At 44.9% G+C, this 461,373-nt stretch carries 429 protein-coding genes, 13 tRNA genes, 2 other RNA genes and 9 pseudogenes; 250 read left to right on the top strand and 203 right to left on the bottom strand.

The genetic code is table 11. From position 1 onward, the window contains the following. Positions 1–94: 94 nt before the first annotated feature. Together BN1209_RS08880 and BN1209_RS05555 are read right to left on the bottom strand one after the other, a co-directional pair. Positions 95–1,039 carry a GGDEF domain-containing protein gene (locus BN1209_RS08880; RefSeq protein WP_052661100.1) on the bottom strand — a complete coding sequence of 315 codons (945 nt, stop codon included), beginning with the start codon at positions 1,037–1,039 and terminating at the stop codon, positions 95–97. Positions 1,040–1,099: 60 nt separating this feature from the next. Beyond that, complete coding sequence (locus BN1209_RS05555; protein ID WP_045751313.1) at positions 1,100–2,110, bottom strand: HD-GYP domain-containing protein; 1,011 nt, start codon at positions 2,108–2,110, stop codon at positions 1,100–1,102. A gap of 307 nt (positions 2,111–2,417) precedes the next feature. Between BN1209_RS05555 and BN1209_RS09025 the strand changes: the two genes are divergently transcribed. The 10 genes from BN1209_RS09025 to BN1209_RS05510 all read left to right on the top strand — a co-directional run bounded on the left by BN1209_RS09025 (position 2,418) and on the right by BN1209_RS05510 (position 11,161). Beyond that, a complete protein-coding gene (locus BN1209_RS09025) occupies positions 2,418–2,594 on the top strand; it encodes a Flp family type IVb pilin (RefSeq protein WP_082048403.1) in 177 nt (58 codons plus the stop codon). Positions 2,595–2,686: 92 nt separating this feature from the next. Further along, positions 2,687–3,535: a Flp pilus assembly protein CpaB gene (cpaB, locus tag BN1209_RS05550; protein WP_045751312.1), complete on the top strand. Its 849-nt coding sequence runs from the start codon at positions 2,687–2,689 to the stop codon at positions 3,533–3,535. Beyond that, the gene (locus BN1209_RS05545; protein ID WP_045751311.1) at positions 3,532–4,902 is read left to right on the top strand and encodes a type II and III secretion system protein family protein; all 1,371 of its coding nucleotides are present in this window, start codon (positions 3,532–3,534) and stop codon (positions 4,900–4,902) included. The genes cpaB and BN1209_RS05545 overlap by 4 nt, the downstream gene beginning before the upstream one ends. Then, on the top strand, positions 4,886–5,191 hold the full coding sequence (locus tag BN1209_RS05540) for a hypothetical protein (protein WP_045751310.1): 306 nt from the start codon (positions 4,886–4,888) through the stop codon (positions 5,189–5,191). The genes BN1209_RS05545 and BN1209_RS05540 overlap by 17 nt, the downstream gene beginning before the upstream one ends. Before the next feature lie 2 nt (positions 5,192–5,193). Further along, positions 5,194–6,348 (top strand): CpaE/TadZ family protein, encoded by a 1,155-nt coding sequence (locus BN1209_RS05535; protein ID WP_045751309.1) that lies wholly within the window; start codon positions 5,194–5,196, stop codon positions 6,346–6,348. Next, entirely contained in the window at positions 6,324–7,748 is a 1,425-nt protein-coding gene (locus BN1209_RS05530; RefSeq protein ID WP_082048402.1) for a TadA family conjugal transfer-associated ATPase, read from the top strand. The genes BN1209_RS05535 and BN1209_RS05530 overlap by 25 nt, the downstream gene beginning before the upstream one ends. After that, on the top strand, positions 7,748–8,737 hold the full coding sequence (locus BN1209_RS05525) for a type II secretion system F family protein (protein WP_052661099.1): 990 nt from the start codon (positions 7,748–7,750) through the stop codon (positions 8,735–8,737). The genes BN1209_RS05530 and BN1209_RS05525 overlap by 1 nt, the downstream gene beginning before the upstream one ends. 2 nt (positions 8,738–8,739) lie before the next feature. After that, positions 8,740–9,672 (top strand): type II secretion system F family protein, encoded by a 933-nt coding sequence (locus BN1209_RS05520; protein ID WP_045751308.1) that lies wholly within the window; start codon positions 8,740–8,742, stop codon positions 9,670–9,672. Continuing rightward, positions 9,672–10,106, top strand: a complete 435-nt coding sequence (locus BN1209_RS05515) for a TadE family protein (RefSeq protein ID WP_045751307.1) — start codon at positions 9,672–9,674, stop codon at positions 10,104–10,106. The genes BN1209_RS05520 and BN1209_RS05515 overlap by 1 nt, the downstream gene beginning before the upstream one ends. Continuing rightward, positions 10,103–11,161 (top strand): pilus assembly protein TadG-related protein, encoded by a 1,059-nt coding sequence (locus BN1209_RS05510; RefSeq protein WP_045751306.1) that lies wholly within the window; start codon positions 10,103–10,105, stop codon positions 11,159–11,161. The genes BN1209_RS05515 and BN1209_RS05510 overlap by 4 nt, the downstream gene beginning before the upstream one ends. Before the next feature lie 25 nt (positions 11,162–11,186). Here the strand turns inward: BN1209_RS05510 and BN1209_RS05505 are convergent, their stop codons facing one another. Next, complete coding sequence (locus tag BN1209_RS05505) at positions 11,187–11,555, bottom strand: hypothetical protein (RefSeq protein ID WP_144402546.1); 369 nt, start codon at positions 11,553–11,555, stop codon at positions 11,187–11,189. A gap of 134 nt (positions 11,556–11,689) precedes the next feature. On the opposite strand from BN1209_RS05505, the gene mutS reads away from it, so the two are divergent. Together mutS and BN1209_RS05495 are read left to right on the top strand one after the other, a co-directional pair. Further along, positions 11,690–14,239, top strand: a complete 2,550-nt coding sequence (mutS, locus tag BN1209_RS05500) for a DNA mismatch repair protein MutS (RefSeq protein WP_045751304.1) — start codon at positions 11,690–11,692, stop codon at positions 14,237–14,239. Positions 14,240–14,246: 7 nt separating this feature from the next. After that, a complete protein-coding gene (locus BN1209_RS05495; RefSeq protein ID WP_045751303.1) occupies positions 14,247–15,023 on the top strand; it encodes a hypothetical protein in 777 nt (258 codons plus the stop codon). A gap of 103 nt (positions 15,024–15,126) precedes the next feature. On the opposite strand, the gene BN1209_RS05490 is transcribed toward BN1209_RS05495, so the two are convergent. Further along, positions 15,127–15,606: an FKBP-type peptidyl-prolyl cis-trans isomerase gene (locus BN1209_RS05490; RefSeq protein ID WP_045751302.1), complete on the bottom strand. Its 480-nt coding sequence runs from the start codon at positions 15,604–15,606 to the stop codon at positions 15,127–15,129. A 106-nt stretch (positions 15,607–15,712) separates the two neighbouring features. Between BN1209_RS05490 and BN1209_RS05485 the strand changes: the two genes are divergently transcribed. Both BN1209_RS05485 and BN1209_RS05480 read left to right on the top strand, forming a co-directional pair. After that, positions 15,713–16,873, top strand: coding sequence for a cupin domain-containing protein (locus BN1209_RS05485; protein ID WP_045751988.1), 1,161 nt, complete (start codon positions 15,713–15,715; stop codon positions 16,871–16,873). Positions 16,874–17,064: 191 nt separating this feature from the next. Further along, positions 17,065–17,259 (top strand): hypothetical protein, encoded by a 195-nt coding sequence (locus BN1209_RS05480; RefSeq protein ID WP_045751301.1) that lies wholly within the window; start codon positions 17,065–17,067, stop codon positions 17,257–17,259. A 138-nt stretch (positions 17,260–17,397) separates the two neighbouring features. On the opposite strand, the gene BN1209_RS05475 is transcribed toward BN1209_RS05480, so the two are convergent. The 3 genes from BN1209_RS05475 to dapA form a co-directional block, all read right to left on the bottom strand. Beyond that, positions 17,398–18,165 carry an MBL fold metallo-hydrolase gene (locus BN1209_RS05475; RefSeq protein ID WP_045751300.1) on the bottom strand — a complete coding sequence of 256 codons (768 nt, stop codon included), beginning with the start codon at positions 18,163–18,165 and terminating at the stop codon, positions 17,398–17,400. 65 nt (positions 18,166–18,230) lie between these two features. Further along, positions 18,231–19,457, bottom strand: a complete 1,227-nt coding sequence (gene bamC, locus BN1209_RS05470; RefSeq protein WP_045751299.1) for an outer membrane protein assembly factor BamC — start codon at positions 19,455–19,457, stop codon at positions 18,231–18,233. A 23-nt stretch (positions 19,458–19,480) separates the two neighbouring features. Further along, positions 19,481–20,362 carry a 4-hydroxy-tetrahydrodipicolinate synthase gene (gene dapA / locus BN1209_RS05465; protein WP_045751298.1) on the bottom strand — a complete coding sequence of 294 codons (882 nt, stop codon included), beginning with the start codon at positions 20,360–20,362 and terminating at the stop codon, positions 19,481–19,483. Between the two features lie 278 nt (positions 20,363–20,640). Between dapA and rsxA the strand changes: the two genes are divergently transcribed. The 8 genes from rsxA to BN1209_RS05425 are packed head-to-tail and all read left to right on the top strand — an operon-like array spanning position 20,641 to position 26,957. Next, the gene (gene rsxA / locus BN1209_RS05460) at positions 20,641–21,219 is read left to right on the top strand and encodes an electron transport complex subunit RsxA (RefSeq protein WP_045751297.1); all 579 of its coding nucleotides are present in this window, start codon (positions 20,641–20,643) and stop codon (positions 21,217–21,219) included. Then, a complete protein-coding gene (gene rsxB, locus BN1209_RS05455; protein WP_045751296.1) occupies positions 21,219–21,803 on the top strand; it encodes an electron transport complex subunit RsxB in 585 nt (194 codons plus the stop codon). The genes rsxA and rsxB overlap by 1 nt, the downstream gene beginning before the upstream one ends. Before the next feature lie 4 nt (positions 21,804–21,807). Beyond that, complete coding sequence (rsxC, locus tag BN1209_RS05450) at positions 21,808–23,442, top strand: electron transport complex subunit RsxC (RefSeq protein ID WP_045751295.1); 1,635 nt, start codon at positions 21,808–21,810, stop codon at positions 23,440–23,442. Then, complete coding sequence (gene rsxD / locus BN1209_RS05445) at positions 23,439–24,452, top strand: electron transport complex subunit RsxD (protein ID WP_045751294.1); 1,014 nt, start codon at positions 23,439–23,441, stop codon at positions 24,450–24,452. The genes rsxC and rsxD overlap by 4 nt, the downstream gene beginning before the upstream one ends. Next, positions 24,449–25,096, top strand: coding sequence for an electron transport complex subunit RsxG (rsxG, locus tag BN1209_RS05440; protein ID WP_045751293.1), 648 nt, complete (start codon positions 24,449–24,451; stop codon positions 25,094–25,096). Before rsxD ends, rsxG begins: the two co-directional genes overlap by 4 nt. Positions 25,097–25,121: 25 nt before the next feature. Continuing rightward, a complete protein-coding gene (locus tag BN1209_RS05435) occupies positions 25,122–25,868 on the top strand; it encodes an electron transport complex subunit E (protein WP_082048401.1) in 747 nt (248 codons plus the stop codon). A 16-nt stretch (positions 25,869–25,884) separates the two neighbouring features. Next, the gene (gene nth, locus BN1209_RS05430; RefSeq protein WP_045751292.1) at positions 25,885–26,517 is read left to right on the top strand and encodes an endonuclease III; all 633 of its coding nucleotides are present in this window, start codon (positions 25,885–25,887) and stop codon (positions 26,515–26,517) included. A gap of 5 nt (positions 26,518–26,522) precedes the next feature. Next, positions 26,523–26,957: a DUF1841 family protein gene (locus tag BN1209_RS05425; protein WP_045751291.1), complete on the top strand. Its 435-nt coding sequence runs from the start codon at positions 26,523–26,525 to the stop codon at positions 26,955–26,957. Between the two features lie 34 nt (positions 26,958–26,991). On the opposite strand, the gene nadB is transcribed toward BN1209_RS05425, so the two are convergent. Beyond that, on the bottom strand, positions 26,992–28,629 hold the full coding sequence (gene nadB / locus BN1209_RS05420; protein WP_045751986.1) for an L-aspartate oxidase: 1,638 nt from the start codon (positions 28,627–28,629) through the stop codon (positions 26,992–26,994). 87 nt (positions 28,630–28,716) lie between these two features. Here nadB and rpoE point away from each other — a divergent pair, with 87 nt between their 5' ends. From rpoE to BN1209_RS05315, 21 genes are all read left to right on the top strand, one after another. Then, a complete protein-coding gene (gene rpoE / locus BN1209_RS05415) occupies positions 28,717–29,472 on the top strand; it encodes an RNA polymerase sigma factor RpoE (protein WP_082048400.1) in 756 nt (251 codons plus the stop codon). 67 nt (positions 29,473–29,539) lie between these two features. Further along, the gene (locus tag BN1209_RS05410; protein ID WP_045751290.1) at positions 29,540–30,010 is read left to right on the top strand and encodes a sigma-E factor negative regulatory protein; all 471 of its coding nucleotides are present in this window, start codon (positions 29,540–29,542) and stop codon (positions 30,008–30,010) included. Positions 30,011–30,020: 10 nt separating this feature from the next. Further along, positions 30,021–31,010 (top strand): MucB/RseB C-terminal domain-containing protein, encoded by a 990-nt coding sequence (locus tag BN1209_RS05405; RefSeq protein WP_045751289.1) that lies wholly within the window; start codon positions 30,021–30,023, stop codon positions 31,008–31,010. A gap of 98 nt (positions 31,011–31,108) precedes the next feature. Continuing rightward, on the top strand, positions 31,109–31,588 hold the full coding sequence (locus BN1209_RS05400) for a SoxR reducing system RseC family protein (RefSeq protein WP_045751288.1): 480 nt from the start codon (positions 31,109–31,111) through the stop codon (positions 31,586–31,588). Positions 31,589–31,593: 5 nt separating this feature from the next. After that, a complete protein-coding gene (locus tag BN1209_RS05395; RefSeq protein ID WP_045751287.1) occupies positions 31,594–33,006 on the top strand; it encodes a DegQ family serine endoprotease in 1,413 nt (470 codons plus the stop codon). Positions 33,007–33,132: 126 nt separating this feature from the next. Beyond that, positions 33,133–34,926 carry a translation elongation factor 4 gene (gene lepA, locus BN1209_RS05390; RefSeq protein ID WP_045751286.1) on the top strand — a complete coding sequence of 598 codons (1,794 nt, stop codon included), beginning with the start codon at positions 33,133–33,135 and terminating at the stop codon, positions 34,924–34,926. Between the two features lie 31 nt (positions 34,927–34,957). Continuing rightward, entirely contained in the window at positions 34,958–35,704 is a 747-nt protein-coding gene (gene lepB, locus BN1209_RS05385; RefSeq protein ID WP_045751285.1) for a signal peptidase I, read from the top strand. 2 nt (positions 35,705–35,706) lie between these two features. Next, a complete protein-coding gene (locus BN1209_RS05380) occupies positions 35,707–36,096 on the top strand; it encodes a DUF4845 domain-containing protein (protein ID WP_045751284.1) in 390 nt (129 codons plus the stop codon). 18 nt (positions 36,097–36,114) lie between these two features. Continuing rightward, complete coding sequence (gene rnc, locus BN1209_RS05375; protein ID WP_045751283.1) at positions 36,115–36,792, top strand: ribonuclease III; 678 nt, start codon at positions 36,115–36,117, stop codon at positions 36,790–36,792. A gap of 69 nt (positions 36,793–36,861) precedes the next feature. After that, a complete protein-coding gene (gene era / locus BN1209_RS05370) occupies positions 36,862–37,752 on the top strand; it encodes a GTPase Era (RefSeq protein WP_045751282.1) in 891 nt (296 codons plus the stop codon). Between the two features lie 31 nt (positions 37,753–37,783). Continuing rightward, positions 37,784–38,515: a DNA repair protein RecO gene (gene recO / locus BN1209_RS05365; RefSeq protein ID WP_045751281.1), complete on the top strand. Its 732-nt coding sequence runs from the start codon at positions 37,784–37,786 to the stop codon at positions 38,513–38,515. Continuing rightward, positions 38,512–39,249 (top strand): pyridoxine 5'-phosphate synthase, encoded by a 738-nt coding sequence (gene pdxJ, locus BN1209_RS05360; RefSeq protein ID WP_231855120.1) that lies wholly within the window; start codon positions 38,512–38,514, stop codon positions 39,247–39,249. The genes recO and pdxJ overlap by 4 nt, the downstream gene beginning before the upstream one ends. 3 nt (positions 39,250–39,252) lie before the next feature. Continuing rightward, on the top strand, positions 39,253–39,636 hold the full coding sequence (acpS, locus tag BN1209_RS05355; RefSeq protein ID WP_045751279.1) for a holo-ACP synthase: 384 nt from the start codon (positions 39,253–39,255) through the stop codon (positions 39,634–39,636). Between the two features lie 7 nt (positions 39,637–39,643). After that, the gene (locus tag BN1209_RS05350) at positions 39,644–40,459 is read left to right on the top strand and encodes a tRNA threonylcarbamoyladenosine dehydratase (RefSeq protein ID WP_045751278.1); all 816 of its coding nucleotides are present in this window, start codon (positions 39,644–39,646) and stop codon (positions 40,457–40,459) included. Between the two features lie 73 nt (positions 40,460–40,532). Then, positions 40,533–42,422: a molecular chaperone HtpG gene (htpG, locus tag BN1209_RS05345; RefSeq protein WP_045751277.1), complete on the top strand. Its 1,890-nt coding sequence runs from the start codon at positions 40,533–40,535 to the stop codon at positions 42,420–42,422. Between the two features lie 64 nt (positions 42,423–42,486). Beyond that, on the top strand, positions 42,487–43,029 hold the full coding sequence (locus tag BN1209_RS05340) for a thermonuclease family protein (protein ID WP_082048399.1): 543 nt from the start codon (positions 42,487–42,489) through the stop codon (positions 43,027–43,029). A gap of 68 nt (positions 43,030–43,097) precedes the next feature. Next, a complete protein-coding gene (locus tag BN1209_RS05335) occupies positions 43,098–43,577 on the top strand; it encodes a L,D-transpeptidase (RefSeq protein WP_045751276.1) in 480 nt (159 codons plus the stop codon). Further along, complete coding sequence (nikB, locus tag BN1209_RS05330) at positions 43,574–44,485, top strand: nickel ABC transporter permease (RefSeq protein WP_045751275.1); 912 nt, start codon at positions 43,574–43,576, stop codon at positions 44,483–44,485. Before BN1209_RS05335 ends, nikB begins: the two co-directional genes overlap by 4 nt. Beyond that, positions 44,482–45,273 (top strand): ABC transporter permease, encoded by a 792-nt coding sequence (locus BN1209_RS05325; RefSeq protein WP_045751274.1) that lies wholly within the window; start codon positions 44,482–44,484, stop codon positions 45,271–45,273. Before nikB ends, BN1209_RS05325 begins: the two co-directional genes overlap by 4 nt. Positions 45,274–45,277: 4 nt before the next feature. Further along, positions 45,278–46,321: a beta-N-acetylhexosaminidase gene (gene nagZ, locus BN1209_RS05320; protein ID WP_045751273.1), complete on the top strand. Its 1,044-nt coding sequence runs from the start codon at positions 45,278–45,280 to the stop codon at positions 46,319–46,321. 103 nt (positions 46,322–46,424) lie between these two features. Continuing rightward, entirely contained in the window at positions 46,425–47,117 is a 693-nt protein-coding gene (locus tag BN1209_RS05315; RefSeq protein ID WP_045751272.1) for a Bax inhibitor-1 family protein, read from the top strand. Between the two features lie 39 nt (positions 47,118–47,156). Here the strand turns inward: BN1209_RS05315 and tadA are convergent, their stop codons facing one another. Together tadA and BN1209_RS05305 are read right to left on the bottom strand one after the other, a co-directional pair. Continuing rightward, complete coding sequence (gene tadA / locus BN1209_RS05310) at positions 47,157–47,624, bottom strand: tRNA adenosine(34) deaminase TadA (RefSeq protein WP_045751271.1); 468 nt, start codon at positions 47,622–47,624, stop codon at positions 47,157–47,159. 3 nt (positions 47,625–47,627) lie between these two features. Continuing rightward, entirely contained in the window at positions 47,628–48,455 is an 828-nt protein-coding gene (locus BN1209_RS05305) for an NAD(P)H-hydrate dehydratase (RefSeq protein WP_045751270.1), read from the bottom strand. 228 nt (positions 48,456–48,683) lie between these two features. On the opposite strand from BN1209_RS05305, the gene BN1209_RS05300 reads away from it, so the two are divergent. The 5 genes from BN1209_RS05300 to BN1209_RS05280 all read left to right on the top strand — a co-directional run bounded on the left by BN1209_RS05300 (position 48,684) and on the right by BN1209_RS05280 (position 52,058). Further along, on the top strand, positions 48,684–49,388 hold the full coding sequence (locus BN1209_RS05300) for a pirin family protein (protein ID WP_045751269.1): 705 nt from the start codon (positions 48,684–48,686) through the stop codon (positions 49,386–49,388). 60 nt (positions 49,389–49,448) lie between these two features. After that, entirely contained in the window at positions 49,449–49,826 is a 378-nt protein-coding gene (locus BN1209_RS05295) for a YceI family protein (RefSeq protein WP_052661098.1), read from the top strand. Positions 49,827–49,917: 91 nt separating this feature from the next. Further along, positions 49,918–50,985, top strand: a complete 1,068-nt coding sequence (locus BN1209_RS05290) for an alkene reductase (protein WP_045751268.1) — start codon at positions 49,918–49,920, stop codon at positions 50,983–50,985. Positions 50,986–50,999: 14 nt separating this feature from the next. Continuing rightward, entirely contained in the window at positions 51,000–51,599 is a 600-nt protein-coding gene (locus BN1209_RS05285) for a nitroreductase family protein (protein WP_045751267.1), read from the top strand. A 93-nt stretch (positions 51,600–51,692) separates the two neighbouring features. Beyond that, the gene (locus tag BN1209_RS05280) at positions 51,693–52,058 is read left to right on the top strand and encodes a thioredoxin family protein (RefSeq protein WP_045751266.1); all 366 of its coding nucleotides are present in this window, start codon (positions 51,693–51,695) and stop codon (positions 52,056–52,058) included. 65 nt (positions 52,059–52,123) lie between these two features. On the opposite strand, the gene BN1209_RS05275 is transcribed toward BN1209_RS05280, so the two are convergent. From BN1209_RS05275 to purB, 6 genes are read right to left on the bottom strand one after another with little or no spacing between them, the layout of a single operon-like run. After that, a complete protein-coding gene (locus BN1209_RS05275) occupies positions 52,124–53,092 on the bottom strand; it encodes a peptidoglycan DD-metalloendopeptidase family protein (RefSeq protein ID WP_045751265.1) in 969 nt (322 codons plus the stop codon). Next, the gene (locus tag BN1209_RS05270; protein ID WP_045751983.1) at positions 53,092–53,733 is read right to left on the bottom strand and encodes a protein-L-isoaspartate(D-aspartate) O-methyltransferase; all 642 of its coding nucleotides are present in this window, start codon (positions 53,731–53,733) and stop codon (positions 53,092–53,094) included. The genes BN1209_RS05275 and BN1209_RS05270 overlap by 1 nt, the downstream gene beginning before the upstream one ends. A 25-nt stretch (positions 53,734–53,758) precedes the next feature. Then, complete coding sequence (gene surE, locus BN1209_RS05265; RefSeq protein ID WP_045751264.1) at positions 53,759–54,499, bottom strand: 5'/3'-nucleotidase SurE; 741 nt, start codon at positions 54,497–54,499, stop codon at positions 53,759–53,761. Positions 54,500–54,527: 28 nt separating this feature from the next. Further along, positions 54,528–54,893, bottom strand: a complete 366-nt coding sequence (locus BN1209_RS05260; RefSeq protein WP_045751263.1) for a DUF2069 domain-containing protein — start codon at positions 54,891–54,893, stop codon at positions 54,528–54,530. After that, positions 54,890–55,483, bottom strand: a complete 594-nt coding sequence (gene wrbA / locus BN1209_RS05255; protein WP_045751262.1) for an NAD(P)H:quinone oxidoreductase — start codon at positions 55,481–55,483, stop codon at positions 54,890–54,892. Before wrbA ends, BN1209_RS05260 begins: the two co-directional genes overlap by 4 nt. Further along, a complete protein-coding gene (gene purB, locus BN1209_RS05250) occupies positions 55,484–56,851 on the bottom strand; it encodes an adenylosuccinate lyase (RefSeq protein ID WP_045751261.1) in 1,368 nt (455 codons plus the stop codon). 218 nt (positions 56,852–57,069) lie between these two features. Here purB and BN1209_RS05245 point away from each other — a divergent pair, with 218 nt between their 5' ends. The 4 genes and pseudogenes from BN1209_RS05245 (at position 57,070) to BN1209_RS05230 (ending at position 62,730) form a co-directional block, all read left to right on the top strand. Further along, a complete protein-coding gene (locus BN1209_RS05245) occupies positions 57,070–57,360 on the top strand; it encodes a hypothetical protein (RefSeq protein ID WP_052661097.1) in 291 nt (96 codons plus the stop codon). 144 nt (positions 57,361–57,504) lie between these two features. Next, a pseudogene (locus BN1209_RS05240) lies at positions 57,505–59,394 on the top strand (bifunctional aconitate hydratase 2/2-methylisocitrate dehydratase); the annotation flags it as partial. A gap of 1 nt (position 59,395) precedes the next feature. Further along, positions 59,396–61,600 (top strand): annotated as a pseudogene (gene acnB / locus BN1209_RS05235) (bifunctional aconitate hydratase 2/2-methylisocitrate dehydratase); the annotation flags it as partial. A 20-nt stretch (positions 61,601–61,620) separates the two neighbouring features. Next, positions 61,621–62,730 (top strand): DUF2914 domain-containing protein, encoded by a 1,110-nt coding sequence (locus BN1209_RS05230; RefSeq protein WP_231855119.1) that lies wholly within the window; start codon positions 61,621–61,623, stop codon positions 62,728–62,730. Between the two features lie 7 nt (positions 62,731–62,737). On the opposite strand, the gene BN1209_RS05225 is transcribed toward BN1209_RS05230, so the two are convergent. Next, positions 62,738–63,598 (bottom strand): 23S rRNA (adenine(2030)-N(6))-methyltransferase RlmJ, encoded by an 861-nt coding sequence (locus tag BN1209_RS05225; protein WP_045751978.1) that lies wholly within the window; start codon positions 63,596–63,598, stop codon positions 62,738–62,740. A gap of 147 nt (positions 63,599–63,745) precedes the next feature. Here BN1209_RS05225 and BN1209_RS05220 point away from each other — a divergent pair, with 147 nt between their 5' ends. The 7 genes from BN1209_RS05220 (at position 63,746) to BN1209_RS05190 (ending at position 67,731) form a co-directional block, all read left to right on the top strand. Beyond that, the gene (locus BN1209_RS05220; protein WP_045751260.1) at positions 63,746–63,928 is read left to right on the top strand and encodes a tautomerase family protein; all 183 of its coding nucleotides are present in this window, start codon (positions 63,746–63,748) and stop codon (positions 63,926–63,928) included. 50 nt (positions 63,929–63,978) lie between these two features. Continuing rightward, positions 63,979–64,833: a PA4780 family RIO1-like protein kinase gene (locus BN1209_RS05215; RefSeq protein ID WP_045751259.1), complete on the top strand. Its 855-nt coding sequence runs from the start codon at positions 63,979–63,981 to the stop codon at positions 64,831–64,833. A 12-nt stretch (positions 64,834–64,845) separates the two neighbouring features. After that, positions 64,846–66,654 (top strand): excinuclease ABC subunit UvrC, encoded by a 1,809-nt coding sequence (uvrC, locus tag BN1209_RS05210; protein WP_045751258.1) that lies wholly within the window; start codon positions 64,846–64,848, stop codon positions 66,652–66,654. After that, positions 66,654–67,226: a CDP-diacylglycerol--glycerol-3-phosphate 3-phosphatidyltransferase gene (gene pgsA, locus BN1209_RS05205; protein WP_045751257.1), complete on the top strand. Its 573-nt coding sequence runs from the start codon at positions 66,654–66,656 to the stop codon at positions 67,224–67,226. Before uvrC ends, pgsA begins: the two co-directional genes overlap by 1 nt. 62 nt (positions 67,227–67,288) lie before the next feature. Further along, a tRNA-Gly gene (locus BN1209_RS05200) sits at positions 67,289–67,364 on the top strand. A gap of 75 nt (positions 67,365–67,439) precedes the next feature. Next, positions 67,440–67,513, top strand: a tRNA-Cys gene (locus tag BN1209_RS05195). A 133-nt stretch (positions 67,514–67,646) separates the two neighbouring features. Beyond that, a tRNA-Leu gene (locus BN1209_RS05190) sits at positions 67,647–67,731 on the top strand. Between the two features lie 104 nt (positions 67,732–67,835). On the opposite strand, the gene BN1209_RS05185 is transcribed toward BN1209_RS05190, so the two are convergent. Beyond that, a complete protein-coding gene (locus BN1209_RS05185) occupies positions 67,836–68,306 on the bottom strand; it encodes an OmpH/Skp family outer membrane protein (protein ID WP_171816501.1) in 471 nt (156 codons plus the stop codon). A gap of 210 nt (positions 68,307–68,516) precedes the next feature. On the opposite strand from BN1209_RS05185, the gene BN1209_RS05180 reads away from it, so the two are divergent. Both BN1209_RS05180 and BN1209_RS05175 read left to right on the top strand, forming a co-directional pair. After that, positions 68,517–69,173 carry a hypothetical protein gene (locus BN1209_RS05180; protein ID WP_231855118.1) on the top strand — a complete coding sequence of 219 codons (657 nt, stop codon included), beginning with the start codon at positions 68,517–68,519 and terminating at the stop codon, positions 69,171–69,173. A gap of 57 nt (positions 69,174–69,230) precedes the next feature. Further along, a tRNA-Arg gene (locus BN1209_RS05175) sits at positions 69,231–69,306 on the top strand. A gap of 306 nt (positions 69,307–69,612) precedes the next feature. Here BN1209_RS05175 and BN1209_RS05165 read toward each other — a convergent pair. Further along, positions 69,613–71,523, bottom strand: a complete 1,911-nt coding sequence (locus BN1209_RS05165) for an ATP-binding cassette domain-containing protein (RefSeq protein ID WP_045751254.1) — start codon at positions 71,521–71,523, stop codon at positions 69,613–69,615. A gap of 13 nt (positions 71,524–71,536) precedes the next feature. Further along, positions 71,537–73,546, bottom strand: coding sequence for a UvrD-helicase domain-containing protein (locus tag BN1209_RS05160; protein ID WP_045751253.1), 2,010 nt, complete (start codon positions 73,544–73,546; stop codon positions 71,537–71,539). Between the two features lie 103 nt (positions 73,547–73,649). Between BN1209_RS05160 and BN1209_RS05155 the strand changes: the two genes are divergently transcribed. Beyond that, positions 73,650–74,129 (top strand): MEKHLA domain-containing protein, encoded by a 480-nt coding sequence (locus tag BN1209_RS05155; RefSeq protein WP_045751252.1) that lies wholly within the window; start codon positions 73,650–73,652, stop codon positions 74,127–74,129. Positions 74,130–74,155: 26 nt separating this feature from the next. Further along, positions 74,156–74,407, top strand: coding sequence for a hypothetical protein (locus BN1209_RS05150; protein WP_045751251.1), 252 nt, complete (start codon positions 74,156–74,158; stop codon positions 74,405–74,407). 2 nt (positions 74,408–74,409) lie between these two features. Here BN1209_RS05150 and ylqF read toward each other — a convergent pair whose 3' ends face one another. Next, positions 74,410–75,330, bottom strand: a complete 921-nt coding sequence (gene ylqF / locus BN1209_RS05145) for a ribosome biogenesis GTPase YlqF (RefSeq protein ID WP_045751976.1) — start codon at positions 75,328–75,330, stop codon at positions 74,410–74,412. A 212-nt stretch (positions 75,331–75,542) separates the two neighbouring features. Here ylqF and BN1209_RS05140 point away from each other — a divergent pair, with 212 nt between their 5' ends. Both BN1209_RS05140 and hrpA read left to right on the top strand, forming a co-directional pair. Continuing rightward, a complete protein-coding gene (locus BN1209_RS05140) occupies positions 75,543–76,361 on the top strand; it encodes a class I SAM-dependent methyltransferase (protein WP_045751250.1) in 819 nt (272 codons plus the stop codon). A gap of 18 nt (positions 76,362–76,379) precedes the next feature. Continuing rightward, positions 76,380–80,435, top strand: coding sequence for an ATP-dependent RNA helicase HrpA (hrpA, locus tag BN1209_RS05135; RefSeq protein ID WP_045751249.1), 4,056 nt, complete (start codon positions 76,380–76,382; stop codon positions 80,433–80,435). A 2-nt stretch (positions 80,436–80,437) separates the two neighbouring features. Here the strand turns inward: hrpA and BN1209_RS05130 are convergent, their stop codons facing one another. Continuing rightward, entirely contained in the window at positions 80,438–81,457 is a 1,020-nt protein-coding gene (locus BN1209_RS05130) for a CobW family GTP-binding protein (RefSeq protein ID WP_045751248.1), read from the bottom strand. A 249-nt stretch (positions 81,458–81,706) separates the two neighbouring features. Between BN1209_RS05130 and BN1209_RS05125 the strand changes: the two genes are divergently transcribed. The 4 genes from BN1209_RS05125 to BN1209_RS05110 are packed head-to-tail and all read left to right on the top strand — an operon-like array spanning position 81,707 to position 85,946. Further along, positions 81,707–83,602 carry a ribonuclease catalytic domain-containing protein gene (locus BN1209_RS05125; RefSeq protein WP_045751247.1) on the top strand — a complete coding sequence of 632 codons (1,896 nt, stop codon included), beginning with the start codon at positions 81,707–81,709 and terminating at the stop codon, positions 83,600–83,602. Continuing rightward, positions 83,603–84,406 carry a polyamine aminopropyltransferase gene (locus BN1209_RS05120; RefSeq protein ID WP_045751246.1) on the top strand — a complete coding sequence of 268 codons (804 nt, stop codon included), beginning with the start codon at positions 83,603–83,605 and terminating at the stop codon, positions 84,404–84,406. Between the two features lie 20 nt (positions 84,407–84,426). Further along, positions 84,427–85,578 carry a THUMP domain-containing class I SAM-dependent RNA methyltransferase gene (locus tag BN1209_RS05115; RefSeq protein ID WP_045751245.1) on the top strand — a complete coding sequence of 384 codons (1,152 nt, stop codon included), beginning with the start codon at positions 84,427–84,429 and terminating at the stop codon, positions 85,576–85,578. Next, complete coding sequence (locus BN1209_RS05110; RefSeq protein ID WP_045751244.1) at positions 85,578–85,946, top strand: nucleotide pyrophosphohydrolase; 369 nt, start codon at positions 85,578–85,580, stop codon at positions 85,944–85,946. The genes BN1209_RS05115 and BN1209_RS05110 overlap by 1 nt, the downstream gene beginning before the upstream one ends. A gap of 73 nt (positions 85,947–86,019) precedes the next feature. Here the strand turns inward: BN1209_RS05110 and tpx are convergent, their stop codons facing one another. Then, on the bottom strand, positions 86,020–86,523 hold the full coding sequence (gene tpx, locus BN1209_RS05105; RefSeq protein WP_045751243.1) for a thiol peroxidase: 504 nt from the start codon (positions 86,521–86,523) through the stop codon (positions 86,020–86,022). Positions 86,524–86,763: 240 nt separating this feature from the next. Between tpx and tig the strand changes: the two genes are divergently transcribed. From tig to BN1209_RS05065, 8 genes are all read left to right on the top strand, one after another. After that, entirely contained in the window at positions 86,764–88,068 is a 1,305-nt protein-coding gene (gene tig, locus BN1209_RS05100) for a trigger factor (RefSeq protein WP_045751242.1), read from the top strand. After that, positions 88,068–88,721 (top strand): ATP-dependent Clp endopeptidase proteolytic subunit ClpP, encoded by a 654-nt coding sequence (gene clpP / locus BN1209_RS05095; protein ID WP_045751241.1) that lies wholly within the window; start codon positions 88,068–88,070, stop codon positions 88,719–88,721. The genes tig and clpP overlap by 1 nt, the downstream gene beginning before the upstream one ends. Positions 88,722–88,775: 54 nt before the next feature. Continuing rightward, positions 88,776–90,044, top strand: a complete 1,269-nt coding sequence (clpX, locus tag BN1209_RS05090; RefSeq protein WP_045751240.1) for an ATP-dependent Clp protease ATP-binding subunit ClpX — start codon at positions 88,776–88,778, stop codon at positions 90,042–90,044. Positions 90,045–90,191: 147 nt separating this feature from the next. Next, positions 90,192–92,621, top strand: a complete 2,430-nt coding sequence (lon, locus tag BN1209_RS05085; RefSeq protein WP_045751239.1) for an endopeptidase La — start codon at positions 90,192–90,194, stop codon at positions 92,619–92,621. Between the two features lie 110 nt (positions 92,622–92,731). Continuing rightward, the gene (locus tag BN1209_RS05080; RefSeq protein ID WP_045751238.1) at positions 92,732–93,004 is read left to right on the top strand and encodes an HU family DNA-binding protein; all 273 of its coding nucleotides are present in this window, start codon (positions 92,732–92,734) and stop codon (positions 93,002–93,004) included. 22 nt (positions 93,005–93,026) lie between these two features. Continuing rightward, a tRNA-Val gene (locus tag BN1209_RS05075) sits at positions 93,027–93,102 on the top strand. Positions 93,103–93,155: 53 nt separating this feature from the next. Next, positions 93,156–93,232, top strand: a tRNA-Asp gene (locus BN1209_RS05070). A gap of 259 nt (positions 93,233–93,491) precedes the next feature. Then, the gene (locus tag BN1209_RS05065) at positions 93,492–95,390 is read left to right on the top strand and encodes a SurA N-terminal domain-containing protein (protein WP_045751237.1); all 1,899 of its coding nucleotides are present in this window, start codon (positions 93,492–93,494) and stop codon (positions 95,388–95,390) included. Between the two features lie 41 nt (positions 95,391–95,431). On the opposite strand, the gene BN1209_RS05060 is transcribed toward BN1209_RS05065, so the two are convergent. The 6 genes from BN1209_RS05060 to gloB all read right to left on the bottom strand — a co-directional run bounded on the left by BN1209_RS05060 (position 95,432) and on the right by gloB (position 102,206). Then, complete coding sequence (locus BN1209_RS05060) at positions 95,432–96,160, bottom strand: enoyl-ACP reductase FabI (protein ID WP_045751236.1); 729 nt, start codon at positions 96,158–96,160, stop codon at positions 95,432–95,434. Between the two features lie 28 nt (positions 96,161–96,188). Then, positions 96,189–97,013 (bottom strand): ABC transporter permease, encoded by an 825-nt coding sequence (locus BN1209_RS05055; protein ID WP_045751235.1) that lies wholly within the window; start codon positions 97,011–97,013, stop codon positions 96,189–96,191. Beyond that, on the bottom strand, positions 97,010–98,029 hold the full coding sequence (locus BN1209_RS05050; protein ID WP_045751234.1) for an ABC transporter permease: 1,020 nt from the start codon (positions 98,027–98,029) through the stop codon (positions 97,010–97,012). Before BN1209_RS05050 ends, BN1209_RS05055 begins: the two co-directional genes overlap by 4 nt. A gap of 2 nt (positions 98,030–98,031) precedes the next feature. After that, positions 98,032–99,540: a peptide-binding protein gene (locus BN1209_RS05045; RefSeq protein WP_231855162.1), complete on the bottom strand. Its 1,509-nt coding sequence runs from the start codon at positions 99,538–99,540 to the stop codon at positions 98,032–98,034. A gap of 194 nt (positions 99,541–99,734) precedes the next feature. After that, positions 99,735–101,255, bottom strand: coding sequence for a transglycosylase SLT domain-containing protein (locus BN1209_RS05040; protein WP_231855117.1), 1,521 nt, complete (start codon positions 101,253–101,255; stop codon positions 99,735–99,737). A 162-nt stretch (positions 101,256–101,417) separates the two neighbouring features. Further along, positions 101,418–102,206, bottom strand: a complete 789-nt coding sequence (gene gloB / locus BN1209_RS05035) for a hydroxyacylglutathione hydrolase (RefSeq protein WP_231855116.1) — start codon at positions 102,204–102,206, stop codon at positions 101,418–101,420. A gap of 18 nt (positions 102,207–102,224) precedes the next feature. On the opposite strand from gloB, the gene BN1209_RS05030 reads away from it, so the two are divergent. From BN1209_RS05030 to dnaQ, 3 genes are read left to right on the top strand one after another with little or no spacing between them, the layout of a single operon-like run. After that, complete coding sequence (locus BN1209_RS05030; protein ID WP_045751974.1) at positions 102,225–102,980, top strand: class I SAM-dependent methyltransferase; 756 nt, start codon at positions 102,225–102,227, stop codon at positions 102,978–102,980. Positions 102,981–103,001: 21 nt separating this feature from the next. Then, positions 103,002–103,457 carry a ribonuclease HI gene (gene rnhA, locus BN1209_RS05025; RefSeq protein WP_420885810.1) on the top strand — a complete coding sequence of 152 codons (456 nt, stop codon included), beginning with the start codon at positions 103,002–103,004 and terminating at the stop codon, positions 103,455–103,457. A gap of 25 nt (positions 103,458–103,482) precedes the next feature. Further along, on the top strand, positions 103,483–104,184 hold the full coding sequence (dnaQ, locus tag BN1209_RS05020; protein ID WP_045751231.1) for a DNA polymerase III subunit epsilon: 702 nt from the start codon (positions 103,483–103,485) through the stop codon (positions 104,182–104,184). Here dnaQ and queD read toward each other — a convergent pair. Genes queD through BN1209_RS05000 form a run of 4 tightly spaced genes read right to left on the bottom strand, consistent with a single transcriptional unit; the run spans position 104,181 to position 107,144 of the window. Further along, complete coding sequence (gene queD / locus BN1209_RS05015) at positions 104,181–104,621, bottom strand: 6-carboxytetrahydropterin synthase QueD (RefSeq protein ID WP_045751230.1); 441 nt, start codon at positions 104,619–104,621, stop codon at positions 104,181–104,183. The two genes, dnaQ and queD, sit on opposite strands and share 4 nt — an antisense overlap. 13 nt (positions 104,622–104,634) lie before the next feature. Next, a complete protein-coding gene (gene rsgA / locus BN1209_RS05010; RefSeq protein ID WP_045751229.1) occupies positions 104,635–105,522 on the bottom strand; it encodes a ribosome small subunit-dependent GTPase A in 888 nt (295 codons plus the stop codon). Positions 105,523–105,526: 4 nt separating this feature from the next. After that, positions 105,527–105,856 carry a hypothetical protein gene (locus tag BN1209_RS05005; protein ID WP_045751228.1) on the bottom strand — a complete coding sequence of 110 codons (330 nt, stop codon included), beginning with the start codon at positions 105,854–105,856 and terminating at the stop codon, positions 105,527–105,529. 31 nt (positions 105,857–105,887) lie between these two features. Next, positions 105,888–107,144, bottom strand: coding sequence for a M48 family metallopeptidase (locus tag BN1209_RS05000; protein WP_045751227.1), 1,257 nt, complete (start codon positions 107,142–107,144; stop codon positions 105,888–105,890). A gap of 89 nt (positions 107,145–107,233) precedes the next feature. Here BN1209_RS05000 and orn point away from each other — a divergent pair, with 89 nt between their 5' ends. From orn to BN1209_RS04980, 4 genes are all read left to right on the top strand, one after another. Beyond that, complete coding sequence (gene orn, locus BN1209_RS04995; protein ID WP_045751226.1) at positions 107,234–107,794, top strand: oligoribonuclease; 561 nt, start codon at positions 107,234–107,236, stop codon at positions 107,792–107,794. 396 nt (positions 107,795–108,190) lie between these two features. Further along, positions 108,191–108,571 (top strand): fluoride efflux transporter CrcB, encoded by a 381-nt coding sequence (crcB, locus tag BN1209_RS04990; RefSeq protein WP_045751225.1) that lies wholly within the window; start codon positions 108,191–108,193, stop codon positions 108,569–108,571. A gap of 17 nt (positions 108,572–108,588) precedes the next feature. Next, entirely contained in the window at positions 108,589–109,923 is a 1,335-nt protein-coding gene (locus BN1209_RS04985; protein WP_045751224.1) for an ATP-binding protein, read from the top strand. Then, positions 109,920–110,561 (top strand): response regulator, encoded by a 642-nt coding sequence (locus tag BN1209_RS04980; protein ID WP_045751223.1) that lies wholly within the window; start codon positions 109,920–109,922, stop codon positions 110,559–110,561. The genes BN1209_RS04985 and BN1209_RS04980 overlap by 4 nt, the downstream gene beginning before the upstream one ends. Here BN1209_RS04980 and BN1209_RS04975 read toward each other — a convergent pair. After that, positions 110,558–111,394 (bottom strand): DMT family transporter, encoded by an 837-nt coding sequence (locus BN1209_RS04975; protein ID WP_045751972.1) that lies wholly within the window; start codon positions 111,392–111,394, stop codon positions 110,558–110,560. The two genes, BN1209_RS04980 and BN1209_RS04975, sit on opposite strands and share 4 nt — an antisense overlap. Before the next feature lie 26 nt (positions 111,395–111,420). After that, positions 111,421–112,530, bottom strand: a complete 1,110-nt coding sequence (locus BN1209_RS04970) for an aromatic ring-hydroxylating oxygenase subunit alpha (RefSeq protein WP_045751222.1) — start codon at positions 112,528–112,530, stop codon at positions 111,421–111,423. Positions 112,531–112,941: 411 nt separating this feature from the next. On the opposite strand from BN1209_RS04970, the gene BN1209_RS04965 reads away from it, so the two are divergent. From BN1209_RS04965 to BN1209_RS04860, 22 genes are all read left to right on the top strand, one after another. Further along, the gene (locus BN1209_RS04965) at positions 112,942–113,433 is read left to right on the top strand and encodes a urate hydroxylase PuuD (RefSeq protein ID WP_045751221.1); all 492 of its coding nucleotides are present in this window, start codon (positions 112,942–112,944) and stop codon (positions 113,431–113,433) included. A 98-nt stretch (positions 113,434–113,531) separates the two neighbouring features. Next, on the top strand, positions 113,532–114,713 hold the full coding sequence (locus BN1209_RS04960; RefSeq protein ID WP_045751220.1) for an aspartate aminotransferase family protein: 1,182 nt from the start codon (positions 113,532–113,534) through the stop codon (positions 114,711–114,713). Between the two features lie 46 nt (positions 114,714–114,759). Next, positions 114,760–115,677, top strand: coding sequence for an ornithine carbamoyltransferase (gene argF / locus BN1209_RS04955; protein WP_045751219.1), 918 nt, complete (start codon positions 114,760–114,762; stop codon positions 115,675–115,677). A 148-nt stretch (positions 115,678–115,825) separates the two neighbouring features. After that, entirely contained in the window at positions 115,826–117,049 is a 1,224-nt protein-coding gene (locus BN1209_RS04950; RefSeq protein ID WP_045751218.1) for an argininosuccinate synthase, read from the top strand. 47 nt (positions 117,050–117,096) lie between these two features. Beyond that, positions 117,097–117,408 (top strand): pyrimidine/purine nucleoside phosphorylase, encoded by a 312-nt coding sequence (gene ppnP, locus BN1209_RS04945; protein WP_045751217.1) that lies wholly within the window; start codon positions 117,097–117,099, stop codon positions 117,406–117,408. 13 nt (positions 117,409–117,421) lie between these two features. Next, positions 117,422–117,916, top strand: coding sequence for a YajQ family cyclic di-GMP-binding protein (locus BN1209_RS04940; RefSeq protein WP_045751216.1), 495 nt, complete (start codon positions 117,422–117,424; stop codon positions 117,914–117,916). Positions 117,917–117,939: 23 nt separating this feature from the next. Further along, positions 117,940–119,361: a 3-isopropylmalate dehydratase large subunit gene (gene leuC, locus BN1209_RS04935; RefSeq protein ID WP_045751215.1), complete on the top strand. Its 1,422-nt coding sequence runs from the start codon at positions 117,940–117,942 to the stop codon at positions 119,359–119,361. A 12-nt stretch (positions 119,362–119,373) separates the two neighbouring features. Then, entirely contained in the window at positions 119,374–120,012 is a 639-nt protein-coding gene (gene leuD / locus BN1209_RS04930; RefSeq protein ID WP_045751214.1) for a 3-isopropylmalate dehydratase small subunit, read from the top strand. 43 nt (positions 120,013–120,055) lie between these two features. Continuing rightward, positions 120,056–121,111 carry a 3-isopropylmalate dehydrogenase gene (gene leuB, locus BN1209_RS04925; protein WP_045751213.1) on the top strand — a complete coding sequence of 352 codons (1,056 nt, stop codon included), beginning with the start codon at positions 120,056–120,058 and terminating at the stop codon, positions 121,109–121,111. 21 nt (positions 121,112–121,132) lie between these two features. After that, entirely contained in the window at positions 121,133–122,245 is a 1,113-nt protein-coding gene (gene asd / locus BN1209_RS04920) for an aspartate-semialdehyde dehydrogenase (protein WP_045751212.1), read from the top strand. A gap of 106 nt (positions 122,246–122,351) precedes the next feature. After that, complete coding sequence (locus BN1209_RS04915; RefSeq protein ID WP_171816500.1) at positions 122,352–124,358, top strand: type IV pilus assembly protein FimV; 2,007 nt, start codon at positions 122,352–122,354, stop codon at positions 124,356–124,358. Beyond that, entirely contained in the window at positions 124,358–125,047 is a 690-nt protein-coding gene (locus tag BN1209_RS04910) for a CbiQ family ECF transporter T component (RefSeq protein WP_045751210.1), read from the top strand. Before BN1209_RS04915 ends, BN1209_RS04910 begins: the two co-directional genes overlap by 1 nt. After that, positions 125,044–125,838, top strand: a complete 795-nt coding sequence (truA, locus tag BN1209_RS04905) for a tRNA pseudouridine(38-40) synthase TruA (protein ID WP_045751209.1) — start codon at positions 125,044–125,046, stop codon at positions 125,836–125,838. Before BN1209_RS04910 ends, truA begins: the two co-directional genes overlap by 4 nt. A 60-nt stretch (positions 125,839–125,898) precedes the next feature. Then, on the top strand, positions 125,899–126,522 hold the full coding sequence (locus BN1209_RS04900) for a phosphoribosylanthranilate isomerase (protein WP_045751208.1): 624 nt from the start codon (positions 125,899–125,901) through the stop codon (positions 126,520–126,522). Continuing rightward, positions 126,509–127,711, top strand: coding sequence for a tryptophan synthase subunit beta (trpB, locus tag BN1209_RS04895; RefSeq protein WP_045751207.1), 1,203 nt, complete (start codon positions 126,509–126,511; stop codon positions 127,709–127,711). The genes BN1209_RS04900 and trpB overlap by 14 nt, the downstream gene beginning before the upstream one ends. Before the next feature lie 4 nt (positions 127,712–127,715). Further along, a complete protein-coding gene (gene trpA, locus BN1209_RS04890) occupies positions 127,716–128,516 on the top strand; it encodes a tryptophan synthase subunit alpha (protein ID WP_045751206.1) in 801 nt (266 codons plus the stop codon). A 39-nt stretch (positions 128,517–128,555) separates the two neighbouring features. Next, positions 128,556–129,422 (top strand): acetyl-CoA carboxylase, carboxyltransferase subunit beta, encoded by an 867-nt coding sequence (gene accD, locus BN1209_RS04885; RefSeq protein ID WP_045751205.1) that lies wholly within the window; start codon positions 128,556–128,558, stop codon positions 129,420–129,422. Between the two features lie 38 nt (positions 129,423–129,460). After that, positions 129,461–130,708, top strand: a complete 1,248-nt coding sequence (gene folC / locus BN1209_RS04880) for a bifunctional tetrahydrofolate synthase/dihydrofolate synthase (RefSeq protein WP_320408759.1) — start codon at positions 129,461–129,463, stop codon at positions 130,706–130,708. A gap of 72 nt (positions 130,709–130,780) precedes the next feature. After that, a complete protein-coding gene (locus BN1209_RS04875; protein ID WP_052661094.1) occupies positions 130,781–131,467 on the top strand; it encodes an SPOR domain-containing protein in 687 nt (228 codons plus the stop codon). Next, entirely contained in the window at positions 131,464–131,958 is a 495-nt protein-coding gene (locus BN1209_RS04870; RefSeq protein ID WP_045751204.1) for a CvpA family protein, read from the top strand. Before BN1209_RS04875 ends, BN1209_RS04870 begins: the two co-directional genes overlap by 4 nt. Before the next feature lie 106 nt (positions 131,959–132,064). Beyond that, complete coding sequence (gene purF, locus BN1209_RS04865; RefSeq protein WP_045751203.1) at positions 132,065–133,606, top strand: amidophosphoribosyltransferase; 1,542 nt, start codon at positions 132,065–132,067, stop codon at positions 133,604–133,606. A gap of 205 nt (positions 133,607–133,811) precedes the next feature. Then, a complete protein-coding gene (locus BN1209_RS04860) occupies positions 133,812–135,026 on the top strand; it encodes an O-succinylhomoserine sulfhydrylase (protein WP_045751202.1) in 1,215 nt (404 codons plus the stop codon). Positions 135,027–135,090: 64 nt separating this feature from the next. Here BN1209_RS04860 and BN1209_RS04855 read toward each other — a convergent pair whose 3' ends face one another. Further along, the gene (locus tag BN1209_RS04855) at positions 135,091–135,828 is read right to left on the bottom strand and encodes a dienelactone hydrolase family protein (RefSeq protein ID WP_045751201.1); all 738 of its coding nucleotides are present in this window, start codon (positions 135,826–135,828) and stop codon (positions 135,091–135,093) included. A gap of 115 nt (positions 135,829–135,943) precedes the next feature. Between BN1209_RS04855 and BN1209_RS04850 the strand changes: the two genes are divergently transcribed. Genes BN1209_RS04850 through BN1209_RS04830 form a run of 5 tightly spaced genes read left to right on the top strand, consistent with a single transcriptional unit; the run spans position 135,944 to position 140,689 of the window. After that, positions 135,944–137,287 carry a DNA recombination protein RmuC gene (locus tag BN1209_RS04850; protein WP_045751200.1) on the top strand — a complete coding sequence of 448 codons (1,344 nt, stop codon included), beginning with the start codon at positions 135,944–135,946 and terminating at the stop codon, positions 137,285–137,287. Beyond that, on the top strand, positions 137,288–137,542 hold the full coding sequence (gene moaD, locus BN1209_RS04845) for a molybdopterin converting factor subunit 1 (RefSeq protein ID WP_045751199.1): 255 nt from the start codon (positions 137,288–137,290) through the stop codon (positions 137,540–137,542). It begins immediately after the preceding gene. A gap of 9 nt (positions 137,543–137,551) precedes the next feature. Continuing rightward, the gene (gene moaE, locus BN1209_RS04840; protein ID WP_045751198.1) at positions 137,552–138,004 is read left to right on the top strand and encodes a molybdopterin synthase catalytic subunit MoaE; all 453 of its coding nucleotides are present in this window, start codon (positions 137,552–137,554) and stop codon (positions 138,002–138,004) included. 27 nt (positions 138,005–138,031) lie between these two features. Then, on the top strand, positions 138,032–140,272 hold the full coding sequence (locus tag BN1209_RS04835) for a Lon protease family protein (RefSeq protein WP_045751197.1): 2,241 nt from the start codon (positions 138,032–138,034) through the stop codon (positions 140,270–140,272). A 9-nt stretch (positions 140,273–140,281) separates the two neighbouring features. After that, entirely contained in the window at positions 140,282–140,689 is a 408-nt protein-coding gene (locus BN1209_RS04830) for an RNA-binding S4 domain-containing protein (protein ID WP_045751196.1), read from the top strand. Between the two features lie 66 nt (positions 140,690–140,755). Here the strand turns inward: BN1209_RS04830 and BN1209_RS04825 are convergent, their stop codons facing one another. Further along, a complete protein-coding gene (locus tag BN1209_RS04825; protein ID WP_045751195.1) occupies positions 140,756–141,157 on the bottom strand; it encodes a phosphate-starvation-inducible protein PsiE in 402 nt (133 codons plus the stop codon). A gap of 328 nt (positions 141,158–141,485) precedes the next feature. On the opposite strand from BN1209_RS04825, the gene BN1209_RS04820 reads away from it, so the two are divergent. Next, positions 141,486–142,148, top strand: coding sequence for a hypothetical protein (locus tag BN1209_RS04820; protein WP_045751194.1), 663 nt, complete (start codon positions 141,486–141,488; stop codon positions 142,146–142,148). A gap of 50 nt (positions 142,149–142,198) precedes the next feature. On the opposite strand, the gene BN1209_RS04815 is transcribed toward BN1209_RS04820, so the two are convergent. Further along, entirely contained in the window at positions 142,199–143,422 is a 1,224-nt protein-coding gene (locus tag BN1209_RS04815) for an O-antigen ligase family protein (RefSeq protein WP_045751193.1), read from the bottom strand. Between the two features lie 80 nt (positions 143,423–143,502). On the opposite strand from BN1209_RS04815, the gene rfbB reads away from it, so the two are divergent. The 20 genes and pseudogenes from rfbB (at position 143,503) to BN1209_RS04715 (ending at position 160,527) form a co-directional block, all read left to right on the top strand. Next, entirely contained in the window at positions 143,503–144,558 is a 1,056-nt protein-coding gene (gene rfbB, locus BN1209_RS04810; RefSeq protein ID WP_045751192.1) for a dTDP-glucose 4,6-dehydratase, read from the top strand. A 7-nt stretch (positions 144,559–144,565) separates the two neighbouring features. Then, a complete protein-coding gene (gene rfbD / locus BN1209_RS04805) occupies positions 144,566–145,471 on the top strand; it encodes a dTDP-4-dehydrorhamnose reductase (RefSeq protein ID WP_045751191.1) in 906 nt (301 codons plus the stop codon). Between the two features lie 64 nt (positions 145,472–145,535). Further along, positions 145,536–145,790: a hypothetical protein gene (locus BN1209_RS04800; RefSeq protein ID WP_045751190.1), complete on the top strand. Its 255-nt coding sequence runs from the start codon at positions 145,536–145,538 to the stop codon at positions 145,788–145,790. Beyond that, positions 145,790–146,065: a type II toxin-antitoxin system RelE/ParE family toxin gene (locus tag BN1209_RS04795; protein ID WP_045751189.1), complete on the top strand. Its 276-nt coding sequence runs from the start codon at positions 145,790–145,792 to the stop codon at positions 146,063–146,065. Before BN1209_RS04800 ends, BN1209_RS04795 begins: the two co-directional genes overlap by 1 nt. 8 nt (positions 146,066–146,073) lie before the next feature. Next, positions 146,074–146,961 (top strand): annotated as a pseudogene (gene rfbA / locus BN1209_RS04790) (glucose-1-phosphate thymidylyltransferase RfbA). Further along, positions 146,961–147,503 (top strand): dTDP-4-dehydrorhamnose 3,5-epimerase, encoded by a 543-nt coding sequence (rfbC, locus tag BN1209_RS04785; protein WP_045751188.1) that lies wholly within the window; start codon positions 146,961–146,963, stop codon positions 147,501–147,503. Before rfbA ends, rfbC begins: the two are co-directional and overlap by 1 nt. A gap of 12 nt (positions 147,504–147,515) precedes the next feature. Continuing rightward, positions 147,516–148,058 carry a BPSL1445 family SYLF domain-containing lipoprotein gene (locus BN1209_RS04780; protein WP_045751187.1) on the top strand — a complete coding sequence of 181 codons (543 nt, stop codon included), beginning with the start codon at positions 147,516–147,518 and terminating at the stop codon, positions 148,056–148,058. A gap of 89 nt (positions 148,059–148,147) precedes the next feature. Then, positions 148,148–148,519, top strand: coding sequence for a MarR family EPS-associated transcriptional regulator (locus BN1209_RS04775; RefSeq protein WP_045751186.1), 372 nt, complete (start codon positions 148,148–148,150; stop codon positions 148,517–148,519). Between the two features lie 288 nt (positions 148,520–148,807). Next, positions 148,808–149,974 carry a nucleotide sugar dehydrogenase gene (locus BN1209_RS04770; RefSeq protein ID WP_045751185.1) on the top strand — a complete coding sequence of 389 codons (1,167 nt, stop codon included), beginning with the start codon at positions 148,808–148,810 and terminating at the stop codon, positions 149,972–149,974. After that, positions 149,975–151,318, top strand: a complete 1,344-nt coding sequence (locus BN1209_RS04765; RefSeq protein WP_197539005.1) for a flippase — start codon at positions 149,975–149,977, stop codon at positions 151,316–151,318. Beyond that, positions 151,299–152,129 carry a class I SAM-dependent methyltransferase gene (locus BN1209_RS04760; RefSeq protein ID WP_045751183.1) on the top strand — a complete coding sequence of 277 codons (831 nt, stop codon included), beginning with the start codon at positions 151,299–151,301 and terminating at the stop codon, positions 152,127–152,129. The genes BN1209_RS04765 and BN1209_RS04760 overlap by 20 nt, the downstream gene beginning before the upstream one ends. Beyond that, a complete protein-coding gene (locus BN1209_RS04755; RefSeq protein WP_052661093.1) occupies positions 152,116–153,024 on the top strand; it encodes a glycosyltransferase family 8 protein in 909 nt (302 codons plus the stop codon). Before BN1209_RS04760 ends, BN1209_RS04755 begins: the two co-directional genes overlap by 14 nt. Before the next feature lie 285 nt (positions 153,025–153,309). Then, the gene (locus BN1209_RS04750; protein ID WP_045751182.1) at positions 153,310–154,137 is read left to right on the top strand and encodes a glycosyltransferase family 25 protein; all 828 of its coding nucleotides are present in this window, start codon (positions 153,310–153,312) and stop codon (positions 154,135–154,137) included. Positions 154,138–154,163: 26 nt separating this feature from the next. Then, the gene (locus tag BN1209_RS04745) at positions 154,164–155,102 is read left to right on the top strand and encodes a UDP-glucuronic acid decarboxylase family protein (protein WP_045751181.1); all 939 of its coding nucleotides are present in this window, start codon (positions 154,164–154,166) and stop codon (positions 155,100–155,102) included. Then, on the top strand, positions 155,095–156,060 hold the full coding sequence (locus BN1209_RS04740) for a hemolytic protein HlpA (RefSeq protein WP_045751180.1): 966 nt from the start codon (positions 155,095–155,097) through the stop codon (positions 156,058–156,060). The genes BN1209_RS04745 and BN1209_RS04740 overlap by 8 nt, the downstream gene beginning before the upstream one ends. After that, positions 156,061–157,158: a glycosyltransferase family 4 protein gene (locus tag BN1209_RS04735; protein ID WP_045751179.1), complete on the top strand. Its 1,098-nt coding sequence runs from the start codon at positions 156,061–156,063 to the stop codon at positions 157,156–157,158. Positions 157,159–157,344: 186 nt separating this feature from the next. Then, a complete protein-coding gene (locus tag BN1209_RS04730; RefSeq protein ID WP_197539004.1) occupies positions 157,345–158,070 on the top strand; it encodes an FkbM family methyltransferase in 726 nt (241 codons plus the stop codon). Then, on the top strand, positions 158,067–158,891 hold the full coding sequence (locus BN1209_RS04725) for a glycosyltransferase family 2 protein (RefSeq protein ID WP_045751178.1): 825 nt from the start codon (positions 158,067–158,069) through the stop codon (positions 158,889–158,891). Before BN1209_RS04730 ends, BN1209_RS04725 begins: the two co-directional genes overlap by 4 nt. Further along, a complete protein-coding gene (locus BN1209_RS04720; RefSeq protein WP_045751177.1) occupies positions 158,891–159,637 on the top strand; it encodes a glycosyltransferase family 2 protein in 747 nt (248 codons plus the stop codon). Before BN1209_RS04725 ends, BN1209_RS04720 begins: the two co-directional genes overlap by 1 nt. A gap of 2 nt (positions 159,638–159,639) precedes the next feature. Then, positions 159,640–160,527, top strand: a complete 888-nt coding sequence (locus BN1209_RS04715; protein ID WP_082048396.1) for a UDP-glucose 4-epimerase family protein — start codon at positions 159,640–159,642, stop codon at positions 160,525–160,527. Here BN1209_RS04715 and BN1209_RS04710 read toward each other — a convergent pair. Then, a complete protein-coding gene (locus BN1209_RS04710) occupies positions 160,522–161,424 on the bottom strand; it encodes a tyrosine-type recombinase/integrase (protein ID WP_052661092.1) in 903 nt (300 codons plus the stop codon). The genes BN1209_RS04715 and BN1209_RS04710 overlap by 6 nt on opposite strands. A gap of 87 nt (positions 161,425–161,511) precedes the next feature. Here BN1209_RS04710 and BN1209_RS04705 point away from each other — a divergent pair, with 87 nt between their 5' ends. The 11 genes from BN1209_RS04705 to BN1209_RS09015 all read left to right on the top strand — a co-directional run bounded on the left by BN1209_RS04705 (position 161,512) and on the right by BN1209_RS09015 (position 168,020). Then, positions 161,512–161,706, top strand: coding sequence for a helix-turn-helix transcriptional regulator (locus BN1209_RS04705; protein WP_082048395.1), 195 nt, complete (start codon positions 161,512–161,514; stop codon positions 161,704–161,706). A 179-nt stretch (positions 161,707–161,885) separates the two neighbouring features. After that, positions 161,886–162,446 (top strand): sugar transferase, encoded by a 561-nt coding sequence (locus tag BN1209_RS04700; protein ID WP_045751174.1) that lies wholly within the window; start codon positions 161,886–161,888, stop codon positions 162,444–162,446. Between the two features lie 20 nt (positions 162,447–162,466). Beyond that, positions 162,467–164,311: a polysaccharide biosynthesis protein gene (locus BN1209_RS04695; RefSeq protein ID WP_045751173.1), complete on the top strand. Its 1,845-nt coding sequence runs from the start codon at positions 162,467–162,469 to the stop codon at positions 164,309–164,311. Between the two features lie 65 nt (positions 164,312–164,376). Continuing rightward, positions 164,377–164,682 (top strand): type II toxin-antitoxin system RelE/ParE family toxin, encoded by a 306-nt coding sequence (locus tag BN1209_RS04690; protein WP_045751172.1) that lies wholly within the window; start codon positions 164,377–164,379, stop codon positions 164,680–164,682. A gap of 30 nt (positions 164,683–164,712) precedes the next feature. Then, entirely contained in the window at positions 164,713–165,009 is a 297-nt protein-coding gene (locus BN1209_RS04685) for a helix-turn-helix domain-containing protein (protein WP_082048455.1), read from the top strand. Between the two features lie 107 nt (positions 165,010–165,116). After that, positions 165,117–165,578, top strand: a complete 462-nt coding sequence (locus BN1209_RS04680) for a helix-turn-helix domain-containing protein (RefSeq protein ID WP_045751170.1) — start codon at positions 165,117–165,119, stop codon at positions 165,576–165,578. Next, positions 165,571–166,275: a nucleotidyl transferase AbiEii/AbiGii toxin family protein gene (locus BN1209_RS04675; RefSeq protein ID WP_045751169.1), complete on the top strand. Its 705-nt coding sequence runs from the start codon at positions 165,571–165,573 to the stop codon at positions 166,273–166,275. Before BN1209_RS04680 ends, BN1209_RS04675 begins: the two co-directional genes overlap by 8 nt. A 32-nt stretch (positions 166,276–166,307) precedes the next feature. After that, positions 166,308–166,844 carry a hypoxanthine-guanine phosphoribosyltransferase gene (locus tag BN1209_RS04670; RefSeq protein ID WP_045751168.1) on the top strand — a complete coding sequence of 179 codons (537 nt, stop codon included), beginning with the start codon at positions 166,308–166,310 and terminating at the stop codon, positions 166,842–166,844. Positions 166,845–166,964: 120 nt separating this feature from the next. Then, positions 166,965–167,294 (top strand): ElaB/YgaM/YqjD family protein, encoded by a 330-nt coding sequence (locus BN1209_RS04665; protein ID WP_045751167.1) that lies wholly within the window; start codon positions 166,965–166,967, stop codon positions 167,292–167,294. Between the two features lie 4 nt (positions 167,295–167,298). Further along, the gene (locus BN1209_RS04660) at positions 167,299–167,715 is read left to right on the top strand and encodes a phage holin family protein (protein WP_045751166.1); all 417 of its coding nucleotides are present in this window, start codon (positions 167,299–167,301) and stop codon (positions 167,713–167,715) included. 14 nt (positions 167,716–167,729) lie between these two features. Next, a complete protein-coding gene (locus BN1209_RS09015) occupies positions 167,730–168,020 on the top strand; it encodes a YqjK family protein (RefSeq protein ID WP_082048394.1) in 291 nt (96 codons plus the stop codon). Positions 168,021–168,058: 38 nt separating this feature from the next. Here BN1209_RS09015 and BN1209_RS04655 read toward each other — a convergent pair whose 3' ends face one another. Then, complete coding sequence (locus BN1209_RS04655) at positions 168,059–169,339, bottom strand: NRAMP family divalent metal transporter (protein WP_045751165.1); 1,281 nt, start codon at positions 169,337–169,339, stop codon at positions 168,059–168,061. Between the two features lie 87 nt (positions 169,340–169,426). Here BN1209_RS04655 and BN1209_RS04650 point away from each other — a divergent pair, with 87 nt between their 5' ends. The 3 genes from BN1209_RS04650 to BN1209_RS04640 are packed head-to-tail and all read left to right on the top strand — an operon-like array spanning position 169,427 to position 172,163. Beyond that, on the top strand, positions 169,427–171,502 hold the full coding sequence (locus BN1209_RS04650; protein ID WP_045751164.1) for a TonB-dependent receptor plug domain-containing protein: 2,076 nt from the start codon (positions 169,427–169,429) through the stop codon (positions 171,500–171,502). A gap of 54 nt (positions 171,503–171,556) precedes the next feature. Next, positions 171,557–171,805 carry an AbrB/MazE/SpoVT family DNA-binding domain-containing protein gene (locus tag BN1209_RS04645; protein ID WP_045751163.1) on the top strand — a complete coding sequence of 83 codons (249 nt, stop codon included), beginning with the start codon at positions 171,557–171,559 and terminating at the stop codon, positions 171,803–171,805. Positions 171,806–171,821: 16 nt separating this feature from the next. After that, positions 171,822–172,163, top strand: a complete 342-nt coding sequence (locus tag BN1209_RS04640; protein WP_045751162.1) for a type II toxin-antitoxin system ChpB family toxin — start codon at positions 171,822–171,824, stop codon at positions 172,161–172,163. 4 nt (positions 172,164–172,167) lie between these two features. Here BN1209_RS04640 and BN1209_RS04635 read toward each other — a convergent pair whose 3' ends face one another. The 4 genes from BN1209_RS04635 to BN1209_RS04620 form a co-directional block, all read right to left on the bottom strand. Then, on the bottom strand, positions 172,168–172,656 hold the full coding sequence (locus BN1209_RS04635; protein ID WP_045751161.1) for an ASCH domain-containing protein: 489 nt from the start codon (positions 172,654–172,656) through the stop codon (positions 172,168–172,170). Next, positions 172,643–173,263: a hypothetical protein gene (locus BN1209_RS04630; protein ID WP_045751160.1), complete on the bottom strand. Its 621-nt coding sequence runs from the start codon at positions 173,261–173,263 to the stop codon at positions 172,643–172,645. The genes BN1209_RS04635 and BN1209_RS04630 overlap by 14 nt, the downstream gene beginning before the upstream one ends. A gap of 72 nt (positions 173,264–173,335) precedes the next feature. Continuing rightward, positions 173,336–173,569, bottom strand: coding sequence for a VF530 family protein (locus BN1209_RS04625; RefSeq protein ID WP_045751159.1), 234 nt, complete (start codon positions 173,567–173,569; stop codon positions 173,336–173,338). An 86-nt stretch (positions 173,570–173,655) separates the two neighbouring features. Further along, positions 173,656–173,731 (bottom strand) — tRNA-Asn (locus BN1209_RS04620). 209 nt (positions 173,732–173,940) lie between these two features. On the opposite strand from BN1209_RS04620, the gene BN1209_RS04615 reads away from it, so the two are divergent. Further along, complete coding sequence (locus tag BN1209_RS04615) at positions 173,941–175,758, top strand: ABCB family ABC transporter ATP-binding protein/permease (protein WP_045751158.1); 1,818 nt, start codon at positions 173,941–173,943, stop codon at positions 175,756–175,758. Between the two features lie 73 nt (positions 175,759–175,831). Beyond that, positions 175,832–177,937, top strand: a complete 2,106-nt coding sequence (gene ovoA, locus BN1209_RS04610) for a 5-histidylcysteine sulfoxide synthase (protein WP_045751157.1) — start codon at positions 175,832–175,834, stop codon at positions 177,935–177,937. Between the two features lie 92 nt (positions 177,938–178,029). On the opposite strand, the gene msrB is transcribed toward ovoA, so the two are convergent. The 3 genes from msrB to BN1209_RS04595 form a co-directional block, all read right to left on the bottom strand. Further along, positions 178,030–178,473: a peptide-methionine (R)-S-oxide reductase MsrB gene (gene msrB, locus BN1209_RS04605; protein ID WP_045751156.1), complete on the bottom strand. Its 444-nt coding sequence runs from the start codon at positions 178,471–178,473 to the stop codon at positions 178,030–178,032. A gap of 91 nt (positions 178,474–178,564) precedes the next feature. Beyond that, the gene (locus BN1209_RS04600) at positions 178,565–179,776 is read right to left on the bottom strand and encodes a pyridoxal phosphate-dependent aminotransferase (protein ID WP_045751155.1); all 1,212 of its coding nucleotides are present in this window, start codon (positions 179,774–179,776) and stop codon (positions 178,565–178,567) included. Between the two features lie 122 nt (positions 179,777–179,898). Then, complete coding sequence (locus tag BN1209_RS04595; protein ID WP_045751154.1) at positions 179,899–180,948, bottom strand: S1 family peptidase; 1,050 nt, start codon at positions 180,946–180,948, stop codon at positions 179,899–179,901. A gap of 183 nt (positions 180,949–181,131) precedes the next feature. Here BN1209_RS04595 and uvrB point away from each other — a divergent pair, with 183 nt between their 5' ends. Then, positions 181,132–183,168 carry an excinuclease ABC subunit UvrB gene (uvrB, locus tag BN1209_RS04590; protein ID WP_045751153.1) on the top strand — a complete coding sequence of 679 codons (2,037 nt, stop codon included), beginning with the start codon at positions 181,132–181,134 and terminating at the stop codon, positions 183,166–183,168. Positions 183,169–183,407: 239 nt separating this feature from the next. Here the strand turns inward: uvrB and recQ are convergent, their stop codons facing one another. Together recQ and BN1209_RS04580 are read right to left on the bottom strand one after the other, a co-directional pair. Then, a complete protein-coding gene (gene recQ / locus BN1209_RS04585) occupies positions 183,408–185,228 on the bottom strand; it encodes a DNA helicase RecQ (RefSeq protein WP_045751152.1) in 1,821 nt (606 codons plus the stop codon). A 78-nt stretch (positions 185,229–185,306) separates the two neighbouring features. Further along, positions 185,307–187,843, bottom strand: a pseudogene (locus BN1209_RS04580) (Rne/Rng family ribonuclease). A gap of 608 nt (positions 187,844–188,451) precedes the next feature. On the opposite strand from BN1209_RS04580, the gene BN1209_RS04575 reads away from it, so the two are divergent. The 4 genes from BN1209_RS04575 to BN1209_RS04560 all read left to right on the top strand — a co-directional run bounded on the left by BN1209_RS04575 (position 188,452) and on the right by BN1209_RS04560 (position 191,442). Further along, positions 188,452–189,453, top strand: a complete 1,002-nt coding sequence (locus BN1209_RS04575; protein ID WP_045751151.1) for an RluA family pseudouridine synthase — start codon at positions 188,452–188,454, stop codon at positions 189,451–189,453. A 9-nt stretch (positions 189,454–189,462) separates the two neighbouring features. Continuing rightward, positions 189,463–190,119, top strand: coding sequence for an HAD family hydrolase (locus BN1209_RS04570; RefSeq protein WP_045751150.1), 657 nt, complete (start codon positions 189,463–189,465; stop codon positions 190,117–190,119). Positions 190,120–190,279: 160 nt separating this feature from the next. After that, positions 190,280–190,471, top strand: a complete 192-nt coding sequence (locus BN1209_RS09280) for a Rieske (2Fe-2S) protein (protein ID WP_320408779.1) — start codon at positions 190,280–190,282, stop codon at positions 190,469–190,471. Positions 190,472–190,500: 29 nt separating this feature from the next. Continuing rightward, positions 190,501–191,442, top strand: coding sequence for a S49 family peptidase (locus BN1209_RS04560; RefSeq protein ID WP_045751149.1), 942 nt, complete (start codon positions 190,501–190,503; stop codon positions 191,440–191,442). Between the two features lie 74 nt (positions 191,443–191,516). On the opposite strand, the gene pgi is transcribed toward BN1209_RS04560, so the two are convergent. The 3 genes from pgi to BN1209_RS04545 all read right to left on the bottom strand — a co-directional run bounded on the left by pgi (position 191,517) and on the right by BN1209_RS04545 (position 197,584). Next, positions 191,517–193,175, bottom strand: coding sequence for a glucose-6-phosphate isomerase (gene pgi / locus BN1209_RS04555; RefSeq protein WP_045751148.1), 1,659 nt, complete (start codon positions 193,173–193,175; stop codon positions 191,517–191,519). 212 nt (positions 193,176–193,387) lie between these two features. Next, a complete protein-coding gene (locus BN1209_RS04550; protein WP_045751147.1) occupies positions 193,388–195,961 on the bottom strand; it encodes a glycosyltransferase in 2,574 nt (857 codons plus the stop codon). 36 nt (positions 195,962–195,997) lie between these two features. Continuing rightward, the gene (locus tag BN1209_RS04545) at positions 195,998–197,584 is read right to left on the bottom strand and encodes a glycoside hydrolase family 17 protein (protein WP_045751146.1); all 1,587 of its coding nucleotides are present in this window, start codon (positions 197,582–197,584) and stop codon (positions 195,998–196,000) included. 210 nt (positions 197,585–197,794) lie between these two features. Here BN1209_RS04545 and BN1209_RS04540 point away from each other — a divergent pair, with 210 nt between their 5' ends. Beyond that, positions 197,795–198,292, top strand: coding sequence for a hypothetical protein (locus tag BN1209_RS04540; protein WP_045751145.1), 498 nt, complete (start codon positions 197,795–197,797; stop codon positions 198,290–198,292). On the opposite strand, the gene BN1209_RS04535 is transcribed toward BN1209_RS04540, so the two are convergent. The 5 genes and pseudogenes from BN1209_RS04535 to queG all read right to left on the bottom strand — a co-directional run bounded on the left by BN1209_RS04535 (position 198,289) and on the right by queG (position 203,261). After that, the gene (locus BN1209_RS04535) at positions 198,289–199,077 is read right to left on the bottom strand and encodes a ChbG/HpnK family deacetylase (RefSeq protein ID WP_045751144.1); all 789 of its coding nucleotides are present in this window, start codon (positions 199,075–199,077) and stop codon (positions 198,289–198,291) included. The two genes, BN1209_RS04540 and BN1209_RS04535, sit on opposite strands and share 4 nt — an antisense overlap. Further along, positions 199,074–199,466, bottom strand: coding sequence for a GtrA family protein (locus tag BN1209_RS04530; protein ID WP_045751143.1), 393 nt, complete (start codon positions 199,464–199,466; stop codon positions 199,074–199,076). Before BN1209_RS04530 ends, BN1209_RS04535 begins: the two co-directional genes overlap by 4 nt. Before the next feature lie 15 nt (positions 199,467–199,481). After that, positions 199,482–200,524 (bottom strand): annotated as a pseudogene (locus BN1209_RS04525) (glycosyltransferase family 2 protein). A gap of 4 nt (positions 200,525–200,528) precedes the next feature. After that, the gene (locus BN1209_RS04520; protein WP_045751142.1) at positions 200,529–202,148 is read right to left on the bottom strand and encodes a glycosyltransferase family 39 protein; all 1,620 of its coding nucleotides are present in this window, start codon (positions 202,146–202,148) and stop codon (positions 200,529–200,531) included. A 30-nt stretch (positions 202,149–202,178) separates the two neighbouring features. Next, on the bottom strand, positions 202,179–203,261 hold the full coding sequence (gene queG, locus BN1209_RS04515; RefSeq protein WP_045751141.1) for a tRNA epoxyqueuosine(34) reductase QueG: 1,083 nt from the start codon (positions 203,259–203,261) through the stop codon (positions 202,179–202,181). Here queG and tsaE point away from each other — a divergent pair. The 5 genes from tsaE to miaA are packed head-to-tail and all read left to right on the top strand — an operon-like array spanning position 203,260 to position 209,231. Further along, positions 203,260–203,745, top strand: a complete 486-nt coding sequence (gene tsaE, locus BN1209_RS04510; RefSeq protein WP_045751140.1) for a tRNA (adenosine(37)-N6)-threonylcarbamoyltransferase complex ATPase subunit type 1 TsaE — start codon at positions 203,260–203,262, stop codon at positions 203,743–203,745. The two genes, queG and tsaE, sit on opposite strands and share 2 nt — an antisense overlap. After that, complete coding sequence (locus BN1209_RS04505) at positions 203,712–205,082, top strand: N-acetylmuramoyl-L-alanine amidase (RefSeq protein ID WP_045751139.1); 1,371 nt, start codon at positions 203,712–203,714, stop codon at positions 205,080–205,082. Before tsaE ends, BN1209_RS04505 begins: the two co-directional genes overlap by 34 nt. Before the next feature lie 15 nt (positions 205,083–205,097). Next, complete coding sequence (locus BN1209_RS04500; protein WP_045751138.1) at positions 205,098–206,456, top strand: MBL fold metallo-hydrolase; 1,359 nt, start codon at positions 205,098–205,100, stop codon at positions 206,454–206,456. Beyond that, positions 206,456–208,288, top strand: coding sequence for a DNA mismatch repair endonuclease MutL (gene mutL, locus BN1209_RS04495; RefSeq protein ID WP_045751137.1), 1,833 nt, complete (start codon positions 206,456–206,458; stop codon positions 208,286–208,288). Before BN1209_RS04500 ends, mutL begins: the two co-directional genes overlap by 1 nt. 1 nt (position 208,289) lies before the next feature. After that, a complete protein-coding gene (miaA, locus tag BN1209_RS04490; RefSeq protein ID WP_045751136.1) occupies positions 208,290–209,231 on the top strand; it encodes a tRNA (adenosine(37)-N6)-dimethylallyltransferase MiaA in 942 nt (313 codons plus the stop codon). 10 nt (positions 209,232–209,241) lie between these two features. Here miaA and dapC read toward each other — a convergent pair whose 3' ends face one another. Beyond that, complete coding sequence (gene dapC / locus BN1209_RS04485; protein WP_045751967.1) at positions 209,242–210,426, bottom strand: succinyldiaminopimelate transaminase; 1,185 nt, start codon at positions 210,424–210,426, stop codon at positions 209,242–209,244. 73 nt (positions 210,427–210,499) lie between these two features. Here dapC and BN1209_RS04480 point away from each other — a divergent pair, with 73 nt between their 5' ends. Further along, complete coding sequence (locus tag BN1209_RS04480; protein ID WP_045751135.1) at positions 210,500–211,387, top strand: DMT family transporter; 888 nt, start codon at positions 210,500–210,502, stop codon at positions 211,385–211,387. Here BN1209_RS04480 and BN1209_RS04475 read toward each other — a convergent pair. Continuing rightward, complete coding sequence (locus BN1209_RS04475; protein ID WP_045751134.1) at positions 211,384–213,492, bottom strand: O-linked N-acetylglucosamine transferase, SPINDLY family protein; 2,109 nt, start codon at positions 213,490–213,492, stop codon at positions 211,384–211,386. The genes BN1209_RS04480 and BN1209_RS04475 overlap by 4 nt on opposite strands. A gap of 14 nt (positions 213,493–213,506) precedes the next feature. Continuing rightward, positions 213,507–215,438 carry a bifunctional tRNA (5-methylaminomethyl-2-thiouridine)(34)-methyltransferase MnmC2/FAD-dependent 5-carboxymethylaminomethyl-2-thiouridine(34) oxidoreductase MnmC1 gene (mnmC, locus tag BN1209_RS04470; protein ID WP_045751133.1) on the bottom strand — a complete coding sequence of 644 codons (1,932 nt, stop codon included), beginning with the start codon at positions 215,436–215,438 and terminating at the stop codon, positions 213,507–213,509. Between the two features lie 97 nt (positions 215,439–215,535). Between mnmC and BN1209_RS04465 the strand changes: the two genes are divergently transcribed. From BN1209_RS04465 to BN1209_RS04450, 4 genes are read left to right on the top strand one after another with little or no spacing between them, the layout of a single operon-like run. Continuing rightward, on the top strand, positions 215,536–217,359 hold the full coding sequence (locus BN1209_RS04465; RefSeq protein WP_082048392.1) for a pyrroloquinoline quinone-dependent dehydrogenase: 1,824 nt from the start codon (positions 215,536–215,538) through the stop codon (positions 217,357–217,359). Positions 217,360–217,406: 47 nt separating this feature from the next. Continuing rightward, positions 217,407–218,165 carry a molybdate ABC transporter substrate-binding protein gene (gene modA, locus BN1209_RS04460; RefSeq protein WP_045751132.1) on the top strand — a complete coding sequence of 253 codons (759 nt, stop codon included), beginning with the start codon at positions 217,407–217,409 and terminating at the stop codon, positions 218,163–218,165. Between the two features lie 12 nt (positions 218,166–218,177). Continuing rightward, complete coding sequence (modB, locus tag BN1209_RS04455; RefSeq protein ID WP_045751965.1) at positions 218,178–218,888, top strand: molybdate ABC transporter permease subunit; 711 nt, start codon at positions 218,178–218,180, stop codon at positions 218,886–218,888. After that, positions 218,888–219,520: an ATP-binding cassette domain-containing protein gene (locus BN1209_RS04450; protein WP_045751131.1), complete on the top strand. Its 633-nt coding sequence runs from the start codon at positions 218,888–218,890 to the stop codon at positions 219,518–219,520. Before modB ends, BN1209_RS04450 begins: the two co-directional genes overlap by 1 nt. Positions 219,521–219,593: 73 nt before the next feature. Here the strand turns inward: BN1209_RS04450 and BN1209_RS04445 are convergent. The 3 genes from BN1209_RS04445 to queF form a co-directional block, all read right to left on the bottom strand. After that, a tRNA-Glu gene (locus BN1209_RS04445) sits at positions 219,594–219,669 on the bottom strand. A 91-nt stretch (positions 219,670–219,760) separates the two neighbouring features. After that, a tRNA-Ala gene (locus BN1209_RS04440) sits at positions 219,761–219,836 on the bottom strand. A gap of 96 nt (positions 219,837–219,932) precedes the next feature. Then, positions 219,933–220,382: a preQ(1) synthase gene (gene queF, locus BN1209_RS04435; RefSeq protein ID WP_045751130.1), complete on the bottom strand. Its 450-nt coding sequence runs from the start codon at positions 220,380–220,382 to the stop codon at positions 219,933–219,935. 76 nt (positions 220,383–220,458) lie between these two features. Here queF and smc point away from each other — a divergent pair, with 76 nt between their 5' ends. The 6 genes from smc to BN1209_RS04405 all read left to right on the top strand — a co-directional run bounded on the left by smc (position 220,459) and on the right by BN1209_RS04405 (position 229,997). After that, positions 220,459–223,977, top strand: coding sequence for a chromosome segregation protein SMC (smc, locus tag BN1209_RS04430; RefSeq protein ID WP_045751129.1), 3,519 nt, complete (start codon positions 220,459–220,461; stop codon positions 223,975–223,977). Positions 223,978–224,008: 31 nt separating this feature from the next. Continuing rightward, the gene (locus tag BN1209_RS04425; RefSeq protein WP_052661091.1) at positions 224,009–225,283 is read left to right on the top strand and encodes a cell division protein ZipA C-terminal FtsZ-binding domain-containing protein; all 1,275 of its coding nucleotides are present in this window, start codon (positions 224,009–224,011) and stop codon (positions 225,281–225,283) included. Between the two features lie 9 nt (positions 225,284–225,292). Next, positions 225,293–227,383 (top strand): NAD-dependent DNA ligase LigA, encoded by a 2,091-nt coding sequence (gene ligA, locus BN1209_RS04420; RefSeq protein WP_052661090.1) that lies wholly within the window; start codon positions 225,293–225,295, stop codon positions 227,381–227,383. 23 nt (positions 227,384–227,406) lie between these two features. Further along, complete coding sequence (locus tag BN1209_RS04415) at positions 227,407–228,321, top strand: tetratricopeptide repeat protein (protein ID WP_045751128.1); 915 nt, start codon at positions 227,407–227,409, stop codon at positions 228,319–228,321. A gap of 83 nt (positions 228,322–228,404) precedes the next feature. After that, positions 228,405–229,373 carry a protein-methionine-sulfoxide reductase catalytic subunit MsrP gene (gene msrP, locus BN1209_RS04410; RefSeq protein ID WP_045751127.1) on the top strand — a complete coding sequence of 323 codons (969 nt, stop codon included), beginning with the start codon at positions 228,405–228,407 and terminating at the stop codon, positions 229,371–229,373. A 6-nt stretch (positions 229,374–229,379) separates the two neighbouring features. Then, positions 229,380–229,997, top strand: coding sequence for a protein-methionine-sulfoxide reductase heme-binding subunit MsrQ (locus BN1209_RS04405; protein ID WP_045751126.1), 618 nt, complete (start codon positions 229,380–229,382; stop codon positions 229,995–229,997). A gap of 132 nt (positions 229,998–230,129) precedes the next feature. Here the strand turns inward: BN1209_RS04405 and BN1209_RS04400 are convergent, their stop codons facing one another. The 16 genes from BN1209_RS04400 to BN1209_RS04325 form a co-directional block, all read right to left on the bottom strand. After that, entirely contained in the window at positions 230,130–230,489 is a 360-nt protein-coding gene (locus BN1209_RS04400; RefSeq protein ID WP_045751125.1) for a hypothetical protein, read from the bottom strand. A gap of 59 nt (positions 230,490–230,548) precedes the next feature. Next, on the bottom strand, positions 230,549–231,310 hold the full coding sequence (locus BN1209_RS04395) for an MBL fold metallo-hydrolase (protein ID WP_045751124.1): 762 nt from the start codon (positions 231,308–231,310) through the stop codon (positions 230,549–230,551). Beyond that, positions 231,301–232,077, bottom strand: coding sequence for a TatD family hydrolase (locus BN1209_RS04390; protein WP_045751123.1), 777 nt, complete (start codon positions 232,075–232,077; stop codon positions 231,301–231,303). Before BN1209_RS04390 ends, BN1209_RS04395 begins: the two co-directional genes overlap by 10 nt. Next, a complete protein-coding gene (locus BN1209_RS09120) occupies positions 232,071–232,304 on the bottom strand; it encodes a PilZ domain-containing protein (RefSeq protein WP_171816498.1) in 234 nt (77 codons plus the stop codon). The genes BN1209_RS04390 and BN1209_RS09120 overlap by 7 nt, the downstream gene beginning before the upstream one ends. Before the next feature lie 149 nt (positions 232,305–232,453). Continuing rightward, entirely contained in the window at positions 232,454–233,470 is a 1,017-nt protein-coding gene (holB, locus tag BN1209_RS04380) for a DNA polymerase III subunit delta' (protein ID WP_045751121.1), read from the bottom strand. Then, entirely contained in the window at positions 233,467–234,072 is a 606-nt protein-coding gene (tmk, locus tag BN1209_RS04375; protein WP_045751120.1) for a dTMP kinase, read from the bottom strand. The genes holB and tmk overlap by 4 nt, the downstream gene beginning before the upstream one ends. After that, on the bottom strand, positions 234,062–235,066 hold the full coding sequence (gene mltG / locus BN1209_RS04370) for an endolytic transglycosylase MltG (RefSeq protein WP_045751962.1): 1,005 nt from the start codon (positions 235,064–235,066) through the stop codon (positions 234,062–234,064). Before mltG ends, tmk begins: the two co-directional genes overlap by 11 nt. Position 235,067: 1 nt before the next feature. After that, positions 235,068–235,895, bottom strand: a complete 828-nt coding sequence (gene pabC / locus BN1209_RS04365; protein WP_045751119.1) for an aminodeoxychorismate lyase — start codon at positions 235,893–235,895, stop codon at positions 235,068–235,070. An 89-nt stretch (positions 235,896–235,984) separates the two neighbouring features. Next, positions 235,985–237,235 (bottom strand): beta-ketoacyl-ACP synthase II, encoded by a 1,251-nt coding sequence (gene fabF / locus BN1209_RS04360; RefSeq protein WP_045751118.1) that lies wholly within the window; start codon positions 237,233–237,235, stop codon positions 235,985–235,987. 46 nt (positions 237,236–237,281) lie between these two features. Beyond that, positions 237,282–237,518, bottom strand: coding sequence for an acyl carrier protein (gene acpP, locus BN1209_RS04355; RefSeq protein WP_045751117.1), 237 nt, complete (start codon positions 237,516–237,518; stop codon positions 237,282–237,284). A gap of 96 nt (positions 237,519–237,614) precedes the next feature. Further along, a complete protein-coding gene (gene fabG, locus BN1209_RS04350; protein ID WP_045751116.1) occupies positions 237,615–238,355 on the bottom strand; it encodes a 3-oxoacyl-ACP reductase FabG in 741 nt (246 codons plus the stop codon). Between the two features lie 18 nt (positions 238,356–238,373). Next, entirely contained in the window at positions 238,374–239,303 is a 930-nt protein-coding gene (gene fabD, locus BN1209_RS04345) for an ACP S-malonyltransferase (RefSeq protein ID WP_045751115.1), read from the bottom strand. Positions 239,304–239,328: 25 nt separating this feature from the next. Then, a complete protein-coding gene (locus BN1209_RS04340) occupies positions 239,329–240,282 on the bottom strand; it encodes a beta-ketoacyl-ACP synthase III (RefSeq protein WP_045751114.1) in 954 nt (317 codons plus the stop codon). A gap of 67 nt (positions 240,283–240,349) precedes the next feature. Beyond that, positions 240,350–241,387 (bottom strand): phosphate acyltransferase PlsX, encoded by a 1,038-nt coding sequence (gene plsX, locus BN1209_RS04335; RefSeq protein WP_045751113.1) that lies wholly within the window; start codon positions 241,385–241,387, stop codon positions 240,350–240,352. Between the two features lie 72 nt (positions 241,388–241,459). After that, positions 241,460–241,639, bottom strand: coding sequence for a 50S ribosomal protein L32 (gene rpmF / locus BN1209_RS04330; RefSeq protein WP_045751112.1), 180 nt, complete (start codon positions 241,637–241,639; stop codon positions 241,460–241,462). A 20-nt stretch (positions 241,640–241,659) separates the two neighbouring features. Continuing rightward, positions 241,660–242,160 (bottom strand): YceD family protein, encoded by a 501-nt coding sequence (locus BN1209_RS04325; RefSeq protein WP_045751111.1) that lies wholly within the window; start codon positions 242,158–242,160, stop codon positions 241,660–241,662. 101 nt (positions 242,161–242,261) lie between these two features. Between BN1209_RS04325 and BN1209_RS04320 the strand changes: the two genes are divergently transcribed. The 4 genes from BN1209_RS04320 (at position 242,262) to BN1209_RS04305 (ending at position 246,954) form a co-directional block, all read left to right on the top strand. After that, entirely contained in the window at positions 242,262–243,680 is a 1,419-nt protein-coding gene (locus BN1209_RS04320; protein ID WP_045751110.1) for an acetyl-CoA carboxylase biotin carboxylase subunit, read from the top strand. A gap of 39 nt (positions 243,681–243,719) precedes the next feature. Continuing rightward, entirely contained in the window at positions 243,720–245,564 is a 1,845-nt protein-coding gene (gene oadA, locus BN1209_RS04315; RefSeq protein ID WP_045751109.1) for a sodium-extruding oxaloacetate decarboxylase subunit alpha, read from the top strand. A gap of 75 nt (positions 245,565–245,639) precedes the next feature. After that, positions 245,640–246,221 (top strand): Maf family nucleotide pyrophosphatase, encoded by a 582-nt coding sequence (locus BN1209_RS04310; RefSeq protein WP_045751108.1) that lies wholly within the window; start codon positions 245,640–245,642, stop codon positions 246,219–246,221. Between the two features lie 22 nt (positions 246,222–246,243). After that, complete coding sequence (locus tag BN1209_RS04305; RefSeq protein WP_045751107.1) at positions 246,244–246,954, top strand: SAM-dependent methyltransferase; 711 nt, start codon at positions 246,244–246,246, stop codon at positions 246,952–246,954. On the opposite strand, the gene BN1209_RS04300 is transcribed toward BN1209_RS04305, so the two are convergent. From BN1209_RS04300 to rpsB, 16 genes and pseudogenes are all read right to left on the bottom strand, one after another. Then, positions 246,951–247,166, bottom strand: a complete 216-nt coding sequence (locus BN1209_RS04300; protein ID WP_045751106.1) for an alkylphosphonate utilization protein — start codon at positions 247,164–247,166, stop codon at positions 246,951–246,953. The genes BN1209_RS04305 and BN1209_RS04300 overlap by 4 nt on opposite strands. Then, positions 247,167–247,751 (bottom strand): ribonuclease HII, encoded by a 585-nt coding sequence (gene rnhB, locus BN1209_RS04295; RefSeq protein WP_045751105.1) that lies wholly within the window; start codon positions 247,749–247,751, stop codon positions 247,167–247,169. It lies immediately after the preceding gene. Further along, positions 247,751–248,904: pseudogene (gene lpxB, locus BN1209_RS04290) on the bottom strand (lipid-A-disaccharide synthase). Before lpxB ends, rnhB begins: the two are co-directional and overlap by 1 nt. A 15-nt stretch (positions 248,905–248,919) precedes the next feature. Beyond that, a complete protein-coding gene (lpxA, locus tag BN1209_RS04285; protein WP_144402543.1) occupies positions 248,920–249,702 on the bottom strand; it encodes an acyl-ACP--UDP-N-acetylglucosamine O-acyltransferase in 783 nt (260 codons plus the stop codon). A gap of 11 nt (positions 249,703–249,713) precedes the next feature. Then, entirely contained in the window at positions 249,714–250,175 is a 462-nt protein-coding gene (fabZ, locus tag BN1209_RS04280) for a 3-hydroxyacyl-ACP dehydratase FabZ (protein ID WP_045751103.1), read from the bottom strand. A 19-nt stretch (positions 250,176–250,194) separates the two neighbouring features. Continuing rightward, on the bottom strand, positions 250,195–251,226 hold the full coding sequence (gene lpxD / locus BN1209_RS04275; protein WP_045751102.1) for a UDP-3-O-(3-hydroxymyristoyl)glucosamine N-acyltransferase: 1,032 nt from the start codon (positions 251,224–251,226) through the stop codon (positions 250,195–250,197). Between the two features lie 29 nt (positions 251,227–251,255). Then, the gene (locus tag BN1209_RS04270) at positions 251,256–251,759 is read right to left on the bottom strand and encodes an OmpH/Skp family outer membrane protein (protein WP_045751101.1); all 504 of its coding nucleotides are present in this window, start codon (positions 251,757–251,759) and stop codon (positions 251,256–251,258) included. A 28-nt stretch (positions 251,760–251,787) separates the two neighbouring features. Next, a pseudogene (gene bamA / locus BN1209_RS04265) lies at positions 251,788–254,111 on the bottom strand (outer membrane protein assembly factor BamA). Between the two features lie 5 nt (positions 254,112–254,116). Then, entirely contained in the window at positions 254,117–255,490 is a 1,374-nt protein-coding gene (gene rseP / locus BN1209_RS04260) for an RIP metalloprotease RseP (protein ID WP_045751961.1), read from the bottom strand. Beyond that, on the bottom strand, positions 255,487–256,674 hold the full coding sequence (ispC, locus tag BN1209_RS04255; RefSeq protein WP_045751100.1) for a 1-deoxy-D-xylulose-5-phosphate reductoisomerase: 1,188 nt from the start codon (positions 256,672–256,674) through the stop codon (positions 255,487–255,489). Before ispC ends, rseP begins: the two co-directional genes overlap by 4 nt. Continuing rightward, on the bottom strand, positions 256,667–257,500 hold the full coding sequence (locus BN1209_RS04250; RefSeq protein WP_045751099.1) for a phosphatidate cytidylyltransferase: 834 nt from the start codon (positions 257,498–257,500) through the stop codon (positions 256,667–256,669). Before BN1209_RS04250 ends, ispC begins: the two co-directional genes overlap by 8 nt. A gap of 2 nt (positions 257,501–257,502) precedes the next feature. After that, the gene (locus BN1209_RS04245; protein WP_045751098.1) at positions 257,503–258,255 is read right to left on the bottom strand and encodes an isoprenyl transferase; all 753 of its coding nucleotides are present in this window, start codon (positions 258,253–258,255) and stop codon (positions 257,503–257,505) included. Between the two features lie 43 nt (positions 258,256–258,298). Then, positions 258,299–258,856, bottom strand: a complete 558-nt coding sequence (gene frr / locus BN1209_RS04240) for a ribosome recycling factor (RefSeq protein WP_045751097.1) — start codon at positions 258,854–258,856, stop codon at positions 258,299–258,301. Positions 258,857–258,920: 64 nt separating this feature from the next. Then, positions 258,921–259,583, bottom strand: a complete 663-nt coding sequence (gene pyrH / locus BN1209_RS04235; protein ID WP_045751960.1) for a UMP kinase — start codon at positions 259,581–259,583, stop codon at positions 258,921–258,923. A gap of 174 nt (positions 259,584–259,757) precedes the next feature. Continuing rightward, positions 259,758–260,633: a translation elongation factor Ts gene (gene tsf, locus BN1209_RS04230; RefSeq protein ID WP_045751096.1), complete on the bottom strand. Its 876-nt coding sequence runs from the start codon at positions 260,631–260,633 to the stop codon at positions 259,758–259,760. Between the two features lie 111 nt (positions 260,634–260,744). Beyond that, positions 260,745–261,485: a 30S ribosomal protein S2 gene (gene rpsB / locus BN1209_RS04225; protein WP_045751095.1), complete on the bottom strand. Its 741-nt coding sequence runs from the start codon at positions 261,483–261,485 to the stop codon at positions 260,745–260,747. 302 nt (positions 261,486–261,787) lie between these two features. Between rpsB and map the strand changes: the two genes are divergently transcribed. After that, entirely contained in the window at positions 261,788–262,591 is an 804-nt protein-coding gene (gene map / locus BN1209_RS04220; RefSeq protein ID WP_045751094.1) for a type I methionyl aminopeptidase, read from the top strand. A 17-nt stretch (positions 262,592–262,608) separates the two neighbouring features. Continuing rightward, entirely contained in the window at positions 262,609–265,173 is a 2,565-nt protein-coding gene (locus BN1209_RS04215; RefSeq protein ID WP_045751093.1) for a [protein-PII] uridylyltransferase, read from the top strand. Here the strand turns inward: BN1209_RS04215 and BN1209_RS04210 are convergent. The 14 genes from BN1209_RS04210 to gltX all read right to left on the bottom strand — a co-directional run bounded on the left by BN1209_RS04210 (position 265,170) and on the right by gltX (position 278,773). Beyond that, positions 265,170–265,829 carry an HAD family hydrolase gene (locus BN1209_RS04210; protein ID WP_045751092.1) on the bottom strand — a complete coding sequence of 220 codons (660 nt, stop codon included), beginning with the start codon at positions 265,827–265,829 and terminating at the stop codon, positions 265,170–265,172. The genes BN1209_RS04215 and BN1209_RS04210 overlap by 4 nt on opposite strands. Then, a complete protein-coding gene (ubiG, locus tag BN1209_RS04205) occupies positions 265,826–266,554 on the bottom strand; it encodes a bifunctional 2-polyprenyl-6-hydroxyphenol methylase/3-demethylubiquinol 3-O-methyltransferase UbiG (protein WP_045751091.1) in 729 nt (242 codons plus the stop codon). The genes BN1209_RS04210 and ubiG overlap by 4 nt, the downstream gene beginning before the upstream one ends. Next, a complete protein-coding gene (locus BN1209_RS04200; RefSeq protein ID WP_045751959.1) occupies positions 266,521–267,873 on the bottom strand; it encodes a TRZ/ATZ family hydrolase in 1,353 nt (450 codons plus the stop codon). The genes ubiG and BN1209_RS04200 overlap by 34 nt, the downstream gene beginning before the upstream one ends. Before the next feature lie 114 nt (positions 267,874–267,987). Further along, entirely contained in the window at positions 267,988–268,662 is a 675-nt protein-coding gene (locus BN1209_RS04195; protein WP_045751090.1) for a (5-formylfuran-3-yl)methyl phosphate synthase, read from the bottom strand. Between the two features lie 19 nt (positions 268,663–268,681). Further along, positions 268,682–269,278: a DUF447 domain-containing protein gene (locus tag BN1209_RS04190; protein ID WP_082048390.1), complete on the bottom strand. Its 597-nt coding sequence runs from the start codon at positions 269,276–269,278 to the stop codon at positions 268,682–268,684. Beyond that, the gene (locus BN1209_RS04185) at positions 269,278–270,669 is read right to left on the bottom strand and encodes a DUF6513 domain-containing protein (protein WP_045751089.1); all 1,392 of its coding nucleotides are present in this window, start codon (positions 270,667–270,669) and stop codon (positions 269,278–269,280) included. Before BN1209_RS04185 ends, BN1209_RS04190 begins: the two co-directional genes overlap by 1 nt. Further along, the gene (locus BN1209_RS04180) at positions 270,645–271,193 is read right to left on the bottom strand and encodes a flavoprotein (RefSeq protein ID WP_045751088.1); all 549 of its coding nucleotides are present in this window, start codon (positions 271,191–271,193) and stop codon (positions 270,645–270,647) included. The genes BN1209_RS04185 and BN1209_RS04180 overlap by 25 nt, the downstream gene beginning before the upstream one ends. Continuing rightward, positions 271,193–272,515 (bottom strand): adenylosuccinate synthase, encoded by a 1,323-nt coding sequence (locus BN1209_RS04175; protein WP_045751087.1) that lies wholly within the window; start codon positions 272,513–272,515, stop codon positions 271,193–271,195. Before BN1209_RS04175 ends, BN1209_RS04180 begins: the two co-directional genes overlap by 1 nt. 92 nt (positions 272,516–272,607) lie before the next feature. Further along, positions 272,608–273,762 carry an ATP phosphoribosyltransferase regulatory subunit gene (locus BN1209_RS04170; protein ID WP_045751086.1) on the bottom strand — a complete coding sequence of 385 codons (1,155 nt, stop codon included), beginning with the start codon at positions 273,760–273,762 and terminating at the stop codon, positions 272,608–272,610. Positions 273,763–273,777: 15 nt separating this feature from the next. Next, positions 273,778–274,650, bottom strand: coding sequence for a protease modulator HflC (gene hflC, locus BN1209_RS04165; protein WP_045751085.1), 873 nt, complete (start codon positions 274,648–274,650; stop codon positions 273,778–273,780). 14 nt (positions 274,651–274,664) lie between these two features. Then, positions 274,665–275,831: an FtsH protease activity modulator HflK gene (gene hflK, locus BN1209_RS04160; protein ID WP_045751084.1), complete on the bottom strand. Its 1,167-nt coding sequence runs from the start codon at positions 275,829–275,831 to the stop codon at positions 274,665–274,667. A gap of 24 nt (positions 275,832–275,855) precedes the next feature. After that, positions 275,856–276,983, bottom strand: a complete 1,128-nt coding sequence (gene hflX, locus BN1209_RS04155) for a GTPase HflX (RefSeq protein ID WP_045751083.1) — start codon at positions 276,981–276,983, stop codon at positions 275,856–275,858. Between the two features lie 48 nt (positions 276,984–277,031). Continuing rightward, positions 277,032–277,268, bottom strand: coding sequence for an RNA chaperone Hfq (hfq, locus tag BN1209_RS04150; protein WP_045751082.1), 237 nt, complete (start codon positions 277,266–277,268; stop codon positions 277,032–277,034). A 110-nt stretch (positions 277,269–277,378) separates the two neighbouring features. Next, complete coding sequence (gene gltX, locus BN1209_RS04145) at positions 277,379–278,773, bottom strand: glutamate--tRNA ligase (protein WP_045751081.1); 1,395 nt, start codon at positions 278,771–278,773, stop codon at positions 277,379–277,381. A gap of 167 nt (positions 278,774–278,940) precedes the next feature. Here gltX and BN1209_RS04140 point away from each other — a divergent pair, with 167 nt between their 5' ends. Further along, the gene (locus BN1209_RS04140; RefSeq protein WP_045751080.1) at positions 278,941–279,213 is read left to right on the top strand and encodes a SemiSWEET transporter; all 273 of its coding nucleotides are present in this window, start codon (positions 278,941–278,943) and stop codon (positions 279,211–279,213) included. Here BN1209_RS04140 and BN1209_RS04135 read toward each other — a convergent pair whose 3' ends face one another. Genes BN1209_RS04135 through BN1209_RS04125 form a run of 3 tightly spaced genes read right to left on the bottom strand, consistent with a single transcriptional unit; the run spans position 279,214 to position 284,960 of the window. Then, positions 279,214–280,626: an efflux transporter outer membrane subunit gene (locus BN1209_RS04135; protein WP_045751079.1), complete on the bottom strand. Its 1,413-nt coding sequence runs from the start codon at positions 280,624–280,626 to the stop codon at positions 279,214–279,216. It lies immediately after the preceding gene. Next, a complete protein-coding gene (locus tag BN1209_RS04130; protein WP_045751078.1) occupies positions 280,623–283,760 on the bottom strand; it encodes an efflux RND transporter permease subunit in 3,138 nt (1,045 codons plus the stop codon). The genes BN1209_RS04135 and BN1209_RS04130 overlap by 4 nt, the downstream gene beginning before the upstream one ends. Before the next feature lie 6 nt (positions 283,761–283,766). Then, positions 283,767–284,960 carry an efflux RND transporter periplasmic adaptor subunit gene (locus BN1209_RS04125; RefSeq protein WP_171816497.1) on the bottom strand — a complete coding sequence of 398 codons (1,194 nt, stop codon included), beginning with the start codon at positions 284,958–284,960 and terminating at the stop codon, positions 283,767–283,769. A 172-nt stretch (positions 284,961–285,132) separates the two neighbouring features. Here BN1209_RS04125 and BN1209_RS04120 point away from each other — a divergent pair, with 172 nt between their 5' ends. The 6 genes and pseudogenes from BN1209_RS04120 to BN1209_RS04095 all read left to right on the top strand — a co-directional run bounded on the left by BN1209_RS04120 (position 285,133) and on the right by BN1209_RS04095 (position 291,323). Beyond that, positions 285,133–285,750, top strand: a complete 618-nt coding sequence (locus BN1209_RS04120; protein ID WP_045751077.1) for a TetR family transcriptional regulator — start codon at positions 285,133–285,135, stop codon at positions 285,748–285,750. Positions 285,751–285,808: 58 nt separating this feature from the next. After that, on the top strand, positions 285,809–286,738 hold the full coding sequence (trhO, locus tag BN1209_RS04115; RefSeq protein ID WP_045751956.1) for an oxygen-dependent tRNA uridine(34) hydroxylase TrhO: 930 nt from the start codon (positions 285,809–285,811) through the stop codon (positions 286,736–286,738). 28 nt (positions 286,739–286,766) lie between these two features. Continuing rightward, the gene (locus BN1209_RS09275) at positions 286,767–287,138 is read left to right on the top strand and encodes an RNA-binding S4 domain-containing protein (protein ID WP_082048389.1); all 372 of its coding nucleotides are present in this window, start codon (positions 286,767–286,769) and stop codon (positions 287,136–287,138) included. Continuing rightward, positions 287,129–287,668, top strand: coding sequence for a YaeQ family protein (locus tag BN1209_RS04105; RefSeq protein WP_045751076.1), 540 nt, complete (start codon positions 287,129–287,131; stop codon positions 287,666–287,668). The genes BN1209_RS09275 and BN1209_RS04105 overlap by 10 nt, the downstream gene beginning before the upstream one ends. Positions 287,669–288,132: 464 nt before the next feature. Beyond that, positions 288,133–290,504 (top strand): annotated as a pseudogene (gene ppsA / locus BN1209_RS04100) (phosphoenolpyruvate synthase). 12 nt (positions 290,505–290,516) lie between these two features. Further along, positions 290,517–291,323 (top strand): pyruvate, water dikinase regulatory protein, encoded by an 807-nt coding sequence (locus BN1209_RS04095; RefSeq protein WP_045751075.1) that lies wholly within the window; start codon positions 290,517–290,519, stop codon positions 291,321–291,323. A gap of 20 nt (positions 291,324–291,343) precedes the next feature. Here the strand turns inward: BN1209_RS04095 and BN1209_RS04090 are convergent, their stop codons facing one another. Together BN1209_RS04090 and BN1209_RS04085 are read right to left on the bottom strand one after the other, a co-directional pair. Next, positions 291,344–292,345, bottom strand: coding sequence for a serine/threonine protein kinase (locus BN1209_RS04090; RefSeq protein ID WP_045751074.1), 1,002 nt, complete (start codon positions 292,343–292,345; stop codon positions 291,344–291,346). 25 nt (positions 292,346–292,370) lie between these two features. Further along, positions 292,371–292,901, bottom strand: a complete 531-nt coding sequence (locus tag BN1209_RS04085; protein WP_045751073.1) for a glutathione peroxidase — start codon at positions 292,899–292,901, stop codon at positions 292,371–292,373. Positions 292,902–293,043: 142 nt separating this feature from the next. Between BN1209_RS04085 and BN1209_RS04080 the strand changes: the two genes are divergently transcribed. Then, positions 293,044–293,376, top strand: a complete 333-nt coding sequence (locus tag BN1209_RS04080; RefSeq protein ID WP_052661089.1) for a hypothetical protein — start codon at positions 293,044–293,046, stop codon at positions 293,374–293,376. On the opposite strand, the gene rimO is transcribed toward BN1209_RS04080, so the two are convergent. Then, the gene (gene rimO / locus BN1209_RS04075) at positions 293,367–294,707 is read right to left on the bottom strand and encodes a 30S ribosomal protein S12 methylthiotransferase RimO (protein WP_045751072.1); all 1,341 of its coding nucleotides are present in this window, start codon (positions 294,705–294,707) and stop codon (positions 293,367–293,369) included. The genes BN1209_RS04080 and rimO overlap by 10 nt on opposite strands. 28 nt (positions 294,708–294,735) lie before the next feature. Here rimO and BN1209_RS09005 point away from each other — a divergent pair, with 28 nt between their 5' ends. Then, on the top strand, positions 294,736–294,951 hold the full coding sequence (locus tag BN1209_RS09005) for a hypothetical protein (RefSeq protein WP_082048388.1): 216 nt from the start codon (positions 294,736–294,738) through the stop codon (positions 294,949–294,951). On the opposite strand, the gene BN1209_RS04070 is transcribed toward BN1209_RS09005, so the two are convergent. The 3 genes from BN1209_RS04070 to rluD form a co-directional block, all read right to left on the bottom strand. Further along, the gene (locus tag BN1209_RS04070; RefSeq protein ID WP_045751071.1) at positions 294,898–295,779 is read right to left on the bottom strand and encodes a ZIP family metal transporter; all 882 of its coding nucleotides are present in this window, start codon (positions 295,777–295,779) and stop codon (positions 294,898–294,900) included. The two genes, BN1209_RS09005 and BN1209_RS04070, sit on opposite strands and share 54 nt — an antisense overlap. Positions 295,780–295,851: 72 nt before the next feature. Continuing rightward, complete coding sequence (pgeF, locus tag BN1209_RS04065; RefSeq protein WP_045751070.1) at positions 295,852–296,583, bottom strand: peptidoglycan editing factor PgeF; 732 nt, start codon at positions 296,581–296,583, stop codon at positions 295,852–295,854. Then, on the bottom strand, positions 296,573–297,652 hold the full coding sequence (gene rluD / locus BN1209_RS04060; protein WP_045751069.1) for a 23S rRNA pseudouridine(1911/1915/1917) synthase RluD: 1,080 nt from the start codon (positions 297,650–297,652) through the stop codon (positions 296,573–296,575). Before rluD ends, pgeF begins: the two co-directional genes overlap by 11 nt. A 46-nt stretch (positions 297,653–297,698) precedes the next feature. Between rluD and BN1209_RS04055 the strand changes: the two genes are divergently transcribed. After that, complete coding sequence (locus BN1209_RS04055) at positions 297,699–298,505, top strand: outer membrane protein assembly factor BamD (protein WP_045751068.1); 807 nt, start codon at positions 297,699–297,701, stop codon at positions 298,503–298,505. A 76-nt stretch (positions 298,506–298,581) separates the two neighbouring features. Here BN1209_RS04055 and der read toward each other — a convergent pair whose 3' ends face one another. From der to rnr, 13 genes and pseudogenes are all read right to left on the bottom strand, one after another. Beyond that, complete coding sequence (gene der / locus BN1209_RS04050; RefSeq protein ID WP_045751067.1) at positions 298,582–300,072, bottom strand: ribosome biogenesis GTPase Der; 1,491 nt, start codon at positions 300,070–300,072, stop codon at positions 298,582–298,584. Positions 300,073–300,075: 3 nt separating this feature from the next. Next, positions 300,076–301,248, bottom strand: coding sequence for an outer membrane protein assembly factor BamB (gene bamB, locus BN1209_RS04045; RefSeq protein WP_320408778.1), 1,173 nt, complete (start codon positions 301,246–301,248; stop codon positions 300,076–300,078). Further along, positions 301,248–301,882: pseudogene (locus BN1209_RS04040) on the bottom strand (YfgM family protein). Before BN1209_RS04040 ends, bamB begins: the two are co-directional and overlap by 1 nt. A 55-nt stretch (positions 301,883–301,937) precedes the next feature. After that, positions 301,938–302,741 (bottom strand): ATP-binding cassette domain-containing protein, encoded by an 804-nt coding sequence (locus tag BN1209_RS04035; RefSeq protein ID WP_045751065.1) that lies wholly within the window; start codon positions 302,739–302,741, stop codon positions 301,938–301,940. Beyond that, positions 302,738–303,577 (bottom strand): ATP-binding cassette domain-containing protein, encoded by an 840-nt coding sequence (locus BN1209_RS04030; protein WP_045751953.1) that lies wholly within the window; start codon positions 303,575–303,577, stop codon positions 302,738–302,740. Before BN1209_RS04030 ends, BN1209_RS04035 begins: the two co-directional genes overlap by 4 nt. Before the next feature lie 14 nt (positions 303,578–303,591). Beyond that, positions 303,592–304,863 carry a histidine--tRNA ligase gene (gene hisS / locus BN1209_RS04025; RefSeq protein ID WP_045751064.1) on the bottom strand — a complete coding sequence of 424 codons (1,272 nt, stop codon included), beginning with the start codon at positions 304,861–304,863 and terminating at the stop codon, positions 303,592–303,594. 18 nt (positions 304,864–304,881) lie between these two features. Further along, positions 304,882–306,174, bottom strand: coding sequence for a flavodoxin-dependent (E)-4-hydroxy-3-methylbut-2-enyl-diphosphate synthase (gene ispG, locus BN1209_RS04020; RefSeq protein ID WP_045751063.1), 1,293 nt, complete (start codon positions 306,172–306,174; stop codon positions 304,882–304,884). Further along, positions 306,174–307,145: a helix-turn-helix domain-containing protein gene (locus BN1209_RS04015; RefSeq protein ID WP_082048387.1), complete on the bottom strand. Its 972-nt coding sequence runs from the start codon at positions 307,143–307,145 to the stop codon at positions 306,174–306,176. The genes ispG and BN1209_RS04015 overlap by 1 nt, the downstream gene beginning before the upstream one ends. Further along, the gene (gene pilW / locus BN1209_RS04010) at positions 307,142–307,891 is read right to left on the bottom strand and encodes a type IV pilus biogenesis/stability protein PilW (RefSeq protein ID WP_052661088.1); all 750 of its coding nucleotides are present in this window, start codon (positions 307,889–307,891) and stop codon (positions 307,142–307,144) included. The genes BN1209_RS04015 and pilW overlap by 4 nt, the downstream gene beginning before the upstream one ends. Further along, positions 307,891–308,991 (bottom strand): dual-specificity RNA methyltransferase RlmN, encoded by a 1,101-nt coding sequence (rlmN, locus tag BN1209_RS04005; RefSeq protein WP_045751061.1) that lies wholly within the window; start codon positions 308,989–308,991, stop codon positions 307,891–307,893. Before rlmN ends, pilW begins: the two co-directional genes overlap by 1 nt. Before the next feature lie 9 nt (positions 308,992–309,000). Beyond that, on the bottom strand, positions 309,001–309,408 hold the full coding sequence (ndk, locus tag BN1209_RS04000; RefSeq protein WP_045751060.1) for a nucleoside-diphosphate kinase: 408 nt from the start codon (positions 309,406–309,408) through the stop codon (positions 309,001–309,003). Positions 309,409–309,562: 154 nt separating this feature from the next. Beyond that, positions 309,563–310,312, bottom strand: a complete 750-nt coding sequence (rlmB, locus tag BN1209_RS03995) for a 23S rRNA (guanosine(2251)-2'-O)-methyltransferase RlmB (RefSeq protein WP_045751059.1) — start codon at positions 310,310–310,312, stop codon at positions 309,563–309,565. Between the two features lie 46 nt (positions 310,313–310,358). After that, positions 310,359–312,704, bottom strand: a complete 2,346-nt coding sequence (gene rnr, locus BN1209_RS03990; RefSeq protein WP_420885825.1) for a ribonuclease R — start codon at positions 312,702–312,704, stop codon at positions 310,359–310,361. A gap of 188 nt (positions 312,705–312,892) precedes the next feature. Between rnr and BN1209_RS03985 the strand changes: the two genes are divergently transcribed. Together BN1209_RS03985 and BN1209_RS03980 are read left to right on the top strand one after the other, a co-directional pair. Then, positions 312,893–312,977: transfer RNA gene (locus BN1209_RS03985), tRNA-Leu, on the top strand. Between the two features lie 198 nt (positions 312,978–313,175). After that, positions 313,176–313,631 carry a LexA family protein gene (locus tag BN1209_RS03980; protein WP_045751058.1) on the top strand — a complete coding sequence of 152 codons (456 nt, stop codon included), beginning with the start codon at positions 313,176–313,178 and terminating at the stop codon, positions 313,629–313,631. Between the two features lie 7 nt (positions 313,632–313,638). Here BN1209_RS03980 and BN1209_RS03975 read toward each other — a convergent pair. Further along, positions 313,639–313,728 (bottom strand) — tRNA-Ser (locus BN1209_RS03975). A gap of 88 nt (positions 313,729–313,816) precedes the next feature. On the opposite strand from BN1209_RS03975, the gene ffs reads away from it, so the two are divergent. The 4 genes from ffs to recR all read left to right on the top strand — a co-directional run bounded on the left by ffs (position 313,817) and on the right by recR (position 316,869). Next, positions 313,817–313,913, top strand: an RNA gene (gene ffs, locus BN1209_RS09000) — signal recognition particle sRNA small type. Between the two features lie 124 nt (positions 313,914–314,037). Beyond that, positions 314,038–315,897 (top strand): DNA polymerase III subunit gamma/tau, encoded by a 1,860-nt coding sequence (gene dnaX / locus BN1209_RS03970; RefSeq protein WP_045751057.1) that lies wholly within the window; start codon positions 314,038–314,040, stop codon positions 315,895–315,897. Between the two features lie 44 nt (positions 315,898–315,941). Next, positions 315,942–316,250 (top strand): YbaB/EbfC family nucleoid-associated protein, encoded by a 309-nt coding sequence (locus tag BN1209_RS03965; protein ID WP_045751056.1) that lies wholly within the window; start codon positions 315,942–315,944, stop codon positions 316,248–316,250. Between the two features lie 22 nt (positions 316,251–316,272). Then, positions 316,273–316,869: a recombination mediator RecR gene (gene recR / locus BN1209_RS03960; RefSeq protein WP_045751055.1), complete on the top strand. Its 597-nt coding sequence runs from the start codon at positions 316,273–316,275 to the stop codon at positions 316,867–316,869. Positions 316,870–316,984: 115 nt separating this feature from the next. Here recR and BN1209_RS03955 read toward each other — a convergent pair whose 3' ends face one another. The 4 genes from BN1209_RS03955 to BN1209_RS03940 all read right to left on the bottom strand — a co-directional run bounded on the left by BN1209_RS03955 (position 316,985) and on the right by BN1209_RS03940 (position 318,754). Continuing rightward, complete coding sequence (locus BN1209_RS03955) at positions 316,985–317,260, bottom strand: cupin domain-containing protein (protein ID WP_045751054.1); 276 nt, start codon at positions 317,258–317,260, stop codon at positions 316,985–316,987. A gap of 70 nt (positions 317,261–317,330) precedes the next feature. Continuing rightward, positions 317,331–317,420, bottom strand: a tRNA-Ser gene (locus BN1209_RS03950). A 52-nt stretch (positions 317,421–317,472) separates the two neighbouring features. Continuing rightward, positions 317,473–318,006 carry a peptide deformylase gene (gene def, locus BN1209_RS03945; RefSeq protein WP_045751053.1) on the bottom strand — a complete coding sequence of 178 codons (534 nt, stop codon included), beginning with the start codon at positions 318,004–318,006 and terminating at the stop codon, positions 317,473–317,475. Then, positions 317,996–318,754: an S-methyl-5'-thioinosine phosphorylase gene (locus BN1209_RS03940; RefSeq protein ID WP_045751052.1), complete on the bottom strand. Its 759-nt coding sequence runs from the start codon at positions 318,752–318,754 to the stop codon at positions 317,996–317,998. Before BN1209_RS03940 ends, def begins: the two co-directional genes overlap by 11 nt. Before the next feature lie 121 nt (positions 318,755–318,875). Here BN1209_RS03940 and hpnC point away from each other — a divergent pair, with 121 nt between their 5' ends. From hpnC to BN1209_RS03915, 5 genes are all read left to right on the top strand, one after another. Next, complete coding sequence (gene hpnC, locus BN1209_RS03935; protein WP_045751051.1) at positions 318,876–319,727, top strand: squalene synthase HpnC; 852 nt, start codon at positions 318,876–318,878, stop codon at positions 319,725–319,727. Between the two features lie 15 nt (positions 319,728–319,742). Next, complete coding sequence (gene hpnD / locus BN1209_RS03930) at positions 319,743–320,579, top strand: presqualene diphosphate synthase HpnD (RefSeq protein WP_045751050.1); 837 nt, start codon at positions 319,743–319,745, stop codon at positions 320,577–320,579. Beyond that, a complete protein-coding gene (gene hpnE, locus BN1209_RS03925) occupies positions 320,564–321,853 on the top strand; it encodes a hydroxysqualene dehydroxylase HpnE (protein ID WP_045751049.1) in 1,290 nt (429 codons plus the stop codon). Before hpnD ends, hpnE begins: the two co-directional genes overlap by 16 nt. Positions 321,854–321,894: 41 nt before the next feature. Then, positions 321,895–322,632, top strand: a complete 738-nt coding sequence (locus tag BN1209_RS03920; RefSeq protein ID WP_045751048.1) for a YciK family oxidoreductase — start codon at positions 321,895–321,897, stop codon at positions 322,630–322,632. A 65-nt stretch (positions 322,633–322,697) separates the two neighbouring features. Further along, positions 322,698–323,390 carry a hypothetical protein gene (locus tag BN1209_RS03915; RefSeq protein WP_045751950.1) on the top strand — a complete coding sequence of 231 codons (693 nt, stop codon included), beginning with the start codon at positions 322,698–322,700 and terminating at the stop codon, positions 323,388–323,390. Between the two features lie 12 nt (positions 323,391–323,402). Here BN1209_RS03915 and radA read toward each other — a convergent pair whose 3' ends face one another. From radA to BN1209_RS03855, 12 genes are all read right to left on the bottom strand, one after another. Next, a complete protein-coding gene (gene radA / locus BN1209_RS03910) occupies positions 323,403–324,761 on the bottom strand; it encodes a DNA repair protein RadA (protein WP_045751047.1) in 1,359 nt (452 codons plus the stop codon). Then, complete coding sequence (alr, locus tag BN1209_RS03905) at positions 324,762–325,829, bottom strand: alanine racemase (RefSeq protein ID WP_045751046.1); 1,068 nt, start codon at positions 325,827–325,829, stop codon at positions 324,762–324,764. A gap of 8 nt (positions 325,830–325,837) precedes the next feature. After that, positions 325,838–327,223: a replicative DNA helicase gene (gene dnaB, locus BN1209_RS03900; protein ID WP_045751045.1), complete on the bottom strand. Its 1,386-nt coding sequence runs from the start codon at positions 327,221–327,223 to the stop codon at positions 325,838–325,840. Positions 327,224–327,342: 119 nt separating this feature from the next. Continuing rightward, positions 327,343–327,792 (bottom strand): 50S ribosomal protein L9, encoded by a 450-nt coding sequence (gene rplI, locus BN1209_RS03895; protein ID WP_045751044.1) that lies wholly within the window; start codon positions 327,790–327,792, stop codon positions 327,343–327,345. A gap of 10 nt (positions 327,793–327,802) precedes the next feature. Continuing rightward, on the bottom strand, positions 327,803–328,030 hold the full coding sequence (rpsR, locus tag BN1209_RS03890) for a 30S ribosomal protein S18 (protein WP_045751043.1): 228 nt from the start codon (positions 328,028–328,030) through the stop codon (positions 327,803–327,805). 39 nt (positions 328,031–328,069) lie between these two features. Further along, the gene (gene priB / locus BN1209_RS03885) at positions 328,070–328,381 is read right to left on the bottom strand and encodes a primosomal replication protein N (protein ID WP_045751042.1); all 312 of its coding nucleotides are present in this window, start codon (positions 328,379–328,381) and stop codon (positions 328,070–328,072) included. Further along, complete coding sequence (gene rpsF, locus BN1209_RS03880) at positions 328,382–328,762, bottom strand: 30S ribosomal protein S6 (RefSeq protein ID WP_045751041.1); 381 nt, start codon at positions 328,760–328,762, stop codon at positions 328,382–328,384. A 126-nt stretch (positions 328,763–328,888) separates the two neighbouring features. Further along, a complete protein-coding gene (locus BN1209_RS03875) occupies positions 328,889–329,305 on the bottom strand; it encodes a 4a-hydroxytetrahydrobiopterin dehydratase (RefSeq protein ID WP_045751040.1) in 417 nt (138 codons plus the stop codon). 1 nt (position 329,306) lies between these two features. Then, entirely contained in the window at positions 329,307–329,933 is a 627-nt protein-coding gene (locus tag BN1209_RS03870; protein ID WP_045751039.1) for an amino acid kinase family protein, read from the bottom strand. Then, the gene (pabB, locus tag BN1209_RS03865; RefSeq protein WP_045751038.1) at positions 329,933–331,339 is read right to left on the bottom strand and encodes an aminodeoxychorismate synthase component I; all 1,407 of its coding nucleotides are present in this window, start codon (positions 331,337–331,339) and stop codon (positions 329,933–329,935) included. The genes BN1209_RS03870 and pabB overlap by 1 nt, the downstream gene beginning before the upstream one ends. Then, on the bottom strand, positions 331,333–332,382 hold the full coding sequence (locus tag BN1209_RS03860; RefSeq protein ID WP_045751037.1) for a hydantoinase/oxoprolinase family protein: 1,050 nt from the start codon (positions 332,380–332,382) through the stop codon (positions 331,333–331,335). Before BN1209_RS03860 ends, pabB begins: the two co-directional genes overlap by 7 nt. Then, positions 332,360–333,358 (bottom strand): ATP-grasp domain-containing protein, encoded by a 999-nt coding sequence (locus tag BN1209_RS03855; protein ID WP_045751036.1) that lies wholly within the window; start codon positions 333,356–333,358, stop codon positions 332,360–332,362. The genes BN1209_RS03860 and BN1209_RS03855 overlap by 23 nt, the downstream gene beginning before the upstream one ends. Here BN1209_RS03855 and BN1209_RS03850 point away from each other — a divergent pair, their 5' ends adjacent. Continuing rightward, positions 333,359–334,066, top strand: a complete 708-nt coding sequence (locus tag BN1209_RS03850; protein ID WP_045751035.1) for a HisA/HisF-related TIM barrel protein — start codon at positions 333,359–333,361, stop codon at positions 334,064–334,066. A 72-nt stretch (positions 334,067–334,138) separates the two neighbouring features. On the opposite strand, the gene hxlB is transcribed toward BN1209_RS03850, so the two are convergent. The 4 genes from hxlB to cysB all read right to left on the bottom strand — a co-directional run bounded on the left by hxlB (position 334,139) and on the right by cysB (position 337,594). Next, positions 334,139–334,672: a 6-phospho-3-hexuloisomerase gene (gene hxlB, locus BN1209_RS03845; protein WP_045751034.1), complete on the bottom strand. Its 534-nt coding sequence runs from the start codon at positions 334,670–334,672 to the stop codon at positions 334,139–334,141. Positions 334,673–334,806: 134 nt separating this feature from the next. Beyond that, positions 334,807–335,439 (bottom strand): 3-hexulose-6-phosphate synthase, encoded by a 633-nt coding sequence (gene hxlA / locus BN1209_RS03840; RefSeq protein ID WP_045751033.1) that lies wholly within the window; start codon positions 335,437–335,439, stop codon positions 334,807–334,809. A gap of 170 nt (positions 335,440–335,609) precedes the next feature. Further along, positions 335,610–336,563 (bottom strand): transaldolase, encoded by a 954-nt coding sequence (tal, locus tag BN1209_RS03835; RefSeq protein ID WP_045751032.1) that lies wholly within the window; start codon positions 336,561–336,563, stop codon positions 335,610–335,612. A gap of 113 nt (positions 336,564–336,676) precedes the next feature. Continuing rightward, complete coding sequence (cysB, locus tag BN1209_RS03830) at positions 336,677–337,594, bottom strand: HTH-type transcriptional regulator CysB (RefSeq protein ID WP_045751031.1); 918 nt, start codon at positions 337,592–337,594, stop codon at positions 336,677–336,679. Between the two features lie 125 nt (positions 337,595–337,719). Between cysB and BN1209_RS03825 the strand changes: the two genes are divergently transcribed. The 7 genes from BN1209_RS03825 to fdxA all read left to right on the top strand — a co-directional run bounded on the left by BN1209_RS03825 (position 337,720) and on the right by fdxA (position 344,462). Further along, complete coding sequence (locus BN1209_RS03825; protein WP_045751030.1) at positions 337,720–338,490, top strand: sulfite exporter TauE/SafE family protein; 771 nt, start codon at positions 337,720–337,722, stop codon at positions 338,488–338,490. Positions 338,491–338,592: 102 nt separating this feature from the next. Further along, a complete protein-coding gene (locus BN1209_RS03820) occupies positions 338,593–340,263 on the top strand; it encodes a nitrite/sulfite reductase (RefSeq protein WP_045751029.1) in 1,671 nt (556 codons plus the stop codon). After that, complete coding sequence (locus BN1209_RS03815; protein ID WP_045751028.1) at positions 340,256–340,855, top strand: DUF934 domain-containing protein; 600 nt, start codon at positions 340,256–340,258, stop codon at positions 340,853–340,855. The genes BN1209_RS03820 and BN1209_RS03815 overlap by 8 nt, the downstream gene beginning before the upstream one ends. Then, positions 340,855–341,622 (top strand): phosphoadenylyl-sulfate reductase, encoded by a 768-nt coding sequence (locus tag BN1209_RS03810; protein WP_045751027.1) that lies wholly within the window; start codon positions 340,855–340,857, stop codon positions 341,620–341,622. The genes BN1209_RS03815 and BN1209_RS03810 overlap by 1 nt, the downstream gene beginning before the upstream one ends. A gap of 40 nt (positions 341,623–341,662) precedes the next feature. After that, positions 341,663–342,598: a sulfate adenylyltransferase subunit CysD gene (cysD, locus tag BN1209_RS03805; RefSeq protein WP_045751949.1), complete on the top strand. Its 936-nt coding sequence runs from the start codon at positions 341,663–341,665 to the stop codon at positions 342,596–342,598. Between the two features lie 161 nt (positions 342,599–342,759). Next, on the top strand, positions 342,760–344,037 hold the full coding sequence (gene cysN / locus BN1209_RS03800) for a sulfate adenylyltransferase subunit CysN (RefSeq protein WP_045751026.1): 1,278 nt from the start codon (positions 342,760–342,762) through the stop codon (positions 344,035–344,037). A gap of 101 nt (positions 344,038–344,138) precedes the next feature. Continuing rightward, positions 344,139–344,462 (top strand): ferredoxin FdxA, encoded by a 324-nt coding sequence (gene fdxA, locus BN1209_RS03795; protein ID WP_045751025.1) that lies wholly within the window; start codon positions 344,139–344,141, stop codon positions 344,460–344,462. A gap of 43 nt (positions 344,463–344,505) precedes the next feature. Here the strand turns inward: fdxA and BN1209_RS03790 are convergent, their stop codons facing one another. From BN1209_RS03790 to pqqA, 7 genes are all read right to left on the bottom strand, one after another. Further along, positions 344,506–345,135: a DNA-3-methyladenine glycosylase I gene (locus tag BN1209_RS03790; RefSeq protein WP_045751024.1), complete on the bottom strand. Its 630-nt coding sequence runs from the start codon at positions 345,133–345,135 to the stop codon at positions 344,506–344,508. A 17-nt stretch (positions 345,136–345,152) separates the two neighbouring features. After that, positions 345,153–346,334, bottom strand: a complete 1,182-nt coding sequence (locus tag BN1209_RS03785) for a multidrug effflux MFS transporter (RefSeq protein WP_045751023.1) — start codon at positions 346,332–346,334, stop codon at positions 345,153–345,155. 87 nt (positions 346,335–346,421) lie between these two features. Next, positions 346,422–347,648: a pyrroloquinoline quinone biosynthesis protein PqqE gene (pqqE, locus tag BN1209_RS03780; protein WP_045751022.1), complete on the bottom strand. Its 1,227-nt coding sequence runs from the start codon at positions 347,646–347,648 to the stop codon at positions 346,422–346,424. Positions 347,649–347,673: 25 nt separating this feature from the next. Next, entirely contained in the window at positions 347,674–347,952 is a 279-nt protein-coding gene (gene pqqD / locus BN1209_RS03775) for a pyrroloquinoline quinone biosynthesis peptide chaperone PqqD (RefSeq protein WP_082048453.1), read from the bottom strand. Between the two features lie 11 nt (positions 347,953–347,963). Continuing rightward, a complete protein-coding gene (gene pqqC / locus BN1209_RS03770) occupies positions 347,964–348,716 on the bottom strand; it encodes a pyrroloquinoline-quinone synthase PqqC (protein ID WP_045751020.1) in 753 nt (250 codons plus the stop codon). A 9-nt stretch (positions 348,717–348,725) separates the two neighbouring features. Further along, positions 348,726–349,643, bottom strand: coding sequence for a pyrroloquinoline quinone biosynthesis protein PqqB (pqqB, locus tag BN1209_RS03765; RefSeq protein WP_045751019.1), 918 nt, complete (start codon positions 349,641–349,643; stop codon positions 348,726–348,728). A gap of 109 nt (positions 349,644–349,752) precedes the next feature. After that, on the bottom strand, positions 349,753–349,824 hold the full coding sequence (pqqA, locus tag BN1209_RS08995) for a pyrroloquinoline quinone precursor peptide PqqA (protein ID WP_081987173.1): 72 nt from the start codon (positions 349,822–349,824) through the stop codon (positions 349,753–349,755). A gap of 274 nt (positions 349,825–350,098) precedes the next feature. Here pqqA and BN1209_RS03760 point away from each other — a divergent pair, with 274 nt between their 5' ends. Further along, entirely contained in the window at positions 350,099–352,426 is a 2,328-nt protein-coding gene (locus BN1209_RS03760; protein ID WP_045751018.1) for a putative bifunctional diguanylate cyclase/phosphodiesterase, read from the top strand. Between the two features lie 72 nt (positions 352,427–352,498). Here the strand turns inward: BN1209_RS03760 and hisC are convergent, their stop codons facing one another. The 10 genes from hisC to BN1209_RS03710 all read right to left on the bottom strand — a co-directional run bounded on the left by hisC (position 352,499) and on the right by BN1209_RS03710 (position 364,316). Then, positions 352,499–353,593, bottom strand: a complete 1,095-nt coding sequence (hisC, locus tag BN1209_RS03755; RefSeq protein WP_144402577.1) for a histidinol-phosphate transaminase — start codon at positions 353,591–353,593, stop codon at positions 352,499–352,501. Positions 353,594–353,639: 46 nt separating this feature from the next. Beyond that, positions 353,640–354,707 (bottom strand): prephenate dehydratase, encoded by a 1,068-nt coding sequence (gene pheA, locus BN1209_RS03750; protein ID WP_045751016.1) that lies wholly within the window; start codon positions 354,705–354,707, stop codon positions 353,640–353,642. 24 nt (positions 354,708–354,731) lie between these two features. Continuing rightward, the gene (gene serC / locus BN1209_RS03745) at positions 354,732–355,814 is read right to left on the bottom strand and encodes a 3-phosphoserine/phosphohydroxythreonine transaminase (protein ID WP_045751015.1); all 1,083 of its coding nucleotides are present in this window, start codon (positions 355,812–355,814) and stop codon (positions 354,732–354,734) included. Between the two features lie 26 nt (positions 355,815–355,840). Further along, entirely contained in the window at positions 355,841–358,399 is a 2,559-nt protein-coding gene (gene gyrA / locus BN1209_RS03740; RefSeq protein WP_045751014.1) for a DNA gyrase subunit A, read from the bottom strand. Between the two features lie 122 nt (positions 358,400–358,521). After that, positions 358,522–359,349: a triphosphoribosyl-dephospho-CoA synthase gene (locus BN1209_RS03735; protein ID WP_082048451.1), complete on the bottom strand. Its 828-nt coding sequence runs from the start codon at positions 359,347–359,349 to the stop codon at positions 358,522–358,524. Next, on the bottom strand, positions 359,346–360,236 hold the full coding sequence (locus BN1209_RS03730) for an ATP-grasp domain-containing protein (RefSeq protein ID WP_144402541.1): 891 nt from the start codon (positions 360,234–360,236) through the stop codon (positions 359,346–359,348). The genes BN1209_RS03735 and BN1209_RS03730 overlap by 4 nt, the downstream gene beginning before the upstream one ends. A 20-nt stretch (positions 360,237–360,256) precedes the next feature. Next, entirely contained in the window at positions 360,257–361,252 is a 996-nt protein-coding gene (mch, locus tag BN1209_RS03725; RefSeq protein WP_045751012.1) for a methenyltetrahydromethanopterin cyclohydrolase, read from the bottom strand. A 26-nt stretch (positions 361,253–361,278) separates the two neighbouring features. Beyond that, entirely contained in the window at positions 361,279–362,379 is a 1,101-nt protein-coding gene (locus BN1209_RS03720) for an ATP-grasp domain-containing protein (RefSeq protein ID WP_045751011.1), read from the bottom strand. Between the two features lie 8 nt (positions 362,380–362,387). Further along, positions 362,388–363,287 (bottom strand): NAD(P)-dependent methylenetetrahydromethanopterin dehydrogenase, encoded by a 900-nt coding sequence (locus BN1209_RS03715; RefSeq protein WP_045751010.1) that lies wholly within the window; start codon positions 363,285–363,287, stop codon positions 362,388–362,390. Between the two features lie 24 nt (positions 363,288–363,311). Continuing rightward, positions 363,312–364,316, bottom strand: a complete 1,005-nt coding sequence (locus BN1209_RS03710) for a beta-ribofuranosylaminobenzene 5'-phosphate synthase family protein (RefSeq protein WP_045751009.1) — start codon at positions 364,314–364,316, stop codon at positions 363,312–363,314. 207 nt (positions 364,317–364,523) lie between these two features. On the opposite strand from BN1209_RS03710, the gene BN1209_RS03705 reads away from it, so the two are divergent. From BN1209_RS03705 to BN1209_RS03690, 4 genes are read left to right on the top strand one after another with little or no spacing between them, the layout of a single operon-like run. Beyond that, positions 364,524–365,810: a formylmethanofuran dehydrogenase gene (locus tag BN1209_RS03705; RefSeq protein WP_045751008.1), complete on the top strand. Its 1,287-nt coding sequence runs from the start codon at positions 364,524–364,526 to the stop codon at positions 365,808–365,810. A 22-nt stretch (positions 365,811–365,832) separates the two neighbouring features. Next, on the top strand, positions 365,833–367,509 hold the full coding sequence (locus BN1209_RS03700; protein ID WP_045751007.1) for a formylmethanofuran dehydrogenase subunit A: 1,677 nt from the start codon (positions 365,833–365,835) through the stop codon (positions 367,507–367,509). After that, a complete protein-coding gene (fhcD, locus tag BN1209_RS03695; RefSeq protein WP_045751006.1) occupies positions 367,506–368,429 on the top strand; it encodes a formylmethanofuran--tetrahydromethanopterin N-formyltransferase in 924 nt (307 codons plus the stop codon). Before BN1209_RS03700 ends, fhcD begins: the two co-directional genes overlap by 4 nt. Further along, entirely contained in the window at positions 368,426–369,232 is an 807-nt protein-coding gene (locus BN1209_RS03690) for a formylmethanofuran dehydrogenase subunit C (RefSeq protein ID WP_045751005.1), read from the top strand. Before fhcD ends, BN1209_RS03690 begins: the two co-directional genes overlap by 4 nt. A 58-nt stretch (positions 369,233–369,290) precedes the next feature. Here BN1209_RS03690 and BN1209_RS03685 read toward each other — a convergent pair whose 3' ends face one another. The 4 genes from BN1209_RS03685 to typA form a co-directional block, all read right to left on the bottom strand. Next, complete coding sequence (locus tag BN1209_RS03685; protein ID WP_045751004.1) at positions 369,291–369,857, bottom strand: IMPACT family protein; 567 nt, start codon at positions 369,855–369,857, stop codon at positions 369,291–369,293. Between the two features lie 21 nt (positions 369,858–369,878). Then, positions 369,879–370,346, bottom strand: coding sequence for a DUF302 domain-containing protein (locus BN1209_RS03680; protein ID WP_231855158.1), 468 nt, complete (start codon positions 370,344–370,346; stop codon positions 369,879–369,881). Between the two features lie 40 nt (positions 370,347–370,386). Then, entirely contained in the window at positions 370,387–371,091 is a 705-nt protein-coding gene (locus BN1209_RS03675) for a response regulator transcription factor (RefSeq protein ID WP_045751002.1), read from the bottom strand. A gap of 234 nt (positions 371,092–371,325) precedes the next feature. Further along, positions 371,326–373,134, bottom strand: a complete 1,809-nt coding sequence (typA, locus tag BN1209_RS03670) for a translational GTPase TypA (RefSeq protein WP_045751001.1) — start codon at positions 373,132–373,134, stop codon at positions 371,326–371,328. 428 nt (positions 373,135–373,562) lie between these two features. Here typA and BN1209_RS03665 point away from each other — a divergent pair, with 428 nt between their 5' ends. After that, the gene (locus BN1209_RS03665) at positions 373,563–375,263 is read left to right on the top strand and encodes a DEAD/DEAH box helicase (protein WP_045751000.1); all 1,701 of its coding nucleotides are present in this window, start codon (positions 373,563–373,565) and stop codon (positions 375,261–375,263) included. Positions 375,264–375,493: 230 nt separating this feature from the next. Then, complete coding sequence (locus BN1209_RS03660) at positions 375,494–376,888, top strand: DEAD/DEAH box helicase (RefSeq protein WP_045751947.1); 1,395 nt, start codon at positions 375,494–375,496, stop codon at positions 376,886–376,888. A gap of 607 nt (positions 376,889–377,495) precedes the next feature. Here the strand turns inward: BN1209_RS03660 and BN1209_RS03655 are convergent. The 3 genes from BN1209_RS03655 to BN1209_RS03645 all read right to left on the bottom strand — a co-directional run bounded on the left by BN1209_RS03655 (position 377,496) and on the right by BN1209_RS03645 (position 381,664). Beyond that, on the bottom strand, positions 377,496–377,921 hold the full coding sequence (locus tag BN1209_RS03655; RefSeq protein ID WP_045750999.1) for a group II truncated hemoglobin: 426 nt from the start codon (positions 377,919–377,921) through the stop codon (positions 377,496–377,498). Then, entirely contained in the window at positions 377,921–379,120 is a 1,200-nt protein-coding gene (purT, locus tag BN1209_RS03650) for a formate-dependent phosphoribosylglycinamide formyltransferase (RefSeq protein WP_045750998.1), read from the bottom strand. Before purT ends, BN1209_RS03655 begins: the two co-directional genes overlap by 1 nt. Positions 379,121–379,264: 144 nt before the next feature. Then, positions 379,265–381,664, bottom strand: a complete 2,400-nt coding sequence (locus tag BN1209_RS03645) for a TonB-dependent receptor (RefSeq protein ID WP_144402540.1) — start codon at positions 381,662–381,664, stop codon at positions 379,265–379,267. Between the two features lie 180 nt (positions 381,665–381,844). On the opposite strand from BN1209_RS03645, the gene BN1209_RS03640 reads away from it, so the two are divergent. The 5 genes from BN1209_RS03640 (at position 381,845) to BN1209_RS03620 (ending at position 385,839) form a co-directional block, all read left to right on the top strand. Then, positions 381,845–383,188, top strand: a complete 1,344-nt coding sequence (locus tag BN1209_RS03640) for a histidine kinase (protein ID WP_045750997.1) — start codon at positions 381,845–381,847, stop codon at positions 383,186–383,188. A gap of 11 nt (positions 383,189–383,199) precedes the next feature. Continuing rightward, complete coding sequence (locus tag BN1209_RS03635; protein ID WP_045750996.1) at positions 383,200–383,847, top strand: response regulator; 648 nt, start codon at positions 383,200–383,202, stop codon at positions 383,845–383,847. A 350-nt stretch (positions 383,848–384,197) separates the two neighbouring features. Continuing rightward, complete coding sequence (locus BN1209_RS03630) at positions 384,198–384,665, top strand: hypothetical protein (RefSeq protein WP_045750995.1); 468 nt, start codon at positions 384,198–384,200, stop codon at positions 384,663–384,665. Further along, on the top strand, positions 384,658–385,203 hold the full coding sequence (locus BN1209_RS08875; RefSeq protein WP_052661086.1) for a helix-turn-helix transcriptional regulator: 546 nt from the start codon (positions 384,658–384,660) through the stop codon (positions 385,201–385,203). Before BN1209_RS03630 ends, BN1209_RS08875 begins: the two co-directional genes overlap by 8 nt. 132 nt (positions 385,204–385,335) lie before the next feature. Then, positions 385,336–385,839, top strand: coding sequence for a PepSY domain-containing protein (locus BN1209_RS03620; protein ID WP_045750994.1), 504 nt, complete (start codon positions 385,336–385,338; stop codon positions 385,837–385,839). Positions 385,840–386,012: 173 nt separating this feature from the next. Here BN1209_RS03620 and tilS read toward each other — a convergent pair whose 3' ends face one another. The 4 genes from tilS to BN1209_RS03600 all read right to left on the bottom strand — a co-directional run bounded on the left by tilS (position 386,013) and on the right by BN1209_RS03600 (position 392,297). Beyond that, positions 386,013–387,344, bottom strand: coding sequence for a tRNA lysidine(34) synthetase TilS (tilS, locus tag BN1209_RS03615; protein ID WP_045750993.1), 1,332 nt, complete (start codon positions 387,342–387,344; stop codon positions 386,013–386,015). 251 nt (positions 387,345–387,595) lie between these two features. Next, positions 387,596–388,582: an acetyl-CoA carboxylase carboxyltransferase subunit alpha gene (locus tag BN1209_RS03610; protein WP_045750992.1), complete on the bottom strand. Its 987-nt coding sequence runs from the start codon at positions 388,580–388,582 to the stop codon at positions 387,596–387,598. Between the two features lie 29 nt (positions 388,583–388,611). Next, positions 388,612–392,073 (bottom strand): DNA polymerase III subunit alpha, encoded by a 3,462-nt coding sequence (dnaE, locus tag BN1209_RS03605; RefSeq protein ID WP_045751944.1) that lies wholly within the window; start codon positions 392,071–392,073, stop codon positions 388,612–388,614. Positions 392,074–392,212: 139 nt separating this feature from the next. After that, a tRNA-Leu gene (locus tag BN1209_RS03600) sits at positions 392,213–392,297 on the bottom strand. Positions 392,298–392,463: 166 nt separating this feature from the next. Between BN1209_RS03600 and BN1209_RS03595 the strand changes: the two genes are divergently transcribed. The 4 genes from BN1209_RS03595 (at position 392,464) to BN1209_RS03580 (ending at position 398,450) form a co-directional block, all read left to right on the top strand. Then, positions 392,464–392,712 carry a hypothetical protein gene (locus BN1209_RS03595; RefSeq protein ID WP_045750991.1) on the top strand — a complete coding sequence of 83 codons (249 nt, stop codon included), beginning with the start codon at positions 392,464–392,466 and terminating at the stop codon, positions 392,710–392,712. A gap of 85 nt (positions 392,713–392,797) precedes the next feature. After that, positions 392,798–394,234 carry a TolC family protein gene (locus BN1209_RS03590; RefSeq protein ID WP_144402539.1) on the top strand — a complete coding sequence of 479 codons (1,437 nt, stop codon included), beginning with the start codon at positions 392,798–392,800 and terminating at the stop codon, positions 394,232–394,234. Then, positions 394,231–395,304 carry an efflux RND transporter periplasmic adaptor subunit gene (locus BN1209_RS03585; RefSeq protein ID WP_045750989.1) on the top strand — a complete coding sequence of 358 codons (1,074 nt, stop codon included), beginning with the start codon at positions 394,231–394,233 and terminating at the stop codon, positions 395,302–395,304. Before BN1209_RS03590 ends, BN1209_RS03585 begins: the two co-directional genes overlap by 4 nt. Positions 395,305–395,309: 5 nt before the next feature. Then, entirely contained in the window at positions 395,310–398,450 is a 3,141-nt protein-coding gene (locus BN1209_RS03580; protein WP_045750988.1) for an efflux RND transporter permease subunit, read from the top strand. 15 nt (positions 398,451–398,465) lie between these two features. On the opposite strand, the gene glnE is transcribed toward BN1209_RS03580, so the two are convergent. Continuing rightward, positions 398,466–401,195, bottom strand: coding sequence for a bifunctional [glutamate--ammonia ligase]-adenylyl-L-tyrosine phosphorylase/[glutamate--ammonia-ligase] adenylyltransferase (glnE, locus tag BN1209_RS03575; RefSeq protein WP_045750987.1), 2,730 nt, complete (start codon positions 401,193–401,195; stop codon positions 398,466–398,468). A 141-nt stretch (positions 401,196–401,336) separates the two neighbouring features. Here glnE and acs point away from each other — a divergent pair, with 141 nt between their 5' ends. The 3 genes from acs (at position 401,337) to BN1209_RS03560 (ending at position 405,368) form a co-directional block, all read left to right on the top strand. Then, entirely contained in the window at positions 401,337–403,301 is a 1,965-nt protein-coding gene (gene acs, locus BN1209_RS03570) for an acetate--CoA ligase (RefSeq protein ID WP_045750986.1), read from the top strand. 84 nt (positions 403,302–403,385) lie between these two features. Then, positions 403,386–404,960, top strand: a complete 1,575-nt coding sequence (locus BN1209_RS03565; protein ID WP_045750985.1) for a peptide chain release factor 3 — start codon at positions 403,386–403,388, stop codon at positions 404,958–404,960. Between the two features lie 18 nt (positions 404,961–404,978). Then, positions 404,979–405,368, top strand: coding sequence for a YchJ family protein (locus BN1209_RS03560; RefSeq protein WP_045750984.1), 390 nt, complete (start codon positions 404,979–404,981; stop codon positions 405,366–405,368). Between the two features lie 12 nt (positions 405,369–405,380). Here BN1209_RS03560 and BN1209_RS03555 read toward each other — a convergent pair whose 3' ends face one another. Next, complete coding sequence (locus BN1209_RS03555; RefSeq protein WP_045750983.1) at positions 405,381–405,956, bottom strand: hypothetical protein; 576 nt, start codon at positions 405,954–405,956, stop codon at positions 405,381–405,383. Between the two features lie 30 nt (positions 405,957–405,986). Further along, the gene (locus tag BN1209_RS03550; protein WP_045750982.1) at positions 405,987–407,897 is read right to left on the bottom strand and encodes an ATP-binding cassette domain-containing protein; all 1,911 of its coding nucleotides are present in this window, start codon (positions 407,895–407,897) and stop codon (positions 405,987–405,989) included. 216 nt (positions 407,898–408,113) lie between these two features. Here BN1209_RS03550 and BN1209_RS03545 point away from each other — a divergent pair, with 216 nt between their 5' ends. From BN1209_RS03545 to BN1209_RS03520, 6 genes are all read left to right on the top strand, one after another. Next, complete coding sequence (locus BN1209_RS03545; RefSeq protein ID WP_045750981.1) at positions 408,114–411,986, top strand: YhdP family protein; 3,873 nt, start codon at positions 408,114–408,116, stop codon at positions 411,984–411,986. 88 nt (positions 411,987–412,074) lie between these two features. Next, positions 412,075–412,932 (top strand): carbon-nitrogen hydrolase family protein, encoded by an 858-nt coding sequence (locus BN1209_RS03540; protein ID WP_045750980.1) that lies wholly within the window; start codon positions 412,075–412,077, stop codon positions 412,930–412,932. A 143-nt stretch (positions 412,933–413,075) separates the two neighbouring features. Next, a complete protein-coding gene (gene tldD / locus BN1209_RS03535) occupies positions 413,076–414,551 on the top strand; it encodes a metalloprotease TldD (RefSeq protein WP_045750979.1) in 1,476 nt (491 codons plus the stop codon). A 120-nt stretch (positions 414,552–414,671) separates the two neighbouring features. Then, positions 414,672–415,031 carry a hypothetical protein gene (locus BN1209_RS03530; RefSeq protein WP_052661085.1) on the top strand — a complete coding sequence of 120 codons (360 nt, stop codon included), beginning with the start codon at positions 414,672–414,674 and terminating at the stop codon, positions 415,029–415,031. A gap of 178 nt (positions 415,032–415,209) precedes the next feature. Next, positions 415,210–418,617 (top strand): transcription-repair coupling factor, encoded by a 3,408-nt coding sequence (gene mfd, locus BN1209_RS03525; protein ID WP_045750978.1) that lies wholly within the window; start codon positions 415,210–415,212, stop codon positions 418,615–418,617. After that, complete coding sequence (locus BN1209_RS03520) at positions 418,618–419,226, top strand: DedA family protein (protein WP_045750977.1); 609 nt, start codon at positions 418,618–418,620, stop codon at positions 419,224–419,226. Here BN1209_RS03520 and BN1209_RS03515 read toward each other — a convergent pair. Beyond that, positions 419,216–422,665, bottom strand: coding sequence for a UvrD-helicase domain-containing protein (locus BN1209_RS03515; protein WP_045750976.1), 3,450 nt, complete (start codon positions 422,663–422,665; stop codon positions 419,216–419,218). The genes BN1209_RS03520 and BN1209_RS03515 overlap by 11 nt on opposite strands. Then, complete coding sequence (locus BN1209_RS03510) at positions 422,662–425,430, bottom strand: PD-(D/E)XK nuclease family protein (protein ID WP_045750975.1); 2,769 nt, start codon at positions 425,428–425,430, stop codon at positions 422,662–422,664. The genes BN1209_RS03515 and BN1209_RS03510 overlap by 4 nt, the downstream gene beginning before the upstream one ends. Before the next feature lie 64 nt (positions 425,431–425,494). Between BN1209_RS03510 and greB the strand changes: the two genes are divergently transcribed. From greB to efp, 3 genes are read left to right on the top strand one after another with little or no spacing between them, the layout of a single operon-like run. After that, complete coding sequence (gene greB, locus BN1209_RS03505) at positions 425,495–425,992, top strand: transcription elongation factor GreB (protein WP_045750974.1); 498 nt, start codon at positions 425,495–425,497, stop codon at positions 425,990–425,992. Next, positions 425,989–427,074 (top strand): elongation factor P maturation arginine rhamnosyltransferase EarP, encoded by a 1,086-nt coding sequence (earP, locus tag BN1209_RS03500; RefSeq protein WP_045750973.1) that lies wholly within the window; start codon positions 425,989–425,991, stop codon positions 427,072–427,074. The genes greB and earP overlap by 4 nt, the downstream gene beginning before the upstream one ends. 40 nt (positions 427,075–427,114) lie before the next feature. Continuing rightward, positions 427,115–427,672 carry an elongation factor P gene (gene efp / locus BN1209_RS03495; protein ID WP_045750972.1) on the top strand — a complete coding sequence of 186 codons (558 nt, stop codon included), beginning with the start codon at positions 427,115–427,117 and terminating at the stop codon, positions 427,670–427,672. Between the two features lie 67 nt (positions 427,673–427,739). Here the strand turns inward: efp and ahpF are convergent, their stop codons facing one another. From ahpF to BN1209_RS03480, 3 genes are all read right to left on the bottom strand, one after another. Continuing rightward, positions 427,740–429,293, bottom strand: a complete 1,554-nt coding sequence (gene ahpF / locus BN1209_RS03490; RefSeq protein ID WP_045750971.1) for an alkyl hydroperoxide reductase subunit F — start codon at positions 429,291–429,293, stop codon at positions 427,740–427,742. Positions 429,294–429,396: 103 nt separating this feature from the next. Continuing rightward, complete coding sequence (ahpC, locus tag BN1209_RS03485) at positions 429,397–429,960, bottom strand: alkyl hydroperoxide reductase subunit C (RefSeq protein WP_045750970.1); 564 nt, start codon at positions 429,958–429,960, stop codon at positions 429,397–429,399. A gap of 269 nt (positions 429,961–430,229) precedes the next feature. Beyond that, the gene (locus BN1209_RS03480; protein WP_231855151.1) at positions 430,230–430,484 is read right to left on the bottom strand and encodes a SapC family protein; all 255 of its coding nucleotides are present in this window, start codon (positions 430,482–430,484) and stop codon (positions 430,230–430,232) included. Between the two features lie 80 nt (positions 430,485–430,564). Between BN1209_RS03480 and BN1209_RS09305 the strand changes: the two genes are divergently transcribed. Next, a complete protein-coding gene (locus BN1209_RS09305; RefSeq protein WP_082048448.1) occupies positions 430,565–430,639 on the top strand; it encodes a DUF1615 family protein in 75 nt (24 codons plus the stop codon). Positions 430,640–430,692: 53 nt separating this feature from the next. Here the strand turns inward: BN1209_RS09305 and ssrA are convergent. Together ssrA and smpB are read right to left on the bottom strand one after the other, a co-directional pair. Beyond that, positions 430,693–431,058, bottom strand: a transfer-messenger RNA (tmRNA) gene (gene ssrA, locus BN1209_RS08985). 126 nt (positions 431,059–431,184) lie between these two features. After that, positions 431,185–431,640, bottom strand: coding sequence for an SsrA-binding protein SmpB (gene smpB / locus BN1209_RS03475; protein WP_045750968.1), 456 nt, complete (start codon positions 431,638–431,640; stop codon positions 431,185–431,187). Positions 431,641–431,745: 105 nt separating this feature from the next. Between smpB and BN1209_RS03470 the strand changes: the two genes are divergently transcribed. The 7 genes from BN1209_RS03470 (at position 431,746) to BN1209_RS03440 (ending at position 438,555) form a co-directional block, all read left to right on the top strand. Then, complete coding sequence (locus tag BN1209_RS03470) at positions 431,746–432,180, top strand: type II toxin-antitoxin system RatA family toxin (RefSeq protein ID WP_045750967.1); 435 nt, start codon at positions 431,746–431,748, stop codon at positions 432,178–432,180. A gap of 52 nt (positions 432,181–432,232) precedes the next feature. Continuing rightward, complete coding sequence (locus BN1209_RS03465; protein WP_045750966.1) at positions 432,233–432,538, top strand: RnfH family protein; 306 nt, start codon at positions 432,233–432,235, stop codon at positions 432,536–432,538. Positions 432,539–432,649: 111 nt separating this feature from the next. Beyond that, positions 432,650–434,110, top strand: a complete 1,461-nt coding sequence (gene guaB / locus BN1209_RS03460; protein ID WP_045750965.1) for an IMP dehydrogenase — start codon at positions 432,650–432,652, stop codon at positions 434,108–434,110. Positions 434,111–434,204: 94 nt separating this feature from the next. After that, a complete protein-coding gene (gene guaA, locus BN1209_RS03455; RefSeq protein WP_045750964.1) occupies positions 434,205–435,791 on the top strand; it encodes a glutamine-hydrolyzing GMP synthase in 1,587 nt (528 codons plus the stop codon). 10 nt (positions 435,792–435,801) lie between these two features. Next, entirely contained in the window at positions 435,802–436,302 is a 501-nt protein-coding gene (locus BN1209_RS03450; RefSeq protein WP_045750963.1) for a GreA/GreB family elongation factor, read from the top strand. 15 nt (positions 436,303–436,317) lie between these two features. Further along, a complete protein-coding gene (locus BN1209_RS03445) occupies positions 436,318–436,920 on the top strand; it encodes a nitroreductase family protein (protein WP_045750962.1) in 603 nt (200 codons plus the stop codon). Positions 436,921–436,959: 39 nt separating this feature from the next. Then, entirely contained in the window at positions 436,960–438,555 is a 1,596-nt protein-coding gene (locus BN1209_RS03440) for an ABC-F family ATPase (RefSeq protein ID WP_045750961.1), read from the top strand. 81 nt (positions 438,556–438,636) lie between these two features. Here the strand turns inward: BN1209_RS03440 and BN1209_RS03435 are convergent, their stop codons facing one another. Further along, positions 438,637–439,437, bottom strand: a complete 801-nt coding sequence (locus BN1209_RS03435) for a peptidylprolyl isomerase (protein ID WP_082048385.1) — start codon at positions 439,435–439,437, stop codon at positions 438,637–438,639. A 157-nt stretch (positions 439,438–439,594) separates the two neighbouring features. Here BN1209_RS03435 and mltF point away from each other — a divergent pair, with 157 nt between their 5' ends. Next, a complete protein-coding gene (gene mltF, locus BN1209_RS03430; protein ID WP_082048384.1) occupies positions 439,595–441,010 on the top strand; it encodes a membrane-bound lytic murein transglycosylase MltF in 1,416 nt (471 codons plus the stop codon). Positions 441,011–441,058: 48 nt separating this feature from the next. Here mltF and serS read toward each other — a convergent pair whose 3' ends face one another. Genes serS through BN1209_RS03410 form a run of 4 tightly spaced genes read right to left on the bottom strand, consistent with a single transcriptional unit; the run spans position 441,059 to position 446,646 of the window. Continuing rightward, the gene (gene serS, locus BN1209_RS03425; protein ID WP_045750959.1) at positions 441,059–442,330 is read right to left on the bottom strand and encodes a serine--tRNA ligase; all 1,272 of its coding nucleotides are present in this window, start codon (positions 442,328–442,330) and stop codon (positions 441,059–441,061) included. Positions 442,331–442,347: 17 nt separating this feature from the next. Next, positions 442,348–443,676 (bottom strand): replication-associated recombination protein A, encoded by a 1,329-nt coding sequence (locus tag BN1209_RS03420; protein WP_045750958.1) that lies wholly within the window; start codon positions 443,674–443,676, stop codon positions 442,348–442,350. Positions 443,677–443,696: 20 nt separating this feature from the next. Next, positions 443,697–444,332, bottom strand: coding sequence for an outer membrane lipoprotein periplasmic chaperone LolA (gene lolA, locus BN1209_RS03415; RefSeq protein WP_045750957.1), 636 nt, complete (start codon positions 444,330–444,332; stop codon positions 443,697–443,699). A gap of 13 nt (positions 444,333–444,345) precedes the next feature. Next, on the bottom strand, positions 444,346–446,646 hold the full coding sequence (locus BN1209_RS03410) for a DNA translocase FtsK (protein ID WP_082048383.1): 2,301 nt from the start codon (positions 446,644–446,646) through the stop codon (positions 444,346–444,348). Positions 446,647–446,894: 248 nt separating this feature from the next. On the opposite strand from BN1209_RS03410, the gene trxB reads away from it, so the two are divergent. Together trxB and BN1209_RS03400 are read left to right on the top strand one after the other, a co-directional pair. Continuing rightward, positions 446,895–447,845 (top strand): thioredoxin-disulfide reductase, encoded by a 951-nt coding sequence (trxB, locus tag BN1209_RS03405; protein WP_045750955.1) that lies wholly within the window; start codon positions 446,895–446,897, stop codon positions 447,843–447,845. A 30-nt stretch (positions 447,846–447,875) separates the two neighbouring features. Next, a complete protein-coding gene (locus BN1209_RS03400) occupies positions 447,876–448,526 on the top strand; it encodes a Smr/MutS family protein (RefSeq protein WP_082048382.1) in 651 nt (216 codons plus the stop codon). Here BN1209_RS03400 and ispF read toward each other — a convergent pair. The 7 genes from ispF to BN1209_RS03365 are packed head-to-tail and all read right to left on the bottom strand — an operon-like array spanning position 448,523 to position 455,717. Then, on the bottom strand, positions 448,523–449,002 hold the full coding sequence (ispF, locus tag BN1209_RS03395) for a 2-C-methyl-D-erythritol 2,4-cyclodiphosphate synthase (RefSeq protein WP_045750954.1): 480 nt from the start codon (positions 449,000–449,002) through the stop codon (positions 448,523–448,525). The two genes, BN1209_RS03400 and ispF, sit on opposite strands and share 4 nt — an antisense overlap. Then, complete coding sequence (gene ispD / locus BN1209_RS03390) at positions 448,999–449,691, bottom strand: 2-C-methyl-D-erythritol 4-phosphate cytidylyltransferase (protein WP_045750953.1); 693 nt, start codon at positions 449,689–449,691, stop codon at positions 448,999–449,001. Before ispD ends, ispF begins: the two co-directional genes overlap by 4 nt. Positions 449,692–449,732: 41 nt before the next feature. Further along, positions 449,733–449,957, bottom strand: a complete 225-nt coding sequence (locus BN1209_RS03385) for a formate dehydrogenase subunit delta (RefSeq protein ID WP_045750952.1) — start codon at positions 449,955–449,957, stop codon at positions 449,733–449,735. 28 nt (positions 449,958–449,985) lie between these two features. Further along, complete coding sequence (gene fdhD / locus BN1209_RS03380; RefSeq protein WP_045750951.1) at positions 449,986–450,804, bottom strand: formate dehydrogenase accessory sulfurtransferase FdhD; 819 nt, start codon at positions 450,802–450,804, stop codon at positions 449,986–449,988. A 33-nt stretch (positions 450,805–450,837) separates the two neighbouring features. After that, positions 450,838–453,681: a formate dehydrogenase subunit alpha gene (fdhF, locus tag BN1209_RS03375; RefSeq protein ID WP_045750950.1), complete on the bottom strand. Its 2,844-nt coding sequence runs from the start codon at positions 453,679–453,681 to the stop codon at positions 450,838–450,840. A gap of 18 nt (positions 453,682–453,699) precedes the next feature. Then, positions 453,700–455,250 carry a formate dehydrogenase beta subunit gene (locus BN1209_RS03370; RefSeq protein ID WP_045750949.1) on the bottom strand — a complete coding sequence of 517 codons (1,551 nt, stop codon included), beginning with the start codon at positions 455,248–455,250 and terminating at the stop codon, positions 453,700–453,702. Continuing rightward, positions 455,250–455,717, bottom strand: coding sequence for a formate dehydrogenase subunit gamma (locus tag BN1209_RS03365; protein ID WP_045750948.1), 468 nt, complete (start codon positions 455,715–455,717; stop codon positions 455,250–455,252). Before BN1209_RS03365 ends, BN1209_RS03370 begins: the two co-directional genes overlap by 1 nt. 350 nt (positions 455,718–456,067) lie before the next feature. Here BN1209_RS03365 and adh point away from each other — a divergent pair, with 350 nt between their 5' ends. From adh to BN1209_RS03335, 6 genes are all read left to right on the top strand, one after another. Then, on the top strand, positions 456,068–457,588 hold the full coding sequence (gene adh / locus BN1209_RS03360; RefSeq protein WP_045750947.1) for an aldehyde dehydrogenase: 1,521 nt from the start codon (positions 456,068–456,070) through the stop codon (positions 457,586–457,588). A 108-nt stretch (positions 457,589–457,696) separates the two neighbouring features. Then, entirely contained in the window at positions 457,697–458,065 is a 369-nt protein-coding gene (locus BN1209_RS03355) for a DUF779 domain-containing protein (RefSeq protein ID WP_045750946.1), read from the top strand. A 77-nt stretch (positions 458,066–458,142) separates the two neighbouring features. Next, entirely contained in the window at positions 458,143–458,505 is a 363-nt protein-coding gene (locus tag BN1209_RS03350; RefSeq protein WP_045750945.1) for a hypothetical protein, read from the top strand. A gap of 36 nt (positions 458,506–458,541) precedes the next feature. Further along, positions 458,542–459,183 carry a hypothetical protein gene (locus BN1209_RS03345; protein ID WP_045750944.1) on the top strand — a complete coding sequence of 214 codons (642 nt, stop codon included), beginning with the start codon at positions 458,542–458,544 and terminating at the stop codon, positions 459,181–459,183. Between the two features lie 13 nt (positions 459,184–459,196). After that, the gene (locus BN1209_RS03340) at positions 459,197–459,532 is read left to right on the top strand and encodes a heavy-metal-associated domain-containing protein (RefSeq protein ID WP_045750943.1); all 336 of its coding nucleotides are present in this window, start codon (positions 459,197–459,199) and stop codon (positions 459,530–459,532) included. Continuing rightward, positions 459,532–459,930 (top strand): hypothetical protein, encoded by a 399-nt coding sequence (locus tag BN1209_RS03335; protein WP_045750942.1) that lies wholly within the window; start codon positions 459,532–459,534, stop codon positions 459,928–459,930. The genes BN1209_RS03340 and BN1209_RS03335 overlap by 1 nt, the downstream gene beginning before the upstream one ends. Positions 459,931–460,020: 90 nt before the next feature. Here the strand turns inward: BN1209_RS03335 and BN1209_RS03330 are convergent, their stop codons facing one another. After that, a complete protein-coding gene (locus BN1209_RS03330) occupies positions 460,021–461,226 on the bottom strand; it encodes an ammonium transporter (protein WP_045750941.1) in 1,206 nt (401 codons plus the stop codon). Between the last annotated feature and the right edge of the window lie 147 nt (positions 461,227–461,373).

Genomic DNA, 461,373 nt, shown 5'->3' with positions numbered 1-461,373 from the left:
CAAAAACAAGACTGATTAACCAGGCTGCGCCGGGTTGGGCCTTCATGGCTCTGGCTTTCATGGCCTAAGCCTTCATTGATGCATCACTTGATTGCTATTTAGAAAGCGTGGCCTCGGCCGCATTTGCCTCAGCCGCCATTATCTCAGTCGCATTTGCTTTAGCCGCAACGATAGTTTGATCAACGGGCACTTTTGTTGAGAGATGGCACCGATTACGGCCATGTTTTTTGGCGTAATACATGGCCTCATCGGCGAGTTCTAAATAGCTTTCCAACACTTCGGAGGGGCTGCCTGATGGGGTTGTGGATAGCGGCTTTATTTTTTCGTCGTCCGGGGCGATTAATACGACCCCGATGCTGACGGTAATATTAATGGTTTTGCCGCAATGCTCGTAACAATGAAAATGACTGAGATCCTTTCTCAGTCTTTCTGCAACCTCTAAGGCCGCGAATTGGTTGATTTCAGGTAAGACGACTAAAAACTCCTCCCCACCAATTCGGCCGATAAAATCAATGGCTCTAATTTTCGCTTGGAAGAAGCGCACCATACCCTTTAACACCTCATCGCCAATATGATGGCCAAAGCGGTCATTGATGTGCTTGAAGTGGTCAATATCAATGCTCAGTAAGGCGATGGGTCGTTTGGTTCTCGCGCTTCTCGCAATCTCAAGCTCTGTTCTTTCAAAGGTCTCCATCCGGCTTAATGCAGAGGTGAGGTAATCTGTTTTAGTCATGCTGATGAGTTTTTTATTGAGATAAATCTCGTTAATGAGCACTTTATTGAGTCCCCAAACCCCAAGAAAAAGAAATAAAGAAATGGGGAAGGAAAGCAGCGCGTCGATTAAATTAAATTGTCCGGTATTGATGGTGGCGATGATAGGGGAGATGCGTCTACCCAGCATGAGGGTTAAGCCGATGGCCAGTAAGAACCAGCCCGTTCGAAAATCCCGCGCACGATTGACCAAAGAGATGGCGATGAATACCGCCCCCAGTTGTGCCATAAGAGAGACGCAATAAAAAGCGAGCGCGAGATGTTTCATGCTGGATTCATCCTACTTTTTTTACATGCTTAAATTAAAGGGTTCAATTAAATGCTTAAATTAAATAATGGCATTCGAAAAACTATAATTTTTCTTCTTAAATAGCGTTAGGCAAACATCCACAATGGCAGGGTCAAATAAGGTGCCACTGCCTGTTTCAATTTCTCGCAATGCTTTTTCGATGCCAGTCGATTTGCGATAGGGGCGGTCGCTAGACATGGCTTCTACTGTGTCGGCCACTGCGATAATGCGCGCCTCTTGAATAATGTCATCGCCTGATAAGCCTTTGGGGTAGCCGCTGCCGTCGAGTCTTTCGTGGTGCTGATGGACAGCCATCGCTAATGGCCATGGAAAGTGAATGTGCTTCACAATTTCAAAACCTGCTTGCGCATGACTGCGCACCATGGCGAGTTCGAAGTTGGTGAGCGGCGTGGGTTTGGTGAGGATTTCCGCAGGGATGCCAATTTTGCCAATATCATGGACCATAGACGCCATGCGTATGCCTTCTACCGTGTGCAGTGGCAGTTCCATTTCATTGGCAATCGCCACCGCCAAGTCTGCCACGCGGCTTTGGTGCTCTGCTGTGTAAGGATCTTTAAATTCAACCATGGCGATGAGCGTTCGAATCATCTCGCGCATACTCACGTTGGTTAAGGTTTGGTACTCCAGCATGAGGACTTCAATTTTTTTGCGGTCTGAAATGTCACGGATATTGCACTGAATGACCCGGTCGCCATTGACCCCGTAAGCATTGCTAATGAACTCAACATCAATGACTTCGCCGTTCTTTTTTTGCATCGGCAAATCTTCATAGCGTATATAGGTTTTATCTTTGAGCACCGCGAAGGCTTTGATTGCGGCGGTTTTATCAATAATCGCGCCTAGTTCCCAAAGCTGTTTGCCAATAATTTCATCACGGTCATAACCCAGCAAGGCGGTCAGAAATGGATTCACGTCCATCACTTTTCCGCTCTTAAAGTCCAGGATCAAAATGCCATCTTGCGCACTTTCAAACAGGCGACGATAGCGAAGCTCAGAAGCTTCAATGTGTTTTGTTGTTTGATCAGTCATGGCAATTCGATCTCTTTTTTAAGCATAATTGTTGATCAAGTAGCGCTTTAATGATAATGAAGTAGTTAAAAAAACCTCATGAATTCAATAGATAAAATGCTAGAAAATCAATGATTCATTAATAACAATTATTTGTAATTTAATTGTAAAAAGATATTTGTTTTTTTGAAGTATAAGGCGTAATCTATAGTAGAAATAATATATTTATAACAAAATATTAATTATTTTAAGTAGCTTCTGTATTTATATGTTTTTTGTATAAATAGTAATTTTTAAAATTTTTAATGAATTTAAAGGGGATACAAACATGTTCAACAATAAAAAATCTTTCCAAAAATCCCAATCTGGCGTAACGATGATTGAGTACGCATTGATTGCCGCATTGGTCGCAATCGCAGCCATCTTAGCGTTAACTGGTTTAGGCACAGATATCGCGGCGAAATTTACAGCGATTGGCTCATCTATTTCAGGTGCTGGTAATTAATTCATAGGGCCTTATCTGATAGGCCTTACTTTGGCTTCATGGCGTTCTGATTGAATGCCATGAACCATCCTTAACATTGATAGGGGTTTAATTTGAAACCTTCTCTACTCATTGGTATTTCGCTCATTCTTGGCGCGATTGCCGCATTTTTTGTGGCACACCTTTCCCGAAGTCCTGTGTTGGCCAATGGCCCCAAAGTCGTGATTGCGGCCAGCACCATTCAAGCTGGGACTGAAATTGCTGACAATCAACTTAGCGTGCTGAACTGGCCAAGCCCTTCAACACCGCAGGGTGTGTTTGCGGAGGCTAAGCCATTAAGCCATCGCTTTGCGCGACAAACCATTCAGGCGGGTGAACTGGTCCTGGAATCTAAGCTCGCGCCGATTGATTCTAAAGGCGGGCTCGCTTCCATGATTTCGGCCGGAAAGCGTGCCATTTCCGTACGGGTGAATGATGTCGTCGGTGTCGCTGGTTTTGCCTTACCTGGCAATTATGTTGATGTGTTGGTGAGTGCGAAAGATAGTGAAAACCGCCCGTTTTCTAAAATTGTGTTAAACCGTGTCAAGGTATTAGCGGTTGCGCAAGACACCACAGCAGACCCCACCAAGCCCAAAGTAGTGACGGCGGTGACCTTGGAGCTGACGCCTGCGGAATCCGAACAACTAGATTTGGCGCGTAGCATTGGTGCGCTGTCTTTAGTGTTGCGTAATGAAATCGATGCGGGTTTAAGTAGTTCAAATGGCGCGCGTTTGGTAGATTTAACGCATCAAGGATTGGTGATTGAATCCAATCCGATGCCAGCTGCAGTGGATGCCACTTTAGCGAAAAAACCAGACTCTACTCAGCCAAAAGCTAAAAATCTTAAGAAATTTTCAGCGCCCCCTAAACAAGAGACTGTGCAAGAAATTAGGGGTATTAAAGAAACTGGAGGCGCTCAATGATGAATCTCATTCATTTTAATAAAGCTTGTCGAATGATGGTGGTGGGTTGGTTCGCAGCCTTTGTACTAACAAGTGCTGCTGAGCCGGCTGAAGATGTGCTGGATGGCGCATCGGTTGCCACGTTTGTAGGTAAAACTAAAATCATCCGCTTGAGTTCCCCGGTGACACGTGTGGCCATTGGTGATCCGGATATTGCCGATTTTAAAGTGGTGTCACCCTCTGAGGTTTACGTGTTGGGTAAAGCGGTTGGTACTACGAGTTTGATGTTGTGGCAAAAGAACGGCAAAACCACCACGATTGATACCACTGTTGGGATTGATCTTGCCCCTTTAGCTAAAACGCTAGCCAAGCAATTGCCGAACGAAAAAGACATTGTCTTGAGTTCTGCTTCTGGCTCTGTGGTGCTTAGTGGTGCAATTTCTGACTCTGTGGCAGCAGATGTGGCAACGAGTTTGGCAGAAGCACATGTACGCAACTTAAATCGCTATCTCACCGGTGGGTTCAGAAACGGTGCCACTTCAACGGTGATGCCCAACGCGGAAAGAGCGATGGTGCAGGTGATTAACTTGATGAAAGTACGCGATCCACAACAAGTGATGCTTGAGGTGCGTGTGGCTGAAATCTCTAAGAAGCTGCTAGATAGACTAGGCGTTGGCATCGGGCAAAGCTCTGGCGATGTGCGCTGGAATGTGGTGTCTAATTTTGCCCCGATTAACGGTGCTCAGCAGTTAACAGGTGGCCTAGGTCTTTTTCAGAATTCAGGCACTAAGCTGAATATTGATGCAGAGCGGTCGGATACGCTGGTGAAAATTTTGGCCGAGCCAAATATTGTTGCGAGTAGTGGTCAAGAAGGTAGTTTCTTGGCGGGCGGTCGTATCTTTATTCCAGTGCCGCAATCAGCCAATAGTAATGCTGTGACTTTAGTCGAGCGTGAATATGGCGTGGGGCTTAAGTTTATTCCAACGGTGCTTGATGGTGGTCGTATCAACTTGAAAGTGTCGCCAGAAGTTTCTGAGTTATCCAACGTCACGATTACCGCGGGGGGTACGCAATATCCCACGTTTACCACGCGAAGTGTTTCAACCACAGTGCAACTTAAAAATGGCGAGCATTTGGTGATTGGTGGTTTGATGCGCAATAACATCAGTCAAAACGTCAAAGCATTTCCGGTGTTAGGTCAGTTGCCAATATTGGGGGTGCTGTTTCGCAGTACGGAATTTATTTCGGACAAAACGGAGTTGGTGATTATTGTGAGCCCAAGTTTGGTTAAAGGCACGACAACCACCCCGCAAGCCCCGACTGATCAATTTGTACCGCCAAGTCGCACAGATTTGTTTATAGGAGGCAAACTTGAAGGCAATCAATAAAATAATGACACAGGTGCGTATCGTTACCGCTTGTGCGACCGTTTGTCTAGTGTTCACCGCCTGTGCAAACAAGCCGTTGTTAGAGACGACCACGCCAGTGTTGGATAAGCATTTTGGTGAAAGTCTCAAGGCGAGTAAAGATGCGCAAAAAATCGCAATAGAGCCTTCAGAGGTGAATACCACGCATGGGTCGAAAGAGCTTGAGCTTTCTTTTGATAACTACGTTAAAGGTAAAGCGCCAGCGAGCCCTGCATTGAAACCGCCGGTCTCTTCTACAGGAGCAAATTAAATATGAAGATTGTTTTCTTTAGCCCTGAAAGATTTCAATTCGCTGAGCCTAAAGCGATATCGACTGATGTGTTGGTTAAGCTCAACGGTGCTTATGATCAGTTAACGCAATTGGTGATGGGCCATCATCCAGATGTGCTCTTGATTGGTGGGTTTGAGCCCAGTGATGAACTTTTGAAGCATGTGAAGTCTTTGGTCGATGCGTTGCCAGATAGTGTAGTGGCCATTTGCGCACCTGATGCTGACTCACACTTTTTATTAGAAGCCATGCGTGCCGGTGTGCGTGAGGTTTTTTCAGCGTGTAGCGCTGAAGAAATTACATCGGTGATTGCACGAGCAAAGCTGCATCTGAAATCTACGCCTTCTGATAACGGCGTGCGCCATGGTCAGAAGCTCGGATTTATCTCTGCAAAAGGCGGAGATGGTGGTACCTGTGTGGTGGCGAATATTGCAAGTGCTTTGGCTAAAGACCAAAAAAATCGCATTTTAGTGCTTGACCTTTCGCTGAGTTATGGCGATGTTGAAATCTATTTGACCAATAAAACGGTCACCAATAACTTAATGAACTTTACCAGCTCTGTGGAGCGGCTTGACGCCACCCTGCTTGATTTAATGGTGCATCACATTTCAGATAATTTGCATTTGATTCCATCGCCTTCGACGCTAGAAGATGTGTTGCGCGTTAAAAGTGAAGAAGTTGAAAAGCTGATTGATATTCTTGCTGTGCACTATGACTATGTGTTGATTGATATCGGCACAGGGATTGACCCCATTTCAGTGCGCATTTGGGATAAGTTGGATCGTCTAATCTTAACTTCAACCATGACGATTCCTTCTGCGCGTCGCTCTTCACAGGTGTTGCATTTGTGGAAGAACATGGGACTTTCAGCCAGTAAGCTTTATGTGTTGATCAGTCGATGTGGCGGGCCGACAGACTTGAGCTTGCAAGATTATGAACATGCGATAGGCCGAAAAGTGTGGCACGTGGTTTATCGCGAGTTTACTGGTATTCAAGAGTCTTTATTGCGCGGCATCCCTGTTATTGATTTAAAGCCCAATTCAAAATTTACTGATTCAATCTTAGAGATTGTCTCGGACCTCAACGGCAAGCCGATTAAAAGGAAGTTCTCGTTATGGGCTTACTTAGGGATCAAATAGGTCAGTGGAGTTACGGCGACCCCAAGCCTTATACCAAGGTTGGTGCTGCGATCATAGGGGATGATAAGTCCCAGCTTGAATCGCACAGCCATATGATGTCTTCAGCGGCACCCTCGAACAAAAGAATGCAGCCAAGCTTTTATGTAGCCAAAGTGAAGCTGCATCAAAGTTTGCTCTCTCGTATGGATTTGGCGGCTGCCGAAACGATGCCTAGCGAGCAGCTCAGTCATGTGCTGCATGGCCTTATTAACAAGCTGATTGATGAGCAATCTTTACCCGTTAACAATGACGAGCGTCATCAACTCATCGCGGATCTACAAAATGAGATTCTGGGGCTTGGCCCGCTGGAGCCATTGTTAGCTGATCCCTCCATTACTGAGATTCTGGTGAACCGTTACGATACCGTGTTTGTCGAGCGTAAAGGCCGCTTGGAGCAGGTGCCCATTCAGTTTAACGATGATGAGCATTTGCTCAGAATTATCGACAAAATTGTGTCACGCGTTGGGCGGCGTATTGATGAATCTAGTCCGATGGCGGATGCCCGCTTACCGGATGGCTCACGTGTGAATGCGATTATCCCGCCGATATCCTTAGATGGTCCAACCTTGTCGATTCGTCGTTTTTCGGTGGTGCCTTTACGAATTGAAGACTTAATTCAAAAACAAGCCTTAACCAAAGGCATGGCGGAGTTTTTAGCGGCGATGGTGGCCGCTAAAACCAGTATCTTGATTTCAGGCGGCACGGGCTCTGGTAAAACCACCTTGCTGAATATTTTGTCCTGCTTTATTCCTGAAGGTGAACGCATTATCACCATTGAAGACACCGCTGAATTGCAACTGCAACAGTCGCATGTGGTGCGACTAGAAACGCGTCCTCAAAATATTGAAGGGAAAGGCGAGGTACCCATGCGTGCTTTGGTACGTAACTCTCTGCGTATGCGCCCAGATCGCATCGTCTTGGGTGAGGTACGTGGGGGTGAGGTGATTGATATGTTGCAAGCCATGAACACTGGCCATGAAGGTTCGCTCACCACGATCCATGCCAATACCTCGCGCGACGCACTAAGCCGTTTAGAGAATCTGGTGAGTATGGGCGGGGTCAATATGCTCGCCAAGACGCTGCGTCAGCAAATTAGCTCAGCGATCCATATTGTGATTCAAATGGCACGCTTGACCGACGGTAGCCGCAAAATCACCAGCATTCAGGAAATCACAGGCATGGAAGGGGATGTGATTGTCATGCAAGAAATCTTTACTTACGAGCGAACAGGCACCGGTAACAATGGCCTGGTGTTGGGTAACTTTATGGCCACCGGCGTTCGTCCGCATGTGGCCGACAGAATTAAAACGTGGGGAATTCAGTTGAGTGACGATTTGTTTCAGCCAGGGGTCATTGAGTAATGATGCCGCTTTGGTTAATTGAATTTTTACCACTGCTTGCATTATGCATGCTGATGGTTGCTGTGCTTTTGGTGTTGTCGTTTTGGTCGCGTCACTATAGCAGTCATGCCAAAGCGCGCAATAAGCGATTAGGTGATATTGTGAACATGCGGAGTTCAATGTCGGATGAGGAGTTGATTAGATCGGCTTCTTCGGATGATGCGAGATGGCCTATCGGCACTAACATCAGCCTCTCTACTGAGTTAGAGGAAATGTTGAAGCTGATGCTTATTCGCGCAGACGTTGAAATGAGCGCGGTGCGTTTGGTGACCATTGCTCTTTCAATTGCAGTGTTCAGCTTTTTAATCTTGTTATTAGTCGCGCATTTAAGTGCATTGACCTTGCTTTTGGTGAGTCTCTTGTTGAGTGCACTTCCATTTTTTTACATCATGCACTTGCAAGCAAAGCGTAGCGCGAAAATTGAAAAACAATTACCTGAGGCACTCGATTTTATTTGCCGCTCTTTAAGAGCAGGGCATGCACTTTCAGTGACATTTGGTATTGTTGGGGATGAGTTACCGCAACCGATTGCCAAAGAATTTAAGACGGTGTTTGAAGAAATTAACTTTGGTTTGCCATTTAATGAAGCTATGACGAATTTTGCGGTGAGAACCAACAGTAATGACATTAACTTTTTAGTGGTCGGACTTTTAATCCAACGCGAAGCGGGCGGCAACTTAATTGAATTGCTAGAGAATTTATCTAAAACGATTCGTGATCGCATGATTTTGAGCGGAAAAATTAGAGTGTTGGCTTCTGAAGGAAAATATTCAGGTATTTTGCTGAGTGTGTTGCCTTTTGTACTGGGCGGCATTTTGACGGCAATGAACCCCAAGTACATGTCTTTGCTTTGGACTTCTGAGGCAGGGCAGCGGCTTGTGATGACAAGTATCGCCATGATTATTGTCGGTGCGTTGTGGATGTGGAAAATTTCAAGGATTAAGGTGTAAGCATGCATGTCGACTACCTCATGTTTTATGCACTGATTGTGGTGACTTTTGTTGCGGTGGTCACTTTTGTCTTGGGCATACGTGCTTTTTTTGATCAGCGTTTTGTTGGTAAGCGCCTCAATCAAGTGTTAGAACAGATGCAGCTCGATGCATTTGCAAGTAATAATAAAATGCTTGGGCGCCGCTGGAATGCGATTTTAGACTCTTTATCCAAGATGTCTTTGCCTAAAGAAGGATGGCAAGATTCCCATATTCATCTGAAATTTTTGCGCGCGGGTATTCGTGGTGCAATGGCCCCCCGAATTTACTTTGCGCTCAAATCGGTGCTCACTTTGGGTGTGCCTATTTTAATCGGATTGTTTTTTTGGCCTTACGGTCATTCATTAGGGTTTGCTAAATTTAGTTTGATTTTGCTTGCGCTAGCGAGCCTGGGCTATTACTTACCTGAAATCTATTTAGATTCACGCACTAAAAGGCGTATGAAAGATTGTCAGCAAGGCTTGCCAGATTTAATTGACTTGTTGGTCATTTGTACCGAGTCTGGATTGGGTTTGGATGCCGCGCTTAATCGCGTTTCAAAAGAAATTGTCCGCACCAACCCCTATCTTGCAGAAGAGCTTTATTTAACGAATTTAGAAATTCGTGCGGGCTCAGGTCGTAATGCGGCACTTAAAGGCTTGGCTTTGCGCGTTAACTCAGACTCAGTGCATAACTTGGTCTCGATGCTCGTACAAGCAGATCGCTTTGGTACCAGCGTTTCTGATTCGCTTCGGGTGCAGGCGGGGCTAATGCGTATTCAACGCATGCAAGTGGCAGAAGAAATCGCCTCTAAAATCCCCGTCAAAATGTTAGTGCCGATGATTTTTTGTATTTTCCCATCGCTGCTGATTGTGATTATTGGCCCAGCGATTATCCAATTGAGGACATTGTTTTGATGCGTAAATTGGCTTTAATGGCGGCGAAGAAAAAAGGCATGAATGGCGGTGCCCTAGTTGAGTTTGCTCTGGTGTTGCCTTTGCTATTGACGCTGGTGTTCGGCATTGTGGAGTTTAGCGTCGTGCTTTATGACAAAGCTGTCATGACCAATGCAAGCCGTGAGGCCGCAAGAGCAGGCGTGATTTTCAGAACGCCGGCTTTAACGGATGCTGAGATTATGGCTGTCGCGACTAATGCTTGTGCAAATCATTTGATTAGTTTTGGCAATGCCACACCGACGGTTACATTAAGCAGGACTGGCGGCTCAACCGCTGGGAATCCACTCACAGTGACGGTGAGTTATCCTTTTACGGGTTTAATGTTGGGTAATTTAATTGGGCCCTTGTTTGGGAGTAATGCCATTACCGCCACGACCACAATGGTGTATGAATGATGCCGATACTTAAATGTTTTAACAAAACAAAACAACAAGGCAATGTGCTGATATTAATCGCGTTGATGTTGCCAGTGTTGCTATCGTTTGTGGCCTTAGCCATCGATATTGGGCGGATTTATGTTGTGAAAAACGAATTGCAAAATGCAGCAGATGCGGCCGCTTTGCGCGGGGCAGCGGTGCTACCAAAACCTGATGCGGCTTTTCCTACTGCTAACTATGCGCACCCTAATTGGGTCTATGCGCAAGCGCAGGCGCAAAGTGCTGTGGGGTTAAATCAGGCGGCTAATCGCAATTTGAGTGATGCTTTGGTTGAAGTGGGTTATTGGAATGTGCATCAAACACCAGAGGGCGTGCAGGCCATCAGCATTACCCCAACGTTGTTTGATAAGCCAGCTGTGCGGGTTACCATTAGGCTGGCGACCGGTCACAACGGTGGGGCGTTAAATTTATTTTTTGCCCCTATTTTTGGTGAAAGTTTTCAAGAAGTCTCTGCGACTTCCTTGGCTTTAATCGCCGCGCCAGCGCAAGTTTCGCCAGGCGCTTTATTCCCCACCGCGATGGCAAGCTGTTTGTTCACGTATTATTGGGATGCGGCAGCAGGCAAGCCTAAGATTGATCCTGCCACGGGTAAGCCCTATGTTTTTAAGATTGGGTCGGCTTATCATTACCCGCCTTGTGCTTCTGGTGAGTGGACGACATTTGGCGTGGATGCGAACAATGTGGGTGCAATTCGTGATTTGATTCAAAATGGGAATCCGGGGCCATTAAGCATCGGACAAAATGTATGGGTGCAAACGGGGTCTAAAACTGCGCTATATGCGGATGTGATTTTCCCTAAGGATGTGTTGGTCGCTGTTGTGGCGAATGTGGACACACACAGCTTTCAGCCGATTGTTGCCTTCGCGCCATTTCATATTACAAACTCCGTAGGGGGCGCTAGTAAGTATGTTGAGGGCTATTTTATCGATGATTACAAAGGTTCGTTGACCGATATTGGCGACGGTAGCGGCGTGGATTATGGGGCTTATACGCCACCTATTTTGGCGCAGTAGATTATCGATTGATTTAAATTCAACGCTATTTTGAGATTTGATAGCGTTCACACATGCCAATAAATTCAATCTTTACGTGCGGTTTGCCATGCTTGAATATTTCATAAGTATCGACTGTGTAACCCGTTAACTTATCAATTTTTAAGGTGCGGTTAAATTTTTTGCTGCTGCATTGAATGGTTCTTGGGTCGATGTCACATTTAATCTTATCGGTATAAAACTCGGTTTCATTTCCAATAATTGCGTAAGTTTTTGAGTCGGTTTCTTCCACATGGGGGCCATCGCCAAGCGTGCGCGTGGTATCGCCATCGCAATAGTAATGAATGTCCTCAGCCATCGCGCAGGGGTTGATGCCCAATAGCAGGACGATCAGCGGCAGCGATAATTTCATCATTCGGTTTGGTTTGGGAGTCGATTCAAACATATTGCATAGCATCTTACGATAAAATGTGTGCTTTAAGCATACCTGCTCACAAGCGACCTTAATTATTTTACGCAGGTCGCGCAATTGAAACGATAACGGATCACATGATCTCTGAAAAAGACAATCTCACCCCATTTATGCGGCAGTACCTGGCAGTCAAAGCCCAGCATCCCGACATGTTGGTGTTTTATCGCATGGGTGATTTTTACGAATTGTTTTTTGAAGACGCCGAAAAAGCAGCGCGATTATTAGGCATTACCCTTACTAAGCGCGGTACGCACAATGGTGAGCCCATTAAAATGGCAGGGGTGCCATATCATGCCGCCGAGCAGTATTTAGCTAAACTCACCAAAATGGGCGAGGCGGTGGCCATTTGCGAGCAAATTGGCGATCCGGCTAAAAGTAAAGGCATTGTGGATCGGCAAGTGGTGCGTATCCTGACGCCAGGCACGCTCACAGATAGTGCCTTACTAGACGATACAAAAGACAACTGGTTATTAGCGCTTTGTTTTGGCGAAGGCTTGGTTGGCTTGGCACGTATTAACTTGGCTTCGGGGGATTTAATCTTGAGCGAGATTGCGCCAGGCTTATTAGCGCAAGAACTCGATCGCATCGCGCCAGCCGAGTTGCTGTTTGCAGATAATGTGAGTCATATTGCGGTTCAAAATGCGGCTTGTTCTAAAAAACGATTTAGCGCTTGGCAGTTTGATTTAGATTCAGCCAAAACGCTCCTCACCAAACAATTGAATACCCATGATTTAGATGGCTACGGTTGTGCCGATTTAAGCTTGGCAATTGCCGCGGCAGGCGCTTTGCTGGATTATGTGAAGCATACCCAACGCACCACCTTGCCGCACATTAATGGTTTAAGCGTTGAGCAGTCTAGTCAGTTTGTGCAATTAGATGGCGCAACGCGTCGAAACCTAGAAATTGACCAAACCATTCGTGGCGAAGCATCACCAACGCTGTATTCACTTCTTAACACCACAAAAACAGCCATGGGCGCACGTTTGCTGCGTTATTGGTTGCATCATCCATTACGTGATTTAAATACGGTTTCAGCCCGTCACGATGCAGTTTCAGCATTGATGCAAGCAGATGAAACAACGATACGCGATGCCTTGCGCAATATTGGCGATATTGAGCGGATTAGCACCCGCGTGGCACTCAGAACAGCGCGTCCAAGAGACTTATCAGCACTGCGTGACAGCTTGGCGCAGTTGCCAGCCTTGCAAGCTGCGTTGAGTAAGGTAGAGGCTGACGTGGTCAAGCAGATTGCTCAGGATTTAAGCGTGCCGCAAGGCGCATTCAATCTGCTTGTGCAGGCCATTCAGCCAGAGCCTTCAAGCGTGCTGAGAGAAGGGGGCGTGATTGCCGATGGCTATGATGCAGAGCTAGATGAGCTTCGCGGCATGCAGGCGAATTGCGGTGAGTTTTTGCTAAAGTATGAAGCAGAAGAGCGCGAGCGCAGTGGGCTTGCGAATTTGAAAGTGGAATACAACAGCGTGCATGGTTTTTATATTGAGATTAGCCGCGCACAAGCTGAAAATGCGCCCGCTGAATATCGTCGTCGCCAAACGCTTAAAAACGCTGAGCGTTTTATTACCCCAGAATTAAAAGCCTTTGAGGACAAAGTACTCTCAGCCAACGATCGTGCTTTAGCGCGCGAAAAAATGTTATATGAACTGGTGCTCGACCAATTAGCGCCAGAGATTAATGCCCTGCAAGCCAATGCGGTGGCGGTTGCGCAGCTTGATGTCTTAAGTACATTTGCAGAGCGGGCACGTTCGCTTAACTACGTGGCGCCGGAATTTGTGACGGAAGATGGCATCCATATTGTGGGCGGCCGCCACCCTGTGGTGGAACAGATTGCCCAGCCATTTATTGCTAACGATGTGGCGCTTTCACCTTATCGCCAATTGCTACTGATTACTGGCCCGAATATGGGCGGTAAATCCACCTTTATGCGCCAAACAGCGTTGATTGTGTTGCTCGCGCATTGTGGCTGTTTTGTGCCCGCGCAGTCTGCAAAAATTGGCAAGATTGATCGCATCTTTACCCGTATTGGCGCTTCTGATGACTTAGCGGGTGGTCGTTCAACCTTTATGGTGGAGATGACAGAAACCGCGAATATTTTGAATAACGCAACAGCCAATAGCTTGGTCTTGCTCGATGAAATTGGGCGCGGCACATCCACTTTTGATGGTTTAAGTTTAGCTTGGGCGTGTGCGAAACAATTGCTTGAAAAAAATCGTAGCTACACACTGTTTGCGACGCATTACTTTGAGCTGACCAGATTAGTGGAAGAGTTTAAACAAGTGGCAAACGTCCATTTGGATGCGGCGGAACACGGCAATGGGATTGTGTTTTTACATCGAGTACAAGAGGGCGCTGCGAATCAAAGTTATGGCTTGCAAGTGGCTGTACTGGCGGGTATTCCCAAAAGTGTGGTGGCGTCAGCCAAGCGTAAACTGATTCAACTTGAAAAGCAGAACGTGGCCTCAGGCCCACAGGCGGATATGTTTGTGACAGAGGAAGCGCCCGAAGCCCCGATACACCCTGTGGTGGGTGAGCTTGAGCTGGTTGATCCTGATGACTTAACCCCCAAGCAAGCTTTAGAGGCTTTATATCGCCTTAAAGCCTTACTCAGCTAATTGCATCATGGTTAAGCTGCTTACGAAGCCTCAATGTGAATCTTTGAATATTGTGTTGGTGCTAGGAAGTGCGCCAGATGCAGTGCGCGTGAAGGCCTTAGATCTATCGAATATTCGCTCGGTCGTAGCGATTAATAATGCGTGGCATTTACTAAGTGATTGGGATTATTTAATTCATCCTGAGGATTTTCCATTAGAAAAGCGACCGACTAGTCAGCAACAATCGCAAACAATCGTCACGGCTCAGCAATATGTTGATATTCAAAATCAATATGGCGGATTTGTTTATGCGGGTGGCACCATGGCATTCACCGCGGCTTATTGGGCCTTGGGAGCCTTGCGACCAGATGTGATGCTCTTTTTAGGCTGTGACATGGTGTATGAGAATGATGGTCAGGCGAGTCATTTTTATGGGCAAGGCAATGCAGACCCACTGCGTGATGATGTGACGCTTCAATCGCTGGAGGCTAAAGCGAGTCGTTTAAATTATTTTGCCGCGATGCAATCGTGCCTGTGTTTGAATTTATCGGAGCAGCCAAGCTCACGTTTGGTGTTCCCTAGGGTAAATGCGGGTGCTTTGGCAGCCCTGAGTAGGGATGATCATCAAGCCCATTTGAAAAAAATCACAGCGGCGCACCAAGTCGTACAAGCGCAGGCTTGTTTGGCTAAGGAGCGTGCCGCGAATTATTACTTCAGCAGTGGACGCTATTGGGAACATTTGAACGAGATTGATGGCGATGACCTAAAAACGATTGATGCAAAGTGGCTTGCTTGGATGATTTAGCCAGCCTGATGCGTTAAAAAAGCCCCCAAGATTTTTTCAACACCTTGGGGGCTTTTTTTTGAGATCGCGTTAACTGCTTACTCAATATAAACGCTGTAAACGCTTAGTGGTGGTGACCGCCAGCGCCATGCACGTGGCCATGCGCCACTTCTTCTTCGACCGCTGAACGCACGCCAGTCACGGTTGCTTTGAATAGCACACGTTCGCCTGCCCAAGGATGGTTGCCATCTACAACGACTTTGCCGTCATCAATGTTAGTCACGGTGTATAAAATGACATCGCCAGTTTCGTCTTCACCTTCAAATTGCATGCCGACTTTTAAGTCTTTGCTTGGAAACGCTGCGATCGGTTCCATTTGCACCAATGTCTCATCGTATTCACCAAACGCATCTGCTGGCTCAAGTGTGATTTCAACAGAATCACCAATCGCTTTGCCGTGAAGCTCTTCTTCAACGCGTGGGAAAATGTTGTCATAACCACCGTGTAAGTAGCTAACAGGCTCTGCGCTTGATTCAAGCACAGTGCCTTCGCTGTCGCGGAGTTCATAAGTCATGGATACTACGGTGTTCATGGCGATTTGCATGATGGTTGCTTTCAAATGAAAAAATAATAGAAAAGAATATTAGATAAATTTAGGTGAAATTTTACCTGATTTATTCTTAGATATCGCAATGCGCTATCATAGAAGCATGAAAAAAAATTCAAATAGTCATTCAGCGCCGCTGACTTTGCTTGGTGGCATCAGTGCCGAAACCTTTCTTAAAGAGTATTGGCACAAAAAACCTTTATTGATTCGTGGCGCGATGCCAGATTTTGAGGGATTTTTAACGCCGAATGAGTTGGCAGGCTTGGCGTGTGAAGAAGATGTGCAGTCGCGCTTGATTTCATATGTCAAAAAAGTGTGGAAATTAGAGCAAGGCCCTTTTGCTGAGAAGCGTTTTGCCAAGTTGCCTGACCGAGATTGGACCTTGCTGGTGCAAAGTGTGAATCACCATATGCAAGAGGCGAATGATTTGTTGCAGCAATTTAACTTTATTCCACAAGCGCGACTAGATGATTTAATGGTGAGTTATGCGCCTGACGGCGGCGGCGTGGGGCCGCATTTTGATTCTTACGATGTATTTTTATTGCAGGGGTGTGGGCAACGCATTTGGCATATTAGCGAGCAAGAAGATTTGACCTTGGTTGAAGGCGCGCCGCTGCGTATTTTAAAGCACTTCAATACAGAGCAGACTTTTACGCTCTCTGCTGGCGACATGCTTTACTTACCGCCACAAGTGGCGCATTGGGGGATTGCGGTTGGCGATTGCATGACTTATTCCATTGGTTTTAGAGCGCCTACTGCTCAGGAGCTTGCTGGAAAGTTTTTAGACTATCTGCATGAGCGTCGCAGATTGTCAGGGAGATATGCTGATCCAGAGTTGGCTCCTCAGGCTAATTCTGCAGTCATTGGCCAAGCGATGGTGGCGCAGGTTTCATCCATATTAGACGGTCTTAAATGGGGTGATGAGGATGTCGCAGATTTTTTGGGGCAGTATTTAACCGAGCCAAAGTCACATGTGGTGTTTGACTCTCCCAAACAGATTTCCCAGCAGGCCTTTGAAAAGCGCATGAAAAGCCAGGGCATACAATTGAGCTTCAAAAGCCAATTGTTGATTGCAAACCATGTGTACTATTTAAATGGTGAAGCAATCACCATAGAGGCCGACGCGGAGAACTTGCTGGCGCAGTTATCAAACACGCGTAAGTTAACCCCTCAAGAGATGGCGGAGGCGACAAATTTAGGAGATGCATTCATAGCCGAAATGCATGCATGGTATTTGGCAGGCTGTATTATATTTCTGCAATAATTCTTAAAATCGTCATTAAACTAAACTGCAACAAAAGATATTTTGCAGAAATATGACATTTGCGCAATTAAAACGTGATTAATTGTTAAAAAAGTAGTGTTTTTTTTAAGGGATGCTGTTAAAATTTTCTCACTCGGTGCTTTGATGTGCCGTAATGGTTTATCTTTTTATATATGTTAAGGGAATTTAAAATGACACGTTCTGCTATCCTTGCTGCTTTGTTAGCTCTTGCTTTAACTGCTTGTGGTCAAAAAGAAGAAGCTGCTCCTGCTGTTGATGCTGCTCCAGCTGCTGAAGCTGCTCCAGCTGATGCTGCTCCTGCTGCTCCTGCTGCTGACGCTGCTGCTGCTCCTGCAGAAGCTGCTCCAGCTGCTGAAGCTAAGTAATTTAGCTAGAGTCTAAATGTTAGTTTACTAACTTTAACTCATCAAAAAAGCCGACTTTTAGTCGGCTTTTTTGTTTCTGTCGTTTGTGAATATTTGGCCTAAGAATTAAAAAAATAAAATATTGACTGCATTAGTCAATTAAATTTCTCGCCAATCAAATCCCTTGTCTTGTTCGGCAATGCCAATCCAATTTTTTTCGCAGTTGAGTGCATTGCTTAAAGCACTGATCGCAAGTGCTGGTGTGTTATTTTTTTCGCTTAAATGTGCGGCAATGATGTGTTTTAGATGATGGTTGTCTAGTTTGCTCAGAATGTTTGCAGCACTTATATTATCAAGATGGCCTAGACGACCGCTGACTCGTTGTTTAAGTGACATCGGATAAATGCCATTCATCAGCATTTCAAGATCGTGATTACACTCGAGCATTAAAGCATGGCAACCACTCAGCATATTTTGAATGTGGGGGGTTGAGCACCCTGTGTCTGTGAGAACCCCAAGTTTTTTGTCGCCATTTGAAAATACATACTGCACTGGTTCGCGGGCGTCGTGTGGAACAGGGTAGGGGCTGACTTCTAACTCATGGATATTAAAACGGCTGTGACTATCAATGATGTTGAGTTGAATCGGCTCAGCAGGCAGGATTTTTTCGATCATTTTGAAGGTGCCGTGCGTTAGCCAAACGGGAATGCGATATTTGCGGGCTAGCTTGAAAACGCCACCAGCATGATCTTCGTGTTCGTGGGTAATCAGAATGCCAGTCAGTTGATCTGGCGTGATGTTGATGCGAGCAAGGCGCTGTTCGGCATCTCGCAAGCCAAAACCACAATCCAGCAACAGCCTAGTTGAACCTTGTTCAATTAATAGGCCATTGCCAGCGCTACCACTGCCGATTGAGGAAAACCTCATGGATGCTGGTTTGCGTTATTTTAATTGCTCATAAAGTAGATTGATAATACGTTGGCTGTGCTGATTTATTTATTGCCTTCTTTATCAACAATCGTGACTTTAGAGCCTGTTTCGCCATTTTCTTCAACTTTTACACGGTATTGTTTTGATGGGTCAACCGTTGTTTTCTCAGCTGGTTTCCAGAACTTAAGCTTTTCTGTCAGTGAAGAATCTTCTTTTTTAGTCTCAATGACGGGTTCAGGTTTCTTCTCTTCTTTTTTGTCATCACCCCAGAACTTCAGATTATCGAGTAAGCCTTTTTTGTCTTTAGGTGACATATCGATGTCAACGTCGGTATATCGAACAAAATAAACACCATTAGCGCGGTTCTTATCTTCGACGACAAAGCCTACCCGATCTAATGCTAGGCCAACACGTCTCCAAGCACGATCAAATCCATCATTCACGGCTAAAGTCAGTGTTCCGTCAGTGGCCTTGTTTAATGAAGCGCGAAGTTGAGTGGTGCTTGTTGCCATAATACTACGAGACTTTTGATCTTCTACGCCAAGTCTTACCATTAAGCGGCGAAGCAATTCAGCGTCCAGGTCCTCGGCATCAGCACGTTCTTTTTCTGCAATCGTTCTGGCTTGGTTTTGTGGCGCATAACCGGTGTCAAATTCACCCAGTCTGTTGCGTACTTTGACTTTGCCATCATCAGGGGTGTCCGAAACTGAACGATGACTCATGTAAATTTCGGTGGTTTCCGCATTTTCGCCACGATCAAGGCGCGTGCGGAATTTTTGACGATTAGCTAATGTATTTAATCTATCTAACCAGCCTTGGAATTTGTCTAGGTAGTTGCCTTTGTCATCTTTGGTTAAGCTGCTTGGGTCAACCCATTCAGTTTCCATGACGCCAGTATCTGAATTTTCAACACGAACTGCAAAACCAAGTTCTGCCCAAAACTCACGGATAACCGGCCATATTTTTTCTGGCGGGGCTTGAACAACTAGCCAGCGTTGTGAACCTGCACGCTCAAGACGAACGCTGTCAGGCGTCGGTAGAATTTTTTCTTTTTCAGCAGGGGTGTCTTGTCCTTGGCTAAACTCGGAATAAGTGGTTGATCCGCCCGGCACCGTGTAAGTGTCGTTGGATGAAATAGAAGTTAAATCAGGCGGGACTTCTAACGGCCTTGCTCTTCCAGCGCCTTTGTAGTCAGGGGTGTTGTTCATGAAAGGAATGGAGTCGCAACCAGTCACTGCTAACCCTAATAGGCTAGCGAGGATGAATGGTTTGATTTTATTTTTATTCATGCAAGGTCTCTTAAAGTAATGCATTATTTTGGTGAAATACGCGCATTTTTCATCGCATTGAGTAGCGATTGATGATTGGATGCTGAAAGTGGTACGAGTGGCAGACGAATGCCGGTGTTGATGAGGCCCATCTGATTAAGTACCCATTTCACAGGAATAGGGTTGGCTTCAACGAATAATTTTTGGTGAAGTGCAAATAGTTGTGCATTGATCGCACAGGCCTCTGCCGTTTTTCCGGACATCGCAGCCATGCACATTTCGTGCATGAGTTTTGGTGCAACATTGGCGGTCACAGAAATCACGCCTTTGCCACCAATCAACATCAGTGCCATGCCAGTTGCATCATCGCCACTGTAAATCGCAAAATCTTTGGGTGCACGGATAATGAGGTCTGTGGCGCGTTCAATACTTCCTGTTGCGTCTTTGATGCCAACAATGTTTTTAATCTCGGCGAGGCGCAATGTAGTTTCGTTGCTTAAATCTACCCCTGTTCGGCCAGGAACGTTATAAAGAATTTGGGGGATATTAACCGCCTCAGCCACTGCTTTGTAATGCTGGTAAAGACCTTCTTGTGTTGGCTTGTTGTAGTAAGGTGCGACTAATAAACAAGCGTCTGCACCAAGGTCTTTCGCGGCTTGGGTCAGTTCAATCGCTTCCCGGGTAGCGTTCGCGCCGGTGCCCGCAATTACAGGGATGCGGCCTGCAACATAATTAACGGTAGTTTTGATGAGTTCGCGATGTTCATCGTAATCTACCGTTGGCGATTCACCTGTTGTACCAACGATTACGATGCCATCTGTGCCTGCATCAATGTGAAAATCAATGAGGTGATGAAGTGAGGGAATATCAAGACTACCGTCCGCAAGCATGGGGGTTACGATAGCGACAAAACTGCCTTGCAGCATGATTGAACCTGACAAATTAATAAAATCACTTTATTTTAACTTAAAGTAGCTTAACTCGAATACGTTTTATTGATGATATTGCATGATATTGGTTGAATTATTCGCTTAATTGCTAGTCCTTATAAGCTAATAAGCAAATGCGATTTGAAAGTGTTAGGTTTGGCTTTAATATAACGCACTCAATACTGCGCAATACCCGCGCCCCTCTTAACGTTGGGGTGCAAACGCTGTATAATTAACGGTCTTTTCATCCACAACTTAAATGCTAAGCTGAGGTTATGGTTCAAAACTATATTTTGTTATTCATTGGCGCAGCACTTGTGAATAACATCGTGCTGGTCAAAATTTTAGGCTTATGTCCTTTCATGGGCGTCTCCAAAAAACTCGAAGCTTCTGTTGCGATGGCAATGGCGACCGCATTTGTGCTGACCATAGGTTCAGGCACGAGTTACTTTATTAGCGAATATTTGCTAGGAACAGATCTTTTTTACTTAAGGACTGTTTCATTTATTGTGGTGATTGCCGGGGTCGTGCAATTTACAGAAATGTGGATGGAGAAAAACTCACCAGTGCTTTATCAGGTGTTGGGTATTTACTTGCCGCTGATTACTACGAATTGCGCAGTGCTTGGTATTCCTTTGCTTAATGTTCAGCACAAGCATAATTTGTTTGAGTCATTAATATTCGGTTTTGGCGGGGCGGTTGGATTTTCGTTGGTGCTTATCTTGTTTGCCTCTATGCGTGAGCGTTTGGAAGCAGCGGATGTGCCAGCAGTATTCCAAGGGGCAGCGATTGCCATGGTCACGGGCGGCTTAATGAGTCTTGCCTTTATGGGTTTTGCGGGCTTGGTACGTTAATGTTAACAGCCGTTTATGTCATGTTGTTTTTGGCCTTATTGCTCGGTGTTTTGCTGGGTTATTCGGCGCTTAAATTCAAAGTTGATGGCGATCCTTTGGTGGCGCGTATTGATGCAATCTTGCCTCAAACACAGTGCGGCCAATGCGGATTCCCCGGTTGTAAGCCATACGCCACAGCGATTGCGGCGGGAGAGGCAGACATCAATCAGTGTCCGCCAGGTGGCGATGCTGGGGCGCGTGCGTTAGCCGATTTAATGGGGGTTGAGTACAAACCACTGAATGCGGAACATGGTTTGCCAAAACCAAAATCCGTCGCGCTGATCGATGAGGCGACTTGTATTGGATGTACGCTTTGCATTCAAGCCTGCCCGGTTGACGCTATTTTGGGTGCTGCCAAGCACATGCATACGATTATTGCCTCAGAGTGCACGGGCTGCGAGCTTTGCCTCGCGCCTTGTCCTGTAGATTGCATCACCATGGAGCCGATTGCTGAGTCCCCTGATAATTGGAAATGGCGTTATCCAGTGTTTGAGATTAAGCCTGCTAGTTCAGCCAGCAACCCACAAACTGGTATGAGGCATTAGGAATATGAGTTCATTACTAAATATTGTGAAGCAAAGTTTTGGTTTGGGCACAGTCGCCGTTTCGGGCGGCGTGCATCCGCCAGAGCACAAGCATGAATCAACGACGCAAGCGATTGGTCAGTTGCCGCTGCCAAGTCAGCTTACTTTGCCTTTGCGTCAACACGTTGGCAACTTGCCTAAAGTTTTGGTGAAGGTTGGTGATCGGGTACTTAAAGGTCAACTCCTCGCTGAAGCTGAAGGCAATATTTCTGCGGCTATTCATGCACCAAGTTCTGGCGTGGTGACGCGTATTGAAGATGCGCTCATTCCACATCCGTCAGGCCTGCCTGATCGTTGCATAACGATTGCTTTGGATGGCAAAGATGAGTGGATCACCCATGCGCCAATTGATTGGCGCAAGCTAGAGACAGAACAAGACAAATCAAAGTTGCTTGATGGTCTGCGCAGTTCAGGCATTGTAGGCCTTGGTGGTGCGGCTTTCCCAACACAAGTGAAACTTCGCACTAGCGCAAAATCATCCGTTGATACCCTCGTACTTAACGCGGCGGAATGTGAGCCTTACATCACTTGTGATGACATGTTGATGCGTGAGCGTGCAGATCAGATTTTAAAAGGCCTTGAAATTGCCCAACATCTTTTAGGCGCAAAGCAATGTTTAATTGGCATTGAAGACAACAAGCCAGAAGCCGCTGAAGCCATGCGTCTTGCCTGCGCTAACAGTCCTTTGTCTAAATTAGTGCCATTAAAGGTTGTGGTTGTCCCAACCCAATATCCAAGCGGTGATGCGCGTCAATTGATTCGATTGTTGACGGGCATTGAGGTGCCAGCAGATAAGCGATCAACCGATGTTGGTTTGCAATGTTTTAATGTTGCGACTGTTCTGGCGTTACATCGATACTTTGATTTTGGTGAACCATCGATCGATAGTTATATTATGGGTGGCCCAATGATGGGGTTTAATCTGCCATCAGTAGCAGTGCCCATCACAAAAGCATCAAATTGTGTGATTGCAAGCGCACCCAACCTTTTCCCGCCAGCGCCACCCGCGATGCCTTGCATTCGCTGCGCACGCTGCGCGGATGTTTGTCCTGTGAGTTTACAACCACAAGAGCTTTATTGGTTTGCGAAATCAAGCAACTTGGAAAAAGCACGGGATTACAATTTGTTTGATTGTATTGAATGCGGATGTTGTACTTATGCTTGTCCAAGCAACATTCCGCTGGTGCAGTATTATCGTTTTGCGAAGAGTGAAATTATTGCGCAAGACCGAGCGAAAGAGGCTGCGGATTTGGCCCGTGAGCGAAATGAGTTCCGTTTGATGCGGATTGAGCGTGAAAAACAAGAGCGTGCTGAAAAGCATGCACAAAAAGCCGCAGGGGCAAAAGCAGAAGCGGCCAAGGCCGAACTAGCCCCGGTAAACGATACGCCCGAAGATGAAGCAATGGCTGCCAAGAAGGCCGCCATTGCCGCTGCAATTGAACGTGCAAAAGCTCAAAAAGCAGCAGCTGCGCCTCAGAACGTAGCAGATGCAATCCCTGCAGTTCAAGCCGAAATTGCCGAGATTGATGCCAGGCGTAAGGCTGCAAAACAATCGGTAGCAGACGCGACAGCGACTAATAGCGTTCAGGAAGAAAAATGAATCGATCCCCTTATCTAAGCAGTGCGCCTAGCGTTAGTGTCATTATGGTCAAAGTCATGCTGGCACTATTGCCAGCGATTGCGGCTTATGTGTGGGTGTTCGGTGCTGGCATTTTGGTAGTGCTGGCGCTCGCATCTATTACTGCATTGCTGTGTGAAGCCTTGATGCTGAAGTTGCGCGATCGTCCAATTAAACCTTTCTTGATGGACGGAAGTGCTTTGCTAACGGCATGGCTGTTAGCACTTTCATTGCCTCCTTTGGCACCCTGGTGGCTTGTTGTGGTTGGAACGTTTTTTTCAATTGTGATTGCAAAGCAGCTTTACGGCGGTTTAGGTTACAACCCTTTTAATCCAGCCATGGTTGGTTATGCTGTATTGTTGATTTCGTTTCCTGTCTTAATGACACATTGGCCAGCGCCACTTGAGCTGGCAGAGGCTAAATTAAGCTTTGCAAATCAATTGCAATATATCTTTGGCACTTCAGAAAGTCTGAGCCTAGATGCAGTGAGCATGGCTACGCCACTTGATTACTTAAAGACGCAATTAACGCTTCATCACAATGTGCAAGAAATCACATTAGCGCCTCAGTTTGGGCTTTTTGGCGCTAAAGGTGGTGAGTTGGTGGTGGGTGCCTATTTGTTAGGTGGCTTATATTTAATTCAACAACGTCTGATTTCATGGCATTTGCCGACAGCGTTTTTAGGCGTCTTAGCGTTGATGGCGGGGGCTTTTTATTTGCTTGATCCAGCACACTTCGCCCATCCGCTTTTTCAACTATTTACTGGTGCGTCTATCTTTGGTGCTTTCTTCATTATCACCGACCCGGTCAGCGGCCCAACCACGCCTAAAGGCAAGCTAGTGTTTGCAGCGGGAATTGCGGTGCTAACTTATTTAATTCGAGTTTACGGCGGTTATCCGGATGGTGTTGCGTTCTCAGTGTTACTGATGAATATGTGCGTGCCTTTGATTGATGCTTGGACTCAGCCACGTGTCTTTGGGCATGCAAAATGAATGCGACTATCTTAAAACACGCGGCCAAAACGGCATGGGTAATGATTGCGTTTACTATTATTAGTACATTTGGATTAGCCATCATTCATCACTCAACTAAAGCCCCTATTTCACGGGCTGAGGCTGATGTTCGTATGCGATTGTTCGGTCAGATTTTGCCCACAACTTTTTACGATAATGATTTGCTGCAAGATGCCATTAAACAAACGTCTGGCGGCGATTTAGGTAATCGTGACGAAACCATGATACATCGTGCACGCCTAAAAAATCAGCCGGCCGCAGTGATTTTAGAAGCGACTGCACCAGATGGCTACAGTGGTGACATCAAGTTATTAGTGGCGATTAAAGCAACAGGTGAAATTGTTGGGGTGCGGGTCTTAGATCACAAAGAAACGCCAGGTTTGGGCGATTATATTGATATTGGGCATGGCGATTGGATTAAAAACTTTGATGCGCAATCCCTTGATAAAACCAAGGATGAAGCCTGGTTTGTGAAAAAAGATGGTGGTCAATTTGATTTTATGACTGGCGCCACTATTACGCCGCGTGCGGTTGTTAAGGCCGTGCATAAAGTATTAAAGTTTTATCAATCGCATCAACAAGCTATTTTTGAAACCCCATCGGGTCAGGCATTGGCGCTGTAATCGCTAATGACACAAAGGAAATCGGATGAGTGAAGTTAATCAGGAACTAACACCAGAAGTCGCGCAAGCGGCTGAAGTAAAAGCACAGCCTAAGGTTTTCTACAGCGAAATTGTTGAAAATGGTTTGTGGAAACAAAACCCAGGCTTGGTGCAGTTGTTGGGTTTGTGCCCAACACTCGCGATGACCATCAGTTTGGTGAACGGCTTTAGCTTAGGGGTCATGACGGCAATTGTCATGGCAGCAAGCAATGCGAGCGTTGCGCCCATCCGTCAGTGGGTGCCAAGCGAAATTCGCATTCCAGTATTTATTTTGATTGTTGCGGCATTGGTCACAATGATTGACTTGTCCATGCATGCTTATCTTCAAGGCTTACATTCAGTACTGGGTATTTTTATTCCGCTCATTGTGACGAATTGTATTGTGCTTGCCCGCGTGGAAGCATTTGCGGCTAAAAATCCTGTTTTACCATCAGCGTTGGATGGTTTTATGATGGGCTTTGGTTTAGCCCTGGTTCTGGCAACGCTTGGCGGTATCCGTGAAATTGTGGGCAAGGGAACGTTATTCTCTGGTATTGATTTGGTATTTGGACCTTCGGCAAAATCGATGATATTGACCGTTATTCCAGACTACCATGGCTTTTTACTGGCTATTTTGCCACCAGGCGCATTTATTGGACTCGCTGCATTGATTGCAACACGCAATTGGATGGCTCAGCGCAAAGCGGCACGCGATGCTGCGTTACCTGTTTCTACGCCTTTAGCGACCTTATAAATCCTCAATTGCCTCTATGAATGCCGAAAAGCGTACTGAGATTTTTCGTCGATTAGCCATTGCCATTCCCGAACCCAAAACAGAGCTTAATCACACAAGTGTTTTCGAGCTGCTTATTGCGGTGATCCTATCTGCGCAATCCACTGATAAAGGCGTCAATCTAGCCACCGCTAAATTATATGCAGTCGCCAATACACCAGCCGCTATTTTTGCGTTGGGGGTTGAGGGATTGGAGCGCTATATTAAAACTATTGGGCTGTATCATAGCAAAGCTAAAAACGTCATTGCGACTTGTCAGATATTGGTTGAGCGCTTTGATAGTGTGGTGCCGAATACGCGTGAAGCATTAGAAAGTTTGCCAGGCGTAGGGCGTAAAACGGCCAATGTGATTTTGAATACAGCCTTTGGCCAGCCAACCATTGCAGTGGATACGCATATTTTTCGAATCGGCAATCGCGTTGGACTAGCGCGAGGCAAAACCCCTTTGGCGGTTGAGTTGAAGCTGATGAAAGCGGTTCCTAAAGAATTTATGCAAGACGCGCATCATTTAATGATTCTGCATGGTCGCTACACCTGTATTGCTAGGCAGCCAAAATGCGGTGTATGTGTGATTCGTGACTTGTGCGAATACAAAGCGAAAGCAGCGTAAGAGAAATGGCTTTATTTAACCCTACGCGCGATCAAGTTAGACAATTCTTTTTTGATACTTGGGCTAAATTTCAGGCTAAACAAACGCTCACTGATTTAGAAGTAATTGCTTTGCAAGTGATTCACATGCATCCCGAATACCATGCCGTTCTGGATGCGCCTGAACGCTTCATGGAGCAAGCTTACTTTCCTGAGATGGGTGAAACCAACCCCTTTTTGCACATGAGCTTGCATATGTCTGTCTTGGAGCAAGTGGCGATTAATCAGCCAATCGGCATTGCAGCCGCTTATCAGGCATTGAAGCTGAAACATGGTAACGAATCTGATGCGCAACACGACCTAATGGATTGCCTCGCTGAAACCATATGGCAAGCACAGCGCGATACTACTGCACCTAACGCCGAGGCTTATGTGGCATGTATGCAAGCTAAGACAAATTAAGTGACTTGAAATTAAGTGGCTAGAAATTAAGTGACTAGGTTGATCGATTCGATTTTTCTGTCAGGTCGCGATCAAGCAAACTAAAGTAATTAGAAGGCTCAAGTACGGTAGGCACCGCAATATCCAGCATTTCAGGGTAGTCTCTACTGTAATGCAATCCTCGGCTCTCATGACGCTCCATGGCACTTCGTACAATCAGCTCAGCCACTTGCAACAGGTTACGCAGTTCAATCAGATTGTTGCTGACCCGGAAGTTGCTATAAAACTCGTCCACTTCATCGCGTAACATTTGAATGCGATGCATCGCACGCGTTAAGCGTTTACTTGTTCGAACAATGCCGACGTAATTCCACATTGTCCGTCTTAGTTCATTCCAGTTGTGGGTAATAATGACTTCTTCATCTGCATCCGTCACCCGGCTTTCATCCCAGTAAGGAAGTGAAACGCTTGGTCTGCCTGGCTGAGACAAGATATCGTTTGCCGCTGCTTGCCCAAACACCATGCATTCTAAAAGTGAATTACTGGCCAAGCGGTTTGCGCCATGCAAGCCTGTGCAAGCGGTTTCACCAATCGCATACAGGCTGGCAAGGTCAGTGCGTCCGGTATGGTCTGTCATTACGCCGCCACAACTATAATGGGCAGCTGGTACCACTGGAATGGGCTCTTTGGTAATATCAATGCCAAGCTCCATACAACGACGGTAAATGGTCGGAAAATGGGAAATCACGAAGTCTGCGGGCTTGTGTGAAATGTCTAAAAATACGCAGTCCAAGCCTCGCTTCTTCATTTCAAAGTCGATGGCTCTTGCGACAACATCACGCGGAGCAAGCTCACCACGCTTGTCATGATGAGGCATAAAGTTTGTTCCGTCAGGCAGCTTTAAAATGCCACCTTCTCCACGAACGGCTTCTGTGATTAAAAAAGATTTGGCTTTTGGGTGAAACAGGCAAGTCGGGTGAAATTGAATAAATTCCATATTGGCGACACGGCAGCCTGCACGCCATGACATCGCGACGCCATCGCCAGTGCTTACGTCAGGGTTGGTGGTGTAAAGATAGACTTTGCCTGCACCGCCTGTCGCTAGCACGGTTTGTTGCGCTGCAATCGTCATGACTTTGCCAGATTGGTTATCAAGTACATAGGCCCCAAGACATTCTGCATTGTCTTGCGGCGCGCCTATGCCAGCTTTACGTGAGGTGATTAAATCGACCGCGATATGGTCCTCAAGCACAATGATATTGGGATGGCTGAGCACTTGTTCAGCGAGTGTTTTTTGAACGGCATGACCTGTCGCGTCTGCCGCGTGGATGATACGTCTGTGGCTGTGGCCACCCTCACGGGTTAAGTGGTATCCGCTACCATCATCTTCTCGCGTAAATGGTACGCCTTGAGCAATCAGCCACTCCACTGTTTCGCGGGCATGGCTGGCCACTTGTCTGGTGACTTCTTGGTCACAAAGTCCAGCCCCAGCAATTAAGGTGTCCTGGATATGCGCCTCAATAGAGTCATCATCAGTGAGCACGGCTGCGATGCCGCCTTGCGCCCAACTGCTTGAGTTGTCGTTAATTTTGCGTTTGCTCACAAGGCAAACTCTTTTTTCTGAAGCGACTTTAAGTGCGACGGTTAAACCAGCAAGTCCACTACCAATAATAAGCACATCAAATTGCTGCATAAACATCCATTGCGTTGAACTTTGTCCAGTTTAGCGTTGTCTTTAAACCATGGCTACAAAATAAAAAAAGCTTAAGGGGATTAAGAAATGATTGATGTAAAGAATATCGCAGAAATTTCCCGAATGGGGTTCGTTGACACTAGCAGCGCGGGTTATACTTCAGGCATGACAGATAAAAAACAAACGGAATCCCCCGCCACGATGAGCGACACTGTTGCTGATAAAGTGAATGTTGGTCAAGTACCGGGTAATCGAGAAATTGATCAAGCCTTAGTCGAGCGTGCGCAACGCGGTGACCAACAAGCTTTTGGTATGTTGGTTGAGAAGTATCAACGCAAGCTAGGCCGTTTACTTTCCAGAATGGTGCGTGATCAGGCTGAGGTTGAAGATGTCGTTCAAGAGTCATTCATTAAGGCCTACCGCGCATTACCAAATTTCAGAGGCGATAGCGCTTTCTACACATGGCTCTACCGTATTGGCATTAACACCGCCAAAAACTATTTGGTTTCTTTAGGTCGTCGCCCGCAAGTCAGTTACGACGTTGAAATTGAGGACGCTGAAAATTTTGAAGACGCAGAAGAGCTTCGAACAGCTGAAACGCCAGAAACAGAGTTGATGACCAAAGAAATTGCAAAAACCGTCAACGAAACCATGATGGCTTTACCGGACGAACTCAGAACGGCGATTACGTTAAGAGAGTTAGAAGGTTTGAGTTATGAAGAAATTGCAACCTTAATGAGTTGTCCAATTGGCACAGTGCGCTCACGTATCTTTAGGGCCAGAGAAACCATTGCAGCTAAACTCAGACCCTTGCTCGACACGCCAGATGACAAGCGATGGTAATCGTCGTTGATTTGAATTATTTACAATATTTAAGTGTAAGACAGTATCTAAAAGTAGGAGCAATCAATTGAAAGAAAAAATCTCAGCTTTAATCGATAACGATTTAGCGATAGAAGATGCCGAGTTTCTAATGACGGCATTGAAAGCGAATAAAGACTTGGCTGCATCATGGTCAACTTATCACTTGATTGGTGATGTGTTGAGGGGCAATGATGTGCTTCGTCACGATGTGACTAAGAACATCATGCGAGAAATTTCGAAACAGCCAACGGTGTTGGCGCCGAGAGCTTCATCCAACAAACTGAACACGAATAAACCTGTTATCTGGTCGGTGGCTGCCTCAGTTGCTGCTGTGCTTTTTGTCGGCTTGGTTGTCCTCAAAAATCAATCGCATGAATCTACCACAGGTTCCATTGAGATCGCTCAAGCGGTCCCAGCTGAGTATTTGCGTGCACATCAGTCAATGTCTCCAAGCAATGCCGCTTATTTTATTCAGCCAGCCTCTTTTTCATCAACGAACCAACTACAAGCTAAATAAAAGTTAATGAATGTTTAAAGTGATTTTCAAAAAATATTTTTTAGCCAGTTTGCTACTTGGGTCGCTTGCATTCTCATCTTTTCAAGTGTGTGCGGCGCAAGATGACGCATGGTTGTTGTTACAAAAGGCCTCACAAGCTGCTAGAGAGCTGAGCTACAAAGGTATATTCGTTTATCAATCCGGCGCCACATCAAAGTCAGTACAGCTCACTCATATGAATTCTGGGCAAGGTGAATTTGCGCGGATGGTCGTGTTAGATGGCGCACCTCGTGAGGTATTAAGTCAAGGATCAGATGTCGCGATCTTCAGTCCTAAAAATGAAAAGGTAATGATCGAGAAAAAGCGCGGACAAAATATGTTCCCAGCTTTATTGCCTAGTAATATGGATGCCTTGAAAGTCGGATACCAAATACAAACCAACGGCGCCGAAAGAATTGGTGGCCGTGAAGCGACTATCGTTAACCTGATTGCTAAGGATCAGATGCGTTATGGCTATCGTTTTTGGGTCGATAAAGAGTTCGGCCTATTACTTAAAGTGGTCACATTGAATAAACAGGGTGAGCTTTTAGAGCAAATAGGCTTTAACCAGCTGACACTCATGGAAGGTCAAAGCATGGATTGGTTTAAGCCTAAGTTTGATCCATCTAAATCCTATGAGATGGACCATGATGGGCCAACGAAAACAAGCCAAACAGAAATTGACTGGCAAGTGACTCAGTTACCAGCCGGTTATCGTAAAGTTGATCAAGTGAAGCAGTTTGTTCAAGGCAAGGCTTTGCCAGTGACACAAATGATTTTTTCAGATGGCTTGGCTTCTATTTCGGTGTTTATCGAACCGATTCCTAAAGGCACAAAATCCAAGGTGGGTCACACACTCGTCGGCGCGACAAACTTCTACGCCTCAGTCAACGAAGGTCACCAAGTGATGGTTATTGGTGAAGCGCCGGAAGCGGCAGTGACACAATTTGCAAATTCGGTGAATTTTAAAAACAAAAAGTAATCATGTTTCGGTATTAATTTTGAGTAAAAATCAACCGTCATCCCAAATGACACGCTATTATTCAATGTCAAAAAATCCAACGCAGTGAAGTCCAAGCAATGATTCAAGAAAATGCAATTGTCATTAGTACAGACCAAGATATTGCTTATCTTGAGATTGTCCGAAATAAACCCTGTGGCTTATGTGGGCAGTCCCGTGGCTGTGGAATTTCTATTTGGGGCCGCTTATTCGGACATCGATCGAATATCTTCAAAGCACAAAATACTGTCAACGCGCAGGTCGATCAAATGGTTGTGGTCGGTGTAGAAGAACAGGCTTTGTTGTGGAGTTCCCTTGCCGTATACGGCATTCCACTTGCCTTACTCATTTTAGGTGCTGCTGTTGGCAGTGCCGTATTTTCCGAAGCAACGCATCCTGACAGAAATACTGCGATGGGTGCTGCGCTTGGATTATTTCTAGGCTATGTTTGGCTTAAAGGTCACAATCAGGGGAGCGCGTTAGACACTCGTTATCGCCCTGTGATTTTAGGTTTTGCAGAGCCATCATCAATCGTTAATCTTCAATGTAAAAAAAGGTAAAAAATATGATAAAAAAAATCGTCATCCTTTCTATTTTTTTGCTTTCAATTGCCAGTTCTATATTTGCAAAAGAGCTACCAGACTTTACTGAGCTTGCTGAAAAGCAGGGCCCCTCGGTCGTGAATATCAGTGTGACGCAAGTCGTTCAGGGTAACGCCAATCCATTCGGCGGGCTTCAGGACGACGAACAGTTTAATGAATTATTCCGTCGATTTGGCTTGCCTGTGCCGGGGGCTCCCAGAGGTCAGGCACCACAACAAGACTTTAAGTCTCAGTCCTTGGGTTCAGGGTTTATCATCAGTGCCGATGGCTACATTCTTACTAATGCGCATGTGATTAATGCGGCTGATGAAGTGATTGTGAAGTTGTCGGATAGGCGTGAATTTAAAGCCAAAATTATCGGGTCAGACCGCCGCACAGACGTTGCTTTACTCAAGATTGACGCGAGTGGTTTACCTAAGGTGTCCATTGGGGATCCGAACCAATTAAAGGTGGGTGAATGGGTTGCTGCGATTGGCTCACCTTTTGGCCTTGAAAACACCATGACAGCAGGGATTGTGAGTGCTAAAGGTCGTGCTTTGCCGCAAGAAAACTTCGTTCCGTTTATTCAAACTGACGTTGCCATTAATCCAGGTAATTCTGGCGGTCCGCTATTCAATCTAAAAGGTGAGGTGGTTGGCATTAACTCACAAATTTATAGTCGTAGCGGTGGTTCTATGGGCTTGTCCTTTGCTATTCCAATTGATGTTGCGATGGATGTTTCTAACCAGATCAAAGCTGGCGGTAAAATCTCTCGTGGTTGGCTTGGAGTTTCAATTCAAGAAATAACGAAAGACTTGGCCGAATCGTTTGGAATGAAAAATACCAATGGCGCTCTTGTCGCTGGTGTTGAGAAGAGTGGCCCTGCAGATAAGAGTGGTTTGCTTGCGGGTGATGTGATTCTAAAGTTTGATAATAAGATGATTAATGCATCATCTGATTTGCCACGTGCAGTGGGGGGCATAAAACCAGGTAGAACGGTGAACGTAGATGTGCTCCGTAAGGGGGCAATGAAAACTTTATCGGTCACAGTTGGTGAGGCACCAAACGACAAAGACGAAGTGAATGTTTCCAATAAAGGCAATGCGAAGCCAGAAGCCAACCGTATTGGCCTAGTACTCAATGAATTAACACCTCAACAAAAGAAAAAGCTGAACGGAAAAAATGGCTTATTGGTGGTTGATGCACAAGGTGCGTCAGCAGCGGCAGGCGTTCGTCGAGGGGATATCGTTTTAGGGATCAATAATGCTGAAGTAAGCAGTGTAGAACAATTCGCTAAGACCTTGGCGGCCATTCCAAATGGGAAAACCGTTGCAGTATTGATTTCGCGCGGAGAAGGGACTTTGTATGTGCCAATTAAACTCAGTGACGCCAAATAAACTCCATGATGCAGGCTAAGCATCTCATGGTGTTAAGGGCTTAATTGCTGTAAAATTAGAACATAGCAGAACGTTGCAAGGGCGCTTAGGCGCCCTTGTTGTTGGTATAACTTTTGCACTGAATCTATGAACAATATTCGTAACTTTTCCATTATCGCCCACATTGACCATGGTAAATCAACCTTGGCTGACCGTATTATTCAATTATGTGGCGGCTTATCCGACCGTGAAATGGAAGCCCAGGTGCTTGATTCGATGGACTTGGAGCGCGAGCGTGGCATTACCATTAAGGCGCAAACAGCAGCCTTGCGATACACCGCTTTGGACGGCCAAGTTTATCAGCTGAACTTAATTGATACCCCTGGCCACGTTGACTTTTCATACGAGGTCAGTCGCTCTTTATCGGCTTGTGAAGGTGCATTGTTGGTCGTAGATGCCAGTCAGGGTGTGGAAGCACAAAGTGTTGCCAACTGTTATACCGCTTTGGATTTGGGCGTTGAGGTTACTTCAGTGCTCAATAAGATTGATTTGCCTTCAGCAGACCCGGATCGTGTGATTCATGAAATTGAGGACGTGATTGGCATCGAAGCCCAAAATGCCGTGCGTTGCTCTGCTAAAACTGGGGAAGGCGTGCGTGATGTGCTTGAAGCCGTTATTGCAAGAATTCCACCACCATTAGGTGATCCAACAAAACCACTTAAAGCCTTAATTATTGACTCATGGTTTGATAACTATGTGGGTGTGGTGATGTTAGTGCGCGTGATTGACGGCACTTTAAAACCAAAAGATAAAATTCGCTTAATGGCGACGGGTGCAGTGCACCTATGTGAAGAGGTGGGTGTATTCACGCCTAAATCATTCCAAAAGCCATCACTTTCTGCGGGTGAGGTGGGCTTTATTATTGCAGGGATTAAAGAACTCACAAGCGCAAAAGTTGGCGATACTGTCACGCTTGCAGATAAGCCAGCGACTGAAGCATTGCCAGGTTTTAAAGAAGTGAAACCACAGGTGTTTGCTGGCCTATATCCTGTTGAGTCAAATCAGTTTGAGGCGCTTCGAAGTGCACTTGAAAAATTACGTCTGAATGACGCCTCTCTGCAGTTTGAGCCTGAAAACTCAACAGCATTAGGTTTCGGCTTCCGTTGCGGCTTCTTGGGTCTGCTGCACATGGAAATTGTGCAAGAGCGTCTAGAGCGTGAATACGATATGGACTTGATTACCACTGCGCCAACGGTGGTTTATGAATTACTACTCAAGTCTGGCGAAGTTGTGCAAATTGAAAATCCGTCGCGCCTGCCAGAGCCATCACGTGTTGAAGAAATTCGTGAGCCAATGATTACGATTAATTTGCTCATGCCCCAAGATTATGTAGGTCCTGTAATGACGCTTTGTACCGGCAAACGTGGCATCCAGAAGAATATGCAGTATATGGGTAGGCAAGTGATGCTGAGCTATGAGATGCCACTTAATGAGGTGGTTCTTGATTTCTTTGACAAGCTCAAATCCGTTTCGCGTGGATATGCTTCGATGGACTACGAATTTTTGGAGTTTCGTGCGGCTGATCTAGTGAAGCTAGATATTATGGTGAACGGGGAGCGGGTAGATGCACTTTCTCTGATTGTGCACAGGCAGAATGCGGTTTATCGTGGTCGTGAAGTCGCTGCCAAGATGCGTGAGCTTATTCCTCGTCAAATGTTTGACGTGGCCATTCAAGCTTCCATCGGTGCCAATATTATTGCGCGTGAAACCGTTAAAGCCATGCGTAAAAACGTCTTAGCAAAATGTTACGGTGGCGATATCAGCCGTAAGAAGAAATTGCTAGAGAAGCAAAAAGAGGGTAAAAAACGGATGAAGCAAGTTGGAAACGTTGAAATTCCTCAAGAAGCTTTCCTCGCCATTTTACGTGTTGAAGATAAGTAAAAGAAAATAAGAAACTTAAAGGGCAATCCGTATGATGTTCGCGTTATTTATGGTGGTGGTTTTATTGGTGACTGGTTTTATCTGGTTACTAGATATCTTTGTCTTGCGTAAAAATCGTGAGACTAATGCCCCTGACCCGATGCTCGTTGAATATTCAAAAAGCTTTTTCCCTGTCATTCTTGTCGTTTTCTTGATTCGTTCTTTCGTCGCTGAGCCATTCAAAATCCCTTCGGGTTCGATGATGCCAACCCTGCTTGCAGGTGATTTTATTTTGGTGAATAAATTCACATATGGCTTGCGTGTGCCAATCTTGAACAGTACTTTTATTGAAATGAACCATCCAAAACGTGGGGATGTTTTTGTATTTCATTATCCACCAGATCCATCTATTGATTACATCAAGCGAGTGGTTGGCTTGCCAGGCGACAAGATTCTGTATCAAGATAAGCAACTATATATCAATGGTCAAAAGCTAGAGATGGCCTACCTGGCTGATTATGATTATGAAAGTGGTGGCCTCAATCAAGTGCACGCAAAACGATTTGAAGAGCAGTTAGGTGATGTGAAACATGAGCTGCTAATTGAAGAGAGTAGTATGAGTCGAGAAGGTGCTTTTGAAGTGCCGCAAGGCCACTATTTCGCAATGGGCGATAATCGCGATAATAGTCGTGATAGTCGCTATTGGGGTTTTGTCCCAGAGCAAAATTTAGTGGGTAAAGCCTTCTTTATTTGGTGGAATTTTGATCAATTCAAACGTATCGGCACCAGCATTCATTAAGCATGAAAACCTCTGACCAACGATTTAGTATTAATACGAAAGCACGCCAGTGCGGCATGTCGCTCGTTGGTATGTTGGTTGCAGGGACGATTGTTTTTTCGTTGATTCTTCTAGCGACCAAAATAGTACCAGCCTACATTGAATATGGTGCTGTCAAAAAGCTCATGAGTAGAATTGGACATGAACCAAGTTTTTCGACGATGACCAATCAAGAGATTGCCAAAATGTTTGATGCAGGTGCCAACATTGCTTACATCACTTCTGTAAAAAGCAGTGACTTAACGATTTATGAAACAGATCAAAAAATTGTGACGGCAGAGTATCAAGTCGTTAAGCCTCTCGTCGCGAATATCAGTCTGATGATGAAATTTAAGGCGACGACTGAGCATTGATTTGATGCTTATTTCATCATGACCAATCCAACTACTTTCGGACTGCAGCGCTTAATTGGCTACAACTTCCATCATCAAGCCTTATTAACACAAGCCCTGACCCATCGCAGTTTTGGGAGTGTTAATAACGAGCGCTTAGAGTTTTTGGGTGATGGGGTACTCAATTTCATTATCGCCAGTCAGCTCTATCTTGCATTCCCTAAATTGGATGAGGGGGATCTCAGTCGCTTACGGGCGCATTTAGTGAAAGAGCCAACGCTAGGTGAGTTAGCATTGACGCTGAATATCGGTGATGCGCTACGTTTGGGTGAAGGTGAGCTAAAAAGTGGCGGTTGGCGTCGTCCTTCAGTGTTGGCAGATGCTTTGGAAGCTATCATTGGCGCGGTGTTTCTTGATGCTGGATTTGATGCGGCTGAGATGGTTGTTATTAAACTATTTACGCCTTTAATCGACAAAATAGACCCGAAATCGATAGGTAAAGATCCAAAATCTTTATTGCAAGAATATCTACAATCTAAAAAAATCGACGTGCCAAGCTATGAAGTATTGGCAATTGAAGGCGAGGCACATTGCCAGACGTTCCGTGTCGAATGCAAAGTCGCAAAATTCAACATCACCACCCAAGGTGAAGGCACAAGCCGTCGTGCTGCTGAGCAAGAAGCAGCCAAGCTTGCCTATCAACAAATAATAGCCTAAACATTTGCGTAAAAGCGAAAATATTAAATCGCGAAAATGTGAAATTGAAAGTACATTGAAAGCATAAACATGACTCAAAACACCCCATTCCGTTGCGGCACTGTTGCCATTGTAGGCCGACCAAACGTTGGTAAATCAACCTTGCTCAACCACATTATGGGAATGAAGCTCAGCATCACTTCGCGTAAGGCACAAACCACGCGCCATCGTTTGCTAGGCATTCATACCACGCCAGATACACAATTCTTATTTGTGGATACGCCAGGCTTTCAGCAAAAGCATATTAATGCCTTGAATAAAACGCTGAACAAAACAGTGACTCAAGTGCTTAATGAGGTGGATGTGGTCTTGTTTGTGATTGAGCCTATGCACCTTGGGGATGCTGATAAGATTGTATTAAACCTGTTACCTAAAAATAAGCCAGTGTTGCTTGTAGTGAATAAAGCCGACTTAATGGGTGATAAAGGCAACTTGTTGCCGCTGATTCAAGACTTCGATTTGCTATTTCCTTTCGCAGCGATCGTGCCAGTGAGCGCCAAAAAGAGTTTGTATTTGGATGAGCTTTTAAGCGCCGTGCGTGTGCATTTGCCAGAGCAAGCAGCCATTTATGGTGAAGATGAAATCACGGATAAAAATGAGCGCTTTCTGGCGGCTGAGTTACTTCGCGAAAAAGCCTTTCGCTTTTTGGGTGAGGAAGTGCCTTATGGGATTACCGTTGAGATCGAAAAGTTTGAAATGGAAGGTAATCTGCGCCGCATTCATGCCGCATTTATTGTGGATAAAGAAAGCCAAAAGCCTATGCTGATTGGTAAAGGTGGCGAGAAACTAAAGAAGATTTCAACCGAAGCACGTCAAGACATGGAAAAGCTGTTTGACGGCAAAGTTTGGCTAGAAACTTGGGTGAAAGTGAAGGGCGGCTGGGCTGATGATGAGCGTGCGCTTAAGAGTTTAGGTTATTAGGTCAGCTTTACTAGGATCAAAAGGCTTTTAAATGGCTGTTAGTAGTATCACGCGTCAGGATAATCAGCCCGTCTATGTGCTGCACACTTATCCTTTTAAAGAAACCAGCTTAGTCGTGGAGTTATTTACTCGAGATTTTGGACGGGTCTCAGCGGTGGCCAAAGGAGCGAGAAGGCCACGCTCAGCCATGCGCGGCATGTTGCAGTCATTTCAGCCTCTGCTCGGCGCATGGTCCGGCAAGCTAGAGCTTAAAACGCTACATTCGCTAGAGTGGTATGCAGGGCTGCTCATGCTTCAAGGTGAAGCTTTGATGTGTGGCTTTTATTTAAATGAGTTATTGCTGCGCTTATTGCCGCGTGAGGATGCCCACGAAGCTTTGTTTGATGAATATACGCAAACACTGAAATTACTTTCGCTTGCACCGGATGATTCAGCCAGTATTCTGCGCCGTTTTGAATTACGTTTATTGCAAGCCTTGGGGTATAGCGTGCCTTTGACACATAACATTCGTGATGAGGCAGTGATTGCCGAAGCTCAGTACTATTATGTGCCAGAAGTCGGCCCAGTTTCCCTTAGGCATGACTATCAAGAAAATGGCGTACAATTATTTGGCAAAACATTGCTAGATATGGCGCAAGATGACTATGCTGATTTACAAACTCAGCAGCAAAGTAAGCAACTAATGCGGCTTTTGGTGGCGCATTATTTGGGTGATAAACCGCTCCATACTCGACAACTTTTAATCGATTTACAGGATTTATGATGACAAGTGCCAGCATTAAATTAGGCGTGAATATCGACCACGTGGCGACCTTACGTCAGGCTCGTGGTACTCAGTATCCAAGCGTGGTGCAAGCAGCGTTGCGCGCTGAAGAAGCGGGCGCAGATAGCATCACCATTCACTTGCGGGAAGATCGACGCCACATTCAAGATGCCGACGTTTATGCGCTTCGCCCATTGCTTCAAACCAAAATGAATTTTGAAATGGCCGTGACCGATGAAATGGTGGGGATTGCCTTAAAAGTAAAACCACAAGATGTTTGCTTAGTGCCAGAGCGTCGTGAAGAGCGCACGACCGAGGGTGGGCTTGAAGTGGCAGGAAACCTGGCACGAATTAAAACAGTATGCAAAACCTTGGCGGATGCAGGCATACGGGTTTCATTATTTATTGCACCTGACATAGCGCAAATCAACGCAGCTAAAACTGCTGGCGCTCCTGTCATTGAGATTCACACCGGTAAATTTGTGGATAGCGAAGGCGATGAGCAAGTTAAAGAGTTAGCACGTATTCAAGAAGCCACAGCACATGCCTTATCTTTGGGTTTAGTCGTGAATGCGGGTCATGGTTTGAATATCCATAATGTGCATCAAATCGCTGCGATTCCAGGGATTGAAGAGCTTAATATTGGTCACGCTATTGTGGCGCATGCCGTGTTTGTGGGTTGGGAGTATGCCGTGCGTGAAATGAAAGCACTCATGGTTGAGGCGGCACGTTAAGCGATGATTTACGGTGTTGGTACGGATTTAGTTGAAGTGGCGCGAATTCAAGATTCGCTAGACCGCTTTGGCGATCACTTTGCCATGCGGGTCTTAAGTGAACGCGAGATGCAAGAATTTCAGCTGTCCAATACTAAAGCGCGTTTCCTGGCTAAACGCTTCGCTGCTAAAGAAGCTTTTGCAAAAGCCCTCGGGACAGGCATACGCAAACCCGCCACTTTTGAGAATATTGGTGTGGGTCATGATGATTTAGGTAAGCCAGTATTTGATTTAGCAGCTGAATTGCAAGCCTGTTTAGAAGCAAAAAACATCCAGTTTGCACATCTTTCTATTTCAGATGAAAAGGCATTTGCGACAGCATTTGTCGTTCTCGAAAAGTCTTCATAAAGTCAATATGCTTGAGATTGATTCACCAGATTATGAGCGTCGCTTTAGCGGCGTTCGCCGTTTATACGGACAGCAAGGCTTGGCAAAGCTACAGGCGGCTAATATTTGCGTTATCGGTATAGGCGGTGTGGGCTCTTGGGCGGTAGAGGCTTTGGCGCGAAGCGCTGTCGGACATATCACACTGATTGATTTAGATAATATTGCTGAATCTAATGTGAACCGCCAACTACACGCAATTGATGGCGCTTTTGGATTGGCCAAAGTGACTGCCATGGCTCAGCGTATCAAGGCGATTAATCCTGCTTGTGTCGTTAAAGAGATTGAAGATTTTGTGACACCAGAAAATGTCGCCGAAATGCTCAATGCTGGCTTTGATATGGTGCTTGACGCCATAGACGATGCGAAAGCTAAAGTAGCGATTGCTGCCTATTGCAAGAAAAACAATATCCCCCTTGTCACCGTTGGCGGTGCGGGTGGGAGGCTAGACCCCACTAGGATTAAACAAGGTGATTTGTCACAGGTCGTGGGGGATCGATTGCTTGCAAAAGTCCGTAATCAACTGCGCCGTGATCATGGCTTTCCAAAGGCACCAACGAGTCATAAAAAATCTCCCACTAAGTTTGGCATCATCGCGGTTTATTCGGACGAGCAAGTCTTACAACCTGATGCTGATATTGCGTCCAGTTGTGAGGCCGATACAGCCATAACAGGCTTAAATTGCGCTGGTTATGGATCATCTGTTTGTGTCACGGCGCCATTTGGCATGGTGGCGGCTGGTATTGTGTTGAATCAAGTTATTCAACACCGTCTTTTGGAAAAATAATCGCTTGAAATAATACCGGCTGTCCCCATTTCATACTTATTGTTTTTTTACCCGTCATTAAGGAGCTTTCAATATGACAACATCGTCATCTCAAAAAGAAACTTTAGGTTTTCAAGCCGAAGTCAAACAGCTGCTTCAGCTAATGATTCATTCTCTCTATAGCAATAAAGAAATCGTCTTGCGTGAGTTAATTTCTAATGCATCCGACGCATCTGACAAATTGAGATTTTCTGCGCTTTCTGATAACACGCTTTACGGCGGCGATAGCGATTTAAAAATTCGACTCGCATTTGATAAAGCGGCGCGCACATTAACAATCACGGATAACGGCATCGGCATGAGCCGTAGCGAGGTGATTGAAAACATCGGTACGATTGCCAAATCGGGTACGAAAGAATTCTTTAACGCACTGACTGGCGACCAAGCCAAAGATGCTAATTTGATTGGTCAGTTTGGTGTGGGGTTTTATTCAGCATTTATTATTGCTGACAAAGTAACGTTAACTTCGCTGCGCGCTGGTGAAACTGAAGCGGTGAAATGGGAATCAGCAGGTGAGGGCGACTTTACTTTAGAGCCTGCGGACAAGAAAACACGCGGTACTGAAATCGTCTTGCATTTGCGCGAGGGCGAAGATGAGTTCCTGAATGATTGGAAACTAAAATCCATCATCTGCAAATACTCAGACCACATCACTTTGCCGATTGTGATGAAAAAATCCGAATGGAAAGATGGTGAGCAAGTACCAACGGATGAAGATGAAACAGTGAATAAAGCTTCTGCTTTGTGGGCGCGCGCTAAAAATGATGTGACTGAAGATGAGTATCAAGAATTCTACAAACACGTTTCTCACGACTTTGAGAATCCACTGGCTTGGAGCCACAACCGGGTAGAAGGCAATCAGGAATACATTTCTTTGCTGTATGTACCAAGCAAAGCGCCGTTTGATTTGTATGACCGTGAGCGCAGTCATGGCATTAAGCTTTATGTGAAGCGTGTATTTATTTTGGAAGACGCTGAAAAATTGATGCCGCAATATTTGCGCTTTGTACGCGGCGTAATTGATTCGGCTGATTTGCCGCTTAACGTTTCGCGTGAAATCTTGCAGCACTCTAAAGACATTGATGCGATTAAAGCTGCTTCTGTGAAGAAAGTACTAGGCTTGTTAGAAGATTTAGCTGAGAACAAAGCAGAGCAATATCAAGCATTCTGGAGCGAGTTTGGTCGCGTGTTAAAAGAAGGCCCGGGCGAGGACTTTGCGAACAAAGAGAGAGTTGCTGGCTTGCTGCGTTTTGCATCAACCCATTTGGATACGGAAGCGCAAGTGGTTGGCTTTAAAGACTATATCGCTCGCATGAAAGAAGGCCAAGAAGCGATTTACTACATTACCGCTGATAGCTTTGCGGCAGCCCAACATAGCCCACATTTGGAAATTTTCCGTAAAAAAGGCATTGAGGTATTGCTGCTTTCAGATCGTGTGGATGAATGGATGCTGGGCGGCCTCACTGAATTTGATGGTAAGAAATTGCAATCCATCGCTAAAGGGGATTTGGACCTAGGGAAGCTTGAAGATGAAGCTGAAAAGGAAGCTAAAAAACAAGTGGAAGATGCCGCAAAAGAGTTAGTTGAAAAGGTAAAAGCGACACTAGGTGAACAAGTGAAAGAAGTGTGCGTCACTCACCGTTTAACGGATTCGCCAGCTTGCTTGGTGGCGGGAGAAAATGACTTATCAGGTAATTTGGAGCGCATGCTGAAAGCTGCTGGTCAAAAAACACCTGAAAGTAAACCGACGCTAGAGATTAATCCTGCGCATGCCTTAGTTGAGCGCTTAAAATCTGAAAAAGATGAAATGAAATTTAATGATTTGGCGCATGTGCTGTTTGATCAAGCCTTGTTGGCAGAGGGCGGTCAGCTCAATGACCCGGCAAGTTTTGTTAAACGTATGAATCGCCTGTTGATGCGTTAATGTTTATTTCTCTGAAAGGATTTTTGGAATGTTTTGCCATTAAATCGACAAAGGTCAAAAGATAATGACACCAAAAACTAAGGCGCTAGTCAGATGGCTCATTCCTGCCCTAACTGGTAAAAACTATATCAAGATTGTACTGCTTGGCCTTGCAATATGCCTATCTGTGATGGCGTCTGCAGGTGGCAGTATTGCAGGGCAAGTGGTAAGTGTGGCCGATGGTGACACGCTCACTGTGCTGGACGATACTCACCAACAGCATAAAATTAGACTTGCCGGCATTGACGCGCCTGAAAAAGCGCAGCCATTTGGGCAAGCAAGTAAACAAAGGCTTTCAGAGCTTTGTTATCAAAAGCAGGCCATCGTGGTGGTAGTGAATACCGATCGTTACGGCCGTATGGTGGGTGATGTAACGTGTGACGATGTGCATGCCAATGAAGAAATGCTGCGTAGTGGACATGCTTGGGTGTATCGCCATTATGACAAAGGCTTTGCGTATTTCTACGCAATAGAGGATGCCGCTAAAGAAGCCAAACTTGGTTTGTGGGTAGATGACAGCCCTACGCCGCCTTGGGAATGGCGTCACAGCCGCAAGCTTAAAGATTAAGGCTGTTAAAAAACCGCTAGCTTGTTACAATCGCTTCTAGATTATCTTTAGCGATTTCTAATTATTTCATGCGCCTTGTCGTCTCTATTTCTCAGCAAGATTTAACTGTGTTTAACGCACAGCATCAGTCAATTGCCCATTACTCAATTTCAACAGCCGCTAATGGTGTGGGCTGTGAAAAAAACAGCGGTTGCACGCCGCTGGGGCTGCATATCATTCGCGCCAAAATAGGCGAGGGTGCGCCTTCGGGTAGCGTCTTTATAGGAAGGCGTCCTACAGGCGAGATTTGCACACCTGAGTTGATGGTTGAGTTTCCCAACCGAGATTGGATATTAACCCGTATCTTATGGCTTTCAGGCATTGAGGTGGGTGTGAATCGTTTAGGTAATGTCGATACGATGCAACGTTATATTTACATACACGGCACGCCAGATAGCAATGCTATGGGCGTAATTGGTTCACATGGATGCATTCGTATGCGTAACGCCGATATTATGGCTTTGTTTAATATGGTGGATGTGGGCGTAGAGGTCGATATTCAGCCATGATGAAGCGTTTGTTGGGTGTTATTCCTGTTGTTTTTGGCGTGGTTTTCCTCACTTTTCTTTTGGTGCATGCTGTGCCTGGCGACCCAGTTGAAGTGATGCTGGGTGAGTCAGCGAGTAACGCAGACCGCATTCAGTTACAGTCAGACTTAGGGCTGGATCAGCCCATTTATGTCCAGTTTGGTGTTTACCTCAATAAGCTTGTGCATGGCGATTGGGGTGTTTCTATCCATTCCAAAAAGCCGATTATAGATTTGCTCGCTGAGCGGTTGCCAGCCACAGCTAAATTGGCTTTGTTGGCCTTGTTATTTGCTGTGCTGATTGGCTTGCCTTTGGGTATTATTGCCGCGCTGAAGGTGAATCAATGGCCGGATAAACTGGCTAATCTCTTAAGTCTCTCTATCTCAGCAATGCCGCATTTTTGGATGGGACCGATGCTGATGATGCTGTTTGCCTTATGGCTAGGTTTGTTGCCTGTCAGCGGTATGGAAAATGGTACTTCTATTATTTTACCTGCGCTGACTTTAGGTTTTGGCTTAGCGGCTATTTTGACCCGAATGACGCGCGCCAGCATGCTAGAAGTGTTGCATGAGGATTTTATTCGCACTGCTCGCGCTAAAGGCTTGGCTGAAAGCACAGTGATTTTAAGGCACGCCTTACGCGCTGCTTTGTTGCCGATAGTGACGGTGCTTGGTTTACAGTTGGGTAGCTTGCTAGCAGGTACGGTGATTACTGAAACCGTATTTTCTTGGGATGGCATTGGTCGTCTGTTGGTTGAGTCGATTGAAAAGCGTGATTACCCTGTAACGCAGGCTTGCGTGCTAGTGGTGGCTTTAGTCTATGTACTGGTGAATTTGGCCACAGATATGATTTATACCAAAATAGACCCTCGGGTGAGGTTTGCTACATGAGCCGAAAGTATTGGTCCGTTTGGGTATTAGCACTATGGCTCATAGGCACGTTTGTTGTTAGCTTGGTTGATTTTCATCCTAATCAAATCCATTTGAATTTAATGTTGGCAAAACCCTCCGTTAATCACCTATTGGGCTTTGATGATCTGGGACGTGAAATTCTGCCGCGCCTCTTGGCTGGTGCGCAGGTCTCATTGGTGGTAGTAATTGTTGTCACTGCGATAACAGCATCGCTTGGCATTGCGCTCGGTTTGGTTTCTGGATATTACGGGGGTTGGATAGACCGCTCCTTAATGCAAATTACAGATGTATTTTTAGCCTTTCCTGGCATTCTTTTAGCGATTGCTTTTGCGGCAGTTTTAGGGGCTGGGTTAAGCAACTTGATATTGGCGCTGTGCATAACTTCGTGGGTGGGTTATGCCCGCTTAACAAGGGCGCAAGTGCTCTCATTAAGACAGCGGCAGCATGTCTTGGCAGCCAAGTCTTTAGGGGCATCCACGCCGCGTATTATGCTAAAACACATGTTACCTTTGCTAGCCGCACCTTTGTTAGTTGAGGCCACTTACAGCATGGCTGGTTTGGTGATTGCTGAAGCAAGCTTGTCTTTTTTGGGCTTGGGAATACAAGCGCCGAGCGCATCTTGGGGGTCAATGTTGCGAGATGGTGTGCGCTACATGTTGATTGCGCCACATTATGTATTGGCGGTGGGGTTAAGTTTGATGTCGCTGGTGTTGGCGGTGAATGTTTTAGGTGATCGTTTGCGCGATCAATTGGACGTAAGAGGATAAAGAAATGACACTTGGCCCAGTAATGCTGGATTTAGTTGGTAAAGAACTCACTGCAGAAGATATTAAGCGACTGCAACACCCATTGGTGGGTGGCGTGATTTTGTTTTCACGCAACTTTGAATCCCCAGCACAATTAAAGGCACTGACAGCCAGTATTCATGCGGTTCGTCAGCCACCTTTGTTGATTTCGGTTGATCATGAGGGTGGACGTGTTCAGCGCTTTAAGGATGGGTTTACCAAGATTCCGCCGATGCGTGAATTTGGCAAAATTTGGGATAGTCATCCTAAAAAGGCCAAAGAGCTTGCGGAAGAAGCAGGTTGGATTTTGGCGGCGGAACTACGGGCGCACGGCGTGGATTTTAGCTTTACGCCAGTGTTGGATATGGATTACGGCGAAAGCCAAGTGATTGGTAATCGTGCGTTTCATGTCAAAGCACAAGCCATTCATGAACTCGCCTATGCTTTGATGCATGGCCTCAAGCGTGGCGGCATGCCAGCGGTAGGCAAACATTTTCCTGGGCACGGCTATGTGGTGGCAGATTCGCATGTAGCGATTCCTGTCGATGAACGCGAGTTTGATGAAATCGCCCAAAATGATATGCAGCCATTTCGCCAAATGATTGATGATGGAATACAAGCAATTATGCCTGCGCATGTCATTTATCCTAAGGTAGATGAAAAGCCGGCTGGTTTTTCGCCGCGCTGGTTGCAAAAAGTGTTGCGTGAGCGTTTGGGTTTTGATGGTGTCATTTTTAGTGATGACCTTTCTATGGAAGGGGCGGGAGTTGCTGGGGATGTCACAGCGCGAGCTTTAGCCGCCTTAAATGCCGGCTGTGACATGGTGTTGTTATGTAACCAGCCAGATAAGGCAGATGAGTTGTTGGCGAATTTGAAATGGGAAATGACAGGCGCTAGCCGCGCACGACTGGCGCGTATGCATGGTGCTCGCTCACCAAAAGATATGGATCATTTACATGAAGATGCAGAGTTTGTGGCGGCGGTGAAGCGTGTGGATTTGGTGGGCAAGTCTGAGCAGGATTTGTTTTAAATATCTATTAATAGATTGTCACAAAAATAGTCTTGAAACTTAACGCTAAAGTCGCTATCTTAAGAGTGTTGCTCTTTGGCAATATTTTGATAAGGAAATTGTAATGTTTGATGATGTTCAAGTAATTGGTCGTTCAACTACTGCCGCGGATTTACAAAACCGCGTGCTTCGTAACACTTACGCCTTGCTTGGTTTAACCATGATTCCAACCATGATAGGCGCATATTTCGGTCTGCAAATGAATTTTGGATTTATGGCCGCACATCCGTTCATTTTTGCAATTGGCTTTATGGTGGTGATGTTTGGTATGTTCCAACTGATTGCCGCCAATCAGAACAGTTCCTTAGGTGTTTGGCTCCTGTTAGCCATGACCTTAGTTTTTGGACTTTTGTTGGGCCCGATTTTACAAGCAGCTTTGCACCTGCGTAATGGCGGAGAAATCGTTGGTTTAGCCGCGGCTGGCACTGGCATTACATTTTTCAGCTTGGCAGCGATTGGCTCTAGCCCTGCGCGTGATTTCAGTGGTCTTGGCAAATTCTTGTTTGTAGGCTTGATCCTAGCGCTAGTGGCTTCGCTGGCTAATATGTTCTTTCACTTTGATCCTGCGCACTTAATGATTTCAAGCATCTCAGTGCTAATTTTCTCAGGTTACATTTTGTACGATGTGAACCAAATCGTGCGTGGTGGCCAAACTAACTATGTGATGGCAACGTTGAGTTTGTATTTGGACATCTACAACTTGTTTGTGAACCTACTAAGTATCTTGATGAGTTTGATGGGTAATGATCGTGAGTGATTGATGTAACGCTTAAAAACCTGCTTCGGCAGGTTTTTTTTACGTCTTTTTATTGAGGCGACGTTCTTTAAAAAAAGCGGAGAGGATTTGCGCTGTTTCATTGCGGAGTACCCCGCCATTGACAGCGGTATGATGATTGAGCTTCTCTTCGGACATTAAGTCCAACACGCTGCCACAAGCCCCTGTTTTAAGATCGCTAGCACCATAAATTAAGTTGGCAATACGAGCGTGTTGAATAGCCCCCGCGCACATCGCGCAGGGCTCGAGGGTGACATACAAGGTGCAGTCAACTAAGCGATAATTGCCAATATGTCGTGCAGCATCACGTAGCGCAAGTATTTCGGCGTGTGCACTTGGATCATTCAGGCTGATCGGTGCATTACTACCACGGCCAATAATGACACCATCTTTCACCACCACCGCACCTACAGGCACTTCTCCTTTTTCAGCCGCTTGCTTTGCGAGTGTCATGGCGGCTTGCATAAATATTTCGTGTTGTTCTATCATCGGCTACTGCATGCTATTTAAAATATGACGTGTTTCGAGCGCCACTTCCGAGGCGCTTAAACCGATCGGACCAATCCCTTTTGCGACGAGCGAATCAGCCGCGGCGCCATGCAAGTAAACTCCCGTTTTAGATGCATCTAAAACATGCAGGCCCTGCGCAACAAGGCTGCCGATAATGCCGCTTAGAACATCCCCAGTGCCTCCACTGGCTAAGCCAACATTTCCGCTAGCGTTGGTAAATGACTGGTATTGAAACGCGACAATGGTTTCATGACCTTTTAATATACAAACAGCGTTATATTGTTGAGCAAGTTTCAATGCGCTTTCAATGCGGTTTTGTTGAACTTCTTTGCTTGATATTTTCAATAGTCTTGCCGCTTCACCAGGGTGTGGCGTGATAATCGTTGCGTGTTTTCGTTGGCTGAGTTGTTCACTCAGTCCTTGGTTTGCAGCGATTAAATTCAGTGCGTCGGCATCAAGAAGTATGGGCGTGGAGGTGAATAGCCAATGACCGAGAAGGCTGATGGCTTGCGGTGATTCACCCATCCCAGGACCAATAACTACGCAGTCTAATTGGTCTAATAACTCAATGCCATCTGGTTCGCGCAGCATGATTTCTGGATGGATCAAATCGATGCCGGGTGCATCGTCGGCTAAAAAGCTGGCATAAACTCTTCCCGCGCCGCTGAATAATGCGGCGCGAGATGCAAGCACAACAGCACCAAGCATGGTGCTTGCACCGCCAATGATGGCGACACTTCCGTTATCGCCTTTATGGGCGTCAAGTTTGCGTTTTGGAAGCGTGATATTGTGTTGATTGATGATTTGCATTTGATCTAATTTTACAGCGGATGTTTAAATAAAAGCATTTTTTGTATTGGAATGAAATGCTGCAACAGCACTCTGAATTAAAAAAAGTAACGATTTTTTAGTGGCTAAGAAATCATTCGCTATCTAGTTTAGTTTTGTTTCTTTACTATGTTCGAAAGTGCTCGTATGGCTGGGACACAAAAGTACTTTTTAAGAAGTTGTCATGAATAAAAATTTGTATTGGAATCTATGATGGAAGTTCGTCGTTCAGCATCCCGAGGTCACGCCAATCACGGCTGGTTAGATAGCTATCATTCGTTTTCATTTAATCAATATTACGACCCAGCGCGCATGGCGTTTTCAGTATTGCGGGTGATTAATGAAGATATAGTTGCGCCGACGCGTGGTTTTGGCATGCATCCTCACCAAAACATGGAAATTATTACGTATATGTTAGGCGGTGAGTTGGCGCATCAGGATAGTTTGGGTAATGGCTCGACGATCAGGGCTGGTGATGTTCAGAGAATGACAGCAGGGTCAGGAATCGTGCATGCTGAGATGAATCAGTCTATCACGGAAGCTGCCCATCTATTGCAAATATGGTTAACGCCATCCAAAGATGGCCTCGAGCCTAGTTATGAAGACAAGCGGATTGATCCTCATCGTAAACTTAATCAATGGTGTTTGATCGCCTCGCATGACGCGCGCGAGGATTCTTTATTAATTCATCAAGACGTCAATTTATGGGCCACTTATCTTCATGCCGGTCATTCATTGGATTATCAAGCACCTAAAGGCCGGAGTGCCTATGTTCAGTTGGCGAGAGGGCGTTTGCGTGTTAATGGTGAGTGGCTAGAGCAGGGTGATGCGATCGTGTTAGAAACGTCTATTGATTTGTCGTTAAATGCAGAAACAGATGCAGAAGTGTTGTTGTTTGATCTACCAAAAGCTTAATGAATATGGCGCTTTATCACGCGTCAATTATTTAAATTAATATTCGTCGTCGGTCTATTATTGAGTTTTACGAGTGCTTATGCCGACATTGAAACTGATCAAGTCGACAATGCACATAGCTTTACTAATTTTAATATTCGATATATTGCTTCAAAATTGTCCGGTAAGTTTAGCGATGAAGCTGGCAATATGAAAATTGACCGTGCTAAATTCGCGAACTCGTCTGTGGATGCTAAAATCAGTCCATTAATTGTTAATACCAGCTTTGCTAAGCTCACCATGGACGGTATCACGAAGGAGATGAGATTGCCTTTTGAATTGTTGGGCGATGCTAGCGATCCTTGCGGTGCTTACTGCATTGGTATTGAGGCCCATCCCAGCCTGAAGGCTCCAGATTGTGGCTTTACATGGAGGGACAGCTGGCGGTCCGGTAGGTGATGAAGTTGAGGTCATTCTGCTGATTGAAGGCATTAAAACGAATTAAGTTTTTGAACCATTTTATTTTAGAAGTTTTGATAAAGGATAGACAATGAGCGATTTATTTAGCCCAGTCACACTCGGTAGTATTGAGTTGAGCAACCGGATGGTGATGGCACCACTTACCCGCAATCGTTCAAGCATGGAAGGTGTTCCACAAGACATGAGCGTGACGTATTACGAACAACGCGCTACCGCTGGTTTAATCATTACTGAAGCTACACCGATATCACCAATGGGCCATGGTTATCCTTTATTGCCTGGTATCTATACGTATGCACAAATTGTTGGCTGGAAAAAAGTCACGGATGCTGTGCATGCCAAAGGTGGCAAGATTGTGATTCAACTTTGGCATGTGGGTCGTATTTCACACCCAAGCCTATTGAATGGCGAGACCCCTGTTGCGCCCTCAGCAGTTAAGCCAGCAGGCAAAGCTTTCACCTTCAATGGTTTGGTCGATTATGTTGAGCCACGGGCTTTAGATGCTAGTGAGTTGCCAGGCATTGTGGCGGATTACGTTCAGGCGAGTAAAAATGCCATGAAAGCAGGTTTTGATGGCGTTGAAATTCACTCGGCTAATGGCTATTTGCTCGATCAATTTTTACGCGATGGCAGTAATAAACGCTCTGATATTTATGGTGGCAGTATTGAAAACCGCGCACGTTTGTTAATGGAAGTCACAAAAGCAGTGGTGGACGCGATTGGTTCCGATAAAGTGGGTTTGCGTCTTTCGCCAGTGAATCCATTTAATGATATGAAAGATAGCGATCCACAAGCCGTATTTAATTATGTGACGGCGCAATTAAACCAATTCAACTTGGCATACTTGCATGTGGTTGAAGGCGGCATTCATGGCGGCGGCGTAGCTGACCCGTTTGATTTTGATGCGATGCGTAAACTTTGCAAATCTCCCTACATGGCGAATTTGTCTTACGACAAAGCGCGTGGTAATGCGGCGATTGCTAATGGTCATGCAGATGCGGTGGCTTATGGCGTGCCCTTTATCGCTAATCCAGATTTGGTTGAACGTTTCCGTCAAGATGCACCTCTTAATGAAGCAGATTCAACAAGCTTTTATGGTGGCACTGAAAAAGGCTATACCGATTATCCAACGCTTTAGACCGAGTAAACTTGATGAAAAAAACAGCGATTACCCAAGTAGAGATTGATAAAACCATTGCTGAGCGATGGAGCGGCCGCGCTTACGATGCTAGTAAGCCTGTGACAGCAGATCAAACGATCGCCTTGCTAGAAGCCGCTCGTTGGGCGCCTTCTTGTATGGGTGATCAGCCTTGGCGTATTGTGGTCTGGAACAAAGATGACAACGCTGAAGCTTGGCAACAAGTATTTGATTGCCTCTCGGAGGGCAACCAGACTTGGGTGATTAATGCGCCTTTGCTTTGTTTGGTTTGTGCGAATACGCTGTTTGTCAAGAATGCACAACCTAATCGATGGGCTCAGTACGATACTGGTGCGGCGGCTCAAAATTTATGTTTACAGGCAGCAAGCATGGGGTTGATGGCGCATCAGATGGGTGGCTTTGATGCTGAAAAAATACGCACAATCTTTAACATCCCCGTGCAATTCACCTTAATGTCCATGATATCAGTAGGTCATCCTGCTGATATTCAATCTGTTACTGGGGAGTTGCTTGTTCGTGAAATGGCACCACGGACTCGTCGGGATTTAGGTGATTTGTTTTTTGATGGTGCGTGGGAAAAACCAATCGCTTAAGATTCCTCAACAAGCATTTGAGTTGCGTGTTTCGGTATTTCCAGGGCATCTGATAGAATATTGCAACTAAAAAGATTATCGATAGGAAACATCATGGCTGTAGTAGAACTAAATAAAGAGAATTTCAAAGAAACAATCGTTAACAATCCATTTGTGATTGTTGATTTTTGGGCGCCATGGTGTGAGCCATGTGTCGCTTTTACGCCTGTGATTGAGGCTGCAGCTGCAAAAAACCCTGATATTTTGTTTGGTATGGTGAATACAGAAGCCAATCCAGAAATTGCTGAGTACTTTGAAGTAACCAAAATTCCAGGCATTTTAATTGTTCGTGAGCAAGCCGGCATTCATGCGCAACAAGGCGAAATTGGCGCGCCAGCGCTAGACAAGCTTATCGAATGGGCACGTGATTTTGATATAGAGCAAGTGCGTCAGTATTATGCTGAACAGGATAAAAAGTAATTCGCCTAACAATAATAAAAAAGCCGCTGAAAAGCGGCTTTTTTATTAGTTTCAATAGAATAGAGCTAAAGGTTTGCCAAGAACTTGGCTGGATCAATTGATTTTCCTTGGTAACGGATTTCAAAGTGAAGTTTAACAACGTCTGTTCCAGAGCTTCCCATTTCCGCTATTTTTTGTCCTTTGATCACTGTTTGACCTTCTTTCACTAAGATCTTGCTGTTGTGCGCATACACTGACAGATAATCTTTATTGTGTTTGACGATCACTAAATTGCCATAACCGCGTAAATCTGAACCGCTGTATATTACTTTGCCGTTTGCTGCGGCATTAATATCTTGTCCCATTGCACCTTCAATGTCGATGCCTTTGGCGCTAGCCCCTTCGTTAAAACCAGCTTTTAATTTTCCTTTGGTTGGGGTCGACCAATCTAACGCATCCTCACCCGTCACTGCACTTTCAAGCGGCTTTTGTTCGGATGACTTTATATCGGTTGTTTTGGGCTCAGCAGGTTTCGTTAGGTCTTTTTCCGCTTCTTCGTTGTATGGCCCACGTAGGGCTTTGGGTGACCTGATTGTTGGGATATCTGCTGAACTAGCTTGGCTGGTTTGACCTGAGCTGGTTTGACTTGGAGTGATCTGGCTATCGTTATTAAGTGGTTTGATCACGACTTCATCATTATTTGTATCAGCAATTTTAGCGCTTGTGATATTGCTACTTTTGATTTTTAGCTGTTGACCCACACGAATATTGTAAGGTGCGTTGATGTTATTGTTTTGGGCAATATCTTTGTAATCCTCACCAAATTCAAGGCCGATGCTGTAAAGCGTATCTCCTTTTTTTACAGTGTAGGATTCAGGACGCCAATCTTTACTATTTAAATTGGTTTTTTGAATGAGTTTTTTGGGAGTTTGAATAGCTTTAGGCTTTGGTGGTTCTGGTGAGCGATCAATCACTGGCGCTCTATTAGGTGTACTAGAACAAGCGATTAATACCAAAGTGAGAAGACCGATGATGAAATTGTGGGGTCTTTGCATTAGTTGGTTCCTCCCAACAATGGCACAAACTTCACTGGTTCAAGCTTGGTTTTTTTGAATTCGGAGGTGCCGTTATTGACGATATGCTCGATTAAATACAAGATTTGCTCGTCTGTGCCCACGGGAATCACCATGCGACCACCAGCGGCAAGTTGATGCACTAACTCATCAGGAATGTGGCTAGCTGCCGCAGTCACAATGATCCCATCAAATGGACCAAAATCAGGCAATCCCATTGTGCCATCTGCGTGTTTTAGCTTGATGTTACTCATGCGTATTTCGCGAAGATGTTTACGCGCCTTCATGACGAGCGGACTAATGCGCTCGAGTGAATATACTTCACTCGCGACTTTTGATAAAACAGCCGTTTGATAACCACAACCCGTCCCAATTTCAAGCACTTTGCCCAAAGGACGGCCAGCACGCAGTGTTTCTGTCATCTTTGCAACGGTATAAGGTTGTGAGATTGTTTGACCGAAGCCAATTGGGAGTGAAACATCTTCATAAGCACGTGTAGCGAGGGCTTCATCTACAAAAATATGACGTGGTATTTCACCCATGGCTGAGAGGGTTACTTCGTCTTTGATGCCTTGTTCTCTTAGGCGCGACAACATTCTGTCGCGCGTGCGTTGGGAGGTCATGCCGATGCCAGAGGTGCTTCTCACGCTATTTTATCCAGCTTTTCAATGCGTCTAATTGGTTAAAGTGAGTCAAATCCGCTTGCAAAGGTGTCAGTGAAACCTGATTATTTGACACCGCATAAAAGTCTGTGCCTTCTCCCGCATCAGAAGCAGCGCCTGCGGGGCCAACCCAATAGAGCGTTTCACCGCGAGGAGATAAGGATTTAATCACGGGCTCTGCTTTATGGCGTTTACCAAGGCGGGTGACTACCTTGCCTTTAAGTTCTGAGTAAGGGATGTCAGGTACATTGACGTTCATTAAAACAGGGGGAGGGAACACATTTTCTTGATAGCGTTCGATAAGTTCAACAATCACTTTTCCCGCCGTTTCAAAATGCGTCGCATTGTGTTGTGACATTGATACCGCAAAGGATGGGATGCCCAACAAATAGCCTTCCATGGCGGCGGCAACCGTGCCTGAATAGATGGTGTCGTCACCCATGTTCGCACCATCATTAATGCCTGAAATCACCATATCGGGAAGTTTATCGATTAAGCCAGTCACTGCCAAATGCACGCAGTCAGTGGGTGTGCCGTTTACAAAGTAAAACCCATTACTGGCTTGTCGCACGGTCAATGGTCTGTCAAGTGTGAGGGAGTTGCTGGCGCCACTGCGATTGCGTTCTGGTGCAAACACCACAATATCGGCTACTTTTGAAACATATTCAGCAAGTGTTGCAAGACCTGGGGCGAAGTAGCCATCGTCATTAGAGAGAAGAATTAACATGAATAAATTATATCGCTTATTGTTGAGGCTAGTTTGCTGCCTGTCTTGTTAATTTTGCATAGTAAATAGTACAGACGAAAAAAATAGAAGTCAGTAAAACCTCTACAAGTGCTAATTTGGCTGAAAGACCTTGGTCAGCCCAAGCTCTCACGGTTCCTTCGGTGAAGTATATCAAGATGAACATGCTTGCCCATTGATACGTATATCGCCGTCCATTGAGAATGCCGAAAAGTGGCAACAGGAGTGGGACAGCTTTGAGAATCAACTGTGAGCCTTGAGGTTTGATCGGCGCTAAAATGCTTTCCCAAGCTAAACTCAAAATAATCAGTGCGATTAAGCTGATTGACGCGCCAAGTCTTAACTTTTGAATTGTCTGTGTTGAGCGAGAGATCATGCTGAAAGTTTCAATGCGGTTTCGGCGAGGCGCTTGCCTAGCGCAAGGCAAAGTTTCTTTTCGTCATCGCTCAGCGGCTGATCATCCATGGCACCGCCCACATGGCTGGCGCCATAAGGCGTGCCGCCTGAAGTTGTATTGCCTAAGGACGGCTCTGAATAAGGCAAACCTAATAGCATCATGCCGTGATGCATGAGAGGCAGCATCATGGTGATTAAAGTGGTTTCATTACCGCCGTGCATAGAGCCTGAGGAAGTAAACACCGCCGCTGGTTTGCCGATGAGGGCGCCTTTAAGCCATAGACTGGTTGTGCTGTCTAAAAAATACTTCATTGGCGCTGCCATGTTGCCAAAGCGGGTAGGGCTTCCAAGGGCTAACCCTTTGCAATCCTCTAAGTCTTGCAATTCAACATATGGCGCGCCGCTTGTTGGCACATCGGGTTCTGTTGCTTCAAAGTTGGCTGACACTTTTGGCACGGTGCGAATACGGGCTTTTGCGCCATCTACACCCTCAATGCCACGGGCAATGCTTTGTGCCATGTCACGCACCGCGCCGCCTTGTGAGTAATAGAGAACCAGTATTTCAGTCATTTAGATATGGTTCACTAATGCTATTGCTTTGCCGATATAGGTGGCAGGGGTTAATTCCATTAGGTATTGCTTGGCCTCAGCGGGAATCTTGAGTTCTGCAATTAAAGACTGTAATGACTCTTTAGAGATCGCTTTGCCACGGGTGTATTCTTTGAGTGTGTCATATGGATTTTCGTAGCCATAGCGACGCATCACAGTTTGAATCGGCTCAGCAAGCACTTCCCAGCTATTGTCTAAATCTTCAGCCAATTTTACAGGGTTGATTTCAAGTTTGTTTAAGCCGCGTAAGCATGAGTCGTAACCCAAAAGCGTATAACCAAAAGCGACGCCCATATTGCGAAGTACAGTTGAGTCGGTGAGGTCACGTTGCCAACGAGAGATAGGCAATTTTTCAGCAAGATGGCGAAGAATAGCATTCGCTAAGCCTAAATTGCCTTCTGAGTTTTCAAAGTCAATTGGATTTACTTTGTGCGGCATGGTTGAAGAACCGACTTCACCTGGTTTGAGTTTTTGTTTGAAATAGCCAACAGAAACGTAACCCCAAATATCACGGTTAATATCAATCAGAATCGTATTAATGCGCGCTAAGTTATCGTAAAGCTCCGCCATGTAATCGTGTGGCTCAATTTGGATGGTCATTGGGTTGTATGTTAAGCCCAAATTTTCTACAAATTGTTTCGCAAACTTTTCCCAATCAAGCTCTGGGTAAGCCGATAAATGCGCGTTGAAGTTGCCCACTGCGCCATTGATTTTTCCTAAAATTTCATTGGCGACTAATTGTTTTTGTTGACGTTGCAAACGATACACTACGTTCGCCAACTCTTTGCCCATGGTGGTTGGAGAGGCTGTTTGGCCGTGTGTACGTGAGAGCATGGGCTGGTCAGCAAGTTGATTTGCTAGCTCTGTCATACGAGTAATTAGGCTGTTCAGAAATGGCAACATCACTGTGTTACGCGCACCCTTCAGCATTAAGGCATGAGATAAGTTGTTGATATCTTCACTGGTGCAAGCAAAGTGAATAAATTCACTGGCTTTTTTGATTTCTGCATTGCCATCAAATTTTTCTTTAAGCCAATATTCAAGCGCCTTTACATCGTGATTGGTGCGCGCTTCAATGGCTTTAACTTCAGAGGCCTCCGTCTCGCCAAAATTGGCAATCGCATCATCAAGTTCTTTAATGGTCTCTTTGCTAAAAGGCTTAACTTCTTCAATCTCAGGAAGCGCTGCTAGGGCTTTAAGCCATTCCACTTCTACTAATGCGCGGTGTTTAATGAGTGCATATTCACTAAAGTAAGCGCGGAGTGGATCAACTTTTGCTTGATAGCGACCATCCAAAGGAGATAGCGCATTAAGTGGCGTGAGTTCCATAAAAACCTTTATCGATGCTGATTTGGTGCAAAATTGCGAATAACGTAATTTTACCCTACAACAGGCGTACTCAAAAATCGAGATGGTGTTTTTTGTAGATTTATTTTACGGATTATTTGATGGATTGTTTTATTAATATGCGTAAAACTAAATAGATGATTAGCTGACAAACACAATATACGTGTTCGGTTATTATAAAAAAGCGTAATCTTTACATAATGAATAATAAGTTAATCCAATATTTTGTCTGCTTTTGGTGCATTGCGCTGTTCACTTGTGCAGCCTCCGCCCAAGAAGGCGCGCAATATTCCTCTTTGCCGTATATGACCGTTGCTGAAAGCATTGCGGCGATGGACACTGACCATGACGGCATTGTCAGCGTGCATGAAATACGTGTTTTTATCGAATCTACCCACGGCAAGGGCTATCAAGGCAAAGTCTTTGATGACATGGAAAAGTCTGCCGAAAATAGAAGTTGTGGCTCGTCTTTTTCGAAATCGCTCTATTAATTTAACCTTTCGCCAGTTCTGGCATATTCATTGCATCTCATTCACTAGGTTTTGTCAGTAGTTTTTAAGCTGTCGTTGGAAGCCATGTGCGCCGCCTGTATAATTGCGGCTAATTATTCATTTATTTAAAAGCTTGGAATTTTAATGTTATCCACCTACCACACCCATATATCAGAACGCGCAGCAGTTGGCTTGCCGCCATTGCCTTTGAATGCAGAGCAAGTAGCTTTGCTTGTTGAATTACTGAAGGTCACGCCTGCCAACTCATCCGATGCGTCTGAGCTTGTTGATTTACTCGAGAACCGTATTCCTGCTGGGGTGGATCAAGCAGCGTATGTGAAGGCGGCATTCTTAGCGGATTTAGCAAAGGGCGTGGCCAAATCTGCTTTGGTATCACCCCATCATGCCGTAAAGTTACTCGGCACCATGTTGGGCGGTTATAACGTTCAAGCTTTGGTTGCTTTGCTCGATAGCAGTGATGCTGCGCTCGCTGCTGAAGCGGGTTCTATTCTTTCTCATACCATCCTGATGTTCGATGCTTATCATGATGTCGCCACCAAGATGAAGGCCGGTAATGCCCATGCGAAGAAGCTCATTGAATCTTGGGCTGCTGGCGAATGGTTTACTGCACGCCCTAAACTTGCTGATGAAATCCGTGTGGTGGTGTTTAAGGTCGCTGGTGAAACCAATACCGATGATCTCTCTCCTGCACAAGAAGCTTGGTCTCGTCCTGATATCCCGCAGCACGCCAAAGCGATGCTCGTGAACAAGATGCCAGAAGCGTTAAGTGTGATCGAAGCGCTCAAAGCCAAACACGGCTTACCACTTGCTTATGTGGGTGATGTGGTGGGGACTGGTTCATCACGCAAGTCAGCGATTAACTCATTACAGTGGTATATGGGTGATGACATCCCTAACATCCCAAACAAACGCACTGGCGGTATCGTCATTGGCAGTAAGATTGCCCCAATCTTCTTTAACACTGCAGAAGACTCTGGTGCTTTCCCGATTCAATGTGATGTCAGCAAACTCAATACCGGTGATGTGATTGTGATTCGTCCGTATCAAGGCACCATTACTAAAGATACAGGTAGTCAAGATACTGGAAACGCAGGCGACGTCCTCGCCACCTTCGACATGGCACCGCTCACCATTGCCGATGAGGTGCGAGCCGGCGGCCGTATCCCCCTCATCATTGGGCGTGGCTTAACAACGAATGCACGCACGACATTAGGCTTACCCCCATCAGATCTCTTCATTCACCCCATTGCCCCTAAAGATACTGGCAAGGGTTATACGCTTGCCCAGAAGATGGTGGGCCGTGCTTGTGGGTTACCTGAAGGCGTAGGTGTACGTCCTGGTACTTACTGTGAACCGAAAGCCACCACCGTTGGCTCTCAAGACACCACAGGCGGCATGACCCGTGACGAACTTAAAGAACTCGCTTGCTTAGGCTTTAGCGCTGACTTAGTCATGCAAAGCTTCTGTCATACCGCCGCTTATCCTAAGCCTGTGGATATTAAGCTACAACACAGCTTGCCTGAGTTTATGTCTAGCCGTGGCGGTGTATCGCTGCGTCCTGGTGATGGCGTGATCCACTCTTGGCTTAACCGTATGGTGTTACCCGATACGGTCGGCACAGGGGGCGACTCACATACCCGTTTCCCCATTGGCATTTCCTTCCCAGCAGGTTCAGGCTTAGTCGCCTTTGCGGCGGCCATGGGGGTGATGCCTCTTGATATGCCTGAATCAGTCTTAGTGCGCTTTAAAGGCGAGATGCAGCCTGGCATTACTTTACGAGACTTAGTGAACGCGATTCCCTATGTGGCCATTCAAGCTGGTGAACTCACGACCGATAAGAAAGGCAAGAAGAACGTCTTTAACGGCCGCGTACTCGAGATTGAAGGCTTACCTGACCTGAAGGTCGAACAAGCCTTTGAGTTTGCTGATGCTTCTGCTGAACGTTCAGCCAACGGCTGTACCGTGCGCTTAAACAAAGAACCCGTCATCGAGTTTTTAAAGTCCAACATCGTGCGTCGCCACCAAGATGAAGGCCGGTAATGCCCATGCGAAGAAGCTCATTGAATCTTGGGCTGCTGGCGAATGGTTTACTGCACGCCCTAAACTTGCTGATGAAATCCGTGTGGTGGTGTTTAAGGTCGCTGGTGAAACCAATACCGATGATCTCTCTCCTGCACAAGAAGCTTGGTCTCGTCCTGATATCCCGCAGCACGCCAAAGCGATGCTCGTGAACAAGATGCCAGAAGCGTTAAGTGTGATCGAAGCGCTCAAAGCCAAACACGGCTTACCACTTGCTTATGTGGGTGATGTGGTGGGGACTGGTTCATCACGCAAGTCAGCGATTAACTCATTACAGTGGTATATGGGTGATGACATCCCTAACATCCCAAACAAACGCACTGGCGGTATCGTCATTGGCAGTAAGATTGCCCCAATCTTCTTTAACACTGCAGAAGACTCTGGTGCTTTCCCGATTCAATGTGATGTCAGCAAACTCAATACCGGTGATGTGATTGTGATTCGTCCGTATCAAGGCACCATTACTAAAGATACAGGTAGTCAAGATACTGGAAACGCAGGCGACGTCCTCGCCACCTTCGACATGGCACCGCTCACCATTGCCGATGAGGTGCGAGCCGGCGGCCGTATCCCCCTCATCATTGGGCGTGGCTTAACAACGAATGCACGCACGACATTAGGCTTACCCCCATCAGATCTCTTCATTCACCCCATTGCCCCTAAAGATACTGGCAAGGGTTATACGCTTGCCCAGAAGATGGTGGGCCGTGCTTGTGGGTTACCTGAAGGCGTAGGTGTACGTCCTGGTACTTACTGTGAACCGAAAGCCACCACCGTTGGCTCTCAAGACACCACAGGCGGCATGACCCGTGACGAACTTAAAGAACTCGCTTGCTTAGGCTTTAGCGCTGACTTAGTCATGCAAAGCTTCTGTCATACCGCCGCTTATCCTAAGCCTGTGGATATTAAGCTACAACACAGCTTGCCTGAGTTTATGTCTAGCCGTGGCGGTGTATCGCTGCGTCCTGGTGATGGCGTGATCCACTCTTGGCTTAACCGTATGGTGTTACCCGATACGGTCGGCACAGGGGGCGACTCACATACCCGTTTCCCCATTGGCATTTCCTTCCCAGCAGGTTCAGGCTTAGTCGCCTTTGCGGCGGCCATGGGGGTGATGCCTCTTGATATGCCTGAATCAGTCTTAGTGCGCTTTAAAGGCGAGATGCAGCCTGGCATTACTTTACGAGACTTAGTGAACGCGATTCCCTATGTGGCCATTCAAGCTGGTGAACTCACGACCGATAAGAAAGGCAAGAAGAACGTCTTTAACGGCCGCGTACTCGAGATTGAAGGCTTACCTGACCTGAAGGTCGAACAAGCCTTTGAGTTTGCTGATGCTTCTGCTGAACGTTCAGCCAACGGCTGTACCGTGCGCTTAAACAAAGAACCCGTCATCGAGTTTTTAAAGTCCAACATCGTGCTCATGCAAAACATGATCGATCATGATTATGAAGATGCACGTACACTCAAGCGCCGTATTGAAGCCATGGAAGCTTGGCTCGCGAATCCGCAGCTACTCGAACCAGATGCGGATGCAGAATATGCACACATCTTTGAGATTGATTTAAACCAAATCAAAGAACCGCTGGTGGCGTGTCCGAACGATCCTGATGACATCAAGCCACTGTCTGCAGTGCAAAACGACAAGATTGATGAAGTCTTTATCGGTAGCTGTATGACCAATATCGGTCATTACCGCGCAGCTGCCAAAGTATTAGAAGGTCAAGGCGCTATTCCAACCAGATTATGGATTGCACCACCGACAAGAATGGACGAAGCACAGCTGCGTGATGAAGGGGTTTACTCGACCTTTGGGATCGCAGGGGCGAGAACTGAAGTGCCTGGATGTTCTTTGTGTATGGGCAACCAAGCCAGAGTCGCAGACAAAGCCACCGTCTTCTCAACCAGCACACGTAACTTCGATAACCGCATGGGTAAAGATGCGCGTGTCTATCTAGGCTCTGCAGAACTCGCTGCGGTGTGTGCCAAACTAGGGCGCTTGCCAACAACGGCAGAGTACTTGCAAGTCGTGGGCGACACCATCAGCCAACATCACGCGCAAATCTATCAGTACCTCAACTTCAATTTGATGGATGAGTACAAAGCTAAAAAAGTGATCGGCATTGCGCAAGTTAATTAGTTTTTTTAAAGCTTCCTAGTGTGTTTAAGTTTCTGGGCCAATTTTTAGCACGATTCTTTAAGCTCGATACAACATTGAGCCTAAAGAATTTATTGCCAGCGATTGCATTCTTTGGGGGTTTTTTGTGGGATGCGCTTACCATTGGTCGCCAAATCAATCCTTCTGATTTGTGGTTTCTTGCAGGGTATTTACTTGCTGCAGGTTTGATTCTCTATTGGATGGGGCATAGAAGTCATGCGCATGCTTCCATGTCTGAAATGGAACAGCTGAAGCACTCCATTCGACCTGAGTGGCAAAAAAATGCGCCGATTTTTATCCTGCAATTTTTATTTGGTAGTTTGTTTAGCTGCTTATTTATTATGTATTTCAAAAGCGCGAACCACTTCCTTGCGCTCTTTTGGTCGCTGGGCTTGGCCTTTTTGCTTGTCGCAAATGAGTGTATTGACCATCACTATCAACGCTTTACCCTGACTTGGGCGCTTTTCGGCCTGTGTGCGATTTTAGTATTTAACTTTTTACTGCCTTTTATGCTGGGTAGTATTCTTGCTGTTTGGTTTTATTTGAGTACGTTCGCTGGCGCTACGCTGACGCATTATCTACGTAAAAAAACACCGGGATGCCCAGGTCGCGCATGGCCGGTTTGGGCGATTGCCGGCGTGTTAAGTCTGGCTTACATCTTAGATTTTATTCCCCCTGTCCCTTTAGTGAAGCGTGACATGCAAATCGGGCTGAATCTGGAAAAAAGTAATGGCGAGATGGTAATTTCGGTAGAAAAGTCCGCTTGGTATAAGCCTTGGCGTCTATTATCCAATGATCTTCATGTCCCTGCAGGAGCCCGTGTTTATTGTGTTTCAGCAGTGTTTGCGCCGAGTGGTATTAACACTTCGCTATATCATCGTTGGGAGCGTTACGATGAAAAGCTGGGCTGGCAAGCAGCTTCGCGGATTGGTTTTGGCTTATCAGGGGGCAGGCAGGGCGGCTTCCGTGGCTACACCTATAAACAGAATATTCAGTCCGGCGAATGGCGCATAAAAGTTGAAACGGAAGATGGAAGAACTTTAACCGTGTATCACTTTAATCTTTATACCGAGCCATCCACGGATACACATTTGGATGCCCGAAATATATAGCGTTTATTTAGCTAATATGGCTGTCGATTTCAAAGCTTGCACTGTCATCGACAGCAAGCTTTTCGGTTAAATACGGCATGGCCTCACTTAAAGTATTCGGTAGCGTCCAGGGCGGGTTCACAATAAACAAGCCACTGCCATACATGCCGAAGCCTTCAATAGCAGGCTCCTGAACCGTTAAACTTACATTCAGCCAACTTTTCAAATCGAGCTGCTTTAGTTTTTCCACCATTTGATGCGGTTCTGGACGTTGTAATAACGGATACCACACAATATAAGTGCCGGTTGCGAAGCGTTGTAGGCTGTCTTTGATCATTTCAACCACGCGTTGATAATCTTGTTTTTCTTCATAAGGCGGGTCTATCAATACCACCGCGCGGCGCGGTGGTGGTGGCAATATGGCTTTAATGCCTCCGAAGCCATTGCTCATGTCAATTTTAACCGTGCGTTGATGGCCTTTAAAGTTTTCTCGTAAGATATCAAAGTCGCTTGGATGTAGTTCAAATAAGCGCATGCGATCATCGGCTCTTAATAACGCTTGGGCGCATAGTGGAGAGCCTGGGTACATGTTGAGTTTGGCTGTTTTAGGGCTGCTGGGCTGATTTAAACTTTTAATGTAGCCCACGTAATTTAATAACGCTTGAGGTAAATCGTTTTCATTCCAAAGCTTGGCAATGCCAGATTCATACTCTGCATTTTGCGTGGCGTAGCCTGCGTCTAATGAGTACTTCCCAGCCCCTGCATGAGTGTCGATATACCAAAAGGGTTTGTCTTTTTGTGCTGTATGGGCGATCACTTGCATGAGCACAAAGTGTTTTAGTACATCGGCGTGATTGCCTGCATGGAAAGCGTGACGGTAACTGAGCATTGGTAAAGTGAGTAGATTAAAAACATGCACATTATAGCGCCATCAGGCTTTCTGCTTGGCGAATAAAGCAAAACTGCTAAAAACGACTGCTTTTTTGTTGTCTATAAGCTAGCATGTGGGCTTAGCGACGCTTCCAAGGAGAACATCATGCCTTACATTAATATTAAACATGCTGGCGCACTCAGTCGTGAGCAAAAAGCTGAGATTGCCAAAGAGGTGACTGAGACCATGCAACGCGTGGCCAATAAGCCCGCGAGCTATACCTACATTACTTTTGATGAAGTGGCTTATGAAGACTGGGCGATTGCAGGTAAGCTTTTAGATGAATAGTTTTAGTTTGATTAATTTAGCCTTATTAACAAATACATGAGTAAGTCTTAATGAAAATACCCGAAAGGCTCAAGCCGCTTGTTGAGGATGGCTTGGTCGATGATGTCACTCGTCAGTTGATGAGCGGAAAAGAAGCCACAGTTTATGTTGTGCGTTGCGGCGATGATGTTCGCTGTGCCAAAGTTTACAAAGAAGCGAATCAACGAAGTTTTAGGCAAAGTGTGGATTACACCGAGGGACGTAAAACTAAGAATAGTCGTCAAGCGCGTGCGATGGAAAAGGGTTCTAAATACGGCCGTAAGTTGCAAGAGCAGGCTTGGCAAAGCCATGAAGTGGATGCGCTTTATCGACTTGCGGCAGCAGGGGTTCGTGTACCTAAGCCGCATAATTTCTATGAGGGTGTGCTGCTCATGGAACTGGTCGTGGATGAAGAGGGTAACGCTGCGCCCAGGCTCAATGATATTGCTTTTACGCCAGAAGATGCGCTTAAATATCACGAAGTCTTGTTGCGTGAGGTTGTACGTATGCTGTGTGCAGGGATTATCCACGGTGACTTGTCTGAGTTTAATATCTTGCTGGCAAGTGATGGCCCTGTGATTATTGATTTGCCGCAAGCGGTCGATGCTGCAGGCAATAATCATGCCGAGGAGATGCTAGAACGCGATGTGAATAATTTAAGAGATTATTTTGGTCGTTTTTCACCAGAATTGCTTACTACGCAATATGCCAAAGAGATTTGGGATTTGTTCTCGCATGGCAATTTGACTGTTGAAACGCCATTAACCGGACGATTCCGCGAAAATACAAAAGCCGTTGATTTGAAGACAGTGATGCGTGTGATTGATGATGTGCGTATAGAAGAAGAGGCTAAGCGTTTGCGCTTGGCTGAGTTAGGAATTAAGTAATTAGTTTGAGTCATGACCGAGCCATTTAATCCCAAACCCATATTAAAAAACTTACCCAATTTGCCTGGTGTTTATCGCATGAAAAACGCGAGCGACGAGGTGATTTACGTTGGCAAGGCCAAAGACTTAAAAAAGCGCGTTTCTTCGTACTTTAATAAAAACCTGCCCAGCCCCCGCACGCGCATGATGGTGGCGCAAATCGTGGATATTGAAACGACGGTGACGCACACTGAGGCTGAAGCCCTACTGCTCGAGAATAATCTCATTAAAAGCTTTATGCCGCGTTACAACGTGTTGTTTCGCGATGATAAAACCTATCCTTATATCAGTTTAACTGGCGATGAGTATCCAAGGTTGGCGTTCCATCGCGGCACACAGCGTAAGGGTAATACCTATTTTGGGCCTTTCCCGAATTCGATTGCTGTGCGTGAAAGTATTCAACTGTTACAAAAAGTGTTTATGTTACGCACTTGTGAAAATACGGTTTTTGCTAATCGCACCCGGCCTTGTTTGCAATTTCAAATTGAGCGATGCACCGCGCCTTGTGTAGGCTTCATTTCGGAAGAAGATTATCGCCGCGATGTCAGTCACGCCACCATGTTTTTGCAGGGTAAAGAGCAGCAAGTCATGGATGAGCTTGGCGAAAAAATGATGAAAGCAGCCGAAACTGAAGCATATGAGTTAGCGGCAGTTTATCGCGATCGCATGCAAAGCTTGCGCCAAGTTCAGGCCAAGCAGTTTGTGAGTGATTTTGCAGTAAATGATGCGGACGTGATTGCTTGCGTGTCACACGAAGGTCAGCACTGCGTGAATTTGGTCATGATCCGTGGTGGCCGTCACCTAGGTGACAAAAGTTTTTTTCCGAAAAATGCAGATGGTGGTGAGCTGGAGGACACGATGCGTGCATTTTTAGAGCAATATTATGTGTCTCAAAAAGTGCCGCCGCTGATGATTGTGGGTGTGCCCATCGAAACCGAGGCTTTGGAAGAGGTTTTTACTGAGCAAGCAGGTCGTAAAGTGCGCATTAATACCAATCCTGTGGGTGATAAGCGGGTATGGATGAAAATGGCGGAAACCAATGCTGAGTTAGCGCTACAGCAACGCTCAGCGCAGCATTCGAATCAGCAAGCTAGATTGTTGGCTTTGCGCGAGGCTTTGGATTTGGGTGATAGCGTTGAGCGAATTGAGTGTTTCGATATTAGTCATACCATGGGAGAGGCAACGGTTGCGTCGTGTGTAGTGTTTGATAAAGGCGCGATGCAAAATTCAGAGTATCGTCGCTATAACATCACAGGCATTACACCTGGCGATGACTACGCGGCCATGCGAGATGCTTTAACTCGCCGTTACAAAAAAGTGGCAGCCGGCGAAGGTAAACGTCCAGATTTAGTGTTTATTGACGGCGGAAAAGGCCAGCTTGGCGTTGCGGTTGAGGTTATGCAAGAAGTCGGATTAGCTGATATCCTCTTGGTTGGCATCGCCAAAGGCGAAGAGCGCAGGCCTGGTTTGGAGCAAATGTTTTTCCCAGACAGGGACTCGCCAGTTGGGTTGAAGAAAGACCATATTGGGTTACATTTATTACAGCAAATTCGTGATGAAGCCCATCGATTCGCAATTACAGGGCACAGAGCAAGGCGAGCTAAAGCCCGCATGCATTCATCATTGGAAGATATCGATGGCATAGGCGCCAAACGCCGCAAGGCCTTGTTGGTCCGTTTTGGTGGTTTGGATGGTGTGAAAAATGCCAGTGTGGATGAACTCTCGCAAGTAGAAGGCATAAGCCAAATGTTGGCAGAAAAAATATATCAGGAGCTGCATTAATGTTTTGGAATTTACCTAACAGCCTGACAATGGCGAGGATTATCCTTATCCCAGTTTTTGTGGGCATTTTTTATGCGCAACCACACTATATTTCTCAGCATGCAGCAAATGTGCTTGCGACGGCAGTGTTTGGCTCAGCTGCGATTACCGATTGGCTAGACGGTTACTATGCCCGCAAGCTTAACCAAACCTCTGCTTTTGGCGCATTTCTAGATCCTGTGGCTGATAAATTAATGGTGGCTGCAGCGTTGATAGTGCTTGTTGAATTTAATCGCGTTGGTGCGCTTGTGGCGTTTATTATTATTGGCCGTGAAATCGCCATTAGCGCATTACGTGAATGGATGGCAGGGATTGGTGAGCGGGGGAGTGTTGCTGTTGCGATGGTGGGGAAAATAAAGACGGTGATGCAAATGGTCGCAATTCTTTTTCTGCTCTATTTCGATCCAATTTTAGGCATCAGCACAAAAATTATTGGGCAAATTTCAATCTACGTGGCGGTAATTTTGACATTAGTGTCAATGGCTTACTATTTGAAGGCTGCTTGGCCTCAAATGAACATTCACAAAAGCTAAAAATTAACCGCATTTTAGGCTTGACGACAGTCTGAAAACCCTTATAATGCTGGCTTCTTTACGCGGGAATAGCTCAGTTGGTAGAGCGCAACCTTGCCAAGGTTGAGGTCGCGAGTTCGAGACTCGTTTCCCGCTCCAAACAATTAAAAAAGGGAAAGCTAAGACGCTTTCCCTTTTTTAACTTATAACTCTCGATGCGGTTTGAGAGTTTATGGCGCGATAGCAAAGCGGTTATGCCGCGGCCTGCAAAGCCGTTTAGACCAGTTCGACTCTGGTTCGCGCCTCCAAATAAAAGGCCTAGCTAAATGCTAGGCCTTGTTTTTAAAAGATGTAGATATTTTTGCTTAAAAGCGTGAGTAAGGTTAAAATACGCACCGCAAAAGATCTAACAACTACGAGGCTTTCAGCGTAGTTCCATCCGCCCGGGTGGTGAAATTGGTAGACACAAGAGACTTAAAATCTCTCGCCTTATGGGCGTGCCGGTTCATTCCGGCCCCGGGCACCATTTTGGTTCGTTGATTTTTCAACAGACCACAGTCAAAAAAGCCCCATGAAGACACTAATCTTCATGGGGCTTTTTTATCAGAATTCGCTTACGTTATCAGTCAGCTATTTCAGTAACTTTAATACCTTGTCTGTCACGTCTACCTTAGCGCCAATGTAGCCACCAGTGTTGTAAAGAATCAGGTCGTAACCTTCACTTTGACCTAATGCCGTGACAGCCGCATTAATATTGTTTTGGAAATTGTTAAGCTCTTCTTGCTTGCGTAATAAAAAATCCTCGTGCTGTCGATTTTTTTTACGATCAAAATCAATTTTTAAATATTCAATTTCTTGGCGTTTAGAAATTAAGTCTCGTTGAGACAATCCAGCTGATTCTTTTTCAAGAGCAGCTTCTTTGTCTTGAATTTGTTTCCTAAACTTTTCTAGCTCTGCATTTCTTGGTTTAAATTCAACCATGAGTCTTTTACCCACATCAATGGATTGAGGTGACTGCATGACCACCTTCATTTGGATATAACCAACTTTGCTCCCAGCATCACTGTTAATCGCAAAAAACAGCAAGCAGGATGCAAACAAAAAATGACCAAAAGCTTTCAAGCAAAACCTCTTCATTGATTTAGTAATTACACGTTATTATAAGCGCAATTACTTATCGCTTGTTAGTGCCTTAACGCACAATAGCTTATAAATTCATGATGTATAAGGTGAATGATCATTAAAAAACGCATAAAAAAACAACTGATTTTTATATTGATGGCTAGCTTTTTGGCAGGGTGCGCTTCACAAGTGGCGCCTATTAATGGCAAACGTTTACTTGATCAAAAAGACGGAAGCTCGCTTGGACATTTGATGAAGTCTGACATTGATCGATTGGCTGATGTCGAGATGCGAGAAAACACGGAGAGTTTGCGCTTATTAATGACTAAGCTTTATAAGCGCAATCCTGCTGAGCTAAAAAAGAGCACGTCTGGTACTGTTGATGAGATGGTTGCTTGGGTGTTTGAAGGTGATCAAAAGTGGAGTTTTGAGATGCTGGGCGGCCTGAAGGAAACGGATGCCATTTACCTTGCATTTAAGGCCGAATATAAGGGTGATCGCGTATTGGCGTTAGTGGTTGGTCTGCAAACCATGGTCATTAAAGCGCGCGGTGGCAAGACTGAGTTCTTTTTGACTGATAGTGTTGATCCACAAAATGTTTACAATAGTGCGCGCAATGTTGAGATTGCAGCATGGAAGCTGTCTAACACCCGTGACGAGGCTGGCAAGTTGTATTTTCAGACTAATGAAATGAACGGCAAAGAACAAAACTTAAGTTTTGAGCGTGAAATTGGGCGTATGGTAGGCCGCATTGATTTGTATGCACTCACGCTTTCTGAAAAGTCTCAGCGCGGATTAACGAGATTCACCCAAGGTGTTGCATCAGCCTTATTCTTGCCTATATAGGCGTTCTGATTTGTGAGAAAATGACGCACTTCTTTTTGAGGTGTTTGTTTGCATTGCCCCTCCGTAGCTCAGTGGATAGAGCATCCCCCTCCTAAGGGGAGGGTCACACGTTCGATTCGTGTCGGGGGGACCAAACTTTTCAACCTAAAACCTTGCTAGACATTCATTTTTAGCATCACTAGAAGAAATGCTATAGCAATAGCTTTTTTCGTTCCCCACCACTGCTAGACAATAGTTTTTTCTGTCCTTGTCATTCACCGAGTAGCAATAAGACTTTTCATGTTTAGCTTGAGCAAGGCAAATGTTTTTTGAGTCTTGATTGCTGATCGAATAACAGCTTGATGCGTGAGCGTATGCGCTGATGCTGGAAATTAAAAGCAGCGTCAATAGTGTGAATTTAGATGTCATGCTAACTCCTTAAGCCAATGTTTTTGGGCGACTAAGCTGTATTTTTGCTTTCTAACGTTTCCCATCGCGCAATCGTATTTAATAGCATTTCATCCAGCTCAGTCAGGTTCATTTGCAGCGCAGTCGCTTTTTCTAAGTCCGTTTTATAAATCTCTGGGTCGGCTAGTGCTGAATTAATTGCTGCAATTTCAGTTTCAATTTGCTCTATTTTTTCTGGCAAATTCCCAAGTTCAAGCTGTTCTTTGTAGCTTAACTTTGCTTTAGCTGGCTTGGTGCTTGTATCGGCCGGTTTTTGCTCGCTGACTTTCGCTTTCGGTGAGTTGCTAATCGCGCTTGCACGTTGTTCAGTAAAACGTAACCAGTCGTCATAGCCACCACCAAATTCTGTGAGCTGGCCGTTGCCTTCAAACGCGATCACTTGTGTGACAGTATTTTCTAAGAAGGCGCGATCATGGCTGACTAGGAACAGGGTGCCAGGGAAATCTTGTAATAAGCTTTCCAGGAGTTCTAGCGTGTCGATGTCTAAGTCGTTCGTCGGTTCATCAAGTACCAATACATTAGATGGGCGTGCAAACAAGCGCGCAAGTAGCAAGCGATTGCGTTCGCCACCAGAAAGGGATTTTACTGGGGAGCGTGAGCGTTGAGGAGGAAATAAGAAGTCTTCCAAATAGCTGATGACGTGCTTGCGTTCGTTGCCAATTTCTACAAAGTCCGAACCGGGGCTAATCGTGTCAGCGAGCGTCGCTTCTTCATCTAATTGTTCGCGCATTTGGTCAAAGTAGGCCACGTTCATATTCGTGCCGCGCTGAATGATGCCTGAATCGGCTTCTTCTTCGCCTAGGATGAGTTTTAGGAGCGTTGTTTTGCCTATGCCATTAGGGCCAAGTAGGCCAATACGATCGCCACGGATAATGCGTGTCGTGAAACCATTTATCAATGTGCGGTCGCCATAGGCTTTCGTCACATTATCAAGTTCAGCCACAAGTTTGCCAGAGCGTTCACCAGCGTCAAGTGATAGCTTGACGTTGCCTTGACGTTCTCTACGCGCCGCGCGTTCTAAGCGCAATTTTTCTAACTGGCGCACACGGCCTTCATTGCGGGTGCGCCGCGCTTTAACGCCCTGGCGTATCCAAGCTTCTTCTTGGGCGAGCACTTTGTCGAACTTAGCGGCATGGGTCGCTTCAACAGCTAACAGTTCTTCTTTTTTGATGAGGTAGTTCTCATAATTTCCGACAAAATCTGTTAACTTGCCGCGATCTAGCTCCACAATGCGTGTTGCGAGTCGATTTAGGAATCGGCGATCATGGGTGATAAATAACACGCCACCGTTAAAGTTAAGCAATAGTTCTTCTAACCATTGAATCGCTTCTAAGTCCAAATGGTTGGTGGGCTCATCTAATAACAGCACCTCAGGATCAGCCACAAGAGCGCGCCCTAGCGCAACGCGCTTACGCCAGCCGCCAGAGAGTGAAGCAACCGGGGTGTCAGGATTCAAGCTTAATTTACTTAAAACAGTTTCCACTTTAGCTTGCATGCCCCAACCATCTTTAGCATCGAGTTCATGCTGAAGCTTTTGCATTTTTTCCATCAGCGCATCAATATCCGCATCTGCCGCGCCCATGCTGTGTGTGACTTCATGGTAATCCACCAAGATTTGTTGCATAGCGCCCAAGCCTTCGGCCACGGCTTCAAATACCGTGTGCTTAGGGTCTAAAACAGGCTCCTGCGGCACATAAACAATGCGTACTGAGGTTGCACGCCATACGTTGCCATCGTCTAGCTTAATTTCTCCTGCAATGACTTTGAGTAAGCTGGACTTACCCGCACCATTGCGACCAATCAAACCAACACGTTCGCCAGGGTCAAGCTGAAAAGAGGCTTTGTCTAGTAAAGCGTGATGGCCGAATGCGAGGGAAGCGTTGTCTAGGGTGATATGTGGCATGAATGCTTTCTAGTTAATTTGTGCTTTGGCCGAGCATGGCACGAATTTGCGCCATACGTTCTTTGCCATGTTCTTTGCTTGCAGCAGGGTCTGCGCTTGGGTTGCCAAAATGGCGAATATCATCTGCTGGCAACTCTTCAATAAAGCGGCTGGGTTCACAAATTTCAGTTTCGCCAGCGCGCTTACGTTTTTTGCACCAAGAAATGTTGAGTGATTTTTGTGCACGCGTAATGCCCACGTACATCAAGCGGCGCTCTTCTTCGATTTTGTCGTTATCTACGCTTTCACGGTGCGGCAAAATGCCTTCTTCAACGCCGATTAAAAACACGTGTCCGAACTCCAAGCCTTTAGCTGCATGGAGTGTCGACAATTTTACCGCATCAGGCTCGCCATCCTCACGACCTTCCAGCATACTCATTAAAGCGACCATTTGCGTCAGATTAAGTAAATCACGTGTTTCGCCATCGCCGTTGCCTTCCCCTTTTTTGGTTAGCCAGCCTACAAAGTCCAACACATTTTTCCATTTAGCCTCTGCTGAGCGTGGCTCTTCGGAGTCATACAAAAACGCCTCATATTGAATCGCGGTGAGCATGTCATTCAGCACCTCGCCCGCAGGGTCTTTCGTCGCGCGGTCTTGGAGTTTATTAATGTATTGGCAAAAAGTGAGTAAGTCATCTAATTGTCGCCCGCCAAGTTGGCGCTGAAACTCGCCCTCAAAAGCTGCAGCAAACAATGACATTTTATGTAAGCTCGCATATTCACCAAGGCGTTCTAGCGTGGTATTTCCTATGCCTTTTTTAGGCGTGGTTGCCGCGCGGATGAAAGCAGGGTCGTCATCCTCATTGGCAATGAGGCGCAAATAGCTGACTAAATCTTTAATCTCGGCTTTATCAAAAAACGATTGCCCACCAGAGATGGTGTAAGGGATTTTATGGTTACGCAGGTGTTGCTCGAATATGCGTGCTTGATGGTTCCCGCGATACAGAATCGCGTAGTCCGCATAGATAGTGCGGTTTTCAAACTTATGTGCCATCAGCTTCATCACTACTGATTCCGCCTCGTGCTCATCATCGCGTGCGGCACTCACTTGAATTAAATCGCCTGTGCCAAGCTCACTCCAAAGTTTTTTCTCAAATAGCTTTGGATTGTTTGAGATGACTTGGTTCGCCGCTCGCAAAATGCGCACGGTGGAGCGATAGTTTTGTTCTAGCTTAATGACTTTTAGGCGTGTGAAATCTTGAGTGAGTTGGCGTAAGTTTTCTACGTCTGCGCCACGCCAGCCATAAATCGCTTGGTCATCATCACCCACCGCAGTGAAATTGCCCTCAACCCCCGTAAGCAATTTGACCAATTTATATTGGCAAGTGTTGGTGTCTTGGTACTCATCAATGAGTAAGTATTTAAGTTTGTGCTGCCATTTGTTGAGCACTTCGGGGTGTTGCTCAAAAAGCTCAACGGGGAGTTTAATCAGGTCGTCAAAATCAACCGCTTGATAGGCTTTAAGCGTTTGTTGGTAGATTTGATAAACCTTAGCGGCTGCCACGGTTAATTCTTCATCGGCGGTAACTTTTACTTGGTCTGGCGTTAAAAATGCATTTTTCCAACTGGAGATTTGCCACTGTGTTTTACGTAGAAGTTGCTTATCCGTGGTTGCTAAAATGTCTGACAAAATCTTAAAGCTGTCAGATGAATCTAAAATCGAGAATTGTTTTTTATAACCCAGCACTTCGGCCTCTTGGCGCAATATTTGCATGCCAAGTGAGTGGAACGTCGAAATGGTTAAGCCTTTTGTGTTGACCCCAACGAGCAATTGGCTAACCCGCTCTTGCATCTCACGTGCGGCTTTGTTGGTAAACGTAATCGCCGCAATTTCTCTCGGTGCAAAGCCACACTCTTGAATAAGATAAGCGATTTTTTGAGTAATGACGCGTGTTTTGCCGCTACCAGCGCCAGCCAGCACGAGCAGGGGACCATCAAGATATTTTACGGCTTCGCGCTGAGGGGCGTTGAGGGTGTTTAACATTAGAGCTTTAAGTATTGAGAAAGACGCTTGCGTTTAAATTCAGGCTCGCAATTTTAACTTTTAAGGCTAACATTAGCTATCAAATCGTGGCATAGTTTGCGCCATGCAAGCCTCTCCATTTTTAGATGATTATCTTCATGCCCCTTTCTTGGTGCGCCATAGCCATTTATTAATGAGCAGTTATCAGTATTGGAAAGGTGAGCCTTTAATTCAGGATGGCGGCGATGCCTCAAAAGCTTTAATGGATTCCGCTTTTGCTATTGCTTCGCATCAAGCGGGGGATGATCCGATGTTTAATTACGCCAACCATCAAGCTTTGGCTTTGTTTAAGATGACGCCTGAAGAGATGCTAGGGTTGCCCTCACGTTATTCTGCTGAGCCTATGCTACGCGAAGCGCGGGCAGCGTTTTTGCATCAAGTGGCAACACATGGATTTATTGAAAACTATGCGGGTATTCGGATTGCTAAAGATGGTAGTCGCTTTTTAATCGAACAAGCGACGGTGTGGAACGTGGTGGAGGTTAGTTCACCTAAACAAGTGCTCGGTCAAGCCGTGATTATCAAGGCTTGGCATGCGCTATAACTGCTTTATAAAATCAAAGGGATATCATGAGATCAACGAAAGCGAGTAGTGCGGTAGAGCGTCTCAATAAACGTGGCGATCAAACCTACTCGATGGGGACTAACGGTAAGGGCTTGTTTTGGCTCTCTCAGCCCGGTGAAAATGGGGTGTCAGCTAAGCTTTGTGAGCCAATGACCATGGATGATTTTGTGATGTTCGTGAATGGCTTTGGGCCGCAAATCGTTAAGCGGGTGAGCAAGCTTGATGTGGAATTTAGCAAACAGCTTGTAAAAAAATAAAACTATTCTTCGCTGATCTCTTTGTCAGTGTCTTCTTCGGTCGCTGCCTCCGCGGGCACTTTTTTAGTTGCATCCATCATTTCTTGGCGGCTTGCTGGGGTTTCCAAGCTAATACGGCCGATGGTGCCAGCGCGGTATTCAGTTAAGAAAGTCACCGCAGTTTTTTCCATATCCCATTCGCCCGCTTTTAGCTTGTAAGAGCGGCGCTTTGCAATGGCCTCAAGCAAATCAATACCGTCCATACCCGACACATCTACTTTATAGCGAATCGCTAGTAAGGCTGGATAGCGCTTGAGTAAATTGTCAGCGAGGAAGATGGCCACATCTTCATCAATTACTGCATTACGGCCAATCGCGTGGCTGGCGGCCAACATAAAGCCATCTGATTTATACTGAATTTTTGGCCACATCATGCCAGGGGTGTCGGTAATGCTCATGAGTGGACTTAGTTCAAAGCGTTGCTGTGATTTAGTCACGGCAGGCTCATCACCTACTTTTGCTACCCGGCGATTAAGCAGGGCGTTCATGAACGTTGATTTACCCACGTTTGGAATGCCCATGATCATCATGCGTAGCGGTTTGATTGGGGAATCTCTGTGCGGCGCAAGCGCAGCGCAAAACTTAGGAATTCTTGCGGCATCGCCTGGTTTTTTACACGAAATAGCCACCGCTTTTACATTGGGCTGTTTGTTGTAATAGTTAAGCCATGCTTGCGTGACGGCAGGGTCAGCTAGGTCAGTTTTGTTAAGAATTTTAAGCTGCGGGCGTTGACGAAATAAACGCATTTCATCAATCATTGGGTTGTGGCTGGCCATAGGCACGCGGGCATCCAATACCTCGATGACAACGTCTGTGAACTCCATTGTCTCTTCGGCTTTTTTACGTGCTTGGGTCATGTGACCCGGATACCATTGTATTGCCATAAATCCTCGCTGAATATTTTTACTGACTTTGTCGGCATCGCCTTGCCGTGCAATGCGCACTGTCTGCGGCTCACCTTCGCGTCATTAAAAATATTGAGCAAGGATTGCCACTTGCCAGGTGACCAACTTAATGTAATGGCAAGTATTCTAACATTTCAGACTATGGCCGCGTTTTATTATTCAAAGGATGCGGCATCAGTTAAAATGCACGTATGACTTTAATTCCCGAAATCAAGCCGCATCAGTCCATTGAGTTGCTCAAGGCGCTACACATTCTGACGCGTGACGGTAAGCTCAATCAAGATACCCGCCGCAAGCTCAAGCAGGTGTATCACCTTTATCACTTTATCGAGCCTTTGCTGACTGAGTTGATGGAGGAGGGCGACAATATCACCTTGGTGGATCATGGTGCAGGCAAGTCATATTTGGGATTTATTCTTTACGATTTGTTTATGAAGCAGCATCAATCTGGCCATGTTGTGGGCATTGAGACGCGCGCTGAGTTGGTCCAAAAGTCTAAAGAGTTGGCCGAGCAATTACATTTTGAACGCATGGATTTTCATCATCTAAGCGTCGAGGAGTCGATGACTTCAGCGTTATTGCCAGAGCAAGTGGAAATTGTGACGGCATTGCATGCTTGTAATACTGCAACTGATGATGCCATTCGCTTTGGTTTAGAAAAGAACGCGAAGTTTATGGTGCTAGTCCCTTGCTGTCAGGCCGAAGTGGCTGAGGTGCTGCGTAAACATAAAAATGAGTCTTTCGGCAAAACGCCTTTGTCAGAAATTTGGCGTCATCCTATCCATACCCGTGAGTTTGGAAGCCAAATCACCAATGTATTGCGATGTCTTCAGTTAGAAGCGCACGGCTATCAGGTCACGGTGACAGAGCTTGTGGGTTGGGAGCACTCTATGAAGAATGAGCTGATTATCGCGCGCTACAAAAATAGCCCACGCAAAAACGCACAAGTCCGTTTGGCGCAAATCCTTGAAACGCTTAATTTGGAAGAGTTGCATACACGCTTCGCTTAAGTGTTGCTGAAGTCCCACATGAACAATCCCCAATCTATCACTCAGTTTAACCAAGCGCTTGCAACTTGCATGTTGGCAGACCGCCACGGTTTGCGTCGCAAGATACGCGATCTTTTCGATTTGCAAAAAGCCACCGAAAAAGCCACCGAAAAAGCCACCGAAAAAGCACCTGATGCGAAAGCCAGTCAAAAAATCGATAGGCTGTTGGCTGAAATTGTGCAAAAGATTTCATCTTCACATCAAAAATATCAAGCGCGTTTGAATGCTTTGCCTAAGCCTGAATATGAGCTTGATTTACCTGTAACTGCGCGCAAAGATGAAATTAAGTCGGCGATAGAGAAAAACCAGGTCGTGATTGTTTGCGGCGAAACAGGCTCTGGTAAAACCACGCAATTACCTAAAATCTGTTTAGAGCTTGGTCGTGGTATTAGCGGTTTAATTGGTCATACACAGCCACGGCGTATTGCGGCACGATCGGTGGCAAGTCGTATTGCGCAAGAGCTCAAGTCGCCATTGGGTGAGGTAGTGGGCTATAAAGTCCGCTTTAACGATAAGCTTTCAGAGTCTAGCTATATCAAGTTGATGACCGATGGTATTTTGCTGGCAGAAACGCAGGGTGACCATTTCCTTAATGCTTACGACACCATCATTATCGATGAGGCGCATGAGCGCAGTCTGAACATTGATTTCTTGCTGGGTTACCTTAAACAGCTACTTGTAAAACGTCCCGACTTAAAAGTGATTGTCACTTCCGCCACGATTGATGCGGATAGATTCTCTAAACACTTTGATGGCGCGCCTGTGATTGAGGTTTCTGGCCGTACCTATCCCGTTGAAATTCGGTATCGTCCGCTCGGTAAAGCTGGCTATAGTGCCCAAACTGTTGAAGATGATATTGGTGAGGATGACGATAATCTTTTTGGGATTAAACGCAAAGGCAAGACAGAAGCGCGTTGGCTGGAAGAAGACGATGCTGAAGAGGCGATTGAAGAAGCGATTTTAGATGCGGCAGATGATTTGCTTCGGCAAGGTGATGGCGACATCTTGGTATTTTTGCCAGGTGAGCATGAAATTCGCGATGTTGCAGAGCATTTAAGAAAATACCAAGGCCGTTCAGCCAAGCTAAAACATATTGAGGTCTTGCCACTGTTCGCAAGGCTTTCGATTGAAGACCAACAAAAAATCTTCCGTACCACAGGCACGCGCCGTATTGTGCTTGCTACTAACGTGGCTGAAACCTCACTGACTGTGCCGGGCATTAAGTATGTGATTGACGCAGGTCTGGCTAGAGTAAATCGTTACAGTAGCCGTGCCAAAGTTGAGCAATTGCAGATTGAAAAGATTAGTCAAGCCGCCGCTAAACAACGTGCCGGCCGATGCGGTCGTGTTTCAAACGGTATTTGTATCAGACTTTATGACGAGCAGGATTTTAATAGTCGCCCAGCGTTTACTGACCCTGAAATTCTGCGTAGTTCATTGGCCTCAGTCATCTTGCGGATGGCCGCATTACGCCTAGGCGATATTAGCCAGTTTCCCTTTATTGAAGCGCCTTCATCACGCCTCATTGCAGATGGCTATTTGCTATTGCAGGAGTTAGGCGCGGTCGATGCGAATCGTGAAATCACCGAGCTAGGTAAACAGCTTGCTCGTTTGCCTTTAGACCCAAGAGTCGGCCGCATGATTTTGGCCGCTAAACAAGAAGGCGTATTGCGCGAGATTTTGATTATCGCCAGTGCGCTTAGCATTCAAGACCCGCGTGAACGGCCAATGGATAAGCGTGAGGCGGCAGATCAAGCCCATGCTAAATTCGCAGATGAGCGCTCTGATTTCTTGGGCTATCTCAAGCTTTGGAATTTTTACGATGAAGCGCTCAAAACTAAAAAGTCGAATAAAGATTTGTTGGGTAAATGCCATCAAAACTTCCTGTCTTTCTTACGCCTAAAAGAATGGCGCGAGTTGCATGGACAAATCCGTGAAATCGCCGAAGAGTTAGATTTAAAGCCTAATGTGGAAGAGGCCGACTTAGATAAAAACTATGACCAAATTCACCGTGCTTTATTGTCTGGCTTGCTAGGCAATATCGGCTTTAAAGATGGCGAGGCGGATAGTTACTCAGGCGCACGCGGCATTCGCTTTACCATTGCGCCAGGTTCCGCACTCAAAAAGACTCGCCCTAAGTGGGTGATGGCGTCAGAGTTGATGGAAACTAGCAAGCTTTATGCGCGTTGTGTAGCCAAGATAGACCCCGATTGGATAGAGCCACTCGCAAGGAATCTCACGCAAAGTCATTACTCAGATCCACGTTGGGATAGAAAGCTCGCGCAAGTTTCCGCTTGGGAGCGTGTGAGCCTCTATGGGTTAACGATTATTCCTAAGCGCCGCGTGCATTACGGCCTCATTGATCCGCAAGAGTCGCGTGAGATTTTTGTGCGCGAGGCGTTGGCGAATATGGAGTTTGATACGCGCGCACCGTTCTTTGAAGCAAATCGTCATTTAATAGCACAGATTGAAGAGCTAGAGCACAAAGCCCGTCGTCAAGATGTGCTGGTGGATGAGCATGTTTTATTTGCTTTCTATGACAAGATTATTCCGCAAGGAATATATAACGGCGCAAGTTTTGAAAAGTGGCGAAAAGAGGCGGAAGAAAAAGTGCCGCGTCTGCTCTATCTCACTAAAGATGCCTTGATGCGTCATGGTGCGGCCGGGGTCACAGAGGCTCAATTCCCCGAAAGCTTTGTAATGGATGGTGCCACGCTCCCGCTTAAATATCGCTTTGAACCAGGTCATCCGCTGGATGGTGTGACCACGACCGTGCCCCTAGCATTGCTTAATCAATTAAACCCTGCGCAGGCAGATTGGTTGGTGCCAGGCATGGTGCGAGAAAAGATTACAGGGCTTATCAAAGCCCTACCCAAAGCCTTACGCCGCGTTTGTGTGCCAGTGCCAGATTTTGTGACGGGCTTTTTAGAGCAAGCACAATATGAGCAAGCCTTAATGCCTGCATTGGCTGAGTACATTCAGAAACAGACCACACTTAAGCTATCAGTGGCGGATTTTGATTTGAGTGGTATGACAGATCACTTGCGCATGAACTTTAGCGTGGTCGATGAAAAAAGCCGCGAATTAGGTATGGGCCGCGATTGGAACGCACTGAAGGCGCAATTAGGAAGTGCTGCACAACTCACCTTTAGAAGCAGTTCCCCAAGCATTGAGAAAACAGGCCTCAAGCAATGGGACTTTGGCGATTTACCTAAAACGCTCACCTTCACAAAAGAAGGTCATCAGCTCACTGGCTACCCAGCGCTTGAAGACAATAAAGATAACGTAGCGGTAAAGCTGTTTGATACTGAAACGATGGCTCATCAAGCCCATAGAATGGGCGTGTGCAGGCTGATGCGTTTTGAGCTAAAAGAGCAAATGAAACAGCTTGAAAAAGGTCTGCCACAATTTAATCAATATGCGCTGTTGTTACGCAATCTGATTTCGCCAGATGATTTACGTGAGGATATGTTGCTTGCCATTAGTGACAGAGCATTTATTGGTGAGGATGATTTGCCGCGCACGAATGCAGAGTTTATGACGCTCAAACAGCGCGCGCGAACGCGCTTGCCAGCAGTGGTGGACTCCTCGTCAAGACTTGCCGCAGGAATTGCACAAGAGTATTTAGCACTCACCCAAAAGCTGGGTACCTTGCCGCCCAATATGGCGCGTGTGAAAAAAGAAGTCGAAGAACAATTAGCGTTGTTATTACCTAAGAAGTTTTTTAGCCAAACGCCGTGGGAGCGATTGCAACATCTTCCTCGCTATCTCAAAGCCTTAAAACTGCGTCTTGATAAATATCCAAGTGCGATAGACCGCGATGCCAAAAGTGCACAAAACGTACAAATGGTCTGGCAACGCTGGCAAGATAAAGTGAGTAATTTGCGCAAAGCCAATGCCGAGGTGAGTGAGGCGTTAGCAGATTATCGTTGGTTGATAGAAGAACTGCGCGTGTCATTGTTTGCGCAAGAGTTAAAAACGGCGTTCCCTGTATCGACTAAACGGCTGGATAAGATTTGGGAAGATTTGAAGTAGTACTAAATCCGCATCATTTCATTTCTAATGGCCGCTTCATCTAAGCCTTTGCCAATCAACACAAGCCGAGAAATCGGCTTTTCTTCTTTCCAGTCCGTGAGCATGGTTGGTGTGTAGAGCGTTTTATGCACGGCGTGGACAGCAATTGGGTCTGGCTGGTCATCGGCATGGACAATGCCTTTCATTCTCAGCAACTGTTCGCCGTGGGTGGCGCATAGCCATGCTAGCTTAGGCTCGAGCAGGTCATAACTAAGTGGCATGGGTAGCGCAATGGTGAAGCTGGTAATGCCCTCATCGTGGGCTTCTTTAAACAGCCCTGCGTTTTTCTTAGTGGGTGCGCGTAACCAGCGTTCTGGTTTGGCCTCTTGGTTGCTGCTATCAAACAAACCAATCTCGATAATATGAATTGGGTCGATTTGGCCTTGCATGACTTGGTATTGGGTTGCGCCCGGGTTGATTTCACTGAGCGCTGTTTCTAAAGCGTTTATTTGTTCTGCATTTGCTAAGTCTGGTTTGGTAATGAGGAGCACATCTGCCACAGCCGCTTGTTTTCTGGCCTCGGCGTGGGCTTTTAGTTGCTCTAATCCATAAACGCTATCTACGGTCACCACCACAGCATCTAATCGGTAAGTAGAACTAATGACGGGTTCGTTGAGCAAACTACCCATAATCGGCCCTGGGTCTGCCATGCCTGTGGTTTCAATAATCAGGCGTTTAAATTCAGGAATGGCTGAAAGTGCGCGTTTGAAGAATAAATCACGAAGTGTATCTGCCATTTCGGTGGTGAGCGTACAACATAAGCAACCTGATTCTAATAAAACTGTATTGTCGGCAATGTGTTGGCTTTCAACTTTGCGCTCTAAATTTTTAGCAAGAATGTCATCTAGGCCTGTCGCGCCCAGCTCGTTAATGATGACGGCAGTGTCTTTCATGCCAGAGTGGTTGAGCAACTTGTTTAGAAGTGTCGTTTTTCCAGAACCAAGAAAACCCGTTAATAAAGTAATGGGGATGCGATTATCCATAAAAAATCAAAGTTTCTTTGTGATGCTGCGTTACTCACCAAAAAATCTCTCCTTGTATATCAAACATATGCGGCGTCCAATTTTTAGGTTCGCGCCTTGCCTGACTTAGAAACTTGGATTTTTGGAAAATAAGCCTAGCCGTTGTTTTGCAAATAAAGTGACATCTTAGCTGTGTTATCTCAAGCGCGGAACTGAAAGCACTGTAAAATGTGCGCAATTGAATTTTGAACGTACTGTGACGCCCAAGTAATGAATGTATTTTTTGAAGAAGATGGTGGCTTTAAAGTCGCTTCAGTGATGTCTGAGACCGCAGGTGCTTTGCAGGTGGAATCGGCCAGCGGTAAGCGTTCTAAAATTAAAGCGGCGAATGTGCTACTGAGGTTTGAAAGCGCGTTAGCAAGCTTTATGGAAGCAGCAAATACTGAGGCTGAATGCTTGGAAGTGCCATTTTTGTGGGAATGTTGCGGCGAGCCTGAGTTTGGCTTTGAAGAGCTCGCTAAAGAATATTACGGTAAGGCACCAAGTGCGATTGAATCTGCTGCGGTTGCCATGCGTTTGCATAGTGCGCCAGTTTACTTTTATCGCAAAGGTAAGGGTCGATATAAAGCGGCGCCACCAGATACGCTAAAGGCCGCATTAGCTGCGCTTGAGAAAAAGCGTGTGCAGGCTGAAAAAATTCAATTATTCGTTGAGCAGTTAAAAGCGAAGCAAATGCCAGAAGAGTTGGCGCTTAAGCTAGATATGCTGCTTTATGAGCCTGATAAAAATAGCATGGAGTGGAAAGCTGTTGAACAAGCTTCTGCTGAACTTCATGTGAATCCTATTCAAGTGATTTCTTATGCTGGTGGCATTGCATCTAACCACGATTATCACTTGGGTGCATTTTTGCGCGAGTACTTTCCTAAAGGCATTCAGTTTGCGGAGGGCTTGTCATTGACTGATATGTCGCAAGATTTACCGCCTGCTGAAGTGGAAGCTTTCAGTATTGATGACAGCACGACGACTGAAATTGACGATGCCTTTTCGATTCAAACATTACCCGATGGTGCACACCGAGTTGGCATCCATATTGCCGCCCCAGCGCTAGGTATTGCGCCCCATACGCCTTTAGATGAAGTAGCCTTGCATCGCCTGTCTACCGTGTATATGCCGGGCAACAAAATTACCATGTTGCCTGAGTTTGCAATTACGCCGTTTAGCTTAAACGAAGGAGAGTGGAGGCCTGCACTTTCGATGTATTTAGATGTGGCGGCGGACTTAACAATTAGCAACCGCCATAGCAAAGTAGAGCTAGTTCATGTGACGGATAATCTGCGCCATGATACTTTGGAACCTTACTTCAACGAAGATACCTTAGCTGAAGATAACGGCCATCCTTACTGGGCGAAGCTTTTTTTGTTATTTAATTTGGCTGAATCGCTTGAAAAAGGGCGTGGCAAGCATGACCCAAACCGTCCAATTCAAATTGATTACAACTTTTATGTTGAGGATGGCAAAGTGCGCATCGTCGGCCGTCGTCGTGGTTCACCGATGGATAAGCTAGTGGCTGAATTAATGATAGAAGCCAACAGCCAATGGGGTGCTTTGCTTGCTGAACATCAAGTACCAGGGATTTATCGTGCGCAAAATGGCGGTAAGGTTTATATGACGACGCAAGCTGATTCGCATCAAGGCTTGGGTGTGGCGCAATATGCTTGGAGCACTTCCCCGTTGCGTCGTGCAGTCGACTTAGTGAATCAGCGCCAAATCATTGCCGTGGTGCAAGGGGATGAGCCAACTTATCCGCAAAATAGCGATGAGCTTGCAATGATTATGCGGCATTTTGATTTAACGTATAACGCTTACGGCGATTTCCAAACGCGTATGGAGCGATTCTGGTGCTTGCAGTATTTGGTACAAGAAAACGTACAGGAGATTTCAGCCACGGTTTGGCGTGAAAACTTAGTGCGTTTTGATCATATGCCTTACATTACCAAGGTGCATAGTTTGCCTGAATTGCCTGTAGGCACCCGTGTGACATTAGAAATTAAGCGTATTGATACATTGATGATGGAAATCGATACGCGCTTCAAGGCTGCGGAAGAAGCGCCCGTGGTGACGGATGTGCTGATTGATGACAGCAAGGGTGTGGAGGAAGTGCTTTAAATGAGAAGTTTCGGACGAAGAATCTCCAGAGCCGTGCATAAAGGCATGACTGGTGAAGAGAGCGTTGATGTCAGCGAAATGGATGGTGTGCGCTCTCTATATCTTGGTTCAGAAACCGTGCAAAGTGCGATGCGTGTCAAAGTGCCTGATGAGCTAGAGCTTGCTTACTCACGTGGCATGATGATGTTTTTGCTGTTCATGAAGCAGCCTAAAGAGGTGTTGATGATCGGTTTGGGCGGTGGTTCTATTCCAAAATACATTCACCACTTTTTACCTGAGATGCAAACCCGAGTTGTTGAGATTAATCCGCGTATTATTCAAGTGGCACGCAGCCACTTTTACTTGCCTGATGATGACGATAGATTAGAAGTAATCGAAGGCGACGGTGTTGTTTATCTCCAAGAAAACAACGGTGCAGCTGATGTGCTTTTGCTTGATATCTTTGACAGCCAAGGGGTTCCGCCCGAGATGTACAATCAAGCTTTTTTTGATACTTGTGAAGCGTCCTTGCGATTAGATGGCATGATGGCGGTTAATCTGTGGGGTTCAGATAAGAACTTCGATATCTATTTGCAACGCATTGAGCAAAGTTTCCATGGCCGTGTATTGGTTTTACGCACAGGACGCCCAGGCAATATCGTGGTGTTTGGCTTTAAACGCCCACCACGCGATTTAAGATGGTCAACCTTAAGAGTCCGTGCAAAAGCCCTCCAAGAACATCACAAAATAGAGTTTCTTGAGTTTGTTGAGAAACTCAAAGATGAAAATTTAAGCACTACTAATCGCCTCTTATTCGAAGCGTAAATTTAAAGAAAGTATTACACATGAGTCAGCACAATTTTTTCGCCACTTGCCCGCGCGGTCTTGAAGCCTTATTGGCGGATGAGCTTGCCAGTATTGGCGCAAAAGCCATTCAAGCCACAGATGGTGGGGTGGGTTTTAGCGGTGATTTGGCTGTTTGCTACAAAGCTAATCTTGAAAGCCGTATTGCGACACGTATTATGTGGCGCGTGGCGAGTGGTAAGTATGCGACTGAAGATGATTTGTTTAATGCTGCTTACAAGCTCGATTGGCCAAGCTGGTTTAAAGTCAGTAATAACTTTATGGTCAAGGTGACGGGTGTGAAATGTCCGCTCAAGAGCCTAGAGTTTGCAACACTGCGTATTAAGGACGCGGTATGTGATAAGTTCCGTCAGGCCGTTAAAAGCCGCCCATATATTGATACCAAAGAGCCAGATGTGCGCATTCATGCTTATTTAGCGGCTGATAGCTATCAATTCTATTTGGATACATCAGGCAATGCGCTTTATCAGCGTGGTTTGCGTCGCGCCAGCATTGAAGCGCCTTTGCGTGAGAACTTAGCGGCTGGCATTATTAAGCTTTCTGGCTGGAAGCCAGGGCAGCCGTTTCTAGACCCAATGTGCGGTAGTGGTACTTTCTTGCTAGAGGCGACGATGATGGCCCTCAATATTGCACCTGGCAGTCATCGTGGCTTTGGCTTTGAAAAGCTGCTGAATTTTGACGCGAAACTTTGGAATAGCTTGCGTGAAGATGCTAGGAAAAAAGCTAAACCAGTTAAATTCTCTAAGATTTACGGTAGTGATATGGATTTGCGTGCCGTGCGTGTGGCCAAGCAAAATTTAGAGCAAGCGGGATTGTTAGAGGCCGTACAGATTGCGCAGTTAGAGTTTACTCAAGTGCCAGCGCCAGCAGGAGATGGTGTGCTGGTGACGAATCCACCTTATGGGGTGCGTATCGGTGAAGACGAAGAATTAGCTGCGCTTTACCCGAAAATGGGGGAGACCTTGAAGCGCAACTTCGCTGGCTGGAGTGCTTATTTTCTCACCAATGATATGCGTCTGCCTAAAATGATGCGCCTAGCGCCGACGAAACGCACACCGCTCTTTAACGGGCCTCTAGAGTGCCGTTTGTTTGAAATTAAGCTAGTGGCAGGATCGAATCGAAAGGAAAAATAATGGCGGATAGCTTGGCTGAATTGCGTCAAAAAATTGATGCTTTCGTAAATGAACGTGATTGGGCTCAATTTCACTCACCTAAGAACCTTGCAATGGCGATGATTGTTGAGGCTGCTGAATTGGTGGAGCATTTTCAGTGGGACACCATCCAGGAAAGCTACGACTTAAGCGCTGAGAAGCGCCAGGAGGTAGCACATGAGCTTGCTGATACTTTTGTGTATTTGCTGCGATTGGCGGAGGTGACGGGCATCGATTTAATTAAAGCAGCTCACGAAAAAATAGCCTTAAATGCCATTAAGTATCCAGTAGAAAAGGCAAAAGGTAGTAATGCAAAATATACGGTTTATCAGGAAATGAGTGAAAAGTAGAGTTGGTGAGTAATTTGGATAACAAAAAGCCCGCACATCAATCTGCGGGCTTTTTTGTTGTGCTTGTTAAAGCTTAAAGAACAGCTAGTGCCGCATCATAGTTAGGCTCATTAGCGATTTCTGAAACTAATTCGCTATGTAAAACCTTGTTGTCTTCATCTAGCACAATGACCGCACGTGCAGTTAAACCAGCTAAGCTGCTATCCAAAATCGCTACGCCGTAGTTTGTCGCAAATTGCGCGTTGTTACGGAAGCTTGACAGTGCGATAACGTTTTCAATGCCTTCAGCACCACAAAAGCGGCTTTGCGCGAATGGCAAATCTGCTGAAATACAAAGCACGACTGTATTGTTAAGTGCGGCTGCCTTTTTGTTAAATTCACGGACTGAAGTTGCGCAGGTTGGCGTATCAATACTCGGGAAAATATTTAGAACTTTACGTTTTCCAGCATAGTTTTCTAAGGTCACTGTTTCACGTTTTGCATTGGCAAGCTCGAAATTACGAGCAGTCTGGCCTACTGTTGGGATGTTTCCACCGATGGTGATTGAGTTGCCTTTGAGTGTTACTGCGTTTGTCATGATCGTTCTCCTTGTTTAAGCCATGAAATATTTACCTGAGTATTTTAGTCTATTAATACATTTTATGTGTCTTTTAAGCGCTTAGTGAGACTGTAATAAAGCCGATTATCTAAAAAATCTCCTGTGATATAATCGCAACCTTTAATAATTTAGTGGGTCCCAATGACGTCCGAATTAAGACGATCGATCAATTTGGATTCCAATTTACCTACCAATTTCTTGAGTTAAGGAACACAACAAATGTCAGCAACCGTTGAAATCATCAGCAAACTAGAACGCCGCATGACGGTAACCGTGCCGATGAAACCAATTGAGGATGAAATTAACCAACGTATCGGTCAATTGATGCGCACTGCTAAATTGCCTGGTTTCCGTCCAGGTAAAGTCCCCGCCAAATTCGTTCATCAACAGTATGGCGCTCAAGCGCGTGATGAAGCGCTGACCAACGCTGTAGAACGTTCATTCTCTGAAGGGGTTGAAACGAATAAGTTACGCGTTGCTGGTTATCCCAATATCGAACATAAGCCTTTTGCTGAGGCGGATAAAGAATTTGAATATGTTGCGACATTCGAAGTGTTTCCGGAAGTTGAAATCGGTGATTTAAGTAAAGTCAAAATCGAGCGTCCAGTTTTAGATGTGGCAGCAGCAGATGTAAACAGAACATTGGATGTGCTTGTGAAGCAGCGTGCCACTTATGAACCAGTTAAACGTGCAGCTAAAAAAGGTGACAAGGTGAAACTTGGCTTGTCCGCATCAATTGACGGCAATGAAGTTGAAAGCACTGGCGGTCAAACGATTGATTTGGTGATTGGCGAAGGTGGTCGTGTCCCACAATTTGATGAGCATTTGCTTGGTGCTAAAGCGGGCGCGGAAGCAACGTTTGAGATTGTTTATCCTGCAGACCATCAACCAGAGCAGTTGGCTGGTAAAACAGTTTCATACAAGGTGAATTTCGTTGAGGTGGCTGAAGTCAAGCTGCCTGAAATTGATGCTGCTTTTGCGAAAACATTGGGCGTTGATGACGGCGATGTTGAAAAAATGAAAGCTGAAATCAAAGAAAGCTTGTCACAAGAAGTAACTAAGCGCGTTCGTCAGAATGTGAAAGAACAAGTGTTTGATGCGCTAGTTGCAAATGCTAAATTTGATTTACCTAATGCGTTGCTTGGTATGGAAATCGATCGCTTGATGCAAATGTCACGTCACAACTTGCAACAACGTGGTGTTGATTTGGCCAACGTGACACTTGAGCCTTCAATGTTTGAAGATCAAGCAAAGCGCGGCGCGACATTGCGCTTGGTGTTGATGCATTTGGTAAATGAGCATGCATTACAAGCCGATGCTGACCAAGTGCGTGCAATGGTTGACCAATTCTCAGTCAGCTTTGAGCGTCCTGAAGATGTTGTGCGTTGGTACTACGATGACGTTAAGCGTCTTGATGAGCCTGCAGCCTTGGCAACTGAAGAAAACGTTGTGAACTGGGTATTGTCTGCCGCAAAAGTAACAGACAAAAAAGTTAAATTTGACGATTTGATGGGTAACGCTTAATGCATACAACTAGTCGCCACGAGATGAAGGACATGATGAATTCCATGGATACGCAAGGTCTTGGTTATATCCCTATGGTCGTTGAACAAAGCGGCCGTGGTGAGCGCTCTTATGACATTTACTCACGCCTACTTAAAGAACGCGTGATTTTCTTGGTTGGTCCAGTGAATGACATGACGGCCAACTTAGTTGTGGCCCAGCTATTGTTTTTGGAAGCGGAAAATCCAGATAAGGATATTTCGCTTTACATCAATTCACCTGGCGGCTCTGTGACTGCAGGGATGTCTATTTATGACACCATGCAATTCATCAAGCCTGACGTGAGTACTTTGTGTATTGGTCAAGCGGCGAGTATGGGTGCTTTCTTATTAGCTGCAGGCGCTAAAGATAAGCGTTTTAGCTTACCAAACTCTCGCATTATGATTCACCAACCATCTGGCGGCTTCCAAGGTCAGTCAACGGATATTGAGATTCACGCGAAAGAGATTTTGTATTTGCGTGCGAAGCTCAATGAAATTTTGGCGCACCACACGGGTCGCACAGCGGATGAAATTGACCGCGATACAGAGCGTGACAATTTCATGAGCGCTGAGCAATCAGTTGCTTACGGCTTGATTGATAAAGTGATTGAAAATCGTCCTGAAGCTGCTTAGTTGGCTTTGCTACAAATCAGCATCAAATTCATATAGAAATATTAGGAATAGTTAATGACTACAAACGCATCAGACGAAAAACTACTTTATTGTTCGTTTTGCGGTAAAAGTCAGCATGAAGTTAAAAAACTGATTGCTGGCCCATCTGTATTCATTTGTGATGAGTGCGTTGAACTTTGTAACGACATTATTCGTGAAGAGGCGCAAACTGCTGATGGCGAAAAAGTTAGCGACAAAAAGTTGCCAACACCAAAAGAGATCTGTGCAAACCTTGATCAATATGTCATTGGTCAGGTGCAAGCTAAGAAAAGCTTGGCTGTGGCGGTTTACAACCATTACAAGCGTTTAGGTCAACCAACTGCAAAAGATGATGTGGAAATCGCTAAGAGTAACATTTTAGTGATTGGCCCTACTGGCTCAGGTAAGACCTTGCTTGCACAAACGCTAGCGCGTCTTTTGGATGTGCCATTCGTGATGGCGGATGCAACCACATTGACTGAAGCTGGTTATGTCGGTGAAGACGTTGAAAACATCATGCAAAAGTTGCTTCAAAAATGTGACTATGACATTGATAAAGCGCAGCGTGGCATTGTTTATATCGATGAAATCGACAAGATTTCACGTAAGTCAGAGAATCCATCCATTACTCGTGATGTTTCTGGAGAGGGCGTGCAACAAGCCTTGCTTAAATTAATCGAGGGAACTGTGGCTTCTGTGCCGCCTCAAGGCGGTCGTAAGCATCCAAACCAAGAGTTCGTTCAGTTAGATACGACTAATATTCTTTTCATTTGTGGTGGTGCATTTGATGGCTTGGATAAGGTAATTCGTCGACGCTCCGAAAAAGGTGGTATTGGCTTTGGTGCTGAAGTAAAGAGCAAAGAAGACTCGCGTGCGATCGGTGAAGTGTTACGCGACGTTGAGCCAGAGGACTTAATTAAATTTGGTTTAATTCCTGAGTTCGTGGGTCGCTTGCCTGCGATTGCGACTTTGGAGTCGCTCGATGAAAACGCGCTCATGACAATTTTGGTTGAGCCTAAGAATGCATTAACTAAACAGTTTGCTAAGCTCTTCAAGATGGAAGGTGTTGAGTTGGAGTTCCGTGAAGAAGCGCTTCGCTTGATCTCAAAAAAAGCACTTGAACGTAAGACGGGTGCGCGTGGTTTGCGCTCTATTATGGAGCATGCCTTGCTTGAAATCATGTTTGATTTACCTTCCATGACTAACCTGAGCAAGGTTGTGGTCGATGAGGGCACGATCAAAGGTGATAATCCACCGATCTTGATTTACTCAGAAGAGCCGCGCACGGCCGATTCAGCTAGTTAAATAAGTTCTTTGAGTATTTAATTTAACTGAAATCCAAATACTGAAAAATAATTAACGCTGGCACTTGAAGCGTCAGCGTTAATCCCCAACTAGATTGCATACACGTTTGGTATATCGCCGAACGAAGCTAACGCTAAAGGCTTTCTCATGACAGAACAAACATTGCCAACTTTTACCCCAGATGCAGGATTTTTGCCGCTATTGCCATTACGCGATGTGGTCGTTTATCCGCATTTGGTGATTCCACTTTTTGTGGGGCGTGCTAAATCAGTAAAAGCCCTTGAGATTGCCTCTGAAGGTAACAAGCAAATCTTTTTGGTGGCACAGAAGTCCGCAAATAAAGACGAACCTGATGCTTCTGACCTCTATGAAGTCGGCACGATTGCAACCGTACTTCAGATGCTTAAGTTGCCTGATGGTACGGTAAAGGTGTTGGTTGAAGGTGTTAGCCGCGCTAAATTGGTTGAGTTTCAAGATACGGAAGAGTGTTTTACTGCGAAAGCTGAAGTCATTGTTGATACACCAGAAGATGACCATGAAGTGCAAGCATTGATGCGCACTGTTTTTACGCAGTTTGACCAATACGTCAAACTCAATAAAAAAATCCCACCTGAGATTTTGACTTCACTTGCAACGATCGAAGATGCAAGTCGTTTGGCTGACACGATTACAGCGCACTTAACATTAAAACTGGAAGAAAAACAAAGCATTCTTGAGATGTTTAGCGTCTCTCAACGTCTTGAGCATTTGCTTGGCGTGATGGAGGGCGAGATTGATATCTTGCAGGTAGAGAAACGCATCCGTGGGCGAGTAAAGCGCCAAATGGAAAAGAGTCAGCGTGAGTACTATTTGAATGAGCAAGTCAAAGCGATTCAGAAAGAGCTTGGCGAGCAGGACGAAAATGCGGATATCGATGAGTTAGCTAAGAAAATTGATGCCGCAAAAATGCCAAAAGAGGCGTTGGATAAAGCTAATTCAGAAATGAAGAAGCTAAGAATGATGTCGCCGATGTCTGCGGAAGCAAGCGTGGTTCGTAACTACATTGAAACATTGGTTAATCTGCCTTGGAAGAAGAAGACCAAAATCCATAAAGACTTGGTTGAGGCGCAACGTATCCTTGATGAAGATCATTACGGTCTTGAGAAAGTGAAAGAGCGTATTGTTGAGTATCTTGCTGTTCAACAACGTGTTGATAAATCAAAAGCGCCAATCTTATGTTTGGTTGGTCCTCCTGGCGTGGGTAAGACTTCGCTTGGTCAGAGTATTGCCAAAGCAATTAACCGTAAATTTGTGCGCGTTGCTTTGGGTGGTGTGCGTGATGAATCTGAGATTCGTGGTCATCGCCGCACTTATATTGGCTCTATGCCAGGTAAGATTTTGCAAAGCATGGCAAAAGTATCCGTAAAGAATCCTTTATTCTTATTGGATGAGGTGGATAAGATGGGTCAAGATATGCGTGGTGATCCTTCATCTGCATTGCTTGAGGTGCTTGATCCAGAGCAAAACCATACTTTTGTCGATCATTACGTTGAAGTTGAATACGACTTGTCCGATGTGATGTTTGTGGCAACGTCTAACTCACTCAATATTCCAGAGGCCTTGATGGATCGTATGGAGATTATTCGTCTTGCTGGATATACAGAAGATGAAAAACTCAATATTGCGATGCGTTACTTGGTGCCTAAGCAGTTAAAAGCGCATGGTTTAAAAGCGGGTGAGATTGAAATTTCTGAAGCATCTGTGCAGGAAATCATTCGTTACTACACACGTGAGGCGGGCGTTCGGAGTTTAGATAGAGAAATCTCTAAGATTTGCCGTAAGGTTGTTAAAGATATTTTGACAACAAAACTAAGCTTACCCAAAGACGGCAAGGTTGAGCAAATTGTTGTGACGCCAGAAGCCGTTGAGAAGTATTTGGGTGTTCAACGTTTTGATTACGGCTTGGCTGCAAAAGAAAATCAAATTGGTCAGGTGACAGGGTTGGCTTGGACGCAAGTGGGCGGTGATTTGCTGACGATTGAGTCAGTAGCAATGCCAGGAAAAGGCAAGACAATTACCACGGGTAAGCTTGGTGACGTAATGCAAGAGTCGATTCAAGCGGCGATGAGTGTGGTGCGAAGCCGTGCTAAACGCTTAGGCATTCCTGAAGATTTTTATGAAAAGAATGACATTCATATTCACTTCCCTGAGGGTGCGACGCCTAAGGATGGCCCGAGTGCTGGTATCGGCATTACGACTGCACTTGTTTCAGTATTAACTAACATACCAGTGCGTGCAGATGTTGCAATGACGGGTGAAATTACCTTGCGTGGCGAAGTGTTACCAATCGGCGGCTTAAAAGAAAAGTTGTTGGCAGCTCATCGCGGTGGAATCAAAACGGTTTTGATCCCGGATCAAAATCTTAAAGATCTCATTGAGATTCCTGACAATGTAAAGAACTGCTTGGTTATTCATCCAGTTAAATGGATTGATGAGGTTTTAGAGTTTGCCTTGGAAAAAATGCCTGAACCAACGATTGAGGTGATCCCCGTTGCTGATGCTAAAGAAGCTGAGGCTGTGGTAATAACCAAGCATTAATGGAATATTTGGACTTAAAGGCTTGACACAGGCTTTTGACACTTGCTATAAAGTAAAACAGCAGGACTTTTAATGGCCTGTTTTATAAATAATAACGCAAGGGGATACAAGTGAATAAATCAGAGCTAATCGACCAAATCGCAAAAGCCGCTGGAATCTCAAAGGCTGCAGCAGGCCGTGCATTGGATGCAACAACATCAGCAGTAACTGGCGCATTGAAAAAAGGTGATTTGGTTACACTTATCGGTTTCGGTACATTTTATGTAGGTAAGCGTGCTGCTCGTAACGGCCGTAATCCACGTACTGGTGCAACAATTTCTATCAAAGCAGCTAATTCTCCTAAATTTAGGGCTGGTAAAGCGCTCAAGGATGCTGTAAACTAGCGTTCTTCGTTGGTTAACGAATGGGTGATTAGCTCAGTTGGTAGAGCGTCGCCCTTACAAGGCGAATGTCGGCGGTTCGACCCCGTCATCACCCACCATTCAACCAGCGTAGAAAAGTCGTTACATCGTTTTATATGTAGCGCATAGTTTTGGAGTGGTAGTTCAGTTGGTTAGAATACCGGCCTGTCACGCCGGGGGTCGCGGGTTCGAGTCCCGTCCACTCCGCCAAGAAAAAAGCGAATCGAAAGATTCGCTTTTTTGCTTTCTACCTTAACGAATTTAAATCTCATATTATCGTCGCATGTTAATAAAAGCTTGTGACCTTAAGCCTGTCATGGCTTGCGCTTGTATGGTATATTTACATATTATTTACAATTCAGCGTTTATTAAATTACTGGCTTGTTTCAACAGGTAAATTTAGAACTTTTTGATAGATTTACTGACTTAATAAACTGCTCTTACTTATTCAATTTAAGGTGTTATTGTTATGCTGGAAGTTATTCGCGCACATTCTAAAGGCTGGGTCGCTAAGCTGATTTTAACTTTAATTACAGTACCATTCGCTTTGTTTGGTATCGATGCTTACTTAAAAGACGCCGGTGCAGGTGCCTCGGTTGCAAAGGTCGATGGCGCCACAATTTCTGTGCAAGAATATCGTAATGCCATGCAAAGCCTTCGTGATCGTTTGCAAAAAGAAAACCCAAAGGATATTAGCGCTCTGGACTCACCGGAGGTGAAGCAATCTGTGTTGGATCGTCTTATTAACACCAGGCTCTTTAATGCTGAAGTTTCAAACAGCAACTTCAAAATTACCAATGAGCAACTAGCACAATTCATTACTAGTTTGCCCGAGTTTCAAGAGGGTGGTAAGTTCTCTCAAGAGGTTTACGACCGACTATTAAGTCAGAATCAAATGACGCCTTCTCAATTTGAGAAAAAAATGCGTGGCGAGATGTTGTTGCAGCAAGTACGTGATGGCATTCCAGGCTTAGCGTTTACCTCAAAAGCAGTTGAAAACGCGTCATTGGTCGTTGAGCATCAACAACGTGAGGTGAGCGTTGCAGAAATTAAAACGGCTGATTTTATTTCACAAGTGAATGTTGATCCTAGTGAAGTTAAAGCTTACTACGAGAAACATAAAGATAAATTCAAAGTGCCAGAACAGGTAAAACTTGAATATGTAATGCTCTCTGCAAATACATTAATTCCCAAAATGCAAACTACGGAAGATGAAGCTAAGAAATTTTATGATGAAAATGCATCAAAATTTCAAGGGGATGAGCAGCGTCGTGCTAGCCATATTTTAATTGGTTTTTCAGCATCAGCCACGCCAGAAGCTAAGGCTGAGGCAAAGAAGAAAGCCGAGCAAGTATTAGCTGAAGTCAAAAAGAATCCAGCAAAGTTTGCTGAACTCGCTAAGAAATATTCTCAGGATCCAGGTTCTGCGGAAAAAGGCGGTGATTTAGGCGCTTTTGGTCGAGGTGCTATGGTCAAGCCATTTGAAGATGCAGCCTTTTCAATGAAGCAAGGTGATGTGAGCGGTTTAGTGCAATCTGACTTTGGTTATCACATTATCAAATTAAACGAAATCCTTGGTCAAGGCCAAGGATTTGAACAGCTCAAACCGCAGATTCGTGCTGAACTTATGTACCAGAAAGCGCTTGCTAAGTTTGCGGAACAAGCAGAAGCATTTAGTGCGACGGTTTATGAGCAGTCTTCAAGTTTGCAGCCTGTGGCAGATACTTATGGCGTTCCTGTTCAAAAGAGTGAGTGGATGAGTTTCGTTGATGGTGCTAAATTCTTTAAGAGCGATAGGCTGATGACTTTAGTCTTTAGCAGTGATGTGCTCAAAGATAAACGAAATACTGAAGCGGTTGAAGTGTCTAACAATACCCTTGTATCCGCGCGCGTAGTTGACTACAAGCCATCTGCGCCTCGCAGCTTTGATGAAGTTAAAGGAGGCATTGCTGATTTATTGAAGATTGAGAAAGCAACTAAACTAGCGATTGATAAAGGAGCAGCATCACTTGCCAGTCTCAAGTCGTCTAAAGAGGTGGCTAACTTAGATTGGATTACGCCAGTGATCGTCGATCGTAAAAATGCACAAGGGCTCACTGAAGTAACGATGTCGAATGTCTTTAAGGTTGATACGAGTAAGTTGCCTGCTTATGCAGGCGTTGCAGACAATCAAAAGGGCTATTTACTGATTAAAGTCACGGCGGTTCAAAATAAATTAGATGATGAAGATGCCAAAAAAACCGCGCTGCTTGAGTTGCGAACAGCCATTGCTTCTGAAGTTTCATCTGCTTATATTGGTACGTTGAAATCAAACAAGAAAATTTATGTGAATAGTCGTCTCATGATGACAGACAGTACTCAACAGTAAAAGTTGAAAGCATTGTTTCTCAGATTTTTTTGAGTGGTAAGCTAATAAAAAAAGGCCGTCATTGATTGACGGCCTTTTTTATTTAAGATACCAACCTCCTCGATTGTGACATTGCGACGCAGTGGTGCATGCTTTTCGTTGAAGCCTTGCATCTTGTCAAAATCAGCAATGCCTGAGGCAGCCAGTGTTTTGATGGGGCCTGCTGAAACTGCATTCACACGAATACCTTTAGGACCAAGGCTTTGTGCCATATAACGCACGTTAGCTTCAAGACTTGCTTTTGCTACGCCCATGACGTTGTAGTTCGGCAATGTTCTTTCAGCGCCAAGATAACTGATCGTAAGAAGGCTACCGTTGCGACCCTCCATCATTGGCATTGCTGCTTTAGCAAGCGCTGCAAAGCTGTACGAACTAATATCATGTGCAATGCGGAAATATTCACGCGTTACTTTTTCTAAGTAATCACCATCGAGAGCGTCTTTTGGCACAAATGCAACTGAGTGCACAACCACATCTATCCCATCCCAATGTTTTGCGAGAGCTGGAAATAAAGCATCAATTTGTTCATCGCTTCCAACATCACAAGGTAAGACAATGGTTGAATCGAAATCAGCGGCTAATTTTTTAACGCGGTCTTCAAATTTATCCATTTGATAACTAAAGGCAAGCTCAGCACCTTCACGTTTCATTGCTTCTGCAATGCCGTAGGCAATTGAGCGATTACTTAGTAGACCAACGATTAATACACGTTTCCCAGTCAGGAATCCCATGAGTAGCTTTCCTTAAAAGTCAAAATTTCTAATTGTTATTCGAAGTTCTTGGGTCTAGCGCATCGCGCAGACCTTCACCAAGCAAATTATAACCCATCACGGTAATTAATATGGCAAGGCCAGGAAACATCGAAAGCCACCAGGCGAACTCAATATATTCTTTTCCATCGGTAAGAATGTTTCCCCATGAGGCTTGTGGTGCTTGAACGCCCAAACCTAAGAAACTTAATCCAGACTCGACCAATACCGCACTCGCAATTCCAAGCACAGAGCTAACGATGATGGGGGTTAGGCTGTTAGGAAGTAATTGCTTGAAAATTAAGCGACTGTCTTTCGCGCCTAAGGTTTGAGACGCAAGGACAAACTCTCGATTTCGAAGACTCATGAATTCTGCGCGCACTAGTCGTGTAACGCCCATCCATGAAGTCAGGCCAATCACAATCATGATGTTCCAAATTGAGGGAGTCAGGAATGCAATCACCGCCAAAATCAAGAAGAATGTTGGGATCGATAACATCACATCAACCAAGCGCATGATCACAGTGTCAACCCAGCCACGATAAAAGCCAGCAATTGCCCCTAGGATAATTCCAATGATGGTGGCAATGCCTACAGCTACAATACCAACTAAAAGCGATATACGTGCGCCAAATAGCATTCTTGAGTAAACATCACGCCCTAGTCCATCAGTCCCCATCCAATGTTGCGAGGAGGGGGAGAGCAGTATGTTTTTGACATCAATTGCCTCTGGGTCAAACGGGGCAATCAATGGTGCAAAAATAGCCATGAGGGAAATTAGGCCAATAATGATCAAGCCAGCAAGTGCTAGCGGGTTTTTGAGAATGGTTTTCATTGTGCAACTCCTTTTCTAACACGTGGGTCAGCCCATGCGTAAGCTAAGTCGGCTAGGAGATTGCCTAAAAGTGTGAGTGCGGAACCTATTGTTAAGATACCCATAATGACAGGAAAGTCTCTCATCAACACAGCATCATAGAAAAGTTTACCCATCCCTGGGATAGCAAAAATAGACTCCGCAATCACAGAGCCACCGATTAAACCGGGGATAGAAAGGCCGAAAATGGTAATTAATGGAAGCAGCGCATTTCGAAGCGCATGTTTATAAACAACGGTGTTTTCAGGAAGCCCTTTAGCGCGGGCGGTTGTGATGTAATCTTGATGGAGTACATCTAACATACCGTTGCGAACAAATAGTGATATTCCCGCAAGGCCTGTTAGACCTGAGATCAGAATAGGTAAGGTTAGATGTTTTAAAGTATCCCATTGCTGGGCTAACCAAGGAAGCTTTTCAGCGCCTAAGCTATGAAGGCCAGAAATGGGAAGCCAATTGTGACTCACCCCAGTCCAATACATCAACATTAATGCTAGCCAGAAGCTTGGGATCGCAAATCCGATAAAAACGAATATGGTAATCGATCGGTCAGGTAGCTTGTTTTGCGTGAGTGCTGAAATCACGCCGAGCGGCAAAGCAATCCCAATAATCAAGACTAAACTTAGTACATTGATCAGAAGAGTGATCGGCAAAGCTTCTTGTATCATGCCTTTGGTGACATTTCCGTCCTTATCTTTTTCCTCCCAAAACACAGGGCTTTGATGGCTTGCAAATGAATGTCCAAAGTCTAGCGTAGACATGCGTTTTAGCCAAAGACCATATTGCACGATGACAGGTTTATCGAGGTTGTATAGCTCGCGCAGTTTTTGACGTGACTCTTCACTGGTTTTTGGATTGAAGCTCGCTTCGGTTGAAGTCACATCCCCTGGGGCTAAGTGCATAATTAAAAAAGAAATTAAGCTGATCCCCACCAGAAGTGGCACCATCCAAAAGAGTCGATTGAGTAGATATTTGATCATGATTACTCCGCGCTCATTTCGTTGCGCCTTAATGCCTTGGGAATGTACCACTCATAAGCGTTGTGTCCAATGCCAGCAGGAGGCGCAGTGTCATCAATGCCTTTTACTCGTTTGTGAACGGCTGGGAGGCCATAACCTGCAAACAAATAAACAACAGGGCTATCTTCTAATAAAATGGCTGCAAACTCATGGTAGATTATCATGCGCTTGTCAGGGTTAAGTTCCAATCTGCCAGCCTCCAGTAAGCTATCCACTTTAGGGTTTTGATAGCCGATAAAATTAAACTGTCCTGGTGCTTGTTGAGATGAGTGCCAAATATTGAACTGATCGGGTTCTAAGCCAAGGCCCCAGCCAAGTAAAACGACGTTGAAATCACCAGTTTTAATAAAGCGACTAATAAAAGTTGCCCATTCAACCACGCGAATTTTTACATCAATACCAATTTCCTTAAGTCGTCTTTGTACCAATACGGCACTCATTTCACGTTCTTTATTTTGGTTGGTTAGAATTTCAAAACTCAATGGCTGGCCATTCCTATCCAATATTCCGTCATGGTCATGGTCCTCAAAGCCTGCTTCTTTAAGTAATGCAAGCGCCTTTTGTGGATCGTATGGATAGGGTTGTAGTTTTGGGTTGCTCCAGCGCGTTCCTGGCTTGTAAGGAGAGGCAACTGGCAGGCCAAGCCCAAGTAGTACACCGTCAATAATTTCTTGTTTATCTATCGCATAATTAATGGCTTGCCTCACGCGCACGTCATCAAAAGGCTTACGTTTTAAGTTGAAACCTAAATACGTGTAACTATTGCCTAGCTCTTTATATTGCGCAATTTTGTCAGTGAGGTCAGGGCGTGCTGGGAAAATACGTGCATATTGAATGGAGTTTAAGCTCATCGAGTCAATGTTGTCTGCCATGAGTTCTAAGAATTGCGCTGCACGGTCAGGGATAATGCGTGAAATTAAATGGTCGATTTTAGCTTGTCCCTGAGTGGCATTAGGATTGCGCTTGAGCGAAATGCTTTCACCTTTCTTCCATTGATCTAACTGGTAGTAATGACTGCCAACAGGATTACGTGAGAATGCCGTGTTATTGATGTCTTGGCCTTCAAGCAAGTGTTGTGGAAGCACATGTAAGCCTGACCATGAGTCTAAAGCTGGGGCATAGGGAGCTTCGTAGGTCACTCTAAATGTGAGCTTGTCAGGTGCTTCAGCTTTTTTAACGAGCTTGTAATCTGCACCATAAGGAGAACGTGTCTTCTGATCGGTCACTGTTTTCCATGTAAACAATACATCTTGACTTGTTAATGCTTTGCCATCAGCCCACTTTAAGTCAGGTTTAAGGTGGAATGTAATTGTTTTTTGATCAGCGGACACGTCCCAAGATTCTGCAAGCTCCCCTGTTAATTCTAAGTTCTTATCATATTTAAGTAGGCTGTTGAAAATATTGGAAGCAATTGCAGAGGCTGAAGATTCTCCCGCCATCATTGCAATTAAGCCGCTGGGTTCACCAGACATTGCATCAACTAGCGCGCCACCAGACTCCGACGGATAGGGCTGGCTAAATTGAGTCGACAATTTATCTTGTTGTTGCCCACAGCTGATCAAGAAGGGTGTGATCAATGCCAAGCATGTGATCTTAATGAAATGCATGATTGTTTTAGGCTTATTGTGCATCGACGAATTGCGCCTTTACGATAATTGGATTTAGATTAAACATCCTGTTTTTTTATCTTTTTATAAGAAGAGGATTTTGTTGCGCGTTTTTCATGACCACTTGTTTTGATTGAATGTTTGTTTCTGACCGTACTTTTTTCATTTTGTTTCTGTTGATGTGGCTGATTTATAAAATCACTATTTGGAATATTAATGGTTTGGCCTATTTTTACATTCGGACTTTTCATTTGATTGTATGCCATCAGGCTTTTAACGCTCACCTGATATTGACGTCCGATTGCTGTCAGCGTCTCTTTCGGTTTTACGGTATGGGTTTTGTTTTCATTTGTATTTTCAATGACGTCGGCAGTTGTGCTATTAAGTGCACTATTAATGTCGATGGTTGATGATTCATTACTTTTGTTACCAAGCGGTACCAGGATTGGTTGTGCGCCATTTATTTTTTTGTTGTTTGGAATATCATTAATTTCACGCAATTGACTTACATTAATCCCAAATTTTTGCGCAATTTTATCCATGCGTTCGCCACGCTTAGTGTGATAAGTTTGCCAACTGACAAGCGGCTTGTCGTAATTGGCTAAATTTAATTTGAATGTGTTGGCAGCTGAGACTGGCAATAATATTTCATGCGCGTTGCCTGTTTCGGTAATGACGGGGCGGTTATATTCTGGGTTGAGTGAAATAAACTCTTCATAAGAAATCTCCGCCAATGATGCCGCGAGTTTTGCGTCAATCTGTTCAGGTGCGATAACTTTAGTAAAATAAGGCCTGTTTGGAATCTTATCAATATTCAGTCCATACACTTCTGGCTGCCGCATGATGTTTTTAATCGCCTGTAGTTTAGGCACATAATTTTTAGTTTCATCAGGAAGCGAGAGGCTGGCGTAGTCAGTGGGCAAGCCTTTTTTGCGATTGCGGTCAATCGCTCGTTGAACAGTGCCCTCGCCAGCGTTGTAGGCGGCTAGTGCTAAGTCCCAATTACCAAACATACCGTGTAATTTTTGCAAGTAGGTGAGCGCTGCAGAGGTTGCGGCTGTCACGTCTCTACGGTTGTCTACCCACCAATCTTGCTTGAGTCCAAAATGTTTACCTGTCGCAGGCATAAATTGCCAAATTCCAGAAGCTTTTGAACGTGAGTTGGCAACTGGATTAAAGGCACTCTCGACCATGGGTAATAGTGCGATTTCACTTGGCATACCTCGTTTCTCAACTTCAACCACAATATGATACAAATAGCGCTGGCTGCGTCCGATCATTCGTTTCATATAATCGGGCCTAGATGCGTACCAGGCTTCATGCGCGCCTGTGTAGCTAGAGTTTAGCTCGGGCATTGTGTAGCCACTAATAATTCGTTGACGTAAGTCAGCCGCTCCCTTTTCAATGCCTGCTGAAGGCTGGTAACTTAGTGCATCCGGGAGATAATTAAGGACTGGATCGAGTTGAGAGTTGGGTGTGATGTTAAAGCTGGGGTCAAGTGCTTCACGATTAGGAACATTGCTTTCTAAAATGACAATATAGTCACCTTCAACATTGGTTTCTGCGTCAACATTTGTCACCAAAAGCAAGGCTAAAAATAATAGGGATTTTACTGAAGATCTAACGAGCATGAACACTTTCTGAAAGGCCTATTATTAAGCAAAAACACGCTGTGATAGTAGCTAAATAGGCCCTATGGAGTCAAGAATAAATATACCAAAATTAAGCTAAATAAGCCGAGGTCAAAACTGATTTCTAAGCTGTCTCAATTTAGTGAAAACTTCGATGGAGTCAGCTATTTTCAAACCCAAATTATCTTTAATTTCCTGTGAGGTGCACCGCAAGAATGGATTCGTTGCAAGCTCTAATGCAATTGAACTTGGGATGGTTGGCAATCCTGCAATCCTTAGCTCATGTGACATCAAGATTCTGGCATTAAGCGCAGGATTGTTGTTCTCAAGTGTTTTCGCAAATTGTAGATTGCGTTCGGTGTATTCATGCGCACAATAAATGGCTGTCTCGGTAGGAAGGTTTACAATTTTTTGCAATGAAGCAAACATTTGTTCAGGCGTACCCTCAAAAAGCCTGCCGCAACCACCGCCAAAAAGAGTGTCGCCGCAAAATATCGACTCGGCGCCATAGTAAGCCACATGGCCAATTGTGTGACCTCCCACATCTATAACCTGCAGGGATAAATTGAGAGGAGTGATATTGATAATTTGGCCTTCAAGCACTGGTGTGTGCTTGAACTCATAGGATTCTTTAGCTGGGGCGTAAACCTGCGGCGAATATTCACGAATCAAAGCATCCACGCCGCCAATATGGTCTGTATGATGATGCGTGATGAGAATGTCGGAGAGTGCTAGACTTCTTTTCTTCAGTTCTGCGATGACTGGTGTTGCGTCTCCTGGATCAACCACCACGGCATGACTGCCATTCTCTATAAGCCAAATGTAATTATCTTGAAATGCTGGAATTGGTATGATGTTAAACATAATGATGAATAGCGTAACATTTAATTTAAGCTTCATGGTCAGTGAATGCCTTCAATGACAAAGATAATCACTGAGAATGACGGAAGTACTTGGCTTGGTTCGCCAATAGGGTGCTATTTGCTAAACGAAGAACAAGCCTTATTTGATGATGTAGTCAGTGATATTTTTGGTTTTAATGCGATCCAGTTGGGTTTCTTACAAGCGGATTTGTTAAGAAACTCAAGAGTTCCATTAGTTTTAAAGGCCAGTGAGACGAAGGGGGATTTGCTATGTGAAACTCAGCAATTACCTATCTCGAGTAACACAATGGACTTGGTTTTATTGCCACATACGCTAGATTTTAGTATCAATCCTCAACAAACGTTACGCGAAGTGGAGCGTGTGTTGGTGGCCGAGGGGCATGTGGTCATTACCGGCTTTAATCCCATCAGTAGCTGGGGGCTCCGGAGATTTGTGAGTAAACGATGTGCATCATCAAGTGCCATGTGGCATGCACATTTCCTCTCTGCGTTACGGATTAAAGATTGGTTGAATTTATTAGGTTTTGAGATTGTTGGCGTCAGGATGGCTTGCTATAAACTGCCTTTGCAAAGTACGCAATGGTTGCAACGGTTTGATGCCTTGGATCGCTTGGGTGCTCGATATTGCCCGATGTTGGGTGGGGTCTATTGTATTGTCGCTAAAAAACGCATTTTGGGAATGCGTATTATTAAGCCGAATTGGGCTCGTGCGAAAATGAAAAGAGGTTTAGTCATTTCTCCAACTAAAAAAGAAGATGTCGCTAATTCAGTGACTAATGATCAATATTAATCGTAAAGCTAGGGTTTAATTTTGTCAGAGATTCAAGAATCGCTTGTGATTATATATGCCGATGGCGCATGTAAAGGAAATCCAGGTCCCGGTGGTTGGGGTGCTTGGATTCGTATGGGTGATCACTCAAAGGAGTTGTGTGGTGGTGAGCCAATTACTACCAACAATCGCATGGAACTCACGGCTGCTATCCGCGCACTACAAGCACTCAAACGAACTTGTGATGTCAGAATTTATACCGACTCGGTGTATGTGCAAAAAGGCATGACCGAATGGATTGATGGGTGGAAAAAAAGAGGTTGGAGAACTGCGGATAAAAAGCCTGTGAAGAATGATGATTTATGGCAGGAGTTAGATGCAATCGCCAGTCAGCATAAAGTTGAATGGCGGTGGGTTAAAGGCCATGCAGGCGATCCAGGTAATGAGCGTGCGGATGCATTGGCCAACCAAGGGGTTGCCCAAGTAATGCATGGTTAAATAATCAATAATTGAAAGCACACTTATGAGACAAGTTTTTTTAGATACTGAAACAACTGGCCTATATCCAGCTCAGGGCCACCGTATCATCGAAATTGCGGCCATTGAGGTCGTTAACCGTCGTGTGACCAATAACCACTTTCATGTTTACCTCAACCCAGATCGTGAGATAGACCCTGCAGCTCAAGAAGTCCACGGTATTACTCTAGAGTTCTTGCAAGACAAGCCTCGTTTCCCGGATATCGTGAATGAATTTTTAGACTTTGTAGCCGATGCTGAGTTGGTGATTCATAACGCGCCATTCGATACAGGATTTCTGAACGCTGAATTAGGTAAGATTGATCGAGAAAACTTAGAAAAAACCTCAGGTAATATTGTGGATACGCTCAAAATGGCCAAAGAGATGCGACCTGGACAGCGTAATAACTTGGATGCTTTATGTCGCCATTTTGGCATTGATAACTCCAAGCGCACCTTACACGGTGCATTGCTGGACGCGGAGCTGCTCGCCGATGTTTATATGGCGATGACGCGTGGCCAAGAGAGTCTCATGATGGAGATATTAGAGGACGCGTCTTCTGATGATGTCGATGGAGAGCTAACGCTTACTATTAATCTTAAGGTGTTGCATGCCTCTGGTGAGGAGCTTGAGGAGCATGAGGCTTACGTTAAGGCGCTAAATAAAGGGGATAACCTATGGAGACAGGCGGTTGCCGAAAGCGATTAGCTTAAAGCATCGGCCCAGCTGTTGGGTGTTTCGTAAAGTCTGACGCGTTCAAGTTTTAAGTGGTTGCCGTAAATATCTTGATATTGCGAATTAAGAATGCGAAAGGCTTCCGCAGCCATGTTTTCAGCCGTTGGAACGTTACTCATAACAACTGTCTTGTGATTGGATAATGAATTCAAAAAATTTAAAATTTCAGCATCGTCTTTGTAGACTAGGAACGCATGATCCCATACATCGACGACAGATTTCTTTGCAATCGCTTTTACATCTGAAAAGTCCATCACCATGCCGTTATCAGAGGAGTTCTCTTGCTGAATAATATCGCCAGAAAGCGTAATTTCCATGGCATATCGATGCCCATGAAGATTCTTGCATTGGCTTTTATGACACGGAATGCGGTGTCCGGCGTCGAATTCAAGTCGTGTAGTAATTTGCATAATTGAGATTATATCAGTAATCAGGCTTGCCTAATTCTTGTGTGAGGCCCTGGTAATAGGCTAATCTCACTGGCGAGATTTTTCCATCCTCAACGGCGCCGATAATCGCACAATCTGGCTCGTGTGTATGTTTGCAGTTATTGAATCGGCATTTCCCTAAGTATGGCCTAAACTCGATAAACGCATGTTCTAACTGTTCAATATTGAGGTGGTTTAAACCAAACTCTTGCAGGCCGGGCGAGTCAATGAGGTCGCTAGTGCTATCAAGGTGATATAGATGTGCCGCCGTTGTCGTGTGTTTGCCGCTGTCTAATACTTCAGAGACCTCCTGAGTACGCACAGCAGAGTCAGGAAGGAGTGCGTTTACAATCGTTGATTTACCCATCCCAGATTGCCCAACTAATACACTGACTTGCCCTTTAAGCCACTGCTTAAGCGGGCTGATATCTTGTTTGGCCGATAGTGGTTGGACTTGGTAGCCGAGATCTTGGTAAACCTGAAGTAGCTTCATTGCATCAGAATTGTCGGCTAAGTCACACTTGTTAAGCACAATCACTGGTCGGATGCCTGCGGCCTCAGCTGCAATTAAACAACGGTTTAGTAGTGCTTCGTAGAAGCTGGGGGTCGTGGCAAGTACGATGATCACTTGCGTGACATTTGATGCTAAGGTTTTTGTTTTGTAGGCGTTACTGCGAAATAGAAGACTTGAACGTGGATGAAGTTTTTCTACAACCCCCTCAAGGGTGTCTGTCATTTTGACTTCAACTTGATCCCCACAAGCCAAATCATTCCTTTTGCCACGCGTGACGCAACTTATCTGCGTACCATCTTGAAGTTCAACACCATAACGTTTGCCGTAAGAGGCGATCACCTGGCCTTGCTTGAGGAGTTGTTCAACCAAAAGACTATTTTTCGAAATGGTAGTAAGTTTGGTTTAGGTAGCTTGTTACGTTAAGTTCTTCGTCTTCGAATAACTTCAAGCCTATCATGGTATTACAATTGCGGACCTGCGCTTTTAGTCCTCCAGAGGTTTTGACCAAGCGGTTTTCCCGCGTGTAAATTCCCGAACCATTGCCACCAAAGCTCTTAACATGGCATTGAAGACAGTGTTTCTGCAACAAGGCTTTCCCAGCCACAGGATCGCTTCCAGGATAAATGGCTGAGTACTGATCAGCATAAGCGGCGCTTAAACTGATCAAAGTAAATGTTAAAAAGATAAAAAGTTGTTTGATCATGCCAGTCTAGTTTATCCAAATCCTTTATTAGCTATTTGTTTGTAAGCTTTGCAATGCGCATGCTTGCTGGCGGATGTGAGTCATAAAAAGCAGAGTGTAATGGGTCTGGCGTTAAGGTTGAAGCATTATCGCGATAAAGCTTAACCAGTGCAGCTACCAAATGTTTAGCATTTGAATGCTCTGCAGCATAAGCATCAGCCTCAAATTCATTTTTTCGTGAATAACTCGCCATGATTGGGCGGAGTACAAATAAGAAAACAGGGCTCACAAGTAGAAACAAGATTAAGGCCATATAACTACTCATCTCATTAACACCTAAGCCTAAGAAGAACCAGTCCTGTTCTTTAAGCCAACCTAAAACCGCGAGGCCAACAAAGCTAATAAAGAACATCATAGCAATTCGCTTAATCACATGTTGATGTTTAAAGTGACCCAGTTCGTGCGCAAGCACAGCTTCAATTTCATCCGCATTGAGACGTGCCAATAAAGTGTCAAAGAACACGACACGTTTGTTTTTTCCAAAGCCGGTAAAGTAGGCATTACCATGGCTACTGCGTGCAGAGCCGTCCATTACAAATAAACCCTGTGATTTGAAGCCGCACTTCAGCAGCAATGCTTCAATCCGAGCCTTTAGTGATTCGTCAGTGAGTGGTGTGAATTTGTTAAAAAACGGGGCAATAAAAGTTGGATAAATGGCAAGCACCATTAAGTTAAATACACTCCAAACAGCCCATAAGTAAAACCACCAATATTGGCCAGCACCTTCCATCAGCCACAGCGCAGCAAATAAAATTGGCGCACCTAGGATAATGCCTAATATGCTTTGTTTGATCATATCGCCTACAAACATGCCGCGCGTCATTTTATTAAATCCAAAATGCGCGTCGATGACAAAGGTTTTGTAGTAGTCGAATGGGGTATCAACAATACCGCTGATAACAAGTGCAGTTAGAATGACTAATGCACCCCTCAGCATTTCATGTGAAGGAATGAAGTCACGCCATATAAAATCTATGCCCTGCAATCCGTTGCCAAGTGTAAATGTAAGAAGCAAAGCAGCTTGAACAACCCCCTCTGCAATCATTAATTTGGTTTTAGCGGCAGTGTAGTCAGCGGCTTTTTGATGTGCTTCGAGACTAATGTCTTTAATGAAAGCATCAGGGACTTTATTGCGATGACCAAACACATATCCAATGTGCCGGTTTCCCAACCAAACACGGGTGAGTGTGGTTAACGCAACTAGGCTAATAAAGATAATACTCAGCGTGAAGGCAGGTATGGATGTCATGATTGATATGCTTTTCAGTTAAACTAATATCATTATAGAAGCTTCGTGTGAATGAAGGTTCATCAATTGCAGTTTATTAAATAAAATTAATGGAAATCATGATGGCAAATCCGAATGACAATTTAATCTGGCTTGATATGGAAATGACGGGCTTGTTGCCAGATTCTGATCGTATTATAGAGTTGGCCGTTGTGGTGACGGATGCTGATCTAAACGTTATTGCCGAGTCACCAGTCATTGTGGTTCATCAGGCTGATGAAGTATTGGATGGAATGGATGCTTGGAATAAGGGGACGCATGGTCGCTCTGGTCTCATTGAAAAAGTTAAAGCCTCTACAACTAACGAGGAACAGGCGACTGCTCAAATGTTGGAGTTTTTGAAGCTGCATGTGCCAGAAGGCAAGTCCCCAATGTGTGGGAACTCTATTTGCCAAGATCGACGTTTCATGGCGCGTTACATGCCAGCGCTTGAAAAATATTTCCATTACAGGAATCTTGATGTGAGTACTTTTAAAGAGCTGGCTCGTCGTTGGAAGCCCACCATTTATTCCGGATTTAAAAAAGCGAGCAAGCATGAAGCACTTGCAGACATTTATGAGTCTATTGATGAGCTGAAATATTACCGAGAGCATTTTATTAAGTTGGATTAATGATTGGTTTTTTCTTCAGGATTTTTGGCTGTATTGAGCTTAGCTAAAAAAATGGGTGCGACTAGCGCACCCTAAAGGAGGAGAAAGATAGCCTAGAATGTAAGCTCCTTATTGCTTAAGCACTAAGCGTGCCAACATACTCAACTCTTGATTTTTGGGGATATAGCGCCGCTGGTAAGGCGTTTTTTTTAGTTAAATTGTTTGTGTATTGATACTCTTTAGGCTTATTAAGGTTTTAATGTTGATTAATCAAGCTTGCCTAGAGGGCGCTTTGCACAATTGTGGTGCGCAAATGAAATGATTTTTAGGTCGCTAAGCTGAGTCTTCAGTTGCGGTTCATGACATTGATGAGTTTAGACTAATGAATGTGGTTAAAAGTAATGTAAGGATATCGGTATGAATATGACAGCTTTTTTAGCCGTTGGGCTAGGCGCAGCTTTTGGTGCCTGGGGGCGCTGGTTGTTAAGTGTGGCTTTCAATGCATTCTTTCCACTTTTACCATTAGGAACCTTAGTGGCTAATCTTGTCGGTGCTTATTTGATGGGTCTAGTTATGGGTATTATTTCGTTGGGTGGTTTGATGAATCCAGAATTACGCCTATTACTTATCACAGGTTTTTTAGGTGGGCTGACGACATTCTCAACCTTCTCAGCTGAATCCGTCACTATGTTTTCTCGTGGAGACTATGGCTGGGCATCCCTACATTTGTTAGGGCATGTGCTCGGGTCGTTGCTGGTCACAGCCCTTGGTTTAATGACAGTGCAACTTTTAAAATGATTGGTTGACGAAAAAAAATGAGTTTAAGGTTACGTCTAAATTTGTTGATAACTGCGCTGTCATTGGCCTTTATGCTAGCAGCTGGCTGGGTGATCGTGAATGATGCAAAAGTCTCTATTCGTGAGCGCGTAGAAGCCGCTTCTCGGGTTACTGTGCAGTTGCTCGACAACGTCATTGTCACCTCTGTCATGAATCCCAGTCTCGGTGAAACAACAGATGTGTTGAATGTATTTTTACGATCTCTGGGGTATGTGCGAAGTAATCAAATCACATTATTTGATTCACGCGGCAATGTCCTTTATGAGTCACCACAATCCACCTACCAAACAGATGTGCATCCACCTCAATGGTTTGTAAAGATTGTTGAGCCAAAACAGGAGTCAGTGCAAAGGCGTGTGCGTTTTGGCACTTTGGTCATCACCTCCAGTGCGGCTGGTTCTATTCGTCAAACATGGCGTGGCGTTGAGCAGTTAATGTGGATAGGTTTAGGATTTTTTCTTATTTTGAACATTATGGTTTATGCACTATTGAGCTATTCTTTGAGGCCGGTAGGAAGTATTCTCAGCGCCATTAATCGAATGGAGCAGGGGGATTTGAAGGTTCGTCTTGAGCCATTCAAGTTGCCTGAATTTGAAACAATAGGACATAGTCTTAATCGCATGGCGGAATCTTTAGAGGCAGAGCGTCAGCTTGAAGAAAACCGTCAATTAACAGCGCTGATACAATCACATATTGAAGATGAGCGTAGAAGTCTTGCGCGCGAATTGCATGATGAACTTGGTCAATACGTAACCGCCATTAAAACCTTTGCGGTTGGTATTGCCAATAAGACGGTTGAAAAAATGCCTGATGTTTCATCAAATGCCCAGACGATTGTGGCTGCGGCCAATCATATTTATGATGGCATGCACAACATTATTCGCCATTTACGTCCCGGTGCGCTTGATAACCTTGGGCTTTCTGAGACATTGAAAGATGCGATTAATCATCTACAAAAACAACACCCTGAGGTTGAGTTTAAGCTTAATCTATCGGGGGAGCTTGATGCGTTGGGTGAAAATCTCAACATTAATTTTTATCGCATTGTGCAAGAGTCACTCAATAATGCGGTGAAACATGCAAAAGCCAGTATCATTCATGTCAGCTTGAAACAAGACCTAAGCGGTAATGTTAATCTGATCATTCAAGATAATGGCGTAGGCATGGAGGTTGATAAGGTTGACCAAACTCAGCACTTTGGTTTACTTGGCATGCGAGAGCGAACTCAAGCGTTTCGTGGTCAATTTGATATTCAGTCATCATCCAAAGGCACAAAAATTTCTATCCATCTTCCCAAGGAGTCCATTACATGAGCGCCCCCATCAATGTCTTATTAGTGGATGACCATGCCGTTGTTCGCATGGGCTTTAAAATGCTATTAGAGTCAGATCCTGACATCAAAGTAATCGCGGAAGCCGATAGCGGTGAAAACGGGGTCAAAATGTACATGGAGCATAAGCCCGATGTCGTCGTCATGGACATTACCATGCCAGGCATTGGAGGTCTTGAAGCAACGGACCGCATTATTGCAAAAGACAGTTCAGCCCGTATTCTGGTGCTTTCAGCACATGAGGATTCCGTTCATCCCAAGCGCGTGCTCAATGCAGGTGCAATGGGTTATTTAACCAAACGAAGTGCGGCCGAAGAATTGATTAAAGCGATACGGATGGTGGCGAATCGCAAAATGTATCTTGAAGCAAGCATCGCTCAGCAAATGGCCATACAGCAATTAAACGGTGAAAAGAACCCTGTGGATGTGCTTTCAGATCGTGAGTTTGAAGTGTTTATGGCGCTTGCTAAAGGTGAAACCACCAATCAGATTGCTGAGATTTTGAGTCTCTCACCGCGGACTGTTGGCACCCATTTGTACAATATTAAGCAAAAGCTCAACGCAGGCAACTCGGCAGAGATTGCTTTGATTGCGATGCGTTCAGGTTTGATTGATCCTTAATTTTTATCCTTAGCGCTTGTATTCGCACTTATGCTCATTACGCCGCTGCTGATAATGATTGCAATCGCTAACCAGCGGTCTATCGAGAGCATTTCATTCCATAGCAATATGCCAAACAGGCTTGCGAGTACGACGGTGCTATAGGCGAGGCTGCCTACCACTAATGGATTACCTGTTCGATAAGCGCGCGTCATAGCCAGCTGGGCAATCGTGGCACATGTGCCGAGACCAGCGAGGATAGGTAAATCTTCTAGTTCGATAGGGCTGAAATGATGAATCAGCATCCAGGCGCCACCCCCGACTGTGCAAACGAGTGAAAAGTAAAATACAGTCCGCCAGTCAGGTTCGCCAGCCCGTCCTAATTGGGCTACATATACATAGACCCAGCCAGCCATTAATCCAGAAAGTAAGCCAAGTCCACCTGCAAGCAACTCTCCGTAATGAATGCTTGGCTTTAACAAAAAGGCTACGCCAACAAAGCCGGTGATTATGGCGATTAGTAAAATCTTCTTTGGTTTTTCATGAAGTGCAATTGTTAAAATTGCTGCCATGGCGAGTGGGGATGTGTAGTTAAGCGTAATCGCGGTAGCAAGCGGTAGTTCGCTTATGGCATAGAAAAACATGACCATTGAGATAAAGCCAATGACGGAACGTGACATCTGTTTTTTGATGAGATTGGTTTTCAGTGATAGGCGCTTGGTCACAACGAAGCTGGAAATAAATATCAACCCAACCAATGAGCGATAAAAAACAAGTTCTGCGCTTGAGAATTTATGAGAGGCGATTTTAACGAGCACGCCCATGATGGCAAAAAAGAATGCGGCGACCAGCATCCATAAACTACCCCATTTGAATTGCTTCACAGGTGTGGCTCTAATTGCGTGCGCAACCAGTAATGAAAATGCGCTAGGCCAGTTTCCATGGGATGTTGATAAGGCCCACGCTCGTCGATATTTTGTGCAAAAAGTGCACGGCGACCATCATGCATGCGCTGGCAAATTTCTTTATCTTCCAAAGCGGTTTCCTCATAAGCGGCTTGTTGAGTAGCAACATATTCACGCTCAAACAGGGCAATGTCTTCAGGGTAGTAAAACTCAACGACGTTAGAGCATTTATCTACACCGCGAGGAATGATGTGTGAAACCACAAGCACGTTTGGATACCATTCAATCATGAGGAATGGGTAATATACCATCCAAATGGCGCCGTGCTTGGGTAAGCCTTTTTTGCCTTGATATTGTTTAACCTGTGCCTGCCAGTTTTTGTAAATCGCGGAGCCAGCTTTTTCGTAACTTGGTTTATAGCCGACAGTTTGGACGCTGTAGTCTTGACCAAACTCCCAGTTGAGTTCGTCGCAATCAACAAACTTGCTCAGGCCAGGATGGAATGGGCCTACGTGATAGTCTTCTAAATAAACCTCAATGAAGGTCTTCCAATTGAAGTTGTAATCATCCACCGTCACGCGGTCTAACATGTAGTTGGTAAAGTCAAAATCTTGCTTGCAACCAAGTTCTGCTAAGTCTTTTGCGATATTGCGTTTGCTATTGAAAAGCAGCCCTTGCCAATTGGTGAGGGGTGTGTGGTCTAAGTGTAGGCAGGGATTTTCATTAAAATGAGGTGCGCCTAAAAGTTCACCCTTTAGGTTGTAAGTCCAGCGATGAAGCGGACAGACGATATGTTTGGCGTTGCCTTGGCCGTTCAACATCAGCGCTTGGCGATGACGGCAAACATTGCTAATTAAGCTGATGCCTTGTTGGTTATGGACGAGGGCTTTGCCGTCTTGCATCCAACCGAGTGTATAAAAATCGCCTTGATTGGGCACCATAAGCGCGTGTCCAAAATACTGTGGCGCTTTTGGAAATAAGTGTTTTGCTTCTAGCGCGTAAATGGCGGGGTCGGTGTACCACGCCACAGGTGGTTGAGACGTGGTTTTTGATTGAATTTGATTGCTAGAGGCAAGAGAAATCATCTGGCTTGTTCGTGTTTAATTAAAAGTGATTTTGACTAGATTTTAAGCGTCAACTTGCTTGTTTTAATAAGGTTAATTATTCCGAGGAATGCGATTTTGCCCTAACCCCATTTTTTTTCAAGTTTTTTCCTGAAAGCATTTATCAGTCTTGATTTAAGTCAGGCAAATTTAGAATAAGTTTCAGCGACTTAAAAGCAGCATAATCGGCCTCAAAAAGCCCTCAATTCTTGCCTAAAAAGCGCTTTTGAGATAATCTTGATACCTTACTTGCAAAACAATTTCTTATGCTCAAGGAGCAAATGAATGAAAAATCCACTAGATTCAATTTTAGGTACGATCATTTCTGGTTTGATTCTTACGTTTGTACTCTATGCGTTTATCAAACACTTTGTGCTGGCGGGGGTGTAAATCATGGAATTTTCAATGGGTATTTTCCGATGGTTACACATCATGGCAGGCATCACTTGGATTGGTCTGCTTTATTATTTTAATTTGGTGCAAGTACCTGCAATGAAAGACGCTGCTGCTGATGGCACGTCAGCTGGCATTTCAAAGCATATTGCGCCTCGTGCTTTACTTTGGTTTCGCTGGTCTGCGGTCGCGACTTGGTTGATGGGCGCAGCTTTGCTTGGACCTAGCTTTAGCGCTGCTTTTGGTTTGCAGGCTGGATACACTGGTATTGGGATCGGTGCGTGGTTAGGCACGATTATGTTATTAAATGTTTGGGTACTAATTTGGCCAAATCAACAAAAGATTTTGGGCATGGTTTCTGCGACTGATGATGAAAAAGTCAAGGCGCGTCGCGTGGCGTTTTTGGCCTCACGCACTAATATGATGCTTTCTGTGCCGATGTTGTTTTTTATGGCCAACGGTCTCTCGCACAAGGCAGTTATCGGCCTGTAATTTTATATGCAAGCTGGAATCGGCGGCTTAAGCCGCCTTTTTCATTTTTATACTGCAACCATGGTTGCTTGATTCTTTGAAATATTGAGTAAGGTGATATGTCACAACATTTAATGAACACCTATGCACGTCAGCCTGTTTGCTTTGTAAAAGGCGAGGGCGTTTGGCTATTTGATCCAGCGGGCAATCGCTATCTGGATGCGTTGGCTGGTGTTGCCGTCAATGGTCTTGGTCATGCCCATCCTAAACTAGTGAAGGCGATCAGCGAACAAGCAGCAAAGCTGATTCACGTGTCTAACGTTTACAACATCAATGAACAATCGCGTCTTGCAGACAAGCTTTGTGAAATTTCTGGCATGGACAAAGTATTTTTCTGTAACTCAGGCTGTGAAGCGAATGAAGCATCAATCAAATTAGCAAGGCTATATGGTCATAATAAAGGCATCAAAAGCCCAGAAATCATTGTCATGGAAAAGTCATTCCACGGCCGCACTTTAGCCACGCTATCAGCAACAGGCAACCGCAAAACACAAGCAGGTTTTGAACCGCTAGTCAGTGGTTTTGTACGTGTGCCGTATGATGATGTTGAAGCTGTGCGCCAAGTAGCGGCGCATAACAAGAACGTAGTGGCGATTTTGGTTGAGCCAGTGCAGGGGGAAGGCGGCATTAATATCCCGCACGACGCTTCTGGCTACTTAGAGCAGTTACGTAAGATCTGTGATGACAATGGCTGGTTGCTGATGGTTGATGAGGTGCAAACAGGCATTGGCCGCACTGGTACATGGTTTGCGTTTCAACACACCAATATCCTACCGGATGTCATGTCTTTGGCTAAGGGTTTAGGCTCAGGGGTGCCAATAGGGGCTTGTGTTGCGAGAGGTATTGCTGCGGAAACCTTTACTTATGGCAAGCATGGCTCTACTTTTGGCGGCAATCCACTCGCAGCTGCAGCAGGTATTGCAACCCTACAAATTATTGAAGAAGAGAACTTACGTGCCAATACTGAGGCAATGGGTGATGTGATCTGTAACGGCTTGCGTGCCGCATTAAAAGGTGTCGCTGGGGTTGTGGTCATTAGAAATGCAGGCTTGATGATTGGTGTTGAATTGGATCGCCCTTGTGGTGATCTAGTGAAGCGTGCTTTGGCTGAGAGATTGCTCATTAACGTCACTGCTGACAAAGTGATTCGCTTGTTACCTCCATTAGTCATCAATCAAAGCGAAGCAGAGCAATTAGTGGCAATCTTAAGCAAGATCATTAAGCAGTTTTTGAGTGAATAATATTTTTAAATTAATGGTTTAAACGTCCAATTTTTTGGTCAACATCATGACAATCAAACACTTTTTACAATTTAACGACTTAACAACAGACGAACTCAATCATATTTTTGAGCGTACTCGTTGGATTAAGGCTCAATTCAAAGCCTATCAACAATACTGGCCGCTTTCAGACCGCACTTTGGTGATGATATTTGAGAAGGCAAGCACTCGAACACGTCTATCGTTTGAAGCGGGTATGCAGCAATTAGGCGGTTCAGCGATTTATTTGAATACGCGTGATTCACAATTGGGTCGTGGCGAGCCGGTGGAAGATGCCGCACAAGTCATTTCTCGGATGAGCGACATCGTGATGATTCGTACCTTTGAGCAGGACATTATTGAGCGCTTTGCGGCGAACTCACGCGTGCCGGTAATTAACGGCTTAACCAATGAATATCACCCTTGCCAAATTTTGGCAGATATTTTCACCTTTATTGAACACCGTGGCCCAATTAAAGGTAAGACGGTTGCTTGGATTGGTGATTCAAACAATGTTTGTAATACCTGGTTGCAAGCGGCCGAAATGCTGGACTTCAATGTGCATGTTTCAACGCCACCAGGCTACGAAGTCGAACCTGAGCGTGCCAATTTGTACGGCGATAGCCATTACGAAGAGTTTGCCGATCCGATGGAAGCAGCCCGTGGCGCTGATTTAGTAACGACGGACGTTTGGACCTCCATGGGCTTTGAAGCTGAAAACGAAGAACGTATGCGTGACTTTGCCGATTGGCAGGTTGATGCAGATATGATGCGTGTGGCGAAAGAGGATGCATTGTTCATGCATTGCTTACCAGCGCATCGCGGTGAGGAAGTTTCTGCTGAGGTGATAGATGGCAAACATTCAGTGGTTTGGGATGAGGCTGAAAATAGATTGCATGTTCAAAAGGCACTCATGGAGTACCTTTTGTTAGGAAAAGTAAAATAGCTGGAAGCTATTTCGGTGTAGGTTAACCTTTAGGTTAAGTGAGCAAAGCGAACGGCCGAAACCAAAAGCATCTGCATGTTCAAAAGGCATTCATGGAGTACCTTTTGTTGGGAAAAGTTAAGTAATTATTGAGATTGGGAAAGAAGTAATGAGCGATATTAAAAAAGTAGTGTTGGCGTATTCAGGTGGTCTTGACACTTCAGTCATCTTGAAATGGCTTCAAGATGAATACAAATGTGAAGTGGTGACATTTACCGCTGACTTGGGTCAGGGTGAAGAGTTGGAGCCAGCGCGCGCCAAAGCACAAGCCGCCGGCGTTAAAGAGATTTACATTGATGACGTGCGTGAAGAGTTTGTGCGCGACTTTGTATTCCCAATGTTTCGTGCCAACACGGTTTATGAAGGCGAATACTTGCTTGGCACGTCAATCGCACGCCCATTGATTGCTAAACGCTTGATTGAAATTGCGAATGAGACAGGTGCGGATGCGATTTCTCACGGCGCGACTGGCAAGGGTAACGACCAAGTGCGTTTTGAGCTTGGTGCTTACGCATTAAAACCCAATATTCACATTATTGCCCCATGGCGTGAGTGGGATTTGCTTTCACGTGAAAAGCTTTTGGCTTATGCAGAAAAGCACGGTATTCCAGTTGAAATGAAACACAAGCAAGGGGGCAGTCCATACAGTATGGATGCGAACTTGTTGCACATCTCTTATGAAGGTCGTCATTTAGAAAATCCAGCGGCAGAGGCTGAAGAAGATATGTGGCGCTGGACGGTATCCCCAGAAAAGGCACCAGATGCTGCAGAATATATTGACATTGAATACGTGAATGGGGATCCAGTTGCGCTCAATGGACAACCAATGAAAGCGCATGAAATCTTAGCGCATCTTAACAAAGTGGGTGGCAAACACGGTATTGGCCGTTTGGATTTAGTTGAGAATCGTTATGTGGGCATGAAGTCACGCGGCTGCTATGAAACGCCAGGTGGCACAATATTACTTAAGGCTCACCGTGCAATTGAATCCATCACACTAGATCGCGAAGTCGCCCATTTGAAAGATGATTTAATGCCGCGCTACGCCAGCATGATTTATAACGGCTATTGGTGGAGTCCTGAGCGTTTAGCGCTTCAAACCCTCATCGACCATACGCAAAAGACAGTCAATGGTTGGGTGCGCTTGAAGCTTTATAAAGGTAATGTCATTGTTGCTGGCCGTGACTCCAAAACAGACTCTCTGTTTGATTCAACCATCGCAACGTTTGAGGATGACAAAGGGGCTTACGACCAAAAAGATGCTGCTGGCTTCATTAAGTTAAATGCTTTAAGACTACGAATTGCTGCGAACCTGAAACAAAAGAAGCAATAAAAATCGACTAATTAAAGCAAGACCCATTCATTTAAAAGGAAAATATCATGGCGCAATTTGATAATGTAAGCGTTAAAAGAAAAGCAAATGTCTACTTCGATGGTAAATGCGTTAGCCATACGGTTTTATTTCCCAATGGAACGCGTAGCACCATCGGTGTGATTTTCCCAAGTTCACTGACATTTAATACCCAAGCGCCAGAGTTGATGGAAATTAATTTGGGCGTATGCAAAGTACGTCTTGCTGGCGAAACTGATTGGAAAACCTACAGCGCTGGTGAAAAATTCACCGTACCAGGCAATTCATCATTTGATATTGAAGTGCTTGAAACACTCGATTACGTCTGTCATTTTGAATAATTAAGAGGTCGATATGCCATCTTTTGATATTACGTCTGAAGTTGATATGGTCGCATTGAAAAATGCGATCGATGTGGTGAGTCGAAGCATTACTAATCGCTACGACTTTAAAGGCACAAGCGCTAACGTGGAACTTAACGAGAAAGACAGCTTGATGACTTTGTTTGGCGACTCTGATTTTCAATTAGATCAAATCAAAGACATTTTATTGCCTGCGATGGAAAAAAAAGAGGCCGACAGTGCCAAACGCCTTGACCATCAGGATGTTCAGAAAATTTCAGGCAATATAGTAAAACAAGTGCTGAAGATTAAAGATGGCATTGATAGTGAGCTGGCTAAACGCATCGTGAAGCTGATTAAAGACAGTGGCGTTAAAGTGCAAGCAAGTATTCAAGGCGACACAGTGCGCGTGGTAGGTGCTAAGCGTGATGTATTGCAAGACACCATTGCCCAAGTGAAGAAATCCGTGACCGACTTCCCTTTGCAGTTTGGTAATTTTAGAGATTAAATTTTTATATTGTTAGAAGCCGAATGAGCGCGAAAACCCTTTACGACAAGTTGTTTGATTCCCATGTGGTGACCGAAGAAAACGGCACTGCGCTGATTTATATTGACCGTCATTTGGTCCATGAAGTGACCAGCCCCCAAGCTTTTGAAGGCTTGCGCCTAGCAGGCCGTAAGCCATGGCGTAAAGACTCTATTGTGGCGACTGCTGACCACAATACCCCAACGAATGGCTGGGAAAAAGGATTGGACGGTATTGCTGATCCTATTTCCCGTATTCAAATCGAAACGCTTGATAGCAATATCAAAGAGTTCGGCGCTAAAGCTTACTTTCCTTTCATGGATAAAGGCCAAGGTATTGTTCACGTCATGGGCCCGGAGCAGGGCGCAACATTGCCAGGGATGACAGTTGTATGCGGTGACTCTCACACTAGCACACATGGTGCGTTTGGTGCTTTGGCACATGGCATTGGGACATCCGAAGTTGAGCACGTCATGGCGACCCAATGTTTAGTGCAGAAAAAGTCTAAATCTATGCTTGTGCGTGTTGATGGCAAGCTAGGTAAAGGCGTGACAGCTAAAGATGTGGCACTAGCGATTATCGGTAAGATTGGTACTGCAGGCGGAACAGGTTACGCGATTGAGTTTGGCGGTAGTGTTATTCGTGCTTTGACGATGGAAGGCCGCATGACGCTTTGTAATATGGCGATTGAAGCTGGCGCACGTGCTGGAATGGTGGCGGTTGATGATGCGACGATCAATTACGTAAAAGGCCGTCCTTATGCACCGAAAGCAGACCAGTGGGATGCTGCGGTAGCTTACTGGCGCACATTGGTGAGCGATGATGGCGCTGAGTTTGATGCAACAGTGACCTTAAATGGCGACGATATTCAGCCGCAAGTGACTTGGGGTACCTCACCTGAAATGGTGGTGGGGATTGATGGCAAGGTGCCAGATCCAGCTAAAGAAGACGATGCGACCAAAAAAGGCAGCATGGAGCGTGCCTTGCAATATATGGGTTTGGAAGCGAATACACCAATGAGTGCAATTAACATCGATAAAGTATTTATTGGTTCTTGTACCAACTCCCGTATTGAGGATTTACGTGCCGCAGCGAATGTTGCTAAAGGCAAGAAAATTGCTGGAAATGTTAAGTTGGCTTTGGTTGTGCCAGGTTCTGGCTTGGTGAAAGCCCAAGCAGAAGCTGAAGGCCTAGATAAAGTATTTAAAGAGGCTGGCTTTGAATGGCGTGAGCCAGGGTGCTCAATGTGCTTGGCGATGAATGCCGACCGTCTTGAGTCAGGTGAGCGCTGTGCATCAACTTCTAACCGTAACTTTGAAGGTCGTCAAGGCTTGGGTGGTAGAACACATTTGGTAAGTCCTGAGATGGCCGCCGCCGCTGCGATTGCTGGACATTTCGTTGATGTCCGTACCTTTGCTACAAAATAAGAGATTAATACGATGCAAGCATTTACCCAATTAAACGGTTTGGTTGTTCCGCTCGATAGAGCAAATGTCGACACGGATGCGATTATTCCTAAACAGTTTTTAAAGTCGATTAAGCGTAGCGGTTTTGGCCCCAATGCTTTTGATGAATGGCGTTATTTAGACCATGGCGAGCCAGGTATGGATAACAGTCAGCGCAAAATCAACCCGGATTTCGTTCTTAATAAGCCACGTTACCAAGGTGCTTCTATTTTATTGGCGCGTGAAAACTTCGGCTGTGGTTCTAGCCGTGAACACGCACCTTGGGCGCTTGAAGATTATGGATTTCGTGTCATTATCGCCCCTAGTTTCGCTGACATTTTCTATAATAACTGCTTCAAGAATGGCATGTTGCCTATCGTGCTCTCTGCAGATGATGTCGATGCTTTGTTCAAAGAAACAGAAGCATCAGAAGGCTATAAACTCAACATCGACTTGAGCGAACAAAGCATCACTTCGCCAAACGGCAAGTCTTATAAGTTTGATGTGGATGCTTTCCGTAAGCATTGCTTATTGAATGGCTTAGATGACATTGGTTTGACCATGCAACATCAAGATGCGATTAAGGCGTTTGAAACAAAGCATCAAGCTGCACAACCTTGGCTTTTTAATTAAATTATATTTATCAATCGTATATTTGTATTTGTTAGGATTTTAGATGAAGATTGCAGTTCTGCCAGGTGATGGCATCGGTCCAGAAATCGTTGCTCAAGCTGTTAAGGTTTTAAATGCCTTAAACATTGGACTTGAAATGAAAGAAGCGCCCATCGGCGGTGCTGGTTACGAGGCTGCTGGTGATCCACTTCCTGCTGATACATTAAAATTGGCTAAAGAGTCTGATGCGGTATTGCTCGGTGCTGTGGGTGACTGGAAATATGATTCCTTGCCACGGGATATGCGTCCTGAGCGTGGTTTGTTGCGTATTCGTAAAGAACTTAATTTGTTCGCAAATCTACGTCCTGCATTGCTTTACCCAGAACTAGCGTCAGCGTCTACTTTGAAACCAGAAGTGGTGGCTGGTTTAGATATTATGATAGTGCGTGAGTTAACGGGGGATATTTACTTCGGTCAACCTCGTGGCATTTCAACCTTGCCAAATGGCGAGCGCGAAGGAGTGAATACCATGCGCTATTCTGAATCTGAAATCCGCCGTATTGGTCATGTGGCGTTCAGTATCGCAATGAAGCGCAATAAAAAAGTTTGTTCAGTCGATAAAGCGAATGTGCTTGAGACGACTGAGTTATGGCGTCAAGTCATGATTGAAATTTCTAAAGAATATCCAGAAGTTGAGTTGAGCCACATGTATGTGGATAACGCTGCGATGCAATTAATTCGGGCGCCTAAGCAATTTGACGTGATGGTGACGGGTAATATTTTTGGCGACATCTTATCTGATGAAGCTTCAATGTTGACAGGCTCTATCGGCATGTTGCCTTCTGCATCTTTAGATGCGAACAATAAAGGTATGTACGAGCCTAGCCATGGCTCTGCACCAGACATCGCTAATCAAGATATTGCAAATCCGCTGGCAACTATTCTTTCAGCCGCAATGATGCTTCGTTATAGCTTCAACGATGAAATGAACGCCACACGTATTGAAGATGCAGTGAAGAAAGCTTTGGCGCAAGGCTATCGTACCGCTGACATTTACACTGAAGGTACTAAAAAAGTGAAATGTAGCGAAATGGGTGACGCGGTAGTTGCTGCTTTATAAAAGATTTAGGAAAACAAGAAAATGTTAAAAGTTGGCTTTATTGGTTGGCGCGGTATGGTGGGCTCAGTGCTCATGCAACGTATGTTGGAAGAGAATGACTTTGCGAATATTGAACCGCAGTTTTTCACCACCTCACAAGTGGGTGGTGCTGGTCCAAATGTTGGTAAAGATACGCCACCATTAAAAGACGCTAAAAATATCGCTGAACTCAAGCATATGGATGTGATTGTTTCATGCCAGGGTGGCGATTACACCAGTGAGGTGTTTCCTAAGCTCCGTGGTGAAGGTTGGAATGGCCATTGGATTGATGCAGCTTCAACCTTACGTATGGAAGATGATACTGTCATTATTCTTGACCCAGTCAATATGCACGTCATTAAAGATGCGATGCAAAAGGGTGGTAAAAACTGGGTGGGTGGTAACTGTACCGTTTCATTGATGTTGATGGCATTGAACGGCCTCTTCATAGAAAACTTGGTGGAATGGGCAACGTCCATGACTTATCAAGCGGCTTCTGGCGCTGGCGCACAAAATATGCGTGAATTACTCAAGCAAATGGGCGCGGCAAACCAAGCTGTTTCTAGCTTACTCGCTGATCCAGCGTCGGCCATTTTAGATATTGACCGGACTGTCGCGGCAACTTTGCGTGACGATGCTTACCCTACAGCACACTTCGGGGTGCCATTGGCTGGTAGCTTGATTCCTTGGATCGATAAAGATCTAGGTAATGGTCAAAGCAAAGAAGAGTGGAAAGGTGGTGCTGAGACCAATAAAATTCTTGGTCTAGAAGCGAACCCTATCGTGATTGATGGCTTGTGTGTGCGTATTGGTGCCATGCGTTGCCATTCTCAAGCGCTCACTATTAAGCTGACAAAAGATGTGCCTTTAGATGAAATCAACGATATGTTGGCGAAAGCCAACCAATGGGCGAAAGTGATCCCTAATGAGCGTGAAGCAAGCATGAAGTTGCTGACACCTGCAGCCGTGACCGGCACGCTCACCACGCCAGTTGGCCGTTTGCGTAAAATGGGAATGGGGGGTGAATACTTGTCAGCCTTTACAGTTGGCGACCAACTGTTATGGGGCGCGGCTGAACCACTTCGCCGTATGCTAGACATTTTGGTCAAGTCATAATATGTCACCTTGCGCTCAGCTTGCGAGGCGTTTGATAAGATGTTATTTTTAATCGTTTTTTGTGCATTTGTTGAGTATAATGGGCTAAATAATAATGAGTAAACTTGTGAAAAAATCAATCATTAAGCAAGCTTGCATGGCGCTTCTGATTGCCCTCATTCCCTTGACTGTTTTCGCCACAGGATTAGGTAAATTGAATGTTTTTTCATCGCTTGGTGAGCCTCTTCATGCAGAGATTGAGTTGTTATCAGTCTCTTCTGTAGAAATGACAACATTAACGGCTGATCTTGCGTCATCCGAGCAATACCAGGCGCAAGGAATTGATAAAACTGCGATTCAGCAAAATATCAAAACTAGCATTATTAAAAAATCCGACGGTTCGCTTGTTATCCAATTGACGACTGCTCAAGCGGTAACGGATCCATTTTTAGATATGCTAATTCAATTGTCCTGGAGCGATGGCCAGTTATCGCGTGAGTACACATTGTTGCTTGACCCCTCAGAATACTCCACAACTAACATTGCAACGCCAATTGTCGATACTCCAAAGTCGCTATCTGATCCATCAAAGGTAAAAGAGACTTTAGCAAATGTAAAACAGCCTGCTTCAAAAAGTAGCACTCGTCATTCTTCAGGTCATCTTGCAAACTCCCAAAAATTAAAAGATTTGTCATTGGATGGTCAATCGGTGACGACAGTTAAAGGAGATACGTTAAGTGCTGTTGTTGGCCGGTTTCAAGTTCAAGATGTCAATCTAGACCAATTGTTGCTTGGCGTTTTTAAAGCAAATCCCTCAGCGTTCATTGATGGCAATATGAATCGTCTGAAAGTTGGTCAAATCCTGAACATTCCGAGCGCAGAAACTTTGCAGGCAATTAGCAAAACTGAAGCAAGGGCTGAGGTTCATGCTCAGGTTTCAAATTGGAACGCCTATACAACCAAACTAGCAGATACTGTGTCGCATTCCGAAACCGCTGAACAGTCAACAATTCAGCAAAACGGCGGAAAAATAATCACTAACGCCGAAGACAAAGCCGTGCTTGTTTCAGAAGGTACACGTGACGTGATTAAGCTGGAGAAAACAGAAACGGATCAATCAAAGTCGAAGGGCCCTGACTCTCAACCTGATGCAAGTTCTTCAGGACAAACCGCCACAACCATCCAAGACGATATAGCGGCCAAAGCTAATGAGATTAAAGAGACGGATGAAAAGGCTGCTGCGCTTCAGAAACAAATAGCTGATATGAAGCAACTATTGGTGCTTAAAAATAAGCATTTAGCTGATGTTCAAAACAATGCGGAGCATGCTCAAACCAATAGTATTCAATTTCCCCATGATTTATCAGAGGTTGATCCAGTCGTATTCGCTGTATCGGGAGCCCTTATTGCCTTATTTCTTTCATTACTTTGGTTAAACAGACGAAAGAGTCAGCGCGCTTTATCGCTCAAAGATTCAGTGACTGACCATGGCAAAACGTTTACACAGACGATTGCAGAAAATAACACTGATTCTGCAATGTTGTTGAATGATTTTTCCGCATCAGGTCCTTCTTTGATTGATACCCATGAGGTTGACCAGATTGCTGAGGCTGAGGTTTTGCTTGCGGATGGACGTCAAGCTCAAGCGGAAGACATTCTAAGCGATGCAATTCAGAAGTCACCTGAACAGTACGATGAGATGATCCATGATCTTTCTAGTGATGAGAAGGTTGAAACGCCTGCAAATAAACCCCTTGAAATGGATTTGACGGAAATCAGTTTGGATTTTGAAGCGCTGCCGTCGTTGGATGCTTCAGCGCTTCAAGCAGCGCCTATTCCCGATGCGTTTAATGGCGATTTTTCAAACATGTTGAAGATTGATACAAAGCCGAAATCGCTTAAGAGCGCGACTCAAGCATCGACACCAAAATCAAAATCTGTGAATAAACCCAGCAAAGAAAGTAAAACGAGTAATGAAGAGTCGGCTGATGTTGCCACTAAGCTTGAGTTAGCTGCTGCTTATATTGATATGGAGGATAAAGAGGGTGCTTTGGCTTTATTGGCTGAGGCTGTCAAAGAGGGTGGTCCTGAACAACGTGCTCGGGCGCAAGCGCTAATCGAGAGTTTGTTCTAATGGACCGTCAAATCAAATCAGCCGGGCGATTTAGTCCGGCTTTTTTATTCAAGTGTCATGGATTGCATCCCGCAGTCAAAATATTTGCGCTGATCATCATGGCAATACTTATTCCACAATTTACACCGAATATGTTGATAGTCTGTTCTGTAATCAGTTTGTTCGTATTAGTTTATTTTCGAGTCAAGCATTTTTTTGGCATGATGAAGCGCATGCGATGGCTCTTTCTTTCGGTATTTTTTATTTATGCGTTCACCACACCTGGTGAATACTTGAGAGGTTGGCCAATCGATCTCTCTCCCACTTATGAAGGGTTGCGTGAAGGCTTTATACAGCTTCTCAGAATTTCTTTGATGTTGGCTGGTGTGAGCATGTTGATGGCGACGACTACGCGGGAAAAATTAATGGTGGGTATTTACCTATTGACCCTGCCGTTTAAGGTGCTGAATCTTTCGCCTGAGCGTTTTACAGCAAGACTTTATCTGACTTTGCAGTATATGGAGCAGACAAAGGATCAAAAGCACATCCAATATTCAGGCTTGGGTTGGCAGCAGAGACTCAGTATGCTGTTAAATGATGCTGAGTTTACTTCGTCGTCAGAAGTGATTCGTTTGGAAAACACAGGCTTTTCTTTACTTGATTATATTGGTTTCGCTTCATTATTAATCTTGGCTGCTTACTTTTTATGAGAATAGCCCTGGCCATTGAATACGACGGTTATCATTTTTGTGGTTGGCAAACGCAACCTGAAGGTTGTGGTGTCCAAAATCGCCTTGAGCAAGCTTTGTCTACTATGGCGGGGCACGAGGTTGGGATTATCGCTGCCGGGCGAACAGACACTGGTGTGCATGCATTATGCCAAGTAGTGCATTTTGACACCCAAACAGAACGTCCACTTAGTGCGTGGGTGCGAGGTATTAATGCTAATTTACCGCTGACTGTGCGTGTACTTTGGGCGAAAGTCGTGCCAGATGATTTTCATGCACGCTTTTCTGCAAGGCGTCGAGATTATCAATTCATTTTATATAATGCGCCGGTAGCCTCTGCGGTGATGGCCAATAAAGCCAGTTGGTTTCACTTGCCGCTTGATGTAGAAAAAATGGCGGAGGGTGCAAAATTTTTAGAGGGGGAGCATGACTTTAGTGCTTTTCGGGCCTCTGAATGCCAAGCAAAATCGCCTATCAGAACGCTGTATCAAGCAGAAGTTAATAGGCACGGTGATTGCATCGTGTTTGATTTTTCGGGCAATGCTTTCCTCCATCATCAAGTGCGTAATATGGTGGGTGCTTTGGTTTATGTCGGTAAAGGTAGTCTTAAGCCAATTCAAATCCAGTCCTTGTTAGCGCAGTGTGACCGTACCAAGTCACCACCAACTTTTTCGCCGGATGGTTTGTATTTGACAGGTGTTGGTTATGAAGCGCATTGGGGCTTGCCGACAACTCGTCGATACATCCAGTTTTTTAGCGCAAGCGCTAACTAAGCTGTGACAGTTTTACAGCTTTCAGTTACGCTATGGTCTTTATATTAAATTCTTTTATCTGTGCGAACTCGTGTAAAAATTTGTGGGATCACCCGCGTCGAAGATGCGCTTGAAGCCGTTAAACAGGGTGCGGATGCGATTGGCTTGGTATTTTATGCCAAGAGTCCGCGCAACGTCAGTATCGCGCAAGCGTCTGAAATTGCTTCTGCAGTGCCAGCTTTCGTTTCAGTGGTGGGTCTTTTTGTGGATGCTGAGTCGGTATTTATTCAAGAAGTGCTTGCATCAGTCAAGCTGGATATACTTCAATTTCATGGGGATGAAGCCCCTTCTGCATGTCGTCAATATTCACGGCCCTATATGAAGGCAATTCGCGTTAAAAACGGCACAAATTTGGTACAATATGCACATGATTATGCCGATGCAAAAGCGCTTTTATTGGATGCTTTTTCTGAAGGGGTTCCTGGCGGCACAGGCTTAGTCTTTGATTGGTCATTAATTCCAAAAAATTTATCTTTGCCAGTTGTGCTTGCCGGTGGGCTGAATGCTGAAAATGTTGTTGTAGCGATTGAACAAGTTCGACCCTATGCGGTCGATGTAAGTGGTGGTGTTGAAGTCAACAAAGGGATAAAGGATGCAGTAAAAATTGCTGCATTCATGCGAGGAGTCAGTAATGCAACTATATGATATGCCAGATGAACGTGGTCACTTTGGCCCTTACGGCGGAATTTTTGTCTCTGAAACATTGGTGGAGGCGCTGGAAGAACTACGTTTAATGTACGAGAAGTATCGTCATGATCCAGAGTTTTTGGCTGAATTTGCGCATGATCTCAAACATTTTGTTGGTCGTCCAAGTCCTATTTATCACGCAAAACGCTGGTCTGATAAGGTCGGTGGCGCGCAAATTTACTTGAAGCGCGAAGATTTAAATCACACAGGCGCACACAAAGTAAACAATACGGTTGGTCAAGCATTGCTCGCTAAGCGTATGGGTAAGCCACGTGTGATTGCTGAAACTGGCGCAGGTCAGCACGGCGTCGCTACAGCGACGATTGCGGCTCGTTTAGGTCTTGAGTGTGTTGTGTATATGGGCTCTGAGGACATCAAACGTCAGGCACCGAATGTTTATCGAATGAAGCTTTTAGGTGCAACCGTTGTGCCTGTTGAAAGCGGCTCAAAAACACTCAAAGATGCGCTAAATGAAGCGATGCGTGACTGGGTGACGAATATTGAGAATACGTTTTACATCATTGGAACTGTGGCAGGCCCACATCCATACCCAATGATGGTCCGTGACTTTCAAGCCGTGATTGGCGTGGAAGCGAAAATTCAAATGAATGAAATCGTGGGTCGTCAGCCAGACGCAGTGCTTGCTTGCGTTGGCGGTGGGTCAAACGCAATGGGGATCTTCTATCCCTATATCAATGAAGCAGGCGTGAAGTTAATCGGGGTTGAAGCAGCTGGGCATGGTATTGAAACTGGTAAGCATGCTGCGCCTCTCACTGCAAACAGTGCGGTAGGTGTGCTTCATGGGAATCGTACCTACTTGATGCAAGATGAAGACGGTCAAATCATCGAAACACATTCGGTTTCAGCCGGTCTGGATTACCCTGGTGTTGGTCCTGAGCATGCTTGGCTGAAAGACATTAATCGTGCGGAATATGTTGCAATTACCGATGATGACGCCATGGCCGCATTTCATAGTTTGTGCCGTACCGAGGGCATTATTCCTGCTTTGGAGTCTAGTCACGCACTTGCTTATGCTGAGAAATTGGCGAAAACCATGTCACCAGACCAAATTATCTTGGTTAACCTTTCAGGGCGTGGTGACAAAGACATGAACACCGTTGCTCAACTTTCTGGAATTACCCTTTAATCTTATGTCACGTATTCAAACTACCTTTGCAACACTTAAGCAATTTGGCAAAAAAGCACTGATTCCATTCATTACTGCGGGTGATCCACATCCTGATCAAACCGTGGCGATGTTGCATGGCTTAGTCAAATCCGGCGCTGATTTAATTGAGCTAGGTGTCCCTTTTTCTGATCCGATGGCAGATGGTCCAGTCATTCAACGGGCAAGTGAGCGTGCGCTCGTGCATAAAGTTGGTTTAAGACATGTGCTTGCCATGGTGAAAGAATTTCGTCAGCAAGACGATAGAACGCCGATCATTTTAATGGGGTATGCCAATCCTATTGAAGCCATGGGCATAGAAAAATTTGCGGATGCTGCCAAAGATGCTGGGATTGATGGCATGCTGACGGTTGATTATCCACCAGAAGAGTCGACTGAATTCAATGCCATGCTGAAAGCCCGTGATATTGACCCTGTATTTCTGTTATCTCCAACAACAGACAAAGCGCGCGTAGATATTATCGTGAACCAAGCAAGTGGCTTTATTTACTATGTATCACTCAAAGGCGTGACTGGTTCTAAGAACCTCGATATTGTTGAGGTGGCAGATCGCGTTGCATCGATTCGATCGCAAACTGACTTGCCTATTGGCGTTGGCTTTGGTGTGCGTGATGCCGCAACGGCTAAAGCCGTAGCCAGTGTTGCTGATGCCGTGGTAGTGGGAAGCCGTATGGTGCAAGAGGTGGAAATATCAACTGCTGACAACGTAGTTGCAAACTTAATGGCGCTCACGGCAGAGCTTCGTGCCGCCATTGATGCCAATTAAATATGAAAAACTCGTTTTAACGAGAAAAGGGAATAAGCAATGAGTTGGTTACAAAAAATCCTACCACCAAAAATTAATCGAGTGATTGGCCCAAGTAAGAAGAATGTGCCTGAGGGTCTTTGGAGTAAATGTCCCAAATGTGACTCAGTGTTATATCGCACCGATTTAGAAGCCAACGCTGAAGTCTGTCCGAAGTGTGATTATCACAATCGTATTTCTGCTAGAGATCGTTTGAATGTTTTGTTAGATGAAGAGGGTCGTATTGAGATTGGCGCAGAAGTGCAACCGATCGATCCATTGAAGTTCAAAGACACTAAACGTTATGCAGACCGTATTAAAGCCTCACAAAGTGAAGTGGGTGAGACCGATGCCTTGCTCGTGATGCAAGGCAGCATTAAGCAAGTGCCTGTTGTTGCAGCCTCCTTTGAGTTTAAATTTATGGGCGGCTCTATGGGCTCAGTAGTAGGTGAGCGCTTTGTGCGTGGTGTTCAAGCTGCGATTGATAGCAAGTCAGCATTCATCTGCGTTTCAGCTAGTGGCGGTGCCCGGATGCAAGAAGGCTTGTTCTCTTTAATGCAAATGGCAAAAACCAGTGCTGCACTCACCAAGTTAAGCCAAGCAGGCTTGCCGTATATCTCAGTATTAACTGATCCAACCATGGGCGGCGTCTCAGCGAGCTTTGCCATGTTAGGCGATATCATTGTCGCTGAACCACAAGCGCTTATTGGGTTTGCTGGTCCTCGTGTTATTGAGCAAACAGTCCGTGAAACCTTGCCTGACGGTTTTCAACGCGCAGAGTTTTTAGTGGAGCACGGGGCTGTTGATCTCATTATCGATCGTCGTGAGATGCGTGATAAGTTATCTGTGTTGATTGCAAACCTAATGAAGTTGCCTGTCGCAGCTTAATTCACTGGTTGCGATGATTCACGGATACCTTCTCTAAATTGCCCGAACACCCTGATTTGTCGTCTGGCATACATGCTGATTTCAGTTTAAACGACTGGCTGGCCTATATTGAGGCACTTCACCCTAAAGACATTGAAATGGGGCTGGGGCGGGTCAATCAAGTCAAACAACGATTAAATCTCCAATACAACTTCCCTGTCATTACGGTTGCTGGTACCAATGGCAAAGGCTCTACCTGCGCCATGTTGGAGCATATTTACCATGCTGCTGGCTACCGTGTTGCCAGTTATTCATCTCCCCACTTATTACGCTACAGCGAGCGCATTCGTGTTGCTCGTCATGAAATTAGCAATGAAGCCTTAATTCGCGCTTTTCAAGCGATTGAATCTGCTCGTCAGGAAATTCAACTCACTTATTTTGAATATGGCACTTTGGCCGCCATGTGGCACTTTTGTAATGCCGATGTCGATGTTGCGATACTTGAAGTGGGTCTGGGTGGTCGTCTAGATGCGGTCAATGTATTTGAGCCAAGTTGCGCTATTGTGACAAGTGTTGATTTAGATCATATGGACTTTTTAGGCTACACGCGTGAGCTAATCGGCGCTGAAAAAGCCGGGATTTTTAGAGCGAATATTCCTGCAATTTGTGGAGACTTGTCGCCGCCGCAATCTTTAATTAATTATGCTGAGGGAATTGGCGCTGATCTCAAACTCATTCAACACGACTTCCAATTTGAGCGTGACCAAAGCTGCTGGCGTTTTTCAAGTCCTCAATGTACGCTCGACGCACTGCCAATGCCGGCCTTAGTCGGAGATTTTCAGTTATACAACGCCTCTTGTGTGATGACGGCAATTCAGTCGTTACAGTCAGTGCTGCCAGTCAGTAAAGAGGCGATTTGCGATGGCTTGTTAACGGTGCGATTACACGGTCGGTATCAATACCTTTCATCTAAGCCAGATGTGATTTTGGATGTGGCCCATAATCCACATGCAGCAAAGTCATTAGCAGCTAATCTAAAGAATACGGCCACACAAGGCAAAACCATTGCAGTGTTCGCAATGTTAGCCGACAAAGATATTAGGGGTGTGATTCAAGCCATTGCTGGAGAAGTTGATGAGTGGTATGTGTCAGGAATTTCGCATGTCAGAGGCGCCGATGCATTAACGATTCATCAGCTCGTCAATGCAGAGCTGCCTGATGCTGTTATTCGATTGTTCGATGGGGTCAAAAATGCTACGAGCAAGCCTGTATTGATGCTAATGAAAATGATAGAATTATCATATTAGGATCATTTTTCACAGTAGCTGAAGTGATGCGTGCTTTGCAAACAGCAACATTCAATAATAGGACGATCAACAATGGCGCAAGATAACCTGCAATCTCAAAACGAGCAGGAAATCCAGTTCAAAAAGCGCGCTAGACGGCGCTTAGTTGGTGCGGTAGCGCTTGTATTGCTGATGATTGTGTTATTGCCTATGTTGCTTGAAGACAAGATTGCGCAAACACCCAAAGAAGATGTTGTTATTACTATTCCTAGTCAAGATAAGCAACAGGAAGCTCAACCAGAACCTGAACCACTTAAACAGGTTGAACCTGTACAAGCAAGTCCAGCGCCAACCTCGAATGCGCCTGTAGTTGAGGAAAAAGCAGCAGAGAGTTCGGCGCCTATTAATCAAACGACAGTTATTCAAGCCAAGCCAGTCGAGCTTCCAGCACCAGTTGTTCCAGAAGTCCAATCATCCAAAAAAGAAGAGCCCACATCCAAGCCAATTCAAACTGTGGCTAAAACAGAAGATAAGTCCAAATCAGAATCAGCCCGTATTTCTATTCAAATCGGCGTCTTTTCAGACCCTGAAAATGTGAAGAAAATGCAAGCTCAGCTATCTGATAAAGGGCTGAAGTCACAGACTGAGTTAATTGACACGGCAAAAGGTAAAAAAATACGATTAAGGGTTGGTCCATTTAGCACGAAAAAGGATGCAGAAACTGCGTTAGCTAAAGTAAAATCAATTGGTTTAGCCGGTATCGTGGTGAATAATCAATGACCATTTTTGATTATGTTGTCTTAGCCATTGTTGGCTTATCCATATTTTTTAGTGTGATGCGTGGCTTTGTGCGTGAGGCGCTTGCACTCATTGGTTGGGTAGCCGCTTTTTTTGTTGCAAAAACATACACCCTAGAACTAGCCCCCTTGCTACCGAAAGCCATTCCCACAGAAACCCTGCAGTATCTGGCTGGTTTTATTATTTTATTTTTGGCCACTTTGTTGGTGAGTAGTTTGTTAGCCATTGCACTTTCACAGGTGTTCGAAAAAGTGGGTTTGAGCTGGCTTGATCGTGGATTAGGCGCGGTATTTGGTACTCTAAGAGGTGTCATGATTGTTGGAGTCATGGTCTTTTTGTCTGGCTTAACCGACCTGCCCAAAGACACCGCATGGCGAAGCGCAATGTTTAGTGCGCCCTTAGAAGCGATGGTGTTAAGTGCTATGCCCTGGATGCCCAAAGCAATCGCGGATCGCGTAAAGTTTGATTCTTAAATAATGTAGTAATTGTCAGCGATTCTCATTGTAGAATGTCCGCTTGAAGTGTGCTCCTAGTAGTGCGTCAACAATTGAATTTTTAGTTACAAAGGCAAAATAAATAATGTGCGGAATTATCGGTATTGTCGGTAAAAACCCAGTCAACCAGTTGCTCTACGATGGTTTGTTGGTATTACAGCATCGCGGTCAAGATGCGGCAGGGATTGTCACCTGCGATGGCAATACTTTTTACATGCACAAAAATAACGGCCTTGTACAAGATGTGTTCCAAACACGTCATATGCGTAGCCTTCAAGGTAATGCTGGTATTGCGCATGTGCGTTATCCTACTGCTGGCTCATCATCTGCAGCCGAAGCGCAGCCTTTTTATGTGAACTCTCCATTTGGTATCGTGCTTGGTCACAATGGTAACTTGACCAACTCTGCACAATTAAAACAAGAGATGTTCCGTCAAGATTTGCGTCATATCAACACAAACTCAGACTCTGAAGTGTTGTTAAACGTGTTGGCGCATGAGATTGAACAAACTGCCCATAGTGCATTACTGAACTCAGATATGATTTTTGATGCCGTTGCTGGCGTTCATAAGCGTGTTAAAGGCGCTTACGCGGTTGTCGCGATGGTCGCCAATTTCGGCTTGCTTGCTTTCCGTGATCCGCATGGTATTCGTCCTTTGGTGATTGGTAAGCTAGAAACTGAAAAAGGCGTCGAATATATCGTCGCTTCTGAAAGTGTCGCGCTTGATGTGCTTGGCTTTAAGTTGGTGCGCGATGTTGAGCCTGGTGAGGCGGTATTTATTGATATGGAGGGTAATTTCTATTCACGTCAGTGTGCTGAAAATGCTGCATTAACGCCATGTATTTTTGAGTATGTTTACCTCGCACGTCCAGATTCATTAATTGATGGTGTATCAGTCTATCAAACACGTTTGCACATGGGCGAAAGCCTGGCAGAGAAGATTAAGCGTGAATGGAAAGACCTAAAGATTGATGTGGTAATTCCGATTCCGGATACCAGTCGTCCAAGTGCGTTGCAATTGGCTAATGCACTGAATGTCACCTATCGTGAAGGTTTTATTAAGAATCGCTATATTGGCCGTACATTTATTATGCCTGGCCAAGCGCTCCGAAAGAAATCAGTGCGTCAAAAACTCAATCCAATTGGGATGGAGTTTAAGGGTAAGAACGTGTTATTGGTCGATGACTCGATTGTGCGTGGGACGACTTCGCAACAAATTGTACAAATGGCGCGCGACGCGGGTGCTAGCAAGGTTTATTTTGCTTCAGCTGCGCCACCTGTGCGTTTTCCAAACGTGTATGGCATTGATATGCCGACGCGTAATGAGTTGCTTGCGACTGGACGTACCGATGAAGAGATTTGTAAAGAGATTGGCGCAGACGCCTTAATCTACCAAGACTTGGACGCTTTAGTATCTGCTGTGCAACTAAGCAATCCAAAGATTAAAGTGTTCGATTGCTCATGCTTTGACGGACAATACGTTACGGGCGATATTAATGAAGCTTATTTGACCGCAATCGAATCAGCACGCGGTGATGGTGAGAAGGTTAAAAAGCCAGCCAATTCAATTACGCAAATGGACTTGAATCTGGTGAATGCTAAAGAACACGAAGAAGAAGCTGTTTAATTGATTCTTAATCCTCTCGCTTGACGCTCGTTTGCTTGAGGGATAGGATGAAGGTGCGCTGATTTGAGTTGCTTAAAAGCATAACTCAGCTTGCGGGCGCTAAATAAATTCAGCTAAAGCGAGTGCTAGATTTAGCAAACCCGTTTTAGCCTCATCGCAAAACGGGTTTTTTTATGTCTTAGCTGAGACAAGTGAAGGTAATGAGATGGCAACAAATATTGATTTAAATGGTTTTGATGAGAGCGCATGGCATCCAGAAACATTGGGTGTGCGTGCGGGAAATCAAATGACAGCGTTTGGTGAGAACTCAGAGGCATTGTTTCTTAATTCCAGTTTTCGCTTCAAAAGTGCTGCGCAAGCAGCCGCCCGCTTTGGTGGCACGGAACCTGGGAATATCTATTCGCGCTTTACCAATCCAACCGTGACGATGTTTCAAGACAAGCTCGCTGCCTTAGAGGGCGCTGAGCAATGCGTCGCCACATCAAGTGGTATGTCTGCTATCTTGGCCTGCGTGATGGGCTTATGTAGCGCAGGTGATCACATTGTGGCCTCTCGCAGCATCTTTGGAACCAGCGTTCAGCTCTTTAGTAATATTCTCAAGCGTTGGGGGCTGGAGGTGACTTTTGTCTCGCTCACTGACCTTAAGGAGTGGCAGGGTGCAATTACCCCTAAAACAAAATTATTCTTTGTGGAAACGCCATCGAATCCATTGACTGAGGTTTGTGATATTTCAGCGTTGGCTAAGATTGCGCATGAAGCGAATGCTTTATTGGTCGTTGATAATTGTTTTTGTACGCCAGCCATCCAGTTGCCATTAAAGCTGGGTGCAGACATCATTATTCATTCGGCGACTAAATACATCGATGGGCAGGGACGTTGTTTAGGTGGAGCTGTATTAGGTTCAAAGGTGCATATGGAGCCAGTGTATGGCTTCTTGCGGACTGCTGGCGTGACCATGAGTGCATTCAATGCCTGGGTCTTCTTAAAAGGGCTTGAAACCTTATTTATTCGTATGGAAGCCCATGCGAAAAATGCTTTGGTTTTGGCCACTTGGTTAGAAGCACAGCCACAAGTCGGGCGTGTGTTTTACCCAGGGCTTCAATCGCATCCCCAACATGCGCTTGCCATGCAGCAGCAAACCAGTGGTGGTGGCATTGTGAGTTTCGAGGTGAAACCAAAAGCGGGTCAAACAGCGCAAGAAGCCGCTTGGGCAATTATTGATGCGACTAAGCTTATTTCAATTACCGCTAACTTGGGGGATGCAAAAAGCACCATTACCCACCCAGCAACAACGACGCATAGTCGTGTCACGGCTGAGGCAAGAGCGGCTGCAGGCATTACGGATGGCTTAGTTAGGATTGCGGTGGGGTTAGAGCATGTGGAAGACTTGAAGGCAGATCTTGCGTTGTTATCCAAGTAGTTGAGCTTGTTTGTAATAAAAAAGGAGCCAGCAGGCTCCTTTTTTATTATCTATTGGTCAATCATTAGCGCAAGGTTCTGCCAAACATTTGCAACGCTAATTGATAGCCTGTTGCTGCCAACTGCGGATCGTAACGTTCCCCTTCATCACGCATAAAAGCGTGTTGGCCATTGAATTCGTGCCATGTGAATTTGAGGTCGGTCGCATTCAGGTCGCTATAGACCTGCGCACGGCCTGCCGCTGGAATGTGTGGATCTTGTTTACCCCAAATCATGAGTAACTCACCTTTGATTTTGTCTAGGTTTTCCATACTGTGTTGACCAGGCTTATTGGGAATCACTTGAGTGTGTAAGTCTGTCGCGTAAAAACAGGCTGTTGATTTTACTTCTGGCTGAAGCGCAGCACGGAAGGCTAAGTGGCCGCCGATACAAAAGCCCATCGCCCCGATGTCACCAGTGCACCAAGCTTGTTTCTTGACAAACTCAATCATGGCTTGGTTATCTGTGTCGTAGCCTTGAACATCTTTAGCGGCTTTGTCTGCATTCCCTTTGTCACGGCCAGCATCATCGTAGCCAAGTACTGTGCCAATTGGGTTAAGTTCGTGGAATACTTCAGGAACAAGTACGGCATAACCATGACCAGCCATGAATCTTGCCGCACGTTCAATTGGGCCAGTTTGTTGAAAAATTTCTGAATAAAATAAGATCGCAGGGTAAGCGCCTTCGCCAGCAGGGCGGTGTACATAGGTACGCATGACGCCGGTCGGGGTAGGTAAATCAACAATATGACTGTGAATGTTCACGAAGGTATCCTCAAAATATTTTTCAATAGTGTTTCTTAGCCGTGAGATTTTACAATATTTCGGGATTGATGGATGCATCAAGTGACAGGAGATTGCTTGGGGTATAATTATCACCATGTTAGAAATCTTAATACTCATTATTTCCTTTGTTGGATTGCTTCTGCTGGTTGCGCTATTCCGTCAGTCAGCGAACAAGCCGAATGCTGACCAATTACTCATGACACAACTTGAGGAAAAGCATCGGGCGATGTTGCTTGACTTGAATGACGGTCTTAATAAGCTGGGCGACAGACTGAATGCATCTTCTCAAGCGTCTAGTGAGCGCCTTAAAGACGCCGTTGCACAAGAGCTAGCCCAAACCCGCGCAGCGATGCAGGCCCTGCAAACAGCGCAAACGACAAGCCTTGCACAAACGCGTGAAAACGTCATTGAGAAACTCCATACCACACTAGCTGAGCAAGGTAAGGCCGAGCAGGAGCTCATTCAAGCCACTATGCGTAATGCCACGATGCAATTAACGGCCAGCATTGAGAGTTTAAGTAAAGTGGTTGATACCCGCTTAGAGGAAATCAGTGGAAAAGTGACTGAGCGTTTGGATGAAGGCTTTAAGAAAACCAATGATACCTTTGTCAGGGTGATGGAGCGCTTGGCGACCATTGATAAGGCACAAGAGAAAATTGATGGTTTAACCACTAATGTGGTGAGCTTACAAGCTTTGTTGGGTGATAAACGTTCACGCGGGGCTTTCGGCGAAGTCCAGCTTGAAGGCTTGGTGCGTAACATCATGCCTAACGGTACCTACGAGATGCAATACACCATGGCCAATGGTACGCGGGTGGATTGTGCTTTGTTCTTGCCCGAACCAACGGGATTAGTGGCTGTGGATTCTAAATTTCCCCTTGAAAACTACCACCGTATGTATGAAAACGGTGTGAGTGATGTTGAAAAAATTGCCGCACAGCGTCAATTTAAAGCGGATGTTAAAAAGCATGTGGATGACATTGCAAATAAATACATTATTGCGGATGTGACTTCAGATGGCGCGGTGATGTTTATTCCAGCCGAGGCCGTGTTTGCAGAGATACATGCGAATCATCGCGATATCGTGGATTATGCGATGGCGAAAAACGTATGGGTCGTATCACCAACGACATTAATGGCTGTTCTCAATACGGCACGCGCCGTCTTGAAAGATGTGGAAACACGTAAGCAAGTGCATATCATCAAAGAAGAGCTGGGTAAGTTAGGTAAAGAATTCGGCCGTTTCGATACGCGCATGAAGAAGCTGGCCGATCATATTCGATTGGCACATGAGGATGCGCTGGATGTGCAAACGACGAGCCAAAAAATCTCACGTCGCTTTTCGCAAATTGAGCGCGTAGAGCTAGCTGGCGATGCGGCTTCGTTGGCATTGCCGATTGATGAGATTGTGGATGCTGATGGGATGGGAGCTGATTAATTGATTACCGTACTTTACTTTGCAAGATTAAAAGAATCGCTCAACTATTCAACAGAAGAAATCGACTTGCCGGCTGATGTGAATACCATTGCTTTGCTTAAGCTCCATTTGGCAAAGCGCGGCGAGGCTTGGGCGAATTTGTTTAATGGACAGCAAACAATCCGTGCCGCCATTAATCACGCCTTGGTTGAGAATAACGCTGCGATTAAAAATGGCGATGAAGTGGCCTTCTTCCCGCCAGTAACCGGCGGTTAAGTTAATACGATGACGGTGCGCGTGCAAACGGAAGATTTCGATGTGGGTACTGAAATCGATGCCTTGCGACGGATAAGCCCTCATATTGGCGCAGTGGTCTCCTTTGTTGGGCAAGTCAGAGATTTAAATGATGGCGACAATGTTGCATCCATGACCTTAGAGCATTATCCAGGGATGACTGAAAAGTCGCTCGCTAGCATCATCGAGCAGGCCCAAGCGAGATGGGCGGTGACTGATGCATTAATTATTCACCGCGTAGGTGAATTAAAGCCGCTAGATCAAATTGTTTTGGTTTTGGTTGCCTCAGCGCATCGCAAAGACGCTTTTGCTGCATGTGAGTTCATGATGGACTTCTTGAAAACAGAAGCCCCATTTTGGAAAAAAGAACAAACGCCTCAAGGTGAACGCTGGGTGGAAGCTAAAGACTCGGATGATCAAGCGCGTAGCCGTTGGCATCCATAAATACAATTAACGATTAGAAAATACTGAATGTCACTCTCTTTAAAATCATCTCAACTTAATCTTCCATTGCAGGCGATTGATCTTGGCTTTGCGAATACATCGACGCTGAATCTTGATAGCTTTCCTCAATGGATTGGTCAAAGTGATGCTGAGCAAGCTGCGAATTTTGGATTAAGTATCTTTGAACCTGGCTTTAATATGTTGGTGCTAGGTGAATCAGGAAGTGGTCGTAAGTCACTCACCTTGCAAGCGATTCAAACGGCTTCCGCTAAGCGACCTAAACCGCATGACTTAGTCTTACTCTATCACTTTGAAACACCCGAAAAACCGCTCGCGCTTTACTTGAATGCTGGCCATGGCGTCCGCCTTCGTGTTGAGATGGATGCGTTCATTCGTCAAATGATTAAGTGTATTCCCGCACTCATTGCACAGACAGCGGCAAAGGAAGAGGCGAAACCTGAGAAAGCGGCTAGCAGTGATGCTGAATCAAAGGAAAGTGACAACATCAGTAGCGTTGAAATTAAGCTCGCGGAGCAGTTGAAGCATGCGCTAGAAGCGTTTTTCACCGAGCAGTTTGCACGCCTGATCATGATTGTGAAGGGGGACGCGAGTCCTTTCGCCATGGCAGAGTTACTGAAGTTCGATCTTTATCTTGCCGCCTTGATGCGGGATGTTTGTGAAAATATTGAAATTTTTAATCAGTCCGCAGGCAGCGATAACGAGGGATTGCTTGAGGGATTTTTAGGCCGCTTCCGTGTCAATGTGATGGTGGATAATGCTAGTTATCTAGATAATCCAAGTTTAGGTTCGCCGGTTATCTTTGATGATGATCCTACGTTTAGCTCACTTTTTGGTGGCTTGGAGAGTGCAGAAAGTAGCAGCAACACGGCAGACTTTATGCGTCTGCGTGCAGGCAATTTACTCAAGGCACATGGCGGCACGCTGATGCTTTATTTGCGTGATATCAATGCAGATCAACAATCAGGGGTTCAGATTTTTGAGAAGTTGCATCGCTTCTTGCGTAATGGGTCTATCCAGATTGAAGAAGCCAGCGGCACGCCAGGCCCGAATGCCGGGATTCATTTTGCACCGGAGGCTTTGGCTGCGGATGTGAAGCTGGTCTTTATTGCCACACGTGAAGAGTATTATGCCCTGCAAGATGAGCTGCCAGAGTTTGCCCGTTATTTCCAAATCAAAGTGGACTTTGTGGAGAGTATGCAGGCGAATCAGGCCTCTTATTTAGCGATTGCTGGGTTGATTGCAACATTCTGTCATCAGCACGCATTGAAACCATTTGATGCAAATGCCGTGGTGAAATTGATTCGATTTATGCAGCGTACGATTGACGATCAAACCCGGATTGGTACCCGTTTTTCATTGTTAGAGCGACTGGTGCTTGAGAGTGCGGTCATGGCCAACCTGGCTGCCTCTGAGTTTGTGCGTGCGGATGATGTGCAAGCGGCCTTGGATGCGCGTCGCAAACGTCACAACAGCCCAGAGCGTCAGCTGCGTGAATCAATGATTGATGGCGAAGTAATGATCAATGTGACGGGCGAGCAAATAGGACAAATCAATGGTCTGACACATATCGATTTAGGCGACATGAGTTTTGGTTCTCCGGTCCGTATCTCAGCCAGGTGTTATGCGGGGGCTGAAGGCGTGATTAATATCGACCGTGAGGTGGCAATGACGGGGCCCAATCACGATAAGGGCTTGATGATACTGCGTAGCTGGCTGTCAGCGAGCTTTAGTAGTTTGACACCATTATCACTCACCGCGTCCTTGGTGTTTGAGCAGGAGTATTACGGCGTAGAAGGCGATTCTGCTTCATGTGCCGAGCTCTATGCCTTACTTTCAGCACTGTCTGGCGTGCCGATTAAACAAGGGCTCGCGGTAACAGGTGCCATGAATCAGCATGGTGAGGTCATGGCCATTGGCGGCCTCAATGAAAAAATTGAGGGTTACTTCCGGATTTGTAAGGCCATCGGCTTAGATGGTAAACAGGGCGTCTTAATCCCTAGCCGAAATCTTGCGCACTTGCTGCTTGATGATGAGGTCATCGAGGCTGTGAACGCAGGGCAGTTCCATATCTATCCTGTAACGAACGTACTCGAGGCGATTGAATTGTTGACCGATGTGCCAGCAGGTGCGTGGTCTGGTGACCGTTATGCCCAAAACTCAGTGCTGGGCAAAGCCCAACATCACCTCGAAACCTTCCGTACCGCCTTGCAGCATAACCGTGCGATTCAGTTAAAGAATCCGCGTTAAGGTTAGGCGATGGCGACAGACAATCTTCTCGATGGTAAATGCCGTTTAGACAAATGGCTCTGGGCGGCCCGGTTTTACAAAACCCGAAGCTTGGCAACCGATGCGATTGACGGCGGTAAAATCCATGTGGACGGCGACCGTGTCAAACCAGCAAAAGAAGTCCGTGTGGGCCAGGTGATTCATATCCGCCGAAAGGAGCTTGATATGGAGGTCGTGGTCAAGGCACTTTCAGTTACGCGCAGAGGCGCGCCAGAGGCTGCGCTACTTTATGATGAGACGCCTGAAAGTCTTGCTAAGCGAGATAATGCGGCTGTCACGAAAGAAGCGGACCATGCTAAACGGGAAAGAGGGGCGGGAAGGCCAACCAAGCGGCAACTCAGGGATATTAAGAAGTTTACGGGGATTAGTCACTTTTAAGATCAGTGACTTTAAAAATAAACAAAGGCAACCAATTGGTTGCCTTTGTTTTTGGTTTAAGCCGTCCTAGTCAGAGTGGTCTGTGTAAGGAAACTTAACATGACCATAACGCACAATTAAAATCGCCAACGCAATTAGCAATATTGACCCTGACAAAGCCCACATGCGGAAGGCGTCCAACTCCTTAATCTCAAGCACCAAAAAACGCGCCAAGGCAATAATGCCGATATAGAGCGGATAGCGCACGGGGAGGTTTCCTGAGCCTAGGTAGTGACCGAGCATCGACATCACCTCTAAGTAGAGAAACATCAATAGCAAGTCACCAACGGTGAGCGCTTTCGCTTCCCAAATATGGGTGATTTCTTGAAACACGGCAAATATCGTCGCGAGCGCAATAATAATGAGAACTACCTGGCCTACGATGCTCAGGCCGCGTTGCGTGATCTTGGTGAAATGGTTGGGGGTCATGTTGGGCTCGACGTTGAAAACGGATGATGAATTATAGCCCTGAACAGACGGGTAGAGAATACATTTGCGTGGCTGATAAATGGTATTAGCGTGCGTTTGCTTTAGGGGCATTGGTCATATTTTTTATGAAATACATAACGTTATGAAAAAGTGATGGCTTTTCCTCGTGAATTGAGTGCAATTATGGTGTTGCATTAATTGGGTTAGTCGGTTGCTTTGTTTTTTATTGAGAGATCTTGTCGATTTTATCTCTAGAGCATTAGGGGGATTTTATTGGGGAATTCATGCATAATCCAGACAGTATTTAATTTGACAAAGGTAATGCTTGATGAGGCTAGAAGAAAGCGCTGTAATTAAGGACATACTTGCTGGGCACAAAGGCGTCAGTCCATTTAAGACGGCCATCAACTTGGGTAGTGGTGATGTGCATCACCTGATCAGGTCTAAGCCATGGGTTCGTGACAATGTTTTTGAGCCGTTGATTGCGTTAGGCGCAAATATCGTTAATGTCGATGCCTTTAGTTTCCCGGGTGTAGATCTCGTTCAGGATTTGAGTCTGCCAGATGGATTAGATTTCGTTGATAAGATTGCCGGCCCAAGACTATTCATTCTTGCTAACGTATTTGAGCATATTCCCACTTTTGCACGTAATGAGTTTTTGAAGAAGATTTATATAAAGATGGGTAAGGGGGATGCTTTAATCGTTACGGTGCCTAATGATTATCCTTACCATGCTGACCCAATTGATACTATGTATCGGCCGCATCCTGATGAGATAGCAGCTATCATTCCACTAGACTGGCGTGAGCGGCACTTGATAGTTTCAGGCTCTTACAAAGAGGAATTTATGAGGATGGGTTTCTTTAAGAGGGTTCGGAAGTTATTAAAACCTCTATGGATTTTACAGAAGCCTACTAAGTGGCTAGAAAATCATCGGCTGTTGTATCTATTCAAACCCTATAAAATCTCGATAGCTTTTGGCGTCAAATAGCTAACTAGAAATAGCTTTTGGATGTCTGCTGTCATCTTGCTCACTACTGGCTATAAATGTTGTTGGTGTGGTCGCGTGTAGTTTAGATATAGCCCAAGAAGTAGGCAGGCCAAAATTCCGTGTTCGTGATGGAAAGTTGTATTCACAAAACCAATCCCAAAGGTGGCCAACCATGCACTGAAAGAGCCGCCCCATAGATATGCTGCTTGGTTGCTTAGCTTTGTAAGTTTAAATGTTTTAGTAAGGTGCCTTAGCCAGGCAAGCATAAATACTAAGGTTACACCTAGCCCTACGATTCCGCGATCAACTAAGGCGGTAAGGTATAGGTTGTGTGAGTGACCAACTGAAATCCAGTAGTTATTTGGGTTGAAAGTTTCATGGCGCTTTTCAACGGAAGCTTTTAGCTGGTCCAGTGTAATGAAATGCCAGTTACTCATCCCGAGTCCAAGAATGGGGTGAAACCGCGCGGCCTCTAGAGAGACATTCCATACTCTTTCTCGTCCTGACAAAACATAATTGTTTTTTTCGTTAGAGATCTCTTTTTGAACTACTCCAGCATTAAATATCACAGCCGCCACAATAATAATCAGAGTTGTTGCGATACCAAGGCATTTAATTTTCCAAGTTTTTCCGAGAGATAAGCTAATGAGAACTGCCATTAAAGCCCCAACACCCAAAGCGCCCCTTGATTGACCAATAATCAAACTGATGAAAAAAAGAATGCTCAATGCTGCTAACAAAACTCGGTTCAGAATTTTTGATTCTGAACCATATGAAAGCAGCCAGCCTATGGCTGCACCAAAGATCATCACAAGATAGATGGCTGAGTGATTGACGTGGCCGACAGAGTGTATTTGAAGGGCGATCTTTGTGTGACTGACGAACAACTCCCACAGCCCCCAGGCGAGTGGGGGAATCGCACCCAGTACGGTGACCTTGAACAGCAGCGCTAATTCTTTTTCGGCATAATGACTTCTTGATACAAGCCATCCGGTGCTAATCATGGTGACGAGTACCTTGAAGCCTTTCCATTCCTCATGCTGAGGCATCCCAGCAAATAAGGTACTCATCAAAGCGGTGCCCAGTAAAGCTAAGAAAATAGAGTCCCATTGACTCCAAACAAGTCTGTGGGGATTGCCGAATTGCCTAATGAGCGCGACGATCACATAAAAAACTAAAAAGACATTCTTGGGGGCCTCTAAGCTCGGCAGGCTTATGATCATTAAGCTTAAGAGAATGATTTCTAAATTTTTTAGTATTTTTTGTGATTGCATGGGGACTTTAACTTTATAAATTAGATGAGCGCGTTAAGTGGCTATGTTAGAATTGTAGCGTTATTTGATTAGGATGGTACATGATTTTAGTCACAGGCGGGGCAGGCTTTATTGGGTCTAACTTTGTTTTAGAATGGCTGGCCCAATCAGATGAGTCTGTCTTGAATTTAGACCTCCTGACCTATGCCGGCAACCTAGAAAATCTTTCTAGCCATGAATATGACCCAAGACATATCTTTGTTAAAGGGGATATTGGCGACACTAAGCTAGTCCCTAAGCTTCTCCATACATACAAGCCGCGTGCTGTGATCAATTTCGCAGCCGAGAGTCATGTAGACCGCTCTATCCATGGTCCCGAAGACTTTATCCAGACAAATGTGGTGGGTACATTTCACCTCCTGGAGTCTGTGCGCGCTTATTGGGCTGAGCTTGATGAAAAAGCCAAAACTGACTTTCGTTTTTTGCATGTGTCTACGGATGAGGTGTATGGCACTCTGTGTGCTAATGATCCTGCCTTCACGGAAACAACCCCATATGCGCCCAACAGTCCTTACTCAGCCTCCAAGGCGGCGTCTGACCATCTAGTCCGCGCCTACCATCATACCTACGGCCTACCTGTGTTAACGACCAACTGCTCCAATAACTATGGCCCGTACCACTTCCCCGAGAAGTTGATCCCATTATGTTTGCTTAATGCCATGAACGGCAAGTCGCTTCCTATGTATGGAGACGGTCAGCAGATCAGAGATTGGCTTTTTGTGAAAGATCATTGCAGTGCCATTCGCCGAGTGTTAGCTGAAGGCAAGCTGGGTGACACATACAACGTCGGTGGTTGGAATGAGAAGGCTAACTTGGATGTGGTGAACACGCTCTGTGAGATCTTAGACGAATTGAAGCCACGAGAAGATGGCTTAAGCTATAAGGTGCAGATCACGTTTGTGAAAGATAGGCCTGGCCACGACAGACGTTATGCAATTGATGCAACGAAGATTGAGCATGAACTGGGTTGGAAACCTCAGGAGACCTTTGAGACAGGTATTCGTAAGACGGTCATCTGGTATTTGGAAAATCAACCATGGGTTGATCACGTGGTGAGCGGCGCTTACCGTCAGTGGCTCAATAAGCAATACGTCTGAGACTTTAATGAAGATTTTAGTCACAGGTAAGAACGGCCAGGTTGGCTTCGAGCTTATGCGAAGCTTAGCCACCCTTGGGACGGTGATAGGCGTGGATCTGAAGGAGTGTGACCTCAGTGACTCTGCCGCGATAGATAAGCTTCTCGAGAAAGTTAAGCCGGATTTGATTGTGAACCCTGCCGCCTATACCGCGGTAGATAAGGCTGAGAGTGAGCCTGTGATTGCTCATGCGATTAATGCTAAGGCGCCAGAGATCCTTGCAAAATTTGCATCGAGACGCAATATTCCGATCATCCACTACTCAACAGACTATGTGTTTGATGGCCTTAAAGAGGGCACCTATACCGAGACTGACAAAATAAATCCTAAGTCTGTGTACGGCAAGAGCAAGGCATTAGGGGAAGCGGCGGTGCGAAATAATGCTCCTAAGCATATTATCCTTCGTACCAGCTGGGTGTTTGGTAGTCATGGAGTGAATTTCTTAAAGACCATGCTAAAGCTCTCTCAAGAGAGAGATAGGCTGAGCATCGTTTCTGATCAGATCGGCTCCCCAACATCGGCCGCATTGTTGGCGGATGTGACGGCGATTATTGCGAAACAGTTATTTGAACCTGGTGCATGCCAAAAGTATGGAACTTACCACCTGGTGACCGAGGGGGAGACGAGCTGGCATGGTTATGCGCAGATGGTGGTGGCTCGCGCGAACAAGCTCGGTGTTAACACTAAAATTTCTTCAAATGCTATTCAGTCAATTAGGACGGCAGACTATCCGCTTCCAGCACCTAGGCTCGCAAACTCAAGACTTGATACTACGAAAATAAAAACTACCTTTGGGGTTTTGTTGCCAACTTGGCAGGATGAGGTAATAAAGGTATTAGAGTATATTGAGAGTCACGCGGAAAGATTGAATTAATAATTGCATTATTAATAGTACGGTTTAGAATGCTATTCATATAGTTTCAACGAGGTGTTTGGATATGATTTCAGCGAATGATTTGAAGGTTAAAGGGGTGAAAGCAATAGAAGAAGCCCTAGCAGCTCAGCCTGAAGCAGGCTTGAGTGTGCGTGGCAAGGTTAAGTATGTGGTAATGAATCAACAGCAATATCAGCATCTAAGGGAGTGTGAGCTTGAAGCTGCGCTAGCAGAATCTAGATCGGATATAGAGGCGGGTCGGTTTGTGAAATGCTCGGTTGCTGATCATATTGCGCATTTGCACAAACTCAATCAGTAATGCGTTGGACATTAATTTACACTGAGCAATACAACCGGAAGGCAGCCAACTTCCTTAACCGTCACGCTGATGTCGAGCGTCAGTATGCTAAAACCTTAGAGTTGTTGGAGTTAAATCCTTATCACCCATCTTTGCGGATGCACGCGCTTAAGGGGAGGCTTGATGGGCTTTACAGTATCTCAGTTAATCTCAAGTATCGAATTACGCTCGACATGATCGTGACCGATCATGAAATTATTTTGGTTAATGTGGGTGATCATGATCAAGTTTATTAGGAAGTTTAATGGCTAAAAATCGCAAGGGGATCATCCTCGCGGGTGGCTCCGGTACCAGGCTCTATCCCGCAACGCTTGCGGTCTCCAAGCAGCTCCTTCCTGTCTTTGATAAGCCGATGATCTACTATCCGCTCTCGACTCTTATGCTCGGGGGCATTCGCGACATCTTAGTGATCTCGACGCCGCAGGATATGCCCCGCTTTGCGCAGCTATTGGGTGACGGAAGTCAGTGGGGCCTCAATATTTCCTAAGAGGTTCAGGAGAGTCCTGATGGCTTAGCGCAGGCCTTTATTATCGGTGAGCGGTTCATTGGTAATGACCTGTCAGCCTTAGTGCTTGGCGACAATATTTTTTACGGGCACGACTTTCATCATCTGCTTGCTAATGCAAAGGCAAAGGAACATGGGGCTTCTGTGTTTGCATATCACGTGCACGACCCAGAGCGTTATGGTGTAGTGGAGTTTGATCGAAATAACAAGGCAGTAAGCATTGAAGAAAAGCCAACACAGCCTAAGTCAAACTACGCAGTAACTGGTCTATATTTTTATGACGCGAACGTTGTAGAAATTGCTAAAGGCCTTAAGCCGTCGAAGCGTGGAGAGTTGGAAATTACGGACCTGAATCGTGTTTATTTGGAACAAGGTAGGCTTGATGTTGAGATTATGGGCCGCGGTTATGCATGGCTTGATACGGGAACGCATGAGTCATTGCTGGAAGCGGGCCAATTTATTGCAACCATCGAGAATCGTCAGGGGCTTAAAGTGGCCTGCCCAGAAGAAATTGCGTATCGCCAATCCTGGATAAGTGCTGAGCAGTTGCAAACGCTTGCCCAGCCGCTTGCTAAGAACGGATATGGCCAGTATCTCCAGAGTATCTTAAAAGAAAAAATATTTTAATGAAAGCAACGCCACTCGCAATTCCAGATGTGTTTTTAATTGAGCCACAAGTGTTTGGGGACAATCGTGGGTTCTTTTTTGAGAGCTTTAATCACGCTAAGTTTGAGCAGGCGATTGGTCGTCAGGTGAAGTTTGTGCAGGACAACCACTCAAAATCCGCCAAGGGAGTACTGCGCGGCCTGCACTACCAGGATCCTCAGCCACAAGGTAAGCTTGTAAGAGTTACTCAGGGCGAGGTGTTTGATGTCGCTGTCGACATTAGGCAGGATTCTCCAACTTTCGGTAAGTGTGTAGGGGAGTTGCTGTCGGCTGTGAACAAGAAGCAGCTCTGGATCCCTGAAGGGTTGGCGCACGGATTCCTGGTGCTTTCTGATACTGCAGAGTTTTTGTATAAGACCACGGACTACTATGCGCCAGAATTTGATCATTGTATCCGCTGGGATGACCCAACGCTTGCGATTGAGTGGCCGCTTAATGAAACGCCGAAATTGTCATCAAAAGATCAACAAGGTCTGTTATTTTCCGAAATGTTTAACCGTTAAGGATCATAGTAAATGAAACTAAATAAATATTTTTACCTGTTGTTTATATGTGTTTTATCTTTTTCGAGTGCTGCGAGCGCTGCCTCTAAAGCTGAGATTGATACCGATGTTCAGTTTGCCCTCACAACGTTCTACAACCTGAGCCCTGGCAATAAGGAATTGGCCTCAAAGGCGGCTGGTGTCCTTGTATTTCCGACGGTGATGAAGGCGGGTTTCTTTGTGGGTGGTGACTATGGTGAGGGTGCACTTCAAATTGATGGTAAGACAGTCGACTACTATTCAACGGCTGCCATTTCGTTTGGCCTGCAACTCGGCGCACAGTCGCGCAGCGAGGTGATCCTGTTTATGGACAAAGATGCGCTTGAAAACTTTCGTGTGCACGATGGCTGGGCCGCCGGCATAGATGGCAGCGTTGCCGTAATTGATAGCGGTGCAGGCAAGGGCATCAATACAGAAACGGCTAAAGAGCCGATCATTGCCTTTATCTTCTCTAATAAGGGCCTGATGGGCAACCTCTCGCTCGAGGGATCTAAGTTTTCTAAGATCTACCGCTAAATTTCTGTCGATATTGGCCATTAAATAATCATTGTGACGATGAATTGCCCTCTGTAGAATAGGTGTTCAAATTTGAACGATGGCCGTCAATGACCAAGCTTAAACAACTTCAAGAAGACACACATTTCAGGGTGCTGGCGCTCTTAGAAAAGAATCCTGATATTAGTCAGCGCGATATGGCCAAGGCGCTCGGCGTGAGTCTAGGAGGTGCTAATTATGCACTACGTGCACTGGTTGATAGGGGCATGGTCAAAGCACAGAACTTCTCTAAGAGTGAACGTAAGCTTGCCTATGCTTATGTATTAACGCCTCAAGGCTTAGCTGAAAAAACGAAACTCACTGCCTACTTTCTTAAGCGCAAGATGGCGGAGTATGAAGCCCTCAAAGCTGAGATTGATTCTCTCCAGCATGCGCTTCATGACCAACGTCAGTCTGCATTGACCTTTGATAACGAGCATTAGCAACCTACACGCATACCAATCATTTTCTTATTTGCAAAGAAATTTAATATGTCAAATTCAAATCGCTTTACCTCAGAATTTGTTTCTAAATGTCATCCAGATAAACATGCTGGTAATGTTTCTGATAGCATTTTAGAAGCGACTTTAGAAAATTGCGGCTGAAACTATAGCTAATGCGTGTTTAATTTTCCCCGCTAGTGAAATTTCTGTAACAGCTAAAGTCGATTAAATCAAAGCAGCCGTGTTTTACTTTTCTTTTAAATTAATTTTTCATGGAATCATAGAATAATGAAAATCGCAATCGCTGGCACTGGATATGTAGGGCTATCAAATGCTGTGTTACTAGCACAGCATCATGAGGTTGTTGCCCTCGACATTGTCTCTGAGAAAGTCGCGCAGCTTAATAACAAACAGTCCCCGATTGAAGACAAAGAAATTGAAGATTTCTTAAAAACGAAATCACTTAACCTAAAAGCTACGCTCGATAAAAAAGCTGCTTATGAAGGTGCTGATTTTGTCATGATTGCAACACCCACAGACTATGATGAGAAGACGAACTACTTTAATACCTCATCTATAGAAGCGGTTATTCAGGATGTGTTAGCCATTAGTCCCAATGCAGTGATGGTGATTAAATCCACAGTGCCTGTGGGTTATACCGCCAATATCCGTGAGCGATTTAAAACCGACAACATAATTTTCTCACCAGAGTTCTTACGTGAAGGGCGCGCCCTTTATGACAATCTTTACCCATCTCGCATTGTGATTGGTGAACGCTCTAAGCGCGCAGAAGTATTTGCTGGTTTGCTTAAAGAAGGCGCCATTAAAAAAGAGATTGAAGTGCTGTTTACGGATAGCACCGAGGCTGAAGCTATAAAGTTATTCGCGAACACTTATCTTGCCATGCGTGTTGCTTACTTTAATGAGCTTGATACCTATGCGGCGAGTCATGGCCTAGATACTAAACAAATCATTGATGGCGTGTCATTGGATGCGCGCATTGGCGACCACTACAACAACCCATCGTTTGGCTATGGTGGATATTGCTTACCTAAAGACACTAAGCAACTCTTTGCAAACTATCAAGCCGTTCCTCAGAACTTAATTCGTGCGATCGTGGATTCTAATTCTACTCGTAAGGATTTTATTGCAAATAGCATTCTTAAGCTAAACCCCGAAGTGGTGGGCATACATCGTTTAGTGATGAAGGCTGGGTCAGACAACTTTAGATCGAGTAGCATTCAGGGCATCATGAAAAGAATTAAAGCCAAAGGTATCGAGGTGATTGTGTATGAACCAGCGCTTAAGGATTCTGAATTTTTTAATTCTAGAGTAGTAAAAGACCTGGATGTATTTAAGCAAGAGGCGGATGTGATTGTGGCTAATCGGATTACAAGCGACCTTAGTGATGTACTTGAAAAAATTTACAGCCGAGACATTTTTGGTAAAGACTGAGTGATTTCGCGCTTAAAACCCCTGATACTTAATGCCCAAACCCACCAAGGGTTTAGGAAATACTTTGCCAACATCTCATGGATGTTTGGCGAGCAAATCTTGCGCATGGTAGCAGGCTTGCTGGTAGGGGTATGGGTAGCGCGCTACTTAGGCCCAGAGCAGTTTGGCTTGTTTAATTATGCGATCGCCTTTGCTTCTTTGTTTGGCAGTATTGCCAAGTTGGGGCTTGATAGTATTGTGGTGCGAGATTTGGTGCAAGAGCCAACATTGCTTAAGGCTTATATGGGCACCGCCTTTTGGTTAAAGCTTGTTGGCGCATTTCTTATGCTTGCGATATTGGCTTTAGCCACGCTCTTTACTAGCAATGACTCCACCACCAACCTTTATGTTTTTATCATAGCAAGCGGTATTATTTTTCAGTCCTTTGAGGTGGTGGATTTTTACTTTCAATCGCAGGTGCTTTCAAAGTTTGTATCCATCTGCAAAATCACTCAATTAATGATTTCATCCTTAATAAAACTCTATTTAATTTTAACTGGCGCAGATTTATTTTGGTTTGTTCTCGTTAGCCTTGTAGATCAAGTAAGCCTTGCAATTTCTCTTTATCTTGCATATCGCTATCAAAAATTGGGTGGTTTTTTCAGGCATTTTGATTTTACTTTGGCAAAGAAAATGATTAAAGATAGTTGGCCGCTGATGTTGAGCGGACTAGCCATCATGATTTATTTTCGAACTGATCAAATCATGATTCACGAAATGCTAGGAGCACGCTCGGTAGGGATTTATTCTGCAGCCATAAGACTAACCGAGGTTTGGTACTTTGTACCAGTAATAATAGCAAACTCACTTTTACCATCTCTTATAAATGCCAAAAAAGCAGGAGAAAATGGTTATTACATCCGGTTGCAAAAATTATATGCGTTAATGATTTGGATAGCTATTGGAATAGCTTGCGTGATGACCTTTCTGAGTCACTGGATAATTTTAACGCTATACGGTGAAGCATACAAAGATGCGGTAAGCGTTCTTATGATTAGCATTTGGAATGGGGTATTTGTTTTTTTTGGATGCGCATGGTCTCAATGGATGTTGATTGAAAATCGTACCAGAATGATTTCCTTTTTTCAAATTAACACTTTATTTTTCAATGTGATTTTAAATCTAATCCTAATTCCGAGATTTGGAATTTATGGGGCCGCAATTGCGACGTTGATAGCTTCATCGATAGGTCATACCATGTTGCCTCTTTTTATAAAATCTCAACGAATAGCTTTAAAAATGTTTTTAAATTCTTTAAACCCTATTGGCATGTTTAAGGAAAATAATGTTTTTTATAAAAAGTAACTTTCCGAAATTATATTTATTGTTGCAAAAAATATGGCATAGGTCTGCATTTTACAAAGCACAAGCTGTTAAAAACGCTGAATTTAATAAGTTGAGTATTCAAAAAATGAATCTTGCTGATTCATTAATTATAAAAGACGTTTTTGACGATAAGTACATCGTACAAAATGGTGCTTTTAAAGGAATGAAATATATCAGTCGAGCAACAGGGAGCGCATTACTCCCTAAAATCTTAGGTTCGTATGAAGAGCCAATCCAGGATTGGATACAAGAAGTTTTAGTTAAAAAAAATTATTCCAGCATTTTAGATATCGGTTGTGCTGAGGGGTATTACGCATGCGGCTTTGCGATGTGCCTGCCAAACACCCAAATAATTGCCTATGACATAGATTTAGACGCCCGCAACAACTGTTCAGAATTAAAACTATTAAATGGTTTGCAGAATATTAAAATTAAAGCTGAATGTAGCCATTCTGAATTAGATAACAATTCAAAAGCGGGTACACTTGTTTTTTGTGATATGGAGGGTTTTGAAGAAAAGCTTCTTGATCCAAAAAAAGTGCCTAACTTACAATTTGTTGATTTGCTAATAGAGTCACACGATTGTTTTGTGCCAAATCTATCAGAAATACTTATTGAACGGTTTTATAAAACACATTCAATTCGTATTGTTGTCGATTACCCATTTCGTATAAAAAAATATAACACACCAAACACCGCCTCAGCAAAGCAATTTGATTACATTGTTAATGAGCATCGGCCTGATCATATGAAGTTTATGTTTATGGAGACCATTAGTGGAAAAATATAACATCGTATTCGCGTCCGACCGAGGATATTTACCTCATCTATCTGTTGCTCTTGCTTCTTTAATTGACAGCAATTCTGAAGTTACTTTAAACATTTATATCATTAATACAGATATAAAGTCAGATGAGTGGCTAAATCTTATTGGATTAGATACTCAAAGAAGGCATACATTTTTTAATGCTCAAATTAATGATAACGAATTAGTTGATCTTGTTACCAACTACCACTTCACAAAAGCAAACTACTACAGGTTATTCATTGACGATATAGTTCCTTTTGATAAAGCGCTATATATCGATTCGGACGTTTTAGTAAATGGTAGTTTGGCTGGGCTTTGGAACACAAATGTTGATGATTTTTACTTAGCAGCAGTTGAGGAGCCAGGTTTCTTTACTCGACATAACGATTTGGAAATGGACTTAAACGCAAAGTATTTCAATAGTGGAGTAATGCTTTTAAATTTGAATGCATGGCGTAAAAATGAGGTTAGAAAAAGAGTGCTTGAATTTGTTCGCAGAAAGCCAGAAGCTATTCAGTATGTTGATCAGTGTGGCTTAAATTCAATAGTTAATGGTAATTGGCTAAGTGTTAGCCCTAAGTATAATATGCAAAATGCAATATTAGATATGGAAAAGCACGCTAGAAATGCACATTATGATTTTGACGATATCGATTACGCTGTAACTTCCCCAGTTGTAATTCACTTCACCGGCTCTTCAAAGCCTTGGCATCTTTTAAATAAGCACCCTTTTAAGAAGAAGTACTGGAATTACCTTCGTCAAACAACTTATAAAAGATTTATTCCCACCGATTTCACTATCAAAAAATTTCTTATATGGTGCATACCAAATCAGTATAGAAATAATATTATAAATTTTTTTAAAAAGATAAATTAAACAAATGAAAAAACAGTTTTTTTCAGTATAGATAATTCCGTTGCTAATGTGAGGTGCTTTTTTATGTTCTTGAACATATTATTAGATGTTTCAGAGGAAAAATTTAGGTTACTAAAACCTGGTGGGCACTATAAATTTGACAGTTAGTAAAAATAATATTTTCCACCTAATGATTTTCATCTAATTTTATTTACTTTTTTGACCAGTCAATTAATTCTATGCTTACGATCAAAATAAAAGTATTACTTCCAATTTACTATTTTAGATTACTTAAGGAGTGGCTAAATGCAAGCCATCGTTTATGTGGCCTTCGTCCACAATAACAATCAAGTGCGCAATGATTATATGCGCGCGAAAATAGAATCAATGGTTGCTAGCATGCAGACTGACTATCAAGTTAAGCAAATAGAGGTTTCTTATCAATCAGAAATTTTGCCTCAGAGCTTATTTATGTCTCTGATAAGTGATGTAATCAACCAACATTTGGGTTCTAAATGGCTAAGATACAGGCACCTGAAATCGAGTAAGTTTGTAGAAGATGTTGGTTTTCTAAAATCTTTATTCGTTAAGTACCTATTTAACCCCAATGGCGAACGTTTTCGAAGGAAACGTAATCGTGCTATAGAGGTGGCCGTGAGTGATAAGCATATACGTGCTTGGTATCAGTTTCTTGATACGGGCGCAGATTATTTAATTGTTTTAGAAGATGACGTGGTATTTAAAGATGATAGCAACGTAAGAATTAAGAAACTTTTAGGTGATTTATCAAAAAACTATTCAAATAGAGCATGTTATGTTGATTTGGGGGGGGGCTTTAAGTTGGCTGATTTAATGATAAACAGCTTGGAAACAAAGTATGTTGACAATTATCGGCATTACCAAAAACCAGTCACGAACACAACATGTGCATACTTAGTAAGCCGTGACCTTATCACCAAATTTAATGAGATATTGATTAGAAAGCCTTTGTTAAGATTTATTAGTGTTGACTGGATGATCAATAGCTTATTTATTTTATGGGGTAAGGATGTTTCGAGGGTTATCTGTATGCACGCAGATCCGACCATATTTAATCATGGCACTTTTACAGGTGAATATGTTTCTTGGCATTAAATACATAAACTAAATAGGATAATTGTATGGCACGTATTTTAGTTACAGGTGGTGCAGGCTTTCTGGGGTCACACCTATGCGATCGCCTAATAAAAGATGGTAATGATACTCTTTGCCTCGATAACTTTTTCACAGGTAGCAAGAGAAACATTTCGCATCTGATGAGCCACTCACATTTTGAGTTAATGCGCCATGATGTGACTTTTCCTCTTTATGTCGAGATAGATCAAATTTTCAACCTAGCTTGCCCAGCCTCACCAGTGCATTACCAGTACGACCCAGTGCAAACAACTAAAACCAGTGTGCATGGTGCGATTAACATGCTTGGGTTAGCCAAAAGAACAGGTGCAAGAATTTTCCAAGCATCTACTTCTGAGGTTTATGGTGACCCAGAGCAACATCCTCAGCAAGAGTCGTATTGGGGAAGAGTAAACCCCATTGGACCGCGCTCATGCTATGACGAGGGTAAGCGCTGTGCAGAAACCTTGTTTTTTGATTACCACCGCCAGCATAACTTAGATATTAAAGTCGTTCGTATTTTTAATACTTATGGGCCGCGCATGCACCCTAATGATGGTAGGGTGGTATCAAACTTCATTGTTCAGGCAATTAAAGGCCAAGACATTACTATTTTTGGCGATGGTAGCCAAACACGCAGCTTTTGTTATGTGGATGATCTTATTGAAGGTTTTATACGAATGATGGCGACTGAAAAAGGGGTTACAGGCCCTATTAATTTAGGTAATCCAGGCGAGTTCACCATGCTTGAGTTAGCAGAAAAAGTCATCAAGCTAACTTCTAGCAAGTCTAAATTAGTGTTTCAAGCATTACCTACTGACGATCCAAAACAAAGGCAACCTGATATTACGCTTGCTAAGCAGCACCTTGATTGGGAGCCCAAAGTTAATCTTGAGGATGGCCTCAAAGAAACGATTGCCTATTTTAGAAAGCTTTTAAATGACTGAATTTAAGTTAACAACACCAGTCGCATTCATTATTTTCAATCGCCCGGATACGACTGAGCGTGTTTTTGCTGAAATCGCTAAAGCGAAACCAACAAAACTCCTTGTTATAGCCGATGGTGCAAGAGAAGATAGAGTTGGAGAAGCCGAAAAAGTAGCCGTTACACGCGCTATTATTAATCGCGTAGATTGGGATTGCGAAGTTCTCACGAATTTTTCTGATGTTAATTTAGGATGTAAGGTTCGCGTCTCAAGTGGAATTGATTGGGTATTTGAGCAGGTGAAGGAAGCAATTATTCTTGAGGATGATTGCTTGCCAGATCCGACATTTTTTAGATTTTGCCAAGAAATGCTTGATCGTTATAGGCATGACCTCCGTGTGGGAATGATTAGTGGCGATAATTTACAATTTGGTCGATGCCAAAATGATGAAAGCTACTACTTCACAAAATATGTGCATATTTGGGGTTGGGCAACGTGGAGGGACAGATGGCAGGACAGCTACGATGTTAATTTAAAAAAATGGCCATTGATTCGTGATCAAGGCAGAATTATGGATATTGTCACTTATCCTTACCAAAGAAATTATTGGTCAAGTATATTTGATAGGATTTACAAAAATAAGATTGATACGTGGGATTACCAGTGGGTTTTTGCTAATTGGGTTGAGAGCCGTATTAATGTTGCACCAAATATTAATCTTGTTTCAAATATCGGATTTGATAGGGTTGATGCTACCCATACAACCGCGAGTGGTGATGAGTCTAATTTGCCGACTTTCAATATGCTGTTTCCTCTAAATCATCCAAGTTCTATTTTAATCAATGGCGATAATGATGAGTTTGAATTTAAAAAGTTAAATAAACGCTCTATTTTGAAGCGTATTGTTAGTAAATCTATTGCAATAATTAGAAAAGTTAATTGGCTGCTGCAAATGAAATTGTCTGTAAGAAAGAATTGAATGAAAGTTGCTTTTGATTCCCAAATATTTATTGGTCAAGTTTACGGAGGTATTTCTCGATATATTTGTGAAGTCGCCTCTAGAATCTCGAAAAAATCACAAGTTGAGGTGAAAATTGTTGCGCCTATGCATGTGAATGCCTATTTGAATAATTTACCAAAAAATATTTTAAGTTGTTTTCACTCTCCATTTTCATTTAATTTTTTGAGGTTACAGCAACGTGCCGCCAGTATGGTCCTCGGTGATCTTATGCTGAGATTTATGAGGCCAGATATTATTCATGAAACTTACTACTTTAAATACCCACTTGGATCCATAAGTGCATCCCGTGTTCTCACCATTCACGATATGATTCATGAGAAATTTGAATCTCAATTTCCTTATGGGGATAAAACATCCAAGCATAAGGCAGCCGCCGCCGCTCGTGCGGATCACATTATCTGCGTCTCGGAATCCACTAAAGTCGATGTAATTAATATCTTAGGTATTAATCCAGAGAAAATCACTGTCATTCATTTGGGTTTTGATTTAATGATATCCCCAGATAGTTTTGTTCGACATTATGGAAGAGATTATTTGCTTTATGTTGGCAAAAGGGGTGGCTATAAAAACTTTCTAACCATGTTGGAAGCTTACGCAACATCAGAAATATTGCGCTCAAAATATGACCTTGTTTGTTTCGGTGGAGGCGCATTTAATGATGATGAATTGAAAGCCATTCATACCTTAAATTTAAATCCTAAAAATGTAATTCAAATGTCAGGAGATGATAGATATCTCGCTAATTATTATAAAAATGCAAGCGCATTTGTATTTCCTTCTTTATACGAGGGTTTTGGTATTCCACCTTTAGAGGCAATGTCATATGGTTGCCCCGTAGTTTGTAGTAATACAAGTTCAATACCGGAAGTTGTGGGCGACGCGGGTGAATATTTTGATCCCTACGACAAAAAAGATATGCAAAAAGCAATGGAAATGGTTATTAAGTCAAGTGATTTAAGAAACTCTCTTGTTACAAAGGGCTTCCTCCGATTAAAAGAATTTTCTTGGGAAAAATGCGCAAGTGCAACCCTTAATGTTTATAAAAGCCTTATATGAATAAGAACAAAAAACGAATGTTAATTTGTTTCGTAGAAAGTTCTTTTCAACTTAGCTAATCTGAATTTGAATTCGTAGACTAATATGTTTATGTTTGATGTTGTTGCAGAGTTTGTGCAAAAGCAGAATACACTTAGCTTAAGTCAACGATACTAATTAAATAAGTTTTGAAGGGAATATCTAAGTTTGAAATTACTAAAAAAAACGATTAAAAATTTCATGCACTTTATAGGCATAGAAGCATTTCGCTACGATACGTCTGCAACACAATTTGGTAGATTTTCGAATGTGCTTGAAACGTTTGGAATTGATTTAATTTTGGGTGTTGGAGCAAATGAGGGTCAGTTCGGTGAGAGTCTTAGGGCATCTGGTTATAAAGGGGATATCGTATCCTTTGAGCCATTGAAATTGGCCCATCACAACTTACTAAAAATAAGTAAGCGTGATCCTCATTGGCATGTTCATCCAATATCTGCAGTTGGGGATAGGATCGGTGAAGTTGAAGTTAATGTATCAGAGAACTCTGTGAGCAGCAGTATTTTACCCATGTTAAGTTCACACAAACAGGCAGCGCCTAAGGCGAGTTATATTGGAAAAGAAACCTGCGACTTAATTACACTTGACTCTGTTCGATCTATTTATCAAGTTGATGCTAAGTCAGTTCTGTTAAAAATTGATACTCAGGGCTATGAATGGCAAGTCTTGGATGGTGCTAATGAAACAATATCAATGGCTCGTGGTGTTTTGATTGAGATGTCGCTTATCCCCTTGTATGAAGGGCAAAAACTCTGGCAAGACATAACTCATCGACTTGAGTCCGAGGGATTCACTCTTTGGGCTTTACAACCTGCTTTTATTAACCCTGCAAATGGAAGAACCTTGCAGTTGGATGGTTTATTTTTTAGGTTATGAATAAGTTGCTACCTCGCATCACGGTCATTACACCCAGTTATAACCAGGCGGAGTTTCTTGAGAGAACCATCGTATCAATTTTAAATCAAGGTTATCCAAACCTTGAGTTCATCATTATTGATGGCGGTTCAACGGACGGCAGTGTGGATGTTATCAAGGGCTATGCCAATCAACTCACCTACTGGGTCAGTGAGCCAGATAATGGACAATCTCATGCTATTAACAAAGGATTACAAATAGCAACTGGTGATTGGGTTTGCTGGCAAAATTCTGATGATATCTTTTACCCCCTCGCTTTTATGAGGCTGTCACAATCCATACAACAAAATCCAACATTAGATTTAGTTATAGGTGACATCAATCTTATTGATAAGGATGATCACTTAATCAGGCCCCAGTGCTATGTGAAGCCAACCTACGGCGCCTTAGTTGCGGAGGGGATGGTGATGACTAATCAGGCAGCATTTTGGCGCCGAAACCTGCATGAGGAAATAGGTTTTCTGGATGAGAGTTTACACTACGGCTTTGATTACGAATGGTTTCTAAGGCTACTAAAACACACGAACAGATCGCATCATATTCCGAAGAAATTGGGCGCACTCAGATACCATGATCAGACGAAGACTAGTTTAAATCAAACATCTTTCAGCTCTGAATACGCCAAAATTCTTGAGGGCCTTTTTCAACCGGGCTACCTAAGATATCTTTACAAGCTGAGAAGGCTTTTATTGACTATGTTAAACGGGCAAGTAGGATATGTTTTTAATGGCTTTAAAGCCCGAATCAGATCTAAACTTATTAGTAAAAATGAAATTTTTTAATGAAAATTTCTGTCATCACGGTATGCTTCAATAGTGCTAAAACTATTTTAAATACAATATCCTCTGTTGAGTCGCAAAGCTATAAAAATATAGAGCATCTTATTATTGACGGTGGATCTTCAGATGGAACCATCGAGTTATTAAAAAAAGCTAGAGGCAATATTAAGTATATTTCTGAGCCTGATAAAGGTATATATGATGCTATGAACAAGGGTTTGTTATTAGCAACTGGAGAAGTAATAGTTTTTCTTAACGCAGATGATTTTTATAAGAATAAATTTGTTGTTGAAAAAGTAATGAAGGAGTTTGATAAATCTAACTTAAGCGCTGTTTATGGGGATGTAGATTTCTTCGCACCAAATGATATTAAAAAAAGTGTTAGGAGATACTCCTCGAAAATTTTTGCACCTAAAAAATTAGCTTTTGGATTTATGCCGGCTCATCCATCATTATTTATGAGAAGAGAGGTTTATGAGAAGGTCGGTGGATTTGATATTAATTTTAGGATTGCGGGCGATTTTGATTTAGTTGCTCGTGCTTTTAAAAATGAAGATTTGCATTATAAATATATTCCGGAAGTTTTTGTATCAATGCAAACAGGTGGGGTAAGTACTCAAGGATTTAAATCTACTATTTTCCTAAATAGGGAGATTATGCAATCTTGTTTAAAAAATAATATTAAAACCTCATGGGTTAAGTTAATTTCCAGATACCTTATAAAAATTATTGAATTCATCAGGGTTTAATTTTGAGAATATTAATTACTGGAGCTCGGGGATTTGTGGGTCGTGCTCTTTGTCAGAACTTACAAGCTTTTGAATTGGTGAAGCCCGGGCGTGATGAATGGCTATCATCGCTTGAGTCTGTTGATTGTGTGATTCATTTGGCAGCTAGGGTACATGTTTTTAAAGATACTGCTAAAGATCCATTAGCTGAATATAGAGTAGTTAATGTTGAGAAAACATTAGATTTGGCTCGCCAGGCATCAAGTTTGGGTGTTAAACGTTTTATTTTTGTGAGCTCGGTTAAGGTTAATGGTGAGTTGACTGAAAAAGACATTCCATTCAAGGCTGATGACAATCCTAACCCTCAAGATCCTTACGGGGTGAGTAAGTTGGAAGCAGAGAATGGTCTAATGCAGTTAGCTAAAAAAACGGGAATGGAGGTAGTCATTGTGCGACCACCTCTTGTATATGGTCCTGGTGTGAAAGCTAATTTCTTAAGTATGATTAAGATCTTAGATCAAGGCATTCCATTGCCTTTTGGGAATGTTAGTAATAAACGAAGTTTGGTATTTATAGATAATCTTGTCGATTTATTACTAAGGGTTGTTGATCATCCTAATGCTGCCGGACAAGTTTTTTTAGTCTCAGACGATCATGATGTTTCGACAACAACATTACTTAGGTCGATCTCATCTGCTTTGGGTAAAAAAGCGAAATTACTCCCAGTCCCTTTATTCGTGCTTAAAGCAATCTTTTATCTTATTGGTAAATCTGGCTTCTCTCAGAGATTGCTAGGGTCTTTATGTCTGGATATATCAAAAACAAAAAAACTCTTAAATTGGACACCTCCATTTAGTTTTGAAGACGGCGTTGAGAAGACTGCCAGGAGTTTTCTCAATGAAAAGTCATGAGTAGCTCACATTTTCAATGTACCGCATGACTGTATCAACCTTAGACCATCTGCCTCTTTGCATAATCATAGGCAGACTCGCTCCAGAAACTAATAAATCTTGTGCAGCACCCACTCTCATCGAGTGACCACTGATGTGCTTAACTAAAGAGCCATCAACGCATGATCTAGCCACAATTGATTTATATATCCTATTTACTTGAGCTGAGCTTAGGTCGTCACTAATAATCTGTCCCCGTTTAATCCCCCTAAAAAGCTTCCCAGTTGCTATGTTGGAAGTATCAATCCAAACTAAGAGTGATTGTTGCGTCATATCACTTAAGTGTAACCATCGACCTATTCCATCTTGATCTGTTTTACTGCGTCTAAGTTTGATTTTAAATGTCTTGTTTTCTTTGTCGATTATAGCGTCATCTATCTGAAGCGATACCAGTTCACTACGCCTACACATGCTGTCGTAAGCAGTTAATAGAAGTGCTTTATCTCTTAGCCCCCATAGGCTATTGTCAGTAGTGCTGAGCATTTTTCTTAATAGCTCAGCGTTAATACCCAATGCTTGCTTAGATTCGCGTCCTAGGTTGCGATGCATCCTACGAACTTCTATCTTTACGTTTGGATGGCTTGTTGGATCTGAATGCTCATTTAAGCGATGAATTGCTGATATTGATGCAACAGCGATGCGAATACTTGCTGACTTTAATTTACCGTTTGATAGATCCCTTATATACCTGGCAACTGTTTCCTGATTTGCAGGAAGGGCGACTATCTTTTCTTGTTCGCAAAATTCAATGAATCTTTCAAAGTTAGACTTGTAAGCGCGAATGGTTGCCGGTGCGTAAGCGCCATCTATTCTTTTGATAGTCTCTTTTAATATCTCATTTGATGTATGATTAGCCATTATTAATCGCCTTTTGTGATACCAGAAGGATCATTATAGGATCTAATTAGATTGATTTCAAGTGAGCAATTGAGAGCAGCTAGGGCAATGTTAAGAATATCGGTTGTAGACTTGTCTCTTATGGCTAATGTTGGCGTCGCAACAATTAAGAGGATCGAGGCTGGCAGAGGATTGCCGTCAGCTAATATAAGGACATTAGATTCAATCACTAAAGCATTACAACTTGCTGGGGTCGAATTTATCGGATCTCCTGATGACAGGCCTGGTGTCAGGCTGAAGTAGATTAGGATAGTTGTTTATAGTTGATTCAAGTCTAACTACATAAAATATATAGCATTTATATTTTAGTGCGCACAACTAAACACTCAAAATTTATACCTAATTTAGGTACGCTAATGCCGTTTATCTCTGGTTAGCCTATGTCTGCTAAAATAAGCAGACTAAATAACCGCTTGATTTAAATGAAACGTCTTTTCGACCTAACGCTCGTCATTGTTGCTATCTCCTTAATCTCCTTGCCGTTCATGTTGGTGTGGATTGCGGTTCGTCTCACATCAATCGGTCCGGCCCTTTACTGGTCTGATAGGGTAGGTATTCATAATAAGATTTTCAGGATGCCCAAGTTTCGTACCATGGTGGTAGGGACCCCAGCGGTTGCAACTCACTTACTCAATGATCCTGGGGTCTATCTGACCCCAATTGGCGTTTTTCTGCGTAAGTCGAGTTTGGATGAACTTCCTCAGCTCTGGAGCATATTAGTCGGCGACATGAGCCTCGTTGGCCCAAGACCAGCCCTTTTTAACCAGCATGACTTGATCGCCCTCAGAACCGCTCGGGGTGTGGATAAGATCCTACCAGGCCTCACCGGATGGGCCCAGGTGAATGGGAGGGATGATCTGCCTATCCCTGTTAAGGTTGAGTACGATGCCGAGTACCTTAATAGACAGTCGACCTGGTTTGATATCCAAATACTTTGGATGACAGCCCTAAAAGTTATAAAAAGTGATGGCGTATCCCACTAGGCTTAAACGATAATCTCACAATGATTCAAACAACGATCCGTAACCTAAAAAGATGCTTGGCGTTCTCTCATGACGCAGTGGCTGCAGTCCTTGCCTGGTATCTCGCGTACCAACTTAGATTTAATTTTGAGATTCCTTCAGAGCATCTTGCGGTCCTAATACTCTGCCTGCCTGGTATTGTCCTGATTCAGGTCACTAGCTTTTACTTTTTTGGACACTATCGGTGCATCTGGCGCTTTGCGAGCGTGGTTGACCTGCAAAGAATCGTGATGTCTGTTGCGCTCACAACAATCGTTGTGACGGCAGGACTCTTCATGATGCGGTCTGATTTTGTGGTGCCTCGATCCGTGTTAATCCTGGACCCCATACTGCTGATCTTGATGATGGGTGGGAGTCGCATTGTGTATCGCGCCGCTAAGGAGCGCCAGCTCTATGGCCTTCGCGCTAGTCGCGGTGAGCCGGTCATCATCATCGGGGCTGGACCCACAGCGGTGACTCTGGCTAAGGAGTTAGCGCAGGGAGATCAGTGGCGAGTAGTAGGGTTGCTCGATGATGACCAGACACTTCATAGCCGTGAGGTCTTAGGCGTCCGCGTGCTTGGCGGTATATCTGACCTGTCGAAAGCCCACCAGCGATTTGGCTTCAATAATATGATCATCGGATCCCCTGATCTTGGTCACACAGATCGTCGTGCTATCTTGGATGCAGCATCATTACTTGATGTTGATGTCCTGACCGTACCTGTGCTTGATGACCTCATCTCTGGTCGATTGACTGTCTCCCAGATTCGGCCTGTTGATGTTGAGGACCTGCTCGGCCGAGATGTGGTGGACCTCGACAACTCTGGCTTGCAGCAACTCATCAAGTCTCGGTCTGTGCTCGTCAGTGGTGCTGGCGGCTCCATTGGTTCTGAGCTTTGTCACCAAATCCTTAAATTCAAACCAAGCCAGTTAATCTGCCTCGACATCTCCGAGTATGCTTTGTATCAGCTTGAACAGGGGCTGAGTGGCTCGGCAAGTTCTGTAGAATTGATCTATGTGGTGGGGGACGTCAAGAACGAGGCGCGCGTAGAGAGCCTGTTTAAAGAGTATAAGCCCAGCGTGGTTTTCCATGCTGCGGCCTACAAGCACGTGCCCCTCATGGAGAACAATAATGTCTCCGAGGCCTTCCATAATAATGTCGTCGGCACTCACACCCTCGCCAAGGTCGCCAAGGATGCCAAGGTAGACAGATTCGTCTTGATCTCCACCGACAAGGCGGTCAACCCGACGAACGTGATGGGCGCGACCAAGCGCCTGGCCGAGATGGTGTGTCAGGGGCTACAGGGGAAGACGGGTACGCGCTTTGTGATGGTGCGCTTTGGTAACGTGCTGGGGAGCAGTGGCAGCGTGATTCCTAAGTTCCGTGAACAGATTAAGGAGGGCGGACCGATCACGGTGACACACCCAAAGATCACACGCTATTTTATGTCCATCCCCGAGGCTGCTCAGCTGGTCATGCAGGCTGGCTTGATGGGTAATGGTGGTGAAATCTTTGTACTCGACATGGGGGAGCCCGTCAAGATCGTTGACCTGGCGCGTGACATGATCAGGCTCTCTGGTTTTACCGAGGACGAAATTAAAATTGAGTTTTCTGGGCTGCGTCCCGGAGAGAAGCTCTATGAGGAGCTGCTTGCCGACGACGAGCACACCCTGCCGACCCCCCACGAGAGGCTGCGCATTGCCTCAGCTAGGACTGTGGATGCTGAGTGGGTGAGTGCTCTACTCAAGTGGATATCCACCACGCCCGAGAAGGATGAACGGCTCGTTAAGGAAGAGCTCAAGACCTGGGTGGAGGAGTACCAGGGCGACGTTAACGCACGCTAATGCCGCATCTCGCCCCATCAAAAAATGATTTGATATAAAATCAAAATATGATCTATAATTAAATCATGAAGCCAAATTACAAACGACCGTTTGCTGCATTCATTAAAAAAGCCAACAAAGCATTGCAGTTGGCAATCGAGGATGCCGTTCTTGAAATATTAGACGCACCAAGTCTTGGGGAACAAAAAACTGGCGACTTAAAAAGTATCTATGTTTATAAATTTCGCTTTAATCGACAGGAGTATTTAATTGCATACAAGTTTGGTGCTTCTGATCATTCGATTACCTTGGTATGGATAGATTTTTATCAGGTGGGTAGCCACGAAAACTTTTATGAAGAATTGAAACGGTACTTAAAGGAATCCGCCTAACCGTTGAATGGAGCTTATATGGAACAGTTTATGCGAGCAGAAGAAGTTTTTTCACAAGTGCAACATATGCCAGAGAGCGAGCGTGTGAAGTTCTTTTCTTTGGTGGCGAGAAGTGCCTTTCAAGCAGACAACTTCTCCCATCAGGATGTATTTGGGCACCTCAAGGACGAGATGTTTTCGGCGCATGATGCAGCGGAATACCTAGAAGTTTCGATGCCAACGTTTAGGCGCTATGTTCAATCCAAAAAAATTGTACCTGCAAAAGTCATTGGAAGAAGTCAGTTGTATTCGACATCCGATCTGCGTGGCCTCAAAAAATCCTCCTAGCGGTTGCTAATACTGCTTAGCAAGCCTGAGGTTTCTTAAAGCTAATTTTAAATAAAATGTTTCTCATAATTGACAAATAATAATTTTTGTTTATTATGAGAAACATTATGAATCAAAATACCCCCATTAGTACCGCAGATGCTTTGTTGGCGTTAGCACAGCAAATACGTGCCCAACGTAAAGTGTTGGGTATAAACGCCACAGCGGTTGCTGAGGCTGCAGGGATTAGTCGCGTGACATTACATCGAATTGAGCGGGGTGAGCCCACCGTCAATATGGGGGCTTATATGAGTGTGCTATTGGCTTTGGGGATGAAATTGGGCGCTGAGCAACCAGCGCCCGTGAATTTGGCAGATTTCATTCCAGTCCGTATTCAGGTGGAAAAGTACCCGCAACTTAAAAAACTTGCATGGCAAATCAAGGCGGGGGCTGAATTAACCCCAATGGAGGCGTATGGTATTTATGCCCGAAATGCCCGCCATATCAACCCAGAAGCGCTGGAGCATCACGAGCAACAATTAATTGATGCATTAAGGGTTGGTTTGGGGAAGGTGGCGCAAGATGTATAGTCGCCAGCATCATCAAAAAATCGCGCATGCGCTTGCGTTGCTCAATGGCCCATTGCTGATGGCCCATGATTGTTACTTTGCAGGTGGCACTGCGATTGCATTGATGTTTGATGAGTATCGTGAATCGGTGAATATTGATTTTTTGGTATCCAATTTAGTCGCCTATCGTCATCTTCGCGAATTAGCCACAAACCCGGGCGGCCTGGCTAATTTTTTTAGCGAGGGCGCCGAGCACACCATTAGCTTTGGTGAGGTACGCGCAGATCAGTATGGTATACGCACTACGATTGCGGTGATGGGCCAGCCAATTAAGTTCGAGATCGTGCTTGAGGCACGCATTAAACTTGAAAAGCCTAGTGCATTTGATATTGTGTGCGGTGTTTCTACCTTAACCAAGCTTGATTTGGCTACCAGTAAGCTATTGGCAAACGCCGATCGATGGGCAGATGATGCGGTTTTTAATCGCGACGTGATTGATTTGGCCATGATGAGGCTCCCTTTAGCTATGTTACGTGACGCGGTCATTAAGGCAGAGGCCGCTTATGGCGACTCAATAAAGAAAGATCTTGGGGCGGCCATTGCTCGCCTCGAAACCCGTTCAAACTGGCTTGAGCGATGCATGGCTATGCTAGACATACGATTAACTAAGGCGACGCTTTGGTCAAATCTTAGAGGACTTAAGAAAGTGTTAAAGTAAGTCTTCGACTTCAAGCTTATTTCTCATTTAAAATGAAAAACAACCCTCAACGGCTTCTTAAAAACGCAGACCTTATTTATTCTAAAATTGAGGTCGATGCTGCTATCACGCATTTAGCTACCCAAATCACACAAGACCTTCACGATAAAACGCCGCTGTTGCTGACGATTATGAATGGCGGCCTCTATTTTGCAGGTCAGCTTTTACCTCAACTTAGCTTTCCTTTAGAAACAGACTATCTCCAAGCGAGCCGCTACAACGGCGAGACCATGGGGCAGGACGTTAAGTGGGGTAAGGCCCCGACCGAGAAGTTAAAGGGTCGTGTCGTATTATTGCTCGATGATATCTTGGATGAGGGGCATACCTTAGTGGCTATCCGAGATCGGTGCTTAGCGTTGGGCGCTCTAGAGGTTAAGATTGCCGTGTTAACAGCAAAAGACCTAGGTCATGCTAAGCCTATTGAGGCAGATTATGTTGGACTTACGCTTCCCAATCGCTATGTGTTCGGTTGTGGGATGGATGTTTACGGTTGGTGGAGAAACCTTCCAGAGATTCGCGCACTCAAGTAAAAGTGTGAGTAACAATCTGTTCCATTTGATTTTGATCAATCAAAGGCTTATATTAAAACCTAGCGTTAAAAATTTAAACGCCATTAGATTAAAGCGTACTGAGCTTACAAGGAGTTCGAGATGAGCAATACGAATTTAACAGATTCTTTAAAAGACGTGACCAAGGCGCAGCTGGTGGCTGAATTCAAGGCAGTGATTGCAGATGCTGAAGCGCTGATCAAGGCCACGGCTGGTCAAGGTGGGGATAAAGTCGATCAGGTCCGCTCCAAGGCAGAAGCCTCTTTGGCTTCGGCAAAAGACAAGCTTGATGACATGCATGAAGACCTGATTGAAAAGGGTCGTGAAGCTGTCAAAGCGACAGATGATTATGTACAAGAAAACCCCTGGAAGGCCGTTGGCATTGCTGCAGGCATTGGGCTGGTAATTGGTCTATTGGTGAGCCGTCGTTAATCCTATGTCAGACAATACTCAACATCATGCTCAGGCCAGTGCCCAGCCAAGTGCTGAAGGCTTGCTAGGCTCACTCAAGTCACTCACTGCGCTGATGGTGGCCATTATCCACAATCGCCTGAGTTTACTTTCAACCGATTTAGAGATTGCGCGCGAGCAGCTTGTCTCTGTCCTCATCATGGTGCTAATCGCATTGTTTTCTTTATGCTTTGGTGCGCTTCTTCTGGCGATATTTATTGTGGTCATCTTTTGGGATACCCATCGCCTGCTGGCATTAGGGGGTGTAACCGGCCTATTTATTGTGGTTGGGAGTATTTGCATGTGGCGCGTTCTCCGAGCGATTAAAGCCATGCCCGCCACATTTGAAGCAAGCTTAGAAGAGCTTGCGACTGATTTTCAGCAACTCAAATCTAATGATTAAGACTTGTTAATCAGATGAATCACAAACTTCATCAGCTCAATCATCAGAAAGCTTTGCTTCAAGCCAAAGCCGCTAATCAGCGCACGCATCTCTCTTTACAGGTTGCTCAGTGGCAGGTAAGGCTTACTTGGGTAGATAGAGCGCTCGCCGCAACTCGATTTGTAAAGAATAACCCTGGCATGGTGTTGGGTGCTGGGGCCTTATTTACGATATTTACGCCGTTTAAAGCGGCAAGAATTCTTTTGGGCTCGTGGGCGGCCATCAAGGGTGTGCGTGACTTTAGTGGCTTGTTTTCTAAAGATTGATTTCCAACGATTGATTTCCAAAGATTGGAAGATGTTTTTTAAACGATACTCACCAGCCCCAAGATAACCGCCGTCACAGTCATCAACCCAGTGGCCAGCCATCCTAGTACTCTCGTTTTACCTTTAATCGTAAAATTCCCCATCACCTCTTGCATGGAAGACATATGCATCACAGCGATCATTAACGGCACCGCGACTATGCCGTTAATCACCGCACTCCAAATCAAGGCTTTAATCGGGTCTATACCACTAAAATCAAGCCCAACACCAATGATTGTCGCCACAACAATCACGCCGTAAAAATGTTTTGCCGTCCATATCGTTAATTTTAAGCTGGCGGGTTTATTCATTAACTCTGCAACCGCGTAGGCCGCAGAGCCTGCTAAAACTGGAATCGCCAGCAAACCGGTGCCGATAATGCCTAATGCAAAGAGCATAAACGCAAAGTCTCCGGCAATCGGGCGCAAGGCGGCAGCGGCCTCTGCCGAGGTTTGGATGTGATGAACGCCAGCTGTGAATAGGGTGGCCGCGGTGGTGAGCATGATAAAAAATGCAATAAGGTTAGAGAACCCCATGCCAAAGACTGTGTCAAAAACTACGCGCTTGATTTGTTTAGGCGCTGCTGCAGGCTGGTCGATTAGACATTCCCTCTCAGGTATGTCGGCTATGTCTTCCACTTCCTCTGCGGCCTGCCAAAAGAAAAGGTAGGGACTAATCGTTGTGCCGAATATACCGACAACGAGGAGCACGTAACTGGAATCCAATTGAATATTTGGGAGCAATGTTTCGACAATGACTCGAGACCAGTCGACATGTGATGCGAATACTGTGCCAACGTAAGCAAACAGTGAAATAGTGAGCCATTTTAAGATGGGCAAATAGCGGTGGTAGGGAATAAACACCTGCAATAGTATGCAAGTGAACCCAATGAGGATGGAGTAAAGGTGACGTGGTCCGCCGATGACTAACTTTACGGCGTCTGACATGGCCGCAAGATCGGCAGCAATGTTGATGATGTTGGCCACAAGTAATAATAAAATCAGTGGCAGTGTGAGCAGTGCTGGGTAGCAACGTTGCATATTATTTGCAAGGCCACGACCAGTGACTAGGCCGATGCGGGCACACACCATTTGAATGCCAGCCATCAGTGGGTAGGTAAGGACGATAGTCCAAAGTAAGCCAAAGCCATATTGCGCGCCTGCTTGTGAATAAATGGCGATCCCACTTGGATCATCATCTGCAGCACCAGTGACTAAGCCTGGCCCCAGTTTTTTCAGGCCACTAAAAGGATATTTGAACAATTTTTGTAACAATTTCATGCTAATCTTAAATGTTAAGTCAATTTAGGTTAAGTCAATTTAGTTTAGCTTATTTTCAACGTGTAGCGAGTTTATAAAAAGTCCCTCATGACATATCGTTCTTACTGTGCATTATCTTTGTTGATTTTAACTTCAAGTGCTTTGGCCGCGGAAACGCTCAAGATTGATTCAGTTGGCGTGACTGGCGCCCGTGACGTTACCGAAATGCGTAAAGATTCTAGTACCCAAAAAACAGTTTTTGGTCGTCAGGAAATTGAAAACCTCAGTGTGATGACTGCTGGCGAAGTGCTTGGGAAGTTGCCAGGAGTCGAAATTGGTGCCAGTGGTATGCGTGCTCGCGGCATGTCACGTGATTCTATTCGCGTGTTGATCGACGGAGAAAAACAATCGGGCGGTACCATGGGGTCATTCACTCGCATGCCGGCCAGTGATATTGAGCGCGTTGAGATTAGTCGTGGTTCATCGGCTGAATTCGGTGGATCCTCTCCATTAACGGTTAATATCGTGCTGAAAAAAGGGGTGTCTAAAGCCTCAACGGATATGAAGGCGAGCTTGGGCTTCCGTGAGGGTGAGCATAACGAGCAGTTTTCTTGGTCTGAATCAGGGGTGAACGGCAATTTTTCATGGGTGTTACCTGTATCACTTAACTTTGCGCGTTCGCCAGTCAATACATTTCTAGATCGCCAGTCACAATCGTCAGGTAATCTTTTATCCTCTAAGCATGAATACACCAATGGTATCAGCGAGATGGGACATCACGCTTTTTCTCCGCGTTTTACTTGGAAATCGGGCCGAGACAGCGTTACCTTGTCGAGCATGGTGTTTTTGGGGCCAACGGAAAGTAATATCCGCACTCAAGCCTTCGACTTGCGTGATTCGGTCAATAATTTCACACGGACCGCCAACGAAAATGGTGATTCAAGAACCTTACGAGTGCGTTTAGACGGTGAAAAGTACTTTGGCGAGTCAAAACTAAGTGGGCGATTAACGCTTAAAAATAATCACAATGAACTCGATGTTTCAAGACTCACAAGCTCAAATGTAAATGTCGTTGAAAACACCAAGAGCAATGAGAATGAAGTTAACGGTTCTACGCGCTGGGATCAGCCTATTGATTTGCATTTTGTTTCGATCGGCGCGGAGTATATCAAGGTGAGTCGCGATGATACTCAGGCCTTTAGTGGTTCAGGTGCCTCGCAGTTTAACGCTTCATCACAAGATCAAGTGCTCTGGCTTCAAGACGCATGGACGCCGCAAGACAGCCTCACCGTGACCAGTGGTCTGCGTATGGAAAGCATGCAATTAAAATCTGACGGAAGCCGTCAACAAGACTTTGCCTTGTTGCCATCCGTGGCCGTGCGCTGGCAGCCTGAAGAAGCTTGGGTATTCAGAAGCTCTTTAGGGGCGGGCATGAAAATGCCAAGACTTAACGAAATTACGGCGACAGTCACACGTAGTATCACAGTGAACGCCAATACGCCTTTAGATTTCGATTCGCGAGGTAACCCTAATCTCAAGCCTGAGCGTAGCATTAACTTTGAAGCGGTTGCTGAGAGATATTTAGCGCAAAAAGCAGGCGTGATTTCAGCCAATGTGTATGTGCGTGCAACGACTGACTTTACCGAGCGTCGCTTGATGCAAGAGTCTAACAATAATAATCGCTGGGTTGAACGTCCTTACAATGAAGGCGATGCGCTTCATTATGGTTTAGAACTAGATGGCAAGATTAATACCGACCAATGGGGCATTGCTGGCGGCACCGCCAAAGCCCACTTAACATTGCCCAATGCCCGTGTGGATGACACGCGCTTGGGCATTACTCGTAATGCGCGTGATACCCCCAAATATTTACTGTCGATGGGTTGGGATCAAAGCATTCCAAAATGGCAATCTAACATGGGCGTTTCATTACAGCTTTCTGGTCGTAGCGAAACTGACATACCTAGCGAGCAAAAGGCTTTTACCGAGTCTAGGGCCTTATTAGATGCATTTTGGTTATACAAGCTTAATCCGCAGTTCAATTTGCGTTTATCCGCGCAAAACTTGCTCGCTGAGGACATGCGTCGTCAAAATAAATATATTGCGCCAGGCGAAGAGTGGAAGCTACTCGCTAATGACTTTGGCTATCGCACGGTGATGTTTAGTTTAGAAGGGCGCTGGTAGTTGTTTTAAATAATGTGTTACTATTGTGCTATATTTGAAATTGGGTAATATTACATGAAAACCGTAAGCATCAGAAAACAAGGTGGCGCAGCCATCATGACCATTCCGCCTGATATCCTTAAATCATTAGATGCGGGTGTGGGTAGTCAACTTATCTTGAAGGTTCAAGATGGTGTGTTTACTGCAACGCCAATTAAATCTCCGCCTAGAAAGCATTACAAGCTTTCAGATTTGCTTTCGCAGTGTGACAAAAATGCTCCCCGTAATGCTGAAATGGCTGCATGGGATAACATAGTCCAGTAGGTTCTGAGCTTCTCTAATGGCAAAATTCGAGCGTGGAGATGTTGTAAGGGTTTGTCTCAATCCAACTGCAGGTCGAGAAACTCAAGGTGATTTTAGACCTGCATTAGTGCTTTCAAGCGCTGAAGTAAATGATTTGGGCACGGCCTTTATTGCGCCCATTACTCAAGGTGGAGATTTTGCTAGGTTTGCTGGATTTGCAGTCTCATTAACGGCTACTGGTATGGAAACGCAGGGCGTGGTTTTAGTTAATATGCTGCGTGCTGTTGACTTGGTAGCTCGAGGCGCTAAAAAGATTGAAGTTGCGCCAGCTTATGTTGTGGAAGATGCTTTGGCTCGGTTACAAGCGGTTTTTGAATAGTGATCTAAAACAACGCCGCCTGCCCTGGCGGCGGCGCATCAAGTAGCGCATCTATATCAATCTCAAAAATCCCGAGTTTGCCAGGGCAGGGCATGAGTGCCAATGGCTTGGCATGCTCAAATAAAAAACCAAAGCCGTCACGTGGCACGCCACTAAAATGCCCCCGTTGTTCTCTTGTTAAGGTTGGCGGTATTTCATCAGGTCTGGTGCACAGCACTAACCTTGCAATACCCACCACACCGCCAAAGCCCAGCTTATCTTTGTTTGGTAATGGAATATCCGTATTCGCCACCAAATAGTCGTAATACTCTTCGTAAATCCCTTTGCTGGCATGAATCAGGATCGCTCCTCGATAGTCTGTACCCCAAGTGCGGTCATCCACCAACAAATAACCATTTGCGATCAGCCAAGCATAAGGCTGTTTAAGCGAAAGCGCTTTTAGGACGCCTTTTGGAATAGTTGGGTTTTGTATAAATCGCTCAACCTCGGCCATCACAAACCACTTTATCTTTTGCTTTTAGCTCTTTGGCTAAGTCAGTTCTAAATTGCTCGAGCTTGATTTGATAATCTGTCGCATCACCAAACTCCACAAAGCTTGCATAGCGTGCATGTCGTCCTAGCATTTTTCTGGCATGTTTAATCGGACAAAAGTATTGCTCAGTGCGGGCAATAATCTCGGTCGCAAACGCTAGCAACCCATTGCCATAGGTGCAATACATACAATGGCTCTTCTCCACGATATTGAGATAACTCAAATGATGGCGGTCAAACACAATGTAATCGCCACGTTTGACGCAAGGGATTTTGTAAATAGGAAAGCAAATCGCTTGGTAGAGGCTGATGCACGCATCTAGCAACAGCATTGGGAAAATCATGCCGTAAATGATAGGCGCAGTGAGCAAGTTAATCGGTCGATTGCCTAGCCATTTAATCAGCCCGATTTTTACTTGTTTATGCGCCTCTTTGACGGACTGTTCAAACTCAACCCGCTTACCCTTCATACTAAAGTTCAGATGCACTCTGTGCTCTTGAAGCGCTTTCTCTAGCTCTTTTTCAGCATCTTCGAGCTGTGCAAGCAGGTGGCGGATTTGGTCGTTCATAATGGCTTTCTTGGGTGGAATACGTATTGCATCATAGCAACAAAGCAATGACATGCATTGAATATCAACGGGTTAAGATTTTTTTCGCAGCATGGCTAAATATAATGCCTCTACTTTGTCTCTTGCCCAAGGGGTTTTGCGCAGAAATTTGAGACTGGATTTGATGCTAGGATCACTCATAAAACAGTTCACTGGAATACGATCAGCGAGGCCGTCCCAGCCGTAATAGTCTAGTAGCTTGGTGACAATGGCTTCAAGCGTGATACCGTGAAGTGGATTGTTGGTTTGGCTGTTTGAGTTGGTCATGATGAACACATTATACGTAATCAGTTTTTAAAAATCATGACACGCTTAAAATGAAAAAGCCCTGCATCAGCAGGGCTTTTAGAATTTGGCTCCTCGACCTGGGCTCGAACCAGGGACACATGGATTAACAGTCCATTGCTCTACCAACTGAGCTATCGAGGAATTGGTGAAGGCGTGATATTAAAGGCTAGTGAGCTTTAGGTCAATACGAAAGCGCAAAAATTTATGACTTATTTTTGCTGATTAAATTATTAATTCTAGCAAATACACTATATTATGTAGTTCAAATTTTTTCATAGATGTACTGCAAGAGCGTTAAGCATGGGCTGAATGCCATGCGTTCAATAAGGTCTTAATCTAATACTCAAGTTATGCGTCCTACCACTTCAGAAATAAATCCTCATATCAAAGCGCGACAACGGAGCGATTGGCAAGTCATCCGAAACTTAATGCCTTATATCTGGCAGTTTAAGTTTAGGGTCATCATCACGCTTTTATGTTTAGTGTTTGCTAAAGTCGCCAATCTTGGTGTGCCGATCGTGCTCAAGAAGATTGTGGACACCCTTAGCATCACCACAACATCGCAGGCGCTCCTCGTGGTGCCGGTTAGCTTGATTTTGGCTTACGGTTTACTGCGACTATCGGCATCGTTGTTTGGTGAATTACGAGAGCTGATTTTCGCAAAAGTCACTGAAAGCGCGGTTAGAAAAGTGGGTTTGCAAGTATTTAACTACGTGCATGCACTTTCCTTACGCTTCCATTTGTCTCGTCAAACAGGCGGCATGACCCGAGATATTGAACGTGGGACGCGCGGTATTCAGTCTCTAATTTCTTATTCGCTCTACAGTATTATCCCGACCCTGATTGAGCTACTCATGGTGCTGGGTTATTTCTTCTTTGTGTATAACATCTGGTTTGTGGTGATTACGCTTATTGCGCTGACTTGTTATATTATTTTTACGATTGTGGTGACCGAATGGCGGACTAATTTTAGACGACAAATGAATGATTTGGACTCTAAAGCCAATCAGCGAGCGGTTGACTCATTGATTAACTTTGAGACGGTGAAATATTTTGGCAATGAGCAATACGAAGCACTGCGCTACGATGAAAATCTCAAAAACTACGCACAAGCGGCAGTGAAGTCTCAAAAATCATTAGCTATTTTGAATTTTGGTCAACAAACCATTATTGGGATTGGCTTGATTTGCATTCTCGGGTTGGCTAGCTCAGGTGTGGCCAAAGGCACCATGACCATTGGGGACTTGGTGCTGGTTAATGTGTTGATGATTCAGCTTTATATTCCGCTTAATTTCTTGGGCGTGCTCTACCGAGAAATGAAGCAGTCGCTTGCCGATATTGACCGAATGTTTGGCCTGCTTGAAACGCATCAAGAGGTCGCAGATAAGCCAAATGCTTATCCGCTTTCTGTGAAGTCACCTGCACTGGGTCCGCATGTGATTTTTAAAGATGTATCTTTTCATTATGAGCCTAACCGTCAAATTCTGAACAAAGTGTCTTTTGAGATTTTGCCGGGGGAAACGACCGCAGTGGTCGGGCATAGTGGTGCTGGCAAGAGCACTTTATCTCGCCTTTTATTTAGATTTTACGATGTGCAGCAAGGTGCAATTTTGTTTGATGGTCAGAACATTCAAGATGTTCAGCAAGCCAGCCTGCGCCAAGTGGTGGGCATTGTGCCGCAAGACACGGTGCTGTTTAACGATACGATAGGCTACAACATCGCTTATGGTAAACCCGGTGCGAGCCAGCTTGATATCGAGTCAGCAGCAAAGTCAGCGCAAATCCATGACTTTATTGAAAAGCTGCCTGATGGCTATCAAAGTGCGGTGGGGGAGCGCGGTCTCAAGCTCTCTGGGGGTGAGAAACAGCGAGTGGCCATTGCAAGAACCCTGCTTAAGCAACCCGCATTATTAATATTTGATGAAGCAACTTCTGCGCTGGACTCTGAGACGGAGCGCACCATTCAAAATGAGCTGAATGATTTAGCTCGCAACCGCTCGACCTTGATTATTGCGCATCGCCTTTCTACCATTACCCATGCACATCAAATTTTGGTAATGGAGGAAGGCGCCATTATCGAGCGTGGCACGCATGAAGCGTTAATTAAGCTTGGTCAGCGTTATGCTGAAATGTGGCGCGTTCAACAATCTCAGAACGTTTCTAGCTGAGTAGTGGTCAATCGATTATCCGTTTAATCTTGTTAATACCGCTATTATATTCAATAGCACCTTAGTGAAGACTATGCACCAACTTTTAAATCGTACAATTCAGCTCAATCAAGCATCCCCTGAAGTGCTCGGCGAGCAAATACGCGCTTATTTCCATCAAACAGCGGATCTTTATGAGAGCCTATTTGATCTTTTAGCGTCTGATGAAGCTTACTATACGAAGTCGATTAGCCTGCGCCATCCGCTTATTTTCTATTTCGGCCATACCAATACTTTTTTCATCAATAAGCTCATCTTGTCTGGACTGATTACTAAGCGAGTAAACCCGAAGTTTGAGTCGATGTTTGCAGTGGGCGTCGATGAAATGGGTTGGGATGACGTTAACTCGCAAAACTACGACTGGCCTAAGGTCGATGAAGTAAAGGCGTATCGTGCAGAGGTGCGTCAAGTCGTGGATCAATTGATCTCTGAATTGCCACTTAACTTGCCAATTGACTGGAAGAGCCCTTGGTGGGTGATTTTAATGGGCATTGAACATGAGCGCATTCATCTAGAAACTAGCGCTGTGCTGATTCGTCAGCACGCATTAAAGTATGTGAAAGCCTCGCCTAATTGGAAGCCATGCATTGTTGAGCAGTCCCCAGCACCAATAAATAGTTTCGTTGAAATTGCAGCCCGTGACATCAAACTTGGTAAACAAGATGACACCTATGGCTGGGATAACGAGTATGGGACGTTTGAAAAACATTGCTCAGCGTTCAAAGCAGCTAAGTACCTCACGTCAAATGCTGAGTTTCTTGCGTTTGTTAAAGCGGGCGGTTACACAAACGATGCCTATTGGCTAGAGGAGGGTCTTTCCTGGAAAAAGTATGCCAACGCCATGCATCCTACTTTTTGGGTGCAGCAGAATGATGGTTGGCGTCTTAGAGTCATGGCAGAAGAAATCGCGATGCCTTGGAGTTGGCCTGCAGAGGTGAACTATCACGAGGCTAAAGCTTTTTGCCAATGGAAGTCTGAGCAATTGGGAACGTCCATCCGTATGCCAACCGAAGCTGAGTGGTACAGTATTTATGAAGAGGCGGGGCTATCAGATGCACCTGTGTCTAGCAGTCATCAAGCCAATTTATATTTAGACCACGGGGCATCTTCTTGTCCAGTCGATCAGTTTGCCCATGGCGCGTTGTTTGATGTGGTGGGTAACGTATGGCAATGGACTGAAACACCGATCTTCCCATTGGATGGCTTCCGGGTGCATCCGATTTATGATGACTTTACCACCCCCACCTACGATGGCCGTCATAACCTCATCAAAGGCGGTTCTTGGATTGCAACCGGTAATGAAGCCTTAAAAAGCGCACGCTATGCGTTCCGACGCCATTTCTTTCAACATGCAGGATTTCGTTACATCATGACAGACACACCAATAGAAGACCATTCTTCCCATTACGAAGATGACAAGCAGCTTTCAGAGTATGCTGAATTTCATTATGGCGACCAATATTACGGCGTGCCTAATTTTCCGAAAGCGTTGAGCGATCTTGCGATTGAAGTGATGCAAGGTCGACCTATGACGACTGCTTTAGATCTAGGCTGCGCCACAGGCCGTGCTACGTTTGAACTTGCCAAGCACTTTAATCATGTGACGGGGATTGATTTCTCGGCAAGGTTTATCGGTTTGGCGCTCAAGTTATCACAGCAGGGAGTGCTACGTTACGCCATGGCCACTGAAGGTGACTTGGTCAGCTATCAAGAGCGCACGCTGGCTGAGCTGGGCCTTGAGGGAACGGCTTCAAAAGTAGAATTTTGGCAAGGCGATGCATGTAACCTGAAGCCTAACTTTACCGGATATGATCTGATTTTAGCGGCTAATTTAATTGATCGTCTGTATAGCCCAAGTCACTTTTTGAATGCGATTCATGAACGGCTGAATATCGGTGGGATATTAATGATTACCTCACCTTACACTTGGCTTGAAGAACATACGCCGCGTGAGGAGTGGATTGGTGGGTTTAAACGCGATGGCGAAAATGTCACTACCTTAGATGGTCTCAAAGAGCTGCTCGGAAAACACTTTAAACTGGTGAAAGCACCCATCAAGGTGCCTTTTGTGATTAGAGAAACGCAGCATAAATTCCAGCACACGCTCTCAGAAGTGACCTTTTGGGAGCGAACACGCTAATGAGCTAAAAAGAGAAGTGTCTATTTTTGCTACATCAACAAAAATAAAGCGCCTTTAAGGCGCTTTATTTTTAGGGGAAGGTAAGTTTAAACTTAACTTTTACGTTGTAGCGATAAAGCGTTCACACAATATCTTAGCTTGCTTGGTGCAGGACCATCAGGAAATACATGGCCTAAATGCGCATCGCAGGTATTGCAGGTGATTTCTACGCGGCTTCTAAGCAGGCTATCATCTGTGTGATAAGCAATCGCATTTTCTTTGAGCGGTTGGGTGAAAGATGGCCAGCCAGTGCCAGAGTCAAACTTTTCGGTTGAATCAAATAGTAAAGTGTCACAGCAGGCGCATGCATAAATACCTGCTTCGAAATGGGTGCACATGGGCGAGCTAAACGGCCGTTCAGTGCCAGCATTGCGTGTGACGTCATACACTTCATCGGACAATAAGCTTTTCCACTCTTCGCTCGTTTTAACTAAGCGCGTATCAGGACCTAGGTTGCCCTGGCTAACGAGTTTTTGAATACTTTCCCAAGTGAGCATTTGAATTTTCCTGATCGGTATATTGGTTAATCAGTGAATTGACTGCAGCTTATGCCATTTTGTTCCGTTTTTGATGCACTGGTTTTTTGGCTTAGGACAACGCTTTTTCAATGCGATCTAGCGCATTTTTAAGATTGTCCATCGACGTTGCGAAGGAAATTCTGAAGTAACCTTCAGCGCCAAATGCTGAACCTGGCACAACCGCCACGCCGACTTGTTCTAGTAGATATTCTGAAAGCGCCATGTCGGTTGCTTCTTTAATTTTGCCTTCTTTTTGCAAGTTGATAATGGCCTCTCTTGCATCTGGAAAAGCATAAAAAGCGCCGCCCGCTTTAATACACTTAAGTCCACGCATTTTGTTAAAACGATCGACCACATAATCATGACGTTTAATAAATGCTTCTACCATTGGCGTAATGCATTCTTGAGGACCATCTAAAGCCGCTTGTGCGGCCACTTGTGAGATCGAGGTTGGGTTAGAAGTCGATTGCGACTGTAAAATTTCCATTGCTTTAATAATATAAGCAGGGCCTGCCGCATAACCGATACGCCAGCCCGTCATTGAGTAAGCTTTTGAAACTCCGTTGAGCACGATGCAGCGTGGTTTTAATTCTGGGGCGGCATTGAGAATGTTATAGAACTTTTCACCAGTGAGGTTCACGTGCTCGTACATGTCGTCAGTGGCAACTAATACATGGGGATGACGCTTCAAGACTTCACCCAAGGCTTTTAATTCTTCAAAGCTATAAACCGCACCAGTTGGGTTGGAAGGTGAATTAATCATGAATAACTTGGTTTTTGGCGTAATCGCCGCCTCTAATTGTGCAGGCAATAGTTTGAAGCCTTGCTCAATGCCACATTCAATGATGACTGGCTTGGCACCTGCAACAAGTGCGATATCCGCATATGAAACCCAGTAAGGCGCAGGCACGATGACTTCGTCACCATGATTTAAAACGGCTAAAGCCAGGTTAAAAATACATTGTTTGCCACCTACGCCAACAATGACTTCTTTGTCTGTGTAATCAAAACCGTTTTGATTTTTGAATTTTGCAACGATGGCTTTCTTTAAGCCAGGAATGCCCGCAACAGGCGTGTATTTGGTAAAGCCACTATCAATTGCTTGTTTAGCAGCATCCTTAATGTGTTGAGGGGTATCAAAGTCTGGTTCACCAGCACCGAGCCCGATGATGTCTTTACCTTCAGATTTTAATTTCGCGGCACGAGCAGTGACTGCAAGGGTGGGGGATTCTTTGATGGCTTGAACACGTTGAGAAAGGATAGAGTGCGCTGCTTGTTCCAAAATGACGTCCTTGAGCTTAAAAATGAGCTAAAACGAGATTTTACTCAAAAAACCGCCCGCTTGAAACCTGCAGCACCCTAATATTGCATCCTTATTACACGTTTAAACGTTAATTGGAGCGATTAACGACGTTTTTCGCATTTGTCACCACAAGTGATCGCTTGGTTAAACTCTTCTGCGGTGTCTGTGTCGATCGAACTAATGGCTAACTTCATGGCTTGCACTTCTTTAATGTTGCCTTGTTCAGCAGCGAGAAGTCCTAACCTGAACATTGCATCGACATTATCTTTGCTGAGTTCAAGCGCTTTGCGATAGGACTTTTCAGCATCCGGCTTCTGTTTAGTATTTTCTTGGGCGACGCCAAGTTCATACCAAGCTTCGGTATTATTAGGTTCATTTTTTACCCAGTTTTGGGAAACGACCAGAAGCTTAGACCAGTCACCTTGAATTTCAGGTTCTGCAATTTGCATGAAAAATGGTTTGTTTGCGTCATCTTCTTCCCAAAAAGTTTTTCCATCAATTGGGAATTTGGTCTCGATGGGCTGTTTCTCAACTGATGCCATCCATTCAATCGGAAGGGCGTAGAAGTAAGCATTTCTTCCAGGCGATTTGAAGGTGTTGATGCCAATCAGACGGCCATGACCATCAAATAAACCGCTACCACTTGCGCCCATTGAAAATCTGGCAGTGCTGCGAATAATGTAACCATTATTGAAAGGGTAAATCGACTTTAGCACGCCGTTTGCGTTGACCGGGCTTGGATTGCCGCTCGAGTGACCCATCCCAATAATCTCTTCACCCTTTTTCATGGTAGTTGCTGAACCGATTTCACTTGGGGCGAAAGGAGTGACGTCCGTAGCGATGAGGCACATGTCATGATAACGATCGGCTTGAATTTGTGTAATGCGGTAAGTGTCTTCGCCTCTTGAAATAAAGGGTTCAGGCGTTTTTCTGAAGATGTGACAGTTGGTCACTACTTTGTTTGGACCAACCACAACGCCTGATCCATAAGCCATGCTACCGTCAGTGGTGTATCCCTTGATCATCACGATTGAGAAAAAAGACTGCAACAACTTAACTCTGTCATAAGCTTGCGCGCTGGAAGCACTCATGATGAAAGCACATGAAAGCGCAATGACGATTTTTGTTTTTGTATTTTTGACGAAGTTCATCAGCAGGGCTCCAAATGGATGGTTTTTAAATGCAACTCTTTAAAGACATAATGCACTAAGGAAAGTTCGTGGTTTTCATGAATGCCTCACTTGGCAATCTTTAGTCAGTAAATTGACACACCCTGTTAAAATAACACGGTTTTCGAGCATTTTCATAGATCGTATTTTTTAAGGCTCACGCAATTGATCGTTACGTTTCCCAATAGCAAGTATCAGCTCCACCAACCATTTCCCCCAGCAGGGGATCAGCCTCAGGCAATTGAAAAGCTGACGGCAGGTATTGAGTCCGGCATGAAATACCAAACGCTGCTTGGTGTGACGGGCTCTGGCAAAACCTACACCATGGCTAATGTGATTGCGCGTACAGGTCGCCCAGCGATTGTTATGGCGCCGAATAAGACTTTGGCTGCTCAGCTTTATTCTGAGTTTCGTGAGTTTTTCCCGAATAATGCGGTGGAGTACTTTGTTTCTTACTACGATTACTATCAGCCAGAAGCTTATGTGCCGTCGCGTGATTTGTTCATTGAAAAAGACTCCAGCATTAATGAGCACATTGAACAGATGCGCCTCTCCGCGACTAAAGCTCTGCTAGAGCGAGATGATGCGATTATTGTGGCATCGGTGTCAGCCATTTACGGGATTGGCGATCCAGTGGATTACCATGGGATGGTCCTCCATCTTCAACAAGGAGAAAAGTTGAGCCAGCGTGATGCAATTTTGCGCTTGGTAGGCATGCAATATGACCGTAATGACTTCGATTTTTCTCGTGGCTGTTTCCGAGTGCGTGGTGATGTGATTGATGTATTCCCCGCCGAAAACAGTGAAACGGCCGTGCGTATTTCCTTGTTTGATGATGAAGTTGAAACCATTACCTTGTTTGATCCGCTCACAGGGCAGATGTTTAACAAGATTGCCCGCTATACCATTTACCCTTCAAGTCATTATGTCACGCCGCGTGAAACCACTGTTCGCGCCATGGAAAAGATTAAGCACGAACTTAAAAGCCGTGTAGATTTTTACATCAAAGAGGGAAAACTCGTTGAGGCACAGCGTATTGAGCAGCGTACCCGCTTTGATTTGGAAATGCTCAACGAGATTGGATTTTGTAAAGGTATTGAGAACTACTCACGCCATCTATCAGGGCGTGGCCCTGGCGATCCACCGCCAACGCTGATTGATTATCTTCCCAAAAACGCCATCATGGTGATGGACGAAAGCCATGTCACTGTTCCCCAAATTGGTGCGATGTATAAGGGTGATCGGTCACGTAAAGAAAATCTGGTGGATTATGGCTTTCGCTTGCCTTCGGCTTTGGATAATCGTCCACTCAAGTTTGAAGAGTTTGAGAAAATCATGCGCCAAACTGTTTTTGTGTCTGCGACACCTGCGGAGTATGAAGCCAACCATCAGCAACAAGTGGTGGAGCAGGTGGCAAGGCCAACGGGCTTGGTTGACCCTGAAATCATTGTGAAACCAGCAGATACACAAGTAGACGACTTGCTCTCTGAGATTAAACTACGCGTAGCGGTGGGTGAGCGTGTTTTGGCGACAACTTTAACCAAGCGCATGTCTGAAGATTTAACCGACTATCTAAGCGAGCATGGCGTCAAAGTGCGTTATTTGCATTCGGATATTGATACGGTTGAACGTGTCGAGATCATTCGCGATTTACGCTTAGGTGAGTTTGATGTGCTTGTGGGCATTAACTTGTTACGTGAAGGCTTGGACATTCCTGAAGTATCCTTGGTCGCGGTGTTAGACGCAGACAAAGAAGGCTTTTTGCGCTCAGAGCGTTCATTGATTCAAACGGCAGGCCGTGCTGCACGTAACCTAAATGGCAAGGTCATTTTTTACGCTAATCGTATTACCCGTTCCATGAAGTTAGCGATGGATGAAACCGAGCGTCGCCGCACCAAGCAGATTGCTTTCAACCTTGAGCATGGCATTACCCCCAAAGGCGTGGTGAAGCGCATTAAAGACATTATCGATGGTGTGTATGACAAAGATGATGCTGAGCGCGAACGTAAAGCGGCGCAAGATCAGGCCAATTACGACGTGCTGAGCGAGAAGCAACTGCTCAAAGAAATGAAGCGTCTAGAAAAAGCGATGCACGATAGCGCTAAGAATCTAGAGTTTGAGAAAGCGGCTGATTTTAGAGATCAGCTTAAAAAACTCAAAGAGAAGTTTTATGGCGCCAATGTAGATGACTTAAGTCCATAATCACTTTAAGTTTCGTTACCGTCTGTTAATCCTGATTTTCTTCTTACATTGGCGGACATGCCAAGCACTGGTATGGCGCCAATGTGGATGATTTTGGCGTGTGAACAATCGGCTTTAGCCGATATGTTCCACGGACAGGGCCCTTGCGGCCCCACGCGATAAGCTAATTATTTTCCGAACGTCGACAGATATGCCAAGCATTGGTATGGTGTCGGCACTCATTACTTGGCTGAGTGATATTAGTTTTGTTCTAGCACTTCCAAGAAGTCATCGCCATAACGCGCTAACTTTGCTTGCCCAACACCACTGATGCGTCCAAGTTCGGTCAAACTGCTAGGTCGTTGGTTCATAATCTCCAGCAAGGTGCTGTCGTGGAAAATCAAATAAGGCGGCACGCCTTGAGATTTTGCCAACTCCATTCGTTTAGCCTTTAGTGCTAACCACAGCGGGTCGTCATTTGCACCTGGGTAGGCTTCTCGAGCACGTGAGGCACGTTCGGCAGTGCTTGAGCGCTTCTCTGGCTCCGCATCTCGGCGTTGCCATACTTCTAATTCGCCTTTTAATACAGGTTTAGCCATTTCAGTGAGTTTTAAACCGCCGTAGGCTTGGAAATCAACATCCAAGTAGCCACTTGCTGCTAATTGTCTATAAACGCTACTCCATTGTGATTGGTTAAGATTTTTACCGATACCATAGGTGCTCAGTTGTTCGTGTTGAAATCGCTCAATTTGAGCGGTTCTTTTACCCAGCAATACATCAATTAAATGGCCTGCACCAAAGCGTTGCCCCGTTCGGTACACACATGAAAGCGCCATTCTTGCTGCTTGCGTTGCATCCCATGTGTCGGCAGGCGTGAGGCAGTTATCGCATTGTTCACAATCTCCTGGATGCTCTTCGCCAAAGTAATGAAGAATGGCTTGATGTCGGCAACTGGTTGATTCACAAAAGCCGAGGAGGGCGTCCAGCTTATGTTTTTCTAAACGTTTGCGTTCATCAGAAGCGTCTCCACTATCAAGCATTTGACGCATAGAAACAACATCGCCCAGGCCGTAGGTCATCCAAGCGTTCGCGGCGAAGCCATCACGACCAGCGCGACCGGTTTCTTGATAATAACTTTCCATGCTTTTGGGTAAATCTAAATGGGCGACAAAGCGCACATTGGGTTTGTCGATACCCATGCCAAAGGCAATGGTGGCAACCATAATCACAGCCTCTTCACGTAAGAATTGACGTTGGTTTTTCTCGCGTATTTTAGCGTCTAAGCCTGCATGGTAAGGAAGCGCAGGCCAGCCTTTAGAAGCTAACCACTCCGCCGTTTCTTCCACCTTTTTACGGGATAGGCAATAAATGATCCCAGCATCGTTTGGATGCTGCGTTTCAATAAAATGGAGCAATTGTTGGCGAGCGTTATTTTTTTGAGTGACGTGGTAGCGAATGTTAGGGCGATCAAAGCTTGAGACGAATTGTGCGGCATTCTCTAGCTTAAGCTGATGAATAATTTCAGCCCTTGTTGCGGCATCTGCTGTAGCGGTCAGAGCGATTCTCGGTATATCAGGAAAGCGTTCATGCAAAATGGTGAGTTGGCGATATTCTGGTCGAAAGTCATGACCCCATTGAGACACACAATGCGCCTCGTCAATGGCAAATAAGGCCAGTCCTACATTGTTATTTACTTGATCGAGTAGCTGTAGAAAGCTACTTGCCATCAATCTTTCGGGTGCAACATAAAGAATTTTCAGCTCTCCTCGGAGCGCTTGTCTGGTGATGGTTTGGGTATCTTCAATGCTCAAACTAGAATTTAAATAAGCTGCGTTAATGCCAAGCTGCTGCAGCGCCTCTACTTGGTTTTGCATCAACGCAATCAGCGGTGAAACGATAATTGCTAGGCCATCCCTTAAAATACTTGGAATTTGGTAACAAAGGGACTTCCCACCGCCTGTTGGCATGAGAACGAGGGCGTCTCCACCTGTCGAAACATGATTCACAATCGTGGCTTGTTGGTCACGAAATGCTTGATAACCAAAGGTATTTTGTAGAATTTCTAAAGCGCGTGTCGACATAGATACTTTTTGTTGGCCTAGAAAAATGAAAAAGCCCCGATAAACTGGGGCTTTTGATTGCAGTGCTATAAAACTAACTTATTTCTGCGTTTGCACGATGACTAAAGGCTCATCTTTCGCAGCTTCGTCAGCTTTCTTTTGCCATGCAGCAGTTTTACGTGGTTTTTTTGGGGCTTCGGCTTCCACAACAACTGCCGCTTTCGTTTCAGCTTTTGTTTCAACTAATTGCAAGCCACTTGCAGCTAAATCCACTGGTTTGGCTTTTGCAGCAGGTTTGCGAGCAGGGCGCGCCTTTTTCTCAGCGGGTGCTTTTGCTGATTTATCTTCGCTGGCTTCAGCAATTGATTCATCCTTAGAAGCTTTTACTGCTTTCGCTGGTTTTTCAGTCTGCACAGGTTTTGTTGTTACCACTTCAATTGCTTCAGTCGCAACTTTTTCAATCTTGACCGCTTCAACGTTTGGCGATGCCACTTTGATTGATTCAGCCGGTTGAGTCGTTTCTGTTACAGGAGCTACTGCAGCATTAGTCACATCGACGATTTGTTCATTTTCAACAAATGGACGATCGCCAGCTGGTCTCTCTTGACGAGGACCACGGTCACGACGACCATTGCGGCTTCGACGATTGCGGCCTTCGCGTGGCTCACGCTGCTCAACATTTTGCTCACCTTGTGTGGATTGTGCACCTTCGACTTGGCCATTTTGTGCCACTGGCTGAGGTCTTGGTTGCTGTTGTGGTCTTGGTTGACGTGGTTCTTGGTTACGTTGTGGACGTTCACCTTGGTTTTGCTGCGGACGCTCAGCCTGTGTGGCTTGATTGTTACGCTCTGGACGGTCACCACGTTCATTGCGATTACGGTTGCGATTACGGTTGCGATTGTTATCGCGACGACCATTGTTCTCACGTGTTTCAGGTTTTGGGGCTTCTGATTTGGTGAGTGAGCCTAACCAGTTGGTGAAGCGAGTCAATAACGAAACGGCTTTCTCAACCTTTTCAACACTAATAGGCGCTGGGGCTGATGGCGTGATACCACGAACAGCTGCGACTTGTTTAACAGCTTTTACTTCGGTTGCCGCGTGGTTATGCACTTCTTCTTCAGTAGGCATTTCGACCATTTGGTAACTGCGTGGACCGTCTTCTGCACTGTCATCGCTCTTAATGCGCGTGATAGTGTAGTTAGGGGTTTCAAGATGAATGTTAGGGATCAACACCACTTCAACACCTGTACGTTGTTCGATTTTGTGAATGTCAGCACGTTTTTCATTCAGCAAGAACGTTGCTGCTTCAACAGGTAATTGCACTTGAATCGCTTTGCTGTTTTCTTTCATGGCTTCTTCTTGGGTAATACGCAAGATATGAAGCGCTGTTGATTCGATGCCGCGGATATGACCAGTGCCATGGCAGCGTGGGCAAGGAATGTGGTTGCTTTCACCCAAGCTTGGACGTAAGCGTTGACGTGATAGCTCTAATAGGCCAAATCGTGAAATCTTGCCAGTTTGAACACGCGCACGATCGTAGTGCAATGCTTCACGTAAGCGGTTTTCCACGTCACGTTGGTTGCGTTGGCTTTCCATGTCGATAAAGTCGATGACAACCAAACCGCCTAAGTCACGTAAAGTAATTGACGTGCAACTTCTTCAGCCGCTTCTAAGTTCGTATTGAATGCAGTGTGCTCAATGTCGCTCCCTTTAGTAGAACGACCCGAGTTAACGTCTACCGAAACTAAAGCTTCCGTGTGGTCAATGACGATGGCGCCGCCAGAAGGCAAACGTACTTCACGTGAGAACGCGGTTTCGATTTGGTGTTCAATTTGGAAGCGTGAAAATAAAGGTGTTTCATCTTGGTATAACTTAACGCGAGCAACATGACCAGGCATTACATGGTTCATGAACTGAATAGCTTGTTCATGGATATCAGGTGTGTCGATGAGGATTTCACCGATATCTGGTTGGAAGTAATCGCGAATGGCGCGAATCACTAAACTGCCTTCTTGGTAAATCAGGAAAGGGCCGTTTTGAATGGTTGATGCGCTTTCAACAGCGGTCCAAAGTTGCAGGAGATAGTTTAAATCCCATTGCAACTCTTCCAAGTTGCGGCCAATGCCAGCGGTGCGTGCAATGATGCTCATGCCGTTAGGCACTTCTAATTGCGCCATGATGTCACGGAGTTCGTTGCGGTCTTCGCCTTCGATGCGGCGTGAAACACCACCACCACGTGGGTTATTTGGCATTAAGACCAAATAACGTCCAGCAAGAGAGATGAATGTTGTAAGGGCTGCGCCTTTGTTGCCTCGTTCGTCTTTGTCGACTTGAACGATCAGCTCTTGACCTTCTTTCAGCACGTCTTGAATACGTGCACGACCACCTTCCGCATCGTTGAGGAAGTAGCTGCGCGCGACTTCTTTGAACGGCAAGAAGCCGTGTCTATCGGTGCCGTAGTTAACAAAGGCAGCTTCGAGTGATGGCTCGATGCGGGTAATTACGCCTTTGTAGATATTGCTCTTACGTTGTTCTTTACCAGCTGATTCGATATCGAGGTCAATGAGCTTTTGACCGTCGACGATTGCAACGCGCAATTCTTCAGATTGCGTTGCGTTAAATAACATGCGTTTCATTGTATTAACTCCCGCGCTCAAGGCGGGTTAGCGAATATTGCTATGCGATTAGAGGTGAGGAAAGGCTAGGGTTGAATAGGTAGGTTAATGCCAAACATCGGCTTGTTGTTAACGCTACCCCAGCAGTAAATCTGCCAGAAACTTTGCAGGGGCTTGTTCGAACACTGAATCATTACATTGCTAACTTTTACTTTTGTCTATGGCTTTTGTTCTTGCCATCGTCAGCGGGTGATGCTTTTTATAAAAGTTATTCACCCGTTAATCCAACGCGTTTTAACGCGTATCAGATTGAATTTGTTAACGAAGTAACTCGTTTTGTGTCCTGTTAAGCTTTCTTGCTCTTATTCTGTCTTTTAATTTAGATTCGGTTTAGCTGACATATCAGCTAAAATTCAAAGTTCTAGCAATTCCAAACCGCGCCATCGCTTATACTCTTGAGTATTGCAATTCATCCGCAGCGGCTTGAGCGCTTTAATTTTTAGTACATAAAATCGCTACTTATTTTATTTGGCGAGCGAGATTAACCAAGGTATCTTTTAAGACTTTCAATTCATTCGTTGAATAAGCGCTTAGCGCATTTACTTCAATAGTTTCGTAGTATAGGTGAGATGACAAATTTAAGCAAAATAAGTAATGAAATTAGTGAATCAAGCGCGGCAATGCTTGAAGTTGATGAGGCAAGTGAAGGTCAACGGATTGATAATTTCCTCACCAAAACCCTTAAAGGCGTTCCTAAAAGTCATCTTTATCGCATTCTTCGGAGCGGAGAAGTGCGCGTCAATAAAAAACGCATCGATGCGACTTACAAACTGGCGATGGGGGATTTAGTTCGCATTCCACCAATACGTGCAACAGTGGCGCAAGTGGATGTTGAGCAACAAAAGCCGGTGACTGCGCGTTTGGAGAAATGCATCGTCTTTGAAGATGATGCTATGTTGGTGCTCGATAAGCCAGCTGGTATGGCTGTGCACGGTGGAAGTGGCGTGAGCAAAGGCGTGATTGAACAGTTAAGGTTGGAGCGCCCTCAAGCTAAATTCCTGGAATTAGTACACCGCTTAGATAGAGAAACATCAGGTGTGCTGATGGTAGGTAAAAAACGCAGTGCTTTAGTTGCCTTGCATGAAGCGATGCGTCGCAATCAAATGGACAAGCGCTACTTTATGTTAGTTAAAGGGCATTGGACGGAGAAAAAGAAACACGTCACCTTAACACTGCAAAAGTATTTGCTTGAAAACGGTGAGCGCCGTGTGAGTGTGGTGACAGGGCGTCCAGACCCAAGGGCGGAAGATGAAGGCCAAACATCGGAGACGATTTTTCATCTAAAAGCGCATTATGGTGATTTTAGCTTGCTCGAAGCACAACTTATTACCGGCCGCACCCATCAGCTGCGTGTGCAATTGGCGCATTTGGGCTTCCCGATTGCAGGCGATGATAAATATGGCGATTTTGCTTTAAATAAAGCACTTCAAAAGAGTGGTTTGAAACGTATGTTTTTGCATTCGGCAGAAACCAATATTCGCCATCCGCTCACGGCAGAAAAGCTCAAGCTCATTGCGCCGTTACCTCCAGAATTAGATAGATTCCTTCAAAAACTTGCTTCAGAAAACTAAAATACCAAGATGCAGAATAATTACGATTTAATCATTTTTGATTGGGATGGCACTTTGGCTAACTCGACCCAGTTGATTGTGGACGCTATATGCAAGGGCAGTGTAGAAGTGGGTTTGCCTGAACCCACACAAACCGCAGCAAGTGGCATTATTGGCTTAGGCTTTCGTGAGGCCGTTTATGATTTATTTGGCCGTATTCCCGATGCGCAATTAGCCGAGCTGACAGCGCGATATACGCATTATTATGGTCAGGGTGAAGACCACATACCTCTATTTGATGGTGTCCCCGAAACCATTGCACATTTAACTGAAAAGGGCGTGCCGCTTGCGGTTGCTACTGGAAAAGGCCGTCGAGGCTTAAATAAGGCGTTGGCGAATAGCGGGATTGCACATCATTTTGTTGCGACTCGCTGCGTGGATGAGTGTCACTCCAAGCCACATCCGCAAATGATTTTAGATTTAATGGATGAAGTGGCGGCAACACCTGAGCGCACTTTGATGGTAGGTGACACCAGTTTTGATTTGCAGATGGCAAAAAATGCTAATGTCGCTAGCCTAGGCGTAACTTATGGTGCGCACCCATTAGAGCGCTTGTTGCCACATGAGCCTTTGGCACATTTTAATCTATTCAAGGATTTAAGCACTTGGCTTAAAGCTAACGTTTAAATATGAGTCATCAGCGCATTATTTGTAAAAGTGAGGATCTGCTCGAAAAAGGTAAGGGTGTTCGCTTTGAGCTACCTGAGCTTGGTGAGCGCGTAACAGCCTTTGCAGTAAGGTTTAATGGCGTTGCCTACCTTATATCAATCAATGCGCGCATTTGCCCGTGGAGCTAGATTGGAATGAGGGCGATTTTTTTACGAGAGAGCAGGATTACCTCATTTGTGCGACCCATGGTGCGCAATATGAGCCTCATACAGGGTATTGTGTACTCGGGCCTTGCCAGGGGAAACGATTGAGGCCAATTGTGGTCAATGAACAAAATGGTCTTGTTTCCATTACACTAGATCAACATTAATTTATTTTAATATTTTAAGAGAGAGTTGCATGTCTGACAGCGAACAAAATTCATCTAATTGGGAACGTGAAGTTTTAGAAAAGTTAGCATTTCAATCGCTAAAAGAACAAAAGCGGAATCGTTTTTGGAGTATTTTCTTCAAATCACTCACGTTGCTCTGGCTGTTCTTAACGTTATTTTATATGTTTAATTGGATAGGGGGCGCAAGTGGTAATAGCGCTGAAGACCATACCGCCCTGATTGATATTCAAGGTGAAATTGGTGCACAAGATCAAGTGAATGCTGATTCAGTCATTTCTAGCTTGCATGATGCCTACGATAATAAACACACTAAAGGTGTGATTTTGCGTATTAACAGCCCAGGCGGTAGTCCTGTGCAAGCAGGCATTATTAATGATGAAATCAAGCGTCAGCGTCAACTGCATCCAGAGATTCCTGTATATGCGGTAGTCGAGGACATTTGTGCCTCAGGTGGTTATTACATTGCTGTTGCGGCAGATAAGATTTATGTAGATAAAGCCAGTATTATTGGATCTATCGGCGTGTTAATGGATGGTTTTGGTTTTACAGGCGCCATGGAGAAGTTTGGTGTTGAGCGTCGATTAATGACCGCAGGCGAAAACAAGGCCATGCTTGATTCGTTCTCACCAGTGAATCCAAAACATAAGGCGTTGGCGCAAGCAATGTTGAATGAAGTGCATCAGCAATTTATTAGTGTGGTGCGTGAAGGACGCGGTAAGCGCTTAAAAGAAACACCAGAAACTTTTAGTGGCTTGTTTTGGAGTGGTGAAGCGGGTATTAAAATGGGCTTGGCTGATGAGCTAGGTAGCTATGAGTTCGTAGCGCGTGAAGTGATTAAACAGGAAAATATAGTGGATTTTACCGCTTCAGAGGGTTTGGCTGATCGTGTTGCGAGGAAGTTTGGTGCATCCATGACGCAGTCTTTGTTTAAAGGTATGAGCTTACGTTAACACTCTAACCCATTGAAAAAAATAAAAAAGGCTGATTAATATCAGCCTTTTTTATTAAGCAATCTTTACATTTCTTAATGCTGCGTTTTATCTTTAAAGTAATTAATTAAGCTATTGGTTGAACCATCATGGTCGGTGACTTGATTGGTGCTTGATAATTGCGGCAAAATCTTTTGTGCAATTTGTTTACCAAACTCAACACCCCATTGATCAAACGAGTTGATGTTCCAGATGATGCCTTGCACAAAAATCTTATGCTCATAAAGCGCAATCAGCTCACCTAATGCTTTAGGGGTGAGTTCATCAATCAAAATGGTATTGGTAGGGCGATTACCACCAAATACACGATGTGGCATGAGCTCCATAATGAGGTGATGATCTAAGCCTTGCTCTTCTAGCTCAGCTTTCACTTCTTTGGCTGTCTTGCCTTGCATGAGGGCTTTTGTTTGCGCAAAGATATTAGAGACTAAGATCTTGTGATGCTCATCACCATGTTCACCAATTTTGTATTGGCTACGTAGCGGCACTAAAAAGTCACAAGGGATTAGCTTGTTGCCTTGATGAATCAGCTGATAAAAAGCATGTTGGCCGTTGGTGCCAGCTTCACCCCAGATAATTGGGCCTGTGCTGTAAGTAATTCGCTCACCGCTGCGATTAACAAACTTACCATTACTTTCCATGTCGCCTTGTTGCAAATAGGCTGGAAACCTTGATAGTCCTTGGTCGTAGGGTAAAATGGCCTGCGTTTCGGCTTCAAAGAAGTTGTTATACCAAACCCCTAACATCGCCAAAATCACTGGCATGTTCTTTTCTAAAGGGGCTGTTCTGAAATGGTTGTCCATTTCATGCGCACCCTCTAACAGTGCTTCGAAGTTATCCATGCCCACATACAAGGCGATGGATAAGCCAATCGCTGACCATAATGAATAACGGCCACCCACCCAGTCCCAAAACTCGAACATATTGGATGGATCAATCCCAAACTCTTGCACTGCCATAGCGTTGGTTGAAAGCGCGACAAAATGCTTAGCAATATGCGCATGGTCTTTAGCGGTTTTTAAGAACCAAGCACGTGCAGAGCGCGCATTGGTCATGGTTTCTTGTGTCGTAAAGGTTTTTGAGGCGACGATGAATAATGTCGTTTCAGGATCGCAAACTTCTAAAGCTTGCGCCAAATGTGTGCCATCAATGTTTGAAACGAAATGTACGTTTAAGTCTTTTTGCGCATATGCCTTGAGCGCCGTGCACACCATGACAGGACCAAGATCAGAGCCGCCAATACCGATGTTCACAATATCGGTAATGCGTTTACCAGTGTAGCCAAGCCATTTTCCGTTACGTACGTTATCGCTGAATGTGCGCATTTGCGCTAAAACACGATTCACTTCAGGCATCACATCTTTGCCATCAACAAGCACAGGTTGATTACTGCGGTTGCGAAGTGCTGTATGCAAAACCGCTCTGTTTTCTGTGAAGTTGATTTTTTCACCAGAAAACATCTTTTCACGCCATGCTTCGATATCGCTTTGACGGGCAAGATTGGTAAGTAAAGACATGGTCTTTACAGAGACTCTTTGCTTAGAGTAGTCCAATAAAAAGTCATTGAATTTTAACGATAAAGTGTCAAATCTTTTAGGGTCTTCTGCAAACATATCACGCATTTGCAAAGGGAAGATTTCTTGAAAGTGTTCGTTAAGTGCTTGCCATGCTGGCGAATTTGTTGGATTAGTCATGCTTTATTATTCGGTTGATTTCGCAATATTATAATTTATTTAAGGCGGTTTGATTGGTAAAGTTACATGTCGCATGTGCGAAATTAGATAAAAATTATTTACTTACCCGATAGCTAGCCTATTTTTGTGATGCGTCATAAAGTCCTTGGTTAAAGACCTCAGACAAGACTGGTGTTTTTTAAGCAGCCTTGTCATTCGGACGCATTGCAACATTATACGACAGGCTTGTCTGGGCGCTGTGCAATCAACTGACAGGCAAGCGCACTCGCATAAGGGAGAGACTGCAATGCAAGCATCGTTACCCAAAGCTCTGCATCCATATTCGTGAATCCGCGTGAAATTAACATTGCAAGGCCACACGTCACCAATAAGCTCAGTAAAGTCACTTCTTCGATAATTGGATTTAATATTTGTAGCTTGTTACTGATCACCTTGCCTTTGGCTGTGACCTTGAATACGCCATCTTTTTTAATAATTCCCATCATCACGCCACGTGCAATCGCATGAGACAGGCCTAAGCTTGCAAGAGATGCGCCGAATATATCTTTCCAGCTACAGTTCATGGTCTTGCGATAGAGAACGGGACCCAGTGCAGCTTTAATCACTAGAAAGCATAATATTGGCATGATCATAATCGTGACGGGTAAGCTAAATGCACTTGGCATTAACAACATCGCGACAGTCCAGGCAATGGAACCTATGGTGAATATCAGTTGCAATGCATCACCCAGCCAACCAAACCAGCCGGTTAGAAAATGATAACGCTGTCCAAACGTCAGCGTAGAGTCACCAATGAGTTTTGGGAAATGGCGTTTAAGAATTTGCATGGCGCCAAAAGCCCAGCGGAAGCGTTGTGATTTCAAGGCTTTAAAGTCTGAAGGGGTAAGGCCGCGACCAAACTTATCATCGATGTAACGAAGCTCAAAGCCATTTTCAAGTAAGCGTAAGCCTAATTCAGTATCTTCACAAATACACCACTCAGACCACTTACCCAACTCTACTAATGGACGGTAGCGGACAAGGGTCATCGTGCCGTGTTGAATAAGTGCATTGCGCTCATGTCTGTGGTGCATGCCAATTCGGAAAAATCCTTCAAACTCCCAATTGCTCATTCGGCGAAAAAAGTTATTTTCCCAATCACGATGGGCTTGCGGTGCTTGAACGACCGCCACTTTTGCATCAGCGAAATGAGGAACTAAATCAGATAGCCAGTCAGGTGTCACTTCATAATCTGCATCGACAACCCCCACCACTTCAGTCTGAGGGTTTGTTTGTTCAAGCGCAAAGTTTAGCGCACCTGCTTTAAATCCAGGCCATTGCGGTAAATGGAAGAAGCGGAAGTTATCTGGCATTTTTGCCATATATTTTTCAATAGGCTTCCATTTGGCTTCGTCTTTGGTGTTGTTATCCACCACAATCACTTCGTAGTGCGTGTAGTTGAGTTTGGCAAGACTCTCAATCGTCGTGATGACCATCTCAGGGGGTTCGTTGTAGCAAGCAAGATGAATAGAAACAAATCGCTCTTGGTCGGCAGGAAGCGGCGTTGCGCGTTTGAAGGCGCGATTCCATTTACCCTTAAACATGACTTCACTAAATTCGACACCATAGATCATAAGGACCGCAGAAGTAAGCCCCATGCCGATAATCAGCGCGATCAGCACCACAAAATCACGTAAGGTATAGTAGTAGTCGCCTGGAAGATTCCAAGCTACGACAAGCGTGGTGATGCAAGCTTGAAGCAATATCGCCATTGAGAACCGTCCACCAATCCCCCAACGTCTAAAACGATAAGCAATAAAGAGAATAGGGAAGAAGGCAATCACACTTGCCCATAAGGCTTTTTCTTCCCAACGATCATCTTTAGCGACGGCACCTTGTAGCGAATATTTTTGATTACGCTCTGCGTCAAACATTCCCCAGTATGCTCCTGCCCAACCCTCAAGCTTTTGCTTCCATGGTTGGTCAAACGCTTCAATTAAAAAGTAGTCGTAATTTTTACGGGCAGTTTTTGCTAAAAACTCACGGACAAATCGTGCTTGATTCACATCAGAGGCTATCGAGGCGCCGATAGTCGGTCCATGACTTGGCCAGCCAATTTCGGTGATTACAATCTTTTTGCGTGGATAGGTGTCCATCAGTTCTTGATAGCGCTCTAGCGCATAGTCGACTGCTTTATCAACAGGCAGGCCCTCGTGGTAAGGCAAAAGATGAACGGCAATAAAATCGACATGTTTAACGAGCTCAGGATTTTTTAGCCAAATATGCCATGGCTCAGCCGTCGATATAGGCAATGAGGCACTTGCTCGTACCTCATCTAAGTAGAGGATTAAATCTTCTACCGTGACATCCTCTCTCAGTAATGATTCGTTACCTACAATCGCACGTTCGATATTTGGATAGTTTTTGATTTTTTCTTTTAATGCCTCGATTTCACGATGATTCGCAGTATCGTCACTATTTAGCCAAGCACCTGCAGTAACTTTAAATCCCAAATTGGACGCAAGTGCTGTGACTTCGCTGTTTTCAATTGCGCCATAAATGCGGATGCGATTGGTCAGCGGGCGAAGTATTTTTAAGTCTTTGACTAAATCAGCCGTGCTTGGATACTCTCTTTCAAGTGGGCTTTGGTTTTCTTGAAAGCCACTATAAGCAAAACCATTCACCAGTGGCGGAGCATTCATTGCTGGAAGGGCGCGGTTTGATACACTCCAGATGCCAAAGTGAATTAGCGCGATCAGACTGGCAAATAGCAAGGGAGTGATGTAACGCTTTAAAAATGGATGCATGGCTTAGATAAATTTTCTGATAAGGATCTAATGAAATTAAAGTGGCGTAGATGGTGCCGTGCCGTTCGCTTTTAACGGCCAGTTAGCCCAAGCAATTAATATGCTCAATCCTAACCATGCTAGCGCTAACAAGTTGCTAGGCTCTCTTATCAAGCAGAACGTCGAAGCGGCCACAAGTAAAATGCCCAAATAACGATAGGCGAAAAAGTAAGGTCTGATGTCTTGTTTGAAAATGCTTAAGCCCAACGAAAGCTGCAATATAGGGAGTGCGTACAGAGTAATGGCGAAATCTCGATATCGACCATCAACACTTAATAAATAGCTGGCTACAAGGCTAGCTAATAAGAAAATAGTCCGTGATAGCAGAATGATATTTTTTGCAGTCTGATTGGCCTGAAAGAGATAAGCAGGGAAACTTAAGAGTGATATCAAGCCCGTGATGGCAATGCCGCCAAGCGCCAGCAGTTCTTGAGGTGTTCGACAAGCTGTCACTAAGTATTCAAGCTGTAATTTTGTTGATATGCCGACTAGAGAGCCTAATAGCGCCATGCTTAATAGATGATGAGGGTTGCGAATACGGATAATAAACGACCAAACAACAAATAAAAGCCCGCCCAACAGCACTGCAGAGATCATGAATAGTCCATCGCTGCGTTCTGAAACCTGGCCCACGAATGAAAATTTAGGCATCATGTTGACGTCATAAATACCCCAGTAGCCGCCAGCTGTGCCTTCTTGGCCTCTTTTCCAGGGCTGGTCGAAAGCTTCAATCAGGTTGTAATTCCAATGTTCTTGATTCGCTACTTTCAAAAAGCCACGCATGTAAGCGGCTTGATTAACGAGGCTAGGCTTCGCGCCTTCCCGTTGTCTGCCAAGTGAGGGCCAGCCAGTTTCCCCAATAAGAATAGGTTTTGTAAATGTACGTGATAGAACGCCCATGACATTTTGAGTGTGATTCACGGCGCGAGCTATTGGTTGAGGTTGATCCTCCCAATAGGGCAAGATGTGTACCGTCACAAAATCGACATCATTTTCAAGTTTGGGGTGTTTACGCCAAAACTCCCATACATCGGCATAGGTTACAGGGACCTTGGTAGCAGCCTTTGCACGAAGAATGTAAGACTTCATAGCAGCTTCGGTTTGCTCTCCGCGCAATAACACTTCATTCCCAATAATTAAGGCTTTTACGGTATCTGGATACTGATTAGCAACCTGAATTGCGAGCTTTAATTCTTTTTCATTGAGTTTTTTAACCCAGCCTATCCATGCCCCAACGTATACTTTCATGCCAAGCTTCGCCGCAGATTCTGGAACATAATCTAAGCCTTGTCCCACAGAGTAAATGCGGACGCACCCGAATTGTTGAGAGAGTGTCGCTAAATCATGATCAATCTGTGCATGGGAAATACGGGTGTTAATGTTGAGCGGTGTTTGTCCATTTTTGTAATAAGGAGAGTAGGAAACACACTGTAGTTTTTGATCGGATGAAGTGGCTATTTCAGGAAGCGTTGCCGCTTGATTTTGTTGCCAAACCCACCATAAAAGAAAAAAACTCAACACAATATTGAATGCAATAAAGCGCAAAGTTGTTTGTTTTGTTGGTGCTTGATTGGATGTCGACATAAATTCCCGAAAGTGAAGCTTTGCTTGATCACTCAGTTAGTTGGTAAGCAAGGATATAAAGCTTAACGGCGAAGCACTAATGATAATCTAGGCAAACCTCAAAAACAAAGTAAAAACACGAATTTTCATTAAGATAGTGAATCTCATCTACTAAGCAATGCTGCATCACGCTACAATATTCATTTTAACCAATCTATTTAAGAAATCCGTATGAAAAAACTGTTCCTGGTCACTTTGGTCTTGTTGTCTGCACATTTAAGCAATGTTCAAGCTAAGGAGGCGTTTGCTGGACCTAATTTTAGTGGTGTGTACGCTTGCAAAGGTCAAAACAGCAAAGTTGGTGAATATGAGGTTGTCGCAACACTCAAACTCAATAAGGCAGCGAGTCATGGCGAATTTGGCGTTTATGATTTCAATACCGCCACTGAAAACGCATTGGTATATAGAGGCCAGGCAATTGCGCGTGGTTATGAGATGGCAATGACGTTTAATTTGACTGACGGACGTACTGGGGATTACAGCACTGGCATTGCAAGTGTTCAGAAAATTTCCAACACTCGCTGGGCTTACAAAAACCATTATTATGAGCCAGATGAAAACGGCGGTGACTCTGGTTCAGAGTACTGTGTAATGCAAAAGGTAGTGAAGACCGCAAAGCTACCTAAAAAAATCAAAAAACCCACTGTTTCAAGCCCTTCGCTAAGTTAATAGCTTGGGCTTTTCACTAGCTCTAAACTTTCAAAAGCTTGAGCGATTGCATCACTGTTAAGCGCTTGGTACTCTGTCGTTCTTGCCGCATAGATTGGATCATCGGTTGATAACATCTCATTGATCGCAGGATGACACATCAATACAGGCGTTGATTGATTGTCATTTAGTGTGCTGATCCAACTTTGAAGTCTCTTTGAATAAGTTTCGGTGGTTCCCTTGAAGCCGTAAGACCCAAGCAAGCTTCCCGAACATACAAATCCTAATTTCTTCGCCTTTCTCTCTAATGTATTTGCGCCTAATGCCCGAATGATGATGCCTTTTATACCATCTCGAATAGGTGGTTTTGCAATTCGTAACCATGGTAGTTTTTTGGGGTATCGAGTAGAGAGTACTTCTAGGAGCGCTTCACGAATCATCGGGAGCTGGTGGACATGTTGATGCCCATCTACATAATCAGGTGCTGATCCCATGGCCATTTCAAAAGCGTCGAGTTGTTGGTTAATATTAACTTTGATGTGCTCGAATGAGAGCTGATGCATGATGCTAAGTAATACTAATTGAGCATGTGAGGTTGACCGACTAAAGTGGGTGAAGTCTAGATGTAAGCCAATGCTGGCTTTTGCTCTGATTGTTGGTGTTAGTTGCTTTGAGGCTTCTTTCCAACGTGGACTCAGGGTCATACAGGAGGTCGCACTTAATCGACCTTTTTCAATCAGCGCAATAATTGCACGATCAATCGCCTCACTTTGCGCAAAGTCATCGGCACAGAGGATGACTCTCATTGGTTGCCTTTGAATGCCCAATACTTACTCAGCAGATAGGTGCTGACTGCGACTAACACCATCACCATGCCAAGAATTAACCAGAAAGGCGCCTGAATATAGTGTAAAGCGTTTAACACTAAGGTTTGGTTAGCAATAAACCCCAAAATGGCCACAGAAAAAAAACGAGGGAAAGATTTGCGATGGCTAAGGGTTTGGTCAGTAAAACTAAATTGGCGATGGCCAAAATAACTCACAGGAAAGGCCACTATAAAGCCGGTAATGTTTGCTTGTCCGGCAGACAGCAGGTTGGTATGTTCAATGCCAACCGCCGTCAGGTAATGAGTCAGCGCAGCTAATGCACCGATGATTGTGAACCATGAAATAGAAGATGAATGACGCTGGGACATTGAGTGTGAGGCGTGTTAGCTTAATAAGTCTTTTTCAATGGGCGCAGTCATTTTTGTTTTAGGCGCCCTAGATTTTGGATTACTTCCGCTAGTTTCTGATTTGGATGTCGCAACCTCTGCAACGATATAGGATGGAGGCCTTTGACTTCGTCATATACCCGCGCCAAATACTCTCCCAATATACCGATAAAAAGAAGCTGAACGCCGGCGAAAAACATCATGCTCGCCACGACTGTCGGCCAACCAGGAACGGACTCAGCAAAGAACAATCGATCAATCACCACATAAATGCCGTAGATGAAGGCTAAAAAAGCCAAAGACGCACCGACAGCGCTTGCTAAACGCAAAGGCATCACTGAGAAACTGGTGACTCCTGTCCAAGCAAGTTGTGCCAATTTCAATTTTGAAAAGGTACTTTCTCCATGCGTACGGTCCAGCGGGAAGTAAGGAATGCCAATCGATTTATAACCTACCCAGGCATAGATGCCTTTCATAAAGCGGTTACGTTCTGGCAAAGACAGTAAAGCGTTGACGACTTGCCTATCCATCAAACGGAAGTCGCCAGCGTCTTGAGGAATACTAATTTGTCCCCCAAGACTCATCGCTCGGTAAAAGATTTTTGAGCCCCAACGCTTAAAGTTTGATTCGATTTCTCTGTCTTGGCGAACTGCATATACCATGTCGTAACCATCACGCCATTTAGCGAGCATCTCCCCAAGCAGTTCTGCGGAGTGTTGGCCATCAGCATCCATGCAAATCACTACATCGCCATCAGCATGCGCGAGGCCTGCGGTAATCGCATATTCTTTACCAAAATTACGTGAGAAACGAACCAGGGTGGTATTGAGTGCCTGATCTAAGCCGCGAACGACCTCAGATGTATTGTCGCGACTACCATCATCAATCACCACAATGTCCCATTCTCGAGCAAGCGCTTTTAAATGCTGAGCAATATGGCTGACGGTGTGAGCAATGGCCGCGACCTCATTAAAAGCAGGCACAATGACCGTAATATGTGGGTTGGAGGGTCTGTTAGTCACGGAGTTTCCGTTCTTCATTAAATTAGTTTCTTGGCGCGGCACGGGGACGTCTATCTTCGCCAGTTAACTCACGGCGATCTTTGACAACAGATAACGGCGCTCCCAAGCGTTCAACAGTGCCAATGATAGTCCCCTTTAATACTTTGTCACAATTCATATGGGTGGTAGAGATAAAAAAATCGGCGCGCACCCAGTTTTCAGTAATGGTAAATCGATCATCCAAGTAAGCTCTTCCTTGAAAAGCCTCAGCACATACAGCCACAAAGTAAGGGCCTTGGTGGCTAGAAGGCCAATTTTTTTGTTCGGCATCCAAATGGTTTTCGAGCATTTTAGTAGCGTCGATTAAACTACTAGACCAATAATCCGCCTCCCAGCGATGTTCTGCTTGCTGAAGGTTTTTACCAGCAAAATGATTATAGTAAATGTACTGGTAAGGGCGTAATTCAAACAACACGTAGCAAGTGTTTAAGGCGAGCACCGAAGCCAATAATGCGTAAATGAGTTGAAGTTTAGGCTGTTGTTGAAGTGCATCCCATGCCTTTGATAGTCCGATACCTGCCAAGATAGCGAGCGGTGGAATAATAAACGTGAAATGCCGAACCCCATTGTATAAAGCAGGCTTGTCAGCCAACACAAAGAGAATTGGAAACAAGATTGCAATCGCAAGGCTAATGTTAGGTAGCTGGTTTTTAAAAAATCCCGACTGTTTAAATTGTTGTGGCAATCTGACACAAAAGACAATGGCCATACAAAGCAGTCCAAGCAGAAACACCTCAGGAAGGCGAATGATCAGGTACTGGATAAGATAGCTTCTAGATACTTCGCCAATGCTCACGAACGTACCATCCACGATGGTATTCATATTAAAGGCAAAGTGAGAGAACGATTTTGCTGCAATCAGAATATGGTCTGTACCCATGAGCGCCCAAGGCCAGAATAAAGCCATCAAAATGAAGGCTGTGAAGCCAGCAGGTAACAAGCCGACCATCGCCTTAATATAAAAATTCAGTTTTGCTTTAAATGAAGCAGTTTGAATGAGGCTGGCAATCATGACCAACATGAGTAAGTAAATAACCGCAAAAGCCCCGCCAATTCTTAAACCTAATGCGCAACCTATTGCAATGCCTAACTTAACGCTGAGGTGAAAAGGAACACGGTCAAATCTGTCAGAGATTAATGTAGTGTAATAAAGCGCCCAAGCCATACATGCGCCGAATGAAACATCTTTGGTATGCGTAAACATCGCCCCAGACCAAGCGCCTGTGATGGTGAGTAAGAGTGCGGCGAGAAGAGCTGCTCGCTCACCTGCCAGTTTTTCTGTGGTTTTATATACCGCAGCAATACCTACAATGCCAAATAGCGCAGAAATAAGATGACGAATATCCCACACCCATAGGGGTAGGATTTTTTCTAATGAGGCTGCAATTAAATCAAAAAAACCGCCATATAAATAAAGGTTTTTATAAGCAAACGCAGCATGGTCTTCGAAGCCGGAGCTGTAGAACTTGAGTAAGAGCTGTCCATATACATGCTGAACTTGCTCATCATTGCTGATGCCGTTCTGTTTAAATGTCACCGCAACGAATACGATGAGCAAGCCGAGTAGCGCTAAGTAAAGTTTTTTATAGAGACTGAATGTCATTAATTGAACGCTCTCAAGAGATGCTTTGGATTATACCGAGATGTGGTGTTGTTGTAATGCCCATCTGACATGCTCTTTCACTAGCGACGATGGGTCTTCAGCGCGTGACATCAGGGCATTTGTAATGTCTGGCTGGCTTGTTGCATTCCCAAGCGCCACGGCAATATTTCTTAACCACTGCTCGTGGCCAATACGGTATATCGCGCTTCCCGCCATTTTTTCATTAAATGTGGCTTCATCCCACGCAAAAAGTGTGATGAGTGATACATCGTCTAAGCCATGCCTCACATGAAAGTCATCTTGTTGTGTGATTTGACCGAAACGATTCCACGGACAGGTCAGTTGACAATCATCACAGCCATAGACCCGGTTACCAATTAGCGGCCTAAACTCTTCTGGAATGCTTGTTTTGAGTTCTATTGTTAAATAAGAAATACAGCGTCTTGCATCGACTTGATAGGGCGCAACAATCGCTTGTGTAGGGCAGATATCAATACATTTGGTGCAGTTGCCACAATGGTTTTCACTCGGCGGGTCAATGGGTAGTGGAAGGTTGGTATATATTTCGCCCAGAAAAAACCATGACCCTGCCTCGCGAGATAAAAGTAGCGTGTGTTTCCCGCGCCAACCTAAGCCCGCTTTTTCAGCGAGCGCAACTTCAAGGACAGGTGCGCTGTCAGTAAATACGCGGTATTGAAAGTTTTCTAGTGGGTAATTGGCAAGTTCAGATTGGATTTTCTCACACAGCTTTTGCAGGCGATTGCGGAGCACTTTGTGATAATCACGGCCTAGGGCATATCGAGAGATGAACGCTTGGTCATCTTCTCGCAGTACTTGCTCAGCATCCTTTGCATGAGGTGGTTGATAATCCATACGGACAGAAATAACACGCATTGTGCCTGCAACTAATTCGGCAGGTTGAGTGCGCTTACTGCCATGTTTTGCCATATAATCCATAGCACCATGAAAGCCTTTTTCTATCCACGCTTGATAATGCGCTTCAGCGCTCGCCAAATCGGTATCGGTAATACCTACATGGCTAAATCCCATCGACTTCCCCCAGTCCTTAATGGACATGGAAAGCGCACTTAGATTGTTGGATTCTTTAAACATGGCACATGATATTACACTTAAGCTGGCGGATGAACAGGCAACCCTGAAACTAGGCGCGAATTTTGGACGCGCACTCTGTGCGGGACTCAATGTTTATTTGCATGGTGATCTAGGGGCGGGTAAAACCACATTGGTGAGGGGACTATTGCAGGGTTTGGGTTTTGCCGGCAAGGTAAAAAGTCCAACTTATACCTTGGTTGAGCCCTATCAAGTCTCGATGATGCGGACAGCGGTTTATTTGTATCATTTCGATTTATATCGCTTTATGGATGAAGAGGAGTGGGACGCAGCAGGATTTAGAGATTATTTTAATCCGCAGGCGGTTTGTTTGATTGAATGGCCTGATAAAGCAGGCAGCTTAATTCCGCAGGCGGATATTGATGTGTATTTAGACCTCATGGGCAAGGGTAGAAGCGCTCGTTTAACAGCGAACTCAACGGCAGGAAAGCAATGTTTAGAACGATTTTTAGAATCTCAATCTTAATTCTTTTAGTGTTGCGTTCTGCAACGGCAGGTCCATTAGTGAACGTCACGGCTACCCGTGTTTGGCCAGCAGCAGACTACACGCGGATGACGATAGAAGCTTCCAGTGAGATTAGTCAAAAGATGATGGTGTTAAAAGATCCTGATCGTTTAGTACTCGATCTAGAGGGGGTGGATTTGAACGCTCATCTTAAATCCCTCGCCAATGCGGTATCAGTGAATGATCCCTATATTAAGCAGTTGCGTGTCGCAAACTTCAAGCCTAATGTGGTGCGGCTTGTCATTGATCTCAAAGCCCCAATCAAGCCCAACATTTTTATGTTGCAACCCGCAGGGCAATATCAACATCGTTTAGTGCTCGATCTTTACCCAATGCAAGATCCTATTTTAAGTTTGATTGATAAATCCAATAAGCCTGCCGATACAGCCCTTGCCTTAGAGCAAAAGCCGGTGGTGGATCTAAAACCGATCGAAACGACAAAGCCCTCGGAAGTAAAGCCGAGCGATTCCATTTTAAACAATGAGACTAAACCGATTGATGCAGTCTTAATGCCTGAGTTGCCAGTGTTAGAAAAAGTGCCTGAAAAACCGATAACGAATAAGCCAGTTAACAACAAATCTGGTCGTTTAATCACTATTGCTATTGATGCAGGACATGGTGGCGAAGATCCCGGTGCGAAGGGCGCTAATGGTTCGCGTGAAAAAGACATTACGTTAGCGATTGCAAAAAAGCTCAAGGATCGTATTGATTCGGAACCTAGTATGCGCGGGATTTTAACCCGTGATGGCGACTACTTCATCCCTTTACATGGTCGTGTGGTTAAAGCACGGAATATGCAGGCTGACTTATTTATTTCTATTCATGCAGATGCTTTTGTGCGACCGGATGCACGAGGATCTTCTGTATTTGCCCTTTCAGAAAAAGGAGCAACCAGCGCCTCAGCACGCTATTTGGCGAAGAAAGAAAACGAGTCTGACTTAATTGGTGGCGTAAGTTTGGACAATAAAGATGCAAACTTAGCGCGTACATTGCTGGACTTGTCGCAAACCGCCACAATTAATGACAGCTTAAAGTTAGGAAAAGCGGTATTAAGCCGTATCGGTGAAATCAATACACTACACAAAGGCTCTGTGGAGCAAGCGGGATTTGCTGTACTTAAATCACCGGACATCCCATCTATCTTGGTAGAAACGGCCTTTATCAGCAATCCTGAAGAGGAGCGGAGGCTGAATGATGAAGGCTATCGTGAAAAATTAGTGGAAGCAATCATGACAGGCGTTAAAAAATACTTTTCAACCAACCCTGCCTTAGCGAAAACAAAAGTCGCGACAGAATAAACAGAAGGCCTTCATATGAAACTCACGTTTTTAGGTGCCACTGGCACAGTAACCGGCTCTAAATATTTGCTCGAGGTCAGCGGCAAGCGCATCCTGATTGATTGTGGTTTATTTCAGGGCTTGAAACAACTGCGTCTTAAAAACTGGGACAGATTGTCTATCGATCCAGCGAGTGTGGATGCGGTCGTTCTGACGCATGCGCATATTGACCATACGGGTTACTTACCTTTGTTTGTTCGCAACGGATTTGCTGGTAAGGTTTACTGTAGTTTTGGTACACGAGATTTGTGTGAGATTTTGTTGCCAGACTCCGCCCATCTTCAAGAAGAAGAAGCGCGCTTTGCCAACAAGTACGGCTTTTCTAAGCACAGTCCTGCATTGCCGCTTTATACCAAAGATGATGCAATCAAAGCTTTAGATTTACTGACACCTGTCGAGTTTGAAAAAGATATTGCTCTAGGTGATGACATAACAATGCGCATGTCGCCGAATGGCCACATTTTGGGTTCCGCGTTTGTACGTATTCATAATTCAAAAACTTCCATTTTGTTTTCGGGTGATATTGGTCGTCCGAACGACATCTTGATGAAGTCCCCAGCGCAGATTAAGCAAGCGGATTACCTAGTCTTGGAATCAACCTATGGCGACCGTGTACACGATAAAACGGATCCTAAAATCAAATTGGCAGCAACGATTAATCGAACAATCTCACGGGGTGGTAAGGTAATTATTCCTGTGTTTGCGGTGGGTCGCGCGCAAGAACTGTTGTATTACATTCACTTGCTCAAGGTGAAAGGTAGTATTCCTGATGTGCCTGTCTATTTGAACAGTCCAATGGCGATTGATGCGACAGAAATTTTCAATCGTCATCGCGGTGAGCATCGATTGTCCGCGAGTGAATGTGAGGCGATGTTCCATACGGCACACATGGTCAATACGGTTGAGCAGTCAAAAGCGCTCAATGAAAATCGTCATCCGATTATTATCTTGGCGGCAAGCGGCATGGCTTCTGGCGGACGTGTGGTGCATCATTTAAAAGCATTTGCGCCTAATCCTAACAACACTATTTTATTTGCCGGATTTCAAGCGGCTGGAACAAGAGGTGCGGCGATGGTCAATGGTGCTGATAGCATCAAGATCCATGGCGAATACATTCCAGTGAATGCAGAGGTCGCCATGATCTCAAACCTCTCGGCCCACGGTGACTACTTGGAAATATTGGATTGGTTGCGGGGGTTTGAATCGGCACCAAAACGCGTTTTTATTACACATGGCGAACCAGTCGCTGCCGACGCGATGCGTCATCATATTGAAGAAAAATTGCATTGGAACACTTGTGTGCCTGATTACCTAGAAACTGTTGAGCTTAATTAATGGCGGCAATACGTTTACTCCCTAATCAGCTGATTAGCCAAATTGCTGCGGGTGAGGTGGTTGAGCGTCCAGCGTCAGCACTCAAAGAACTCCTTGAAAATAGCTTGGATGCAGGCAGTACTGACATCAATGTATCGCTTTTGCAGGGCGGCGTTAAACAGCTGCGTGTGGCAGACAATGGCGTTGGTGTGCCTTTGGATGATTTGGCGCTAGCCTTAACTAGACACGCCACAAGCAAGATTGCTTCATTGGATGATTTGGAGAATGTCGCGAGTTTAGGTTTTCGTGGAGAAGCTTTAGCCAGTATTGCTTCAGTTTCCCGAACCGATTTTATTAGTCGTCATGAAAACGATAAACACGCTTGGCGTATTACCTCTGATGGCAACCATATCGAAATGCCACAGCCTGCAGCATTGGATGTAGGCACGATTGTTGAAGTGAATGATTTGTACTTCAATACCCCAGCGCGCCGGAAATTCTTAAAGACAGAGGGCACCGAATTTGGGCACTGTGAAGATGCCTTTAAACGTGTGGCTTTATCTCGTCCTGACGTCGGCTTTATGTTGCAGCACAATGGTCGCGCCTTAATGCGTTTGAGTGCTTCAGCGCCACAAAAAAGGTTTACTGAGGTATTGGGCGAGGACTTTGCCGCAGAGGCTTTGAGTGTAGATGAGTCAGCTGCTGGTCTTCGTTTTTGGGGAATGACGGCCAAGCCGACTTTTTCACGACATACCCGCGATACGCAATACGTCTATGTAAATGGTCGATTTGTGCGAGATAAATTGATTTCGCATGCCATTCGTCAAGCTTATCAGGACGTGATGCACGGTGACCGCCATCCAGCTTTTGTATTGTTTTTAGAGCTAGATCCGAGCTTGGTTGATGTCAATGTACATCCCGCGAAAACTGAAGTGCGCTTTAGGGATGGGCAGGCGATTCATCGATTTATTTTTCAGGCTTTGCATAAAGCCTTGGCAACCCCAACAGGCGCTTCTAACTTTGTGACAGCAAGCCAAGCGCCGAGTAATCCATTTTCTAGCAACAGTTTTAACGCTACCGGTGATAGCGCGAGGCCTTATCCAACGTTTCAGTCGCAAATGGACTTACGTGCCAATCAATCTAGCCCCGACTTTTATCAAACCATGTTTGGCGGCATTAAGCAGGCGTATCAAGCACAAAGTTTTGCTCCTCAAGCCAATACACAAGCTGGCGACGTTGTTAATCAAACACACCAAGACTTTCCATTGGGGTTTGCGGTAGCCCAAGTCCATGGTGTTTATGTGTTAGCCCAGAACAGCTTAGGCTTAGTGGTCATTGATATGCATGCCGCACATGAGCGCATTATGTATGAGCGGCTTAAAAATGCACTTGATGTTGAGCATGTGCCTATGCAGCCTTTGTTGCTCCCGGTGAGCTTTCAGGCGGATAGGCTGGAAGTTGCAACGGTTGAAGACGAATTATCAAATGGGCAGGGAAACTTGCGTCAGCTGGGCTTCGATATTGCCGTGTTGTCACCCACGACATTGGCTGTGCGTGCCGTCCCTGTGATGTTGCAAGATGCTGATTCGGTCGCATTGGCACGTGATGTGTTGCGAGATTTGCGTGAGTATGGCGGAAGTAGAGCACTGGCTGAGCGTCGTAACGAAATGCTGGGCACAATGGCCTGTCACGCCGCTGTGCGGGCGAATCGTAGCTTAACAATCCCTGAAATGAATGCATTATTGCGCGATATGGAAGCGACTGAACGTTCAGGGCAATGTAATCATGGCCGTCCTACTTGGTTTCAAGTGACGATGGGCGAGCTAGATAAAATGTTTATGCGTGGTAAGTAAGATGTCATTGCTGCCACCCGCTATTTTTCTGATGGGCCCGACCGCTAGCGGTAAGACTGGTCTTGCGGTTGAACTTTACAAACAATTGCCTGTAGAGTTGATTAGCGTGGATTCTGCGCTGGTATTTAAAGGCATGGATATTGGCACAGCAAAGCCTGATAAAGCCACATTGGCAAAGGCCCCACACCATTTAATAGATTTAATTCCACCCACTGAAGTGTATTCGGCGGCGCATTTCCGAAACGATGCTTTGAAGTTAATGGCGGATATTACGGCGCGAGGCAAAGTGCCTTTATTGGTGGGCGGTACCATGCTGTACTTCAAGGCCCTCCAGGGCGGCTTAAGCGCTTTGCCTGAAGCAAATCCTGAGGTTCGTGCCAAGCTGGACACTGAAGCCTTGCAAATTGGCTGGCCTGCGATGCACGCCAAGCTCGCTAAGATAGACCCTGAAACAGCAGCTAGACTGGAACCCGGTGATGCGCAGCGTGTTCAGCGGGCATTAGAAGTGTATGAGATTAGTGGTAAAACCATGACCGAGTTGCACCACGCATCGAGTGGCGAAGACCTGCCTTGTCGTTTGCTCAAAGTGGCGTTGGTGCCTTCCGATAGGGCGATTTTGCATACCCGCATTGCGATTCGTTTTGACGATATGTTGAAACAAGGCTTTTTAGAAGAAGTGAAAGCCTTACTTAAGCAATATCCATCGTTGACGGCTGAAGTGCCCTCTATGCGCTGTGTAGGTTATCGCCAAGCATTAGAACATTTGGCGGGCGATTATGATGAAACGGAATTGCGTGATAGGGGAATTTTTGCCACGCGCCAATTAGCAAAAAGACAGCTGACTTGGCTGCGTGGCATGGATGATACTGTTGAGGTAGATTGCCTTAATCCGAATATGGTTGAATTAGTTTTTAATGAAATAAATCAGTTTATTAAAAACTAATTAATTTAAATCACATTAAGTTTTTAATGCGATTTGCTGCTTCAATGCATTCGTCCAATGACGCCACTAAAGCTAATCTAATAAAGTGCTTCCCTGGATTAACTCCATGCGCTTCACGTGCTAAAAAGCTACCTGGTAACACCGTCACATTAAAGTCTCGATATAAACGAATCGCCGCTTCAGTATCGGGCATATCAGTTTTGGCCCAAAGATAGAAAGCCGCATCAGGCATTTCAACATCTAAGGTATTTTTGAGCATTGGCGTAATGGCCTTGAATTTTTCTGCATACAGCCTACGATTTTCAACCACATGAGCTTCGTCATTCCAAGCGGCAATACTTGCTGATTGCACAGAAGGGCTCATTGCACAGCCGTGGTAAGTGCGGTAAAACAGGAATTGCTCAATAATTTTTGCGTCACCAGCCACAAAGCCCGAGCGCATGCCTGGCACGTTAGAACGTTTAGAAAGAGAGCTAAACACTACCAGGCGAGAATAATCACGACCTAGCTTTTGTGAGGCTTCCAGAGCACCCAAAGGCTTAATGGCTTCATCAAAGTAAATCTCGGAGTAGCATTCATCTGCTGCAATCACAAAGCCGTATAAGTCGGACAGATCGAAGATTTTTTTCCATTGATCTAGGCTCATCACTTTACCTGATGGGTTGCCCGGTGAGCATACATAGACTAACTGTGTACGATTTAAAATCTCAACGGGTACGCTTTCAAAATCCATCGCATGCTGGTTTTCAGGCAAGGTGTTAAGGAAGTAGGGCTCAGCGCCCGCCAAAAAGGCGGCACCTTCATAGATTTGGTAAAAAGGGTTCGGACAAATCACAATAGGATTGTCTATTTTTTTTGTATTAATCACTGCTTGCGCAAAGGCAAACAAAGCTTCGCGACTGCCATTGACAGGTGCAATCTCTTTTTCGGCATTGAGTAGCGGGATGCCGTAACGTCGCGTTGCCCAATTCGCAATGGCTAGTCTAAGCTCAGGCACGCCCGCTGTCGTTGGGTATGTCGCTAAGCCGCTTAGGTTATCAATCAGCGCTTGTTTGATGAGTGCTGGTGTATCATGCTTGGGTTCACCTATGGATAGGTTCACTGGCTTGTAGGCAGTATTCGGTGTAATGCCGCTGAATAAGTCACGCAAACGTTGAAATGGATAAGGCTGCAATTTATTGAGATTTGAGTTCATATGTGCATTATAAATCAAGCGGCATGGCGCTTAAACACTCATGTAATAATTCAAGCAAATTAGAAAGTTTCAATTGAGCAACTCATTATTAAAAAAGCACGAAAACCAATTCGCCATTTTTGGACTTTTGTTTGGTGCAGTTTGTTGGGGCGTCATTTGGTATCCCTATCGTATTATGCAAGATGCCGGCATATCCGGTGTTGTTGCTAGCTTTTACACCTATGTAATTGCCGTTGGCATTTTTGCCCTTGTCTTGTTTAAGCAATGGCGCGCCGCTATTCATCAGCCTAAGATCATTATTTGGTTAGCCATCGTCGCTGGTTGGACAAACCTAAGTTACGTTTTAGCCATTATTGAGGGTGAAGTGATGCGGGTGATGTTGCTATTTTACTTGTCACCACTTTGGACCCTGGTTTTAGCGCATTTTTGGCTTAAAGAACGGACGAACAAGCGCGGTGTTGCAGTCATTATCCTTTCATTGATCGGCGCGTTTATCATGTTGTGGCAAGAGGGTGCTTTGCCATTGCCTAATAACAATGCGGAATGGCTAGCATTGTCTGCGGGCATGGGATTTTCTTTGACTAATGTCATTACACGTTACGCCTCCAACCTGACGCTACCAGCAAAATCCATGGCGGTTTGGATAGGCGTGCTCTTGATGTCGCTGCTCTTTATTGCTTTTGAAGATGCATCGTTTCCCAATCCACAAGATTTGAGCTGGTTGCAAGGCCTGTTAATTCTGCTGGTTGCGCTTTTATTAATGGCGGCGACTTTGCTAGTACAGTATGGGATAACACATATTCCAGTCACCAAAGCTTCAGTATTGTTTATGTTTGAGTTAGTGGTTGCCGCAATTGCAGCTTACTTTTTAACTGATGAAACAATGTCTTTGAGGGAGTGGCTTGGGGGCGCTTTAATTGTTGTTGCAGCTTTATTTGCGGCGACCAATGAACAGACTTAATGCTTGGTGTAAGCGCTCCAAATTTCCTGATATTGAGATTCCAAGTCCATCGCAAACTTAGATGGATTGAATAAAGGCAGTTTTGTATTGTGTTTGTTTAGTCGTGCTTTAATGCGATCTAGCGCTTCAGGGTTTGTGGCAAGCGCTAAAGCTTTATTTTCGTAGTCACTTAATGTGGTGGTGATTAACTCATCCAAATTCGCTGCCTTGAGCAAACTGCCAGCCACGCGACTTGCAAAAGTATCGCCGGCGCAAGTCAATACTGGCAAGCCCATCCAAAGGGCGTCGCTGGTCGTGGTGTGGGCATTGTATGGTTTGGTATCTAAAAACAAATCAGCGCAGGGTTGTCTAGCCATATGATCAGCCATCGAAACGCGTGGTGCAAAAATTAGACGTTCTTTCTCGACGCCCCGTCTTTCAGCTTCACGAATTAAATTCGCTTTCGCCCATTTGTTACATTCCAAAAGCCACAAAACGCTGTTTGGCACTTGTTTTAAAACTTTCATCCAGCAATCAAACACTTCAGGCAGTATTTTGAATGTTTGGTTGAAACAGCAAAACACAAAACCATGCTCTGGTAAGCCATATTCTACTCTGGTCTTTGTCTTGCCTATTGGGCGCTTTGTATCGTTGGGCTGATAAGTGTAAGGTAATAATGCTAACTTCTCGGCATAGGCGCTTGCCTCTGTTGGTGGTGTGATAAAAGCGTCGCTGAGTATGTAATCAAACAATCGCTCACCCTCTAAATCGCCCATAGTGCCAGGAAATCCAAGCCAACTGACATTGATAGGCGCAGGGCGCAGTGCCACAATTTGACTGCGACTTGTTTGAGTGAAGCCTGTTAAATCCACCAAGATATCAATTTCGTCTTGATTAATCTTGCTTGCTGCATCTGCTATTGATCGGGCACGAATGTCTACAAAATGATCAAACGCTGTTTCAATTCGTTTGCGCTCAGCACTTTGGTCGTCAATCCCGTAAGAATAAGCATAAACTTCAAATGCACTTCTATCGTGTAGCTCGATTAATTCAGCGATTAGCGATGCTAGCGGGTGCAATCTAAAGTCAGCAGACAAATAGCCGATACGGAGCTTTTGATGGCTCGAACCAGGATTGTTTTTATATTTGAAAGCTAATGTTCTGCCTTGCTTAAAGGCTGATGCGTAGCGATTTTTGAGCCAATGATTAGCGCATTGCTTTTGTTCTTGTGTGGTTGTGTTTGGCATAGATAAAAAAGCAAAAGGGGATATTTGCGCTTCTGGCACATTCTTAACCAAGTCGCGTATTTCGTTAATTTCTTTATCTAAGTTATTCCAATCACAAATGTGCTGTTTTTGATGCACCAAATGCACTTTGGCGTGATAAAGCTTGGGATTGATGTCTAAAGCCTTTTCGTAAGAGGCGATAGCCGCGGCTAAATCGCCAAGCTCCCGCTGAACATTACCTAAGTTGTTATAGGCATCAGCATCGCTTGGGCTCAGTTGTATGGCCTTGAGATAAGCCTGAGCTGCTTCAGCAGGTTTGCCGAGTTCGCGCTGTGCATTACCTAAGTTGTAATACAGGGCAGCATCATTGCTCATGATGCCAATGGCTTCTTGATATGCAGACTCCGCCTTTGCGTAATGTCCGGCCTGTTGGTGCTCATTGCCTGAGGCTTGCAGCGCATGGCATAGCGCCTGTTTCAAATCCTCATCTTGCGGGTAGTCTTGCAGAATGCGGCGATAGCAGATCGCTGCGCCTTGATATTGATGATGTTCAGCATAAGCGTTACCAAGGTTGTAATGAATGTCCAAATCATCAGGCGCATGCTTCAATGCAAGTTTTAGGGTATTGATTGCCTCATCTAAACGTCCAGCAGCTTTAAGTGCCAGCGCTTGGTTGCTTAAAAAATCAGAGTTGTTTGGCTTGATAGCAAGGGCTTTGGCAATGGTTTCAATTGCCAACTCATGTTGCTTATTTTGGTGATAAATCACACCTAAATAATGCAAAGCATCCGCATGCCGCGGTGAAGCTTCCAACACCTTGCGATAGAGGGCTTCAGCTTGTGCTAATTGCCCTTGCTGGTGATGCGCTAATGCAGTGCGATAACTTGATTCAATATCCATATTCAGATTTTACGCTAATTGCTTTGTATGGTTTGCGCTAAGCGCTTTAAGCCTAACGCCCTTAAAGCAAAACGATTGGGGTCTAATGCGGATAACAGTGAACATTCAACAGGCGCGGGTTCATTGCAAATAAGACCTGCAATTATCTCTGCACAAATTGGCGCGTTCACTAAACCCTTAGCGCCATGCCCAGCATTAATATACAAGCCCTTAAGCCAAGTCAGGCTCTCAGGCGAGGCATTGTAGCGTGGTGGCTTGTCTTGTAACTGGGCAATATCTAAAACCGCACCTGCAAGTGGCAAATAATCACTTGTCGTTGCTCGAATCGCTGCACGGCCTTTTAAGGTGTTGACCTTATAGCGATCTTGGTTCCAATTTGGCGCTAACGATTTCAGCATATTAAGATTGCTTTCATGGTCAGTTTCTCTGATGTCAATGTTGTGATCATTCGGTGAAAATGTAGCACCTAAACAATGGTAGCCTTGTCTTGCTGGACTCAAGTAGCCATCGGCGCATATCACCGTTTTAAGGGTATCTGAGTCGCCAATTGTAGGCAGTAAAGAAATTTGCCCTCGCACAGCCTGCATCTCGCAATGTCTCGTTTGTTGAAACTGCTGTGCGTCGGTTGCGTTAGCGATAATCAGGTTTGTCGCCTCGCAGAGCACTTCGTTTTGAGAAAGTACTTGCCAGCCCTCGGCTGTTTTTTTAAGCGTTAGCACTTCGGTGTTCGTTTGTTTTTTGATATTAGAATGCTGAGTCAACGCTTCACAAAAAGCGGCAGGATTTAACCAGCCAGCTTGCGGTATAAACATGCCATCATGCGCAACATCAATGCCTGACAATGCTAATGTATTTAGCTTGCTAGTGGATTGAACCAATTCAGGATATTCATTGATAACGGATGTAATTCTTTTGTGCTCTCGATCATTAAATGCTAATTGCAAAACCCCGCACGGTTGATAATTCTCATCATCAATTTTAATATTTTCCAGCATTCCTAAGGTATATAAAAAGCCCTGTAAAGCAAGGGTGTTAAGGGGCGTTTCACCTCCCGTTAGTCTGGGATATAACACACCAAGTGGATTGCCTGACGCTTCCTGCGCAAGCTTTGGGTGTCTTTCTATTAGCGTGACTTGGTAGCCTCGACGTGCCATTGCTTCTGCGCTGGTTGCCCCGGAGAGACCGCCGCCAATGACGATAACGCTTTTTGCGTCAGCGGCAGGTTGATCGCACGCGCCTTGATATTGCCCGAAAAGCATTTCACGTTTTTTACCAAATCCTGGCGCTTTTGATACCTGAAAGCCAGCATCTCGTAAGCCGCGTCTAATATCACCAGCACTGGTGAAAGTTGCAAATGTGGTTTCTGAATGCGCGTGTTTGGCCATCTCTTCGAATAATGAGGCTTGCCACATGTCAGGATTTTTAGCGGGCGAGAACCCATCTAGAAACCAGGCATCCACGAGGTTTTTGAATTTAGGCAACGTCACGTTTATATCACCAACTAATAAGGTCAGTGTGACGCGTCCATCATCAAAGAGGATTCTATGCCATGATTTAGAGATGAATGGGTACTGGCTAAGGAGCTTGTCAGTGAAGTGTTTAAGTTCAGGCCAAGCCGATAGTGCCTTTTGCAGATCATGAATGCTGAGCGGAGTTTTCTCAGTACTCACAAAATGTAATCTTGCGGATTTAGGCGCCGTTTCTCGCCAAAGTTTCCAAGCACAAAGAAAATTTAGGCCAGTACCAAAACCAGTTTCGAAAATAGTGAAATGCCCTTGCGACGAGCTTTCCGCTAAGCTTTTCCAGCGAGATTGGAGCTGATTGTGCGCTAAAAACACATAATGCGTTTCATCTAGACCGCTATCGGTGGAAAAGTAAACGTCACCATAATCAAGTGAGTAGGGCTGATGATTGTGCCATTCAAGATTTGCTTGGTGTGGTTGCATTGTTAATAGTTTAATGGATTTCTTTCGCTTATGACGGTAGTCATGCCTTATACCAATCTGTACACTCATGTTTTATTCAAAATACTTGTGATTAATCATGCGTGATATCAAAAAAACAGGCAGTTTTTATGCGGCACTATTGAGTGCTAGCTTGTTGGCGGCTTGCAGTAGCATTCAACAATATGATGTCACGACAAACAAGATCATTAACTCGGTAAATCAGTCAGGTGCAACTCAAGATTGGCCGAGTTTTGGGCGAGATTATGCCAATAAACGCTTTTCAGAAAATGCACAAATTAATCGTGAAAACGTCCAGCATTTAAGCATAGCTTGGCAGTATGAGAGCGGGTTAAAAGCAGCGTTTCAGGCAACACCAATTGTCCTGGATGGTGTGATGTACGTTTCACTTCCTTTTAATCATGTCGTTGCTTTGGATGGCAAAACGGGCAAAGAGTTATGGCGCTATAAGCATGATCGACGCACGGATTGGAATATGTGCTGTGGACCAGCTAACCGTGGCGTAGCGGTAGGGTATGGGAAAGTATTCATTGGTACGGTGGATGCGCGTGTGATCGCGTTGGATGCGAAAACAGGTCAGAAGCTGTGGGATATTAATGCCGTTGAAGCCGATGTCGTTACTGAAGGACAGGACTCACTTAATAAAAATGATCCTAACAAAACAGCCAAAACCACAGGTGGGACAGGCGTTGGCATGGCGATGGCGCCTGTGGTTTATAAAGGCAAAGTCATCATAGGGATTACTGGCGTTGGTTACGGTTTACATATCGACAATCCTCGCTCAGATGCACCGCTTGGTGCTGTGATTGGTGTAACAGGGCGTTATGGTCGTCCTGGGTTTTTAGCAGCTTTTGATGTGAATACAGGTAAGCGCGTTTGGCAATTCGATACCATCCCCGACAAAGGCTGGGAGGGTACATTTAAAGAAACAACGGCCGATGGCATTTCACTCAATCGCAATACGGATGCTGAAAAAGCAGCGTTAGCTAAGTTCCCTGATTCAGCGCGTTTTGGGGGTGGTTCTGCTTGGAGTACGCCGGTAATTGATCCTCATTTAGGACTTTTATACTTCGGTACAGGTAATCCATCGCCGCAGATGAACGATGTCTCTCGTCCTGGGGATAATCTTTACACCGTTTCTTTGGTGGCGTTAGATGCTGATTCTGGCAAGTTGCGGTGGTATTACCAACAAGTGCCACATGATGTTTGGGGTTATGACATCGCTAGCGCGCCCATTTTGTTTAACTACAAAAAAGACGGCAAGACCATTGAGGCTGTTGGTCAAGCAAGTAAACTCGGCTGGTTCTTTGTGAACGATCGTAAAACAGGCGCACTTTTAATGAAGTCTGAGGCATTTGTTCCGCAAAAAAATCTGTTTGCTAAAGCAACGTTTGAAGGCGTGACCCTGTATCCGGGAATCTTAGGCGGTTCTAATTGGTCGCCAGCGGCGATTGATGAATCGACTCAACATGCTTTTGTTGCAGCCATTCATGCGCCAATTAAATACACGCTTCATGAAACACCCGGCAAGGACGGCGCTGCACCTATTCGCTATGCGGCTTCAGAGCCGGCTGATGAGCCACGTTGGGGTGTGCTGTCTGCAATCAACCTTAAAACAGGCAAGATTGCTTGGCAGAACAAAACCGAACAACCGCTCGTTGGCGGTGTGTTAGCTACTGCTGGGGGCTTAGTGTTTACAGGTGAGGGTAATGGCCATTTTAATGCTTACGATCTAAGTAACGGGAAGCTACTTTGGCAGGCAGCTAATGAGTATGGCGTGAATGCACCGCCAATCACCTACCAAATCGATGGTGAACAGTATATCGCCGTAGCTGCTGGCGGGAGTTCTATTTTTGGGTACAAGCAAGGTGACCGCTTGTTGGTGTATAAGCTCAAGCACTAAGTTATGGTATCTTTTGCTTAATAGGATATTGATAGAAAGCGATCGTAATGATCAAGAAGCGCTATGTTTTCGTTATTGCATTTTTAGTGGCTGCTTACGCGCATGCAGAAGAAAAGCTCACTGTATTTGCCGCAGCAAGTTTAACTAATGCATTAACTGAGGTTGACGCGCAGTATGAGAAAGCGACTGGCATCAAAGTCGTCCATTCTTTTGCGGCTTCCTCCGCGCTTGCTAAACAGATTGAGAATGGTGCGCCAGCAGATATTTTTATCTCTGCTGACTTGAAATGGATGGATTATCTTCAAGATAAATCCTTGATTAACAAAGCAACCAGAAGAGATCTTTTGGGAAATGCCCTTGTGCTGATTGCTCCTAAAGGAAAAGCCTTTGCAGTGAAGTTTGATAAAAGCTTCGATATATCAAAAGCATTTGATGGCAGACTTTGTACTGGCGATACAGAGTCTGTTCCAGTAGGTATTTACGCAAAAGAGGCGTTGACTAACCTTGGTTGGTGGAAAGATTTAAAATCTAGAGTTGTCGGTACGCAAGATGTAAGAGGCGCTTTAGCCTTTGTAGAGCGTGGTGAGTGTTTGGCCGGTATTGTTTATGAAACCGATGCAAAAATATCAACCAAGGTTGATTTACTTGGTGCGTTTCCAGAAGTTAGTCATAGCCAAGTTGTTTATCCTGTCGCAGCGATTGCCAACACTAAAGACAATGTAAAAGGCTATCTCAATTATCTACAATCTCAAGACTCGCTAAATGTATTTAAAAAATATGGCTTTACCATCAACCCTAAGCAATAAGGCCCGTCAGTGATAGATAGTTCTTTTTTTGTTTTGTCTCATGCTGAAATTCAAACCCTGGTTTTATCTGTCAAGGTGGCAACATTTTGCACCTTATTGATTTGCGTGCCTGCAACTGCGGTTGCTTGGCTGCTAGCAAAAAAAGAGTTTGTCGGCAAATCGCTTTTGGATGGCCTAGTCCATATTCCCTTAATCCTTCCTCCGGTTGTGCCTGGCTTTCTTTTACTACTACTTTTTGGTAATCAAGGATTGATTGGCAAATGGCTACATGAAACATTCGGCATCACCATTGCTTTCACATGGTTTGGTGCTGTAATCGCCTCTGCTGTTATGGCATTTCCGCTCATCGTCCGGTCTATCAGGCTTGCGATAAGCCAAGTTGACGCCAAACTTGAAGTGGCTGCACAATCGCTAGGCGCGCATCCATTTAAGGTGTTCTTGACCATTACTTTGCCAATGGCTATTCCAGGGGTGATTACGGGGCTGATTCTTGCATTCAGTCGAAGCCTTGGTGAGTTTGGCGCAACAATTACCTTTGTAGGCAATATAGAAGGAGAGACGCGCACCTTGCCACTCGCTATCTATACATACACACAAACACCCAGCGGGGATTTGGTTGCAATGCGATTGGTATTGCTGAGTGTTTTGATTGCACTTTCCGCCATTGTGCTTAGTAACTTCTTGGAGCGTAAAGCAGCCCAAAAAATAGGGTGCGTTCAGTAATGTTGGAAATTGATATTCATTTTCAGCGAGGTGATTTTGAACTTAACTTTAAGGAGCATTTTGGCGAGCCTGTTGTGGGACTGTTTGGCGCGTCTGGCGTTGGAAAAAGCACACTGCTTAGCTTAATTGCTGGTTTTTTAAGTCCAAGTGCTGGTTTGATTAAGCTTGATGGTGTCGTCTTGTTTGATAGCAATCAATCCATCAATTTAGCGCCACATCAAAGACGTATTGCAACAGTATTTCAAGATGGGCGATTATTCCCCCATCTGAATGTCAAAGATAATCTCTTGTATGGTTTTAAATTTACCCCAGAAGCCGATAGGCATATCGATTTCTCAAGCGTTGTTGCATTGTTAGATATTGAGGGTTTAATCTTAAAACGAGCCCATGAATTATCTGGTGGCGAGGCTCAGCGGGTTGCGCTTGGGAGAGCTTTGCTGATGTCACCCAAACTTCTTTTATTGGATGAACCTTTGTCATCTTTAGATGTTCGTCTCAAGCAGCAAATACTGCCGTTTCTGAAGCGCATTAAAGATGAAGTGAACATTCCCATGATTTATGTAAGCCATGATATTCAGGAAGTTAATTTTATTAGCGATAGGGTTTGCCAATTAGGTGATCAACTAGGTTAGCAAGTCCAGAGAAGTGGGTGAAGTGCTGATAAACAAAAAAGCCGCTATCGTTTGATAGCGGCTTTTTCTTGTGTGGCGTCCCCACGGGGATTCGAACCCCGGTCGCCTCCGTGAAAGGGAGGTGTCCTAGGCCTCTAGACGATGGGGACATAGAGGTCATTACTATACTTAAAAACTCTGCTTATTTAAACTTTAAATCAGCAAATAAATTCTTTTCTTTTAGATATTGCCGAGGTCTTTTGGTGGAGGTAAGCGGGATCGAACCGCTGACCTCTTGCATGCCATGCAAGCGCTCTCCCAGCTGAGCTATACCCCCGACAAACCTTAAACATCAAGACCTGCGAAAAGAGGCGCCATATTAATGACGCTAGACTTTCTTGTCAACGACTTTCGTCGTTTTGTACTGACATTATTAACCGCGAATGTTTGAGTTAGGTGCAAACTGAGTTAAATCAACACGTGGTTGAGGGGTCCAGCCTGCTTTGCGATGTTCAGCAATCACGTTAGTGAATACACCGCCGCGAACATAAAACTTGGCCGTTAAGCGCATAAATTTGGGGGATGTGGCAGCAACAAGGTCATCTAAGATCCGGTTAGTCACTGCTTCATGAAAGCAGCCTTCATCACGAAATGACCACGTGTAGAGTTTTAAACTTTTCAATTCCACGCAAAGTTGATCTGGAATGTAATCCAAATAAAGTACTGCAAAATCAGGTTGGCCAGTTTTTGGGCATAAACACGTAAATTCTGGAATTTCCATGTGAATGTGAAAATCACGATTAGGATTTGGATTCTCAAAGGTTTCTAATTCTTTGGTTGGTTGTGCGGTTGGTTTGCCGCCTAGGGATTGAGTGTTTGTCATGTTAGAAGTCGGGCTTTTAGCTTGAAAAAACGTTATTATACTGTTTAACAAAGCTTACTTAAAAATAATCCTAATTTTGCGTTTAACCCATCTAAAACTTGCCGGCTTTAAATCCTTTGTAGATCCCACGACACTGCACATTCATGGGCAGCGAGTGGGTGTTGTCGGCCCCAATGGCTGTGGTAAATCTAATGTCATGGAGTCAGTCCGTTGGGTGCTAGGTGAGTCTAGTGCCAAAGAGTTGCGTGGCGACTCTATGGATGCGGTCATTTTTAATGGATCAGGCAATCGCAAAGCAATATCAAGAGCTAGTGTGGAGCTGGTTTTTGACAATAGCCTTGGTGATGCAAGTGGTTCGTGGTCGCAATATGCTGAAATTGCCGTTAAGCGTGTCATTGAGCGCGATAAAGGCTCTACTTATTACATCAACAATACCGCTGTGCGCCGCCGCGATGTTGCTGACTTATTTCTCGGCACAGGTCTTGGTGGTCGCGCTTATGCAATTATTGGCCAAAATACGATTTCCCGAATTGTTGAAGCTAAACCCGAGGAGCTACGTGTTTTCTTAGAGGAAGCTGCAGGCATTTCAAAATACAAAGAACGTCGCCGCGAAACTGAGCTACGTTTGCGCGATACCAGAGAAAATTTAACCCGCGTTGAAGACATCCGTCTTGAAATGGATAAGCAAATCACTCGGCTGGAGTCTCAAGCGGTAGTGACAGAGCAATACCACCGCCTTCAACAAGCATTAAAGCACGCTCAGGGCCAGCTTTGGCTGCTTCGCAAGCGTGATGCAAGCGCCTCATGGGAAAAGACCCAGAGAGCCGTAGAAAAGCTGGTGAATGATTTGGAAAGCCAAATGGCGGCTTTGCGAAAAACCGAAAGTCTTTTGGAGAGTCTCAGGCAGCAACATTACGCCAGCACCGAAGCCGTGCAAGTTGCACAAACGCAATATTATGAAACCAATGCGGAAGTTTCTAATTTAGAAACACAAGTGAAACATACACAAGAAGCGCGTGACAGACTTAATTTACAGCTTGAGCAAACGGTTGAGCAGGCACTTAAATCAGATAAACATCGCGTTGATTTGGAAGCGCACTTGGCACAACTAAGTCGCGAAGCCGCGACTGCCGAAGCGCAAGTTGCAGAGTCTACAGAAGCGTTAAATCGCTGTCAGGCTGCTTTTCCAGAGGCGGAACGCGCCCATGCATCTTCTCAAAAGGCTCATGCAGAGGCGCAGCGTGGATTGAGTGAAGCCGAACAAAGTATACGATTAGAGTCTACTAACATAGAGCATTTAAGTCGCTCTATTCTTGATACATCGCAACGCCTTGATAGGTTGATGCTTGAGCAGGGCAGCCTAGCGTTACCGAATGAGGAAGAATTAACCGTAAAACAAGCGCAGTTAAGCGAATGGCAGGCGGCTAGTGAAAAGCTTAATTCGGAGCTAGTTAAATTAAAAAGCCAAGAGCAATCACAAGCTGAATCCATTAAATCCATGCGTGAGCAGCAATTGGCACAAGAGCGTACTTTGGCGCAAATTGATGCGCAAATTGCTTCCTTGTCAAAAATTCAGCAGTCTTTGGGGCATGAGGCAAAGTTAGATGCTTGGCTAAGCAGTCATCAGCTAAGTGGTGCAGCACGTATCTGGCAGCAAGTCGACATTAAAAAAGGTTGGGAAGTTGCACTGGAAGCCGTGTTGGGGTCTCGCCTAAATGCTTTAATTAATCAAACGGCAGGCAAGCTTACCCCTGATATTAGACCGCCATCTGCTTTGGTGATTGCGGAAGCAACAGGTTCGGCATCAACAGCGTCAACAAGTAAGCACGCATGGAAAGCGATGCGTGACATTGTTGATGTTCGCGATAATCGTATCGCTGGCCTCGTTGAGGATTGGTTGGATGGCGTGTATTTGCTTGAGGAAGGCACCAGTGCTGATCTTGAACGCAAAAAATTGAGTGCGCGCGAATGTTTGGTGAATGCTCAAGGGGATGTTTATTCACGCCATAGCTTGTCTATTTACGCTGCTCAGTCTGCCATGCATGGTGTGCTTGAGCGCCAGCGTGAGCTTGATGAGTTGAATAATAAACAACCAGAGTATCAAGTACAGCTTGCATCTGGGCTTGAAGCGCTTGCATCACAAGAGCAAGCTTTACAGCAAACAAGGCAGTCGCATGCGGAGCAACAGCAGGCGATAAGTAAGCTTACGCAGAATCAGCATGCTTTGCAGATCGAATTGCAAGGGCTTAACCAACAACGACAGCACGTCATTGATAGGCGCAATGCGATTCAAGTAGATTTAGTTCAATTGCAACAGTGCTTGGTGACATTAAATGACGAGCAGAATACCAAGCAAAATGCTGTGATACTCGCTCGCGCATCATTATCTGATTTACAGGCCAGGCGAGAGCAGACTTTTAATGCAAGGCAGCGCGCCGAACTGAGTTTGAATGAATGTCGCAATCAATTACAAACTGCTGAAAAGTCATTACAAGAAAAAGTATTCAATAAAAAATTAATATTAAATAGTATTAATGAGTTAAATAATAAAATAAATCTTATTTCTGAAGAAAAAATTGCCCTAGCTAATAAGAAAAAAGAAGCAGAAGCGCTTTTAGATGCTGCCAAAATGGAAGGGTTGAGGGCCAATCTAGAAGCTGCTATTAACTTAAAGCAAACGCGTGAAGTGGCGCTTGCTGCTGCGCGTGATGCAATGGCCAGCGCTGAAAATGAACTGCAGACCAATGAGCGGAACCGTATGCAGAACGAGCAGGTGTTGCATCCACTCCGTGACAAGCTAGAACAAGCCCGACTTCAAGAGCAACAAGCACGCTTACACTTTGAGCAATGCCAGGCAGAATTGGTGAGTGTTGGAATTGATGAAGCGACATTAGCCCATGAACTCAGCGCAAGCGCTAAAATCGCTGATTTTGAAACCCGCGTAGATAGCCTAAGTCTTGAAATCGAGGGATTGGGCGCGGTCAACTTAGCGGCAATTCAAGAGTTAAACAACGAACGCGAGCGTAAAACTTATTTAGATAGCCAAGCTGCAGATTTGGAAGAGGCGATTAATACGCTGGAAGATGCTATTCGCCGCATTGATAAAGAAACGCGCACACGCCTTCAGCATACGTTTGATGAGGCCAATCGACATTTTGGCGAGCTATTTCAAGATTTGTTTGGTGGCGGGCAAGCTAGGCTTGAGCTATTAGGTGATGAAATCCTTGATACTGGCATGCAAGTATTTGCTCAGCCGCCTGGTAAAAAGAACAGCACGATTCATTTGCTATCAGGCGGTGAAAAGGCGCTGACCGCTTTAGCGCTGGTTTTTGCTTTGTTTAAGCTTAATCCGGCGCCATTCTGTTTGATGGATGAGGTGGATGCGCCACTGGATGACAGTAATACGGATAGATTCTGTGCGATGGTGAAAAAAATGTCTGAGCGAACACAGTTTTTATTCGTGAGTCATAATAAAATCACCATGGAAATGGCACAGCAATTAGTAGGCGTAACGATGCAAGAGTCTGGCGTTTCTAGAGTCGTGGAAGTTGACATGGAAGCGGCGATGCAAATGAACCACGAGTTGTTTCTATAAAAAAGCTTACTGTCCTTAATGGGAATATCAATTGAATAAACTGAATGACTTAACAACTTCACTTTTGGCCATCGGTATAGGGCTTATTGTCCTGGTTATCCTATTTAATTGGTGGCAAGAGCGAAAGATTCGAAAAGCTGCTGAAAAGCAATTTTCAAAGCCACAAGATGATTTACTGATGAATGGCGTTGAATTTGCGGATGCACTTGATCCTTTTGAGGAGTCAGCCGTCTTAATTGAGTCCTCGACTAAAATCAAGGATGTCGTTGATCGATATGATGCAAGTGATGTTCATTTGCCTGATGAAGTTGAATTTAAGATCGATTTAAGCGGTAGTGATATTGATGATGAACTGACGGAAAAAGTCATTAGTGAAGACCCACCCCTTGAAGACTTAAGTGATGGGTTATCTCCTGAGTTGGACAGGGAGTTACTTATTGAAAATGAAGTAAGTAACGTGACGACAATATCAACCAATGCTTTGCCCGACAGGGTAAGCAGAGACGTTGATTTGGTGGCTTTATTCTTTCTACCAAACCAAGTAAGTGGAGAGCGTTTACGTCAATTTTTAATTGAATTGGTTAATTTAGATAAGCCTATTTTTGCTTATGGTTTTGATGCAGCACAAACTTGGCACTCATTAACCCTTGAGCAATCATCATTTGAATTTAATAAAGCAGTCTTTAGCCTGCAGTTGGCTGATCGAGCCGGATCAGTTTCTGGTGAGACGCTGGAGCGGTTTAAACAGTCGGTATCTGAAATAGCTTATGAATTAAGTGCACAGGTAGAGTGGATAGGTCCTCATGACCCACTTGCATTTGCAAAAGAGTTGGATGCATTCTGTTTGGAAGTTGACCAAACAGTTGGTTTTCATATTATTAATGGCGCGGGCGGTAGATTTACTGGGACTAAATTTAGAGGACTTGCAGAAACTCATCAACTCCATCTCAAGGACGATGGCGGGTTTTATGCGCATACTCCCAGTGGGCAAGCTGTTTTTAAACTTGTGAATATGGAAAACAACCCCTTCACTATGGATATGTTGAAATCTGTTGCCCTTAAGGGGGTTACATTTCAAATGGAAATTGCGCTCGCTGAAAATTGCACCGAAACTTTTAATCGCATGGTTCTGATGGCAAAGAACATGGCGAGTGCTTTATCTGCAACAGTTGTTGATGATCATCAGCGAGAACTCAGCGACGTTAAAATTGAAAAAATTAGACAGCAGTTGAGATTAATACAAGTACAAATGACTGTAAAAGGAATACCGCCCGGCAGTCCAGTAGCCCTGCGATTGTTCGTGTAGTTTCTGCCCATGACAACAGATCAGCAAGCGTCTATTCAGGGTGGACTTTTTGGCGAGGAGCCATTAACTGCCAAGCCTGCGGATGAGGCTAGAATTTCTCAGATACGCGATTTCATTCGCTTGTATGATTTTCAGTACTACGTACAAGATGCGCCCACCGTTAGTGATAATGAATATGACGGTCTATTCCGAGAGCTTCAAGCGTTAGAAGCTAAACATCCAAATTTAGTCACACCTGATTCACCAACGCAGCGAGTTGGCGGTTCGCCAGTAAAGGCTTTCAGCAGCATTACGCATCGTGTTGCCATGCTTTCTCTTAATAATGCATTTGGTGATGATGAGCTAAATGCCTTTGATAAGCGTGTTCGAGAAGGTTTAGGCATAAACCAAGTTGAATATGCCGTCGAGCCCAAGTTTGATGGTCTTGCAATTACGCTTACTTACGAAAATGGCTATTTTACCCAAGGGGCCACTCGTGGTGATGGTTACACCGGCGAGGATGTGACTCATAATCTCAAGACGATTCGGAGTATTCCGCAGCGACTAAACATTCAAAACCCACCTAAGCTTCTTGAAGTGCGTGGAGAGGTGTTAATGTTTAAATCAGATTTTGAATTCCTCAATCAACAACAAATAACACGTGGCGACAAAGTTTTTGCCAATCCTCGTAACGCAGCCGCTGGCAGCCTCCGTCAGCTTGATCCAAACATTACAGCAACGCGTCCACTTTCATTTTTTGCATATGGTCTAGGCGCAAGTGAGGGGGTGCCTCATTTGTTAACGCATAGCGCTTGCATGGATTATTTAGAGAGCCTTCGTCTGCCTGTGTGTGATTTGAGGGCTGTGGTGAGCGGGGCTGGTGGACTTTCGGGGTTTTTTGAAAAAGTTGGCGCCCTTAGATCAGCATTAGCTTATGACATCGATGGTGTCGTTTATAAAGTTAACTCATTGGCATATCAGAATGAGTTAGGATTTGTTTCGAGGGCGCCACGTTGGGCGATTGCTCACAAGTTTCCTGCAGAAGAGGCGCTAACAGTTGTTGAAGGCATTGATGTTCAAGTGGGTCGCACAGGTGCAATTACCCCAGTTGCCAGGCTAAAGCCAGTGTTTGTAGGTGGAGTGACAGTGACTAATGCGACGCTTCACAACGAAGATGAAATGCGCCGTAAAGATGTTCGCATCGGTGATACTGTCAGTATCAGAAGAGCAGGGGATGTGATTCCTGAGGTGGTCAGTGTGATGCTGAATATGCGTCCATCCAATGCATTAATATTTACCATGCCCTCGAACTGCCCAGTTTGCGGCTCTCATATCAGTCGTCAAGAAGATGAGGCTGTCGCGCGTTGCACTGGGGGCATATCTTGCAAGGCGCAAAGAAAACAAGCCATGATTCATTTTGCTTCACGCAAGGCCATGGATATTGAGGGCTTTGGAGATAAATTAGTGGATCAGCTTGTTGATGGGGATTTGGCCAATAATCTAGCGGATATTTATCGTCTAGATTTTAATACACTCGCTAGTCTTGATCGCATGGCAGAAAAGTCTGCACAAAACATTTTAGATGCGCTAATTAAGAGTAAAAAAACAACGCTCGCCCGTTTCATTTATGCCTTAGGGATTCGAAATGTTGGCGAGGCGACGGCCAAGGATTTGGCTCGTTATTTTGGTAGCGTTGAGGCTATCCAAAATGCCGATGTTGATCAGTTGCAACAAGTGCCAGATGTAGGACCTATTGTGGCAGAATCAATCGTTAATTTCTTTGCTGAACAGCACAACAGGGAGGTGATTGCTAGCCTTGTCAAGCCAGCAGAGGAGGGTGGTTCGGGTATTCATTGGGATGCTGTGATCGCACAATCAGGGGCTTCAGGTGTATTGTCAGGAAAAACACTTGTGTTAACAGGATCGCTTCCAACACTTGGTCGAGAGGATGCTAAAGCGTTGATTGAAAAAGCAGGAGGTAAGGTGAGTGGTAGCGTATCGAAAAAAACTGATTTTGTTGTCGCTGGGGCCGATGCTGGAAGTAAGCTAGCCAAAGCACAGGAGCTAAATGTTAATGTGATTGATGAAACTGATTTATTACGCCTGTTGTCCGAACAATAGATATTTTTTTCTTAGGGATTGAAATGCGTTTTTTACTAATAAGTGCGTTATTACTCAGCTTTTTCCATGCAACAGTATTTGCTGAAGAATTAGAGGTAAATAAAAAAATAGCTGAATGTAATCAGATGGTAAAAGATGGGGTGCCAGAAAAGGCTTTAGTGATGATCAATCAGATGCTAAAGAAAACATCAAAGAGTCGTGATCTTATTTTATGTAAAGCACGTGCACATATGGCACTAGAGCAATTTGCTGAAGCGGTGACTAGTTTAACTGCGGTTGATCAACTATCTAATAACCAAAATGATCATATGATGTCTCTTGCAATGTTAGGGAATGCTTATAAAGGTAATCGTCAGTTTGATCAGGCTGCCATTAGTTATCAGCAAGCAATGGATATTGCTAAAGCACAAAAGAATAAAAGCTTTGAGCGTATCGGCTTTGGATTGTTAGGTGAGCTGCAGTTACTCAATCAACAATACGATGAGGCTATTTTGAGTTATCAATCTGCGCTGAAATTAGCGCTGAATGATAGTGAGCGAGCTGATGCGTATGAACATATTGCTAAAATTTATAACCAACAACAAAAGCACAATCAAGCGATTGATTTTCAGCTCAAAGCCACACTTGCTTACACTAAATATGGTGATTTAGATGACAAAGCCAATGCGGGGCTAGAACTAGGTCGTATCTACATGGAAGCAGGGGAGTTCGAGCAAGCTGAGCGTACAATTAAAAAAATTAACCAGATGGCCCTAGATAATGGTGGCGCTTACTGGGAAGTGAAAAGCAATTTATATCTAGCTAAGCTTAAACTGGCTACTCATCAAATGGAGTCAGCAAAAAAACTGCTTGAGGATGCACAAAAACTTAATCAAGAAGTAGGGGATTCCACCCTCTCGGAGTCAATTTCTATGGCATTGAGTCAACTATCCAAGTAAATTGATGAACAACTTCGTGATTTTCGGTAATTTCTCTTTGATTGTCACGACTAAGTCATCATGAATACGCATAAGGCGACGATATGTTAATCATTCAAAAATCTGATGTTATTCCCTCAGAGATCACTACTAAAGAAAATTTTGAAAATCGCAGAACCTTTATCAAGGCCGCTGGCGCATCTTTGGTCACTGCAAGCGGCATTTTCACGGGTTTAATTCATCATTCAGCTCAGGCATTGCCTAATAAACAAAAAATTAGTGGCTATGTGAAAACTAAGTTTGGTGCAGATGAAAAGCTAACGCCATATGATGACGTCACAACTTATAACAATTATTACGAGTTCGGCACCGGTAAGAGTGAGCCGGCTATTGAATCTAAGTTGTTTAAACCTTCCCCTTGGACGCTCTCTATAGAAGGTGCTGTTAAAAAGAACAAACAAATTGGCATAGAAGATCTGTTTAAACTTTCGCCTCTAGAAGAGCGAATTTATAGGATGCGATGTGTTGAGGGGTGGTCCATGGTGATTCCATGGATAGGGTTGCCTTTGTCAAAATTGATCCAGTGGGCTGAACCGACAGCTAACGCCAAGTTCGTTGAGTTTATATCGCTATCCGATGATCGTATGATGCCTGGACAGCGTATCCAGGTATTAGATTGGCCTTACGTTGAAGGGTTGCGTATGGATGAAGCAATGAATCCACTGACGATTATGGCATTGGGCATGTATGGTGAAGTCTTGCCCAATCAGAATGGTGCACCTTTGCGTCTTGTAGTGCCTTGGAAGTACGGGTTTAAAGGTTCAAAGGCGATTGTGAAGATAAGATTTACAGAAACAATGCCTAAAACATCATGGGTGAAAGCAGGGCCAAGCGAATATGGTTTTTATGCGAATGTTAATCCAAATGTAGATCATCCCAGATGGACTCAGTCTTCTGAACGTCGTATAGGTGGCGGATTATTTACGCCGCGCATCAAGACACAAATGTTCAATGGCTATGCAGAGCAAGTAGGTCAACTCTATTCCGGAATGGATTTAAGCAAAAACTTTTAATCTAAAATGAGAGAAAATATCAATAAAATATTGATGTATAAATATAAAAAAATAATATTTATATTATCTCTCATTCCGATTTTCAGGCTTATTTATTTTGGATTTCATGATCAACTAGGCGCGAATCCTGTAGAGTTTATTGAGCGCTCGACCGGCACTTGGGCGTTAGTATTTTTACTGCTTTCCCTCAGCATGACACCATTAAGGCTGTTGACTAGGTCTAACAATTTTATTTTATACAGACGCATGCTTGGTTTATTAATGTTCTTTTATGCTTGCCTTCATGTCATTACCTATCTTTGGCTTGATCATTTTTTCGATTTTGATGAAATTTTTAAGGATATCTATAAGCATCCTTATGTTTTGGTTGGATTTTCAGCCTTTATACTCAGCGTCCCATTGGCCATTACTTCAACTCAGTCAATGATGAAGCGTTTAGGTAGGCGTTGGAAGATTCTCCATCGTGCCGTCTACCTGATTGCTCTGTTGGCCGTATTGCATTTTCTATGGTTGGTCAAAAAAGATCACACTGAGCCGTTGGTATACGGTGTGATGTTATTTTTGCTTATGTTTATTCGGTTTGGCTACAAGTATCTGCATCGAATTGCTTTCACTAGGGGATAGTTACTAAATTATTGTTTGTCACGATAATTTACCTATAATGTATATTTAACATAATATACATTATGCGAAGTTAATAATCATTTAAAGAGGCTGACAATGATGTCAGCCTCTTTAAATGATGCTTTGTTACGTTTATTTGTTATTGAAAAAAGCCACATTCATGCAGCGACCGTTAACAAAAGTAAGTTCTGTAAACTTATATGTTTTGTTTGGTGCATAGCTTACCTTGTTATTGTAGTACCACATTTCTACGTTCACTGGTTTTGATGACTCTTTACCCTTGCCTGCAATCATTGCATTGGCATTGGTCGGTTTTACAGACTGTTCTTTTTTATCTGGCGTACCAAGTTTCTCCAAAATCACTTTGTTTGATTTTCCGTTAAAGTTTCTGAGAAACTCTTCTTCGTTAAAAGTTGATTTTGCAGCATAAACATTCAAGCTAACTAAGGCTAACAACATAGAAGCGATAAATGATTTTTTATTAAGTGTCATGGTAATTCCTATATTTAATCTATTTGTTAATTTCTGCTATTTTATTACAAATCATGAGGCTAAAAATTTAATTTTAACCCATCGAACGCGACATGAATATGATCAGGAAGCTCAGTACTCAGCTTGTCGTAATCGATATCATGCGTCATATGGATTAGATAAGTATCTAAAGCATTTATCTTACCTGCAAAAGCAAGGCTTTGTTCCACATTAATATGGGTATAGTGCGGTGTATATCTTAGACAATCTAACATCAGGATATCTAAGTTTTTTAGCAACGACATTGATGATGCAGGGATGTCAGATACATCCGTTAAGTAGGCCATATTACCAATTCGGTAACCCAAGATATCACTATAACCATGTTTTACTGGAATCGGCGTGATGGTGAGACCGAACAACTCGAAAGGCCCTGTTATAGGGTTAAGACTCAACACTGGCAAATCCCAAAAATCACCTGCAGGGCGAATTGCGTACCCAAATTTATCTTGAATATGTTGCATCGCATCGGATTTACCATACAAGGGAATTTGTTTTTTTTGAATTTGGCAAAATGCGCGTAAGTCATCAATTCCATGTAGATGGTCAGCGTGCGTATGGGTGTAAAGAACCGCGTCTGCGCGCGTGAGTTCAGCTCTTAATGATTGCGCACGAAGGTCAGGGCCAGTATCAATCAAAATAACATCACCTTGATCCGTCATAATGGCAGCAGAGCATCTTAAACGTTTATTTTTCGGATTATTTGAGCGACAAGTTTGACACTGACAACCAATCACAGGCGTTCCAGCGCTTGAGCCAACACCAAGCATCATTAACTGCAAGGCACTGCCTTTTTAAATAAAGTGAAGAAGTTTTCTGTGCTCGCTTGCATCACTTCGTCTAAAGAGATGCCACGAAGTCTAGCCACCTCCTCTGCAACATGCTTTACGTATGCAGGCTGATTCGTTTTGCCACGATAAGGGACAGGTGCCAAATAAGGGGAATCTGTCTCCACCAAGATTCTATCTAGGGGGACATGTTGAGCAACCTCTTTCAAGGCGTTCGCATTTTTGAAGGTAACGATGCCAGAAAATGAAATGTAAAACCCCAACGCTATCGAGCGCATTGCAACATCAAGACTTTCAGTGAAGCAGTGCATCACGCCGCCAACCTTGTATGCTTGCTCCTCTTTCATAATGCGCAAAGTATCTTCAGCAGAAGCGCGAGTATGGATCACTAAGGGAAGACCAACTTCAACAGCCGCCTGAATATGGGTACGAAACCGATCGCGCTGCCACTCTAAATCACCAGTTAGCCTAAAGTAATCAAGACCAGTTTCACCAATTGCAACTACTTTTGGATGTTGTGCGAGGTTTACCAGAGTTTCACGCGTAAATGGCGGTTCACTCTCATAATCTGGATGCACACCAACGGATGCAAAAAAATTTGGATATTGATCCGCAAGCGCTAGAACTTGCGGAAAGTCTTTTAGCGTCACGGATATACAAAGTGCGTGCCCTACTCCATTTTCGGCCATGGCATTTCGAACAGCATCAATATTTTCAGCCAGTTCAGGGAAGTTTAAATGGCAATGCGAATCAACTAACATAGTGTTGATAGGATGTAAGTGGGATGATGAGCATGCAGAGATTCGCCTAATAGCGCCTCGATTTTTACTTTTGATAGCCTACCACCTGTATGAGGATTGAACTGAACGCCAACACCCTGTGGTTTGCCATTTTGCGCGATAGGATTGAGCCCAACAAGTTTTCCAGCAACGTTAGTTTTTTCAGTGTCTTCCGATAAGTTCAACATCATCAATCTCTTATCACTCATTTTATATACTTCAGTCGTTGTAATAAACAAGCTACCATCATTAACGAAGGACCCATAGGCTAAGTATAAAGAAGGGTTTTCTTTAATAGCTAAAGAAAGGACTCCTAGCTTAATGACTGAGCTTGAAGTTGACTTTGATTCTTGAATGATCATAACTTAGCGCAGTCGAAAATTTGGATGTAATGTAAAAATAGACGCTCTAGTTGCAACTCATTGTTCAGTGGATGATTCGCGCTCTTCTTTGCATTGCTGAGAGTGCTTTGAAATTCTAATAGTCTCGTCAATATCACTTGCTGAGCCAATTTTTTTAAAACACTCTCTTGGTTTTGATGATATCTCACTTTTTGGGTGAAATGATAATGTAGAAGGTCATAACACCATTTTTGTAGGGCATTAACAGCATTTTCTATGCCAAGCGCTAGGCAGATCGAGGTCAATTGAAAAATATCTGCTTTGGCGCCCAAAGATAAAAGCTTTCCTATTTCAATAGATGCAAGCGCAACCTCCTCTGCATCATTAATTGCCATGAGTGGTGAGCCACCTGCATAACTTAGTAGTGCTTCTGGAGCTTCAATTCCATTTTCTCTCATCCATGCAAGCGCCTCTGATGTTGTCGGGACGGGCATGTCAATTTTTTGGCAGCGGCTCATGATGGTTGGTATGATTTTATGAGACTGATGCGCAACGAGGATAAAAACAACATTAGCAGGCGGTTCTTCGAGCATCTTTAATAATGCATTGGCAGCGGCAGAATTCAATCCCTCAGCTGGATGAATCACCACAATTCGCAAGCCGTCACTTTTATGACTAGAGAGGCTTAAAAAATCGCTTAAGCCTCTAATCTGGTCAATCACAATTTGCGTTTTCTTTTTAGTGGTTTTTGTCGAGGACCCTTCCTCCTTCTCCGCATCTTGCTCTGGAGCAATTAAACGAAAATCAGGATGATTGTCTTGAGCGAACCATCCGCAACTTGGACATGTGCCACAGGCTTGATCGTCGGCGTTTGCTTGCGCGCACAATAACGATTGTGAGAGTGATATGGCAAAACCAAGTTTACCAATGCCGCTTTTTCCTCTGAGTAATATTGCATGAGGTAAACGTTTTTTATCGGCAATAATTCGTCGCCAAATTGGCGTTTGCCATGAGAATATTTTGTTTACTATCATAATGTTGAAATGATGTTCTTAACTTCAATCTTAACGTCACTTAAGGCTTGATTGGAATTCACGACACGAAAACGATTGGGATGTTTATTAGCTCTATCGAGATAAGCATTTCGTATTAGGGTGAAAAATTCAGCAGACTCACGTTCGAATTTGTCTGGTGTTCTAGCACTTGCCAATCGGGCAACACTGACCTCAACGGGAACATCAAACAACAAAGTTAAATCGGGTTGCAAGTTTCCTTGAACCCAAGCTTCAAGCGAAATGACTTTTTCAGCTGAAACGCCACGTCCGCCGCTCTGATATGCATAAGTGGCATCAGTAAATCGATCTGAAAGTACCCAAGCACCTCTTGCTAGTGCGGGTTCAATGACATTTGCAATATGTTCTCTTCGCGCTGCAAACATTAATAGCGTTTCAGTTTCAGGATGCATTGCCTCATTAAGCAATAACGCTCTTAATTGCTCTCCAAGTACTGTGCCACCTGGCTCGCGTGTGGAAATAACTTCCACACCTTTCGACTCAATTAACTTGATAATGTCAGGGATGTGGGTACTTTTACCAGCGCCATCCATGCCTTCTAGGGTGATAAATTTACCTCGCATGTTTTCCGCCTAGTTGATACTTAATAACCGCATTGTTGTGTTCGTTTAAACTGGCAGAAAAAGCATGGCTGCCATCGCCTTTGCCTACAAAGTAAAGCGCCTTGGTTTGCGCAGGATGAAGTGCAGCATTGATTGCACCAAGCCCTGGCATGGCAATAGGCGATGGCGGTAAGCCAGAGCGTGTATAGGTGTTGTAAGGTGTGTCATTGAGCAAATCTTGCTTATGTAAATTACCATCAAAACGGGCTCCCAAGCCGTAAATAACAGTTGGGTCAGTTTGCAGTCGCATGCCTATTTTCATACGGTTGATAAACACACCCGCAATTTGAGGGCGTTCCGAAGCTCGCCCTGTTTCTTTTTCAACAATAGAGGCCATGATAAGCGCTTCGTAAGGCGTGCTATAAGGTAAGCCTTTAGATTTAACGTCCCAAGCCGCTTTGAGCTTGCCTTGCATAGCAAGGTAGGATCGTTTCAAGATATCCCTATCACTTGTGTTTGGCGTAAAGAAGTAGGTGTCAGGGAAAAACAAGCCTTCAGGCATGACTTCTGTCGCACCGATATCTTTTAGAATTTGCTCGTCCGTTTCACTCATGGTCATGTGTTTTACTTTATCGGAGGCATTCAGTTCTTCACGCATTTGCGCAAAAGTCCAACCCTCGATAAAAGTGATACTCACCTGCGTGGTTGATCCAGAAGTGATCATATCCAATAGTTCTAGTGGCGTGATGCCACTTTTAACCTCATAGATGCCTGCTTTGACGTTTGATGCAACACCAAGCCCTCTCGCGAGTATTTCGAAGCTCACAGGGTCTTTAATCACCCCCTGCTGAACAAGTTGACGTGTAACGCCTCTGAATCGACTGCCAGCCTCGATATCAAAGCTTTCAGTCTCGCCGCTTAACTGAATTGCCGAGTTGGCAAAATACAGCATCCATACCACTGCTAGTGCTAAGCATAGCAAGCTAAGACGTAATGTTTTGATGATTAATCCCATACTAATTAAGTAGCATTTCACGTAATTGAGCATCCAACTTTTGCTTCGCCCATTGTTGACCATTAAGATTCACCACTTGCCATGCACCGAGCAAACTATTGCAGATGATCATTTCATCTGCTTGCATTAGTTTATCAAGGCTCATTGATTCAACTTTTACGCTAAGATTAAGTTGGGCTGCATTTTTAATGATGAGTGCTCTTGCAGTACCAGCGACCCCGCACTCATCAAGCGATGGTGTAATTAAGTCTTTGCCAAATCTTGCAAAAACATTGCTCATGGTGCACTCAATGACATTGCCATCGGTGTCTAATAACAACCCATCTGCAATCTTGACATCATTCCACTCAGCTCGCGCCAAGACATTCTCTAGTCGGTTAAGGTGTTTTACGCCAGCAAGCTTAGGCTGCAAGCCAAGTTTTAATTGGCAAAGATGCAAACTAACGCCGTGAGTCTGATTGATTGCCGGGTAAGCTGGAATCTGAGATTTGATGACGATTCTATTCGCGCTAATATCGGCAGGATATCCATATCCACGAGCGCTTTCTCCTCTCGTCACAATGATTTTGGCGACGGCATCTAATGGATCGTCAAACAAAGCCTTGATATCTTGAAGTAAAACATCTTCACTTGGGCAAGAAATATTCAGCGCTTGGCAATCTTCAGCCAATTTTTGGTACTGGAGACTCCAGTGATGAGGAAGGCCAGCTTTTACAAGAAGGGTTCGAAAAACACCATCGCCGTATGATAATCCACGGTCTAGAACGGACAGCCCTGAGGAGGTTTGTCCGTTGATTAAATACTGAGCGTTTTTAGTTTCTTGATTCATGCTATTTAGATTGTTCGTCTGTTTAGTACATTCTACGATAAGAACAGCCTAAAGCATGCTTTTGAAATCCCGAAAGATTTGTGTCTTGCTTAAATCTTTCGGAATACGAGTGAACCGTTTGTACCACCAAAACCAAAGTTGTTTTTGAGAGCTACATCAATCTTCATATCACGTGCGGTATTTGCACAGAAATCCAAATCACACTCTGGATCTTGATTGAAAATATTGATCGTTGGAGGTGATATTTGGTTGTAAATAGAAAGTACGGTAAATACTGACTCCAAGCCACCTGCGCCACCTAGTAAATGGCCAGTCATGGACTTGGTTGAATTGACAACAATATTCTTAGCATGGTCCCCAAATGCGGCTTTAATCGCATTGGTTTCGTTTGCATCACCCAGTGGCGTTGATGTGCCATGTGCGTTCACGAATTGAACTTCATCTGGATTCACGCCAGCGTTGTTCATTGCATTACGCATTGAACGGCGCGGGCCATCCATATTAGGTGCGGTCATATGATAAGCATCGGCACTCATGCCATAACCAGTTAGCTCAGCATAAATTTTAGCGCCACGCTTTTTAGCTGATTCGTATTCTTCAAGCACCATGACACCGGCGCCTTCGCCAATTACAAAACCGTCACGGTCTTTGTCCCAAGGCCGACTTGCAGTTGCTGGATCATCATTGCGGCTTGATAAAGCACGCGCTGATGCAAAACCTGCTACAGAGAGCTCTGTAATTGCAGCCTCAGCACCGCCAGCAACCATGACATCAGCGTCGCCGTATTCAATAATACGAGCGGCATCACCGATAGAGTGTGTGCCAGTTGTACAAGCAGTCACTATTGATACATTGGGTCCTTTAAAACCAAACATAATAGATAGATTGCCAGAAATCATATTAATAATCGTGCCAGGAATGAAGAATGGGGACACTTTACGTGGACCACCTTCATCATAAGTGTCATTGGTTTGTTCGATTAAGCCTAAACCACCAATGCCTGATCCGATTGAAACGCCTATACGCTCAGCGTTATCTTCTGTCGCTTCAATACCTGAATCTTTTACTGCTTCAATCGCAGCAGCAAGGCCGTATTGAATAAAAGTATCCATGCGGCGCGCTTCCTTTGCAGGAAGGTATAGCGACACATCGAAATCTTTTACTTCACCCGCGATTTGAGATGAGAAATTGCTAGGATCAAATTTAGTGATTCTAGTAATGCCAGATTTACCAGCAATAACATTAGACCAAGCAGGTTGTACACCAATACCCACTGGTGATACAACCCCTAGACCTGTTACAACGACGCGTCGTTTAGACGCGTTAATTGGCTTGGACAAAGCGACTCCAAGAAATAATGAGAAGTTTAGTTACTTAAGGTTTCAATTACTTAAGGTTAGCTGTGACGTAGTCAATAGCTTGTTGTACTGTTGTAATTTTTTCAGCTTCTTCATCAGGAATTTCGCAGTCAAACTCTTCTTCAAGAGCCATCACTAATTCAACTGTATCCAAAGAGTCAGCGCCTAAATCATCAACGAATGAAGATGCATTTTTTACATCTGCTTCGTTAGCACCAAGTTGTTCGATTACAATTTTTTTAACGCGTTGTTCGATGTCAGACATCTAAATCCCCTTTTATTATTTAAATTTACTACTACTAAACTTACGACATTCTAACAAAAAGCGTGAGGAATTCAAAAAACTAAATTGTTAATGGCATTATGCCATGTACATTCCGCCGTTCACATGCAAGGTTTCGCCTGTGATATAGCCTGCTGATGGCGATGCTAAAAACGCTACAGCCGCCGCAATATCGCTATCTTGACCAAGTTTTGCCAATGGTATGTGCTTCAATAGTGCTTCTTTGTGTTCATCTGGTAATGAGCGTGTCATGTCAGTATCAATAAAGCCTGGTGCAACACAGTTCACTGTAATGTTACGGCTGCCTACTTCGCTCGCTAATGATTTTGTAAAGCCTGACATACCTGCTTTAGCCGCTGCATAGTTGGTTTGACCAGCGTTACCCATGTGACCAACCACCGATGAAATACTAATAATTCGGCCTGTTCGTGCCTTCATCATTGGGCGTAAAACGGCTTTAGACATGCGAAATACAGAACTTAAGTTTGTCGAGATCACTGCATCCCAATCGCTATCTTCCATACGCATTAGCAAGGTGTCTTTAGTGATGCCTGCATTATTAACAAGAATGCTTACGTCACCGAACTGCTCTGCAATCGTCTTTAATGTTGATTGAATCTGCTCATTGTCGTTAACATCTAGCGCTAAGCCGCAACCTTTTATGCCAGCATCTTTCAATGCTGCACTGATAGCATCAGCACCATTTTGGGTGGTTGCTGTTCCAACAACAATCGCGCCCTTTTTACCTAATTCTTGTGCAATTGCGGCACCAATGCCACGGCTAGCGCCTGTGACTAATGCAATTTGACCTTCTAACATATTCATCTCCCTCAATATTTATGCAGAGAATTGCGCTTGGGCATCCGCCAAAGATTCTGCATTAGTTAATGCGACACATGGCAATTCCGTCACAATGCGTTTTGTCAGTCCTGCTAATACTTTACCCGGACCGCACTCCGCAGAGTTTGTGACGCCTTGATTGTAAGCACTTTGTACTGTCTCAACCCATCTTACTGGGCTATACAATTGACGCACTAAAGCATCTTTCATTTGATTAATATCACTATAGGCAAGCACATCAGCATTATGAATCACCGGGATGCTACTTGCAGTCATTTGAACGTTTTGCAGATACACAGCCAAAGCTTCTGCAGCTGGCTTCATCAATGCACAGTGTGATGGAACGCTTACAGGTAGCGCTAATGCGCGTTTTGCACCTTTTGCTTTTGCAAGCTCCATGCCTCGCTCAACAGCTGCCTTATTACCTGCAATCACTACTTGTCCTGGTGAATTTAGGTTAACTGCTTCCAGCACTTCGCCTTGAGCGCCTTCAATACAAACCTCACGCACTATTTCATCATCAAGGCCCAGAATGGCAGCCATTGCACCAACACCTTCAGCAACAGCATTTTGCATCACTTCTGCGCGATAACGAACTAATGGCAAGGCATCGTTGAAGGTTAAAGCGCCTGCGGCGACAAGCGCTGTATATTCGCCCAAGCTATGTCCTGCCATTAGCGTTGGCACTGAAGATGAATGCGCCTGCCAGGCGCGCCATGTGGCAACGCCCGCAGTGAGCATCAATGGTTGAGTATTAGTTGTTTGATTGAGTGCTTCGTTTGGCTCTGTCACCATAGACCAAAAATCCTGACCCAGCAGGTCAGAGGCTTCATCAAATGTTTGGCGAACGACTGCGATGTCAGCCAAGCCTTGCATCATGCCGACGGATTGGGAACCTTGCCCTGGAAAGAAAAAAGCAAATTTCATGTAAACCTCTTAAAACTTCATTAACTCAATATTTCATTAAGACGGAGCCCCAGGTGAAACCACCACCAAAGGCCTCCATTAAAATTGTTTCGCCGCGTTTAATACGTCCATCTCGAACAGCAACATCAAGCGCTAATGGAATTGACGCTGCCGACGTGTTGCCGTGCTTATCAACAGTTGTCACTACCCTATCCATGCTCATCCCAAGCTTTCTAGCAGTTGATTGCAAGATGCGAATGTTCGCTTGGTGAGGTACCAACCAGTCAATATCTGATTTTTCTAAGCCATTTGCTGCAAGCGTGTCGTCAACAATAGCATCCAATGTATTGACAGCCATTTTAAATACAGCGTTACCTTCCATGAGGATGGTCTTACTGCCCTCTTGATTTGATACACCTTGAGGCACCATTAGCATATCTGCGTAATTGCCATTTGCATGTAAGTGAGTAGATAAAATACCTTGTTCATCACTTGCTTGAAGAATCACTGCGCCAGCACCATCACCCCAAAGGATGCAATTGCTTCTGTCTGTCCAATCGGTAATGCGTGACATCGCGTCAGCACCAACTACAAGTGCACATTTTGCTGCGCCAGCTTTAATAAAATTGTCTGCTGTTGCCAATGCGTAAACGAAGCCGCTGCATACCGCTTGTAAGTCAAATGCTGGGCAGTTAACAATGCCTAGCTTTTGTTGTAATAAACAAGCAGTGCTTGGGAATGTGCGATCTGGCGTTGTTGTTGCGAGAACAATCAGGTCAATAGATTGGATGTCGATATTTGAAGCTTCAATCGCTTTTTTAGCTGCCTCTAATGCCATATCACTTGTGTATTGGCCTTCGGCGACGATGTGTCGCTCGCGGATCCCTGTGCGAGTAAAAATCCACTCGTCAGTGGTATCGATTGTTCGCTCAAGTTCTGCGTTGGTAAGTATTCTTTCGGGCAAGTAACTGCCGGTGCCCGCGATACGTGAATGCTTCATGCAAGAACTTTCAAATAAGTTTGATTTTGACAGCGAATGATATTTTTAAACTAGCAAGGTAGCAAGTTTAAGATGCTACTTTCGCTGAGGTTTCGGATTGTGTATGCTCAAGTGCTAATTGCTCTGTAATGTGAGCTAACACACCACTTCTGGCTTCATCAACCGCTTTAATGATAGCGTGTTTAAAAGCAAAGACATCCGCGCCACCATGACTTTTCACAACAATGCCCCGCAGACCTAGGAAGCTTGCCCCGTTATAACATCTTGGATCTAAACGTTTTCTAAAAGCAGATAATACGGGCATTGAGATGAGCGCCATTAACTTGGTAATTGGGCTTCTTTTGAATTCTTCCTTTAAAAAACTCCCCATCAGATTCGCAAGGCCCTCCGATGTTTTTAGCGCAACATTACCAACAAAGCCGTCACAAACAACCAAGTCCGTGGTGCCTTTATATATGTCATCACCTTCAACATTGCCGTAGAAGTTTAGATGGCTAGATTTGAGTAGCTCAGCAGTTTGCTTGACCACTTCATTGCCTTTGATATCTTCGGAACCGATGTTGAGTAAGCCGACCGTTGGATTTGCTTTGTTGCGAACACACGAAACTAATACTGAGCCCATGATGGCAAATTGCAATAAATGTTCAGGTGTGCAATCAGCATTAGCGCCAAGATCAAGCATGTGCGTCATGCCTACTTTACTAGGCAAAACGCCCGCAATAGCTGGACGATCAATACCTGGGAGAGTTTTTAAAACGAATCTAGCTGTTGCCATAAGTGCGCCAGTATTGCCCGCACTTACACAAGCATCTGCATTGCCATCTTTAACCAAATTAATGGCGACCCGCATTGATGAGTCTTTTTTATTTTTGAGTGCGCTTTGAGGTGACTCGTCCATCAGCACAAGTTCGCTTGCATGATGAATGGTCATTCTTGGGTTTGGTTTTGCCTTTTGTGCTCGAAGCTCAGCTTCGATTGCAACAGTAAGTCCAACCAATATGACTTTTAATTCACTGTCTTGCTTTAATAGGGTCAATGCGGCTGGGATTGTGACACGGGGGCCGTGATCGCCACCCATGGCATCAATAGCAACGGTGATATCCATGCTTTTAAATCAACGCTAAAACAAGCGGTGAAATCTTACTAATGAAGACTTCACGCTAGTTTCAATCACTAATTACTCGCCTTTAGCCGGTAATACTTTACGGCCACGGTAGTAACCGCTTGGGCTAATATGGTGACGTAAATGCACCTCACCTGTTGTTGGCTCAATAGCCAATGGTGGGTTTGTTAAAAAGTCATGTGAACGATGCATACCACGTTTAGATGGTGATTTTTTGTTTTGTTGAACAGCCATTTTTTACTCCTAAATATAATCTAACTTTTTACAACTTTAAAATCTCGCAATGCAGCGAAGGGATTAGGAGCCTTAAGCTCATTTACTTCCGCTTTTACTGCGCAATCATTAATTTCGTGTTTTGGTGCATAAGGTAAAGCGAGCAAAATCTCATCTTCTACCAATTGCAGAACATCCATCTCTGCATCAGCAACAATATAATCATGATCCTCAACATCATCCTCTTCAGGTGGCACTTCGGACTCATCTTTAACTAAAATAAACTCAGAGCTAATATTTAAAGCAATCAACATTGGCTCTAAACAACGCTGACAAGGTACAGCCGCATTACCTGTTAGAGTTAAATGCAGTCTCGCTTTTTTATCAGCAGAAACCTCACCAGACAAGCGCCAGTTAAGGCTTTCAGTCTCTGGCGTGAGCAAATCTTTAGCTCGTTGCAAATCTGAGTGCGCGATTGTATCACGAATCTCTAGAGATTTTCTTGCAAATTCAAGGCTATTGATGATGTGCTGTGCAGTCATAAGGCGCGCATGATATAATTAACCTGTGGTTATGTCAAAAAACTAACCGATTTAACCGTTTATTTTTAACATCTTTAAACTCTTAACATTCAGGTTCAGTAGTGATTAAAAAAATTCTTGTCGCTAATCGCGGCGAAATTGCAGTGCGTATCGTTAGAGCTTGTTCGGAAATGGGCATTAAGTCCGTTGCGATATACTCTGACGCAGACCGTCACGCATTACACGTCAAAAAAGCAGATGAAGCCTATAACATTGGTTCAGATCCAGTAGTTGGTTACTTGAACGCTCACAACATTGTTAATTTGGCTGTAGCTTCAGGTTGTGATGCGCTTCATCCAGGTTATGGCTTTTTATCTGAAAATCCAGAATTAGCAGAAATCTGTGCGCGACGCGGTATTAAATTCATTGGACCAGATGCAAGCGTCATTCGTCAGATGGGCGATAAAATTCAAGCGCGTAACGCAATGGTCGCAGCAGGCATTCCTTGCACGCCAGGAAGTGATGGCAACTTAGCGGATCTTGAAGAGGCACGTAATCTCGCTGCCAAGATAGGCTATCCGGTGATGTTGAAAGCAACTAACGGCGGTGGCGGTCGTGGTATTAGACGCTGTAACGACGAAAAAGAATTGCTTGGTAATTATGACCGCGTCATTTCAGAAGCAAGTAAAGCTTTCGGAAAACCTGAAGTTTTCTTAGAAAAATGCGTCGTTAATCCACGACACATTGAAGTACAAATTGTTGGCGACAGCCATGGCAACGTTATTCACTTGTTTGAGCGCGACTGCTCTATCCAACGCCGCAACCAAAAACTCATTGAAATTGCGCCATCACCACAACTAAGTGATGCACAACGTGAATACATTGGAAATTTAGCGGTTAAGGCTGCAAAAGCAGTTGGTTACGAAAACGCAGGTACTGTTGAGTTTTTATTAGACTCGGACAACACGTTCTACTTCATGGAAATGAATACTCGCCTGCAAGTTGAACATACTGTTACCGAAACCATTACCGGTATTGATATCGTACAAGAGCAAATCCGCATTGCTGACGGCCAGGAGCTGCAATACAAACAAGATGAAGTTAAATATCGCGGTTTTGCAATGGAATTTCGCATTAATGCAGAAGACCCTAAGAATGATTTCTTGCCAAGTTTTGGTAAAATTACACGTTACTATGCACCAGGTGGTCCAGGTGTTCGTATGGATGCTGCGATTTACAGCGGATATGTTATTCCGCCCTACTATGACTCAATGTGCGCCAAACTTACCGTTTGGGCATTGGATTGGGACAGTGTGATTGAGCGTGGACGTAGAGCGCTTAACGATATGCTGGTCTATGGTGTTAAAACAACCATTCCATATTATCAAGAGATTTTGAAGCACCCAGATTTTAGAAGCGGCGAATTTGACACTAGCTTTGTAGAATCACACCCTGAGTTAAATAATTACGCTACAGCCTTCCCTCCTGAGTTAATCGCCGCTGCAATTTCAGCTGCGATTGCCGCTCATGAAGGCATTTAATTCATATCAATTAATAATTAAATAAAGTAAGTTAAATATATGGCACAAGTTCATGTTTCTGAATTAGTTTTAAGAGATGGTCATCAATCTCTCATCGCAACACGTCTTCGCACTGATGATATGTTGCCAATTTGCTCAAAATTAGATGCCATTGGTTTCTGGTCTCTTGAGGCATGGGGCGGCGCTACATTCGACACCTGTGTTCGCTATCTAAAAGAAGATCCATGGGAGCGCTTGAAGAAACTTCGTGCTGCCCTGCCTAACAGCCGTATACAGATGTTATTGCGTGGCCAAAACCTTTTGGGCTACCGTCATTACTCTGACGATGTTGTGCGCGCATTCGTTAAGCAATCTGCTGATTTAGGTGTAGATGTTTTTCGTGTATTCGATGCGATGAATGACATTCGCAATTTGCGCGTATCTATTGAAGCCGTCAAAAAACATGGCAAGCATGCTGAAGGAACAATTTCATTTACAACAAGCCCTGTGCACGACATCAACTATTTTGTTGAAATGGCAAAAGAGCTTGAATCTATCGGTTCAGACACAATTGCCATTAAAGACATGGCGGGCTTGCTTACCCCTAAAAGCACAACTGAGCTAGTTAAAGCTATTCGTGCTGCAGTTAAGTTACCTATTCACTTACACAGCCATGCTACATCAGGCTTAGCAAGTATGAATCTGTTAAAGGGTGTTGAGAATGGTGCGACCATTATTGATACCTGTAACTCATCCTTCTCTGAAGGTGCAAGTCATCCAACTACGGAGAGCTTGGTTGCTGCACTACAAGGTACTGAATATGACACAGGTTTAAGTTTGGCTTCGCTACAAGAAGTTACGGCTTATTTCCGTGAGGTTCGCAGAAAATACTGGCAATTTGAAAGTGAATTCACAGGCGTTGATACCCGCGTTTTAGTAAATCAAGTGCCAGGTGGCATGATTTCGAATCTTTCTAATCAACTGAAAGAACAAGGCGCACTCAACCGTATGGATGAAGTGCTTGCTGAAATTCCTCGTGTTCGTGAAGACTTAGGTTTTCCGCCACTTGTTACCCCAACATCACAAATCGTTGGTACACAAGCGGTACTAAACGTCATGACTGGTGCACGCTATAAATCTGTGACTAACGAAGTTAAAAACTACTTCTTAGGACAGTATGGCAAAGCGCCTGCAAAAGTGAATGTTGATATTAGAAATATTGCTGTCGGCTATGATGCAGAGGTTATTGATTGCCGCCCTGCTGATTTGCTTGAAGATGAGATGGAAAGATTGCGTCACGAATCTGAAGCCTGGGCAATGACAGAGGAAGACGTATTAACTTATGCGATGTTTCCTGATCTCGCCAAAACATTTTTACAAGAGCGCAATGCAGGTAGTCTGAAGCCTGAGCAACTACTGACAAAAGAAGCTGTTTCAACCAACGACTCAAGATACGCTCCTAATGAGTTCAAGGTCACCCTGCATGGTGAAACGTTTCATATTAAGTTAACGGGTAGCGGCCACGCAGGTGAAGAACAGCGTCCGTTCTATGTTTCTGTTGATGGCATTGCTGAAGAAGTCATTGTAGAAACCTTAAGTGAGATTGAGGTTGGAGGCAGTAAATCAAGTGGTAAAAAGAAAGCAGCTGCCAAAGTTGGTGCAAGCGGCCGCCCTCGCCCATCACATGAAGGCTGTGTAACGACAGCTATGCCAGGTAGTATCGTAGAGATTAAAGTTAAAGCGGGTGATAAAGTGAATGCAGGCGATGCTGTGCTCGTAATTGAAGCCATGAAAATGGAGAATGAAATTCAAGCATCAGTAACAGGCATTGTCGTTGCTGTGCACGTGAAAAAAGGTGATACCGTTACACCAGATGAGTCACTCCTAGAAATTCAACCTGAGTAATTAATTTCACTCCAGTACTCATTGGAAGCCGGCAGTAAGTTACTGTCGGCTTTTTTATAGGTAACATTCAGCCATATGAAACCAAAACTAATTCTCGCCTCATCATCACCTTATCGCCAAGAGTTACTGGCGAGGCTAGGCTTGCCATTTGATGCAATCTCACCAGCGATTGATGAGTCACCATTAGAGGGCGAGTTGCCACAAGAAACTGCATTAAGGCTCGCGCAGTTAAAAGCAAAAAAAATTGCTGAGTCACACCCTGATGCACTAGTGATTGGTTGCGACCAAGTTGCGACGCTAGATGGCATTCAGCTTGGCAAGCCAATGACGCATGAAAATGCAGTAAAACAGTTGCAGCATCAACGAGGTCGTCACGTCACTTTCCATAGTGCGTTGTGTCTGTTTAATGCGGCAACAAAACATATGCAAACTGAGGTTGTACCCTACGATGTGGAGTTTAGGCAGCTGACCGATGCTCAAATCGAAAATTACTTACGTATTGAAGCACCCTACAATTGTGCTGGCAGTGCAAAATCTGAAGGATTGGGTATTGCGCTTATTGCTTCCATGACAGGCTCTGATCCCAATGCCTTAATTGGATTGCCTCTCATTAAGCTCATTAGCATGCTTCAAAACGAGCAAGTTCACGTCATTTAATCATCACACAAGGTAAATCAAGATGACGCTAGGCACTTTGTACATGGTTCCGGTCACATTGGGTGACGACAACCTCAGTTATGTCATTCCTGCTGAAGTCATGACCTTAGTGCAGGGCTTAGAGTACTTTGTCGTTGAAAATGAAAAAAGTGCGCGTCGATTTTTAGGCTCAGTGAAAACAAACAAACCAGTGCGTGAGCTTAACTTCCAATTACTCAATGAACATAGCACTGAAAAAGACTTGCCTGCACTCATTGCGCCGTTACTTGCAGGGCACAATGTTGGAATGCTTTCAGAGGCTGGCTGCCCAGGCATTGCCGACCCGGGCGCTTTGCTTGCCGCTTTAGCACATAAAAAAAATATTCGCGTCTCACCATTAGTTGGCCCATCATCAATATTGCTGGGATTGATGGCTTCTGGCTTTAATGGACAACAGTTTACCTTTTTAGGTTACTTACCAAGCGATAAAGCTGCTCGCGTGGCAAAACTAAAAGCGCTTGAAAAGCAGTCACAAGGTGCTAATGAAACACAAATTTTCATTGAAACGCCCTACCGTAATCAACACATGCTGGAAGATATTCTGGCAAGTTGTAGTGCCAATACCAAGCTGTGTATAGCGAGAAACGTCAGTTTAGAAACTGAGTTGGTGATCAGTAAAACCATTGCTGAATGGAAAAAAAGTGAGCTGCCGGACCTACATAAGCAACCCACCGTATTTTTATTGCTCGCTTAAACTTTCTTTAAGAAGCACGTCTTTAATACTAAACCCTTAACTTTCTCAACACTACACTCAACCTCTTCAGGATCGTCTGTTAAACGGATATTTTTAGCGACAGAACCGCGCTTTAACGTGACTGATGTGCCTTTTACTTTTAAGTCTTTAATCAACTGCACTGAGTCGCCATCATTCAAGATGTTACCGTTACTATCTTTAGTATCACTCATTTATTTCCCCTTTTTAAGATTCAGTATTTTGTTGACTGGCGCATAGCTTTTTCGATGAATTGTTAACACACCATGCTCTTCAAGCATTTGTAAATGTAGAGGGGTTGGATAGCCTTTGTGTTTTGCAAATCCATAAGCGGGGTAAAGCTTATCAAGGTCATACAAATTTGCATCTCTTGCTGTTTTAGCCAAAATTGAAGAGGCTGAAATACAAGCTTCCTTACTATCGCCTTGAACAATGGCGCGCATTGGAAGAGAGAGCTTAGGACAATGCAAGCCGTCAATGAGGACTTCGTTTGGCACAAGGCTGAGGGCTTCAATAGATCGCTTCATTGCCAATAAACTTGCCTGGAGAATATTGATCTCATCAATTTCTTCCACACTGCTGCTCGCAATCGCCCACGCTAATGCTTTAGATTTGATTTCAATAGCAAGGGCATCACGCTTCTTTTCAGAGAGCTTTTTGGAATCAGCCAATCCCTCGATTGGATTGGCGGGGTCGAGAATCACTGCAGCAGCAAAGACAGCGCCGGCCAAAGGACCTCTGCCGGCTTCATCAACGCCACAAATTAAATGACTTGTCATCAAAGGTAAGCCAATACTGCTTCAGCTGCTTTATCTTCATTATGTTGACTAAGAAGCTTATGCATTTTAGTGAATTCAATATTAATTTCATTGAGCTTCGATTTGTCTTGCACCATATTAAGGATGGTTTGTGATAATTTATCTGGGCTAGCGTCATCTTGAAGCAACTCAGGCACAATAAAACGTCCTGCCAGAATGTTCGGTAAGCCTACGTAAGGTAAATAGTTCAACCGCTTTAGAATCTGCCAACTTAACCATGGCATCCGATAAGTAATTACCATCGGGCGCTTTAATAGTGCCGCTTCTAATGTGGCGGTGCCCGAAGCAACGACCACAAGATCAGCGGCTTGCATGGCCATGTGCGCATGGCCAAACAATATTTTAATGTTGGCTTGCGGTGACGCTGGATTTTCTTTAAAACCATCATAAATAGCTTGTTCAAATATGATTCGCGTTTCTCGCGTAATGAGCGGCACTAAAAATAAGGCATCAGGCTGAGTTTGAATAATGGTTTGGGCTGTCTTTACAAATAGGCTTGCCAGTTGTGTGACTTCACCTACCCTGCTGCCAGGTAACATCGCAATAATCAGTGGATGTTTTGTGAGATTTAAAGCTTCCCTGGCTTCCTGGACATTTGGATTAAGGGGTATCTATCGGCCAAAGGGTGTCCCACATAAGTAGCTTTGACATTCGCAGCCTCATACAAGGCGGGCTCAAATGGGAATAAAGTGAGTATATGATTCACCGCACGTTTTATTTTTCCCATGCGTCCTTTTCGCCAAGCCCAGATCGATGGACTGACGTAATGGATTGTCGTGATGCCATGATCTTTTAATCTTTTTTCTAATGAAAAATTAAAGTCAGGCGCATCAATGCCAATAAAGACTTTTGGCGGATTCTCAATAAAATGATTCCCAAGTTGTTTACGCATGCTAAACAAACTCGGTATTTGTTTTAAAACATCAAAACCATAACCATGGAGGGAGAGTTTTCCCATTGGGTAAAGCGACTTAGCACCTTCGGACATCATTTTAGGCCCAGCAATCCCGACAAACTCAATATCTGGCCTATGTTTTTTAATTGCGCGAATTAAGCGACTCCCAAGCAGGTCGCCAGAAGCCTCACCTGCAACGATACCAATGGTTAGCGCCATCTTAAACGTACCTGATTAGCGAATAATGCCGCGAGTGGATTGATTTAAAAATGCGACGAGGATGTCTAATTCAGGTGCATTTAACGCCTCTTGCGTCAGTACCTGTTTAGCCTCTTCAAGCGTCAAACTCTGGCGATAAAGTGTTTTGTAAGCACGTTTAATGTTTGTAATGCTTTCAGTCGAAAAGCCACGACGCTTTAAGCCTTCAGCATTGATGCCGTGTGGATTGGCATCATAGCCAGAAGCTGTTACATAGGGAGGAATATCCTTAAAAACAACCGAACCTACCGCGGTAATCACGTGCTGACCAATTTTGCAAAATTGATGAACGAGTGTGAAGCCACCAAGAATTGCATGATCAAACATATCAACATGACCAGCTAATGAAGAATTGTTCGCTAAAATCGTGTGGTTATGAACATGACAATCATGGGCGATGTGGACATAAGCCATAATCCAATTATGATCGCCAATCTTAGTCACGCCCTTATCTTGGACCGTTCCGCGGTTAAACGTACAAAACTCACGAATCGTATTGTGGTCGCCGATCTCTAGCTTGGTTGGTTCATCTTTATATTTCTTATCTTGTGGGGCTTCACCTAAGGATGAGAATTGAAAAACCTCATTTTTTTTGCCAATACTGGTGTGTCCGTTAATGACTACATGAGATCCAACTCGCGTACCACTATCTATTTTTACATCGGGTCCAATGATTGAAAATGCACCAACGGTTACATCATCGGCAAGTTCTGCTTTAGGATCAACAATTGCTGTTGGATGGATGTTTTTAAAAGCCATCATCAAGACACTTATTCGATTTCTTTAAGAATGCACATCATTTCAGCCTCTGCGACGATAGCTTCATCAACGTACGCAATTCCTTTGTACTTCCAAATCCCACGAAGAATACGCTCTATGCTGACTTTAAGAATGATTTGATCGCCCGGCGATACGGGTTTTTTGAATCTTGCATTATCAATCCCAGCAAAGTAATAAACTGCATCGTGAGTGGGTTTTACGCCCATTGTTTTAAATGAAAGAATTGCTGCTGCTTGTGCCATTGCTTCAACAATTAACACGCCAGGCATGACTGGATGGTATGGGAAATGGCCTGGAAAAAATGGCTCATTCATACTGACGTTTTTAACAGCAACTATCTGTTTGCCCAGTTCTAAGGACAGCACACGGTCAACCAACATAAACGGATAACGATGAGGCAAATGATCCAGTATTTCGTGGATGTCCATACTTGTGTTTACGTGATCACTCATTTTGTTACCTTATCTTTCACTATTGATTTTTTAGTTTTAATTGCGCAAGTGTGTTTTCTAGCACTTTAATTTTTTCTGTTACTTCAGTTAAATGACGCAAGCTAGCCGCTGTTTTTAACCAGTCTTCATGCTTTTGAAACGGCATAAGCGCAGTATAAGTGTCTGACTTTTGCAATGATCTAGTGATCATGCTTCCTGGCGATATGGTGACGTCATCTGCAATCTCTAAGTGTCCCAACACCATTGCCGCACCGCCAATCTTGCAGCGCTTTCCTATCTTAGCGCTCCCAGCAATACCAACACATCCAGCAATCACAGAGTGCTCACCAATCACGCAGTTGTGTCCTATTTGGATTAGATTGTCTAACTTAACGCCTTGCTCAATAATCGTATCATCAAGCGCGCCACGGTCTATCGTTGTGTTTGCACCAATATCTACATGGTCAGCAATCACTACTCGCCCCACCTGCGGAATTTTTACCCATATGCCATCTTGATTAGCATAACCAAAACCATCTGCACCGATTACTGCGCCAGCAGCAATAGTACAACTCGCTCCAATCACACAATTTGCGTAAATGGTGACATTGGGTTGCAATTTGGTATTTTTACCGATCTTGACATTGTCCCCAATAAAACATCCCGACCCTACTTCTACCCCATCAGAAAGTGTGACATTGTTTCCAATTACCACATTCGGTGCGATGGCACATGTTTTCGCTATGTTCGTTACTTCACCCATCACTACGCTTGAATGCACTCCAACAGGAATTCTAGTGTTAGGATTGAGAAGTGAAGATACTTTTGCAAAGTAGGCATAGGGGTTGTCTGTGACAATACATGGCAATTGGGTGTGGCATTGATCATCTTCAGATAAAATCATTGCACTTGCTTGGGTTGATGCAAGACTTTTCCGATATTTCGAATCCGAAATAAAACTAATGCTACCAACTTGCGCATTTGCAATGGATGCTACGCAATCAATCGTTGTGTCTTTCCCAACTAGTTTTCCACCGAATAAATCGACTAACTCTTTAAGCGTTACTGACATGCTTGGATATCAACCTCAAATAAGGTTAATTATTTTTTTCCTAAAGACTTCAGTACTTTTTCAGTAATGTCGATTTTCTTGTTGGCATATGCAACACCGCCATAAACAACCAAATCATAGCCTTCAGCTTCAGATACGGCGGTAACTGCTTTGTTAATACGATCTTGTAATGCACCTAACTCTTCATTTTTACGCAAGTTAACATCTTCACGCAACTCTCGTTGTTTACGTTGAAAATCAATTTTAAGATTAGCGGCATCACGTTCTTTATTTTTTCTATCAGCATCTGACATCGTCAATGCATCTTTATCAAGTGATGATTCAATCTCTTTGATTTGTTTTTGAATACGCTCAAGCTCCTGAGTGCGAGGGCTGAATTCTTTCTCAAGCTTCTTGCCGCTTTCAGCTGTTTGAGGTGCTTCTTGCAAGATTTTATCGACCTGTACGTAACCAATTTTAAGCTCCACAGCTTGAGAGTTGGCAGCGAATACAAATAAACCAGCAAGTAATAAATGACTGAATAATTTACTCAATTTGAATCTCCTAATATCTTTTTACTAATTAAAACTGTGAGCCCATTTGGAATTGAATCATTTGTGTTCTATCCGTAGATTGTGGGTTAAGCGCTTTTGCGAACACCAGTTTGATTGGGCCAAATGGTGAATACCAACTGATACCAGCCCCTGCTGAGTATCTTAACTCTCCCAAACTAAAATCTTGATTGGCAGCGTAAACATTACCAGCATCTATAAATGTACTTAAACGTAACTGACTAGAATCCTTCATGCCTGGCACTGGGAAATAGATCTCAGCATTGCCAACAATACGTTTTGTACCACCAGTGAAAAATCCAGCGTTGGTACCATCTGCTGGCTCATACTTACCAATCGCGCTTGTGTCATAACCACGCACGGAGTTCACACCGCCGACGTAGTAATTTTTAAAGTAAGGGAAGTCTTTGGAACCGTAGGTATCGCCATATCCCAATTCGCCGTTTAGCATAAACGTCATAAAGTTATTAATAGGCTGATACCATGAGTGCTTGTAATCAAGCTTGTAGTATTCCAAATCTAAACCTGGCAAACCAATTTCCGCAAAAATTCTTTGGTAAACACCCTCTTTAGGGAAGAGTGTGCTGTCACGAGTATCGTGAGCCCAGCCCAAATTCAACATATACGAATAATTAGCACATCCGAGGCTGGCCTCAGTGCCGCAATATAGCTTGTAGCGTTTTGGACTATTTGCTTCTAGGATTACATCTGTGTAATCAAACGAAATACCTGCATTAACTGAGTCACGCTCATTTAGCGGCATACCAAACGATACACCACCACCATATGAAGATGTTTGATAGGTGCCAGTCCCTAAGCTCTTAGTATTGACATCACGACGATAAATATTAAAGGTGCGACTGATTCCGTCTGGCGTAAAGTAAGGATCTGTATATGATAATGAATATACAGTATTAATTTTACCTGTATTGACTTGTGCAGCTACACGATTGCCGGTGCCAAGGAAGTTGTTCTGGTTAACCGTCACGCCCAGTACGATGCCCTCGTAACTGGATAGACCTGCACCAAACATGATGCTACCAGTAGATTTCTCTGTCACTTTGACATTGACATCCACTTGGTCAGATGTACCCGGCACAGCTGGCGTTTCAAGGTTAACGTCGGAGAAGTATTGCAAACGATCTAGACGCTGCTTAGATCGCGTGATTTTGTCAGCGCCATACCAAGAGGACTCCATCTGGCGCATTTCACGTCTGATGACCTCATCCCGTGTTCTAGTGTTTCCCGTGAGATTGATGCGGCGAACATAAACGCGACGGCCAGGGTCCACCATAAACGTAAATGCAACAGTATGATTCTCCTTGTCTACTTCAGGAACGGCATTTACGTTTGCAAATGCATAGCCTTCATTTCCAAGCCTATCACTCATCGCTTTACTTGATGTAGTTACTTTTTGGCGATTGAAAGTGTCTCCAGTGTCAAGACTAATCAGCTTGCGCAAATCATCTTCTGGGATAATGGTGTCTCCGGCAACTTTGACGCCTGTTACCGTGTATTTTTCACCTTCAGTAATGTTGGCCGTAATGTAAATATCGCGCTTATCTGGAGAGATGGAAACTTGGGTGGATTCAATATTGAATTCTAAGTACCCCTGATTCATGTAAAAAGAACGTAATGTTTCCAAATCCGCAGTTAGTTTTTGTTTTGAGTATTGATCGTTTTTATTCCACCAAGTCAACCAATCAGGTGTGGTTAGTTTGAGTTGTTATGCAACTCATCTTCGGTGAATGCTTGGTTACCGACAATGTTAATACTTCTGATTTTAGAAACAGCGCCTTCCTCAATTTCAAATCGGAGCCCAACACGGTTGCGTTCCAATGGACTGACACTGGCCTTTACAGTTGCACCATATTTTCCTTGCGATAAATACTGACGTTTAATTTCTTGCTCTGCACGATCAAGCATCGACTTATCAAAAATGAGGCCTTCTGAAAGGCCAATTTGTTTAAGCCCTTCTTTCATTTTGTCTGTTGGAAATGATTTGTTACCGTTAAAAGTAATTTGTGCAATCGCAGAGCGTTCTTGGATAGTCACGACGAGGACGTCTTGATCTGACTCTATTCTGACATCTTTGAAAAAACCAGTACCGTAAAGGGATTTAATGGCTTGTGTTGCCTTGTCATCATCCATCGTCTCGCCGACTTTCACTGGAAGATAACTAAACACAGTGCCAGCCTCTGTGCGTTGAATACCCTCTACACGGATATCTTTTACAATAAAGGGTTCTATTGCAAATGCGCTAGTGGCGTAAATACCAATCAATGCAATTGGAATTTGTTTGAGCTTGGTACGTAATTTATCTTTAAAAATCATTAGGCCTAGCCCGTTATCAATCGACTTAAATCATTATATAAAGCGCATGCCATAAGTAATCCTAGAATTGCCAAACCAATCCGCTGACCCATTTCCATGACTTGGTCGGAAACGGGGCTTCCCTTTATTATTTCAACCATATAATACAACAAATGTCCGCCATCCAACACAGGGATTGGCAGTAGATTTAACACACCTAAACTGATACTAATTACTGCCAAAAAAGCAATGAATGCATTCAATCCTAAGTTGGCGCTCTGCCCTGCGTAAGTTGCAATTGTGACTGGCCCACTGATCGATTTAATCGAAACTTCACCAGTCAACATATTACTTAACATTTTCAAGCTAAAAGCTGATGTTTCGTAAGTTTTTTGGACGGCTTTAAGGAGAGCCGTTATCGGCGAATGATGAATGGTAATCAAATATTGATTCATCATACTTTCATTCATTGATACTCCTGCGCCAACTTGACCGATTGAATGGCCATTTTTATTAATAACATCGGGTATTACATTAATGTCTAGATGTTGATTTGTTCGCTCTATTGAGAGTTTTAGGTTTTTGTTTGGACTATCTTGAATAATCTTTACAAGCGACTCCCAATCGGCAACCAATTCCCCATCGACAGTCAAAATTTTATCGCCAGTCTGCAATCCAGCCCTCTCAGCAGGGCTATTCTGAATAAGATTACCAATGACGGGATCAACAACTGGTTTAGATGGTTTCAGTCCAAGTTTTGCCAAAAAATCAGCATCTAGGTCGGATTCGGTAATGCCGGTCAGGTCTAGGTAGCGGGTATGTTTTTGTTGATGACGATCAATCGTTTGAACAGCCACTGTTGGTGATTTAAACACCTGGCGAATTAATATCCATTGAATATCTTGCCATAATTGAACATCATGACCTGCGATATTAACGATCCGATCTTCTCGATGCAGTTGAGCTGCATTTGCTGCGCTTCCTTCAGCGACATCAGCGAGCACCGGTTTTAACCCTATCGTGCCTTGCATCATGAGCAACCAATACAAGACAACTGCAAGTAGTAAATTAGCTATCGGGCCCGCTGCAACAATTGCGATGCGCTTGTAAACCGATTGTCGATTGAAAGCTCTATTTAATTCATGAGAGTCCATTAACAACTTATCATGCTCAGATAACTCTCGTTCATCTAACATTTTGACGAATCCACCGAAAGGAAGCGCTGAAAGAACAAATTCTGTTTTGTCTTTACCAAATGTTTTCGTGAAGAATGGGCGGCCAAATCCAATTGAAAATTTAAGTACTTTGACGCCACACCATCTCGCCATTTGAAAATGACCATATTCATGTATGGCAATTAAGATGGCTAAAGTGAAGACGAATGATAAGAGTGTGATCATTGGACCTTCGCTATCCATACATTTGCTAAACTTCGCGCTTCATCATCGGATGAAATAAGCATTTCCAGATCAGTCACTGGTTTAATAACGCTACTTTCTAAAACAGACTCGATCAGCACTGGAATATCGGTAAAGCCGATCTTTTGATTGATAAACGCACCAACAGCAACTTCATTAGCTGCGTTCATAATTGCTGCTGCGTTACCTCCCACTCTTAGCGCATCAAAAGCTAATCTCAAACAAGGAAATTTATGAAGGTCAGGCGCCTCGAAGTCAAGATGTGCAATTTTAAATAAATCCAGCGAATTTACACCACTCTCAATTCTCTCTGGGTAGCCCAATGCGTATGCAATTGGTGTTCTCATATCAGGGTTTCCAAGTTGCGCAAGCACAGATCCATCTATGTATTCAACCATCGAGTGAATCACGCTTTGGGGGTGCACAACGACCTCAATTTGATCGGGAGATGCATTAAATAACCAATGCGCTTCTATCACTTCCAGGCCCTTATTCATAAGAGTAGCCGAATCAATGGTAATTTTGGGCCCCATTACCCAATTAGGATGATTTAACGCCTGATTGACGGTGACTTGTTTAAGCGCATCGTAACTCGCTTGCCTAAATGGCCCGCCAGAGGCGGTTAAGATAATCTTTTTAACACCACCATGCTCTAGGTTTGCCTGCTTACCATGCGGCATTACTTGGAAAATTGCATTATGTTCGCTATCGATAGGCAGTAATGTTGCACCCCCATCAGCGACAGCCTGCATAAAAATGCTACCTGCCATCACAAGCGTTTCTTTATTGGCCAATAAAATACGCTTACCTGCTTTTGCCGCTGCAATTGCAGGCTTCAATCCCGCAGCGCCGACAATCGCAGCCATGACCACATCTACTTCTTCGTGGGCTGAAACAAGTTCTAGCGAAGCCATACCGCTAAGCACCTCAGTAGCACTTCCTACATGATTTAGTTTAGATGCAAGCTGCTCGGCAGCACCCTCCTCTAGCATGACGGCATACTTAGGTTTAAATTTTAGGCATTGGTTAAATAGCGCTTCAACGTTTTGATTGGCGGTTAAAGCAAAGACAGCAAATCGATTTGGATGTTGTGAAATAACATCCAAGGTATTGATACCGATGGTGCCAGTTGCACCCAGTATAGTGACAGGCTGCAACTTAGGCATTAAATACTACGGCCTTGAGGTACAAGTATAAGTTGTAATAAATCGGCAAAGTGAGCAAGAACATCACCAATGGAAGGCTAGAAGTTAAGCCATCAATTCGATCTAACACGCCTCCATGCCCTGGCAATAGATTGCCACTATCTTTAACGCCCGCTTGTCGTTTGATCAGTGACTCAAATAGGTCTCCCAAAATACTTAACACCATCACCCCCCAAAAAACGAGCACAAACCAATAGCTTTGATGTGTTAGATAGGACAGCAGGAATGAAAAAGCTGTCGTGGCTACTAAAGCACCCATCACACCTTCCCAAGTTTTTCCTGGGCTGATAGATGGGGCTAGCTTGCGTTTCCCAAAGCGTTTCCCTGCAAAATAAGCTGCGGTATCCGCAATCCAAACGGTCATTGCAAATACCACTAATAGAATAGGATTGATTTCTCGAAGGGCGATCATGGACAAAGCAAAAGGAATGATGATAACTAAGCCAAGCAATGCCATCACAACACGATTGCTAATCAAAATATTAAATCCAAGCAAAATGGGTGCAACGATCAGCCAAAAAAGCACGGCAGCAAAAACACTCCAGAACACAATCAGTTGAATAAGTTGTGGGTTTAGAATTAACAACCATAGACCAAACAATCCGATTGACGCGGTATACGCGATGCTGGCAGACTTGTTCAATTTCGACATGTTTGCCCATTCCCAGCTAGCCAGCAATGAAATCATCAACATTAATAAACCCCAGTAAAGTTGGGGTAAACAAACAAAGGCTGCGCCGATTGTAATGATCAAAATAAGTGAGGTGATTAAACGAGTTTTAAGCATAGTTAACTTGCAGTCAATTGTTCACTGGTGCGTCCAAATCGACGCTCCCGTTGTTGATAAGAATGAATGGCGAGCTTAAAAGCATCATCGTCAAAGTCAGGCCAGAGCGTATCCGTAAAGTACAACTCAGCGTAGGCTAATTGCCATAGCAAAAAGTTACTGATCCGCTTTTCCCCTCCTGTTCGAATAAATAAGTCGGGCTCAGGTGCGTAATGCATCGAAAGATAGGGACTCAAATGATCTTCTGTATAGTTTCCGGTCAAACTTGGATTGGCCTTTTGCATCGCATTCGTTGCTTGCAGAATATCCCAGCGACCGCCGTAATTTGCGGCAATGGTGAGTGTCAGTCCTGTGTTATTTGCAGTCAGCCGCTCAGCCGCGATGATTTCAAGTGATAGCGCTTCATTAAATTGGGATTTGTCACCAATCATGACAAAACGGACATTACTTTTATGCAGTTTAACGACCTCTTTTTTTAGAGCCTCCATAAATAAACTCATTAAAAAACTGACTTCTTCTGGAGGTCTGCGCCAGTTCTCGCTGCTAAATGCAAACAAAGTAAGGTACTCAACACCGATATCAACACAATGCTTAATCATGCCGCGCACTGTTTCAACTCCAACCTTATGCCCAGCAACACGTGGCAAAAAGCGTTTTTTTGCCCAGCGCCCATTGCCATCCATGATGACAGCAATATGGCGTGGTATTTCAAGCACCTCTGGGATAACGCTGGTTGAGCTAGAGAATATGCTCAATTACAGCTCCATCTTGAATATAAATAGGCGTATCAAGGGCAAGTTAAACAGCCATTAAATCTGTTTCTTTGGCTTGCAACATCTTGTCGATTTCAGCCACGTTCTTGTCAGTGATTTTTTGAATCTCATCTTGCGCACGACGCTCATCATCCTCACTGATTTCTTTGTCCTTAATCAGCTTTTTCAATGCATCATTAGCATCACGACGGATGTTGCGTACAGCAACTTTCGCGTTTTCACCTTCGGTACGTACCACTTTAATCAAATCTTTACGGCGCTCTTCAGTCAGCATTGGCATTGGAACACGGATCAAATCCCCATTTGTAGCTGGATTTAATCCTAAATCAGCATCACGAATCGCTTTTTCAACTTTACCAATCATTGGTTTTTCATAAGGCTGCACGTTAATCGTACGCGCATCACCTAATGTGACGTTAGCTACTTGATTGACAGCCACCATAGAGCCGTAATACTCGACCATGACGTGATCTAGCAAGCCTGTATGAGCGCGACCAGTGCGCACTTTACCTAAATCATTCTTAAGCGCATCTAGCGACTTTTGCATCTTTTGTTCTGCATTTGATCTTACTTCGGCTAACATTTTCTTCTCCTTGCTAATAACTTAATTGGATATAAATTAAGGGTATCAGGTCATGCTTAATTCATTAAGCCAAAACCTTAGTTCCTTCATCCTCACCCATCACAACACGCTTCAATGCGCCTTGCTTGAATATACTAAACACTGAAATTGGAAGATTTTGATCGCGACACAGCGTTAATGCTGTTGCATCCATCACTTTTAAATTTTTGCCAATAGCTTCATCAAATGAAACTGTGGTGTAACGCATTGCATCTGGATTAGTTTTTGGATCATCTGTATAGATACCATCGACCTTAGTGGCCTTAATGACAATATCGGCACTCATCTCAAGACCACGAAGCGCTGCTGCGGTATCAGTTGTAAAAAATGGATTGCCTGTACCCGCACCAAAAATTACCACACGCCCCTCTTCAAGGTAGCGAATTGCCTTGCCGCGAATATAAGGTTCCGCAACCTGCTCGATGTTAAGCGCTGATTGAACACGGCTCACTAAGCCAATGTGTTTCATTGCATCTTGAAGTGCCAATGCGTTCATGACAGTAGCAAGCATGCCCATATAGTCAGCAGTTGCTCGATCCATCCCTTCAGCAGCCGGCGCAACGCCTCTAAAAATATTGCCGCCGCCAATCACTACCGCCACCTGCACACCTAAATCTACAACCTCTTTAACTTCACCAACAATCCGATTGATGGTAGCGCGATTGATGCCATATGCATCATCCCCCATGAGGGCCTCGCCAGAAAGTTTTAATAAGATGCGTTTGTATTTTGGCGTTTGTGCAGACACGGTATAAAACTCCTGTTCTATTGTGCAAAACGATGACGCCAAGCTCTCCTTGGATATCATCGTTTTGCGAGTTTACAACATTGTGCAGCTAAAAATCAGCTGCGCAATTATTTTTTATAACTTAGCAGCAGCAGCCACTTCAGCAGCGAAATCAGTCACTACTTTTTCGATGCCCTCACCCACGGTGTACATCGTGAATGAAGCAACTGAAGCGCCTTTTGATTTCAATAACTGCTCAATTGTTACCTTGTCATCTTTAACAAAGTTTTGGCTTAGCAAAGTTACTTCTTTCAAGAATTTTTGCACGGTACCGTCAGCAATTTTCTCAAGCATCGCATCTGGCTTGCCAGCTTCTTTAGCCTTTTCAATTGCAACACGACGCTCAGCTTCAATCAGCGCTGCATCAACACCGCTCGCATCCAATGATTTTGGCTTTGCAGCCGCAATGTGCATGGCGATATCTTTACCAAGCGCTTCGTCACCACCAACAACATCAACGATGACGCCAATTTTGCTTCCGTGAACATAAGAAGACAATTTACCTTGCGCTGCCAAACGGACAAAGCGACGTGGCGTAATGTTTTCACCAATCTTACCAACTAATTGTGTACGAACATCTTCTGCAGTGCTGCCATTCATAGGCAATGCTGCAACAGCTTCGATGTTTGCTGGGTTGCTTTTCTCAACAACAACAGCTAACTCACGCACGTAAGCCAAGAAATCATCATTCTTTGCACAGAAGTCTGTTTCAGAATTCACTTCAATCATTGCGCCAGTTTTGCCATCAGCGCTGATGCTAACGCCAACTGTACCTTCGGCAGCAACACGGCCAGCAGCTTTGCTTGCTTTGTTACCAAAACGAACACGTAGAATCTCTTCAGCGCGGTCCATATCGCCGTCAGCTTCTGACAACGCTTTTTTACAATCCATCATCGGAGCATCAGTACGCTCACGTAACTCTTTTACCATTGATGCGGTAATTTCAGCCATTTAAAACTCCTTAAATTTAATCTTGGCTTAAGGGCAGATTCACTTAAAAGCCACTATATTCAAAAGTATTAGGTATAAAAAAAGGGGCCTGAGCCCCTTTTTGATGGGGTATTACTCTGCTGCAGCTTCTACAGCTGGTTCTTCGTCTGCAGATTTAACAATCTCAGCGATGAATTGGTTGCGACCTTCTAGCACAGCATCAGCGATACCACGAGCGTACAAACGAATTGCACGGCTTGAGTCATCATTACCAGGAATCACGTAAGTAACACCATCTGGTGAGTTGTTAGTATCAACAACACCGATGACTGGAATACCAAGCTTAGCCGCTTCTGTCACAGCGCCGCTTTCGTGACCAACGTCAACGATGAAAATTGCATCAGGCAAACCGCCCATTTCTTTAATGCCACCGATAGAACGTGAAAGTTTTTCAACTTCGCGTTTGTAGCCCAAAGCTTCTTTTTTGCCGAATTTTTCCAAGCTACCATCTTGTAGCATTGTTTCGTAGTCAGTTAAACGCTTGATAGATTGCTTAACTGTTTTGAAGTTAGTCAACATACCACCTAACCAGCGATGGTTAACGTATGCACAGTTTGAACGAACTGCTTCTTCTTGCATGATGTCACGTGCTTGGCGTTTAGTACCAACGAACAAAATGCGACCCTTGTTTGCTGAAAGTTGACGCACATATTTCAATGCATCTTCAAACAAAGGCAATGTTTTTTCTAAGTTAACGATATGGATTTTATTGCGATCACCGAAAATGAACGGCGCCATTTTTGGGTTCCAGTAACGGGTTTGGTGGCCGAAGTGAACTCCAGCTTCTAACATTTCACGCATAGTAACGGACATAAAAGTCTCCAGTAAGGGTTATAGCTCACATGCTCCCAAAAACATCCGCATGAGCGAACACCCTGTACGAGGAGCATGATGTATTTATAAAATTTGCTTATGCAAAAGCCGCAAAAAACAAACTCATCAAGCTAAGTCAATAAAAATATTAAATAAAAAACCATTAAAGCCTGTAAAACATTCAGACTCTAATCGTTGCCGCTTTGCTGATTGATTACCAGCTAAACGGGTGCAGTATGATACCATAAGCACATCTCGAAACTCAAGGAAAACCTTAGCCAGAATGGCTTTAAGTTTGAATTATGGCAATTACGATTAAAAACGAACAAGACATTGAAAAAATGCGCGTCGCAGGCAAGCTTGCTTCCGAGGTGTTAGATTTTATCACTCCTTACGTAAAACCAGGCATTACCACTGGTGAACTAGACAAGCTATGCCACGACTATATGGTCAATGAGCAAAAAAGCATCCCAGCCCCGCTTAATTACGCACCACCAGGTCACGTGCCCTACCCTAAATCCATTTGCACATCAGTCAACCATCAAATTTGCCACGGTGTTCCAGGTGAAAAAGTGCTCAAAAATGGTGATGTCGTTAATCTAGACATTACCGTGATTAAAGATGGCTATCACGGTGACACTAGCCGTATGTTTTATGTAGGAGAACCCTCAATTCAGGCCAAACGCCTGTGTGAAGTCACTTACGAATGTATGTGGCTGGGTATTACAAAAGTAAAGCCAGGCGCTACATTAGGTGACATTGGTTACGCCATTCAATCTTACGCAGAAAAAAATGGCTTTAGCGTGGTTCAAGAGTTTTGTGGGCACGGCATTGGTAAAAAATTCCACGAAGACCCTCAAGTGCTTCATTACGGAAAATCAGGCTCAGGGCTCAAGTTGCAAGCGGGCATGATCTTTACGATCGAGCCGATGATCAATGCTGGCAAGCGCTTTATTAAGCAACTTGGTGACGGCTGGACTGTCGTCACCAAAGACCATAGCTTATCAGCACAGTTTGAGCACACGATTTTAGTAACGCCAACAGGCTACGAAGTACTCACCGTTTCAAGTGGAACACCTGCTATCCCAAGCATTGTTAACGCATAGTTACCCTCGAGCGCAAAATGCAAGCTGACAACCAAGCAAATATTTGGCGCAATCAATTAAGAGACACACAAACCATCCTTCGTGATGACTTTTTTGAGCACAAAAACACAAGAAAACTGTTAACCCAGCAATCCAAGCTTGTTGATGGTGTATTAAAAGATATTTGGGCGCGATTTGGTTTAAACCAATCCGTCAGTCTAGTGGCCGTTGGCGGCTATGGGCGCGGCGAGCTTTTTCCCTACTCCGACGTTGATTTACTGATCCTTCTACCCAACAACGCAGACCAATCAATCAATGAACGCGTAACGAGCACGATAGGCTTGTTTTGGGATATTGGGTTGGCTGTCGGTCACAGCGTTCGCAACTTGGATGAATGCCTTGCAGAAGCTCAAAAGGATGTGACCGTTCAAACCAACCTGCTGGAATCAAGGTTAATTGCTGGCGACTCATCTCTATTTTCAAGCTTCCAAACACAAATGGTTGAAGCAAATGATTCGCGTGCTTTTTTCAGTGCAAAACTTCATGAACAAGAACAACGCCATGCACGTTTTGATGACACAGCATACAACCTAGAACCAAACATCAAAGAAAGTCCTGGTGGCTTACGTGATCTACAAATCATTCTATGGATTGCCCGTAGCCTTAAGCTAGGTGAAGACTGGCGATCACTTGTGACCCATGGTCTGATTAGCCAGTCAGAACTTCGTCAAATTCGCAAGCATGAGCAGCACTTACAAATGCTGCGCATCCGCTTGCATTACATGGCAAAACGCAGGGAAGACCGACTAATTTTTGATGTACAGAATGAGCTGGCAGATGCCTTAGGCTTTAGTAATACAAAACGCTACCGCGCCAGTGAACAGCTGATGCGAGATTATTATAAAAGCGCAAAAGCGGTAGGATTGTTTAACGAAATACTCCTTAAGCTCCTCAAGGAGTTGGCAGCACCTGAAACCATCTCGGTAGAGCCGATTAATGAAAGATTTGACGCCTGCAACGGGCTCTTAAGTGCCAAATCCAACACGCTTATTCAGCGCAACCCCAAATGTATTTTTGAAATATTCGCGCTCATGCAACAGCGACCAGAAATTACTGGAATGAGTGCTAACCTTCTAAGAACTTTGCAGCGCGTAAAAAACTTAGTCAACAAAGACTTTCGTCAAGACCCCGAAAATAAAGCGCTATTTATACAGATGCTAAAGTATCCGAGCGGTGTCACTAATGTGCTTAAAAGCATGAACCGCTATGGCATTCTCGGTAAATACATTCCAGCTTTTGGACGAATCGTGGGCCAAATGCAGCATGATTTATTTCATGTATACACCGTCGATGAACATATTCTCCATGTGTTGGAAAATTTACAACGATTCTCCATTGGCGAATTTGGTCATGAATTTCCATTATGTAGCAAACTGCACTCAAGTTTTGACCAGCCATATTTGCTTTACTTGGCGGCGCTATTTCATGACATTGCAAAAGGACGTGGTGGCGACCATTCAAAGTTAGGTAGTCTGGATGCGAGCCGTTTTTGTAAGCAGCATGGGCTTTCTCGAGCGGATACAAGGCTGGTGTCTTGGATGGTTGAGTCTCATTTAACGATGTCGAGTACAGCGCAAAAACATGACTTATCAGATCCCCAGGTGATTGAAGATTTCGCAGTACTTGTTGTTGATATCCGCCATCTTACAGCCCTATACCTCCTAACAGTTGCTGACATTAGGGGGACTAGCCCAAAAGTTTGGAATGCTTGGAAAGCTAAATTACTTGAAACCTTATTTTTGTTGACGCAACGGCTCCTAAGTGGAGATGCTTATGAGACAAAGGACGAGTTGACTGCACGTAAAAAAGAGGCTCAGGCAACGCTGAGTCATTACAGCATTATGGAAAGATCCTATCAGCCTCTTTGGGATCAGTTTGGCGAGCAGTACTTCCTTAGACATACTGGACAGGAAATTGCTTGGCATAGTCGATTGTTAATAGCACACTTGAATACCGATGAGCCGATTGTAAGAGCAAGACTTAGTCCTTCTGGAGATGGTATTCAGGTAATGATCTACACCCCTGACCGTGATGATTTGTTTGCCTGTATTTGTGGCGTATTCGAGAGAATGGGATATACCGTTGTTGAAGCAAAAATTCATACCACTAAAAACGCTTATGCATTGGATAGCTTTTTAGTTTTAGATCAAAACGATAGGTCTGTAAGTTATCGAGACTTATTAAGTTATATTGAGTATGAGCTTGGCAACAGTTTACGCAATAAGACCCCGCTAATCGCACCTGCAAAAGGTCGCTTGAGTCGTCAGGTCAAACATATGCCTATTAAATCAAGCATTATGGTTGAAAGCGTTGCTGAGTCGAATAATCATAAGATTGAAATTGTGGCTGGGGATCGCCCAGGTTTATTATCGACGATTGCACATGCCTTCTTTACGCATGAAGTTAAAATTCAAACGGCAAAGATTAATACCTTGGGTAAGCGGGCTGAAGACGTATTTTTAATCTCCGGCAAGCATGGCGAGAAACTGAGTGAAACGACAGCCCAAGCCCTTCAAGACTCACTTAAGGAAAGTTTTAATTAGGCTAGATGGTTTGATTTGGAAATTAATTCACGAAGTTCGGATGGATGATTAATAGCAAAATTTGCCCCCCAATCCATTGGGCGGTCAGATTTGTCTAAATAACCCCACAACGCTACCACTGTCTTCATACCAGCTGCATTGCCCGCCTCAATATCTCGCTCAGCATCTCCCACGAAGAAACACTCGCTCGGCACAACAGATGCTTGCTCACATGCCAAAAATAAAGTGTCAGGCGCTGGCTTTGGTGCTGCTGCATCATCGCCACACACTAAACAAGCCATCGAATGAATTAAGTGCATTGAGTCAATTAATGGCGCAGCAAAGCGTCGTGGTTTATTCGTCACAACACCCCAAGAAACGCCCGACTGTTCCAAAACGGTCAATAGCTCACTCACGCCATCAAAAAAGGCTGGTGAGCGATTAAAGACCTGATGATATAAATCTAAATACTCGATGCGCATTTCCTCAAATGACTTATCGTCCGGTGTTAAGCCGAAACCAAGACCTAAGAGCCCTTTTGATCCATGCGATGCATAAGGACGTATAGCCTCCATTGTTAATGGCGCTAATCCATGACGCTCTCGCTGTAAATTAAGTGCAAATCCTAAGTCAGGTGCAGTATCAACAAGCGTTCCATCTAAATCAAATAAAATCATCGTAATGGCTTAATGGTGTGAATGAGATAGTTAACAGAAGTATCCTGACCTAAGGAATAATGATCCGTTAATGGGTTATAACCCATGCCCCTAAGTTGATTAATATCCAATCCCGCATGACGCGCCCAAGCAGATAACTCTGAGGGTTTAATGAACTTCTGATACTCATGCGTGCCTTTAGGAAGCATTTTTAGAACATATTCCGCACCGATCACCGCGAATAAATAAGCCTTGGGATTGCGATTGATGGTGGAAAAGAACACTGATCCACCTGGTTTGACTAAAGAAGCGCATGCCCTAACAATGGCTTCTGGATCTGGCACATGTTCAAGCATCTCCATACATGTCACCACATCAAAACTTTCGGGCTGCTCCCCGGCAAGGTCTTCAGCGGAAATAAGTCGATAGTCCACCTTCGAGCCAGATTCAAGCTGATGAAGCTGTGCAACTTTTAAGGCTTTATCACCTAAATCAATCCCAGTAACAATTGCACCTTTTTCATCCATGGATTCAGAGAGAATACCCCCGCCACAGCCAATATCGAGGACTCGCTTGCCATTCAGGCTCACTAATTCATCAATAAAATTTAAGCGTAAGGGGTTAATGGCATGCAATGGCTTAAATTCACTCGTCTTATCCCACCATCGGTGAGCGAGGGTTGCAAATTTTTCAAGCTCTGCTGGATCAGCATTTAAGCCTTGTGTTGATTGAGTTTCGATTGCCATAGCAATGCAATTTCCTTTAATTCATTAGGTTCAATATTGGCAAATAGCCCTGACAACTGATTTGAGCGCTCAAATCGTAAATCACCAGCCACCCAAACATGGCTCACGTGTTCACGACCACAGACATAGATCAAATGGGATAGAGGGTCAAAACATGGCAAAGTTTCCACATCAGCAATCCTTACTGCAGTTAAATCCGCCAATTTACCGACTTCAATTGAACCGATTTGATCATCTAAACCTAGAGCCCTAGCTCCATTGATGGTTGACATCTCAAGCGCTTTTGAGGCTGGTATAGAGGTGGCATCCTCGGAAGTTGCTTTTGCCAATAAAGCGGCCATGCGCATCTCGGCAAACATGTCCTGTCGATTATTGCTTGCTGCCCCATCGGTCCCTAGACCAACATTAATCCCTGCGTTTGATAACTGAGTAATCGGCGCGATACCACTGGCTAACTTCGCATTAGAGGTCGGACAGTGCGCGACATGACTTCCATAAGCACTCAGTAAACTGAGATCCTCATCATCCATGTGCACGCAATGTGCCGCTGTCAGATTGGGGCCGAGCAGTCCCAGATTCGCCATGCGTTTAATGGGTCTAACCCCATGCTTTTCAATGCTTTCAGCAACCTCCGCCTTCGTTTCATGCAGATGGGTATGAATGCCTAATCCCAACTGCTCAGCGTAGGTAATGATCTTCTCAAAAGTTGAGTCAGCAACGGTATAAGGCGCATGTGGCGACATGCTTGCTGACAGTAAAGGATGTCCGCGCCACGTGTCGCGAATAAGAAGCCCCTTTTCTATATAGTCATCTGCATTACTCGCGTAACTAGTAGGAAACTCTAAGATAACCAAGCCCAGTTGTGCTCGCATACCAGCCTGCATAGCAGCCTCGGCAGTGGCCTGAGGATAAAAGTACATATCATTAAAACAAGTAACGCCACCCGCCAACATCTCAGCACAACCAAATAATGCACTATCGCGGACAAAACGTTCAGAAACTACTTGCTGCTCAGCTGGCCATATATGATTGTGCAACCATGGCATAAGTGGAATGTCATCCGCTAGGCCTCGCATAAGGGTCATTGCGGCATGTGTATGTAGGTTAATCAATCCTGGAATAAGCAGTTGATCTGAAAGGCTAATCGTTTGCTTAGCGCAGTACTTGGATCGCGCCGAATCTATGGGTGTGAGATCAACAATTATTCCCTGATGAATAATCACTGCAGCATGTTCAAGAATTTGATTTCGAGGAATAACGGGGACTATCCATCGTGCCTCGAGGATCAAATCAACATTTATTTTATTGGAGTCGGTCATATTTTCCACGTTTGCAATCACCAAGAGTCGGGTGATTGAGTCTTCATCGTATGTCACTCAGCTCACTTATCCAAAATGATTGGCTTGCTATGCATTGAGTAACGCTTACATATTCTAGTGCAACTGATTTTTAATGCGCTTAACTTTGCTTATATCAAGACCAAATACTCTTTGATTTTGTTCACATAGCGCCCCTCTAAAACCCAGATATGATGGGTCAGCTATTAAGAGTTGATTAATATGTTCAGCTTGAATAGAGCCTGCTAGTCCTGTAATTAATCCTAACATTTTTGATTGGCGCACAAATTCAGCAAGCTGATCCACATCTAGATAACTGAGCAAGTGCCCATTGGTTTTGTCTGCGGTATCTAACATCACCCCATAAAACCCTGCATTTGCAAAAAGTGCTAGCGAGTCTAGCATTAAATTTAATTTCGGTTGCTCATCAGAAAATAAAACGGCTATCAGCTTGTTATGAGTGCTTAAGGGCTTCAAAGCCTTTAAACATTCAGTGTGATGGTCTCGCCCAAAAAAACCTATTTTGACAATATCAACCCCTGTTGCAATCATGGCGCTACTTGCTTCAAAAATGATATCAGGATCCATTGGCAAATCTCCAATGGTTGCACTGACTGCGGAGCGTTGATTAATGGTCAGAACGATCTCTTTGACCAAGGCATGGTTAAGAGCACCAAGAGCGCCAAGAGCAGGATTTTTTAAGTCGATCATATCAACCCCAGCCTCAAGCGCAATTAAAGCCTCCTCGACGCTTGCAACACTTGCCAACATCTTCACTGAAATCTGTTGCTTAAGCAATATGCCCCCCTGAAATCTGCGCTTGATGATTTTCAACGGCTTCCACTAACCACTTCCAAGCCTCAATCTCACGATGGCTTCCCGTTTTTTCTATGGCAATCCCAAGGTAGCTCATTTCTTGCGTAATTTTTTCTAGTGGCAACATGTTTAATCTGCTGACTAAAACACATAACTCAATGACAGCAGCTTGCGCACGGTTATAACCCTGAAAGGCTTTAAGCATTTCCTCTTTGATCACTCTAAAATAGAGATTAGGACGCACTTGATCATCCTCGACTTTCACCAATTCAAGTGACTGATAAGAAAGTGCTGATGCAAGTATTAAAGCGCTTCCTATTGTCTGAACAGGCCAGTTGCGTCGCCCAGTCAATACACCTGCAAATACTCTTACGTCATCTGTCATATTAATGGTGGCAGACCGACCACTCATTAAGTTGTCTAAACTTAATGACGGCCTGAAAGGCGCAATCAGGATCAAGCCATTTCTTTCACGCACCCCAAAAGGCGCAATGTGGGCAGCGCCATTTTCACATTCAGTAATGAGAATAATCTCATTAATTTTGTCCGAGGTTTTCATTGAAGCGCTCATTACTTTTGCTTTTTTTCTTTCATTGATGCTTCTCTGTGTGCAGTTTTTCCAGACTGGTCACTCTTGTGGGTATTAATACCCCATTCCAGCTCCTCATCTTGGGTATATCGTTTTTGTAACTGCCATGCAATTTGTGCCCTTGCTAGCTCAACGCCTAAATAAAAAGCATGTGACGCATCATCTTCAACCTTTAAATGCGGATAAAGTTTAAAAGGATCCACGTCGGTTAACATGCCGTCGCGATTGTAGATATGTAATCCATCTTTGCTTACTTGAATCCTAAAACTAGGATCTTTGATTTGCGCTGCAAATGCTGCAACTTCATCCGGTGAGTAAGTAAATGGACGTCTGTCATGCAAACCCAATAGTCCAGAGGTGTAGTCGCGAGGCAAACGATTTTCCTCTCGCGAAGCATACATCATGCGCCTTGCTATATCGGCCTCAGCAACCGCATTGATTGCATGCGGACTCACTGATGTCGCTAAGACTGCATTAATGCGCAGTTCAGTAATAATGCCAAATAAAATCGCATTAATTCCAGTGGTGTCCGCATCGGTCAGCTCAGTGATATTTCCAACCCCCATCATAATTTCAATCTCTGGATAGCGCTTGCGAAGCTTTTGATATCGCACAATAGACTCAGTGAATCCAAATGGAATAGGATCTAAAATTGCGTCGGCAATAAATGGCTTACCTATTTTTTTCATACCCTCGATTGCACGATACAGAGATGGCAAGCTACCAGATTTGGCAGGAATTAATATCGGAATTGCATCCACTTCTTGTGCAATCCATAGGGAATGCTCTGTCAAACTCAGCAAGAAGTCAGCACCAGTTCTCCCTGCCAATAAAAGATCATCCGCATTGAGAGAGTCAACACTGACTTTTAACCCCGTTTTCTTTAGTAATTTTATTGCGTCTGCTAAATGGGGAAAAGGCGTATTGGGTAAACAGCCTAGATCAATGATATTAGCCCCTTGGGCTTTAAAGTGAAGGGCACGCGCCAAAATATCATCAAGACTGAGCTGAGGGGCGTCGACAATCTCAGCAAAAATATTAACTTCATACTTTGTTAGGTCTGGCACCTTACCTCCTCGGCCGAAATACTGTGGCAGGTCTTTCAAATCCACAGGGCCTCGCGCAACAGGCACGCCATATTTGTCTTCAAGTATTGTGAGGTCTCCACAACATAACCCAGGCACAATCACTTGAGTCGCATCACCGACATCTTGAAGTCGCCTTGCAATCAATTCGGGCGTCATTAGGGCAGCAACAGAAACGCCGATTTGAGTAACGCGATATTTAAAAGGGGTTGGCTGTATGCTTGCCAATACCTGCTGCAAGCTTTTTTCGGCCAACTTGCCAGTTAAAAAGAGGAGGCTTTCAGACACGCTAATCTTGCTTGAATCGCGCTATCGAGTTGTTGCATATTCTCGACGACTGTTGTTTCTTCGAATGCTTTGAGTTTTGCCGTGTTTTCCAAGTCAATCCTTCTTGGATAGACTTTTACCATATTATTGCGAGGCGCTTCTGATTCAACCTCTTCCTCAGTATCACATGCAAAAACAATATTGGGTACTCGGCACTTCCCTGCTTGGGCAAAAATATTTGTGACTAAATTGTCTGAAATCCCATAGACCATTTTTGCCACGGTATTTGAAGTTGTTGGTGCAATAACTACCGTGTGATACGCGCCACGGTAAAACAACTCAACTGGAACAGCACTGGCTGTTTTGTCTTGATAAACTTTACCGACATTATGGTGATAACCATATTGCTGAAGGATCTCAGCAGCCGCTTTGCTCAAAAAAAGATCGACATCTTCAAGCTTGTTAAAAATGTCGATACATTCCCGCAAATAATGACCTGAGCCAGTTAGAGCCCATGCCATACGTTGTTTTTGAACTGGCTTCATCAAGCACCAAATGGATGGCGCAATACGATGGTTTCATCACGCTCAGGCCCTGTTGAGACAATATCAACAGGCACTTCGCATAAACTCTCTAGACGTTTGAGGTAATTCCGTGCATTCAACGGCAAATCTTCCCAACGATTGACGCCAAAAGTGTTTTCAGTCCAGCCTGGCAAAGGCTCGTAAATTGGCTGACATCTTGCAACATCATCTGCGCCAACCGGCAACATATCGACTATTTTTCCGTCTAGTTTGTAACCCGTGCAAATTTGTAATTCGTGAATACCATCCAACACATCAAGCTTGGTAATGCATAGTCCTGATAAGCCATTAATTCTTGCGGAACGACGTAAAGCAGCGGCATCAAACCAGCCACAACGACGCTTGCGTTTGGTCACCGTTCCAATCTCTTGGCCCTTAACTGACATTTGAGTGCCGGGGGCTCCTTCAGAGTCAATATCTAACTCGCTTGGGAAAGGGCCACCGCCAACGCGGGTTGTGTAGGCTTTAGTAATACCTATTACATAGTGCAGCATACTCGGGCCAACACCCGTTCCAGCTGATGCCTGTCCCGATACGCAGTTGCTTGAAGTGACATATGGGTAGGTGCCATGATCGACATCTAATAATGTTCCCTGCGCACCTTCAAATAATAGATTTTGACCCGCTTTGTTTGCCTCATAGAGCGCTGCAGAGATGTCAGCAACCATTGGTTTGATATGTTCAGCTTTCGCTAGTGCAGAATCTAATTGCTGATTAAAGTCAACAGCTTCCGCACCAAGGTAATGAGTTAAGACAAAGTTATGATAGTCCAATACATCGCGTAGCTTTTCGCCAAACTGTTCTGGATAGAATAAGTCATACAAACGTAAAGCACGTCTGGCAACCTTATCTTCGTAAGTTGGACCTATCCCCTTACCTGTCGTACCAATTTTCTTCTCAGCGCCACGTTTTAGTTCACGCGCGACATCTAAACGTACGTGATAATCTAAAATTAATGGACAACCTGGACTCACCTTTAGACGATTTTTAACTTCCAAACCACCATCTTCAAGTTCTTTAATCTCTTTGAGTAAATGACCAGCATCAAGGACTACGCCATTACCGATATAGCAATTCACCCCTGTGCGAACGATACCAGAAGGCACTAGGTTAAGTTTGTAAATACGCTGCTCGCTACCTTGCCCAACTACAAGCGTATGACCAGCATTATGACCGCCTTGAAAACGCACAACACCTTGCGCGTGGTCTGTTAACCAGTCAACAATTTTCCCCTTACCTTCGTCACCCCATTGGGTACCAATAACAACTACATTTTTAGCCATAATTTACCTAGTAATTTTTAAGTGCTTTTTTTAATTGTGTACTGCTAATTTTTTTGCTGACTTTTTAAAGTCTTTTGTTCGATTAAATAGATCTACGCGGCCACAACTTGCCACTGGCCTGCCTGGTGAATCAATCTCCTGTCACACCCTAACTCTTTTTCGTGCGCATCATGACCTGGGAGCGCTTGAATAACTCTCTCACCAGAAGTTCTTAATGCTTCAATCTTGTTCAATAACTCAGGGTCATATCCGTATGGAGCCAGTATTGCTTTTGTAGATGTATGCGTTGGTAACGATTTAACTAACCCTCGGAGATCAAGACTAAAGCCAGTCGCCGGACGTGCACGCCCAAAAGCTTGGCCGACCTCATCATAGCGACCACCAAAAGCTAATGGCCCAGCATAGCCCTGTGCGTAAGCAGCAAACACCATACCACTATGATAGTGATAGCCCCGAAGTTCGGCTAAATCGAAACTAATCCCAACACCCAAATCAGCGAGGGCATTGGCAACTTGTTGGAGATCATTGAGTGCCTGTTTGATTTTAGGGGATTTTGGAAGGTCCCTTAAGGCATTATCCAACACACTGACATCACCATTCAGTTCCGTCAGTCGACATAAAGCCTCGCGAATATCAGCATCGAAATCCTTAGTCAGGAATCTTAGCTCTGTTTTGTCTTTACTTTGCAAAGCTTCATAAATTGACTGCTTTAATAAGTCATTTGCATGGGTATTAATCATTAAGCTATCAAAAATACCCACGTGACTGAAGTCGATTTGTAATGCATTCACGTTAGCAGCTTGAAGTGTTTTCACCATTAAGCGTTGAATTTCAATATCAGCTTCAATCCCCGCATGGCCAAACAATTCAGCACCCAACTGCATAGGCTGTCGCGTTTGGGCAAGTCCGCTAGGATTTGTTCGTAAAACGCTCCCAGCATAACAAAGTCTGGTGACCCCTTGGTTGTTAAGCATATGGGCATCAATGCGAGCGGCTTGAGGAGTAATATCAGCGCGAACACCCATGAGGCGGCCTGTCAGCTGATCAACCACCTTAAAGGTCGCCAAGTCTAAGTCATGACCAACGCCAGTGATAAGTGATTCTAGGTATTCCAACATCGGCGGCATGACAAGCTGATAGCCATTAACATCTAACAAATCAAGCAAAGATCTGCGAAAAATCTCTATCTGACTTGCTTCAATAGGGAGTACATCTTCGATATATTCGGGAAGTAACCAATTACGCATAAAAACTCAAATCAATTATTTTTTTGCGCCAGAGTTGCGCATGTATTTTAAAAAGTCAGAGCTTGGCTCAAGCACCATGACATCGCTTTTGCTCTTGAAGCTATTACGATACGCTTCAAGACTTCGATAAAAGGCATAAAACTCAGGACTTTTACCATAAGCAGCTGAATAAATAGCGGCAGCCTTAGCATCGCCCTCACCCTTCACGCGTTGCGCCTCTTTAAACGCTTCTGCCACAATGACTTCACGCTGTCTGTCCGCATCGGCGCGGATTTTTTCCGCAGCAGCAGAACCTTCTGAACGCAACTGATTCGCAACTCCTTTACGTTCCGCTTCCATTCGGTCGTAAACGGAATTGCTCACATTTTCAGGCAAATCAACACGCTTGATACGAACATCCAGCACTTGGATGCCAATTTGTCGGGAGTCGCGGTCAGCACGTTGACGTAAGATTTCCATAATTTGACCGCGTTCACCAGAAACAACATCATGGATCGTTCTCTTGCCGAATTCCGCACGAAGTCCATCATTCACTGTTTGCGATAAACGACGCTCTGCTTGCACTTCATCGCCTTTGACAGAAACGTAATATTTTTGGGGGTCAATAATGCGCCACTTAACAAAAGAATCCACCAGTACGTTTTTTTTCTCGCTAGTGATAAAACGGTCAGGTTCCTCCCAGTTGAGGGTCAAAATTCGATTGTCAAAATAGACCACGTTATCAACAAAAGGAACTTTAAAGTATAAGCCCGGTGTTTTCTCAATCGCTACAACCTCACCAAGGCGTTTCACCAAAGCATATTCACGTTGGTCCACTGTAAATGCTGAAGCACTGACTACAATCACTAAAATCAAAAAACCAAAAAATATAGCGCCTAAATTTCTCATATCAATTCTCATCCTTATCTACTGTCGCGTTCGCGACTGCGCGACGAATTTCGAACTTTGGCATCTGTGGTAGTTTCAGCCGCTGCTGGCGCTCCAGGCACATCAGTATTCACTGGTGGTGCATTTGCAGCAGTTGCCGCAATCAGTTTGTCTAGCGGTAAATAAAGTAAGCTATTGCCGTTTTTTTGATCAACGATCACTTTGCTGACGCTCGACATAATCTGCTCTTGTGCATCGAGATACATGCGAGAGCGCGTGACCTCTGGTGCGTGTTGGTATTGAGCAAAGATTTGATTGAAGCGGCTTGCATTACCTTGCGCCTCATTTTCAACTCTTAATTTGTAACCATTGGCTTCTTGCAATAATCTTGAGGCTGTTCCGCGTGCTTTTGGTATCACATCGTTTGCGTAAGCCTGACCCTCATTTTTTTGACGCTCTAAATCTTGCTTAGCCTTAACCGCGTCCTCAAAAGCAGCTTGAACTTGTTCTGGAGGCTGAGCGTTTTGCATCGTTACACTCACTACGTTAATGCCAGTCTTGTAACGATCCAGTACTTCTTGCATTAGCTTTTTGGTGTTGATTGAGACTTCATCACGCCCTTCATACAAAGCAAAGTCAAGCTTGCTTTTACCAACAACTTCTCGAATGGCTGTTTCAGCAATACCTCGCACAGCCTCTTCCGCGCTTCGATTGTTAAAAAGCGTCTCTTCAACGTTCTTAAGGTTGTATTGCACAGCGAATTGCAAGTCAATAATGTTTTCGTCATCCGTCAGCATGAGCGATTCGTTGAGCTGCTTGCTTCGTCCAGTGCTACCTTCCGCTGAGCGATATCCGATTTCAATGGTGCGCACTTGCTCCATATTAACAACTGTAACTGACTCAAAAGGAAAAGGCATGTGCCAACGTGGGCCAGGAAAGGATGTTTCGACGTGTTTGCCGAATCGTAAAACTACCCCACGGGAACCTTGGTCGACAATGTAAAAGCCGGTTGCAATCCATACTAGCCCAATTAAACCAAGTATCGGTAGTGCTGAAATTTTAGGTTTGTCGTTTGACTCCCCACCCGTCTCAGGAGTTTGCCCAAATAAAGATTTTAATTTACGACTAAACTGACGCATAACCTCGTCTAAATCAGGTGGGCCTTCATTGTTACGATTGCCCCAGCCAAGATCGTTTGCCATTTAAAACTCCGATAAATCAATAAATTAAAGGTATGCCGCTTCAGTTGTTCTGTAGTCGTACAAGCGTTGCTGATGTTCTTTTAATGCTTGCTCTAGGTACTGCAAGCCGGCACCAGTTTTTGCTGAAATCAACACTTTGCAAATTCTACCATATTCATCCCGCTCCAAGCCCGCCTGTAACCCTGCACGATCAATTTGATTCATGACTAAAATTTGAGCAACGTCCTGAGCCCCAATTTCACCAAGCACCTTGTTGACTTGTTCAATTTGCTCATCGCGATTGGTGCTTGCTGAATCTACAATATGTAGTAACAGGTCAGATTGAACAGACTCTTCGAGCGTCGCCCCAAAAGCTTCTACTAAGGCATGGGGTAGATGTTTAATAAAACCCACCGTATCAGAAATGACCATTGCGCCAGCATCAGGAATGTAAAGCTTGCGCGAGGTAGTATCTAAGGTTGCAAATAACTGATCTGCAGCGAGCACTTTAGACTGTGTTAGACGATTAAATAAGGTAGATTTGCCAGCGTTGGTATAACCAACCAGTGACACCGACATCACTTGGGATCGCTGACGAGAACGTCGTTGCATTCCACGCTGTTGTTTGAGTTTATCAAGCTTTTCACGGAGTTGCTTAACCCGAACTCGCAACATCCGCCGATCAAGTTCAAGTTGAGTTTCACCTGGCCCACCACGCACACCGATGCCGCCTTTTTGACGCTCCAAATGGGTCCATCCACGGACTAGGCGTGTAGAAAGATGCTCAAGTTGAGCAAGTTCTACCTGAAGTTTTCCCTCGTGACTCTTAGCGCGTTGAGCAAATATATCGAGAATTAGACCAGTGCGATCAGCCACTCGACACTCAAGTAGACGTTCTAAATTTCGTTGTTGTGAGGGACTTAGATCATGATTGAATACAACAGCGCGTGATTCAGTGGCTTTTACCATTTCAGCCAGTTCTTCCGCTTTTCCAGAACCTAAATAAAGCTTGGCGTCAGGTTTGTCTCGTTTACCCTCAACAACGCCGCGAATGTTAATACCGGCACTGATTGCGAGCTGTTTGAGTTCCTCGAGGCTCTCTTCATACCCCGACTCACCAAAGTCCAAACTAACTAATATGGCATCACTACTAGTTTCTGGTCGATCAAGCATTGCGATACAACGTCATTAAATTTTTATCCATCAAAAATACAAAAAACACTACTCTTCGACGACTCCAGTTGGAATGCTGACAGCGCGGCCTGGAACAATAGTAGAAATGGCATGTTTGTATACCATTTGAGTGACTGTGTTTTTGAGCAAAATCACGTATTGATCAAATGAATCAACCTGACCTTGTAACTTAATCCCGTTAACGAGATAGATCGACACAGGGACATGTTCCTTACGTAATGCATTTAAAAATGGGTCTTGTAACAACTGCCCTTTAGGAGTCATGTTTTCACCTTTTCTTGGTAATGTTTAAATTAAAACAATCAGCTTAGTATTTTACTCATGTACTAAGACTATCAGTATATGCCGTTCGTTCTCAATTTATTCAAATATGTTTAAGCGCAAAAAGCTGACATACGTTTAAGTGTTTCTTCTTTACCTAACAATTGCATCACAGCATCAACGCTTGGTGACTGACCACCGCCTGTTACCATCACACGAAGCGGCATTGCCACTTTAGGAAACTTCAATTCATTTTTTACGACTGTTTGCTCAATCACATGATGAATCGCTTCAACAGTCCAATCAATTTCAGTTAGCTCAGCGAGCATCGTTTTCATCATCGGCATAATGTCTGGTGTTAAATGCTTTTCTGCCGCTGCTGCATCTAATGAAGGCTGACTATAGAAGTAGTCAATGCTTGCAGCTAAGTCGTTAAGCGTATTTGCACGGTCACGATAAAGCGCAATCACACCATTCAAATCGGGACCGCCTTCAGTTTTGATGCCTTTGGCTAAAAGACGTTTTTGAATGTCAGTAGCCAGTACTATTAAGTCTGCTTGCTTAATGTAGTGCGCATTAACCCAGTTTAATTTTTCAGTATTAAATTGCGCTGCTGATGGCGTAATGTGGTCCAAATCGAACCACTCGCAGAATTGTTCCATGCTGAAAATTTCATCATCACCATGAGACCAGCCTAAGCGCGCTAAGTAATTCAATACCGCTTCAGGCAAATAGCCATCATCGTCATATTGCATCACACTCACTGCGCCGTGTCGTTTAGATAGCTTTTGACCATCATCACCCAAAATCATGGATAAATGAGCGTACTGAGGAATGGTCGCACCTAGTGCTTTAAGCATATTGATTTGGCGAGGTGTGTTATTCACATGGTCATCACCACGTATCACTTGGGTAATGCCCATTTCCCAGTCATCAACCACCACACAAAAGTTGTAAGTGGGTGTGCCGTCGCCGCGAGCAATAATCAAATCATCTAGCTCTTCATTTGAGATGGCAATATGGCCTTTAACCATATCATTCCATTCTACCAAGCCTGTTTTTGGGTTTTTAAAGCGCACAACTGGTTGCACACCAGGAGGAACCTCGGGAAGCGTCTTGGCATCTTCAGGTCTCCAGCGACCATCGTAGCGTGGCTTGATACCATCCTGCATCTGACGTTCGCGCAAAGCATCTAATTCTTCTTTGCTTGAATAACAAAGATAAGCACTGCCCTCAGTCAGCATTTTTTGGATAATTTCTTTGTATCGATCCATGCGTTGCATTTGATAGAAAGGACCCTCGTCCCACTCCAAACCTAACCATGACATGCCATCTAAAATCGCTTGTACTGCTTCAGGGGTTGAGCGTGCCACATCGGTATCTTCGATACGAAGAATGAACTGACCTTTGTGCTTGCGGGCGTAAGCCCAGGAGAATAAAGCGGTACGTGCGCCGCCAATATGAAGGAAACCAGTAGGACTTGGGGCAAAACGTGTGCGAACAGTCATTATTTTGATTATCTTTGCTTGAATTCAGTGATTAAGATTTAATCTAGATTTTATCATGCCAGCCTTGGAGCATGAAGCAAACAGAAGTTGTTTGACTAAAAAAGTCTAGCCGTGATTTAACGACTCATGATTTAATCTGTGCTCGTTTAAAACAGATTAAGAATAATATGCCTCAAGATATAAGCGACATCCTTGGCTATAGTGCTGCTTTCCTCACGACCATTGCTTTTGCCCCGCAAGCTTACCAATCATGGAAAACACGCAACCTTGAAGGCATCTCATTGCCGATGTATAGCCTTTTTACCACAGGCGTAGCGCTTTGGTTCTTTTATGGATTAACGATCCATAGCATGCCGGTGATTATCGCCAACGCCATCACCTTGGTACTATCAGCCATCGTGCTTGCATTGAAAATTCAGCAAGTCCTCAAAAAAAAGTAACTATTTAGCGGCTACCCAACCCCCGCCAAGCGCCTTAAATAACTCCACCGTTGAAGTTAGCCTTGCTTGGCGACTTTGCACAAAAGCTAATGAGGCGTCGTTAAAAACGCGCTGCGCATCCAGCACTTCTAAATAACCTGTGTAGCCTGACTTATAGCGATTATTTGCGATTTCTAATGCTTTGCTAGCAGATGACTGACTTGCGTTAAGCGCTGCTTCACGCTCTGTGTTTTGGCGAACATTCACCAAAGCATCATTCACCTCAGTGAATGCATTTTGAACAGCGCGCTCATAACTCCCCAGCAATTGCTTCTTCGCTGCTGTCGCTTGATCCACTTTTGAACTTAATCGGCCAGAATCAAACACCGGAAGATTTAAACTCAAGCCACCATTCCAGATTCTGGCGGCAGATTTCAATACGTCACCCAAGTCTTTACTTTCACCACCCAAACCAGCTGTGAGCGAAATCGTTGGGAATAAAGCAGCTTTAGCCACCCCGATTTTTGCATTAGCAGCGATTAAGTTCTGCTCAGCTTGGCGGACGTCAGGACGCGCTTCCAATAGTGTTGATGGCATGCCGACAGGCGGAACAGGTGGGATAGGTAAGGACTTAATATCCCCCGCCGCAATATTCAAGTCTAAATCACCTGTGAGCACGGCCAACTGATGCTGAATAATAGCCCGTTGACGAGTTAAATCAGCCAATTGTGCTTTGAGATTGTTGTAAGCCACCTCAGCCTGATGCACATCCAGCGCTGAAGATACACCGCCTTCTAGGCGACGCTGAGTTAATGCAAGGCTATCTTCACGACTTTTCATACTTGCTTTAGAAAGCTCAATTTGCGCTTCCAAACTGCGTAGCAATAAGTAGTCACCTGTTACCAAACTTTTAAGCGATAAATCAACGGTGTCTCTGGCAAATCTTGAAGCTAAAGCTTGGGCTTTGGCTGACTCTTGCGCACGGCGAAATTTTCCCCAAAAATCCAATTCAAAAGTCGTGCCTAACCTGACATTAAAATTGCTTCTGGTTGGGCTCATGCCTTTAAACATAGGCACAGCACCCAACTCCGTCACCCTGAAACGATTTCCGCTTGAATCAAGATTCACTTGGGGAAATAAGGCTGCGCCCACTTCGCGCATGAAGCCATCAGCTTCTTCTATACGTGCCACCGCAATCTTAAGGTCAGTATTATTTTTACTGGCTTTTGCAATCAAGTCATTGAGCACCTCATCGTTATAAAGCGTCCACCATTGATTACTTATTGCCTCTGAAGCATCAGTCGTTTGTTCTTCTTGGTAGCTAGCAGGCAAAGCTTGCTTAGGTCTAAAATAATCGGGGCCGACCATCTGACAAGCCACCAAACTGAATGCCGGCAGTGCTACAGACAATCTAATTAGCTGTTTTAATTTCATTGAGTTTCTTTCTCTTGCAATTCTTCCTTGCCAACATGGCCATGCTGTCTGACGTGTTTGCCGCTCAGCCATGTAAAGAACAGAGGAATAAAAATAGTGGCAATAAAAGTGGCTAGTATCATGCCGCCAAATACACCTGTGCCCATAGAACGGCGCGCTGCAGCACCAGCACCTGTCGCAACAACCAATGGCAAGATACCAAGTACAAAAGCCATCGAAGTCATCACAATCGGTCTAAAACGCAACCTAGCAGCTTCAAGCGCAGCTTGTGCAACCGGCATGCCTTCTTCCATTTTTTGCTCGGCAAATTCCACAATCAGAATCGCATTCTTTGCGGCCAAGCCAATCAAGGTAATTAAACCGATTTGGAAGTAAATGTCATTCGGCATACCGCGCAGGAGAACCGCTAACAGCGCACCTGCAAGCGCAAACGGCACCGCCATAATCACTGCCAATGGCAATGCCCAAGTTTCAAATTGCGCCGCCAAAATCAGGAACACCATAATGATGGCAAAGCCAAAAGCATATAGCGCCGCAGAGCCTGTGCGCTTCTCTTGATAGGCCTGGCCTGTCCAAGCTATTTTGTAGCCATCTGGTAAGTTTTCCTTAGCGATCCGTTCAACTGTTTTAATCGCATCACCAGAACTCACGCCTGGCGCACCACTGCCAAACACTTTGGCAGAGAGCAAGCCGTTATAACGCTCCAACTGCTCTGCACCAACAATATTGCTAACCTTGCTCAATGCTGAAAGTGGAATCATATTGCCGCCTTGACTACGCACATATACCTTACCCAAGTCTTCAGGGTTCATACGGAACTCAGGCTCCGCTTGTAATTGAACACGGTATGTACGGCCATTACGGTTAAAGTCATTCACATAAAAAGCGCCCATCGTACTTTGTAAGGTTGCGTAAATATCAGCAATTCGGACACCTTGTGAAAGCGCCTTTGCCTCATCCACCTCAATTAAAAGCTGTGGCACTGTCGGACGGAAAAATGAATTTAAGCCTGTTAATGTTGGCTCAGCACGCATGGCATCAATAAAGCCGTTCATGACCGCTGCAAGCTTGATCGGGTCAGTATCGCGTTGACTTTGTACGTAGACTTCAAAGCCACCAGCTGAGCCTAAACCGCGTATCGCAGGTGGATTAACGGCTATCGCCAAGCCATCTGGCTGACTCATACCAATTCCAAACAATTTCCCCACAATATCAGTCGCACTTGTTTCGCGCGCTTTCCAATCCTTGAGGCGCACAAACATGGTCGCTGAGTTAGTTTTATTTGCACCTGTGAGCAATTCAAAACCATTCACCGCAAACTCATGTGCCACAGCTGGATCGTGGGCTATCGCGGACCTAATGGCTTCTGTGGTTTTGGATGTGCGGTTCAATGTCGCCCCGTCAGGCATGATGACAATAGTCACCACGTAGCCTTGATCTTCAGCAGGCACAAAGCTACCCGGCACCTGTCTGAACAACACCGCAACGATTGCCACAATCACGGCAAACACTAACCCACCAACCACTTTATGATTAAGCGTTTTGCTTACAGTGCCAGTATAGAAATTAGTCATGCGCCCGAAGCCGTGATTGAATTTTCTGAAAAAGGCATTTTCAGTATTGGATTTCTTCAAAATCATGGCGCAAAGCGCTGGTGTCAGTGTGAGCGCAACAATGCCTGAAATCACCACAGCAATCGCTACTGTCACCGCAAATTGTCTATACAGCTCACCCGCAATGCCGCCTTGGAACGCTACTGGCACAAACACGGCGCAAAGAACGAGCACAATCGCCACAACTGCCGCAGACACCTGACTAATTGACTTAATTGCAGCAGGCAGTGGCGCCATATTCTCTTCGGTCATCAAGCGCTCGGTATTTTCGAGCACCACAATCGCATCATCCACAACAATACCAATCGCCAAAATCATGGCAAATAAGGTAAGTAAATTGATAGAAAAGCCAAACAGGTAGAGTCCAGCAAAAGTTCCGATTAAAGAAATAGGCACGGCAATGATAGGAATGAGCGTAGCGCGCCAGCTTTGTAAGAATAAAAAGACTACCAACACCACCAATATCAAAGCTTCTGCAAAGGTATGGAATACCTCGTTAATGGTCGCCTTAACAAAATCGCTCGTATCGTAAGGGATACTATATTGCATGCCATCTGGGAATTGTGCTTTCAGCTCTTCCATCTTTAGCTTGATATTTTTAGCAGTATCAAGCGCATTTGCACCTGTTTGTAAAAAGATAGGTATGGCAACACCTGGCGTGCCATCAAGCGTTGAAGCTACGTTGTAGTTTTGAGCCCCAAGCTCAATGCGTGCAACGTCTTTTAGATACAGAACGCCATTAGGGCCATCAGCTCTGATAATGACATTGCCAAACTGCTCTGGGTCAACCAAGCGACCTTTTGCTGTGACGGTATAAACCAACTGCTGAGAAGGTGGCGCTGGCTCTTGGCCGATCTTACCCGCCGCATATTGATTATTTTGCGCAGTAATCGCATTCGATATATCTGTTGTACTCACACCAAGTTGTGCCATGCGATCTGGACGAAGCCAAACGCGCATAGAGTAATCTTGCCCACCGAAGATTGCTGCATCGCCAACGCCTTTAACGCGCTTCATTTCATCCATGACATTCAGCGTGGCGTAATTGCTAAGGAATAGACGATTATGGTTTTTGTCTTTTGAAGTAAGCATCACCACAAGCAAAATATCGTTCGATTTTTTTTGAACAATTAAGCCGTTACGACGAACTTCATCAGGCAAACGAGGCGTTGCAATATTGACGCGATTGCTGACGTTAAATGTTGCTTGGTCAACGTTGGTGCCAATCTCAAAAGTGGCTGTAATGACCAAGGTACCGCTGGAGTCAGCGCTAGAGTTGAAATATAGCAAGTTATCAACACCACTTAACTGCTCTTCAATTGGCGCAGCAACGGTTTTAGATAATGTATCGGCGCTTGCACCAGGATAAACCGCGGTAATCGTCACCGTTGGCGGCGCAATTTGTGGGTATTGTGCGACTGGCAGCTTAAATGCCGCCGCTAAGCCAGCCAGCACAATAATAATAGATAGCACCGACGCAAAAATTGGCCGAGTAATAAAAAATCGTGTGAAGTTTTTCATATTCGATTACTTAGCTTTAGCAGGATTAGCAGCAGGCATTGCCGGAGCTGTGCCAAATGGATGAGGATTGACTGGTGCACCAGGGCGTACTTTAATTAAATTATCCGCAATCACTTGGTCGCCTTCTTTTAGACCTTCAAGCACCACCCAATCATTACCCAGCCAGCCACCCTCTTTAATTGGGCGAACAGCAGCAACAACTTTGCCTGCATTGTCTTTATCCGCAACAAATACAAACTTGCCTTGGTCGCTCGTCAGAACCGCAGTTTGGGGAATGAGGAATACACCATTACGAACACCTGTTGTAATGCGAGCTCTCACGAACTGCCCCGGCAATAATTGATGCTCGCTATTCTCAAAGGTTGCTCTTAATTGTTGTGTCCCTAATTTAGGGTCGATTTGGCTAGCCGAAAAGTTAAGCTTACCTTTTTGCTTGTATTCACTACCATCAGGCAACACTATCGCAACCTGTTTAATATTTTTCTCTGTTAAATGGCCACCTAGCACCTTAATTTCACTGTCTGACAAACTAAAACGTACCCAAATTGGAGAAATTTGAGAAACCGTTGTTAATAAGCTTGTATTAGGCGAAACCAATGCCCCTTCGGAAAATTGGAAACGACCAGAAACGCCCGTCAGTGGAGATGTGACATTGGTATATGAAAGATTTAGCTCAGCCTCTCTCACGTTTGCTAATGCTTGCTGAAGATTAGCCTGTGAAGTTGCCTTATCGCTGCTGGCATTGTCGTATTCGCGCTGACTAATTGATTGGGTCGCTAACAAAGTACGTAAACGCGCTTCCTCACGAACCGCTTGCTCAACTCTTGCCTGCTGTGCTGAATAAGCCGCTTTAGCTTGTTGCAAAGCAATTTGGTATGGCGCTGGATCAATCAAAAACATGGTTTGACCTGCTTTTACTGAAGCACCTTCGTCATACATGCGCTTTAATAAAATACCGCCAACACGCGGGCGGATTTCAACTTCTTTTGCACCTTCCGTTTGCGCCACCGCTTCAGCGGTAATCGGCACGCTAGTTGATTTTACTGAAATAACACTCACAGGCATCACCATGCCAGCACCCTGCGGCGCGGCCTCTTCTTTTTTGCCACAGGCAACCAATCCCAAGCTTGCCACTACGCAAATCATGAGGAGATGCGAAACACTTGATTTAGCGCCGTGTTTTAGAAATAAGGTTGGCATTGTTAACTCCATGTCTTTTAAAGGATTAATTCAGGTAATGCTTGTTTACATACAAAGTTGTATGTATATTATATAGAAACAGGCTTGCAAGTACACGTGTTTCAATCGTTTAAAAACATGCGCAAATATATTGAGTGCTTCAAAAGATTTTTAAGGTGTAAGTGATTAACCCATGGTGAGACAAACAAAAGAAAATGCGGAAATAACCAGATATCGCATCATTGACGCTGCGCGTGAAGTTTTTTTAAAACGTGGTGTCAGTAGAACAAGCATGGAAAATATTGCTACTGCGGCAGGCGTAACCCGAGGAGCTGTTTATTGGCATTTTGCAAACAAAACTGAATTGTTTAGCGCCATGCGAGAGCAAGTTTTCTTGCCTCTTATCGATCGAATTGATGATAATTTGCAGCTGACTACAAATTTAGATCCGCTTTCTCAAATTGAAAACTTTCTCCTAGGGACGATTGAGGCCCTCAATGACTCTGCTGCCACACGTGAAACCTATGAAATTATGATGATCAAGTGTGAATATGTTGAAGAATTTTCAGGTGTACTAAAGCAAATCCTGATGAACTGTGATGGCATCATTAAAAAGCTCGAAGAGCTCTACAGAAGAGCTGATGACAAAGAACAGCTTAACACGCGACAAACACCTTCGGAGCTCGCGTTAGACACCCATTTATTTTTTAGTGGCCTATTGCATATGTGGGTAAAGGATATTGATGGGGAGTATTTTAGAAAAAACACCCAGGATTTGATAATTAGTCACATCAATTTGCGTAGAAAATAAGCCTTGCTTGGCTTATGATAGCGACCTATCAAAAACAGCCCAACGCAGAGAGGATAAATTGCCCAATTTTATTGTTGCCGCGCTCTATAAATTTGCAAAACTCAATGACTACAAAGAGTTTCAGCCTAAATTGCTTAATTTCTGTGTTGCTCACAACATAAAAGGCACCCTTCTTTTGGCGGAAGAGGGCATCAATGGCACAGTTGCCGCTAGTCGCGAAGAAATTGATGCACTTATTCACTTCTTGAAACAAGATCAGCGCTTGGCAGATTTAGAGCACAAAGAGTCTTATGCGCATGAAACACCTTTTTACCGAATGAAAGTGCGAATTAAAAAAGAAATAGTCACCCTGGGGGTGGCAGGCATAGATCCTAACTACAAGGTAGGCACCTACATCAAACCGCAAGATTGGAATGCCATTATCTCAGACCCGGATGTCATTGTAATTGATACGCGCAATGACTACGAATACGACATCGGCACTTTTAAAGGGGCCATCGACCCTAAAACAACAACGTTTAGAGAGTTTCCTGAATACGTCAGCAAAAATTTAGACGCAAATAAACATAAAAAAGTCGCCATGTTCTGTACTGGAGGCATCCGATGCGAAAAAGCCAGCTCCTACATGATGGAGCAAGGCTTTGAAGAGGTGTATCACTTGCAAGGCGGCATCCTAAAGTATTTAGAAGAGGTGCCAAAAGAAGAGAGCCTCTGGGAAGGCGAATGCTTTGTGTTTGACCAACGCGTATCAGTGAAGCACGGCCTAGAGATTGGCGATTACGACCAGTGCCACGCCTGCCGACATCCGCTTTCGCCAGAAGAAATGCAAAGCGAGCAATATGTAGCAGGTATCTCATGTCCGCATTGCTTTGATAAACTCACCGAAGAAAAACGCGCAAGTGTGGCTGAACGTCAAAAACAAATGGCCCTAGCTAAAAAACGTGGCGAAGCACATATTGGTAAAGTCATTAAAAAAGAAAAGCAATAAAACCTCATCTATCACTTAAGAAAATATAATGCAAGATATTGAATTTATTATAAATACAGAATACGTTGAACTATGTAACCTGCTCAAGCTAGTGGATTTAGCTGATAGCGGCGGCCGCGGAAAAGCGATGGTGTCTGAGGGCTTGGTAAAAGTAGATGGTCAATTAGAACTGCGCAAAACAGCGAAAATTAAACCCGGCCAAATTATCGAATGTGAAGGTAAACGCATCTTAATAAGCATCGACCCTAACGCTGAAATCAAGCCACCTAAAGTCAAAGCCCCTAAAGTGCGCGGCAAAGGACAGCCGAATCGAAGAAGTGGGGCTGGCATTAAGCCGTCAGGCGTTAAAGCTGTCAAGAAGACAGAGAAAAGCACTGAGAAAAAGTCACCATGGCACTAAAATCTACGATCCATAAAGCCGATCTGCAAGTCTCAAATATGGACAGTAACTACTATGCTGCACATAGTCTGACGCTTGCCAGACACCCATCAGAAACTGATGAACGACTAATGGTGAGGTTGATTGCATTTGCATTCTTTGCCAGCGATTCTTTGGCCTTTGGTAAAGGTTTAAGTGATGATGAAGAGCCTGACTTATGGCAAAAAGATTTGACGGGCGCGATTGAGCTTTGGATCGAAGTGGGCTTGCCTGATGAGCGCGTTTTGCGTAAAGCTTGCGGACGCTCAGACCAAGTTGCCTTGGTGCTGTATGGCGGTCGTAATGCTGATATGTGGTGGAATCAAAACAGCAAAGCGCTACTTAAGCTAGATAATTTAACTGTGATTAACTTGCCTGATACAGAGGAACTTGCGAATGCAGCAACTAGAAACATGAATATCAGTTGCACGATTCAAGACAATGAAATGTTGGTAACACACGATGCCGGGAGCTTTACGCTGTTACCATCCGTTTTAAAGACTTTCAATTAAGATTGTTTTTGCATAAATTCTTTATAGATATTGCGCTCTTTCAGACAGTCACGGCTTGTTTTGTCTGGGCAAGACTCTCTAAGCTTACAAAAACAGGCTTTAGCCAACGTTTCCTCTAGATGACTTAGTGATGTCCTGCTGTTTTCGTTTACTTGGCTCATATTGACAACTTTCTTTTTAATAACATTAAAACTACTTTAACTTTTTTTTGATGCTTGAGCCATAAAAATAGTTTCCGCCTAAAATTAAAGAACAGGAAATATTCAAGCATTCTTGCTCACAAACACGCTATTCAGCGTGACATAAGACCGCTTATTAGGCAAAATACTACTTTTACTTTTTCTGCTTTTAAGTGATCGTCAATAAAAAAATCACACAAAGCATAACACTCTGAAAACAAAAATATTTACGTTAAATTGGTTGGTGAAGAACATATATAACGTAGATAGATGGAGAGATTCTTTATGTCAGCCCATGTAATTCCTTTCGAAAACCTGCGTAACGTTGATGTGCCCTCAGTAGGCGGCAAGAATGCATCACTAGGGGAAATGATTTCGCAGCTTTCAGCAAAAGGCGTTCGCGTTCCTACTGGCTTCGCGACTACTGCCGATGCATACCGTGAATTTTTGGCGCAAAATGGTTTAGACGCCAAAATCGTGACAGCACTCGAAACGCTTAATGTGGATGACACCATTGCACTTGCCAGTTGCGGCAAGCAAATTCGCGAATGGATTATGGCCGCACCCTTCCCTGCGGCACTTGAGAAAGCAATCGCAGAAAACTATGCAACACTCACAGCAAAATCAGGAAATGGCGCGACATTTGCTGTGCGCTCATCAGCAACTGCAGAGGATTTGCCTGATGCTTCATTTGCTGGTCAACAAGAATCTTTCTTAAATATTCAAGGTTTGGACAATATCCTTCATGCAATTAAAGAAGTGTTCGCTTCTTTATATAACGATCGTGCGATTTCTTACCGCGTTCACAAAGGCTTTGTTCACGCTGATGTTGCTTTATCTGCTGGCGTACAACAAATGTTGCGTAGCGATATCGGCTGTGCTGGCGTGATGTTCACCATTGACACTGAATCAGGCTTCCAAGATGTTGTGTTTATCACATCATCTTATGGCTTAGGCGAAACAGTGGTTCAAGGTGCTGTAAATCCTGACGAATTCTATGTACACAAACCATTGCTAGCGCAAGGCAAACCAGCGATTGTACGCCGCACCATGGGTTCTAAACTCATCAAAATGGTGTTTAGCGATGCAACGCAAGCTGGTAAAAGTACACATACTATTGATGTAGATGCTGCTGATAGCGACCGCTACTCACTCACTAATGAAGACATCTTGGAATTAGCTCGTTATGCGATGATTATTGAGTCGCATTATGGCTGCCCAATGGATATCGAATGGGGCAAAAATGGCGTTGATAACAAGCTATATATCTTGCAAGCACGTCCTGAGACTGTGAAATCGCAAGAAGCGAATAACAACGTTACCGAAACATTCACATTAGAAAAACATGCTGCTAAACCAATGGTGGTTGGCCGCGCTGTGACACAAAAAATAGGTACAGGCCCTGTACGTATTGTGCTAGACCCTGCTGATATGCACTTAGTACAACCAGGCGATGTTTTAGTTGCTGATATGACTGATCCTAACTGGGAGCCAGTCATGAAGCGCGCCAGCGCTTTAGTCACCAACCGCGGCGGCCGTACTTGTCATGCTGCGATTATTGCGCGTGAATTAGGCATTCCAGCGATTGTGGGCTCTGTGAATGCGACAGATGTATTGCGCGAAGGTGAAGTCGTGACAGTTTCATGTGCTGAAGGCGAGTCAGGTTTCGTTTATCACGGCGCCCTCCCTTTCTCAGTCAATACGCAAGCGACTGAAGCGCTTAGCAAACCGCCATGCAAAATTATGATGAACGTTGGCAACCCGGACATGGCGTTTGGCTTTGCTAAAACACCAAACGATGGTGTTGGTTTAGCTCGTTTAGAATTTGTGATTAACAACATGGTTGGCATTCATCCAAAAGCAATTTTGAATGTTGATGCAATGCCAGCACCAATGCAAACCATCATCAGAAACCGTGCACGTGGCTATGCAAGTCCTACTGACTTCTATATTGATAAAGTTGCTGAAGGTGTTGCGACAATTGCAGCCGCTTTCTACCCAAAACCAGTGATTGTGCGTACTTCTGACTTTAAGTCTAATGAGTACAAAAAATTAGTGGGTGGTGACATCTACGAGCCCGATGAAGAAAACCCAATGATTGGTTTCCGCGGTGCTGCACGCTACATGGCTAAGACTTTAAAGAGTGTTTTGCAATGGAATGCAAGGCCATGAAAAAAGTTCGTGATGAAATGGGCTTGGTGAACGTTGAAATCATGATTCCATTCGTACGTACTTTAGACGAAGCTAAAGCGGTTACAGATATCTTAGCGGCTAACGGCTTAAAACGCGGTGAGAATGGCCTACGCCTCATCATGATGTGTGAAATTCCATCTAATGCGCTACTCGCTGAACAGTTCCTAGCTTACTTCGATGGTTTCTCTATTGGCTCTAACGATTTGACTCAATTAACATTGGGCATGGATCGCGACTCTGGCATCTTGGCTGATGGCTTTGATGAACGTAACGAGGCAGTTAAAGTATTGCTTCGCATGGCGATCAGCACTGCTAATCGTTTAGGCAAGTATGTCGGCATTTGCGGCCAAGGCCCATCTGATCACCCAGACTTTGCACAATGGTTGGTCGATGAAGGTATTCAATCAGTATCACTTAACCCTGATACTGTGGTTGCCACTTGGCAAAAATTGACGCAAAAATAAGCGTCAATTCGAATGAAACGCTCAGCATTATTCATCTCGGACAGCACTGGCATGACTGCCAGTGCATTAGGGAAATTACTCGAGCATTTTCCGCATACCGAATTTACGCAGATTCGCCTTCCTTTTACCGATACCCCAGAAAAAATTGATGTTGCTAAGGCTGCAATAGCAAAAGCAACAGAGCAAGATGGTGTTCGCCCTGTCGTTATTATGTCGCTCGGCAACTCAGCCCTTCGCACATCACTTAAACAGGTCGATGCTTACTACATCGATCTATTCAACACGTTTATTGATCCACTCGGCGTTGAGCTAGGTGAACAACCTTTAACAGGCTCTGGTATTGCTCATGGAGCGATGGGAAGCAATTATGCTGACCGTATGGAAGCGATAAACTTTACGCTTAACCATGACGATGGCATGACCAATAGTGGTTTAGAAGAAGCACAGGTCATTTTGGTGGGTGTTTCTCGCTGCGGAAAGACCCCAACCAGCATTTATCTAGCGATGCAATTCGGCATCAAAGCAGCTAACTATCCACTGATTCCAGAAGACTTTGAACGAGGCAGCTTGCCAGCAGCTTTAAGAAATCATATTCACAAGATATTTGGCTTAACAATTAAGCCTGAACGCTTGCACTCAGTGCGTAGCGAAAGAAGGCCAGATAGCAAATATGCATCGCTAGAAAACTGCAAACAAGAAATTGCAACAGCTGAAGGCTTAATGCGCAATGCTGGAATTACATGGGCTGACTCAACCAGCCGTTCCATTGAGGAATTATCAGCAATTATCTTGCAACGACTTGGTATTCAACAAAAATAAAGCCGACTAAAACTTAGCTACTAGAAATTCCCTGAAATGCCTAAAGCTAATGGCGGCTCATCCATCAAAGCAATCTGTTCACGTAGCTCCAATATTCTATCTTGCCAATATTGCTGGGTATTAAACCAGGTAAAAGCGACTTTAAACGCTGGGTCATCCCAACGTCTTGCAAGCCATGCAGAATAATGAATCAAGCGCAAAGTTCTAAGCGCTTCGATTAAGTGTAGCTCACGAGGATTAAAGTCATAGAAATCTTCATACCCTAAGAGGATTTCATTAAACTGCTTTTGCATTTCATCCTGGTCGCCAGAAAGCATCATCCACAAGTCCTGAATTGCTGGTCCCGTGCGGCTATCATCAAAGTCCACAAAATGCGGGCCTGCATCAGTCCAGAGCAAGTTTCCCATGTGACAATCACCGTGCAACCTTAAGCTGGCGACATCACCGGCCCTCTCATAACAACGCCTCACGCCATCTAAAGCCTGTGCCACAACACCACGATAAACTGACTCAAGCTCTTTAGGCATCATGCCACGTGATAAAAGATAAGCACTCGGCTCCTCACCAAAGGTTTCGATATTTAATGCAGGTCGATGCTTAAATTCGCTTAGGGCACCGACACTATGAATACGCCCAATAAAACGGCCTATCCACTCAAGCACGCCCTCTTGATCAAGCTCAGGCGCACGACCGCCGTGCTTAGAGAAAATAGAAAAACGAAAGTCTTGGTAAGTAAATAAAGTCTTACCGTCAATTAAACTTGGGGCAACTGCTGGAATTTCCGCATCTGCCAAACTTTGTACGAAAATATGCTCTTCGAGAATTGCGACATCATCCCAGCGATGTGGGCGATAAAACTTTGCCACAATAGGCAATGCATCTTCGACACCTACTTGATATACACGATTCTCGTAGCTATTAAGTGCCAGCAGTCTACCGTCTGTAACGACGCCAACACTGTCAATCGCATCTAGGATAAGGTCTGGGGAAAGATTTGAAAACGGGATAGTAGTTTGAGCCATCCCGCATTTTACAACGTAATGAAGCTTACTTTAGGAATGGTTTGATTTTACCCATTACTTCTTCAGATGCGGGATCTACCTCACTACTAAATGCGTAAACTTGCTTTCCACCCGGCAGAATGACATATTTGTAGAAATTCCACATGGGTGACTGCTTTGTAATTGCAATCAATTGCTTATGAAGTGGATTGGCATTTGGACCGGTCACCGAAGTTTTCGTAATCATCGGGAATTTAACCGAATAAGTATTGATACAGAAATCACCTACTTCTTTGTCACTGGCTAGCTCTTGCCTAAAGTCGTTAGATGGAAATCCCACAACCAACAAGCCTTTTGATTGATAACGTTTATAAAGTCCTTCTAGCGTTTCAAATTGGGGTGTAAAGCCGCATTTACTTGCTGTATTGACTACAAGAATCGGCTTGTCTTGATAATCACATAGATTTATCTTGTTGCCTTGCAGGGTTGTAAACTGATGATTGTATAAGTCAGGACACGCTGCAAATGCCGCGCTAGATAAACTCATGACGACGACCCCTATAAAGTATTTAATCATTTTCTATCCATTATTAAATTGAACGAATCATTAATTCTGACTCAGCTTGTCATGATTGGTTCATCGCAAAAAACAACGACAATACTTGTGGATAACATGGCTAGGCGCTAATATTCAGCCATCGATTGAAAAGAGGTGCGTTGTGGATATTCATGTTGGCGAGATATATGGCAAACAGACCACGGGCAAATTTGTAATGTACAACGTGCTCAAAGTGAGCAAGAGCGTCGTTACTCTACAAAACATCGACAATCCTTTAAGCTTGTTTGAAACCACTGCTGACAAGCTAAGTTCATCAGGTTATGTTCGCATCAGCCAAACGCCTTATATTGACTTAGAAGCATCAACACCCAAGCGACGTAAAGCTGCAAAGAAACCATCCCGCTGCCCGCTCACCTTTGACTTTTTAGAAGATAGAGCTGATAGCGAGCGCCCCTCGCCTATCATGCCAGATTTATTTACAGCTCAATCCTGAGGCGGTCCACCCCATAAATCATGCCCGTCAGCGTCGTAGATTTGCACTTCAACGAAATCACCAGGCGTTAAACCTTCAGCGTCCGCCAAATACACAATGCCGTCAATTTCAGGCGCGTCAGCTTTAGTTCTGCCAATCGCTTCAATATTGCCATCAACGTCTTGCACAATCTCATCAACCAGCACTGTTTGCATAGTACCCACTTTAGTTTGTAACTTAGCTGCACTAATAAGTTCCTGCACTTCCATAAAGCGCGCTAAACGTTCTTGTTTAAGCTCTTCTGGCACTTGGTCCGGAAGTGCGTTAGCTGAAGCACCATCGACTGCAGAATAGGTAAAGCAACCCACCCTATCCAATTGCGCCTCTTCTAAAAAGTCGAGTAGCATTTGGAAGTCCTCTTCCGTTTCACCTGGGAAGCCAGCAATAAAGGTGCTGCGCACTGTTATATCAGGACAAATGGCACGCCAAGCTTTAATACGCGCTAAATTATTTTCACTACTTGCAGGGCGTTTCATTGCTTTCAGAATACGCGGACTGGCGTGCTGAAATGGCACATCTAAATACGGCAATATCAAGCCGTCTGCCATTAACGGTATGACTTCATCCACATGTGGGTAAGGATAAACATAGTGCAATCGCACCCAAACTCCTAATTCACTTAATGATTTTGTGAGCTCAGTCATACGCGTTTTTACTGGACGTCCATTCCAGAATCCACTTCTATACTTCACATCTACGCCATATGCTGAAGTATCTTGAGAAATTACTAAAATTTCAGACACTCCTGCATTCACAAGGTTTTCAGCCTCATTTAGCACTTCACCTATAGGACGACTCACCAAATCGCCCCGCATGCTAGGAATAATGCAGAAACTACAACGGTGATTACAGCCTTCAGAGATTTTTAAATAAGCATAATGGTTAGGTGTTAAACGCACGCCTTGAGCAGGCACTAAATCTACATATGGGTCATGAGGCTTCGGTAAATTGGCATGCACCGCAGTCATCACTTCCTCAAGCGCATGCGGACCGGTCACAGCAAGCACACTAGGATGCGCTGTTTGCACAACGCCGCTCTTAGCACCCAAACAACCCGTGACAATCACTTTGCCATTTTTATTAATGGCCTCACCAATGGCATCCAGCGACTCCTCAACCGCACTATCAATAAAGCCACAAGTATTGACTACGACCAAATCAGCGTCTTCATAAGTGCCCGATATTTCATAGCCTTCTGCACGCAATTGGGTGAGAATACGCTCTGCATCAGAGCCAGCTTTCGGGCAACCTAATGAAACGAAGCCAACTTTAGGTGTATTGTTTGAACTCATGAAAATTAACCTACTTAACAATTAAAAAATGTACATCATTGCAATCGCTTGGCTTTACGTTACCTTCTTAATGGCTGCTACCGAAGCAAGTGTGACAGCTGGTATTCTTACTTTTATTTTTTATGGCTTAATGCCTTGTGGCTTGCTCATGTGGATATTAGGTACGCCACAACGCAAACGTAAAAAAGCGCTACTCGAGGAAGAACTTAGTCAGCCAAATAGAAGCGATTCCCATCCCGATTAAGCCCACCTGAGCAATCGTCGCTTTAAGCTCCGTACGCTTATGCAACCCTGGTATTAAGTCTGCTACCGCCACATAAAGCATACTTGCGGCGGCTAACCCTAATATCGTTGCAATCCAGTGTTGTACGGTTTGTAATGCAAAATAAGCCAGTACGCCACCTACTACCGTAGCCAAGCTCGAAAATAAGTTAAATAATAAGGCCTGCTTTTTGCTGTAGCCTGAATGTAAAAGAATCAGGAAATCGCCTACTTCTTGTGGAATTTCGTGGGCAATAATAGCAATAGCCGTCACAGCACCTAAGCGAATATCAATCATAAAGGCCGCTGCAATTAAAATGCCATCTACAAAGTTGTGGAATGTGTCACCCACCATAATCATCATGCCACTTCGACCTGAGTCGTGGTGATGCCCATGTGAATGAGGTTTGCTAATTGATGGCGCCTTATCAATCACTGCTTTAAATTTTGTGCCTGAAGAATCGCTATCATGCACAGGACAATCCGCCTCAGTGTGCATGGCATGTGCTTCACAATGCTCACCGTGACAATGTCGCCATAACACCAATTTTTCCAGCACAAAAAATAACAAAATACCAAACAGCACCGTAGCTGCCATATTCTCCACACTGCTTGCCTCATGGAATGCATGTGGCAAAATCTCCAAGAACACAGCCCCCAGCATCGCGCCAATGGCGTAGCTAATCAACATGGGAATCCATTGCGTACGTGCGTTGAGCGCGACAAAACCAGCGCACATTACGCTCAGTACACCGCCCAACAAGCTTGCGGAGATAATCCAAGTCAAAACAGAAATGTGTGCGTTAAACATTGATTATTTGGTTTCTTTGTATAAGGTTTCTTATTGCTGAGGAGATATTATAAACGAGGTGTCAAGACCTGCTCATTCAAACCAAATCATTGTTGCCATGCGGCCAGTAATGCCGTCACGTCTAAATGAAAAATATTGGTCTGAATTGTGATAAGTACATTCGCCACCACCGTATATTTTGGTAATGCCTTGCTTATTTAAGCGTTGTCTTGCGATTAAATACAAATCAGCCAGCCATTTGTTACCTACAGGACTAAATGCCTGCTCAGCTTGTGTATCTTGCGTCATAAAAGCTAAAAGCACCTCATGACCCACTTCAAAAGCCTTCGGGCCAATCGCCGGCCCAAGCCAAGCCATTAAGTCTGAAGATTGCATACCTAGCGTTTTAATCGTCGCTTCAATCACCCCATCACACAAACTACGCCAACCAGCATGGATAGCGGCAACAGCAGTCCCCTCTTGATTGCATAGCAACACAGGCAAGCAATCAGCCGTCATCGTGACACAAACGACATTTTTATGTGTACTGAAGGATGCATCAGCATCTTCCAAACACGGGCTTATTGCTGCATCAATGACCTCAATGCCATGCACTTGATTGAGCCACACAGGCTCCGATGGTAAATACTGCCTTAATAATTGACGATTCTTAGTCACAGACAAAGCATCATCTTGCACATGCTCGCCTAAATTTAAGCTGTGATATGGCGCAACACTAAAACCACCATTTCGCGTGGTCTGAATGGCTTTTACATTGGCAGGTGCTGGCCAATCGGGAATGATGAAGTCTGTTTTACTCAACATCCTCATCGCCGTCTTCAAGAGGTTCTAAATCATCTTGATCATCAAAATCGTCATCTTCATAGTCTTCATCAGACAAATAAGGGTCCTCACTAAACTCAAATGGCTCTTCAAGCGGCGCATCTTCATGACGCATGGCCTCCAACAAGGCTTTCATGTCATCAGCCAATTCAATTTGCCATTCCATCGGCTCGTTAGTGGCAGGATGAATTAAACCCAATTTAATGGCGTGTAGTGCTTGTCTATCAAAGCCCTGAACAAAGTCCCTTAATGTTTGAGTCATGGCTCTATGCGGGATAATTCCTTTATAGCCATACACGGAATCACCAACAATGGGGGCTTTTAGAAATTGCATATGAACGCGGATCTGATGGGTGCGACCCGTTTCTAAATTGCATCGTAAATAGGTATGAACTGCGAAACGCTCCAAGACTTCATAGCGCGTGACAGCAGGCTTACCCATCTTATTAATCGCCATCTTGGTTCGAGAATGTGAGTGACGGCCAATTGGCTGATCAATCTTACCGTTACGCCAAACCTGCCCCCAGACAATCGTTCGATATTCACGCTTGACTGTGCGAGCCTGTAACTGTCTGACGAGGCTGGTCTGCGCTGCAAGTGTTTTGGCAATGACAAGCAAACCACTGGTATCTTTATCCAGGCGGTGCACAATCCCAGCACGAGGCAATTCGCTCGCGTGCGGGACATGATGCAAAATAGCATTTAGCAAAGTGCCATCCCAGTTTCCTGCAGCGGGATGAACGACCATTCCGGCAGGCTTATTGACGACTAAAATATGATCGTCCTCATACACAATATTGAGTGGAATATCTTGTGCAATAAAAGCGGTCATTTCGGGCTTTTCTTTTGTAATGACTGAAACAGCTTCACCGCCCCAAACCTTACTTTTTGACGTACTTGTTTCACCATCCAACGTCACCAAACCTTCTTTGATCCAAGCTTGTAATCGAGATCTTGAGTGTTCTGGCATCATGCGTTGCAATGCTTGGTCGAGACGCAATCCTCCTAAGTCTTGTGGGATAATAAGAGCAATAGGTGTGTTTTGAGTCATCAGTTATAATCAGCTTTAAATTAAATCAATATTAGGTATTCGATCAATGAAATACAGTTTAGCGTTTTTTGTAGCAATCTGGCTCACAGGTTGCAGTATTTTCGGCGCACCAACCGAGTTAGATGAAACAAAGTCTTGGCCAGCAGAGCGGATCTATCAAGAAGCGAGCACAAAAATGCGTGATCGCGACTACGAAAAAGCCATTAAGCTTTTTAAAACACTCGAGTCTCGTTATCCTCACGGCAAATATGCTGCTCAGGCGCAACTTGAAACGGCTTTTGCCTTTTATAAAAAATCTGATCCCGTCTCTTGCACTGCAGCGGCTGAACGCTTTATTAAGCTTCATCCTAACCACCCTAATGTTGACTACGCTTATTACATACGCGGTCTTGCAAGCTTCACCGAGCGCGGCGTCGTCGACAAGCTTACTAGCCAAGAAATCAATGATCGAGATCCTAAAGCAATGAACGCATCGTTCCTAGCTTTTAAAGAGCTATTAACGCGTTACCCTGACAGTCGCTATGCAAAAGACAGTGCTTTACGGATGACTTATCTTGTCAATGCACTTGCCGCGCATGAGCTCCATGTGGCTCGCTATTACATGAAGCGCCAAGCTTACTTGGCCTCTGTTAATCGTTGTAAGTACGTAATTGAAAACTATCCTCAATCAACCAGCTTGGAAGAAGCACTTGTCATTATGATCAGTGCTTACGACCTTTTGCAAATGCAAGATCTTAAAGAAGATACCATGCGAGTACTTCAAACGAATTACCCAAACAGCAAAATGCTCGCTAAAGGGGCTCCATCAGATGAACGTGTTTGGTGGAAATTTTGGGAAAGTCTCTATAACTAAATACCGAGAGTTTCATTTATAAAAAAGCACCGCTGAATTTCGTGGTGCTTTTTTTTGAGACCAAAATATGAAAACGCTATGATGATTTCTTTTTCTTAGGCGCTCGTTTAGCAATTTCAAGACCAGAAGCTTTGTGCTTGCCTTGCTTCACTTCATCATTTTTGCGAGCGTTCAACTCAGCTCTTTGGGCAGTCTTCCGTCTACGCATACTGACAATCCCTTCACCTTGAACGCGTTTATCAGGCTCAGAAAAAGGGTTATCACCCTGATTGAACTGCACACGCAAAGGGGTACCAGTAAGTTGAAATGTCTTACGGAACACACCTTCCAAAAAGCGCTTGTATGTATCCTTAACACCATCGACGTGATTCCCATGAATTACCACAATCGGTGGGTTGCTTCCGCCTTGGTGGGCATAACGTAATTTAGGACGAATCCCTTTACTAATTGGTGGTTGATGTTGCGCAATCGCATCAATTAATACGCGAGTAAGCTGTGGTGTTGAAAGCTTAGCCATCGCCGCTTTGTAAGCACCATCCACTGAAGTGAATAACTCAGGAAGCCCTTTTTTACGCAACGCTGAAATGTAATGGAATTTGGCAAAGTCTAAAAATTGAAGTTTACGGTCAATTTCACGTTTAATCCAATCGCGTTCGTCCTCTTTTAAACCATCCCATTTATTAATAGCTACAACCAATGCACGGCCTGTTTCAAGAATATAAGCAGCTACGTGTGCATCTTGTTCAGTAATGCCTTCTTGTGCATCCACCACTAAAATCGCTACGTTCGCTTCCTCAATGGCCTGAATAGTTTTGATAACAGAAAATTTCTCAATCGCTTCAAAAACCTTGCCACGCTTACGTACACCGGCGGTGTCAATAATGGTGTAATGTTTGCCGTTCTTTTCTAAATCAATATAAATTGAATCACGGGTGGTTCCTGGCTGATCGAAGGCAATTACGCGCTCTTCACCCAGCAATGCATTCACCAACGTCGATTTACCAACATTGGGACGCCCAACAATAGCAACCTTTGGTGCGTCTTCTTCATTGAACGGTGCAGCATCTGCAGGGTCAGCAAAAGGTTCTAGTGCTAACTCTACTAAATCTCGCACACCTTCACCGTGGGCTGATGAAATTGAGAGTGGATCACCCAAACCTAACTCATGGAATTCAGCACTGACCACAGCGCGTTGCATGCCTTCAGTTTTATTCACCGCCAGCAATACCGGGCGCTGACTTTTGCGTAAGCGATTGGCAATGACTTTATCTTGCGGGCTTACCCCTTGACGGCCATCCACCACAAAAATAATCACATCGGCTTCATCAATGGCGAGCAAGGTTTGACGCGCCATTTCTTTCATGATGCCAGACTCAGCAGTTGGCTCAAACCCGCCTGTATCAACGACAAGAAAAGGTTTATCTCCGCCAACACCTCTTCCGTAATGGCGATCGCGTGTCAAACCAGGAAGGTCTGCGACGAGTGCATCACGGCTTTTAGTGAGTCGGTTAAAGAGTGTGGATTTGCCGACGTTTGGTCGACCGACGAGAACAATGGTAGGTAACATGTCTTACTTAATAGAGATGGCGTATATGCCACCTTTTCGGGTTTGTGCGATGATTGTGGAAGCACCAACTGCAAGCATTTGAGGCATTATTGCTGAATCTTCTAATTGTAACCGCGCGGCAAACGATCCATCCTCACGATTAAGGAGATGCACATAGCCCTCCACATCCCCAAGCGCTATTAGGTTGCCCATTGGCAGAGGCGCTGAGATGCGGCGCTGCTTAAGATCTGCCTGGCGCCAAAAGGTTTTTCCAGTCGCAAAATCAAGAGAATAGACGGCGCTGTTAGCATGCGTAACATAAACTTTTGCATCCTCAGCATTTAAGCCCGTATAGCTTGAAATTTCACGTGACCAGGCCAATCGACCTGTTGCGCGATCTACCGCGGCGATTTTCCCTTGGTAGGCAACTGCGTAAACCAGGCTTCCATCAACAACTGGATTGCTTGTGATATCAGCAATACGTTCGATTTCAGTGGTTCCCTTTGGTTGAGCGACTGAGACCTCCCAAACAACCTTGCCATCATCAACTCTGAGAGCGATTAATTTACCACCCGCAAAGCCTGCATAAGCAGCGCCACCATCTAATACTATGCCAGCACTGCTTCTTAAAGATAAGGCTGGCGTTGCACGCTCATAAACCCACTTCTTAGAACCATCTTTGGCATTTAAACCGTAAATACGGCTATCGCCACATCGAACAACAACAACGCTGTCATCAGACTTAGGCGCACTCAAAACTTGACTGCTCACTTTTGACTTCCATAGCAATTTTCCGGATAAGTCGTAGGCCAATACATAACCTTTTGCAGACCCTAGTAAAAGCAAGTTATTACCAAGTCCAACACCGCCACTAAGCATTTCACCACTATTAATTTTCCAGATCTGCTTACCATCAGCCACACTTACTTTTGTTATTTCACCATTAGCACTGGCTGCATAAATAAACCCATTGTCCAAAACAGTAGTAAAGTCAGCATCTAGGCTATCACCTAAATGCGTGCTCCAAAGCACTTTAATCTGGGCTGTCGTTTTTATCTCAAGAAGCTCTGATGGTGTCTCGTTACTTCCTCGCCCGAACAATCGTTCGGACATATCTTCTTTTAGGTCTGTAATAGAGCTGCAAGCACCCAAGGCAAGGGTGATTAAGAGCGTTGCTGTCTTAAAGAATTTCAACACTAATTACCTAACACTTCTAATTTATGTTGAGTGAATTTCAAAAGTTTGCCCTGAGAATCTAGCTTTTCAAGTGCTTCTTTGTAAGCGATTTTGGCATCCGCCGTTTTACCTTGAGCGACTAAAATATCCCCTTTGAGATCAGCAAATAAACCATCAAAACCAGAAGTATGATTTTCACTCAGCGTTTTTAGTGCACCAGCATAGTCTTTTTCTTCAAACTGCAAGGATGCAAGCCCAGCAATGCCATTGCTTGAATAGCATCTTCTTTAGCATTTTTCGCCGCCCACTCCAATTGTGATTTAGCACTTTTAAGTTCATTTGCTTGGAAGTTTGCTTTTGCCGCAGTTAAAGCTGCACGACCGGCATAGGGTGTGCTTGGGTAGTTGTCCATCAACTGCGCAGAAGCTGCTTGAATTGCCTTGAGGTTTTTAGCGTCGGTCATATCTAACTTAAGCAAACTTTCGTATTGTGCAGAAGCTTTTAGTGATTGCTGATCTTGATAATAATGCCAACCTTGATAACCTAGGTAGCTGACAACTAAAATTGCCACGACAGCAATCGTTTTTTGACCGTGTAGCTTCCACCACGCTTTAAACTCATCCAACTGCTCTTGTTCTTCAAAATCGTATGCCATACCAATATCCTTACCTACAACTGTTAATCAAAAAAACTGTGCTCTCTAGTCACCCTTATGCGACTTTTCTTTTTTGTCCAGGAATCGCTTTTAAAAGATTTTTTGTATATTGCTCTTGTGGGTCGCCATAGACTGCTTGAATACTCCCAGTCTCAACTATTTTGCCCTGATGCATCACCGCTATTTCATCTGCGATATGGCGAACAACTCTCAAATCGTGACTAATAAAAATATAGCTTAGGGACATCTCCTGCTGCAACTCTTTGAGAAGCAATAAAATCTGTGCCTGAATTGATACATCAAGTGCAGAAACAGGCTCATCACAAACCACTACCTTAGGCGATAGCACCAACGCTCTTGCAATGCCGATTCTTTGACGCTGGCCACCTGAAAATTCATGGGGATATTTTTTCATGTCAGACTCACTTAGCCCAACACGTTTAAGCATACTCAATGCCTTTTCGAAACGCTCGTCTTTACTTCCGAGTCCATGCACTAACAAGCCTTCTGCGACAATCTCTCCTACTCGCATTCTTGGATTAAGCGAAGCGAAAGGATCTTGAAAAATCATTTGCAAATGACGTCGCTGCTGTCTCAATTCATTTGCTGGCAACTCCGCCAGATCACGACCTTGGAAAAATACCGAGCCCCCATCCAAGGGTTGTAATTGTAACAGACATCTCGCTAACGTGGATTTACCGCTGCCAGATTCACCGACCACTGCCAAGGTGCTGGCATGACGTAATGCAAGACTGACATTGTCTAAGGCTTTCACTTGCTTAGTACCAAATCCAAAACGTCCAGCACGTTGCGTGTAAAACTTATTAAGCTCTCGTGCTTTTAAAATGAATTCACTCATGCTTGCTCCTGTTCTGTATTGAGCCATGCATAATCAATTGGCTTGAGCGGTTTTTTACCTTCGGCGTCGGGTACGCAATCTAGTAGTGCTTTTGTGTATGGATGCTTCGGATGATTAAGCACATCAGCAACCGATCCGGACTCAACCACTTCCCCTCTAAACATGACAACAACATCGTCTGCCACATCGGCTACGACGCCAAAGTCATGCGTAATGAGCAGCATGCCCATGTTCATGCTTGTCTTCAGACTATCTAGGAGATTTAACACTTGCGCTTGTACGGTGACATCCAATGCTGTTGTTGGCTCATCGGCAATTAACATGCGTGGCTCACAAGCAATACTCATTGCGATCATTACCCGCTGTCTTTGTCCGCCTGATAACTCATCAGGATAACTATTAGCCCGATCAGAAGGAATACCGACTTGCTCTAATAATGCAGCTACTTTTTTATTTAAGGCATCACCGGAGAGACCAAGGTGAACACTCAATGGCTCACCAATCTGAAAGCCGATGGTGAGGACTGGATTTAAAGACGTCATCGGTTCTTGGAAAATCATCCCAATTTGACGGCCACGAATTTTTCGCATTTCTTCATGACTCAGGGTTGCTAGGTCAGTCCCCTGAAATAAAATGCGGCCTTCCATTCTGATCAACTGCTCAGAAAGCAATGCCATTACAGATAACGCCGTTAAGCTTTTGCCACTTCCAGACTCGCCAACCACACATGTTGTTTTACCTGGGGCAATTAAAAGTGAAACATTACTGACCAACTTACGATCAGGCGCATTGATTGGGCAAATGGTTAAACCTTCAATTTTAAGGAGTTCGGTCATATCAGCTATCTATATCATCTTTTAAGTAAATCAATCGCATGTGACAAATCAACAGTCACTTGCTCTCCCGCAGCTAACATAGGTTTTACAGCTATCTTATTTGCCTGGACTTCATCATCGCCTAAAATAAGCGCGAATCTTGCACCACTGCGATCCGCTTTTTTCATTTGCGACTTAAAACTTCCACCACCCGCGTGGACTATGACTGACAGCCCAACATCACGTAAAGCTTCAGCCGTCTTAGCGGCAACAGATTCAGCTAACTCACCAACATTAATTAAATAAGCATCTGGCTGTGATTGCGCGGTCACGCCGTATTCTTGCATCAACAAAAATACACGCTCTAAGCCAATACCAAATCCGCAAGCTGGTGTTGGATCACCACCCAATCGAGCGACTAAACTATCATATCGGCCACCGCCAGCAATCGTGCCTTGACTACCAAGCTTGGTGGTCACCCACTCAAAAACCGTACGATTATAGTAATCTAAACCACGCACTAATCTTGAATTGAGTTTGTAGGCGATGCCCACATCATCAAGCTTAGTACAAAGACCAGCAAAATGTTGGCGAGTTTCATCGCCCAGGTGATCAATCAGCTTTGGTGCGCCCTCAATCATCTCTTGCATACGTGGATTTTTGCTATCCAAAATACGCAGTGGATTGGTATGAAGTCGACGCTTAGCATCTTCGTCCAGCAATTCTGAATGTTGTTCAAAATAAGTAATGAGCGACTTTCTATACTCCGCTCGCTCATGAGCATCACCGATACTATTCAGTTGCAGCTCAACATCAGCTATGCCTAGTACTTTCCATAATCGGGCAAGCAAGATGATTTGTTCCGCATCAACATCAGGACCATCAAAACCAAAAGCTTCTACACCGATTTGATGAAATTGACGCTGACGACCTTTTTGAACATTTTCATGACGAAACATTGGGCCCGTGTACCAAAGTCGCTGCGGACCATTATAGGTGAGGCTATGTTCAACTACGGCACGCACACAGCCAGCAGTACCTTCAGGCCTAAGCGTTAATCTATCGCCATTGAGTGGGTCTTCCCACGAATACATTTCTTTTTCTACAATATCCGTATGTTCACCAACACTTCGAATAAACAAATCTGTAGGCTCAACAATCGGCATGCGAATATTGCGATAACCATACTGGCCAAGTACTAAACGAGCTGTATCTTCTAACTTTTGCCACAAAGGTGTCATCTCGGGCAGAGTGTCATAAAAGCCCTTAATGCTCTGAAACTTAGTGTTTTTTGTTTGTTGCGTCATAAATAGTTACGTTTGTGCTTAGATTGATTGAATCGGGATTGATTGAATTGGTATTTTTGTAGATTGGCTACGTAACTTGCCACCTTCTGCATAGTTCTTTGCAACATAATGCTCGACGATAGATTGAAATTCTTGCGCAATGGCATCGCCTTTAAGCGTCACGGTTTTTTCTCCGTCTACAAATACTGGCGCTACAGGCACTTCACCTGTCCCTGGCAAACTAATCCCAATATTAGCTAGTTTTGATTCACCTGGCCCATTAACGACACAGCCCATCACAGCAACACTCATCGATTCAACACCAGGATATTGTTTGCGCCACACTGGCATTTGTTCTCGGAGGTAACGCTGAATATCTTGGGCTAACTCTTGAAAGTAAGTGGACGTCGTTCTTCCACATCCAGGACACGCAGTCACAAGTGGGGTAAATGAGCGTATGCCCATTGTTTGCAAAATCTCTTGCGCAACAATCACCTCTTTAGTGCGAGACTCTCCAGGTTCGGGAGTTAGGCTAATACGAATGGTGTCACCGATCCCCTCTTGTAAAAGCAAAGATAAGGCCGCTGTTGAGGCGACAATTCCTTTAGACCCCATGCCAGCCTCAGTAAGCCCAAGATGCAGTGGATAATCGCACCGCTTAGCTAAATCTCGATACACTAAAACCAAATCTTGCACATCACTGACCTTGCAAGAAATGATAATTTGATCGTGCGCCAAACCAATCTCTTCCGCATGCTGAGCACTTTCCAAGGCCGATTGAATGAGCGCTTCGCGCATCAACGCTTCTGATGATAATGGCTGTGCTAACTGCGCATTTTTATCCATCATGCGCGCCATTTTTTCTTGGTCTAAGCTACCCCAATTCACACCAATACGCACAGGCTTATGGTATTTAATCGCTGTTTCTATCATGGCTGAAAACTGATCATCACGCTTACTACCCTTCCCAACATTACCAGGATTGATACGATACTTTGCTAACGCAATCGCACACTCAGGATAGTCATTCAGTAGCTTGTGGCCGTTGTAATGAAAATCCCCCACTAGCGGCACTGGGCAGCCTAACGCATCTAGCTGCTTACGAATCTTACCGACTTGGGCTGCAGCTTCGGGTGAGTTGACGGTAATGCGAACGATCTCTGATCCAGCCTGCCACAACTCCACCACTTGCTTAATAGTCGCTTCAGCATCGGCAGTATCTGTGTTGGTCATTGACTGCACAACCACGGATGCATTGCCACCAACGGCGACGTTCCCGACCAACACTTGTTGGCAAGAACGGCGTGAGATCAAGGAGGAAGGATTGCTCATTATTGATCGCCCAGTGTAATGCGCGCCATATTGTTGAAAGTAGTCGCTGTTAAGTCTATGGTTTCACCATTAAAAATCACTTGGGTAGCACTCGCATTACCGATATGAAACTTCAGGGGAGGAATGCCCTCGACGAACTCCTCTGTACCTGCTTTAGCTAATTTACTAAAAACGGTACGTCCTGTTTTATCTTGCACACCAATCCAAGATGAGCCAGTAAGAACAAGTCTAACCCTTACTTTGCCACTTTCGACAGGCGGTTTCACTGGCGAAATATTGGCTGCCTCAGAATTTGTTGTTTCAAGAGAGCGACTTAAATCCAAGCCTTTGTCTGTTGTTTTCTTTATCTCTGGCATCACAGGGTTTAGCTGTGCTCCCTGAGTCAATTTGGGCTCATTCGACTTTGGAAGCTCAATATCGGTCACTATCGCCCCAGCACTTGCTGAGATTTCATGACGATCAACTGTTAGGCCATCGTCAGGTAAGGCTTGAGTTAAAGCATCTTTATTCATCGCTGAGGTGGGTTCAGAAGCGATCGCTAAGTTTGTTGTTTGTTGATAAACCCAGACTTTGTAACCTACCCAAGCCAATGAAGCCGAAATAGTAAACAAACCAAGCATTAAGGTTAAAAATTTTCCGAGTCCAGACGATTGTGGACGATTAATATAGGGGGATTTATATTCAATTGATTGAATTTCATCTTGTGGATATTGTTCCCGATATGCATCTAATAATGGCTCAGGATTCAAAGATAAAAATTGTGCGTAGGACTTAATAAATCCGCGAACAAGCATAGCGCTACCAAACTGATTAAAGTCGTCAGTTTCCAAGGCGATAATTTGCCTGTCGCTTAAATGTAATCTCGCACGAACATCATCAATGCTCAGGCTTTGTGACTCTCTTGCCTCACGCAAAGCTGCACCGATTACCGATTGATTTAACAATTCAGTTGTGAACGGTTGATCCATCATTTACCTCGAGAAAGTAAAAGTTTTGTTTGTGGTGAATCAGGAAATTTGCTTTTCAACTCCGTTACATAGCTTGACTCGACATCTTGATTTCCCAGCTGATGTTCAATCCTTATGCCAAGCCACAACATATCAGGGTTAGGATTGTTGGCCATAGCATTGAAAAGGGTTTGCTGGGCCAATCCGTATTGTTGACGATCAAAGTAGAGTTTAGCTAATTGATAAGCGGTATTGTGCAACAGAGGTTGGTATTGCAACGCCAAACTAAAAAAACGCTCAGCACCTAATAAGTCAGATTTTTTAAGAGAACAATATCCTGCATTGGTATAGGCAATAAAAGGCGTTGTGTATAGGGGACTTTTAACAGCCTCTTGAAAGTGATGAATCGACGCATCAATCCGATTACGCGAACAAAGAAATGAACCGTAATTGTTATGTGCCTCAGCGCTTTTAACATCTAAAGCAATCGCTTTTTTGAAATTCAGTTCCGCCTTATCATCTTCATTTATTGCTGCATAAGTCATCGCCAACCCATTGTATCCAGGAGAATAATTAGGATCAAATTCAGTTGACTTAATAAATTCATTAAGCGCCACCGCCATCTGCCCCTGCTGATAATAGCCTGAACCAAGTTCAGCATGAATACGTGCACTATCTTGTTTATTACCATCAATCGCGGACAAACGCATGGCAGATTGATTGGCACATGCGCTGAGTAACAATACTAACAAGATCAATAATTGACGCATCAGCTTCGCTCCAAAACAATCGGGCGCGTTGTTCTTTTGGTTTTGTCTTGGACTTGTCCTGCCAATTGACCACAAGCAGCATCAATGTCATCTCCACGCGTCTTGCGTGTCGTGACGATATGTCCAGCCTGCATTAAAACATCTCTAAAGCGGCGAATATCATCTGGTCGTGACGTATCGTAACCGCTATTAGGGAATGGGTTAAATGGAATTAAATTGAATTTACATGGCACATCTTTGACTAGGTTGATCAATTCTTTAGCATGATCAAAGCTGTCGTTCACGCCATCAAGCATGACATATTCAAAGGTCACAAAATCTCGTGGCGCCTTGACTAAATAGCGCTGGCAAGCAGCCATCAGCTCTTTAAGGGGATATTTTTTATTAATCGGCACAATCACATCGCGTAATGCATCATTAGGCGCATGCAATGAAACCGCCAATGCCACAGGGCAATCTTCTTTCAATCTATCCATGGCTGGCACTACACCACTCGTGGATAAGGTTACGCGGCGGCGACTCAATCCATAAGCAGAGTCATCCAACATGATTTGCATAGCGGTCACGACGTTATCGTAATTCGTGAGTGGCTCACCCATACCCATCATCACGACATTACTGATAATGCGCTCGCTCATTGGGAGCATGCCGTAATCAGGGTCTTGTCTAAGCGAATGGTTGGCTAACCACAGCTGACCAATAATCTCAGAAACACTCAGATTACGGTTAAATCCTTGGCGACCGGTTGAACAAAACGTACATTCAAGGGCACAACCGACTTGCGATGAAATACACAATGTACCTCTATCGTCTTCTGGAATAAACACGGTTTCAACACCGTTGCCAGTACCAGCACCCACCAACCACTTGCGCGTTCCATCATTGGAAATCTGCTCAAGTTGAACGTTGGGAGGGGCGATGGTGGTCGTGGCGGCTAATTTCTCACGGAGAGATTTAGCAATATCAGTCATCTGCTCAAAATCATTCACGCCAAAGTGATGCATCCAGCGCATCAATTGTTTAGCGCGAAAAGGCTTCTCACCCAATCCTACAAAGTATTCGGCGAGTTGCGCTTGGTTAAAATCGAGCAGATTAATCATGAACTACAATTACTTACCGAAGAAGTAAGCGATTTCGATGGCTGCATTTTCAGCAGAGTCAGAACCGTGAACAGCGTTAGCATCAATGCTTTCAGCAAAGTCAGCACGGATAGTGCCAGCAGCTGCATCTTTAGGGTTAGTTGCGCCCATCAAATCACGGTTTTTCAATACAGCGCCTTCGCCTTCAAGCGCTTGAATCATCACTGGACCTGAAATCATGAATTTAACCAAGTCAGCAAAGAAAGGACGCTCTTTGTGAACAGCGTAGAAGCCTTCAGCTTCAGCTTGTGATAATTGCGCCATTTTAGCTGCAACGATTTTCAAACCAGCGTTTTCAAAACGTGTGTAGATTTGACCAATCACGTTTTTAGCAACTGCGTCAGGTTTGATGATAGATAAAGTACGTTCTAAAGCCATAATTACTCCAATAAAATAACACTACAAAACAACAAAAAAACTCTAAATCCAACCGCGATTTAGAAAGAAAAATGGGTTGCAAATCTATAAAGCATAAAGACCGCTAAAATAACATTTTAAGGGTCTTTAATAAAGCTAAAACAGCAAGATTAAGTTACTTCAGGCTTCGTTGGCGACGCACTTCGTAAAGACAAATTCCACTCGCCACAGAAACATTCAGGCTTTCCACACTGCCAAACATTGGAATACTGACTAAAGAATCACACGTTTCTTCAGTTAATCGACGTAAACCTGTACCTTCAGCGCCCAATACCAACGCCACAGGGCCATCGAATTTTGTAGCGAGCAAATCATGCTCAGCCTCTGCTGAAGCCCCAATTACAAACACGCCAGCATCTTGAAGCTCGCGTATCGTGCGAGCTAAGTTAGTCACCGCCAAAAATGGAACCGTTTCAGCTGCACCACAAGCCACCTTACGGACAGTTGCGTTCAAGCCAACTGCCCTATCTTTAGGCGCGATGACCGCATGAACACCCATGGCATCTGCCACACGCAAGCAGGCCCCTAGATTATGTGGATCTTCGACACCATCTAAGATTAAAAAGAATGGCGGCTCCTTTAGGCCAGATTCCAAAATGTCGTAAATATCTTTATAGGGAATTGGCGTATCAACCACGCGCGCAATCACCCCTTGGTGGCGGCCATTCATGCCAGCAAGACCGTCTAAACGCGCCCTATCCACCTCCATTGTGCGAACATTAGCTTGTTCAGCAAGACTTAACAAATCCTTCATGCGGGCATCAATACGGTCACGGTCAATCAAAATCTCTTGAACGCTGGCACCATGTTGACGAAGACGACTTAATACGGCGTGGAAACCAAATAAAATTCTTGCATCACTCATTACTCAAAACCTTTACTTTCTCAATTGTTTTTTACTTACGCTTCACTTACTTTGCTTTTCTTGGTGCGGACTTTGCAGGACGCGCTTTTGATCCTACATTCGGCTTAGATGAAGTGCTACCAGCCTTGTGGCTGCGATTTTTGTTGGTATTAGCATTTTTAGCACGGCTAGATTTTGGTGGGCTGTTTTTATCCCAAGGCGCAGTCACCTTTAAGGTTTTTCTTTCCGGCTGTTTAACTTCAACCTTTGCCGTGGCTTTTTTATCGCCACCTTTGCTTCGGTAACGCTCAGGCAAGATTGAGTCTTCCTCGCTAATCGGCGTGAGTTTATTAGTATCGGCTAAAACAAAGTCAATACGCGATGTTTCTAGGTCAACCCGACTTACTTTAACGCGCAATCGGTCACCTAATCGGTATTTAACCCCTGTCCGCTCGCCCGCCATCTCATGGCGTGCTTTATCAAAATTAAAATAGTCGTTACCTAGCTCGGTGACATGCAACAAGCCTTCGACATAAACACCATCAAGCGCAACAAATAAGCCAAAGCTGGTTACGCCAGCCACAGTACCATCGTAGTCTTCGCCAATCTTATCTTGCATATAGAAGCATTTGAGCCAAGCTTGCACGTCACGTGTGGCATCGTCGGCACGACGCTCGGTCATCGAGCAATGTTGACCTAGTTGATGAAAGTCGCCACCTTGATAACGCTCACCTTTAAGTACCGCTTTAATCGCACGATGAATAATCAAATCTGGGTAACGACGAATGGGTGACGTAAAGTGGGCATAAGCCTCATAAGCCAAGCCGAAGTGACCGACATTGTCAGGGCTATAAACCGCTTGTTGCATAGAGCGTAGCAACACGGTTTGCAGTAACTGTTCATCAGGACGACCTTTAATGCGGGCCAATAGCTTGCCGTAGTCCTTTGCGTGGGGTGTATCACCGCCACCCACGCCAAAGCCAAACTCTCCCATAAAGGTGCGCAAAGCTTCAAGTTTCTCAGGGGTTGGACCTTCGTGAATACGGTAAAGCGCTGGATGCTCATGGGTCTTTAAGAAATCTGCCGCACAAACGTTAGCCACCAACATACACTCTTCAATTAAACGATGTGCATCATTACGTGAAGTAGGCTCAATACGATCAATTTTGCCATTCTCGTTAAACACCATCAGCGTTTCTTGGCTATCAAACTCAATAGCCCCACGCTTTTCACGCACAGCCAATGACAGCTTATAAAAGCTATTTAAGTTCTCTAAATGCGGCACTAACCAAGCATACTCTTTGGCCAATTCACCATCAGGTTGGGTCAAGATTTCATGTACTTTGGTGTAAGTCATGCGGGCTTTTGAGCGCATGACTGAAGGATAGAATTGATAACGTTTGACGACACCAGTGCCATCCACTTGCATATCGCAAACCATACATAAACGCTCAACATCTGGGTTAAGCGAGCAAAGGCCATTAGACAAAGCCTCTGGCAACATTGGAATCACGCGGCGTGGGAAATAAACAGAATTACCCCTGTCGTAAGCATCTTTATCTAATGCATCGCCAGGTTTCACATAAAAACTCACATCGGCAATCGCCACGACAACGCGCCAGCCTTTGCCTTGTGGCTCACAAAATACCGCGTCATCAAAGTCACGCGCAGTTTCACCATCAATGGTGATGAGCGCCATCTCACGCAAATCAATACGCCCTTTGTAATCCTGCGGCTGAACAAAACGAGGATAGTCTTCAGCTTGCTTTACCGAGGCAGGATTAAACTCGTGTGGCAATTGATGCTTACGCAGCGCAATCTCAATCTCCATGCCAGAGTCCGCATAATTACCAAGAACCTCTACCACCTTACCTATCGGCTTAGCATAAGCGGATGGCTGCTCAATCAACTCAACCATCACCACCTGCCCAGCTTTCGCCTGCATATCTTGACCTGGTGGCACTAAAATATCTTGATTGATACGTTTATCTTCTGCCGCAACCAAGGTGACGCCTTGCTCTCGAATTAAACGGCCGACTAGTTTTTTAGTCGCGCGCTCAAGCACCTCAACAATCTTACCCTCTGGACGGCCTTTTCGGTCAAAGCCAGATTGACGCACCATGGCACGATCACCGTGCATGACTTGCGCCATTTCACGAGGCGACAAGAACAAATCATCACCACCATTATCAGGGATTAAAAAACCAAAGCCATCCGCATGGCCTTGAATCTTGCCTGCGATCAAATGGAGCTTTTCAGCGATACATAGGACATTTTTGCGGTTACGCATAATTTGCCCTTCACGCTCCATCGCATTGAGGCGACGGTTAAATATTTCTTTTTCATCCTCACCAATCTCAAGCAGTTCGTATAAATCTTCAACGTGCAAAGGCACGCCCTGATCTGCCATCATTTGGAGAATAAACTCGCGACTAGGTAATGGATTTTCGTAATTTGCAGACTCTCGTTGAGCATGCGGATCCGCTAGTCTTTTTGAGTTTCGCGGTGTTTTTTTATGAGCCAAGGCTTATTGTTCCTATTAGATTACTTCTTAGATTAATTCTTGATTCTCTTACGTTAAAATCTACTTTTCGTAGTATAGCCCAAATGGCGAAATTGGTAGACGCGCATGGTTCAGGTCCATGCGCCTTCGGATGTGGAGGTTCGAGACCTCTTTTGCGCACCAAACTCATCAACACAACATATCATCAAACTTTTTTCTATTGTTATATGGGGCCACAACCCTATAAAGCAAGGCATCCTCACCATATTCTCGTAAGTCGTTTAAATTTTTATTACAAAAGTGATAGACAAAGCTCATTCAAATCCTTAATATTCACTCAACTGTACGAACGTACAACAAAGACAATGAAGGGTGAAAAACATGAATCCATTAAATTTCATTAGCAGCTACAACCGCAAACACACAAACAATGTTGCGGAGATTTATACACGCGCATCTAATAAAAGTGCATACATTCCGCTTTACAATCAAGTAGCATCAGCCAGTGTTACCAGCCCCATGCGTATTGAAGCAAGGCTTAGCGCTGATGAATTGCTAGTGAAAAACCCAATGGCAACCTACTTCGTTCGGGTAAAAGGCGACTCAATGCTTAATGCAGGCATTACAGATGGTGACGTTGTCATTGTGGACCGTTCATTAGAGCCTAGCATGGGTCATATTGTACTGGCAGAGGTCGATGGTGAATTTACTGTGAAGTACTTAGCCCAACAACAATTACTACCTGGCAATATCAACTGCGAAGCGATTAATTTTGCTGACGCTGAAAGAATTGCGATTATCGGCGTAGTAACAGGCTCTATGCGTAGATTTGTGTAAAAAAACCTGGCGGAGAGAGCGAGATTCGAACTCGCGACAGGGATAACCCTGTGCCACCTTTCCAGGGTGGTGACTTAAACCACTCATCCATCTCTCCGAGGTGGCGGATTATAGCGCAACTGGGCGCGCTTATAAATTCATTTTCAGTTCGCCCCAAAATAGCGACTTGATGTAAAATACCATTTGGCGGGCCTCCCCGCATTGTAAGATAGCCAACCTGGTCAGGTCCGGAAGGAAGCAGCCACAACTATTGAGCAAGTGCCGGGGGTTTGGCTCGCCTCCTCTCGTGTGCACAAATTACCCAGATCAAACAAGCAGTTTTATTTGCTTTAGCTATCGCTTTTTTTAGCCGCTTGGTCACAATTTAAGCTAAAGTTATCGCCTTATTTAATGAGCTAGATATTCGATGAGTTACCAGGTTCTCGCGCGGAAATGGCGCCCAAAGTCATTTGAAACACTAATCGGTCAAGAGCATGTGGTTCGTGCCTTGACCAACGCACTTGAACAACAACGCTTGCATCATGCTTATTTACTGACTGGTACCCGTGGCGTTGGTAAAACCACGATTGCCCGCATTCTCGCTAAATCCCTCAACTGTGAAACAGGAATTACAGCCCATCCATGTGGCGCTTGCTCAACTTGTCTAGACATTGATAAAGGACGATTTATTGACCTGATTGAGGTGGATGCCGCCTCAAATACACAGGTCGATAATATGCGTGACCTGCTCGACAACGCGCAATACGCCCCAACGGCTGGCCGCTTCAAAGTGTACATTATCGATGAAGTGCACATGCTCAGCCGAAGCTCGTTTAATGCGATGCTTAAAACACTTGAAGAGCCACCTGCGCACGTTAAGTTTATTCTTGCAACGACAGACCCTCAAAAAATGCCTGTCACCGTGCTTTCACGTTGCTTGCAATTTAATTTACGCCAGATGGCAAGTACGTCGATCACTGAACACTGCCAATCCATTTTAAAGACGGAAAATATTCCTTATGAAGTGCCCGCCTTGCAACTGATTGCGAAAGCAGCTTCGGGCAGTATGCGTGATGCGTTGTCGTTATTAGACCAAGCCATTGCCTATGGAAGCCAAAGCGTGCAAGAAAAAGAAGTGCGCGCCATGCTTGGAGCAATCGACCAAAGTTATTTAATTGAACTCTTAAAAGCGCTGATCCACAACGATGGCGAAGCTTTGATGCGTCAAGCAAGCGCAATGTCTGAGCGGAGTATCGCTTTCGATGGGGCATTAGGTGACCTTGCCAACTTATTACAACAAGTCGCCATGGCGCAAGTCGTACCAAATAGCATCGCTCTAGACTTGCCTGAGCGTCCTGTTTTGCTGGATCTTGCCCAGCAACTCAGCGCAGAAAAAGTACAGCTTTTTTATCAAATCACCTTACTTGGGAGACGCGATATTGGTCTAGCGCCCGATGAATATGCAGGCTTTACGATGACCTTGCTGCGCATGCTGGCGTTTAACCAAAGCGACATCGCACCGCCTGTTGGTAAATCAGCTGCGCAAGCGACAAGCCAATCATCAAACCCGCTTTTAAACCAAGCAACCGCTCATGAGTCACAAAATTCAACACCTAGACCTTCAGCCAGCGCAATGCTTAAAGCGGTTGAGCGCTCAACACAAACCGCTACTTTGGCTGTAAATGAATCTGTGGCGTCTACCCCGTCGACAACCACGCTTGCACCTGAACCAGTGCTACTAGAAGTGCATGCTACTTCGGCTGACATGAAAAGCGCTGCTTTAAGGCCTGAAAACTTATCCAAGCCCTCACAATCTGATGAAACGGCGTTTCCGCTCAACAGCACAACAGTGTCTTTAGACGACGCACCTGAAACGCAAGATTTCGTTACAGACCAAGAAGCGCACCAGATTCAGTTTAATGGCAACTGGCGTAGTCTGGTTGATGCCTTAAAATTAGGCTTGGCACGCACATTGGCTCAAAACTGTGAGCTTGAAAGCTTTGATGAAAATAACATCAATTTAACGGTTCCTGATGGACAAAAACATCTCCTAGACGCCAACTATCAAGATAAGTTAAGTGCTGCAGTGGATCAACACTTCGGTAGAAAAATTAAGCTCAGTCTCAAGGTTGGTGGCACTGGCAATACGCCAGCAAAACAGATCTTTGAAGAGAAAGCGGCTGTTCAATCTGAAGCGGTAAATGCCATCGAACAAGATGACTTTGTGCAAGCGCTGATGAAAGACTTTGGGGCCAACATCATCCCTTCAAGTGTTAAACCAATTTAATCAAAATAATTTACAACTCAATAATTAATATAAGGAAATAAAAAATGATGAAAGGCGGCATGGGCAATTTAATGAAGCAAGCCCAAATGATGCAAGAGAACATGAAACGCGCCCAAGCAGAGCTTGCAACGGTTGAAGTTGAAGGCCTCGCAAGCAACGGCTTGGTGAAGGTACTGATGACATGCCGCAATGAAGTCAAGCGTATCAGCATTGATGACAGCGTCATGGACGATAAAGAAACACTTGAAGACTTAGTGTTAATCGCCATGAAAGACGCATTAAGCAAAGCAGAAAAAACCTCAGAAGCGCGTATGAGCGGCCTCATGCCAGCCGGCATGAAAATGCCTTTCTAACTGAATAACCTAAAGAATCTTCGTGCAAACTCCAGCAAGCTTAGACCAGTTAATTGAAGCCTTACGTTGCCTTCCTGGCGTTGGGCCAAAATCTGCCACACGCATGGCCTACCACCTCCTGCAACGCGACAGAAAAGGGGCCAATACCCTCGCCTCTGCACTAGACACCGCGTTACAAGTCGTTAGCCACTGTCAGCTTTGCAATACTTTTAGCGAACAGCCTATTTGCCCAATGTGCGCTTCAGGCGCACGCGATAGCAGCACGCTTTGCGTGGTCGAAATGCCAACCGACATGATGATGATGGAACAAACGCATGCCTTCCAAGGCATGTATTTTGTGTTGATGGGACGCCTATCGCCACTAGATGGCATTGGACCCAAAGAAATCCATTTAGAGAAACTGCTTAAACGCGCACAAGACGGCTTGGTAAAAGAGGTTATTCTCGCGACCAACTACACCGTCGAAGGTGAAGCCACTGCGCACTACGTGAGCGAGCTGCTGAGCAAGCACGGCGTCAAAATTACCCGTATCGCTCGTGGGATGCCAATGGGAGGTGAAATTGAGCATGTGGATGCTGGCACTTTGGCACAAGCCATGATGGAGCGGCGTGGTCTTTAAGCAAAAGGCCTTAGTAAGCATACTCCACGGGCAAGACCTTTTCGGTCTAAGTTGCCACAATAAAAAAGCCCGTTTTAATGGGCTTTTTTATTGTCATACTATCGCTACTTCTCTATTAGAAGTGCTTGTAGTGTTTCTTAAGTTGCTTGATGACTTCCCATTGTGTTTTTAGGCCTTTTGGAAATTCAACGTAATCGCCTGCTTTAATCGTAACAGTTTCGCCACCTTGTGGTGTCACTGTGAACTCGCCTTCAAGAACGTATGCTTTTTCAGTCATACCGAAATCAAGTGGGAATTTTGATGGTGCGCAATCCCAGATGCTCCATGAAGACACGCCCAATTCTTGCAATTTTTCTTGAGAAGGATTGTGGTCAATAATAATTTGGCTCATTTGTTATCCTAAAGTTAAAACATTAAAAAAATAAAGCCGCAAACATCACATTTGCAGCTTTAAGAATTCTTGGCGGAAGAGGTGAGATTCGAACTCACGGTGGGCGTGAACCCACGACAGTTTTCAAGACTGTAGCATTAAACCGCTCTGCCACTCTTCCGTCTTTATTAGTCGCTAAGTTGCAACCAAGGCGCGCATTATAACACCAGTTTTTAGTCGTCCGCTATATCTGAATCAGGAAAAAGTACGTCTGTGTATCCAAAATTCGTCAAATCTTGAATTCTCATGGGATACAAGATGCCATCTAAATGATCGCATTCGTGCTGAACGACCCGTGCATGAAAGCCGCTCACAAGCCGATCAATCGGTTGGCCGTATTGATCAAAGCCTGTGTAATGTAATCGCGTATAACGCGGCACAATGCCGCGCATGCCTGGCACAGACAAGCACCCTTCCCAACCGTCATCCATTTCTTCGCCAACGGGATTAAGCACCGGATTAATCAGCACGGTAAAAGGCACTTGCTCTGCATCGGGATAGCGTGGATTGCTGCCAACACCAAATATCACAACGCGCAAACTTACACCAATCTGAGGCGCCGCAATGCCAGCGCCGTTCATGTCGGCCATGGTGTCTTGCATATCCTTAATCAGTTCATGCAATTCTGGCGTGTCAAATTGTTCAACAGCTTCAGCCTTTGCAAACAACAAAGGCTCACCCATCCGCAAGACCGTTTTAATCGCCATATAAAGCCACCAACTTTTGAATAATGCCGCGAACACGTCCCATGGTGAGATGAAGCAGGTCACTCATTTCTTCATATTTGATCGCATGCAAACTATCGCCGCGCCCTGCGGCATGATTAGCCACTGGGCATATTGCCGCATAACGTATTTCAAGCTCACGCGCCAAGGCTGCTTCTGGCATACCTGTCATGCCAACCATCGTTGCACCATCTCGGTCAAAACGATTAATTTCAGCAGCAGTTTCAAGCCTTGGCCCTTGAGAAGTTGCATAGACACCACCATCCACCAACTGCTCTCCAACCAAACCCGCTGCTTTTAGGCACAGAGCACGTAATTTCTCATCGTAAGGCAAGGTAAAGTCGATGTGTTTAACTTGATTAAAGCCGTTTTCACTCATGCCATCAAAAAAAGTGCTTTTTCGGCTGTGCGTGTAATCAATTAATTGACTGGGCAATGCAATCGTTCCAGGGCCAAGCGTGTCCGCGATACCACCCACCGTAGCAATCGCCACAATATCTTTGACGCCCTGCGCATGAAGTGCCCAAATATTTGCGCGATAATTAATCATGTGCGGCGCAATGGTGTGTCCATTACCGTGCCTTGGCAAAAACACAACTGGCTTTCCAGCAATTTCTCCGAAAGTCAGAGGGCCAGAAGCTTCACCATAGGGCGTTCGAACAATTTGACGGCGACCAATTTGCAAGTCGGTCAGCGCCGCTAAACCCGTGCCACCAATAATCCCTAACATACGCAACCTTCATCAATTAATGAATAACTTTAATTGTAGCGCAATCCCTAACCCTACTTAGCAATTTTAAAGTCCATTTGATAATTTTATAGCCCCGACTTTTGTGGCATACTTCGAACAAATGAAAATCACTCAATCCCCTGTAAAAGCAAGCCTCAAGCTGACAGCCTCGCATTACGAAAATTTCCCTGTGGCTTCTTTTTTGCTCCCTAAAAGACTACGGGAACCCGTCGCTTTAATTTATGCTTTTGCCAGACAAGCGGATGATTTTGCAGATGAGGGAGACTTACTACCCGAACAAAGAATTGCGCTGATAAACGAATTCAAAGCTGAACTTGATCTCATTGAAAAAAACAAGCAACCCAATACCGAGTTATTCATCGCGTTAAAAGATGCCATTCATCAACATCAGCTGCCCATCAAGCCGTTTTACGACCTGCTTGATGCGTTTAGCCAAGACGTATCTAAAACCCGCTATCAAGACTTTGGTGAAGTCATGAGTTATTGCAGACGCTCTGCAAACCCTGTTGGTAGAATGATGTTGTCTTTATACCAAGCAGATTCGGATGCAAATGTTGGGATGGCGGATGCTCTATGCAGTGCGCTACAGCTGATTAATTTTCTGCAAGACATTGCCATCGACATTCAAAAAAACCGTATTTACTTGCCTCAAGATGAACTAGAAAAATATAAAATTACAGAAGCACAAATAATACGCGGTGACAGCAGTGGCACTTGGAGCCTAATGATGGAGTTTCAAATCAATCGGGCCCGAAAACTTCTTCAAGCAGGCGCCCCGCTTGGCTTGGTGCTTCCTGGTCGCATTGGCCTAGAAATGCGGATGATCATTGCTGGTGGTGAGCGGATATTAAAAAAATTACATCAAGCGCATGGCAATGTATTTGATTACAGACCCAAGCTCACCAAAAAAGATTGGCTGTATATGGCCTATCGCGCCATCAGCAAAAAATAGAGTTGAAATCAAACAATGACCCCTAAAGAGTACTGCCAGGAAAAAGCAGCCAAAAGTGGCTCAAGTTTCTATTACAGTTTTTTGTTTCTCCCAAAAGCCAAAAGAGAGGCAATTACTGCGCTCTATGCTTTTTGCCGAGAAGTAGACGATGTTGTCGATGAGTGCAAAGAAGTCTCCGTTGCCCGCATTAAACTTGCTTGGTGGCGGAACGAAATACATGGCTTATATCTTGGAAATCCACAGCATCCTGTCACCAAAGCCTTAGCCGAGCCCATCAAAACATACCATTTAGATCAAGAGCATTTCATTGAGATCATTGATGGCATGGAAATGGATCTCGATCAAAACCGTTACGCAGATTTTAAGCAGCTTCAACTTTATTGTTATCGTGTGGCCAGCGTCGTGGGTTTATTGTCTGTTCAAATCTTTGGCTTTACTAACCGTAAAACGCTCAAATACGCCCATGACCTTGGCATGGCATTTCAACTGACCAATATCACTCGAGATTTGGGTGAAGATGCGCGTCGCAACCGCATTTACTTGCCCATGGATGAACTAGCCAAATTCAGCGTAAAAGAATCTGACATTCTGCATGGCCACCTATCTGAAAATCTTCAAAAGCTTTTAGATTTTCAAATCGAACGTGCCGAGGGCTTTTACGATCGCGCATTAAAAGCATTACCCGCCGAAGATAAAAAGCAGCAACGCACTGGCTTAATCATGGCAGCGATTTACCGCACCTTACTCCGCGAAATTAAAACAAGTGGTTCACAACAAGTGCTCCATGCACGCATCTCACTCACGCCGCTCAGAAAGCTCTATTTGGCTTGGACAACATGGATGTTTCACTAAAAAAAGTTGTAGTCATCGGTGGTGGCTTAGCGGGATTGAGTGCTGCCAGCAAGCTATCGGGGGCTGGCATTGATGTTACCTTGCTTGAAGCGGCACCTCAGTTAGGCGGACGCGCCCGTGCAGTGGCTTGGAAAGGCCAGTGCCTTGATAACGGGCAGCACATTCTACTAGGTGCATATCAGCAAACACTTCAATTAATGGCCTCCGTTGGCGTTGATGAAAGCTATACTTTGTTGAGATTACCGTTGACGCTGAATATGCACGGCGCATTCACTTTAAAAGCCAAACACTTTCCCGCCCCATTCCATTTATTGTTTGGCCTATTGGCTGCCAACGGCCTAAGTTGGCAGGAGCGATTTGCCGCCATTCGTTTTTTTATTTGGCTCAAAGCTAAATGCTTTAAGCTCACCCAAGATGAATCACTACTAAGTTTACTCATCCGAAAAAAACAGCCTTCGAGGTTGATTAAATGGCTTTGGGAGCCACTATGCTTAGCCGCCCTCAACACACCAATTGCCACAGCAAGCGCACAGACTTATCTGAATGTACTTAAGGATAGTTTTAACCAAAGCAAGACCGATAGCGATCTGCTTTTACCAAAAGTCGATTTATCAGCACTTCTTTCAAAGCCTATCGCTGAACACATTCAGAAAAATGGCGGGAAAATAGGATTAAACACGCCCGTATCTCATATTGAACAAACAGCGAATGGATTTAGGCTTCATATTGCCGACCGAGAATGTTTAGAATTTAGCCATATGGTAATTGCGTGTTCACCCCATCATTTAAATGCAATCACCTCTATGCTTAATATCGCTACAGATACCATCGCATTTGATTACCAGCCAATTTATACCGTCTATATTCAATATCCTAGCCACATCAAATTGCCGAATATCATGACGGGTTTTACCAGGGGCATTGCACAATGGGCTTTTGATAGAGGCCAGCTTTGTGGCCAAGATGGTTTAATCTCGGTCATTATTAGCGCTGAAGGTCATCATCAGCAGCTCTCCCAAGTAGCGCTTGCTTTAGCCGTTATTGAGGAGTTAGCTAATGCATTTCCCGAGCTGCCAAGCCCTACTTGGCATAAAGTAATTGCAGAAAAACGTGCAACTTTTGCTTGTACTGCAGGCTTAAAACGTCCAAAACAGCAAACACATATACAAAATTTATATCTTGCTGGCGACTATACCGAGGGCGACTATCCCGCCACCATAGAAGGTGCGATACGCAGCGGCTTATCTGCTGCCCAATTGATTATCCAATCGTGAGACAATCTCCCAAATTTAATATCGATCAACTCACAAGCGCCATGAAAAACTACCAAGCACCAAACCAACACTTAAAAGACCGTGTCATTATTGTCACTGGCGCAGGCCAGGGCATCGGCCAAACGGCGGCCATTGCATTTGCTAGACAAGGCGCTACGGTGATATTGCTTGGTCGCACGCAATCTAAGCTAGAAGCCACGTATGATGAAATTCAAGCCCAAGGCCTGCCAGAGGCGTTAATTTTTCCGATAGATTTAAAAAAAGCCACTGAAGAGGATTTCAAGGCCATGGCTGAGGGCGTCTATCAACAGCTGGGACGCTTGGATGGCATCTTACATAACGCAACAGATTTTAATAATTTAAGTCCTTTAGAAATTCAAACGATAGATCAGTTTGAAGAGATGTTTCGGGTCAATATCATTGCACCATTTGCGCTTACCAAAGCCTGCCTGCCCTTGTTAGAACGCTCAGAAAGCGCTTCTGTGGTTTTTACCTCTAACAGCTCAGCGCAATCCCCCAAAGCTTACTGGGGTAGCCATGGTATCAGCAAAGCAGCATCGGATTTTATGATGCAAATGTGGGCGCAAGAATTGGAGAGTCATCCGAACATCCGCCTCAACAGTATTGTGCCAGGGCCATTACAAAGCCCTCAGCGCAAAAAAACTCATCCCGGTGAAGTGCATGCGGAACTCGCGACAATGGAGAGCGCAATGCCGCTCTACTTGTATTTAATGGGGGATGACAGTATTGGGATAACAGGCAAAGTAATTCACGTCTAAATGGCTTAGCTCTGTCATTGACCGCCGTCATGGAATTGTCACTTTTTAAATATATGATACCGCGCATGAAAAAACTTTTAGTTTTCCTTCCACTATTACTCACGCAACAAGCCTTTGCTGCTAGACCCTTTGTTACTGATGATGCGCGCTTAACCACGGCAGGTAGCTGCCAACTTGAAGCATGGACGCGCGTCTATCAACATAGCCATGAACTATGGGCACTGCCTGCCTGCAATCCGTGGGGCAACTTTGAACTAACATTCGGCGGCTCTTCAGCAAAAGCAGATGGACAAAGAGCATCATTAGATTCAGCGTTACAAGCAAAGACTTTATTTCGAGCCCTAAAAACTAACGATTGGGGGATTGGCGTTGCGTTCGGAAAAATTAGCCATGACGGCCTTAGCCCGGGACCTAATCAATACGGCAATACCTATGGATACGTGCCTATTTCATGGTCGCTTTGGGATGATGACATCATTTTGCATGCCAACTTTGGCATACTGCATGATAAACAAAGCAAACAAAACAACATGACATGGGGCTTAGGCAGCGAGATTCGGGTAAAACCAAACTTGCTTGGCATTGCTGAAATTTATGGTGACAACAGAAATAACCCATACCTACAAGTTGGCTTCCGCTATTCCGTCATTCCCAATCTATTCCAAATTGATAGTACATATGGCCAGCAGATCAATGGGGATTCGGAATTGAAGTGGATTTCATTTGGGCTGCGTTACACGCCCGAAAAACTTTTTTAATTGGCTGACTGGTTAAAGCTCTCTCACTTTATTGAGGGCTTGCTCCAGCCGCTCCACACCAAATACTTGCATGCCTTTAATCGGCTGCTTAGGCGCATTGGCTTTTGGCACAATGGCATGGGTAAATCCAAGCTTAGCCGCTTCTTTTAAGCGCTCTTGACCACGCTGTACCGGGCGTACTTCTCCAGCTAAACCAACCTCACCAAAAACAATCAGTTTATTGTTTAATGCTTTGTTTTTTAATGATGAAACAATCGACAATAGCACGGCCAAATCCACCGCTGGCTCACTGATTTTGACACCACCCACGGCGTTTACAAACACGTCTTGGTCGAAGCAAGCCACGCCCGCATGGCGATGTAATACTGCAAGCAACATGGCCAAACGATTTTGCTCCAACCCCACACACAATCTTTTAGGATTGGGCGCATGCGCCTCATCCACCAAAGCTTGCACTTCAACTAACAAAGGCCTTGTACCCTCTTGAGTTACTGTAATGCAAGAACCTGCGACTTCTTCAGCGTGATGCGACAAGAATAGCGCAGATGGATTGCTGACTTCACGCAAGCCTTTTTCGGTCATGGCGAATACGCCTAACTCATTCACGGCACCAAAACGGTTTTTGAACGCACGAATCAAACGGAAGCTAGAATTAGGATCGCCCTCAAAATAAAGCACGGTATCAACAATATGCTCAAGCACACGTGGTCCTGCAAGCGCGCCCTCTTTGGTGACATGTCCAACTAATATGACACTAATCCCAAGTTGTTTTGCAGCGCGTGTTAATTGCGCTGAACATTCACGCACCTGTGCCACCGAACCTGGTGCTGACTGCAATGCTTCGGAGTAAACCGTTTGAATGGAGTCAATCACTGCAACATCAGGCTTGTGCGTCTGAAGTGTAGCGACAATTTTTTCAAGATTAATCTCAGCCAGTAAATCAATTGGAGATGCATCTAAACCCAAGCGCTTTGCGCGCATGGCGATTTGCTGCGCTGACTCCTCACCGCTGATATAGAGGGTTTTACTTTTATTACCCAAATGGCAAAGCGTTTGTAGCAATAAGGTTGATTTACCGATACCAGGGTCGCCGCCAATAAGGACAACTCCCCCAGGAACAAGCCCACCGCCCAAGACACGGTCAAACTCGGCAATACCTGTGGCCTGACGTGGCGTTTCAGCTGCTTCAACTTCCTGAAGTTTTTGAATCATGCTGGCTTCAGCTAATGGCGCAAAGCGACTGGCACTTGAAGTTTCAGCAATCGCTTCTACTAAGGTATTCCATGCCATACAACTAGGGCACTGTCCTTGCCATTTAGGTGACTGACCGCCACATTCCGTACAACTATAGACAGTTTTCGCTTTGGCCATTTAGTCCTCGACCTTCATAGAAACACGAGGCGCAACCGCACATAACAACTCATAACTAATTGTTCCTGCCGCTTGAGCAACCTCGTCCACTGAAACCTGGCTCCCCCAAAGCTCAACATGAGCACCCATCTCCGCTTCAGGAATATTCGAAATATCCACATAAAGCATATCCATCGAAACACGCCCCAGCGTCTGCGTCAGCTTGCCAGCAACCGCAACTGGCGTTCCGTTTGGCGCGTGCCGTGGATAACCGTCCGCATAACCACACGCTACGATGCCTACACGCGTTTTTTTAGTTGCAGTAAAGGCTAGCCCATAACCAAGACTTTCACCAGCCTCTAGCGACTGGACGGCAATGATTTGGGAGGTCAATTGCATCACAGGTTTGAGATTAAAGCTGGCCGCTGATTGGCTAGCCATTGGCGACGTGCCATACAGCATAATGCCAGCTCTTACCCATTGCCCATGCGCTGCAGGAAAGCGTAGCAAAGTCGCCGAATTGGCGAGCGAGCTTGGATATTGATGACCCTGGGTCGTCTTGTTAAAAACGTCAAATGGCCCAGCGATACCCGATGCTTCGTCGGCGGTTGCAAAGTGCGTCATCAGAGTCAGATCAGCAACCTTGCCACAAGCCAATAGGCGCGCCATTGCTAATTCAAAATCGATTGGCTTAAAGCCAAGACGGTTCATTCCGGTATTAATCTTGAGGTGAACTGAAATCGGCTTGGCAAGCTTGATTTGTTCAAGCATCTTAATTTGTGCGTCGCAATGCACGACGATGCTGATCGCATGCTCACTGACATGGGTGAGTTCATCTGAAGAAAACACACCTTCAAGCATCAGAATAGTTTGCAAGTAGCCAGCGTTTCTTATGGCAAGCGCTTCGTCTAAACCAAGAATCGCAAATCCATCAGCAGCCTTTAAGCCTCTAATTGCATTAAGCAAGCCATGCCCGTAAGCATTAGCTTTAACAACTGCCATGATCTTCGAATGGGGGGCATGTGATCGAGCAACCGCTAAATTATGTGCTAAGGCGCTGAGACTGATGGAGGCTTGAATAGGACGCATAAGCTTGATTAGTAATCGTCCCCCATATGGGCATTGCCAGATGAGAAGTTCTCAAAACGGGTATGTTGTCCCAAGAACGTCAAGCGCACACGGCCAATTGGACCGTTACGTTGTTTAGCGATAATAATTTCAGCGGTGCCTTTGTCTTCAGAGTCAGGGTTATACACTTCGTCACGATAGATAAACAAAATCAAATCGGCATCTTGCTCAATCGCGCCGGATTCACGTAAATCGGACATGACCGGACGCTTATCCGGACGTTGCTCTACACTTCGGTTTAACTGTGACAAGGCCACTACCGGGACATCAAGCTCTTTAGCGAGCGACTTCAGTGATCGCGAGATTTCAGAAATCTCTGTGGCGCGGTTCTCACTTGCACGGCCTGAGGTGCCTGACATCAATTGCAAGTAATCGACGACGATTAAGCCTAAGCCACCTGTTTGTCGATGCAAACGACGCGCTCTTGCACGGACATCAAATGAACTCAAGCCTGCGCCCTCATCAATAAAGATAGGCGCATCATTAAGCTTACCAAGCGCGGTCGTGAGACGTACCCAATCCTCATCTTCTAAGTTGCCGTTACGCATACGATGTTGATCTAATCGGCCAACAGAGCCAATCATACGCGTGGCAAGCTGGGTTGCACCCATCTCCATGGAGAACACCGCGACTGCTTTTTTGGTGTCTAGCGCAACGTTTTCTGCAATATTGAGCGAGAACGCGGTTTTACCCATCGAAGGACGGCCTGCCACAATAATCAAATCACCAGGCTGGAATCCTGATGTACGCTCATCCAGGTCATCAAAGCCGGTTGGAATGCCAGTAACACTACCTTGATTTTCACGTTGATACAGAAAATCAATACGGTCTGCCACTTGCGGCAGCAAGGTTTGAATATTCACAAAGCCTTGCGATCCACGATTACCACTTTCCGCGATTTGGAAAATTTTAGCTTCTGCTTCATCCAGCAGTTGCTGCGCCTCTCTGCCTTGAGGGTTGTAAGCACTCTCGGCAATGCCGGAACCCACTTCAACCAGCTTGCGCATAATCGAACGTTCACGCACGATTTCTGCATAACGACGGATATTTGCAGCGGTTGGTGTGTTTTGCGCCAAAGCGCCTAAGTAGGCAATGCCGCCCACACTAGATAGCTCAGCAGAGTTCTCAAGCGATTCCGCCACCGTCACAATATCTGCTGGACGGTTTTGCTCAATCAACCTAGCAATATGGGTGTAAATTAAACGATGATCATGACGATAGAAGTCGGCTTGATTGAGCACATCTGCAATCTTATCAAGGGCCTCATTTTCAAGTAACAAGCCGCCGAGCACTGACTGCTCTGCTTCTACCGAATTAGGAGGGAGTTTTAACGATTCTAATGAGTCTTCAGCCATGGCAACATTATAAACTGAAACATGGATGCTTAAGACGGCTAGAAAAACAAAAAACGGGCAATAAAAAAGGCTACCGAGGTAGCCTTTTTTTGGATTAAGCAGTTAGCTTAATGTGTTGCTTATGCTTCACCCAATACTGAAACAGTGATATCAACCACTACGTCATGGTGCAATGCAATACTCACAGCGTGGTCACCAACAGCCTTCAATGGGCCAACTGGTAAACGCACTTCTGATTTAGCGACTTCAAACCCAGCTGCAGTCAATGCTTCAGCGATGTCACCATTGCCAACTGAACCGAATAAACGACCATCAACACCAGCTTTTTGTGTCACTTGCAACAAGTAACCAGCAAGTTTTTCGCCACGTTTAGCTGCTGCTGTTAACAAGTCAGCTTGTTGTTTCTCAAGAATTGCACGACGCTCAGCAAATTCAGCTTTGTTAGCTTCAGTTGCACGTTTTGCTTTACCTTGTGGGATTAAGAAGTTACGACCGTAACCATCTTTCACTTTAACGATATCGCCAAGGTTGCCCAAGTTCACTACTTTTTCTAATAAGATAATTTGCATGGTTTTCCCCTTAGTGCTTATCAGTGTATGGCAACAAAGCTAGGAAACGTGCGCGTTTCACAGCTGATGTCAACTGACGTTGGTATTTTGCTTTAGTCCCAGTAATACGTGCAGGAATAATCTTGCCGTTTTCTGTGATGAAATCTTTTAATAGGTCTACATCTTTGTAATCTACTTCTTTAATGCCCTCTGCTGAAAAACGGCAGTAGCGGCGGCGTTTGAACATATCACGTGCCATGTTAGTAATCCTTTAAATATTTATTTTAGCTATCTATTTTTAAATAGCATCTAATGTATTAATGTGCATGACCAGTTGTGTGCTTTTTAGGCTGCGTTTAGCAAGAAAACCAGAAGCTTTTACAAACTCTCCAACTTTAATGCTTTGTGACTTTTCTGCTAAAGGTCCCATGACCATTGCATTTACATCACATTCAACCCTACGTTGCATCCCTGCTTCAACTTGTTCGGAGAGATGTCGTAATACAAAACTCAACAACGGTATTCCTGCTGGTGTGTAGCGAAGCGTTTCAATTTGAACAACTTCACCATCAATGACTAATAAATTAGTCCCCAGCGTTCTGCGACTCACTTAAGCAGCGGCTGCCTCAGCAGCTGGTGCAGCTTCATCTTTACCCAATACTGATTTAGATTTCTCTTCTTTCATCATTGGTGATGGAGCAACAACAGCGTCTTTAGTCGCCATTGTTAGGTGGCGCAACACAGCATCATTAAATTTAAATGCGTGTTCAAGTTCGTCTAAAACGAATTGATTACATTCAATGTTCATGAGCACGTAATGCGCTTTGTGGATTTTTTGGATTGGGTAAGCCATTTGACGACGACCCCAGTCTTCAAGGCGGTGCATAGCGCCGCCATTTGAAGTCACGAGTGCGCGATAACGTTCGATCATCGCAGGCACTTGCTCGCTTTGGTCCGGATGGACGATAAATACTACTTCATAATGCCGCATGTAAACTCCTTTTGGATTAAAAGGCTCCTGCACAGCGAAACAGTGAGCCAAGGTGGAAAGGTCGCGATTATATAGAAAACCTTGCGAAAATGCTAGTTTCTTTTAAAAATCAATGCACGCGCCGCATTAATCATCATATTTGATATATTTAAATCGCACGTCATCATTAGGTGTACCTTCCAAAGCACTGACCTTGCCCTGCGCCGAAGCTTCTTGAGATGGTTTCCAACTCACCACCGATTCAATCTTGGTCGCCAACTCAAAATCCTTATCCGTAACACCTTTCGCACTGTGCGTGCATAATTTAACCACCACAAAAGCATAAGAAACACTTAAATCAGGATGATGCCAGGCAGCCTCAGCCAAGTGTCCAACGGTATTGACCACCATCAAAGTCGCTTTCCAGCCGCTGGTTTTATATTTGCGGCGTATCCAGCCACCTTCATAAAACCAATGAGGTAAATCAGCGGCAAGTTTAAGCTGAATTTCCGCCTCAGTATAAACGCGCTCTTTAGTGTTTTCTTTATCTACCAAATCGCTCATGTTAACTCCCTGCCACAATCTCAACCCCAATCATCGGACTTGATAGATGGCTAATTGGTTGGTTAATGTTAATAAACTCACTTTTGCCCACTAACCAGGTTTTGAAAGATTTTCCAGTGGCATATGCACCAAAATATAAATCGACAACGCCCTCTGACATCAAGTCTTCAAACTCAATTTTTTCTGTATGACTAGGTGATATCGACTTAACAATTAATAAATGCTCAGCATTAAGCTTAGTTGCCAACCAAGCAGCCAAACTATCAGAAGTCAGATCCCAATTCATAGGCAAATCTTTATCTGCCAACACCATCTCAGATGCCTTCCAAACTATCGCTTTATTTTGTAAGCATAGCTTCGCAATTTCCAGCTCGCTGGAAGCCATGACTAAATCCGCATTCAAGCCTGTCATCAAGGTTGCATATTGGTCCATTGCCACCACCGCCATTTGATGCGCAGTTGCATCATCGATGCCTGTTTTTACTTGTGCATCACGGACAGTATCAGCAAATATTCCACCCCCTGGAACAATCACGACTCTGCCATCTCCAAATTGGGCAAGTGCATCTAACCAACCTTTCAGCGCTGCCGTTCCCATGAGACTGCCACCTAACTTGACCACCCACATTAGGTTTTGTTTGCTTTCAGACTAATATCGCCGCCAAAGTGGGCTATCAAAGCCAACATCGATGAGGCCTTATCAAGTGTTTCGCGGTACTCTTTGTCAAGCTCGGAATCGGCCACTACTCCACCACCCGCATAAAAGCGAATCTCATCATGCGAATAAACTGCGGTCCGAATCACAATATTCGTATCCATATTGCCATCAAAACAAATGTAGCCAATTGAACCGCAATAAAGCCCACGACAATTGGGTTCCAGCTCTTCAATAATTTCCATTGAGCGCAATTTAGGTGCCCCAGTAATTGATCCGCCCGGAAAGCATGCCCGCAGCAAATCAATCGCTGTTTGCTCTTCCGCCAATTTACCCGTCACCGTACTCACTAAATGATGGACATTCGCAAAGCTTTCCAAAGCAAATAACTTATCAGCGCGCACACTGCCCGTTTCGCAGACTTTGCTAATGTCGTTACGCAGCAAATCTACAATCATTAGGTTTTCAGCGCGGTCTTTAGGGCTATTTTGCAAATCATTTGCGTTGCTCGCATCCTCGTCTGCATTGTCTGACCTAGGCCTTGTGCCCTTAATTGGACGCGTTTCGACGTGCTTGCCATGTACCTGCAAAAAGCGCTCTGGCGAAGCAGAGAGCACTTGCAATGACGAATGACCATCATCTAAATTCAAATAACTCATGAAAGGCGCGGGGCTAATGTGACGCAAAGCAAGATAAGCAGACCAAGCGTCACCTGAAGCCTGTGCAGAAAAACGCTGAGCTAAGTTTACTTGGTAACAATCGCCCTCATGAATGTATTGCTTAACCCGATTAAAAGCGGTGCCATATTGGGTGTAATCCATATTGGACTGTAATGCAGAGTTGATTTTAAATTCAGCCCGAAGTGCTGCCTTGAGAGGCGCATCAAATAAGGCGCACAAGCTAGGCCAATCCTGGGCGGTTTTTGAATGCTGACAGTGAGAAACCAAATAAGCGCGTTGCAATTGGTGATCAACCACAACCGCCCAGTCGTAAATACCCACCATCATTTGCGGCACGTTTTCAGCATCTAACGATACCGATGGTAAATGTTCAACTCGGCGGGCTAAGTCATAGGCAAAATAACCAATGGCCCCGCCTTCAAAAGGCAATTCAGTTTTTGCCATTTGGTAAGGCGCAAGCATCTCTTTTAATAGTTGAAATGGGTCACTTGTGCTTGAGTGCTGACCGAGAGCATCGAAAATCACAGTCTGCTCGCCATTTGTCACTAAGCGCACAAAAGGCTTAGCCGACATGATGTCATATCGACCGAACTGACTTGCCGGCTGTCCACTATCTAACAACACCGCCCAAGGCCAATGCGCGATCTTTGCAAATAGCTCGGCACTGTTGGGCTGATAGGGAATTTCGTGTTTTAACATTGCATACCAATAGACAAACTTGCGACAGCAACTGCAGGCAGACAGACACCTGCCCAATGCGCCGCGTCATTGGACGTATTAATCAAAGTCTCAACATCCAAGTAAGGTTTATTCATTTGCTGCGCCAATGCGCGCACCAAAAAGCGCCCTGCTCCCGTACCAATCAAAGGCACCTCTTGATTAATATCCAAATAACTTACCGCTCCTTGTAAGCGCATGAGTTGGGCTTTTCTAAATTCAAATGCAAGTGTTTTCCATGAACTCATGTCCGCATCCTCAACATCATGACCTATCATCCTAGCTAGGCGGCGTCCACTTTCCAGCTCAGTTTTTCCAGTGCCATCGGCAGTATCCACCATATCATCTTCATCTGCTAACTCACCCGTTAAGCGATAAACATCGGCTGTGGTTGCGAAATGCTCTGCCGCGACATTGACCGAGCGCCCATCAAAGCTCACCTTCTGACAAAGCGCCATCAATGGCGTTCGCACCACGCCAGCATATATCAATTCATCAAAGCGCATTCGCTCTGCATCGGTAAAGCCTTGCGAAGCCACTAAGCCATCTTTGATTAAAATTAAATCAGAAGTTGTGCTGCCAATGTCGATCAACAAGGCTTGGCTTATTGATTCGGCAATCAGGCTAGCACTCGCATGCCAATTAGCTGAAGCAATAGAGTCCGCGTAAAAAGATACTTGTGCAGTATCAACAAAACCTTGCTTGGCCGAATAAAAAAGAACCTTGCCATTTAAATGCTCTGCCATGAACTGCGCTATTTGAAGAACGCCAGCATGGCGATTAGGAAAAATATCAACTAACTCTCCTGTCATGGTGACCGCGTGTTGTTGTGGGATGTTTTCCAATTGACCCAGCACTTGAGCCAAAGCCAGCTCCAGCTCAGCCATACCTCGCCACAATGGGCAAGGCACTTGATACACTTTGATCACCACGCCATTAGCCGAGACCAGTGCGGCCTTTAAATGCGCACCTCCAACATCCCAGCCCAGTGTGGCTTCTGATTTAATCTGTGAGGACTGCGGCATTAATTGAAATTTCAACCTTGTGATGAGCTATTGCTGGCATTGTGAACGCCTCATTATAGAACAACTCGAGTAGCAGCTGTGCTGGATTACAGCCACAGGCTTGGTGCAAGGCCACATAAGAAGTTGTCAGTCTAGGGTTTACTTCTAGCACAAAAAAACTATCCTCATGCACGATCAAATCTACCCCAACATAACCAGCCAAACCAGGGATGGCATGAGCAATTTTTTGTGCAAGCACATTAAAATTTTGCGCATATTGAGACAAGCCATTCATTTCGCCACCATGGTATGAAAAATGCTGACCTTTCAACCGAATATCCTGCCGATTACAGCTTAAAAGGTATGCTTGCCCATGTTGACAAAACATAGAAAAACTCGCTGTTTCGCCCACTTGATATGGCTGAACAATATGCGTAGCAAGGCGATCTTTCAGCCATATTCTTAACGCGGACTCATCTTCTATATATGCCATATCATCACAACCAGAACCATCTAGCGGCTTTGCGACATGCGCACCATCCAACGTTGTTGGCAAAGCACTTGCGAGATAAGTATTTAAAGTAGGAATGTCATGCGCAATAAACACCTCATAACTTAACCATTTATTTCCAGCCAACTTCACAGCAGAAGATGAACTACCCAAGACCAACTTACTCAGCTTTTCCGCGAGCATAGTCAGCCTTTCAAGTGACTCATTCGTCTCGGGGGCAATCAACAATACGGCATCGACAGAGGCAATACATTGCTCCCACAGCGCCCAAATATCTTGCTCAACACCCACAACATGCACCAAGTGAGCATTGGTGGGCGAATCTAGACGTGCATCACAAGTGACGACAGTTTCAATCTCTGCAATTTGAGAAAAGTCCCGCAAAGCAGCATCACGCATCAACTCGCCCTCAGCTAGTAAGGACGGCGGCAATGGCTCACGGTATAATCCCCCACCCGTGATAAATTCGCAGATAAAAATTTTCAAATGAACATCATTCCCGTGCTTGATTTAATGAATGGACAGGTCGTTCATGCAAAGCATGGAAATCGACACGAATACTTGCCCATAAAATCAGTACTGACCAACTCAAGCAATCCATTGGACGTCGCTCAAGCCTTACTTGCATTATACCCATTCAAACAACTCTACATTGCCGACCTCAACGCTATCCAAAAGACTGGCCAGCATCAAAAAAATATTCTGGAAATAGCGAATAACTTTCCTCAATTAGAGATTTTGCTTGATGCAGGTTTTGATAACGAAGCGTCGATAAAGTCCTATCAATCTAACAACATTAGACCAGTATTAGGCTCTGAGAGCTTAATCAGCATCGAGCAATATCGAGCATTATCATCCGCATCTCAATATACAGCCATACTGTCTTTAGATTACAAAGATGCTTTATTTCAAGGTAACCAAGCACTCCTAAACGATGCAAGCTTATGGCCTAAAGATCTGATTGTGATGACACTTAACAAAGTTGGCAGCAATACGGGGCCAGACTTAACAAAGCTCTCAGCAATTAAGCAACAGTCTAAGCAATCAAAGATTTATGCGGCTGGCGGTGTGCGCGACAGTGCTGATTTAGAAGTGCTTAAAATGCTAGGAATTGATGGCGTGCTGATTGCGAGCGCACTGCATAACGGGACCCTGAGCGCCAATAGATTAAGTGAATTCTTGAATCATGTTTAAACCATAAAAAAGCCCGCAGTTAAGCGGGCTTTTTTTGGCATGATTAAAGCTAGAGAAAGCTTAAAACAACCATTATTCCAAGTTAGCGTGAAGCGCGCGCATGCCTTCTTCAGTTAAACCTTTAGCATGAATCAACTCAGAAATTGCACCTTCCAAGAAAATCAATGTTGAAAGTTCGAATTGAGAACCCATCGGCATACCCAATGTTAATGGGAAGCTATCGTCTTGACCAATTTGAATCACTAAATCAGCGACATCAGCCATTGGTGAAGATTTTTTCATTGAAATGACAACCAATTTAGCACCAACTGATTTGGCTTTTTTAACGAATGGAAGCAATGTTTCTGTACCGCCAGAACCTGAAACTAAAATTAACAAGTCACCCGCTTTGATGGCTGGTGTTACAACTTCACCAATCATATTAACGTTGTAACCAGCATGCACTAAGCGCATTGCGAAGAAACGTGAAACCAATAATGAGCGGCCAGCACCACCGATGAATGTACGGCCTGCTTTTTCAACTAACTCTAAAAGTTGTGCTGATTTGTTATCAGTCACAGCCAAAATACCTGTTAATTTGTCTAAGATAAGTTTTTGATGATCCATGATATTTCCTTAATTAATTGTCTTGCCAGCAAATTCAAATATTACCAAAAAAAATCCCGACGCATTGCTGTGTCGGGATTTTTAAACTCTATAAACTCTTAGCCAATTAAAATTAGCTCAGAATTTATCGCTAATTAAGCGTGAGCGATAGCAGTGATTTCTGCAGCAGCTGCAGCAGGATCAGCAGCACCGTAGATAGCAGCGCCAGCAACAATGATTGTCGCGCCAGCATCACGTACTTGTGCAGTTGTAGCAGCTTTAACGCCACCAGCAACAGAGATTTCAACACCTAGGTTCAAAGCAGCGATAGCAGCTAAGTCAGCGAATGGTGTTTGGCCAGCAGCTTGTTGGTCAAGACCAGTGTGAATACCGATGATGTGTGCACCTAATTTTGCAACTTCTTTAGTTTTAGCAACTTTGTCAGCAACGTTGATCAAGTCAACTTGAGCTTTTTTGCCGTACTTGTTAGCAACGTCGATCACACCTTTAACAGTGCCGATGTCTGAAACACCCAATACAGTAACGATGTCAGCGCCAGCTTTGAAGAATGGCTCAGCTTCGTAGAAACCAGCATCAGCTGTTTTCAAATCAACTAAGATTTTGTTGTTTGGGAATTTAGCACGAAGTGTTTCAAGCAATTTGATACCGTTGTGCTTGATGCATGGTGTACCAATTTCAAGAATGTCAACGTGTGGTGCAGTTGCTGTAGCAAGTGCAACTGTTGCGTCAAAGTCTAATGAATCTAATGCCATTTGTGTATGTGCCATGTTACTTTTCTCCGATTAATTACAGGTTTTACTACTTAATATTTAGTGCTTTTCAGCACCAACTTAAAATTCGATCGACATCTTATAGCGTAAACAATCAATGTGTCAACGCCATAAAACTCGAAACGCTAGACATGAAAATCACGACTAGCGTTCTGCTGATTGATTACTTACAGCTTTTCAGCAAGCGCTGCTTCAAGTTTGTTTTGGTCAACAACGAAACCGCGAATACCTTCAGCAAGCTTCTCTGTCGCCATTGGATCTTCATTCAATGCAAAGCGGAACTCTTCTTCAGTCAAGCGAGCTGGAGCAGGTTTATTTGCGCCGCCATCTTTTAATACTTGCGTCAAAGTACCTTCTGTTGCAGCCAAGTCTTGCAATAAGTTTGGTGAAACAGTTAAACGATCACAACCAGCCAAAGCGATTAACTCACCTGTGTTACGGAATGAAGCGCCCATCACAACAGTTTTGTAGCCGTGTTCTTTGTAATACTGATAAATTGCACGTACTGAAACCACACCTGGGTCAGTTTCTTGTGTGTATTCTGTGGTTGGGTTCTTAGCTTTATACCAGTCTAAGATACGGCCAACGAAAGGTGAAATCAAGAATACGCCAGCTTCTGCGCAAGCGCGTGCTTGGCCGAAACCAAACAACAATGTGAGGTTACATTGGATGCCTTCTTTTTCAAGAATTTCACCCGCTTTAATGCCTTCCCATGTTGAAGCTAATTTGATCAATACGCGCTCTTTGCTTACGCCAGAGTCTTGATATAACTTGATCAACTTACGGCCTTTAGCCACCATTTTTTCAACATTGAATGACAAACGTGCATCTACTTCAGTGGATATACGGCCAGGAACCACCTTAGTGATTTCTGTACCAATCAACACAGCTAATTTGTCAGCTGCATTGTCGATTTGTTCTGCTTTAGAGCCGCCTTGTGCTTTTGCATAAGCAATCGCTTCATCAATCAACGATGCATATTGTGGCAATTGGCTAGCTTTCAATACTAAAGATGGATTTGTTGTAGCATCGATAGGTTTTACACTTTTAATCGCTTCAACGTCACCAGTGTCAGCCACGATCGTGGTCATAGACTTTAATTGTTCTAATAAATTAGCCATACTGCTCTCCGAATAATTACTTAATAAAATGACGAACTAACCATAATTTCGAGGTCTGATTATACCCGAAAAAATAAGGAAACCACAGCCTACAAACGTAACAAATTGTTTTGTTATTTCAATGCCTCAGTCACTGCTTTGCGATCAAAATGCGGGGCTAATAACTGTATAAAGTCATAAGCAAACTTGCGCAAATATGCATCTCGCCTTATTCCAACATAAGTGACACTGTCTGGAAACAAATGTTTCGCATCCAAAGCCACCAAATTAGCGTCACGTTCTTCATCATAAGCCATGCCAGCAAGTAAGCCCACGCCCAATCCTAAACTCACGTAAGTTTTAATCACATCAGCATCAATCGCTGTGAGAACTACATTAGGCGTCATTCCCTCTCGTTCAAACACACTACTGACCAACGAACCGCCCGTAAAAGCAAAGTCGTAGGTAATCAATGGGTATTGCGTTAATTTTTTGAGCGTTAGCGGCACATCCTTGATTAAGGGATGCCCTGGCGGCACTACTACGCAACGATTCCACTGATACGCCGGTAAACACAAAATCTTTTCATAGTGACTAATGGCTTCAGTCGCTATCCCAATATCCGCTTCACCACTTTCGACTTGCTCTGCCACTTGGGTTGGATTGCCTTGATGAATATTCAACTTAACATCAGGATACTTTTCCATAAACGCTTTTACAGCTGCAGGCAAACGGTAGCGGGCTTGGGTATGCGTAGTAGCAATGGTGAGCATGCCGATATCCTCGTGACTAAACTCGTCTCCAACACGCTTGATATTTTCCATGTCACGCATCACACGCTCAGCGAGATCCACAATGTGTTGACCAGGCGCGGTCACTCCGGTCAAACGTTTGCCATGGCGCTGAAATATCTGTATATTCAACTCTTGCTCCAGCAATTGAATCTGCTTACTCACCCCAGGCTGTGATGTATGAAGCGCATCTGCAGCTAGTGATATATTCAACCCCTGCCTCACCACCTCACTGACGTACTTTAATTGATGTAATTTCATTTCATCACGCCTTTATAATCAAGGGATATATACTAAGAATAAATTGTTATAAAAACAACATATTTCATCACTTATACTATGCGCTGTTTAAATCTAAGTAAAAACCCATTGTTTTAGGAATACTCATGGACTTCGGATTCATCATCGCAGGATTTATTGTCGGATTTTTAGTGGGGCTAACAGGCGTAGGTGGCGGCTCATTGATGACCCCTATTTTAATGATATTTTTCCATATCAAACCTGCATTGGCGGTAGGTACGGATTTACTATATGCCTCCATCACCAAATCTGTAGGCATCTTTGCACATGGCAAACTAGGGAATATAGATTGGCGGATCGTTAAACTGCTTGCAGCAGGCAGTGTGCCAGCTTCATTCGCCACCATCTTGTTTCTTCGCTCAATCAACGTAGATTCTACTGAAGCAATCGCCACCATCAAGTTCAGCTTAGGAATCGCCTTAATTATCACTTCCGTCGCGGTTCTCCTTCGGACGAAACTTATGAGCCTGTTGTCAAAAGAGAGTCTCATTCCTGAAAAGTACGTTGCATCAAGCACTGTGGTGCTTGGTATTGTGCTTGGCGGCCTTGTCACACTTACTTCGGTCGGCGCCGGTGCTTTGGGCGTTACTGCCCTGATTGTGCTCTATCCTCATAAAAAGATTACTACTATCGTCGGCACCGACATTGCCCATGCCGTGCCATTAACCCTAGTGGCAGGCCTCGGGCATGCTAGTCTTGGTACGGTTGATTACAACTTGCTTGGCACCTTATTGATTGGTTCAATTCCTGGCATCTACATTGGCAGTCATTTGAGCGCAAAAGTAGCCGAACATTGGATACGTATCGCTCTGTCAGCCATTTTGATTTATGTCGGCTTTAAATTGGTATTGCATTAAGCCTCATTAACAAGACTTAATGCCATTATTGAATACCAAGAAAAACGTGAAACCAAGCGGGTTTTGAATTAAAATATTGCCTCTTTGAAAAATTGAATAAAAATGTATAAATACGACGCCATTGACCAACAACTCGTAAACGAACGTGTCGCCCAATATCGCGACCAGACCAATCGCTACCTCGCTGGCGAACTTTCTGAAGATGAGTTCCGCCCTCTTCGTTTACAAAACGGCTTATATATTCAACGCCAAGCACCGATGCTTCGCATCGCGGTGCCTTATGGCATGTTGTCATCTAAACAACTACGTAAACTTGGCGACATCGCTCAAAAATACGACAAAGCCTACGGCCATTTCAGTACCCGTCAAAACCTACAACTTAACTGGCCTAAGCTAGAGGATGTGCCTGAGATTTTGGCTGAACTTGCCACTGTTGAGATGCACGCTATTCAGACCTCTGGCAATTGCATCCGCAACATCACCACAGACCAATTCGCTGGCGTTGCGCCGGATGAAGTGATTGACCCACGTGCAATGGCTGAAGTCATGCGTCAATGGAGCACATTCCATCCCGAGTTCGCATTATTGCCGCGCAAATTCAAAATTGCAGTATCTGGCACCGAGCAAGACCGTGCCATTGTGCAAGCCCACGACATAGGCATGGAGTTCTACAAAGATGCTAAAGGCGAAACAGCGATTAAAGTATGGGTGGGCGGCGGTTTAGGTCGCACACCAATTTTGGGCACAGTCATTCGAGAGCATTTGGAGTGGCAACATGCCCTCACTTATTGCGAAGCGATTATCCGCGTTTACAACATTCACGGCCGTCGTGACAACGCTTACAAAGCACGCATTAAGATTTTGGTGAAAGCCTTAGGTATTGAAGACTTCAAACAACAAGTTGAGGCTGAATGGCTACACCTAAAAGACAATCCAAACACAATTACCGAAGCTGAATTAGCTCGCGTTGGCCAACATTTTGAAGCGATGCCTTACGAGAACTTGCCAGCACACGACGCAAGCTTTGATAGTGCAATCGCTAGCAACCCCGCGTTTGCGGCTTGGGTAAAGCGCTGCGTTCACGCCCACAAACAAGCGGGCTACCGCGCTGTCACGCTTTCACTCAAACCTCATGGTCATGCGCCTGGCGACATCACATCAGAGCAAATGGCCGTAGTAGCTGATTTGGCTGACGCTTACAGCTTTGGTGAGCTACGTGCATCGCACAAACAAAACTTGATTTTAGCGGATGTAAAACTCAGTGACCTTTTCCCGCTTTGGGAAAAAGCACGCGCTGCTGGTTTGGCAACGCCAAACATCGGCTTACTCACCGACATTATTTGCTGCCCAGGCGGCGACTTTTGCTCACTCGCTAACGCAAAGAGCATTCCTATCGCTGAAGCCATCCAAATGCAATTCGACAACCTCGATTACTTGCATGACATTGGCGATCTAGAACTTAACATCTCTGGATGTATGAATGCCTGCGGTCACCATCACGTTGGCCATATTGGGATTTTGGGCGTGGATAAAGATGGCTCAGAATGGTACCAAGTCACCATTGGCGGCAAACAAGGCAATGATGCAAGCATCGGCTCAGTGATTGGCCCATCGTTCTCAGCAGACGAAATGCCAGGTGTAGTTCAACGCTTGATTGAGGTTTACATCAAAGAACGTACGCCTGAAGAGCGCTTTATTGATACCGTGCGCCGTATCGGTGTGCCGCCATTCAAAGCACACGTATATGCGAGCAAGGAGACAGCAAATGTCTAATTTAATTAAATACAATGCTATCGTTGCTGATGAATGGACTCGCGTTACCCCACCAACTTTAGGCGAAGAAACCGTTCGCAAACAAGCAGGCAAAGTGGTGCTATTTAAGCTCACAGGTGAAGAAACCTTCTCTGCTGAGCAAATTGCCGCAACGCAAATTCCTGCTGGCAAAGTGTTAGTGCCTTTCGCTGTTTGGCGCACCAATAAAGACGCGCTTGCTAGCCGTGTTAGCCAAGGTGAAGTTGGCCTGTTAATTGCCACACACGAAGCCATTGAAGATGTGATTACCGAAGTAAAAGACATCAACGCTTTTGCTTTAGTCGCTGTGTATGTCGAGCGCTTTGCTGATGGCCGCATTTTCACCATTGGCAACCTACTCCGCACACGCTACGGCTTTAAAAATGAATTGCGCGCTGTTGGCGATGTACTTCGCGATCAATTATTCTTCCTGAAGCGCTCAGGCTTTAATAGCTACTTAATCCGCGCTGACCGCTCAGCCACTGAAGCTTTGGCAAGCCTTAAAGACTTCAGCGAGCCATACCAAGGCGCCGTTGATATTGCGCAACCAGCTTGGCGCAGGACAAATCGCTAATGTTCGGCGACGTATCCATGATTCGTTCAGCGGCTAAAAACCCAGCGACAAGCCCAGAACTCACAGATGCACTAAAGGCATCAGTCACAACCAAGCGCGCACAAGTATTAAGCTTACTTAAAGAAGCTGCGACCACTTTCCCAGCGATCACCTTTGCTAACAGCTTTGGTGCTGAAGATATGGTGCTGACTGATATCATCATGCGCGAAAAACTAGCTATTGAGATATTCTCATTAGATACTGGTCGCTTACCTGCTGAAACCTACACCTTGATGGCTGAAGCCGAAAGTACTTATAGCACCAAGCTTAAAGTCTACTTCCCTAAGCATGAAGTGGTTGAACAATACGTAGAAACAAAAGGCATCAACGCCTTTTACGAAAGCATTGATTTACGCAAAGCCTGCTGCCACATGCGTAAAGTAGAGCCGCTTCAACGCGCACTCAATGGCAAACAAGCTTGGATTACAGGCATGCGTGCAGAGCAAGCCACAACTCGCGCTAATTTGCCTGTGCAAGAGTTTGATGAAGGCAATAAGCTAGAAAAATTCAATCCGCTGAGCGATTGGACCGAACAAGAAGTGTGGGCATATATTCGCCTTCATGAGGTGCCATATAACAAATTGCATGACGCTTTCTACCCGAGCATTGGCTGTGCGCCTTGCACACGTGCCGTCGCAATGGGTGAAGATGTCCGTGCTGGTCGCTGGTGGTGGGAAGACCCAACCAGCAAAGAATGTGGACTGCATGTAAAGAAATCTAATCAATAAAAAAGCATTAAACCTTATTTGAAATTAACAAGTTGAAATGATGACAACAGCAAACAAAACAACCCTTAGCCATCTTGATTGGCTAGAAGCGGAAGCGATTCACATTTTGCGTGAAGTCGCAGGTCAATGCTCAAACCCCGTACTGCTATTCTCAGGGGGCAAAGATTCATTGTGCATATTGCGCCTAGCTGAAAAAGCTTTCCGTCCAGGGCGCTTTCCTTTCCCGCTGATGCATATTGATACTGGTCACAACTACAAAGAAGTGATTGAGTTCCGCGACCAACGTGCCGCAGAACTAGGTGAGCGCCTAATCGTTCGCTCTGTAGAAGACTCAATGAAGCGCGGCACGGTGGTGCTTAAATCAGAGGACGAATCACGCAACAAACACCAATCTGTCACATTGCTAGAAGCCATTGAAGAGTTTGGCTTCGATTGTTGTATTGGTGGCGCACGCCGCGATGAAGAAAAAGCCCGCGCTAAAGAACGTATCATGAGTTTCCGTGACGAGTTCGGCCAATGGGATCCAAAGAACCAACGTCCTGAATTGTGGAACCTATATAACGCACGTTCACACAAAGGTGAGAACATCCGCGCGTTCCCAATTTCAAACTGGACTGAAATGGACGTTTGGCAATATATCGAACGTGAAAACTTAGGGCTACCAAGCATCTATTTTGCTCACCAACGCGATGTCGTAATGCGCGCTGGCTCTATCGTGCCAGTGAACGTACCGCTTGCTTCTGGTGAGGTGATTAACCAACCTAAAGCAGGTGAAGAAATCATTAATATGGAGGTTCGCTTCCGCACTGTTGGTGATATTACTTGTACTGCACCAGTGATTAGTGATGCAGATACCATTTCTAAAATTGTTTTAGAAACTGCAACCACGACCATTACAGAACGTGGTGCAACAAGGCTTGATGACCAAACATCAGATGCCTCAATGGAACAGCGTAAGAAAGAAGGCTATTTCTAAAAAATACGCTTAAATCAAATTGTTGAAGCGATTGCCGCGTTACGCGGTACTCAAAATCCTCATGTACTTTATGTACATTCTGGTTTCTGCGTTCCGTGTGCCTCGCCCTCACCTCAGCAATTCAATTTATTACGCATTTTATTTTTTGAAAAATATAAATTATGAATACACAACACAACGATAGCCTACTGCGCTTCATGACTTGCGGTAGCGTAGATGACGGCAAAAGCACCCTCATCGGCCGCTTGCTATTTGATACCAAAAGCATCTTAGCTGACACCCTTACACAAATGGATCGCACTTCTAAAAAGCGCGGTCTTGAAGTAGTCGATTTATCCTTGCTGACTGATGGTTTGCAAGCTGAACGCGAACAAGGTATTACCATTGATGTGGCTTACCGCTACTTCAGCACTGGCACACGCAAATACATTATTGCTGATGCACCAGGCCATGAGCAATACACACGCAACATGGTGACAGCGGCCTCAACTGCCAACCTCGCAATTATTTTGATTGATGCGCGCAAAGGCGTACTCACCCAAACGCGTCGCCATTCATTCTTGGCGCACCTAGTGGGTATTCCACACATCGTAGTGGCGATTAACAAAATGGACTTGGTGGATTTTGACCAAGCAACCTTTGAGAAGATTAAGGCTGACTACTTAAGTTTTGCAGAACAAATTGGCTTACAACGCGCTGGCCGCGATATTCAAGTCGTGCCGCTCTCAGCGCTCACTGGCGATATGCTAGTTGACCGTGGCGACGCAATGGATTGGTACCAAGGTCCAACCATGCTGGAGATTTTAGAATCAGCCCCAGCTGCCCACTCAGAGCAAAACGAGCCATTCCGCTTCCCTGTTCAATTCGTTTGCCGCCCACACGCATCAGACGACAAAGATCTGCACGACTTCCGTGGCTTTATGGGTCGTGTTGAGTCAGGCGAAATCGCCGTAGGAGATGCTGTCACCGTTTTACCAAATGGCTACACCTCAAAAGTTAAAGCTATTCAATTGGGTGATGAACAACTACAAAGCGCCATTACAGAGCAATCTGTAACGCTCTTGCTTGAAGATGAAATCGACACCTCACGCGGCGATATGATTGTAAAATCAGACCAAGCCCCTGAGCCTGTTAAACAAATCTCAGGCATGGTGTGCTGGCTCTCTGAAACACCGCTTTCAACGGCGCGTACTTATATCATTCGCCACACCACGCGCGAATCTAAAGCAAAAGTGGGCGCGATTGAATATAAAGTCGATGTCAACACGCTTGAGCAATTAGAAGCGCAAGGCCTTGCGATGAACGATATTGCCAAAATCAATTTCAAACTCGCCCAACCGCTGATGGTCGATAGCTACAGCAAAAACCGTGCAACTGGGGCATTTATCGTGATTGATGAATCGACCAACAATACCGTCGGTGCAGGGATGATTATTTAACCGAACTAAAATGACTGGCATTGTCTCAATGACGTGCCCCGCAAAATCTATTAAAATAGCGATTAATTAATTTAGCCGCTGAATAAAGAAGGAAAACCAACATGACTTATGTCGTTACCGAAAATTGTATTCAATGCAAATACACAGACTGCGTAGATGTTTGCCCAGTGGATTGCTTTGTAGAAGGCCCTAACTTCTTAGCGATTAACCCTGATGAATGTATCGACTGCACATTGTGCGTGGCTGAATGCCCTGCTGAAGCGATTTTTGCAGAAGATGATGTACCGGCAGACCAACAAGAGTACATCGCGCTGAACGCACGCCTTGCAGAAGTATGGCCTGTCATTTCAGCACGTAAAGAACCATTACCAGATGCAGATGCCATGAACGGCGCAACAGGCAAGCGTGAATTGTTGGTGGAATAATTAAACTCAACAAAAATAAAAAAGGAGACTAAAGTCTCCTTTTTTATTGTCTATTATTTATGTAAGTATTTTTTATTTGCCGCCTTGCGTCTAGCAAAGCTTCACGCACATGACAGCCCTCCTCATGGTCGTTTACTAAGCCCATAGACTGCATAAAGGCATACATGGTGGTTGGCCCCACAAATTTCCAACCTCTTTTCTTGAGGTCTTTTGAAAGCGCAATCGCTTCTTTAGAATGTGTAAGAGTTTTGAGTGTGTCCACATCAAAGGCTTGGGGGCGGCTAAATGCTTCAGGCTCAAAACGCCAAAAGTAAGCCGCGAGGGATGATTCAGATTCAAGCAACTTTTCAGCACAGCGGGCATTATTAATGGTGGCTTCTATCTTGCCACGATGGCGAACGATGCCAGCATCAGACATTAATCGTTCAATATCTTTTTGCGTCAATCTGGCAATGCTAGCGATATCAAAGCCATTAAAAGCAAGCCTAAAGTTTTCACGTTTTTTTAAAATAGTGAGCCAGCTAAGCCCAGACTGAAACCCTTCAAGACAGATTTTTTCGAAGAGGTGCTTATCATCAAAAACCGGAAAGCCCCATTCAGTGTCGTGATAGTCACGATAGATTTGCGTGTCGTTACACCAAAAACAGCGATGAGGCTCGGTGACTTTTCCCATCTAAATCGCCCTGAGTACTAGGCATGGCGCCATAAATGACTTTGACGAATAACTAACCAACCAATCAAGCAGTATGCGGCCATTGCGCAGGCCATGGCAAAAGGACTGCCCCACACCAATGCAGCGACCACGCCTGATGAAACGCTAGATAAGAACATTTGCATAAAGGCTTGGCCTGATGCAGCGGTGCCACGAATTTTTGGGTGTCGATCTAGCGCAGCGATTGAGAGCACAGGCATGGCCAAGGCCATCCCGACGTTGAAGATGGCAATCGGTAGGATTAACCAAACAGTATGAGATAAAAAGTAACAAGCGATGACGTTGCCCGTCACTGTCACTGACATCCATGCATATGCCCACTTCACAACTTGTTGACGGGAATAAATGCCAGCAGCGCGTTTGGCCAAATAAGAACCCAGCATCATGCCGCACACGGTGGGAATAAACATATATCCAAATTGCTGGGCATTGAGGCCCAAGTGCTTCACCAAGAAGACTGGACTTGCAACCACGTATAAAAAAAAGCCTGCAAAATTAGCACTGATAGAAAACACTAAACGGAAGTATTCTTTATCTGAAAAGATGAGGCGGTAGTCTTTAATCACTTGTCTCGCTGATAGCGGCATGCGTTTTTCCGGTGGCATGGTTTCAGGTAAATATTTCACCACAGCAAAAAAGGCAAAGCCGGAGTAAAGCGCCAAAAAGATAAAAATGGCCTGCCAGTGAATGCCGAGCAGTAAGCCGCCAATGACAGGCGCAATGGCTGGGGCAATGCCAAAGAGCATTTGCACAGTGGCCATGACGCGCTGGGCTTGTGGGCCTTCAAACAAATCACGCACCATGGCGCGTGCCACGACATTACCCGCCCCGCCCGACATGCCTTGCAAGGCTCTAAAAAACCAAAGCGTTTCGACATTTTGCGCAAAAGCACACCCTACTGACGCTAGCAGAAAAATACCCAAGCCCCATTTAATGGTGGGGATGCGACCAATCGAATCTGAAATGGCACCATGCCATAAGGTCATGATGGCGTAAGGTAATAAATAAAAGGTGAGGCTTTGTTGAAGAGCGACAGGCTGTGCAAGCAAATCGGCTTCTAGCGCAGGAAATGCGGGTAAATAAGTATCAATTGCAAACGGCGCAAGCGCGGCAAGGCTTGCGAGTAGAACAGATAAAAATAGTGGGGAGTGTTTAGTCATTAGGTTCAGTGAAGTCAGCTTTAATAAAAACGCGCCAGTGAATATTCAAAGGCGCGTTCATTTAACCACAAATTGCAAACCGATAGGTTATGGCAACGCGTGGAACTCTTTTACTCGATCATTTAACTCGCCAGCGATAATCGCTTTTGAATTTTTATCATTACGGAAAATAATCGGCTGTGAGGCAATCACCGAGTTGCGTGAGTCCTCAATCGCTTGCGTAATCACATGGTGATTAGGTGACAAGCTACACACAGGATCAGCGCCCTCTGCATCGCCCGTCAGCATAAAGGCTTGGCAACGACAGCCTGCTAAGTCTTTTTCTTTTTCAGCACAGCTACGGCAAGGTTCTTTCATCCAGCTATCGCCACGGTATTTATTAAAAGCTGGGGAGTCGTTCCACACCCAATCTAAGCCTTTGTCCTTTACATTCGGGAACTCGATGTTCGGCAATACGCGCGCTGAATGGCATGGCAATACATCCCCATTGGCCGTCACAATCATAAATACTTCGCCCCAACCGTTCATACATTTCTTAGGACGATCTGAGAAGTAATCAGGCACCACGAAGAAAACCTTCATTTTGCTGCCCTGCTTTTCACGGAACTCATTAGTGATGCGCTCAGCTTCGTCAATTTGCTCTTTGGTGGGCATGAGTTGACTACGATTTACCAAAGACCAGCCGTAATACTGAGTATTCGCAAGCTCAATATAATCTGCACCCAACGCTTCGGCCATCTCTAAAATTTGGCGCATGTGACCAATGTTGTAGCGATGAATCACTACGTTAAGCACCATTGGGTAGCCATGATTTTTAATCATCGCGGCGACTTTTTTCTTGAGCTCAAACGTCTTGGTATTAGTAATGAAGTTGTTAATCTCTTCGGTAATGTCATGCATCGACAATTGAATGTGATCTAAGCCACCGTCTTTAAAAGCTTGTATACGTTTTTCAGTGAGGCCAACACCTGAAGTAATCAAATTGCTGTAATAACCCAGTTTTTTGGCTTCAATCACGATGTCTTCAATATCATCACGCAGCAAAGGTTCGCCGCCAGAGATACCTAACTGCAAAGCACCTAAACGACGTGCATCTCGCAAGGCTTGAATCCACTGCTCTGTCGTTAGCTCATTTTGAGTATGTTTATCGTAATCGGTTGGGTTGTAGCAAAACGCACAATGCAGCGGACAACGATAAGTCACCTCTGCTAACAACCAAAGTGGTTGAGTGTGAGTAATGTTGGCGGCAACACCGTTGTTTTGAGATTGAATCTCTTTTTGTACAACTGATTGACCTAGTGATGCTTGTGTCATTTTTTGACTCCTAAACTGGCTACTCTTAGTTGATTTGGCGTAACCAAGCTTTTTCGATGGCTAATTCCAACATGCCGACGACGTCTTGATCCAAATCAGGCGCGTCAGGGAATTTAGTCTGTAATTCAGTGATGATATTAGTGACCGTGCGTTTACCATCCACAAGATTAAGCACTTCGCCCGCGCCACCATTGAGTTTTACCATACCTTCTGGAAACAAAATCACGTAGCAGTTTTGTGCTTCTTCCCACTGAAAACGGTGGTGCAATGCGATTGCGAATATATCGGTGTGTTGAATGCTCATCATAGTCTCAATTAATAAACCGGTTGGCGTAAGTAAGGCACACCATCTGTTGTCACATCGGTTGAAGCAAGCATAATTGAATCGGCTATGACCCAAAGTACATTAAGCTTAAATTGCAAAATTTCTAATGCACGCTCTTGCATCTCACGGCTCTTGCCAAAGTACTCAAGCGTGACTGACAAACCTTGCTCAACGTCACGGCGCGCTTCTGTCAGACGTTTTTTGAAGTAGCTCAAGCCATCCTCTTTAATCCAAGGGTACATCGTTGGCCATGAGCTAATGCGTTGCTGGTGAATATGCGGGGCAAATAATTCAGTGAGTGATGAACATACTGACTCTTGCCATGGGCGTTGACGGGCAAAGTTGATGTAGGCATCCACCGCAAATTTAACACCTGGGCTCACTAATTTTAGTGAGGTGACTTGCTCACGGGTTAGACCAACAGCTTCACCCAATTGGATCCAAGCTTCAATGCCGCCAACTTGACCATCAACACCATCATGATCGGTGATTCGCACAATCCATTCTTTACGAACCTCTTTATCAGGGCAATTAGAGAGAATCGCAGCATCTTTAAGTGGAATACCGATTTGATAATAAAAACGGTTAGCAACCCAAGCCTGAAGCTGCTCTTTGCTTAACTTACCTTCATACATTGCTACATGAATTGGGTGGTAAATATGGTAACCCTGACCTTTAGTACGAAGTTTTTCTTCGAATTCTTCCCGTGACCAAGGTTGATTATTATCCGTGACTGCATTCATATTGTGCTCCTAAAGAATAATGTCCATGCCGTCGTAAGCGACTTCAATACCATGTTTAGTCAGCTCTGCACGTTCAGCAGAGTCTTCTCTTAAAATTGGATTGGTGTTATTGATATGAATCAGTACTTTTCTTGACGCATCAAATTCATTGAGCTTTTCGATCATGCCACCTTCGCCAGATTGCGGATTATGACCAATACTACGAGCTGTTTTGGTCATCAAACCCATATCAATCATCTCGGTATTCGTCCAGAAAGTACCATCCACCATGATGCAGTCTGCTTGAATCATGAGCGCTGGCAAATGAGGTTCGATCTCACCAAGTCCAGGTGAGTACCAACATTTTTTGCCTGTGCTGATTTCTTCAATCAGCACACCAATGGTGTCGCCAGGATGTGGATCATTACGATGTGGGGAATATGGAGGTGCAGCGCTCTTAAGCGCAACGGCTGTGAAGCGTAGGTTAGCAGCACCAGCTACTTCAAAGGAGGTCGCGCCATCTGTGGCCACTTCGTGATGGTTAATACCACAGTAGTGACCCAGAATATTGAGCAGCGGATTACCAGTCGTTAAGTCTTGATAAACCATGTCCGTACAATAGATTTCACGCTTAACTTGACCTTCACGCAGCATCAATAGCCCCGTAGTATGATCAATCTGCGCATCGATGAGTACAATACCCACAATACCGCTATCACGAACAGCACGACCTGGCTGCAGAGGCTTGAACTCTTGAATTTGTTGAAGCAAGTCTGGTGAAGCATTGAACAGTACCCAATTAATACCATCACTACTTACGCAGATTGATGATTGCGTACGTTTTGTTGCTTTGATAGTACCTTTACGCAGTCCATCGCAATTGTGACAATTACAATTCCACTGTGGAAAACCACCACCCGCTGCAGCGCCTAAGACATGAATGTGCATAAATCTCTCTTTAATTATTATTATCAATACATCTTTAATATGAAACTGGGCTGCTTTTCAGCAGCCCAGTTACCGCAATCTTAAAGACTGCTTGTACTATTCAACAATCTTAGCGATTGCAAACGTACATTGTTACTTCAAAACCGAAACGCATTTCAGTAGCAGCTGGTTTAGTCCACATGGTGTATCTCCTAATTATAGTTTAAAAAAACGTTACCGCATTTATATAATTTGTCTGCATGCAACGTGATTCAAATAGTGCGCCCGACCCTTATTAAGCAATAGTGCAAAAACACGGAAACATTGCTCATGATTTTCATGACGACACTCAATAAAGTCATGAAAAAAATTAAAAGTGTGAAAGAATTGAACCATTAAAAAACCGATACTTAAAGATTTAACTTAATTTAATATTTTATTTAATCTACGTCAGAAAACAGCCTTCGAGAACTCAATTGCACCAAGAAAAAAAAGACTCATTAAATACAACAGATAAAGTCTCAAATACTCCTGAAATAATCAATTTGGAGATTGTCGATTTAATCGTGGCTAATAGTACTAAGTCCATGTTGATTTCCTGCATCATTGCAGCGCTACTAATTTATTTGCAAGCTGATGTCAGCAATATTCAAAACATTACAATTTGGGCGGTGATCCTTGCAACCGTTCACTTAATTAAAAAAATGGTAGCGGCGTTTTACTCAGAAAAAACAGATTCGCAACGTTCAACTGCCAAGCAGCTTTTCTACTTCCGTCTATTAGCGCTCATTTGTGGCGCCTCCTGGGGTATTTCCAGCTTTTTCTTCTTCCATCCAAGCGACTATCTACATCAAGCTTTTTTGGCCATGTCATTAGCTGGAATATGCGGTGGTGCAATAGTAGTGAATGCGCTAGACCGCTACACATCGTTGGCGTTCGTCAGTGGCCTCATGGTGTTTTTCTTGCCTCCTTATTTTATGTCTGGCGATATATTTAGCATTTCAATCGTCTTAATGTTTGTGACTTTTGTGCTTTACATTACGCTTGCTGGTTTAAATCTTGCCAGCACATTACATGACAACATTGCCCTTCGTATGCACAGCATTGAAAGCAAAAAAGCGATTAATGCGCTGGCACAGCGCCAAAAACTACATTTCGATAATACGCCGCTTGCAGTCATTGAATGGGATTACGCATTTAATGTCACTTCATGGAATGCCTCAGCGAGCAAAATGTTTGGTTACCGCCCTGAAGAAGCACTTGGTCAACACATTAAATTTATCATTCCTCCATCACAACAAAACGCATTAAGTACAAGTATTTATCAGTTACTTAGTGGCTCAGGTGGCCATCATGTTAGAAATCAAAACATCAGAAAAGATGGAAAAATTATCTACTGCGAGTGGTTCAATACCACGCTAAGAGATGCATCTGGCAACGTGGTCGGCATTGCTTCTTTGGTGCAAGATGAAACCGCTTATAAAAAAGCACAAGATGAAATTGAGCGTCTAGCCTATTACGACACATTGACCAACCTACCAAATCGAAGATTGCTGGTAGATCGTCTTAATCAGTCGTTAAAAGCCTGCAAACGCATTAAGTCTTGTGTAGGTGTCATGTTCATGGATCTCGATAATTTCAAGACGCTGAATGACACCAAAGGACATGCAATCGGCGACTTGCTGCTACAAAAAGTCGCAAAAAGACTTCAACTTGCAGTGCGAAGCCACGATACAGTAGCGCGTATTGGGGGTGATGAGTTTGTCATTATTTTAGATAACCTCGGGAAAGATATTGAAACTGCCAAATTAGCAATTAGGCTAGTTGGTGAAAAGTTGCTTAAAGAAATTAATCGCCCTTTCACCCTTCAAGATTACGAACATTACTGCACGCCAAGTATTGGCATTTACACTTATGCAGGTGAAAGTGTTGGCGCAGACGAGGTGTTGAAACGTGCAGATGCTGCGATGTATCAAATTAAGCAGTCAGGCCGTAACAACATTAAGTTTTACGATGACTCCATGCAGCCAGTATTAGACTTAATTTCTAACCTCAAAAATGACTTAAATTTTGCATTAGCACACGCACAACTCGAAATTCATTATCAAATGCAAGTGGGCTTGAATGAGAAGGTGATTGGTGCAGAAGCCTTGCTGCGCTGGAATCATCCAGAGCTTGGAAGCATTTCACCAACCAAGTTTATTCCATTGGCTGAAGAAACCGGGCTTATCATCCCAATCGGTACCTGGGTGTTAAAACAAGCATGCCAGCAACTTTATAAATGGAGCGAATCTAGCAACACATCGCATTTACGATTATCTGTGAATGTCAGTGCACTTCAATTCGCCCAAGCCGACTTTGTGACACAGGTTGAAGATGCTCTCAAAATCAGCAACTGCAATCCTAGGCAGTTAATGCTTGAACTTACAGAAAGTTTGGTAATGAGAAACATTAATGAAGTCGTCGAAAAAATGAGTGCGCTTAAAAGCATTGGCGTGATGCTGTCTCTTGACGATTTTGGCATGGGCTATTCATCTTTGTCAGTGCTAAAACAACTACCCTTAGACGAATTAAAGATCGATCAAAGCTTTGTTGCTGACGCGGTTGAAAGTGCAGATAGTGCGCTCATTATTCAAACCATTATCTCAATGGGTGGGAATTTAGGATTTGATGTGATTGCTGAAGGAGTTGCAAACCAAGCGCAGGAGAAGCTCTTGAGAAAAGCCGGCTGTAAGATGTATCAAGGCTTTTTATTTGGTAAGCCCTCTAACATTGGCACATTTGAAATTGCGCTCGCGGCTTAACATTAAGCAGCCGTTGACCTTGCCTAAACTAGTGACTTAACCCGCGAATCACTGAAGTCAATCTGTTGACAACTAAGCCTTGATTGCCTGATCGAGCGCTTCTAGAAACCGTGCATTTTCCGAGAACAAGCCAATACTCACGCGCAAATAATCTGGCATTTCGTAATTAGCAATCGGCCTGACAATGACACCTTGATTCAGCAATCGCTCATAAACACCTCGCGCATCAGACACTTTAAAGCTAATAAAATTTGCAAACGAAGGGATGTACGTTAAGTCTAACTTTTGAAGACCTTGGGTAATTTGCACCATACCTGCTTGATTTAAAGCGCGGGTACGCTCTACAAACTCATCATCACCAAGTGAAGCAACAGCAGCCGCTTGCGCAATGCTATTGACGTTAAATGGCTGTCGCACGCGGTTCATCAAATCCGCAATTGCACTTGATGTCACGCCAAAACCAACACGCAAACCAGCAAGACCATAAGCTTTTGAAAACGTGCGAGAGATCACTAGATTATTAAACTCAGCTAACCAGCCTATGGATTCAGCTTTGAGTTCATCAGTAAGATATTCATCATAAGCTTCATCCAGAATAACTAAAGTACTTTTTGGCACCAAAGATATAAATTGCTTAAGCGCGGCTTTGCTAATCAACGTACCCGTAGGATTGTTAGGATTTGCTACAAACACCATGCGCGTTTTTGGCGTAATCGCCAGCAACATCGCATCTAAATCATGGCCAAATTCTTTCGCGGGGACAACCACACCAGTAGCACCAACCGCTTGAGTGACTAAGCTGTACACCGCAAAAGCATGCTGCGAGTAAACTGCCTCATCACCTGGCGCTAAAAAAGCGCGTGCAGAAAGCTCTAAGATATCATTTGAGCCATTTCCAAATACCAATTGACTTGGCGTGACATTGAATTTTTCACACACTGCATCTCGAAGTGAAACGCTATTACCATCCGGATATCGTGCAATTTCGTCCAAGGCATCCATCATGGCCATATGCGCGTTCGGGCTTACCCCAAGTGGATTTTCATTAGATGCGAGCTTAACGATTTGACTTGGCTCTAAGCTTTTGTCGCGAGCCAAATCAGTGATTGGCTTACCTGGCTGATAAGGCGCGATTGAACGAATATAAGCAGGTGCTAAATTGGCAATATCTGACACGAAAATAACCTCGAAATTAATAACCGATTAGGCTTAACTAAACCACAGCGACGGGATAGGATCCCAATACTTTAACAAACGATGCGCGTTGCTCAATCTCAGCCAAAGCTTGTTTGACATTGGTATCTTGGTGGTGGCCTTCAATATCCACAAAAAAGATATATTCCCACAAACCCATTTTGGCTGGACGAGACTCTAGTTTCGTCATACTCACATTGTTTTTGGATAAAGGCTCTAACATCGACACCATTGCGCCTGGAACGTTCTTGGTAGCGATCACTAATGAGGTTTTATCTTTTCCTGAAGCAGCCACATCGTGATCAGCCAACACTAAAAAGCGCGTGGTATTTCGTGGGTCATCTTCAATATTGTTCGCTAATGTATTGAGCGCAAAAATTTCAGCTGCACGTAAACTGGCAATCGCGGCAGCCCCGCTCTCTGTGCTAGCCAATCTGGCCGCCTCAGCATTACTGACCACAGCATGACGCTCCGCATTAGGCAAATGGCTATTAAGCCATTCATGGCATTGCGCTAACGATTGTGCATGCGAATATACTTTCGTCACGCCAGCTTTATCTAGTGATTGACTCAGTAGATTATGATGAACAGAAAGCTCAATTTCGCCGCAAATATGTAAACGGGTTGCGGTGAGTAAGTCCAACGTACGACCCACTGCACCCTCCGTTGAGTTTTCAACAGGCACTACACCATAATGGGCTTGGCCCGACTCCACCATGCGGAACACTTCATCAATCGATGCACATTGCATCGGTGAAGAAAGCCCACCAAATTGCTTATTGGCCGCTTCTTCACTAAACGTGCCGATTGGCCCAAGAAACGCTACCGTGAGTGCTTTTTCTAATGCGCGACAGTTAGACATCACACTACGAAAGATTGCCGTCACTGCCTCTGCTGGCAATGGGCCACCATTCAAGTCCACCAAACGACGCAATACTTGCGCTTCGCGCTCTGGACGATAAATCGGGCCACCGCCTTTAAGCTCGCCAATCTCACGTGCATGTGCCGCACGCGCATTCACCAGCTTGAGCAATTGCTCATCAATGGCATCAATTTGGTCTCTGTGTTGTTTTAAGATGTCTGACATAGTGTTTTTCCTGAATCAGCAGGATTAAGCGTTAGCCTTTGCAAAAGACTGCATAAATTCAATTAAAGCTTTTACACCTTCAATTGGCATTGCGTTATAAATCGAAGCGCGCATCCCGCCAACCAATTTATGGCCTTTTAACTGCAGCAAACCATTTTGTTGCGCCTGTTTTAAGAAGGACTCGTCTAAGGCCGCGTCTTTTAATGTGAAAGGAATATTCATGCGTGAGCGATTTTCAACTGCAATTGGCGAATGATAAAAATCTGACGCATCTAAATAATCATACAAAAGCGATGATTTCTCGATGTTGATTTTTTCCATCGCAGCCAAGCCACCTTTAGCTTTTAGCCACTTAAACACCAAGCCCGCCATGTAGATGCCATAAGTGGCTGGCGTGTTATACATGGATTCATTATCCGCGTGAATTTTATAATCAAACATGGTTGGCGTGCCAGCAATCGTCTCACCAATTAAATCTTCACGCACAATCACAATCGTTAAGCCCGCAGGGCCAATATTCTTTTGTGCACCAGCATAAATCACACCATATTGGCTCACATCCATAGGACGGGAAAGAATATGAGAAGACATATCACACACCACAGGCACATCGCCTGTTTTTGGCACATCAAAAATCTCAACGCCACCAATCGTTTCATTGGATGTAAAGTGGAAGTAAGCCGCGTCTTTATTGAGCTTTAATGCAACCTGGCTTGGCGCATAGGTGTAGTTTTTGTCTTTGCTAGAACCAGCAATATTCACTTGGCAATAACGCGCTGCTTCATCAATGGCTTTTTTAGACCAAATACCACTATCCAAATAATCAGCCGATTTTTTCCCGCGTAGCAAATTCATTGGCACCATCGAAAACTGACTATGCGCCCCACCTTGCAAAAACAATACTTTGTAATTGCTGGGGATAGACATTAACTCACGTAAATCGGCTTCAGCTTCAGCGGCGATGCTCATAAACTCTTTACCGCGATGACTCATTTCCATCACTGACATGCCCGCGCCATGCCAGTCCATCATCTCATCCCTCGCTTGCGCAAGGACTTCTTTTGGCAATACCGCTGGGCCCGCTGAAAAATTAAAAATTTGCGTCATGAATTACTTTCAACCATTTCCAATGCTTACGCTTCAGCGCCTTCTTCATCGTCGTCCGTCTCAACTACTTTTTCTAAGCCAGATAACTTTTCGCCATCACCAAGATTAATCAGGGTGACGCCTTGCGTTGCACGACCTAATTCGCGAATCTCTTTCACGCGGGTACGAATTAATACGCCGCCAGTAGTAATCAACATGATTTCATCATCGTCATTGACCAAGCGCGCAGCAACCACCAAACCGTTACGCTCACTAATGGCTATCGCTTTCACCCCTTGTGTACCACGACCTGAGTGACGGAAGTCGGCCAAGACAGTACGTTTACCGAACCCGTTTTCAGTCGCAACCAACACAGTTTGCTGATCGTTTTCCGCAACTAGTAGCGATAACACTTGCTGATCTTTTGTAATCTTCATCCCACGCACACCGCGCGTATTACGACCCATCGCACGGACGTCTTCTTCGTCGAACCAAACAGCTTTACCACCGTTTGAAACCAAAACAATATCTTGTGTGCCGTTAGTAATTTCAGCACCAATCAAGTAATCACCGTCATCAAGATTAATCGCGATAATTCCTGATTTACGTGGGTTTGAAAACTCGTTTAAGGCAGTTTTCTTCACAGTCCCCATTGCCGTTGCCATGAATACGAAGCGATTTTCGTCAAATTCTTTTACTGGCAAGATCGCGTTAATTTTCTCGCCCTCGCTCAATGGGAACAAGTTAACAATAGGCTTACCACGGCTTGTACGGCTGCCTTGTGGCACTTCATAAACTTTAAGCCAATAGACTTGACCAAGGCTTGAAAAACACAGGATGTAATCGTGAGTATTCGCCACAAACATCTTATCAATAAAGTCATCTTCTTTCGTTGCAGCCGCTTGTTTACCCCGGCCACCACGACGTTGTGAGCGATATTCTTCAAGTGGTTGCGATTTGATGTAACCCGTGTGCGATAAAGTCACCACCACGTCCTGTGGGGTAATTAAATCTTCTAGTGATAAATCTTGTGCGTTATGCACGATTTCACTACGACGCTTATCACCAAACTGTTGGCGAATCGCTGCAAGCTCATCCACAATCATTTGGGTGACACGGCTTGGGGTAGCCAAAATATCGAGCAAGTCAGAAATGATATCCATCACTTCTTTGTACTCATTCACAATTTTATCTTGCTCAAGACCAGTCAAGCGTTGCAAGCGCATTTGAAGAATTTCTTGTGCCTGAACATCTGAAAGCTTGTAACCGTTAGGTGACAAACCAAAATCAACTGACAGACCATCTGGACGCGAAGCTTCCATTGAAGCGCGCTTAAGCATTTCTTCAACCACTGGCGATTTCCAAGCTTTCGCCATCAAGCCTTTTTTCGCTTCTGGTGGGGTTGGTGCAGCTTTGATAATCGCAATCATCTCGTCCACGTTGGCTAACGCCACAGCCAAACCTTCTAGCACATGACCACGCTCACGCGCCTTACGAAGTTCAAATACGGTACGACGGCTAATGACCTCACGGCGATGACGCAAGAACGCTTCAAGCATCTGCTTAAGGTTAAGCAAGCGCGGTTGACCGTCAAGCAAGGCCACCATATTCATACCGAAAGTGTCTTGAAGCTGGGTTTGTTTGTAGAGGTTATTCAGAATCACTTCTGGCACTTCGCCACGCTTAAGCTCAATCACCACACGCATACCAGATTTATCAGATTCGTCGCGCAAATCTGAAATACCTTCAATCTTCTTTTCGTTGACTAATTCAGCAATTTTTTCAACGAAGGTTTTCTTGTTAACTTGGTATGGAAGCTCGTCAACAATCAGCGCTTGGCGACCGCCACGCTCCAAATCCTCAACGTGCGTACGACCACGCATCACCACACGGCCACGGCCTGTGCGGTAGCCTTCTTTTACACCAATGGTGCCATAAATAATGCCCGCGGTTGGAAAGTCCGGTGCCGGCACAATTTCAATCAAGTCATCAATCGAAAGCTCTGGGTCTTTCAGCAAGGCCAAGCAAGCATCCACTACTTCATTTAAATTGTGTGGCGGAATATTCGTCGCCATGCCCACCGCAATACCAGAGCTACCGTTAATCAGTAAGTTAGGAATACGCGCTGGCATAATCAATGGCTCGTGCTCTGAACCATCATAGTTAGGTCCAAAATCAACCGTTTCTTTATCCAAGTCTGCTAAAAGCTCGTGCGCAATCCGTGCCATACGGATTTCCGTATAACGCATCGCTGCCGCATTATCGCCGTCTACAGAACCAAAGTTACCTTGACCATCCACCAACATGTAACGCAAAGAGAAATCCTGTGCCATACGAACGATGGTGTCATAAACTGCCGTGTCGCCATGCGGGTGATATTTACCGATGACATCACCAACAATACGAGCAGATTTCTTGTAAGGGCGATTCCAGTCATTGCTAAGTTCGTGCATGGCGTAAAGCACACGTCTATGCACCGGCTTAAGTCCATCACGAACATCAGGAAGCGCACGACCAACAATCACGCTCATGGCGTATTCAAGATACGAACGACGCATCTCATCTTCGAGGCTAATAGGGAGGGTTTCTTTTGCGAATTGATCCATATTGTTCTATTGGCTTTAAGCGTGGATTAAAAGGCAAATTTTACCATGATTAAGGCGGATAAATCACATGCGAAACGAGAAAGAAAACCCCCTTGAAAATATCAACAGCTATGCTCAACTTCTCAGCCCGATAGCAGGCGGATAGCAAATAATGTTGCAACTGTTAAATCCGCACTCGTGCCCGGATTAATGCCGCGTTTTTTGAGTTCAGTATCCCAAGCCAATAAAGTTGCTTGGTAAAGCTTAGGGTTTTCTTGAGAGGTAAAACTTTGGAAGTGTTTTTTTGCTTCTTGCTGAATAGCTTTTGCGACTTGATTGCCATACTTTCTAGCAATGTGACTGTCTTCAAACCCAGCCAAAAAAGCCAAATATGTTGCGGTCACCGCCCAAGCTGGACGCTCCCATTTGGCTAGATAATGTTGGTAGGTCGTCAAGCCAAGATTAAAAATATCCTGATAGCCATTGGCATATTGTTGCGCGATTAAGTCTCTATCTGCAGCCACCCTCATCGCTTCGAGTAATGAGATTTGTGGCGTCTGATGGACATCGTGCTGTTGCACCTGTCCAAGCCCTGCTGGCTTTGCAATTGAAATCGCTTCATAAACCTTAACAGCGTCATCCACAGTGAGATTATTTAACACTTCCTGCAGGGCATGATGACTAAAGCCATCTTTTGAATAAGCAGCTTGAACCATAGGTGCGGCGAGCAACACGATGCCTAGATTAGTATTACACCCCACCGCCTCCCAAGTGGATTTGATGGCGCTTAAAACTCGCTCGCCAACGCTTAAATTCGGAAGTGCAATCACTTGCGATGAAGCATCCGCGCTTTTAATAAAATCCTGCACCACCATGCCATGTCCGTCGGCAAACAAATGGACATTGCCTGGCTTTAGGGCGCCCAGCTCCGCCATGCAAGCGTCGCGATAAAGAAAGGCGACATCGCTCACGACATCAACCCCAAGCAATCGTCTACTAATGTTTGTGCTATATCCACATCCACAACGCCTTGCAGACCTTTCCAAGCGGGGATGCTATTTACCTCGAGCACATACAATTTGTCATGACGGTCACGAATAATATCCACGCCACAGTAATCAATATCTACTGCTTTGGCGGCAGCTTCAGCCAGCACACAAAGTTCGCCATCATGCGCCATCGCCTCACAGCGTCCACCGAGTGCTACATTATTCACCCAGCTCTCGCCGTGGCGAACCATCGCCGCAATGGCTTTACCGCGAATCACAAATACACGATAGTCGTGCCATGTCCCCTCACCGCTGTCGATATAGCGCTGCAAGTAATACAACCCATCCACATGCGCTTCCATCGGCACAGGCAATGTATCGCCCTGCTTAATCAATCGCACACCGTTGCCTTGTGAGCCAAATAGCGGCTTGATGACAAGTGGCCTATCTGCTGCGATTTCTTTTTTCATAAGGGATTGGGCTTGATGACGAGATTCGCACACCCAAGTATCTGGCGTAGCAATACCGTGATGGTGCAAGAGAAAGCTAGTCATGGCTTTATCTACAGTGCGCTCAACTGCGCGGCCATTGTTGTAAACTTTAACGCCCAGTATTTCTAAAGCGTGCAGAATATCTAAACGGGCAATCACTTGTTGCAAGGTGCCTCCCGGAACGCCGCGAACAAAAGCGAATTTAGGCAAGGTGTCGAAGCCCGGAATCACCACACCGCGTGAACCAGCAGTGAGATCTAAAAAGCAATCTTTGAGTGAGATAAAAACAGCTTGATAGCCGCGCAAAGCAAACGCTTCTTTTAAGCGATTGCCATGCCAGCCTGGATCGTCAGTCAAGACAGGTATTTTTGTCATCACAAAACTTGTCACTAAAGAACTTAAGCCTGATAACCAAACGATTGGTTAATCAAAGCTGCATCCAACTTACCACCGGTGAAGGTGTTGCCAGACTCAAGCGCTGTGATGGTCACAGACGCTGGGCTAAATAACATGGGGTCTATCTTGTAGAAATCCATATTCACTGATTTAAACACTTCGGCAAATGGACGGCCGTAATCACGTGATGAACTACTTGGCAACGCTTTGGCTAATTTTGCCGCTGCGTCATCCGAGCCTTTTACAAATAAATGCGCATGACCGCCAAACAAAATCGCATCGTTAGTACGCCCCATGCCGATCAAGAAATCAGGCGCTGGTGGCGGTAATGGTGCGCTCGCCATGCCATCCACAACATGGTCTAGCGGGAAATGTAGGGTATGGATTTTATGCATCGCCACTTCGAGCACACGCGCAACGATTTGCACTGTGCCAGCCAAACTGCGCGTTGGGGTAAGAATAAAGGTTAAGTTTTCAATCGCCACCCCCGTGTCACGCGATACTTTTTCAATCACTTCAACAGGGGGCGCTTTATCACTCTCAAGCACTAAACAAGCAGCGTTCGCTTGGTCTTTGTAACCAAGCTCCTTAAACAAATCCTCACGGCCCGCAATCGCGCGACCTGGTCCTGAACCCAGTGAAAAGAATTTCTCATGCGCCAAGCTCCAGCCAGCATACTGACTACCTAAGCAAGACAAAATTGGATGATTTGAATGCACAGAAAGCATCCAAGGCCAGTGTGAAAAAGTAGTTGATGTTTGCAAATTAACATGGCCCAAACCACCCATACAGATTTCCGCAATTAATCGCCCCGCTTCCAAGCCGCCAGGATGCTCAATCCCTGCATCAACAATGGTTGCACCATTATCAGACTGAGCAACGCCCAAACGCAGCTGTTTAGCGTTGGCCACTAAAAGGGCAACCAATGGATTGCTTAGTGCATTCACACTCGGCCAATTAGCGGTGTCGAGCCGCGCAACTTGGTTAGATTCAGACATTAAAACTCCTACCTATTTTCAATAAATTACTTAAATAATAAAGCGGAAAGCTGTTCAACTCTCTCAACAACCAAGGCCTTTGCTTCATCTGCTGTATTAGCATCAGCCAAAACGGTGCAGATAGGTTGATGCTTTATTATCGCCGTGTGTGGCATGGGAATATCCGCTACCCAGTCTGGCCAAATGAGACTTTCAGAAATCAATAAGTCCTGCTCGGCATATAAAACACTTCGGGCTTTTGAGCGACCTGGGATCAAAGGGAAACGACTTAAGTCCCCATTCACCGCCTGCACATGTAAGGCAAATAAATGGCATTCTTCTGATTGATACAAATCCAACGTGGAGCTTAATCTTGGGTTAATTTCAAGCACCCAAAACGCTTCACCTCGCCAAATCACGTCCAAGCTATTTAAGCCTCGCAACCCAAATGCCGCCGTTATTTTTTGTGCCGTATCTGCTAATGCGTTTTTAATCGCAACAGGCAAGTCCGCATGCCCAACAATACCACCATAGCGATACGGCTTACCCGCCATCGGGGAAACCCATTGCCGATTAAATCCAATGACTTTCACCTCGCGACCATTTGCAACAAAGAGCATCGATATTGGCGTGCCTTCGATGGCGCGCTGATAATATTTTCCCACAGGTAAGGTCTGATTTTCTGGGGCATCAAGCACATGCGACCCTCCCGATCCGCCCTCTTCTTTGCATAGCCATCCCTCAGAATCCACAAGAGGATTAAAACTCACTTCAGGATGCGGGATCGCTAAACGATCCAGCTCGCCAAAAAAATATTGGGCATCTTTTAGATTACGAACCACCTCAGGGCGATTGCCTAATAATGGCATTCGCTTCGCTACAAGTGCGATCAGCTCTGGCTGTGCTTCAAAACCACTCCCATAAGCAAAGCCAAGCATATCAGTGGTATCGACTCGACTTAATGCCGATGCAAACTGCTGCGGGTCAAAGCCACTAGGATGATACTCAATTTGTTCAATATATTCGGCTGCGGCTTGCGTATCGACATCGGCAAACACATCGAAAGCTACTACCGTATAGCCCGCTGCGACGGCTGCCTTGACAAAAGGCCTTGAAGAAATTGCTGCAATTAAGACGCGTTTATTCAAATGACACCTTAAGCTAGCAAACTTTTGCGCGCCATCTCAAAGGCTGATAAAAAATCCAAATAATGTTTATGTTCTGCGTCCAACATTAATTTGAGCAAGTTGTGTTGTGTTTTGTACTTTACGTTGCCAATTGCCAGGGCACCAATCCCAAAAGCGTTTATGCCTGCAATTGCCGTTCCATCAGCAAATACATCTACGCCTTCAGCACCTGCTGGCGGCACTGCGTTGACATCAGCCACGACTTTCAAGTGTTTAGCTTGCGCCATTTGACCTAGACTCAATACTTGCACACCTGCCGCCGCCGTACAGAGTGCAATCTCGGTATTTTTAAGCACTTCAATTTTGGCAGCGTCACTCGCGCCATCCACCACAATAATATTCACACCATAACGCGCATTGTATGCATCAGCCTTTGCTTGCGCATCGGCAATATTGCGATGTGAAACCATTTGCACTGTTGCGCCATATTTAGCGGCAATCACCGCCGCACAGCCACCCACTGGGCCAGTTGCGCCAAATACACTCACGCGGCGTCCACTTAGATCCCCACCAAAGTTTTTGGCGAGATGCTTTTCAACTTTAGCCATCATGCCAGCGGCTGTTGTAAATGCACCTGATGGGTCAGCAAAAACAGACACTTCAAATGGCGGCACCATGGCTTTTTTAGCCTCACTAAGCATATCCATGGCCACATCAATATCACGACCACCAATGAATATACTTTCACGTTTTACGCCACTTGGGCCTCGAGAAAAAATGGCATCTTGAACGAGGCCTGCGACTTCATGCATTTCAACGTGGGTGTAAGGCATGATTTTGTCGAAGCCCGCATCAAACGCCATATTCACATCAAATGGGCTCGCGTTTTTTGCCGCAGTGATCAAATGCAGGATGGATACTTTTTCCATGTTTTACGCTTTCAATTCTTAAAATTACTCTTGACTGACAACGATCTGACTAGGCTGATTATTCGCTTTGGTCAGTACAAACTCTAAATTTTGCTCATGCCCAAATGTCGCATTAAGTTGGTTGAGCTGTGTTTCGGCTTCTAGTTGATTTTCAAATACTGCGAAGCCTGTCGGACCCCATGAGCTTTGACCGAAGCAGTGCACACCATTGGCCTGTAATTGACTAAGCACTTTAGCAACAAGTGGACTTGTGTATCGGCCACCACCCTGCACAGGGGCAAAGTAATCACCTGTAACGGATTGCAATGTTTGAATGGCATGGCCAAACGCTGGCAAATCACGCTCTGCAATCGCGGGCAAAGCCCGCATTAATACTTGGCGACATAACAATGTCGCTGATGCTTCTGGAAATATGGGAAGCTTTTGAAATGCTGATAATTCATGCGTACCATGCACGCCAGAGTGGCCTTTATCGAAAATCAATAAAATCGGCCAAACTTCAGGAAACTCAGCACGTGCAATCACTGGAGGAACAGGCGATGTCGGCGCACGACCACCATCAACAATCAAACCGCCTGTGGCAAATGTGCCCAAGCCAATACCAGAACGTGTTCCGCGTTGCGTGAACAATGCAATGTCATTCACGGTTAAATTGCATCGATACAGCGCGCTCATCGCCATACCCACAGCCAAAGACAACTGCGTGCCCGAGCCCAAGCCAGAATGCTCAGGAATCACTTGATCTAGTTGAATATGCACACCACCATCAATTCTTAGATGGCTAGCCACTTGCTGAGCGATTTTAATGGCACGCTCTGCACCCTCACCTTCAGCTGTAAACGTCTCGGATGGACGAATTTTTAATGACGTGACAGGCGCTTGCAAGCTTAAACCAATGCTACCGAACTTACGACCTAAGCCACCATTCAGATCAAAAAATCCCATGTGCAAACGTGAAGACGTAGTGACATTAACATTACAACGGGCGGCACTCATTGCATTTACCATATCAACATTTAATTTGGTCATAAAAAGTGGCGCCCAACTGCTTTTTTTGAAGCACTTATTGTAGCGCAGACACTAGGTTTTTCCTATGTCTAAGCGGAATGACTATTCCAGTTAAAAGTCCAAAATTTCTGAAGTTTAATCACGTTAGTTCAACATGGCCGCGAATTAAAGAATTAAAATAGACCCCTATATAAATCACGCTATTTTTAAAAAGATAAGGTTTTTCTGATGGCAAATTTCAGCGCTTCGACTCTTGAAAACGTCACTTGCCCTGCTTGCGGATTACTTTGCGACGACATTCGCATTGAGCGCGATAACTCGGGAAAACTTAAAGTCATCGACAAAGGCTGTGCTAAAAGTGTGACATTTTTTGAGCGTGCCGTTCAAACCTCAAGCCCAAGCATCGCTGGAAAAGTTGTTTCTTTAATTGAAGCGGTGAATAAAGCGGCTGAAATTTTACGTAGGAGCAACCAGCCACTTATTGCTGGCCTAGGCACCGAAGTGCAAGGTATGCGCAGCGTATTGAGTCTTTCTGACAAAATTGGCGCAACGCTAGATCACATGAATGCTTACAGTAACTTTCGTAATACGTTGGTTTTACAAAACTCCGGCTGGCAAGTCACTACACTTACAGAAGTGCGCAACCGCGTTGACCTGCTATTAGTCATCGGTACTGACATCGTGAGCCACAACCCCCGCTTCTTTGAGCGCAATATTTGGAACAAAGAAAGTATGTTCGACCAAGACACCAGTGCCCGCGAGGTGGTGTATTTGGGTGGTCAAAATATCGACACTTCCTCCGGTATTTCACCTAAGGGCGTTAAGCCAACGGTGCTTCCTTGCAACCTAGAGCGATTGCCAGAAGTTGTTGCCGCTTTGCGGGCGATTATTTCAGGCAAAACTTTAATGGCAACTGAGGTTGCAGGCATCCCAGTCAGCGATTTACAAAGCTTAAGCGAACGTCTTAAAGCGGCTAAATATAGCGTTGTAACTTGGGTGAGTAGTGATTTAAATATTTCCCATGCAGAACTCACTATTCAAAACATTACTGAACTTGTGATTAAGCTAAATGCAAAAACACGCTCATCTGGCTTGCCGCTTGGCGGCTCAGAGGGCGATTACAGCGTCAACCAAACCAGCACTTGGACCAGCGGTTACCCTGTGCGAAGTCGTTTTGCACGCCAATATCCAGAATACGATCCACACCATTTCAGCGCAGAAAAATTACTCGCCAATGGCGAGGCGGATGCCCTGCTTTGGATAAGTGAATTTAACCCAGACAAAACGCCACCTAATGTGACCATTCCGAAGATTGTGATTGGTCATGCTAATTTGCAGGCCAGTATGAAAGTAAGTGATGCTGATGTGTTTATCCCTCTTAGTACTGCAGGCATAGACCACACTGGCACGATGTTCCGAATTGATAGTTCAGTGAGCTTACCGCTAGGAAAATTACGTGAAAGTACATTGCCAACTTTGGCTGAAGTCATGACTGCCATTGAAGCAGCACTGTAAAAGAATATAAGAGAGCAGAACCATGTTAATTAAATTAAGCGGCGGCAAAGTTTACGACCCTGCCCATCAAGTTGATGGAAAAGTGATGGACATTTACATCCGTGACGGACGCATTGTGAGCCGCCCACGTGATGATGAAACCATAGACCAAACCTACAACTTAAACGGTAAAGTCGTCATGGCTGGCGCGATTGATATGCACACCCACATCGGTGGCGGTAAAGTGAACATTGCCCGCATGATGCTGCCTGAAGACCACCGCGCAGACCCAAGCCAGCATAGCGCATTGTGCCGATCTGGTTGTGGCCATGCAGCACCTTCGACATTTACCACAGGTTATCGTTATGCAGAGATGGGCTATACCGCAGCCTTTGAACCAGCGCTTTCTCCTGTAAATGCTCGCCAATCACACTTAGAAATGGGTGACACCCCTATCATCGATAAAGGCGGTTATGCCATGATAGGCAGCGATGATTATTTCTTGCGGATGCTGGCGGCAAAGAAAGACCAAAACGCGATTAACGATTACGTCGCATGGATTATGCATGCCTCACAAGCAATTGGCATTAAGGTCGTCAATCCTGGCGGCATTAGCGCATTCAAGTTCAACCAACGCGCCTTAGATTTAGATGAACAAAATGCGCATTACCAAGTAACGCCACGTGAAGTTCTAAAGGCTTTATCTCGTGCCGTTCACGAGCTTGGCGTGCCTCACCCATTGCATGTCCATGGCAATAATTTAGGCGTGCCCGGCAACATGGAAACCACGCTTAAAACCATGGGGGCTTCTGAAGGCTACCCACTCCATCTAACGCACATTCAGTTTCATAGTTACGGCACTGAAGGCGATCGCAAGTTTTCATCTGGCGCAGCCCAAATTGCTGAAGCGATTAATAAAAACAAACACATCTCAGCCGACGTTGGTCAGATCCTGTTTAATCAAACAGTGACAGCCTCAGGCGACAACATGCGTCAATTTGCTAACGCCCCACTAGGTTCACCACGCAAGTCTGTGATCATGGACATTGAATGCGACTCTGGCTGCGGCGTGGTGCCATTCAAATACAAAGATCAAAACTTTGTGAATGCCTTGCAATGGGCGATTGGCCTCGAGATTTTCTTGCTCACCGATGACCCGTGGCGTGTTTTCTTAACCACTGACCATCCAAATGGCGCGCCGTTTACTAGCTATCCGCACCTCATTAAATTGCTGATGGATAAAACCTTCCGTAACGATATGTTCGCAAAACTCAATTTAGATGCACAAGCCATGAGCACGCTAACCAGCATAGACCGCGAATATAGCTTGTACGACATTGCGATTATGACGCGCGCTGGCGCAGCAAAACTGGTGGGCTTACACGACAGAGGACATTTGGGCGTTGGCGCAGGGGCTGACATTACCGTTTACACAGACAACCCGGACCGCGAAAAAATGTTCGAAAAACCTGATTACGTCTTTAAAGACGGTGAACTTGTCGTTAAAGACGGACAAGTGGTTAAAGTGACTTGGGGACACACACACACAGTCAAACCCGAATTCGACCGTGGCATCGAAAAAGATATTAAGAAATATTTTGATACTTATCACACCATGAACATGGAAAACTTCAAAGTAAGCAGTGATGAAATTGCAGAAGGTGGACGAGGCGGTGTCGTTGTTCAAGCCTGTGAAGGTCGAAGGGATAAATCACTATGATCATTAACGGCGTACACATTGACGACACCTTTGCCGAAGCATTTAATATGCGTGGTACGCGAGTCATCATTACGGCACAAAATCACAAATGGGCTTATAACGCGGCAAACGCAATGACAGGGTTTGCAACCTCAGTCATCGGTTGCGGGGTAGAAGCTGGGATTGAGCGCGAACTTAGTTCAGAAGAAACACCTGACGGACGACCTGGTGTTGCAGTTTTAATGTTTGCGATGGGCAGCTCTGTACTGATGAAGCAACTTGAAAACCGCATGGGACAAACCATTCTGACCTGCCCAACTGCCGCCGCATTCTCAGGCATTGATGGCAATGAGCAAATCAACCTCGGTAAAAACTTACGATTCTTTGGAGATGGATTCCAAATCTCAAAACAATTTGGTGGAAAACGGTATTGGCGCGTACCCGTGATGGATGGTGAGTTTATTACCGAAGAAACAACCGGCATGGTGCGTGCTGTCGGCGGCGGCAACTTCCTAGCTTTAGCAACCTCTCAACCGCAAGCATTAGCCGCTTGCGAGGCTGCGATTGAAGCCATGAGAAAAATTCCGAACGTCATTATGCCGTTCCCTGGCGGTATCGTTCGCTCAGGCTCAAAAGTGGGCTCAAAATACAAAGCATTATTTGCTTCAACCAATGATGCCTTCTGCCCAACATTAAAAGGCCTCACCAACACACAACTTTCTGATGATATTGAGTCTGTGATGGAAATCGTCATTGATGGCTTAACCGATGCAGACATTCGCAAAGCCACTTATGTCGGCATTGAGGCGGCTTGCAAGTTGGGGGCTGAGAATGGCATTCGCCGGATTTCGGCAGGCAATTACGGCGGAAAATTAGGCCAGTTCCAATTCCATTTGCGCGACATCATGAACGACAAAAGTTTAAGCGGAGAATCAGCATGAGCGCTTTAACCTTTACCCTCAAAAAAGACTTAGCGCAAAAGCTAGATGTATCACGACTTACGCCTGATTTATTGGCAGATAAAAGTCTGCATGATATTGCGGCGACTTTGCTTTGGTATGGCAAACAACAAATACCAGCGAGCGAGGCTTTCACAATCACTGGCAGCGACACAAACAACATCGTGTTTGATGAATGCACAGCCAAAATTGATTATATTGGTAGCGGTTTAAAATCAGGCACCATCAAAATCAATGGTGATGCAGGCGCATTTCTTGCATTCCAAATGCGTAAAGGCAACATCACTCTCAATGGCAATGCGGCAGACTTTGCGGCATGCGGCATGGCTGGTGGCTTAGTTCAAATCAATGGCAACGTGGGCAACTATCTTGGCGCTGCGCTTGTGGGCGACAGAAAAGGGATGCAAGGCGGGATTGTCATTGTGAAAGGCAACGCTGGCGAACGTACTGGCGACCAAATGCGCCGCGGTATGATTCTGATTGAAGGCAATGTTGGTCAATATTGCGCGAGTCGCATGCTGGCTGGCACAATCGGCGTACTAGGAGACGTTGGTGAGTATGTTGCTTACGGCATGCGTCGAGGCACACTTCTTCTGACCAAAACACCAAAATTGCATGCGACAATCCAAGATTGCGGTACCCATACCTTGCCATTTTTAAGCTTAATGTTAAAGTCATTGAGCGACTTGCCAAGCAAGTTTGCAGAAATTAAACAAAACCGTGTGCAGCGCTTTGCTGGGGACATTGGCAATGATGGCAAAGGTGAAATTCTGGTGCTCAAATAAAGAAGCGTTGAATAATCAGTAGTAAAAACAAAGGGCGCTTATGCGCCCTTCATACCATTTATTGTTGCCCAAACCTTTTCAACACAGCCTCAACACTCGCTTCTGGCAGACTCACTAACACCGTTACGCCATCACCAAAAGCTTTATCAAGCAACACGCCATCGATCTTAGCCAGCTCGCGGGTAAAGTAATCCAGCTCCTTATAATCGAGCTTAAGCTGCAATTGCTTCATTTCCACATAAGGCACAATGATTGCATCTTCAATCGCCAACCTACCCGTGCCCCCATAGGCTCTCGCCAAGCCACCTGTGCCCAAATTAATCCCGCCGTAATAACGAATCACGCCGACACAAACATTGATCAAATCGCGCCCTTCAAGAAACTGAAGGATAGGCTTACCCGCCGTACCAGACGGTTCACCCGCATCGCTAAAACGCTGAACAATACCCTGCTCTGTTTTTAAACGAAAAGCATAAGCCAAATGGTGAGCGCTTTGATGTTGACTCGCCAATTTACGCAAACAAGCGCCAACCGCACGCTCATCGGCGCAATACTCAGCTATCGCAATAAATCGCGATTTATTCACGGTATATTCGGCAAAGCCAGCTTTGGTAATTTTTAACAAAAGACAACCTGAGAAATGGGACTAGATATCGCCTTTTCTGGCTTTATCGATGATTTGAATTAAAGTATTTTCTAACGCTTGTGCCGCTTTTTGCGCACGCGGCGTTGGATTTTTAATGCTTTTTAAATCGTAAGTGGGTCGATCAATCGCCAAATAGAGCTGGCCTTTTTGTTCATAAATCCCAATACGACATGGGGCAAAAACCACAAACTCTGGATGATCGAGCATGATTTCCGCTCCCAACCCCAAGTTACAAAACGAACGCACTTCCAGCACACCTTCCGGCGCTTGACCCCGTAGCTTCATGTGTTCCCCGATTGGAAAATTAGCAGGATTCACAAAGTTCAGGCCTTCAGAGATCACTTTAAGACTGGTAATCACATCGTCATAACTGACGTTAGGTTCAACAGGCACGACATAGATCGCTTTACTTGAATCAATAGAGGGGAGCGGCTTCGCGGCAAAAGATATTGAAGATGCTAGTATCATCACCGCCAAAACACAGAAAAAAGTTAAGTGATTTACACGACTAGACAGTTTCATTTGGAACTTGCATCAAACGATAACCATAGCCATGAATAGCAACTAATCTGACATGTTCGGATTGTGCACCGATATTCAGTTTATTTCGAATCCATGCAACGTGCACATCCAGCGTGCGCGACAAACCTTCTTCACTTTGACCCCAAATACGCATCATTATGTGTGTGCGAGAAAGCGGCCGATCCAGATTTGAAAAGAAATAATGCGCGAGTAAAAACTCTTTATCGGTGAGCGTCACTTTTGAATCAAAAAACTCAACGGAACGCTCAGCATTTGAAAATGTATAACCCACGATAGTCTCGGGGAAATTATTCTTTTTAGGTGCGCCATAAGTGCGTCTTACAAGCGCGTTAATGCGAGCCATTAACTCTTTAGGACGAACAGGCTTGACTGAGTAATCATCTGCGCCAGAAGACAGAGCGTTAACAATATCTGCTTCGTTATCGTTAGAGGTCAGAAAAATCACAGGGGTTTTAAAGCCAAGCTCGGTGCGAATATGCTTGAGCACTTCAAAGCCATCCATGGAGGGCACATTCCAGTCCAAAATGAACATGTCATAAAGCTCTGCTGGCAATGTATCCACCAAATGCAAACCATCGCCAAAGATTGACACCTCATGTCCATTTTTCTTCAACAGGCTGGCTAGATCATCAGCAAGTGATTTTTCATCTTCAAGTATGGCGATATGCATTTTTGTATTCTTAATTGATTTAAATTTAATATAAAACAGATGCTAAGCTCGCATATTTAAGGCGAATTTAAACATTAAATATGGATTGAAAATCGTTGTAAACACTTGCTTGAGGCCATTCTAGCATAATTTGAAACATCTCAAACTAATACAGTTATGTATCAATAACCTGTCGAATATATCGCATAAAAAAAGCCGACCATCTGGCCGGCTTTTTTAAGTGACTAAGATCAATTAGTCTTTAGAAGCACGTTTACGCTCATGCTCAAGCAAGTAACGTTTACGGATACGAATAGACTTAGGTGTCAATTCCACCAACTCATCATCATCAATAAACTCAACTGCTGACTCTAGCGTTAACTGAACCGCTGGCACCAAACGCACCGCTTCATCAGTACCTGAAGCACGAACGTTCGTTAATTGCTTACCTTTCACAGGATTCACAATCAAATCGTTTTCACGACTATGGATACCAATCACCATACCTTCGTAAAGCTTGTCGCCTGGTACTGAGAACATACGGCCACGATCTTGCAATTTCCATAAGGCATAAGCCACAGCTTCGCCCTGCTCTGCTGAAATCAATACACCGTTACGACGACCTGGCATGTCAGCTTTTACTGGTGCGTATTCATCAAAAATATGCGCCATTAAGCCTGTACCACGTGTCATGGTTAAGAATTCACTTTGGAAACCAATCAAGCCACGCGCTGGAATTTTATATTCCAAACGTGTACGGCCATTACCATCTGATTCCATATTTTGTAACTCACCACGACGACGACCCAACTCCTCCATCACCGCGCCTTGGGTATCATCTTCCAAGTCAACTGTTAAGATTTCGTATGGCTCACATTTTTGACCGTTAATTTCACGGTAAACAACACGCGGTTTACCCACGGCCATTTCAAAGCCTTCACGACGCATATTTTCCAAAAGAATGGTCAAATGCAACTCACCACGACCTGAAACACGGAATACATCAGCATCTTGTGTATCTTCAACACGAAGAGCCACGTTGACCAACAATTCTTTTGTAAGACGGTCACGGATCTGACGACTCGTCACAAACTTACCTTCAGTTCCAGCCAATGGTGAGGTGTTGACCATAAAGTCCATGGTCAATGTTGGCTCATCCACACCCAAGATTGGCATGCCCACTGGATTTTCTTTATCCGCAACGGTGACACCAATACCAATATCTTCCAAGCCAGAAATAATGACGATATCGCCAGCTTCCGCTTCTTTAACTTCCACGCGCTCTAAACCACGGAAGCCCAACACTTGGTTAATACGGCCTGTTCCAGTTTGTGTATCACCATTCATGATCACCACTGCTTGGCCTGGCTTGATACGACCATTCCAGATACGGCCAACGCCTAGACGACCAGTGTATGTTGAATAATCAAGTGCAGATACTTGCATTTGCAATGGCGCATCACTGTCACCTTTTGGCGGCTCAACGTGACGCAAGATTGTTTCAAACAATGGACGCATGGTGTCTGACGACTGACTCATGTCCAATGTAGCGAAACCGTTCAATGCTGAGGCATACACAACAGGGAAGTCTAGTTGCTCATCTGTTGCACCTAAGTTAGCGAACAAATCAAAAGTTTGGTTAATCACCCAATCAGTACGTGAACCTGGACGGTCAACCTTATTAATTACAACGATTGGTTTTAAACCAAGCGCCAACGCTTTTTTAGTCACGAAACGAGTTTGCGGCATCGGGCCCTCAACCGCGTCAACTAGCAACACTACACCATCAACCATCCCCAATACGCGCTCAACTTCACCACCGAAGTCGGCATGGCCTGGGGTATCCACGATATTAATGTGTGTGCCTTCAAAATTTAAGGCAGTATTTTTAGCAAGAATCGTAATACCACGTTCTTTTTCAATATCGCCAGAGTCCATCACACGCTCGTTCACCGCCTGATGGGCTGCAAAAGTGCCTGCTTGCTGTAATAACTTATCCACCATTGTGGTTTTGCCATGGTCAACGTGAGCGATAATGGCGATGTTGCGTAAATTTCTAGACATAAGATTCCGTGGCAAATAGTAATGCCGGTTCATTAAAAGGTCCGGATTTTAACACAAGTCATGCGCAATACCGTACAAAAGCATCCCTATTTACAGTTTAGTTACATAAAAGGTTTTGACAACACAGTCACAATCTATATACTGCGCGCTTCGGTGTGACATTCAAACATGGTTATATGACATTTTGATGATGACTCACCTGAATATTCATCGCCCTAGCCTCTCGAAGCCCGTTGTTACATTTTGCGGCTTTCTTGTATTGATTACCGGTTAGTGGCAATGCCCGTGCGCCGGTAAAAATGCATGCTTAATTATTAAATTAATTTCATCAATGTATTGCGCTGTTCGAGTTATCCCACATGCCATTTGCATGGGTAATTTCACAGTGTCTGCTTGCGCCCTTAATGAGTTTTTTATAAGGGAATACCATGTCTAACGACGTAACATTTGAAAGTTTAAACCTACACCCATTAATTCTTCGTGCCATTGAAGAAGCTGGCTACACTAACGCCACACCTATTCAAGCACAAGCAATTCCAGTGGTCATGGATGGCCATGACTTGATGGCTTCAGCACAAACAGGCACAGGCAAAACTGCCGCCTTTGCTTTGCCAGCACTTAACCTGCTCGCAACACCACATGAATCTAAGAGCCGTGGTCCACGTATCTTAGTATTAGTCCCAACACGCGAATTAGCAGCACAAGTTAATGAAGCTGCACGCAAATACGGTAAGTTCATCCGCGCTCGTACAGTGAGTATCGTTGGTGGTATGCCTTACCCACTTCAAAACAAACTGCTTTCACAACCTTTAGATATCTTGGTGGCAACACCAGGTCGCTTGATCGATCATATGGAACGCGGCCGTATTGATATGTCACGTTTACAAATGTTGATCTTGGATGAAGCTGATCGTATGTTAGATATGGGCTTTATGCCTGATGTAGAACGTATCTGCGAAGCATTGCCAGCAGAGCGTCAAACACTATTATTCTCAGCAACATTGGATGGCAACATTGGCCGTATCGCGCATCAAATCTTGCGCAACCCAAAAACAATCCAAGTGGCATCACAAACACAAAAACATGAAAACATTGAGCAACGTTTGCACTATGTTGATGACATGACACACAAAAATAAACTGCTTGAGCATCTATTGATTGCACCTGAAGTGAATCAAGTGATTGTATTTACTTCAACCAAACGTCACGCTGACTTGCTCGCTGAAGACTTATACGCAGCTGGCCATAAAACAGCCGCTTTGCATGGCGACATGACACAAGGCGCACGTAACCGCACCTTAACTAAACTTCGCCATGGCGATGTAAAAGTATTGGTAGCAACAGATGTGGCTGCCCGTGGTATTGACGTGGCTGGTATTACACACGTAATTAACTACGACTTACCAAAATTCGCTGAAGATTACGTTCACCGTATCGGCCGTACTGGCCGTGCTGGTAACACTGGTATCGCGATTTCATTTGCATCAAACATGGATCGTCACCAAGTGCGTAAGATTGAACAGTTCACTGGTCAACGCTTAGAGCCTAGCGTGATTGCTGGTTTTGAACCAAAACGCGCTGCGCCACGTACTGACGGCCCTAGCCGTTCAGGTCGTCCTGGTGAGCGTTCAGGTCGCCCATCAAATGGTCGTCCAGGCGACCGTAATGGCCGTCCTTCAAATAATAGCTTTGGTGATCGTGGAAACGATCGCTCAGCTCGCCCAAGTGGTGATCGTGAACGTTCATTCGGTGACCGTGCTGCTTTTGGTGATCGTCCAGCGGGTGATCTTAACAGCCGTCCATCAAACAACAGCTTTGGTGACCGTGCTGCTCGTCCAAGCGGCGACCGCGATCGTTCATTCGGTGACCGCGCTGCAAGTGGCTATCCAGGCAACAACACAGGCTTCAAACCACGTAGCCAAGATGGCAACGCAAATAGTCGCCCTAGTGCTAGCCGCCCTGAAGGCAACCGCAGCTTTGCTGGTCGCAATGAAGGTGGCCGTGATGGCAACGCAAACAGCCGTCCAGGCGCGAGTCGTCCAGATGGTAATCGTGGCGGTGACAAGTTCGGCGGCCCTAAGCGTGCTGATGGCGACCGTGCAGCACGTCGTCCACGTAACTTTGCTTAATTGTAAAGCCGTCACTATCTGTCATGCCGGACTTTGGCGTGTGAATAATTTGTTTTAACAGATATATTCCACGGTTAAGACCCCTGCGGTCTGATCCGGCATCCATTTTATTAAAAAAGATGGACCCCGCATCAAGTGCGGGGTGACATGAAATCAGGTCGCAGATTTGTAAAATGATGTGATTTAAAATTAAAATTATATAAACAAACAATAGAGTGAGCATTGAGACATTGAGTACGGAAAACATTAGTTTTGCATCTCTCAATCTAGCGCCTGAAATCCTTAAGGCGTTAGACGAGTTTGGCTACACCACCCCAACGCCGATTCAAGCGCAAGCGATACCAATCGTTTTGCAAGGCCGTGATTTGATGGCTGGCGCGCAAACAGGTACAGGTAAAACTGCCGCCTTTGCGTTACCCATGCTACAAAAATTAATGCCGCTTGCTAGCACGAGTGCCTCACCTGCTCGCCATCCGATTCGCGCACTGATTTTAGTGCCGACACGTGAATTGGCGATCCAAGTGGAAGCTAGCGTTAAAGTGTATGCCAAACATAGCCCTCTTCGCTCACTGGTTGTTTACGGCGGTGTTGATATCAAAACGCAAACCCCGCACCTGATGAAGGGTGTGGAGATTTTGGTGGCAACACCAGGTCGTTTACTCGATCACGTTGAACAACGCACATTGCAACTCGGCCAAGTCCAAATGTTGATTTTGGATGAAGCCGACCGCATGTTAGACATGGGCTTTATGCCTGATTTAAAACGCATTTTGGCTTTATTGCCAAAACAGCGTCAGAACCTCATGTTCTCAGCGACATTCTCGACTGAGATCAAAAAGCTTTCTGAAGAATTCTTAACAGACCCAGTGCTGGTTGAAGTGGCGCGAAGCAATGCCACCAACGAAAACGTAACGCAAAAAGTCTATCACGTGGCACAAGATGACAAGCACGCCCTGCTCGCTCAAATCTTAAACGAGACAGAGACGAAACAAGTCATCGTCTTTACCAAAACAAAACTCACAGCAAGCCGCTTGGCGCGCCAATTAGTCCGTGAAGGCATCTCAGCTGATGCAATTCATGGCGACAAATCACAAGCTGAACGTATCCAAGCTTTGGATGCTTTCAAGCAAGGTAAGATTAACGCGCTTATTGCGACTGACGTTGCAGCCCGTGGGTTGGATATCGATCAATTGCCCATGGTAATTAACTACGAAATTCCAAGCGCACCAGAAGATTACGTGCACCGTATTGGCCGCACAGGCCGTGCTGGCGCATTAGGGATTGCGATTTCATTGGTTTCACCGGATGAAGAGAAGTATCTCAAAGAAATTGAAAAGCTGATTAAGCGTGAGATCACCAAAGAAACGGCTAACTTACCAGCCCGTGGTTCGCGTTCCAGCTCAAATTCAAGCTCAGACCATAAATCACGTGAGAAATCTTACGACAGAGCGGCGAGCACCCCTCGCCCAGCCCCTGCAAAAAAGAGCACAGACCCTTGGTTTGACAAGCCCTACGAGCCCACAGGCTCAGGAGCTGTGAAACCACAAAGCAATCAGCTTTATAAAACCAACAAACCCAAACGTGAAGTCGCCGCATTACTGGGTGGCCTCCCACGCAAAGGATAATAAAAAAGCCCGTAAGTAACGGGCTTTTTTATTCGGCTAACTTTGTTGAAGTCGTCACAATCTGTGACCACCTATTTTATCGGCATTGATAATGCTTAAGTTTACATTCAACATGGATCCCGCATCACGTGCGGGATGACAGCAAGACTGATCAAGAATGAATTGTCATGCCGGACCTGATCCGGCATCCATTTTATGTTTAGCAAGTTTATCTTTAAACCCGTCAATGGTTAGCTAATCGAAAGATTAATAGCTCATACTTCGACAAGCTCAGCCAGTAAATGGCTTCCCCAATTAAAGGCTAACTTTGTTGAAGTCGTCACAATCTGTGACCACCTATTTTATCGGCATTGATAATGCTTAAGTTTACATACAACATGGATCCCGCATCACGTGCGGGATGACAGCAAGACTGATCAAGAATGAATTGTCATGCCGGACCTGATCCGGCATCCATTTTATGTTTAGCAAGTTTATCTTTAAACCCGTCAATGGTTAGCTAATCGAAAGATTAATAGCTCATACTTCGACAAGCTCAGCCAGTAAATGGCTTCCCCAATTAACTATGCCAGTAAACTGGCATAGTTAAAGTGTGAAGTGAGAATGGTTATACACCTAAATGAGTGTCGGAATTTCGCATAAAATCCGCAACAGACCAAAGCGCCTGGGCCAGTCTCAACACCATTGGCTCTTCCATCTTAATTTCGTGCATTGCACGTACCATGCAAAACATCCACTGGTCACGCTCGGACTCACCAATTGCAAAAGGCATGTGACGACGACGAAGCATCGGGTGGCCATAGCGCTCGATATAAAGCGAAGGGCCGCCAGACCATCCTGTCAGGAACATAAAGAGCTTCTCGCGGGCTTCAGTGAGATCTGCGGCATGCATAGCACGAATCCCTGCGGCTTTTGGATCTGAGTCCATGATGTCGTAAAACTTCTCGACTAAATCACGGATTTTTTCAGCGCCGCCTAGTTCTTCGAATAGGGTTTTTTGGCTGGTGCCAACTGCATCTTCTTCCAAAGTCATTAATTAGCCTTTGTTTTAACGAGGCTAGAAGCCAGCGTCGCTCTTGAACGCGCTTCATCGACATCTTTACCTGTCGCCAAAGCAACCCCCATACGGCGGCGTTCAAATGACTCTGGCTTACCGAATAAACGAATATCAGACTCTGGCACTTCCAAGGCTTTTTCGATGCCTTCAAAGCTCAAGTTTTTGGAGTCCACACCGCCATAAATCACTGCACTCGCGCCAGGTACGCGCATTTCAGCATTCACTGGTAAACCCAAAATCGCACGAGCGTGCAATTCAAATTCATTAAAACGCTGTGTTGCCATGGTCACCATGCCGGTGTCATGGGGACGTGGGCTGACTTCTGAGAACCACACTTGGTCGCCATTCACAAACAGCTCTACGCCAAACAAACCTAAACCACCAAGATCGTCCGTCACCGCTTTGGCAATACGCTGAGCTTCAACAAGCGCATTCTTGGTCATGGCTTGCGGTTGCCAGCTTTCCACGTAATCACCACGTTTTTGCAAATGGCCAATTGGCTCGCAGAATGATGTGACTACTTCGCCTGCCGCATTTTTTGAGCGAATAGTGAGCAAGGTAATTTCATAATCAAAATCAATTTGGCCTTCCACAATCACCACCCCTTGGTTTACACGACCACCAGAGGCGGCATATTCCCATGCACCAGCCACTTCGCTCGCATTGGTAATGCGTGATTGGCCTTTGCCTGAAGATGACATGGTAGGCTTAATAAAGCATGGATAGCCAATACCGCCATCAATGGCATCTTGTAACTCTTGCTGACTTCGCGCAAACGCGTAAGGGGAAGTTGGAAGACAAAGAGTCTCAGCCGCTAAACGGCGAATGCCTTCACGGTTCATGGTGAGTTGCACAGCCCGCACAGTTGGAATCACTTGCGCCAAGCCTGCTTGTTCGATTTCAGCAAGTGTTTGTGTATTTAAAGCCTCAATCTCAGGCACGATTAAATGCGGGCGTTCTTTTTTAACAATCGCCATCAAAGCATCACCATCAGTCATATCAATGACATGGGCACGATGCGCTACCTGATGACCAGGCGCATTGGCATAACGATCCACCGCAATCACCTCAACCCCTAAGCGCTGCAAGGCAATGATGACCTCCTTACCTAGCTCGCCGCTACCAAGCAGCATGACGCGTGTTGCACTAGGGCTTAAAGGGCTGCCGATTTCCATGAATAACTCCGATGAAGATGGATTTGAGTAAGGCTAAATTTTAACATGAAGGGCTAGGCTTCATCTTTAGAAAATAACAGCCATAAAAAAACGGCTCGCCTGCACTAAACAGGGAGCCGTTTTTTATTAACACTGACTAAAGGATTATTGTGCTTTTGGTGCTAAAAACTCATAACGCACACCTACCCAACCAGCACGTGGTGCGCCAGGAGAGAAGAAGCCTGATGGATTGCCGTTTGCATCAAATGAACCGTTTGATGTGAACATGGTTTCACCCATCAAACCACCGTTGTTGTACTCAGTATCAAATACGTTGATGGCTTTACCAAACACACTCCACCCATTACCGATGTTGTAACGTGTATCTAAGTTAACAATCGCATAGCCAGCGACCTTGCCATTACCTTCATAAAAGCCTGGGGTATTAGCAACATGACTATTATTTTCATTACCACGCATGTAACGATCTGAGAAGGCTGTAATGTTAGAGCCTACAGTCCAATCTGGTGTGACAGCGTAAGTCAAACGCACCTTAAGTTGATGCGCTGGAATGTTTGCCAAACGATCACCTTTTCGAACATTTATAACGTCATTACCACCACCGTCCGTGTAAGCTGTTGAATTTACTTCATTCGCCAAGCTTAAGTCATTTTGATAGGTTGCATCTACATAACTATATCCAACATTCCAACCAAATTGCCCTAACTTACCTGCCAAGCTGGTATCGATCCCCACACGACGTGTTTTACCAACGTTATCAAAATAGCCCATGTTATTGATGGTTGAAGGCGTAGTAATAAATTGAATATCATTACTATTTTCTGTGCGATAAACAGCTGCAGACCAACGAATATCTTCCGTTAAATTACCACGCAAACCACCCTCGAATGTTCTAGCGACCACTTGCTTCAGAGGTGGATCACCGGCCATCGCATTTGGTAATTTACATGGTGCATATTGATTTGCACAACCTAGTTCCATAGAAGTTGGCGCGCGGTTACCTTCGTTATAGGAGCCGTAAACCGTCAAATCTTTAGTCGGCGTAAAGTTCAAGCCAAGCGCTGGGTTAATACGTGAAAAAGTATGATTGCCTGTTAAAGTTTCATCACTAGCCAAATAATTCGGATCACTAGGTAGTAATGTATATGACTGACCTGGTGCATTAATTTGATCCACATTATCCACTTTAACGTGGTTATAGCGGGCCGAACCGGTGACATGCCAATAATCATTCAATGACAATGTATTTGTACCAAACAAACTCCAAGTCTTTGTTTTACCATGAAGGTTGGTAGTGATTTCAGCATCGTAAAGTGGATCAATCCCTCTTGAAGCATTAATACTACCAAGCTGTTCAGATTGATTAAATTTGATTTTAGATATGTCATAAGATGCACCAATAACAAATTGGTTAGATTTTCCAGCAAGCGCTTGATTAAATGTTAACTGGCCATTCAAACCATAAGATTGCTGCTTAGTAGAACTGCGATTAATTGCACCAGAACACCATTCATCTGCATCACCGCCAGTATTAGCTAAACAGTCACTTTGGTATGCGGCTAAATTGGTGTCGTCTCCAGTATAACCATCATTCACATCACCATTCAAAGTCTTACGTTTTGAATTACGGTAATAAGCATTACCACTAAACATCACATCATCGTTAAACCAGTGGCTTGCAGATAGATTTAGGAACGAAAGCGTATTTCTAGTTTGATCCGGCTTCGTATGGATTGTGCTACGACCAAGCGTTTGCATTAATTCACGTTGCACCAAGCCGTTACCAATCATGTCGTTGTTGGCATTGGTGTAGCTTAAATCGATTTTAGTAGTTTCATTTTGCCAACCCACCTTACCAAAGAACTGACGAACGTCCGTTGGTGAAGCTTGGCGCCAGCCATCTTCGCTAAACGCATTGGCTGAGAAGAAATAGTCAACTGAACCGTCTTTACTCACACCGCCGATTTCAGCTGAACCCGTTTTACGGCCCCATGAACCTGCTGAAAGCTCAGCTGCACCACCTTGATGGGTACGACCACTTTTCGTTTGCACTGAAATTGCGCCGCCCAAGGTATTTAAACCGAATAACGGGTTAGTACCAGGAATTAGCGACATATTTGCAATTGCGTTCATTGGAATCAAGTCCCAGTTCACTGCATCGCCAAATGATTCATTCACACGCACACCATCCACATAAACTGACATGCCTTGTGGCGTGCCGAGTAATGGTGAAGCTGTGAAGCCACGGAAAGTCACGTCTGGCTGGAATGGGTTATTTTGTGTATCTACAACGCTCACGCCTTGCAAATTATTATTCATATAATCTGCAATGGTCACGCTTTGTTGTTTTTTAAATTCGTCGCCATTCACCAATTGAATATTGGCAGGCACTTTATTAATCGACAAACCAATGCCTGGCATTGGTGTGGTGCTTACCACGTCTACTTTGTCTGCTTTGATTGCATCTGCCGCATAAGCCGATGTTGCTGCAAGTACGCCTGCAACCGCTAAAGCAATCGGTTTTAATTTTACGTTCACCATCATATCTCCGAGTAAATTCCAATGAGACGTTTTGCACGCCTTTTAACATGTCCAGCACTTTAACAAAGCCAAATTGGTAAAGCATTAGGAAAAACTCCCGAATTAGGGGCTTTTGTTTCCTTTTATCAGCCCCCAGCGCTATAGTGAGAACCTGTTTTTAGATTACATTTTAGGTAACAAACCTTGACCCTTAAACTCCGCTTAAACTTAATTATTACCGCGCTTCTTTTGGTGGTGATGTTTGCTGGCGCTTATTTATCGCTCAACAATGCGCGTCAAAACGCGCATGCAGAGGTTGTTTCGGCTGAGAAATTAGTGCTTTATTTGTTTGACACAGCGATTCTCAACGACCCTAACTTAGCCCAAAGAAAGCTCGCAACCAACGGCTTTCATCTTCAGCAACTCAAGCACATGCGGCATTTAAAGATTGAGCTGATTGATAGCATGGGCAAGGTGATTGATAGCAACCAAACCCAAGATGGTCAGACGTTTCAGAATGAGGCGCCGGCTTGGTTTGAGCGCTTGCTAAATCAGCTTACTGAACAATGGGAGCCTTCTGTCCGCAAATTAGAATATCAGGGCATTATTTTGGGTGAGTTGGTAATTACGCCTGATCCAACGTATGAATATGCCGAGAAGTGGAAACAAATTACTGACCTCCTCACCCTTGTGTTGATATTTTTTGTGTTGGTTAACCTCATGGTGATGTGGGCGGTATCGCAAGCACTCAAGCCAACGAATAAAATTTTAGATGCACTCAATGAGCTTGAAAATGGCAATTTAGCGGCTCGCCTCCCCGCTTTTAAGCTGCCTGAGTTATCGCGCATCGGCGAAAAATTTAACCGCATGGTGGAAAAGCTTCAACTGAGCATTTTGCAAAATCACAAACTGACTCAACAACTGATTACCCTGCAAGAGGAAGAGCGTAAAAACCTAGCACGTGAGTTACATGATGAATTTGGCCAATGCCTTACCGCGATTAATACTGATGCAAGCGTGATTTCGAAAGTCGCTGATAAAAAATATCCTGAGCTTAAAGAAAGTGCTATCGCCATTAGCCAACTTTCAAAGCACTTGATTGATATGGTGAGCGGCCTGCTCCAACAGCTACGCCCTGGTATTCTTGATGAGCTAGGCCTTGCGCTTGCTTTGCAGGATTTAGTGGATACATGGAAATCGCGACACAAAAACATTGCCTGCGAGATTAAGATAAGCGGCATTAATGAAGACCTGAGCGAGGCGATCAGCGTGGCTATTTATCGTCTTGTGCAAGAAAGCCTGACTAATGTGGCGCGCCATGCGGAAGCCTCCAAAGTCAATATAGAGGTATTCAAGCTTACTCAGTCTGGTAAGGACGGACTTCAGGTGATGGTGAAAGATAACGGCAAAGGCTTTTTAGCTGAACAAAGCAGCGGCTTTGGCTTACCCGGCATGCGTGAACGCGTTGAAGGGCTTGGCGGATCGTTCAATATCCAGTCTAGCAACGGCACGGAAATCAACGCTTGGATAGCGATCAAGCCTTATTAAGAAAATAACGAATGAGCACAAACAACCCCATCCGAGTAATGCTTGTTGATGATCACGCCGTGGTGAGGGCTGGCGTTCGTCGTCTGCTTGAGCAAGACGAAAGATTTAGCGTTGTTGCTGAAGCGGAAACCGGCGAACGCGCTTATCAAATTTTTGGTGAACATTTACCAGACATCACTGTGCTGGATTTAAGTATGCCAGGCATCGGCGGCATGGAAACCATTAAACGCATGATTGCGCGATACCCTACCGCCAAAATTTTAGTGCTGTCCATGCATGAAAATGCTGCCTTTGCTAGCCAAGCACTCAAAGCGGGCGCAAAAGGCTACCTTGCTAAAAGCGGACTCGCTGAAGAACTGAGCAATGCGATTCAGTGGGTCATGACAGGCCAGACTTATTTGGGATCAGAAATCTCACACAAAATTGCCCTACAAATGCACAACACGCAGGGCGACCCGATGCAGTCGCTTTCAGCGCGAGAGTTTGAAATTTTTAGAATGTTGGTTGATGGTGTGGATTTAAGTAGCATCGCTACTACACTGAATATTAGTTTAAAAACTGTGGCTAATTATCAAACTACCATTAAACAAAAACTCGGCATCAATAGCCCAGTTGAAATGGTGAGGCTGGCCATTCGCTGCGGGTTGATTGAGAGTTAGTTTTACAATTCCAAACACCCCGCTGTCTTTCAGCAGTCGATGCATCATCCCTTTCTCTCGCTTTAATGCCGCACATGATGTTGCTCCCTACCCATGTCATGCCGCACTCGATGCGGCATCCATGTTGATATCAAAAGTCAACATGGACCCCGCATCAGACCGCAGCGATCTTGTCCGTGGAATATATCGGCTAACACAGATTATTCACACGCCAATATGCGGGGTGACACAACAAAAACACCAATCAGAAATTAGGAAAATCTCCCACCAATAATCGGGAGCATCTCACGATACAAACTACACTTGCCAGAATAGTATTAGTTACCTTTTTTCTAACCCGAGTAATCATTTTGGCGATTGTATTCAGCGAGCAATTTGCAGGCTTCTGCCCCTATTGCGACCAATCTATCTTAAAAAAAGCCGATTATTGCCATCACTGCGGAAAGTCACTTTATTCTGACCCAGCAGATCTCCAACCTTTGCGAGCACCCTTAAGTGCGTCTGCGTTTAATAGCCTTATTAAAGAAACAAGCCATTTATTTTTAATTTGGTGTTGCTGTATTTCACTACTGGGCGGGGCGGCTTTAATTGATTACTTTTACCACAGCATCAGTCCTATCATCATTGCCACGGTCGCCTTTATTTACGCTCAGATTTTTTTGACCGCGAAATTAGATGAGCTATCAACCGCGACTAAACACGCGCCCCAGCCGATTGCTTTCATTAGTTTGTTACTGCCAGTGATTGGCACCATTTTTTGCTATCAACATTTGATATTTTTAGCGCAAGCAAAAATACAAAGGCAAGCACTTGCCTAAGTTTAACTTTCATCTTCATGAACTGAAGGTTAAACAGCTATTAACCAAACTTTGGCTGCCAATTGCTTTGATTGTGATTTTGTTTTTGATTGATATCTCGTTTGATATTCGCGAGAGAATTAACCTTGGGCATTTAGCCATTGAATTTTTGATTTACCTAGTGATTATTTATATTGCATATATAGGCTATGGTTTTTACACGCTCGACAAAAAAAGCATTAATGCGGTCAAAGAAAACATCTCTGAACACACCACCGAACTTAAATATTGGCAAAATCAAAACAAGACACTTATTGACGGCTTATCTATCAAAATTCACCAGCAGTTCAAGCAATGGGGCTTAACACAAGCCGAAACAGATGTCGCGCTTTTGATCATTAAAGGCTTTAGCTTAGAGGAAATCGCTGGTCTTCGCGGTACCTCAGAAAGAACAATTCGTGACCAAGCGGCATCGGTTTATCACAAAGCCAAATTGAAAAATCGTACCGAACTGTCCGCCTACTTTTTAGAGGAGCTTCTAGCCCCTTTTCCTGATTAAACATTCATTGCCAAGTTTGAAACTTTTCTTATCCGTCATAAGTCGTATTCCTCAGTAAAAAGAACCCACTTAATATGCCGCCCTTGGCTTAAGTCGTTTTATCTATTTGGTATTTTTAATTAAGGAAAAGTTATGAAGAAAATTTCACTCGCACTTGCAGCACTTTTGGTCACCCTTCCAGCATTCGCAGCCCCTGCCCACAAAGGTGCAGTAGAGACTTGCTTAAAAGCAGCATTAGCAAAATACCCAGGCCAAGTGATTTCATTAGAAGCTGAAATCGAAAATGGTAAACCAATCTACGAGTTCGACATCAAGGGTAAAGACGGTAAAGAGTGGGAAGTGGAATGTGATGCAAAAACAGGCAAACTAACAGAAGCTGAAGAAGAGATTGACATAAAAGACCCGCGTTTTGCTTCAAAAGCAAAAGTGTCACTTGAAGATGCTAAGAAAATTGCTTTAGCGGCTAAACCAGGTGAGATCATCGAAACAGAAACTTCGATCGAAGCAGACGGTTCGATCTCATACGAATTTGATATTAAAGGCACTGACGGCAAAGAATGGGAAGTTGAAGTCGATGCGGTGACAGGTAAAATCGTTGAAATCGAAGAAGAAGTTTACCAAATCGGTTTAGATTAATTGATAGCTTTTGTGTTTGGGAGTATCTCCTAACGATTATCGGGAGCTATTCCGTTGGTGGCAATAGAATAGCGAGTTAACATGAGGTCGTATCATGAACCTCCTAAATACAAATCTTCATTTTTAAACAGCGCCTTGCGGCGCTGTTTTTCTATGTCCTAAATTTTTATGTTCTAAGCCTTGCTATCAGTTGCCCAGGTAATCACCAAGCCCATGTCACGCTCAGTGGCTTGCATCATGCAATTCACCCCAATATGTGGCACCACAGCCAGCGTGTCATCTAAGTAAATCAGCGGCAATCTTTCACGTAACCAAGGTGGCATATTCGCTTCTTGGAGTAGATGTTTGAGCGTACGCGTTGGCCTGGCCAAATCAGGCTTGAATCGCTCCCCACCCTGACGACTAGCAATACGGAGCTTGTGCCCACCAAGTCGATCTATCGCTAAGCCCTCGCCTTGTTTACGGTCAAAAAATAATTGCGTGCCATCTGGCATGGTCAAACTATCTTCACCCTGCCAAATCATGGTGATTTCAGAGGCCTGTTCAGGATGATTACTTTCGATATAGGCAAAGCCTTGATAACGCCTGAGGTAGATATCGTTTGCTTTATCTAACATCACTTTAATGCTCGCATCAGCGCCTGCAATCATTAGCTGAGTCAGCATGTCATCCAGTCTGTCTTTGCTGGGGGCTAAAAATCCTAAACTTGATAACCACCAACGAAATAGATTTTTTGCGCGGGGCAAAGTTAATGCGGCTAATAACTCAACATTCATTAGACCTTTAAGCAAACAAGTTTGCGCATCGATTTCCGCGAGTTCATCGAGCAAATCAGCCGCTTCGGCAATGTGGGCTGCTGAGCGGGCTAAGGTTGCGCTAGCTGCCAGAAAACGTGCTTTAAGCACCGGCATTACTTCATGGCGACAATAGTTGCGGTCATATTGCGTATCGAGATTACTCTCATCATCTATCCAAGCTAATTTAGCGCTTTTTGCGTAAGCCTCAATCTCTAACCTTGGAATATCGAGCAAGGGGCGTAGCAAGCTTCTATCTGAATCTTGCGCCGCCATTGCGGACAAGCCTTTTAACCCAGCCCCTCGGAGTAATTGCAGTAATAAGGTTTCTGCTTGGTCATCTTGATGGTGAGCTAGCAAGATGTAATCTGCGTTAGCCGCTAATAAAGCTTGATAGCGGGCTTCGCGAGCCGCCGCTTCTAAGCCCAAGCCAGCCCCCTTCTCAACGTTCAACTTGATGACTTCGAGCGACACTTTATAAGCTAAACAAGTATGAGCACAAAAGTCTGCCCATTGATCGGCATTTGGACTTAAACCATGATGCACATGCATTGCTTTAAGATTAAAGTTGAGTGTTTTTTTAGCTTGGGCTAAAGCATGCAGCAACACACAAGAGTCAACACCACCGCTAAATGCGAGAAGCAAAGTAGGTGTTGGGTTTAAAGGGATTGCTTGGCTTAAGAATTGCGTCACTTGCGCATGAATACGCATAAAGCCCGCATCAGGCGTGTTGGCTTGAATGCGGGCTTTACGGAGTGCGTGGGTTGAAGCTTTTGTAATGTTGAAACCTTTTTAAGGGACGCTTTTACCAACCAAATATAGTCGTTTTAATAAAATATAATTTTAATGTCGCCCCGGACTTGCTCCGGGGTCCAAATTTGATTTAATAAAATGGATCCCTGAGCAAGTCCGGGATGACATATAAAGTCAGCATGGCCAATCGAGAAAGATTGAATTTAAAGTTAGCGCTTAGGCGCTGCTGTTTTAACAGCAACCTCTTGGAACTTACCATAGCTCATTAAACGTTCATAACGCTGCGCTAATAGTTGATCAATCGGCTTACTTTCAACCGCTTTTAATTCTTCGCCAAGGGCTTTACGCAAGTTCTGCATCATTTGCTCTTGGTCGCGATGTGCGCCGCCCATCGGTTCAGCCACGATACGATCAACCAACCCCGCCGTTTTAAGGCGTGATGCAGTAATGCCCAAGGTTTCTGCTGCCACTGACGCTTGATCTGCACTCTTCCATAGAATAGAAGCACAGCCTTCTGGTGAAATCACGGAGTAAGTGGAATATTGCAACATCAATAGTTGATCGACCACGCCAAGTGCCAATGCACCGCCTGAGCCACCCTCACCGATAATCACACCAATGATCGGTGTTTTAAGTTCAGCCATGACATAAAGATTACGTGCAATCGCTTCAGATTGGCCGCGCTCTTCAGCACCAATGCCAGGATATGCACCCGGGGTGTCAATGAGGGTGATGATAGGTAAGCCGAATTTTTCAGCCATGCGATATAAACGCAAAGCTTTACGATAGCCCTCTGGACGTGGCATACCGAAGTTACGATATTGACGCTCTTTAACATCGCGGCCTTTTTGTTGACCAATCACCATCACCGACTTGCCATCAAAACGCGCTAAGCCACCAACAATGGCAGGGTCATCCGCAAAAGCACGGTCGCCATGCAGTTCTTCAAAGTCTGTAAATATATGTTGGATGTAATCTAAGGTGTAAGGGCGTTGTGGATGACGCGCGACTTGAGAGATCTGCCAAGCAGTGAGCTTGCCGTAGATATCTTTTGTCATTTCTTGATTTTTCTTTTGCAGACGATTGATTTCGTCATTGATATCAAGCGCAGAGCCATCTTGCACGTGGCGCAATTCGTCAATTTTCGCTTCAAGTTCAGCGATGGGTTGTTCAAAATCTAAAAAGCTTGTTTTCATATCAAGATGGGGTCTTATCAAAATTAGGTTTAATTATAGAGGATTTTTACGTTTTCTTCGCTTAACCAAGCTTTTAATCCGATTAATAAATCATCATGCAGCTCTACACGCCATTGCTCGCCAAGCATCATTTCTACTCTCGCTTGGCTGTTGTGATACTCCACTTTTACCGCACAACCACGATTATTTTGTTCAGCATTAGCGCGGCAATAAGGCGCTAAAAGCTCGCGTAATTTCACTGCGTCGGCCTGACCATTGCAGGATATTTTCAGCATGTTGGCATACGCACTGCGTGCTGAAGCAATGTCGTAAATCTTACGTACATTCACACGCACACCACCCGAGAAGTCATCATGACTTACGCGACCTTCAATCACCAACAGCTGGTCTTCTTTAATCAGATGTGCGTTCTGCGCAAGCATCTCACTCCCCACCACCACTTCAACACGGGATTTAGCATCATCTAAAGTCACAATCGCCATCTTGCCACGCTGGGTCATGCGAATACGGACGCCCATTACCACACCAGCCATGAGTTGCGGTTGATCTTGTGGCTTAAGATTACCTAAATCTGTGTGCACAAATGTTGTTAATTCTTTTTGATAGGCTTGGTATGGATGGCCGCTCAAGTAGAAACCTAGCGCCACTTTTTCTTGTTGTAACTTTTCAGGCTCAGCCCAAGCTGGCACCTTAGGCAAAATATGGGCAGCGCTATCAGACACCGCACCAAACAAGCTATTTTGACCACTTGCCGCACCACTTTGCTCGGCTGCACTAATGGCTAAATTGACCCCTGCTAACAAAGCATTACGATTAGGCTCTAGTTTGTCAAACGCGCCGGCACGAATGAGCGATTCAATCACGCGGCGATTCACTTTGCGCAAATCCAAGCGCGCGCAAAAATCGAATAAATCCTTAAATGGCCCATCTTGCTGACGCGCCGCAAGAATCACTTCAATCGCCGCCTCACCTGAGCCCTTCAGGGCACCTAAGCCATATAACACTTGCTTATCACTGATGGGCTTAAACTTGAATTCACTTTGATTAATATCCGGTGGCAGCACCTCTACCCCGTTACCCACACAGTCATCATAAAAAATATGCACGCTGTCTGTGTTGTTCATATCTGCAGACAAAGTAGCGGCTAAGAAAGCCGCAGGATAATGCGTTTTAAGATAGGCCGTATGGTAAGCCACCAAGGCATAAGCCGCCGCATGCGATTTATTAAAGCCGTAGCTCGCAAACTTCTCCATTAAATCGAATAAATCAGCGGCTTGCCTTTCAGGCGTGCCCTTTTGTTTAGCGCCGTCCACAAAAACGGCACGCTGGGCATCCATTTCTTCTTTTTTCTTTTTACCCATGGCACGACGAAGCAAGTCAGCGCCGCCAAGGCTATAGCCTCCGACGACCTGCGCAATCTGCATCACCTGCTCTTGATACACCATAATCCCGTAGGTTTCCTTGAGGATAGGCTCAACTGCTGGGTGCGGATATTCCACGCGCTGTAAGCCATGCTTACGACGGCAGAAGTCTGGAATCAAGTCCATCGGACCAGGACGATACAAAGCCACCAAGGCAATAATATCTTCAAAGCAGTCAGGCTTTGCTTGTTTAAGCATGTCCTTCATGCCGCGTGACTCTAGCTGGAATACCGCTGTGGTATTGGCTGATTTTAGAAGCTGATAAGTTGGCTTGTCGTCAATCGGCAAGGTCTCAAATGATAGCGCTGGCAGATTTTGCTCCGCGCGCTGCGCGTTCGCATTGACCAAGGCCATTTCTAAAATCGTCAGTGTGCGTAAGCCCAAAAAGTCAAACTTCACTAAACCAACCGCTTCTACGTCATCTTTATCGTATTGGCTCACCAAGCTATCGCCATTGGCTTGACAGTAAATCGGAGAGAAGTCAGAAATTTTACTTGGTGAAATTAGCACACCACCGGCATGCATACCGACGTTACGCGTTAAACCCTCAAGGCGAAGCGCTAACTCAAGTAGCTCTTTGACTTCTTCCTCTTGCTCACGACGTTCCGCTAATTGCGGCTCTTTCTCAAGCGCATCTTTAAGCGTAATACCAAGCTCTAACGGAATAAGCTTTGCAATGCCATCCACAAAATTAAAAGGCAAATCAAGCACACGCCCGACGTCGCGAATCACGGCCTTAGCCGCCATGGTACCGAAAGTGGCGATTTGAGAAACCGCCTCCAATCCGTACTTTTGCTTCACGTAATCAATGACGCGGTCACGACCTTCTTGGCAGAAGTCGATATCGAAGTCGGGCATAGAAACCCGCTCTGGGTTTAAGAAGCGCTCAAACAGCAAGGCGTATTGCAATGGATCAAGATCGGTAATGCCCAAGCTATAAGCCACAACTGAACCCGCACCAGAGCCCCGGCCAGGGCCAACAGGCACGCCGTTATGCTTAGCCCAGTTAATAAAATCCGCCACAATTAAAAAGTAGCCAGGGAAGCCCATTTGAATAATGATGCTGGTTTCAAAGGCAAGTCGCGCTTCATATTCTGGGGCTTTGGCGGCACGCTTTTCAGCATCTGGATAAAGCACTTCTAAGCGCTTAAGCAAACCTTCTTGCGCTTGTGTAACCAAATACTCATCCAAACCCTCGCCATTAGGTGTAGGAAATTGTGGCAAGAAGTTTTTACCCAAAGAAAGCGTTAAATTACAACGCTTGGCAATTTCCACGCTGTTCGCCAAAGCCTCTGGAATGTCCACAAAAAGCGCATTCATCTCTGCTTGGGTTTTGAAATATTGATCTTCGGTGAATGCTTTAGGACGACGCGTATCAGCCAGCACATAGCCTTCCGCAATACACACCCGCGCTTCATGTGCTTTAAAATCTTCCGTCTCGATAAACTGCACAGGATGTGTTGCCACCACAGGCAAGGCCAGCTGAGAAGCCAGCGCCACAGCACGAGAAATATAAGCCTCTTGTTGCGCATGGCCTGCGCGTTGAAGTTCGATATAAAAACGGTTAGGGAATAAATCTGCCCAAGCTTGTGCGAGCTGTTTAGCGGTTGCGGTATTACCCTGTAAAAGCGCTTGGCCTATATCACCCATCATGCCGCTAGAGAGCATGATTAAACCCTCTGAACCAGCCTCAATCAGCCACTCGCGTTTAATTTCCGGTTTACCACGATATTGATTTTCAAGATAAGCGCGACTGATCAGCGCGCAAAGTTTGGTGTAACCCACTAATGTTTGGCAAAGCAACATCACCCTGTAAGGCTGGTCGCGATTCGTTGAATTTTCAAGCCAAAGATCACAGCCTAAAATCGGCTTAACGCCATTGCCGCGGGCTTCTTTGTAAAACTTAATCGCGCCAAATAAATTGCTTAAATCTGTCAATGCCAAGGCTGGCATTTGGTCTTTTGTGGCATGCGCTACGTAATCATCAATACGCACCGTTCCGTCCACAATGGAATACTCACTGTGGCAACGCAAATGAACAAATGAAGGTTGAGATAAATTGACTGACATAGCATTGAATTTTACCTGATTGAAGTACCCATGTCGCATGGTAATCAGATGCAAAATCCAAGTTTTTAGCTAGCTTATTGACTTAAAAGCTTATTGACTTAAAAAGGAGTGATTTTTTACAACAAGGAAAATAAAAAGCTGGTGCGAAAGGAGAGACTCGAACTCTCACGCCTTGCGGCGCTGGAACCTAAATCCAGTGCGTCTACCAATTCCGCCACTCTCGCAGGTAGTCATGAGTAATGCTTCATGAGTTTGTCAGGGCATGAACCCCAACGAGGCGTGCATTATAGCTCAGCAAATTTCCGAAAACCATTAAAATTTGAAATGTCTATGTAAAAGCTTAAGTTTGAGCGAAAATCAGATAAGTACAATCGAATTCAAGGATACAAAATGCCACACACCATCAATCAAGAAGAAATCAACATGTTACGCAGCGAGCTTGAGATGCTTATGCGAGAGCGCCAAGCATTACTGAAAGTCACTGGCGTCGCTGCTGGCCTAGTTGCGGAGCTTGATAGCCATAGCTTGCCAAATGGCACTGAAGAAGCCGCTGAACTGTTGGCAGCAAGCATCAATGCGCTACCAGAAGAAACACTTAAAGATGCGCTAAGTGCGGCGCATGCTGAAATCGTTAACTAGCCGAATCGAGGGCCTCAAAATTGCCTAAGTCTTGCATGGCATGTAATATCGCTACGCGTAAAAATTAGCTTATCGAGATCGACGTTTGAAACTAAAAGCATTCAATCACATCACTAGCATCATTAGCCTGTCCATCATGGTCAGCAGTTGCGGCTTTCAATCTTACCTCCCCCAGCCGATTGAGCCAGCAAAAGTAGTGGCAAAGCTTGAGCAACGTGCAAACACTGATTCAGATTTTCAAGCTTACTTAATTGCGCAGGCCTTTCCAGCAGATCAGCTTCCAATTAGCGCATGGGGCGAAAATGAGCTGACCCTAAGTGCGTTATTTTTCCATCCCGACCTGAATCTAGCTCGCGCGCAGTGGCGTGCGGCACAGGCAGCGCAAATCACTGCGGCTCAGCGCCCAGAAATAGGCATTAAGGGCAATGCAGATAATCACAGCCAAGCCACAGACAAATCTCCATGGACTTACCAATTTGGCATTGATATTCCAGTAATAACTGCTGGCAAACGTGAGGCTAGAATTGCACAAGCGGCTAGCTTATCTGAAGCCGCCCGCATTGAGATTGCACAAGCCGCATGGCAAGTGCATAGCCGTGTGGCAAAAAGCTTGCTGGCCTATCAATATGCGTTGGCACAGTTAGCCACACTCAACAATGAAGTTGACCTCAGAACCTCCATTGTCGATATGCTCGTGAAACGTTTAGACGCCGGGATGGCATCCAACATTGAAGTCAGTAATGCGCGCATTGCCTTACAAAAAACCGAACAAACTTATACGACCGAAGCTGGGCGTATCGATACTTTACGTGCGGCACTTGCCAATGATGCAGGCTTAAGTTTAAGTAAATTCAAACTACTCATCATCAAACCATTTGGGCAAACTGAGCCAGTCACCATGGACGCTTTACAATACGAAGCCCTGCTTAATCGCTTAGATATTCGCGCCTCTTTAGCCCGTTATGAAGCTGCAGAAGCGAAATTACGCTTGGAAATCGCCAAACAATATCCGGACATGACTTTTTCACCCTCTAAAACTTTGGATCAAGGTGACAACATTTGGTCTTTAGGCTTTTCAAGTCTGCTGACACTGATCAACAAAAATCGCGGCTTAATCGCTGAGGCAAACAGCCTACGTGAAGTTCAAGTTGCACAATTTGAAGCCCTCCAAGCCAAAGTCATCGGCGATCTAAATCAAGCAAAAGCAAGCTACCAATCGGCGATCGCCTCTCGCGCAAAAGCGCAGACCTTACTAGAAAATCAACAAAAGCGCACCGAGCAAACTGAGCGACAATTTAATGCGGGACTTGCAGACCGTTTAGCCTTTACGACGACGCTACTTGAAAATATTATCGCCAAACAGAGCGTATTGAACACGACCTATCTGACGCAAGTTGCGAAATTGAACCTTGAGGATGTGTTACAACGTCCATTAGATAATCGTCTAACGACGCCAAGCGATATCACCTCATTTAATGCAGACTCCACAAGCAACAAACCAACCAGGACTACCTCACCATGAACCGTAAAGTTGCCTTAGTGATTGGGCTTCAAGCTTTTTTAATCATCGTACTCTTTTGGGTATTGGTGTTTTATGGAAAAGATGAATACGACACTTACAATCAAGCGCAAGAAGAGGAAGTCGCAACACCAAACCGCGTCAATGAGGTAAAAGGTGCGACGGTTGTTACACTGAGCCTCGAGGCACAGAAGCAAAGCGACATTCAAACGGCCAGCCTGCATGTTAGCCAGCATCAAAAGACCTTAAATACACTTGGGAATGTGCTGAGTATTGATACGCTGATTGAGCTTCGTACGCGCTATTTAAATGCGAAAGCGAATGCCACGATTGCACGGGCATCGCTTGCCAACAGCAAACTAGACTTTCAGCGTATGCAAGCCCTCAACAAAGATGATAAAAACGTTTCGGATCAAGTCATGTTAGCGGCACAAGCGGCTTTCAAAGCAGATCAAGCGAAAGTGCAAGCCGCTGAAACTGAGGCAAGTAATCTCAATGACACCATGCGTCAAACATGGGGTGAATCGCTCGCTAACGAAGCAACGAAGGAACCTGCAAGCGCAAACTTCCAGGCACTGCTCTTACATAAAGAAGTGTTACTGTTGATTACATTGCCAACTGATAGCAACGTGAGCGCAGGTGAACGCATCAACGTTGTGCCGACCGGAGCGCAAACCAAGGTAATTAGCGCCCAACTTGTTGCCGCTGCACCACAAACCGACACGACCATACAAGGCCGCACCTATTATTTCCGAGCACCAGCTGAAAACTTACGTGCCGGTATGCGTGTAAGTGTTGAAATGAAGGCTACTCCAAACAATACTAAAACAAGCAATGGCATCATCGTGCCTGCTAAAGCAGTGGTTTGGTACGCTGGTAAACCATGGGTGTACAAAAAGCAAAGCGAAGACCGTTTTGTTCGATTGCCGATTAATACCGACAATGAAATAAACGGCGGCTGGTTTAACCAGAGTGCGAGCCTCGCTGATGGGGATGATTTAGTGATCAATGGGGCACAACTTTTACTCTCAGAAGAGTTTAAGTACCAAATCAAAAATGAGAATCAGGACTAATTGTGATGATGTCCGCCCTCGTTAGGTTCTCCATTCGTTTTAGCGGTGTCATTATTGGCATCGCCAGTTTAATTGTGATGTATGGCATTTATAGCCTGACACGTAGCAATCTAGATGTATTCCCTGAGTTCTCTCCTACACAGCTGGTGATCCAAACCGAGTCGCCAGGGCTTTCTACAGATTTAGTTGAATCCTTAGTCAGTCAGCCGATTGAACATAGTATTGCGGGAACGGTCGGCATCGAGTTAATGCGATCACAATCTATTCCTGGGCTTTCTGTCGTCACCGTGATTTTTAAAGAAGGCACGGACGTTTATCGCAACCGCCAAGTGGTGGCCGAGCGCCTTGCCACACTTGCAAATAGACTACCGAATGGCATTACGCCGAATATCACCCCGCTGACCTCCGCTGCCAGCACAGTTATGGGTATTGGGATCACCTCGGAGACCAAATCACTCATGGAACTGCGCACCATGGTGGATTGGACCTTACGTCCACACCTCATGGCTGTGCAAGGCGTGGCAGATGTGAACGTATTTGGTGGTGATGTGAAGCAGTACCAAATTCAAGTGAATCCAGACAAACTAGTGCTGTACAACCTATCCATGCAGGAAGTCATGAATGCCGCGAGCAAGGCCACAGGCGTGCGCGGTGCTGGATTTATTGAGAACAACAACCAACGTATTGTCATCAATACCGAAGGTCAAGCCCGCACACCTGCAGAGCTTGCGAAAACAACGCTCCTACATCGTCACGGACAAACCGTGAGATTGGGCGACATTGGCCAAGTCGTCGAAGGCGCCGCACCATCGATTAGCGCCTCGGCGATTAATGGAAAACCAGGCATTTACCTTTCCGTGCAAGGCCAATTGGGTGCTAACACGCATGGCGTGACCCAGGCCTTAGAAAAAGCCATTCAGCAAATCAAACCATCGCTTGAGGCTGACCAGATCAAATTACACGAAGGCCTATTCCGGCCTGCTAACTTTATTGAAACCGCCATTAAAGGCGTGCGAACTGACATCTTAATTGGCTCCATTTTAGTCATCACGGTTCTGTTTTTATTTTTGTTTAATGCCCGCACAGCCTTTATCTCAGCGACCGCTATTCCATTGTCATTACTCACTGCGATCGTGGTGATGAGTTACTTCAATATTGGTTTAAATATCATGGTGTTGGGTGGTCTAGCTATTGCACTAGGTGAGGTTGTGGATGACGCCATTATTGATACCGAAAACATCTTTAGACGCTTACGTGAAAACCGTTTATTGGCCATGCCACAGCCCATCCACAAAGTGGTGTTTAACGCTTCAATGGAAGTGCGTAGCTCAGTGGTTTACGCCACCATTATCGTTGCCTTGGTGTTTATGCCACTCCTCACCTTAACTGGCGTTGCAGGTAAATTATTTGCGCCACTTGGCATCGCTTATATCTCAGCAATTTTGGCATCACTGTTAGTCGCGCTCACACTCACGCCCGCCCTTTGTTATTTAATGCTAGGTAAGGCAAAACTCAGCGCAGAAGACTCGCCGATGATTAGCTACATTAAAAAACGCTACGTCAGGCTTTTGCATCGCGTTGAACAGCATTACAAAATGACGATTGCCATTAGTGTCGCTTTAATTGCACTTGGTCTTGGCGTGCTGCCACTATTTAAAAGCCAATTCATTCCTGCCTTGCATGAAGGCCATTTTATTATGCACATGACGCTAGTGCCCGGCAGTTCTGAGCAAGAATCATTGCGCGTGGGTCAAAAAGTCGCCGCTTCCTTGAGCGAAATTAAAGGAGTGCGCAGTATTGCGCAATGGGTGGGTCGCGCACCGAATGCCGCCGACACTTTTGGCACCCACTACAGTGAATTTGAAATCGAAATCGGCACGCTTTCAGGTGAAGAACAAACCCGCATTCTTCAAGAAATCCGTGAGCATCTCTCTGGTATTGATGATGAAAATATCGATAAAGATGAGGATGGCCCAACCCCACCTGGCTTTGTTGGGGTTAACTTTGCCATTAACACTTTTCTGACTGAGCGTATCGAGGAAACCATTTCTGGCTATGCCGCCTCACAAGTCATCAATATTTATGGCCATGATTTAGATGCTTTAGATCGCGATGCACAAGCGGTGGCTGGCGTAGTAGCCGGCATGCAAGGCGCTGAAGATGTGCTGGTACAGTCGCCGCCTGGCACACCACAAATCTCTATTCGCTTGCGATCAGAAAAGCTATTGCAATGGGGCTTACAAGCAAGCGATGTGTTAGACACTATCCGCGCATCTTACGAAAGCGTGCCTGTTGCGCAGGTATATCAGGCGAGCCGCGTGGTTGGCGTGAGCGTCTTACTTGACCCCGCCTCGCGCAACAATATCGGCCAAATTAGTACACTGCCTATCACGAACAATGAGGGCAAGCTAGTGAGGCTTGGCGACATTGCGGACATTACTCAAGAAAACGGACGCTCAAAGATTTTGCATTCCGGCGCAAAACGTATTCAAACCGTGACAGCCAATGTCAGTGGTCGTGACATTCAAGGCTTCACTGACGAGCTAAAAACCAAACTCCAAAAAGAAGTCCATCTTTCACCAGGTAACTATCTTGCTTTTACTGGTGAGGCGGAAGCCCAAGCCAAATCACGTGAAGATCTGATCGTGCACTCGCTACTCGCCACCGTCGGCATTTTCTTGATGTTGTATATCGCGTTTGGCAGACTACGTAATCTATTACTGACGTTTGCCAACTTGCCGTTTGCCTTAATCGGCGGCGTGTTTGCGGTGATGCTCACAGGGGGTTGGATTTCGCTTGGATCACTTGTTGGCTTCGTGACCCTATTCGGGATTACCTTACGAAACTCGATTATGTTGGTTTCACACTACCAACACCTGATTGATGAAGAAGGCATGAAATGGGGCTTAGAAACAGCGATTCAAGGCGCCTCTGAACGACTCCCCTCCATCTTAATGACTGCGCTTGTGACAGCATTGGGTCTGTTGCCGCTCGCCGCAGGCAGCGGTCAACCAGGCCGTGAGATTGAAGGCCCAATGGCCACCATTATTGTCGGCGGTTTAATTACCTCGACGATTTTGAACTTGCTCATTTTGCCAACGATTATGTTGCACTTTGGTAAGTTTGAAAAACATCAACAAGTTTAAAAAACTAGCACAACATTAAGCCATCAACTTCGTCCACAAGGACTTTACTGACGCAACAAGATGCGCGACCTCATGGAGACTCACTTGCGCCTTAGTGTGGCCTTGCAAGCGAAGCGCGTGTTGTTTCTTACGCAGCTCACGATAAGCATTCGCCACCGCCTCAGCTTGTGCTTTTTCAATCACACCCAAACTTGCAAGCCTTGCGAGCAAAGCAATATTCCCAATATTTTCAGTCAGCTCAGGATGTTGATGCGCGTGCGCTAATACTAGATATTGCACCATAAACTCCACATCAATAATGCCGCCTAAGCTTTGCTTCAGGTCAAACACATCCGCAGGAATCACGTGCCCTGCACGCATTTTTTGGCGCATCTCGACCACTTCTTTTTTCAGCGTAGCCATGTCACGCTTCTGCGTCATCACATCGCAACGAATCTGCTCAAACGCTTTACCTATCTCCACATCACCAGCGCTAAACCTAGCACGGGTAATCGCCTGATGCTCCCAGACCCAAGCTTTGTGCTGCTGATAGGCACTAAACGCATCCACAGTGCTGACTAACAAGCCACTAGCCCCATCGGGACGGAGTTGCATATCCGTTTCGTAAAGCATGCCTGCTGAAGTAAGGCTATTCAGCCAATTGTTAATGCGTTGACCAAAACGCGCATAAATCTGCCCCGCATCAGGCGCTTCATCATCGTAGAGAAAAATAATATCCAAATCAGAGGCGTAGCCTATCTCTTTACCGCCTAGTTTGCCGTAGCCCACAATCGCAAATTGAGGGACCTCTCGATGTTTAGCCTTAAGTGTGGGCCATACTGTTTCAAGCGTAACCTGCAAAATAAGGTTGGCTAATTCACTGAGGTAATCAGACAGGGTTTCAAGTGGCAACTCTCCCGCCACATCTTTTGCCGCGAACCGAAATACCGCTGCATGCTTAAAGTGCCGCATGACATCCATTTGACGCTCAACATCGCCTTCTACTTCAGCCAACCGTCGCTTGAGTTCTTCGCGCATCAAGGCAAAATCTGGCACAGCATATAAATGCTGCGTATCTAGCAGTTCATCTAATAAAACAGGATGTTGAGATAGATATTGTGCTAACCAAGGGCTGGCAGACGTTAATCGAATCACTAAATTTAAAGCGGCAGGATATTCGGCCAGCAAAGCCAAATAACTGGCACGGCGGCAGATATTTTCCAGCAAGTCCGATACACGCAATAAGGCAGTATCCGGATCATCTTCCTTCACGGCCAACGCAATCACCAACGGCATCAATTGATCAAAGCGCTGACGGCTTAATTCTGGCAATTGCTTGTATTTTGCACTATGGGCTAATCCGCGCAAACGGCTTAGGGTTTGCGCTGCATCTAAATAGCCCAAGCTTTTAATCCGCGCGACGACTTCTTCATCTGCGATTGTGCCCTGCCAAATTTCCACAATACGCAGATCTTCTGCCTGCTCACCTTTCGGGTCGCTAAACACCTCACTAAAATGCTTGTCCACTATTTGGCGATGCGCTTCTATCTTGGCATGCAATGCATCCCAGCTTTCGCAATTCATCGCTAGTGCAAGACGCGCCTTACCCTCGTCATTGGTTGGTAATGTTTGAGTTTGCTGGTCTTCGGCATACTGAAGCCTATGTTCTAAATCACGCAAAAATACATAAGCAGTACAGAGTTCATCCACGGTATTTTCTGGCAATAACTTCTTATCGCGCAATAAAGCCATGACGGCAAGGGTAGGCCTAATCTGCAAACTCACATCTTGACCGCCACGTATCAACTGAAAAACTTGGGCGATAAATTCAATTTCACGAATACCACCCCGACCTAGCTTGATGTTGTCATGCATATCACGCTTGTTCACATCGCGCTGAATTTGCACTTTCAAGTCGCGCATTGAAGCAAACGCGCCATAATCCAAGTATTTACGGAACACAAAAGGTCGTAACAAATCCGCAATCACTTTTGCGGGGCCTGCAATCACACGCCCTTTAATCCATGCGTATCGCTCCCACTCACGGCCTTGATTTTGGTAATACTCTTCCAGCATCGCCAAACTGCAAGCCAGTGGGCCTTCTGAACCATAAGGGCGTAAACGCATATCCACACGGAACACAAAACCATCTTGGGTAATCTCATCAATCGTAGCGATCAGCTTCTTTCCCACGCGCGTAAAAAAATCATGATTGCTTAATGTTTGCTTACCTTGCTCTCCATCACTAAGGCCTGCACCATTCGTTTCACCATCTTCTTCAAACGCAAAAATCAAATCAATGTCAGAAGACACATTGAGTTCAAAGCCACCCAACTTACCCATGCCAATCACAATCAAAGATTGAGGCTTGCCGCTCTCGCCAATTGGCTCGCCATAAGTGTCTTTGAGACTAGCTTCAATATGGGTTAATGCAACACGCACAACAACTTCTGCTAAATCACTCACCGACTGCACCACTTCGGCAAAGTCCGCCAAGCCATTTAAGTCACGCACGATAATGCGCAACATCACACGCTGTCTTAGCTTACGTAGCGCACGCTTCAAAGTTGCTTCGTCACTAATCGATTGACCTGCAAGATAAGCCAGCATTTCATCACGGCTATATCTCGTGGCTATTTTTTGCATCAGATCAGGCAGCAATTCGCCATCACCCGCTAGCAAGCGGCTCACAAAGGGGCTACAAGCCATGGCATGTTGAACATAGGCGTATTGTGGTACTGATTCAAAAGCTGAAGGTGTGATCATGTAATGCTTCTTAATCCTTAAGTCTCAACCATTAAAAATGCCATCAGGTGGCTAGAAATCGACCTTGAAAATGTTATTATCCCTCTTATAAGTTGTAAATTGATCATATAAAAATAATTAAGCTTTATCGGGGGAAATGCAATGTCATCAATCGAGTCTGTGCTCACGGAAAATCGGGTATTTGCGCCCATTCCGGCATTCAAACAAAACGCCACTGTTTCTGGATTAGCCGCTTATAAGGCCTTGTGCCAACAAGCCGAGCAAGATTACACAGGCTTTTGGGGCAACCTAGCCAACACTGAACTTGACTGGCACAAGCCCTTCACCCAAATTTTAGATGAAAGTAAGGCCCCTTTTTACCGCTGGTTTCATGACGGCGAACTCAACGCCTCATACAACTGTATCGACCGCCACCTTGCGACTAAAGGCGACAAAACTGCGATTATTTTTGAAGCAGACGACGGCTCAGTTACTAAGCTCACATACCAACAATTACACCAACGTGTTTGCCGTTTTGCCAATGCACTGAAAGACCAAGGCATCACTTTAGGCGACCGCGTGATTATTTACTTACCGATGGGCATTGAAGCGGTCGTTGCCATGCAAGCTTGTGCACGTGTTGGCGCTATTCATTCAGTCGTGTTTGGTGGCTTCTCAGCCAAAAGTCTGCACGAACGCATTACCGACGTTGGTGCTAAATTAGTCATCACGGCCGATGCTGGCATGCGCGGCGGTAAAGCTGTTGTGCTTAAAACCGCCGTGGATGAAGCGTTGGCTTTAGGCGGCTGTGAGGCGGTGACCAAAGTCATCGTGTGCCAACGCACAAAATCTAAAGTCGCTTGGACTGAAGGCCGTGACCTTTGGTGGCAAGACTTAGAAAGCAAAGCATCTGACGTGTGTGAACCAACATGGGTCAACGCAGAGCACCCATTATTTATCCTTTACACCTCAGGCTCCACCGGCACCCCTAAAGGTGTACAACATTCTACAGGCGGCTATTTACTAGGCGCCTTGATGAGCATCAAATGGGTGTTCGATTACAAAGAGAATGACGTTTTTTGGTGTACCGCAGATGTGGGCTGGATTACTGGTCACAGCTATGTCGCCTATGGCCCATTATCACTAGGTGCAACACAAGTCATTTTCGAAGGCATCCCCACTTACCCGGATGCTGGCCGCTTCTGGCAAATGATAGAAAAACACAAAGTTAGCGTGTTTTACACAGCGCCAACAGCGATTCGCTCCCTCATTAAATTAGGCGGCGACTTACCTAAACAATACGATCTTTCAAGCTTACGTTTGCTCGGCACCGTGGGTGAACCAATCAACCCAGAAGCTTGGATGTGGTATCACACAGTGGTGGGGAATGAGCGTTGCCCGATTGTGGATACTTGGTGGCAAACCGAAACGGGCGCGCACATGTTAGCGCCTCTTCCTGGTGCGATTGATGCCAAACCGGGCTCATGCACGATGCCGCTCCCTGGCATCATGATGGATATTGTTCACGAAGATGGCACCCATATTGAAGGCACCGGCGGCGGCTTGCTTGTTGCTAAAAAACCTTGGCCTTCCATGATCCGCACTATCTGGGGCAACCCTGAACGCTTTAAAAAATCTTATTTCCCAGAAGAGCTTAATGGCCTTTATCTCGCCGGCGACTCAGCGCACCGTGATGATGACGGCTACTACTGGATTATGGGGCGTATTGATGATGTGCTGAACGTATCAGGCCATCGTCTCGGCACGATGGAGATTGAATCTGCTTTAGTCGCCAATCCATTAGTTGCTGAAGCGGCGATTGTGGGTAAACCGCATGAAATCAAAGGCGAATCTATTGTCGCCTACGTGGTACTTAAAGGCGCCCGCCCAGAAGGCGAAGCGGCCAAGAAGATTGTGGCTGAACTGCGCGAGTGGGTAGGCAAAGAGATTGGTCCGATTGCTAAACCGGATGAAATCCGCTTTGGTGACAATTTACCTAAAACACGTTCAGGCAAAATCATGCGCCGCTTATTGCGTAGCTTGGCGAGAGGCGAAGAAATTACTTCGGATATTTCTACCCTTGATAATCCCGCGATTTTGGAACAACTTAAACAACCTATCGTTTAACTAGCACAAGCAAACCTAGCTTTACCTTCGGATTAAGCGCTATTTCGGATAGAATAGCGCTTTTTTCGACTCTAGATTTTGGCCATGTCATCCTTACCAGAAGAAATTACCCGCCGTCGCACCTTTGCCATTATTTCACATCCTGATGCGGGTAAAACGACGCTCACCGAAAAACTATTATGGTTCGGTGGCGCGATTCAAGTCGCAGGCGAAGTGCGTGGGCGTAAAGCTGCGCGCCATGCGACATCTGACTGGATGGAGCTAGAGAAACAACGTGGTATCTCGGTGACTTCATCAGTGATGCAGTTTCCATACCGCGACCACATGATTAATTTGCTGGATACCCCAGGCCATGATGACTTCTCTGAAGATACTTACCGCACTTTAACCGCAGTGGATTCTGCGGTGATGGTGATTGACTCAGTGAATGGTGTTGAGACGCAGACCATCAAGTTGCTCAATGTCTGCCGTATGCGCGATACGCCTATTATTACCTTCATCAACAAACTAGACCGCGAAAGCCGTCCACCCATTGAACTCTTAGATGAAATTGAATCTACATTAGGCATGGAATGTGCGCCAATGACTTGGCCGATTGGCATGGGCAAGGGCTTCCGCGGTGTATATCACTTATACAATGATGTGGTTTCATTCTTTGACCCTCGCGCTGAAAAAGGGACTTCTGAAGTGATTGAGGGCTTGGATAATCCGCGCCTAGATGAGTTACTTGGTCGCCAAGCAGAAGAGCTACGCGTGGACGTTGAGTTAGTTCGCGGCGCGTCAAACACCTTTAATAAAGAGCGCTATTTAAGCGGCAAACAAACGCCTGTGTTTTTTGGCTCAGGTATTAACAACTTTGGTGTGCAATCGCTATTAGATGCGGTGGTTGAGTTATCCCCTGCCCCATTAGCCCGCAAAACTGCGACACGCGAAGTAGCGCCGAACGAAGCCAAGTTTTCTGGCTTTGTGTTCAAGATTCAAGCCAATATGGATCCAAAACACCGTGACCGTATTGCGTTCTTGCGGGTATGTTCAGGTCGCTTTGAACGTGGCATGAAAATCAAACAAGTGGCCACAGGCAAACAAATCTCCGTCAACAATGCGATTACCTTTATGGCGCAAGATCGTACTACGATGGACGAGGCATACTCTGGCGATATTATCGGTATTCCTAACCACGGCACAATCAAACTCGGCGATACTTTCACTGAAAGTGAGAACTTAAAATTCATTGGCATCCCTTCTTTCGCCCCTGAATTTTTCCGCCGTGCACGTATTAAAAACCCGATGAAGATGAAGCAATTACAAATCGGCCTCAAGCAACTATCGGAAGAAGGCGCAGCGCAGTTATTCCGCCCACTCCTCTCGAATGATTTGATTTTGGGCGCTGTTGGTATTTTGCAATTTGAGGTGGTGGCGCACCGTCTAGAGCACGAATATGGCGTTGACATGATATTTGAGCCATATGATTGCCACACGACACGCTGGTTAAAAGGCAGCGACGCTGATCTAAAAGCCATCGCTGACAAATATGGCTTTAACGTGGGGCTTGATAGCGCGGATGATTATGTGTATCTCGCACCAAATCGCGTGAACTTACAAATGGCACAAGAGCGTTACCCAGACATTCAATTTTGTGAAACACGCGAGATTGCTTAAGCGACTGCTAATAACAACATGCCAAAACCCGTGATCAGAATTGATTGCCCATGCGATAGCGGCTCGCTTTATCAAGACTGCTGCGAGCCTTACCACCTAAGCAATGACGCACCCAACGCTGAAAAGCTGATGCGCTCTCGCTATAGTGCTTATGTGTTGGGTTTAGAGGAATATTTACTCAACACTTGGCACCCGAACACTAGACCCAAATATCTGAACCTAGCCAACGACCGCACCAAATGGCTAGGGCTCGAAGTAAAGCGCTTTGATCCTAATGATGACCAAGCCATTGTCGAGTTTATTGCCAGCTACAAGGAAAATGGCAAAGCCGAAAAACTCCACGAAATTAGCCAATTTAGACGCATTGCTAGGCGTTGGTATTACGTGGATGGCGAGTTTCAAGAGTAACTAAAGAAATCGTTAAGCAAACGCCTCACATAGCATACTCAAAAAAGCACCCAACACAGGAATCAGCTCCTCTTTTTCAAACGGCGCCGCGTCATCAGTGCCTGCCACCAAGAAAGCAATCACGGCTTTATCAAAATCTTCACGGAAATGCGTCCAATGTTCAGCATCCGCATCGCCAATCAAATGGAATTTACGCATGCCAGATTCCACAATATCCGCTAATTCTTCGTTCGTCAGTTCTGCAAAAAGGGATTTAGCAATCACGATTTGATCTTGTTCTAAATCTGCCACCACATCCTCAGCACCTAACGGCAAGACCAAATAGGCGTAAACCATCAAAGCAAATGCTTGATAAACGCTGAGCATGTCGAAGTTGTCATAACGCTCATCGGCTGGCGAACGCGAAGCTTCTTTAATCGCTTTGGCAGTGATGTAACACGCCAAATAACTCGCTGCTTTGACTGGATCGTAATCTTCCAAATTACTGCTGAGCGGTGCATCATGTTCCGTGCGCCCTTCCGCCAAACAAAGTGCGTGTAGCAGGCTTAAGTTTTTTGAATATTGGTTTGTAGATTGTTGGTCTGCCATTTTTCGTTCTCTATCTTCAATTAAGTTGTTTTATTGGATTGCTGGCAACGCTTCTAACATTTCTTGCAGCTCTAGCCAGCGCATCTCTGCCGTTGCTAATTGTTGAACCAGTTCAGCTTGCCGTTTGAGCAAGTCTTGCAAAATGCTTTTATCGCTCTGGCTGTATAAATCAGGGTCAGCCAACTTGGTATCTAAAGCAGTTTTATCTTGCTCCCACTTCGCCATATTGGCTTCAATCTGCTCGGTCTCTTTAAGTAAAGGCCGACGCTCAGTAATCCGCGCTTGCCGATCAGCCTTACTTTGTGCACGTTCTACTTTATTGGATGATGCTGGCACCTCTTTGCTTGATTCCAAGCTCTGTTTATCGGCGAGCTTTTGCGCATTGAGCCAATCTTTATAATCATCCAAGTCACCATCAAACACTTCGGCTTTGCCGTGTGCAACTAGCATAAATTTGTCGCAAGTCGCTCTGAGCATTGCTCTATCATGCGACACAATCACCACGCCGCCTTGATACTCTTGCAAAGCAACCGTGAGTGCATGGCGCATTTCCAAATCCAAATGGTTGGTCGGCTCATCCAGCAATAGTAAATTCGGACGCGTCCAAATCAGCAAAGCCAAAGCCAAGCGAGATTTCTCACCACCCGAGAACGGCCCACATGGCGAGCTTGCCATGTCACCCTTAAAATCAAAACCGCCCAAATAATTACGATGCTCTTGTTCGCGGGTTTCGGGGTCTAACTTTTGCATATGCTCAAGAGGCGACTCATCTAGGCGAAGCTGCTCAAGTTGATGCTGGGCAAAGTAGCCTATCTTTAAGTCTTTGCCTTCAACCCGCTTACCTGATTTCATGGCCAGCTCGCTTGCGAGGAGCTTAATCAGCGTAGATTTACCCGCACCGTTGCGGCCTAGCAAACCAAGTCGCTCACCTGGTCGTAAAGCCAGCTCTATTTTGCTAAGAATGGTGGTATCGCCATAGCCGACACTCACGTCGTCGAGCACTAGCAATGGATCTGGCACGTTCTGCATTTCTCTAAAGCTAAAATCAAACGGCGTATCAATGTGCGCTGCTGAAATCATTTCCATGCGCTCAAGCGCTTTAATGCGGCTCTGCGCCTGGCGAGCTTTAGTTGCTTTGGCGCGGAAGCGTTCAATATAGCTTTGCAAGTGCGCGACGTTGCGCTGTTGACGCTCATACATGGATTGTTGCTGAGAGAGACGTTCGGCACGTTGACGCTCAAAGTCTGAATAACCGCCTTTGTAAAGCGTGAGGTGCTGCTGTTCGATGTGCGCGATGTGATTCACAATCGCATCTAAGAAATCTCGATCATGGGAAATCAGCACGAGCGTACCGCGATAATCCTTAAGCCAAGTCTCCAGCCAAATCACCGCATCCAAGTCTAGATGGTTAGTCGGCTCATCCAGCAAAAGCAAATCTGAACGGCACATCAAGGCGCGCGCTAAATTCAAACGCACGCGCCAGCCACCTGAAAAGTCAGACACTGGACGACTTAAGTCTGCATTCTTAAATCCTAAACCATCAAGCAGCTCAGCGGCTCGCGCGAGCGCTGAGTAGCCGCCAATTTCACTAAAGCGTGCATGTAGCTCGCCTATTTTTTCGCCTTCATGTTTGGCTTCCGCTTCAACCAAAGCGTTTTCAATGGCGCGCAATTCAACGTCACCATCAAGGGTAAATTCTATGGCTTCTTGGGATAACGCTGGCGTTTCTTGGGCGACGTGGGCAATGACCCAATTAGGCGGCATTTCCAAATCGCCATGCTCAGGATGTAACTCACCACGCAACATGGCAAATAAGCTTGATTTACCCGCACCGTTTGCGCCAGTCAAACCAACCTTATGGCCTGGATGAAGCTGCAATGAAGCGCCTTCAATCAGCACTTTAACACCACGCGTTAACGTGAGATTTTTGAATTGAATCAAACTTACCTTTCTCTTTAACGTGAATCTCTAAGCTTCACGTCAGCCAACTTTTAACAAAGGCGTTATTCTAAAGCATCTAAGCGCATCGCATCATTTGTTTGTTCGATAAGTAACAGATACTAAAGCACTGCATATAGTAGAATATGGCTTGTGAATAAAAAGCCTAGCCAATCAAACGGCGCGCTCCCAATTCAACCATTATTAGAATATAAATGAATGATTAAAAAATCGCTTATCTGGTCTTATCGAGCTGCGTGTATCGCGTTAGGAACACTAGTGTTTCTAGGTGTGCTCTCGATCATCGGATTGCGATTTTTCGTGCTTCCGCATATTGATGATTACAAACCTAAGATTGTTCAAAGCATTTCAGAAGTGCTTGGCCAAAAGGTCGTTATCGGCAATATCTACGCAAATTGGGACGGCTTAAATCCGCATATTTCTGTGTTTAATGTGGACATTTACGATCAGCAAAATCGTGTTGCCTTGAGTTTAACCCACATTGAAGGCAGCCTTTCGTGGACCAGTATTCTTCTGCTTGAGCCTCGACTTGCCTCTTTTTCTATTTATCAGCCAGAACTAACTATTCGCCGTGAAAAAGATGGCACCGTGTATGTTGCAGGCGTTTCGATGAATGGGCCATCAAAACCAGCGTTTCCTAATTGGTTGCTCAGCCAAGCCAAAGTGAATGTCATTGATGCCAATATTGTTTGGCAAGACGACATGCGCGGCGCGCCTGCACTCAACCTCGATAAACTCAATTTACAACTTGAAAACCCTGCATGGGATGGTTTTCGTGGGCGACATGCATTCAGCTTGCGTGCCACGCCCTCTGCAGGCACATCCAAGCCTATCGACATTCGAGGTAAAGTGTTTGGTCATGATGTGGCCAAACTTGATCAATGGCACGGCACACTCTATGCAAAAATTGAAGGAACTGACATTGCGGCGTGGCGGAATTGGTTAGACTATCCATTTGATTTACGAGAAGGCAAAGGGGCTGCCCAACTTTGGCTTGAGTTTGCAGACAGCCAAATAGAAAGCTTATCAACAGTGCTTGCGCTCGATAAGGTGGTCACGCGATTACCTTATAACGGCGTTGAAAACTCCTTCAATCATCTTGCTGGCTTTCTCAAATGGATACGCCACGCAGATGGTCAAGAAATTCAAGGTGAAAGCATTAAGATTGTCACCGCGGATGATTTGAATATGCGTAGCGGTAAGTTTTCAATCCGTGAGCGCGGTCTTCAACAAGAAAAAACGGTACATGGCGATGTATTGCTTGACGAGATTCAACTTGAGACTTTAAACAAACTGACGCCCTACTTTACTTTGCCCTCCAATATCACGCAGACTTTGAACGAAACAGCGCCACTGGGCAAGCTAAGCAACCTTCACCTTAGCTGGCTAAGCAAGGGGGAAACGCTCCCAAAATATGCACTAAGCGCAGATTTCTCAGGCTTAAGTGTGCTCCCTTACGCAACATATGACTTACCTGGCTTTACCAACTTATCGGGCAAAGTAGCACTTGACCAATCGCAAGGAAAATTGACACTCAATACAACCTCAGCAGCACTTAATTTTGCGCCCGTGCTGCGCTGGCCATTACCTGCTGACAAATTAACAGGCGAAATTGACTGGCAATTGAAGGATAAAAATATTGCGATTGCGGTCAAGCGTCTTGCGCTTAAAAATCCGCACTTAGATGCCGAAGTTGATGCGAGCTTTAATTCTGATGGCGCGCAAAAGCACTTTTTAGACTTAACGGGTCATGTCAATAAAGTCGATCTTCAATATGGTCGATTTTACTATCCATCCGTCATTAACCAAGATACCGTCGCATGGCTTGATAAGTCGATCCTGTCTGGCAAGGGTGAAGACGTGAATGTCAGAATTAAGGGTGATCTTAAAGACTACCCCTTTGACCAAGGTAAAAAAGGCATTTTTAAAGTCACTGCGAACCTCAAAGATGCGGTATTGGACTACACCGATGGTTGGCCTAAAGTAGAAGGCATTCAACTTGCCATGTTGTTTGAAGGCAAGCGCATGGAGTTAAACGCCAATGCTGGCCACCTGTTTGGTAATGAAATTAAAAAAGCCAAAATCACGATTCCAGATTTGGAAGCGGATGAAAATGTGCTCGATATTGTGGGCGAATTACAAAGTCCGATGAATGAAGGCGTAAAGTTTATCAATGCCAGCCCGATTGCAAAGTTGGCGGGTGGATTTACTGAGTCACTCAAAACATCAGGGGCTGGTAAGCTCACCCTCAATCTTCACATTCCGCTCAACCACAGCGATGCCACCAAAGTGAAGGGAATATATGCGATCACGAATGGCAGCATGCTCAGTGATAGCATTCCTGAACTCACGAAACTCAATGGAACAGTTGAGTTTACCGAGTCGTCGATTAATGCCAATAACGTCAATACTTTTGCTTATGGTGCGCCAGCGGTATTTAGCATTAACACAGACAAAAGCCATGCTATTCAAATTGCAGCGCATGGCCGACTAACCGATGCGGGCTTTAGAAAGTCATTTGAACATCTTTTGCCAAGCACTATTTCGGGAAGTACAGAATGGGTAGCGAGAGCCAAGATTCAGAACAATCAATCAGAAGTCACCATTCATTCAAGTCTGGTTGGGTTAAGTTCAAAACTACCCGCCCCTCTTGGCAAAACAATGACTGAAGCCATGCCTTTGCTGATTGAGAAAAAACCAATCAATGAAACACAAGATGCGATCAAAATTAGCTTAGGTAAAAGCATGAGCGCCAAGCTGATTCGAACTTCCCAGAATGGTATGACGACCATCGAAAGAGGCGATATTGGCATTAATGTTGCACCAGACATAAGCCCTCAAAAAGGCCTATCACTTCGCGCGAAGCTTGATAGCTTGGACATTGATGAGTGGTTGGCGCAAATGGATAAATCCACAGCAAGCTCAGCAAACAATAGTGCAAATAGCAACATCACACTTAATCGCATTGAGCTCACTACCCAACATCTCGATATTTTTGATCGCCGGATTAATGCACTTAAAATGAGTGCTAGGTTGGCAGACAACGCATGGATCATGAACTTAAAAAGCGATGAGGTCACTGGCGATTTAAAATGGAACAAAGACGGTAATGGAAAAATCAGTGGCAACCTTGCCAACCTAATCTTCCCATCGCCGACGCCAGACGCCCTAAAATCAAGCACTCACGTTGCCGCAAAACAATTGAATCTTAAATATCCTGCACTGGACATTGTTGCTGACAACTTTGAAATTGGTAAGAAAAAGTTTGGTCGATTGGAGCTCCAGGCGAAAGAGCAGCTTGGCAACTGGGGAATCGACAAGCTCCGCATGACCTCAGCCGACGGTGTGATTAATGCCAATGGTGAGTGGAATAACTGGAAAAATCGCCCCAATACCAAGTTACGCTTCAATTGGGAAATCAATGATATGGGTAAGGCCTTAAAGCGTCTGGATATTGGCGACGTGATCAAAGGCGGCTCTGCGGAAATCACAGGCCAATTAAAATGGGCTGGCAGTCCACATGAGTTCGACATACCCAACCTTTCTGGCAACCTTCATCTCGATGCTAAAAAAGGACAAATCCTTCAAGTAGAGCCGGGCGTTGGCAGGCTTTTTAGTGTGTTGAGTTTACAAAACCTACCAAGACGTTTAACCCTGGACTTTAAAGACTTATTTAGCAGCGGATTTACGTTTGACAAAATCAACGCCGACGTCAATATCGAGCGAGGAGTTATGTATAGCGACAACTTTAAAATGGAGGGTCCAACGGCCCAAGTTGAAATTAAAGGGGAAACGGATCTTGATAAAGAAACACAGCATTTATATGTCAAAGTGAAGCCATTCATCAGCGATACGCTTTCATTGGCCGCATTTGCTGGCGGTCCTGCTGTGGGCGCCGCTGCTTATATTGCGCAAAAAATATTGAAAGATCCACTAAATAAAATTGCTGAATCACAGTATGAGATTGTCGGCACTTGGAGTAACCCTCAAGAAAAAGGGCAAGACAAAGCGTCACCCAAAGATAGCAAATCTCCATCTCAAACCCCTGCGCCAACGCCCTTAGGCATGTGATTATTTTAATTTGATAAATATTTAACATTTGCCAAATCGGGTATGATGTCAAAAAATCATTCAAACATCGCTTACTCGGAAATTCAGCATGGCCATCAAATCCCGCATCAACCATACAAAAGCGAGTCCAGCAGGGGCTGGTATCGTCAAAATCGCTGGCATACAAATGGCTTCAGGCCCAATTGTTTCTGCAAACCTGAGCGAGGCTGAGCGACTGATTAAAATTGCAGCTGATCAGGGAGCAAAGTTAATTGTGCTGCCTGAATACTTTGCGATTATGGGCATCAAGGATAGCGACAAAGTCAAAGCCAGCGAAAAAGAAGGAAGCGGCCCGATTCAACAATTTCTTTCCAGCACAGCGAAAAAGCGCGATGTTTGGATTGTCGCAGGATCAGTCCCGCTTCAATCAGACAACAAAGATAAGATTTATAACGCCTGCATGGTCTATGACAACAAAGGCAAGTTGGTTGCGCGTTATAACAAAATCCATCTTTTTGGCCTGAACCTAGGCAACGAAAAGTACCATGAAGAAGCGACTATTGTGCCTGGCAATCAAGTGGTCACGGTCGATAGTCCATTTGGTAAAATTGGATTGTCCATCTGTTACGACTTACGCTTTCCTGAACTCTATCGCGCCATGGGTGAAGTGGACTTAATATTAGTGCCCGCAGCGTTTACCGAAACAACAGGTAAGGCACACTGGGAAACGTTGGTACGCGCACGTGCCATCGAAAATCTTTGTTACGTCTTAGCGCCAGCGCAAGGTGGATATCATGCCTCTGGCCGTGAAACACACGGTGATAGCATGATTGTTGACCCATGGGGCGTCGTACTCGATCGCTTACCACGCGGCTCGGGTGTCGTCATCGCTTCCATGAATCTAGACTATCAAGCCAGCCTTCGTAAGAGCTTGCCGGCCTTACAACATCGCACTGTTTTTAAATAAACTTGTGGTGCTGATTGCATATTAAAGAATTTACTTAGCGGGGCAATGCCCCGCTTCTGCTATATTAAATAGACAAAAATGGAACACTTCAAAACGCTTGCCTAAAGGCGTTTATTTGAAGCAATTAGCCCGAAAGACTTAGCATGAAAACTGAACATAAACACGCTACACCAAGCAATCACTTCAGCACGGCCACTGAAACCTTGCTCGACCCATCTGGCTTAGATGTGCCAGCATTGCAAGGAGTGCTCAACAATATCATGACACATGATATTGATTACGCGGACTTGTATTTTCAATACAGCCGTTCAGAAAGCTGGGGCTTAGAAGAAGGTCAAGTGAAATCGGGTAATTTCAATATTGACCAAGGTGTGGGCGTTCGTGCAGTGAGCGGCGAAAAAACCGCATTTGCCTATTCCGACGACATTAATTTACCAGCGCTACAACAAGCCGCAAACGCCACAAAAGCGATTGCCGACATGGGTAATGACAGCTTTGAAGCCAATAAAACTGGTGTTATCCATCGTGCAGAGGCTCCCCAACTTTATATCCCTAAAGATCCAATAGCCTCCTTAAGTGCAGAGGCAAAGGTGAAGTTATTAGAGCGTCTTGAAACGTATGCCCGTAAAGTTGACCCACGCATCACCCAAGTCATGGCATCCATTGCGGGTGAATATGAAGTCATTATGGTGGCTCGTCATGATGGCGTGATGGCGGCCGATGTCAGGCCATTAGTTCGCTTATCGATTAATGTCATCGCTGAAAGCAACGGACGTCGTGAACAAGGTTCTGCTGGTGGTGGTGGTCGTTTTGATTATGCCTACTTTAGCGATGAGGTCTTGCAAGATTACGCTGAAAAAGCCGTCCACCAAGCACTCGTTAATTTAGATGCGCGCCCTGCCCCAGCCGGCAATATGACGGTTGTATTGGGCGCTGGCTGGCCAGGCATTTTATTGCATGAAGCCATTGGTCACGGACTAGAAGGCGACTTTAACCGCAAAGGCAGCTCGGCATTTTCGGGAAAAATTGGCCAACGCGTGGCTTCAAAGGGTGTGACGGTAGTGGATGATGGCACAATCAGCAATCGTCGTGGCTCACTCAGCCTAGATGACGAAGGTAACCCAACACAGCGTACCGTATTGATTGAGGACGGCATTTTGCGTGGCTATATTCAAGATAGTCTCAATAGCCGCCTAATGGGCATGCCACTGACAGGCAATGCACGCAGAGAGTCTTATGCGCATATTCCAATGCCACGCATGACCAATACTTACATGCTCAATGGCGATATGCCGCCAGAAGAAATCATCAAATCTGTTAAAAAAGGCCTATATGCCGCCAACTTTGGCGGTGGGCAAGTGGACATTACGAGCGGAAAATTTGTGTTCAGCGCTGCCGAAGCTTATATGATTGAAGATGGGAAGATCACTTACCCGGTCAAAGGTGCAACCCTTATTGGCAACGGTCCAGATGTGTTAACGCGCGTCTCGATGATCGGCAACGACATGCAACTCGATAGCGGTGTCGGGACTTGTGGCAAAGAAGGACAAAGCGTCCCTGTTGGCGTAGGCCAACCAACCTTAAGAATTGATGGCCTCACGGTAGGCGGCACAGCGTAAAATATAGTGACTCGTTTGGCAAAAAACTTAATCTGTGTTTTACTAAGGGTTAAGCATTAATAAGTTTATGGTTATACTAGATTAACTAAAGAATTTCTTTGAAATTGAAGAGGATTAAAAATGGCGACAAACGAAACAACAGCAGCAGCAAAACCAGCCGTTGCTAAAAAACCAGCGGCAGCGAAAAAACCAGCCGTTAAAAAACCTGCTGTAGCTAAAATAACTGCTCCTAAAACTGCGGCTGTTAAAAAACCTGCTGTCAAAGCAGCACCAAAAGTAGCTGCAGCAAAACCAGCAGCCACTAAAGCACCAGCTGCAGCGAAAAAGCCAGCCGTTAAAAAACCTGCAGCGGCAAAACCAGCCACCCCAAAAACAGTGGCACCTAAAGCGGCTGAAGTAAAACCAGCAGCGCCAACAGCAACACCATCACTTGGCTTTTTCGGTCAAATTGGTGCGTTCTTCAAAAAATTACTTGGCTAAGCCTGTCATTTTTTAATGAAGCGCTAACAGTGCATTGAATGCATTGTTAGCGCTTTTTTTCGTTCTAAGCGTTTAAATTCCATTCTGAGATAGCTTGCACGCCATCTTATTGATAGCCGTGACAACAAGGCTACAGCTATAATACGGCTTCTTAAATTATTACTCGTGGCAAGACTTCATGCAGTTTTCCTTAGCCATCCCGGCACAAGGTAGCACAAAAAAAATAGACAAGACATGCGCTGGTTTAGATAGCGCGGCCCTTGCACAACTGGCGCTTGAGCTTAAAGCTAACAAAAGCAAAACGCCGCTTGCCATCATCACTGCCAATGCCTTTGATGCCCAGCGCTTACTCGAAGAAATGCCATGGTTTGCCCCTAGCCTAGTCGTCAACTTATTGCCCGATTGGGAAACACTTCCTTACGACCACTTTTCTCCGCATCCTGATTTAATTTCTGAGCGCCTATCCACGCTCTATCAAATCAGCCAAAACAATTGCGACGTGGTCATCGTGCCGGCAGGCACAGCCTTAATTCAACTGCCGCCAATGGCTTATTTAGCAGCGAATAGCTTTATGCTGAAAAAAGGGCAAAAGCTCGATTTAGAAGCATTAAGAAGACAATGTGCCGAGGCTGGCTACCATCATGTGAGCCAAGTGGTGAGTCCTGGGGAATTTAGTGTGCGTGGCGGTTTGGTAGACTTGTTTCCAATGGGGAGCGGCTTACCTTTTCGCTTAGATTTATTCGATGATGAAATAGAGACCATCCGTACCTTTGATGTCGATACACAGCGGAGTCTTTATCCGGTCCCAGAGATTAGGCTGTTACCGGCCCGTGAGTTTCCGCTCGATGACCAAGGCATTGCACAGTTCAGACAAAGCTTTCGTGAACAATTTGAAGGAGACCCTTCTAAAAGCCGCATCTACAAAGATGTCAGCAAGGGCGTGGCGAGTGGCGGCATTGAATGGTATTTACCGCTATTTTTCGAAAAGACGGCCACCCTGCTAGATTACTTACCTGAACAAACCGTACTCTGTATGCACGGCAATCTGGACCATGCCGCGCAGAGTTTTTGGTTTGAGGCACAGTCACGTTACCGCCTGTTAGCGCATGATGTTGAACGCCCTATTCTCACGCCAGAAACCTTACTCATTAAAGCAGATGAATTTTTTAGTCAGACGCATCGCTACCCTCGCCTGACTGTGAATAATGATGGTGCCTTGACTCGCCTAACTGAGCTGGACATCGAAAGGCGCGCAGAAAAGCCACTGCATAAATTAGAAGCCTTTATCAAGGGCTTTAAAGGCCGCATATTAATTGCCGCCGAGAGCCTAGGCCGCCGCGAAACTATTTTGCAGCTACTGACAGACCAGGGGATTAAACCTGCGCTTTGTGAAAGCTGGGAAGACTTCAATACCAGCGCTGCAAAGCTAATGCTAGGCGTGACTACGCTGCATAGCGGCTTTCAATACAAAGACGTGGCGATTATCACAGAAGCCGAGTTATACGCTGCCACAGTGCGTCAGCAACGCCGACGCGAAAAAGAAAAAGCGCGCAGTACCGAAGGCATGCTCAAAGATTTGTCCGAGCTACGCGAGAACGACCCTGTCGTTCACGAACAACATGGGGTTGGACGTTACCGTGGCCTCATTAACTTAGACTTCGGCGAAGGTGAAACTGAGTTCTTGCTCTTGGAATATGCGGGCGACGATAAGCTGTATGTGCCAGTGTCACAGCTATTCCTGATTTCACGTTACTCAGGTGGCCCACCAGAATCTGCACCGCTACACAGATTAGGCTCTGGCAACTGGGAGAAAGCCAAGAAAAAGGCACTCAAACAAATTCGCGATACTGCCGCAGAATTGCTCAATCTTTATGCACAGCGTGCAGCACGGAAAGGCCATGCTTTTACCTTAAGCCTGCACGATTATGAAACTTTCGCCGAAGGGTTCCCTTTTGAAGAAACGCCTGATCAGCTTTCTGCGATTGAAGCGGTCATTAGCGATATGCAATCAGGCAGACCAATGGATCGATTGGTGTGCGGCGATGTGGGCTTTGGTAAAACTGAAGTGGCGCTTCGTGCCGCTTTTGTGGCCGTGATGGGTGGGCGCCAAGTGGCGGTGCTCGTACCAACGACACTCCTTGCTGAACAACATTACCAAAACTTTAGTGACCGATTTGCTGAATGGCCGATTAAAGTGGCTGAAATTTCTCGCTTCCGCACAGCCAAAGAGCAAGCCGAAGCGCTTAAAGGTTTAGCTGACGGTAGCATCGATATCATTATCGGCACGCATCGTTTGATCTCAAAAGACGTGAAGTTTGATAATTTAGGCTTGGTCATTTTGGATGAAGAGCACCGCTTTGGAGTTCGTCAAAAAGAACAATTAAAAGCGCTACGTGCTGAGGTCGATGTGCTCACGCTCACCGCCACGCCGATTCCACGCACCCTCAGCATGGCGATGGAAGGCTTGCGTGAGTTCAGTGTGATTACCACGCCGCCACAAAAACGCTTAGCGATTAAAACCTTTGCGACGGATTATTCAGAAGGCATTATTCGTGAAGCCGCGATGCGCGAATTCAAACGTGGCGGGCAAGTCTACTTCTTACACAACGAAGTGGATACCATCCACTCTATGCGCGAAAAGCTAGAGCGTATCTTGCCAGAAGCGCGCATCAGCATTGCTCACGGTCAATTGCGCGAGCGTGAGCTAGAGCATGTGATGCGCGACTTCTATCATCAGCGCTCAAATTTATTACTCTGTACCACCATTATTGAAACTGGCATTGACGTGCCAACCGCCAACACGATTATTATGAATCGTGCTGATATGTTTGGCTTGGCGCAGTTGCATCAATTGCGTGGCCGTGTAGGTCGTTCGCATCACCAAGCTTATGCCTATTTATTAACCGAGCCTAACCGCAAAATCACCCCACAAGCGCAAAAGCGTTTAGATGCAATTCAATTGCTAGAAGACTTAGGGGCAGGCTTCCATCTTGCCATGCATGACCTAGAAATTCGCGGCGCAGGCGAACTGCTTGGCGACTCACAAAGCGGCGAGATGCAAGAGATAGGCTTCCACTTATATTCCGAGATGCTTACGCACGCGGTTAAGCGTTTAAAAGAAGGCAAAGAGCCTGATTTATCAGCACCATTGGGCGTCACTACAGAAATCAATCTGCATACACCGGCTTTGCTGACGAATGACTACTGCCCTGACGTGCATGAACGCTTGGTGCTGTACAAACGCCTCGCCAACTGTACGAATGACGATGAGCTGGACACTATGCAAGAAGAACTCATCGACCGCTTTGGCATGCTGCCAGAGCAAGGCGAAGCGTTGATGGCATGCCATCGACTCCGCGTTGCCGCCAAACCGCTTGGCATCATCAAAATTGACGCCAGTGACAGTGCAATTCAACTTCAATTTAGTCAGCACGCAGAACTAGACCCAACCAAGCTGATTGCATTGCTGCAGCGTGACCGTCGTTGCCGCATGAACGGCCCTGATAAATTAAGGATTACCGTGGCTTATGGCGATATCGTTCACCGTGCTGATTTCATCAAAAACATCATGAAAGAATTTGTATAAATGTTAGAACAAATCATTGCTGTCCTAGCCACTTGGATTATGGGCGTTATCTCAGCTTTAGGTTACAGCGGCGTTGTGTTGTTGATGGCCATTGAATCGGCCTGCATTCCACTCCCTTCTGAAATCATCATGCCATTTGCTGGGTTTTTAGTATTCAAAGGTGAAATGACACTCTTGGGCGTGGCGTTGGCTGGCGCTATTGGCTGTGTGGTAGGTTCTATCCCTGCTTACTATTTAGGCATGTACGGTGGCAGACCACTAGTAGAAAAATACGGGAAATGGGTACTCATTTCACATAAAGATCTCAACTGGGCTGACCAAGCCTTTGCCAAACACGGTGACTTGATTATTTTTGTAGGACGTTTATTGCCAGCTGTCCGCACCTTTATTGCTTTCCCAGCTGGCGTTGCGCGCATGAATATGACTAAGTTCGTTCTTTATACCTTTGTAGGCTCACTGACTTGGTGTTACTTGTTAGCATTTGCAGGCTTCAAGATGGGGGAAAACTGGGAAAGTCTAAAAGTGTACTTCCATGAGTTTCATTACATCATTGCTGGCGCTGGATTAATCTTCGTCATTTGGTACGTAAGAAGACATTTTAAGCACTAAGACGCGATAAATTAATCAGTCGCCCCACACTCACAAAGTAAACAGCCAGCTGGAGACTTAAGCCTTCATCCGCAAAAAGTGCTGCATAACCCTCAAGTTGCTGACGATACTGCTCAGCGGCTTGCTTCAAGCTAGACTCATCAATATTTGCCGCCAGCGCAGTCGTTTTGTAATCCACAATCCAGCGAACGCCGTTTTCAATAAAAGTACGATCAATCACCCGTTTCTGAATCACTAAACCATCACTTTGGCGTTCAATCGCCCACTCATTTTGTGCATGCTCATGCGCTTGCAATACCCATTGCCCTTGCGCACTTGTTAATGTTTTATTCAGCAAACTAAGCACAAGGTTTACGCCGTTTTGCGCAGCTAAATTTGGGTGGCCTTGTTGCGCAAACCAACGCTGCATCGCAAGCTTTAATGTCTCGAGTCGAGCTAGCGACCAATACGCTAGCCCCTGCTCAGCGATTAGCTCTAAATAGCGATGCACCAAAGTACCCACATCAGCTTCTAAGGACAAGCCTGTTTCATCTTCTGCAGAGGCCCTACTTTGCTGAACTTCATACTGCACTTGTTCAGCTTGCAAAATATCGGGAATATTTGGGTCTTTCAAACGCACTAACTGCGGCACAAAATCCTCTAACTTGGCGCTGACACGTCGTTCGTTTAAAGTTGAAGGCTCTGCTTGGCTAGGTGCTAACTTATCCTCATTAAACTCACTCGCCACCACAGGCCAAAGCATTTCTAAAAACGTATTCTTTTTTGGTTGTAATTCACCTTTTTTATTGGGGGCCACCGCCCCCAAAAGATGCAAGCAACGCTCAGCACGCGTCACTGCCACATAAAGCACACGCGCATCTTCATAAGCGGCACGCTGCTTTTCTAGCGACTTCATGTAGTCGTAAATACCCTGTGAGTTGGGTTTGTTTTTACCTTTAGGTGGCATCGGCGCCACCACCAAATCCACATCAGCCACATCGCCGCCAAAGTCCTCTCTCGGCACTTCTTCCCACATTAGCAAAGGCTGATCGGTACGACCTGTGGTCTTATCAAGGCCAGGCAGAATCACCGTATCAAACTCCAAGCCTTTAGATTTATGGATGGTCATAAACTGCAGCAAATCCTTAGCCTTGGCATCAGGCGCCGCATAAAGCTTTTGCACCTCAATCGCTAATTGCTCAGTGCTAAATTGGCCGTTAGCTTCCATGCGATCAATACGATCGAAGAACGCTTGCACATCACGAACATCCCCAGCCTCCCACAAACAAGTTGGTCCGCCTAGCATCACCCACACGCCATGGACCCAGCGGCTAATGCTCATACGCCCACGGTGATTAAGCGCTTCTTGCATGACGTCTCGCACATGCAACAAACGCTTGCGACCATCATCACTCATCGCTTGTAAGCGTGCTTCATCGTGCATTAAATATAGCACCGTGCTGACTTGGTCATTGCCAATCAGCTTGTGCAAATCTTCCAAACGCAAACCACACCAAGGCGCACGTAAAATAGCTAACCAATGTACGCGGTCAGCACGTTGATGCAAAGCATTCGTGAGTGATAACAAATCTTGAACGACCTGACGATTGGCCAGTTCTTCAATCTCAACCGCTTGGAATTGAATATCAGCATGATTAAGACGAATCTCCGCCACCAAGGCATGTAAATGGCTTCGAGCACGCACCAACACGGCAATTTTTCTTGTTGGATTTTGAGCCCAAGTAGCTTTGATAATTTCAATGATTTTATTCGCTTCTAGCTGGCGAACATCACTTTCAACCGCCTCCTCTTGTACATCATCGTCATCAAACTCAATAGAGTTTCCACCATCCACCATGGCATGAAAAGTCACGCCAGCGCCAGCAGGGTCGCGGTCTTTTGCGACAAATGCACGATAACTAATCGCGCCACGTGACACGCTGTCTTCATCAGGAAATACTTTTGCGAAGGTATCATTTACCCATTCAATGACTGGCGCATGTGAGCGATTGTTGCGCCACAATTTAAGTGGGATCAAAGACAAGCCACCGATGCCCTCCTGTGCCACACGCAAAAACAAGCCAACATTGGCTTTGCGGAAACGGTAAATCGATTGCATCGGGTCGCCCACTAAAAACAGCGTGCGGCCATCGCCATCCATCCAGCCTTGCGTCAGATGCTCGATCAGTTTGATTTGTGTAGGACTCGTATCCTGAAACTCATCCACCAATAAATGTTTAATTCGATAATCCAGCTTCAAAGCCAAATCCGTCGGATTTTCTTCTGCATCGCCGAGTGCAAATAATGCATTTTGTGAAATCTGTACAAAGTCCACTTCGCCATGTTGCTGAAATACCAACCAAAGCTCAGCAGTCGCCACTTTAAGCAAATGGGCTAATGCCAATACAATCTGCCAGCTCTGCTCATCGTACTTAGGATTTGGGAGTTCTCTCAACGCTTTTAACGCCAGCTCAGCCCCATCGGTCTGCTGTAACGTTTCCACTACCTCGGCATAAAGACCTTTATAAAAGTTACCTTCAGGAGTCGCAGGAAAGCCATTTTTAACATTCACGGTTTTTCTAAAGGTGTTGGTGCCTGTCAATAACAAATCAACTACTGCACGCCACATCGGAAGTGCTTCTGGCTTAAATGGAATCGGCGTTTCCCAGTCACGCAGCAAGGCCACAGAAGCATCACAAGGCAAGTTGGAAGCGGCATAACGCGCAACCGGCATCAAGGCCTCTTGCACACGCAGAGGCATCACTTCAGCCACCGCTTGCATATCTTGTGTGACCAAATGCGCAAGCGCGGCTTCAGCTAAGGACGCATCGTGATGATTCATGATGTAGTACTGCCATTGATCGCGCTTAGCGAGCATCTCGGCTAGTAGCGCATTAAGCCTGAAATGGTCATTATCAAAATAACGCAAAGCTTGCTGCAACACAGGGCCTTCGGCAGCATCATCTAAATTCGCTAAAGTGAGCGTGGCGGCTTCTTGATAATACAAACTGGCATCTTCACTCACCGCTGGCTGCGTGCCAAAACGGCTAAGCAATGGCATTTGACGTGCTAAATTGCCACTTAATGAGTCAATGGTATAAATGCGCAACCGTGAGGGCGTGGTGAGCAACTCCCATGACTTCTCAGCAGATCTTGCCAGCGCTTTTTGTCCAAGCTCAAACGTCACGATTTTGTGCGATAGCGTTGGACGCTCGCCACCATTCGCATCCACCAAGCTATCCATAATCCGCTTTTTCATTTCTGAAGCGGCTTTATTGGTGAAAGTAATCGCAATAATCTCTTCGGGTGAATCCACCGTGGCAAGCAACTTCAAATAGCGCTGAGTGAGCAGTTCGGTTTTACCTGCACCTGCAGGGGCTTCTACAATAAAAGAAGCAAACTCCAAAGCCTCAATACGGCTTGCATCATCTTCTAAAAGCAAGTGTTGATATTGACTCATACGCCACCTACTTCTTGCTGATGAAGCGCAGCTTGTTGATGCTCAAACTGTAACTGGCGCTCCGCCAATCGTAACAAAGGCAAGACCTCACAATAGATCAGCTGCTTTTCATTTTCAAACTTCACCGCCGCATCACCCGCTTTAATCGCTTGCGCTGTCGCAGTGATACTATTTTTCCAATGCGCAATAACAGAAGGCCAATCGGGAAAATTTGCTTCTGCAAAAATCTTGCGTCCTCGACTTTCTTCCAAAGGCGTTGCGCCCTGCAACACGCCTTTACTCGCAGCAATACCAGCGTACCCAGCTTTCTCCAACAGCACTTTGGCAAAACATACTGCGGCGACTTCCGCATCGCCCATTAAAAAGGCGGCGTAAATCGGCAATTGCGGTTCAGCGATATTGGCGTTTGCCCAGTTCTTAAAATCAATCGTCCCGCCAGTTTTGTAATCGAGCACGGCCAAACGGCCATCTTCAAGTTGATCCACTCTATCCACAGTGAGCGTAATCGAAAGGCTATCAATTGGTATGGTTTGCTTACGCTCAACCGCCTGCACAACAAAGCCGATTTCACGCGCCTTCTCGACATCATTGAGCCAAGCCGTGACCAATTTCACCAAGCGCTCTTTTTCTAGCTGAATAAACACCGTAGAAAATGCTTCATCGTGCTCTTGATTGAACAAAGACATCACTTTGTCAGCCACTTGCTCAAGCACAGCTTGCATCTCATTGTCACTCAAGGCATGTAAATAAGTGGAGTCGCGCCCATCCCAAAAGGCCTCCAACACTTGATGCACAAGATTACCTCTATCCATCGCATCCAAACCATCTACTGGTTCTTTTAAGGCTTTAGCATACAAGCGATATTGGTAGAAAGCCCAAGCTGGGCATATCGCTTGCGCCTTGAGTAAGCCGGTTCCACCTGATACATGACCGCCCTCTTCAACCACTGGTGCTTGATGGTCATCTACCCATTGCCAAGGCTTCTCCACTACTTCAGCAGGCACACAATCAACTAGCTGTTCAGCCAGTGTTTTAGCCAACAAGCTCTCGGAAGAGGCAAGCGGAATCTCTTGCATCAATGGACTTGCACGCAATTGACGATCGCCATCTTGAATCGCGCTAGAAAAAATGACCGAACGGGCACTTTTAATCAAACGGGAATGGATTGCTTTTGCAAAAGCCACTTGCACCTCACTGCTGGCATTCGGAGTTTCTGCGGCACGTTGCAGACTTGCTGAAATCAACGCGTTCGGTCGTGCGATCGGCGGCCAAACGTGATCGTTCATCCCCATGACCCACATCGCATCCAAAGGGGCAGCAGCAGCCTCCATCATCCCCATAATTTGCAATGGCGGAATTTCTTTAGATTCAGGCTGAAAAATCTGCGCCTGACAAAGTTGAATCAATTGGGAAATGGCTTGTTTAGCATCAATTTTACCGAGCAAGTCATCTAAGCCAGCCAGCGCTGAAATCACTTTGGCGAATGATTTGGTCGCTTGATATTCAAAACTAGATAAGCTTCTACGACCAGGCCAGTCTGCATGGACTAAGGCTTTATCTAACACCAAGGCCCAAGCAGAAGGAAGCTGTTTCAAGGATTGAGTTTGCGCATAACCGAGTAAATCTTGTAAGGCTTTAATGGTCGCTGGCAAGCGCATACCGCCCTCACCTGCTGTCACTTTATGAATATAGTTTTGTAAGCGTGCGCTCTTAAAACTCAAAGGCAAATCACGCCGCATCCTTGCATCTAGCAAGGCTCTAGCATCCGCTTCCAACAAGCCCTCTGACCAATAAGGGCTATGCAACAACTGAATCATGTCTTGCTGAAAAATATTGCCGCGCTGCCAAGCCAATTGCAGGAGATGAATGGCTGTTGCAATCACAGGTTGGGTATTGAGTGGCACACCCAAAGAAAAATCATAAGGTCGCTGATTTTCCGCTAGAGCAGGACGCGCGGCAGATGGTTGCAACACATCATCCAAGAGCGCAGAAATTTTGCTACGCAAAGCCGCCAGCTCTGGCACCACAATCGCAATGCTCACATTTGGATTATCTGCTAACTGTGCTTTTGCCCAAGCAACAGCAGCGCGGCATTCCGCATCTTGGTCAGTCAATACCCTATGCTGAGCCTCTTGAGGCGAATCAAATGTGAGTAATGCCGAGCTTACTTTCACACCCCGCTTCACCAGCACTTCTTGCAATCTTTTAAGCTGAGGATTGATACGATCAAAGCCGGCAAACTCAACGTGGGCTGGCAATATGCCAACACCACTTTCTAGCACATCTAAGCGCCAGTTGCTGAAGCGCACCGACTCCAAATACCAATTTTGCTTGCACAGCCACTGAAAGCGTTTGCGCCACTCCAAAAACTGTTTGGTCTCTTCGGTGGCCTCATCCATATTAAGATTGAGATTCCACTCAATCACGAGACGATTAGCCTCCATCGCCGCACTTGCTAAACCAGAAGCATCAAATAAATGCTTGGCCTCGTGCGATTTCAAACAATGCTTAATGCTCTGTTCCCATAGCAGACTTTCTTGCAAGGGACTAAGCTCCTTGGGTGGCAAGTTTGTTTCGTCGATCTCGCCCAGCAACATCGCTTCATCTAATAATTGCCCCAGCCACTGTGTCAATGGCATCGCATTAAGCGGCTGCCATTTTGTCATGCCTTTTTGTACTTGCTCGCGCTGAAAAATTCCTTGCAAGCTACGCGCTAAACGCGGCGTAGAACATAAAATCAGGCTAGAATTCGGGGCTTGGGTCATGCTTAGATTTTAACGCGGACTGGCCACTAAAAATACTGAAAACAAAGAATAAAAATAGCACCCCATGGCAGATCAAAAAAATTACATCACCCCCCAAGGCCACGCCGCATTAGAAGCTGAGTTTACGCAGCTACTCAAAGTCGAGCGGCCTGAGGTAGTGCGTGTAGTTTCTTGGGCTGCGGGTAATGGCGACCGCTCTGAAAATGGCGATTACATTTACGGCAAACGAAGACTGCGCCAAATTGACTCGCGCTTACGCTTTTTAATGCAACGCATGGATGCGGCTGTGATTGTTGATCCCGCCACACAAGCCGGTCTTGAGAAAGTGTTCTTTGGCGCCTGGGTCACTTTGTATGCTTTGGACAGAGATACCGAACATACCTACCGTATCGTTGGACAAGATGAGCTAGCACCCACCAAAGGCTGGATAAGTTGGGTTTCACCGCTGGCCAAAGCCATGTTGGGCAAGCAAGTAGGCGACCTGGTGCGCGTGCAAACCCCAACGGGTGAGGATGAGTACGAGATCCAGGAAATTAGTTATAGCGAGCCTCAAAAGCAATGAAAAAGCGCTGGGACTTATTCTGTAAGGTAATCGACAACTTCGGCGACATTGGCGTCTGCTGGCGGCTAGCTAAACAACTACATGATGAATATGCGCTTGATATTCGTCTTTGGGTGGATGATTTAAACGTGGCCAGCAAAATAGTCACGGGCTTAGATGCATCGCTCAAGAGCCAGAAAATAAATGGCGTTGAGGTTTGCCTATGGAATGATGACGCAAGCTTTGCGAATGTTACCCCTGCCGATGTGGTCATCGAGGCCTTTGCATGTGAATTACCCCAACCGTATATTCAAAACATGGTCGCCAAACAACCGATTTGGCTCAATTTAGAATACTTATCTGCCGAAACTTGGGTGGATGATTTTCATGCGAAAAACGCGATTCACCCTGCCACTGGCTTACACAAAACCTTTTTCTTCCCTGGCTTTACCGACAAAACCGGCGGTTTAATTAGAGAACAACACCTATTCACCACTCGCCAGGCTGCGAAAGCAACAATGTCACGCTTACCCAGCCTTCAAGTGTCATTGTTTTGCTATCCTGAAGCGCCAATAGAAAGCTTGCTGGCGTCAATGGCGGCGGGCAATCGTCCTGTTGAGTGCTTTGTTCCGGCGGGCAACACCTTAAATAAAATCGCTGCATTTTTTGGCAAACCATCCCTTGAGGCTGGGGATAGACTAACAAAAGATCAACTCGCGCTCACCGTCATTCCATTTTTGACACAAGCCGAATATGACCAATTATTATGGTGCTGCGACCTCAACTTTGTCCGCGGCGAAGATAGCTGGATACGCGCTTTATGGTCGGCCAACCCGTTTATTTGGCAAACCTATCCGCAAGAAGAAAAACACCATCTTAAAAAATTGGATGCATTTTTAAACCAATACGACATTCAAGCAGGCCATGTATTAAGCGAGTTTCACCATGCGTGGCTAGATGCTGAAATTAGCCCAGCACTTTGGAATAAACTAATTGCGGCCTTATCAACGCTCAAAACCCATGCCGAATTGCAAACCCACAAATTTGAGCAACAAGCTGATTTGGCGGCTAAATTGGTGATTTTTACCAAAAATAAGGTATAATGCGCGGCTTTTTACATCAACACTTTTTGCAGGACATCACATGAAAACAGCAATGGAACTCCGCGTCGGCAACGTAATCATGATCGGTAACGATCCATTGGTTGTGCAAAAGGCCGAATACAACAAATCAGGCCGTAACTCTGCCGTGGTTAAAATGAAATTCAAAAACTTGTTAACTGAAGCGCCAAGCGAAACAGTTTACAAAGCAGACGACAAATTTGAAATTGTCGTACTTGAGAAAAAAGACGTGACCTACTCTTACTTCGCTGACCCAATGTATGTCTTCATGGATGAAGAATACAACCAGTTTGAAGTGGAAGCCGAAAACATGACGGATGCGCTTAACTTCTTGGAAGACGGCATGACCTGTGAAGTCGTTTTCTACAACGGAAAAGCCATTTCTGTGGACTTACCTAACTCAGTGGTTCGTGAAATCACTTACACAGAGCCAGCAGTGAAGGGCGACACATCAGGTAAAGTAATGAAACCAGCGCGCATTTCAACTGGCTTTGAATTGCCTGTTCCACTATTCTGCGCAACGGGTGACAAGATTGAAATCGACACCCGCACATTGGAATACAAAAACCGCGTGAAATAATCTGTTGGTTTTTATCCAATAAAAAAGGGAGCCAAGGCTCCCTTTTTTATTGCTGCCATCAATTCACTTATTGACGAATCAAGTAATCAAATGCCCCAAGTGAAGCTTTAGCGCCCTCACCCATCGCGATAATAATTTGCTTGTATGGCACAGTGGTCACATCGCCCGCCGCATACACGCCTGGCATAGAGGTTGCGCCGTGTGAATCAATCTCGATCTCACCGAACTTACTCAAGTTGATCGGGCCGCCTTTGATAAAGTCAGTATTCGGTAATAAACCAATTTGCACAAATACCGCATCCAAATCTAAATGATGCATTTCCCCTGTTGCACGGTCTTTGTAATCTAAGCCGTTCATCTTCTCGCCATTACCGGTCACTTCCGTCGTTTGTGCATTTGTCACAATCGTCACATTGCTGAGTGAACGTAACTTTGTCTGCAACACTGCATCCGCTTTTAATTCCGGGTCAAACTGAATCAAAGTCACATGCGCCACAATCCCAGCTAAATCGATCGCCGCTTCAACGCCTGAGTTACCACCCCCCACCACCGCAACAGGCTTGCCTTTAAACAAAGGGCCATCACAGTGTGGGCAGTAAGCCACGCCTTTACCGCGATACTGCGCTTCACCAGGCACGCCCAATTCTCTCCAACGTGCGCCAGTGGCGATCACTAAGGCTTTGCTTTTTAAAACCGCACCGCTTTCTAATTCTACTTCCAGCAAATCACCTTGCTTGACCGATTTTGCACGTTGCAAATTCATAATATCCACATCGTAGAATTTAACGTGTTCTTCCAGCGCCATGACTAACTTAGGGCCTTCAGTTTCTTTCACTGAAATAAAGTTTTCGATGCCAAGCGTATCCATGACCTGACCACCAAAGCGTTCCGCCACAATGCCTGTGCGAATGCCTTTACGTGCAGAGTAAATCGCCGCAGAAGCCCCTGCTGGGCCGCCGCCAATAATCAATACATCGTAAGGCGCTTTTGCATCTAGCTTTTTGGCTTCACGGGCCACAGCGCCCACGTCCACTTTGGCTAAAATCTCATCAAGCTCCATACGACCCACACCAAACTGTTCGCCATTGAGCATCACGGTTGGTACAGACATAATCTTTTTGTCAGTCACTTCTTGCTGGAACACACCGCCATCAATCATCACGTTCGTGATGTTTAGGTTAATCACTGCCATCAAGTTCAAAGCCTGCACCACGTCAGGGCAGTTATGGCAGCTTAAAGAAATATAAGTCTCAAAATGGAAGCTACCTTCAATCGCGGCAATTTGTGCGATTTTTTCAGCTTCTAATTTCAAAGGATGGCCGCCCACTTGGAGCAAAGCCAAAATCAATGAAGTAAATTCGTGCCCCATTGGGATGCCTGCAAAGCGAATTCCCACGGGCGCAGCACCCGCCTCAAAGCGTTTGATCGCAAAAGATGGCGTGCGTTGATCTTGTTCTTCAGTTAGATGAATCTTTTCTGACATACCAGCTAATTCAGTCAGCAAATCCATCATCTCATTGGATTTGGGGCTACCATCGACGGATGCGACAATCGCAATTGGATGTAGCAGCTTTTCCATATAGGCTGAGAGTTGATTTTTGATATTGCTGTCTAAAGCCATGAGTATTTCCTTCACCTAATTTTTGTATCAAATTAGGTGCGGCACACGCCGCACCCAACATGACAATATTGCTTACTTAACCTACTTATTGAATCCCTAACGCTTAGATCTTACCAACTAAATCTAATGATGGTGTCAATGTTGCTTCACCTGGTGTCCATGATGCTGGACATGCTTCGTTAGGATGTGCAGCCACGTATTGTGCAGCTTGTGCCTTACGTAACAAGTCAGCAGCAGAACGGCCAATACCTAGATCGTTAATCTCAGCTGCTTTAATCACGCCTTCTGGATTAATGATGAATGTACCGCGCAATGCCAAACCTTCTTCTTCAATCATCACATCAAAGTTACGTGAGATTGTGCCTGTTGGGTCAGCAAGCATTGGGTATTTGATCTTCTTGATTGTGTCAGAAGCATCCGCCCAAGCTTTGTGAGTGAAATGTGTGTCAGTTGATACTGAGTAGATTTCTAGACCGATTTTTTGGAACTCGCCGTACATGTCAGCTAAGTCGCCTAATTCTGTTGGGCAAACGAATGTGAAGTCAGCTGGGTAGAACACAAACGCTGTCCATTTACCTTTAAGGTTTGCTTCTGTGATTTCAACGAATTTACCGTTGTGGAAAGCCTGTGCTTTGAAAGGCTTAATGGTTGTATTGACTAATGACATAATAAAACTCCTTTTTAGTTGATAAAAAACGACTTCAAATAACACTGCATTAAAAACAAATTAACGATACATCAAATTCGTTACAAAACAATTTCTCGAATTTTTTGTTTCCCATCGTTTTCGAGTGAATGCATTTTAGAAGCATCAACGCCACAAGTAAAATCAATTGTTTTAATTGTGACGATAAGTTTAGCTAATTACCCAGCAAATAAAAAACCCGCTAACTTATCTGGAGCGGGTTTTAACATGCAACACCAAGATGCTAACGCCTATGCATTAAAGCCTGCTTGCTTAGCCGAAGCACTGAAAGTTTGTTGTTCAAAACGGCGAACGAGTTTTTGGAAGTTTTGTAGCGATTTAAGCTGTGCGTAGATGCGTGCTAAATAGCCTCGACGGTGTAAATCCGCCAACACATTATCTGGGAGCGCGTTGAGTTTATCTTCATCAAATCCATACATGGCATTCACACCCATTAGAGCCTGAACACTCGAGGGAATGAGATTAGCAGATAAAGGCTTAAACAAACCAACATTACTCAGTGCCTTACTGAAATCAGCGTTAGCAGCTATATCCGCTTCGTAGTTACAATTTACATAGTCCGAAAATCAAGCGAAAACTCACCACGGCATGGTTTGCAGAAAGAGTTGGTGAACATTACCAAAGCTGTTTGGCGATGTGATTTCGAAACCCCAATAAAACAAAAAGCCACCCGAAGGTGGCCTTTTGTTTTATTGGTGGAGCTGGGGGGAATCGAACCCCCGTCCGCAAGCCCTCCACAGACAGTTCTACATACTTAGCTGTGTTGTTTGATTTAACTTATTCCACACCAACGAGCAAGCAAGAAATAAGCGAGTTACCTTAGAGTTAATGATGTGCTAAGTAACCCAACACACCACGTATCCCGTGTATATGACGCTGCGATGGTTTTAAGGCCACCCACTCCACGGGAGAAGTGGTGCAGCGTCCAGCCGGATTAAGCGGCTAGAGAGTAAGTTTCGTCGTTTGCGACTATACTTTTTTCAGCTGTATTTACGAGGGAACTGAGCCTCGGTATGCCCTGCACTGCTTTGCAACCCACGTCGAAACCTGGTCAGCCCCGGGTAGTTTGTATTTCAGTGATTACTAGATGGTGTGTTTCTTGCATATTTCAAGAGGACATCTATTAATAATTTTAATTATACGCGCTATTTATGGTGTGAACTAAGAATATGACCAACAGCAAGGTTAAGCCATTTTATTGTGACTTTTCATGATGGAGCCCTGCTCACGCTTCCAGTCTTTTTCTTTCTCGGCCTCACGTTTGTCATATTGCTTCTTACCTTTGGCAAGACCAATCTGCACTTTGACGCGTCCATCTTTAAAGTGTAAATCCAGTGGCACTAACGTATAACCAGCGCGTTCGACTTTGCCAATCAGCTTGGCGATTTCTTCGTTATGTAAAAGTAGCTTGCGTGTTCTAATCGCATCAGGACGAATATGTGTAGAGGCAGCGCCCATGGGCGTGACATGACAGCCAATCAAATAGACTTCGCCACGTTGAATAATCACATAGGCTTCTTTGATGTTGGCGCGGTTATCCCGAATCGCTTTGACTTCCCATCCTTCAAGGACAATACCAGCTTCGTATTTTTCTTCGATGAAAAAGTCGTGAAACGCTTTTTTATTTTGGGCAATGCTCATTAATACACGCGGGCTTAAATAGCTTAAAATAGCATTTTACTCTACTTGCCTTTGAAAAGATAAACTCACGCTTCAAAGGCTCACTCGCAAAAGCATAAATAAAGCATGGTAAAAGTTGAAAAAACCGTTTTAGTCCACCACTCTGCGGCACAGATGTTTAATTTGGTGGACGATGTTGAACATTACACCGAGTTTCTGCCTTGGTGCGGTGGCGTGGATTTGATTGAGCGTACAGATGCCATCACTTCGGCAACGATTTATATTGATTTTCATGGTCTTAAACAACAGTTCACCACAAAAAATCAAAAACGCTTTCCTTACGCAATGGACATGCAGTTTAAAGATGGTCCGTTTAAACACTTTGAGGGCAATTGGCGCTTTACCGCCTTGAGTGATCAAGCCTGCAAGATTGAGTTTCACTTGGAGTATGAGTTTTCGAGTGCTTTTTTAAGCCAAATCATTTCGCCGGTTTTTAGCCATATTGCCAACACCTTTGTTGACTCTTTTGTCATGCGTGCCGACAATACATTGAATCAATAACTTTATTAATAATCAAAACGAAGGCTTTTTTGTGAATACTCATTCTGATGAAATGATCGTGGAAGTAGCTTATGCCTTGCCGAATCAACAAGTGATTCTGCCAGTGAAGGTTCCCAGCGGCACCAATGCTGAAGCGGCTATTCATGCTTCTGGATTGTTGGCTAAATTTCCGGAAATTGATTTAGCTGTGAATAAAATTGGAATCTTTGGAAAGCTCACTAAACTAGAGACTGAGCTGCGTCATTTAGATCGCATTGAGATTTATCGTCCACTGATTGCCGACCCAAAAGAAGTACGTCGCCAGCGCGCTGCTGAAGGCAAGGTCATGAAAAAAGGTGGGGGCGATATTGCTGAGTAAGTCATCGACAAGTTTTTAATCAAGCAATATCTCCTTACAAAACACGTTTCATGATTGTCGGGTGACCGACAAGTCGGTATAATCTTGTTTTGGAAGCAAGGAATATTCACCATGCGTTTGTTGCAAAATGCGCTTACATTCGATGATGTTTTGTTGGTACCAGCGCACTCTAATGTACTCCCCCGCGAAGTCAGTCTCGCTACTCAATTAACTCGATCTATCCGTCTTAACATCCCTGTTGTGTCCGCTGCAATGGATACCGTGACAGAAGCGCCGCTTGCAATTGCATTGGCGCAAGAAGGCGGCATGGGCATTATTCATAAGAACATGACGGCTGAAATGCAGGCGATTCATGTTTCTCGCGTGAAACGTTTTGAATCTGGCATCGTCAATGACCCAGTCACCATTCAACCGCACATGACAGTGCGCGACGTTTTAGCGCTCACCCGTTTACATAAAATCTCAGGCTTGCCTGTGGTGGATGGCAGCAAAGTAGTTGGCATTGTGACCAATCGCGATTTGCGCTTCGAAACTAATTTAGACCAATCCATCGCCAATATCATGACACCGCAAGATCGCTTGGTAACGGTGCGTGAAGGCGCAAGCCGCGAACAAGTAATGGAATTGCTTCACCAATACCGTTTAGAGCGCGTATTGGTGATTGATGATGCTTACAATCTTAAAGGCCTCATCACTGTTAAAGACATTCAAAAATCTAGCGACCATCCATTAGCCTGTAAAGATGAAAAAGGTCGTTTACGTGTCGGCGCCGCGGTTGGTGTGGGTGATGGCACAGAAGAACGTGTCGCCGCTTTAGTGGAAGCTGGCGTGGATGCGATTGTGGTGGATACTGCTCACGGCCACTCCCAAGGCGTGTTAGATCGCGTGACTTGGGTGAAAAAGAACTTCCCACAAGTGCAAGTGATTGGCGGCAATATTGCCACAGGTTCAGCAGCTAAAGCCTTAGTGGATGCAGGTGCTGACGGCGTTAAAGTGGGCATTGGCCCAGGCTCTATCTGTACTACCCGTATCGTGGCTGGCGTAGGCGTCCCGCAAATCACTGCGGTTAGCAACGTTGAAGAAGCTTTACGTGGAACAGGTGTTCCGTTTATTGCTGACGGCGGCATTCGTTATTCTGGCGACATTTCTAAAGCCATTGCTGCCGGCGCTTACTCTGTGATGCTAGGCGGCATGTTCGCTGGCACTGAAGAAGCACCAGGCGAAATTGAGCTATTCCAAGGCCGTTCATATAAGTCATACCGCGGCATGGGCTCTATCGGTGCAATGCAAAAAGGTTCTAGCGACCGCTATTTCCAAGAAAACAATGGGAATGCAGACAAATTAGTGCCAGAAGGCATTGAAGGTCGCGTACCTTACAAAGGCAGCATGATTGCCGTGGTTCACCAGTTAATGGGTGGCTTACGTGCTTCCATGGGCTATGTCGGTTGCAAAACCATTGATGAAATGCGCAACAAAGCTGAGTTCGTGCAAATCACTTCAGCGGGGATGCGCGAATCTCATGTGCATGATGTACAAATTACTAAAGAGGCACCGAATTATCATATTGATTAATTCTTAACCGACTTTTGTTGGGCAAACCGCTTTGATATTCATATTAAAGTCGTTTGCCCTTCGTTATTTTTAGCGTATAGGCTTTTTACTTCTTATGTCTCATCAAAAAATTCTTATTTTAGATTTTGGCTCACAAGTCACCCAATTGATTGCCCGCCGCATTCGCGAGGCACATGTCTATTGTGAGGTGCATCCTTGTGACGTTTCTGACGAATTTGTACGTAACTTTGGCGCCCAAGGGATTGTGCTTTCTGGCAGCCATGCCAGCGTGTATGAAGAAGACACCGACAAAGCCCCAGACGCTGTATTTACGCTAGGCGTACCAGTTTTAGGCATCTGTTACGGCATGCAAACCATGGCGCAACAATTAGGCGGCAAAGTAGAAGCTGGCAATAAACGTGAATTCGGTTTTGCTGAAGTGCGCGCACGTAATCACTCTGCACTTTTTGATGGCATTCAAGACAGCACGAATGCAGAAGGTCACGGCTTATTGAATGTATGGATGAGCCACGGCGACAAAGTGACTGAATTACCTGCTGGCTTCAAAGTGATTGCCAGCAATGACACCACCCCCATTGCGGCGATGGCAGATGAAGAACGTCAATTCTATGCTGTGCAGTTTCACCCAGAAGTGACCCACACCAAGCAAGGCGATGCGATGCTACGACGCTTTGTATTAGATATCTGCAAAACAAAAGCCGATTGGGTGATGGGCGATTATATTGAAGAAGCGGTTGCTAAAATCCGTGAGCAAGTGGGTAATGAAGAGGTCATTCTTGGTCTTTCAGGTGGTGTAGATTCTAGCGTTGCAGCAGCGTTGATTCACCGTGCGATTGGCGACCAACTCACCTGCGTATTTGTTGACCACGGCTTGCTTCGCCTTAATGAAGGCAAAATGGTCATGGAAATGTTTGCTGGACGCTTACATGCAAAAGTGATTCATGTGGATGCCACTGAACAATTCATGGGTGAATTAACTGGTGTTTCTGACCCTGAAGCAAAACGTAAAATCATCGGCAAAGAGTTCGTCGAAGTATTCCAATCTGAAGCTAAAAAACTCGCGAATGCTAAATGGCTCGCGCAGGGCACAATCTACCCAGATGTGATTGAATCTGGCGGCGCAAAATCTAAAAAAGCCGTCACGATTAAAAGCCACCACAACGTGGGCGGCTTGCCAGAAAAACTAGGCTTAAAACTACTAGAACCACTGCGCGACTTGTTCAAAGACGAAGTGCGCGAACTTGGCGTCGCGCTTGGTTTGCCGCACGACATGGTGTATCGCCATCCATTCCCAGGCCCAGGCTTAGGCGTGCGTATCTTGGGCGCTGTAAACAAAGAGTTTGCTGACCTACTCCGTTTAGCAGATGCTATTTTCATCGAAGAGCTTCGCAACACCAAAGATGAAGCCACAGGTAAAACTTGGTATGAACTCACCAGCCAAGCGTTCACTGTGTTCCTACCAGTGAAATCGGTTGGCGTGATGGGTGATGGCCGCACTTACGATTATGTAGTCGCGTTGCGCGCTGTGTTTACTAGCGACTTCATGACGGCGAACTGGGCAGAGCTGCCTTACAGCCTGTTAGGTCGGGTATCGAATCGCATCATCAATGAAGTGCGTGGTATTAACCGAGTGGTGTATGACGTGTCAGGAAAACCACCCGCCACCATCGAATGGGAATAAAGGCTTAAAGATGAGTCGCGGTTTTGTGAAAGAGGACGACTTAGAGCTTGCTGGCACTGAGCTGCCAGAACGCCCGATTAGCGAGTTACCCAATTACGTCACAGCGAAAGGCTTGGCGCAGCTGAAGGAAAGTGAAAATGCGCTACTCGATGAGCGCGAGTTATTGACACAAAAGAAAGAAGACCCAAGTGCTGTGCAGCGACTAGCGATGGTAGATAGAGATTTACGCTACGTGCAGGCACGTTTAGAGCAAGCCATTTTGGTTGAAACACCAAAAGATAAAGCCCCGACAACAGTCGTGTTTGGTACGACGGTTACGGTGGAAGATGATGAAGGTGAGCAACATCACTTTCAAATCGTGGGCGAGGATGAAGCAGATATTGCACTTAATACAGTGAGCTATGCCTCACCGTTGGCAAAAGCGCTGATAGGCCACAAAGTTGGCGATAGCGTTCGTTGGATGCGCCCTGCTGGCGATTTAAATTTAGAGATTATGACGATTACTTATTAAGAAATGGAATGCACCATGAATGTTACAACTGCCATAGAAACACGCCGTTCAATTAAGGCTTACGATCCTGCGCATAAAATGAGTGAAGCCGAGGTTAACAAGTTGATGTCGCTTGCGATGCTTGCACCGACGGCTTTCAATATTCAACATTGGCGCTTTGTGTTGGTTGAAGATGCAGCCTTGCGTGCGCAAATTCAAGCCGTGAGTTGGAATCAATCACAAGTGACTGAAGCATCAGCACTCATCGTGTTGGTTGCAGACGTTCAAGCTTGGGCGAAACAGCCAGAGCGCTATTGGAAAGATGCACCGCAAGCTGTGCAAGACTTTTTAGTGCCTGCGATTACCCAATATTACACAGGCAATCCACAAGCCCAACGCGATGAAGCGATGCGCTCTTGTGGCATGGCAGCCATGAACATCATGCTAGCGGCTAAAGAAATGGGTTATGACACTTGCCCAATGGATGGCTTTGATTTTGATGCTGTATCAACCTTGCTTAACTTACCAGCAGACCACATCCCAACCATGTTTGTAACTGTGGGCAAAGCCATTAAAGACGCTTGGCCACGTGGCGGCCAACTGACCATGGACGAAGTAGTGATTAAAAACAAGTTTTAATCTACTCAATATTTAACTAAAAGACTTTAGGAATTAACCGTGCTTATTAGCAATAACATCACCATGCAGTTTGGCGCAAAGCCACTTTTTGAAAACGTCTCCGTCAAATTTGGCGACGGTAACCGTTATGGCCTCATCGGCGCGAATGGTTGCGGTAAATCAACCTTCATGAAAATTTTAGCGGGCGTGCTTGAGCCAACCGCAGGCAATATTGCTTTGGATAGCAACGAACGTATGGCATGGCTTCGCCAAGACCAATTTGGCTATGAAGATCAACGTGTGCTTGATGTGGTGATGATGGGGCATGAACAAATGTGGAAGGCGAATTCAGAAAAGAACGCCATTTACATGAACCCAGAAGCGACTGAAGATGATTATATGAAAGCGGCAGAGCTTGAGGCTGTGTTCGCTGAATATGATGGCTACACTGCCGAAGCGCGTGCTGGTGAGTTGCTATTAGGCGTCGGCATTCCTATCGATCAACATACCGGCTTGATGAGCGCCGTTGCGCCAGGTTGGAAGCTTCGTGTATTACTGGCACAAGCGCTATTTGCGAACCCAGACATCTTGCTACTAGATGAACCAACCAATAACTTGGACATCAATACGATTCGCTGGTTAGAAGATATCTTAAATAACCGCAACTGCACCATGATTATCATTTCGCATGATCGCCACTTCTTAAACCAAGTATGTACACATACCGCGGACATGGACTATTCGAAATTGACTGTTTATCCGGGTAACTACGATGACTTCATGGAAGCATCCACCATGGCGCGTGCTCAGCAGGCTAAAGACAACGCTAAAGCAAAACAACAAATCGCTGACTTACAAGACTTCGTCCGTCGCTTCTCTGCGAATGCATCTAAAGCAAAACAAGCGACGAGCCGGGCTAAGCAAATCGACAAAATTAAAGTGGAAGACATCAAGCCTTCTAGCCGTCAATATCCATTCATTCGCTTTGAATACGATGACCGTGAAAAACTGCACCGTAACGCAGTAGAGGTGCAAAAACTAAGCCATGGCTTCGACCGTGTTTTGTTTAATGACTTTGATTTATTGGTTGAAGCTGGCGAGAAAATTGCGATTATCGGTGAAAACGGGATTGGTAAAACCACCCTCCTACGTTGTTTAGCGGGCGATCTAAAACCAAACCACGGCACTGTGAAGTGGGCTGAAAAAGCGAACATTGGTTATTTTGCACAAGACCATGCCGCGGACTTTGAAGCAGACCTCAATCTCTTCGACTGGATGAAGCAATTCACGCAAGCAGGTGATGATGACCAAGTCGTGCGTAGCATGTTAGGTCGTCTATTATTCTCTGGCGAAGACTTCAAAAAATCAGTCAAAGTGCTTTCAGGTGGCGAAAAAGGCCGTATGATGTTTGGCAAGTTGATGCTTGCTAAAACCAACGTATTGCTGATGGATGAACCAACCAACCACATGGACATGGAATCGATTGAGTCATTGAATACGGCGCTAGACAAATACAATGGCACATTATTCTTCGTCAGTCATGACCGTGAATTTGTAAGCACATTAGCCACCCGCATTTTTGATGTTCGCGCGGACGGCATTATTGATTACTCTGGCAACTACGAAGATTACTTGGCCAGCCAAGAAATCGAGTAGGCTAAGCAATCGAGAAGCCCAAAAGTACGAAAAAAAACGGCACTTGGAAATCCAGTGCCGTTTTTTATTGCCCTAAAGCAATTACATATTGCTTGTTACTTTTGCAGACTCTCTTAACTTCTTAATGGCTTCAATGCGTTGCTGTTGTAGTAATCCAGCACGGAGTTGAGGAATCACATCGTCAAACTTAGGCGCTTTGAATTGACGCTTTTCTTCCAAACGCACGATTTGCCAACCGCCTGCCGTCTCAATCGGCGCGGCACTCATGCTACCTTCCGTTAAGTTCACAACCACGTTTGCAACCGCAGGCACAATTTGATTAGGAAGCAACCAACCTAAGGCACCGCTCTCTTTAGCGCTTGGGTCAATAGAACCTTCTTTAGCCACCTTAGCAAAGGATTCACCCTTTTTGATTTTTGCCATTAACACACGTGCATCCGCTTCTGTCTTGGTCACAATATGGCTTAGTCGGTACTCATAGGCTTGCTCACCAATCGCCGCAATTTGTCTGTCATATTCCACTTTTAATGCAGAGTCGCTGATAGGATGGCGTTTGTCATAATCGGCCAAAAACAAATCCACCATAAAATTACGTTTTAATTCAGCAAATGCCGCTTGGCCTTCGGGCGTTTTATCCAAACCCAATTTAGCGGCTTGCTGAGCAAGTACTTCACGATTAATAAATTCTTCTTTGATGAGCTGGCGAAGTTCTGGCGTGTCTTTTTTACCTTGTTGCACATTCAAACTCACACTACGCTCAATTAATGCTGAAGGAATCGCAACGTCATTCACTGTTGCAGCACTCTCCACCGTCGCCTTTGGCGCCGCAAATGCGTTTTGGCTTAAGAGTGCAAGAGACATCATGAATATTATTTTTTTCATTGATTACGTTTCTATTAATAAAATTAAGTGACGTAACTTTACACTAAAGATAAAAACTTATAAATGCCATCCACTTACCATCGACTAAATAATACAGCACACAAAAATTCACATGTTTTAACTAGACAAAACCTGCAAACTTAGTGAAACTGAGGCGATGAAAAAGCAATATCTTTTAGGGGTGGGGTTGTTATTCATGCTGATCGTTACCATCTCAGCATACCTAATACAATTCAGCCTCCCCAAGGCCCAAGACAGTAAAACACTGGTGGTCGTCACATCAAATGGGCCCAATACTTACTATGTAAAAAATGCAGATGAATATGCAGGTTTTGAATACGATTTAGTCCATTTATTTGCTAAAGAGTTAGGGCCTGAGTTCTCAGTCAAGTTTGTGATTGCAGATCAACTGGGTAAAGTTATCCCAACCCTATTATCTGGCAAGGCACATTTTGCCGCCGCCAACTTAAGTATTACGCCGCAAAGAGCAGAGGTCGTTAAATTCGGGCTTAGCTATCTGGATGTGCAACAACATATTGCTTTCGGCATCGACCAAACGCCCTCACCTAAAAGCCTCACTGAGCTAATCGGCAAACATATTCATGTTCCAAAGGGCTCTAGCTATGCAGAGCGTTTAAAATTCCTGCAAGCCAGCAATCCATTGCTGACATGGCAAGAAACTGGCAGTACTGATGAGTTACTTGAGCAAGTGAATATGGGTGTTTTAGATTACACGGTCGCCGATGACCGCATGATTGATATTTTACAAAACTTCTATCCTAATATTGGTAAAGGCATGGCGCTGGCCGAGCCAGAACAAATTGCATGGGCTTTTCCGAAAAGTGGCGACCCATGGCTCTATGCAAAATCTGTCGATTTTTTTAAACGCATCCAACAGGATGGTCGGCTTAAAAACTTAATTGATCGGTATTATGGACACACAGAGCGCCTGGCTCCTGTGGATGTCAGCAAATTTTTACAGTTAACCCACACCACACTGCCAAAATATGCGGCGTTATTTAAGCAAGGCCAGGAGTTAACCGATATTGATTGGCGACTACTCGCATCGATCAGTTACCAAGAGTCGCACTGGGATCCATTCAACACTTCACCCACCAACGTTCGCGGCATGATGATGCTTACGGAACAAACTGCAGATGCCATGGATGTGACGGACCGGTTAGACGCCAAACAAAGTATTTTAGGCGGCGCAAAATACATTAACATCCTCAAACGACAAGTGCCAGAACGTATTCCAGAGCCAGATCGCACATGGATGGCGCTCGCTGCCTATAACATTGGGTTTGCACATCTAGAAGACGCAAGAGTGCTCGCCAGTAGAATGAAATTAAATCCCGATAGCTGGGCTGACATCAAAACAACGCTACCACTGCTTAATAAAGCACAGTATTACAGCACCGTAAAATTTGGCTACGCGAGTGGTGGTGCACCTGTCATATTTGTTGAATCTATTCGCACGTATTATGGGATTTTAGAAAAATACCAAGCGGCCCACCAATCTGGCGCACCCAATTTTGAATTCAAGGCGTTTGAATTCAAGCCAAAAAAATAGCCAGACAAGCTGGCTAGTTTTTGTTTACTTCATAATGAGCGACCGTGGTTAACGAATCACTTCTTTACCGCCCATGTAATCTCTCAGTACCTTAGGGACGGTAACGCTTCCATCAGCATTTTGATAGTTTTCAAGCACGGCAACCAAAGCCCTTCCAACGGCCAAACCTGAACCGTTCAACGTATGTACTAATTCAGGCTTACCTGCTTCATTACGGAAACGTGCTTGTAAGCGGCGCGCTTGGAAAGCCTCACAATTAGACACAGATGAAATCTCGCGATAGGTGTTTTGAGCTGGCAACCAGACTTCTAGGTCATAAGTTTTAGCGGCACCAAACCCCATGTCGCCAGTACATAGCGAAACCACTCTGTAGGGCAACTCCAAAGCTTTCAGAATACTTTCTGCATGCCCAACCATTTCTTCAAGTGCTTCATTACTTTTTTCCGGGTGCACAATCTGCACCATTTCCACTTTATCGAATTGATGCTGACGAATCATGCCACGCGTATCACGGCCATAAGAGCCAGCTTCAGAACGGAAGCATGGCGTATGCGCTGTGAGTTTAATTGGCAAACTCTCAAGCGGTACGATTTCATCACGCACCGTGTTAGTCAGCGTTACTTCTGATGTTGGGATGAGGTAAAGCGTGCTGTCGTTATGCGGCATTTGGAAGAGATCTTCTTCAAACTTAGGCAATTGACCTGTGCCACGCAATGATTCTGCATTCACCAAGTAAGGTGTATAACACTCCTCATAGCCATGTTGCTCAGTTTGCGTATCAATCATAAACTGCGCCAAGGCACGATGGAGCTTAGCAATTTGGCCGCGCATCAAGGTAAAGCGCGCACCTGAAAGCTTAGCGCCTGTATCAAAATCCAAACCGTGTGGCGCGCCAACATCAGTGTGATCTTTAATTTCAAAATCAAAAGTACGTGGCGTACCGACTTTACGCACCTCTACATTATTTTCTTCTGACGGACCTACTGGCACGGAATCTTGCGGCAAGTTAGGTACATTCAACAAGAAATCTTGCATCTGCGCTTGAATCGCAGCTAAGCGTTCTTCGTCCGCTTTAAGTTGCTCACCCAAGCCAGCCACTTCCGCCATAATCGCGCTAACGTCTTCGCCTTTAGACTTTGCCATACCGATTTGTTTAGAGGTCGCATTACGCTTAGCTTGCAAGTCTTGTGTACGCGTTTGTACCTCTTTGCGCTCAGCTTCTAGCGCGGTAAAACCCGCCACATCAAAGTCAAACTTGCGGCTTTTAAGTTTGGCTACAACGGTATCTAAATCATTTCTTAATTGCTGAATATCTAACATGCGTTTTCCTAATTAATTTACTTTTTGGCCTTAGCTTTTTTATCTAGGGCTTGTTTGTCTAACTCAGCCAAATGCGCTAATTTTTCGCTTATTTTACCTTCAAGCCCGCGATTTGTCGGCTCGTAAAATTTCACTTCCTCTAAACCGTCAGGCAAGTATTGTTCGCCAGCAGCATAAGCACCCGCTTCATTATGGGCATAACGATAATTTTTACCGTAGTCTAAACTCTTCATGAGCTTAGTCGGTGCATTTCGTAAGTGCAGCGGCACAGGACGTGATTGATCCTGCGCGACAAAGGCTTTGACTTGGTTGTATGCCATGTAAACCGCATTACTCTTAGCCGCAATGGCTAAGTAAACGACAGCGTTAGCAAACGCCAATTCGCCTTCTGGTGAGCCTAATCGCTCATAGGTTTGGCAGGCATTTAAGCAAATCTCTAACGCGCGCGGATCAGCTAATCCAATATCTTCAATCGCCATTCGCACTAGACGACGACCAACATAAAGCGGCTCTGCACCGCCATCTAACATGCGCTGCATCCAATAAAGTGCCCCGTCAGGATTAGAGCCGCGCACTGATTTATGGAGGGCCGAAATTTGGTCGTAAAATGCTTCGCCGCCTTTATCAAACCGGCGCATTTTGCTCGCCATGGTGGACTGCAAAAACACCATATCAATTTGAGTGATATTCGCTGAAGAAGCTGCGTTAAAGAGTCCCTCAACAAAGTTAAGCAAACGTCTTGCATCCCCATCCGCATAAGAAATGACGTGTTCTTTAGCTTCATCGGCAAGGCTAATCTCCATCGCCATGGTCGCCTGCGCTCTTGCGAGCAGCTCGCCAAGCTCTGCTTCCGATAGTGCATTCAATACAAATACTTGAGCGCGGCTTAAGAGCGCACTGTTGACTTCAAACGAAGGGTTTTCTGTGGTTGCGCCAATAAATGTAATCAAGCCACTTTCAACAAAAGGCAAGAAAGCATCTTGCTGACCTTTGTTGAATCGGTGCACTTCATCCACAAACATGATAGTGCGACGGCCAGATTGCTGTAGGGTATGCTCTGCACGCTCAATCGCCTCACGAATGTCTTTAATGCCCGAAAGCACCGCAGAGATAGGAATAAACTCAGCATCAGCCGTATTGGCAATGAGCCGCGCCAAAGTTGTTTTACCAACACCAGGCGGCCCCCACAAAATCATGGAAGGCAGCTTGCCCGATTGGAAAGCAAGCCTAAGCGGCTTCCCTTGCCCAAGCAAATGGGCCTGTCCAACCACCTCATCCAAAGTTTGTGGACGTAGCTGTTCGGCTAAGGGCGCTTGAGGTTGATTGGGGGTAAAGAGGCTATTCAATGAAGTCAGAAAGGCTATATTTATTGCGTGAGGACGTCAGCATCAGGTGGTGGCGTGAACTTAAACACCTCAGCTGATATTTTAGGATTACGTTGAGTATTCATAAACTCAATAGCGGTTCGATTGCCAAAACTATCATGCAATTCCATTTCCATTAAAGCATCCCCTTTGAAGCCCAGGAGCACTCGCTCAAAACCGGTTTCGCTGGCTTTTGGCGTGGCTGAAACCCACTCAAGATCGCCTTTACGGCTCACATCTTTGATCACAAACAAACGCTCCATCTCTTTGCCGCCAGCCAATAAAGCCGCTGGGGTTGAGCTAATTGATTTGCTAAATGCGCGAACTGTCACTTGGCTTAAATCAGGATCGTACAGCCACACTTTTTCTCCATCCCCAACAATTTGCTGAACAAAGGGCTTGTGGTAATCCCAACGAAACTTATTAGGTTTTTGTAACTGCATGCTACCAGTCACATCTTGTGTTTTGTGACCCTGTTTATCCGTGACCACTTGATGAAAATCTGCACGCGCAGTTTGAATGTTTTGAAAGTATTCTTTCATGCGCTCCAAACCAGTTGCGTTGCAGGTTTGGACGAGTAAGCATTGTGCAAAAAGACTGACTAAGATAATTATCAAACGCGCTTTAAATAACTTCATGGTGTCTTCTTATTTAGTCTTGATTAATATTGGGCGCTAATACTTCGCGGTTGCCATTACTTTGCATCGATGAAACCAAGCCTGCACGTTCCATTTCTTCGATCAGTCGCGCAGCACGATTGTAGCCAATACGTAATTGCCTTTGCACAGAAGAGATTGAGGCGCGACGCGTTTTCATCACGATAGCAACAGCTTCATCGTATAAAGGATCAGCTTCACCACCACTACTTTCGCCAAGGTCGCCCGCTTCACCACCGTCTTCAGAGCCACCAGTCAAGATGCCTTCAATATAGTTAGGCTCACCCTGCGTTTTGAGATGTTGCACCACACGATGCACTTCGGCATCACTCACAAAAGCACCGTGAATACGTTGCGGGTAGGAGGTGCCAGGCGGCTGATAAAGCATATCCCCTTGGCCAAGCAAGGCTTCGGCACCCATTTGATCAAGAATAGTACGCGAATCAATCTTGCTAGACACTTGGAAGGCCACACGCGTCGGAATATTGGCTTTAATCAGCCCTGTAATTACGTCTACAGAAGGACGCTGAGTCGCCACCACCAAGTGAATGCCGCAGGCACGGGCTTTTTGTGCTAAACGGGCAATAGGCTCTTCCACCTTTTTACCGACGACCATCATTAAATCAGCCAATTCATCAATCACAATCACAATGAGTGGCAATTCTTCTAAAGGCTCGGGGCTATCTGGCGTCAAGGTAAATGGATGCGTAATTGGATTAACCTCTTTAATCGCATCACGCACTTTGACGTTGTAGCCCGCAAGATTACGTACACCAAGCACTGACATCAGCTTATAGCGACGCTCCATCTCAGCCACACCCCAATTGAGGGCATTTGCGGCTTGGCGCATATCCGTAATGACAGGGGCGAGCAAATGCGGGATGCCTTCATACACAGAAAGCTCCAACATTTTGGGGTCAATCAAAATCATGCGCACCTTATTGGCTTCTGCTTTATACACCAAGCTCAAAATCATCGCGTTAATCGCAACCGACTTACCTGAGCCTGTTGTACCGGCAACCAACACGTGCGGCATCTTGGCTAAGTCGGCCACCACCGCTTTACCTGCAATGTCTTTACCCATCGCAATAGCTAAGGGTGAGCTGACATCGGCATAGGCTTGTGAGCCCATAATTTCAGATAGATAAACAATTTGACGTTTAGGATTTGGAATTTCCAAACCCATGCAACTCTTGCCTGGAATGGTTTCCACTACGCGAATACTGACCACTGAAAGCGCACGTGCTAAATCTTTGGAAAGGTTGAGCACTTGGCTACCTTTAACACCCGCAGCAGGCTCAAGCTCATAACGCGTAATCACAGGACCTGGCATCGCCGCGAGCACTTTGACTTCGATACCGAAGTCCATTAACTTTCGCTCAATCAACCGTGAGGTAAATTCTAAGGTTTCAGCAGACAGCACTTCGATTTCGCCTTTAGGCTCATCAAGCAAATGCAGTGGTGGCAAAGGTGAGTCTGGCAAAGTCGCAAATAAAGCAGCTTGGCTTTCACGTTGAACACGTTCGCTTTTCGGAATTTCAAGTACTGGCGTTTCAATTTGAATCGGCGCACGATCTTCCGTGCGTTTGCGCTCTTGCTCGACAAACTCAGTGCGCTGTTGCTCCGCGATTTTTCCTGCTTCACGGTCTTTACTATCCCGATATTTTGTCAGCATCCATTGATAGGCGCCCAGTAAAGCACCACCAAATTTTTCAATAATCAGTATCCATGACCAGCCCGTAAATAAGCTGAATCCTGCCGCCATGGCAAACAATAAGACCAAGGTTGATCCAACAAAACCTAGTGATTCACGAATCATCGTATCAAAAATATTACCCATTACACCGCCTGCATCCTGGGGCAATGTCGCTGGAAGATGAACGAGATGTCCATACTCCAAGCACGATGACGATATCAGCAATAAACCAAATCCGAAGAAATTCAGAAATAATAGAGGCTTACGTCCCTGCGCCACCACATCAAGACGCAAGTAGACCAACCAAATCGCATAAAAGGCAAAGACCGCAAACCACCAAGCCGAGAACCCAAAGATGTAAAGCAGCATATCCGAGAGCAAGGCACCTAGCTTTCCACCCGCGTTATGAACGATCGCACCCTCACTCGCACTGTGTGTCCAGGATGGGTCATCATGATAATAAGATGCCAAAATCAACACCAAATAGAGCCCAATAACTGCAAAAAAGAGCCACCAAGCCTCTTTGGCTAAGCCAGCACTTTCAGCATCAATATGCTTACTCACATTAGAACTATTAACTGTTTTTTTATTGAAAAACAAAATAATGAATCACTCGAAATAAGGATGAAAAAATAAGGTGATAGTTTTAAAAATCAATCCAATTATAGCAGTATCAATCTCAATAAAACACGAGGCTGACACATAAGCTTCAAGCTATTTTCATGCGTCTTTTTAAAGCGTATTGCAAAGAAAAATCATCCAGCCTCAATATCGTTCAAATTTAAGAAACCAATTGCGTTAAAATAGCATCTGAACATTTTTGCTTTGACAATGAGGAGCTTTACATCATGGCCACAAAACACGCCCACTTGCTCATTCTGGGCTCAGGCCCTGCTGGGTATTCAGCCGCCGTCTATGCCGCCCGCGCCAATCTAAAACCAGTGTTAATTACCGGTATTGCACAAGGGGGGCAATTAATGACCACGACTGAAGTGGATAATTGGCCCGCAGATGCTGATGGTGTAATGGGACCTGAATTGATGGCGCGTTTCCAAAAACATGCGGAGCGCTTCAATACCGAAATGATTTTTGACCATATTCACACCACACACCTTAACGAAAAGCCGATTCGTTTAGTGGGCGATTCCGCCGAGTACACCTGCGATGCTTTGATCATTGCCACGGGCGCATCAGCCAAGTATTTAGGTATTCCGTCTGAGGAAAAATTTTCTGGTAAAGGCGTTTCAGCTTGCGCCACTTGTGATGGCTTTTTCTATCGCAACCAAGAGGTTGCTGTGATCGGTGGTGGCAATACCGCTGTTGAAGAAGCACTCTATTTAGCTAATATCGCCAGCAAGGTCACACTTGTGCATCGCCGAGATAAGTTCAAAGCTGAAGCCATTTTGATCGACAAGCTCATGGATCGTGTGAAAGAAGGCAAAATTGTGCTTGAGCTTTACTCAACACTCGATGAGGTATTAGGCGACGACATGGGCGTAACAGGTATGCGCGTTAAAAACGTTGATACGGGCGCAACTAAAGAGATCGAATTGCGCGGCGTATTTATTGCGATTGGCCACAAACCGAATACCGATATTTTTGAAGGCCAATTGGATATGGAAGGCGGTTACATCGTCACGCAAACTGGTCGCCAAGGTAACTTCACCGCCACCAGCATTCCTGGTGTATTTGCTGCGGGCGATGTACAAGATCACATCTATCGCCAAGCAGTCACCAGCGCAGGCACTGGCTGTATGGCGGCATTAGATGCCGAACGTTACCTGACTAATCTCAAATAATTAAGCAAGCCTGATTGAGGCAATCGCGCAATGACAAGCAACGTCATTGAAAAACTCAAAGAAGCCAAGCGCCTGTTGCAAGCTCAGCGAGCTGAACAGGCGCGAGCGCTTGAGGAACATAAAGCGATTGCACTCAAACAAGAGGCTGAAAAAGCTGAAGCACAAAGGCTAGAAAATCTATTCAAAGCTGCTGTTAAAGATGCGCGGCCATTAAATACGGATCGTATTCACCATCAACCCCCTAAACCAAAACCAATCCCTCAACAATTTATCCGCGACGAGCGTCAAGCACTTGTTGATTCCTTAAGTGATGGTTTTTTTCCAGCGGATGAGTTGGAAAGTGGTGAAGAACTGCTGTATTTGCGCGAGGGACAATCTCCCGCTGTCCTTACTAAACTAAGACGTGGGCATTGGGTCGTTCAAGCCAATCTAGATTTACACGGCATGATTAGCGATGAAGCACGCGCAATGGTTGCAAGCTTCTTAGCTGAGTGTAAAAAACGCGGGATTCGCTGTGTCAGGATTGTGCATGGCAAGGGTCTCGGCTCTCGTAACAAAGAGCCTATTTTGAAGCACAAAGTCCGTCATTGGTTAATGCAAAAAGATGAAGTGATTGCCTATGCACAAGCCAGAGCGAATGACGGCGGTAGTGGTGCGGTGATTGTGCTGTTAAAGGCCTAAGCCAGCGTCTCAATCAAGCAAACTGCTTCAGCGGCAATTCCCTCACCTCGGCCTGTAAATCCTAGCTTTTCAGTGGTCGTCGCCTTAACGTTTACCTGGCTTCGTGCAACACCACAATCGCTGGCGATATTCATGCACATGCGTTCAATATGTGGCGCCATTTTTGGTGCCTGCGCAATAATCGTTGCATCAACGTTACTCAATGCAAACCCCTGCTGCTTTAGTAATGCGACGACATGTCGCAATAGATTTCTGGAATCAGCGCCTTTGTAATTTGCATCGGTATCTGGGAAGTGCTTGCCAATATCACCCAAGCCGGCTGCACCTAACATGGCATCACAAATTGCATGCAATAAAACATCCGCATCAGAATGACCTAATAAGCCTTTTTCATACGCAATTTCCACCCCGCCAATAATGCACTGACGTCCTTCAACCAATTGGTGCACATCGACACCATGTCCGACTCTGATCATTTTCTTGCCTCTTGATGGTATGCCGCAATCATCGCTTCTGCTAAGGCTAAATCTTGCGGATAAGTAACTTTAAAATTGCGTAACTGACCGATGACTAATTTGGGACTGAAACCTAAAGCCTCAATTGCTTGGGCCTCATCGGTAGGAGGTTCGCCTGCTTGAATTAGCGCCTCTTTTAAAATGCCGTAACGGAACATTTGTGGGGTTTGCGCCTGCCATAAACCTTCACGAGGCTCAGTGCTGGCAACACGGTTTTTTGCGTCAGCACGCTTCAACGTATCAGCAACAGGCGTCGCGAGCAAACCACCGACCGCATCGTCTTGCAACTCATCCAATAAATAGTTTAACAATTGAGGGGTAAGCCCAGGCCGCGCTGCGTCGTGCACTAAAACCCAATCAGACTGCTCGACATGCAAACCCTTCAATACATTGAGCACTGTCTCTGCTCGGCTAAGGCCACCACAATGCAATATAGATAGCTTAGGATGATGGGGTGCGTGCGCTTGCCAATGGCTATCATCAGGACTCAGCGCAATGTGTACCGAAGATATGCGTTCACAGCTTAAAAAGGGTTCAAGCGTCCAAGCAATCATCGGGCGCCCTGCTAGCGGCAGATATTGCTTGGGTAGATCAGCGGCCATTCGACTTCCTGAGCCCGCTGCGGGAATGATCACGTGAAAATTAGCCATGTATTTTTAGCACGTGTAATGGCAAAAAACGAATGATTAAATTAAGCAAGCAATGCCTGATGTTCAAGAATCGCTTCTTTTACCAAGGGCTCTAAACCTGCACCCGCGTTGCTTTGTGTATGTTCAAGCAACTGCAGACGCATCGTTAACGCCCAAAAGCGCTTGATATGCATCACAATGTCTTTTTTAGCCTGCGCTGTGTCAGGTGAAGACTTGAAGAATGTCCCAATTTGATTCGCCATGGTGACTAACTGCTCGATATTCATTTTATTTCCTTAAACTTACTTATTCTCTTTAACTTAAACGCTCAGGGTGGGTATAAACCACAAACTGTTCTGCACGCGCAAAACCAACTAATGTAATCCCACATTGCTCCGCTATTCTAATGGCCAGTCCTGTCGGTGCTGAAATCGCCACCAGCATTGATACACCAGCAACAGCTACCTTCTGCACCATTTCATAACTTGCACGACTCGTGGTCAGCACAAAACCATCCCCTTCATCTTTTTTGGCAATAGCCCCGAGTAATTTATCGAGGGCGTTATGACGGCCGACATCTTCTCTCACCATGACGATATCACCACTACCTTGCACCCAAAAACTTGCATGGGTTGCACCTGTTTGGGCTTGCAAAGCTTGAAAGCCCGATGCGCTTTTAAGTGCCTTGAGAATCGCAGCGGAATGAAACGTATGATGAGACTGATTGACTGTGTTAGGCAAACGCAGCGCCTCAGCTAAGCTCTCAGCACCACAAAGACCACAGCCAGTTCGCCCCGTCATGCTTCTGCGTCTATCTTTTAGCTGAGAAAAACGCTCACTGGCAATCTCCATTCTCAGTTCAACGCCTGAGGTTTGCGAAACCAACTCAATCTCATAAAGCTCTTTTGGCGAACTTAATATACCCTCCGCCAACGAAAACCCGAGCGCAAAGTCTTCAAGATCTTGAGGTGTTGCCAGCATCACGGCATGCGAGATGCCGTTATACACCATGGCAATTGGCACCTCTTCAGCAACGCAATCCTCAATCAAATATAACTCACCTGCTTGCCATTTATTGACGACCACATGACTTGTGGTCGCCTCTGCAATGAGCGGCTTGATAAAGTCAGGCATCAGGATTTAATCAACCAAAAGGAAATGAGACGCTTATACGTTCGCTTCGTTTTTCGAGTTTTCTACAAAACCAATCTGCTCTTGGCTAAAGGCTTTGTAATCACGCTGCCATTCGGATAACTGAGAAACCTTCGTTAACTGCACGGCTGTCACTTTATACTCAGGGCAATTGGTTGCCCAATCGGAATTATCCGTCGTAATTACATTCGCACCAGACTCTGGGTGATGGAAGGTGGTGTAAACCACACCGGGTTGCACGCGTTCAGTAATTTTTGCATGCAGCACGGTTTCACCAGCGCGGCTACTGATACCCACCCAATCACCATCCTTAATGCCACGATCTTCTGCATCATGCGGATGAATTTCAATCAGATCTTCTGTATGCCATGTGACGTTATTCGTGCGACGCGTTTGTGCACCCACATTGTACTGAGACAAGATACGGCCTGTGGTCAAGATTAATGGATACTTTGCATTCACTTTTTCAGTGGTTGGCACATATTGAGTGATAAAAAACTTTCCTTTTCCGCGCACAAACTCATCAATATGCATCGTAGGTGTGCCTGCTGGATGTTCGTCATCACATGGCCATTGAACACTGCCAAGTTCGTCTAATTTCTTAAAGCTTACGCCCTTAAATGTTGGCGTTAATGCTGCAATTTCGTCCAAAATATCTGACGCATGCGTGTAATGCATCGGGTAGCCCAGCGCTGAAGATAACTTAGCCGTTACTTCCCAATCTTCAAAACCATTTTTCGGTGTCATTACGCGGCGCACAGGCGAAATGCGACGCTCTGCATTGGTAAACGTCCCTGATTTTTCCAAAAATGAAGCACCAGGGAAAAACACATGCGCATACATTGCCGTTTCGTTCAAGAACAAGTCTTGCACAATTACACACTCCATCGCCTCAAGGCCATGTGTCACGTGTTGAGTATTTGGGTCAGACTGAACAATATCCTCACCTACGCAATAAAGCGCTTTAAATTTGCCGCTAATCGCCTGATCTAGCATGTTAGGAATGCGAAGCCCAGGCTCTTTACTGAGCGGACGACCCCATGCAGTTTCAAACAAGGCATGAGTAGCATCGTCTGAAACATGGCGGTACCCTGGATATTCATGTGGCATAGAACCCATATCACACGAGCCTTGGACGTTGTTCTGACCACGAAGTGGATTAACCCCAACACCTTCACGGCCAACGTTCGCAGTAGCCATCGCAATATTTGCAATCCCCATCACGGTGGTTGATCCTTGACTATGCTCAGTCACGCCCAAACCGTAATAAATCGCTGCATTGCCACCAGTAGCATACAAACGAGCCGCTGCACGAATATCTTCAGCTGGTACACCCAGCGTCTCACTGAGCGCCTCTGGTGAATTTTCTGGCTTGGCTGCGAAGGCACGCCAATCCTCAAAGGAATCTAACTCACAACGCTCTTTCACAAAAGCTTCGTCGACCAAACCTTCTGTCACAATCACATGAGACATCGCTGAGATCAGCGCCACATTGGTGCCAGGACGCAGTTTCAGATGGTAATCTGCTTTGACGTGTGCAGATGAAACCAAATCGATTTGACGTGGATCCGCCACAATCAATTTGGCACCTTCACGTAATCGACGTTTCATTTGTGATGCAAATACTGGATGGCCATCCGTTGGATTGGCCCCCATGACAAAAATCACATCGGAATGCATCACAGAGTCAAATGTCTGCGTGCCTGCTGACTCACCTAATGTTTGCTTTAAGCCATATCCTGTTGGGGAATGACATACACGCGCACAGGTATCAACGTTATTGGTGCCAAGTACCGCACGAATTAACTTTTGCGTGACGTAAACTTCCTCATTGGTACAACGAGATGAGGTAATTCCACCTACTGACTCTTTACCGTATTGCGCTTGAATACGAGCAATCTCACTCGCCGCATAATTAATCGCTTCATCCCATGACACTTCAGTCCAAGCATCATGGATGCTCTTACGAATCATCGGTGTCGTGATACGGTCTTGATGGGTGGCATATCCCCAAGCAAAGCGGCCTTTCACACAGGAGTGGCCATGGTTAGCGCCGCCATTTTTACTTGGCACCATGCGAACTACCTGCTCACCTTTCATTTCAGCGTCAAATGAACAACCCACACCACAGTAGGCGCATGTTGTTGTTACTGAATGCTCAGGCACACCATGCTGAACCACTGATTTTTCAATCAACGTTGCTGTTGGGCAAGCTTGCACACAAGCGCCGCAAGAAACACACTCAGACTCTAAGAAATTCTCAGTGCCAGAGGCTACTTTAGATTCAAAGCCTCGACCTTGAATCGTCAACGCAAAAGTACCTTGGACTTCTTCACAAGCGCGAACACAGCGTGAACAAACGATACATTTTGAAGGGTCAAACTGGAAATAAGGATTTGATGTATCTTTTTCTGACTTGAGATGGTTTTCACCATCGTATCCATAACGCACTTCACGCAAGCCTACAGCACCCGCCATGTCTTGTAATTCGCAATCACCATTGGTTGCGCATGTGAGGCAATCAAGCGGATGGTCAGAAATGTAAAGCTCCATCACGCCTTTGCGAATGTCCGCTAATTTTGGCGTTTGCGTTTTAACTTTAATCCCTTCAGCCACTGGGGTAGTACATGAAGCTGGATAGCCACGGCGGCCTTCAATTTCTACCAAACACAAACGACAAGAGCCGTAAGGATCCAAACTATCCGTCGCACACAACTTAGGCACCGTGACGCCGCCCACCATGGCAGCATGCATAATCGAGGTACCTTCTGGCACGGAAATCTGCGTACCATCTATTTCAAGGGTAATGGTCTTGTCAGAGGTTTTCGCTGGGGTACCAAAATCAGTATATTTACTCATGTGTTTCTCCTAACAGCTTTAAGCCGCTTGACCTTTCTCTAGGCCAAAATCTTCTGGGAAATGATTGATTGCACTTAACACTGGAAATGGCGTCATGCCGCCTAAAGCACACAAGGAGCCATTTAGCATGGTGTCGCTCAAGTCACGAACCAGGGCGATGCTCTTTGCATGGTCTTGACCAGCAATAATTTTATCCATTACCTCCACACCACGTGTAGATCCAATTCGACACGGCGTACATTTACCGCATGACTCCACTGCACAGAACTCAAAGGCATATCGCGCCATTTTAGCCATATCAACGGTGTCATCAAAGGCAACAATACCGCCGTGACCAAGCACAGCCCAAATTTCTGAAAACTTCTCGTAATCTAAAGGCGTATCAAATTGTGATTCAGGCAAATAAGCGCCCAATGGGCCACCCACCTGAACCGCACGAATAGGCTTACCAGAAGCCGAACCACCGCCAAAGTCGTAAAGTAATTCGCGTAAAGTAATGCCAAAGGCTTTTTCAACTAAGCCGCATTGTTTGATATTGCCTGCCAATTGAATAGGTAAGGTACCGCGTGAGCGACCCATGCCGAAATCTTGATAAAATTTGCCGCCTTTGTCCAAGACAATAGGCACGGTTGCCAATGAAATCACGTTATTCACAACCGTTGGCTTACCGAACAAACCTTCAATCGCTGGTAGTGGCGGTTTGAAGCGAACTAAACCACGCTTGCCCTCTAAGCTTTCAAGTAAAGAAGTTTCTTCACCACACACGTAAGCACCGGCCGCGCGACGTACTTCTAAATGAAAACGCTTACCGCTACCGCAAATATCATCACCTAGGTATCCAGCATCATAAGCATTCGCAATCGCTTCATTGAGCGTGACTAAGGCATCTGGATATTCTGAACGAAGATAAATATAACCTTGCGTTGCGCCCACGGCTAAAGCTGCAATCGTCATGCCTTCTACCAGCACCAGCGGATCACCTTCCATAATCATGCGGTCAGAATAAGTCCCTGAGTCGCCTTCGTCCGCATTACAGACAATGTATTTTTGATCGGCTGGCGCATTCAGCACCGTGTTCCATTTAATACCTGTTGGGAAAGCTGCACCCCCACGACCACGCAAGCCGGAGTCCGTAACTTCTTTCACAATTTCTGCACCGGACTTAGCCAAGGCATTTTTTAAGCCTTTGAAGCCATCATGCGCTACATAATCTTCTACAGAAACCGGGTCAGTAATACCAACGCGGGCAAAAGTTAGACGCTCTTGATTTTTCAGCCATTCAATTTCATCAGTTAAACCAAGATTGAGCGGATGTGCACCGCCTGTAATGAAGTCAGCATCAAATAAACCGGCCACATCTTTTGGCATAACAGGGCCGTAAGCCACACGACCTTTGGCTGTTGCCACTTCCACCATGGTCTCCAACCAAAATAAACCACGAGAGCCGTTACGAATTAAATTGATCTCAATACCACGCTTTGCCGCTTCAGCTTGGATATTGGCAGCCACTTTATGGGCACCCAATGAAAGCGCACTAGAGTCTCTGGGGACATATACGTTAATAGTCATTATGCACTTCTCGCTTCAGCAATCATTTCATTCATACGGTCCACATCCACACGACCACATACTTGATCATCCATTGACACTGCAGGAGAGCAAGCACAGTTCCCCAAGCAATAAATAGGTTCTAGCGTAATTGCGCCATCTGCTGTTGTTTGATGATAATCCACACCCAAAGTTTTCTTAACATACGTCTCAAGATCAGCTGAGCCCATCGCTTGACAGGACTCCGCACGACAAAGTTGTAGGATATGCTTGCCAGGTGCATGCGTACGAAAGTGATGGTAAAACGAAACAACTCCATGCACTTCGGCCACCGACAAATTCAGTCCTTTCGCAATCCTGGAATAAGCGGATTCTGGCACATAGCCAATATCATCCTGTATGGCGTGAAGCAAAGGCATTAGTGCGCCCGGAACATTCACATGAGCTTCGATGTGCTTATCAATACTCACTAAATTTTCATTTAACACAAATCATCTCCAAAACTAACGTGTCGGCAACTTCTTTTATGACGCAAATAACCTGAAAAAGTTACAATTTAATTACATTATTGTATCAATCATTAAGTTATTTGTGTTCAGTATCGGCGCCGAAAAGTGATAAATATTGATAAAAAAAATTACTTAAATTTGATGGTTGAGCAGGTCAATGGTTTTAAAAAAATTCCACAATTTAAAACGATCAATTAAAACGTTTGAAAAAAGTAAGATTAAAAAAGTATAGGGGCTTTATTTTGTTTTAAATTAAGGTAAAGTTGCAGGTGGTAATTAAGCAACATGGCGCATATAAATATTTTATAAAAATCACGGAGATAATAAGAATGAGTTTAGATCTATTAAAAGGCATGGGCGTGAAAATCCCTTTCAAAGCCAAATATGACAACTTTATCGGTGGCAAATGGGTTGCACCCGTTAGCGGCGAATACTTTGATGTTATTACACCGATCACAGGCCTGCCATATACCAAAGCAGCACGCTCAGGCGCCGCTGACGTCGAGTTAGCACTTGATGCTGCGCATGCAGCTGCAGATAAATGGGGCAAAACATCAGTGCAAGAACGCGCTAATATGTTACTCAAAATTGCTGATCGTTTAGAAGCTAACCTTGAATTATTAGCAACTGCTGAAACGATCGACAACGGCAAACCTATACGTGAAACATTAAATGCTGATATTCCATTAGCCATCGACCACTTCCGCTACTTTGCTGGTTGCTTGCGTGCGCAAGAAGGCACATTAAGTGAAATCGACGACACAATGGTTGCTTATCACTTCCATGAACCACTAGGCGTGATTGGCCAAATTATTCCTTGGAACTTCCCAATTTTAATGGCTGCATGGAAACTAGCACCAGCTGTGGCTGCTGGTAACTGTGTTGTTATGAAACCAGCTGAATTCACGCCAATCAGTATTTTAATTTTAATGGAATTAATTGCTGACATCGTGCCACCTGGCGTGATGAACATTGTGAACGGTTATGGCCGTGAAGTTGGCGCACCACTTGCTAACAGCCGCCGTATCGCAAAAATCGCATTCACTGGCTCTACAGCAACTGGCCGTGTGATTGCACAAGCTGCTGCTGGCAACTTGATTCCTGCAACACTTGAACTAGGTGGCAAATCACCTAACATCTTCTTTGATGATATCGCCGCTGCTGACGACGACTTCTTTGATAAAGCCGTTGAAGGTTTGGTATTGTTCGCATTCAACCAAGGTGAAGTGTGTACCTGCCCATCACGTGCATTGATCCAAGAGTCTGTTTATGACAAATTCATGGAACGCGTATTGCCACGTGTTGCTGCCATCAAACAAGGCAACCCACTTGATCCAAATACAATGATTGGCGCACAAGCTTCTGCTGACCAATTGAACAAGATCATGTCTTACATGGACATTGGCAAACAAGAAGGTGCTGAATTATTGATCGGCGGCCAACAAAACAAACTAGGTGGCGATTTGTCACAAGGCTACTACGTTCAGCCAACGCTATTTAAAGGCCACAACAAAATGCGCATTTTCCAAGAAGAAATTTTTGGACCAGTGCTTGCTGTTACAACCTTTAAAGATGAAGCTGAAGCGTTGGAAATCGCTAACGATACCATCTTTGGTTTAGGTTCTGGCGTTTGGAGCCGTGACGGCAATCGTGCATACCGCATGGGTCGTGGTATCAAAGCTGGTCGCGTTTGGACTAACTGCTACCATGCTTACCCAGCACATGCAGCGTTCGGTGGCTATAAAGAATCAGGTATCGGCCGTGAAACTCACAAAATGATGCTTGATCACTACCAACAAACTAAAAACTTGTTAGTCAGCTACAGCCCTAAGAAATTGGGCTTTTTCTAACAAGCCTTTAGCATCGCCTAATTCAATATTGAATTAGGCATGTATTAAAGTTAGTATTGAGAGGCGGTTTATACCGCCTCTTTTTTTATTTGTTATTTGGAGTGGATAATGGCTGAACGTATTTCTGGAACCCCTTCTGCAATCGCGCTAATTCGCCAATTAACAGCACAGCATGGCCCGATTATCTTTTTTCAATCTGGTGGATGCTGTGAAGGTAGCGGCCCGATGTGTATGCCTGCTAATGAATTCCGCAAAACACCTTCAGATGTCAAAGTGGGAGAAGTGGATGGCGCTGCCTTTTATATGGGGCACAGCCACTTTCAATTTTCAGAGAATACACACACCATCCTTGATGCAATGGACGCGTCTAGCGGCTCATTCTCTCTCGACTGCGGCACAGGCAAAGCCTTTATCACCAAAGGCCGTTTATTTACGGATGAAGAGCTTAAAGACTTGTCACCTGTTGAGATAGGCTAACAGTGAGTTGCCTCTTCTTTTGTCCTCAATCTTAATTAAACATGAACTTTAGCCTTTCGAGGCGCATCCTAATCAATATGAAGTCCATTCGTAAATTTGTAGCCTTAATGCTCATGGTTTGGACACCACTGTTTTTTAGTGGTGCAGCTTATGCTGCAACGCAAATGGAATTAGCGAATGCAAGCTCACATCAAATTGTGCAGCCGCCACACGCCTGCCACCAAATGGATTCAAAAGAATCTAGTGGGCATCATGATACTCAACACCATGCTGGCGGTTCGAATTGTCAGCACTGTGGCTTCTGCCTAAGTTTTGCGGCACCGATCCATGAGAGCACAACCCACGTCACTTCTCAAAACTCCCCTTTAGCATCCTTCGCTATATGGGCTTCCTCTACGCATCACATCACCCCAGAAAATCGCCCTCCGATTGATGCTTAAAGCATCGTAATTTTTTAAATTATTTTCGGAGGCATCATGCATGCAAGACTATTTCTTGCATTGCTGCTATCAATCACATTTTCAGCACAAGCGGCTGCATTAATGGGATTCAAGGATAGCGCAATGCTAATGAGTGAGTTTTCTAACGATAGAAAAGAACTCATGCTTAACTACTCTCCAGCACTTGGTCATGCTTTTGGCGTTGAAACTATGTGGATGAGAGGCGACAAGCAAACCAACCTCATTACCAACATCAATTACGCAGGCCTCATCAAGCGCTGGAATATGCCAAATGGTCAAGCCAACTTATGGTTCATGACCGGCATAGGAGAAGCGTCTGGCGATTCAAGTGGATTCTCCTACTCACCAAGCGTTCAGTTTGATTATGAAACAACGCGCATCTATTTCTTAGCCAAGGCAAGAATAGTACGTGCCCCTCATATTCAATATGACACCTACAGCGTTCAAAGCGGTTTTTCTCTCTACGAAACAAGTTTTGAGGAAACTCAACCTTGGCTTGTCATTGAAGCCAAAACGTCTGAAAACATGATGACAAAAAATGAGGTGACGCCAGCACTTCGACTCATCAATCAAAACTACTTTCTTGAGTTAGGGATTACCAATCCATGGGATGCAGCGTCACGCACACCCCGACTCAATTTAATGCTTACTTTTTAATTAAGGACTGATCATGAAAAAATTATTTGTTATCGCAATCTTAGCCATTTTTACTAACACAGCATTTGCTGCAACTTCAATTCACGCTGAGGTGAAAGGGATGGTGTGTGCATTTTGTGCAAAAGGCATTAATAAAAAACTGCGCGAACTAGACGCTACCCAAGATGTTTGGGTGGACTTAAAAAGCCGTGTGGTAGTGGTTGAACTCAAAGACCAAAAAAACATGAGTTTAGAGGTTTTTACAAAAGTGATTAAAGACGCAGGCTACGAGGTGGCTAGTGTTGAATATATCAACAAGACACTCGTTGAAATCAAAGCTGACCATTCCCATGTGAAGGAGATGAAGTGATGAGCGCTCAACCTCAAATACTCTCAATTAAAAAAATGCTCGCGGTCAACTGGCTAATTCTTTTTACCAGCAGTGCAACGCTGATATGTTGCGCCATTCCTGCATTACTAGTGAGCTTAGGCTTGGGCGCAGTGATGGTTGGCCTGGCCAGCAAAGTGCCACAACTCATTTGGATTAGCGAGCATAAGCCACTTGTATTCGGTATCGCAGGAACGTTATTACTACTTGCTGGGCTGATGCAGTGGCGCGCTTCTAAGTTAGCTTGTCCAGCAGATAAACAGCTGGCCCAAGCTTGTATGAAGGCAAGAAAGATGTCGAATGTGATTTATGGCATCTCGTTACTACTATTTGCTATGGGTTCTTGGTTCGCTTTTGTTGCGCCCTATTGGATTGACTAATCCAAACTCAGCATCAAAAACTTGCCATTTGAAGTTAAAAAGGCTCAGAAGTTTGTTCTGAGCCCTTTTCTTTACTGCCAAACTTCAAGCTTATTCGTCACCACCGCCCATATTTGGCGTTGTAGTGATTTTATGAATCGCCAAGTCTGCTCCCATATATTCGTCTTCAACATCCATCCGAATACCGACCAACTTTTTAATTAAACCATAAACAATAAAGCCACCAGCCAAAGCAATTGCAATACCTAAGCCTGTACCAATCAACTGTGACATGAGACTTACATTGCCCATACCGCCCAACGCCTTAGCACCGAAGATGCCCGCCGCAATGCCGCCCCAGGCACCGCACAAACCATGCAATGGCCACACCCCTAACACGTCGTCAATCTTCCAGCGGTTTTGAGTGAGTGTAAATGCCCAAACAAACAATGCACCCGCCACAGCGCCTGTCACTAAAGCGCCGAGTGGATGCATCACATCTGAACCCGCACACACAGCAACCAAACCAGCCAATGGGCCGTTATGAACAAAGCCAGGGTCGTTTTTGCCCATGACTAATGCGGCAATTGTGCCACCAACCAGCGCCATTAAAGAGTTCATTGCTACTAGACCAGTCACACCAGTTAAGGTTTGCGCTGACATTACGTTAAAACCAAACCAGCCCACAGTAAGAATCCATGCACCTAAAGCCAAGAACGGGATGTTTGAAGGTGGATAAGCATGCAAGCGACCGTCTTTACTGTAACGACCATGCCGAGCGCCTAATAAAATCACAGCACCCAGAGCAATCCAGCCGCCCATCGCGTGCACCACAACGGAGCCTGCAAAATCATGAAACTCAAAACCGTAACTTGCTTTGAGCCATTCTTGAATGCCATAGTGATGGTTCCAAGCAATGCCCTCGAAAAATGGATAAACAAAACCAACTAACAAGAAGGTTGCGGCTAACTGAGGATTAAACTTTGCACGCTCTGCGATACCACCAGAGATAATTGCAGGAATGGCAGCGGCAAACGTGAGTAAAAAGAAAAACTTCACTAAGTCATAACCATTTTTTGCTGCCAGCACATCCGCGCCTTGAAAAAAGCTCACCCCATACGCTACGCCGTAACCAATAAAGAAATAGGCGATGGTCGAGATAGAAAAATCTACCATGATTTTGACCAATGCATTCACTTGGTTTTTACGGCGCACCGTGCCTACCTCCAAAAAGGCAAACCCTGCATGCATTGCCAAGACCATAATGGCCCCTAACAATACAAATAAGACATCACTCGCCGACTGAAGCGCTTCCATAAATTCATCCTCGTTTAAGTTTTTTTAATTATCTTGTTTAGGTCTGCCAATGCAAAGGTCAGCCTAAATTAACATTAATCCCTAGCAAAAACTAAGCCAGGTTTTATAGACCCTTGTTTTAAAATCAATTTATTTTCGATTAAAATC

The sequence above is a fragment of the Candidatus Methylopumilus turicensis genome (assembly GCF_000953015.1).
Taxonomy (GTDB): Bacteria; Pseudomonadota; Gammaproteobacteria; order Burkholderiales; family Methylophilaceae; genus Methylopumilus_A; species Methylopumilus_A turicensis.
The sequence above is the reverse complement of the archived record's forward strand: the minus strand, read 5'-3'. Positions and strand labels throughout refer to the sequence as shown.

Coding starts and splice junctions, on each gene's coding strand:
- BN1209_RS03710 (WP_045751009.1), bottom strand. CDS start 364,316: ATGACCAAATTAAATGTTGATATGGTAAATGCAATGAGTGCCGCCCGT.
- BN1209_RS04095 (WP_045751075.1), top strand. CDS start 290,517: ATGAAACGCTCAGCATTATTCATCTCGGACAGCACTGGCATGACTGCC.
- BN1209_RS03370 (WP_045750949.1), bottom strand. CDS start 455,250: ATGACTATTAACGTATATGTCCCCAGAGACTCTAGTGCGCTTTCATTG.
- BN1209_RS04830 (WP_045751196.1), top strand. CDS start 140,282: ATGGCGACAGACAATCTTCTCGATGGTAAATGCCGTTTAGACAAATGG.
- BN1209_RS04655 (WP_045751165.1), bottom strand. CDS start 169,339: ATGAAATTGTTACAAAAATTGTTCAAATATCCTTTTAGTGGCCTGAAA.
- BN1209_RS03445 (WP_045750962.1), top strand. CDS start 436,318: ATGAATGTTACAACTGCCATAGAAACACGCCGTTCAATTAAGGCTTAC.
- lepA (WP_045751286.1), top strand. CDS start 33,133: ATGAACAATATTCGTAACTTTTCCATTATCGCCCACATTGACCATGGT.
- hrpA (WP_045751249.1), top strand. CDS start 76,380: ATGAACAATCCCCAATCTATCACTCAGTTTAACCAAGCGCTTGCAACT.
- ylqF (WP_045751976.1), bottom strand. CDS start 75,330: ATGGCAATACAATGGTATCCGGGTCACATGACCCAAGCACGTAAAAAA.
- asd (WP_045751212.1), top strand. CDS start 121,133: ATGTTAAAAGTTGGCTTTATTGGTTGGCGCGGTATGGTGGGCTCAGTG.
- BN1209_RS04450 (WP_045751131.1), top strand. CDS start 218,888: ATGTTGGAAATTGATATTCATTTTCAGCGAGGTGATTTTGAACTTAAC.
- BN1209_RS05160 (WP_045751253.1), bottom strand. CDS start 73,546: ATGTTAAACACCCTCAACGCCCCTCAGCGCGAAGCCGTAAAATATCTT.
- BN1209_RS04035 (WP_045751065.1), bottom strand. CDS start 302,741: ATGAGTGAATTCATTTTAAAAGCACGAGAGCTTAATAAGTTTTACACG.
- BN1209_RS04130 (WP_045751078.1), bottom strand. CDS start 283,760: ATGAAAAACTTCACACGATTTTTTATTACTCGGCCAATTTTTGCGTCG.
- BN1209_RS05490 (WP_045751302.1), bottom strand. CDS start 15,606: ATGCAAATCGCCATGAACACCGTAGTATCCATGACTTATGAACTCCGC.
- BN1209_RS03825 (WP_045751030.1), top strand. CDS start 337,720: ATGGACTTCGGATTCATCATCGCAGGATTTATTGTCGGATTTTTAGTG.
- BN1209_RS03820 (WP_045751029.1), top strand. CDS start 338,593: ATGTATAAATACGACGCCATTGACCAACAACTCGTAAACGAACGTGTC.
- BN1209_RS04175 (WP_045751087.1), bottom strand. CDS start 272,515: ATGGCTAAAAATGTAGTTGTTATTGGTACCCAATGGGGTGACGAAGGT.
- BN1209_RS05555 (WP_045751313.1), bottom strand. CDS start 2,110: ATGACTGATCAAACAACAAAACACATTGAAGCTTCTGAGCTTCGCTAT.
- BN1209_RS08880 (WP_052661100.1), bottom strand. CDS start 1,039: ATGAAACATCTCGCGCTCGCTTTTTATTGCGTCTCTCTTATGGCACAA.
- rimO (WP_045751072.1), bottom strand. CDS start 294,707: ATGAGTTCAAACAATACACCTAAAGTTGGCTTCGTTTCATTAGGTTGC.
- BN1209_RS04680 (WP_045751170.1), top strand. CDS start 165,117: ATGAATCAAAATACCCCCATTAGTACCGCAGATGCTTTGTTGGCGTTA.
- BN1209_RS05515 (WP_045751307.1), top strand. CDS start 9,672: ATGCGTAAATTGGCTTTAATGGCGGCGAAGAAAAAAGGCATGAATGGC.
- lon (WP_045751239.1), top strand. CDS start 90,192: ATGACAGAACAAACATTGCCAACTTTTACCCCAGATGCAGGATTTTTG.
- BN1209_RS05325 (WP_045751274.1), top strand. CDS start 44,482: ATGAGCCGAAAGTATTGGTCCGTTTGGGTATTAGCACTATGGCTCATA.
- BN1209_RS03545 (WP_045750981.1), top strand. CDS start 408,114: ATGATTAAAAAATCGCTTATCTGGTCTTATCGAGCTGCGTGTATCGCG.
- BN1209_RS03610 (WP_045750992.1), bottom strand. CDS start 388,582: ATGAAAACAAGCTTTTTAGATTTTGAACAACCCATCGCTGAACTTGAA.
- rplI (WP_045751044.1), bottom strand. CDS start 327,792: ATGCAAATTATCTTATTAGAAAAAGTAGTGAACTTGGGCAACCTTGGC.
- BN1209_RS04300 (WP_045751106.1), bottom strand. CDS start 247,166: ATGAGTGATACTAAAGATAGTAACGGTAACATCTTGAATGATGGCGAC.
- BN1209_RS05165 (WP_045751254.1), bottom strand. CDS start 71,523: ATGCCACATATCACCCTAGACAACGCTTCCCTCGCATTCGGCCATCAC.
- hisS (WP_045751064.1), bottom strand. CDS start 304,863: ATGACGCAACAAACAAAAAACACTAAGTTTCAGAGCATTAAGGGCTTT.
- tsaE (WP_045751140.1), top strand. CDS start 203,260: ATGGCACATGATATTACACTTAAGCTGGCGGATGAACAGGCAACCCTG.
- BN1209_RS04190 (WP_082048390.1), bottom strand. CDS start 269,278: ATGAGCGCTTCAATGAAAACCTCGGACAAAATTAATGAGATTATTCTC.
- rnc (WP_045751283.1), top strand. CDS start 36,115: ATGACCAATCCAACTACTTTCGGACTGCAGCGCTTAATTGGCTACAAC.
- BN1209_RS04545 (WP_045751146.1), bottom strand. CDS start 197,584: ATGTCGACATCCAATCAAGCACCAACAAAACAAACAACTTTGCGCTTT.
- BN1209_RS05435 (WP_082048401.1), top strand. CDS start 25,122: ATGAGTGAAGTTAATCAGGAACTAACACCAGAAGTCGCGCAAGCGGCT.
- fhcD (WP_045751006.1), top strand. CDS start 367,506: ATGATCATTAACGGCGTACACATTGACGACACCTTTGCCGAAGCATTT.
- BN1209_RS03790 (WP_045751024.1), bottom strand. CDS start 345,135: ATGGGAAAAGTCACCGAGCCTCATCGCTGTTTTTGGTGTAACGACACG.
- lepB (WP_045751285.1), top strand. CDS start 34,958: ATGATGTTCGCGTTATTTATGGTGGTGGTTTTATTGGTGACTGGTTTT.
- BN1209_RS03645 (WP_144402540.1), bottom strand. CDS start 381,664: ATGATGGTGAACGTAAAATTAAAACCGATTGCTTTAGCGGTTGCAGGC.
- trxB (WP_045750955.1), top strand. CDS start 446,895: ATGGCCACAAAACACGCCCACTTGCTCATTCTGGGCTCAGGCCCTGCT.
- BN1209_RS05285 (WP_045751267.1), top strand. CDS start 51,000: ATGAAAAAAACAGCGATTACCCAAGTAGAGATTGATAAAACCATTGCT.
- ndk (WP_045751060.1), bottom strand. CDS start 309,408: ATGGCTTTAGAACGTACTTTATCTATCATCAAACCTGACGCAGTTGCT.
- BN1209_RS03350 (WP_045750945.1), top strand. CDS start 458,143: ATGAAGTCCATTCGTAAATTTGTAGCCTTAATGCTCATGGTTTGGACA.
- BN1209_RS04725 (WP_045751178.1), top strand. CDS start 158,067: ATGAATAAGTTGCTACCTCGCATCACGGTCATTACACCCAGTTATAAC.
- BN1209_RS05275 (WP_045751265.1), bottom strand. CDS start 53,092: ATGCAAAGACCCCACAATTTCATCATCGGTCTTCTCACTTTGGTATTA.
- fabD (WP_045751115.1), bottom strand. CDS start 239,303: ATGAAATTTGCTTTTTTCTTTCCAGGGCAAGGTTCCCAATCCGTCGGC.
- mfd (WP_045750978.1), top strand. CDS start 415,210: ATGCAGTTTTCCTTAGCCATCCCGGCACAAGGTAGCACAAAAAAAATA.
- ubiG (WP_045751091.1), bottom strand. CDS start 266,554: ATGGCAATCGAAACTCAATCAACACAAGGCTTAAATGCTGATCCAGCA.
- mutS (WP_045751304.1), top strand. CDS start 11,690: ATGATCTCTGAAAAAGACAATCTCACCCCATTTATGCGGCAGTACCTG.
- BN1209_RS04180 (WP_045751088.1), bottom strand. CDS start 271,193: ATGAAGCCAGTTCAAAAACAACGTATGGCATGGGCTCTAACTGGCTCA.
- BN1209_RS04340 (WP_045751114.1), bottom strand. CDS start 240,282: ATGAAGCATTCACGTATCGCGGGCACCGGCAGTTACTTGCCCGAAAGA.
- efp (WP_045750972.1), top strand. CDS start 427,115: ATGAAAACAGCAATGGAACTCCGCGTCGGCAACGTAATCATGATCGGT.
- BN1209_RS05005 (WP_045751228.1), bottom strand. CDS start 105,856: ATGATCAAACAACTTTTTATCTTTTTAACATTTACTTTGATCAGTTTA.
- alr (WP_045751046.1), bottom strand. CDS start 325,829: ATGCGTCCTATTCAAGCCTCCATCAGTCTCAGCGCCTTAGCACATAAT.
- pqqB (WP_045751019.1), bottom strand. CDS start 349,643: ATGCACATTCATGTCTTAGGCGCTGCAGCGGGTGGTGGTTTTCCACAG.
- BN1209_RS04750 (WP_045751182.1), top strand. CDS start 153,310: ATGCAAGCCATCGTTTATGTGGCCTTCGTCCACAATAACAATCAAGTG.
- BN1209_RS04950 (WP_045751218.1), top strand. CDS start 115,826: ATGAGCGATATTAAAAAAGTAGTGTTGGCGTATTCAGGTGGTCTTGAC.
- purT (WP_045750998.1), bottom strand. CDS start 379,120: ATGGAAATCGGCAGCCCTTTAAGCCCTAGTGCAACACGCGTCATGCTG.
- BN1209_RS05380 (WP_045751284.1), top strand. CDS start 35,707: ATGAAAACCTCTGACCAACGATTTAGTATTAATACGAAAGCACGCCAG.
- serC (WP_045751015.1), bottom strand. CDS start 355,814: ATGACGCAAATTTTTAATTTTTCAGCGGGCCCAGCGGTATTGCCAAAA.
- pgeF (WP_045751070.1), bottom strand. CDS start 296,583: ATGTTGAGTAAAACAGACTTCATCATTCCCGATTGGCCAGCACCTGCC.
- guaA (WP_045750964.1), top strand. CDS start 434,205: ATGTCTCATCAAAAAATTCTTATTTTAGATTTTGGCTCACAAGTCACC.
- BN1209_RS04015 (WP_082048387.1), bottom strand. CDS start 307,145: ATGATGGATCAACCGTTCACAACTGAATTGTTAAATCAATCGGTAATC.
- hflC (WP_045751085.1), bottom strand. CDS start 274,650: ATGAGAAATTTAGGCGCTATATTTTTTGGTTTTTTGATTTTAGTGATT.
- BN1209_RS05130 (WP_045751248.1), bottom strand. CDS start 81,457: ATGGATAATCGCATCCCCATTACTTTATTAACGGGTTTTCTTGGTTCT.
- ppnP (WP_045751217.1), top strand. CDS start 117,097: ATGGCGCAATTTGATAATGTAAGCGTTAAAAGAAAAGCAAATGTCTAC.
- BN1209_RS04135 (WP_045751079.1), bottom strand. CDS start 280,626: ATGAAATTAAAACAGCTAATTAGATTGTCTGTAGCACTGCCGGCATTC.
- BN1209_RS05510 (WP_045751306.1), top strand. CDS start 10,103: ATGATGCCGATACTTAAATGTTTTAACAAAACAAAACAACAAGGCAAT.
- oadA (WP_045751109.1), top strand. CDS start 243,720: ATGGCACAAGTTCATGTTTCTGAATTAGTTTTAAGAGATGGTCATCAA.
- BN1209_RS04615 (WP_045751158.1), top strand. CDS start 173,941: ATGCGTCCTACCACTTCAGAAATAAATCCTCATATCAAAGCGCGACAA.
- leuD (WP_045751214.1), top strand. CDS start 119,374: ATGCAAGCATTTACCCAATTAAACGGTTTGGTTGTTCCGCTCGATAGA.
- BN1209_RS03655 (WP_045750999.1), bottom strand. CDS start 377,921: ATGACTTTGGAAGAAGATGCAGTTGGCACCAGCCAAAAAACCCTATTC.
- gyrA (WP_045751014.1), bottom strand. CDS start 358,399: ATGGATCAATTCGCAAAAGAAACCCTCCCTATTAGCCTCGAAGATGAG.
- BN1209_RS05535 (WP_045751309.1), top strand. CDS start 5,194: ATGAAGATTGTTTTCTTTAGCCCTGAAAGATTTCAATTCGCTGAGCCT.
- BN1209_RS04570 (WP_045751150.1), top strand. CDS start 189,463: ATGCAGAATAATTACGATTTAATCATTTTTGATTGGGATGGCACTTTG.
- dnaB (WP_045751045.1), bottom strand. CDS start 327,223: ATGGCTGAAGACTCATTAGAATCGTTAAAACTCCCTCCTAATTCGGTA.
- BN1209_RS04640 (WP_045751162.1), top strand. CDS start 171,822: ATGGCAAAATTCGAGCGTGGAGATGTTGTAAGGGTTTGTCTCAATCCA.
- BN1209_RS05030 (WP_045751974.1), top strand. CDS start 102,225: ATGACAAAGATAATCACTGAGAATGACGGAAGTACTTGGCTTGGTTCG.
- BN1209_RS04690 (WP_045751172.1), top strand. CDS start 164,377: ATGAAGCCAAATTACAAACGACCGTTTGCTGCATTCATTAAAAAAGCC.
- BN1209_RS04195 (WP_045751090.1), bottom strand. CDS start 268,662: ATGTTGGCAAGTGTTGCAAGCGTCGAGGAGGCTTTAATTGCGCTTGAG.
- BN1209_RS05125 (WP_045751247.1), top strand. CDS start 81,707: ATGAATGTATTTTTTGAAGAAGATGGTGGCTTTAAAGTCGCTTCAGTG.
- rnhB (WP_045751105.1), bottom strand. CDS start 247,751: ATGACAAGTCATTTAATTTGTGGCGTTGATGAAGCCGGCAGAGGTCCT.
- BN1209_RS04560 (WP_045751149.1), top strand. CDS start 190,501: ATGTCTGACAGCGAACAAAATTCATCTAATTGGGAACGTGAAGTTTTA.
- queG (WP_045751141.1), bottom strand. CDS start 203,261: ATGTTTAAAGAATCCAACAATCTAAGTGCGCTTTCCATGTCCATTAAG.
- BN1209_RS03400 (WP_082048382.1), top strand. CDS start 447,876: ATGACAAGCAACGTCATTGAAAAACTCAAAGAAGCCAAGCGCCTGTTG.
- BN1209_RS03955 (WP_045751054.1), bottom strand. CDS start 317,260: ATGAGCCAAATTATTATTGACCACAATCCTTCTCAAGAAAAATTGCAA.
- BN1209_RS05495 (WP_045751303.1), top strand. CDS start 14,247: ATGGTTAAGCTGCTTACGAAGCCTCAATGTGAATCTTTGAATATTGTG.
- BN1209_RS05525 (WP_052661099.1), top strand. CDS start 7,748: ATGATGCCGCTTTGGTTAATTGAATTTTTACCACTGCTTGCATTATGC.
- glnE (WP_045750987.1), bottom strand. CDS start 401,195: ATGATCACACCTTCAGCTTTTGAATCAGTACCACAATACGCCTATGTT.
- rseP (WP_045751961.1), bottom strand. CDS start 255,490: ATGATCACACTCTTATCATTCGTCTTCACTTTAGCCATCTTAATTGCC.
- BN1209_RS05350 (WP_045751278.1), top strand. CDS start 39,644: ATGCTTGAGATTGATTCACCAGATTATGAGCGTCGCTTTAGCGGCGTT.
- BN1209_RS03965 (WP_045751056.1), top strand. CDS start 315,942: ATGATGAAAGGCGGCATGGGCAATTTAATGAAGCAAGCCCAAATGATG.
- BN1209_RS04860 (WP_045751202.1), top strand. CDS start 133,812: ATGGCAACAAATATTGATTTAAATGGTTTTGATGAGAGCGCATGGCAT.
- dnaE (WP_045751944.1), bottom strand. CDS start 392,073: ATGTCAGTCAATTTATCTCAACCTTCATTTGTTCATTTGCGTTGCCAC.
- BN1209_RS05305 (WP_045751270.1), bottom strand. CDS start 48,455: ATGCAAATCATCAATCAACACAATATCACGCTTCCAAAACGCAAACTT.
- BN1209_RS03815 (WP_045751028.1), top strand. CDS start 340,256: ATGTCTAATTTAATTAAATACAATGCTATCGTTGCTGATGAATGGACT.
- BN1209_RS05480 (WP_045751301.1), top strand. CDS start 17,065: ATGACACGTTCTGCTATCCTTGCTGCTTTGTTAGCTCTTGCTTTAACT.
- BN1209_RS03510 (WP_045750975.1), bottom strand. CDS start 425,430: ATGACCCAAGCCCCGAATTCTAGCCTGATTTTATGTTCTACGCCGCGT.
- BN1209_RS04710 (WP_052661092.1), bottom strand. CDS start 161,424: ATGGCTAATCATACATCAAATGAGATATTAAAAGAGACTATCAAAAGA.
- BN1209_RS04695 (WP_045751173.1), top strand. CDS start 162,467: ATGATTCAAACAACGATCCGTAACCTAAAAAGATGCTTGGCGTTCTCT.
- BN1209_RS09275 (WP_082048389.1), top strand. CDS start 286,767: ATGCAAGATATTGAATTTATTATAAATACAGAATACGTTGAACTATGT.
- fdxA (WP_045751025.1), top strand. CDS start 344,139: ATGACTTATGTCGTTACCGAAAATTGTATTCAATGCAAATACACAGAC.
- lpxD (WP_045751102.1), bottom strand. CDS start 251,226: ATGTCAGTAACGCTTAAAGAGTTAGTCGATTTATTCGGTGGAAAACTA.
- BN1209_RS05530 (WP_082048402.1), top strand. CDS start 6,324: ATGGGCTTACTTAGGGATCAAATAGGTCAGTGGAGTTACGGCGACCCC.
- BN1209_RS03705 (WP_045751008.1), top strand. CDS start 364,524: ATGGCAAATTTCAGCGCTTCGACTCTTGAAAACGTCACTTGCCCTGCT.
- BN1209_RS04070 (WP_045751071.1), bottom strand. CDS start 295,779: ATGTTTAACGCACACATTTCTGTTTTGACTTGGATTATCTCCGCAAGC.
- rluD (WP_045751069.1), bottom strand. CDS start 297,652: ATGACTCAAAACACACCTATTGCTCTTATTATCCCACAAGACTTAGGA.
- BN1209_RS03675 (WP_045751002.1), bottom strand. CDS start 371,091: ATGCATATCGCCATACTTGAAGATGAAAAATCACTTGCTGATGATCTA.
- BN1209_RS04595 (WP_045751154.1), bottom strand. CDS start 180,948: ATGAACTTCGTCAAAAATACAAAAACAAAAATCGTCATTGCGCTTTCA.
- BN1209_RS04760 (WP_045751183.1), top strand. CDS start 151,299: ATGTTTTTTATAAAAAGTAACTTTCCGAAATTATATTTATTGTTGCAA.
- uvrC (WP_045751258.1), top strand. CDS start 64,846: ATGACCGAGCCATTTAATCCCAAACCCATATTAAAAAACTTACCCAAT.
- rsxC (WP_045751295.1), top strand. CDS start 21,808: ATGAGTTCATTACTAAATATTGTGAAGCAAAGTTTTGGTTTGGGCACA.
- BN1209_RS03345 (WP_045750944.1), top strand. CDS start 458,542: ATGCATGCAAGACTATTTCTTGCATTGCTGCTATCAATCACATTTTCA.
- pyrH (WP_045751960.1), bottom strand. CDS start 259,583: ATGGGGGATGATGCATATGGCATCAATCGCGCTACCATCAATCGGATT.
- adh (WP_045750947.1), top strand. CDS start 456,068: ATGAGTTTAGATCTATTAAAAGGCATGGGCGTGAAAATCCCTTTCAAA.
- BN1209_RS05110 (WP_045751244.1), top strand. CDS start 85,578: ATGGCGGATAGCTTGGCTGAATTGCGTCAAAAAATTGATGCTTTCGTA.
- cysB (WP_045751031.1), bottom strand. CDS start 337,594: ATGAAATTACATCAATTAAAGTACGTCAGTGAGGTGGTGAGGCAGGGG.
- BN1209_RS04770 (WP_045751185.1), top strand. CDS start 148,808: ATGAAAATCGCAATCGCTGGCACTGGATATGTAGGGCTATCAAATGCT.
- BN1209_RS09005 (WP_082048388.1), top strand. CDS start 294,736: ATGTACATCATTGCAATCGCTTGGCTTTACGTTACCTTCTTAATGGCT.
- mltF (WP_082048384.1), top strand. CDS start 439,595: ATGAAAAAGCAATATCTTTTAGGGGTGGGGTTGTTATTCATGCTGATC.
- BN1209_RS03665 (WP_045751000.1), top strand. CDS start 373,563: ATGTCTAACGACGTAACATTTGAAAGTTTAAACCTACACCCATTAATT.
- pqqE (WP_045751022.1), bottom strand. CDS start 347,648: ATGACACAAGCATCACTAGGTCAATCAGTTGTACAAAAAGAGATTCAA.
- dnaX (WP_045751057.1), top strand. CDS start 314,038: ATGAGTTACCAGGTTCTCGCGCGGAAATGGCGCCCAAAGTCATTTGAA.
- ahpF (WP_045750971.1), bottom strand. CDS start 429,293: ATGGCTTTAGACAGCAATATCAAAAATCAACTCTCAGCCTATATGGAA.
- BN1209_RS03435 (WP_082048385.1), bottom strand. CDS start 439,437: ATGAAAAAAATAATATTCATGATGTCTCTTGCACTCTTAAGCCAAAAC.
- rpmF (WP_045751112.1), bottom strand. CDS start 241,639: ATGGCTGTTCAACAAAACAAAAAATCACCATCTAAACGTGGTATGCAT.
- BN1209_RS09015 (WP_082048394.1), top strand. CDS start 167,730: ATGAATCACAAACTTCATCAGCTCAATCATCAGAAAGCTTTGCTTCAA.
- trpB (WP_045751207.1), top strand. CDS start 126,509: ATGCAACTATATGATATGCCAGATGAACGTGGTCACTTTGGCCCTTAC.
- pqqC (WP_045751020.1), bottom strand. CDS start 348,716: ATGAATGCAGTCACGGATAATAATCAACCTTGGTCACGGGAAGAATTC.
- rlmN (WP_045751061.1), bottom strand. CDS start 308,991: ATGATTAATCTGCTCGATTTTAACCAAGCGCAACTCGCCGAATACTTT.
- pabB (WP_045751038.1), bottom strand. CDS start 331,339: ATGTTAAAACACGAAATTCCCTATCAGCCCAACAGTGCCGAGCTATTT.
- BN1209_RS04980 (WP_045751223.1), top strand. CDS start 109,920: ATGAGCGCCCCCATCAATGTCTTATTAGTGGATGACCATGCCGTTGTT.
- hpnE (WP_045751049.1), top strand. CDS start 320,564: ATGGATGTTTCACTAAAAAAAGTTGTAGTCATCGGTGGTGGCTTAGCG.
- frr (WP_045751097.1), bottom strand. CDS start 258,856: ATGTTAGCCGAAGTAAGATCAAATGCAGAACAAAAGATGCAAAAGTCG.
- BN1209_RS03560 (WP_045750984.1), top strand. CDS start 404,979: ATGCCAAAACCCGTGATCAGAATTGATTGCCCATGCGATAGCGGCTCG.
- BN1209_RS04985 (WP_045751224.1), top strand. CDS start 108,589: ATGAGTTTAAGGTTACGTCTAAATTTGTTGATAACTGCGCTGTCATTG.
- hflX (WP_045751083.1), bottom strand. CDS start 276,983: ATGCTTGATCGACCAGAAACTAGTAGTGATGCCATATTAGTTAGTTTG.
- rsxG (WP_045751293.1), top strand. CDS start 24,449: ATGAATGCGACTATCTTAAAACACGCGGCCAAAACGGCATGGGTAATG.
- rsxB (WP_045751296.1), top strand. CDS start 21,219: ATGTTAACAGCCGTTTATGTCATGTTGTTTTTGGCCTTATTGCTCGGT.
- gloB (WP_231855116.1), bottom strand. CDS start 102,206: ATGAAGCTTAAATTAAATGTTACGCTATTCATCATTATGTTTAACATC.
- map (WP_045751094.1), top strand. CDS start 261,788: ATGGCAATTACGATTAAAAACGAACAAGACATTGAAAAAATGCGCGTC.
- ligA (WP_052661090.1), top strand. CDS start 225,293: ATGACAACAGATCAGCAAGCGTCTATTCAGGGTGGACTTTTTGGCGAG.
- BN1209_RS04055 (WP_045751068.1), top strand. CDS start 297,699: ATGAAATACAGTTTAGCGTTTTTTGTAGCAATCTGGCTCACAGGTTGC.
- BN1209_RS04660 (WP_045751166.1), top strand. CDS start 167,299: ATGTCAGACAATACTCAACATCATGCTCAGGCCAGTGCCCAGCCAAGT.
- orn (WP_045751226.1), top strand. CDS start 107,234: ATGGAAATCATGATGGCAAATCCGAATGACAATTTAATCTGGCTTGAT.
- leuB (WP_045751213.1), top strand. CDS start 120,056: ATGAAGATTGCAGTTCTGCCAGGTGATGGCATCGGTCCAGAAATCGTT.
- holB (WP_045751121.1), bottom strand. CDS start 233,470: ATGATAGTAAACAAAATATTCTCATGGCAAACGCCAATTTGGCGACGA.
- BN1209_RS05065 (WP_045751237.1), top strand. CDS start 93,492: ATGCTGGAAGTTATTCGCGCACATTCTAAAGGCTGGGTCGCTAAGCTG.
- BN1209_RS04850 (WP_045751200.1), top strand. CDS start 135,944: ATGTTAGAAATCTTAATACTCATTATTTCCTTTGTTGGATTGCTTCTG.
- BN1209_RS04670 (WP_045751168.1), top strand. CDS start 166,308: ATGAAAAACAACCCTCAACGGCTTCTTAAAAACGCAGACCTTATTTAT.
- hxlA (WP_045751033.1), bottom strand. CDS start 335,439: ATGGCACATACACAAATGGCATTAGATTCATTAGACTTTGACGCAACA.
- BN1209_RS03810 (WP_045751027.1), top strand. CDS start 340,855: ATGTTCGGCGACGTATCCATGATTCGTTCAGCGGCTAAAAACCCAGCG.
- BN1209_RS04140 (WP_045751080.1), top strand. CDS start 278,941: ATGCCTCAAGATATAAGCGACATCCTTGGCTATAGTGCTGCTTTCCTC.
- BN1209_RS09120 (WP_171816498.1), bottom strand. CDS start 232,304: ATGAGTGATAAGAGATTGATGATGTTGAACTTATCGGAAGACACTGAA.
- truA (WP_045751209.1), top strand. CDS start 125,044: ATGAGAATAGCCCTGGCCATTGAATACGACGGTTATCATTTTTGTGGT.
- rnr (WP_420885825.1), bottom strand. CDS start 312,704: ATGATGGCAGATCAGGGCGTGCCTTTGCACGTTGAAGATTTATACGAA.
- msrP (WP_045751127.1), top strand. CDS start 228,405: ATGTTAATCATTCAAAAATCTGATGTTATTCCCTCAGAGATCACTACT.
- BN1209_RS05340 (WP_082048399.1), top strand. CDS start 42,487: ATGACACCAAAAACTAAGGCGCTAGTCAGATGGCTCATTCCTGCCCTA.
- BN1209_RS03335 (WP_045750942.1), top strand. CDS start 459,532: ATGAGCGCTCAACCTCAAATACTCTCAATTAAAAAAATGCTCGCGGTC.
- BN1209_RS03555 (WP_045750983.1), bottom strand. CDS start 405,956: ATGGCAGACCAACAATCTACAAACCAATATTCAAAAAACTTAAGCCTG.
- BN1209_RS03515 (WP_045750976.1), bottom strand. CDS start 422,665: ATGAGTCAATATCAACACTTGCTTTTAGAAGATGATGCAAGCCGTATT.
- queD (WP_045751230.1), bottom strand. CDS start 104,621: ATGCAAATTACTACACGACTTGAATTCGACGCCGGACACCGCATTCCG.
- BN1209_RS04170 (WP_045751086.1), bottom strand. CDS start 273,762: ATGCGTAATTGGTTACTTCCCGAATATATCGAAGATGTACTCCCTATT.
- BN1209_RS04820 (WP_045751194.1), top strand. CDS start 141,486: ATGAGGCTAGAAGAAAGCGCTGTAATTAAGGACATACTTGCTGGGCAC.
- BN1209_RS03340 (WP_045750943.1), top strand. CDS start 459,197: ATGAAAAAATTATTTGTTATCGCAATCTTAGCCATTTTTACTAACACA.
- BN1209_RS04720 (WP_045751177.1), top strand. CDS start 158,891: ATGAAAATTTCTGTCATCACGGTATGCTTCAATAGTGCTAAAACTATT.
- acpP (WP_045751117.1), bottom strand. CDS start 237,518: ATGTCTGACATCGAACAACGCGTTAAAAAAATTGTAATCGAACAACTT.
- BN1209_RS03385 (WP_045750952.1), bottom strand. CDS start 449,957: ATGAATATCGAGCAGTTAGTCACCATGGCGAATCAAATTGGGACATTC.
- ispG (WP_045751063.1), bottom strand. CDS start 306,174: ATGAGCAATCCTTCCTCCTTGATCTCACGCCGTTCTTGCCAACAAGTG.
- BN1209_RS03715 (WP_045751010.1), bottom strand. CDS start 363,287: ATGGAAAAAGTATCCATCCTGCATTTGATCACTGCGGCAAAAAACGCG.
- BN1209_RS03540 (WP_045750980.1), top strand. CDS start 412,075: ATGGCCATCAAATCCCGCATCAACCATACAAAAGCGAGTCCAGCAGGG.
- BN1209_RS05055 (WP_045751235.1), bottom strand. CDS start 97,013: ATGAAAACCATTCTCAAAAACCCGCTAGCACTTGCTGGCTTGATCATT.
- rlmB (WP_045751059.1), bottom strand. CDS start 310,312: ATGAGTGATGCAAGAATTTTATTTGGTTTCCACGCCGTATTAAGTCGT.
- tsf (WP_045751096.1), bottom strand. CDS start 260,633: ATGGCTGAAATTACCGCATCAATGGTAAAAGAGTTACGTGAGCGTACT.
- tpx (WP_045751243.1), bottom strand. CDS start 86,523: ATGACAAACGCAGTAACACTCAAAGGCAACTCAATCACCATCGGTGGA.
- BN1209_RS03860 (WP_045751037.1), bottom strand. CDS start 332,382: ATGCCGCAGTCCTCACAGATTAAATCAGAAGCCACACTGGGCTGGGAT.
- BN1209_RS04105 (WP_045751076.1), top strand. CDS start 287,129: ATGGCACTAAAATCTACGATCCATAAAGCCGATCTGCAAGTCTCAAAT.
- hfq (WP_045751082.1), bottom strand. CDS start 277,268: ATGACTCCTAAAGGGCAGTTGTTACAAGACCCATTTTTAAATGCATTA.
- typA (WP_045751001.1), bottom strand. CDS start 373,134: ATGTCTAGAAATTTACGCAACATCGCCATTATCGCTCACGTTGACCAT.
- rsxD (WP_045751294.1), top strand. CDS start 23,439: ATGAATCGATCCCCTTATCTAAGCAGTGCGCCTAGCGTTAGTGTCATT.
- BN1209_RS05545 (WP_045751311.1), top strand. CDS start 3,532: ATGATGAATCTCATTCATTTTAATAAAGCTTGTCGAATGATGGTGGTG.
- BN1209_RS09025 (WP_082048403.1), top strand. CDS start 2,418: ATGTTCAACAATAAAAAATCTTTCCAAAAATCCCAATCTGGCGTAACG.
- purF (WP_045751203.1), top strand. CDS start 132,065: ATGTGCGGAATTATCGGTATTGTCGGTAAAAACCCAGTCAACCAGTTG.
- nth (WP_045751292.1), top strand. CDS start 25,885: ATGAATGCCGAAAAGCGTACTGAGATTTTTCGTCGATTAGCCATTGCC.
- miaA (WP_045751136.1), top strand. CDS start 208,290: ATGTCATTGCTGCCACCCGCTATTTTTCTGATGGGCCCGACCGCTAGC.
- BN1209_RS04795 (WP_045751189.1), top strand. CDS start 145,790: ATGCGTTGGACATTAATTTACACTGAGCAATACAACCGGAAGGCAGCC.
- clpX (WP_045751240.1), top strand. CDS start 88,776: ATGACTACAAACGCATCAGACGAAAAACTACTTTATTGTTCGTTTTGC.
- queF (WP_045751130.1), bottom strand. CDS start 220,382: ATGACAAACACTCAATCCCTAGGCGGCAAACCAACCGCACAACCAACC.
- rfbB (WP_045751192.1), top strand. CDS start 143,503: ATGATTTTAGTCACAGGCGGGGCAGGCTTTATTGGGTCTAACTTTGTT.
- BN1209_RS05315 (WP_045751272.1), top strand. CDS start 46,425: ATGTTTGATGATGTTCAAGTAATTGGTCGTTCAACTACTGCCGCGGAT.
- argF (WP_045751219.1), top strand. CDS start 114,760: ATGACAATCAAACACTTTTTACAATTTAACGACTTAACAACAGACGAA.
- hxlB (WP_045751034.1), bottom strand. CDS start 334,672: ATGGATCATCAAAAACTTATCTTAGACAAATTAACAGGTATTTTGGCT.
- BN1209_RS03635 (WP_045750996.1), top strand. CDS start 383,200: ATGAGCACAAACAACCCCATCCGAGTAATGCTTGTTGATGATCACGCC.
- nagZ (WP_045751273.1), top strand. CDS start 45,278: ATGACACTTGGCCCAGTAATGCTGGATTTAGTTGGTAAAGAACTCACT.
- rpsR (WP_045751043.1), bottom strand. CDS start 328,030: ATGGCACGTGATATGTTCAAACGCCGCCGCTACTGCCGTTTTTCAGCA.
- tmk (WP_045751120.1), bottom strand. CDS start 234,072: ATGCGAGGTAAATTTATCACCCTAGAAGGCATGGATGGCGCTGGTAAA.
- BN1209_RS04500 (WP_045751138.1), top strand. CDS start 205,098: ATGAAACTCACGTTTTTAGGTGCCACTGGCACAGTAACCGGCTCTAAA.
- BN1209_RS05280 (WP_045751266.1), top strand. CDS start 51,693: ATGGCTGTAGTAGAACTAAATAAAGAGAATTTCAAAGAAACAATCGTT.
- BN1209_RS04575 (WP_045751151.1), top strand. CDS start 188,452: ATGACAAATTTAAGCAAAATAAGTAATGAAATTAGTGAATCAAGCGCG.
- BN1209_RS04250 (WP_045751099.1), bottom strand. CDS start 257,500: ATGCTTAAAACTCGTTTAATCACCTCACTTATTTTGATCATTACAATC.
- BN1209_RS03530 (WP_052661085.1), top strand. CDS start 414,672: ATGGCGACAAACGAAACAACAGCAGCAGCAAAACCAGCCGTTGCTAAA.
- BN1209_RS04960 (WP_045751220.1), top strand. CDS start 113,532: ATGTCACAACATTTAATGAACACCTATGCACGTCAGCCTGTTTGCTTT.
- BN1209_RS04910 (WP_045751210.1), top strand. CDS start 124,358: ATGGACCGTCAAATCAAATCAGCCGGGCGATTTAGTCCGGCTTTTTTA.
- BN1209_RS04415 (WP_045751128.1), top strand. CDS start 227,407: ATGCGTTTTTTACTAATAAGTGCGTTATTACTCAGCTTTTTCCATGCA.
- BN1209_RS04875 (WP_052661094.1), top strand. CDS start 130,781: ATGGCGCAAGATAACCTGCAATCTCAAAACGAGCAGGAAATCCAGTTC.
- BN1209_RS05000 (WP_045751227.1), bottom strand. CDS start 107,144: ATGACATCCATACCTGCCTTCACGCTGAGTATTATCTTTATTAGCCTA.
- hpnD (WP_045751050.1), top strand. CDS start 319,743: ATGACCCCTAAAGAGTACTGCCAGGAAAAAGCAGCCAAAAGTGGCTCA.
- guaB (WP_045750965.1), top strand. CDS start 432,650: ATGCGTTTGTTGCAAAATGCGCTTACATTCGATGATGTTTTGTTGGTA.
- BN1209_RS05300 (WP_045751269.1), top strand. CDS start 48,684: ATGATGGAAGTTCGTCGTTCAGCATCCCGAGGTCACGCCAATCACGGC.
- rpsB (WP_045751095.1), bottom strand. CDS start 261,485: ATGTCCGTTACTATGCGTGAAATGTTAGAAGCTGGAGTTCACTTCGGC.
- rfbC (WP_045751188.1), top strand. CDS start 146,961: ATGAAAGCAACGCCACTCGCAATTCCAGATGTGTTTTTAATTGAGCCA.
- BN1209_RS03785 (WP_045751023.1), bottom strand. CDS start 346,334: ATGACTAAACACTCCCCACTATTTTTATCTGTTCTACTCGCAAGCCTT.
- nikB (WP_045751275.1), top strand. CDS start 43,574: ATGATGAAGCGTTTGTTGGGTGTTATTCCTGTTGTTTTTGGCGTGGTT.
- BN1209_RS04815 (WP_045751193.1), bottom strand. CDS start 143,422: ATGCAATCACAAAAAATACTAAAAAATTTAGAAATCATTCTCTTAAGC.
- pheA (WP_045751016.1), bottom strand. CDS start 354,707: ATGTCAGACATCTTAAAACAACACAGAGACCAAATTGATGCCATTGAT.
- tal (WP_045751032.1), bottom strand. CDS start 336,563: ATGGCTAATTTATTAGAACAATTAAAGTCTATGACCACGATCGTGGCT.
- BN1209_RS05220 (WP_045751260.1), top strand. CDS start 63,746: ATGCCTTACATTAATATTAAACATGCTGGCGCACTCAGTCGTGAGCAA.
- BN1209_RS04970 (WP_045751222.1), bottom strand. CDS start 112,530: ATGATTTCTCTTGCCTCTAGCAATCAAATTCAATCAAAAACCACGTCT.
- crcB (WP_045751225.1), top strand. CDS start 108,191: ATGAATATGACAGCTTTTTTAGCCGTTGGGCTAGGCGCAGCTTTTGGT.
- cysN (WP_045751026.1), top strand. CDS start 342,760: ATGAATACACAACACAACGATAGCCTACTGCGCTTCATGACTTGCGGT.
- fabZ (WP_045751103.1), bottom strand. CDS start 250,175: ATGAGTGATCACGTAAACACAAGTATGGACATCCACGAAATACTGGAT.
- BN1209_RS05335 (WP_045751276.1), top strand. CDS start 43,098: ATGCGCCTTGTCGTCTCTATTTCTCAGCAAGATTTAACTGTGTTTAAC.
- wrbA (WP_045751262.1), bottom strand. CDS start 55,483: ATGACTGAAATACTGGTTCTCTATTACTCACAAGGCGGCGCGGTGCGT.
- recO (WP_045751281.1), top strand. CDS start 37,784: ATGGCTGTTAGTAGTATCACGCGTCAGGATAATCAGCCCGTCTATGTG.
- BN1209_RS04870 (WP_045751204.1), top strand. CDS start 131,464: ATGACCATTTTTGATTATGTTGTCTTAGCCATTGTTGGCTTATCCATA.
- BN1209_RS05400 (WP_045751288.1), top strand. CDS start 31,109: ATGATTCAAGAAAATGCAATTGTCATTAGTACAGACCAAGATATTGCT.
- accD (WP_045751205.1), top strand. CDS start 128,556: ATGAGTTGGTTACAAAAAATCCTACCACCAAAAATTAATCGAGTGATT.
- BN1209_RS04465 (WP_082048392.1), top strand. CDS start 215,536: ATGCGTGATATCAAAAAAACAGGCAGTTTTTATGCGGCACTATTGAGT.
- BN1209_RS04965 (WP_045751221.1), top strand. CDS start 112,942: ATGGAATTTTCAATGGGTATTTTCCGATGGTTACACATCATGGCAGGC.
- BN1209_RS03940 (WP_045751052.1), bottom strand. CDS start 318,754: ATGTTAGGGATTATTGGTGGCACGGGTTTAGCGGCGCTGACCGACTTG.
- pilW (WP_052661088.1), bottom strand. CDS start 307,891: ATGCGTCAATTATTGATCTTGTTAGTATTGTTACTCAGCGCATGTGCC.
- BN1209_RS05425 (WP_045751291.1), top strand. CDS start 26,523: ATGGCTTTATTTAACCCTACGCGCGATCAAGTTAGACAATTCTTTTTT.
- BN1209_RS04650 (WP_045751164.1), top strand. CDS start 169,427: ATGACATATCGTTCTTACTGTGCATTATCTTTGTTGATTTTAACTTCA.
- BN1209_RS04120 (WP_045751077.1), top strand. CDS start 285,133: ATGGTGAGACAAACAAAAGAAAATGCGGAAATAACCAGATATCGCATC.
- BN1209_RS04800 (WP_045751190.1), top strand. CDS start 145,536: ATGATTTCAGCGAATGATTTGAAGGTTAAAGGGGTGAAAGCAATAGAA.
- modA (WP_045751132.1), top strand. CDS start 217,407: ATGATCAAGAAGCGCTATGTTTTCGTTATTGCATTTTTAGTGGCTGCT.
- BN1209_RS03700 (WP_045751007.1), top strand. CDS start 365,833: ATGTTAATTAAATTAAGCGGCGGCAAAGTTTACGACCCTGCCCATCAA.
- greB (WP_045750974.1), top strand. CDS start 425,495: ATGGCAGATCAAAAAAATTACATCACCCCCCAAGGCCACGCCGCATTA.
- BN1209_RS03330 (WP_045750941.1), bottom strand. CDS start 461,226: ATGGAAGCGCTTCAGTCGGCGAGTGATGTCTTATTTGTATTGTTAGGG.
- BN1209_RS04505 (WP_045751139.1), top strand. CDS start 203,712: ATGTTTAGAACGATTTTTAGAATCTCAATCTTAATTCTTTTAGTGTTG.
- BN1209_RS03520 (WP_045750977.1), top strand. CDS start 418,618: ATGTTAGAACAAATCATTGCTGTCCTAGCCACTTGGATTATGGGCGTT.
- BN1209_RS03875 (WP_045751040.1), bottom strand. CDS start 329,305: ATGAGCGATTTGGTAGATAAAGAAAACACTAAAGAGCGCGTTTATACT.
- cysD (WP_045751949.1), top strand. CDS start 341,663: ATGACAACAGCAAACAAAACAACCCTTAGCCATCTTGATTGGCTAGAA.
- BN1209_RS03680 (WP_231855158.1), bottom strand. CDS start 370,346: ATGATACTAGCATCTTCAATATCTTTTGCCGCGAAGCCGCTCCCCTCT.
- BN1209_RS03585 (WP_045750989.1), top strand. CDS start 394,231: ATGAACCGTAAAGTTGCCTTAGTGATTGGGCTTCAAGCTTTTTTAATC.
- BN1209_RS03915 (WP_045751950.1), top strand. CDS start 322,698: ATGAAAAAACTTTTAGTTTTCCTTCCACTATTACTCACGCAACAAGCC.
- bamC (WP_045751299.1), bottom strand. CDS start 19,457: ATGAATAAAAATAAAATCAAACCATTCATCCTCGCTAGCCTATTAGGG.
- dapC (WP_045751967.1), bottom strand. CDS start 210,426: ATGAACTCAAATCTCAATAAATTGCAGCCTTATCCATTTCAACGTTTG.
- BN1209_RS04685 (WP_082048455.1), top strand. CDS start 164,713: ATGCGAGCAGAAGAAGTTTTTTCACAAGTGCAACATATGCCAGAGAGC.
- smpB (WP_045750968.1), bottom strand. CDS start 431,640: ATGAGCATTGCCCAAAATAAAAAAGCGTTTCACGACTTTTTCATCGAA.
- lpxA (WP_144402543.1), bottom strand. CDS start 249,702: ATGGCTTTTAAAAACATCCATCCAACAGCAATTGTTGATCCTAAAGCA.
- tilS (WP_045750993.1), bottom strand. CDS start 387,344: ATGCGTATTCATGCGCAAGTGACGCAATTCTTAAGCCAAGCAATCCCT.
- surE (WP_045751264.1), bottom strand. CDS start 54,499: ATGTTAATTCTTCTCTCTAATGACGATGGCTACTTCGCCCCAGGTCTT.
- mltG (WP_045751962.1), bottom strand. CDS start 235,066: ATGGGATTAATCATCAAAACATTACGTCTTAGCTTGCTATGCTTAGCA.
- ispC (WP_045751100.1), bottom strand. CDS start 256,674: ATGCCTAAGTTGCAGCCTGTCACTATACTGGGTGCAACTGGCACCATC.
- mch (WP_045751012.1), bottom strand. CDS start 361,252: ATGTCTGAATCTAACCAAGTTGCGCGGCTCGACACCGCTAATTGGCCG.
- hpnC (WP_045751051.1), top strand. CDS start 318,876: ATGAAAATCACTCAATCCCCTGTAAAAGCAAGCCTCAAGCTGACAGCC.
- pdxJ (WP_231855120.1), top strand. CDS start 38,512: ATGATGACAAGTGCCAGCATTAAATTAGGCGTGAATATCGACCACGTG.
- radA (WP_045751047.1), bottom strand. CDS start 324,761: ATGGCCAAAGCGAAAACTGTCTATAGTTGTACGGAATGTGGCGGTCAG.
- moaE (WP_045751198.1), top strand. CDS start 137,552: ATGACGGTGCGCGTGCAAACGGAAGATTTCGATGTGGGTACTGAAATC.
- BN1209_RS04030 (WP_045751953.1), bottom strand. CDS start 303,577: ATGACCGAACTCCTTAAAATTGAAGGTTTAACCATTTGCCCAATCAAT.
- BN1209_RS05260 (WP_045751263.1), bottom strand. CDS start 54,893: ATGATCTCTCGCTCAACACAGACAATTCAAAAGTTAAGACTTGGCGCG.
- fdhF (WP_045750950.1), bottom strand. CDS start 453,681: ATGAGTAAATATACTGATTTTGGTACCCCAGCGAAAACCTCTGACAAG.
- dnaQ (WP_045751231.1), top strand. CDS start 103,483: ATGAGACAAGTTTTTTTAGATACTGAAACAACTGGCCTATATCCAGCT.
- fabG (WP_045751116.1), bottom strand. CDS start 238,355: ATGTTAGAAGGTCAAATTGCATTAGTCACAGGCGCTAGCCGTGGCATT.
- BN1209_RS04090 (WP_045751074.1), bottom strand. CDS start 292,345: ATGGCTCAAACTACTATCCCGTTTTCAAATCTTTCCCCAGACCTTATC.
- BN1209_RS03450 (WP_045750963.1), top strand. CDS start 435,802: ATGAGTCGCGGTTTTGTGAAAGAGGACGACTTAGAGCTTGCTGGCACT.
- BN1209_RS03595 (WP_045750991.1), top strand. CDS start 392,464: ATGCCACACACCATCAATCAAGAAGAAATCAACATGTTACGCAGCGAG.
- BN1209_RS04200 (WP_045751959.1), bottom strand. CDS start 267,873: ATGACCGACTCCAATAAAATAAATGTTGATTTGATCCTCGAGGCACGA.
- rfbD (WP_045751191.1), top strand. CDS start 144,566: ATGAAGATTTTAGTCACAGGTAAGAACGGCCAGGTTGGCTTCGAGCTT.
- BN1209_RS05405 (WP_045751289.1), top strand. CDS start 30,021: ATGTTTAAAGTGATTTTCAAAAAATATTTTTTAGCCAGTTTGCTACTT.
- BN1209_RS04775 (WP_045751186.1), top strand. CDS start 148,148: ATGACCAAGCTTAAACAACTTCAAGAAGACACACATTTCAGGGTGCTG.
- BN1209_RS05050 (WP_045751234.1), bottom strand. CDS start 98,029: ATGATCAAATATCTACTCAATCGACTCTTTTGGATGGTGCCACTTCTG.
- BN1209_RS03980 (WP_045751058.1), top strand. CDS start 313,176: ATGAATCCATTAAATTTCATTAGCAGCTACAACCGCAAACACACAAAC.
- mnmC (WP_045751133.1), bottom strand. CDS start 215,438: ATGCAACCACACCAAGCAAATCTTGAATGGCACAATCATCAGCCCTAC.
- BN1209_RS04740 (WP_045751180.1), top strand. CDS start 155,095: ATGACTGAATTTAAGTTAACAACACCAGTCGCATTCATTATTTTCAAT.
- rpoE (WP_082048400.1), top strand. CDS start 28,717: ATGATTGATGTAAAGAATATCGCAGAAATTTCCCGAATGGGGTTCGTT.
- BN1209_RS05290 (WP_045751268.1), top strand. CDS start 49,918: ATGAGCGATTTATTTAGCCCAGTCACACTCGGTAGTATTGAGTTGAGC.
- BN1209_RS04475 (WP_045751134.1), bottom strand. CDS start 213,492: ATGGATATTGAATCAAGTTATCGCACTGCATTAGCGCATCACCAGCAA.
- hflK (WP_045751084.1), bottom strand. CDS start 275,831: ATGGCAAACGATCTTGGCTGGGGCAATCGTAACAATGAAGGCCCACCT.
- recQ (WP_045751152.1), bottom strand. CDS start 185,228: ATGTCGACACGCGCTTTAGAAATTCTACAAAATACCTTTGGTTATCAA.
- BN1209_RS04125 (WP_171816497.1), bottom strand. CDS start 284,960: ATGCCAACCTTATTTCTAAAACACGGCGCTAAATCAAGTGTTTCGCAT.
- BN1209_RS03620 (WP_045750994.1), top strand. CDS start 385,336: ATGAAGAAAATTTCACTCGCACTTGCAGCACTTTTGGTCACCCTTCCA.
- gltX (WP_045751081.1), bottom strand. CDS start 278,773: ATGACTGTTCGCACACGTTTTGCCCCAAGTCCTACTGGTTTCCTTCAT.
- BN1209_RS03355 (WP_045750946.1), top strand. CDS start 457,697: ATGGCTGAACGTATTTCTGGAACCCCTTCTGCAATCGCGCTAATTCGC.
- tig (WP_045751242.1), top strand. CDS start 86,764: ATGTCAGCAACCGTTGAAATCATCAGCAAACTAGAACGCCGCATGACG.
- pgi (WP_045751148.1), bottom strand. CDS start 193,175: ATGACTAATCCAACAAATTCGCCAGCATGGCAAGCACTTAACGAACAC.
- ispF (WP_045750954.1), bottom strand. CDS start 449,002: ATGATCAGAGTCGGACATGGTGTCGATGTGCACCAATTGGTTGAAGGA.
- BN1209_RS05485 (WP_045751988.1), top strand. CDS start 15,713: ATGAAAAAAAATTCAAATAGTCATTCAGCGCCGCTGACTTTGCTTGGT.
- BN1209_RS05150 (WP_045751251.1), top strand. CDS start 74,156: ATGAGATCAACGAAAGCGAGTAGTGCGGTAGAGCGTCTCAATAAACGT.
- BN1209_RS04390 (WP_045751123.1), bottom strand. CDS start 232,077: ATGTTAGTTGATTCGCATTGCCATTTAAACTTCCCTGAACTGGCTGAA.
- era (WP_045751282.1), top strand. CDS start 36,862: ATGACTCAAAACACCCCATTCCGTTGCGGCACTGTTGCCATTGTAGGC.
- BN1209_RS05215 (WP_045751259.1), top strand. CDS start 63,979: ATGAAAATACCCGAAAGGCTCAAGCCGCTTGTTGAGGATGGCTTGGTC.
- BN1209_RS05225 (WP_045751978.1), bottom strand. CDS start 63,598: ATGCTCAGTTACCGTCACGCTTTCCATGCAGGCAATCACGCCGATGTA.
- BN1209_RS03465 (WP_045750966.1), top strand. CDS start 432,233: ATGATCGTGGAAGTAGCTTATGCCTTGCCGAATCAACAAGTGATTCTG.
- BN1209_RS04305 (WP_045751107.1), top strand. CDS start 246,244: ATGACGCTAGGCACTTTGTACATGGTTCCGGTCACATTGGGTGACGAC.
- pabC (WP_045751119.1), bottom strand. CDS start 235,895: ATGAATCAAGAAACTAAAAACGCTCAGTATTTAATCAACGGACAAACC.
- def (WP_045751053.1), bottom strand. CDS start 318,006: ATGGCGATTAAAACGGTCTTGCGGATGGGTGAGCCTTTGTTGTTTGCA.
- BN1209_RS04550 (WP_045751147.1), bottom strand. CDS start 195,961: ATGCATCCATTTTTAAAGCGTTACATCACTCCCTTGCTATTTGCCAGT.
- tldD (WP_045750979.1), top strand. CDS start 413,076: ATGAAAACTGAACATAAACACGCTACACCAAGCAATCACTTCAGCACG.
- mutL (WP_045751137.1), top strand. CDS start 206,456: ATGGCGGCAATACGTTTACTCCCTAATCAGCTGATTAGCCAAATTGCT.
- BN1209_RS03850 (WP_045751035.1), top strand. CDS start 333,359: ATGAACATCATTCCCGTGCTTGATTTAATGAATGGACAGGTCGTTCAT.
- BN1209_RS04215 (WP_045751093.1), top strand. CDS start 262,609: ATGCAAGCTGACAACCAAGCAAATATTTGGCGCAATCAATTAAGAGAC.
- BN1209_RS04835 (WP_045751197.1), top strand. CDS start 138,032: ATGTCACTCTCTTTAAAATCATCTCAACTTAATCTTCCATTGCAGGCG.
- BN1209_RS04745 (WP_045751181.1), top strand. CDS start 154,164: ATGGCACGTATTTTAGTTACAGGTGGTGCAGGCTTTCTGGGGTCACAC.
- BN1209_RS04310 (WP_045751108.1), top strand. CDS start 245,640: ATGAAACCAAAACTAATTCTCGCCTCATCATCACCTTATCGCCAAGAG.
- BN1209_RS04975 (WP_045751972.1), bottom strand. CDS start 111,394: ATGCTGGTCGCCGCATTCTTTTTTGCCATCATGGGCGTGCTCGTTAAA.
- plsX (WP_045751113.1), bottom strand. CDS start 241,387: ATGGATATCACCGTTGCTATTGATGCCATGGGTGGCGATCACGGCCCC.
- BN1209_RS04735 (WP_045751179.1), top strand. CDS start 156,061: ATGAAAGTTGCTTTTGATTCCCAAATATTTATTGGTCAAGTTTACGGA.
- nadB (WP_045751986.1), bottom strand. CDS start 28,629: ATGCAGCAATTTGATGTGCTTATTATTGGTAGTGGACTTGCTGGTTTA.
- ovoA (WP_045751157.1), top strand. CDS start 175,832: ATGCACCAACTTTTAAATCGTACAATTCAGCTCAATCAAGCATCCCCT.
- BN1209_RS04825 (WP_045751195.1), bottom strand. CDS start 141,157: ATGACCCCCAACCATTTCACCAAGATCACGCAACGCGGCCTGAGCATC.
- ispD (WP_045750953.1), bottom strand. CDS start 449,691: ATGGCTAATTTTCACGTGATCATTCCCGCAGCGGGCTCAGGAAGTCGA.
- BN1209_RS04085 (WP_045751073.1), bottom strand. CDS start 292,901: ATGATTAAATACTTTATAGGGGTCGTCGTCATGAGTTTATCTAGCGCG.
- BN1209_RS03870 (WP_045751039.1), bottom strand. CDS start 329,933: ATGTGGGTGGTCAAGTTAGGTGGCAGTCTCATGGGAACGGCAGCGCTG.
- BN1209_RS04535 (WP_045751144.1), bottom strand. CDS start 199,077: ATGAGAGTCATCCTCTGTGCCGATGACTTTGCGCAAAGTGAGGCGATT.
- BN1209_RS05475 (WP_045751300.1), bottom strand. CDS start 18,165: ATGAGGTTTTCCTCAATCGGCAGTGGTAGCGCTGGCAATGGCCTATTA.
- BN1209_RS03920 (WP_045751048.1), top strand. CDS start 321,895: ATGAAAAACTACCAAGCACCAAACCAACACTTAAAAGACCGTGTCATT.
- BN1209_RS05245 (WP_052661097.1), top strand. CDS start 57,070: ATGAATAATAAGTTAATCCAATATTTTGTCTGCTTTTGGTGCATTGCG.
- BN1209_RS04665 (WP_045751167.1), top strand. CDS start 166,965: ATGAGCAATACGAATTTAACAGATTCTTTAAAAGACGTGACCAAGGCG.
- BN1209_RS03565 (WP_045750985.1), top strand. CDS start 403,386: ATGTCATCCTTACCAGAAGAAATTACCCGCCGTCGCACCTTTGCCATT.
- pgsA (WP_045751257.1), top strand. CDS start 66,654: ATGTTTTGGAATTTACCTAACAGCCTGACAATGGCGAGGATTATCCTT.
- BN1209_RS05120 (WP_045751246.1), top strand. CDS start 83,603: ATGAGAAGTTTCGGACGAAGAATCTCCAGAGCCGTGCATAAAGGCATG.
- BN1209_RS04700 (WP_045751174.1), top strand. CDS start 161,886: ATGAAACGTCTTTTCGACCTAACGCTCGTCATTGTTGCTATCTCCTTA.
- rpsF (WP_045751041.1), bottom strand. CDS start 328,762: ATGCGGCATTATGAAGTAGTATTTATCGTCCATCCGGACCAAAGCGAG.
- purB (WP_045751261.1), bottom strand. CDS start 56,851: ATGGAACTCACGCCACTTAATGCGCTATCTCCTTTGGATGGTCGCTAT.
- dapA (WP_045751298.1), bottom strand. CDS start 20,362: ATGCTGCAAGGCAGTTTTGTCGCTATCGTAACCCCCATGCTTGCGGAC.
- BN1209_RS05505 (WP_144402546.1), bottom strand. CDS start 11,555: ATGATGAAATTATCGCTGCCGCTGATCGTCCTGCTATTGGGCATCAAC.
- rsxA (WP_045751297.1), top strand. CDS start 20,641: ATGGTTCAAAACTATATTTTGTTATTCATTGGCGCAGCACTTGTGAAT.
- clpP (WP_045751241.1), top strand. CDS start 88,068: ATGCATACAACTAGTCGCCACGAGATGAAGGACATGATGAATTCCATG.
- BN1209_RS05270 (WP_045751983.1), bottom strand. CDS start 53,733: ATGACCTCCCAACGCACGCGCGACAGAATGTTGTCGCGCCTAAGAGAA.
- lolA (WP_045750957.1), bottom strand. CDS start 444,332: ATGAAGTTATTTAAAGCGCGTTTGATAATTATCTTAGTCAGTCTTTTT.
- BN1209_RS04780 (WP_045751187.1), top strand. CDS start 147,516: ATGAAACTAAATAAATATTTTTACCTGTTGTTTATATGTGTTTTATCT.
- BN1209_RS04705 (WP_082048395.1), top strand. CDS start 161,512: ATGTTAAGAATATCGGTTGTAGACTTGTCTCTTATGGCTAATGTTGGC.
- BN1209_RS04630 (WP_045751160.1), bottom strand. CDS start 173,263: ATGAACGACCAAATCCGCCACCTGCTTGCACAGCTCGAAGATGCTGAA.
- BN1209_RS04325 (WP_045751111.1), bottom strand. CDS start 242,160: ATGACTGCACAGCACATCATCAATAGCCTTGAATTTGCAAGAAAATCT.
- msrB (WP_045751156.1), bottom strand. CDS start 178,473: ATGCTCACTTGGGAAAGTATTCAAAAACTCGTTAGCCAGGGCAACCTA.
- BN1209_RS05115 (WP_045751245.1), top strand. CDS start 84,427: ATGAGTCAGCACAATTTTTTCGCCACTTGCCCGCGCGGTCTTGAAGCC.
- tadA (WP_045751271.1), bottom strand. CDS start 47,624: ATGATAGAACAACACGAAATATTTATGCAAGCCGCCATGACACTCGCA.
- BN1209_RS05045 (WP_231855162.1), bottom strand. CDS start 99,540: ATGTCTGGTGAACCCAGCGGCTTAATTGCAATGATGGCGGGAGAATCT.
- BN1209_RS04405 (WP_045751126.1), top strand. CDS start 229,380: ATGAGAGAAAATATCAATAAAATATTGATGTATAAATATAAAAAAATA.
- serS (WP_045750959.1), bottom strand. CDS start 442,330: ATGTTAGATATTCAGCAATTAAGAAATGATTTAGATACCGTTGTAGCC.
- htpG (WP_045751277.1), top strand. CDS start 40,533: ATGACAACATCGTCATCTCAAAAAGAAACTTTAGGTTTTCAAGCCGAA.
- BN1209_RS04530 (WP_045751143.1), bottom strand. CDS start 199,466: ATGTCCCAGCGTCATTCATCTTCTATTTCATGGTTCACAATCATCGGT.
- BN1209_RS04635 (WP_045751161.1), bottom strand. CDS start 172,656: ATGGCCGAGGTTGAGCGATTTATACAAAACCCAACTATTCCAAAAGGC.
- BN1209_RS04540 (WP_045751145.1), top strand. CDS start 197,795: ATGAAAAAACTGTTCCTGGTCACTTTGGTCTTGTTGTCTGCACATTTA.
- BN1209_RS05155 (WP_045751252.1), top strand. CDS start 73,650: ATGCAAGCCTCTCCATTTTTAGATGATTATCTTCATGCCCCTTTCTTG.
- acpS (WP_045751279.1), top strand. CDS start 39,253: ATGATTTACGGTGTTGGTACGGATTTAGTTGAAGTGGCGCGAATTCAA.
- fdhD (WP_045750951.1), bottom strand. CDS start 450,804: ATGCCTGACTTTATCAAGCCGCTCATTGCAGAGGCGACCACAAGTCAT.
- BN1209_RS05060 (WP_045751236.1), bottom strand. CDS start 96,160: ATGGGATTCCTGACTGGGAAACGTGTATTAATCGTTGGTCTACTAAGT.
- BN1209_RS03470 (WP_045750967.1), top strand. CDS start 431,746: ATGGTAAAAGTTGAAAAAACCGTTTTAGTCCACCACTCTGCGGCACAG.
- trpA (WP_045751206.1), top strand. CDS start 127,716: ATGTCACGTATTCAAACTACCTTTGCAACACTTAAGCAATTTGGCAAA.
- BN1209_RS04675 (WP_045751169.1), top strand. CDS start 165,571: ATGTATAGTCGCCAGCATCATCAAAAAATCGCGCATGCGCTTGCGTTG.
- BN1209_RS03580 (WP_045750988.1), top strand. CDS start 395,310: ATGATGTCCGCCCTCGTTAGGTTCTCCATTCGTTTTAGCGGTGTCATT.
- BN1209_RS05395 (WP_045751287.1), top strand. CDS start 31,594: ATGATAAAAAAAATCGTCATCCTTTCTATTTTTTTGCTTTCAATTGCC.
- BN1209_RS05520 (WP_045751308.1), top strand. CDS start 8,740: ATGCATGTCGACTACCTCATGTTTTATGCACTGATTGTGGTGACTTTT.
- BN1209_RS04520 (WP_045751142.1), bottom strand. CDS start 202,148: ATGACATTCAGTCTCTATAAAAAACTTTACTTAGCGCTACTCGGCTTG.
- BN1209_RS04400 (WP_045751125.1), bottom strand. CDS start 230,489: ATGACACTTAATAAAAAATCATTTATCGCTTCTATGTTGTTAGCCTTA.
- BN1209_RS04940 (WP_045751216.1), top strand. CDS start 117,422: ATGCCATCTTTTGATATTACGTCTGAAGTTGATATGGTCGCATTGAAA.
- der (WP_045751067.1), bottom strand. CDS start 300,072: ATGTTACCTACCATTGTTCTCGTCGGTCGACCAAACGTCGGCAAATCC.
- pqqD (WP_082048453.1), bottom strand. CDS start 347,952: ATGAGCATTCAACACACCGATATATTCGCAATCGCATTGCACCACCGT.
- leuC (WP_045751215.1), top strand. CDS start 117,940: ATGAGCGCGAAAACCCTTTACGACAAGTTGTTTGATTCCCATGTGGTG.
- BN1209_RS04625 (WP_045751159.1), bottom strand. CDS start 173,569: ATGACCAACTCAAACAGCCAAACCAACAATCCACTTCACGGTATCACG.
- BN1209_RS04210 (WP_045751092.1), bottom strand. CDS start 265,829: ATGATTTTATTTGATTTAGATGGAACGCTTGTTGATACTGCACCTGAC.
- BN1209_RS03690 (WP_045751005.1), top strand. CDS start 368,426: ATGAGCGCTTTAACCTTTACCCTCAAAAAAGACTTAGCGCAAAAGCTA.
- earP (WP_045750973.1), top strand. CDS start 425,989: ATGAAAAAGCGCTGGGACTTATTCTGTAAGGTAATCGACAACTTCGGC.
- BN1209_RS04645 (WP_045751163.1), top strand. CDS start 171,557: ATGAAAACCGTAAGCATCAGAAAACAAGGTGGCGCAGCCATCATGACC.
- acs (WP_045750986.1), top strand. CDS start 401,337: ATGTCATCAATCGAGTCTGTGCTCACGGAAAATCGGGTATTTGCGCCC.
- BN1209_RS05140 (WP_045751250.1), top strand. CDS start 75,543: ATGACTTTAATTCCCGAAATCAAGCCGCATCAGTCCATTGAGTTGCTC.
- ahpC (WP_045750970.1), bottom strand. CDS start 429,960: ATGTCATTAGTCAATACAACCATTAAGCCTTTCAAAGCACAGGCTTTC.